This is a genomic window from Cardiobacterium hominis, assembly GCF_900637305.1.
In the GTDB taxonomy this organism is placed as follows: Bacteria; Pseudomonadota; Gammaproteobacteria; order Cardiobacteriales; family Cardiobacteriaceae; genus Cardiobacterium; species Cardiobacterium hominis.
Window position 1 is genome coordinate 737,501 of the sequence record NZ_LR134365.1, and the last position, 448,623, is coordinate 1,186,123.

455 protein-coding genes, 17 tRNA genes, 2 rRNA genes, 12 pseudogenes, 1 CRISPR repeat array and 1 riboswitch (1 of these 488 running past the window's edge) are annotated in these 448,623 nt (G+C 57.7%); of the genes and pseudogenes, 252 read left to right on the forward strand and 234 right to left on the reverse strand.

The window, feature by feature from the left end:
- From EL199_RS03400 to EL199_RS03435, 8 genes are all read left to right on the forward strand, one after another.
- Nucleotides 1-35: transfer RNA gene (locus EL199_RS03400), tRNA-Ala, on the forward strand (it extends 41 nt beyond the left edge of the window).
- A 310-nt stretch (nt 36-345) separates the two neighbouring features.
- Nucleotides 346-3,203: ribosomal RNA gene (locus EL199_RS03405) — 23S ribosomal RNA — on the forward strand.
- 99 nt (nt 3,204-3,302) lie between these two features.
- Nucleotides 3,303-3,418: ribosomal RNA gene (gene rrf / locus EL199_RS03410) — 5S ribosomal RNA — on the forward strand.
- Between the two features lie 149 nt (nt 3,419-3,567).
- Nucleotides 3,568-4,044 carry a ComEA family DNA-binding protein gene (locus tag EL199_RS03415; RefSeq protein ID WP_004140246.1) on the forward strand — a complete coding sequence of 159 codons (477 nt, stop codon included), beginning with the start codon at nt 3,568-3,570 and terminating at the stop codon, nt 4,042-4,044.
- A 287-nt stretch (nt 4,045-4,331) separates the two neighbouring features.
- Nucleotides 4,332-4,595, forward strand: a complete 264-nt coding sequence (locus tag EL199_RS03420; RefSeq protein ID WP_004138793.1) for a hypothetical protein — start codon at nt 4,332-4,334, stop codon at nt 4,593-4,595.
- Between the two features lie 398 nt (nt 4,596-4,993).
- The gene (locus tag EL199_RS03425; protein WP_040354306.1) at nt 4,994-5,857 is read left to right on the forward strand and encodes a polyprenyl synthetase family protein; all 864 of its coding nucleotides are present in this window, start codon (nt 4,994-4,996) and stop codon (nt 5,855-5,857) included.
- Between the two features lie 4 nt (nt 5,858-5,861).
- Nucleotides 5,862-6,344 carry a Cys-tRNA(Pro) deacylase gene (gene ybaK / locus EL199_RS03430; RefSeq protein ID WP_004138798.1) on the forward strand — a complete coding sequence of 161 codons (483 nt, stop codon included), beginning with the start codon at nt 5,862-5,864 and terminating at the stop codon, nt 6,342-6,344.
- Between the two features lie 2 nt (nt 6,345-6,346).
- Complete coding sequence (locus EL199_RS03435; protein WP_126315990.1) at nt 6,347-6,838, forward strand: dihydrofolate reductase; 492 nt, start codon at nt 6,347-6,349, stop codon at nt 6,836-6,838.
- 50 nt (nt 6,839-6,888) lie between these two features.
- On the opposite strand, the gene EL199_RS03440 is transcribed toward EL199_RS03435, so the two are convergent.
- The gene (locus EL199_RS03440) at nt 6,889-7,500 is read right to left on the reverse strand and encodes a glutathione S-transferase family protein (protein ID WP_004138802.1); all 612 of its coding nucleotides are present in this window, start codon (nt 7,498-7,500) and stop codon (nt 6,889-6,891) included.
- A 168-nt stretch (nt 7,501-7,668) separates the two neighbouring features.
- Here EL199_RS03440 and EL199_RS13735 point away from each other — a divergent pair, with 168 nt between their 5' ends.
- Both EL199_RS13735 and EL199_RS13225 read left to right on the forward strand, forming a co-directional pair.
- Nucleotides 7,669-7,806 carry an IS1/IS1595 family N-terminal zinc-binding domain-containing protein gene (locus EL199_RS13735; RefSeq protein ID WP_449240228.1) on the forward strand — a complete coding sequence of 46 codons (138 nt, stop codon included), beginning with the start codon at nt 7,669-7,671 and terminating at the stop codon, nt 7,804-7,806.
- A gap of 135 nt (nt 7,807-7,941) precedes the next feature.
- Nucleotides 7,942-8,556, forward strand: coding sequence for an IS256 family transposase, variant Zn-binding type (locus EL199_RS13225; RefSeq protein WP_232008335.1), 615 nt, complete (start codon nt 7,942-7,944; stop codon nt 8,554-8,556).
- A 170-nt stretch (nt 8,557-8,726) separates the two neighbouring features.
- Here EL199_RS13225 and EL199_RS03450 read toward each other — a convergent pair whose 3' ends face one another.
- Nucleotides 8,727-9,623, reverse strand: a complete 897-nt coding sequence (locus EL199_RS03450) for a hypothetical protein (protein ID WP_004138806.1) — start codon at nt 9,621-9,623, stop codon at nt 8,727-8,729.
- Nucleotides 9,624-9,632: 9 nt separating this feature from the next.
- Nucleotides 9,633-9,863 (reverse strand): annotated as a pseudogene (locus EL199_RS13610) (calcium-binding protein); the annotation flags it as partial.
- Between the two features lie 74 nt (nt 9,864-9,937).
- Between EL199_RS13610 and EL199_RS03455 the strand changes: the two are divergent.
- The 3 genes from EL199_RS03455 (at nt 9,938) to treC (ending at nt 13,525) form a co-directional block, all read left to right on the forward strand.
- Nucleotides 9,938-10,369: a hypothetical protein gene (locus EL199_RS03455; RefSeq protein WP_004138807.1), complete on the forward strand. Its 432-nt coding sequence runs from the start codon at nt 9,938-9,940 to the stop codon at nt 10,367-10,369.
- A 489-nt stretch (nt 10,370-10,858) separates the two neighbouring features.
- Nucleotides 10,859-11,755, forward strand: coding sequence for a hypothetical protein (locus tag EL199_RS03460; protein WP_004138808.1), 897 nt, complete (start codon nt 10,859-10,861; stop codon nt 11,753-11,755).
- Nucleotides 11,756-11,872: 117 nt separating this feature from the next.
- On the forward strand, nt 11,873-13,525 hold the full coding sequence (treC, locus tag EL199_RS03465) for an alpha,alpha-phosphotrehalase (protein WP_004138809.1): 1,653 nt from the start codon (nt 11,873-11,875) through the stop codon (nt 13,523-13,525).
- Between the two features lie 123 nt (nt 13,526-13,648).
- Here the strand turns inward: treC and EL199_RS03470 are convergent, their stop codons facing one another.
- The 7 genes from EL199_RS03470 to EL199_RS03500 form a co-directional block, all read right to left on the reverse strand.
- A complete protein-coding gene (locus EL199_RS03470) occupies nt 13,649-13,837 on the reverse strand; it encodes a hypothetical protein (protein WP_004138810.1) in 189 nt (62 codons plus the stop codon).
- Nucleotides 13,800-14,567: a TPM domain-containing protein gene (locus EL199_RS03475; RefSeq protein ID WP_004138811.1), complete on the reverse strand. Its 768-nt coding sequence runs from the start codon at nt 14,565-14,567 to the stop codon at nt 13,800-13,802. Before EL199_RS03475 ends, EL199_RS03470 begins: the two co-directional genes overlap by 38 nt.
- Nucleotides 14,564-15,157 (reverse strand): LemA family protein, encoded by a 594-nt coding sequence (locus EL199_RS03480; RefSeq protein ID WP_004138812.1) that lies wholly within the window; start codon nt 15,155-15,157, stop codon nt 14,564-14,566. The genes EL199_RS03475 and EL199_RS03480 overlap by 4 nt, the downstream gene beginning before the upstream one ends.
- Before the next feature lie 96 nt (nt 15,158-15,253).
- Nucleotides 15,254-15,625, reverse strand: a complete 372-nt coding sequence (locus EL199_RS03485) for a hypothetical protein (protein ID WP_004138813.1) — start codon at nt 15,623-15,625, stop codon at nt 15,254-15,256.
- A 34-nt stretch (nt 15,626-15,659) separates the two neighbouring features.
- On the reverse strand, nt 15,660-16,685 hold the full coding sequence (truD, locus tag EL199_RS03490; protein WP_004138814.1) for a tRNA pseudouridine(13) synthase TruD: 1,026 nt from the start codon (nt 16,683-16,685) through the stop codon (nt 15,660-15,662).
- 64 nt (nt 16,686-16,749) lie between these two features.
- Nucleotides 16,750-18,453 (reverse strand): proline--tRNA ligase, encoded by a 1,704-nt coding sequence (locus EL199_RS03495; protein WP_004138815.1) that lies wholly within the window; start codon nt 18,451-18,453, stop codon nt 16,750-16,752.
- Nucleotides 18,454-18,461: 8 nt separating this feature from the next.
- Nucleotides 18,462-19,205: a hypothetical protein gene (locus tag EL199_RS03500; RefSeq protein WP_004138816.1), complete on the reverse strand. Its 744-nt coding sequence runs from the start codon at nt 19,203-19,205 to the stop codon at nt 18,462-18,464.
- Nucleotides 19,206-19,320: 115 nt separating this feature from the next.
- Here EL199_RS03500 and EL199_RS03505 point away from each other — a divergent pair, with 115 nt between their 5' ends.
- The 5 genes from EL199_RS03505 (at nt 19,321) to EL199_RS03525 (ending at nt 22,649) form a co-directional block, all read left to right on the forward strand.
- Nucleotides 19,321-20,301 carry a malate dehydrogenase gene (locus EL199_RS03505; protein ID WP_004138817.1) on the forward strand — a complete coding sequence of 327 codons (981 nt, stop codon included), beginning with the start codon at nt 19,321-19,323 and terminating at the stop codon, nt 20,299-20,301.
- Between the two features lie 41 nt (nt 20,302-20,342).
- The gene (locus tag EL199_RS03510; RefSeq protein WP_004138819.1) at nt 20,343-20,858 is read left to right on the forward strand and encodes a hypothetical protein; all 516 of its coding nucleotides are present in this window, start codon (nt 20,343-20,345) and stop codon (nt 20,856-20,858) included.
- The gene (locus EL199_RS03515; RefSeq protein ID WP_004138820.1) at nt 20,855-21,385 is read left to right on the forward strand and encodes a hypothetical protein; all 531 of its coding nucleotides are present in this window, start codon (nt 20,855-20,857) and stop codon (nt 21,383-21,385) included. Before EL199_RS03510 ends, EL199_RS03515 begins: the two co-directional genes overlap by 4 nt.
- Nucleotides 21,382-21,990 (forward strand): glutathione S-transferase family protein, encoded by a 609-nt coding sequence (locus tag EL199_RS03520; protein ID WP_004138822.1) that lies wholly within the window; start codon nt 21,382-21,384, stop codon nt 21,988-21,990. The genes EL199_RS03515 and EL199_RS03520 overlap by 4 nt, the downstream gene beginning before the upstream one ends.
- A gap of 62 nt (nt 21,991-22,052) precedes the next feature.
- A complete protein-coding gene (locus tag EL199_RS03525; protein ID WP_004138825.1) occupies nt 22,053-22,649 on the forward strand; it encodes a glutathione S-transferase N-terminal domain-containing protein in 597 nt (198 codons plus the stop codon).
- Nucleotides 22,650-22,706: 57 nt separating this feature from the next.
- Here EL199_RS03525 and polA read toward each other — a convergent pair whose 3' ends face one another.
- The gene (gene polA / locus EL199_RS03530; protein WP_040354311.1) at nt 22,707-25,487 is read right to left on the reverse strand and encodes a DNA polymerase I; all 2,781 of its coding nucleotides are present in this window, start codon (nt 25,485-25,487) and stop codon (nt 22,707-22,709) included.
- A 114-nt stretch (nt 25,488-25,601) separates the two neighbouring features.
- On the opposite strand from polA, the gene EL199_RS03535 reads away from it, so the two are divergent.
- Nucleotides 25,602-26,324, forward strand: a complete 723-nt coding sequence (locus EL199_RS03535; RefSeq protein WP_081447779.1) for an LOG family protein — start codon at nt 25,602-25,604, stop codon at nt 26,322-26,324.
- 57 nt (nt 26,325-26,381) lie between these two features.
- Here EL199_RS03535 and EL199_RS03540 read toward each other — a convergent pair whose 3' ends face one another.
- Nucleotides 26,382-27,812 carry an SLC13 family permease gene (locus tag EL199_RS03540; RefSeq protein ID WP_004138832.1) on the reverse strand — a complete coding sequence of 477 codons (1,431 nt, stop codon included), beginning with the start codon at nt 27,810-27,812 and terminating at the stop codon, nt 26,382-26,384.
- Between the two features lie 213 nt (nt 27,813-28,025).
- Here EL199_RS03540 and rpsO point away from each other — a divergent pair, with 213 nt between their 5' ends.
- The 4 genes from rpsO to EL199_RS03560 all read left to right on the forward strand — a co-directional run bounded on the left by rpsO (nt 28,026) and on the right by EL199_RS03560 (nt 31,280).
- Nucleotides 28,026-28,292 (forward strand): 30S ribosomal protein S15, encoded by a 267-nt coding sequence (gene rpsO, locus EL199_RS03545; RefSeq protein ID WP_004138834.1) that lies wholly within the window; start codon nt 28,026-28,028, stop codon nt 28,290-28,292.
- A 25-nt stretch (nt 28,293-28,317) separates the two neighbouring features.
- Nucleotides 28,318-30,399 (forward strand): polyribonucleotide nucleotidyltransferase, encoded by a 2,082-nt coding sequence (gene pnp / locus EL199_RS03550; RefSeq protein WP_004138836.1) that lies wholly within the window; start codon nt 28,318-28,320, stop codon nt 30,397-30,399.
- A 28-nt stretch (nt 30,400-30,427) separates the two neighbouring features.
- Nucleotides 30,428-30,518 (forward strand) — tRNA-Ser (locus tag EL199_RS03555).
- Nucleotides 30,519-30,563: 45 nt separating this feature from the next.
- Nucleotides 30,564-31,280 carry a helix-turn-helix transcriptional regulator gene (locus EL199_RS03560; RefSeq protein WP_004138838.1) on the forward strand — a complete coding sequence of 239 codons (717 nt, stop codon included), beginning with the start codon at nt 30,564-30,566 and terminating at the stop codon, nt 31,278-31,280.
- Between the two features lie 28 nt (nt 31,281-31,308).
- On the opposite strand, the gene EL199_RS03565 is transcribed toward EL199_RS03560, so the two are convergent.
- The 7 genes from EL199_RS03565 to EL199_RS03595 form a co-directional block, all read right to left on the reverse strand.
- Nucleotides 31,309-32,199: an ROK family protein gene (locus EL199_RS03565; RefSeq protein ID WP_004138840.1), complete on the reverse strand. Its 891-nt coding sequence runs from the start codon at nt 32,197-32,199 to the stop codon at nt 31,309-31,311.
- A complete protein-coding gene (locus tag EL199_RS03570) occupies nt 32,196-33,017 on the reverse strand; it encodes a MurR/RpiR family transcriptional regulator (protein ID WP_004138842.1) in 822 nt (273 codons plus the stop codon). The genes EL199_RS03565 and EL199_RS03570 overlap by 4 nt, the downstream gene beginning before the upstream one ends.
- Nucleotides 33,014-33,475: a YhcH/YjgK/YiaL family protein gene (locus EL199_RS03575; RefSeq protein WP_004138843.1), complete on the reverse strand. Its 462-nt coding sequence runs from the start codon at nt 33,473-33,475 to the stop codon at nt 33,014-33,016. The genes EL199_RS03570 and EL199_RS03575 overlap by 4 nt, the downstream gene beginning before the upstream one ends.
- Nucleotides 33,476-33,479: 4 nt before the next feature.
- Nucleotides 33,480-35,327 (reverse strand): TRAP transporter large permease, encoded by a 1,848-nt coding sequence (locus tag EL199_RS03580; protein WP_004138845.1) that lies wholly within the window; start codon nt 35,325-35,327, stop codon nt 33,480-33,482.
- Between the two features lie 91 nt (nt 35,328-35,418).
- Nucleotides 35,419-36,402, reverse strand: coding sequence for a sialic acid TRAP transporter substrate-binding protein SiaP (locus EL199_RS03585; RefSeq protein WP_004138847.1), 984 nt, complete (start codon nt 36,400-36,402; stop codon nt 35,419-35,421).
- 23 nt (nt 36,403-36,425) lie between these two features.
- Entirely contained in the window at nt 36,426-37,319 is an 894-nt protein-coding gene (locus tag EL199_RS03590; protein ID WP_004138849.1) for an N-acetylneuraminate lyase, read from the reverse strand.
- A 13-nt stretch (nt 37,320-37,332) separates the two neighbouring features.
- Entirely contained in the window at nt 37,333-38,037 is a 705-nt protein-coding gene (locus EL199_RS03595) for an N-acetylmannosamine-6-phosphate 2-epimerase (protein WP_004138851.1), read from the reverse strand.
- A gap of 117 nt (nt 38,038-38,154) precedes the next feature.
- Between EL199_RS03595 and EL199_RS03600 the strand changes: the two genes are divergently transcribed.
- The 5 genes from EL199_RS03600 (at nt 38,155) to EL199_RS03620 (ending at nt 42,643) form a co-directional block, all read left to right on the forward strand.
- Complete coding sequence (locus EL199_RS03600; RefSeq protein ID WP_004138853.1) at nt 38,155-39,282, forward strand: N-acetylneuraminate epimerase; 1,128 nt, start codon at nt 38,155-38,157, stop codon at nt 39,280-39,282.
- A 175-nt stretch (nt 39,283-39,457) separates the two neighbouring features.
- Nucleotides 39,458-40,231, forward strand: coding sequence for an amino acid ABC transporter substrate-binding protein (locus EL199_RS03605; RefSeq protein WP_004138855.1), 774 nt, complete (start codon nt 39,458-39,460; stop codon nt 40,229-40,231).
- 91 nt (nt 40,232-40,322) lie between these two features.
- Nucleotides 40,323-41,108 (forward strand): transporter substrate-binding domain-containing protein, encoded by a 786-nt coding sequence (locus EL199_RS03610; RefSeq protein ID WP_004138856.1) that lies wholly within the window; start codon nt 40,323-40,325, stop codon nt 41,106-41,108.
- Nucleotides 41,109-41,208: 100 nt separating this feature from the next.
- Complete coding sequence (locus tag EL199_RS03615; protein ID WP_040354625.1) at nt 41,209-41,892, forward strand: ABC transporter permease subunit; 684 nt, start codon at nt 41,209-41,211, stop codon at nt 41,890-41,892.
- A 1-nt stretch (nt 41,893) separates the two neighbouring features.
- Complete coding sequence (locus EL199_RS03620; RefSeq protein WP_004138858.1) at nt 41,894-42,643, forward strand: amino acid ABC transporter ATP-binding protein; 750 nt, start codon at nt 41,894-41,896, stop codon at nt 42,641-42,643.
- A gap of 126 nt (nt 42,644-42,769) precedes the next feature.
- Here the strand turns inward: EL199_RS03620 and EL199_RS03625 are convergent, their stop codons facing one another.
- The 4 genes from EL199_RS03625 to infA form a co-directional block, all read right to left on the reverse strand.
- A complete protein-coding gene (locus EL199_RS03625; protein ID WP_004138859.1) occupies nt 42,770-44,140 on the reverse strand; it encodes a PTS ascorbate transporter subunit IIC in 1,371 nt (456 codons plus the stop codon).
- 9 nt (nt 44,141-44,149) lie between these two features.
- Complete coding sequence (locus EL199_RS03630) at nt 44,150-44,422, reverse strand: PTS sugar transporter subunit IIB (RefSeq protein WP_004138860.1); 273 nt, start codon at nt 44,420-44,422, stop codon at nt 44,150-44,152.
- A 27-nt stretch (nt 44,423-44,449) separates the two neighbouring features.
- Nucleotides 44,450-44,893, reverse strand: a complete 444-nt coding sequence (locus EL199_RS03635) for a PTS sugar transporter subunit IIA (protein WP_004138861.1) — start codon at nt 44,891-44,893, stop codon at nt 44,450-44,452.
- 363 nt (nt 44,894-45,256) lie between these two features.
- On the reverse strand, nt 45,257-45,475 hold the full coding sequence (infA, locus tag EL199_RS03640) for a translation initiation factor IF-1 (RefSeq protein ID WP_004138866.1): 219 nt from the start codon (nt 45,473-45,475) through the stop codon (nt 45,257-45,259).
- Between the two features lie 140 nt (nt 45,476-45,615).
- Here infA and gcvT point away from each other — a divergent pair, with 140 nt between their 5' ends.
- The 4 genes from gcvT to EL199_RS03660 all read left to right on the forward strand — a co-directional run bounded on the left by gcvT (nt 45,616) and on the right by EL199_RS03660 (nt 52,585).
- The gene (gene gcvT, locus EL199_RS03645) at nt 45,616-46,719 is read left to right on the forward strand and encodes a glycine cleavage system aminomethyltransferase GcvT (protein WP_004138867.1); all 1,104 of its coding nucleotides are present in this window, start codon (nt 45,616-45,618) and stop codon (nt 46,717-46,719) included.
- Nucleotides 46,720-46,895: 176 nt separating this feature from the next.
- The gene (locus EL199_RS03650) at nt 46,896-47,936 is read left to right on the forward strand and encodes an efflux RND transporter periplasmic adaptor subunit (protein WP_004138869.1); all 1,041 of its coding nucleotides are present in this window, start codon (nt 46,896-46,898) and stop codon (nt 47,934-47,936) included.
- A 228-nt stretch (nt 47,937-48,164) separates the two neighbouring features.
- Nucleotides 48,165-51,200: an efflux RND transporter permease subunit gene (locus EL199_RS03655; RefSeq protein WP_004138870.1), complete on the forward strand. Its 3,036-nt coding sequence runs from the start codon at nt 48,165-48,167 to the stop codon at nt 51,198-51,200.
- 176 nt (nt 51,201-51,376) lie between these two features.
- Nucleotides 51,377-52,585, forward strand: a complete 1,209-nt coding sequence (locus EL199_RS03660) for an integrase core domain-containing protein (protein WP_126315993.1) — start codon at nt 51,377-51,379, stop codon at nt 52,583-52,585.
- 200 nt (nt 52,586-52,785) lie between these two features.
- Here the strand turns inward: EL199_RS03660 and EL199_RS03665 are convergent, their stop codons facing one another.
- Complete coding sequence (locus tag EL199_RS03665; protein WP_126315994.1) at nt 52,786-53,760, reverse strand: IS30 family transposase; 975 nt, start codon at nt 53,758-53,760, stop codon at nt 52,786-52,788.
- Nucleotides 53,761-53,863: 103 nt separating this feature from the next.
- Complete coding sequence (locus EL199_RS03670; protein WP_126315995.1) at nt 53,864-54,838, reverse strand: IS30 family transposase; 975 nt, start codon at nt 54,836-54,838, stop codon at nt 53,864-53,866.
- A gap of 151 nt (nt 54,839-54,989) precedes the next feature.
- Between EL199_RS03670 and EL199_RS03675 the strand changes: the two genes are divergently transcribed.
- Nucleotides 54,990-55,325, forward strand: coding sequence for a hypothetical protein (locus EL199_RS03675; protein ID WP_040354317.1), 336 nt, complete (start codon nt 54,990-54,992; stop codon nt 55,323-55,325).
- The gene (locus EL199_RS03680; RefSeq protein WP_040354319.1) at nt 55,304-55,537 is read left to right on the forward strand and encodes a hypothetical protein; all 234 of its coding nucleotides are present in this window, start codon (nt 55,304-55,306) and stop codon (nt 55,535-55,537) included. Before EL199_RS03675 ends, EL199_RS03680 begins: the two co-directional genes overlap by 22 nt.
- Nucleotides 55,538-55,610: 73 nt before the next feature.
- Here the strand turns inward: EL199_RS03680 and EL199_RS03685 are convergent, their stop codons facing one another.
- The 4 genes from EL199_RS03685 to nagZ form a co-directional block, all read right to left on the reverse strand.
- A complete protein-coding gene (locus EL199_RS03685; protein ID WP_040354321.1) occupies nt 55,611-55,967 on the reverse strand; it encodes a hypothetical protein in 357 nt (118 codons plus the stop codon).
- A 128-nt stretch (nt 55,968-56,095) separates the two neighbouring features.
- Nucleotides 56,096-56,653 carry a hypoxanthine-guanine phosphoribosyltransferase gene (locus EL199_RS03690; protein ID WP_004138874.1) on the reverse strand — a complete coding sequence of 186 codons (558 nt, stop codon included), beginning with the start codon at nt 56,651-56,653 and terminating at the stop codon, nt 56,096-56,098.
- A 2-nt stretch (nt 56,654-56,655) separates the two neighbouring features.
- On the reverse strand, nt 56,656-57,024 hold the full coding sequence (locus EL199_RS03695; RefSeq protein WP_004138875.1) for a hypothetical protein: 369 nt from the start codon (nt 57,022-57,024) through the stop codon (nt 56,656-56,658).
- Nucleotides 57,025-57,046: 22 nt separating this feature from the next.
- Entirely contained in the window at nt 57,047-58,054 is a 1,008-nt protein-coding gene (nagZ, locus tag EL199_RS03700) for a beta-N-acetylhexosaminidase (protein ID WP_004138876.1), read from the reverse strand.
- A 136-nt stretch (nt 58,055-58,190) separates the two neighbouring features.
- On the opposite strand from nagZ, the gene EL199_RS03705 reads away from it, so the two are divergent.
- From EL199_RS03705 to EL199_RS03765, 13 genes are all read left to right on the forward strand, one after another.
- A tRNA-Phe gene (locus tag EL199_RS03705) sits at nt 58,191-58,266 on the forward strand.
- Nucleotides 58,267-58,304: 38 nt separating this feature from the next.
- Nucleotides 58,305-58,541, forward strand: coding sequence for a 50S ribosomal protein L28 (gene rpmB / locus EL199_RS03710; protein ID WP_004138877.1), 237 nt, complete (start codon nt 58,305-58,307; stop codon nt 58,539-58,541).
- 10 nt (nt 58,542-58,551) lie between these two features.
- Nucleotides 58,552-58,722: a 50S ribosomal protein L33 gene (gene rpmG / locus EL199_RS03715; RefSeq protein WP_004138878.1), complete on the forward strand. Its 171-nt coding sequence runs from the start codon at nt 58,552-58,554 to the stop codon at nt 58,720-58,722.
- Nucleotides 58,723-58,778: 56 nt separating this feature from the next.
- Nucleotides 58,779-59,669, forward strand: a complete 891-nt coding sequence (locus tag EL199_RS03720; protein ID WP_004138879.1) for an ABC transporter ATP-binding protein — start codon at nt 58,779-58,781, stop codon at nt 59,667-59,669.
- Nucleotides 59,659-60,399, forward strand: coding sequence for a hypothetical protein (locus tag EL199_RS03725; RefSeq protein ID WP_004138880.1), 741 nt, complete (start codon nt 59,659-59,661; stop codon nt 60,397-60,399). Before EL199_RS03720 ends, EL199_RS03725 begins: the two co-directional genes overlap by 11 nt.
- Nucleotides 60,399-61,397: a protease SohB gene (gene sohB, locus EL199_RS03730; protein ID WP_004138881.1), complete on the forward strand. Its 999-nt coding sequence runs from the start codon at nt 60,399-60,401 to the stop codon at nt 61,395-61,397. The genes EL199_RS03725 and sohB overlap by 1 nt, the downstream gene beginning before the upstream one ends.
- A gap of 37 nt (nt 61,398-61,434) precedes the next feature.
- Nucleotides 61,435-62,883 (forward strand): aminoacyl-histidine dipeptidase, encoded by a 1,449-nt coding sequence (locus EL199_RS03735; RefSeq protein ID WP_004138882.1) that lies wholly within the window; start codon nt 61,435-61,437, stop codon nt 62,881-62,883.
- Nucleotides 62,884-63,352: 469 nt separating this feature from the next.
- Nucleotides 63,353-66,739, forward strand: a complete 3,387-nt coding sequence (locus EL199_RS03740) for a pilus assembly protein (protein WP_004138883.1) — start codon at nt 63,353-63,355, stop codon at nt 66,737-66,739.
- Nucleotides 66,740-66,752: 13 nt separating this feature from the next.
- Entirely contained in the window at nt 66,753-67,331 is a 579-nt protein-coding gene (locus tag EL199_RS03745) for a prepilin-type N-terminal cleavage/methylation domain-containing protein (protein ID WP_081447780.1), read from the forward strand.
- A 28-nt stretch (nt 67,332-67,359) separates the two neighbouring features.
- Nucleotides 67,360-68,517, forward strand: coding sequence for a PilW family protein (locus EL199_RS03750; protein WP_126315996.1), 1,158 nt, complete (start codon nt 67,360-67,362; stop codon nt 68,515-68,517).
- Nucleotides 68,518-68,527: 10 nt separating this feature from the next.
- The gene (locus tag EL199_RS03755) at nt 68,528-69,325 is read left to right on the forward strand and encodes a pilus assembly PilX family protein (protein WP_004138885.1); all 798 of its coding nucleotides are present in this window, start codon (nt 68,528-68,530) and stop codon (nt 69,323-69,325) included.
- Between the two features lie 13 nt (nt 69,326-69,338).
- Nucleotides 69,339-69,851 carry a GspH/FimT family pseudopilin gene (locus EL199_RS03760; protein WP_081447805.1) on the forward strand — a complete coding sequence of 171 codons (513 nt, stop codon included), beginning with the start codon at nt 69,339-69,341 and terminating at the stop codon, nt 69,849-69,851.
- Entirely contained in the window at nt 69,838-70,320 is a 483-nt protein-coding gene (locus EL199_RS03765; protein WP_004138888.1) for a type IV pilin protein, read from the forward strand. The genes EL199_RS03760 and EL199_RS03765 overlap by 14 nt, the downstream gene beginning before the upstream one ends.
- 353 nt (nt 70,321-70,673) lie before the next feature.
- Here the strand turns inward: EL199_RS03765 and EL199_RS13555 are convergent, their stop codons facing one another.
- On the reverse strand, nt 70,674-71,114 hold the full coding sequence (locus EL199_RS13555) for a hypothetical protein (RefSeq protein WP_170166213.1): 441 nt from the start codon (nt 71,112-71,114) through the stop codon (nt 70,674-70,676).
- On the opposite strand from EL199_RS13555, the pseudogene EL199_RS13740 reads away from it, so the two are divergent.
- From EL199_RS13740 to EL199_RS03790, 3 genes and pseudogenes are all read left to right on the forward strand, one after another.
- Nucleotides 71,053-71,987 (forward strand): annotated as a pseudogene (locus EL199_RS13740) (IS256 family transposase, variant Zn-binding type); the annotation flags it as partial. The gene EL199_RS13555 and the pseudogene EL199_RS13740 sit on opposite strands and share 62 nt — an antisense overlap.
- Before the next feature lie 24 nt (nt 71,988-72,011).
- Entirely contained in the window at nt 72,012-72,530 is a 519-nt protein-coding gene (locus EL199_RS03785; protein ID WP_081447806.1) for a helix-turn-helix transcriptional regulator, read from the forward strand.
- A 60-nt stretch (nt 72,531-72,590) separates the two neighbouring features.
- The gene (locus EL199_RS03790) at nt 72,591-72,971 is read left to right on the forward strand and encodes a hypothetical protein (protein ID WP_126315999.1); all 381 of its coding nucleotides are present in this window, start codon (nt 72,591-72,593) and stop codon (nt 72,969-72,971) included.
- A 353-nt stretch (nt 72,972-73,324) separates the two neighbouring features.
- Here EL199_RS03790 and EL199_RS03795 read toward each other — a convergent pair whose 3' ends face one another.
- The 3 genes from EL199_RS03795 to EL199_RS03805 form a co-directional block, all read right to left on the reverse strand.
- Entirely contained in the window at nt 73,325-73,555 is a 231-nt protein-coding gene (locus EL199_RS03795) for a hypothetical protein (protein ID WP_126316000.1), read from the reverse strand.
- A gap of 208 nt (nt 73,556-73,763) precedes the next feature.
- Nucleotides 73,764-74,210 carry a copper resistance protein NlpE gene (locus EL199_RS03800; RefSeq protein ID WP_004138897.1) on the reverse strand — a complete coding sequence of 149 codons (447 nt, stop codon included), beginning with the start codon at nt 74,208-74,210 and terminating at the stop codon, nt 73,764-73,766.
- Nucleotides 74,211-74,304: 94 nt separating this feature from the next.
- Nucleotides 74,305-75,552 carry a 3-deoxy-D-manno-octulosonic acid transferase gene (locus tag EL199_RS03805; RefSeq protein ID WP_126316001.1) on the reverse strand — a complete coding sequence of 416 codons (1,248 nt, stop codon included), beginning with the start codon at nt 75,550-75,552 and terminating at the stop codon, nt 74,305-74,307.
- Nucleotides 75,553-75,595: 43 nt separating this feature from the next.
- On the opposite strand from EL199_RS03805, the gene EL199_RS03810 reads away from it, so the two are divergent.
- The 48 genes from EL199_RS03810 (at nt 75,596) to EL199_RS04045 (ending at nt 110,616) form a co-directional block, all read left to right on the forward strand.
- Entirely contained in the window at nt 75,596-76,390 is a 795-nt protein-coding gene (locus tag EL199_RS03810) for a symmetrical bis(5'-nucleosyl)-tetraphosphatase (RefSeq protein WP_004138900.1), read from the forward strand.
- Between the two features lie 99 nt (nt 76,391-76,489).
- Nucleotides 76,490-76,574: transfer RNA gene (locus tag EL199_RS03815), tRNA-Tyr, on the forward strand.
- Nucleotides 76,575-76,582: 8 nt separating this feature from the next.
- Nucleotides 76,583-76,656, forward strand: a tRNA-Gly gene (locus EL199_RS03820).
- Between the two features lie 11 nt (nt 76,657-76,667).
- Nucleotides 76,668-76,743 (forward strand) — tRNA-Thr (locus tag EL199_RS03825).
- A gap of 50 nt (nt 76,744-76,793) precedes the next feature.
- Nucleotides 76,794-77,984, forward strand: coding sequence for an elongation factor Tu (gene tuf, locus EL199_RS03830; protein ID WP_079541704.1), 1,191 nt, complete (start codon nt 76,794-76,796; stop codon nt 77,982-77,984).
- Nucleotides 77,985-78,045: 61 nt separating this feature from the next.
- Nucleotides 78,046-78,121, forward strand: a tRNA-Trp gene (locus EL199_RS03835).
- A gap of 17 nt (nt 78,122-78,138) precedes the next feature.
- Nucleotides 78,139-78,516 (forward strand): preprotein translocase subunit SecE, encoded by a 378-nt coding sequence (gene secE / locus EL199_RS03840; protein ID WP_004138902.1) that lies wholly within the window; start codon nt 78,139-78,141, stop codon nt 78,514-78,516.
- Nucleotides 78,516-79,052: a transcription termination/antitermination protein NusG gene (nusG, locus tag EL199_RS03845; protein ID WP_004138904.1), complete on the forward strand. Its 537-nt coding sequence runs from the start codon at nt 78,516-78,518 to the stop codon at nt 79,050-79,052. The genes secE and nusG overlap by 1 nt, the downstream gene beginning before the upstream one ends.
- A gap of 45 nt (nt 79,053-79,097) precedes the next feature.
- On the forward strand, nt 79,098-79,526 hold the full coding sequence (rplK, locus tag EL199_RS03850) for a 50S ribosomal protein L11 (protein ID WP_004138906.1): 429 nt from the start codon (nt 79,098-79,100) through the stop codon (nt 79,524-79,526).
- Nucleotides 79,527-79,528: 2 nt separating this feature from the next.
- The gene (rplA, locus tag EL199_RS03855; protein WP_004138907.1) at nt 79,529-80,224 is read left to right on the forward strand and encodes a 50S ribosomal protein L1; all 696 of its coding nucleotides are present in this window, start codon (nt 79,529-79,531) and stop codon (nt 80,222-80,224) included.
- Nucleotides 80,225-80,404: 180 nt separating this feature from the next.
- Nucleotides 80,405-80,938, forward strand: a complete 534-nt coding sequence (gene rplJ / locus EL199_RS03860; protein ID WP_004138909.1) for a 50S ribosomal protein L10 — start codon at nt 80,405-80,407, stop codon at nt 80,936-80,938.
- Nucleotides 80,939-80,989: 51 nt separating this feature from the next.
- Nucleotides 80,990-81,364, forward strand: a complete 375-nt coding sequence (gene rplL, locus EL199_RS03865) for a 50S ribosomal protein L7/L12 (RefSeq protein WP_004138912.1) — start codon at nt 80,990-80,992, stop codon at nt 81,362-81,364.
- Nucleotides 81,365-81,543: 179 nt separating this feature from the next.
- Nucleotides 81,544-85,617 (forward strand): DNA-directed RNA polymerase subunit beta, encoded by a 4,074-nt coding sequence (gene rpoB / locus EL199_RS03870; protein ID WP_004138914.1) that lies wholly within the window; start codon nt 81,544-81,546, stop codon nt 85,615-85,617.
- A 21-nt stretch (nt 85,618-85,638) separates the two neighbouring features.
- Nucleotides 85,639-89,886: a DNA-directed RNA polymerase subunit beta' gene (gene rpoC / locus EL199_RS03875; protein ID WP_004138916.1), complete on the forward strand. Its 4,248-nt coding sequence runs from the start codon at nt 85,639-85,641 to the stop codon at nt 89,884-89,886.
- Between the two features lie 139 nt (nt 89,887-90,025).
- A complete protein-coding gene (rpsL, locus tag EL199_RS03880) occupies nt 90,026-90,400 on the forward strand; it encodes a 30S ribosomal protein S12 (RefSeq protein WP_006984585.1) in 375 nt (124 codons plus the stop codon).
- Between the two features lie 17 nt (nt 90,401-90,417).
- Complete coding sequence (rpsG, locus tag EL199_RS03885; RefSeq protein WP_004138920.1) at nt 90,418-90,888, forward strand: 30S ribosomal protein S7; 471 nt, start codon at nt 90,418-90,420, stop codon at nt 90,886-90,888.
- 30 nt (nt 90,889-90,918) lie between these two features.
- Nucleotides 90,919-93,015 carry an elongation factor G gene (gene fusA, locus EL199_RS03890; RefSeq protein WP_004138922.1) on the forward strand — a complete coding sequence of 699 codons (2,097 nt, stop codon included), beginning with the start codon at nt 90,919-90,921 and terminating at the stop codon, nt 93,013-93,015.
- A gap of 22 nt (nt 93,016-93,037) precedes the next feature.
- A complete protein-coding gene (tuf, locus tag EL199_RS03895; RefSeq protein ID WP_126316002.1) occupies nt 93,038-94,228 on the forward strand; it encodes an elongation factor Tu in 1,191 nt (396 codons plus the stop codon).
- A 5-nt stretch (nt 94,229-94,233) separates the two neighbouring features.
- A complete protein-coding gene (rpsJ, locus tag EL199_RS03900) occupies nt 94,234-94,548 on the forward strand; it encodes a 30S ribosomal protein S10 (protein ID WP_004138926.1) in 315 nt (104 codons plus the stop codon).
- A gap of 85 nt (nt 94,549-94,633) precedes the next feature.
- Nucleotides 94,634-95,272 carry a 50S ribosomal protein L3 gene (gene rplC / locus EL199_RS03905; RefSeq protein ID WP_040354338.1) on the forward strand — a complete coding sequence of 213 codons (639 nt, stop codon included), beginning with the start codon at nt 94,634-94,636 and terminating at the stop codon, nt 95,270-95,272.
- Nucleotides 95,273-95,283: 11 nt separating this feature from the next.
- On the forward strand, nt 95,284-95,892 hold the full coding sequence (gene rplD / locus EL199_RS03910) for a 50S ribosomal protein L4 (RefSeq protein WP_040354340.1): 609 nt from the start codon (nt 95,284-95,286) through the stop codon (nt 95,890-95,892).
- On the forward strand, nt 95,889-96,188 hold the full coding sequence (gene rplW, locus EL199_RS03915) for a 50S ribosomal protein L23 (protein ID WP_004138931.1): 300 nt from the start codon (nt 95,889-95,891) through the stop codon (nt 96,186-96,188). The genes rplD and rplW overlap by 4 nt, the downstream gene beginning before the upstream one ends.
- A gap of 9 nt (nt 96,189-96,197) precedes the next feature.
- Nucleotides 96,198-97,031, forward strand: coding sequence for a 50S ribosomal protein L2 (gene rplB, locus EL199_RS03920; protein ID WP_004138933.1), 834 nt, complete (start codon nt 96,198-96,200; stop codon nt 97,029-97,031).
- Nucleotides 97,032-97,034: 3 nt separating this feature from the next.
- Nucleotides 97,035-97,307, forward strand: coding sequence for a 30S ribosomal protein S19 (gene rpsS, locus EL199_RS03925; RefSeq protein WP_004138935.1), 273 nt, complete (start codon nt 97,035-97,037; stop codon nt 97,305-97,307).
- 12 nt (nt 97,308-97,319) lie between these two features.
- Entirely contained in the window at nt 97,320-97,652 is a 333-nt protein-coding gene (rplV, locus tag EL199_RS03930) for a 50S ribosomal protein L22 (protein ID WP_004138936.1), read from the forward strand.
- A gap of 15 nt (nt 97,653-97,667) precedes the next feature.
- A complete protein-coding gene (gene rpsC / locus EL199_RS03935; protein ID WP_040354343.1) occupies nt 97,668-98,390 on the forward strand; it encodes a 30S ribosomal protein S3 in 723 nt (240 codons plus the stop codon).
- A 12-nt stretch (nt 98,391-98,402) separates the two neighbouring features.
- Nucleotides 98,403-98,816, forward strand: coding sequence for a 50S ribosomal protein L16 (gene rplP / locus EL199_RS03940; protein ID WP_040354345.1), 414 nt, complete (start codon nt 98,403-98,405; stop codon nt 98,814-98,816).
- Entirely contained in the window at nt 98,816-99,010 is a 195-nt protein-coding gene (gene rpmC, locus EL199_RS03945; protein ID WP_004138942.1) for a 50S ribosomal protein L29, read from the forward strand. The genes rplP and rpmC overlap by 1 nt, the downstream gene beginning before the upstream one ends.
- Before the next feature lie 4 nt (nt 99,011-99,014).
- Nucleotides 99,015-99,278: a 30S ribosomal protein S17 gene (gene rpsQ, locus EL199_RS03950; RefSeq protein ID WP_004138944.1), complete on the forward strand. Its 264-nt coding sequence runs from the start codon at nt 99,015-99,017 to the stop codon at nt 99,276-99,278.
- Between the two features lie 11 nt (nt 99,279-99,289).
- Entirely contained in the window at nt 99,290-99,658 is a 369-nt protein-coding gene (rplN, locus tag EL199_RS03955) for a 50S ribosomal protein L14 (protein WP_004138946.1), read from the forward strand.
- A gap of 12 nt (nt 99,659-99,670) precedes the next feature.
- A complete protein-coding gene (rplX, locus tag EL199_RS03960; RefSeq protein WP_004138948.1) occupies nt 99,671-99,985 on the forward strand; it encodes a 50S ribosomal protein L24 in 315 nt (104 codons plus the stop codon).
- A 14-nt stretch (nt 99,986-99,999) separates the two neighbouring features.
- The gene (rplE, locus tag EL199_RS03965) at nt 100,000-100,539 is read left to right on the forward strand and encodes a 50S ribosomal protein L5 (protein WP_004138949.1); all 540 of its coding nucleotides are present in this window, start codon (nt 100,000-100,002) and stop codon (nt 100,537-100,539) included.
- 4 nt (nt 100,540-100,543) lie between these two features.
- Complete coding sequence (rpsN, locus tag EL199_RS03970; RefSeq protein WP_004138951.1) at nt 100,544-100,852, forward strand: 30S ribosomal protein S14; 309 nt, start codon at nt 100,544-100,546, stop codon at nt 100,850-100,852.
- Nucleotides 100,853-100,919: 67 nt separating this feature from the next.
- A complete protein-coding gene (gene rpsH, locus EL199_RS03975; RefSeq protein WP_040354350.1) occupies nt 100,920-101,309 on the forward strand; it encodes a 30S ribosomal protein S8 in 390 nt (129 codons plus the stop codon).
- A 22-nt stretch (nt 101,310-101,331) separates the two neighbouring features.
- Nucleotides 101,332-101,865: a 50S ribosomal protein L6 gene (gene rplF / locus EL199_RS03980; protein ID WP_040354353.1), complete on the forward strand. Its 534-nt coding sequence runs from the start codon at nt 101,332-101,334 to the stop codon at nt 101,863-101,865.
- A gap of 9 nt (nt 101,866-101,874) precedes the next feature.
- Entirely contained in the window at nt 101,875-102,234 is a 360-nt protein-coding gene (rplR, locus tag EL199_RS03985; RefSeq protein ID WP_079541729.1) for a 50S ribosomal protein L18, read from the forward strand.
- 9 nt (nt 102,235-102,243) lie between these two features.
- Nucleotides 102,244-102,759 carry a 30S ribosomal protein S5 gene (rpsE, locus tag EL199_RS03990; protein WP_040354354.1) on the forward strand — a complete coding sequence of 172 codons (516 nt, stop codon included), beginning with the start codon at nt 102,244-102,246 and terminating at the stop codon, nt 102,757-102,759.
- The gene (gene rpmD / locus EL199_RS03995) at nt 102,749-102,937 is read left to right on the forward strand and encodes a 50S ribosomal protein L30 (RefSeq protein ID WP_079541731.1); all 189 of its coding nucleotides are present in this window, start codon (nt 102,749-102,751) and stop codon (nt 102,935-102,937) included. Before rpsE ends, rpmD begins: the two co-directional genes overlap by 11 nt.
- Complete coding sequence (gene rplO / locus EL199_RS04000; RefSeq protein WP_040354357.1) at nt 102,937-103,377, forward strand: 50S ribosomal protein L15; 441 nt, start codon at nt 102,937-102,939, stop codon at nt 103,375-103,377. Before rpmD ends, rplO begins: the two co-directional genes overlap by 1 nt.
- Nucleotides 103,378-103,406: 29 nt before the next feature.
- The gene (secY, locus tag EL199_RS04005; RefSeq protein ID WP_040354358.1) at nt 103,407-104,732 is read left to right on the forward strand and encodes a preprotein translocase subunit SecY; all 1,326 of its coding nucleotides are present in this window, start codon (nt 103,407-103,409) and stop codon (nt 104,730-104,732) included.
- Between the two features lie 24 nt (nt 104,733-104,756).
- Entirely contained in the window at nt 104,757-104,870 is a 114-nt protein-coding gene (gene rpmJ / locus EL199_RS04010) for a 50S ribosomal protein L36 (RefSeq protein WP_079541733.1), read from the forward strand.
- A gap of 85 nt (nt 104,871-104,955) precedes the next feature.
- Nucleotides 104,956-105,312, forward strand: coding sequence for a 30S ribosomal protein S13 (gene rpsM / locus EL199_RS04015; RefSeq protein ID WP_004138963.1), 357 nt, complete (start codon nt 104,956-104,958; stop codon nt 105,310-105,312).
- 15 nt (nt 105,313-105,327) lie between these two features.
- Entirely contained in the window at nt 105,328-105,726 is a 399-nt protein-coding gene (gene rpsK, locus EL199_RS04020) for a 30S ribosomal protein S11 (protein ID WP_004138965.1), read from the forward strand.
- A gap of 18 nt (nt 105,727-105,744) precedes the next feature.
- Entirely contained in the window at nt 105,745-106,365 is a 621-nt protein-coding gene (rpsD, locus tag EL199_RS04025) for a 30S ribosomal protein S4 (RefSeq protein WP_040354361.1), read from the forward strand.
- A gap of 49 nt (nt 106,366-106,414) precedes the next feature.
- Nucleotides 106,415-107,383: a DNA-directed RNA polymerase subunit alpha gene (locus EL199_RS04030; protein ID WP_004138975.1), complete on the forward strand. Its 969-nt coding sequence runs from the start codon at nt 106,415-106,417 to the stop codon at nt 107,381-107,383.
- Nucleotides 107,384-107,418: 35 nt separating this feature from the next.
- Nucleotides 107,419-107,796 (forward strand): 50S ribosomal protein L17, encoded by a 378-nt coding sequence (gene rplQ, locus EL199_RS04035; protein ID WP_040354363.1) that lies wholly within the window; start codon nt 107,419-107,421, stop codon nt 107,794-107,796.
- Nucleotides 107,797-108,320: 524 nt separating this feature from the next.
- The gene (locus tag EL199_RS04040) at nt 108,321-109,583 is read left to right on the forward strand and encodes a suppressor of fused domain protein (RefSeq protein ID WP_126316003.1); all 1,263 of its coding nucleotides are present in this window, start codon (nt 108,321-108,323) and stop codon (nt 109,581-109,583) included.
- Between the two features lie 4 nt (nt 109,584-109,587).
- A complete protein-coding gene (locus tag EL199_RS04045; protein ID WP_126316004.1) occupies nt 109,588-110,616 on the forward strand; it encodes a metallophosphoesterase in 1,029 nt (342 codons plus the stop codon).
- Between the two features lie 255 nt (nt 110,617-110,871).
- Here the strand turns inward: EL199_RS04045 and EL199_RS04050 are convergent, their stop codons facing one another.
- The 3 genes from EL199_RS04050 to EL199_RS04060 form a co-directional block, all read right to left on the reverse strand.
- Nucleotides 110,872-111,399, reverse strand: coding sequence for a factor H binding protein domain-containing protein (locus EL199_RS04050; RefSeq protein WP_197719343.1), 528 nt, complete (start codon nt 111,397-111,399; stop codon nt 110,872-110,874).
- A 112-nt stretch (nt 111,400-111,511) separates the two neighbouring features.
- Nucleotides 111,512-113,014, reverse strand: coding sequence for a sensor histidine kinase (locus EL199_RS04055; RefSeq protein ID WP_004138987.1), 1,503 nt, complete (start codon nt 113,012-113,014; stop codon nt 111,512-111,514).
- Nucleotides 112,992-113,681, reverse strand: a complete 690-nt coding sequence (locus tag EL199_RS04060) for a response regulator transcription factor (RefSeq protein WP_004138989.1) — start codon at nt 113,679-113,681, stop codon at nt 112,992-112,994. Before EL199_RS04060 ends, EL199_RS04055 begins: the two co-directional genes overlap by 23 nt.
- Nucleotides 113,682-113,778: 97 nt before the next feature.
- Here EL199_RS04060 and EL199_RS04065 point away from each other — a divergent pair, with 97 nt between their 5' ends.
- Together EL199_RS04065 and EL199_RS04070 are read left to right on the forward strand one after the other, a co-directional pair.
- Nucleotides 113,779-115,143 carry a DegQ family serine endoprotease gene (locus EL199_RS04065; protein ID WP_232008339.1) on the forward strand — a complete coding sequence of 455 codons (1,365 nt, stop codon included), beginning with the start codon at nt 113,779-113,781 and terminating at the stop codon, nt 115,141-115,143.
- A gap of 104 nt (nt 115,144-115,247) precedes the next feature.
- Nucleotides 115,248-115,829, forward strand: coding sequence for a hypothetical protein (locus tag EL199_RS04070; RefSeq protein WP_004138994.1), 582 nt, complete (start codon nt 115,248-115,250; stop codon nt 115,827-115,829).
- A 26-nt stretch (nt 115,830-115,855) separates the two neighbouring features.
- On the opposite strand, the gene EL199_RS04075 is transcribed toward EL199_RS04070, so the two are convergent.
- From EL199_RS04075 to EL199_RS04105, 7 genes are all read right to left on the reverse strand, one after another.
- Nucleotides 115,856-116,662 carry a phosphatase PAP2 family protein gene (locus tag EL199_RS04075; protein WP_004138996.1) on the reverse strand — a complete coding sequence of 269 codons (807 nt, stop codon included), beginning with the start codon at nt 116,660-116,662 and terminating at the stop codon, nt 115,856-115,858.
- Nucleotides 116,659-117,837 carry a lysophospholipid acyltransferase family protein gene (locus EL199_RS04080; protein ID WP_004138999.1) on the reverse strand — a complete coding sequence of 393 codons (1,179 nt, stop codon included), beginning with the start codon at nt 117,835-117,837 and terminating at the stop codon, nt 116,659-116,661. Before EL199_RS04080 ends, EL199_RS04075 begins: the two co-directional genes overlap by 4 nt.
- Nucleotides 117,834-118,667 carry a CPBP family intramembrane glutamic endopeptidase gene (locus EL199_RS04085; RefSeq protein WP_040354371.1) on the reverse strand — a complete coding sequence of 278 codons (834 nt, stop codon included), beginning with the start codon at nt 118,665-118,667 and terminating at the stop codon, nt 117,834-117,836. Before EL199_RS04085 ends, EL199_RS04080 begins: the two co-directional genes overlap by 4 nt.
- Before the next feature lie 108 nt (nt 118,668-118,775).
- Nucleotides 118,776-119,549, reverse strand: a complete 774-nt coding sequence (locus tag EL199_RS04090; protein WP_169306913.1) for a MipA/OmpV family protein — start codon at nt 119,547-119,549, stop codon at nt 118,776-118,778.
- A gap of 261 nt (nt 119,550-119,810) precedes the next feature.
- Nucleotides 119,811-120,716, reverse strand: coding sequence for a tyrosine recombinase XerC (locus EL199_RS04095; RefSeq protein ID WP_004139005.1), 906 nt, complete (start codon nt 120,714-120,716; stop codon nt 119,811-119,813).
- Between the two features lie 20 nt (nt 120,717-120,736).
- Entirely contained in the window at nt 120,737-121,579 is an 843-nt protein-coding gene (gene dapF / locus EL199_RS04100) for a diaminopimelate epimerase (RefSeq protein WP_004139007.1), read from the reverse strand.
- Entirely contained in the window at nt 121,576-121,839 is a 264-nt protein-coding gene (locus EL199_RS04105) for a GlsB/YeaQ/YmgE family stress response membrane protein (RefSeq protein WP_004139009.1), read from the reverse strand. The genes dapF and EL199_RS04105 overlap by 4 nt, the downstream gene beginning before the upstream one ends.
- A 94-nt stretch (nt 121,840-121,933) precedes the next feature.
- Here EL199_RS04105 and hemE point away from each other — a divergent pair, with 94 nt between their 5' ends.
- Together hemE and EL199_RS04115 are read left to right on the forward strand one after the other, a co-directional pair.
- Nucleotides 121,934-122,983, forward strand: a complete 1,050-nt coding sequence (gene hemE / locus EL199_RS04110) for a uroporphyrinogen decarboxylase (protein WP_004139011.1) — start codon at nt 121,934-121,936, stop codon at nt 122,981-122,983.
- Entirely contained in the window at nt 122,980-123,528 is a 549-nt protein-coding gene (locus EL199_RS04115; protein WP_040354375.1) for a hypothetical protein, read from the forward strand. The genes hemE and EL199_RS04115 overlap by 4 nt, the downstream gene beginning before the upstream one ends.
- 105 nt (nt 123,529-123,633) lie before the next feature.
- Here EL199_RS04115 and EL199_RS04120 read toward each other — a convergent pair whose 3' ends face one another.
- The gene (locus EL199_RS04120; protein ID WP_004139013.1) at nt 123,634-123,891 is read right to left on the reverse strand and encodes a helix-turn-helix domain-containing protein; all 258 of its coding nucleotides are present in this window, start codon (nt 123,889-123,891) and stop codon (nt 123,634-123,636) included.
- A 146-nt stretch (nt 123,892-124,037) separates the two neighbouring features.
- On the opposite strand from EL199_RS04120, the gene EL199_RS04125 reads away from it, so the two are divergent.
- Entirely contained in the window at nt 124,038-124,802 is a 765-nt protein-coding gene (locus EL199_RS04125; RefSeq protein ID WP_126316005.1) for a transferrin-binding protein-like solute binding protein, read from the forward strand.
- Nucleotides 124,803-124,866: 64 nt separating this feature from the next.
- Here the strand turns inward: EL199_RS04125 and rpiA are convergent, their stop codons facing one another.
- Complete coding sequence (rpiA, locus tag EL199_RS04130; protein ID WP_040354377.1) at nt 124,867-125,523, reverse strand: ribose-5-phosphate isomerase RpiA; 657 nt, start codon at nt 125,521-125,523, stop codon at nt 124,867-124,869.
- Nucleotides 125,524-125,554: 31 nt separating this feature from the next.
- On the opposite strand from rpiA, the gene ilvA reads away from it, so the two are divergent.
- The 3 genes from ilvA (at nt 125,555) to EL199_RS04145 (ending at nt 129,011) form a co-directional block, all read left to right on the forward strand.
- Nucleotides 125,555-127,075, forward strand: coding sequence for a threonine ammonia-lyase, biosynthetic (ilvA, locus tag EL199_RS04135; RefSeq protein ID WP_126316006.1), 1,521 nt, complete (start codon nt 125,555-125,557; stop codon nt 127,073-127,075).
- A gap of 171 nt (nt 127,076-127,246) precedes the next feature.
- Nucleotides 127,247-127,780, forward strand: a complete 534-nt coding sequence (locus EL199_RS04140) for a copper chaperone PCu(A)C (RefSeq protein ID WP_004139024.1) — start codon at nt 127,247-127,249, stop codon at nt 127,778-127,780.
- Nucleotides 127,781-127,862: 82 nt separating this feature from the next.
- A complete protein-coding gene (locus tag EL199_RS04145; RefSeq protein WP_126316007.1) occupies nt 127,863-129,011 on the forward strand; it encodes a WD40 repeat domain-containing protein in 1,149 nt (382 codons plus the stop codon).
- Nucleotides 129,012-129,029: 18 nt separating this feature from the next.
- On the opposite strand, the gene EL199_RS04150 is transcribed toward EL199_RS04145, so the two are convergent.
- The 6 genes from EL199_RS04150 to argS form a co-directional block, all read right to left on the reverse strand.
- The gene (locus EL199_RS04150; protein WP_126316008.1) at nt 129,030-129,797 is read right to left on the reverse strand and encodes an IS5 family transposase; all 768 of its coding nucleotides are present in this window, start codon (nt 129,795-129,797) and stop codon (nt 129,030-129,032) included.
- Between the two features lie 376 nt (nt 129,798-130,173).
- Nucleotides 130,174-130,920, reverse strand: coding sequence for a class I SAM-dependent methyltransferase (locus EL199_RS04155; RefSeq protein WP_004139031.1), 747 nt, complete (start codon nt 130,918-130,920; stop codon nt 130,174-130,176).
- Nucleotides 130,921-131,015: 95 nt separating this feature from the next.
- Entirely contained in the window at nt 131,016-131,792 is a 777-nt protein-coding gene (locus EL199_RS04160) for an L-threonylcarbamoyladenylate synthase (protein WP_004139032.1), read from the reverse strand.
- 24 nt (nt 131,793-131,816) lie between these two features.
- Nucleotides 131,817-132,578 carry a sulfite exporter TauE/SafE family protein gene (locus EL199_RS04165; protein ID WP_004139034.1) on the reverse strand — a complete coding sequence of 254 codons (762 nt, stop codon included), beginning with the start codon at nt 132,576-132,578 and terminating at the stop codon, nt 131,817-131,819.
- 551 nt (nt 132,579-133,129) lie between these two features.
- On the reverse strand, nt 133,130-133,753 hold the full coding sequence (locus EL199_RS04170) for an SPOR domain-containing protein (RefSeq protein ID WP_004139036.1): 624 nt from the start codon (nt 133,751-133,753) through the stop codon (nt 133,130-133,132).
- On the reverse strand, nt 133,753-135,531 hold the full coding sequence (argS, locus tag EL199_RS04175; protein WP_004139037.1) for an arginine--tRNA ligase: 1,779 nt from the start codon (nt 135,529-135,531) through the stop codon (nt 133,753-133,755). The genes EL199_RS04170 and argS overlap by 1 nt, the downstream gene beginning before the upstream one ends.
- 265 nt (nt 135,532-135,796) lie before the next feature.
- Here argS and glgB point away from each other — a divergent pair, with 265 nt between their 5' ends.
- The 9 genes and pseudogenes from glgB to EL199_RS04225 all read left to right on the forward strand — a co-directional run bounded on the left by glgB (nt 135,797) and on the right by EL199_RS04225 (nt 148,984).
- Nucleotides 135,797-140,146, forward strand: a complete 4,350-nt coding sequence (glgB, locus tag EL199_RS13615) for a 1,4-alpha-glucan branching protein GlgB (protein WP_004139038.1) — start codon at nt 135,797-135,799, stop codon at nt 140,144-140,146.
- Nucleotides 140,146-142,167, forward strand: a complete 2,022-nt coding sequence (gene glgX / locus EL199_RS04185) for a glycogen debranching protein GlgX (protein ID WP_004139039.1) — start codon at nt 140,146-140,148, stop codon at nt 142,165-142,167. Before glgB ends, glgX begins: the two co-directional genes overlap by 1 nt.
- Nucleotides 142,164-143,465, forward strand: coding sequence for a glucose-1-phosphate adenylyltransferase (gene glgC, locus EL199_RS04190; RefSeq protein ID WP_004139040.1), 1,302 nt, complete (start codon nt 142,164-142,166; stop codon nt 143,463-143,465). The genes glgX and glgC overlap by 4 nt, the downstream gene beginning before the upstream one ends.
- Nucleotides 143,466-143,970: 505 nt before the next feature.
- Nucleotides 143,971-145,401: a glycogen synthase GlgA gene (glgA, locus tag EL199_RS04195; RefSeq protein WP_004139041.1), complete on the forward strand. Its 1,431-nt coding sequence runs from the start codon at nt 143,971-143,973 to the stop codon at nt 145,399-145,401.
- A gap of 272 nt (nt 145,402-145,673) precedes the next feature.
- Nucleotides 145,674-146,060, forward strand: a complete 387-nt coding sequence (locus tag EL199_RS04205; RefSeq protein WP_004139042.1) for a VOC family protein — start codon at nt 145,674-145,676, stop codon at nt 146,058-146,060.
- A gap of 31 nt (nt 146,061-146,091) precedes the next feature.
- Entirely contained in the window at nt 146,092-146,436 is a 345-nt protein-coding gene (locus tag EL199_RS04210) for a PTS sugar transporter subunit IIB (RefSeq protein ID WP_269471352.1), read from the forward strand.
- Between the two features lie 140 nt (nt 146,437-146,576).
- Nucleotides 146,577-146,738 (forward strand): annotated as a pseudogene (locus EL199_RS13620) (IS1/IS1595 family N-terminal zinc-binding domain-containing protein); the annotation flags it as partial.
- 8 nt (nt 146,739-146,746) lie between these two features.
- A complete protein-coding gene (locus tag EL199_RS13250) occupies nt 146,747-147,262 on the forward strand; it encodes an IS256 family transposase, variant Zn-binding type (protein WP_232008340.1) in 516 nt (171 codons plus the stop codon).
- 375 nt (nt 147,263-147,637) lie between these two features.
- Nucleotides 147,638-148,984, forward strand: a complete 1,347-nt coding sequence (locus tag EL199_RS04225) for a cation:proton antiporter (protein WP_004139046.1) — start codon at nt 147,638-147,640, stop codon at nt 148,982-148,984.
- Between the two features lie 85 nt (nt 148,985-149,069).
- Here EL199_RS04225 and EL199_RS04230 read toward each other — a convergent pair whose 3' ends face one another.
- From EL199_RS04230 to EL199_RS04270, 9 genes are all read right to left on the reverse strand, one after another.
- Nucleotides 149,070-150,209, reverse strand: coding sequence for a thioredoxin domain-containing protein (locus EL199_RS04230; protein WP_004139047.1), 1,140 nt, complete (start codon nt 150,207-150,209; stop codon nt 149,070-149,072).
- A 4-nt stretch (nt 150,210-150,213) separates the two neighbouring features.
- Complete coding sequence (locus EL199_RS04235) at nt 150,214-150,849, reverse strand: carbonic anhydrase (RefSeq protein ID WP_004139049.1); 636 nt, start codon at nt 150,847-150,849, stop codon at nt 150,214-150,216.
- On the reverse strand, nt 150,846-152,099 hold the full coding sequence (gene purD / locus EL199_RS04240; protein WP_004139050.1) for a phosphoribosylamine--glycine ligase: 1,254 nt from the start codon (nt 152,097-152,099) through the stop codon (nt 150,846-150,848). Before purD ends, EL199_RS04235 begins: the two co-directional genes overlap by 4 nt.
- Nucleotides 152,100-152,263: 164 nt before the next feature.
- Nucleotides 152,264-152,833 carry a phosphoribosylglycinamide formyltransferase gene (gene purN, locus EL199_RS04245; RefSeq protein ID WP_004139053.1) on the reverse strand — a complete coding sequence of 190 codons (570 nt, stop codon included), beginning with the start codon at nt 152,831-152,833 and terminating at the stop codon, nt 152,264-152,266.
- Nucleotides 152,833-153,474, reverse strand: coding sequence for a YcxB family protein (locus EL199_RS04250; RefSeq protein ID WP_040354381.1), 642 nt, complete (start codon nt 153,472-153,474; stop codon nt 152,833-152,835). Before EL199_RS04250 ends, purN begins: the two co-directional genes overlap by 1 nt.
- Nucleotides 153,464-154,033 carry a YcxB family protein gene (locus tag EL199_RS04255; protein ID WP_081447782.1) on the reverse strand — a complete coding sequence of 190 codons (570 nt, stop codon included), beginning with the start codon at nt 154,031-154,033 and terminating at the stop codon, nt 153,464-153,466. The genes EL199_RS04250 and EL199_RS04255 overlap by 11 nt, the downstream gene beginning before the upstream one ends.
- Nucleotides 154,034-154,106: 73 nt before the next feature.
- Nucleotides 154,107-154,385: an RnfH family protein gene (locus tag EL199_RS04260; RefSeq protein ID WP_004139063.1), complete on the reverse strand. Its 279-nt coding sequence runs from the start codon at nt 154,383-154,385 to the stop codon at nt 154,107-154,109.
- Nucleotides 154,386-154,387: 2 nt separating this feature from the next.
- On the reverse strand, nt 154,388-154,924 hold the full coding sequence (locus EL199_RS04265) for a hypothetical protein (protein WP_004139065.1): 537 nt from the start codon (nt 154,922-154,924) through the stop codon (nt 154,388-154,390).
- A gap of 2 nt (nt 154,925-154,926) precedes the next feature.
- The gene (locus EL199_RS04270; RefSeq protein WP_040354385.1) at nt 154,927-155,358 is read right to left on the reverse strand and encodes a type II toxin-antitoxin system RatA family toxin; all 432 of its coding nucleotides are present in this window, start codon (nt 155,356-155,358) and stop codon (nt 154,927-154,929) included.
- Nucleotides 155,359-155,397: 39 nt separating this feature from the next.
- Here EL199_RS04270 and smpB point away from each other — a divergent pair, with 39 nt between their 5' ends.
- The 6 genes from smpB (at nt 155,398) to EL199_RS04300 (ending at nt 159,781) form a co-directional block, all read left to right on the forward strand.
- A complete protein-coding gene (smpB, locus tag EL199_RS04275) occupies nt 155,398-155,868 on the forward strand; it encodes an SsrA-binding protein SmpB (protein ID WP_004139069.1) in 471 nt (156 codons plus the stop codon).
- A gap of 10 nt (nt 155,869-155,878) precedes the next feature.
- Nucleotides 155,879-156,580 (forward strand): MBL fold metallo-hydrolase, encoded by a 702-nt coding sequence (locus EL199_RS04280; protein WP_004139071.1) that lies wholly within the window; start codon nt 155,879-155,881, stop codon nt 156,578-156,580.
- Nucleotides 156,573-156,998 carry a GNAT family N-acetyltransferase gene (locus EL199_RS04285; RefSeq protein WP_004139073.1) on the forward strand — a complete coding sequence of 142 codons (426 nt, stop codon included), beginning with the start codon at nt 156,573-156,575 and terminating at the stop codon, nt 156,996-156,998. Before EL199_RS04280 ends, EL199_RS04285 begins: the two co-directional genes overlap by 8 nt.
- 158 nt (nt 156,999-157,156) lie before the next feature.
- Entirely contained in the window at nt 157,157-158,182 is a 1,026-nt protein-coding gene (locus tag EL199_RS04290; RefSeq protein WP_004139075.1) for a methionine ABC transporter ATP-binding protein, read from the forward strand.
- 88 nt (nt 158,183-158,270) lie between these two features.
- On the forward strand, nt 158,271-158,900 hold the full coding sequence (locus tag EL199_RS04295; protein WP_050768053.1) for a methionine ABC transporter permease MetI: 630 nt from the start codon (nt 158,271-158,273) through the stop codon (nt 158,898-158,900).
- A gap of 104 nt (nt 158,901-159,004) precedes the next feature.
- Nucleotides 159,005-159,781: a MetQ/NlpA family ABC transporter substrate-binding protein gene (locus EL199_RS04300; RefSeq protein WP_004139080.1), complete on the forward strand. Its 777-nt coding sequence runs from the start codon at nt 159,005-159,007 to the stop codon at nt 159,779-159,781.
- A gap of 83 nt (nt 159,782-159,864) precedes the next feature.
- On the opposite strand, the gene EL199_RS04305 is transcribed toward EL199_RS04300, so the two are convergent.
- From EL199_RS04305 to minC, 4 genes are read right to left on the reverse strand one after another with little or no spacing between them, the layout of a single operon-like run.
- Entirely contained in the window at nt 159,865-160,260 is a 396-nt protein-coding gene (locus tag EL199_RS04305) for an RNA-binding S4 domain-containing protein (protein ID WP_004139081.1), read from the reverse strand.
- A complete protein-coding gene (gene minE, locus EL199_RS04310; protein ID WP_004139082.1) occupies nt 160,257-160,556 on the reverse strand; it encodes a cell division topological specificity factor MinE in 300 nt (99 codons plus the stop codon). The genes EL199_RS04305 and minE overlap by 4 nt, the downstream gene beginning before the upstream one ends.
- Before the next feature lie 3 nt (nt 160,557-160,559).
- A complete protein-coding gene (gene minD / locus EL199_RS04315; RefSeq protein ID WP_040354390.1) occupies nt 160,560-161,372 on the reverse strand; it encodes a septum site-determining protein MinD in 813 nt (270 codons plus the stop codon).
- 32 nt (nt 161,373-161,404) lie between these two features.
- Nucleotides 161,405-162,130 carry a septum site-determining protein MinC gene (minC, locus tag EL199_RS04320; RefSeq protein WP_004139084.1) on the reverse strand — a complete coding sequence of 242 codons (726 nt, stop codon included), beginning with the start codon at nt 162,128-162,130 and terminating at the stop codon, nt 161,405-161,407.
- Between the two features lie 75 nt (nt 162,131-162,205).
- Between minC and argE the strand changes: the two genes are divergently transcribed.
- Together argE and EL199_RS04330 are read left to right on the forward strand one after the other, a co-directional pair.
- Entirely contained in the window at nt 162,206-163,342 is a 1,137-nt protein-coding gene (gene argE, locus EL199_RS04325; RefSeq protein WP_040354392.1) for an acetylornithine deacetylase, read from the forward strand.
- 135 nt (nt 163,343-163,477) lie between these two features.
- Entirely contained in the window at nt 163,478-164,416 is a 939-nt protein-coding gene (locus EL199_RS04330) for a glucokinase (protein WP_004139088.1), read from the forward strand.
- 47 nt (nt 164,417-164,463) lie between these two features.
- Here EL199_RS04330 and EL199_RS04335 read toward each other — a convergent pair whose 3' ends face one another.
- The 4 genes from EL199_RS04335 to dapD form a co-directional block, all read right to left on the reverse strand.
- Nucleotides 164,464-165,144, reverse strand: a complete 681-nt coding sequence (locus EL199_RS04335; protein ID WP_004139090.1) for a 7-cyano-7-deazaguanine/7-aminomethyl-7-deazaguanine transporter — start codon at nt 165,142-165,144, stop codon at nt 164,464-164,466.
- An 11-nt stretch (nt 165,145-165,155) separates the two neighbouring features.
- Complete coding sequence (gene queF / locus EL199_RS04340; protein ID WP_004139092.1) at nt 165,156-165,617, reverse strand: preQ(1) synthase; 462 nt, start codon at nt 165,615-165,617, stop codon at nt 165,156-165,158.
- A 2-nt stretch (nt 165,618-165,619) separates the two neighbouring features.
- A riboswitch (PreQ1 riboswitch) is annotated at nt 165,620-165,664 on the reverse strand.
- Nucleotides 165,665-165,715: 51 nt separating this feature from the next.
- Nucleotides 165,716-166,792, reverse strand: a complete 1,077-nt coding sequence (locus EL199_RS04345) for an AAA family ATPase (RefSeq protein ID WP_004139094.1) — start codon at nt 166,790-166,792, stop codon at nt 165,716-165,718.
- 112 nt (nt 166,793-166,904) lie between these two features.
- On the reverse strand, nt 166,905-167,720 hold the full coding sequence (gene dapD / locus EL199_RS04350) for a 2,3,4,5-tetrahydropyridine-2,6-dicarboxylate N-succinyltransferase (protein WP_004139096.1): 816 nt from the start codon (nt 167,718-167,720) through the stop codon (nt 166,905-166,907).
- Nucleotides 167,721-167,852: 132 nt separating this feature from the next.
- Here dapD and nhaA point away from each other — a divergent pair, with 132 nt between their 5' ends.
- The 16 genes from nhaA (at nt 167,853) to EL199_RS04430 (ending at nt 187,195) form a co-directional block, all read left to right on the forward strand.
- Nucleotides 167,853-169,229, forward strand: coding sequence for a Na+/H+ antiporter NhaA (gene nhaA, locus EL199_RS04355; RefSeq protein ID WP_004139098.1), 1,377 nt, complete (start codon nt 167,853-167,855; stop codon nt 169,227-169,229).
- Complete coding sequence (glmM, locus tag EL199_RS04360; RefSeq protein ID WP_004139100.1) at nt 169,226-170,572, forward strand: phosphoglucosamine mutase; 1,347 nt, start codon at nt 169,226-169,228, stop codon at nt 170,570-170,572. The genes nhaA and glmM overlap by 4 nt, the downstream gene beginning before the upstream one ends.
- A gap of 2 nt (nt 170,573-170,574) precedes the next feature.
- Entirely contained in the window at nt 170,575-171,300 is a 726-nt protein-coding gene (gene tpiA / locus EL199_RS04365; protein ID WP_004139103.1) for a triose-phosphate isomerase, read from the forward strand.
- On the forward strand, nt 171,297-171,677 hold the full coding sequence (gene secG, locus EL199_RS04370) for a preprotein translocase subunit SecG (protein WP_004139104.1): 381 nt from the start codon (nt 171,297-171,299) through the stop codon (nt 171,675-171,677). Before tpiA ends, secG begins: the two co-directional genes overlap by 4 nt.
- Nucleotides 171,678-171,707: 30 nt before the next feature.
- Nucleotides 171,708-171,792, forward strand: a tRNA-Leu gene (locus EL199_RS04375).
- A gap of 40 nt (nt 171,793-171,832) precedes the next feature.
- Entirely contained in the window at nt 171,833-173,176 is a 1,344-nt protein-coding gene (locus EL199_RS04380) for a Na(+)-translocating NADH-quinone reductase subunit A (RefSeq protein ID WP_004139106.1), read from the forward strand.
- Nucleotides 173,177-173,178: 2 nt separating this feature from the next.
- Complete coding sequence (locus EL199_RS04385; RefSeq protein ID WP_004139108.1) at nt 173,179-174,327, forward strand: NADH:ubiquinone reductase (Na(+)-transporting) subunit B; 1,149 nt, start codon at nt 173,179-173,181, stop codon at nt 174,325-174,327.
- Entirely contained in the window at nt 174,320-175,162 is an 843-nt protein-coding gene (locus tag EL199_RS04390; RefSeq protein ID WP_004139110.1) for a Na(+)-translocating NADH-quinone reductase subunit C, read from the forward strand. The genes EL199_RS04385 and EL199_RS04390 overlap by 8 nt, the downstream gene beginning before the upstream one ends.
- Before the next feature lie 6 nt (nt 175,163-175,168).
- On the forward strand, nt 175,169-175,852 hold the full coding sequence (locus EL199_RS04395) for an NADH:ubiquinone reductase (Na(+)-transporting) subunit D (protein WP_004139112.1): 684 nt from the start codon (nt 175,169-175,171) through the stop codon (nt 175,850-175,852).
- Between the two features lie 12 nt (nt 175,853-175,864).
- Nucleotides 175,865-176,476 (forward strand): NADH:ubiquinone reductase (Na(+)-transporting) subunit E, encoded by a 612-nt coding sequence (gene nqrE, locus EL199_RS04400; protein WP_004139114.1) that lies wholly within the window; start codon nt 175,865-175,867, stop codon nt 176,474-176,476.
- 12 nt (nt 176,477-176,488) lie between these two features.
- On the forward strand, nt 176,489-177,706 hold the full coding sequence (gene nqrF / locus EL199_RS04405; protein ID WP_004139116.1) for an NADH:ubiquinone reductase (Na(+)-transporting) subunit F: 1,218 nt from the start codon (nt 176,489-176,491) through the stop codon (nt 177,704-177,706).
- A gap of 1 nt (nt 177,707) precedes the next feature.
- Nucleotides 177,708-178,760, forward strand: a complete 1,053-nt coding sequence (locus EL199_RS04410) for an FAD:protein FMN transferase (protein WP_232008341.1) — start codon at nt 177,708-177,710, stop codon at nt 178,758-178,760.
- The gene (nqrM, locus tag EL199_RS04415) at nt 178,757-178,975 is read left to right on the forward strand and encodes a (Na+)-NQR maturation NqrM (RefSeq protein ID WP_004139121.1); all 219 of its coding nucleotides are present in this window, start codon (nt 178,757-178,759) and stop codon (nt 178,973-178,975) included. The genes EL199_RS04410 and nqrM overlap by 4 nt, the downstream gene beginning before the upstream one ends.
- Before the next feature lie 301 nt (nt 178,976-179,276).
- On the forward strand, nt 179,277-185,810 hold the full coding sequence (locus tag EL199_RS04420; protein ID WP_004139124.1) for a YadA-like family protein: 6,534 nt from the start codon (nt 179,277-179,279) through the stop codon (nt 185,808-185,810).
- 11 nt (nt 185,811-185,821) lie between these two features.
- On the forward strand, nt 185,822-186,592 hold the full coding sequence (locus tag EL199_RS04425) for an OmpA family protein (protein ID WP_004139125.1): 771 nt from the start codon (nt 185,822-185,824) through the stop codon (nt 186,590-186,592).
- A 96-nt stretch (nt 186,593-186,688) separates the two neighbouring features.
- Nucleotides 186,689-187,195 carry a glycine zipper 2TM domain-containing protein gene (locus EL199_RS04430; protein WP_004139128.1) on the forward strand — a complete coding sequence of 169 codons (507 nt, stop codon included), beginning with the start codon at nt 186,689-186,691 and terminating at the stop codon, nt 187,193-187,195.
- A 68-nt stretch (nt 187,196-187,263) separates the two neighbouring features.
- Here EL199_RS04430 and ung read toward each other — a convergent pair whose 3' ends face one another.
- The 5 genes from ung to EL199_RS04450 all read right to left on the reverse strand — a co-directional run bounded on the left by ung (nt 187,264) and on the right by EL199_RS04450 (nt 192,141).
- Nucleotides 187,264-187,962, reverse strand: a complete 699-nt coding sequence (ung, locus tag EL199_RS04435) for a uracil-DNA glycosylase (protein ID WP_004139130.1) — start codon at nt 187,960-187,962, stop codon at nt 187,264-187,266.
- 159 nt (nt 187,963-188,121) lie between these two features.
- On the reverse strand, nt 188,122-189,255 hold the full coding sequence (locus EL199_RS04440; RefSeq protein ID WP_004139132.1) for a glycerate kinase family protein: 1,134 nt from the start codon (nt 189,253-189,255) through the stop codon (nt 188,122-188,124).
- A gap of 72 nt (nt 189,256-189,327) precedes the next feature.
- Entirely contained in the window at nt 189,328-189,780 is a 453-nt protein-coding gene (locus tag EL199_RS04445; RefSeq protein WP_004139134.1) for a GNAT family N-acetyltransferase, read from the reverse strand.
- The gene (locus EL199_RS12825) at nt 189,777-190,568 is read right to left on the reverse strand and encodes a hypothetical protein (protein ID WP_040354397.1); all 792 of its coding nucleotides are present in this window, start codon (nt 190,566-190,568) and stop codon (nt 189,777-189,779) included. Before EL199_RS12825 ends, EL199_RS04445 begins: the two co-directional genes overlap by 4 nt.
- A gap of 223 nt (nt 190,569-190,791) precedes the next feature.
- The gene (locus EL199_RS04450; protein WP_004139138.1) at nt 190,792-192,141 is read right to left on the reverse strand and encodes a GntP family permease; all 1,350 of its coding nucleotides are present in this window, start codon (nt 192,139-192,141) and stop codon (nt 190,792-190,794) included.
- Here EL199_RS04450 and EL199_RS12830 point away from each other — a divergent pair.
- Genes EL199_RS12830 through EL199_RS04460 form a run of 3 tightly spaced genes read left to right on the forward strand, consistent with a single transcriptional unit; the run spans nt 192,113 to nt 194,910 of the window.
- Nucleotides 192,113-192,451 carry a hypothetical protein gene (locus EL199_RS12830; protein WP_170166204.1) on the forward strand — a complete coding sequence of 113 codons (339 nt, stop codon included), beginning with the start codon at nt 192,113-192,115 and terminating at the stop codon, nt 192,449-192,451. The two genes, EL199_RS04450 and EL199_RS12830, sit on opposite strands and share 29 nt — an antisense overlap.
- Nucleotides 192,417-193,793: a surface lipoprotein assembly modifier gene (locus EL199_RS04455; RefSeq protein ID WP_232008343.1), complete on the forward strand. Its 1,377-nt coding sequence runs from the start codon at nt 192,417-192,419 to the stop codon at nt 193,791-193,793. Before EL199_RS12830 ends, EL199_RS04455 begins: the two co-directional genes overlap by 35 nt.
- A complete protein-coding gene (locus EL199_RS04460) occupies nt 193,762-194,910 on the forward strand; it encodes a RelA/SpoT domain-containing protein (RefSeq protein WP_197719344.1) in 1,149 nt (382 codons plus the stop codon). The genes EL199_RS04455 and EL199_RS04460 overlap by 32 nt, the downstream gene beginning before the upstream one ends.
- Before the next feature lie 170 nt (nt 194,911-195,080).
- Here EL199_RS04460 and EL199_RS04465 read toward each other — a convergent pair whose 3' ends face one another.
- The 4 genes and pseudogenes from EL199_RS04465 to EL199_RS04480 all read right to left on the reverse strand — a co-directional run bounded on the left by EL199_RS04465 (nt 195,081) and on the right by EL199_RS04480 (nt 198,536).
- Entirely contained in the window at nt 195,081-195,950 is an 870-nt protein-coding gene (locus EL199_RS04465; RefSeq protein ID WP_004139152.1) for an iron chelate uptake ABC transporter family permease subunit, read from the reverse strand.
- A pseudogene (locus EL199_RS13625) lies at nt 195,940-196,874 on the reverse strand (ABC transporter permease). Before EL199_RS13625 ends, EL199_RS04465 begins: the two are co-directional and overlap by 11 nt.
- A gap of 20 nt (nt 196,875-196,894) precedes the next feature.
- A complete protein-coding gene (locus EL199_RS04475; protein WP_004139158.1) occupies nt 196,895-197,098 on the reverse strand; it encodes a hypothetical protein in 204 nt (67 codons plus the stop codon).
- A gap of 547 nt (nt 197,099-197,645) precedes the next feature.
- Nucleotides 197,646-198,536, reverse strand: coding sequence for a siderophore ABC transporter substrate-binding protein (locus tag EL199_RS04480; RefSeq protein ID WP_004139161.1), 891 nt, complete (start codon nt 198,534-198,536; stop codon nt 197,646-197,648).
- A 149-nt stretch (nt 198,537-198,685) separates the two neighbouring features.
- Between EL199_RS04480 and purF the strand changes: the two genes are divergently transcribed.
- The 3 genes from purF to EL199_RS04495 all read left to right on the forward strand — a co-directional run bounded on the left by purF (nt 198,686) and on the right by EL199_RS04495 (nt 202,930).
- Nucleotides 198,686-200,191, forward strand: a complete 1,506-nt coding sequence (gene purF / locus EL199_RS04485) for an amidophosphoribosyltransferase (RefSeq protein WP_004139162.1) — start codon at nt 198,686-198,688, stop codon at nt 200,189-200,191.
- 163 nt (nt 200,192-200,354) lie between these two features.
- A complete protein-coding gene (gene dld, locus EL199_RS04490; RefSeq protein ID WP_040354405.1) occupies nt 200,355-202,067 on the forward strand; it encodes a D-lactate dehydrogenase in 1,713 nt (570 codons plus the stop codon).
- A 284-nt stretch (nt 202,068-202,351) separates the two neighbouring features.
- Nucleotides 202,352-202,930: a rhomboid family intramembrane serine protease gene (locus EL199_RS04495; RefSeq protein WP_232008344.1), complete on the forward strand. Its 579-nt coding sequence runs from the start codon at nt 202,352-202,354 to the stop codon at nt 202,928-202,930.
- A gap of 42 nt (nt 202,931-202,972) precedes the next feature.
- Here EL199_RS04495 and EL199_RS04500 read toward each other — a convergent pair whose 3' ends face one another.
- Nucleotides 202,973-203,854 (reverse strand): LysR family transcriptional regulator, encoded by an 882-nt coding sequence (locus EL199_RS04500; protein WP_004139165.1) that lies wholly within the window; start codon nt 203,852-203,854, stop codon nt 202,973-202,975.
- A gap of 107 nt (nt 203,855-203,961) precedes the next feature.
- Between EL199_RS04500 and metE the strand changes: the two genes are divergently transcribed.
- The 6 genes from metE (at nt 203,962) to EL199_RS04530 (ending at nt 208,908) form a co-directional block, all read left to right on the forward strand.
- The gene (metE, locus tag EL199_RS04505; protein WP_004139166.1) at nt 203,962-206,241 is read left to right on the forward strand and encodes a 5-methyltetrahydropteroyltriglutamate--homocysteine S-methyltransferase; all 2,280 of its coding nucleotides are present in this window, start codon (nt 203,962-203,964) and stop codon (nt 206,239-206,241) included.
- A gap of 305 nt (nt 206,242-206,546) precedes the next feature.
- Nucleotides 206,547-207,341: an inositol monophosphatase family protein gene (locus tag EL199_RS04510; protein WP_040354407.1), complete on the forward strand. Its 795-nt coding sequence runs from the start codon at nt 206,547-206,549 to the stop codon at nt 207,339-207,341.
- Nucleotides 207,338-208,027, forward strand: coding sequence for a ComF family protein (locus EL199_RS04515; protein ID WP_004139168.1), 690 nt, complete (start codon nt 207,338-207,340; stop codon nt 208,025-208,027). Before EL199_RS04510 ends, EL199_RS04515 begins: the two co-directional genes overlap by 4 nt.
- 15 nt (nt 208,028-208,042) lie before the next feature.
- A complete protein-coding gene (gene ispZ, locus EL199_RS04520; protein ID WP_004139171.1) occupies nt 208,043-208,600 on the forward strand; it encodes a septation protein IspZ in 558 nt (185 codons plus the stop codon).
- 119 nt (nt 208,601-208,719) lie between these two features.
- A tRNA-Gly gene (locus EL199_RS04525) sits at nt 208,720-208,794 on the forward strand.
- Nucleotides 208,795-208,834: 40 nt separating this feature from the next.
- Nucleotides 208,835-208,908: transfer RNA gene (locus EL199_RS04530), tRNA-Cys, on the forward strand.
- A 477-nt stretch (nt 208,909-209,385) separates the two neighbouring features.
- Here EL199_RS04530 and EL199_RS04540 read toward each other — a convergent pair.
- Together EL199_RS04540 and EL199_RS04545 are read right to left on the reverse strand one after the other, a co-directional pair.
- Nucleotides 209,386-210,102 (reverse strand): lipoyl protein ligase domain-containing protein, encoded by a 717-nt coding sequence (locus tag EL199_RS04540; RefSeq protein WP_004139173.1) that lies wholly within the window; start codon nt 210,100-210,102, stop codon nt 209,386-209,388.
- A 3-nt stretch (nt 210,103-210,105) separates the two neighbouring features.
- Nucleotides 210,106-210,489, reverse strand: coding sequence for a pyrimidine dimer DNA glycosylase/endonuclease V (locus EL199_RS04545; protein WP_004139175.1), 384 nt, complete (start codon nt 210,487-210,489; stop codon nt 210,106-210,108).
- A gap of 134 nt (nt 210,490-210,623) precedes the next feature.
- On the opposite strand from EL199_RS04545, the gene EL199_RS04550 reads away from it, so the two are divergent.
- The 3 genes from EL199_RS04550 to trmB all read left to right on the forward strand — a co-directional run bounded on the left by EL199_RS04550 (nt 210,624) and on the right by trmB (nt 213,071).
- A complete protein-coding gene (locus EL199_RS04550; RefSeq protein ID WP_004139177.1) occupies nt 210,624-211,481 on the forward strand; it encodes an SDR family NAD(P)-dependent oxidoreductase in 858 nt (285 codons plus the stop codon).
- Between the two features lie 123 nt (nt 211,482-211,604).
- Entirely contained in the window at nt 211,605-212,396 is a 792-nt protein-coding gene (gene folE2 / locus EL199_RS04555) for a GTP cyclohydrolase FolE2 (protein WP_004139180.1), read from the forward strand.
- A gap of 6 nt (nt 212,397-212,402) precedes the next feature.
- A complete protein-coding gene (trmB, locus tag EL199_RS04560; RefSeq protein ID WP_004139181.1) occupies nt 212,403-213,071 on the forward strand; it encodes a tRNA (guanosine(46)-N7)-methyltransferase TrmB in 669 nt (222 codons plus the stop codon).
- A 487-nt stretch (nt 213,072-213,558) separates the two neighbouring features.
- Here trmB and EL199_RS04565 read toward each other — a convergent pair whose 3' ends face one another.
- The 3 genes from EL199_RS04565 to EL199_RS12835 all read right to left on the reverse strand — a co-directional run bounded on the left by EL199_RS04565 (nt 213,559) and on the right by EL199_RS12835 (nt 215,267).
- Complete coding sequence (locus EL199_RS04565) at nt 213,559-214,044, reverse strand: restriction endonuclease (protein ID WP_004139183.1); 486 nt, start codon at nt 214,042-214,044, stop codon at nt 213,559-213,561.
- Entirely contained in the window at nt 214,041-214,712 is a 672-nt protein-coding gene (locus tag EL199_RS04570) for a DsbA family oxidoreductase (protein ID WP_004139185.1), read from the reverse strand. The genes EL199_RS04565 and EL199_RS04570 overlap by 4 nt, the downstream gene beginning before the upstream one ends.
- 207 nt (nt 214,713-214,919) lie before the next feature.
- Nucleotides 214,920-215,267 carry a DUF4189 domain-containing protein gene (locus EL199_RS12835; protein ID WP_170166214.1) on the reverse strand — a complete coding sequence of 116 codons (348 nt, stop codon included), beginning with the start codon at nt 215,265-215,267 and terminating at the stop codon, nt 214,920-214,922.
- 156 nt (nt 215,268-215,423) lie between these two features.
- On the opposite strand from EL199_RS12835, the gene EL199_RS04580 reads away from it, so the two are divergent.
- Nucleotides 215,424-216,182 (forward strand): nucleotidyltransferase domain-containing protein, encoded by a 759-nt coding sequence (locus EL199_RS04580; RefSeq protein ID WP_004139188.1) that lies wholly within the window; start codon nt 215,424-215,426, stop codon nt 216,180-216,182.
- Nucleotides 216,176-217,231 carry a DNA polymerase beta superfamily protein gene (locus EL199_RS04585; protein ID WP_004139191.1) on the forward strand — a complete coding sequence of 352 codons (1,056 nt, stop codon included), beginning with the start codon at nt 216,176-216,178 and terminating at the stop codon, nt 217,229-217,231. Before EL199_RS04580 ends, EL199_RS04585 begins: the two co-directional genes overlap by 7 nt.
- Before the next feature lie 120 nt (nt 217,232-217,351).
- On the opposite strand, the gene hemH is transcribed toward EL199_RS04585, so the two are convergent.
- The 12 genes from hemH to EL199_RS04645 form a co-directional block, all read right to left on the reverse strand.
- Entirely contained in the window at nt 217,352-218,347 is a 996-nt protein-coding gene (gene hemH / locus EL199_RS04590; RefSeq protein ID WP_004139193.1) for a ferrochelatase, read from the reverse strand.
- A 111-nt stretch (nt 218,348-218,458) separates the two neighbouring features.
- Entirely contained in the window at nt 218,459-219,337 is an 879-nt protein-coding gene (gene galU, locus EL199_RS04595; RefSeq protein ID WP_004139194.1) for a UTP--glucose-1-phosphate uridylyltransferase GalU, read from the reverse strand.
- A gap of 11 nt (nt 219,338-219,348) precedes the next feature.
- A complete protein-coding gene (radA, locus tag EL199_RS04600) occupies nt 219,349-220,725 on the reverse strand; it encodes a DNA repair protein RadA (RefSeq protein WP_004139196.1) in 1,377 nt (458 codons plus the stop codon).
- Entirely contained in the window at nt 220,718-221,785 is a 1,068-nt protein-coding gene (alr, locus tag EL199_RS04605) for an alanine racemase (RefSeq protein WP_040354412.1), read from the reverse strand. The genes radA and alr overlap by 8 nt, the downstream gene beginning before the upstream one ends.
- A 67-nt stretch (nt 221,786-221,852) precedes the next feature.
- Nucleotides 221,853-222,935, reverse strand: a complete 1,083-nt coding sequence (gene csm6, locus EL199_RS04610; RefSeq protein WP_004139202.1) for a CRISPR-associated ring nuclease Csm6 — start codon at nt 222,933-222,935, stop codon at nt 221,853-221,855.
- Nucleotides 222,936-222,949: 14 nt separating this feature from the next.
- Entirely contained in the window at nt 222,950-223,402 is a 453-nt protein-coding gene (locus tag EL199_RS04615) for a hypothetical protein (protein WP_004139204.1), read from the reverse strand.
- Nucleotides 223,403-223,495: 93 nt separating this feature from the next.
- Nucleotides 223,496-223,885, reverse strand: a complete 390-nt coding sequence (locus tag EL199_RS04620; protein WP_004139206.1) for a hypothetical protein — start codon at nt 223,883-223,885, stop codon at nt 223,496-223,498.
- 667 nt (nt 223,886-224,552) lie between these two features.
- Nucleotides 224,553-226,743: a CRISPR direct-repeat array (repeat unit 36 nt; unit sequence GTCGCAATCCCTTTGGGTCAGGGACAGGTTTTTAAT).
- A gap of 228 nt (nt 226,744-226,971) precedes the next feature.
- Nucleotides 226,972-227,232, reverse strand: coding sequence for a CRISPR-associated endonuclease Cas2 (cas2, locus tag EL199_RS04625; protein ID WP_004139213.1), 261 nt, complete (start codon nt 227,230-227,232; stop codon nt 226,972-226,974).
- Nucleotides 227,233-227,429: 197 nt separating this feature from the next.
- Complete coding sequence (gene cas1, locus EL199_RS04630; RefSeq protein WP_004139216.1) at nt 227,430-228,434, reverse strand: CRISPR-associated endonuclease Cas1; 1,005 nt, start codon at nt 228,432-228,434, stop codon at nt 227,430-227,432.
- A gap of 13 nt (nt 228,435-228,447) precedes the next feature.
- On the reverse strand, nt 228,448-228,735 hold the full coding sequence (gene cas2, locus EL199_RS04635) for a CRISPR-associated endonuclease Cas2 (protein WP_004139218.1): 288 nt from the start codon (nt 228,733-228,735) through the stop codon (nt 228,448-228,450).
- A 28-nt stretch (nt 228,736-228,763) separates the two neighbouring features.
- The gene (locus tag EL199_RS04640) at nt 228,764-229,261 is read right to left on the reverse strand and encodes a lecithin retinol acyltransferase family protein (protein ID WP_004139220.1); all 498 of its coding nucleotides are present in this window, start codon (nt 229,259-229,261) and stop codon (nt 228,764-228,766) included.
- 181 nt (nt 229,262-229,442) lie between these two features.
- Nucleotides 229,443-229,946, reverse strand: a complete 504-nt coding sequence (locus EL199_RS04645) for a lecithin retinol acyltransferase family protein (RefSeq protein WP_232008345.1) — start codon at nt 229,944-229,946, stop codon at nt 229,443-229,445.
- 515 nt (nt 229,947-230,461) lie between these two features.
- Here EL199_RS04645 and EL199_RS04655 point away from each other — a divergent pair.
- The 3 genes and pseudogenes from EL199_RS04655 to EL199_RS13630 all read left to right on the forward strand — a co-directional run.
- The gene (locus EL199_RS04655) at nt 230,462-230,707 is read left to right on the forward strand and encodes a helix-turn-helix domain-containing protein (RefSeq protein ID WP_004139223.1); all 246 of its coding nucleotides are present in this window, start codon (nt 230,462-230,464) and stop codon (nt 230,705-230,707) included.
- A 153-nt stretch (nt 230,708-230,860) separates the two neighbouring features.
- Entirely contained in the window at nt 230,861-231,064 is a 204-nt protein-coding gene (locus EL199_RS04660; protein WP_004139225.1) for a hypothetical protein, read from the forward strand.
- Nucleotides 231,065-231,117: 53 nt separating this feature from the next.
- Nucleotides 231,118-231,219 (forward strand): annotated as a pseudogene (locus EL199_RS13630) (transposase); the annotation flags it as partial.
- A gap of 171 nt (nt 231,220-231,390) precedes the next feature.
- On the opposite strand, the gene EL199_RS04670 reads toward EL199_RS13630, so the two are convergent.
- From EL199_RS04670 to bamA, 6 genes are all read right to left on the reverse strand, one after another.
- Nucleotides 231,391-232,308, reverse strand: a complete 918-nt coding sequence (locus EL199_RS04670) for an AraC family transcriptional regulator (RefSeq protein WP_004139227.1) — start codon at nt 232,306-232,308, stop codon at nt 231,391-231,393.
- Nucleotides 232,309-233,088 carry an acyl-ACP--UDP-N-acetylglucosamine O-acyltransferase gene (gene lpxA, locus EL199_RS04675; protein ID WP_004139228.1) on the reverse strand — a complete coding sequence of 260 codons (780 nt, stop codon included), beginning with the start codon at nt 233,086-233,088 and terminating at the stop codon, nt 232,309-232,311.
- A 183-nt stretch (nt 233,089-233,271) separates the two neighbouring features.
- Nucleotides 233,272-233,751 (reverse strand): 3-hydroxyacyl-ACP dehydratase FabZ, encoded by a 480-nt coding sequence (gene fabZ, locus EL199_RS04680; protein WP_004139231.1) that lies wholly within the window; start codon nt 233,749-233,751, stop codon nt 233,272-233,274.
- Nucleotides 233,748-234,725: a UDP-3-O-(3-hydroxymyristoyl)glucosamine N-acyltransferase gene (gene lpxD / locus EL199_RS04685; RefSeq protein WP_126316010.1), complete on the reverse strand. Its 978-nt coding sequence runs from the start codon at nt 234,723-234,725 to the stop codon at nt 233,748-233,750. The genes fabZ and lpxD overlap by 4 nt, the downstream gene beginning before the upstream one ends.
- The gene (locus EL199_RS04690; RefSeq protein ID WP_004139234.1) at nt 234,722-235,381 is read right to left on the reverse strand and encodes an OmpH family outer membrane protein; all 660 of its coding nucleotides are present in this window, start codon (nt 235,379-235,381) and stop codon (nt 234,722-234,724) included. Before EL199_RS04690 ends, lpxD begins: the two co-directional genes overlap by 4 nt.
- A 126-nt stretch (nt 235,382-235,507) precedes the next feature.
- Nucleotides 235,508-237,835, reverse strand: a complete 2,328-nt coding sequence (gene bamA, locus EL199_RS04695; protein WP_004139235.1) for an outer membrane protein assembly factor BamA — start codon at nt 237,833-237,835, stop codon at nt 235,508-235,510.
- Between the two features lie 66 nt (nt 237,836-237,901).
- Between bamA and EL199_RS04700 the strand changes: the two genes are divergently transcribed.
- The 3 genes from EL199_RS04700 to EL199_RS04710 all read left to right on the forward strand — a co-directional run bounded on the left by EL199_RS04700 (nt 237,902) and on the right by EL199_RS04710 (nt 239,552).
- Nucleotides 237,902-238,264: a YbaN family protein gene (locus EL199_RS04700; RefSeq protein ID WP_004139237.1), complete on the forward strand. Its 363-nt coding sequence runs from the start codon at nt 237,902-237,904 to the stop codon at nt 238,262-238,264.
- Nucleotides 238,257-238,907 (forward strand): leucyl/phenylalanyl-tRNA--protein transferase, encoded by a 651-nt coding sequence (gene aat / locus EL199_RS04705; RefSeq protein WP_004139239.1) that lies wholly within the window; start codon nt 238,257-238,259, stop codon nt 238,905-238,907. The genes EL199_RS04700 and aat overlap by 8 nt, the downstream gene beginning before the upstream one ends.
- Nucleotides 238,908-239,012: 105 nt before the next feature.
- Nucleotides 239,013-239,552 carry an NADPH-dependent FMN reductase gene (locus EL199_RS04710; protein WP_004139241.1) on the forward strand — a complete coding sequence of 180 codons (540 nt, stop codon included), beginning with the start codon at nt 239,013-239,015 and terminating at the stop codon, nt 239,550-239,552.
- Nucleotides 239,553-239,691: 139 nt separating this feature from the next.
- On the opposite strand, the gene mutS is transcribed toward EL199_RS04710, so the two are convergent.
- From mutS to EL199_RS04730, 4 genes are read right to left on the reverse strand one after another with little or no spacing between them, the layout of a single operon-like run.
- The gene (gene mutS / locus EL199_RS04715) at nt 239,692-242,280 is read right to left on the reverse strand and encodes a DNA mismatch repair protein MutS (protein WP_004139242.1); all 2,589 of its coding nucleotides are present in this window, start codon (nt 242,278-242,280) and stop codon (nt 239,692-239,694) included.
- Between the two features lie 38 nt (nt 242,281-242,318).
- Nucleotides 242,319-243,716, reverse strand: a complete 1,398-nt coding sequence (gene dnaB, locus EL199_RS04720; RefSeq protein ID WP_004139243.1) for a replicative DNA helicase — start codon at nt 243,714-243,716, stop codon at nt 242,319-242,321.
- On the reverse strand, nt 243,716-244,447 hold the full coding sequence (locus tag EL199_RS04725; RefSeq protein WP_004139244.1) for a lysophospholipid acyltransferase family protein: 732 nt from the start codon (nt 244,445-244,447) through the stop codon (nt 243,716-243,718). Before EL199_RS04725 ends, dnaB begins: the two co-directional genes overlap by 1 nt.
- Complete coding sequence (locus tag EL199_RS04730; RefSeq protein WP_004139245.1) at nt 244,447-244,998, reverse strand: D-glycero-alpha-D-manno-heptose-1,7-bisphosphate 7-phosphatase; 552 nt, start codon at nt 244,996-244,998, stop codon at nt 244,447-244,449. The genes EL199_RS04725 and EL199_RS04730 overlap by 1 nt, the downstream gene beginning before the upstream one ends.
- Before the next feature lie 122 nt (nt 244,999-245,120).
- Here EL199_RS04730 and EL199_RS04735 point away from each other — a divergent pair, with 122 nt between their 5' ends.
- Nucleotides 245,121-245,804: a hypothetical protein gene (locus EL199_RS04735; RefSeq protein ID WP_004139246.1), complete on the forward strand. Its 684-nt coding sequence runs from the start codon at nt 245,121-245,123 to the stop codon at nt 245,802-245,804.
- 9 nt (nt 245,805-245,813) lie between these two features.
- Here the strand turns inward: EL199_RS04735 and EL199_RS04740 are convergent, their stop codons facing one another.
- From EL199_RS04740 to rsmD, 8 genes are all read right to left on the reverse strand, one after another.
- Nucleotides 245,814-246,665, reverse strand: a complete 852-nt coding sequence (locus EL199_RS04740; RefSeq protein WP_004139247.1) for a 3'(2'),5'-bisphosphate nucleotidase CysQ family protein — start codon at nt 246,663-246,665, stop codon at nt 245,814-245,816.
- Complete coding sequence (gene rplS / locus EL199_RS04745; RefSeq protein ID WP_004139248.1) at nt 246,658-247,020, reverse strand: 50S ribosomal protein L19; 363 nt, start codon at nt 247,018-247,020, stop codon at nt 246,658-246,660. The genes EL199_RS04740 and rplS overlap by 8 nt, the downstream gene beginning before the upstream one ends.
- Entirely contained in the window at nt 247,017-247,772 is a 756-nt protein-coding gene (gene trmD, locus EL199_RS04750; protein WP_004139250.1) for a tRNA (guanosine(37)-N1)-methyltransferase TrmD, read from the reverse strand. The genes rplS and trmD overlap by 4 nt, the downstream gene beginning before the upstream one ends.
- Nucleotides 247,773-247,775: 3 nt before the next feature.
- Nucleotides 247,776-248,324 carry a ribosome maturation factor RimM gene (rimM, locus tag EL199_RS04755; RefSeq protein ID WP_004139252.1) on the reverse strand — a complete coding sequence of 183 codons (549 nt, stop codon included), beginning with the start codon at nt 248,322-248,324 and terminating at the stop codon, nt 247,776-247,778.
- A gap of 3 nt (nt 248,325-248,327) precedes the next feature.
- Nucleotides 248,328-248,576: a 30S ribosomal protein S16 gene (gene rpsP, locus EL199_RS04760; protein ID WP_004139255.1), complete on the reverse strand. Its 249-nt coding sequence runs from the start codon at nt 248,574-248,576 to the stop codon at nt 248,328-248,330.
- 146 nt (nt 248,577-248,722) lie between these two features.
- On the reverse strand, nt 248,723-248,953 hold the full coding sequence (locus EL199_RS04765; protein ID WP_004139256.1) for a hypothetical protein: 231 nt from the start codon (nt 248,951-248,953) through the stop codon (nt 248,723-248,725).
- A 55-nt stretch (nt 248,954-249,008) separates the two neighbouring features.
- Nucleotides 249,009-249,506, reverse strand: coding sequence for a pantetheine-phosphate adenylyltransferase (gene coaD, locus EL199_RS04770; protein WP_004139257.1), 498 nt, complete (start codon nt 249,504-249,506; stop codon nt 249,009-249,011).
- Nucleotides 249,503-250,096 carry a 16S rRNA (guanine(966)-N(2))-methyltransferase RsmD gene (rsmD, locus tag EL199_RS04775; protein ID WP_004139260.1) on the reverse strand — a complete coding sequence of 198 codons (594 nt, stop codon included), beginning with the start codon at nt 250,094-250,096 and terminating at the stop codon, nt 249,503-249,505. Before rsmD ends, coaD begins: the two co-directional genes overlap by 4 nt.
- Before the next feature lie 267 nt (nt 250,097-250,363).
- On the opposite strand from rsmD, the gene uvrA reads away from it, so the two are divergent.
- Nucleotides 250,364-253,186: an excinuclease ABC subunit UvrA gene (gene uvrA / locus EL199_RS04780; RefSeq protein WP_040354421.1), complete on the forward strand. Its 2,823-nt coding sequence runs from the start codon at nt 250,364-250,366 to the stop codon at nt 253,184-253,186.
- Between the two features lie 676 nt (nt 253,187-253,862).
- Nucleotides 253,863-255,245: an anaerobic C4-dicarboxylate transporter family protein gene (locus EL199_RS04785; RefSeq protein WP_040354424.1), complete on the forward strand. Its 1,383-nt coding sequence runs from the start codon at nt 253,863-253,865 to the stop codon at nt 255,243-255,245.
- Between the two features lie 110 nt (nt 255,246-255,355).
- On the opposite strand, the gene EL199_RS04790 is transcribed toward EL199_RS04785, so the two are convergent.
- Nucleotides 255,356-255,493 (reverse strand): entericidin A/B family lipoprotein, encoded by a 138-nt coding sequence (locus EL199_RS04790; RefSeq protein WP_004139266.1) that lies wholly within the window; start codon nt 255,491-255,493, stop codon nt 255,356-255,358.
- A 131-nt stretch (nt 255,494-255,624) separates the two neighbouring features.
- On the opposite strand from EL199_RS04790, the gene EL199_RS04795 reads away from it, so the two are divergent.
- The 6 genes from EL199_RS04795 to EL199_RS04820 are packed head-to-tail and all read left to right on the forward strand — an operon-like array spanning nt 255,625 to nt 260,716.
- Nucleotides 255,625-256,566, forward strand: coding sequence for an SPFH domain-containing protein (locus tag EL199_RS04795; protein ID WP_004139268.1), 942 nt, complete (start codon nt 255,625-255,627; stop codon nt 256,564-256,566).
- Complete coding sequence (locus EL199_RS04800) at nt 256,563-257,249, forward strand: tetratricopeptide repeat protein (RefSeq protein WP_004139270.1); 687 nt, start codon at nt 256,563-256,565, stop codon at nt 257,247-257,249. Before EL199_RS04795 ends, EL199_RS04800 begins: the two co-directional genes overlap by 4 nt.
- Nucleotides 257,246-257,866: an NUDIX hydrolase N-terminal domain-containing protein gene (locus tag EL199_RS04805; RefSeq protein WP_004139272.1), complete on the forward strand. Its 621-nt coding sequence runs from the start codon at nt 257,246-257,248 to the stop codon at nt 257,864-257,866. The genes EL199_RS04800 and EL199_RS04805 overlap by 4 nt, the downstream gene beginning before the upstream one ends.
- Nucleotides 257,867-257,877: 11 nt before the next feature.
- Complete coding sequence (locus tag EL199_RS04810) at nt 257,878-258,327, forward strand: NfeD family protein (protein ID WP_004139274.1); 450 nt, start codon at nt 257,878-257,880, stop codon at nt 258,325-258,327.
- The gene (locus tag EL199_RS04815; protein WP_004139275.1) at nt 258,324-259,238 is read left to right on the forward strand and encodes a phosphodiester glycosidase family protein; all 915 of its coding nucleotides are present in this window, start codon (nt 258,324-258,326) and stop codon (nt 259,236-259,238) included. Before EL199_RS04810 ends, EL199_RS04815 begins: the two co-directional genes overlap by 4 nt.
- Nucleotides 259,235-260,716, forward strand: a complete 1,482-nt coding sequence (locus EL199_RS04820) for a Ppx/GppA phosphatase family protein (RefSeq protein WP_004139278.1) — start codon at nt 259,235-259,237, stop codon at nt 260,714-260,716. The genes EL199_RS04815 and EL199_RS04820 overlap by 4 nt, the downstream gene beginning before the upstream one ends.
- Nucleotides 260,717-260,776: 60 nt before the next feature.
- Here EL199_RS04820 and lpdA read toward each other — a convergent pair whose 3' ends face one another.
- Nucleotides 260,777-262,567: a dihydrolipoyl dehydrogenase gene (lpdA, locus tag EL199_RS04825; RefSeq protein WP_126316011.1), complete on the reverse strand. Its 1,791-nt coding sequence runs from the start codon at nt 262,565-262,567 to the stop codon at nt 260,777-260,779.
- 51 nt (nt 262,568-262,618) lie between these two features.
- Entirely contained in the window at nt 262,619-263,569 is a 951-nt protein-coding gene (trxB, locus tag EL199_RS04830; protein WP_040354427.1) for a thioredoxin-disulfide reductase, read from the reverse strand.
- Nucleotides 263,570-263,716: 147 nt separating this feature from the next.
- On the opposite strand from trxB, the gene ruvX reads away from it, so the two are divergent.
- From ruvX to ygiD, 15 genes are all read left to right on the forward strand, one after another.
- Nucleotides 263,717-264,121, forward strand: a complete 405-nt coding sequence (ruvX, locus tag EL199_RS04835) for a Holliday junction resolvase RuvX (protein ID WP_004139286.1) — start codon at nt 263,717-263,719, stop codon at nt 264,119-264,121.
- 73 nt (nt 264,122-264,194) lie between these two features.
- Nucleotides 264,195-264,572, forward strand: a complete 378-nt coding sequence (locus EL199_RS04840) for a response regulator (RefSeq protein WP_004139288.1) — start codon at nt 264,195-264,197, stop codon at nt 264,570-264,572.
- 15 nt (nt 264,573-264,587) lie between these two features.
- Nucleotides 264,588-264,947, forward strand: coding sequence for a response regulator transcription factor (locus EL199_RS04845; RefSeq protein ID WP_004139290.1), 360 nt, complete (start codon nt 264,588-264,590; stop codon nt 264,945-264,947).
- Nucleotides 264,944-265,480: a chemotaxis protein CheW gene (locus tag EL199_RS04850; protein WP_004139292.1), complete on the forward strand. Its 537-nt coding sequence runs from the start codon at nt 264,944-264,946 to the stop codon at nt 265,478-265,480. The genes EL199_RS04845 and EL199_RS04850 overlap by 4 nt, the downstream gene beginning before the upstream one ends.
- Nucleotides 265,481-265,493: 13 nt before the next feature.
- The gene (locus tag EL199_RS04855; protein ID WP_040354430.1) at nt 265,494-266,756 is read left to right on the forward strand and encodes a methyl-accepting chemotaxis protein; all 1,263 of its coding nucleotides are present in this window, start codon (nt 265,494-265,496) and stop codon (nt 266,754-266,756) included.
- Between the two features lie 52 nt (nt 266,757-266,808).
- Complete coding sequence (locus EL199_RS04860; RefSeq protein WP_126316012.1) at nt 266,809-277,278, forward strand: Hpt domain-containing protein; 10,470 nt, start codon at nt 266,809-266,811, stop codon at nt 277,276-277,278.
- Complete coding sequence (locus EL199_RS04865) at nt 277,275-277,730, forward strand: hypothetical protein (RefSeq protein ID WP_004139302.1); 456 nt, start codon at nt 277,275-277,277, stop codon at nt 277,728-277,730. Before EL199_RS04860 ends, EL199_RS04865 begins: the two co-directional genes overlap by 4 nt.
- A gap of 3 nt (nt 277,731-277,733) precedes the next feature.
- Nucleotides 277,734-278,693: an acetyl-CoA carboxylase carboxyltransferase subunit alpha gene (locus EL199_RS04870; protein WP_004139304.1), complete on the forward strand. Its 960-nt coding sequence runs from the start codon at nt 277,734-277,736 to the stop codon at nt 278,691-278,693.
- A 154-nt stretch (nt 278,694-278,847) separates the two neighbouring features.
- A complete protein-coding gene (locus EL199_RS04875) occupies nt 278,848-280,362 on the forward strand; it encodes a glycosyltransferase family 39 protein (RefSeq protein WP_126316013.1) in 1,515 nt (504 codons plus the stop codon).
- Nucleotides 280,363-280,472: 110 nt separating this feature from the next.
- Nucleotides 280,473-280,829 carry an endonuclease domain-containing protein gene (locus EL199_RS04880; RefSeq protein ID WP_040354437.1) on the forward strand — a complete coding sequence of 119 codons (357 nt, stop codon included), beginning with the start codon at nt 280,473-280,475 and terminating at the stop codon, nt 280,827-280,829.
- A gap of 84 nt (nt 280,830-280,913) precedes the next feature.
- A complete protein-coding gene (locus EL199_RS04885; protein WP_004139313.1) occupies nt 280,914-281,882 on the forward strand; it encodes a glycosyltransferase family 2 protein in 969 nt (322 codons plus the stop codon).
- The gene (locus EL199_RS04890) at nt 281,879-282,262 is read left to right on the forward strand and encodes a hypothetical protein (protein WP_004139315.1); all 384 of its coding nucleotides are present in this window, start codon (nt 281,879-281,881) and stop codon (nt 282,260-282,262) included. Before EL199_RS04885 ends, EL199_RS04890 begins: the two co-directional genes overlap by 4 nt.
- Nucleotides 282,259-282,723: a GtrA family protein gene (locus tag EL199_RS04895; protein ID WP_004139316.1), complete on the forward strand. Its 465-nt coding sequence runs from the start codon at nt 282,259-282,261 to the stop codon at nt 282,721-282,723. Before EL199_RS04890 ends, EL199_RS04895 begins: the two co-directional genes overlap by 4 nt.
- The gene (locus EL199_RS04900; protein ID WP_050768024.1) at nt 282,720-283,565 is read left to right on the forward strand and encodes a ChbG/HpnK family deacetylase; all 846 of its coding nucleotides are present in this window, start codon (nt 282,720-282,722) and stop codon (nt 283,563-283,565) included. Before EL199_RS04895 ends, EL199_RS04900 begins: the two co-directional genes overlap by 4 nt.
- 16 nt (nt 283,566-283,581) lie before the next feature.
- Nucleotides 283,582-284,373, forward strand: a complete 792-nt coding sequence (gene ygiD / locus EL199_RS04905) for a 4,5-DOPA-extradiol-dioxygenase (protein WP_004139321.1) — start codon at nt 283,582-283,584, stop codon at nt 284,371-284,373.
- A 43-nt stretch (nt 284,374-284,416) separates the two neighbouring features.
- On the opposite strand, the gene EL199_RS13635 is transcribed toward ygiD, so the two are convergent.
- On the reverse strand, nt 284,417-284,737 hold the full coding sequence (locus tag EL199_RS13635; protein WP_081447786.1) for a helix-turn-helix domain-containing protein: 321 nt from the start codon (nt 284,735-284,737) through the stop codon (nt 284,417-284,419).
- Between EL199_RS13635 and EL199_RS04915 the strand changes: the two genes are divergently transcribed.
- From EL199_RS04915 to EL199_RS04930, 4 genes are all read left to right on the forward strand, one after another.
- Nucleotides 284,662-285,408: an oxidoreductase gene (locus EL199_RS04915; RefSeq protein ID WP_081447787.1), complete on the forward strand. Its 747-nt coding sequence runs from the start codon at nt 284,662-284,664 to the stop codon at nt 285,406-285,408. The genes EL199_RS13635 and EL199_RS04915 overlap by 76 nt on opposite strands.
- A 322-nt stretch (nt 285,409-285,730) precedes the next feature.
- The gene (locus EL199_RS04920) at nt 285,731-286,873 is read left to right on the forward strand and encodes an inner membrane CreD family protein (protein ID WP_004139327.1); all 1,143 of its coding nucleotides are present in this window, start codon (nt 285,731-285,733) and stop codon (nt 286,871-286,873) included.
- Complete coding sequence (locus tag EL199_RS04925; protein WP_004139329.1) at nt 286,870-287,052, forward strand: hypothetical protein; 183 nt, start codon at nt 286,870-286,872, stop codon at nt 287,050-287,052. The genes EL199_RS04920 and EL199_RS04925 overlap by 4 nt, the downstream gene beginning before the upstream one ends.
- A 337-nt stretch (nt 287,053-287,389) precedes the next feature.
- Nucleotides 287,390-287,605 (forward strand): heavy-metal-associated domain-containing protein, encoded by a 216-nt coding sequence (locus EL199_RS04930; RefSeq protein WP_004139330.1) that lies wholly within the window; start codon nt 287,390-287,392, stop codon nt 287,603-287,605.
- 203 nt (nt 287,606-287,808) lie between these two features.
- On the opposite strand, the gene EL199_RS04935 is transcribed toward EL199_RS04930, so the two are convergent.
- Nucleotides 287,809-288,825 carry an O-acetylhomoserine aminocarboxypropyltransferase/cysteine synthase family protein gene (locus EL199_RS04935; protein ID WP_004139331.1) on the reverse strand — a complete coding sequence of 339 codons (1,017 nt, stop codon included), beginning with the start codon at nt 288,823-288,825 and terminating at the stop codon, nt 287,809-287,811.
- A gap of 14 nt (nt 288,826-288,839) precedes the next feature.
- On the opposite strand from EL199_RS04935, the pseudogene EL199_RS04940 reads away from it, so the two are divergent.
- Nucleotides 288,840-289,441: pseudogene (locus tag EL199_RS04940) on the forward strand (transposase); the annotation flags it as partial.
- Nucleotides 289,442-289,495: 54 nt separating this feature from the next.
- Here EL199_RS04940 and EL199_RS04945 read toward each other — a convergent pair.
- Both EL199_RS04945 and EL199_RS04950 read right to left on the reverse strand, forming a co-directional pair.
- Entirely contained in the window at nt 289,496-290,839 is a 1,344-nt protein-coding gene (locus tag EL199_RS04945) for an FAD-dependent oxidoreductase (RefSeq protein WP_003755202.1), read from the reverse strand.
- A gap of 137 nt (nt 290,840-290,976) precedes the next feature.
- Nucleotides 290,977-291,876 (reverse strand): LysR family transcriptional regulator, encoded by a 900-nt coding sequence (locus EL199_RS04950; RefSeq protein WP_004139333.1) that lies wholly within the window; start codon nt 291,874-291,876, stop codon nt 290,977-290,979.
- 179 nt (nt 291,877-292,055) lie between these two features.
- Here EL199_RS04950 and EL199_RS04955 point away from each other — a divergent pair, with 179 nt between their 5' ends.
- Nucleotides 292,056-293,021, forward strand: coding sequence for a TIGR03571 family LLM class oxidoreductase (locus tag EL199_RS04955; protein ID WP_004139334.1), 966 nt, complete (start codon nt 292,056-292,058; stop codon nt 293,019-293,021).
- Nucleotides 293,022-293,277: 256 nt separating this feature from the next.
- Here the strand turns inward: EL199_RS04955 and EL199_RS13265 are convergent.
- Nucleotides 293,278-293,472 (reverse strand): annotated as a pseudogene (locus EL199_RS13265) (transposase); the annotation flags it as partial.
- A gap of 338 nt (nt 293,473-293,810) precedes the next feature.
- Nucleotides 293,811-293,888, reverse strand: a pseudogene (locus EL199_RS13640) (hypothetical protein); the annotation flags it as partial.
- Between the two features lie 376 nt (nt 293,889-294,264).
- Here EL199_RS13640 and EL199_RS04965 point away from each other — a divergent pair.
- From EL199_RS04965 to dcuC, 3 genes are all read left to right on the forward strand, one after another.
- Nucleotides 294,265-294,340, forward strand: a tRNA-Thr gene (locus EL199_RS04965).
- Nucleotides 294,341-294,529: 189 nt separating this feature from the next.
- Nucleotides 294,530-295,771, forward strand: coding sequence for a peptidase T (gene pepT, locus EL199_RS04970; RefSeq protein ID WP_040354719.1), 1,242 nt, complete (start codon nt 294,530-294,532; stop codon nt 295,769-295,771).
- Nucleotides 295,772-296,175: 404 nt separating this feature from the next.
- Nucleotides 296,176-297,546, forward strand: a complete 1,371-nt coding sequence (gene dcuC / locus EL199_RS04975; protein ID WP_004139339.1) for an anaerobic C4-dicarboxylate transporter DcuC — start codon at nt 296,176-296,178, stop codon at nt 297,544-297,546.
- Between the two features lie 69 nt (nt 297,547-297,615).
- Here the strand turns inward: dcuC and EL199_RS04980 are convergent, their stop codons facing one another.
- Both EL199_RS04980 and EL199_RS04985 read right to left on the reverse strand, forming a co-directional pair.
- Complete coding sequence (locus tag EL199_RS04980; protein WP_004139343.1) at nt 297,616-298,377, reverse strand: hypothetical protein; 762 nt, start codon at nt 298,375-298,377, stop codon at nt 297,616-297,618.
- A gap of 12 nt (nt 298,378-298,389) precedes the next feature.
- Nucleotides 298,390-299,313: a lysophospholipid acyltransferase family protein gene (locus EL199_RS04985; RefSeq protein WP_081447789.1), complete on the reverse strand. Its 924-nt coding sequence runs from the start codon at nt 299,311-299,313 to the stop codon at nt 298,390-298,392.
- A 39-nt stretch (nt 299,314-299,352) separates the two neighbouring features.
- Here EL199_RS04985 and EL199_RS04990 point away from each other — a divergent pair, with 39 nt between their 5' ends.
- Nucleotides 299,353-299,949, forward strand: coding sequence for a Maf family protein (locus tag EL199_RS04990; protein ID WP_040354452.1), 597 nt, complete (start codon nt 299,353-299,355; stop codon nt 299,947-299,949).
- Here EL199_RS04990 and sppA read toward each other — a convergent pair.
- Together sppA and EL199_RS05000 are read right to left on the reverse strand one after the other, a co-directional pair.
- The gene (gene sppA, locus EL199_RS04995) at nt 299,887-300,846 is read right to left on the reverse strand and encodes a signal peptide peptidase SppA (protein ID WP_004139350.1); all 960 of its coding nucleotides are present in this window, start codon (nt 300,844-300,846) and stop codon (nt 299,887-299,889) included. The genes EL199_RS04990 and sppA overlap by 63 nt on opposite strands.
- The gene (locus EL199_RS05000) at nt 300,843-301,754 is read right to left on the reverse strand and encodes an RluA family pseudouridine synthase (protein WP_232008350.1); all 912 of its coding nucleotides are present in this window, start codon (nt 301,752-301,754) and stop codon (nt 300,843-300,845) included. Before EL199_RS05000 ends, sppA begins: the two co-directional genes overlap by 4 nt.
- A 153-nt stretch (nt 301,755-301,907) precedes the next feature.
- Here EL199_RS05000 and EL199_RS05005 point away from each other — a divergent pair, with 153 nt between their 5' ends.
- The 3 genes from EL199_RS05005 to EL199_RS05015 all read left to right on the forward strand — a co-directional run bounded on the left by EL199_RS05005 (nt 301,908) and on the right by EL199_RS05015 (nt 304,323).
- Nucleotides 301,908-302,843 carry a c-type cytochrome gene (locus EL199_RS05005; protein WP_050768026.1) on the forward strand — a complete coding sequence of 312 codons (936 nt, stop codon included), beginning with the start codon at nt 301,908-301,910 and terminating at the stop codon, nt 302,841-302,843.
- Between the two features lie 65 nt (nt 302,844-302,908).
- Nucleotides 302,909-302,985: transfer RNA gene (locus EL199_RS05010), tRNA-Ile, on the forward strand.
- Between the two features lie 165 nt (nt 302,986-303,150).
- Nucleotides 303,151-304,323: a tyrosine-type recombinase/integrase gene (locus EL199_RS05015; protein ID WP_040354726.1), complete on the forward strand. Its 1,173-nt coding sequence runs from the start codon at nt 303,151-303,153 to the stop codon at nt 304,321-304,323.
- On the opposite strand, the gene EL199_RS05020 is transcribed toward EL199_RS05015, so the two are convergent.
- The 13 genes and pseudogenes from EL199_RS05020 to EL199_RS05075 all read right to left on the reverse strand — a co-directional run bounded on the left by EL199_RS05020 (nt 304,274) and on the right by EL199_RS05075 (nt 311,035).
- Entirely contained in the window at nt 304,274-304,549 is a 276-nt protein-coding gene (locus tag EL199_RS05020) for a helix-turn-helix transcriptional regulator (RefSeq protein ID WP_004139361.1), read from the reverse strand. The genes EL199_RS05015 and EL199_RS05020 overlap by 50 nt on opposite strands.
- Complete coding sequence (locus EL199_RS05025) at nt 304,546-304,737, reverse strand: hypothetical protein (RefSeq protein WP_004139363.1); 192 nt, start codon at nt 304,735-304,737, stop codon at nt 304,546-304,548. Before EL199_RS05025 ends, EL199_RS05020 begins: the two co-directional genes overlap by 4 nt.
- A gap of 94 nt (nt 304,738-304,831) precedes the next feature.
- Entirely contained in the window at nt 304,832-305,386 is a 555-nt protein-coding gene (locus EL199_RS05030) for a nucleoside triphosphate pyrophosphohydrolase family protein (protein ID WP_004139365.1), read from the reverse strand.
- Nucleotides 305,387-305,432: 46 nt separating this feature from the next.
- Nucleotides 305,433-305,702 (reverse strand): hypothetical protein, encoded by a 270-nt coding sequence (locus tag EL199_RS05035; RefSeq protein WP_126316014.1) that lies wholly within the window; start codon nt 305,700-305,702, stop codon nt 305,433-305,435.
- A 148-nt stretch (nt 305,703-305,850) separates the two neighbouring features.
- The gene (locus tag EL199_RS05040) at nt 305,851-306,093 is read right to left on the reverse strand and encodes a hypothetical protein (RefSeq protein WP_126316015.1); all 243 of its coding nucleotides are present in this window, start codon (nt 306,091-306,093) and stop codon (nt 305,851-305,853) included.
- Between the two features lie 17 nt (nt 306,094-306,110).
- Nucleotides 306,111-306,425, reverse strand: a complete 315-nt coding sequence (locus tag EL199_RS05045; RefSeq protein WP_004139369.1) for a hypothetical protein — start codon at nt 306,423-306,425, stop codon at nt 306,111-306,113.
- A 218-nt stretch (nt 306,426-306,643) separates the two neighbouring features.
- Nucleotides 306,644-309,322 (reverse strand): toprim domain-containing protein, encoded by a 2,679-nt coding sequence (locus EL199_RS05050; protein WP_004139371.1) that lies wholly within the window; start codon nt 309,320-309,322, stop codon nt 306,644-306,646.
- A 12-nt stretch (nt 309,323-309,334) separates the two neighbouring features.
- The gene (locus EL199_RS13275) at nt 309,335-309,685 is read right to left on the reverse strand and encodes a hypothetical protein (RefSeq protein ID WP_040354458.1); all 351 of its coding nucleotides are present in this window, start codon (nt 309,683-309,685) and stop codon (nt 309,335-309,337) included.
- A 78-nt stretch (nt 309,686-309,763) separates the two neighbouring features.
- Nucleotides 309,764-309,919, reverse strand: a pseudogene (locus EL199_RS13280) (ogr/Delta-like zinc finger family protein); the annotation flags it as partial.
- Nucleotides 309,912-310,298 carry a hypothetical protein gene (locus tag EL199_RS05060; RefSeq protein WP_040354461.1) on the reverse strand — a complete coding sequence of 129 codons (387 nt, stop codon included), beginning with the start codon at nt 310,296-310,298 and terminating at the stop codon, nt 309,912-309,914. The gene EL199_RS05060 and the pseudogene EL199_RS13280, both read right to left, overlap by 8 nt.
- A complete protein-coding gene (locus EL199_RS05065) occupies nt 310,291-310,557 on the reverse strand; it encodes a hypothetical protein (protein ID WP_004139375.1) in 267 nt (88 codons plus the stop codon). The genes EL199_RS05060 and EL199_RS05065 overlap by 8 nt, the downstream gene beginning before the upstream one ends.
- Nucleotides 310,554-310,859: a hypothetical protein gene (locus EL199_RS05070; RefSeq protein ID WP_004139376.1), complete on the reverse strand. Its 306-nt coding sequence runs from the start codon at nt 310,857-310,859 to the stop codon at nt 310,554-310,556. The genes EL199_RS05065 and EL199_RS05070 overlap by 4 nt, the downstream gene beginning before the upstream one ends.
- On the reverse strand, nt 310,856-311,035 hold the full coding sequence (locus tag EL199_RS05075; RefSeq protein WP_004139378.1) for a hypothetical protein: 180 nt from the start codon (nt 311,033-311,035) through the stop codon (nt 310,856-310,858). Before EL199_RS05075 ends, EL199_RS05070 begins: the two co-directional genes overlap by 4 nt.
- Before the next feature lie 201 nt (nt 311,036-311,236).
- On the opposite strand from EL199_RS05075, the gene EL199_RS05080 reads away from it, so the two are divergent.
- From EL199_RS05080 to EL199_RS05100, 5 genes are read left to right on the forward strand one after another with little or no spacing between them, the layout of a single operon-like run.
- On the forward strand, nt 311,237-311,872 hold the full coding sequence (locus EL199_RS05080; protein WP_004139379.1) for an XRE family transcriptional regulator: 636 nt from the start codon (nt 311,237-311,239) through the stop codon (nt 311,870-311,872).
- 9 nt (nt 311,873-311,881) lie between these two features.
- Nucleotides 311,882-312,352 (forward strand): hypothetical protein, encoded by a 471-nt coding sequence (locus tag EL199_RS05085; protein ID WP_040354463.1) that lies wholly within the window; start codon nt 311,882-311,884, stop codon nt 312,350-312,352.
- 2 nt (nt 312,353-312,354) lie between these two features.
- Nucleotides 312,355-313,014, forward strand: a complete 660-nt coding sequence (locus tag EL199_RS05090) for a thermonuclease family protein (protein ID WP_004139381.1) — start codon at nt 312,355-312,357, stop codon at nt 313,012-313,014.
- Nucleotides 313,015-313,023: 9 nt separating this feature from the next.
- On the forward strand, nt 313,024-313,407 hold the full coding sequence (locus EL199_RS05095; protein WP_081447790.1) for an excalibur calcium-binding domain-containing protein: 384 nt from the start codon (nt 313,024-313,026) through the stop codon (nt 313,405-313,407).
- A gap of 19 nt (nt 313,408-313,426) precedes the next feature.
- The gene (locus EL199_RS05100; protein ID WP_004139383.1) at nt 313,427-313,891 is read left to right on the forward strand and encodes a hypothetical protein; all 465 of its coding nucleotides are present in this window, start codon (nt 313,427-313,429) and stop codon (nt 313,889-313,891) included.
- 180 nt (nt 313,892-314,071) lie between these two features.
- Here the strand turns inward: EL199_RS05100 and EL199_RS05110 are convergent, their stop codons facing one another.
- The 5 genes from EL199_RS05110 to EL199_RS05130 all read right to left on the reverse strand — a co-directional run bounded on the left by EL199_RS05110 (nt 314,072) and on the right by EL199_RS05130 (nt 319,181).
- On the reverse strand, nt 314,072-314,524 hold the full coding sequence (locus EL199_RS05110) for a hypothetical protein (RefSeq protein ID WP_004139384.1): 453 nt from the start codon (nt 314,522-314,524) through the stop codon (nt 314,072-314,074).
- A gap of 51 nt (nt 314,525-314,575) precedes the next feature.
- The gene (locus tag EL199_RS05115; protein ID WP_004139386.1) at nt 314,576-314,899 is read right to left on the reverse strand and encodes a hypothetical protein; all 324 of its coding nucleotides are present in this window, start codon (nt 314,897-314,899) and stop codon (nt 314,576-314,578) included.
- 152 nt (nt 314,900-315,051) lie between these two features.
- On the reverse strand, nt 315,052-316,020 hold the full coding sequence (locus tag EL199_RS05120) for a contractile injection system protein, VgrG/Pvc8 family (RefSeq protein ID WP_004139388.1): 969 nt from the start codon (nt 316,018-316,020) through the stop codon (nt 315,052-315,054).
- Nucleotides 316,020-316,436, reverse strand: a complete 417-nt coding sequence (locus tag EL199_RS05125; protein WP_232008351.1) for a phage tail protein — start codon at nt 316,434-316,436, stop codon at nt 316,020-316,022. The genes EL199_RS05120 and EL199_RS05125 overlap by 1 nt, the downstream gene beginning before the upstream one ends.
- 27 nt (nt 316,437-316,463) lie before the next feature.
- Nucleotides 316,464-319,181 carry a phage tail tape measure protein gene (locus EL199_RS05130; RefSeq protein ID WP_004139392.1) on the reverse strand — a complete coding sequence of 906 codons (2,718 nt, stop codon included), beginning with the start codon at nt 319,179-319,181 and terminating at the stop codon, nt 316,464-316,466.
- A 63-nt stretch (nt 319,182-319,244) separates the two neighbouring features.
- Between EL199_RS05130 and EL199_RS05135 the strand changes: the two genes are divergently transcribed.
- Nucleotides 319,245-319,436 (forward strand): hypothetical protein, encoded by a 192-nt coding sequence (locus EL199_RS05135; protein WP_004139394.1) that lies wholly within the window; start codon nt 319,245-319,247, stop codon nt 319,434-319,436.
- Between the two features lie 48 nt (nt 319,437-319,484).
- On the opposite strand, the gene EL199_RS13645 is transcribed toward EL199_RS05135, so the two are convergent.
- The 29 genes from EL199_RS13645 to EL199_RS05280 all read right to left on the reverse strand — a co-directional run bounded on the left by EL199_RS13645 (nt 319,485) and on the right by EL199_RS05280 (nt 336,870).
- Nucleotides 319,485-319,640: a GpE family phage tail protein gene (locus EL199_RS13645; RefSeq protein ID WP_081447809.1), complete on the reverse strand. Its 156-nt coding sequence runs from the start codon at nt 319,638-319,640 to the stop codon at nt 319,485-319,487.
- The gene (locus tag EL199_RS05145; protein WP_004139396.1) at nt 319,625-319,948 is read right to left on the reverse strand and encodes a phage tail assembly protein; all 324 of its coding nucleotides are present in this window, start codon (nt 319,946-319,948) and stop codon (nt 319,625-319,627) included. Before EL199_RS05145 ends, EL199_RS13645 begins: the two co-directional genes overlap by 16 nt.
- A gap of 24 nt (nt 319,949-319,972) precedes the next feature.
- Nucleotides 319,973-320,479 carry a phage major tail tube protein gene (locus EL199_RS05150; RefSeq protein WP_004139398.1) on the reverse strand — a complete coding sequence of 169 codons (507 nt, stop codon included), beginning with the start codon at nt 320,477-320,479 and terminating at the stop codon, nt 319,973-319,975.
- A 10-nt stretch (nt 320,480-320,489) separates the two neighbouring features.
- Nucleotides 320,490-321,674, reverse strand: a complete 1,185-nt coding sequence (locus tag EL199_RS05155; protein WP_004139400.1) for a phage tail sheath protein — start codon at nt 321,672-321,674, stop codon at nt 320,490-320,492.
- On the reverse strand, nt 321,671-322,189 hold the full coding sequence (locus EL199_RS05160) for a hypothetical protein (RefSeq protein WP_004139401.1): 519 nt from the start codon (nt 322,187-322,189) through the stop codon (nt 321,671-321,673). Before EL199_RS05160 ends, EL199_RS05155 begins: the two co-directional genes overlap by 4 nt.
- The gene (locus EL199_RS05165) at nt 322,186-322,713 is read right to left on the reverse strand and encodes a hypothetical protein (protein WP_004139402.1); all 528 of its coding nucleotides are present in this window, start codon (nt 322,711-322,713) and stop codon (nt 322,186-322,188) included. The genes EL199_RS05160 and EL199_RS05165 overlap by 4 nt, the downstream gene beginning before the upstream one ends.
- A gap of 3 nt (nt 322,714-322,716) precedes the next feature.
- Nucleotides 322,717-323,961, reverse strand: coding sequence for a hypothetical protein (locus EL199_RS05170; protein WP_004139403.1), 1,245 nt, complete (start codon nt 323,959-323,961; stop codon nt 322,717-322,719).
- A gap of 94 nt (nt 323,962-324,055) precedes the next feature.
- A complete protein-coding gene (locus EL199_RS05175; protein WP_004139404.1) occupies nt 324,056-324,325 on the reverse strand; it encodes a hypothetical protein in 270 nt (89 codons plus the stop codon).
- A 10-nt stretch (nt 324,326-324,335) separates the two neighbouring features.
- Nucleotides 324,336-325,523: an alpha-crystallin domain-containing protein gene (locus tag EL199_RS05180; protein WP_004139405.1), complete on the reverse strand. Its 1,188-nt coding sequence runs from the start codon at nt 325,521-325,523 to the stop codon at nt 324,336-324,338.
- A gap of 2 nt (nt 325,524-325,525) precedes the next feature.
- On the reverse strand, nt 325,526-327,463 hold the full coding sequence (locus tag EL199_RS05185; RefSeq protein WP_004139406.1) for a DUF4815 domain-containing protein: 1,938 nt from the start codon (nt 327,461-327,463) through the stop codon (nt 325,526-325,528).
- A gap of 5 nt (nt 327,464-327,468) precedes the next feature.
- Nucleotides 327,469-327,951 (reverse strand): hypothetical protein, encoded by a 483-nt coding sequence (locus EL199_RS05190; protein ID WP_004139408.1) that lies wholly within the window; start codon nt 327,949-327,951, stop codon nt 327,469-327,471.
- Nucleotides 327,951-328,832 (reverse strand): phage tail protein, encoded by an 882-nt coding sequence (locus EL199_RS05195; protein ID WP_004139410.1) that lies wholly within the window; start codon nt 328,830-328,832, stop codon nt 327,951-327,953. Before EL199_RS05195 ends, EL199_RS05190 begins: the two co-directional genes overlap by 1 nt.
- A complete protein-coding gene (locus EL199_RS05200) occupies nt 328,832-329,677 on the reverse strand; it encodes a baseplate assembly protein (RefSeq protein ID WP_004139411.1) in 846 nt (281 codons plus the stop codon). Before EL199_RS05200 ends, EL199_RS05195 begins: the two co-directional genes overlap by 1 nt.
- Nucleotides 329,678-329,754: 77 nt before the next feature.
- Nucleotides 329,755-330,141, reverse strand: a complete 387-nt coding sequence (locus EL199_RS05205; RefSeq protein WP_004139414.1) for a GPW/gp25 family protein — start codon at nt 330,139-330,141, stop codon at nt 329,755-329,757.
- Nucleotides 330,141-330,365, reverse strand: coding sequence for a hypothetical protein (locus EL199_RS05210; protein WP_126316016.1), 225 nt, complete (start codon nt 330,363-330,365; stop codon nt 330,141-330,143). Before EL199_RS05210 ends, EL199_RS05205 begins: the two co-directional genes overlap by 1 nt.
- Before the next feature lie 8 nt (nt 330,366-330,373).
- Nucleotides 330,374-330,886 (reverse strand): phage baseplate assembly protein V, encoded by a 513-nt coding sequence (locus tag EL199_RS05215; RefSeq protein WP_004139420.1) that lies wholly within the window; start codon nt 330,884-330,886, stop codon nt 330,374-330,376.
- A complete protein-coding gene (locus EL199_RS05220) occupies nt 330,883-331,344 on the reverse strand; it encodes a phage virion morphogenesis protein (protein WP_004139423.1) in 462 nt (153 codons plus the stop codon). The genes EL199_RS05215 and EL199_RS05220 overlap by 4 nt, the downstream gene beginning before the upstream one ends.
- Nucleotides 331,341-331,754: a phage tail protein gene (locus EL199_RS05225; protein WP_004139430.1), complete on the reverse strand. Its 414-nt coding sequence runs from the start codon at nt 331,752-331,754 to the stop codon at nt 331,341-331,343. The genes EL199_RS05220 and EL199_RS05225 overlap by 4 nt, the downstream gene beginning before the upstream one ends.
- Nucleotides 331,738-331,947 (reverse strand): TraR/DksA C4-type zinc finger protein, encoded by a 210-nt coding sequence (locus EL199_RS05230; protein ID WP_004139432.1) that lies wholly within the window; start codon nt 331,945-331,947, stop codon nt 331,738-331,740. Before EL199_RS05230 ends, EL199_RS05225 begins: the two co-directional genes overlap by 17 nt.
- The gene (locus EL199_RS05235; protein WP_126316017.1) at nt 331,908-332,123 is read right to left on the reverse strand and encodes a hypothetical protein; all 216 of its coding nucleotides are present in this window, start codon (nt 332,121-332,123) and stop codon (nt 331,908-331,910) included. Before EL199_RS05235 ends, EL199_RS05230 begins: the two co-directional genes overlap by 40 nt.
- Complete coding sequence (locus EL199_RS05240) at nt 332,059-332,478, reverse strand: hypothetical protein (RefSeq protein WP_004139433.1); 420 nt, start codon at nt 332,476-332,478, stop codon at nt 332,059-332,061. Before EL199_RS05240 ends, EL199_RS05235 begins: the two co-directional genes overlap by 65 nt.
- A complete protein-coding gene (locus EL199_RS05245; RefSeq protein WP_050768030.1) occupies nt 332,468-332,959 on the reverse strand; it encodes a lysozyme in 492 nt (163 codons plus the stop codon). The genes EL199_RS05240 and EL199_RS05245 overlap by 11 nt, the downstream gene beginning before the upstream one ends.
- Nucleotides 332,919-333,347 (reverse strand): hypothetical protein, encoded by a 429-nt coding sequence (locus EL199_RS05250; RefSeq protein ID WP_004139437.1) that lies wholly within the window; start codon nt 333,345-333,347, stop codon nt 332,919-332,921. Before EL199_RS05250 ends, EL199_RS05245 begins: the two co-directional genes overlap by 41 nt.
- Before the next feature lie 2 nt (nt 333,348-333,349).
- Complete coding sequence (locus EL199_RS05255) at nt 333,350-333,550, reverse strand: tail protein X (protein WP_004139439.1); 201 nt, start codon at nt 333,548-333,550, stop codon at nt 333,350-333,352.
- Between the two features lie 12 nt (nt 333,551-333,562).
- Nucleotides 333,563-334,003: a head completion/stabilization protein gene (locus EL199_RS05260; RefSeq protein ID WP_004139441.1), complete on the reverse strand. Its 441-nt coding sequence runs from the start codon at nt 334,001-334,003 to the stop codon at nt 333,563-333,565.
- Nucleotides 334,000-334,203, reverse strand: coding sequence for a helix-turn-helix transcriptional regulator (locus EL199_RS05265; RefSeq protein ID WP_004139442.1), 204 nt, complete (start codon nt 334,201-334,203; stop codon nt 334,000-334,002). The genes EL199_RS05260 and EL199_RS05265 overlap by 4 nt, the downstream gene beginning before the upstream one ends.
- Nucleotides 334,204-334,371: 168 nt before the next feature.
- Nucleotides 334,372-335,061: a phage terminase small subunit gene (gpM, locus tag EL199_RS05270; protein ID WP_004139443.1), complete on the reverse strand. Its 690-nt coding sequence runs from the start codon at nt 335,059-335,061 to the stop codon at nt 334,372-334,374.
- Between the two features lie 3 nt (nt 335,062-335,064).
- Entirely contained in the window at nt 335,065-336,081 is a 1,017-nt protein-coding gene (locus EL199_RS05275; protein WP_004139445.1) for a phage major capsid protein, P2 family, read from the reverse strand.
- 9 nt (nt 336,082-336,090) lie between these two features.
- Entirely contained in the window at nt 336,091-336,870 is a 780-nt protein-coding gene (locus EL199_RS05280; protein ID WP_040354481.1) for a capsid scaffolding protein, read from the reverse strand.
- Between EL199_RS05280 and EL199_RS05285 the strand changes: the two genes are divergently transcribed.
- Together EL199_RS05285 and EL199_RS05290 are read left to right on the forward strand one after the other, a co-directional pair.
- Nucleotides 336,833-338,791 (forward strand): terminase large subunit domain-containing protein, encoded by a 1,959-nt coding sequence (locus EL199_RS05285; protein ID WP_232008352.1) that lies wholly within the window; start codon nt 336,833-336,835, stop codon nt 338,789-338,791. The genes EL199_RS05280 and EL199_RS05285 overlap by 38 nt on opposite strands.
- A 14-nt stretch (nt 338,792-338,805) precedes the next feature.
- Complete coding sequence (locus tag EL199_RS05290) at nt 338,806-339,834, forward strand: phage portal protein (RefSeq protein ID WP_004139448.1); 1,029 nt, start codon at nt 338,806-338,808, stop codon at nt 339,832-339,834.
- Between the two features lie 64 nt (nt 339,835-339,898).
- Here EL199_RS05290 and EL199_RS05295 read toward each other — a convergent pair whose 3' ends face one another.
- From EL199_RS05295 to gatC, 3 genes are all read right to left on the reverse strand, one after another.
- Entirely contained in the window at nt 339,899-340,738 is an 840-nt protein-coding gene (locus EL199_RS05295; RefSeq protein WP_004139449.1) for a DNA adenine methylase, read from the reverse strand.
- A 1,315-nt stretch (nt 340,739-342,053) separates the two neighbouring features.
- On the reverse strand, nt 342,054-343,508 hold the full coding sequence (gatA, locus tag EL199_RS05305; RefSeq protein WP_040354756.1) for an Asp-tRNA(Asn)/Glu-tRNA(Gln) amidotransferase subunit GatA: 1,455 nt from the start codon (nt 343,506-343,508) through the stop codon (nt 342,054-342,056).
- Nucleotides 343,509-343,510: 2 nt separating this feature from the next.
- The gene (gene gatC, locus EL199_RS05310) at nt 343,511-343,801 is read right to left on the reverse strand and encodes an Asp-tRNA(Asn)/Glu-tRNA(Gln) amidotransferase subunit GatC (RefSeq protein ID WP_126316019.1); all 291 of its coding nucleotides are present in this window, start codon (nt 343,799-343,801) and stop codon (nt 343,511-343,513) included.
- Nucleotides 343,802-343,904: 103 nt separating this feature from the next.
- Here gatC and EL199_RS05315 point away from each other — a divergent pair, with 103 nt between their 5' ends.
- The 10 genes from EL199_RS05315 to EL199_RS05360 are packed head-to-tail and all read left to right on the forward strand — an operon-like array spanning nt 343,905 to nt 353,127.
- Entirely contained in the window at nt 343,905-344,954 is a 1,050-nt protein-coding gene (locus EL199_RS05315; protein WP_004139455.1) for a rod shape-determining protein, read from the forward strand.
- A gap of 10 nt (nt 344,955-344,964) precedes the next feature.
- A complete protein-coding gene (gene mreC, locus EL199_RS05320; protein ID WP_004139458.1) occupies nt 344,965-345,921 on the forward strand; it encodes a rod shape-determining protein MreC in 957 nt (318 codons plus the stop codon).
- Nucleotides 345,908-346,393, forward strand: a complete 486-nt coding sequence (locus tag EL199_RS05325; protein ID WP_004139460.1) for a hypothetical protein — start codon at nt 345,908-345,910, stop codon at nt 346,391-346,393. Before mreC ends, EL199_RS05325 begins: the two co-directional genes overlap by 14 nt.
- Nucleotides 346,390-348,279, forward strand: a complete 1,890-nt coding sequence (gene mrdA / locus EL199_RS05330) for a penicillin-binding protein 2 (RefSeq protein WP_004139462.1) — start codon at nt 346,390-346,392, stop codon at nt 348,277-348,279. The genes EL199_RS05325 and mrdA overlap by 4 nt, the downstream gene beginning before the upstream one ends.
- The gene (rodA, locus tag EL199_RS05335; protein ID WP_004139463.1) at nt 348,263-349,402 is read left to right on the forward strand and encodes a rod shape-determining protein RodA; all 1,140 of its coding nucleotides are present in this window, start codon (nt 348,263-348,265) and stop codon (nt 349,400-349,402) included. Before mrdA ends, rodA begins: the two co-directional genes overlap by 17 nt.
- Nucleotides 349,399-350,406 carry a lytic murein transglycosylase B gene (mltB, locus tag EL199_RS05340; RefSeq protein ID WP_004139466.1) on the forward strand — a complete coding sequence of 336 codons (1,008 nt, stop codon included), beginning with the start codon at nt 349,399-349,401 and terminating at the stop codon, nt 350,404-350,406. The genes rodA and mltB overlap by 4 nt, the downstream gene beginning before the upstream one ends.
- Nucleotides 350,403-351,074, forward strand: a complete 672-nt coding sequence (locus EL199_RS05345; RefSeq protein ID WP_004139469.1) for a septal ring lytic transglycosylase RlpA family protein — start codon at nt 350,403-350,405, stop codon at nt 351,072-351,074. Before mltB ends, EL199_RS05345 begins: the two co-directional genes overlap by 4 nt.
- Before the next feature lie 8 nt (nt 351,075-351,082).
- The gene (locus EL199_RS05350; RefSeq protein WP_004139470.1) at nt 351,083-352,207 is read left to right on the forward strand and encodes a D-alanyl-D-alanine carboxypeptidase family protein; all 1,125 of its coding nucleotides are present in this window, start codon (nt 351,083-351,085) and stop codon (nt 352,205-352,207) included.
- Nucleotides 352,207-352,827: a lipoyl(octanoyl) transferase LipB gene (gene lipB, locus EL199_RS05355; RefSeq protein ID WP_004139471.1), complete on the forward strand. Its 621-nt coding sequence runs from the start codon at nt 352,207-352,209 to the stop codon at nt 352,825-352,827. The genes EL199_RS05350 and lipB overlap by 1 nt, the downstream gene beginning before the upstream one ends.
- A 51-nt stretch (nt 352,828-352,878) precedes the next feature.
- A complete protein-coding gene (locus EL199_RS05360) occupies nt 352,879-353,127 on the forward strand; it encodes a type B 50S ribosomal protein L31 (protein WP_004139472.1) in 249 nt (82 codons plus the stop codon).
- 593 nt (nt 353,128-353,720) lie between these two features.
- Here EL199_RS05360 and EL199_RS12980 read toward each other — a convergent pair.
- The 9 genes and pseudogenes from EL199_RS12980 to EL199_RS05405 all read right to left on the reverse strand — a co-directional run.
- Nucleotides 353,721-355,082, reverse strand: a complete 1,362-nt coding sequence (locus EL199_RS12980; protein ID WP_004139473.1) for a L,D-transpeptidase family protein — start codon at nt 355,080-355,082, stop codon at nt 353,721-353,723.
- Nucleotides 355,083-355,547: 465 nt separating this feature from the next.
- Nucleotides 355,548-357,290: a putative Ig domain-containing protein gene (locus EL199_RS05370; protein ID WP_315861901.1), complete on the reverse strand. Its 1,743-nt coding sequence runs from the start codon at nt 357,288-357,290 to the stop codon at nt 355,548-355,550.
- Nucleotides 357,254-359,374 carry a calcium-binding protein gene (locus EL199_RS05375; protein WP_126316020.1) on the reverse strand — a complete coding sequence of 707 codons (2,121 nt, stop codon included), beginning with the start codon at nt 359,372-359,374 and terminating at the stop codon, nt 357,254-357,256. Before EL199_RS05375 ends, EL199_RS05370 begins: the two co-directional genes overlap by 37 nt.
- A 179-nt stretch (nt 359,375-359,553) precedes the next feature.
- On the reverse strand, nt 359,554-360,408 hold the full coding sequence (locus EL199_RS05380; RefSeq protein WP_126316021.1) for a hypothetical protein: 855 nt from the start codon (nt 360,406-360,408) through the stop codon (nt 359,554-359,556).
- A gap of 13 nt (nt 360,409-360,421) precedes the next feature.
- Entirely contained in the window at nt 360,422-361,630 is a 1,209-nt protein-coding gene (locus tag EL199_RS05385) for an alpha/beta hydrolase family protein (protein WP_004139484.1), read from the reverse strand.
- Nucleotides 361,631-361,632: 2 nt separating this feature from the next.
- On the reverse strand, nt 361,633-362,607 hold the full coding sequence (locus EL199_RS05390; RefSeq protein ID WP_004139485.1) for a hypothetical protein: 975 nt from the start codon (nt 362,605-362,607) through the stop codon (nt 361,633-361,635).
- Between the two features lie 402 nt (nt 362,608-363,009).
- Entirely contained in the window at nt 363,010-364,470 is a 1,461-nt protein-coding gene (locus EL199_RS05395) for a TolC family protein (RefSeq protein WP_004139487.1), read from the reverse strand.
- 2 nt (nt 364,471-364,472) lie between these two features.
- On the reverse strand, nt 364,473-365,906 hold the full coding sequence (locus tag EL199_RS05400; RefSeq protein ID WP_004139489.1) for an HlyD family type I secretion periplasmic adaptor subunit: 1,434 nt from the start codon (nt 365,904-365,906) through the stop codon (nt 364,473-364,475).
- Between the two features lie 62 nt (nt 365,907-365,968).
- Nucleotides 365,969-368,047 (reverse strand): annotated as a pseudogene (locus EL199_RS05405) (type I secretion system permease/ATPase); the annotation flags it as partial.
- Between the two features lie 547 nt (nt 368,048-368,594).
- Between EL199_RS05405 and EL199_RS05410 the strand changes: the two are divergent.
- Together EL199_RS05410 and EL199_RS05415 are read left to right on the forward strand one after the other, a co-directional pair.
- Nucleotides 368,595-369,701: a WD40 repeat domain-containing protein gene (locus EL199_RS05410; RefSeq protein WP_040354493.1), complete on the forward strand. Its 1,107-nt coding sequence runs from the start codon at nt 368,595-368,597 to the stop codon at nt 369,699-369,701.
- Between the two features lie 21 nt (nt 369,702-369,722).
- Nucleotides 369,723-374,114, forward strand: coding sequence for a hypothetical protein (locus tag EL199_RS05415; RefSeq protein ID WP_081447793.1), 4,392 nt, complete (start codon nt 369,723-369,725; stop codon nt 374,112-374,114).
- Nucleotides 374,115-374,692: 578 nt separating this feature from the next.
- Here EL199_RS05415 and dacB read toward each other — a convergent pair.
- Nucleotides 374,693-376,105: a D-alanyl-D-alanine carboxypeptidase/D-alanyl-D-alanine endopeptidase gene (gene dacB, locus EL199_RS05420; protein ID WP_004139501.1), complete on the reverse strand. Its 1,413-nt coding sequence runs from the start codon at nt 376,103-376,105 to the stop codon at nt 374,693-374,695.
- 71 nt (nt 376,106-376,176) lie between these two features.
- On the opposite strand from dacB, the gene yjgA reads away from it, so the two are divergent.
- The gene (yjgA, locus tag EL199_RS05425; RefSeq protein ID WP_004139504.1) at nt 376,177-376,737 is read left to right on the forward strand and encodes a ribosome biogenesis factor YjgA; all 561 of its coding nucleotides are present in this window, start codon (nt 376,177-376,179) and stop codon (nt 376,735-376,737) included.
- Between the two features lie 42 nt (nt 376,738-376,779).
- Here yjgA and prmB read toward each other — a convergent pair whose 3' ends face one another.
- On the reverse strand, nt 376,780-377,679 hold the full coding sequence (gene prmB, locus EL199_RS05430; RefSeq protein WP_004139506.1) for a 50S ribosomal protein L3 N(5)-glutamine methyltransferase: 900 nt from the start codon (nt 377,677-377,679) through the stop codon (nt 376,780-376,782).
- Nucleotides 377,680-377,735: 56 nt separating this feature from the next.
- Here prmB and EL199_RS05435 point away from each other — a divergent pair, with 56 nt between their 5' ends.
- The 9 genes from EL199_RS05435 (at nt 377,736) to EL199_RS05475 (ending at nt 384,671) form a co-directional block, all read left to right on the forward strand.
- Nucleotides 377,736-378,863 (forward strand): AI-2E family transporter, encoded by a 1,128-nt coding sequence (locus EL199_RS05435; protein WP_004139509.1) that lies wholly within the window; start codon nt 377,736-377,738, stop codon nt 378,861-378,863.
- Nucleotides 378,860-379,612: an MlaA family lipoprotein gene (locus tag EL199_RS05440; RefSeq protein ID WP_004139511.1), complete on the forward strand. Its 753-nt coding sequence runs from the start codon at nt 378,860-378,862 to the stop codon at nt 379,610-379,612. The genes EL199_RS05435 and EL199_RS05440 overlap by 4 nt, the downstream gene beginning before the upstream one ends.
- Nucleotides 379,599-380,540, forward strand: a complete 942-nt coding sequence (gene rsgA / locus EL199_RS05445; RefSeq protein WP_004139512.1) for a ribosome small subunit-dependent GTPase A — start codon at nt 379,599-379,601, stop codon at nt 380,538-380,540. The genes EL199_RS05440 and rsgA overlap by 14 nt, the downstream gene beginning before the upstream one ends.
- Nucleotides 380,540-380,806 (forward strand): hypothetical protein, encoded by a 267-nt coding sequence (locus EL199_RS05450; RefSeq protein WP_004139513.1) that lies wholly within the window; start codon nt 380,540-380,542, stop codon nt 380,804-380,806. Before rsgA ends, EL199_RS05450 begins: the two co-directional genes overlap by 1 nt.
- Before the next feature lie 195 nt (nt 380,807-381,001).
- Nucleotides 381,002-381,232 (forward strand): exodeoxyribonuclease VII small subunit, encoded by a 231-nt coding sequence (locus EL199_RS05455; protein WP_004139515.1) that lies wholly within the window; start codon nt 381,002-381,004, stop codon nt 381,230-381,232.
- Nucleotides 381,229-382,032, forward strand: a complete 804-nt coding sequence (locus EL199_RS05460) for an ABC transporter permease (protein ID WP_004139518.1) — start codon at nt 381,229-381,231, stop codon at nt 382,030-382,032. The genes EL199_RS05455 and EL199_RS05460 overlap by 4 nt, the downstream gene beginning before the upstream one ends.
- A gap of 8 nt (nt 382,033-382,040) precedes the next feature.
- Nucleotides 382,041-382,742 (forward strand): ABC transporter ATP-binding protein, encoded by a 702-nt coding sequence (locus tag EL199_RS05465; RefSeq protein ID WP_004139520.1) that lies wholly within the window; start codon nt 382,041-382,043, stop codon nt 382,740-382,742.
- Nucleotides 382,742-383,503, forward strand: coding sequence for a DpnI domain-containing protein (locus EL199_RS05470; protein ID WP_004139523.1), 762 nt, complete (start codon nt 382,742-382,744; stop codon nt 383,501-383,503). Before EL199_RS05465 ends, EL199_RS05470 begins: the two co-directional genes overlap by 1 nt.
- Before the next feature lie 31 nt (nt 383,504-383,534).
- Nucleotides 383,535-384,671, forward strand: coding sequence for an NnrS family protein (locus EL199_RS05475; protein WP_004139524.1), 1,137 nt, complete (start codon nt 383,535-383,537; stop codon nt 384,669-384,671).
- Nucleotides 384,672-384,882: 211 nt separating this feature from the next.
- On the opposite strand, the gene EL199_RS05480 is transcribed toward EL199_RS05475, so the two are convergent.
- Nucleotides 384,883-385,992 carry a glycosyltransferase family 2 protein gene (locus tag EL199_RS05480; RefSeq protein WP_004139527.1) on the reverse strand — a complete coding sequence of 370 codons (1,110 nt, stop codon included), beginning with the start codon at nt 385,990-385,992 and terminating at the stop codon, nt 384,883-384,885.
- A 101-nt stretch (nt 385,993-386,093) separates the two neighbouring features.
- Between EL199_RS05480 and EL199_RS05485 the strand changes: the two genes are divergently transcribed.
- The 5 genes from EL199_RS05485 (at nt 386,094) to EL199_RS05505 (ending at nt 390,223) form a co-directional block, all read left to right on the forward strand.
- Nucleotides 386,094-386,741 (forward strand): SanA/YdcF family protein, encoded by a 648-nt coding sequence (locus EL199_RS05485; protein ID WP_040354496.1) that lies wholly within the window; start codon nt 386,094-386,096, stop codon nt 386,739-386,741.
- A gap of 54 nt (nt 386,742-386,795) precedes the next feature.
- Nucleotides 386,796-387,335: an ATP-dependent protease subunit HslV gene (gene hslV, locus EL199_RS05490; protein ID WP_004139531.1), complete on the forward strand. Its 540-nt coding sequence runs from the start codon at nt 386,796-386,798 to the stop codon at nt 387,333-387,335.
- Nucleotides 387,336-387,494: 159 nt separating this feature from the next.
- Complete coding sequence (gene hslU / locus EL199_RS05495; protein ID WP_004139533.1) at nt 387,495-388,865, forward strand: ATP-dependent protease ATPase subunit HslU; 1,371 nt, start codon at nt 387,495-387,497, stop codon at nt 388,863-388,865.
- Between the two features lie 97 nt (nt 388,866-388,962).
- Nucleotides 388,963-389,091: a hypothetical protein gene (locus tag EL199_RS13510; protein ID WP_004139535.1), complete on the forward strand. Its 129-nt coding sequence runs from the start codon at nt 388,963-388,965 to the stop codon at nt 389,089-389,091.
- A gap of 46 nt (nt 389,092-389,137) precedes the next feature.
- Complete coding sequence (locus EL199_RS05505; protein WP_004139536.1) at nt 389,138-390,223, forward strand: SH3 domain-containing protein; 1,086 nt, start codon at nt 389,138-389,140, stop codon at nt 390,221-390,223.
- Nucleotides 390,224-390,312: 89 nt separating this feature from the next.
- Here the strand turns inward: EL199_RS05505 and EL199_RS05510 are convergent, their stop codons facing one another.
- The 11 genes and pseudogenes from EL199_RS05510 to ttcA form a co-directional block, all read right to left on the reverse strand.
- Nucleotides 390,313-391,782: an NAD(P)(+) transhydrogenase (Re/Si-specific) subunit beta gene (locus EL199_RS05510; RefSeq protein WP_004139537.1), complete on the reverse strand. Its 1,470-nt coding sequence runs from the start codon at nt 391,780-391,782 to the stop codon at nt 390,313-390,315.
- 391 nt (nt 391,783-392,173) lie between these two features.
- On the reverse strand, nt 392,174-392,701 hold the full coding sequence (locus EL199_RS05515) for a DUF1697 domain-containing protein (protein ID WP_004139538.1): 528 nt from the start codon (nt 392,699-392,701) through the stop codon (nt 392,174-392,176).
- A gap of 6 nt (nt 392,702-392,707) precedes the next feature.
- Nucleotides 392,708-393,369, reverse strand: a pseudogene (locus tag EL199_RS13650) (SDR family oxidoreductase).
- A 106-nt stretch (nt 393,370-393,475) separates the two neighbouring features.
- On the reverse strand, nt 393,476-394,153 hold the full coding sequence (locus tag EL199_RS05525; protein ID WP_004139541.1) for a toxin-antitoxin system YwqK family antitoxin: 678 nt from the start codon (nt 394,151-394,153) through the stop codon (nt 393,476-393,478).
- A gap of 65 nt (nt 394,154-394,218) precedes the next feature.
- Entirely contained in the window at nt 394,219-394,902 is a 684-nt protein-coding gene (locus EL199_RS05530) for a toxin-antitoxin system YwqK family antitoxin (RefSeq protein ID WP_004139542.1), read from the reverse strand.
- A gap of 60 nt (nt 394,903-394,962) precedes the next feature.
- Nucleotides 394,963-395,715: a toxin-antitoxin system YwqK family antitoxin gene (locus tag EL199_RS05535; RefSeq protein ID WP_004139544.1), complete on the reverse strand. Its 753-nt coding sequence runs from the start codon at nt 395,713-395,715 to the stop codon at nt 394,963-394,965.
- A 291-nt stretch (nt 395,716-396,006) separates the two neighbouring features.
- Nucleotides 396,007-397,539 (reverse strand): Re/Si-specific NAD(P)(+) transhydrogenase subunit alpha, encoded by a 1,533-nt coding sequence (locus tag EL199_RS05540; protein WP_004139546.1) that lies wholly within the window; start codon nt 397,537-397,539, stop codon nt 396,007-396,009.
- A gap of 114 nt (nt 397,540-397,653) precedes the next feature.
- Nucleotides 397,654-398,472: an ATP-grasp domain-containing protein gene (locus tag EL199_RS05545; protein WP_004139548.1), complete on the reverse strand. Its 819-nt coding sequence runs from the start codon at nt 398,470-398,472 to the stop codon at nt 397,654-397,656.
- Nucleotides 398,473-398,516: 44 nt separating this feature from the next.
- Nucleotides 398,517-398,593: transfer RNA gene (locus EL199_RS05550), tRNA-Arg, on the reverse strand.
- A gap of 28 nt (nt 398,594-398,621) precedes the next feature.
- Nucleotides 398,622-398,698, reverse strand: a tRNA-Arg gene (locus EL199_RS05555).
- Between the two features lie 43 nt (nt 398,699-398,741).
- Nucleotides 398,742-399,638 carry a tRNA 2-thiocytidine(32) synthetase TtcA gene (ttcA, locus tag EL199_RS05560; RefSeq protein ID WP_126316022.1) on the reverse strand — a complete coding sequence of 299 codons (897 nt, stop codon included), beginning with the start codon at nt 399,636-399,638 and terminating at the stop codon, nt 398,742-398,744.
- A 112-nt stretch (nt 399,639-399,750) separates the two neighbouring features.
- Between ttcA and EL199_RS05565 the strand changes: the two genes are divergently transcribed.
- Together EL199_RS05565 and EL199_RS05570 are read left to right on the forward strand one after the other, a co-directional pair.
- A tRNA-Thr gene (locus EL199_RS05565) sits at nt 399,751-399,826 on the forward strand.
- A 21-nt stretch (nt 399,827-399,847) separates the two neighbouring features.
- Nucleotides 399,848-399,934 (forward strand) — tRNA-Leu (locus tag EL199_RS05570).
- 109 nt (nt 399,935-400,043) lie between these two features.
- On the opposite strand, the gene agp is transcribed toward EL199_RS05570, so the two are convergent.
- Nucleotides 400,044-401,336, reverse strand: coding sequence for a bifunctional glucose-1-phosphatase/inositol phosphatase (agp, locus tag EL199_RS05575; RefSeq protein ID WP_004139556.1), 1,293 nt, complete (start codon nt 401,334-401,336; stop codon nt 400,044-400,046).
- A gap of 446 nt (nt 401,337-401,782) precedes the next feature.
- On the opposite strand from agp, the gene EL199_RS05580 reads away from it, so the two are divergent.
- Nucleotides 401,783-402,640 carry a hypothetical protein gene (locus EL199_RS05580; RefSeq protein ID WP_004139560.1) on the forward strand — a complete coding sequence of 286 codons (858 nt, stop codon included), beginning with the start codon at nt 401,783-401,785 and terminating at the stop codon, nt 402,638-402,640.
- 101 nt (nt 402,641-402,741) lie between these two features.
- Here EL199_RS05580 and EL199_RS05585 read toward each other — a convergent pair whose 3' ends face one another.
- The 6 genes from EL199_RS05585 to EL199_RS05615 all read right to left on the reverse strand — a co-directional run bounded on the left by EL199_RS05585 (nt 402,742) and on the right by EL199_RS05615 (nt 408,350).
- Entirely contained in the window at nt 402,742-403,644 is a 903-nt protein-coding gene (locus tag EL199_RS05585; RefSeq protein ID WP_004139561.1) for a L,D-transpeptidase family protein, read from the reverse strand.
- Nucleotides 403,645-403,656: 12 nt separating this feature from the next.
- Nucleotides 403,657-405,150, reverse strand: a complete 1,494-nt coding sequence (gene lysS, locus EL199_RS05590) for a lysine--tRNA ligase (protein ID WP_004139562.1) — start codon at nt 405,148-405,150, stop codon at nt 403,657-403,659.
- Nucleotides 405,147-406,248 (reverse strand): peptide chain release factor 2 gene (gene prfB / locus EL199_RS05595; RefSeq protein ID WP_126316023.1). Its coding sequence is split into 2 segments (ribosomal slippage): nt 405,147-406,175 and nt 406,177-406,248, totalling 1,101 coding nucleotides; the frame shifts between segments, so codons are not numbered across the junction. Before prfB ends, lysS begins: the two co-directional genes overlap by 4 nt.
- A 193-nt stretch (nt 406,249-406,441) precedes the next feature.
- Nucleotides 406,442-406,891: a Fur family transcriptional regulator gene (locus tag EL199_RS05600; protein WP_004139567.1), complete on the reverse strand. Its 450-nt coding sequence runs from the start codon at nt 406,889-406,891 to the stop codon at nt 406,442-406,444.
- A 15-nt stretch (nt 406,892-406,906) separates the two neighbouring features.
- Nucleotides 406,907-407,497: a class I SAM-dependent methyltransferase gene (locus tag EL199_RS05605; RefSeq protein WP_004139569.1), complete on the reverse strand. Its 591-nt coding sequence runs from the start codon at nt 407,495-407,497 to the stop codon at nt 406,907-406,909.
- 379 nt (nt 407,498-407,876) lie between these two features.
- Nucleotides 407,877-408,350: an Lrp/AsnC family transcriptional regulator gene (locus EL199_RS05615; protein ID WP_004139570.1), complete on the reverse strand. Its 474-nt coding sequence runs from the start codon at nt 408,348-408,350 to the stop codon at nt 407,877-407,879.
- A gap of 115 nt (nt 408,351-408,465) precedes the next feature.
- Between EL199_RS05615 and leuA the strand changes: the two genes are divergently transcribed.
- Nucleotides 408,466-410,127: a 2-isopropylmalate synthase gene (gene leuA / locus EL199_RS05620; protein WP_004139571.1), complete on the forward strand. Its 1,662-nt coding sequence runs from the start codon at nt 408,466-408,468 to the stop codon at nt 410,125-410,127.
- A gap of 22 nt (nt 410,128-410,149) precedes the next feature.
- Here leuA and hisD read toward each other — a convergent pair whose 3' ends face one another.
- Nucleotides 410,150-411,442: a histidinol dehydrogenase gene (gene hisD, locus EL199_RS05625; protein WP_004139572.1), complete on the reverse strand. Its 1,293-nt coding sequence runs from the start codon at nt 411,440-411,442 to the stop codon at nt 410,150-410,152.
- A 182-nt stretch (nt 411,443-411,624) separates the two neighbouring features.
- On the opposite strand from hisD, the gene EL199_RS05630 reads away from it, so the two are divergent.
- Nucleotides 411,625-413,007, forward strand: coding sequence for a Na+/H+ antiporter family protein (locus tag EL199_RS05630; RefSeq protein WP_004139573.1), 1,383 nt, complete (start codon nt 411,625-411,627; stop codon nt 413,005-413,007).
- A gap of 56 nt (nt 413,008-413,063) precedes the next feature.
- Here EL199_RS05630 and EL199_RS05635 read toward each other — a convergent pair whose 3' ends face one another.
- From EL199_RS05635 to metG, 4 genes are all read right to left on the reverse strand, one after another.
- A complete protein-coding gene (locus tag EL199_RS05635) occupies nt 413,064-413,516 on the reverse strand; it encodes a DUF441 domain-containing protein (protein WP_004139575.1) in 453 nt (150 codons plus the stop codon).
- Between the two features lie 2 nt (nt 413,517-413,518).
- Entirely contained in the window at nt 413,519-413,965 is a 447-nt protein-coding gene (locus EL199_RS05640) for a GNAT family N-acetyltransferase (RefSeq protein WP_004139580.1), read from the reverse strand.
- Nucleotides 413,955-414,755 (reverse strand): alpha/beta hydrolase-fold protein, encoded by an 801-nt coding sequence (locus EL199_RS05645; RefSeq protein WP_004139581.1) that lies wholly within the window; start codon nt 414,753-414,755, stop codon nt 413,955-413,957. Before EL199_RS05645 ends, EL199_RS05640 begins: the two co-directional genes overlap by 11 nt.
- A gap of 85 nt (nt 414,756-414,840) precedes the next feature.
- Nucleotides 414,841-416,868 carry a methionine--tRNA ligase gene (gene metG, locus EL199_RS05650; protein WP_004139582.1) on the reverse strand — a complete coding sequence of 676 codons (2,028 nt, stop codon included), beginning with the start codon at nt 416,866-416,868 and terminating at the stop codon, nt 414,841-414,843.
- Between the two features lie 87 nt (nt 416,869-416,955).
- Between metG and EL199_RS05655 the strand changes: the two genes are divergently transcribed.
- Complete coding sequence (locus EL199_RS05655; protein WP_232008353.1) at nt 416,956-417,306, forward strand: glucarate dehydratase; 351 nt, start codon at nt 416,956-416,958, stop codon at nt 417,304-417,306.
- 115 nt (nt 417,307-417,421) lie between these two features.
- The gene (locus EL199_RS05660; protein ID WP_004139587.1) at nt 417,422-417,967 is read left to right on the forward strand and encodes a C40 family peptidase; all 546 of its coding nucleotides are present in this window, start codon (nt 417,422-417,424) and stop codon (nt 417,965-417,967) included.
- 56 nt (nt 417,968-418,023) lie between these two features.
- Here EL199_RS05660 and EL199_RS05665 read toward each other — a convergent pair whose 3' ends face one another.
- Nucleotides 418,024-419,067, reverse strand: a complete 1,044-nt coding sequence (locus EL199_RS05665) for a metal-dependent hydrolase (RefSeq protein ID WP_004139589.1) — start codon at nt 419,065-419,067, stop codon at nt 418,024-418,026.
- 137 nt (nt 419,068-419,204) lie between these two features.
- Between EL199_RS05665 and EL199_RS05670 the strand changes: the two genes are divergently transcribed.
- Nucleotides 419,205-419,693, forward strand: coding sequence for a hypothetical protein (locus EL199_RS05670; RefSeq protein WP_004139590.1), 489 nt, complete (start codon nt 419,205-419,207; stop codon nt 419,691-419,693).
- Between the two features lie 30 nt (nt 419,694-419,723).
- Entirely contained in the window at nt 419,724-420,248 is a 525-nt protein-coding gene (gene speG / locus EL199_RS05675) for a spermidine N1-acetyltransferase (RefSeq protein ID WP_004139591.1), read from the forward strand.
- A gap of 44 nt (nt 420,249-420,292) precedes the next feature.
- Here the strand turns inward: speG and EL199_RS05680 are convergent, their stop codons facing one another.
- From EL199_RS05680 to ccoG, 3 genes are read right to left on the reverse strand one after another with little or no spacing between them, the layout of a single operon-like run.
- Nucleotides 420,293-422,959, reverse strand: coding sequence for a heavy metal translocating P-type ATPase (locus EL199_RS05680; protein ID WP_126316024.1), 2,667 nt, complete (start codon nt 422,957-422,959; stop codon nt 420,293-420,295).
- A complete protein-coding gene (locus tag EL199_RS05685) occupies nt 422,956-423,444 on the reverse strand; it encodes a FixH family protein (protein ID WP_004139595.1) in 489 nt (162 codons plus the stop codon). The genes EL199_RS05680 and EL199_RS05685 overlap by 4 nt, the downstream gene beginning before the upstream one ends.
- Nucleotides 423,441-424,826, reverse strand: a complete 1,386-nt coding sequence (gene ccoG, locus EL199_RS05690; protein ID WP_004139596.1) for a cytochrome c oxidase accessory protein CcoG — start codon at nt 424,824-424,826, stop codon at nt 423,441-423,443. Before ccoG ends, EL199_RS05685 begins: the two co-directional genes overlap by 4 nt.
- 252 nt (nt 424,827-425,078) lie before the next feature.
- On the opposite strand from ccoG, the gene EL199_RS05695 reads away from it, so the two are divergent.
- Nucleotides 425,079-425,273, forward strand: coding sequence for a hypothetical protein (locus EL199_RS05695; RefSeq protein ID WP_004139597.1), 195 nt, complete (start codon nt 425,079-425,081; stop codon nt 425,271-425,273).
- A gap of 446 nt (nt 425,274-425,719) precedes the next feature.
- On the opposite strand, the gene EL199_RS05700 is transcribed toward EL199_RS05695, so the two are convergent.
- The 3 genes from EL199_RS05700 to gpmA all read right to left on the reverse strand — a co-directional run bounded on the left by EL199_RS05700 (nt 425,720) and on the right by gpmA (nt 428,848).
- Entirely contained in the window at nt 425,720-426,127 is a 408-nt protein-coding gene (locus tag EL199_RS05700) for an OsmC family protein (RefSeq protein WP_004139598.1), read from the reverse strand.
- 25 nt (nt 426,128-426,152) lie between these two features.
- Nucleotides 426,153-428,090, reverse strand: a complete 1,938-nt coding sequence (locus EL199_RS05705) for a pilin (RefSeq protein WP_004139599.1) — start codon at nt 428,088-428,090, stop codon at nt 426,153-426,155.
- Between the two features lie 71 nt (nt 428,091-428,161).
- The gene (gene gpmA, locus EL199_RS05710) at nt 428,162-428,848 is read right to left on the reverse strand and encodes a 2,3-diphosphoglycerate-dependent phosphoglycerate mutase (RefSeq protein WP_004139600.1); all 687 of its coding nucleotides are present in this window, start codon (nt 428,846-428,848) and stop codon (nt 428,162-428,164) included.
- A gap of 90 nt (nt 428,849-428,938) precedes the next feature.
- On the opposite strand from gpmA, the gene EL199_RS05715 reads away from it, so the two are divergent.
- Entirely contained in the window at nt 428,939-429,673 is a 735-nt protein-coding gene (locus EL199_RS05715) for an HAD family hydrolase (RefSeq protein WP_004139601.1), read from the forward strand.
- Between the two features lie 58 nt (nt 429,674-429,731).
- On the opposite strand, the gene EL199_RS05720 is transcribed toward EL199_RS05715, so the two are convergent.
- The gene (locus EL199_RS05720) at nt 429,732-430,913 is read right to left on the reverse strand and encodes a hypothetical protein (RefSeq protein WP_004139604.1); all 1,182 of its coding nucleotides are present in this window, start codon (nt 430,911-430,913) and stop codon (nt 429,732-429,734) included.
- 179 nt (nt 430,914-431,092) lie between these two features.
- Here EL199_RS05720 and EL199_RS05725 point away from each other — a divergent pair, with 179 nt between their 5' ends.
- A complete protein-coding gene (locus EL199_RS05725) occupies nt 431,093-431,608 on the forward strand; it encodes a DUF6630 family protein (protein ID WP_232008354.1) in 516 nt (171 codons plus the stop codon).
- A 39-nt stretch (nt 431,609-431,647) separates the two neighbouring features.
- Here EL199_RS05725 and EL199_RS05730 read toward each other — a convergent pair whose 3' ends face one another.
- The 11 genes and pseudogenes from EL199_RS05730 to recO all read right to left on the reverse strand — a co-directional run bounded on the left by EL199_RS05730 (nt 431,648) and on the right by recO (nt 439,838).
- Entirely contained in the window at nt 431,648-431,878 is a 231-nt protein-coding gene (locus EL199_RS05730) for a DUF2798 domain-containing protein (RefSeq protein WP_004139608.1), read from the reverse strand.
- A gap of 168 nt (nt 431,879-432,046) precedes the next feature.
- On the reverse strand, nt 432,047-433,108 hold the full coding sequence (locus EL199_RS05735) for a mevalonate kinase family protein (protein ID WP_004139610.1): 1,062 nt from the start codon (nt 433,106-433,108) through the stop codon (nt 432,047-432,049).
- Between the two features lie 15 nt (nt 433,109-433,123).
- A complete protein-coding gene (locus EL199_RS05740) occupies nt 433,124-433,969 on the reverse strand; it encodes a DUF1444 family protein (protein WP_004139612.1) in 846 nt (281 codons plus the stop codon).
- Nucleotides 433,970-433,980: 11 nt separating this feature from the next.
- Nucleotides 433,981-434,474 (reverse strand): annotated as a pseudogene (locus tag EL199_RS13655) (YfbM family protein).
- A 56-nt stretch (nt 434,475-434,530) separates the two neighbouring features.
- Nucleotides 434,531-435,682 (reverse strand): hydroxymethylglutaryl-CoA synthase, encoded by a 1,152-nt coding sequence (locus EL199_RS05755; protein WP_004139619.1) that lies wholly within the window; start codon nt 435,680-435,682, stop codon nt 434,531-434,533.
- A 10-nt stretch (nt 435,683-435,692) separates the two neighbouring features.
- Nucleotides 435,693-436,715 (reverse strand): type 2 isopentenyl-diphosphate Delta-isomerase, encoded by a 1,023-nt coding sequence (fni, locus tag EL199_RS05760; protein WP_004139621.1) that lies wholly within the window; start codon nt 436,713-436,715, stop codon nt 435,693-435,695.
- Nucleotides 436,712-437,758, reverse strand: coding sequence for a hydroxymethylglutaryl-CoA reductase (locus EL199_RS05765; RefSeq protein WP_004139623.1), 1,047 nt, complete (start codon nt 437,756-437,758; stop codon nt 436,712-436,714). The genes fni and EL199_RS05765 overlap by 4 nt, the downstream gene beginning before the upstream one ends.
- 136 nt (nt 437,759-437,894) lie before the next feature.
- A tRNA-Ser gene (locus EL199_RS05770) sits at nt 437,895-437,984 on the reverse strand.
- A gap of 127 nt (nt 437,985-438,111) precedes the next feature.
- Entirely contained in the window at nt 438,112-438,501 is a 390-nt protein-coding gene (gene rpsI, locus EL199_RS05775) for a 30S ribosomal protein S9 (RefSeq protein ID WP_004139624.1), read from the reverse strand.
- A 9-nt stretch (nt 438,502-438,510) separates the two neighbouring features.
- Nucleotides 438,511-438,942: a 50S ribosomal protein L13 gene (gene rplM / locus EL199_RS05780; RefSeq protein WP_004139625.1), complete on the reverse strand. Its 432-nt coding sequence runs from the start codon at nt 438,940-438,942 to the stop codon at nt 438,511-438,513.
- 227 nt (nt 438,943-439,169) lie between these two features.
- A complete protein-coding gene (recO, locus tag EL199_RS05785; protein ID WP_004139626.1) occupies nt 439,170-439,838 on the reverse strand; it encodes a DNA repair protein RecO in 669 nt (222 codons plus the stop codon).
- Nucleotides 439,839-439,902: 64 nt separating this feature from the next.
- Here recO and EL199_RS05790 point away from each other — a divergent pair, with 64 nt between their 5' ends.
- The 5 genes from EL199_RS05790 to coaE are packed head-to-tail and all read left to right on the forward strand — an operon-like array spanning nt 439,903 to nt 444,925.
- A complete protein-coding gene (locus EL199_RS05790; RefSeq protein ID WP_004139634.1) occupies nt 439,903-440,493 on the forward strand; it encodes an anthranilate synthase component II in 591 nt (196 codons plus the stop codon).
- Nucleotides 440,490-442,184, forward strand: coding sequence for a type IV-A pilus assembly ATPase PilB (gene pilB / locus EL199_RS05795; protein WP_004139636.1), 1,695 nt, complete (start codon nt 440,490-440,492; stop codon nt 442,182-442,184). The genes EL199_RS05790 and pilB overlap by 4 nt, the downstream gene beginning before the upstream one ends.
- A 17-nt stretch (nt 442,185-442,201) precedes the next feature.
- On the forward strand, nt 442,202-443,419 hold the full coding sequence (locus tag EL199_RS05800) for a type II secretion system F family protein (RefSeq protein ID WP_004139638.1): 1,218 nt from the start codon (nt 442,202-442,204) through the stop codon (nt 443,417-443,419).
- A complete protein-coding gene (locus tag EL199_RS05805) occupies nt 443,419-444,300 on the forward strand; it encodes a prepilin peptidase (protein WP_050768035.1) in 882 nt (293 codons plus the stop codon). The genes EL199_RS05800 and EL199_RS05805 overlap by 1 nt, the downstream gene beginning before the upstream one ends.
- 1 nt (nt 444,301) lies before the next feature.
- Nucleotides 444,302-444,925: a dephospho-CoA kinase gene (gene coaE / locus EL199_RS05810; protein ID WP_004139640.1), complete on the forward strand. Its 624-nt coding sequence runs from the start codon at nt 444,302-444,304 to the stop codon at nt 444,923-444,925.
- A gap of 48 nt (nt 444,926-444,973) precedes the next feature.
- Here coaE and EL199_RS05815 read toward each other — a convergent pair whose 3' ends face one another.
- Nucleotides 444,974-445,438: an S-ribosylhomocysteine lyase gene (locus EL199_RS05815; protein WP_004139641.1), complete on the reverse strand. Its 465-nt coding sequence runs from the start codon at nt 445,436-445,438 to the stop codon at nt 444,974-444,976.
- 156 nt (nt 445,439-445,594) lie between these two features.
- Between EL199_RS05815 and trhP the strand changes: the two genes are divergently transcribed.
- Nucleotides 445,595-446,935 (forward strand): prephenate-dependent tRNA uridine(34) hydroxylase TrhP, encoded by a 1,341-nt coding sequence (gene trhP / locus EL199_RS05820; protein WP_004139642.1) that lies wholly within the window; start codon nt 445,595-445,597, stop codon nt 446,933-446,935.
- A gap of 56 nt (nt 446,936-446,991) precedes the next feature.
- Here trhP and EL199_RS05825 read toward each other — a convergent pair whose 3' ends face one another.
- The 3 genes from EL199_RS05825 to EL199_RS05835 are packed head-to-tail and all read right to left on the reverse strand — an operon-like array spanning nt 446,992 to nt 448,594.
- On the reverse strand, nt 446,992-447,438 hold the full coding sequence (locus EL199_RS05825; protein ID WP_004139653.1) for a hypothetical protein: 447 nt from the start codon (nt 447,436-447,438) through the stop codon (nt 446,992-446,994).
- Entirely contained in the window at nt 447,435-447,785 is a 351-nt protein-coding gene (locus tag EL199_RS05830) for a MerR family transcriptional regulator (RefSeq protein WP_004139654.1), read from the reverse strand. Before EL199_RS05830 ends, EL199_RS05825 begins: the two co-directional genes overlap by 4 nt.
- An 11-nt stretch (nt 447,786-447,796) precedes the next feature.
- Nucleotides 447,797-448,594: a tetratricopeptide repeat protein gene (locus EL199_RS05835; protein WP_004139655.1), complete on the reverse strand. Its 798-nt coding sequence runs from the start codon at nt 448,592-448,594 to the stop codon at nt 447,797-447,799.
- Between the last annotated feature and the right edge of the window lie 29 nt (nt 448,595-448,623).

Below are 448,623 nucleotides of genomic sequence, written 5' to 3' on the forward strand. Positions count from 1 at the left end.
GGAGGTCAGGAGTTCGATCCTCCTTGGCTCCACCATTTGAAACGTAGTTTGCTAAAGAGAGCAGAAAATTGAACATGAAGCTAAAGCTGATGTAAGAACACAGATGGAGCACATGGTGTTCAATTTTTTGTTGTCTTAGGACAATGATCTATAACAACCGGAAACATTCAATTTAAACAACTAAATTGAGTAGCTGAGAAAAACAAGACGTTGTTACTTATGTTTTCCTCTGCGTAGCCAACAGATGATGAGAGAGCAAGGCGAAAGCGAAGCATACTTCAGAATCTGAAAACGTAGAGTAGTAAAGAGAGAACAGCACAACCGAAAGATAACTTGAGGTTGTATGATCAAGTGAATAAGTGCACACGGTGGATGCCTTGGCGACAACAGGCGAAGAAGGACGTGGAAATCTGCGAAAAGCCCCGGGAAGCTGATAACAAGCAATGATCCGGGGATCTCCGAATGGGGCAACCCGACCTTAGGGTCATCCGTAGTTGAATACATAGACTGCGGAAGCGAACCGGGAGAACTGAAACATCTAAGTACCCCGAGGAAAAGAAATCAACCGAGATTCCGCAAGTAGCGGCGAGCGAACGCGGAGAAGCCCAATTAAGTTGCGTATGAGCTAGTAGAACATCCTGGGAAGGGTGGCCATAGAGGGTGATAGCCCCGTATACGAAAGCCATACACAATGAATCGAGTAGGGCGGGACACGTGAAATCCTGTCTGAAGATGGGGGGACCATCCTCCAAGGCTAAATACTCGTTGTCGACCGATAGTGAACCAGTACCGTGAGGGAAAGGCGAAAAGAACCCTGGTGAAGGGAGTGAAATAGAACCTGAAACCGTGTGCATACAAGCAGTCAGAGCATATGAAGATATGTGATGGCGTACCTTTTGTATAATGGGTCAGCGAGTTACATTCAGTGGCGAGGTTAACCGAATAGGGGAGCCGTAGCGAAAGCGAGTCTTAATAGGGCGATAAGTCTCTGGGTGTAGACCCGAAACCGGGCGATCTATCCATGGGCAGGTTGAAGGTTGAGTAACATCAACTGGAGGACCGAACCCACGCATGTTGAAAAATGCGGGGATGACCTGTGGATAGGAGTGAAAGGCTAAACAAGCTCGGAGATAGCTGGTTCTCCCCGAAAACTATTGAGGTAGTGCCTTGTAGATTGACTTACGGGGGTAGAGCACTGTTTCGGCTAGGGGGTCATACCGACTTACCAACCCGATGCAAACTCCGAATACCGTAAAGTTTTACTACAGGAGACACACGGCGGGTGCTAACGTCCGTCGTGAAGAGGGAAACAACCCAGACCGCCAGCTAAGGTCCCGAAATGACAGTTCAGTGGGAAACGAAGTGGGAAGGCTTAGACAGCTAGGAGGTTGGCTTAGAAGCAGCCATCCTTTAAAGAAAGCGTAATAGCTCACTAGTCGAGTCGTCCTGCGCGGAAGATTTACCGGGGCTAAACTGTCTACCGAAGCTGCGGATTTGCATGAAGATGCAAGTGGTAGGGGAGCGTTGTGTAAGCCGAAGAAGGTGTGTTGAGAAGCATGCTGGAGGTATCACAAGTGCGAATGCTGACATGAGTAACGATAATGCGGGTGAAAAACCCGCACACCGAAAACCCAAGGTTTCCTGCGCAACGCTAATCGGCGCAGGGTGAGTCGGCCCCTAAGGCGAGGCGGAAACGCGTAGTCGATGGGAAACAGGTTAATATTCCTGTACTGATCATAATTGCGATGGGGGGACGGAGAAAGCTAGGCCAGCACACTGTTGGATGTGTGTTTAAGCGCGTAGGTTGGGGACTTAGGCAAATCCGGGTTCCTAAGACTGAAACGTGATGACGAGTTTCTACGGAAACGAAGTGGTTGATGCTCTGCTTCCAGGAAAAGCCTCTAAGCTTCAGATTATGACAACCGTACCCCAAACCGACACAGGTGGGTAGGAAGAGAATTCCAAGGTGCTTGAGAGAACTCGGGTAAAGGAACTCGGCAAAATGATACCGTAACTTCGGGATAAGGTATGCCTCTGATAGTGAATAGCTGTTGGAGGCCGCAGAGAATAGGCCGCTGCGACTGTTTATCAAAAACACAGCACTCTGCAAACACGCAAGTGGACGTATAGGGTGTGACGCCTGCCCGGTGCCGGAAGGTTAATTGATGGGGTGCAAGCTCTTGATCGAAGCCCCGGTAAACGGCGGCCGTAACTATAACGGTCCTAAGGTAGCGAAATTCCTTGTCGGGTAAGTTCCGACCTGCACGAATGGCGTAACGATGGCGGCGCTGTCTCTACCCGAGACTCAGTGAAGTTGAAATCGCTGTGAAGATGCAGTGTACCCGCGGCAAGACGGAAAGACCCCGTGAACCTTCACTACAGCTTGACACTGAACATTGAAATAAGTTGCATAGGATAGGTGGGAGGCTTTGAAGCAGAGACTCTGGTTTCTGTGGAGCCGACCTTGAAATACCACCCTGCTTATTTTGATGTTCTAACGTAGACCCGTAATCCGGGTTGCAGACAGTGTCTGGTGGGTAGTTTGACTGGGGCGGTCTCCTCCCAAAGAGTAACGGAGGAGTGCGAAGGTGGGCTCGGTGCGGTCGGAAATCGCACCAAGAGTGCAAAGGCAGAAGCCCGCTTAACTGCGAGACAGACAAGTCGAGCAGATACGAAAGTAGGTCTTAGTGATCCGGTGGTTCTGAATGGAAGGGCCATCGCTCAACGGATAAAAGGTACTCCGGGGATAACAGGCTGATTCCTCCCAAGAGTCCATATCGACGGAGGAGTTTGGCACCTCGATGTCGGCTCATCACATCCTGGGGCTGTAGCAGGTCCCAAGGGTATGGCTGTTCGCCATTTAAAGTGGTACGCGAGCTGGGTTCAGAACGTCGTGAGACAGTTCGGTCCCTATCTGCCGTGGGCGTTGGAGATTTGAGGGAAGCTGTTCTTAGTACGAGAGGACCGGAATGGACGAACCTCTGGTGTACCGGTTGTCACGCCAGTGGCACAGCCGGGTAGCTATGTTCGGAAGGGATAACCGCTGAAAGCATCTAAGCGGGAAGCCCCTCCCAAGATAAGATCTCCCTAGACCTTAAAGGTCTCTAAAGATCCGTTGAAGACTACGACGTTGATAGGCTCCATGTGGAAGTGTAGTAATACATGCAGCTAAGGAGTACTAATTGATCGTGAGGCTTGATCATACAACGCTCAAGTTATTTTGAGCTGCTCAGAAGTTGAGGCGAAAAGAATTACGCGAATCTGATGCAAAGCATCAGAGGGAATTGAATGTAACCGGTTTTCCTGACGGCCATAGAGCTGTGGCACCACCTGAACCCATGCCGAACTCAGAAGTGAAACGCAGCATCGCCGATGGTAGTGTGGGGCTTCCCCATGTGAGAGTAGGACACTGTCAGGTTTTAATACAAAGCCTCCGGGAAACCGGAGGCTTTTTCTTTATACCATCTAGAGGTTTTTGTTGATTCGGCGGGGCAGGATATGCCAGAATGGCTTGGCGTCCAGGAAACGGACGCATTTAATCCATTTTTTACATGCGAGGAATGAACCATGCTGAAAACCATCAAAGTCTTGCTGATGAGCGCAATCTTGGGACTGTCCACAGCTGCTTTGGCTGTAGTGGATATCAACGCGGCAAACCAGGAAGAATTACAAACATTGAAAGGTATTGGTGCCAAGAAGGCCGCAGATATCATTGCCTATCGCGAAGCGCACGGTGGTTTTAAAAACGTGGAAGAACTGCTCAATGTCAAGGGAGTAGGTAAGGCAACGTTGGAAAAACTGCGTAGTGAAATCGTAGTTGAAGGTGACAAGGGCGTGGCGGTAGAGCAAGCCAAATCCGCAGGAGTTGAAGATAAAGGCGGAGAAGCAGATAAAGCGGCAGCGACAGAGAAGGCAGGGAAGGGCAAGGCTGTGAAGGCAGTCGAAGACAAGGCCGCGACTGACGCGAAAAATACGGAAGGCAAGGGGAAAGAAAAAGTCTCCAAAGCGAAGAAGGCTACCGAGGCTGCTGACAAGGGTAATTAAGTCTTAGCCGTCTCGCGGAAATTAAAGGCCAACGAGTCGTTGGCCTTTTCATTGTATAGATCTGCTATATGTATATGCTACTAGGGCGTGTTGACAATTCACTCAAAGCGGCAACCAGACCATGATGCACCCTAAAATACCCTCCCGAAGTACGCGAGCGCGCTATCCGGTTAGTCGAAGAAGCCCGCGCGCAGCATCCTTCCGACTGGGCTGCCATTTTGGCAATTGCACCTAAAATCGGCTGTAATCCCGAGACGTTACGTGCCTGGTACCGCAAACATCAGGACATGCAAAATCCCACCCTGGTGGCAAAACAAGCGCAAGACGCCCGCATTAAGGCGCGGAGAAGCGCGTATTTGAGCCTGAAACGGAATTTGGACTATCTGTTTACCTTCGAGGCGCCCCCTGAGTTGGGCATGTGCAACACCACCAATTTGCTGGATGGATGCTTTGCCGACTTAAAGCGCAAATTGGGGTGTCATCACGGGATGAAAAGAGAGAATAAGCTCAGGTTTATAAAGGATTACTTCGCTATGTCTGACGGTGGGTAGCACCTTTTTGCTCTATACGCCTTAATTCCATATTAGCGTACAGGGCGATATGGAGACTAGGGGCTGTTGACAATTAGATGAACGAGCCCTCTCTCACTACGCGAGCAATGCTTGTCCGCAGGGCGAGAGAGAGGGTGGGCTGAGGGCAGCAATCAATTGAAAAACAGCAATTTTGGTTCGTCAATGATTGCTCACTCCCTCCCCGGGTTCCCTTGAAAAAGGCGTTCGCATTTTGCATGGGTACCTGCCCGCTGTGGGCTTTGCCCTGCGGGGAGAGGGTACCTCAATTGTCAACACGCTAGAATCGCTCCTCCATGTTGTCTTGTACGTCCATCATCCACGGCGCTAATCAACGTGATACTATCGCGCCCGAATTTGTACTTACTGCATTCATCTTCATGACCGAACCCCTCGCGCGTTATCAGACGCGCATTGAAACCGCCCTGAGCCGTGCCTTGCCGCCTGCAGGCGCGCGCCTTGCCGACGCCATGCGTTATGCAACCCTTGGTGGCGGCAAGCGGCTACGCGCGGCGCTGCTGTATGCAACGGCAGACGATTTCGGCGTGCCGCCGGATAGTGTTGATGCCGCCGCCTGCGCGGTTGAGGCCATCCACGCCTACTCGCTCATTCACGACGATCTGCCAGCGATGGATGATGACGACCTGCGTCGTGGCCGTCCCAGTACGCACCGCGCTTTTGATGAAGCCACCGCCATCCTCGCCGGGGATGCGCTGAACACCCTCGCTTTCGCGCTGCTGGCGAACAGTCCGCTTCCGCCCGCGACCCGGCTGGCGCAAATCCAGACCCTTGCCGATGCTGCCGGTTGGGCGGGGATGATTGGCGGGCAGATGGGCGACATGGCCGCGACCGGCAAAACCCTCACGCTGCCGCAGCTGCAAGCCATTCACCGCGGCAAAACCGGCGCACTCATTCGTGCCGCGCTGCACCTCGGCGCCCTGCCCGCCGCCGACTACGCCGCGCACGCCGCCACCCTGGACGAGCTCGGCGAACACCTCGGCATCGCCTATCAAATCGCTGACGACATTTTGGACGCCACCGCCAACAGCGCCACCCTCGGCAAAACCGCCGGCAAGGACGCGGCGCAGGGCAAAAACACGTATCCCGTGCTGCTCGGTCTGGAGGAAAGCCGCGCCATATTTGCCGAACACAGCGCCCGCGCCCAGGCCGCCGCCGCCCGCCTGCCTAACGGCGCACCGCATCTCTGCGCGCTGCTTGCGCGCATCATCCACCGCAGCCATTAACGCCATGAGCAAAGAAAAATACCCCGTCACCCCTGCCATCCGCTTCCTGCGCGAGCATCACATCGCCTACGAGCCGCACGTATTTGCCTATGAAGAACACGGCGGCACCGCGCAAACCGCCGCCGAATTGGGACTCAACGAACACCAGGTCATCAAGACCATCGTGCTGGCGAACGAGGCCAAACACGGCCTCATCGTCCTCATGCACGGCGACCGCGAAATCTCGACGCGCAATCTCGCGCGCCAGCTCGGCATGAAGCACATCGAACCGGCAACGGCGGCGCAGGCAAGCAAATGGACGGGCTACCTCTTCGGCGGCACCTCGCCCTTCGGCACGAAAACCGCGCTGCCGGTGTACGTGGAAGAAAGCATTTACGCGCTGGAGCGCCTTTGCATCAACGGCGGCAAACGCGGCTTTCAGGTCATCATCCGCCCGCAAGACCTCGCCGTACTCAACCCGCAAACGGTAAACGTCTCGGTGGAATGAGCATGCCCGAAATCCTCCTCATCGTCGCGCAAAGCGACAACCGCGCCATCGGCCACCAAGGCGCCATGCCGTGGCATCTGCCGCGCGACCTGAAACACTTCAAGGCGCAGACCCTCGGCCATCCGGTCATCATGGGGCGCAAGACCTACGACAGCATCGGCCGCGCCCTGCCGGGGCGGCAAAATCTGGTCATCAGCCGCAATGCCGCGCTCGCTCTGCCCGATGCAGAAACCTGCCCCGATCTGGCAACGGCCATCGCCCGCGCGCGCGGCGATAAAATCTTCATCATCGGCGGCGCGGAAATTTACCGCCTCGCGCTGCCGCTGGCCGATACCCTGCTGGTCACGCACGTCCACACCACGGTGGCGCAGGCGGATGCGTACTTCCCGCCGATTGAACCCGGCGCATGGCAGGAAACGGCACGCGAAAACCACGCGGTAGACGATGCCAATCCCTACCCCATGAGTTTCTGCCGCTACGAGCGGCGACGGTAAAGTCACAAAAAAAGCGCCCCAACCGGGCGCTTTTTTTATGGCGGAAAACCTCAGCCGTTTTCCTGTTGCAAGACCGCCATCACGCCCGGATTGGCGCCGACGCGGTCGAAGTACGCCGCGAGACGCGGGAAGGCGGACAAATCCAGCTTCAGCCCTTTCGCCCAGCGCAGCGTCGTGTACACATAGACATCGGCGATGCTCAATTCGCCCGCCAGGAACGGCTGCCCGGCGAGCGCTTCTTCAACGATGCCGTACAGACGCAAAACTGCCTCGCGCCCTTTCGCCGCCAGCGCCTGTTGTGCCGCCTCATCATCCACATAGCGCGCCGGGCCGAAGACCAGGCTGAACTGGCGGTGCAAATCGACATTGGCAAAGACCAGCCATTGCCGCGCTTTCGCCCGCTGTTTGGCGTCGCCGTGGGTAAAGATGCCCGCCTGCGGCGCAAGCTCGTTCACATAATCAATGATGGCGACGTTTTGGGTCAGCGTCCAGCCGCCGTCTTCCAAAAGCGGCACCTGTCCCATCGGGTTCAATTTGAGATAGGCCGGCTCCTTGATGCTGGCTTTGGTTTCCGCCTGCACGCGGTAAGGCAGGCCGGACCATTCCAGCGCGACGTGCGGCACGAAGGCGCAACTGCCGGGGAAATAATGCAAGGTAAGCATGGGGACTCCTTTTGATTAAGCACGTGATGTGCGGGAAGCCGTTATAGCAAATTTCGGCGTATAGGACAAAAAAGGAGCCAAGAATCGCTGTAAGCCTTATGCTGCAAGGCTTTAAGCGGGGTCAAAGGCTTTGAACACAAAAAATGCTTTTTCTGCGGCTCAAAGCAGATCAAAAAAGATGGCTGGCAAAATGGCAAGCAACGATATAAATGCAAGGCTTGCGGCAAACGTTTTGACGGCGGCAAGCGCCTTCAAAACGACGAGCTTTGGACAGCTTATAGCGCAGGCAAACAAACGGCCGCGTAGCTTGCCAAGCAGTATGGATGCAGCAGCAAAACCATCTATCGCCGCCTTCGCAGGGCGTAAATCAGGGAGCGCTACCCGCTGCCCGAAAAAGCCAACATCATCATGGATACCACATACTTCGGGCGCAGTTTCGGCATGATGGTGCTGATGGACAGCATTAGCCAACAGGCTCTGTCCGTCGATGAAGTCAAATACGAAACCAACGCCCTGTATGCCGCGGCGCTGAACGAGCTTCGGGAAAAAGGCGTTGTAATACAGAGCATCGTTTGTGACGGGCGGAAAGGATTGTTGCAGCTGTTCCCCGAGATTCCCGCGCAGCTATGCCAGTTTCACCAGGTCAAAACCGTCAGCCGTTATCTGACACGTAACCCGAAAACGGGCGTAGGTAAGGCGCTGTGGCGGCTGACGCTCACCCTGAAGGACAGCGGCAAGACAGCGTTTCAAGGCGCGCTGCAGGCGTGGTTTGGGCAGCGTGAGGGCTTCCTCAACGAACGAACGGCCAACGAGGAAAGCGGCAGTTCGCACTACACGCACAAGACGCTGAGAAGCGCGTATTTGAGCCTGAAACGGAATTTGGACTACCTGTTTACCTTCGAGGCGCACCCTGAGTTGGGCATGTGCAACACCACTAATTTGCTGGATGGGCGCTTTGCCGACTTAAAGCGCAAATTGGGGTGTCATCACGGGATGAAAAGAGAGAATAAGGTCAGGTTTATAAAGGATTATTTCGCCATGCCTGACGATGGATAGCTCCTTTTTTGTCCTATACGCCATGTTTAACTATACCTACGCTTGAGCCCTGACGAACACCTCTCCCGTAGACAACGTCTTTCCGCAGGGAAAGGCGTTTTTTACTAACGAATCCGCCAATAAAAAACCCTTCTCCGTTGCCGGAGAAGGGTTGCGGGGTAGCACACCGATTACGGTAGCAACGGTTTCACCGTGCTGTCCGCTGCGGCAGCTGCAAGCGGCGGCTGTTGCAGCGGCGGAGTGGCGAGGTTGTCCGCCGTCGCGCTGCGAGTATCGAAGGCAGCTATAGCTTCGATCAGATGTTGTGCCTGAGCGGCAGCCTTGGCATCACTTGCGGTGGCAGCACTTTGCGTACCGATCGTAGTTGGTGTTACCGGATAGCTGTCCGTCGTGGCAACACCGCCTTGTTGCCCGGCACTTTCGGCTTGTGCCGCCAAAGCCTTGGACGGAGCGGTAGCAGTGGTATCACGATCAGCTGCAGTGGCTTGTTGTGCGACTGCCGCTTTTTCTGTTGATGACGTCCCAACAGATGTCGTGGGCGCAGTTTCCGCCTTCGCTTCTTTAACTGTTTGTGCAGAGGCTGCCGTATTCGTCACTGTTTGCGCGATGACGTTTTCTGCCGTCTGCGTTGTCCCGGCAGATGATGCAGGAGCGGCTTCCGCTTTCGCTTCTTTAACCGTTTGTGCAGAAGCAGCCGCATCCGTCGCTGTTGGCGAGGCGGAATTTTCCTCCGTTACGGCGACACTCGCGGATGGCAGACCATCTTTGAGAAGATCGCGGCTGTGGATATTTGCAGCATCGTAAGTCACATCGTCGAATCGCAGATTGTAGTGGTTCTGGCCAGGACGGTCGTAGTAGCTTTGTACAGTAACCTGGTCGCTTTCGTTACCATAAGCCCGAATAGTGAGGTCACCACCTACACGTCCGAAGACAGCATCTTTGGCTTTGGCGCCATGGAAAACGAGTGTGTCAGCTTCGGTTGTACCGCGTGACCAATCATAGACGCTGTCTCTGCCGTGACCTTTGGCGAAGAGGTAGGTATCGCTCTCGTAGTCGCCGCCCTGCATGTGGTCGTCACCAGCGCCGCCAACGAGGGTGTCATGGCCTTTGCCGCCATAGAGCTTGTCGTTACCCGCACCACCGTTCAGCGTATCGTCACCGTTATCGCCTTTGAGGGTGTCGTTACCCGCACCGCCGTTCAGCGTATCGTCACCGTTATCGCCGTTGAGGGTATCGTTACCGTCGTTACCGTTCAGAGTATCGTTGCCGTCATCGCCGGAAATGCTGTCGTTACCGGTGCCGCCATGAGGCGGCGATAGACGGCGACGGCCTGCATTTCTACACACCCTTTGGCAACACCATCAGCCTGCGCTGGGCGGAGATGAAAGGCATCGCATACCGGAAAATCGTGCCGTACAAAGGGCCGGGCCACTACCGCCTCGACATCACCGACCGCCTCGGCAATGCGCGCGAAATCGACATCGACTACCTGCAAGACGTCGAAAAAACCGGGCAGGAAATTGCTGCGGCCGCCGATGCCGTCATCCATCAGCGCCCGCTGCCGCCGCTCTCCCGGCAAAGCGATGATGGCACTGCGCCGGGCCGCGTCCTTTTCTGGATAAACGTGCTGTATATCGCGGTGTGGCTGTGGCTGATCCTCGGCTGCCACTATCTGACCAAGGCCGGCTGTTCCCTCAAATTCAGCCTCCTCCTCAACCCCATCCTCAGCCTCGCCGGCCCGGTCTTTTGGCCTTTTTTCTTCATCAATCTGGCGTTTGGCAGTATCCGCCGCTGGTTTGACGAGCATTTCTAATGCCATTCCAGAGAAAAATATTTAACACGCCGAATTTAATTTATTGATAATTAAAGAAAAAATAAAATTCTTTACCTAAAAAATAAGAAGAGTAACATTAATGTCCATCCTGAGAATTAAGCTGAGAAGACGGATCAAAGAAATCTTGTGTAGAGAACACGGAGAGATGCGCTAATACGCTCAGATTATTTCTTAGGATTGGTATGATGTGTTTCTTTTTACAAAGACGGCATGCAATAACGTTATAACTAGTTCTTGAATTTTTGCTTGTAAACACGTAGTAACAAATTCAAGTTTATTTATATCGCTATTGTTTTTCCAGCTTAGTTATAAAGAAGTCCTTTTAATATCTGAGTAAGGTTATTTTCATTTATTGCAATCAGCAGATTTATTGTATTGCATGGAGGTTATTATGGCAAGAGTAGATGTCTTAGTAGAACTAGCGGCAAAGGCCATGACACCCTCGTTGGCGGCGCTGGTGACGACCACATGCAGGGCGGCGACTACGAGAGCGATACCTACCTCTTCGCCAAAGGTCACGGCAAAGACAGCGTCTATGACTGGTCACGCGGTACAACCGAAGCTGACACACTCGTTTTCCATGGTGCCAAAGCCAAAGATGCTGTCTTCGGACGTGTAGGTGGTGACCTCACTATTCGGGCTTATGGTAACGAAAGCGACCAGGTCACTGTACAAAGCTACTACGACCGTCCTGGCCAGAACCACTACAATCTGCGATTCGACGATGTGACTTACGATGCTGCAAGTATCCGCAGCCGCGATCTTCTCAAAGATGGTCTGCCATCCGCGAGTGTCGCCGCAACGGAGGAAAATTCCGCCTCGCAAATAGCGACGGATACGGTTGCTTCTGCACAAACGGTTAAAGAAGCGAAAGCGGAAGCCGCTCCTGCATCATCTGCCGGGACAACACAGACGGCAGAAAACGTCACTGCGCAAACAGCGACGGAGACGGCAGCCTCTGCACAAACAGTTAAAGAAGCGAAGGCGGGAACTGCGCCTGCGACATCTGTTGGGACGTCATCAACAGAAAAAGCGGCAGTCGCACAACAAGCCGCTGCGGCTGATCGTGATACCACTGCTACCGCTCCAGCCAAGGCTTTGGCGGCACAGGCCGAAAATGCCGGGCAACAAGACGGTGCTGCCACGACGGACAGCCATTCAGTAACACCAACTACGAGCGGCACACAAAGTGCTGCCACCGCAAGTGATGCCAAGGCTGCCGCTCAGGCACAACATCTGATCGAAGCTATGGCTGCCTTCGATACTCGCAGCGCGACGGCGGACAACCTTGCTACTCCGCCGCTGCAACAGCCGCCGTTTGCAGCTGCCGCAGCGGACAGCACGGTGAAACCGTTGTTGCCGTAATCGGTGTGCTACCCCGCAACCCTTCTCCGGTAACGGAGAAGGGTTTTTTCATATACTCGTACCATGGAATACAAAACCCTCTTCTACTGCACGCGACAATCATCACTAGGAGATCCCATGAACTTCAAAGACAAAGTCGTTTACCAAATCTATCCCAAATCCTACTGCGACACGAACGGCGACGGCATCGGCGACCTCCCGGGCATCATCAGCAAGCTCGATTACCTGCAAGCGCTCGGCGTGGATTATCTCTGGCTCAATCCGATTTATCCCTCGCCGCAGCGCGATAACGGCTACGACATCGCCGATTACCGCGCCATTGACCCGGTTTACGGCACGATGGCGGATTTTGAGCGCCTCTGCCGCGAGGCGAAAGCGCGCGGCATCGACATCATGCTCGACATGGTTTTCAACCACACCTCGACCGCGCACGAGTGGTTCCAAAAAGCGCTCGCCGGCGACGCCAAATACCGCGCCTATTATTTGTTCCGCCCCGGCAAGCCTGACGGCAGCGCGCCGACCAACTGGCAGTCCAAATTCGGCGGCAGCGCCTGGCAATACGCGGCGGAAGTCGGGCAGTATTATCTGTACCTTTTCGACGTTACCCAGGCGGATTTGGACTGGACCAACCCGGCGGTGCGCGCGGAAGTCGCCGACATCGTCCGCTTCTGGCAGGGAAAAGGCGTGCATGGCTTCCGCTTTGACGTCATCAACCTCATCAGCAAGCGCGAATTTGCCGACGACCCCAATCACGCCGACGGTCGCCAGTTCTACACCGACGGCCCGCACGTGCATGAATACCTGCGCGAGCTGAACCGTGCCAGCTTCGGTCGCGATGCGGAGAGCTTCACCGTCGGCGAGATGAGCTCGACCCGACTCGACGAATGCGTGCAGTACGCAGGCGCAGCAAGCGGCGAGCTTTCCAGCGTCTTCACCTTCCACCACCTCAAGGTGGATTACAAAGACCAACAAAAATGGGCGCTGCAACCCTTTGATTTCGCGGCGCTGAAGCGCCTCATCAGCGACTGGCAGACAGGCATGGCGGCGGGTAACGCCTGGAACGCGCTCTTTTGGAACAACCACGACCAGCCGCGCGCCTTGAGCCGCTTCGGCGATGACCGCCGCTACCGCGTTGAGTCCGCGACCATGCTGGCAAGCGCGCTGCACATGCTGCGCGGCACGCCTTACGTCTATCAGGGCGAAGAAATCGGCATGACCAACGCCTACTTCGACGACATCGACGACTACCGCGACATCGAAAGCACCAACCTCTACGCCATCGAAACAGCGGCGGGGCGGGACGCGGCGGCCATTCACGAACTGCTGCGGGCGCGCAGCCGCGACAACGCGCGCACGCCGATGCAGTGGACGGCGGGCGCGCAGGCGGGATTCACGAGCGGCACGCCGTGGTTGCGCGTGAATCCGAACCACACGGAAATCAACGCCGAGGCGGCAACGCGCGACCCGCGGAGCATCTACGCCCACTACCGCGCGCTGATTCAACTGCGCAAAACGCAGCGCGTCGTCCAGGACGGCGACTACAGCCCGCTCCTCGCCGACCATCCGCAAATATTCGCCTACCGCCGCGAGAATGACGCGGCGACGCTGCTTGTCTTGGCGAATTTCTACGGCGAGGGGGCGAAAGCGCCGCTCGCGGATACGGCGGGCTATCAGCTGCTGCTGGGCAACTATGCCGACTCGCCCGCGGTCTTGGCGGAAGAAGTGCTGCTGCGGCCATATGAGGCGCTGATTTATCTGCGAAAGAAGTGAGTCCGGCTCCCGCCCGCCTAAACAAACGACCCGCCGTCATGGCGGGTTTTCTATGTTCATCCTCAGGCGCGTGCAATCCATACCCGCCCCATTAGGGGCGCTTTTCAACCGTCTTGCTGCGGGCTACCACGTCCCGCCCGCGCCACCGCCGGCGGAGCTACCACCGCCGCCGCCGTAATCGCTAGACGAGGAGGACGACGATGATGAGGAGGAGGAGAAAGGAGAGGCGAAACTGCTGCGGCTGCTGTAGCCGCCGCTGCCGTCATCGTCATCATCATCGTCGGAGCCGCCCCCGTCGCTTTTCCCGCGCATGAGTCCTCGGAAGATGCCGCGTAATGAGCCCGCGACGATGTAGGCGGCAAGGACGATGGTAAGAACCTGCGGCAGGGCGTGGCCGGTGAGGTAGAAGCCGCCCCCGGCCAGCGCCAGCAGCACAATGCGCGTCCGGGTGCGCAGGCAGGCGGCCGACGAAGGTGAGGAGGAAGGTCAGCATGCCGGTGGTTTCTGAAAACGCATCCGCCGTGTGCCCGGCATCATCCGTGTGTCCGGCCAAAGCGAGGCGTTCTGCCGGGTCGGTCTGCAAGCGCGCGGCGATTTCGTCCACGCCCTTGTTCAGCCCGGCGGCGAAGCGGCCTTGTTTGAACGACGGCACCATGCCGTTAATCACTTTTTTGGCGAAGGCGTCGGGGATGTCGCCCTCAATGCCGCGCCCGGTGATGATGCGGATGGCGTGCTCTTTTTCGCTGAGGAGGATGAGCAGGCCGTCGTTGCGCGTGCGGTCGCCCAGCTGCCAGCGCTGGAAAACCGCCATGCCGTAGTCAAAATCGCTCATGCCGTTCAGGTTATCGATCAGCACGATGGCACCCTGCATCACTTGCGCCTCGTGCAGCGTGCGCAGCTTTTGGTTCAGCGCCGCTGTTTCGGCGGGTGCGAGCATCGCCGCCTGATCGACGACGGGTTCTTTGCCGAGGGTGAGTTTGTCCGGCGCAATGGCGTGCGCTACGCCTGCAAGCAAGGCGAGCAGGAGGAGCCAGCGTTTCATGGGAAGCTCACTTGCGGCGGCGTGCTGATGGCGGCTTCGTTTTCCACCTGGAAGTTGGCTTTGGCGGTCATGCCGATGCTGCTGGCGATGAGCGAGGCAGGGAAGGTGCGCAGGCGGCTGTTGTAGTCGCGGACTTGTTCGATGTAGCGGTTGCGCGCGGTGGTGATGCGGTTTTCCGTGCCTTCAAGCTGGGTCATCAGGTTCTCGAAATTGCGGCTCGCCTTGAGGTCGGGGTAGTTTTCCGAGACGGCAAGCAGGCGCGCGAGGCTATTGCCCAGCTCGCTCTGCGCGGCGCGGTAGCGCTCCAGGGCGGCGGCGTCGCTGAGCATCTCTGGAGTCGGCGCAATGCTGCTTACCCGCGCGCGCGCCGCGGTGATTTCGGTCAGCAGGGTCTGTTCGTGTTTGGCGTAGCCTTTGACGGTTTCGACCAGGTTGGGGACGAGGTCGGCGCGGCGTTGGTACTGGTTGACGACTTCCGACCAGGCGGCATTCACGCTCTCATCGGCACGTTGCAGGCTGTTGTAGAGGGCGACGCCGTAAGCGCCGAGGATGATGGCAAGACCGAGAAGGATGAAGGGCAGGCGTTTCATAGGAGACTCCGGTGGTGGGTTGGCGCAAAGTGTAACGTCTTATGCGGCAAAGAAAAAGCGGCTTCCGGGGCGGAAGCCGCTGTATGAGGCGGGCAATCAGGCGAGTTCGACCGGGCCGTGGTTGTCGCAGTGGTCGCCGTGCGGGTGGTGCAGGTGGCCATCAACGAGGTAGTCGGTGTGGTCGCCATGCGGTACGGCTTCGTGTCCGCAGCCGGGGCCGTGTACATGTCCCGCTTCGTGGCCGTTGCAGTGATGATCTGGGGTGCAGACGTCCGGGTTGGTGGCGCTGACGGCGATGCGGTGTTCATCGACGTGGTTGCCGTGCGGGTGGTGCAGGTGGCCGTCGTGCAGGTAATCAACGTGGCCTTCGTGTTTGATGGTGGTGTGACCGCAATTCGGGCCGTGCTGGTGTTCGTGGTTGGCGTGGTGCGGTTCGTGGCAGCCGCAGCCGCAGTTGTGTTCGCTCATGTGTGAGTCTCCGTTTGTGAATGGGGCGCACATTTTACGGATTTTGCGGGCGGGATGGAATATCGCTTGGGCCGTTTGCGCTGCTCGCGTCGTGGAGGTCGAAAAGGCTGGCGAGCAGGGCGGTGGCGTAGCTGCCGCGCGGCAGGGTGAAGGCAAGGTGCAGGGTGTGCGCGTCCGGCCAGTGGTATTGCAGGTCGCGCGGGCGCACGGTGAGCGCGCGCCAGCCGCCGTCGGCGTATTTTTCAAGGTAGCGGACGGCCGCTTGTTGCGTGGCGTCGGCGGCTTCCAGCCAGGCGGTAACCGCAGGCGGCAGTGGTGCTTTTTCTTTGCCGGGCAACCAGCCGCCGAGGGCGATGTCACCGCTCGCCAGTCGCGCCAGCAGGGCATCGTCCACCGCTTCGATGGTGAAATGGCTGTTGCTACCGGCGAGCATGGCGCGGTCGCCGGGTTGTGGCGCATGTAGGGTTGCTGCGGCAAGGCGGGCGTCCAGTTGGGCGTTGTAGGCGTCGGCGCGCAGGGTGGAAAGTACTTGCGCGCGTTCGTCGTGTTTTTTCGGCAGTTGGCCGCGTTCGACCCAGCGTTGTGCCTTGTCGCGGTTCGTATGGCCAAAGCGCTGGTCGCCGAAATGGTTGGGGAAGCCGTCGCGGGTGAGCGCCGTCAATGCGGCCTCAATGTGGGCGCGGTCGGCATCAATGTCGCGCAGGGTGATGGCAAATTGGTTGTAGCGGTGCGCGCCAACGCGCAGTTTGCGCTCGTTTTGCTGGCGCTCGAGAATCTGCCAGCCGTCGCCATTGTCGGGTAGTTGCGCGCTGTATTTGGCGGGAAGCGAGAGCCATTGGCGGGTAATGGCGTGGCGGTCTTTGAGGCCGCTGTGCGCGATATCTTTGGGCGGGCAGTCGGTGAGGCGCGCCCATTCGCGCTTGAGCCAGGCGGTGTTAAGGCTGGTTTTTTCGACGTAGCACCAGAGGTGTTCGCCGTGGCCGGTCAAGGGGAAGTCGATTTGTTCGGCGACGCGGAAGTCGGCGGGGCTTTGTTTCAGGGTGGCGCGGGGTTTGGGCATGGGGGTTCTCGCTCATAAAAAAGCCGTGAGGCTTGCGGCTCACGGCGGGGATGGTTTTGACGCTTTAGCGCGACGCGGTCAGGCGGTCGTAGATGGCGTCCAGCGCAACCATTTCGGCGCTGTCGCTGCGGCGTTCTTTGTATTCGACTTCGCCATTCGCCAGGGTTTTGTCAGAGATGACGACGCGCGCCGGGATGCCGATGAGGTCCATGTCGGCGAACATGAAGCCGGGGCGTTTGCCGCGGTCATCGAGGACGACGTCCACACCGGCAGCCAGCAGTTTTTGGTAGAGCGCTTCGGCGGCGGCCATGACTTCCGGTGATTTGGCGGCGTTCAGCGGCAGGATGGCGACGGTGAACGGTGCAATGGCCTGCGGCCAGATGATGCCGCGTTCGTCGTGGTTTTGTTCGATGGCGGCGGCAACGACGCGGGTAACGCCGATGCCGTAGCAGCCCATGAGCGGAATGGCAGAGCCGCCGTCTTCCAGCTGGATTTTCAGTCCCATCGCTTCAGAGTATTTTTTGCCAAGCTGGAAGATGTGGCCGACTTCGATGCCGCGGCGGATGGCGAGCGTGCCGCTGCCGTCCGGGGCGGGGTCGCCTTCGACGATGTTGCGCAGGTCGGCGACTTTGCCAAGCGGTACGTCGCGCTCCCAGTTGATGTTGAAGTAGTGGTAGTCGTCTTCGTTGGCGCCCGCGGCAAAGTCGGCGATGTGAGCGGCGGCGTAATCAACGATGACCGGTACGTTTGCGCCAACCGGACCCAGCGAGCCTGCGCTCGCGCCCATCGCGGCGCGGATTTCGGCTTCTTCTGCCATGCGCAAGGGCGCGGCAACTTCCGGCAGGTGTTCGGCCTTGATGGCGTTCAGTTCGTGGTCGCCGCGGATGACGAGGGCAACGATACCGCCTTCGGCACCGGCAACCATCAGGGTTTTGATGGTGCGCTCAATCGGTACGCCGTGTTTTTCAACGAGCGCGGCGATGGTTTTGCAGTCCGGCGTCGGTCGTTTTTCCATCGCAGCCGCCGGCGCGGGGCGCGGCGCAGTTGGGCGCAGTGCTTCGGCTTTTTCGAGGTTGGCCGCGTAGCTGCCGCTGCTGGAGAAGACGATGGCGTCTTCGCCGGTCGCCGCCAGCACGTGGAATTCGTGCGAGCCGGTGCCACCGATGGAGCCGTTATCGGCCAGCACCGGGCGGTAATCGAGGCCGAGGCGGTCGAAGATGCGGCAGTAGGCGTCGTACATGTCCTGATAGGTCGCCTGCAGGCTCGCTTCGTCAAGGTGGAAGGAGTAGGCGTCTTTCATCAGGAATTCGCGCCCGCGCATCACGCCGAAGCGCGGCCGGATTTCGTCGCGGAATTTGGTCTGGATTTGATAGACGTTCAGCGGCAATTGTTTGTAGCTGGACAGATCGCGGCGCATCAGGTCGGTGATGACTTCTTCATGCGTCGGCCCCAGGCAATATTCGCGCTCGTGCCGGTCAAGGAAGCGCAGCAGTTCGGGGCCATAGTCCTGCCAGCGCCCGGATTCTTGCCAGAGTTCGCCCGGTTGCACCCCCGGCATGAGCAGCTCGAGTGAACCGGCGCGGTTCATTTCTTCGCGGATAATCTGCTCAACCTTGCGCAATACGCGCAGCCCCAGCGGTAGCCAGGAATACACGCCAAGCGCGTTCTGCCGGATCATGCCGGCGCGCAGCATCAGCTGGTGGCTGATGACTTCTGCATCCGCCGGGGTTTCTTTTTGGGTGGTCAGCCAGAATCGGGAAAGGCGCATGGGGCAGGTTATCCTTTGGGTGCTTCTTTAGCGAGTTCTGCCTCGGATGGCATTGGTACCGGATCAATACCAGGTTGAGAGGTGTTGCTGGGTACCGCAGGTGCAACGGGCGCTGTAGGCGCTACTGCAGGCGGAATGGATGAAGGCGCAACCGCAGGCGCTATTGCTGTCTTACCGTTGCTACTCGGCGGTACAGGTAGTCCGCCTGTTGAAGTGGCAGGTTGGCAGAATCGTAAATTGTTTTCTGCCAGTCGTTTACGCTCATTAATTTGATCTTGTGACAGCGGCACCAAGTTGCCGTTACCGTCATCTACCACGATATTGCTTTTTTCTTGGATGGTCTTTAAGTCTTTCTGCGCAGTAGCACAGCGCTCTTCCCGTGTAATCGTTCCCGGTGGAAGTGGCTGGTTGGTTGCAGCTGCGGCAGATGCAGATGCGGCTGCGGGCGCATTTTCTGCCGGACGTAACGGACGCAATACTGTAATACTGTCGCTCGTCGGCAGGTCGCTCACAAGCATGCCTTGACTGTTGACTTTGGTGTAGTTACTCACCCCACGCGGCACATACTTGGCGTAGTGCGTTTTGCCACGAGCATGCCATTTATAAAAGATCTGCTGCGGCTGTGCGTTGGGGTTAGTGTAGATTTCCGGCGGACGTTCCTCCGCCGCAGCCGCAGGCTTACTATCCTGCGCCCACACGGCAGCACAAGATACTGAAATGGCGAAAGCTAATACAGAAGTTCTCAGTTTCATGGTGAATTCCTTATCTAAAAAGACGGACACATTCTAACATTAATTTTCAGAAAAGAAGCTACTCCTGCTATAATTATTTTCCCCAAAATTCCTCAAAACATACAGGAGATTCCTCATGAAAAACCCCGTTCGTGTCACTATTACCGGTGCTGCCGGCAACATCGGCTATGCGCTTGCCTTCCGCGTTGCGGCTGGCGACATGCTTGGTCCGGATCAGCCGGTCATCCTGCAATTGCTAGAAATCACCCCGGCGCTGGATGCACTCAAGGGCGTTGCCATGGAACTCAACGACTGCGCTTTCCCGCTGCTGCGCGGCCTGGTCACGACTGACGATGCCAACGTCGCTTTCAAGGACTGCGATTATGCCCTGCTGGTCGGCGCCCGCCCGCGCGGTCCCGGCATGGAGCGCAAGGATTTGCTCGCCGCGAATGGCGCCATTTTCGGCCCGCAAGGCAAGGCGTTGAATGACCACGCCTCGCGCCACGTCAAAGTGCTGGTTGTCGGTAACCCTGCCAATACCAATGCCCTCATCGCGCAAGCCGCCGCGCCCGATCTTAACCCGCGCAACTTCACGGCGATGACCCGCCTTGACCACAACCGCGCGCTGTCGCAACTTGCCGAAAAAACCGGCACGCACAGCACCGATATCGCCAAGATGACCATCTGGGGCAACCACTCCTCCACCCAATATCCGGACATCAGCCACGCCACCGTGCAGGGCAAAGCGGCGAAAGGCCTGGTGGAAGACAGCTGGTACAAAGACACCTTCATCCCCGTCGTCCAACAGCGCGGCGCCGCCATCATCAAGGCGCGCGGCGCATCCTCCGCCGCCTCCGCCGCTTCTGCCGCGATTGACCACATGCGCACCTGGGCGCTGGGCACCGATGGTGACGATTGGGTCAGCATGGGCGTACCGTCCGACGGCTCCTACGGCATCGCCCCCGGCATCATTTATTCCTACCCCTGCCGCTGCAAAAATGGCGATTACGAAATCGTGCAAGGGCTGGAAATTGACGCCTTCAGCCGCGAAAAAATGGACGCGACCGAGCGCGAACTGCGTGAAGAACGTGCCGCCGTCGAAAACCTGCTTAAATAAAGCGTGCATTTAACCGCCCCGCCCCGTGCGGGGCTTTTCGTATGACCGCCGTCCAGCATAAAACCCTCGCTTTCATCTGGATTATCGCCAACATCCTCCTCATCCCACACATCCGTCCGCTGGAAGGTACCGCATCGCTTTACACCGATGTCGCACTTGGTCTCAGCGGCCTGCTGTTCTGCTGGTGGGTCTGGCATGATCGCCGCGAAACCCTCGCCTACCATTTTGCCTGGGAAACGCCGCTCCTTACCCTCATTCTGCTGATATTTCTGACGATACCTGCGCTGCGCGACCTTGTCGGTGGCACACAAAGCATCAAACCGCATTGGTACAGCACCGACCGCAGCGCCCGCCTGCCCGGCCACTACTACCTCGACCTTTCCCTGCAACCACTCGCCACCGAGACCGTCAAATTGCGCATCAGCCGCGCCACCTACGACCACCTGAACCAAGCACGTGACGAGCGTAACGAGCGGCCGCCGCCCATCCGCGTTGAATACTGGCCGCACAGCCGCACCCTCAAACAGCTGCAAATTCCCAACGAAAACAGCCCATGAAAGAAATCATCTACGACTGCCTGAAAAAATCGCCCATCCTTCTTGGCCTCGCTATCACCTTTGCCGCCCTGCAATTCCTCACACCGGCAACCGGTAACAGAGCGCTCAACGCCAACATCCTGAGCGGCCTTCTCCTCATCCCGGCGGCGCTGGAACGCTGGTTTACCCGCCACAATCGCGACGAATGGCTTTCCGACATCGTCATCTACATCCTGCTTGGCGTCGCCTGCTACCTCTACATCATCCCCGGCATCCACGACCTCGCCCACGGCAGCAAAACCCTCATCACCGACGACTACCACGTGCGCAGAAAATACCGCTCGCACCACCGCCACAGCTACAGCAGCTACGACTTCAGTAGCCGCTACCGCCTGGAAATCCGGGGAATCCGCGGCCAATTCCCCATTGACAGCGCGGACTACGAAGCGCTCAACCACCCCCCACTACCGCGCATCCGCGTAGAATACTGGCCGAAAAGCGGCATCATCCGCCGCCTGACCATCAACCCGACCGAGGAAAACCCATGAAACTCTACACCAGCACCACCTCCCCCACCGCCCGTGCCATCATCCTCACCGCGCTGGCGCAGGGCAAAGACGCGCTGCAACTTGCCTACGCCGACCCGTGGACGACCCCGCCCGCACTCACCGCCGTCAACCCCTTCTCACAAGTGCCCGTTCTCATCACCGCCGACGGCACCGCCATCTACAACACCCTCACCATCGCCGACTACCTCTTTGACCACCCCTTCCGCGGCGCGCGGCAAAGCGCCATCGCCGGATACGCCACCGCCCTGCTCGAACAAATCATCAAAGCCTACTCGCTAGCGCGCTTCCAGCCGGAACATGGCGCCGAACACCCGCATATCGAACGCGCCCGTGCCGCTGTCGTCCGCGGCCTCGCACAAGCGCCCCAACTCGACCCGGCCAGCAACCACATCGCCCAACACCTGCTGGCAATGGCATTTTCCTACGCCGAACTGCGCCACCCCGCGCTCTACCCGCAGCTTGACGCCGACAACCGCCGCGCCTTCGCCGCATACCAGATGCGCCCGGACGTGCGTGCCGTCCGCCCCGAAGCGCTGGAAAAACGACCAGCAAGCATCGCCGCCCTGCGCCAAACCATCCAATAAAAAGAAGCGTCGCCGGTTGAATGACGCCAAGCCGTCAGCCAGCCTACAAACCCGGAGCCCCCATGAAACTCTACCTCAGCACCACCTCTCCCTACTCCCGCCTCGCGCTCATCGCTGCGCTGCACAGCGGCAAGCGCGACCTGCAACTGCACTACGTCCTGCCGTGGGAAAACCCGGCCGAGCTCATCGCCATCAACCCCTACAGCCAAATCCCGGCGCTCCTCTGCGACGACGGCAACATCCTCAGCGAAACCCTCATCATCATGAACTACCTGGATGACCGCGTCCTGCGCGGCGGCTGTACCTGCGCCCGTGCCGCCTACGGCATCGCCACCATCAACCAGGCGGTGCGCGCCTTTGCGCTCAACATGCACCAACCGGCGCACAGCATCCCGCATCCGCACATTGCGCGCAGCCGCGAAGCGCTCGCCCGCGCCCTGCCGCACGCGCCACAACTCGAACCGCAATCGGACGACTGGGGACACATCATCCTCGGCAACGGACTGAACTACGTGCGCATGCGCCTGCCTGATATCTATGTCGCGCGCGTCAGCCGCGACAACCAGACCGCCGTCAGCGCTTTCCTGGCACGCGACTTCATGCAAAAAACCGAAACGCCGCAACTGGAAAAACGCCCCGCCCGCGTCGCCGATCTGTAACGCGGACTACTTTATCGTTGAGGCGGTTACGTGCTTACGCCGTAACCGCCTCTTGCATTAATGCGCTTCGTCCCAGTTGGCGCCGAGGCCGGTTTCGACGATGAGCGGTACGCTCAGGGTCATGGCGTTTTCCATCAGCGCGACGATGCGCGGGGTGAGTTCGGCGGCGGCTTGCGGGCGGATTTCAAAGACGAGTTCGTCGTGCACTTGCATGATGAGGCGCAGGTCGTCGCGGTTTTTTGCTGCGGTCGCTTCGCGGGGGAGGGGGTTGGTATTGTGGGTGCCGCCCGCGCCGGGGAGGGGGGATAGTTCGAGTTCGCGGTCAATGGCGAGCATGGCGCGTTTGATGATGTCGGCGGCGCTGCCCTGCATCGGTGCGTTGATGGCAAGGCGTTCGCTGGCCTGGCGCCGCTGCGGGTTTTTGCTGTTGATATCCGGGAGATACAAGCGGCGGCCGAGCAGGGTTTCGACGTAGCCTTGTTTGTGTGCCGCTTCGCGTGTCGCGTCCATGTAGTCGCGGACTTTCGGGTAGCGCGCGAAGTAGGTGTCGATGTAGTCGGCGGCCTGGCCGCGCGGGATGTTCAGTTGGCGCGCAAGGCCGAAGGCGCTCATGCCGTAGATGAGGCCGAAGTTGATGGCTTTGGCGTCGCGGCGCTGTTCGCGACTGACGGCTTCGGGCGCGACGCCGAAGATTTCGGCGGCGGTCGCCCGGTGGATGTCGTCGCCACGCGCAAAGGCGGCGAGCAAGCCGGGGTCGGCGGAGAGGTGCGCCATGATGCGCAGTTCGATTTGGGAGTAGTCGGCGGCGAGTATTTGCCAGCCGTCTTCCGCGATGAAGGCGCGGCGGATGCGGCGGCCGGCTTCGCTGCGCACCGGGATGTTTTGCAGGTTGGGGTCGGAGGAGGAGAGGCGGCCGGTGCTGGTAACGGCCTGGTGGTAGCTGGTGTGGATGCGCCCGGTGTGCGGGTTGATGAGTTCGGGCAGGCGGTCGGTGTAGGTGGTTTTGAGTTTGGCGAGTCCGCGGTGTTCGAGGATGAGGCGCGGCAGTTCGGCGCCGTGGCTTTCGGCGAGTTCTGCCAGCACTTCTTCGTTGGTGCTGGGCTGGCCTTTCGGGGTTTTGCGCAGCACGGGCAGGCCGAGTTGGTCGTAGAGGATTTCTTGGAGTTGTTTGGGCGAGCCGAGGTTGAAGGGGCTGCCGGCGAGGGTGTGCGCCGCGTGTTCGAGGGCGGCGAGTTGGCCGCTGATTTCGGCGCTTTGTGCGGCGAGCGCTGCCGGGTCGATGCGCACGCCGGTGGCTTCGATTTTGTAGAGCAGTTCTGCCAGCGGCATTTCGAGTTCGCGGTAGAGTGCGTCGAGTTGTGGCACGGCGGCGAGTTTGGGTGCGAGGTGGTTTTTCAGACGCAGGGTGATGTCGGCGTCTTCGCAGGCGTAGGCGGTCGCGGTTTCGAGCGGGATTTGGTCGAAGGTGAGTTGTTTCGCGCCTTTGCCGGCGATGTCTTCGAAGGTGGTGGTCTGGTGGTTGAGGTAGTAGTCGGCGAGGTCGTCGAGGTTGTGGCGGGTGGCGGTGCTGTCGATGGTGTAGCTCATCAGCATGGTGTCGTCTTTGATGCCGCGCAGTTCGATGCCGGCGCGGGCGAATATGTGGCGGTCGTATTTGTGGTGCTGGCCGCTTTTCGGCGGAGCGCTCGCTTCGAGTAGTGGTTTGAGGCGGGTGAGGGTTTCGGCGTAGGGCAGGTTGGCGCTTAACTGGTGCGCGAGCGGCAGGTAGTAGGCTTCGCCAGGCGCGGGCGCGACGCTGATGCCGACGAGGTTGGCGCGCATGTAGTCGAGGCTGTCGGTTTCGGTGTCGATGGCGTAGCCGTCGCTGTTTTGCAGGCGGTTGATGAGCGCGTCGAGTTCGTCCAGGGTGGTGATGGCGCGGTAGTGGGTGGCGACGGGGGCGGCGGGCGGCGGTGGCGCGCTGTTTTTCAGGTATTGGGCTTTGATGTTGGCGAGTTCGTAGGTGTCGCAGAGGGCGGCGAGTTTGTCCGGCTGGCGCGGTTGCAGGGCGAGGTCGGCGATGCGGGTGTTGAGGTCGAGGGTGGTGTTGATGGTGGCGAGGGTTTGCGAGAGGCGCAGGGTGTCGATGCCCGCGCGCAGGTTATCGCCGATTTTGCCGGGGATTTTGCTGGCGTGGTCGATGAGGTTGTCGATGGTTTGGTATTCGGCCAGCCATTTGGCGGCGGTTTTCGGCCCGACTTTGGCCACGCCGGGGATGTTGTCCGCGCTGTCGCCGACGAGGGCGAGGAAGTCGATGACTTGGTCGGCGCGCAGGGCGTCCACTTTGAAGCGCTCGGCGATGTTGGCGGTGGTGGTTACCGCGTTTTTCATGGTGTCGAGCAGGGTGATGTCGGCATGGGTGAGCAGTTGCGCCATGTCTTTGTCGCCGCTGGAGATGACGACCTGGTAGTGCTCGGAGAGCGCCTGCATGGCAAGTGTGCCGATGACGTCGTCCGCTTCCACGCCGGGCTCGATGATGAGCGGGAAGCCGAGCGCTTCGATGAGGCGGTGCAGCGGCTCGATTTGCACGCGCAGGTCGTCCGGCATCGGCGGGCGGTGCGCTTTGTAAGCGGGGTAGAGGTCGTGGCGGAAGGTTTTGCCTTTGGCATCAAAGACGACGCCGAAGTAGGCGGGCTGGTGGTCGTCGTAGAGTTTGGCGAGCATTTTGATGACGCCGTGCAGCGCGCCGGTCGGGTGGCCGTCGCGGGTGGTGAGCGGCGGCAGGCCGTGGTAGGCGCGGAAAAGGTAGGACGAGCCGTCCACAAGGACGACGAGGTGATTCGGGTCGGGCTGGTGCATGGGGGTTCCGTTGTGATGGGCGGGGCTTTGCGGCACAATGCGCGGCTTCTTGTCCGCGGGACGCCGTATTGTTTGGGCGCTGCGGGTGGTTGTCAATTGTTAAGGGAGTGTTTTATGGGCAAGCGTCGTCCGCCGAAGGAGTTGCATCCCGATAATGTGCCGGGCTTGCAGGGCGAAGCGTGGCGGGTGTTCCGCATTATGTCGGAATTCGTCGAGGGATTTGAAAAGCTGGCGGTGATTCCGCCATCGGTGAGCATTTTCGGCTCGGCGCGCCTGCCCGCCGAGCATCCGGTCTGCCAGCAGACGCGGGAAATCGCCAAACGCCTCTCGGATGCGGGTTTTTCCGTGGTTTCCGGCGGCGGCCCCGGCGTGATGGAAGCGGCGAACCAAGGCGCGTACGCGGGCGAAAAGGGGCTGTCGGTCGGGCTGAACATCCAGCTGCCGCATGAGCAGTCCTCCAACCAGTTTCAGGATATTTCGTTGGAATTCCGCCACTTTTTCTCGCGCAAGGTGATGTTCGTCAAATACGCCAACGCTTACGTCGTCATGCCCGGCGGCTTCGGCACGCTGGACGAGTTGGCGGAAATTCTCGTGCTGATTCAGACGGGCAAGAGCCGCAAGATTCCGGTGATTCTCGTCGGCAGCGACTTCTGGCGTGGCCTGCTCGCCTGGATGGAAGCGACAATGGTCGCGCAGGGGCTGATCAAGGCCGAAGACATGCAGCTGATGACGCTGGTGGATGACGCCGATGCGGTCGTCGCCGCCATTCTCGATTTCTACGAGGGACGCGAGTTCGCGCCCAGCGCCGAAGAAGAGCGGTTGCTGCGACAATTGTGAGCCGTTTGCCGCATGAAAAAAGCCCGCACATGGCGGGCTTTTCCTTTGGGTAAACGTTTACAGAATGACGTAATAAGCAAAGAGCGTGACCACCGCGATGCTGACAATATTCAGCACCAGACCGGCGCGGAACATGTCGCGCTGCTTGACCTCGCCCGTGCCGAAAACCAGCGCGTTCGGCGGAGTGGCGACCGGCAGCATGAAGGCGCAGGAAGCCCCGATGCCGATGACCATAACCAGCACGTCTTCGCGCATGCCGGTTTGCGCCGCGACCGAAGCAAACACCGGCACGAGCAGCGCCGCCGAGGCGGTGTTACTGGTGAACTCGGTGAGGAAAATGATGAACGTGGCGACCACCAAAATAATGACAAAAGGCGAGCTGCTGCCGAAGGCGCTGGCAATCATCTGCCCGATTTCCTTGGACGCCCCGGACGCGCCGAGAACGCTGCTCAGGGTAATGCCGCCGCCAAAGAGCAGCAGTACACCCCAGTCGGTGTTGTCGGTCACATCTTTCCAGCTGGCAAGCCCCAGCACGACCACCGCAATAATCGCGCAGAGGGCAACGAAAGTATCAGGCGCGTTGATGCCCATCGCTTTCAGCTGATCGCCACAAATCCACGCCAATGCAGTCAGCGCGAAGACAACCAGCGTCAGCACGCGGATGCCGGTCCAGGGAATGTCTTCCTCATTATCCTGGCGGATTTTCTGTTTGAAATTCGGCTTGCAGACGATCCACAGCGTGACAAACATTGCCGGCATCAGAATGAAAGTAATCGGCAGACCGAGCCTCATCCACTCAGTGAAGCCCATGCCGAGCTCCTTGGCGGCAATACCGTTCGGCGGCGAGCCTTGCAGCATCCCCATCCCGCCGATACTGGACGAATAAGCAACTGCGAGCAGCACGAAAACGCGCGTGCCGCGGTCATTCTTATCCACGGACGAAAGCAGGCCGAGCGCCAACGGCAGAATCATCGCCGCGGTGGCGGTGTTGGAAATCCACATCGAAAGGAAAGCCGTGACGACGCACAGACCCACCGCTGACCACAACATGCTCGAACCGGCCATATGAATAATGGCGCTGGCAATCTTCTTGTCAATCTTCTGCACCTGCAAGGCGGTGGCAAGCGCAAAACCGCCGAGGAACAAATAAATAATCGGGTCGGCAAAACCGGCCAGCGCCGACTTCATCGTCATCGCGGTAACCGTACCATCCTTGCCGACGCTGGCGGGCAGATGCAGCAGCAACGCGCCGATCGGAATCATGATGGCGGTCAAACTGATGTGCACCGCCTCGGTGAACCATAAAATTGCAATAAAAATCAACAGGGCAAGACCCTTGTTGGCATCCGGTGAATACGGCAGTACGCCGTAGGCGAGTTTGGCGACTACCAGCGCGACGAGAATAATCCCGAGACCAGTAACAATGCCGGGCGGAAAAAAGCCCTTGATTTCGTTGGAAGTAACAGGCGAATTCACAGACATAAACATAACCTCACAATAAATTTACCCGCGCTTAATATAAAGCACCACAAAAGAAATGGGGAAGAAAAAAATACTAAAATTTCAGGCCAATCACCGCCGCGCCCTAAAACCGTCGCCGCGCGAAAAGCGCCTTGCTTTTGCCGGAAAACCTCCGTAAAATCCGCGCTCTTTTCACAGGCCCAACGCCATCGGCAACGTGAAACTTAATTGGAGACAAACATGCTTACCGCTGAAAACAAAAGCGAAATCATCAAAAAATACCAGCGCAAAGAAGGGGACAGCGGCTCGCCCGAAGTACAAATCGCCCTGCTCACCGCGCGCATCCTTGACCTGCAAGAACACTTCAACACCCACAAAAAAGACTTCCACTCCCGTCGCGGTCTTTTGAAAATGGTCAGCCAACGCCGTCGCCTGCTGGACTACTACAAGCGCGTCAATTACGACGGCTACCGCCAGCTCATCGCCGACCTCGGCCTGCGCCGCTAATTAAAGACCGAGCGAGGCAGTCAGCGTGAAAGAAAACATCACCTTTAGCTACGGCAAACACCAAGTTACCCTGGAAAGCGGCGAAATCGCCCGCCAGGCAGATGGCGCCGTCATGGTCAATATGGAAGGCACCGTCGTACTCGTGACAGCGGTTGCCAAAAAAACCGTCGCCGAAGGACAGGACTTCTTTCCGCTGACCGTCGATTACCAAGAAAAATCCTACGCCGCCGGACGAATCCCCGGCGGTTACTTCCGTCGCGAAGGCCGTCCCAGCGAAAACGAAACACTGGTCTCGCGCCTGATTGACCGTCCGCTGCGCCCGCTCTTCCCCGAAGGCTTCTTCAACGAAGTACAAGTCATTGCCAGCGTCATGTCGGTCAATCCCGACATTAGTCCGGACATCCCGGCGATGATCGGCGCCTCTGCCGCCATTGCCCTCTCCGGCGTGCCGTTCAACGGCCCGATTGGCGCGGCGCGCGTCGGTTACAAAAACGGCGCTTACCTGCTCAACCCTTCCGACAAAGAGCTGCAAACCTCCGACCTTGACCTCGTTGTCGCCGGCACCGAAGGTGCGGTGCTGATGGTTGAGTCGCAGGCGAACGAACTGCCGGAAGACGTCATGCTCGGCGCCGTCATGTACGGCCACGAACAAATGCAGGTGGTCATCAACGCCATCCGCGAACTGGCCGCCAAAGCGGGCAAACCCGCCTGGGACTGGCAACCTGCGCCTGCTGACGAAGCGCTCATCGCCAAAGTACGCGAACTGGCGCACGACAAACTCGTCGCGGCCTACCAAATCGCCGACAAACAAGAACGCCAGGCTGCCGTTGCCGCCGTTCACGAAGCCGCGCAAGCTGCCTTGGTGAGCGAAGACGGCTGGAATGCCGCCGCCGTCGGCAATACCGTACACGACCTCGAATACCGCGTCGTACGTGACCGTATCCTTGCCAAAGAACCGCGCATTGACGGCCGCGATACCGTCACCGTGCGCCCGATTACCATCCGCACCGGTGTCCTGCCGCGCGTGCATGGTTCCGCCCTCTTTACCCGTGGCGAAACCCAGGCACTGGTCGTTGCCACCCTCGGCACCGGCCGCGATGCACAAATCATCGACGCCCTTACCGGCGAATACCGCGACATCTTCATGTTGCATTACAACTTCCCGCCGTTCAGCGTCGGCGAAACCGGCCGCGTGGGCTCGCCGAAGCGCCGCGAAATCGGGCATGGCCGTCTCGCCCGCCGTGGCGTGACCGCCATTCTGCCGCCAGAAAGCACCTTCCCCTATACCATCCGCGTCGTCTCCGAAATCACCGAATCCAACGGCTCCAGCTCGATGGCCTCCGTTTGCGGCACCAGTCTTGCGCTGATGGATGCCGGCGTACCGGTCAAAACCCCGGTGGCAGGCATTGCTATGGGCTTGGTCAAAGAAGGAGAGCGCTTCACCGTCCTCTCCGACATCCTGGGCGACGAAGACCACCTGGGCGACATGGACTTCAAAGTCGCCGGTTCCGCCAATGGCGTTACCGCCCTGCAGATGGACATCAAAATTGACGGCATCACCCGTGAAATCATGGAACAGGCGCTAACCCAGGCTAAAGCCGGACGCCTGCATATCCTTGAGATCATGAACCAGGCCATTGCCCAACCGCGTGCCGAAATCTCCGAATACGCGCCGCGTTTCACTACCCTGCGCATTGACGTTGAAAAAATCAAAGACGTTATCGGCAAAGGTGGCGCGACCATTCGCAGTATCACTGAAACCACCGGTACCACCATCGAAATCGAAGACGACGGCACCATCAAAATCGCCGCGGTGGACAAAACCGCTGCCGACGACGCGCGCCGCATCATCGAAGAAATTACCGCCGAACCGGAAATCGGCCGCATCTACGACGCCAAAGTCGTCAAAATCACCGACTTCGGCGCCTTTGTTGCCTTCCTTCCCGGCAAGGAAGGACTGGTACACGTCTCGCAAATCGCCGAGCACCGCGTCAATAACGTGGAAGATGAGCTCAGCGTTGGCCAGGAAGTCAAAGTCAAACTGCTGGAAATCGACCGCCAAGGCCGCGTCAGGCTTTCTATCAAAGAGGCAAAAAATCCGCTATAATTCGCGCCCGTTTTAACCCGACCAAACCGGAGAGATGGCAGAGTGGTCGAATGCGCACGCCTGGAAAGTGTGTATACGTTAATAGCGTATCGGGGGTTCGAATCCCCCTCTCTCCGCCACTATTACCAACCGCCCGCACTGGGCGGTTTTTTTCAGCGCTGATTATGCTTCGCACCAACCGCCTCCTTTCCCTGCTGCAGCACCTGCGACAAAGCCGCCAAGCCATCACCGCACAAGAACTGGCGGGTGTCTTTGGTGTCAGTCTGCGTACCATCTATCGCGACATCGAAACGCTGCGCCAGCAGGGCGCGGACATCCGCGGCGCAGCGGGCATCGGCTTCATCCTGCACAAAACTGATTTTCTTTTGCCGCCGCTGATGTTCAATGAAGATGAAATTGAAGCGCTGGTTTTCGGCGTCCGCTCCGTCATTGTTCAGGGCGACGGCGCGTTGGTCAGCGCCGCACGCAGCCTGCTTGGCAAAATTCATGATGCCCTGCCGCCGAAATGGTCGGCACGTCTTGCGACACAAGCGCTTTATCCGTTGAGCGGCAAGGAAAACAGCGGCTATAGCGCGAGCGAACTTCAAGTTCTCGCGCAAATCCGTCACGCCCTGCGCGAGCAACATAAACTCCATTTCCGTTACACCGACGCCAGCGGACATAGCAGTGAGCGCACGGTCTGGCCGCTTGCCATCGGCTATTTTGAGGATTCGCGCCTGCTCGCCGCCTGGTGCGAACTGCGTCAGGATTTTCGTCATTTTCGTTGCGACCGCATACAGGACGCGAAAACGGGCGAAGCCTACCCACGACCGCAGGCGCTGCTCCTCAAGCAATGGCAGGCACAGGAAAAGGTGGATTTGCTACGGATTTACGGATTTTGAGCGAGGCGGCAGCGGGCGGGCAATGTGTTTATTGCGGGCGCGTTGGCCTGCTGTCGAGGTACCAGCGCAGGGCGCCGATCATGCCGGCGCGGTTGCCCAGGCTGGCGCAGCGGATGTTTTTCGGCATGAAGTGCAGGGCGGGCAGTTTTTCTGCCAGTTGGGCGCGGAGGCGCGGTTCGATCAGGTCGTGTTGCGCGGCGATGCCGCCACCGATGAGGAGGGTTTCCGGCGCAAGCAGGTGGATGGCGGGCAGCAGGCCGTCGGTCAGGGCGCCCAGCATGTGGTCGAGGGCGTAGGCGGCGTCGGCGTCGCCCGCGCGCAGGCGCTGAAAGAGGGTTTTGCCGTCGATGTGTTCGCCGCGGCGTTCGGCGTAGGTGGCGAGCAGGGCGGTGGTGGAGGCGGCTTGTTCGAGGCGGCGTCCGTCACCCAGGGGGCAGACGCCGATTTCTCCGGCGGCGTAGTTGGCGCCGCGCCACAGTTTGCCTTCGAGGAGGATGGCGCCGCCGAGGCCGGTGCCGAGGGTGAGGCAGAGGGCGGAGCTGCTGTTTTGTGCCGCGCCTAGCCAGGCTTCGCCGAGCGCCATGGCATTGACGTCGTTTTCGACGCTGCACGGCAGGCCGCATTGGCTTTCGATGGTTTGTTTGAGTGCGGTGCCGCTGTAACCCGGGATGCTAGGGCCTGCGTGCAGCACGGTGCCGCGGTAGGGGTCGATGACGCCGGCGCTGGAGATGGCGACGCCTTGTAGTGCGGTGTGTGTTTGTTCTTCGCGGCAGATGCGGACGATTTGTTCGCCGATGTGGTTGTCTTGCGCGCTGACGGCGGTTTTTTGGTTGGGGAGTGTTTGGGTGCAGCTGCCGTCTGTCTGGTAGAGGGCGGCCTTGATTTCGCTGCCGCCGATGTCGAGGGTGAGGATGGTCATGTTTGTTCCTTGTTGCGTTGCAGGGCGCGGTAGGTGCGCTGCCAGATGCGGTCGCGTTCGGCGGCGTCGTGGTTCATGTAGTCGGCGTAGAGGATGTCGAGGACGACGAGGACGGGGAATTGCGGCGAGATGAGCCGCCCGTGTTCCATCTGGTTTTTGACGGCAAAGAGTTGGACTTCGTCGAAGGTGTCGCGGTATTCGCGGTCAGCGTTGGCGGTGAGGAGGACGGTGGCGGCGCCTTGGCTTTTAGCGGTTTGCAGGGCTTCGATGATGATTTTGCTGCGCCCGCTGATGCTGATGCCGATGGCCAGGCATTCGGGGTCGGTGAGGACGGCGGTCATGCGGATCATATCGTCGTCGGTGATGGCTTCGCAGATGAGCCCGATACGCATGAAGCGGAATTTCATTTCTTGCGCGACCATGCCGGAGCTGCCTTTGCCGTAGATGTAAACCCGCTTTTTGTGCAGGAGCAGCGCGGTGATGCGGCGGATTTGCCGCATGTCGATGATGGCGTAGGTTTTGTTGAGCAGTTCTTGGTAGCTGGCGAGGACGGGTTGGACGAAGTCGCTGCCGCCGTGGTTTTCTGTCTGGTTGTGCGCGTAGAAGAGTTCGCGCAGGCCGCGGAAGCCGCATTTTTGTGAGAAGCGGGTCAATGCGGCTTCGGACACGCCCAGGCGCTTCGCCAGCGCTTTGCCGGTTTCTTCCGGCGGGGTTTCGCCGCCGCCGAGGAAGTAATCGGCAATTTTGCGCTCAACCGGGCTGAATTCTTGCAGGTGCGCTTCGATGTAGGGGCGGGCGTTTTTGCTGAAGACGATCACCGCAGTGTTTCCAGGCGGATTTTGAAGACGGCCTTGTGCAGGGTCTCGCTTTGCGCTTCAACGATGAGGCCGGTCTGGTGCGCGTCTTCGGGGTAGAATACTGCCAGATAGCCCGGTTCGAGCAGGAGACTGCTGCGCGCGTGGGCGCTGTCAATCGCCTGGTAGTCGCGGTCGGCGTGGTATTCGCCCGCCGCGCAGTCGGCAAGGAAGGCCTGGCGCACCCATTCGCGCCCGTCAAGGACGAGGTGGACGTCAATGTAGTCGCGGTGCGCTTCCCAGATGCGCGCGTCGGCCTCGGCGGTTGGGTAGTGGAAGATGTTGACGTAAAAGTCGTCGCCGTCTATCGGATATTGTTTGTCCGCCCAGGTTGTCAGGTCTTTGCCGGCAAGCCAGCGGCAGACTTTTTCCGCGGCGGGTGAGCGGTAGCTCGTGGCGTGGTCAAGCGAGAGGAGTTCCATGTTTTTATCCCATGATGAGGTTGGGCAGGAAGGTGACGATGCCCGGGAAAAGAGTGATGAGCAGCAAGCAGAGCGCGATGGGGATGATGAAGGGGATGACGCCGCGGGTAACGGTGCTGACGCTCATGTTGCCCACGCGGGCGACGACGAAGAGCGCCATGCCCATCGGCGGGGTGAGGATGCCGATCATCATGTTAAGTGTAGTCATCACGCCGAAGAAGACAAGGTCGATGTTGAACTGCTGGGCGATGGGGATGAGCATCGGCAGCACGAGGAATTGCAGCGCCAGCGCGTCGATAAACATGCCGAGGAACAGGAGCAGCAGGTTAATCATCAGCAGCACCATCAAGGTATTGTCGGCAAAGGTCATGAAGCCGCTTGCGACCTGCATCGCCACCCGTTCGCGGGCAATCATGTCGCCGAAGAAGGTGACGGTCATCACCATCAGAACCGTTACCCCGGTAATCGCCATCGCTTCCACGCAGCAGGTGAACAGTCCGGCGGGGGTGAGTTCGCGATAGACGAACATGCCGAGGATGATGGAATACAGGGCGGCGATGACGGCGGCTTCCGTCGGGGTGAAGGCGCCGGAGAAGATGCCGCCGATGATGAGTATCGGCGTCAGCAGCGGCCAAAACGCCTGTTTGAACGCCCGTCTGCGTTCGGCGGCGGACGTTTTCGGCGCTTTGCCATAGCCGCGTTTTTTACAAACAATGGTGTTCATCACCATCAGCAAAATGGTGAGCAGCACGCCGGGGACGAAACCGGCGAGGAAGAGCTTGGCGATGGAAACATCGGCAATGACACCGTAAATAATCATCGCGATACTCGGCGGCACCAGCGGGCCGATGATGCAGGAGGCTGCGGTAATGCCGCCGCAGAGGTCGTCTTCATAACCGGCGTCGCGCATCGCCTTGATTTCCAGCTGCCCCAGACCGCCCGCATCGGCCAATGCCGAGCCGGACATCCCGGAGAAAATCAGACTGGCGGCGATATTCACATGCCCCATGCCGCCGGTGTAATGCCCCAACATGGCAAGGGCGAAATTGAAAATGCGGGTAGTGATACCGGCGCTATTCATCAAAATGCCGGTAAGGATGAAAAACGGCACGCTCAACAGGCCGAAACTATTAACGCTATCGACCAATTTGGTCGCGGCAAAATTACCGGTACCCCAGCGGGTCATAGAAAAGAACAATACGGCGGCGATAAAAAGCGACCAGCCCACCGGCACCCCGGCAAACATAATAACCAGCCAGATAATCAGCGCGACATAAACCGAGCTTTTGCCGAATTTGACATACTCACTAATGCGCAGCGCGTTGAACCAGGAAGGCTCGATGAAAGCCACCAAAAGCACCGCCGCGGCCAAAACCATATAAACCCAAACGGGAATGCGGCTGTCGCCCTTGCGGTAATTCTCCTGCTGTGCCTGCAAGAAACGGAAGAACATCAAGACGGCACAAACCGGCAGGGAAAGATAAAGCCATTTATTGGAAATGCCGAGAGAAACCAGCTGGTCAGAAGCCTTGGTGAAAACGGTGACGCCATAATAAAACAGGAGCAAGATGGCGCTGAAAATAATCAATTGCGCCAGACTGAAAACCCAGACCCGTAATGTGGCGGGCAAATGACTGGTAATGAAATCAATCAGCACATGCTGCTGACTGCGGATGCCGATAGAAACACCGAGCATCCCGACATAAACGAAAAGCAGGCGAGCTGCTTCTTCCGACCAAATGAGCGGGTGATGCAATACTTGGCGAAAGAAAATTTGCGCGACCAGAATGACGAATATCAGCAGGAATAAGCTGCCGCCAACCCATTCTTCCAATTTATTCAAAACTTTCATGCTTCCCTCCGCGTTGCCGTTTGCCGTCTGCCGCAGCAGACGGCCGATGAAAAGGGCGGCGGCGGAATGCGGCCGCCCGCTGTCATTTCATTTAAGGATTAAGCGCTTCAATTTCGGCAATGGCAGCCTTGCTGGCCTCGCCGTTTTTCTGGATAAATTCTGCGTAATAAGGCTGCATAGCTTCCTTAAACGCGGCAAGGTCGGGGCGGGTAACGGTGACGCCCTGCTTTTCAAAAAAGCCGATAAGCTCCGCTTCGCCGTCCTGGAATAGTTTGCTGTGATATTTCGCCGCATCTTCTGCCGCATCGCGAACTACTTTTTGCAAATCTTCCGGCAGCGACGCCAGGGTTTCATTGCTGACCAGATAGAGTTGGTCATTGAGAATATGGTTGGTCAGGGCAAGATATTTCTGCACTTCGTAGAATTTCTGTGCCTGAATGGTGGGCAGCGGGTTTTCCTGGCCATCCACGGAATTGGTTTGTAGTGCCAGATATACTTCCGAAAAAGCCATCGGGGTAGGGGCGGCACCGACATATTTGGCATAGGCGAGGTTGGTCGCCGCGTTCGGCACGCGCAGTTTCAGCCCTTTCATGTCGCCGATATTGTTAATCGCGCGGTTGGATGTGGTTTGGCGGGTGCCGTTATAGGCTTGGGCGAGAATGGTGATGCCTTTTTCGTCGTGGATTTTCTTGATTAAATCCTTGCCGAAAGTGGTATCAAACAGCGCTTTTTGTGCGGTGGGGAAATCCTTGATCATATAAGGCAGCGCATAGACTTCCGCCAGCGGGTAATAAATCTGGAAGCGTGCGCTTTCGGCAAAAGTGAAATCAAGTGCGCCGCCGCCGACTTGATCCATCATCGAGCGGTCATCGCCCAATTGTCCGTTCGGATACAGGGCAATTTCGATTTTGCCGCCGGATTTTTCTTTTACCGTATTGGCGAAATGTTCCGCCGCCTTGTATTCGTTGGACGTGGTCCCGGCATTCATGCCAAACGTCAATTCATATTCGGCAGCTACCGCATGAGTGGCAAGGGCAGCGATTGCGGCAGCAAGCAGGGTTTTGCGGATAGTCATGGCAGTATCTCCATTAGCTAGGGTTAGAAATAACGGGCATAAATTTCACGGGCGCGGGCGATTTGTGCCGGCGTCGCAGAAGCCATCGGTTTGCGCGAGAGGAAGGGGCCGGAATCGCAACCGCAAAGCACCAACAGTTGTTTCAGCGTCGGATACAGTCCGTTCGCCAGAATATCGGCGATGAGGTTATTGCTTTCCTGCTGCATTTTTAAGGCTTCCGCGTAATTTCCGGCGGCTGCGAGGTCGATGATTTGCCGGGCGCGGATGCCATTGACGTTGTAAGTCGAGCCGATAGCGCCATCCACGCGATTAACCAATGCCGGCAGCAGCATTTCATCGAAGCCGGAATAAATCAGGTGATCGGGATAGGCGCTGCGCAGGCGCTCTAGCAGATAGAAATCGGCCGCGGTGAATTTGACGCCGACGATTTTCGGATTGGCAAAGAGCTCGCCGAATTGCGACAGGCCGATGTCCATGCCGGTCAGGAAAGGAATGGAGTAAACAATCATGCGGTTATCAACCGCGGCGACGATGTCGAAATAATATTGTTTGACTTCCTCGAAAGAGAATTTGTAATAAAACGGGGTGACGGCAGAAATGGCCTGATAGCCCAAACCGGTGGCGTATTGTCCCAATTCAATGGCTTCGTAAAGGTTGGGGCTGCCGATTTGCGCGATGAGTGCGCCTTTATCCCCCGCTTCGTCTTTGACGATAGCGAAGATTTCTTTTTTGCTGGCGGTATCGAGCATGAAATTCTCGCCGGTCGAGCCGCCGACGTACAAGCCGTCCACCTGCATTTTGTCCAGATTGTGGCGCACGATTTGGCGCAGCCCTTTTTCGTTGATTTTGCCTTCTGCGGTAAAAGGTACCAGCAGCGCGGAAATCAAACCTTTGATATCGTGATGTGTAGAAGACATGGGTTTTCTCCGGTTATGGTTTGGTCGCTTGCACGAATTGCTCGGTAATCCACTTCGGGCGGGTAATCGCCGAGCCGACTACGACGCTGTAAACCCCCAGTGCCAGCACACGCCGCACTTTTTCCGGGGTATTGATGTTGCCCTCGGCGATAATCGGCCGCTTGACGGACGCGAGCGCGGCGCGAATCAGGGCGAAATCGTCGTGTTCGATGCGCGCGCCGCGGGTCGCGGGGGTGTAGCCGACCAGCGTCGTGCCGATGAAATCAAAGCCGAGGGCGTCGGCGTGTTGCATTTCGGCGAGGCTGGCGCAGTCGGCCATCAGCAAGACTTCAGGATAGGCGGCACGGATGGCGGCGACGAATGCCGCGAGCGTTTGCCCGCCCGGACGCGGCGCATCGCGGGCGTCTATGGCGATGATTTCCGGGGCGACGGTCATCAGTTCGTCCACCTCGCGCATGGTGGCGGTGATGAACACTTCGCTGTCGGGGTAATCGCGTTTGATGATGCCAATAATCGGCAGGTTGACGTTTTCACGGATGGCGCGGATATCTTCCGCCGAATTGGCGCGGATGCCTGCCGCACCGCCCTGGGCAGCGGCGAGCGCCATCCGCCCCATGATGAAAGATGAATGCAGCGGTTCGTCGGCGAGTGCCTGGCAGGAAACGATCAATCCGCCTTGCAGGTTCGCCGGTAACGCGCGGGTTGCAGTTTGAGTCATGAATCATTCCTTGGTAGCGGGATGTTGGATGAAGTATAGGTCGTCTTGAAATAAATTTCAAACGGCATTATGCTTCTGGGCAACAAATTTCATAACCAACCCGCGGGAGTTTGAAAAATGACGCTAAAACAATCGTTAACCGCTTCTCTCTTGGCCGTGCTGGCACTCTCTGCGACGGGCAAAACGTATCCCGATTTGCCGGTCGCGCTTGCCGACGGCGGTGGTGCGCTGATTGGCGACACCGCTTATGTCGGTCTCGGCAGCGCTGAAGACGGCTTTTTTGCCCTTGATCTGAAGACACCGCAGGCGACGTGGCAAGCCCTGCCGCCCTTCCCCGGCGGGGCGCGCAGTCAGCCGGTGGTCGCCGCGCTGGACGGCAAGCTCTATGTCTTCGGCGGTTTGCAGAAGGACGCGGCGGGGGTGCTGCAACTGGTCAACGACGCCCATGTTTATGACCCGGCGCAGAAAACCTGGCAGAAACTGCCGACGCGCGCGCCTTTGGGGCTGGTTGGTGCCGCCGCTTTCACCCACGGCGGGCGGATTTATGTCGTTGGCGGTAGCAACCTGTCGATTTTTAACGGCTATTTTCAGGATTACAGCGCCGCCGGTGATGATGAGGCGGGCAAGCAGGCGGTGATGCGCGCCTATTTTGACCAGCCCGCGCCGGATTATTTTTTCAACACCACCCTTTTTAGCTATGAGCCGCAGGGCAACCGCTGGCACAACGAAGGGCTGCTGCCGTTTTCCGGCCGCGCCGGTGCGGCGGTGAGCGTGCATGGCGATACGGTGATGGTTGCCAACGGCGAGATTAAACCCGGTCTGCGCACCGATGCGGTCGCGCAAGGCACATTTGATGCCCAGGGGCGTTTGCAATGGCAGACGCTGCCGCCGCTGATTGCGGCAGAATCCGGCGCGCGTCAGGAAGGACTGGCGGGGGCGTACAGCGGCTTTAGCGGCAACTATTACCTGCTCGCCGGTGGCGCCAATTTCCCCGGCGCGGCACAGCGCTACGACGAAGGCCATCTCTATGCGCATGAGGGCTTGAGCAAGGTAACGCATGCGACGGTTTACGCGCTGCACGACGGTGTCTGGCAGGTCGCCAGCGCCCTGCCGCAGCCCGCCGCTTACGGGGTAACGCTGCCGTATCAGGGCAAACTGCTGCTCCTTGGCGGCAAGGACAATCAGGGCGCCAGCCCGCGGGTCGATGTCCTCTCTTACGACGGCAAAACGCTGCACCTGGATTGAGCGGCTCAGCGTGGTATGACGCGGCGGAAGCGGAGGCTTCCGCCGTTTTTTTCTGTCTGGCGTTGCCGCAGCCACCATAGAACGAAAAGTTATAGGCGCAGAAAAAAGCGTTCTTTGTCGGGCGGCAGGGCGCTGCCTACAATGCGCGCCTTTCATTCCCTGCTGGAGACCCCCCATGAAAAAATGGCTACTCGCTACCCTCGCCCTGGCTTTCACCCACGCCTACGCGGCGGACTCGCTGCTGGAGCGCATCAACGCGCACGGCACCGTCACCATCGGCACGGAAGGCACTTACGCGCCGTTCACCTATCACGACGAGAGCGGCAAGCTCACCGGTTATGATGTGGAAGTCGCGCGCGCCGTTGCCGACAAGCTCGGTTTCAAGGTCGATTTCAAGGAAACAGCGTGGGATGCGATGCTCGCCGGGCTCAAGGCGGAACGCTTTGATTTGGTAGCCAATCAGGTGGCGCTGACCACGCCGGAGCGGCGCGCCACGTTCGACAAGTCCGCCGAGTACAGCTATTCCGGGCCGATGGCGGTCAGCCGCGCCGATGACACGCGCATTCAGGCGCTCGCCGACGTCAAAGGGCTGAAATCGGCGCAGACGCTGTCCAGCAACTACGGCGAGATGGCAAAAGCGGCGGGCGCGGAAATCGTGCCGGTCGATGGACTGGCGCAGGCGCTGATTTTGGTGCAGCAAAAACGCGCCGATTTCACGTTCAATGATTCGCTCGCCCTGCTCGATTATCTGAAGAAGACGCCGGATTCCGGGCTGCGCGTCGCCTGGCGCGCGGACGCGGCGGAAAAAGTCGGCGCCGGATTTGTCGCCAACAAGGGCAACGACGAAGCGCTCGCCAAAATCAGCGCGGCGGTGGAAGAACTGCGCGCCGACGGCACACTGAAGAAACTCGGCGAACAGTTCTTTGGCGAGGATGTGAGCGCGAAATAAGCGCGCCAGTGACGCCCGAACATTTACATACACCATGAGCGCTCAGGTGTATGTAAATGCCCCATTACCTTTCATCCCAAGGAACCCACCCATGCTCAAATCCCTCCTCCTCGCCGCGCTTGCGGCCGTTTCTTTCACCGCCCACGCCGCCGAATCGCTTTTGGCGCGCATCAACAACCACGGCACCATCGTCGTCGCCACCGACGGCGCCTATCCGCCGTTTAACTACCACGACGCGAGCGGCAAGCTCACCGGTTACGACATCGAAGTCACCCGCGCCATCGCCGAAAAGCTCGGCATAACCGTTGATTTTCAGGAAACGCTGTGGGACGGCATGCTCGCCGGATTGAAATCCGGGCGCTTTGATGCGGTCGCCAACCAGGTGACGCTCGGCACGCCGGAGCGTCGCGCCGCCTTTGCCGGAGCGATTCCTTACAGCTGGACGGGTGCGATGGTGCTGACCCGCAAAGATGACGACCGCGTGCATGACATCGCCGACCTCAAGGGGCTGAAAGCGGGGCAAACGCTGAACAGCAACCATGCGCAGCGCGCCGAAGCGGCGGGCGCGGTACTGGTGCCGGTGGAAAGTCTGCCGCAGGCGCTGACGCTGGTGCAGCAGGGGCGCGCCGATTTGACCCTGCACGACTCCCTCTCCATGCTCGATTACCTGAAACGCACGCCGGATTCCGGGCTGAAAGTCGCCTGGGAAGCGCCGCGCGCGGAATGGGAGCCGAGCGGACTGGTCGTTGCCAAAGAAAACGAAGCGGCGCTGGCGCCGATTGACGCCGCGCTAAAAGAGTTACAGGCGGACGGCACCCTGAAGCGCCTGAGCGAACAATTTTTCGGAGCCGACGTCAGTGTCCGCGACGTCCGCTAACCGCTACCGCTCCTGGATACTTGCCGCGCTCGCCGTCGCCGTACTGGCAGCGGGCGTCTTTATCATCGGCTGGCGCGAACTCATCGGCAGCCTGCCGTTTATGAGCGAGGCGCGGGTCACGCTGGTCGGCAACGCCTTCCGCCCGATGCTGATTGCCGCCGTGCTCTATTCCATCCCGCTCGCCGTCGTCGCCTTCATCATCGGCCTCATCATCGCGCTACTGGTCGCGCTGGTGCGGGTCGTGCCGGCGACGGGCATCGCCCACCGCCTGCTGCTGGCCGTGGTGCATGCCTACGTCTCCGCCATCCGCGGCACGCCGATGCTGGTACAACTGATGATCGTCTTCTACGGTCTGCCCGCGGTGGGCATCACCCTCGACCCGCTGCCGACCGCCATCATCGGCTTCTCGCTCAACGTCGGCGCCTACGCCTCCGAAACCGTGCGCGCCGCCATCCTCTCCGTGCCGCGCGGCCAATGGGAAGCGGGCTTCACCATCGGCATGACCTACCTGCAAACCTTCCGCCGCATCATCCTGCCGCAGGCGCTGCGCGTCTCCGTGCCGCCCTTGTCCAACAGCTTCATCGGTCTCTTCAAAGAAACCTCGCTCGCCTCGACCGTCACCATCACCGAACTGTTCCGCGCCGCACAACAAATCGCCAACGCCAGCTACGACTTCCTGCCGGTCTATATCGAAGCGGCGCTGGTTTACTGGATCTTCTGCTTCGGCCTCTCGCTGGCGCAAAGCCGCCTGGAGCGCCGCCTCGACCGCTACATCGCCAAATAACATGCTCACCATCCGCAACATCCACAAAACCTTCGGCGACCACACCATCCTGCACGGCATCGACCTGGACATCGCCAAAGGCAGCGTCGTCGTCATCCTCGGCCCCTCCGGCAGTGGCAAAACCACCTTCCTCCGCTGCCTGAACGCGCTGGAAATGCCGGAAGCGGGGACGATAACCTTCGACGGCGCAGCCCCCCTTGCCATTGACTTCGCGCGCAAACCGGGCAAAAAAGATATCCTCGCCCTGCGCCGCAAATCCGGCATGGTCTTCCAGCACTACAACCTCTTTCCGCACAAAACCGCGCGGGAAAACATCATGGAAGGGCCGGTCATCGTCCAGGGCAGAAGCGTGAACGAAGCGCGCGACGACGCCCAATACCTGCTGGAAAAAGTCGGCCTCGCCGACAGAGGCGAACATTACCCCTGGCAACTCTCCGGCGGCCAACAACAGCGCGTCGGCATCGCCCGCGCGCTCGCCATCCGCCCCGAGTTGATGCTCTTTGACGAACCCACCTCGGCGCTCGACCCCGAGCTGGTGCAAGAAGTGCTGAACACCATCAAGGAGCTGGCGGCGGAAGGCTGGACGATGATCGTCGTCACCCACGAAGTCAAATTCGCGCTGGAAGTGGCGGACGTGGTGGTGATGATGGACGGCGGCGTCATCGTCGAGCAGGGCAAACCGGACGACCTCTTCCACCGCCCGCAGCACGAACGCACGCGGCGCTTCCTGCAACAAATCCGGGCGGAGTAGGGCGATAAACGTTGTGCGCTAAGACGCACCTAGGGGCGGTTGAAATCCGCCGCAAAAAAAGCCCGCATGATGCGGGCTTTGCTTTGGATGCGTAGGGTGGGGCTTGCCCCACCGGGATGCGTGGCGTCAGCCTTTCGCCTTGTCCGCGACTTTCGCTTTCACTGGCACGGCGTAGTTATAAGCGACCAGCGCGGCGACGATGCCAATTACCAGCGCGGTGATGGCAAAGCGTCCGGCATGGCTGCCGAGCCAGCCAAGCGCAATGCCGACCACGCCGAAGTCGGCGTCGGAGAAGGTGGTGTTGGCAAAGCCGAGGTCGCCCAGCACCGGCAGCAGCCACACCGGCAGGAAGGTGATGAGGATGCCGTGCAGGAAGGCGCCCACCACCGCGCCGAGGCGGCCGCCGACGGCGTTGCCGAACACGCCTGCGGTCGCGCCGCAGAAGAAGTGCGGCACCACGCCGGGCAGAATCAGCACCCAGTTCAGTTTGCCGAGGATAAAGAGGCCGACGAGGCCACCGGCGAAGCTGGCGAGGAAGCCGACCAGCACCGCATTCGGCGCATAGGGGAAGACGATGGGGCAATCGAGCGCCGGGCGCGCGTTCGGCACCAGTTTTTGCGAGAAGCCGGTGAAGGCGGGGACGATTTCGGCGAGGATGAGGCGCACGCCTTGCAGGATGATGAACACGCCCGCGGCGAAGGTAATCGCCTGGATGACCGCCCAGACAAGGTAGTTCTGCCCTTTGCTGTATTGGCCTTGCACGAAGTCCTGCCCGGCGGCGATGACCAGCACGAGGTAGATGACCATCATGGTGAGCGCAATGGAAACGGAGCTGTCGCGCAGGAAGCCGAGGTTTTTCGGCAGGTTCATTTCTTCGGTGGAGCGCGATTTGCCGCGCAGGCCGCGCCCGACCAGCCCCGCCAGCACGTAGCCGACCGTGCCGAAATGGCCGAAGCCGACTTCGTCGCTGCCGGTGATGTCGCGCATGAAGGGCTGGGCGATGAACGGGAAAAATGCCATGACCAAGCCGAGACTGAGCGAGCCGACCAGCACCAGATGCGCACCTTCAAAACCGGCGACGACGAGGATGACCGCAATCATGCACGCCATATAGAACGTGTGGTGGCCGGTGAGGAAAATGAATTTGAGGCGGGTGAAGCGGGCGATGGCGATGTTTGCCACCATGCCAAACGCCATGATGAGCGCGGTCGCCGTGCCGTATTTCTCCAGCGCGGTGGAGACGATGGCTTCGTTGTTCGGCACCACGCCCTGCACGTTGAACGCCTGCTGGAAAATGTCGCCGAGCGGGTTGAGCGAGCCGAGCAGCACGCCCGCGCCGCCGCCCAAAACGATGAAGCCGAGGATGGTCTTGATGGTGCCCTTGATGATATCGGCGACGGGCTTTTTCTGCGCAATCAGACCGATGAGGGCGATGATGCCGACCAGCACGGACGGCACCTTGAGAATATCGACGATGAAGTCGAGCAGCGCTTTCATGAGTCGCTCCTAGTCGCGGTGGAAGTAAACCGCCAGCTTGCGCTCAAATTCGTCGGCGCTGACGAGATTGTTGATGACGATGACCTTGCTGCGCTCAATGCTGGAGCTATCGACAATGTCCGCGCCCATCACGAACAGGTCGGCATCGCCGGAGGCGGTGACGGAGAGGTCGGAGTGGGCGACTTCCGCTTCAATTCCTAATTTGGCCAGCGCCTTCTTGATGTTCATCTCCATCAAAAAGCTGCTGCCGAGACCGTGAGCGCATACTGCCATGATTTTCATAGTGTTCTCCCGTTTGCGTTTAAGAAATCAGAAGGGCGCGGCCAGCGCGGCGATGGCTGGCGCGTCTTTGGCGGCGCGGATGGCGGCGAGCGTGGCGGCGTTGTCCAACAACTCGGCTAGCGCGGCGAGCATCGACAAGTGCGCCTTGTGGTCGGTCGCGCAGAACATCCACACCAAATCCACCGGATCATTTTCCGTACTGTGAAAAGCGACCGGCTGCTCCAGCACCAGCAGCGCCAGACCTTGACGCAGCGCGCCGTCTTCCGGGCGGGCGTGGGCGAGGGCAATCTGCGGCGCCAGCACATAATACGGGCCGATTTTCTCATGCGTGGCGATGATGGCGTCCACATACGCGGGCGTGATAAAACCGCCAGCGCGCAGCGGCGCCGCGCAAAGGCGCAACGCGGCTTGCCAATCGGCGACCTGTGCCACGCGCTGAATATGCGCCGCGGGCAGGTAATTTGCGAGCATTTTGTGTTCCTGATGTGTGGATTTATGAATATCATAGCGGAAAAAACCCCGTACCTGCGGGGTTTTTTGAGCATTGGCGGGGCGAAAGGCGGTTTACATATACGGAAGCGGGATAAAGATGATTCAACATTCTGCCTCTCACGATGACCGCCATAGGTCGCACTTTGGCGCACCGCGCATCCATCGCGGGCGTATTTAGGCGGGAGCCATCCGCGGATGCGGGGGAAATGGTGGGGCAAGCCCCACCCTACGTTTAGAAGAAAGGTCGGCACAATGGCCTAACCGCCCGTATTTTTCTCCGTGGGTTGTGAAAGTGGTATAAGAAAAAGCCCGACGGGTGTCGGGCTGGAAGCGGGTGGCGGTTTATTTTTCGCGGAAAATGATGCGGCCTTTGGAGAGGTCGTACGGCGTCATTTCGACTTTCACTTTGTCGCCGGTGAGGATGCGGATGTAGTGTTTGCGCATCCGCCCGGAGATGTGGGCGTTAATCATGTGGCCGTTTTCCAGCTCGACGCGGAAGGTGGTGTTCGGGAGTGTTTCCACCACGGTGCCGATCATTTCGATGTTTTCTTCTTTGGACATAGTTACCTGTATGGAGGGGAAAAAACGCGCGGATTGTAGCAAGTTGGCGGGGCAATTACAAAGCGCGCCGCGCGGTTATCGCGCCCGCCGCTGCCGGAAACGTGTTAATCTTTAGCGATTCTTTCACACAGGAGCAACACATGAGCACAGAAAAACACACTGCTTTGTATGGCTGGCATGTCGCCCGTGGCGCGAAAATCGTTCCTTTCGCCGGTTATGCCATGCCGGTGCAGTACGAGGACGGCATCGTCAAGGAGCATCTTTGGACGCGCGAGCACGCCGGTTTGTTTGATGTTTCGCACATGGGGCAGGTGCTGGTGCACGGCGCGGATGTCGCCGCGAGTCTGGAGCGTCTTTTGCCCGTGGATTTGCAGGGGCTTGCGGTCGGCCAGCAGCGCTATGCGCTTTTGATGAACGCCCAGGGCGGGATTGATGATGATTTGATGCTGACGCGGCGCGCGGAGGATTTTTATGTGGTCGTCAATGCCGCCTGCAAGGACGCCGATTTTGCCAAGCTGCGCGCGGGGCTGCCGGATTGTGAGGTTTCTTGGTGGCAGGCGCGCTCGCTGCTTGCACTGCAAGGGCCGGAGGCGGTGGAGGTGCTGGCGGCGATTGAGCCAGCGGTGCGCGATTTGACTTTTATGCACGGTGGCGAGTTCACCCTGCTCGGTATTCCGTGCTGGGTCAGCCGCAGCGGCTATACCGGCGAGGATGGCTATGAGATTTCCGTGCCGGATGACCGCGCCGCGGTGCTGGCTGATTTGCTTTGCAAAGACCCGCGCGTCAAGCCGGTCGGCCTCGGCGCGCGCGACAGTCTGCGTCTGGAAGCGGGGCTGTGCCTCTATGGCAACGATATTGATGCGACCACCACGCCGATTGAAGCCAGTCTCATCTGGGCGATTCAGAAGGTGCGCCGTCCGGGTGGCGAGCGTGCGGGCGGCTATCCGGGCGCGGATGTTGTCGGCGAGCAGATTGAAAATGGCGCGCCGCGCAAGCGCGTCGGCCTTGCCATTGACGGCCGCGCACCGGTGCGCGCCCACACCGAGTTGTATTTGGGCGCGGAGAAAGTCGGCGAGGTGACGAGCGGCGGTTTCGGCGCGACGCTGAATGCGCCGATTGCGATGGGTTATGTGCAGGCCGCGCACGCCGCCGTCGGCACGAAATTGGTCGCCAAAGTACGCGGCAAGGATGTGGCGGTGGAGGTTGTCGCCATGCCGTTTGTGAAGAAGGATTACAAGAAGTAACGGGCAGGGGCGGGGTAACCCGCCCTTTGTTTTTTCACGGTGGGGCAAGCCCCACCTTACGGATTGGCCCCGCTTCGGCGGGGTTCTTTGTTGTCTGCCGCCGTAGCTTGCGCAATTTTTGTCCATCCGTTTTTGTTAGACTGCGGTTATCGCTTGATAGGTAAAGGAAGTGCGTCATGGTTCGCGGTTTGGTTTTTGGGATGGGTTTGTTGTTGGCGGCGCTCGTGCAGGCGCAGGAGCAGGCGGCGCTCGCGGTTGAGGTCGCGCAGGCCGCGCGCGTCGCGCATGAGCGTTCGCTTGCCGCCGATGGTGTGGTGGTCGCGCGCGAGTTGGCGGCGGTCAATGCGCAGGTCGCCGGGGTGTCGCTCGCCCGGCTTGAGGCGGATATTGGCGATAGGGTGCAGGCGGGGCAGGTGTTGGCGCGTTTTGATGCGGCGTTGTTGCAGCAGGAGTTGGCGCAGGCGCAGGCGCAGGAGGCACGGGCGCAGGCAGCGCTTGCCCAGGCAAAGCGCAATGCGGCGCGGGCGGGCAAGTTGGTGCAGGAGCGCGCGGTGAGTGTCAGTGATTCGGAGCAGTTGGCGTCGGCGGTGCGCGAGGGGCAGGCGGCGCTCAATGGCGCGGTGGCTGCGCGCAAGTTGGCGCAGTTGCGGCTGGGTTATGCGGAGGTGCGTGCGCCGGTGGCCGGGGTGGTCGCGGCGCGTCCGGCAGAGGTCGGGATGACGGCGGGGGTGGGTTCGCCGCTGTTTGTGTTGCAGGTCGATGGCGCGCTGGAGTGGCAGGCGCAGGTGTCGCCGGAGGATGCGCAGCGGCTCAAGGTCGGCACGCCCGCGCGGGTGTTGGTGGGTGAGGTAGCGGTGCCGGGGCGGGTGCGGTTGTTCGCGCCGGTCGCGGATGCGCAGTCGCGGCGGGTGGTGGTGTTTGTCGCGCTGGAGCGGCATGCGGATTTGCGCGCCAATTTGTTGTTGCGCGGTCAGTTTTTGCTCGGCAAGGAGGAGGTGTGGGCGGTGCCGGTGTCGGCGCTGGTGCGCGAGGACGGGCAGGATTTTGTGGTGCTGGTCGAGGCGGGGAATCGTGTGCGGCGGCAGGCGCTGGTGCTGGGTGAGCGCCTCGGCGACCGTGTGGTGGTGCGCGACGGGCTGCCGGAGGGCGCGCGGTTTGTGTTGCGCAGCGGCAGTTTTTTGCAGGATGGTGATGTGGTGCGGGTGGTCGGGGAGTGATTGGTATGCATCTGGGCGCGCGATGTGTATGTAATGGTGCTCCGTCAGAAATGCTGCGCGTGACGCCAGTAACCCCACCCCGGGCTCCCCACGGGGGAGGGAGCGCATTGGTGAGCGGTTTGCGGTATTGCGTGTTCGTTAGAAGCGGTGGGGCAAGCCCCACCCTACGGGGTTTGTGCTGTTTAAGGGCGCGCCGTTTTTTTGTTGTGTGAGTGGGAAGGTTTTTCGATGAATGTTTCTGCCTGGTCTATTCGCAATCCGCTGGTAGCGGTGTTGTTGTTCATTTTGTTGTCGCTCGGTGGTTGGCATGGTTTTCATGCGATGCGGGTGCAGCAGTTTCCGGATATGGATTTTCCGGTGGTGGTGGTGTCGGTGGCGCTCACCGGCGCGTCGCCGCAGCAGTTGGAGTCGGATGTGGCGAAGAAGGTGGAGAGTCGTCTTGCGTCGCTCGACGGGGTGAAGAATGTTCGCAGTACGTTGCAGACCGGCTTGTCCACGACGGTGATTGAGTTCCGTCTGGAGAAGGATTTGCAGGAGGCGGTGGATGAGGTGCGCTCGGCGGTCGGCGAGATTCGCAGTGATTTGCCCGCCGATGCGCTGGATCCGGTGATTTCCAAGGTGGGGACGAGCGGGATGCCGCTGTTGACGTTTTCGGTGGCGGCGCAGGGGATGGATGCGTTGTCGTTGTCGTGGTTTGTGGATGATCGTTTGTCGCGCCGTCTGCTGGGGATTCCGGGGGTGGGCAGTGTCAGCCGTGTCGGCGGTTTGTCGCGTACGGTGGAGGTGCTGCCCGATCCGGTGCGTCTGAAGGCGCTTGGTTTGCCGATTAGCGCGGTGGCGGCGCAGGTGGCGGCATTGCAGCGCGATGTGTCTGGCGGTGAGGCGCAGATTGGCGGCGGCAAGCAGTCGGTGCGGGCGCTCGGTGCGCAGTCGCAGGCGGCGGATATTGCCGATTTGCGGGTGCAGTCGGCGGGTGGGGCGCAGCGGCTGGGGGATTTTGCCACGGTGCGCGATGGTGCGGCGGAGGCGGATTCGCATGCGCTGTTTGATGGCGAGACGGTGGTGGCGTTTGAGGTGGTGCGCAGCCGGGGCGCGAGCGAGGTCGGGGTGATGCACGCGATTGAGGCGGAGCTTGCGCGTGTTCAGGCGGATTTTCCGCAGTTCAGGATTACCAAGGTCTATGACCGCGCCACACCGGTCGAGGAGGATTATGAGAATTCGCTCGATATGTTGGTTGAGGGCGGGCTGCTGGCGGTGGTGGTGGTTTTTGTGTTTTTGCGGAATTGGCGGGCGACGCTGGTCGCCGCCGTGGCGCTGCCGCTGTCGGTGATTCCGGCGTTTTTGGTGATGTGGCTGCTGGGTTTTAGTTTGAACATTATTTCGCTGCTCGCGCTGTCTTTGGTGATTGGCGTGCTGGTCGATGATGCGATTGTGGAGATTGAGAATATCATCCGCCATTTGCGCGGCGGCAAGTCGCCGTATGAGGCGGCGATGGAGGCGGCGGACGAGATTGGTCTCGCGGTCATCGCCACGACGTTTACGCTGATTGCAGTTTTTTTGCCGACGGCGTTCATGAGTGGCGTCATCGGTCAGTTTTTCCGCCAGTTCGGCTGGACGGCGGCGATTGCGGTGTTTTTCTCGCTGGCCGTCGCCCGTCTGGTAACGCCAATGATGGCGGCTTATGTGCTGAAGGCGGAGTCGCGCGAGGTGGTGCGGCGCGACGGCGCCCTGATGCGCGCGTATCTTGCTTTTGTCGGCTTTACCCTGCGCTGGCGCTGGACGACGCTCGCTGTCACCATCGCGCTGTTTGTTTTTTCCCTGTCGCTCGCGCGGCATTTGCCCAGCACGTTCATGCCGGATGATGATATGAACCAGAGCCGCGTCAGCATCGAGCTGACGCCGGATGCGACGCTGGAAGACACGCTGGCGGTAAGCGAGGCGGCGCGGCGGGCGATTGCCGACGTGCCGGGCGTTGCCCACATCTTCAGCTCCGTCGGGCGGCTGGCGGGCGACATCGGCAGCAACGGCGGCAAAAGCCGGCACCGCGCCGACCTGGAACTCGTCCTCGCGCCGCGCGGCACCCGGCCGAGCAAAAGCGCGATTGAGCGCGAAATCGAGGCGCGGCTGAAAAACGTCGCCGGGGCGCGTTTTACCGTGGGGCTCAGTAACGGCGGCGCGCCGGGCTATATCGTCTCGCTCACCAGCGATAATCCGCAAATCCTCGATGAGACCGCGCAGGCGCTGATGCGCGATATCCGCGCCCTGCCCAACGCGGGCAGCGTGACCAGCACCAAGAGCCTCGCGCGCGAAGAGCTGCGCCTCTACCCCGACCCGCTGAAGATGGCCGACCGTGGCGTTACCACCCTGCAACTGGCGGACACCCTGCGCATCGCCACCCAAGGCGACTACGAACAGCGCCTCGCCAAACTCAATCTCGACAGCCGCCAACTGCCGGTCGTCGTCCGCCTGCCGGAAGCGGCGCGCGCCGATTTGGCGACGCTGGAAGATTTGACCATCGACGGCAAGACGCGCGTCGGCGACGTTGCCCGTCTCGCCTTCGCCGGTGGCCCTGCAACCATCACCCGCTACGAACGCGCGCGCGAAATCATGATCACCGTGCAAGTCGGGCGCGGCGCGCTGGGCGAACTCGCCGACGCCGTGCGCAATACCCCGACCATGCAAAATCTGCCGCCCGCGGTACGCGCCAACGACATCGGCCAGGCAGAAATGATGAAAGAACTGTTCAGCGGCTTCATCCTGGCGATGGGCGTCGGCATCTTCTGCATCTACGCCATCCTCGTGCTGCTCTTCCACCGCGTGCTGCAACCCTTCACCATCCTCATGGCGCTCCCGCTCTCCATTGGCGGCGCGTTTGCGGGGCTGCTCATCCTCGGCAGCAGCATCAGCATGTCGTCGATGATCGGCTTCATCATGCTAATGGGGATTGCCACCAAAAACTCCATCCTGCTGGTGGACTACGCCATCATCGCCGAACGCCGCGACGGCATGAACCGCTTTGACGCGCTGATTGACGCCTGCCACAAACGCGCCCGCCCCATCATCATGACCAGTATCGCCATGGGCGCGGGGATGACGCCGCTCCTGCTCGGCTGGGGCAGCGGCGACCCGACCTTCCCGCAGCCGATGGCGGCAGCGGTGGTGAGCGGACTCGTCACCTCGACACTGTTAAGCCTCGTCGTCATCCCGGTGGTTTACACCCTGATGGACGACCTGGGGCGCTTGCTGCGGCGGCGGAAAGCGTAGAGTGGGGCAAGACCCACCCTGCAAACGATGGCGTTCTGTCATTTTCATAACAAATACGCCCCCTCCCCCGTGGGGGAGGGTCGGGGTGGGGGTACAACCCAAAGACCTCCTTTACAAAACAACCTAAAGACCTCGTTTACATCCAACATTACGGTATCGCCCCCTCGGAGATACCCATGCCCTGGAGACAAACGAACGTCATGCAACAACGAGAAATGTTCATCAACGCCTGGCTCAGCCAGAAATACAGCAAAATCGCGCTCTGCCGCCAGTTTGGCATCAGCCGCGTGACTGGCGACAAATGGATTGTGCGCTTCAAACAGGGCGGTATGGCCGCCCTTGCCGACCATTCCAGCCGCCCGGCAGGCTGCCCACGCGCCACCGATGCCCGCCTGTGCGAGCTGCTCTGCGCCGCCAAGCGCGAGCATCCCAGCTGGGGCGCGAAAAAGCTGCTTGCCCTGCTGCGCCGCCGTGCGCCGCATGAGGCCTGGCCTGCCGACAGCACCGGTGACCTCATCCTCAAGCGCGCTGGCCTGGTCAAAGCGCGCAAGCCCCGGCGCGGCATCAGCGCCGATGCCAGCCCGTTTACCGCCGCCGATGCGCCCAACCAAAGCTGGAGCGTGGACTTCAAGGGGGATTTCGCCATGCGCGGCGGACGCTGCTTCCCGCTCACCGTCAGCGACAACTACAGCCGCAAACTGCTGTGTTGTCATGGACTTGCCAGTACTGCTTACGCAGGCGTCTGGCCGCAGTTCGAGCGGCTGTTTGCCGAAAACGGCATGCCCTGGAGCATCCTGAGCGACAACGGTACACCCTTTGCCACGCGCAGCCTGGGTGGATTGAGCCGCTTGTCCAAACAATTCATAGATTTGGGCATCCGGGTGGAGCGCACCAACCCGGGGCATCCCGAACAAAATGGCCGACACGAACGCATGCACCGCAGCCTGAAAGCATGGCTGGCAGGGGTGGACAGCGTGCGGGAGGAGCTTTCGACATTGCGGATGCGCCTCGACGCATTTATGAAAGAATACAACGAAAAACGCATGCATGAAGGGTTGGGTGGTGCGGTGCCATCGGCCCTGTACCGACCGTCGCCGCGCGCATACACCGGGCGCATCGTGCCATACGAATACGATAGCCAGGCGATCATCCGCAGCGTACGGCAAAGCGGGGAAATCAAATGGCGCGGACGGATGGTACATGCAAGCGCGCTGCTTGCGGGCGAGCGGATAGCGCTTCTGCCGTACGGCGACGGTGTGTGGGAAGTGCGCTACCGCTTTCATCCGCTTGGCTTTCTCAACGACCGGACGGGCAGGATTGAACCGCTGACACAGTGGCGCGAGATTGTCCGCCCGGAAACCCCTCGGTGTAAACAACGTGTTTAGGTTAAAGTGTAAACAAGGTCTGTGTTCTACCGGGGGCAGCAGATAATCCGCGCAGCGGCGCCATCCGCTAAATCCATTAGCCATTTATAGCAATCCCCCGAAAGCCTCATACGGCGTTGCATCTCCTCGCCGTACATGCGTACTGCCTTAGTCGATGCGCCTTGTCTGAGGCTTTCGGTGTATCGCTATACGGCGAATTGTCAAACCAAGTGCAACACCTCATCAAAATACACTTCATAAGGCGTCCTCCACTGCAAACATTTGCGCGGGCGGTTATTCAATGCCAGCACCGCCTTTTCAATGTAATCATCAGGATATTGCGCAATATCCTGATGCTTCGGAAAATATTCACGCAACAAGCCGTTGGTGTTCTCGTTCGTGCCGCGTTGCCACGGCTGGTACGGCGGCGGAATGTATATTTTTATCCCCAACGCCTCCGCCACCACCGCATGCCGCGCAAATTCCTTGCCCCGGTCTGGCGTGATGCTGTGTACCGTCTGCTCGCGCAAGGCTTCAATCATCGCCGCATTCACGCCGTCCGCCGTCTTCTTCTCCAGCCGAACGCACCGCAGATAGCGGCTTTTGCGGTCGACCAACGTCAGCAACACCGCACCACCCACCACGCCTGCAACGGTATCGGCTTCCCAATCGCCAAGTCGCTCCCGCGCCTGCGCCTCTGGCGGACGCTCCGACAGCGCATGCTTAACCGGGAAGTTATCACGTGTCGGCTCGCCCTTGCGCCGCCGCTTCTTGCCACGGTGGCGCAGCCTTTGCTTGCCGCTTATCACCCAGTCGGGGTCATTGAAACGCCCGGCGTAGATACCGCGGTAGATAGTGGCGTAGCTGATGGCGTGCGGGCGGCCTTCGTGGCGCAAGCGGTACTGAATCTGCTCCGGCGACCATTGCAGTTTCAGAAACCTCTCCTTGACCAGGGCAAAAAGTTCCGGGTCATCAAGTTTACGCTTGCGGCGGCAGAGCTTACGCCTGCTGTCGTATTTCTCCTGCGCCTTGCTGGCGTCGTAGTTTTCGCCAGCGCTATTGCGCTTCAGTTCGCGCAAGATGGTGCATCTGTGACCCTTCAACATGGTGGCAATAGCGGCGGGGCTATGACCTTGGTTGAACAAGGTCATTATGCAACCCCGCTCAATGGGCGTAATATGACTGTAGGCATCCATTTTCGGTCTCCTGCAATGTTTTGATGTTTTTTTGCAGTATCGCTTATGGATGTCTTTATTTGTAGCTGTTGCACTTGAATTGTAAATTCGCCACGGCGAATTGTCAAACCAAGTGCAACACCTCATCAAAATACACTTCATAAGGCGTCCTCCACTGCAAACATTTGCGCGGTCGGTTATTCAATGCCAGCACCGCCTTTTCAATGTAATCATCTGGATATTGCGCAATATCCTGATGCTTCGGAAAATATTCACGCAACAGGCCGTTGGTGTTCTCGTTTGTCCCGCGCTGCCACGGCTGGTACGGCGGCGGAATGTATATTTTTATCCCCAACGCCTCCGCCACCACCGCATGCCGCGCAAATTCCTTGCCCCGGTCCGGCGTGATGCTGTGTACCGTCTGCCCGCGCAAGGCTTCAATCATCGCCGCATTCACGCCGTCCGCCGTCTTCTTCTCCAGCCGGACGCACCGCAGATAGCGGCTTTTGCGGTCAACCAACGTCAGCAACACCGCACCACCCACCACGCCTGCAACGGTATCAGCTTCCCAGTCGCCCATGCGCTCCCGCGCCTGCGCCTCTGGCGGACGCGCCGACAGCGCATGCTCAACCGGGAAGTTATCACGTGTCGGCTCGCCCTTGCGCCGCCGCTTCTTGCCACGGTGGCGCAGCCTTTGCTTGCCACTTATCACCCAGTCGGGGTCATTGAAACGCCCGGCGTAGATACCGCGGTAGATAGTGGCGTAGCTGATGGCGTGCGGACGGCCTTCGTGGCGCAAGCGGTACTGAATCTGCTCCGGCGACCAGTGCAGTTTCAGAAACCTCTCCTTGACCAGGGCAAAAAGTTCCGGGTCATCAAGTTTACGCTTGCGGCGGCAGAGCTTACGCCTGCTGTCGTATTTCTCCTGCGCCTTGCTGGCGTCATAGTTTTCGCCATCGCTATTGCGCTTCAGTTCGCGCAAGATGGTGCATCTGTGGCGCTTCAACATGGTGGCAATAGCGGCAGGGCTATGACCTTGGTTGAACAAGGTCATTATGCAACCCCGCTCAATGGGCGTAATATGACGGTAGGCATCCATTTTCGGTCTCCTGCAATGTTTTGATGTTTTTTGCAGTATCGCTTATGGATGTCTTTTTTGTAGCTGTTGCACTTGAATTGTAAATTCGCCACATACACATCGAGCGCTCAGGTGTATGTATAAATAAGCGCCTGCCCCCACGAGCTATCCCATGAAAAAAACACGCCGAACCACCGCAGACACCCCGCGCGCCAGCCGCGAACCATCCATGAAATGGATTGCGGGCGCCATCTACACCATCGTGTTTACCGTCGCGGCGCTACTGGGCATCGCCCAGCGGCTGGCATGGACGCACGGCGGCGGTATCGAAGCGGAAGTGCGCGGCAACGGCATCGCCCGCCAGGTCGCATGCACACGCGACGGCGCCTCATTAGGAACCGGCTGGACGTGCCGCGCCGAAGACATCACCTGGGAAAACCGCGGCAAACTGCCCGACCGCGTCCTCCCGCAAAAGCACCATACACCGTGCTGGCGACTGGCGACCTGAGCGGACGCGAATTCCCCGTCACCAGCCACCTGCCGATGGGCTGGCAGACCGCTGGCAGCCTGCGTTCCCCGCAGCCCAAAGAAATCCTTCTCGCCCCCGAGCACCCGGTCGGCGCGTACGGCTGGTGGACGGCGCAAGTATTCCTCCAGCCGCTTGTCATCGCGCTGCTGATTACCCTCATCGCGGTCATCTTGATCCGCCGCGATAAGTAGCGCACCGGATGCTTATCGACCCGACAGAATGTGTGCAAAAAAGCCCGCTGATGCGGGCTTTGAATTGAGTCTTTCAGAAATACGGCGAGCTGTGGCAGGGTTGCAGAATGGTGACCGGTCGGCCGTGTTGATAGACCTGCCGTTCGACGTAACAGGGTTCGTCGCCATAGCCGCGGCGGTAACCGCCGGGGCGGTAGTAGTTCGAGGGCGGGTTGCTGTTGATGTGGATATTGACGCTGTCGTTCCAGATGGCGACGTCGCCTTGCGGCGCGCTCACGCCGCGTTCGTGCCAGTAGCCGCTGGTGTCGCTTCTGATGCTGTTGCCCGCCATGCCGTAGGTGACGGTGCTGCTTTCGTGGTAGTCGCCGAAGTAGTCGCTCTGGGCACAGCCGCCAAGGGCAAGCAGGGCGGCGAGAAAGAGGGGTTTCATGGCGGGGGACCTCGGTGGTTGGGCGTGAAATATAAAGGATGCCCGGGGGAGAGCGGAACGATGCGGCACACGAAAGGGGTGTTTTGCGGGTAACGTTCGCCCCGATCCTTCTCCCGAAAGGCGCTGCTTCAGGACTGTTTCAGCGCATAAATGCCCGGCAGGTGGCGCAGGTAGCCGTGGTAGTCCATGCCGCAGCCGTAGATGTAGCGGTCTTCCACTTCGCTGCCGACGAAGTCCGGCGCGTAACCCGCGACTTTGCGGTCGTGTTTTTTGTTGAGCAGTACCGCGCTGCGCAGGCTCTGCGGGTTCTGCGCCTTGAGCTCGTCAATGATAGCCTTGATGGTGATGCCTTCGTCGAAGATGTCGTCAATGAGCAGGATGTGTTCGCCCGCAATCGGCGCGGTCGGCCGCATTTTCCAGACGAGGTCGTTGCTCGCCGCGTTGTCGCGGTAGCGCGTGGCGTGCAGGTAGTCCATGCGGTGGAAGAAGGAAAGGCGCGTCAGCAGTTGTCCGGCGGGGATGAGACCGCCGTTCATGACGACGAGGATGAGCGGGTTCAATCCGGCGTAGTGCAGGTTCAGCTGGGCGGCGAGGTGGTCGTAGGCGGCGTTGATGCGGCCGCTGTCGATCAGGCATTCGCTGTTGCGCAGGACGGTTTCGAGTTCTTGGTTGGTGAGGGTTTTCATGGTTAGTAGCTCAGGGTTTTGACGTTGGTGTTCATGATTTCGCCGACGATGTAGCCACCGCTGACGACTTCACTGACTTCGGCAATGAGGTTGTCGCCCCATTTTTGTACGACGAATTTGCTCGCTTTGATAACGACGCCGCTCTGGTAGGCTTCTTTGAGCAGGTCGTAGAGGGTTTCGCCCGCCTTGCGCCCCGACTCGATTTTGTCCGCAACGCCGCGGATGGCGAGTTCGCCCGCACGCCCGGCGAGGATGATTTCGGCGCTGTAGTCCATTGAGGCGGCGATGGTCGCGTGGTACACGGGTTCGAGGACTTCCGCGTTGTTCTGCGGGTTGCTGTTCAATATGATGATGACGAGTTTTTCGGCCATGGTTGCTCCGGGTTGGCGCGCATTATAGAAGTTGCGCCGCGTGCGCTTGCAGTTTTTCCTGCGCCGCGCGGTAGGCGGGTTCGAGCGCCGCCGCATCGAAGGGGCGTCCGCGCAGGTTGGCGAGACGGCGCGCACTGGCGGCGGGGTCGCGGTGGAAGTAGTTGCGGGTCAGCGCCTGACGGATGGCGGAGAAATCGTTGCACATCAGGGTGACGTCTGCGCCCGCGTCCAGCGCTGCCTGGATGCGTTCTGCCGGATCGGCGATGCCAAGCGCACCAGCCATGTCGAGGTCGTCGCTGATAATCGCGCCGTCAAAGCCGCGCGCGCGCAGTTCCTTGATATGAACGGGCGAGAAACTGGCGGGGCGGTGGTCGCGCTGCGGGAAGACGATATGCGCCGGCATCAGCGCTTCAATGCCGCTTTCTATCTGGCGAATGAAGGGGTACAGGTCGGGCTCGCGCTCGTCGGTACTGCGCGGGTCTTGCGGCAGGACGTGGTGCGAGTCGCCGACCACGCGGCCGTGTCCGGGATAGTGTTTGCCGACGGCGATCATGCCGACGTTACCCAGGCCACGGCGCAGGGCATCGGCGAGTGTTACCACGACGGCCGGGTTGGCATGCAAGGCGCGGTCGCCGATGACTTCCGAGACGGGGTCATGCAAATCCAGCACCGGCGTGAAGCTGAAATCAATACTGAACTGGCGCAATTCATAAGCGATGATGACGCCCACCGCTTCCGCCAGCTCGCAGGCAAGCAGCGGACGGCGGTCAAAACAGCGGCCAAGCGCGCCCATCGCGGGCAGGGCGGTGAAGCCTTCGCGGAAACGCTGCACCCGCCCGCCTTCCTGATCAACACAGATGATGGCATCCGGGTGCTGCGCGCGGATGGTGGCACAGAGGCGCTTGAGCTGCGCCGGGCTGCTGTAATTGCGGCTAAAAAGGATGACGCCCGCACAAAACGGGCGACGAAGTTGCGCGGCTTCCTGCGCGAGCAGCATCGTTCCCTCAATGCCGATAATGACTGCACTCATGCAAGCTCCCGAAAAAACGCAATTTTAACACGGGCGCGGCGGCGCATCGGCGCGCATTTTGCCGTCACGCGCAAAAAATCCCGTGGCAAGGCTTGACTCGAAACCCGTTTGCCTGTTTAATGCGCGTCCTTTCCACGGCCAAGTAGCTCAGTTGGTAGAGCAGCGGATTGAAAATCCGCGTGTCGGTGGTTCGATTCCGCCCTTGGCCACCATTCTATTTTCCTTTTTAAGTATTAATTGAGGTCCGGCTATGTCCCGCATCTGCCAGGTGACCGGTAAAAAGCCGATGGTCGGTAATACCGTTTCCCACGCAAACAACAAAAACAAGCGTCGTTTTCTTCCCAATATTCAAGAGCACCGCTTCTGGGTCGAAAGCGAAAACCGTTTCGTCAAACTGAAAGTTTCTACGCACGGTATGCGCATTATTGATAAAAGAGGCATTGATGCCGTTCTGGCAGAAATTCGCGCCCGTGGCGAGAAAATCTAAGGAGTGAATCATGGCCAAGAAAACCGCGCGTGACAAAATCCGTTTGGTATCTTCCGAAGGTACCGGTCACTTCTATACCACGACCAAAAACAAGCGCAATATGCCGGAAAAAATGGAAATCAAAAAATTCGATCCGGTTGCCCGCAAACACGTTATCTACAAAGAAGCCAAAATCAAATAATTCTGGCGCTTTGCAGCAAAACCCGCCTTCGCGGGTTTTTTTATATCTTTCGCATCATGGACACGATACTCTCCGCCCAACATCTCGCCTTTCGCCGCGGCAGGCAAACCATTCTGCGCGATGCCTCGCTGACATTGCGCGCGCAAGAAGTGGTCGCACTCATTGGCGGCAATGGTGCAGGCAAGACGACTTTGCTGGAAATCCTTACCGGCGCGCTTGCGCCCGATAGTGGCAGCGTGCGCTATCACGGGCAATTACCGCGTTTCTGGTTGGGCTATCTGCCGGACAAGGCGCCGCTTTATCCGCAATGGCGCGTGCGCGAATTTTTACAGACTTGCGCGGAATTGCGCGGCGTGCACGACAGCAAAGCGGCGGTGGATGAGGTTATCGCGCGCTGTTATTTACAGGCGGTGGCGCACAAACGCTGCGGCGAGTTGTCGCATGGTTACCGGCAGCGCGTCGGATTGGCGCAGGCGCTGGTTCACCGCCCGCCGCTGTTGGTGCTGGACGAGCCGACCAACGGGCTTGATAGCGAGCAGCGAGCGGCGTTGCGCCCGCTGTTGGCGGGACTGGGCGAGCGTGGCTGCGTGTTGATGACCAGCCATAACTGGGACGAAGTGTTGGCGGTCGCGCATCGTGTGTACCGCTTGCAGGATGGCGTTTTGCAGGAAATCACGATTCCTCGCGTGGCGTCGCCGCATCTGTGGCTAGCGTGCGAAACGCTGGCGCAGGCGCAAGCGCTGGCGCAGGACGCCGTTTTGCAAGACGGTCGTTTCCTCGCTTTCGCGTATGACGGAACTGACGCGGCGCGTCAGTTGCTCTGGCAGCGGTTAGCGGCATTGCCGGGAATTGCCGCTTTTTACGAGCGCTATCCCGATGATGCCTTTCAGGAAAAATTATCTGCCGCAATGCGTCAGTCGGCGGAGGAGCATCCGCATGTGGCGTAGCCTGTTTCGCAAAGAATGCCGATTGCTGGCAACCCCGGCTTTTTTTGTCGCCCTGACCGCTTCGTGGTTCACGCTTGGCTGGTTTCTCATCAGCGGTTTGCTGGAATACCAGGCGATTGCCCCCAAACTGGCCGGTCTGGAAAACCGCCGTGGCGCGACGGAAACCCTGCTCGGCAGCGCGACGCAACTCCTGCAATGGTTGATGATTCTCTGGTCCATTTATTTCGGCGCGCGCAGTCTCGCCGGTGAGCGCCTCTGGCATACCGATGTGCTGCTGCGCGGCGTGCGTGGTGGCGCGTGGCGACTGTTACTGACAAAAACCGTCGTTCTGCTTGCCGCCCTCGCCCTGCTCGCCCTGCCGTTTTGGCTGTTCGCCGCCTGGCTGGCGCGCAGTAGCGCTTGGGATGGCGCTTTGCTGTTAGCGCTCATGCTCGCGCAAATTTTCGTCGCGGGCTATGCGGCGCTGCTGGCGCTTACGGTCTCGGCTTCGCAAAAGCAGCCGCTACCCGCCTCGCTCCTGCTGGCTTTGCTGTGGTTGTTGCTGTGGCTGTTGCCGGTGCTGACCACCACGCCGCCGTGGGCGGTGGAAATGCTGCGCTGGTTTTCGCCCTTTGAGCACGTCGCGCTGCTTTATCGCGGCATCGCCAGCATGCAGACGCTCGTTTTTGCGGCGATGCACCTGTTGCTGTTCGCCACCCTTATCCCCCTGTTCTGGAACCGGAATACCTGATGATGAATTTTCTCTTTGATTACGGCATGTTCCTCGCCAAATCGCTGACTGTGGCGGTTTGCCTCCTGTTGGTCATTGCCGGTGCGGCGGCGAGCCGGCGCCACCGCGATGATGATGACGACGAGAAGATGCGTATCCGCTTGCTGAACGAACATTTCGAGCAGCAGCGCGAGCGCCTCAACGCCGAACTGCTCGACAAGAAAACGCTGAAGGCGCAGCGCAAAGCGGAGAAAAAAGCGGCGAAACACGATAGCGCGCAGCACAAACCGCGGATTTTCGTGCTGGATTTTGATGGCGATATCGAAGCCTCGGCGGTCGCGCAATTACGCGAACAAATCAGCGCGGTGATTCAGGTGGCGGGAACGGAAGACCGCGTCCTGCTGCGGCTGGAGAGCGGCGGCGGCCTGGTGCACGCCTACGGCCTCGCAGCCTCGCAACTGGCGCGGCTGCGCGAGCGGCAAATTCCGCTGGTGATTGCGGTTGATAAAGTCGCGGCCAGCGGCGGTTACATGATGGCGTGTCTTGCCAACGAGCTGATAGCGGCGCCGTTTGCCATTCTGGGTTCGGTTGGCGTCATTGGCGCGCTGCCCAATTTCAACGAATTGCTGAAGCAACACCGCATCCGCTACGAAGAACACACCGCGGGCGAGCATAAGCGCAGCCTGACCCTTTTTGGTGAAAATACCGACGCAGACCGGCAACAATTCCGCCACGAGCTGGCCGTCACCCACGACCTGTTCAAGAACCACATCCACCGCTACCGCCCGCAACTGGACATCGACGCCATCGCCACCGGCGAAACATGGTATGGTGCGCAGGCCGTGGAAAATCACCTGATTGACGCCATCGGCACCAGCGATGACTACATTCTCGCTCACTTGCACAGCCACCAACTGGTACAGCTCGAAGAACACGTACCGGAGCGCTGGTTGGACAAAATCAAACACCGCTTTCTCGGCAAAATCCAGGCGCGACCGCTGAAAGCCCGCATCCGATAAACGCGCTATCGTCTTCACAAACAAGAGGAACCCGCTGATGAGCATCCAAGAATTGGCCCCCCGTGGCGTCTGGCAATACTTTTACCAAATCACGCAAATCCCGCGCCCCTCGCATCAGGAAGAAAAAATCCAGCAATACATCCTTGACGAAGCCGCCCGCCTCGGCTTGCCCGCCGAACGCGATGCACGCGGCAATATCCGCGTATGCAAGGCAGGCAGTGCCGGGCGCGAAAACGAACCCGGCGTCATTCTGCAAGCGCACCTTGACATGGTCGCGCAAAAAAACAGCGACACCGTGCATGACTTCAGCAAAGACCCGATCCGCACCGTCGTCAAAGGCGACTGGGTACATGCCGACGGCACCACGCTCGGCGCGGATAACGGCATCGGCGTCGCCATGATTCTCGCCGTCCTCGCCGATCCGAACCTCAGCCATCCGCCACTCGAAGGCCTCTTTACCGCCAGCGAAGAAGTCGGTCTGGAAGGCGCGCTGGCCGTGCAGCCGGGCTGGCTGCAAGGCGACATCCTGCTCAACCTCGACTACGAAGAAGAAGGCGAACTGTGCATCGGCTGCGCCGGTGCGGTCAATGGCGATTACACCTTGCCGCTGCAATACGAAGCACTTGACGGCCAAGGCTACCAGCTGCGCGTGCGCGGCCTCAAAGGCGGCCATTCCGGGGTGGAAATCCACCTGCAACGAGGTAACGCCATCAAAATCCTCGCCCGCGCCCTGCAAACCCTGCACGAAGACAAAGACTATGCGCTCAAACTTGCCGGCATCACCGCCGGCGACCTGCGCAACGCCATTCCGCGCGAGGCCGATGCCGTGGTCGCCCTGAGTGGCAGCCAACTTGCCGCCGCCCAACAAACCCTGCACGAACTCACCGCGCAAATCCGCGCCGAACTGCCCGCGGAAGACCAGGGACTGCAAATCAGCCTGGAGCCGGGCGAAGCCATCAGCCGCGTATTGGACGGACAAAGTGCCGCCCGGGTCATCGCCGTGCTGCGCAACCTGCACAACGGCGTGGATCGCATGAGTGTGGACATTCCCGGGCTGGTCGAAACCTCGAACAACGTCGCCGTCGTCAGAACCGATGACACCCTGCGCGTGCGCTGCATGCTGCGCTCCTCGGTCGATAGCGCCCGCGACGACCTTGCCGCACGCATGGAAGCCCTGCTAAACCTCGCTGGCGGTAGCGCCGCATACACCGGCGCCTACTCCGGTTGGAAGCCGCAACCGCACGCCGAACTCGTGGAAAAACTGGCGGCACTGGGCGAGAAAATCTACGGCAAGATGCCGCCGGTCAAAGCCATCCACGCCGGGCTGGAGTGCGGCATCCTCTACACCCACTACCCGCACTGGCAAATGGCCTCCTTCGGCCCGACCATCGTCTCGCCGCACTCACCGGACGAAAAAGTGAACATCGCCAGCGTGGCGCGCAGCTACCAGTGGCTGACGGATTACCTGCAAGGCAAAATACTCTGAGGGCACGATTAATTGATAGAGGCTTCAAGATTAAAATCGTTTGCTTAATTACGATAAATACATGGTTTTGTCGCGTGGATAGCGGTGAATACAGCTAGAGAGGCGCTTTCTCTGGATAACGAAAAAACTATCGAATGACAATTCATTAAAGTAAAGAATAAACACCGTAGCGCAGAAACCGCTATCTCGTACAAACCTTAAAATATCGATAAAAGGTCAAAAAAGTGACTCATCTTGTGAATCACATTGGTGCATTAGTAAACCTATGAGGTGTAAGTTGTTGATTTTAATATTGATCTATGCCTGGCAAGTCTTGGTCGTCAGTAGACGGCTCGTGTTTATCCTACAGTGGTCTAATAAATAAAGAAAAATGGTGCTTGGCTTGATTCGTGCCTTTTGCAAGATGACGCCTTGACTTCAAATATTTTAAGGATTTCGGTCAGCAACATACTGAAAACAGGAGAAAATTATGACTCATCACTCAGTAGTAAAATACCATTTTCGCCCGTTGATGATTGCTTCAGCGGTAGGATTTATATGCCAAAACACATTGGCACAATCAACTCCTTCTATTAACGATACCCCATTTGCCAATCGGCCTTTGCATCTGCAATCGGAATCTAAAACCACCTCAGCGGGAGGAGTGAAACCGAATGTAATGTTATTCTTGGATGATTCGGGAAGCATGCTTGAAAATGCTAATACAGGAAGCTATAGGATTCCGGATCTATGGAATACCTATTTGGGAAACTGTACTTATAATCAGAATAATTTGCTGATTAGCAGGAATCTATTGCCGGGCAATGGTCAGCAAACAAATCCTTCAATGGGTCGGTGTTTGTATTATTATAATGCTGACATAATATATTATCGAAACAAAGGGTTGCCACCAGGACCTAAAAGCTTTTTAAGACCGGCTGCTCAAGTTAGGATGGATGCTAACATTAATGCGATTAATGAAGTCTTAACTAAGACGGGTGATTCTGTAAATTGGCATTTGCTAACATTGTGGGGTTCTGAGTTTAGACACCTTAATGGTGGATTTTATAAATTTGACAATATTGGAACGGCCTCGGTTGGCTTAAGCGCTGAAAAAGCTCGTAAGTTAGTAAATAATATGTCTCCAATAGCTGGGACGCCCGCTACAGAAAGATATTTAAAAGCCGCTAATGTTCTAGACCATCAAATAAAATATCGCTGCCAGAAAAACTATATAGTTTTTATGTCAGATGGTGAGGCAAATGGGGGAGGATTCCCATGGCCAGGTGGGGTATATGGAACGCAGCCGCAGTGGTGGAGTCAGCATGATTCTAGCGGTCCCAATAGCGGAGACCCCGGGAAGGGAGTGTCAGTGTTTTCTAGCAAATTATATAACATGGATATGCGTGTTGGCGGAACGGATGTAGAAGGAGGGAGTTGGGACGATCCTAAATATCCTAAGCAAAATATTGAGACTATCACTATAGGATATGGCAATGGTCTAACTCCACAGGGACGAAACTATTTAAAAAATGCAGCGCAACCTTCAGAAGGCGCTTATTTTGCTAATAATGCGAGTGAGTTGGCAGATGCATTCCTTAAAGCGCTAGCTAAAGTTCAAACTCAAACACCAGCAGAAGCTAAAGAAACCAGTTCTATATCAACACCTTCAGTAACGGGGTCTAGTGTGGCCGATCTGGCGGCATTTTTGACTTTGGATACGGGAAAATGGAGTAGCGAGCTTAAATTTTATAAATTTTCGACCAGCGGGCCTACTGCTGGCGAATTATTGAGAGATGGGCAAAATAACTTAGCTCCCCCTGTTCCTGCTATTTATGCAGACAGACGAGTTTTGGTTAATAATGGAACGCAAAAATATTGGCTAAATGGGAGTGATGCAAAAAAAGAAGATTTTGCCATCTTGAGCGATAAAGAGTTTAAGGATGGGTTTGTTCCATGGTTAATGCGCTCTAATAAAACGGATGAGCAAATTGAATTGGATGTTGCAGGAGTAACGCCTCGTACAGTTAAGAAATATCGTAAGCGCAGCGCTCAGGCAGACGATCCGTCACGTCAAATGGGAGACGTTCTTGATGCGCCGACTATTGCATTAGGAAAAGACCAAGATAATCGGCAGGAATTCGTGATTACCGCTGCTAATGATGGAATGTTATACGTATTCCAATCCACTAGAGATCCTGCTAGACCGTATGGCTTGAAGCTTAATTATCTTCCGGCTGGAATGCAGCGGGAAAGTGCCGATGATTCGATTACGGTCGGCAAGGCAATCCATGCGATAGCAGAAGAAGGATATGGCAAGGATAATGTCAATTATCCACATTTGTATCTGCATAATGGAGGCCTTACTTGGGGATTAACAGCAAAAACAAATGGCTTAAACCAACAATATGTAGTTTTGGCTACTATGGGTCAAGGGGGACGAGGTGCGTATGGGTTAACGATAGGAGGAAAAAAGCGCTTAGATCGTAATGGAAATACGCCAGCGGGAATGAATGCGCCAGAGTCAGATTGGTTAGATGAAGTTCCATTGTGGGAAACAAAAAAGGGAGACAAAAACACTTTAGGTTATACCGTAAGTAAAGGGACGTTAGCTCAAGTTGCGACACGCTGGAATAACGGAGAGGCAGTAAGAAATGCTGGGGTTCATTATTACGCATTTGTAGCAAATGGCTATAAGGCAAAAAATGCAGCAGTATCTTATGAATCGCCGACACTATATATATATGACATGTTGGGTCAGGAATTTGGCACGGATACGACCAAAACTTCTGGAGATATTAGCAATGGCAACCAGCCAGGACAGTTTATTAAGAAGATTTCAGTAGGAGGAGCGGAGGGTGCATTATCCAGCCCCACAGTAGTAGATGTCGATTTCGATGGCGTTATAGATATTGCGTACGCCGGTGACCAATTTGGGAATTTATATCGCTTTGACTTCCGAAGTGCTCCTTCTGGTTGGAAAGTAAACAAAATGTATACGGGAATTCCTACGCAACCAATTACTTCAGCGCCAGCTGTATATAGAAAAGATGGCAACAAATATGTTGTTATTTTTGGAACGGGATCTGATATTTTTGAGGATGATCGAAAAGACATGAATCAGCAAATGATTATGGGGATTCATGATGATTTGACGCAGGATCCTGTTAATTTGCTGCCAAATGATAGCCGTATTGCCCAACAGGCTTTTACGAGTGATAATAAAATTCGCAAAATTGAAGTAAACAATTTTGATCCTAAAACACATTCGGCGTGGCGTATCAACTTAGAACCAGGAGCCATTTCGACTAGCGACGGAAGGACTGTTGCTTCAGAAAAAGTGGTATCTAAGCCACAAATGTTGTTAAGTACAGCATATATCACGAGTCGCATATATGAATACAAAGAAACCGCGACCGCTTTACCTTCAGGCGCTACTAAGGGTAACACTTGTTTTGAAGAAAATTCCAAAGTTGAAACAGGGGGAACTAGCTGGCTGATGTCAATTGATGTGAGAACAGGCACGGCACCTACATACAGTAGTGGGACAGTATTTAAAGGGGAAGCGGAGAATACGGCAGGAAAAAATTTAAATAGCATATCTTCTCAAGGTGCAATAATTGATGCTAATAAAGTAGCTCCCGATATTGAGGCACGCCTACCGAATGGTGATCATGAGGATGGAGTGGCTTCTCCTCTGACCCCTCCAGGAGAAAAAGGTACACCTCCACGAAATGACTGTTTGGCTAAGGATGCTAAACCTAATATTGTCGTTGCAAATGATAGTAAAACCGCACTGCAGGATAATCCGTTAGATGGAAAACGTTGTGGCGATCCTTCCCTTTTCCGTGCAAGTGAACGTGAAATACAACTGTAAATAAGGAGGATCTATGAAGTGGAGAAAAGGAGTATTGATGGGCGCAATGCGCGCCCATCAAAGAGGAATGACATTATTGGAAGTTGTCATTTCCATGTTGGTAGTTGCGTTGGGATTAGTGATGAGCATATCAATGATCCAAACTGCAAACCGTTTTGGTGATACAGCTGAATATACGGCTTTTGCATTACAAAAAAGCCAGTTGATTATTGATACGATGCGAGCGAATGTGGTTGCAAAAGATACCTACATCATTAGTGGAATAAATACCCCAAATTCGGGGGACATAGACTATAACGCATTATATAACGAGTTAGATCCTATATATAACGCGACAGATAAAGGCATAGTTTTATCAAGATTGATGGGTAAATTACAGTGTAAATCTGCATGCACGCCAGCAGAAGTCAATGCAAAAGAAGATGTTAATGCTTGGGTGGATGAGATAATAAATACATTGCCTGGAGGTAGGGCATTAATTGCAAAAGACAAGGAACACTATGAGGTGATTCTGATGTGGAGACACGTATCTGCTACAGGAAATACTAACGATGCTCCCGTACAAGGAACACGCGTCTGGTTTACATTGTGATTTTGTAATAAAAAAGAAGGCAGACAAAATGAATTATTTAAATAAACAAAGAGGGCTATCGTTAATAGAATTAATGATCGCTATGGGGTTGGGTGTACTCCTTTTATTAGGCTTGGTAACTGTTTTTATGACAGCTAATCAATCATCCAAACGACGATCTATATCAGAGAATCTAGATGAAACTGCACGGCAAGTGATAAGCCGCTTGGAGTATGATCTGCATAATGCCGGATATCTCGATCCTTTTTCTAGTGCAGCTGCAGCTAAGGCGGCCTTTGATACGGCGGATCCGCAAATTTTAGCTATTTATGCAAGACAAACAGCGAATTTAAATGCGAAATTAGAGGAGGCAACCCCGTTAGGTAAGTTTACTGAAGGAAAGATGGCTCCATTACTTGGATGCAATGGAAACTTCAATGATACCTTGCCTAGCGTAGGTAATTTGGCTAAATGCCAAAATAATGCCTTCAGTTTGCGCCAGGGAATTCAAATGGGATATCAATCTGTTGCCCCTGATAATATACAAGCTAAAGAGAATTCTGATCCCATAAAGGCGCCATCTCGCTCTTTGGCATTCAAAGTACAAGAGCAAGATCAGAGCTTTAGTGGTGCTGGAAGAGATTGTCTTGGTAGAAAGATTATTGATACGAATGGCTTGATAATTAATCGCTATGATGTACGTGACGGCAAGACTAAGATTGGAAACAATGTAGTAGGAAGTTTTGGTTGTAGCAGTAGCGTAGGTGAATGGCAGGGTATTGTGGAAGGAGTAGAAGAAATGGTGTTTCGCTATCTTGTGACCCCAGATAATAAAACTGCTGCTGGTGAAAAAATAGTATTTAAGGATGCCACGAGCGGCTTAGAAACTCTCAGTTATTTGCCTGCGAATAAGGTAGAGGATGTTAGTAATAGCTTAAAATGGGCTAGTGTCGTAGGCGTTGAAGTTTGCATAATTGTTGCTGTAGAACCTGTAGATGGAACTAGAGATGCTTCTTTCTCTGCTATTCAGACAAAAGTTCCTACCTGTGAGCGTCAGAATATAAATGCTACAGAACCTAAAGCGCCATTCAAGGCAGATATCGAGAGGAGAACAGGTGATTCTCGTTATTTTAAGCGATATGTGCAAATAATTACTATGCCTAATAGTTTATATGTGCCAGAATTGTTGAAAGATAATAAAATTTAGGAGAATAGTCATGAAAAAAATAGTCTTATGCAGAAAGCGAGAGCTGGGAGTCGTTTTGCTTAGTTGTCTTGTTTTTTTGCTGATTCTACTGGGTATAGTTCGTTTTGTAATGACGAGTGCTCGTTTAGAGGAGCGTAAAGCGGGTGTAGACTATGAAATGATGACGGCTCGTCATTCTGCGCAGATGGCTATTCGTCAAGCAGTGAAATATATTATGGATCAGGGGTTGCAGCTCTGCATTAAATCAAATAATACTTCGCCTAATGCGCCTACTTCCCCAGGTAACGGTGTAAACCAGAAATGCGAAGATAAGAATCAAGCAGAATTGGCAAATATATTATGGAAGAATTCGGATGGCGATCTAGGTACTGCGCTTGATAAGATTGGGCAAAAGCAGGTTCTAAATAAAGGTGTATATACATATGCTTTTATTGCAAATAACTATTCGAATTGTAGGCCATTCTGGACATGCATTGATTGGACTGTTAATGCAAAATCCGTTGCGGTTACGGGCAAGCAGCTTAATGATAAGGCAGGAGCTAGCTTGAATAAGCTGGAGTCTATTGAGTGTACTGAATGTGAAACTACGTCTGGGGTTAAGCCACGGTTTGTCATAGAAAGATTTCTGGCTAGTGATTTGAAAAACATGGATTTCCCAGATCAATCATTAACGCTGAAGAGTAGTGATGTTGTAGTGTTTCGAATTACTGCGGTCGGATTTGGGAATGGTCAGGGGAATGGTCAGGGAGGTAGTAACGTCAATACGACTAATGCAGTAATGCAAGCAATCTATGTTCTTAATGGATAAGGGGTGATATTACATGTTAAAGGATAATAGATATCGCCAAGGTTTCACTTTGCTGGAGCTTATGGTTACTATAGCGGTTTTAGGTGTCTTAATAGGGTTGGCTGCGCCTAGCTATTATAGATTTTTGGAACGCCAGAAGGTTCGCTCAGCACTTAATGAGTGGAAAAGTTCGTTTTATTATGCTCAGAGCGAGGCTTTACGACTTAAAGATAATGTGATTTTCTGTTCTGCTGATGCTGGAGGGAAAAAGTGTAGTGAAAGTAATGATTTTGCTAACGGATGGCTTGTGCTTCATGAAAATGGTAATGGTATAGATGTTCTTCAAGATGTAGTTATTAGTGATAAAAACCTTAGTATAGACTTGAATCTTACTGGAGCCCAAGGTAAACTGATGTTTTTGGGAAATGGTCGTCTGAGGAATACAAATGCTGGTGCTTCTTTAGTCATAAAGAATAAAGTGCATACTTCAATATTAAGTATTTCGTCGGGTGGGCGCTTAAGGGAGAGTAGTAATGAAAAAATATAACGGTTTTACTTTGTTGGAATTGTTGATTGTCATTGCGGTAATAGGAATTATCGTTGCTATTGCCATACCAAGTTATACGCGATATGTCGTTCGAGCCCAACGCGTGGAAGCTCGCGACACACTACAGGCAGTAGCAAATCTGATTGAACAAAATTATCGAGTCACCCGTAACTATAAATTAATGGCGGATAATAAAACTAAGTTGTCTGATGATATTATCAAGAACTGGCATATGGATAAGATCCCAGCAAACGGAGATGCTCGATATGAAATAAGTTTTGTAAATGGCTCTATTACTGAAAATGGTTACATTCTTCAGGCGGCTGCAGTTGGCTTTCAAGCTAAAAGAGATACTGATTGTCCATATTTTTTCTATGATCAGAGTGGTGTCAAAATGGCGTCAAAAGATAATAAACTACCAGAAAAAGGTAGTCGTGATCCCGTTTCAATAGCATGTTGGTCTAAATAATTCCATTGTGAATTGATGTTAAGCGGCGTTTACGCGCCGCTTTTCTTATGGAAGCTAGGGTAGTAGACAATGCACTCCAAACGCAACCCGACCGCGACGCACTCCTAGAGAACCGTACTGAGAAAGTTACGTTTGAGTTTGTTGTAGCATACGCTTCAATCGGGAAAATGTATTCTCAACCAAAAGTCTGATTTTATAAAGATACTAGTCCATATTTTTGTTTTTTCCTCCCGATCCCGTTTGTAGGGATGTTAGCCTTGCTGTTGCTTTCGGCAATCTGCGCGCGCAGTTTGTCTGAATGGTGCCCTTGTCTGCATTCACAGCCCCGATTTCCCCTGAATCTACCGCTGCTATCAACTCGGGGCGGCACAGACGTTATTCATATTGCCCGCTGTAATAATAATTTCCAGTGTTTTGCCGCAAGAATCAACCATCTGGTGAATCTTGCTAGCCGCTCCTTCCCGACTGACGTCAATGGCATGGCCATCTTCGCCGCTACATGCTGCAGCACCTGCTGCATGCTGATGTGTCTGTATGTGTGCGCCTGGATGCAGCTGCCGTCCCATTACCGATTCCTTGTTTGGCATCAGCGGATAATCTTCTGAGGCGTATAGGACAAAAAAGAGCCAAGAATCGCTGTAATCCTTATGCTGCGAGGCTTTAAGTGGGGTTAAAGGCTTTGAACACAAAAAATGCTTTTTCTGCGGCTCAAAGCAAGTCAAAAAAGATGGCAGGCGAAATGGCAAGCAACGATATAAATGCAAGGCTTGCGGCAAACGTTTTGACGGCGGCAAGCGCCTTCAAAACGACGAGCTTTGGACAGCTTATAGCGCAGGCAAACAAACGGCCGCGCAGCTTGCCAAGCAGTATGGATGCAGCAGCAAAACCATCTATCGCCGCCTTCGCAGGGTGCAAATCAGGGAGCGCTACCCGCTGCCCGAAAAAGCCAACATCATCATGGATACCACCTATTTTGGCCGCGATTTTGGCGTGCTGGTGCTGATGGACAGCATCAGCCAGCAGGCTCTGTCCGTCAATGAAGTCAAATACGAAACCAACGCACTCTATGCCGCGGCGCTGAACGAGCTTCGGGAAAAAAGCGTTGTAATACAGAACATTGTTTGCGACGGGCGAAAGGGATTACTACAGATGTTTTCCGGGATTCCCGCGCAACTGTGCCAGTTTCATCAGGCAAAACTGTCAGCCGTTACCTGACGCACAACCCGAAAACGGCAGCAGGCAAGGCGCTGTGGCAACTGACGCTCACCCTGAAAGACAGCGGCAAGACAGCGTTTCAAGGCGCGCTGCAGGCGTGGTTTAGGCAGCATGAAGAGTTCCTTAACGAACGAACAATCAACGAGGAAACCGGCAGCAGTTCGCACTACACGCACAAGACGCTGAGAAGCGCGTATTTGAGCCTGAAACGGAACCTGGACTACCTGTTTACCTTCGAGGAGCACCTTGAGTTGGGCATGTGCAACACCACCAATTTGCTGGATGGGCGCTTTGCCGACTTAAAGCGCAAATTGGGGTGTCATCACGGGATGAAAAGAGAGAATAAAGTCAAGTTTATAAAGGGTTATTTCGCCATTTCTGACGATGATGGCTCCTTTTTTGTCCTATACGCCGCTGGTGGAGTACTGTACATGATGAATATTATTTATTAAATAATGCTTGAGGTGCGTATTGTTATGAAATCAAAGCTTAAAAAATACAGACTCCTTGCTAGGCTGACGCAAACTGAAGTTGCTGAAGCGGTCGGTGTTAGCCAGCCAACCTATCAACGCTGGGAAAGCGGGACAAACAGCGTTCCCAAAACCAAAGCGGCCAAACTAGCCAAAATATTGGGTATCACTCAGCGACAAGTAGAGGGGCAGCCGGAGCCGTTTGACTTGCTCAATGTTGATGCCAGCGTTTCCGATGAACGCAAATATTTTGGTGAAGTTTCCATCCATTTTGCCAGCGGCTCCCCTCCGCTGCTATTAACGATAACGCAAGCTGAGCGCTTAAATCTTTATGCCGCGCTACAAGGAGAAGCATCGTTTATTCGGATTGAATCACTGGATAACCGTATTGTCTCTGTACGCCGTAAAGCCATTGCAGATGTATTTTTTTCTGAGGAAGCCTATGATGATTATGGCCCCGAAGAAGATTATGGCTCACAACATCTCGGCATTTTTCCTGATGAAAAATTCTGGCAAATCATCTAGCAGTTGGAGGAACCGGAATTCCTCGATGGTGAGTTTGATAAAAACGAAATCAATGAAGCTATGAAAAAACTGTTATTTGACGACAGCGAACTTGATGAACTAATTGCAAACGGTAGTATCAAACCGGAAGAACGTAGTGCGGTGAAAAAAGCAGCGGAAGAAACCGCAGAATTGTATCTCGCAAGGGCACGAGATATTACGTGGCAAATTCCCGGCTTGCGTAGTCGTTGTATTTCGGTTTATGAAAGCAGAGATTTATATGAAGCCTTTTATGATTTGCAATGGAGTGGCGAACAAGAGATGGTGCGCTTGGCGTCTGAAGAATATTATTATGAAATTTTTTTGAATACATCGGCGATAGATTATATTGCCGCTCCGGCACACAAATTCCACGAAGGAGAATTGCAAAGTGCCGCCGAAGAAATGGGTGAAGAAGAATAACGAGCTGCAAAACCAAAAAATATGCGGTGAATTGTTAAATTAAGTGTAAGGCTTCTTCAAAATGCACCTCATAAAGCGTTTTTCACTGTAAGCACTAAAGCGGACGGTTGTTCAATGTCTACACAGCTTTCTCGATGTATTCATCATTCGGGCAATATTTCCGCAGCAGGCCGTCGGTGTTTTCGTTCGCTCCGCGCGCCACGGTTGGTGCGGTGGCGGAAAGTAAATTTTTACTACCCAAGACTTCTGCCACCACCGCGTGCTGCGCGAGCTTTTTGTCCGGTCCGGCGTAATGGCGTGCCGCACCTGATTTTCCAGCAGTTTACCCATCGCCGTATTCATTCCGTCCGCCGTCATTCCACCCACTCGCGGGCAAAGGCAGGTAACAGTTTTTCCCGCTCGGTCAGCGTCATCACTACCGCTCCGCCGGTAGTCTCGACGACGTTGTCAGCCTCCCAGTCGCTCAGCAGTTCCCTCGCTTCTGCGACTGCCGGGCGCTCTGATCGTGTTCTCTCGCAAAGTCGCCGCGTGCAGGAGCGCCCTTGTACAGGCACTTTTTGCCGGGGTGGCGTAGTTGATGGCATACGGACTACCTTTGTGGCGAAGGCGGTATTGAAGCCTGCTCCGGCGCCAATGTCGCGGTAAAAAGGCGTATGGGACAAAAAAGAGCTAAGAATCGCTGTAAGCCTTGCAGCACAAGGCTTACAGCGTTTTTATGCCTTCATTTTGTCCTATGCGCCGGTATTGCAACAAAAAAGCCGGATTTGCATCCGGCTTTTTGTTGTCTGTCGTTTATTGGCGCTTGAGGCGGTAGTTGTCGTCTGGCAGTTTGCGCTCACCTTTGCTGCCATCCGGCAGGCGGACTTCCAGGAAACTGTCGCCAACCATGAAAGTGAGGTTGCTGGCGTTGTTGTCCAGTTGCAGGTGTTTCTTGTCGGTAGTGTAGCGGTAGAGGCCGCTGGCGGTGTGGTCTTCCGGTTTTTTGCCGAGTTTGGTGGACTGGATGGTGTAGTTGCCGGCGCCGTCCAGGGTCAGGCTGGTTTGCAGGCCATCGCAGTCGGCGCAGGGCAGTACGCCGTTGTAGGTGCCTTTGAACGGGTCAGTTGCGGCAGCGGCAGGCGGCGGGCTGGTTTGGCTGTTGGCAGGTGCGGTGGTTGCCGTGGGGGTACTGCCGCCACCCAAGCAGCCTGTGAGCAGGAAGGCAACGAGCAGTCCGGCGGGTTTGAGGGTTTTCGTCATTGAAAGGGCTCCTTTTGTATGGATAGGGGTTTGCCGGCGCGTAATGTACCCCGCTGGTCTGCTTTGGGCAATGTTTGCCGTTGTTGCGTTTCGTTCATTTTATATGGTCTTCGAGATGGCGCAGGTGGGCGGCAACAATGTTTTCGTAGCCGCTCATGCAGGCGCGGATGGCAGCGCTGTGCGGGGCGGCATGCAGGGCGAGCAGGGCGGCGGCAAGGGTTTCGGGGCGGTTGTCGGCGAGTTCGCGCGCGAAGGGTTCGCGCACGAGGCGGTCGCGGATGTGCTGGAAGTTGTACATGCTGGCACCAAAGGTGACAGGAATGCCCGCGTGCAGCGCTTCGAGCGGGTTGTGGCCGCCGCGCGCGATGAGGCTGCCGCCGATGAAGGCAAGGTCGCTGATGCGGTAGTAGTGGGCGAGTTCGCCGAGGGTGTCGAGGATGAGGATGTCGCGGTCGCCGCTGGCGGTTTCGCCCCGACTGCGCAGACGCGGGGTGTAACCGGCGTCGCGCACCAGCTTGGCAACGCTGTCGCGGCGTTCGGGGTGGCGTGGCGCGAGGATGAGGCGTGCGTGCGGCAGGGTTTGTTGGAGAATGCGGTGTGCGGCGATGGCGCTTTCGTCTTCGCCGGGGTGGGTGCTGGCGGCAATCCAGGTGTCAGGTTGGCGTGCGGCAGCAATGTCTGGCGGCAGCGGGGTTTCCGGCGGGGTTTGGTATTTGAGGTTGGGGGTGATGCTGATGTTTGCGGCGGGTACGCCCAGTTTGCGGAAACGGCGGGCGTCGTTACGGGTTTGCGCGTTTATTTGTAGATGGGCGAGCGGTTCGCGCAGCAGGTGGCGGGCGTAGCGATGGTAGCCGCGCAGGGATTTGGCCGAGAGGCGGGCGTTGGTGAGGATGACCGGCACGCCAGCGCGGGCAGCAAGGCGGATGAGGTTCGGCCAGATTTCGGTTTCCATGAGGATGAGTGCGCGCGGCCGGATGTGTGCGAGGATGCGGCGGCAATTGGCAATGGTGTCGTAGGGCAGGTAGCTGTAGGTGATGCGCTGCGGGTGGCGCGCCTGGTATTGGGCAATTTGTGCGCGACCGGTCGGGGTGGTACAGGTGAGCCAGAGGTTAAGGTCGGGGTGTTGGGCGAGGAGGCTGTCAAGCAGCGGGCGGATGGCGAGAAATTCGCCGACGCTGACGGCGTGTACCCAGAGGCCGTTTGGCAGGGCAGGGGGGAGGCAACGGGCAAAACGTTCACTGATATGGCGGCAGTAATCACGATTTTTGCGTGATTTGCAGAGGAGGCGGAGCAGGGCGAAGGGAGCGAGGAGGTGCAGCAGCAGGTTGTAGAGGATGTTCATGTAAAATACCGGTTTTTACGCGGCATTATAGCGAAGGACGGTTATGGCGATTCTGGCGATTGGTGATGTGCACGGGCACTACGAGGCGCTGTTGCGCTTGTTAGACAAGGCGGGTTATGGCGATGGCGATGAGCTGTGGTTTGTCGGCGATTTGGTCAATCGCGGCCCGGATTCGGCGGGAGTACTGCGCTTTGTGCATGGCCTCGCGCGCAAGCGGGTGGTACTCGGTAATCATGATTTTTCGATTCTGGTGCAGGCGCAGCGCTTTCCGGGGAACAAGTTGCAAGCGTCCACGCTGGAAGTGTTGCAAGCGGATGACGGCGAGGAATTGATTGACGGACTGCGAAAATTTCCGCTGCTATATGCCGATACACGCTTGCAGACGGTGATGTCGCATGCAGGGCTGTTCCCGCAGTGGTCGCTGGAACAAGGGCAGGCAGCAAGCGCTGCGGTATCGGCGCAGTTGCGCGGCAGCGGCTACCGCGATTTCCTGCGCGAGATTTTTGGCAATCTGCCAAACCAGTGGTCGTCAGAGTTGCGCGGCATGGATTATTGGCGCTTCGCCGTCAATGCGTTTTGCCGGATGCGCTACCTTAATGAAGACGGCAGCCTGAATCTGGAGGCGAAGGACAAACCAAAGAAAACAAAAGGATTGCAGCCGTGGTTCAGTGTTGCACAAACCTGCGGTTGGCGGCAACTGTTCGGACATTGGGCGAGCTTGGGGCTGCGTACGGAAGGGAATATCGTCTGCCTGGATGGCGGTTATGCCTGGGGCGGACAGCTGGCTGCGTATGATGTGGAAAATCGCCGTCTTGCTGCGACGCTTTCTGCGAAATAAACCGTTTGCAATCTAAAGAGTTAAAAAACTTCAGGGCGGAAAAATCAAGTAGCGCTTGACGTCGCAAGCGCGCTGTATATAATGCGCGCCTACTTTCCCGGAGGGGTTCCCGAGCGGTCAAAGGGAGCAGACTGTAAATCTGCCGGCTCAGCCTTCGTAGGTTCGAATCCTACCCCCTCCACCATTCAACTTGCGGGTGTAGTTCAATGGTAGAACCTCAGCCTTCCAAGCTGATGGTGTGGGTTCGATTCCCATCACCCGCTCCAGCACCTAAAAAGTCCATATAGCTCAGCAGGTAGAGCACTTCCTTGGTAAGGAAGAGGTCACCGGTTCAAATCCGGTTATGGGCTCCATCTTTTTTGTTTCCTATTCTTCTTCATAATTTTATTTTGGGCGGATTGAGATGTCTAAAGAGAAATTTTCCCGAACCAAACCGCACGTAAACGTTGGTACTATCGGCCACGTTGACCACGGTAAGACTACCCTGACAGCTGCGCTGACCAAAGTAGGTGCAGAACGTTTTGGCGGAACCTTCAAGGCTTACGACCAAATTGACGGTGCGCCGGAAGAGCGTGCGCGTGGTATCACCATCTCAACCGCACACGTTGAATACGAATCCCCGAACCGTCACTACGCACACGTAGACTGCCCGGGACACGCCGATTACGTCAAGAACATGATCACCGGTGCGGCACAAATGGATGGCGCAATCCTTGTTTGCTCTGCAGCGGATGGTCCGATGCCGCAAACCCGTGAACACATCCTGCTCTCCCGTCAAGTAGGCGTGCCGTATATCGTTGTTTACCTGAACAAGGCAGACATGGTTGACGACGCCGAACTGCTTGAGCTGGTTGAAATGGAAGTTCGTGATCTGCTGAGCGAATATGACTTCCCGGGTGACGATACCCCGATCATTATCGGTTCTGCCCTGAAGGCACTTGAAGGCGACCAGTCAGACATCGGTGTGCCGTCTATTGTCAAACTCGTTGATGCGTTGGACAGCTACATTCCGGAGCCGCAACGTGATATTGACAAACCGTTCCTGATGCCGATTGAAGACGTCTTCTCTATCTCTGGTCGTGGTACCGTAGTAACCGGTCGTATCGAGCGCGGTGTTATCAAAGTCGGCGAAGAAATCGAAATCGTCGGAATCCGTCCGACGGCGAAAACCACCTGTACCGGTGTAGAAATGTTCCGCAAACTGCTGGACCAAGGTGAGGCAGGTGATAACGTTGGCGTACTGTTGCGCGGTACCAAGCGTGAAGAAGTTGAGCGTGGCCAAGTATTGGCCAAGCCGGGTACTATCACGCCGCACACCAAATTTGAAGCGGAAGTGTACATTCTGTCCAAAGACGAAGGTGGACGACACACCCCGTTTTTCAAAGGCTATCGTCCGCAATTCTACTTCCGTACCACCGACGTAACCGGCGAATGCATTCTGCCGGAAGGCGTAGAAATGGTCATGCCGGGTGACAACGTGAAGATGAACGTTCACCTGATTTCGCCGATTGCTATGGACGAAGGGCTGCGCTTTGCGATTCGCGAAGGTGGTCGTACAGTAGGTGCTGGCGTCGTCGCTAAAATTATCGAGTAATAAAACTTGAAAATGCAGAGGGCGGTGATATAATCCCCGCCCTCTTTTCAACAGAAAGTACAGGCGAGTAGCTCAATTGGCAGAGTTGCGGTTTCCAAAACCGTCGGTTGGGGGTTCGAGTCCCTCCTCGCCTGCCAGATTCCAGAGGGACGTGATGCAACAAAGCACGGCAGAACAGCAGAAGAAATCGACAGATCCCTTGTTTACGGCGTTGGCCGTAATTTTGTTTTTGGGCGGTTTTTATCTGGCAGGTTCAACAACATTTTTAACCGGGGCTTCCGGTTTTGTCCGCTTTGGCGTTGTTGTGGCTTCTCTAGTTGCGTCTACAGCCGCGCTATGGCCGACCAGCCATCGCACATATATCCTTTCTTTGATGCGTGGCGCAAGAATTGAAATGCGCAAAATGCGCTGGCCGACCAAAGATGATGCAGTCAAGACGACAATGGTGGTTTTGCTTTTGGTGGCGATCTTTTCTATTGTGCTAAGTATTTTTGACTGGATACTCACAAGTATTGTCAAGGCGCTACTCTGATGTCAAAGCAATGGTATGTATTGCAGACCTATTCCCAATTTGAGGGGCAGGTTAAGCGTGCTTTGATGGAACGCATTGAGCGCGAAGGATTGCAGGATAGTTTTGGGCAAATTTTGATTCCTTCGGAAGAAGTTGTCGAAATCAAGGATGGCAAGAAGCGCAATTCGCAGCGCAAATTCTTTCCCAATTATGTGTTGGTTGAAATGGAAATGAATGACACGACCTGGCATGTCGTGCGTAGCATTCCGCGTGTTTCGGGTTTTGTCGGTGGTACTGCTGAGAGTCCTGCGCCCATTCCTGCACATGAAGTGGAAGCGATTTTGCGTCGCATCGAAGAGGGGATTGAAAAACCACGTCCGAAAACCTTGTTTGAAGTAGGTGAGGAAGTGCGGATTATTGATGGTCCGTTCGCTGAATTTATGGGTACGGTAGAAGAAGTTATGTATGAAAAAAGCAGGCTGAAAGTTTCCGTACTCATCTTTGGTCGACCAACCCCGGTGGAGCTTGAGTTCCACCAGGTTGAGAAAGATCTGTAAAAACAGGGGAGCCGCAAGGCGTTATTACCCATCAGGAGTAAAATCATGGCTAAGAAAATTACTGGCTACATCAAGCTGCAAATTGCGGCAGGCAAAGCGAATCCGAGTCCTCCGGTTGGTCCGGCCCTTGGTCAGCATGGCGTAAATATTATGGAATTCTGTAAGGCATTCAATGCTGAGACGCAAAGTCTGGAAGCAGGTATGCCCATTCCAGTCGTGATCACAGTTTATAGTGATCGCAGTTTCACTTTCGTTACCAAGACGCCGCCTGCATCTTATCTGCTGAAAAAAGCAGCGGGAGTTAAATCTGGAAGTAGTCGACCCAATACGGAGAAAGTAGGAAAAGTTACCCGCGCCCAGTTGGAGGAAATCGTTAAGGTCAAGCAGCCCGATTTAACTGCGGCAGATTTGCAGGCAGGTATTAATACCATCGCAGGTAGTGCGCGTTCCATGGGCTTGAAGGTTGAGGATTGATTATGGCCAAATTGTCTAAACGCGCTAAAGCTTATCGCGCACAAGTAGAAGCTGGCAAAGTGTACTCGTTAATGGATGCACTGACACTTCTGAAATCTATCCCTGCGGCGAAATTCGTTGAATCTGTTGATGTGGCTATCAACTTAGGTATTGATCCACGCAAGTCCGATCAAGTCGTGCGTGGTGCTGCAGTGCTGCCGAATGGTACAGGTAAATCTGTTCGTGTCGCCGTCTTTGCACAAGGTGCGGCTGCCGACGCAGCAAAAGCGGCTGGTGCTGATCTGGTTGGTATGGATGAGCTTGCCGATGAAATCAAGGGTGGGCGTAGTGATTTTGACGTGGTTATCGCAGAACCTGCGGCCATGCGAGTTGTCGGGCAGTTAGGGCAAGTGTTGGGGCCGCGCGGCTTAATGCCGAACCCGAAAGTGGGTACGGTTACACCGGATGTTAAAACTGCTGTAGAAAATGCCAAGGCTGGTCAAGTACGTTTCCGTGCTGACAAAGGTGGCGTAGTTCATGCGATGATCGGTAAAGTCAGTTTCACCGAGCAACAGCTGGCAGAAAACTTGGGTGCTTTGGTTGCTGAGGTTAACAAATTACGTCCGGCTGCAGCTAAAGGCATTTATCTGAAAAAAGCATTTTTGTCTACCACCATGGGGCCGGGTATCGCGGTGGATGTCGCTTCATTGGGCGTGTAAGAGAACTTGGAATTTGGGATAGCTGCATGGCAGCTATCGTCAAAGACTGCAGGTGTTCGCCAGAACTTAATTTCCTGCATAGATGGTAGGTCAACTTCAGCTATCTGAAAAAGGCTATACCAAGGTCCACTAGGTAACTGGTGGTGTTAGGGTAACCCGATCCGACTTAAGGAGTATGGAATGGGCTTAAATTTAACCAGCAAAAAAGCGGTTGTTGCGGAAATCAGCGAAGTCGCTGGTAAGGCATACGCGTTGGTTGCGACGGAATACCACGGTCTGACTGTGGCGCATATGACGCAACTGCATGCACGTGCCCGCGAAACCGGGGTTTATCTGCGGGTGGTTAAAAATACCCTGGCCAGAAGGGCGTTTGACGGGACGGAATTTGCGTGTACGCAAGATCGTCTGGTTGGTCCGCTGGTTTTGGCTTTCTCAATGGAAGACCCGGGCGCAGCTGCACGTTTGTGGCGCGACTTCTTCAAGGAAAACGACAAGCTTGACAAAAAAATGGTCAAGTTTCTGAGTGTTTCCGGTGAAGTATTGCCGGGCAGTGAACTGGAACGGTTGGCCAAGCTGCCGACTAAAGAAGAGGCATTGGCATTGCTTATGGCTTGTATGCGTGCGCCGCTTGACAAATTTGCGCGCACCCTCAACGAAATTCCGGGCAAACTGGTTCGTACTATTGATGCTATTCGCCAAAGCAAGGCTGCGTAATTGCGCCTTGGGTATTGTTTAACATTTTTGATTTAATTTTTGGAGTATAAAATGGCTATCGCTAAAGAAGATATCCTCAATGCCATTGCTGAAATGACAGTTATGGACATCGTTGATCTGATTTCTGCAATGGAAGAAAAATTCGGCGTTACTGCGGCTGCTGCAGTTGCTGCTGCGCCGGCTGCTGCTGGCCCGGTTGCTGCTGCTGAAGAACAGACTGAATTTGACGTCGTTCTGACTGATGCTGGCGCCAACAAGGTTGCTGTCATCAAGGTCGTGCGCGCTGTGACCGGTCTGGGTCTGAAAGAAGCCAAAGAAGCAGTTGACGGTGCTCCGTCTACCCTGAAAGAAGGCGTTGCTAAAGAAGAAGCTGAAAAAATCAAGGCTGAACTCGAAGGCGCCGGTGCCAAAGCGGAACTCAAGTAAGTTCCTTTGGTTCTTTTCTGAAAGTACTGGCGCTTGCGCGCCGGTACTTTTTGTCGTCTGTGAAAGATGATGCGACTGGAAATGGCAGCTTGATGCAGCCGTTTGTTATCGCATGATCTTTTATGAATCCCGATTTTCCGTGCCCTGCGCATGTTCTGACGTCCGAGGTTAATGCCGTTATGACTTATACGTTTACCGAGAAAAAACGCATCCGCAAAAATTTCAGCAAACATCCCACCGTGCTGGATACACCTTATTTGCTATCGATGCAGCTGGATTCTTATCGTGACTTTTTGCAGAAGGGTATTCCATCGGACAAACGCGCCGATATTGGCCTGCATGAGGCGTTTTCCTCCATTTTCCCGATTGAAAGCCATAATGGATTGGTCGAATTGCAATATGTCGGCTATGAATTGGGGCGACCTGAATTCGATGTACGCGAATGTCAGTTACGTGGTGTGACCTATGCCTCGCCATTGCGGGTCCGGATGCGTCTTGCCATTTATGACAAGGGGAATCACGACAAGCGCAAGCTGAAACAAATTATTGAATCTGAACCGGTCTTTATGGGCGAGATGCCGTTGATGACCGATAACGGAACATTCGTGATTAACGGTACCGAGCGTGTCATTGTCTCCCAGCTGCACCGCTCTCCGGGGGTGTTTTTTGACCACGATAAAGGCGTTGGTCACAGTTCCGGCAAATTGTTGTTTTCTGCCCGCGTTATTCCCTATCGTGGCTCTTGGCTGGATTTTGAATTCGATGCCAAAGACTTGCTCTATTGCCGTATTGACCGCCGTCGTAAATTGCCGGTGACCGTGCTTTTGCACGCGCTTGGTTATACGGATGCGGAAATTCTCGGCGAGTTCTTTGAAACGCAAACTTTCAAAATCAGCAAAAACAAGCTGGAAATGAAATTCCAGCCAGCGCAATTCAAGGGTGAAGCGGTTGCTTTTGATATTATGGCCGATGGCGAAGTGTTGGTCGAAGCTGGCAAACGCATCACTTCCCGCCATGTGCGCCAATTGGAAGAAAAGAACGTTACCAGCCAAGTCGTGCCAATGGACTTTGTCGTTGGCAAGATTCTTGCCAAGGATTTAATTGACAAGGAAAGCGGCGAGTTGGTTTTACAGGCCAATACGGTTCTTACCGAAGAGCATATCGTGAAGTTTATTGAATTGGGCGTAAAAACGTTTGAAACGCTTTATGTCAATGAGCTGGACCGTGGCGCTTATATTGCTGATACTTTGCGTGCTGATGAAAGCACTGATCAGGATAATGCGCGGGCGGAAATTTACCGCATGATGCGTCCGGGTGAACCGCCAACGAAAGATGCGGCAGATGGTCTTTTTGAAAATCTTTTTTTCAATGAAGAACGCTATGATCTTTCCCGCGTCGGGCGGATGAAATTCAATCGCCGCTTGGGGATTGAGGAAAAAGAAGGTAGCGGCGTGCTTTCCAGGGAAGATATTGTCCGCGTCCTGAAAACACTGATTGCCATTAAAGATGGTGACGGTACGGTTGATGATATTGACCACCTCGGTAATCGCCGCATCCGTTGCGTCGGTGAAATGGCAGCCAATGCTTTCCGCATTGGTTTGGTGCGCCTCGAGCGCTCGATTAAAGAGCGCCTAAGCCAGGTTGAATCCGAACAATTGACGCCGAAAGATTTGATTAACCAAAAACCGGTTTCCGCCGCGATCAAAGAATTCTTCGGCTCTTCGCAGTTGTCGCAATTTATGGATCAGAACAACCCGCTGTCGGAAGTCACTCACAAGCGCCGTATTTCCGCGCTCGGCCCGGGTGGCCTGACGCGCGAACGCGCGGGTTTTGAAGTGCGCGACGTACACCCGACGCATTATGGTCGTCTCTGCCCCATTGAAACGCCGGAAGGTCCGAACATCGGCTTGATCAACTCGCTTGCCGTTTATGCCAAAACCAATGAATACGGTTTCCTTGAAACGCCGTATCGGAAAGTCGTGGATGGCAAGGTGACGATGGAAACGGAATATCTTTCTGCAATTGAGGAATCCAAATACGTTATCGCCCAGGCGAATGCCGCGCTTAATGAAGACGGCACTTTCCGCGACGATCTTGTCTCTGCCCGCTACGAAAATGAATTCATGCTGGCGCGTGCTGACCGTATTGATTATATGGACGTTTCGCCGAAGCAGATCGTCTCCGTCGCCGCTTCGCTTATTCCATTCTTGGAGCATGATGACGCTAACCGTGCGTTGATGGGCTCGAACATGCAGCGTCAGGCGGTGCCGACGTTGCGCGCCGATAAGCCCTTGGTCGGCACCGGTATGGAGCGGGTCGTTGCTAGCGATTCCGGCGTATTGGTGCGCGCCGAGCGTGGCGGGGTGATTGATCTCGTTGATTCCTCGCGTATTGTCGTCAAAGTCAATGATGATGAAGTGCAGCCGGGCGGTCTGGGGGTGGATATTTACAACCTCACCAAATACACCCGCTCCAACCAGAACACTTGTATCAACCAGAAGCCGCTGGTCAAGCCGGGCGATGTGGTCGCGCGTGGTGATGTACTCGCCGACGGCCCGTCCACCGATTTGGGCGAACTGGCGCTGGGGCAGAATATGCTCATCGCCTTCATGCCTTGGAACGGCTATAACTTCGAGGACTCCATCCTCATTTCCGAGCGTGTTGTCCAGGAAGACCGCTTTACCACCATTCACATCGAGGAGCTGACCTGCGTCGCGCGCGACACCAAACTCGGCTCGGAAGAAATCAGTAGCGATATTCCGAACGTCAAGGAAAGTGCGTTGGCGAAACTGGATGGCACCGGTATCGTTCATATCGGTGCGGAGGTGAAAGCGGGCGATATTCTCGTCGGTAAAGTTACACCGAAGGGCGAGCGCTCGCAGTCACCGGAAGAGAAACTCTTGCGTGCGATTTTTGGCGAGAAAGCCTCTGACGTCAAAGACAGCTCGCTGCGCGTGCCGACCGGTATGGACGGTACCGTGGTGGACGTGCGCGTTTACACCCGTGATGGTGTGGAAAAAGACGCGCGCGCGAAAGAAATCGAGGCGATGGAAATCGAGAGCATCGCCAAAAACATTAAAGACCAATTGCGCGTCTTTGAAAGCGATATTCACGAACGGGTGGCGCGATTGCTGCTCGGTCAGGCGGTCAAAAAGGCGCCGAAGCGTAAGTCTGGCGACTTGGTCGATCAGGCGCTGTTGAACGAACTCAAGCCGGAGCAGTGGTTTGATCTGCGCCTGCAAGAAGCTGACATCAACGAACAGCTCGATGGTATGCACCAGTTGCTGCTCGACAAGCGGCGCGAGTTGCAGGACTACTACGAGGAAAAAAAGGCCAAGTTTGCCCAAGGCGACGACCTTGCCCCGGGGGTGCTGAAAATGGTCAAAGTCTATCTTGCCGTCAAACGTCGCCTGCAACCGGGTGACAAAATGGCGGGTCGCCACGGGAACAAGGGTGTGGTGTCACGCATCGTTCCGGTGGAAGACATGCCATATATGGAAGATGGCACCCCGGTTGATATCTGCCTCAACCCGCTCGGTGTACCTTCGCGGATGAACATCGGCCAGGTGCTGGAAACGCACCTCGGTTGGGCGGCGCGTGGTATCGGGCTGCGCATCGGCGAAATGCTTGACCAGAATGAAAAACCGCGCAAATTGCGGGATTATCTGAACGAAGTCTATAACCATGACAGCCAGCGCGAAGCGCTCGACAGTCTTGATGACGGTGATTTCGTCGCCCTTTGCCAAAATCTGCGTGCCGGGGTACCGATGGCGACGCCAGTCTTTGACGGGGCGAAAGAAGCCGAAGTGCAGCGCATGCTGGAGTTGGCCGGGCTGCCGAAGAGTGGTCAGACCCGCCTTTACGACGGCCGCACCGGCGAACCGTTCGACCGCGACGTCACCGTCGGCTACATGTACATGCTCAAGCTGAACCACTTGGTTGATGACAAAATGCACGCGCGCTCTACCGGGCCGTACTCGCTCGTCACCCAACAGCCGCTTGGTGGCCGTGCCCAGTTCGGCGGGCAGCGTTTCGGGGAGATGGAGGTGTGGGCGCTGGAAGCCTATGGCGCCGCTTACACCCTGCAGGAAATGCTGACGGTGAAATCGGACGACGTCGAAGGCCGCACCAAAATGTACAAAAACATTGTCGATGGCAACTTGCAGATCGATCCCGGCATGCCGGAGTCGTTCAACGTACTCACCAAGGAAATCAAGGCCCTCGCCATCAACATCGATCTGGAACAGGAATAATCAACGCAGGCAGGTTTTCACATGAAAGAACTCATCAATATGTTCAAACCGCAGGACGGCGTGGATGACTTTGATCGCATCCGCATCGGCCTCGCTTCTCCCGACATGATCCGCTCTTGGTCGTTCGGTGAAGTCAAAAAACCTGAAACGATCAACTACCGCACCTTCAAGCCGGAACGCGACGGCCTGTTCTGCGCCAAAATCTTCGGGCCTATCAAAGATTACGAATGCCTCTGCGGCAAATATAAGCGCCTCAAGCACCGCGGTGTTGTCTGCGAAAAATGTGGCGTGGAAGTCACCAAATCCAGCGTTCGTCGTGAGCGCATGGGGCATATCGAACTGGCTACTCCAGTCGCGCACATCTGGTTTTTGAAATCGCTGCCGTCGCGCATCGGCCTGCTGCTTGACCTCACCCTGCGTGAAATCGAGCGGGTATTGTATTTTGAATCCTTCATCGTCCTCGATCCGGGCATGACGCCGCTGGAAAAGAACCAGCTGCTCAACGAAGAAGCCTATTTGAATGCGGTGGAAGAATACGGTCACGAATTCAAGGCGATGATGGGCGCGGAAGCGATTCAGGAAATCCTGCGCAGCACCGATTGGCGCGATGTCCTGCAAACGCTGAAAGAAGAGTTGGAGCAAACCTCTTCCGAAACCAAGAAAAAACGTCTGGTGAAGCGCATCAACCTGATTGACGCCTTCGTCCCTGACCCGGATGACCCGAAAAAAGTCGTCGGCAAACCGGAATGGCTGATTCTCAACGTGCTGCCGGTACTGCCGCCTGACCTGCGTCCGCTGGTGCCGCTCGACTCCGGCCGCTTTGCGACTTCCGATTTGAACGATCTCTATCGCCGCGTCATTAACCGTAACAACCGCCTGAAGCGCCTGCTGGAGCTGTTCGCGCCGGACATCATCGTCCGCAACGAGAAGCGGATGCTGCAAGAAGCGGTTGACTCGCTGCTCGATAACGGCCGTCGTGGCCGCACCGTCACCGGTTCCAACAAGCGTCCGCTGAAGTCGCTTGCCGACATGATCAAGGGCAAGCAGGGGCGTTTCCGGCAAAACCTGCTGGGCAAGCGCGTCGACTACTCCGGCCGCTCCGTTATCGTGGTTGGTCCGACCCTGCGCTTGCACCAATGCGGCCTGCCGAAACGCATGGCGCTGGAACTGTTCAAACCGTTCATCTTCCAGCAGCTGATTGAAAAAGAACAGGCACCGACTATCAAAGCGGCGAAGCTGATGGTGGAGCGCGACGAGCCGGAAGTCTGGGATGCGCTGGAATACGTGATCCGCGAACACCCGGTCATGCTCAACCGTGCGCCAACCCTGCACCGCCTCGGCATTCAGGCGTTTGAACCGATCCTGATTGAAGGTAAGGCAATTCAGCTGCACCCGCTGGTTTGTGCCGCATTCAACGCTGACTTTGACGGCGACCAGATGGCCGTGCACGTACCGCTCTCGCTGGAAGCGCAGTTGGAAGCGCGCGCGCTGATGATGAGCTCGAACAACATCCTCTCGCCTTCCAACGGCGAGCCGATTATCGTGCCGTCGCAGGACGTGGTACTCGGCCTCTATTACATGACGCGCGAACGCGTCAATGCGAAAGGCGAGGGCATGCGCTTTGCCGATATCAAAGAAGTAGAGCGCGCCTACCAAGCGGGCGAAGTGCACCTGCAAGCGAAGATTGAAGTGCGTCTGGACCTCTTTGAAGACGGCAGCAAAAATTTCCGCCGCATCCAGACTACCGTTGGCCGTGCGCTGCTGTCGCAAATCCTGCCGGAAGGGCTATCGTTTGACCTCATCAACCGTGCGATGAACAAAAAGGCGATTTCCAACCTGATCAACCAGTGCTACCGCCAGATTGGCCAGAAAGAAACCGTCATCCTCGCCGACCAGCTGATGTACACCGGTTACCGCTACGCGACCTACTCTGGCGCGTCCATCGGTATCGTCGATATGGTCGTGCCGGCGGCGAAAGCGGAAATCCTGCAAACGTCTGAAAACGAAGTGAAGGAAATCGAAGACCAGTACGCCAGCGGTCTCCTTACCCAAGGCGAAAAATACAACAAAGTCATCGATATCTGGTCACGCGCCAACGAAAAACTGGCGAAGGCGATGATGGACAACCTGCGCCAGGAAGATGTGGTCAACCGCGACGGCGAAACCGTCAAGCAGGAATCCTTCAATTCCGTGTACATGATGGCGGACTCCGGCGCGCGGGGCTCTGCGGCGCAGATTCGTCAGCTCGCCGGCATGCGTGGTCTGATGGCCAAGCCGGACGGCTCCATCATCGAAACACCGATTACCGCGAACTTCCGTGAGGGGTTGAACGTCCTGCAATACTTCATCTCTACCCACGGCGCGCGCAAAGGTCTGGCCGATACCGCGCTGAAAACCGCAAACTCCGGCTACCTTACCCGCCGTTTGGTGGACGTTTCGCAAGACGTAGTCGTCAACGAAGAAGACTGCGGCACGACGCGCGGCTTTGAAATTCAGGCGGTGGTTGAAGGCGGCGATGTGGTCGAGCGCCTGAGTGACCGCGTGTTGGGACGCGTACTGGCCGAACCGGTCGTCAATCAAGACGGTACCGTCGTACTGGATGCGGGCACCCTGCTCGAAGAAAAAGAAATCGCCGTGCTGGAAAGCGCGGGCGTGGATCGCGTTGTGGTGCGCTCGGTCATTACCTGTGAATCGCGCTACGGCGTCTGTGCGCAGTGCTATGGCCGTGATTTGGCGCGCGGACACCGCGTTAACGTCGGCGAAGCCGTCGGCGTCATCGCCGCGCAATCCATCGGTGAGCCGGGTACCCAGCTGACGATGCGTACCTTCCACATCGGCGGGGCAGCATCGAGCGCGGCCGCGGTTGGTTCCGTTGAAGCGAAGACCAACGGTACCGTGCGCCTGACCAATATCAAAACGGTCACTAACAAAGACGGCAAACTGGTCGCGGTTTCCCGCTCTGGCGAATTGTCGGTCATTGACCAGAACGGCCACGAACGTGAGCGCTATAAAATGCCCTACGGTGCAACGCTTGGCATCGAGCACGGTGACGAAGTCAAACAGGGACAGTTGCTCGCCAGCTGGGATCCGCACACCCACCCGATTATCGCCGAGGTGAGCGGTCGCATCGTCTTCCAGGATTTCGAAGATGGCGTTACCGTCCAGGAATCCTCCGATGCCGACACCGGTTTGACGGTACGGACCATCATGGATAACGCGCTGCGCTCCACTTCCGCCAAGGACAAGCGTCCGCTGATTCAACTGCTGGACGACAACGGCCAGCCGGTAAAACAGGCTGGTTCCGATATCCCGGTCAACTACTTCCTGCCGGGCGGCGCGATTGTTCACCTGGACGATGGTGCCAAGGTAGAAGTGGGTGACGTTCTGGCGCGTATGCCGCAGGCGTCTGGGAAAACCGCGGACATCACCGGTGGCCTGCCGCGCGTTGCCGACCTCTTTGAAGCGCGCAAACCGAAAGAGCCGGCGATTCTCGCTGAAAAAACCGGTACCGTCTCCTTTGGCAAAGAAACCAAAGGCAAACAACGCCTCATCATCAGCGCAGAGGATAACGAAGTCATCGAAATCCTTATCCCGAAATGGCGTCGTCTCAACGTCTTTGAAGGCGAACAGGTCAAACAGGGCGACGTGCTGGCCGATGGCGAACTGACCCCGCATGACATCCTGCGCCTGCGTGGCGTGGCGGAACTGGCAGCACATATCGTGCGCGAAATCCAGAACGTTTACCGCCTGCAAGGGGTAAAAATCAACGACAAACACATCGAAGTTATCGTGCGCCAGATGCTGCGCAAGGTAATCGTGCTCGATGCCGGCGAATCCCGTCTGATCGTCGGCGAGCAGGTCGATTTGCAGCGCGTTCTCAGCGAGAACGACCGCCTGCAAGCCCAGGGCAAACTGCCGGTGCGTTACGAACCGGTGTTGATGGGTATCACCAAAGCATCCCTGGCAACCGAGTCCTTCGTATCGGCGGCCTCATTCCAGGAAACCACCCGCGTCCTGACCGAGGCCGCGGTGCTGGGCAGTTTCGACGAATTGCGCGGTCTGAAAGAAAACGTTATCGTCGGTCGCCTGATTCCGGCAGGTACAGGCTTGGCCTATCACCAACAGCGTCGCGCCAACCGCGAAGAAGAGCAGGCGCTGTTCGAGATGGTCAAAGAAGAAGATGCCGAAGCGGAAACGCTGGCAGAAACCGGAAAAATGGTGATGGCTGAAGCAGAAATGCCAGTCGACGGTGCTGACGACACCGAGTAAGTCATCATGCCAGTCAAGTTCCCGCGGCAGCGTGAGCGTTGCGCGGGCTTGACATCCCAGAAGCAGGGGCATACTATGCGCCACCTTTGGCGTAGCGCCGCTGAAATTAAATTTATGAAAAGTTTGGAGAACTTTATTCATGGCAACTGTTAACCAGCTCGTGCGCAGCCCGCGTACGCGCCAGAAAGAAAAAAACAACGTTCCTGCACTGCAGGGCTGTCCGCAAAAACGTGGCGTGTGCACCCGTGTGTACACCACCACGCCGAAAAAACCGAACTCTGCGATGCGCAAGGTTGCACGTACCCGTTTGACCAACAAGTACGAAGTAACCGCCTATATTGGCGGTGAAGGGCACAACCTGCAAGAGCACTCCCTGGTGCTTATTCGCGGCGGACGGGTCAAAGACTTGCCGGGCGTGCGTTACCACATCGTGCGTGGTGCGCTGGATACCGCTGGCGTGAAAGACCGCAAACAAGGTCGTTCCAAATACGGCGCCAAACGTCCCAAGTCATAACTTAAGGAAACCGTCTTATGTCAAGAAGAGTACGTGCACCGATCCGTCAGATTCTGCCGGATCCGAAATTTGGTAACGTCGTCGTTGCCAAATTCATCAACATCCTGATGGTGAGTGGCAAAAAATCCGTCGCAGAAAAAGTGGTTTATGAAGCGTTGGAAAAAGCTGCCGAGAAAAAACAGCTGCAACCGGTAGAAGTACTGGAAGAAGCACTGGAAAAAGTCCGTCCGGCGGTAGAAGTCAAATCCCGCCGTGTGGGTGGCGCGACCTATCAGGTTCCGGTCGAAGTGCGTCCGGTCCGTCAAAACGCTTTGGCGATGCGCTGGCTGATTGATGCGGCACGCAAACGTAACGAGAAATCCATGGCGCAGCGTCTGGCTGCCGAGTTTCTCGAAGCGCTGGAAGATCGTGGCGCAGCTGTCAAAAAACGCGACGATACGCACCGTATGGCGGAAGCGAACCGCGCGTTCGCCCACTTCCGCTGGTAACGCGTTCACCATAAGGAGTCAAACAAACACATGGCACGCAAAACCCAAATTAACCGATACCGTAACCTCGGTATCATGGCGCATATCGACGCCGGCAAAACGACGACGACCGAGCGCATCCTTTACTACACCGGTATGTCGCACAGAATCGGCGAAGTGCACGAAGGTGCAGCGACGATGGACTGGATGGAACAGGAGCAAGAGCGCGGGATTACGATTACTTCCGCTGCGACGACCTGCTTCTGGAAAGGCATGGGTGGTCAATTCGATGAACACCGCATCAACATCATCGATACTCCCGGGCACGTAGACTTCACCATTGAAGTAGAGCGCTCACTGCGGGTGCTTGATGGCGCTTGCCTGGTACTCTGCGCAGTCGGCGGCGTACAGCCGCAAACTGAAACCGTTTGGCGTCAAGCTAACAAGTACCGCGTTCCGCGCATCGCTTACGTCAACAAAATGGACCGCACCGGGGCGGACTTCCTGCGCGTTGTCAAACAAATGGAAGACCGTCTGAATGCGCAACCGATTCCGCTGCAACTGCCGGTTGGTGCTGAAGAAAACTTCAAAGGCGTCATTGACCTCATTAAGATGAAAGAAATTATCTGGAATGAGGATGACAAAGGCATGACCTTCAAATATGCCGATATTCCTGCTGATCTGCTTGCAGCCTGCGAAGCACAACGTGAAAAACTGGTTGAAGCCGCTGCTGAAGCTAACGAAACCCTGATGGAAAAATATCTGGGTGGTGAGGCGCTGAGCGAAGAAGAAATTATCACCGGTCTGCGTGAGCGCACGATTAATAACGAAATTGTTCCGGTCGTTTGCGGTTCATCCTTCAAGAACAAGGGTGTACAGGCGATGCTGGATAAGGTTATTGAATTGCTGCCAAGCCCGGTTGATATCGATGCGATTCAAGGGGTCAACCCGAATACCGAAGAAGCGGATAGCCGCGAAGCGGATGACAATGCACCGTTCTCCGCTCTGGCATTCAAGATTGCTACTGACCCGTTCGTGGGTACGTTGACCTTCGTGCGTTGCTATTCTGGCGTCCTGGAAGCAGGCACTACTGTGCTCAACTCCGTCAAAGACAAACGCGAACGTATCGGCCGTATCGTCCAGATGCATGCCAATACCCGTGAAGAAATCAAAGAAGTCTATGCGGGTGATATTGCAGCGTGCGTCGGCTTGAAAGATGTCATTACTGGTGAAACCCTGTGTGATGTCAATAAGCCGATTATTCTGGAGCGGATGGAATTCCCCGAGCCGGTTATAGCTGTCGCGGTTGAACCGAAGACCAAGTCTGACCAAGAAAAAATGGGCATGGCCTTGGCCAAGCTGGCGCAAGAAGATCCGTCATTCCGTGTGCATACTGATGAAGAAACCGGGCAGACCATTATCTCCGGTATGGGTGAGCTGCACCTGGAAATTATCGTCGACCGTATGAAGCGTGAGTTTAAAGTAGAAGCTAACGTCGGCGCACCGCAAGTCGCCTATCGTGAAGCACTACGTGAAAGTGTCGAGCAAGAAGGTAAATTTGTGCGTCAATCGGGTGGCCGTGGTCAATACGGTCACGTCTGGCTGCGTATCGAACCGCAGGAGCCTGGTTTTGGCTACGAGTTCGTCAACGCGATTGTCGGTGGTGTCGTTCCCAAAGAATACATCCCTGCTGTTGACAAGGGCGTGCAAGAACAAATGCAAAATGGTGTACTGGCAGGCTATCCGGTGGTGGATGTCAAAGTTACCCTGTTTGACGGTTCATTCCACGAAGTGGATTCCTCAGAAATGGCATTTAAATTGGCCGGTTCTGAAGGCTTCAAACTGGGGGCACGCAAGGCCAAGCCGGTATTGCTGGAGCCGATGATGAAAGTGGAAGTTTCTACACCCGAAGATTACATGGGCGACGTCATCGGTGACCTGAACAGCCGTCGCGGCCTCATCCAAGGTATGGATGATGAAGCAAGCGGCAAGATTGTCCGCGCTCAAGTCCCGCTGGCAAAAATGTTCGGCTATGCCACCTCATTACGCTCATTGAGCCAAGGTCGCGCCAGCTATTCCATGGAATTTGACTGCTACAATGAAGCGCCGAGCAACGTTGTTGACGAAGTCATCAAGAGCAAATCCTGATTTTTATTTTTGGAGTTAAATCATGTCTAAAGAGAAATTTTCCCGAACCAAACCGCACGTAAACGTCGGTACTATCGGCCACGTTGACCACGGTAAGACTACCCTGACAGCTGCGCTGACCAAAGTAGGTGCAGAACGTTTTGGTGGAACCTTCAAGGCTTACGACCAAATTGACGGTGCGCCGGAAGAGCGCGCGCGTGGTATCACCATCTCAACCGCACACGTTGAATACGAATCCCCGAACCGTCACTACGCACACGTAGACTGCCCGGGACACGCCGACTACGTCAAGAACATGATCACCGGTGCGGCACAAATGGATGGCGCAATCCTTGTTTGCTCTGCAGCGGATGGTCCGATGCCGCAAACCCGTGAGCACATCCTGCTCTCCCGTCAAGTAGGCGTGCCGTATATCGTTGTCTACCTGAACAAGGCAGACATGGTTGACGACGCCGAACTGCTTGAGCTGGTTGAAATGGAAGTTCGTGATCTGCTGAGCGAATATGACTTCCCGGGTGACGATACCCCGATCATTATCGGTTCTGCCCTGAAGGCACTTGAAGGCGATCAGTCAGACATTGGCGTACCGTCCATCATCAAACTCGTAGACGCGCTGGACAGCTACATTCCGGAGCCGCAGCGTGACATTGACAAACCGTTCCTGATGCCGATTGAAGACGTCTTCTCTATCTCTGGTCGTGGTACCGTAGTAACCGGACGTATCGAACGTGGTGTTATCAAAGTCGGCGAAGAAATCGAAATAGTCGGTATCCGTCCGACGGCGAAAACCACCTGTACCGGTGTAGAAATGTTCCGCAAACTGCTGGACCAAGGTGAGGCAGGTGATAACGTTGGCGTACTGTTGCGCGGTACCAAGCGTGAAGAAGTTGAGCGTGGCCAAGTATTGGCCAAGCCGGGTACTATCACGCCGCACACCAAATTTGAAGCGGAAGTGTACATTCTGTCCAAAGACGAAGGTGGACGACACACCCCGTTTTTCAAAGGCTATCGTCCGCAATTCTACTTCCGTACCACCGACGTAACCGGCGAATGCATTCTGCCGGAAGGCGTAGAAATGGTCATGCCGGGCGACAACGTGAAGATGAACGTTCACCTGATTTCGCCGATTGCTATGGACGAAGGGCTGCGCTTTGCGATTCGTGAAGGTGGTCGTACAGTAGGTGCTGGCGTCGTCGCTAAAATTATCGAGTAAACGCCATGGCAAATGCACAAAAAATCCGGATTCGTCTGAAGTCATATGATCATCGTCTGATCGATGCTTCCGCGAAGCAGATTGTTGAGACCGCTAAGCGTGCCGGTGCCCAAGTTAAGGGGCCGGTACCGCTTCCTGTGAAAAAAGAGATTTATACCGTATTGATTTCTCCGCATGTCAACAAGGATGCGCGTGATCAATATGAAATGCGCACGCATAAACGTATCATGGATATTGTTGATCCTACGGACAAAACCGTTGATGCGTTGATGAAGTTAGATCTCGCGGCAGGTGTTGACGTAAAGATTGAGTTGCAGTAAAATCGCGCACCTTTCTTGAAAGTCCTGAAAGGCGAAGAGGGTTACCCGCCCTCCTCTCGCCTTTTTCATTTACATGAGGAAAAATATGACAATGGGTTTAGTGGGTCAAAAAATAGGTATGACCCGTATATTTAATGAGGATGGTAGTGCTTGCGCCGTAACGGTTATTGAAGTTAAGCCTAACATCATCTCACAGATCAAAACGCTCGCTACTGACGGTTATAATGCTGTTCAGGTCTCTGTGGGCGAACGAAAAACAAATCGCACCAGCAAGGGGCTTGCGGGGCATTTTGCCAAAGCTAACGTGGCTGCCGGTGTTGTTATTAAGGAATTCCGTATTGCCGCAGAAGATGTTGCTCAATTTAGTTTGGGTAGCGCGGTTGATGTTTCTCTGTTTTCAGAGGGGCAGCGTGTTGATGTCCGTGGGCGCAGCGTTGGTAAAGGGTTTGCCGGCACCATCAAGCGCCACCATTTTAGCGGGCAGCGTAAAACACACGGTAACTCGCTTTCGCATCGTGTGCCGGGTTCTATCGGTCAGAACCAAACCCCAGGTCGTGTTTTCAAGGGAAAGAAAATGTCTGGCCATTTGGGAAACAAAATGCGTAGCACCCAAAACTTGGAAATTGCACGCGTGGATGGCGAGCGTAATCTGCTTCTGATTAAAGGGGCGGTTCCAGGTGCGAAGGGCGGTTTTGTTGTGATTCGTCCGTCAGTAAAAGCATAAAGGAGGCATTCGTGGAAATTAAGTTTAAAAATGCTTCCGGTTCCATCGCGGTTGCAGATGATATATTTAATGTGGCTTTTAATGAACCTTTAGTTCACCAAGTGGTGACCGCATATTTCGCAGGCTCACGTTCTGGAACTAAAGCGCAAAAAACACGTTCGGAAGTTTCTGGCGGTGGCGCTAAACCTTGGAAACAAAAAGGTTCAGGTCGTGCTCGCGCAGGTACCATTCGTTCACCTATTTGGCGTGGTGGTGGCGTGTCGTTTGCTGCAAAACCGCGTGACTATAGTAAAAAAGTCAATCGCAAAATGTATCGTGCTGCGTTGCGTAGTATTTTTTCTGAACTGCAACGTCAAGACCGTCTTTGTCTTGTGGAAGAATTGAATTTTTCTTCAAACAAGACGAAAGACTTCGTGTCATATGCCGCTGAGATGGGATTTGGACAAGACTTTCTTCTGATTACAGAGTCCCTTAATGAGAACCTGTTTTTGGCTTCTCGAAATATTCCTTCTGTTGTGGTTGTGGACGTTGAGGCTATCGATCCTGTGTTGTTGCTTCGTCATGAAAAAGTGGCGATTGACAAACTTGCGATTGAGCGAATTAATGAGTGGCTGTCATGAAACAAGAATATATTTTACAAATCATTCAGGGGCCTTTGGTTACCGAAAAGTCTTCTTCAGCAACGGCAAAAAAACAGCTCGTTTTCAAAGTGGCACGTAAAGCAACTAAAGAAGAGATTAAAGAAGCGGTAGAACAGTTATTAGAAGTTACTGTGGTCGCCGTTAATACGATAAATGTCAAAGGTAAAAGTAAGCGTTTTGGTCAACGCGCAGGCTACCGTAAGGATTTTAAAAAGGCTTACGTTAGCTTGGATAAAGGCGTAGATATGGAAGCTTTATTGTCAGAGCAGGCATAAGGAAAAGATATGGCTATTATCAGAAAAAAACCTACATCTCCCGGACGTCGCTTTGTTGTAGATGTATCACGACCTGCCTTGCATAAGGGGCAGCCATTTGCTGCATTAGTTGAAAAAAAATCGAGTACTGGTGGGCGCAACAACGTTGGGCGAATTACTACGCGCCATCGTGGAGGTGGCCATGCGCAAAAGTATCGTATTATTGACTTTAAGCGTCAAAAAGATGGGATTGAAGCGGTTGTTGAGCGACTTGAGTACGATCCTAACCGCTCTGCCTATATTGCTTTAGTTTGTTATTCGGATGGTGAGCGCCGCTATATCATCGCTGCTCGCGGTATGAAAGCGGGTGACCTTATTAGAAATGGTGACGATGCTCCAATTAAAACAGGAAATTGTTTGCCCATCCGTAATATTCCTGTTGGTTCAACAGTATATTGTGTAGAGTTGAAGCCTGGGCGAGGTGCACAATTGGCTCGTAGTGCAGGCACATCTGTACAGATTGTTGCTCGAGATGGCAAATATGCGACCATTCGTTTGAAATCAGGTGAACGCCGTCGAGTTTTGAGCGATTGCCGAGCAGTTTTGGGTGAAGTAGGTAATCATGAACATAGTTTGCGCTCCTTGGGTAAAGCGGGGGCAAAGCGGTGGCGTGGTATTCGTCCTACTGTCCGTGGTGTTGTTATGAACCCAGTTGATCACCCTCATGGAGGTGGTGAAGGTCGTACTTCTGGAGGTCGTCACCCTGTTTCTCCTTGGGGGACACCTACTAAGGGTTATAAAACTCGTAAGAATAAGCGTACTGAAAAAATGATCGTTCAGCATCGCAATAATAAGAGAGGTTAAAATATGCCACGTTCTCTGAAAAAAGGCTTCTTTATTGATTTGCATCTGGTGAAAAAAATCGAGAATGCTGTAGAAACCAACAATAAAAAGCCAATCAAAACTTGGTCACGTCGTTCTATGATTATTCCGGAAATGATCGGACTAACAATTGCTATACATAATGGTAAACAGCATGTTCCCGTTTTAGTAAGTGAGGACATGATTGGGCATAAATTGGGTGAATTTGCACCTACTCGCAATTATCGCGGACATGCGGCGGATAAGAAAGGCAGATAAGGGGTAAAAGTAATGCAAGCTATTGCAAAATTACGAGCGGCTCGGATTTCTGCGCAAAAAGCTCGATTGGTTGCCGATCAGATTCGCGGTAAGCATGTGAATGAAGCAATCGAAATTCTAACGTTTAGCCAGAAAAAGGCATCTACTATTATTTTGAAACTGTTAAATTCCGCTATTGCTAATGCGGAGAATAATGAGGGTGCGGATATAGACGTTTTGCGTGTTGCTGAGATTCAGGTGGGCGAAGGGATGACTATGAAGCGCTTTGCTGCGCGAGCCAAAGGGCGCGGGAATCGCATTCTGAAGCGGACGAGCAATATCTTTATTCGCGTACAAGAAGTTTGATTGGAGATTGAATTTATGGGTCAGAAAGTACATCCTATCGGTTTTCGTTTAGGAGTATCCAAAGATTGGGTCTCTAAATGGTATGCGGAAGGCAAAGATTACGCTAATTTCTTAGAGAAAGATTTTGAAGTACGTGAGTTTATTCGCAAGAAATTAGCACACGCTTCAGTTAGTCAGATTCAAATTGAGCGACCACGAAACGGTGCGCAAATTACTATTTTTACCGCCCGCCCAGGAATTGTTATTGGGCGCAAGGGTGAAGATATTGAAGTTTTGAAGCAGGAAATAAGCTCTATTATGGGCGTTCCTACATCAGTCAACATAGAAGAAATCCGTCGTCCTGAGCTTGATGCTTATTTAGTTGCGGACGGTATAGCGAAACAGTTAGAGCGACGTGTTATGTTTCGCCGTGCAATGAAACGCTCGGTTGCATCTACTATGCGTTTAGGAGCTGCTGGAATAAAAGTAAGTATCGCGGGTCGCTTGAATGGTGCCGAAATCGCCAGGACAGAATGGTATCGCGAAGGCCGCGTTCCTTTGCACACGTTGCGCGCAGATATTGATTATGGCTTTGCAGAAGCGCATACCACCTATGGCGTTATTGGTGTTAAAGTATGGATCTTCAAAGGTGAGAATCTAGAGGGCCTCGATGCTAATGGCAATGTCGTTGGTGAGGTGCCAGAAGAAAAGCGCGCTAGACGCAACAATAAGCCTCGTACGTCGCGACGCAAAGATTAAAGGTGAAGTAAAATGTTACAACCTAAACGAACAAAATTTAGAAAACAACACAAGGGGCGTAATCGTGGCTTGGCTCAGTCAGGAAACGAAGTTAGCTTCGGTGAATACGGTTTAAAAGCTACAACGCGCGGCAGAATTACAGCTAGACAGATTGAAGCAGCGCGTCGTGCAATAAATCGCCATGTGAAGCGCGGCGGTAAAATGTGGATTCGTATTTTTCCTGATGTTCCAGTAACTAATAAACCTTTAGAAACACGCCAAGGTAAAGGTAAAGGTAATGTGGAATATTGGGTCGCTAAAGTCCAGCCCGGAACAGTAATGTATGAACTAGAAGGTGTGAGTGAAGAGCTGGCGCGGGAAGCATTCCGTTTGGCAGCAGCAAAGCTCCCTGTTCGTACCGTATTTGAAACGCGCAAGGTGATGTAATGTCTTTTAAAGAATTGCGAGAAAAAAGTATAGACGAGCTGCGTGAGGAGCTTTTATCCTTGCGTCAGACACAGCTGAAGCTAACTATGCAAAAAACTAGTGGGCAGTTGGAGCAGACGCATCAGATTCGTCAGGCTCGGCGTGATGTTGCTCGTATAAAAACCTTGTTGTCTCAACATAAGGTTAAGGTTTAATTTTATGACTGAAAAACAAAGCATTCAGCGGGTATTGCAAGGACAAGTCGTTAGTAATAAGGGCAATAAATCTATTACAGTGACAGTTGTCCGCTATGAACGCCACCCCGTATATGGTAAATATATTAAACGTACTCTGAAGTGTCACGCTCATGATGAAAATAATGAGTGTAATATTGGTGATACTGTACGTATTGCACAAAGTCGTCCGATTTCAAAGACCAAAACTTGGCGTTTAATTGAAATCGTTGAGCGAGCTAAGGGCTGAGGAGTGACATCATGATTCAAATGCAATCACGTTTAACTGTTGCGGATAATAGTGGCGCTCGAGAACTACAATGTATCAAAGTTCTTGGTGGATCTCATCGTAGATATGCAGGTATTGGCGATGTAATTAAGGTTTCTATAAAAGAGGCATTGCCTCGGGGGCGCGTCAAAAAAGGTGATGTATATAACGCCTTAATCGTTCGGACCAAAAAGGGTGTTAGGCGCAGAGATGGTTCTGTTTTGAGATTTGATAGCAATGCAGCCGTGCTGTTGAATAATAAATTGGAGCCTATTGGCACTCGTGTATTTGGACCTATAGCACGTGAGTTACGTAGTGAAAGATTTATGAAGATCATCTCACTTGCCCCTGAAGTGCTGTAAGAGAGGTAAAACATGAAACGTATTCGTAAGGGCGATGAGGTTATTGTCATCGCAGGCAAGGCGGAAAATAAAGGACAGCGCGGCACTGTTTTAAAGGTAGCCAATGATTATGTCGTTGTTGATGGTATTAATCATGTTTTTAAGCATGTTAAGCCAAATCGTCAAATGCAGACAGAAGGCTCAATCGTGAAAAAAGAAGCACCCATTCATATTTCCAATGTGATGTTATTTAACCCGAGTACCGGTAAGGGTGATCGAGTGGGCTTCAAGATAGAGTCAGGTAAAAAAGTTCGCGTCTATAAATCTACAGGCGCACAAGTAGATTGAGGATTTAAATATTTATGGCTAGATTACAAGAGCAATATCGCCAGGAATTTGCACCGGCGCTGCAGAAGCGACTTGGATTGGCTAATGTCATGGAAGTTCCTAAATTAATCAAAATTACGATTAATATGGGTGTAGGTGAAGCTGTTAATGACAAAAAACTAATGGACAATGCTGTCCGTGATTTGGCATTAATTGCAGGGCAAAAACCTTTAGTAACAAAATCTAAAAAATCAATTGCGGGTTTTAAAATTCGTGACGGATGGCCTATCGGGTGTAAAGTTACATTGCGCCGGGAGCAAATGTATGAATTTTTAGACCGTTTAATTAATATTTCTTTACCACGCACTCGAGACTTTCGTGGTTTAAGTTCAAAGTCATTTGATGGTAGAGGAAATTATAGTTTTGGTGTGCGAGAGCATATTATCTTCCCAGAGATTGATTTTGAGAAAACAGACGCGATGCGTGGTATGGACATTACTTTTACCACGAGTGCTAAAGACGATGCTGGCGCAAAAGCGCTCCTAGAATCGTTTGGTTTCCCCTTTAGGAGTTAAGATTATGGCTAAAAAAAGCATGGTAAACCGTGAGGCCAAACGCATTAAATTGGTGAAGAAGTTCGCTGCTAAACGATTTGAACTAAAAGAAATCATTCGTAAAGTAGAATTTTATTCGGAAGAAGAGCGTATGGCTGCGCAAGAAAAATTACAAAAGTTACCCAGGGATGCGTCGCCTGCGCGTATTCAGCGTCGTTGCCGCATTACTGGGAGGCCACATGCTGTTTACCGCAAGTTTGGTCTGTCGCGTAATAAGTTGCGTGAATTGGCCATGCGGGGAGAAGTCCCCGGTATCAAGAAGGCTAGCTGGTAATATTCGAGTTGGCTATTTAAGTTCCAGGCTCGTTATTTGAGCTGATACTGAATTATAAGAGGTAGTTATGTTAACTGATCCGGTCGCTGATATGCTGACTCGTATCCGTAACGCCCAACGTATAGGGCGTTCTTTAGTAGTAATGCCGGCATCAAAGCAAAAAGTTGCTATTGCTAGAGTGCTGCAAGATGAAGGCTATATTCACTCGTTTGAGGTCAAGGAAGACGTGAAAGCCGAACTCACCATAAACTTAAAATATTATCAGGGGAAACCCGTTATTGAATTGATTGCGCGTGCTAGCCGCCCAGGATTACGGCTTTTTAAAGGTAAGAATGCGTTGCCTCGGGTTCAAGGTGGGCTAGGTATTGCGATTATCTCAACTTCCCAAGGTGTCATGAGTGATCATATGGCACGTCAGAAAGGGATCGGCGGCGAAGTAATTTGTTACGTAGCTTAAACTATTGTAGGAGTGAATAATAATGTCACGTGTTGGTAAACAGCCGATTTCTATTCCTAAAGGTGTGGATATTACAATTGCGGGTAAGCAAGTTACGGTTAAGGGGAGTAAAGGCAGTCTGACGCTTAATCTTCATGCTTACATTAATGCTAGCCAAGAAGATAATGTCGTTTGTTTGATACCAGAGCAGCAAGATTCAGCACATTGGGCAATGTGTGGGACTATGCGTGCTTTGTTGAATAATATAGTTATTGGTGTCAGTCAAGGATTTGAAAAAAAATTACAGCTGATTGGCGTTGGTTATCGCGCTCAGGCTCAAGGGCAAAAACTCAATCTTTCCTTGGGGTTTTCGCACCCAATAGAATTTAATGTTCCGGCAGGAATTGTTGTGGAAACGCCCAGTCAGACAGAGATTCTTGTTAAAGGGAGTGATAAGCAGCAGGTTGGAGAAGTTGCAGCAAAAATAAGAGCTTATCGCCCCCCAGAGCCTTACAAAGGCAAGGGCGTGCGCTACGTAGATGAGCATGTTGTTATGAAAGAAGCCAAAAAGAAATAACAAGGTGAGATGATGAATCAGAAAAAAATTAATCGTATTCGCCGTGGAAAGCGTATTCGTTTGAATATTCGTGAAGCTGGAAAAGTTAGCTTAATCGTAAATAAGACTTCGCAACATACTTACGCGCAAATCATTAGTGCAGATGGTTGCAGTGTATTGGCGAGTGCATCTACCTTGCAGGCTGAAGTGCGCGAAGGATTGAAGCATGCTGCCAATATTGAGGCAGCGGCAAAGGTTGGTAAAATTATTGCTGAAAAAGCGAAACAGTTAGGGCTGAATAGCATCGCTTTTGATCGTAGCGGTTTTCGCTATCATGGTCGGGTTAAGGCATTGGCTGATGCTGCTCGCGAAGCAGGTTTGGAATTTTAAGAGGTACTTATGGCGCAACAAAAAGAACGCCCTCAAGATAGTGAGTTCTTGGAAAAATTGGTTGCAGTAAATCGTGTAACTAAAGTCGTAAAAGGTGGCCGTCAATTTGCTTTTACAGCGTTAACTGTTGTTGGTGATGGCAATGGCCGTGTAGGTTATGGTTATGGTAAGGCTAAAGAAGTCCCCGTTGCTATTCAAAAAGCTATGGATCAAGCCAAGAAAAGCCTAGTAAAAGTCAGCTTGAATAACGAAACATTGCAGCACCCCGTGGTGGGCACTCATGGCGCGGCAAAAATTTATATGCAACCTGCTTCTGCAGGTACGGGGATTATTGCGGGAGGTGCCATGCGTGCGGTTTTTGAGGTTTTGGGCGTCAAAGATGTGTTGGCAAAATGCATGGGAACTCGCAATCCAGGTAATGTTGTTCGTGCGACTATAGCTGGATTACAAAAAATGACCACAGCATACGAAGTCGCTGCGAAACGCGGAAAACCAATTGAAGAGGTATTGGCAAATGTCGAATAAAAAAATTAGTGTTACGCTTATAAAAAGCAAGTATGGACGTTTGGAAAATCATCAAAAATGCCTTGTTGGTCTGGGCTTACGTAAGATGCATCAAACCCGCGTTATTAGTGATACGCCTGAAAATCGTGGGATGATTAATAAAATCTCTTATCTCCTTAAAGTGGAAGAGGTGCGTTAATGTTATTAAATGATTTAAGTCCAGCTCTTGGATCTCGTAAAGAACGTAAACGCCTTGGTCGCGGCATCGGTTCTGGATTGGGTAAAACCAGTGGTAAAGGGCATAAAGGGCAGAAAGCCCGTGCAGGAGGCTACCATAAAGTTGGCTTTGAAGGTGGTCAAATGCCATTGCAACGTCGTTTGCCAAAGCGTGGCTTCCGTAGTCGCGGCAAAGGGGCAATTGCTCAACTTCGTACCTCTGAACTGAATCTGCTCGCGTCTGTTTCTGCCACAATAGATCTCGCGGTTCTTAAAGAGCATAATTTGGTTCCTGTGAGTGCCTCATCTGCTAAAGTATTTTTAAGTGGTGATGTTACAGCGGCCTTTGCGCTCAAGGGTATTGGCGTTACAGCAGGTGCTAAAGCGGCTATAGAAGCGGCCGGTGGCTCAATATCTGAGTAACCCATATTTTTTAACGAAAAGGTGTATTCATGGCAAAACCCGCCAGCAATTCACATAAAGAGTTGATTTCGCGGTTGTGGTACTTGGTTTTTGCACTAATTATTTATCGTATTGGTGTTCATATTCCTGTCCCAGGTGTAGATCATGAAAAGGTTCGTCAGTTGTTTGACAGTGGTGACGGATCTATTTTCCAACTTTTTAATATGTTCTCAGGGGGGGCATTGAGTAATGCCTCTCTACTCGCCTTAGGTGTAGCGCCATATATTTCAGCATCTATCGTGTTGCAACTTTTTACGCATATGTATCCGCCTCTGAAAGAATTGCGGCAGCAGGGTAGTAGTGGGCAGAAAAAGATTAGTCAATATACCCGTTATCTTGCGCTAGTTTTTGCGCTAGTTCAAGGATTTGCTATTTCGCGTATGGTTATAGCTCAGGGGTTGACGCTTTTTTCAGGCCAGGCGTTTCTGATTACGGGGACGATTTGTTTGGCTACGGGTGCGCTATTCATGATGTGGCTAGGTGAACAAATTACCGAACGTGGCATAGGTAATGGTGTATCTATGTTGATTTTTGCAGGTATTGCAGTTCATATTCCCGCAGGCATTGCTAATTTGGTATCGCAGACGAAAGATGGTAATATCAGCTTCTTGGGCTTTTTCTTGATGTTGTTTATAATAGTCGCCTTGTTTGGCCTGATCGTTTTCGTAGAGCGGGCACAGCGGCAAATTGCCATACATTATGCCAAGCGCCAAGGCATGGGAATGCAGACTATGGGACAACGCTCACACCTGCCGTTGAAAATTAATATGGCAGGGGTTATCCCTGCAATTTTTGCGTCTGCCATTATCACGCTATTGGTGTCACTGTTTGCACTGTTGGGCAATATTTCGGGCGCAGTTGGACGTTATTTTGCAGATTTGGCTCACGGGTTTTCTCAAGGTAACTGGTTATATATAGCAACATTTTCGTTACTTATCATCTTGTTTTCGTTTTTCTACACTGCAATGATGTTTGAAAACAGAGAGCTTGCCGATAATCTGAAAAAATCTAACGCTTTTATTCAAGGTTTCCGTCCAGGTAGGCAGACTGCAGAATATCTGGATATGGTGCAAGAGCGTTTGACGCTGGTTGGCGCTATCTATGTTGCATTTGTATGTATTATGCCAACATTGATGAATTTGGGCTCTGCTTCAGGGCAGGCATTGTTTCTTTTTGGTGGAACTTCATTATTGATCGCTGTTGTTGTTGCGATGGATTTTGTGTCACAGGTTCAGTCTCATATAATGTCCAAACAGTATGAGTCTTTAATGAAGAAAGCGAATTTGTCCGGCTTGGGCGGGCAGAGTCTTCGCTGAATCAAGTATTTTAGGGAGTTTTATATGAAAGTTAGTGCATCTGTCAAAGTTATGTGCCGTAACTGTCGTGTTATCCGTCGCCACGGTAGTGTGCGTATCATTTGTTCGGATAAACGTCATAAACAGCGCCAAGGTTAATTTTTTGCGGCAGAAACATAACTACTACTCGGTAGTAATTGAATGTCTGATTTTATGATTTTATAGTTTTTAGGAGTTGAGAAGAATGGCTCGTATTGCCGGAATCAATGTACCAACGCAAAAACATACTGTTATTGCGTTAACTTCAATTTATGGTATTGGGCCTACTCGGGCACGTGATATTTGCGTCGCAGCTAAAGTAGAGCCAAGTAAAAAAATTCGCGATTTGTCTGATGCGGAAGTTGATGCTTTGCGTGCGGCGGTTGCTGAATATCAGGTGGAAGGCGATTTACGTCGTCAGGTTTCCATGAATATTAAACGTTTAATGGATTTGGGCTGTTATCGTGGGCTACGCCATCGTCGTAGTTTGCCTGTACGTGGTCAACGCACCAAGACTAATGCGCGCACGCGTAAAGGTCCCCGTCGTCCTATTAAACGTTAATTTAGAGAGAATGTTATGGCTAAGGCTGCTAGTAAACAAAAAAATGTAAGAAAAAAAGCAAAGCGTGTTGTGGTGGATGCTGTTGCGCACGTCCACGCTTCTTTTAATAACACGATCGTGACCATTACTGATGGTCAAGGTAACACGCTTTCTTGGGCAACTGCTGGTGGTTCTGGTTTTCGCGGTTCAAGAAAAAGCACTCCGTTTGCGGCCCAGGTTGCAGCAGAGCGTGCGGGGAATGCAGCCAAAGAATTTGGTGTGCAAAATCTTGATGTGAATATCAAAGGACCCGGCCCTGGACGTGAATCAGCAGTACGTGCATTGAATGCTGTAGGTTTTAATATCCACAGCATTACCGATGTGACTCCGATTCCGCATAATGGTTGCCGTCCTCCCAAAAAGCGTCGCGTTTGAATTTATACGGAGTAATTAATGGCTAGATATATTGGACCCAAGTGCCGTTTGGCGCGCCGTGAGGGTGTCGATCTTGAACTGAAATCTGGTATTCGTCCTACCGAATCTAAGTGCAACATGAATTCTGCTCCTGGGCAGCATGGTGCGCGTCGTGGACGTTTGTCTGACTATGGTAACCAGTTGCGCGAGAAACAAAAGTTGAAGCGTATCTATGGTGTATTGGAGCGTCAGTTCCGCAACTATTATAAGAAGGCCTCTCAAAAGAAGGGCTCTACGGGTGAAAACTTGTTGCAGTTTTTGGAACAACGCCTTGATAACGTTGTCTATCGTATGGGTTATGGTGCTACGCGTGCGGAAGCGCGTCAACTTGTATCGCATGGCGCGATTGAGGTAAACGGTAAACGCGTTACGATAGCTTCTTACCAGGTGAGAGCAGAAGATGTGGTTGCCGTGCGCGAGAAGAGTCGCAAGCAAGTTCGCATTCAGAGCTCATTGGAAGTCGCTGCGCAACGAGGCTTTGTAGATTGGGTTGAAGTTGATACGGCAAAAATGTCTGGATTGTTCAAACGTGTACCAGAGCGTATTGATTTGTCCGCAGATATCAACGAATCACTGGTAGTAGAGCTATATTCGAAGTAATTTTTGCGATTTCTTGCTTTTTGTGGTTTTTATTTTATAGGCGTTTGATATGGCTTTATCAGAATTATTAACTCCGCGCATTGTCAAAATCCAGGAAATGGGTTTGAATACGTCGCGGGTGACGCTGGAGCCGCTGGAGCGCGGTTTTGGTTATACTTTGGGTACAGCTTTGCGTCGCGTTCTGCTTTCGTCCATTGAAGGCGCTGCTGTTACCGAATGTGAAATCGATGGGGTTTTGCACGAGTATTCCGGTATTGAAGGGGTGAGTGAGGATGTCATAGATGTTCTTCTCAACCTTAAAGGTTTGGCTTTAATTCTGCACGAGGGCGAACGCGCCGAGATGCGTTTGTCCGTTAACAAGGCGGGAGAAGTCAAAGCCAGTGATTTTAGTGCGCCTTCTAATGTTGAAATTTGTAATCCTGATCATGTCATTGCACATCTGACCCAAGATGTTTCTTTCAGTATGACCGTAGTGGTCGAGAAGGGGCGCGGGTATCGCGTGGCAACGCAGGAAATTGATACGGCTACTCATGCTCCGAATGTATTGCGCGTAGATGCGTCTTTTAGTCCCATCAAACGTATTGCATATCGTGTTGAGGCTGCACGGGTCGAGCAACATACTGATTTGGATAAATTGGTTATCGATATTGAATCCAATGGTACGATCGATCCGGAGCAAGCTATTCGCGAGGCGGCGACTATTCTGCATAAGCAAATCGCGGTTTTCGTTAATCTGGAATCTACCGAAGTTGAAGCCGAATATGAGGAAGAGGTACAGGTTGATCCGGTACTGTTGCGCCCGGTTGATGATCTGGAATTGACCGTACGCAGTGCCAACTGTCTCAAGGCGGAAAACATTAATAATATTGGTGATCTGGTACGCCGCACAGAAGTTGAGCTCTTGAAGACCCCGAATTTGGGCAAGAAATCACTGAACGAGATTAAAGAGGTTCTGGCCGCGCATGGCTTGGAACTGGGTATGGATCTGGAGAACTGGTCCGGTAGGGACAGTCACTGAGTCGTGATCCATCGAGATAATTAGGAGTTTTATTTATGAGACATAAATTAGCGGGACGTAAATTTAACCGCACCAGCGCGCATCGCAAGGCGATGTTCAAGAATATGTCAGTTTCGTTGATTGAACATGAGCTGATTAAAACCACGTTGCCAAAAGCCAAGGATTTGCGCGGTATTATTGAGCCGATGATTACTCATGCAAAAAATCATGACGACGTAGCGGGACGCCGTTTGGCCTTCTCTCGTTTGCGTGATCGCAAAGCGGTGCAGAAGTTGTTTGCCGAGTTGGCTCCGCGCTATAAGGAGCGTCCGGGTGGTTATGTTCGCATTTTGAAGTGCGGTTATCGCCCTGGCGATCAGGCTCCCATGGCTTATGTTGAGCTGGTGGATCGTCCTGTTGCTGATGCAGAGTAATGATTTCCGGCACTTTGTTTGCAAACCGGCTTTTTGAGCCGGTTTTTTATTTGCTGAGGCTTGTATGACCATCTTCCTAAAGCCTCATACTGTGTTGCGCCGCCTCGCGGTAGATGCTTACGGGGATTGCTAGACAAGCGCGACTGAAGTCGTACGTTTTTAGAGCGATACACCGAAAGCCTCCGATAAGGCGCATCGCTGAAGACAGTACGCGGTTGTACGGCGCGGGTTTCCCATAAAAATAGCTTCACCATTTTTATGGGTGTCCGTTCAGACGGCGCAACACGGTATGAGGCTTTCGGGGGATGGCTATAGATGATGGATGATGAAGGTTTCCTTTCTCCTCTTGGAGGATAAGAGTAGCTTTGTCATTCCTGTAAGGAAGCCCGGTCGGATGCTGCAATGCCGTTCAGGGATTTGTGTGGATTGGTATAATGCCAGAACGCTTGATAATGGTATCCGCTACTATAGAGTTAGCGGTCATGGTAGTGTATTGATAATGGAAGTTTTGGTAGGAATTGAATTTGGCAGAAATTGAAATGGTAGGAGGAATAATGAATTTGGTGACGCGTTATTTGCAATGGCTCAAGGAGCATGGGTTGGATACTTATGCTTATCCGCCATTAAGTGATGATGAAATTACTGCTTTTGAAACGGCGCAAGGTATAGCTTTGCCCGCTGCGCTGCGTGAACTGTATTTGCATCTGGGCGGTCAGGAGAGCGAAATTTTGAATCAGATCCCCTATCGTTTGATTCCACTGGCTGAAATGGTTACGGTACAGGCGCATTTGCTGGCACAGGTGCAGCAGGCATTTGGCGAAAACTGGGCAGATTTTCGTTTGGATGGTTTTGAAGATGGCGATATGGTGCGAAATCTGCTTTTTCATGATAAGCGCTTGCCGATTTTCCAGAACGACAACGACGATTATTATTGTCTGGATTTTGCACCGGCGGAAGCGGGCAGGGCAGGGCAGGTAATCGCCGTGCGTGGCGAGCCGGATGGTGAGAGCACGGATTTGCTCTTGATGTTTGATACTTTTGACGCCTGTCTGGAAGATATTATTGAGGATTTGGATAATGAAGCGATGCAGGATATGGAATCTTTTTTCGCGCATACTGGCGAAACTTTGCAGGCACTGGGCGAACATTTGGATGAATTGGATACAGCCGACTTCTATGATGCGGAAATCGGGGCGCATATTGAGAGGACTTTGGGTGCGATAGACGGGGTCTTGCATGATATGACGCCAGGGGCACTGCGGGTGCATGTCTATCATGTCGCGGCCGATGCGGGGCGTCCGTTTCAATTGTTAATTACCAGCGGCATGAGCAGTCTGCCGATGGCGTTTCCAGATGATGGATATGAAGCGCTGCGTCGTGCGGAATTGCTCGTGATGTTGCCACCGGACTGGAATGTGCGGGCACAGGAAGACGTTAGCACTTGGCCGATGCAATGGCTGAAGATTCTGGCGCGGTTACCGCACGAGCAGCACACTTGGCTCGGTTACGGGCATACGATTACTTTTAGCGAGGACGCAACAGCGACGCTGCTGGGTACGCCGTTTAACAGCCTGCTGGTATTGCCGCCGCGCACATTGCCGGAAGACTTTGTGCGCCTGCAAACGGCAGATGGCGAGGTTATCAACTTTTATGCGCTGGTACCGCTTTATCCAGCGGAATTTGCACTCAAGGAACGTGATGGGCTGGAGGCGTTGCTGACGCGCTTCAATGCGAGCCATATCACGGAATGCGTGGATCTTTCACGTGTGGATTGCGCGGCATCGTAGCATTATGCCCTGCATCCAAACCCTGCCTGAAGGCTGTCTTGACATCATCGGCGACATTCACGGTCAGTATGCGGCGCTGCAAGCCCTGCTACGTCACCTCGGCTACGACGAGGACGGCACGCACCCGCAGGGGCGGCATCTCATCCTCCTCGGCGACCTGGTGGATCGCGGCGCGGATGTCCCCGCCGTGCTGGATTGGTACCAGCGCCTGCACGCGCGGGGCAGGGTGCAGACCGTACTCGGCAACCACGAAATTAACCTGCTGCTTAACGACGCCAAAGACGGCAGCGGCTGGTTTTTTGACCGTCGCGCCGCGCGCGATGCCCGCATCTATGCGCCGTGGCAGCGCTATCCCGCCGCACGGAAAGCCGCGCTTGTCGCCTTCCTCAACACACAGCCGCTGGTATTGCAGCGCGCCGACCTGCGCATCGTGCATGCGGCCTGGGATGCCGACGCTGTCGCCCATCTGCAAACGGCAGCGGCGGATGACATCATTAGCCTGCATTGCCATTGGGAGACGGCGCTGGATGATGGCGCGCCCGCGCAACCGTGGTATCAGGACTGGCGCGCGGAAGAAGGCTTGGCGGGAGATTTGGGCGACCCGCAGCAGGCGCCCGCCTTCCGCCCCGCCACTGCCGCGCGCGACGTTTATTACAGCCGTGGCAATCCGGTGCGTGTTCTGACCTGCGGTGTGGAGGCTCCTTCCGCCGTGCCGTTCTATGCGGGCGGTCGCTGGCGTTTCGTCGAGCGCCAGGCGTGGTGGGATGACTATCGTGATGACACCGCCGTCGTCATCGGCCACTACTGGCGGCGTTGGCGCGGCGACACGAACCCGCTCTTTCCCTTCCCGCCCCATCACTGGCACGGCGCGCGTCGCAACGTCTTCTGCTGCGACTTCGCCGTCGGCGCACGCTGGCGCGACCGCGCCACAGGCACCGCGCCGGAGCAGTCGCCGTACCGCCTCGCCGCCCTGCGCTGGCCGGAGCGGACGCTGTTGTTTGACAACGGCGAAGCGGTAGCGACGGTGGCGTAATGGGTCATTCGCGCAAGATTTTGCGCGGTGTCCCGCGGATTTCCGGACTGTGTGGTTCTTTGTCAGGAACTATGCGGGTAATTGCTGTAGCGGGCTTATAGCGATCCTCCAAAAATCTCATACGGCGTTTCATTGCTGGGGGATGTAGGGGACGCCTTGTCTGAAATTTTATGTCGATGGCTATAGGCTCGGGTAATTAAACTAAAACCCCGTCAGCGCTACGCTAACGGAGTTTTATTGCAAGAAATTTGTATGTTATTCGCTAATCGCGCCGCGGCTTCCTTGGAATACGGCCAAGCCCTCGCTATTGGGGTATTTTACTTTTCCAGATATTTCTGCTGCACTGGGTCCCCATAAACGTGCGTCATATTGTGCTGTGCCAAATTTTCCGTTGGCAATGCCGTTAACTTCTGCAAAGACATAATCAGCTTCATTATATTGGTCAAATTTTGCGGGCTGCAATGTAATCGTACCATATTGGCTTAATCCTTCTATTTTGCCCTGACCTTCTTTTTTACCGAAATCTACATCGTAAGCCAGTGTCCCTTTCTCTTCATTATTAAATGCAACACCGGTATAAGTAGCTTTTCCGCGAGTAGGCATATTATCTGCAGTTAGTGGTTCTACGCCATAAGCCATATTCAGGGAAACGCCTTTGGTGGTTTTTTGGATATAAGCACCGCTATAGAATCCGTTATAGCTGCGAATTTTTACAGTATCGCGCATATTGGAGCCATCTGTGAATACGCTTTGACCCGTTGCATCGTACCAGCCTTGCGGCAAACTACGAAAATCTGTCCTGAGTTCCTGGTTAGATAGTGAAAGAAGTTTGTGTCCATTCGCTATGGTATCCACGGACAAGGAAAAACCCGCATTGCTGCGGGTTTTCTTTTTTTCAGAACTCGCTTTCGTTCTGCCGCCGCAGGTAGGCGGTTTCGCTCGGCAGGGTGATTTCGATGCGCAGCCCGGGCTTGTTGTCGTGCAGTTGCAGGCTGCCGTTGTGCAGGGCGACGATGGCGCTCACCAGCGACAGTCCCAGGCCGTTGCCGGGGGTGCTGCGCGCGCTGTCCAGGCGGACGAAGCGTTTTAGGACGTCGTCGCGTTTGTCTGGCGGGATGCCGTGGCCGTTGTCGCCGACGCTGACGTGGATGTTTTCGCCGCGCTGTTCGGCGGTGAGGGTGATGTGGCCGCCGCTGGGGGTGTATTTGACGGCGTTGTCCAGCAGATTGGTGATGGCCTGGGCGATAAGTTGGCGGTTGCCCATGATGTCCAGCCCGCGTTCGATGTGCGCTTCAAAGCTGTGTTCGCCTTCTTCGGTCATGACGTCGTAGAGTTCGGCGAGATCGTCGCAGATGGCGCTCAGGCTTTCGTGTTTGAAGTCGTCTTTGGCGCGGCTTTCGACTTGCGCGATGTTTAGCAGGGCGTTGAAGGTTTTCAGCAGGTTTTCGGCGTCTTCGACGGAGTCGGCGATGACTTCGCGCAGGGCGGCCGCTTCGCTGTTGCGGTCGAGCAGTGCGACTTCCATGCGGTTGCGCATGCGGTTGAGCGGGCTGCGCAGGTCGTGCGCTATGTTGTTGGTGACTTGCCGCTGGCTGGTGATGAGCGCTTCGATGCGATCGAGCATGTGGTTCAGGTCGTCGGCGAGCTGGCTCATTTCGTCGGCGTCATTGGCGTGGGTGGGGACGCGCTCGGAGAAGTCGCCATCCACGATGCGCCGCGCGGTACGGCTGATGCGCGAGATGCTGTGGATGATGGTGTAGCCGATGAGAAAGCTGCCGATGAAGGAGGCGATGAGGAGCAGGCCGGTGACGTAGATGCTGTTGTCGAGCATCCGCTTGAGCATTTTGCGCTCATTGGTGGTGTCGTAGGCGGTGATGAGGGTGTAGCGGTTGTCGGCGGTATTGACGATGACGACGCGCATGACGAGGTTGATGCGCATGTCGCTGCCGGGGTCGGTCGCGGGGTTGATGCGGCAGAGGTCGGCGACGCTGCTGTCCAGGATGATGAGGTCGGCGGCGCTGGTGTCGATGGTTGCGGGTGCGTTGTTGTTGCGATTGGTAAAGGGCAGGCCGTTGCTGCCGCTGGGCGGGCTTTTGGCGGTGACGCAGAAGGTGATGTTCGGGTCGCCGGGAACGCGCTCGATGATGCCAAGTACCGGGGTGTAAAGGCCGATGCTGGTGCGCTCTTCAAAGCGGCGACGCAGGCTGGTGGTTTCGGCAAGCAGGCGCGAGTCGATTTGTTCGCGGATTTCTTTTTCGGCGCTGCGGTAGAGGGTGTACATCGAGATGCCGGTGACGAAGCTCGATGCTAGGGTAAAGAGCAGGGAAAATTTGAAGGCGGTAGTTCTTACCGCCTTCCCCCAGTCGCGCAGCCGCTTAGTTATAGCCGTTTGGGTCATAGAGGCTGTATCCTGCGCCGCGTTCGGTATGAATCAGGGGTGGGTCGAAGTCTTTGTCGATTTTGCTGCGCAGGCGCGAGATGTGGACGTCAATGACGTTGGTCTGCGGGTCAAAGTGGTATTCCCACACTTTTTCGAGGAGCATGGTGCGGGTGACGACTTGGCCGGCGTTGCTCATCAGGTATTCGAGCAGGCGGAATTCGCGCGGTTGCAGGTTGATTTTGCGGCCGCTGCGCGTGACTTTGCGCTTGAGGCGATCGAGTTGCAGGTCGGCGACTTCCAGCATCATTTGATCCTGGATTTCGCCGCCGCGACGCCGGGTCAGCGCCTGCACGCGGGCGAGCAGTTCGGAGAAGGCGTAGGGTTTGACGAGGTAGTCGTCGCCGCCGGCGGCGAGGCCTTCGACGCGGTCATCCACTTCGCCGAGGGCAGAGAGGATGAGGACGGGCGTGCTCATGCCGTCCTTGCGCAGTTTTTCGATGACGGAGAGGCCGTCCAGTTCGGGTAACATGCGGTCAACGATGAGGATGTCGTACTGGCCGCTTTGTGCCATGGACAGTCCCTCGGTGCCGGTGTGCGCGGCATCGACGACATAGCCGCTTTCGCTCAGACCTTTGGTGATATAGGCTGCGACGTCTTTGTCGTCTTCGATGATCAGAACGTGCATGAAGTTCTCCTAAGTTTTCTTTAATCGACCGGTTCTGGCGCGTTAAGGTTGCATTCGCCAGAATATGCGCCCTATCTTAAAGCAATCAGAGGTGTTCATGAATAAAACATTGGTTATCTTAGCTTTGGCACTTGCTGCCCCGATGAGCTTCGCTGACCCCGCGCCGGACTTCACCGCGCTCGTCGCCAAAACCAAAGACGCGGTGGTGAGCATCGAAGTGGAAAGCCGCGTCAGCGCGCCATCCACCATCAACGGCTTCCCGCCGGAAATCTTTGAAGACTTCTTCGGCTTCCCCGAACCCTTCGGCCAACAATTCGAAGCGCCGCGCGAACAGCGCATCCTGCAAGGCCAGGGCTCCGGCTTTATCATCGACAGCGACGGCTACATTCTCACCAACGCGCACGTCGTGGAAGGCGCGGAAAAAGTGCGCGTCCAGCTCAACAACAACAAAGAATACAACGCCGACGTCATCGGCCTCGACAAACGCACCGACGTCGCGCTCGTCAAAATCCAGGGCGACCACCTGCCCGTCGCCAAAATCGGCGACTCCGACCAGGTCCAGGTAGGCGACTGGGTACTGGCCATCGGCTCACCCTTCGGCTTTAGCCACACCGCGACCCAGGGCATCGTCAGCGCCGTCGCGCGCAACCTGCCGAGCGGCGACTACGTCCCCTTCATCCAGACCGACGCCGCCATCAACCCCGGCAACTCCGGCGGCCCGCTCTTTAACAGCAAAGGCGAAGTCATCGCCATCAACTCGCAAATTTACAGCCGCAGCGGCGCCTTTAACGGCCTCGCCTTCTCCATCCCGATCAACATGGCGAAAAACATCGCCGACCAACTGAAAGACAAAGGCGAAGTCGTGCGCGGCTGGCTCGGCGTGCGCATCCAGGGACTCGACCAAACGCTCGCCGAATCCTTCGGCATGGAAAAACCGCAAGGCGCGCTCGTCGCCTCCGTCGAAGAAAACTCGCCCGCCGCCAAAGCCGGCATCGAAAACGGCGACGTCATCCTCCAGTATAACGGCAAAGCGGTGAGCAAATCTGCCGACCTGCCCGCCTACGTCGCCTCCACCCCGATAGGCGAAAAAGTCGAAATCAAACTGCTGCGCGACGGCAAAGAAGAAACCGTCAAAGCCGAAATCGGCAACCTCAACGACGTCAGTGGCGACGGCAAAGCCAGCGCGAGCATCCGCGGCCTCAGCCTGGGCACCCTCGAAAACGAAGACCGTGAAGCGCTCGATTACCGTGGCAAAGGCGTGCGCATCAGCGGCGTCAAACCTGGCTCTGCGGCAGAAAAATCCGGACTGCGTGCGGGCGACATCATCATCGCCGTCGGCGGCAAGCGCGTCGAAGACCCCAAAACCGCGCAGCGCCTGCTGGAAAAAGCCAACAGCAAACGCCCGGTACCGCTGCTCATCTACCGCAACGGGCAGAACCTCTACCTCGCGTTACAGCCGTAAAACCCGCGTCATTATCGCAAGTTGCGTTAGCGCGAAGCGCGTAACCCAAACCAACCAAAACAGGGAGCCTCGGCTCCCTTTCTCACATCCAGACCGTCCCAACCATGCACATCGAAACCCACCCCTTCCCGCCGGTACTGCCGGAACACGCCACCGTGATGATGAGCGGCAGCTTCCCACCCACCGCCGACAAGCGCAGCATGGCATTCCACTACCCCAACTACCAGAACGACATGTGGCGCGTTTACGGCGCCATCTTCTACGATGACCCCAAGCACTTTGAAGTCGCGGGCGAAAAACGCTTCGACGCCGCACGCATCCGCGCCTTCCTTGTCGCACGCGGCATCGCCATCTGCCCCAGCGTGCGCCGCGCCATCCGCGAAAAAGGCAACGCCGCCGACGCGCACCTGCGCATCATCGAAACCCTCGACCTGCCCGCCGTAGTGCGGCAAATGCCGCAACTGCGCCACATCATCACCACCGGCGGCAAAGCGACCGACGTCCTGCTTGGCTTCACCGGCGATGCCAAAGCCTCACTAAAAACTGGCGAAAACCTCACCTTCCGCCTCGACGACCGCGAACTCAGCCTTACCCGCCTGCCTTCCACCTCGCGCGCCTACCCGCTCAAACTCGCACAAAAAATCGCCGCCTACCGCGCCTTCTTCCAGCGCTGCGGGCTGGTCTGAAAACCACGACAACGGATACGGCGGTTTCAGCCAGTTTTCTCGCGGCTGCCATACAGCGCGGCCAGCGCGAGGGCGAGTCCGGCGAGGTCGTCCACGCCGTAGTGGTAGCGCAGCCAGATGGTGGCGGCAATCGTCCCCGCGGTGACGGGCGCGAGGAGCAGTGCGGTTTTACGCTTGCCGTCGCGCCAGAGGAAGGCGGTGATGTAGAGGGTGAGCGCGGTGTGCAGGCTGGGGAAGACGTCCATGCCGGTGACGCCGTCCTTGACGATGGCGATGACCGCCGGTGCGAGGATGCCGCCCGCGCCTTGGTCGGGCAGGGTGGTGAAGGCAGGGCCGGCGGCGGGCAGGAGCAGGTAGCCTGCAAGCCCCGCGAGATAGATGCCGATGAGGCCGTTGTAGAAACGGGCGGCAGACGGTTCGCGGCGCCGCCAGGCGTAGTAAGCGACGCCGCCGAGGACGATGGGGAAGAAGGCGAAGTAGCAGGCGGCAAGCAGGTCGGTGAGTGCAGGGTGCGCTTCGTAATGAAACCAGGCGGGCAGCGGTTTTCCGCCCCAGAGGCGGCTGTCGGCGGTGGCAAGGAGGGCGTCGGCATGGGAGTGCAGCCAGTGCTGGTTGAGGGGTTTGAGCAGCGGGAAGGCGAGCCAGATGAGGGCGAAAAGCAGCGCGCCGTTCCAGGCGCTGGCGCGCAGGCGGTAGACCACGCCCCAGAGGATGAGGCAGGCGGCAAGCAGCGCGAGGCTTTGTGGCTGCGGCGCGGCGATGAGGGCGAGCGCGGCAAGGGCAAGAATGAGCGCAAGCAGGGCGAGGGTGGTGTGGACGAGGGTGCGGTTCATGGGGTTTCCGGCAAGGGCAGGGGAGCGGGTTCGGGGTAGGCGCGCCAGGTGAGGACGGCGGCGGCGAGCCACAGGCCGCCCGCGAGTGGTGCGAGGTATAGGGCAGCGAGCCAGAGCGGGATTTGCAGCAGCGCGCCGGCCATGCCGCCGAGGATGCGGAAGAAACTGGTGTTGTTGCGGCCATCGGCGGCACGCGCGGCGAGGCAGGCGCCGGCGACGATGAGCGGGCAGGTGAGGCACAGGGCGAGGGTGGCAAAGCGGTTTACATACACTTGAGCGCTCATGGTGTATGTAAATGTAGCGGTTTGAGGCGTCGCTGGCGCGGGTGGTTTGCTGCCCCCACCCTGACCCTCCCCCACGGGGGGAGGGGATAGATCGGCGGGAGGCTTGGCAATGGTGGGCGATTCGGCAACTGGTGCGCTCCTTCCCTCTACGGGGCAGGGCAGGGTGCGGCACCCTATGTTTGCGGGGTGGTTTGCGCGCTGCGCCCGCAGAAACGCCACGCCGTAATCTTCGCCTTGTTGTGCCGCCTGCCATGCCGCGTGCTGGACTTGATTGAAATGCGCAGCGTCGGCGCAGTTCACGGAGACGGCATCCAGCGCGGCGGCGAGTTCGTCTTGCAGTTCGGCGACGCTTTCGCCCTGCGGGGTGAACGGCGCGCCCATGTTGAGGCTGACGCGGCTGCGGAAGCCGTCCGGTTTGCTGTAATAGGCGGCGGCGGGCTGGACGACGAAATCAGCGCCCGCCGCTAGCAGTTTGGCGACGATGACCGCCATGCCGCTGTGGTACGGTAGCGGGCGGTATCCCCAGTCGCTGGTGCCTTCGGGGTAGAGGGCGAGGCTGCCACCGGCGCGCAGTTGGGCGATGGCAGCGGCGACGGGCGCGGCGACGGCGTCTGCCGGGATACCGTAGCGCGCGCGGTCTTTGCCGCGCACGACCGGGATGCCGTCAAACAGCAGGCGCAGCGGCCCGCGCAGCAGTTGCACGGAGATGAGCGAGGGGGTATCGCCGAGGGCTTTTTGGTACACGAAGCCGTCGATGGCGCCGTTGCGGTGGCTGAGTAGGTAGAGCGTCGGGCGGTCGCGGCAGGGCGTGCCGAGGATGTCCACGCGGCGGTAGTAGAGGGTGCGCAGCAGGCCGCCGAGCAGGCAGATGCGGCGCGGTAGTCGCTTCATGCGATGCTGCCGCGCTGGAAGAACAGTTTGCGATCGCGCGTGAGGAGGTACGCCGCCAGTATGAGAAATAGGCCGCTCTGGATGATTTTGCTGGCCGGGTGCGCGGCGAAGATTTCGTTGGAGATGTTGGCGACGGCGTGGAAGAGTACGGCAATCCACACGTTGCGCCCGGCTTTCGCGTAAACCCAGTTCATGATGAAGACGAACATGAAGACGCTGACGAGGAAGTTCACGCCGTACTGCCAGCCTTCGGCGACGAGGTTCGCCTGGTAGTAGCCCTTGATGGTGGCGAGTGGCAGATGCCACGCGCCCCAGAACAGCGCAAAGATGATGGAGGTGGTAAAGAGGTTGAAGCGGCGCAGCAGGGTGTCGGTGCCGTAGGTGTGCCAGGCGAGTTCTTCGACCAGCGCGGCAAAGAGGAGGATGAACCACGGCGAAAACAGCGCGCTGCTGAAGCTGGGCGAGCCGCTAATCACGAACTGGTCGGCGCTGTAGCCGAAGGCGAGCGAGATGGCCATCGCCACGATGATGGAAAGCGGCGGGAAGATGAGGGTGAAGGCGACAATGGGCGCGTTGAGCCCGCGCCGGGTGAAAAGCCGCGCTTTCAGGTCGGCGAGCAGCAGCGAGTCGGCGGCGAATAGCCAGGCGGCGACGGCAATCGGCGCCAGCAGGCCGGCCATGCCGAGTGTGCCTTGCAGCCAGGCGTAGTCGGCAGCCTGCGGCAGTTGGCTGAGGTAGCCAGCGAGAAACCAGCAAAACCACGGGATGGTGATTGACCAAAAGTAGAAGAAGACGGGGCGGTTGTAGCGGGCGAGGATGGACGGGTTCATCAGGATCTCCATATGTGAAAACGGCGGCATGTTAGCGCCGCCACAGGCAGGGCGCAAAAGAAAAACCGCCGCAGGCGGGGTGTATGCAGCGGTTTTATGGGGTGGCTATCAGAAGTTGTAGCGCACGGTCGCCATACCGGTGGCGGCGGTTTTTTTCTTGACGATCGGGCTGTCGCCTGCCTTGCCGGTGAGGCGGGTCACGCCGACGCTGGCGCCGGTCGTCCAGTTTTCATCGAGCTGGTGCTCCCAGCCTGCGCCCGCCGAGTAGCCGTAAATGCCCGCCTTGGCTTTGTGTTCGCGGTAGCCGCTGCGTGCGGATTGTTCGGGCGAGACGCCGAAGTAGGTGCGGTTGTAATTGCCGCTGCCGCCAAGCGCGTTGGCATTGAGCATGAGCTGGTCGCTGTCGCCCATCGGCAGGGTTGAGCTGACGCCGAGGCTGTAATCCACGCCGCGGTGTTTTTGTCCGGCCAAGGGGACGTTCACGTCGCCGCCGACCGCCAGCCACGGGGTGATTTCCTGGCTGACGCTGACGTTGGCGAGCGCGCTGCCTTTAACTCTGCCCATGCCTTTGAGTTCTTTCGAGCCGGGGCGGTAAATGCTGTTTTTTTCGGTGCGGCCGGGGTCGTAATTGAGGGAGCCCGATGCGGCAAATCCGGCGTCGTTCTGGTATTGCGCGCCCAGTCCGCGCGCGGAATCGGCGAAGAAAGTGCCGTCGGTGAAGCTAAATTCCGGGCTGATGGTGGCGTGGTAGTCGTCCGAGCCGAGGTAACGCGGTGCGAGGCCAGCCGACATGCCGACCGAGCTGTGCCATCCTGTATCGCTGTCGTCTTGTGCCTGTGCGCCGACTGCCAGTGCGAGGAGCAGCAGCGGGAGTGTTTTCATGGGTTTCATATCGTTCTTCCTTTTGAAATGACGGCGGTGCCGCCCGTTGCAACCGGATGCGGGAGATACCGCGGATCGCCCCGTAGGTGAAGTGGTTGTTTTGCAACAAATCCGCTTTCATCCTGTCGTATCAGAAGCCAAATGTCTTTATGAACAAGGGAATTTTGACTACGCGGCGATTATAAATCATCTGTAAGGAAGTTGTATTAAAACTACACGCCGTGTTTCATGTATGCGACAAAAAAGCGACGTGCCGCCGCTTCAGCTTGTTTCGCCGTCGCGTTTTTTTTTCGCGCGCGGGTGTTTTTCGTCGTAGGTGCGGGCGAGGTGCTGGTAGTCGAGGTGGGTGTAGATTTGGGTGGTGGCGAGGTTTTTGTGGCCGAGCAGTTCTTGCACGCTGCGCAGGTCGCCGGAGGATTGCAGGATGTGGCTGGCGAAGGTGTGGCGCAGCATGTGCGGGTGCACGTTCACCCCCGGCAGGCGCTCGGCGGCGTAGGCTTTGAGGCGCAGGGCGATGCCGCGCTCGGTCAGGCGGCCGCCGTTTTTGTTGAGGAATAGCGCCGGTTCGTCGGCTTTTTTGAGGAGCTGGCCGCGCACCGTCTGCCAGCGGGCGAGGGCTTCGCGCGCTTTGCTGCCGATGAAGATGAGGCGTTCAACGCCGCCTTTGCCGCGGATGATGTGGTGTTCGCTGTCGGGGCCGAGGTCGCGGTTGTCGAGCGACGCGAGTTCGGCGAGGCGCAGGCCGGCGGAGTAGAAAAGTTCGAGGATGGTGTGGTCGCGGATGAGGTTGGGGTTGTCGGTCGCGGGCGCTTCCAGCAGGGTGGTGATTTGTTCGGGGGTGAGGGCGTCGGGTAGCGGCTGGCGCGCTTGGCGCGGCAGTTTGAGCGCGGCGGCAGGGTCGGTCGGCAGGCCGCGCAGGCGGTGCAGCCAGCGGTAGTAGCTGCGCAGGGCGGCGCGGTGCTGGTTGAGGGTGGCGGGGCTGTATTTGCCGCCGCCGAGGGTTTTGGTCAGGTAGTTTTGCAGGTCGCGCGGCTCCAGCGCGTGCAGGTCGCGGTCGCGGTGGGCTTCGGCGAACTGGTAGAGCAGGCGGCGGTAGGTGGCAAGGGTTTGCGCCGCTTTGCCGCGTTCGTAGCGCAGGTAGGCGAGGTGGTCGTCGATGTCGTTCATGGTCGGGGGCGGGCGGCTGTTTATCCCGCCAGTTCGCCGTGATAGACGGTCGCGGCAGGGCCGGTCATGTAGAGGGGCTGTCCCGTGCCTTGCCACTGGATGGTGAGGTTGCCGCGCGGCAGTTCGACTTGTACTTCGCGATCGAGCAGGCCGCGCATGATGCCGACGGCAACTGCCGCGCAGGCGCCGGTGCCGCAGGCCTGGGTTTCGCCCGCGCCGCGTTCGTAGACGCGCAGGCGGATGTGGCGGCGGTCGCGGATTTGCATGAATCCGGCATTGACGGCGGCGGGAAAGAGCGGGTGTTGTTGCAGCGCGGCGCCGACTGCCGCGACGGGAGCGGTCGCTACGTCGTCCACGACGCAGACAGCGTGCGGGTTGCCCATGCTGACAATGCCCATTTCCAGCGTCTCGCCCGCGGCGCTGACCGGCTGGTAGAGGCGCTCGGTTTGGGCGGGGGTGAAGGGGGTGAAGTCCGGCTCGCCCATATCGACGCGGTATTGTTCGCTGCCGTCGCTGTCCGTGCCGACGTAGGCGATGGTGATGCTGCCGCGTTTGATGGCGACGCGCAGCGGGCGGTCGAGCGGGTGCAGGCTGTGGTCGCGCAGATATTTACCGAAGCAGCGCGCGCCGTTGCCGCAGTGTTCGACTTCGCTGCCGTCGGCGTTGTAGATGCGGTAGGCGTAATCGTGCGCGGCATCCGGCGCGGGTTCGATGATGAGCAGTTGGTCAAAGCCGATGCCGCTGTGGCGGTCGGCCAGCGCGCAGATGCGCGCGCGCGGCCAGTCGAAGGGTTGTTGCAGGGCGTTCAGCACGATGAAATCGTTGCCGAGGCCGTGCATTTTGCTGAAACTGCGGATGCTCATCGGCGCGCAACCGCGTTTACCAGCAGCAAGATGAGGATGGCGCCGAGTACCGAGCCGATAAACCCGGCGGGTTGGCCGATGCGATACCAATGCAGCGCCTGGCCGATATAGCCCGCAACCACTGCACCGCCAATGCCAAGCAGGGTGGTGAAGATGAAGCCCATCGGATCGCGCCCCGGATAGAAAAAGCGGGCGACAAGGCCAACAAGGAAACCAATAACGATGGTGTAGATAAGACCTGAACCAATGTGGATAGTCATAAAGCGCTCCTGTGTTAGTGAAAGCGCCCCGCACTATAACGGCGTGAAGCGGGGGTGGTGTTACAATACCGCCACGCTATCACAAGGATAATTCATGAAAAACGACCTGCTGCTGCGCGTGCTGCGCGGCGAACCCGTCCCGCGAACCCCCGTCTGGATGATGCGCCAGGCCGGGCGTTACCTGCCTGAATACCGCGCCACGCGCGAGGCGGCGGGACAATTTATGACCCTCTGCCAGACGCCCGAACTTGCCTGCGAAGTCACCCTGCAACCGCTGGCGCGCTTCCGCCTGGACGCCGCCATCCTCTTTTCCGACATCCTGACCATCCCCGACGCGATGGGGCTGGGGCTCTCCTTCGTCCCCGGCGAAGGCCCGGCGTTTGACCGCCCGGTGCGCAGCCACGCCGACGTACAGGCCCTGCCCATCCCCGACATGCACGACGACCTCGGCTACGTCATGCAGGCGGTGCGCCTCATCCGGCGCGAACTGGACGGCAGCGTGCCGCTCATCGGCTTCGCCGGCAGCCCGTGGACGCTTGCCACCTACATGATCGAAGGGCAGGCGAGCCGCGACTTCGCCGCCGCCAAAACCCTGCTCTACCAGGAGCCGCGCACCCTGCACCTGCTGCTCGACAAACTCGCGCGCGCCGTCACCGCCTACCTGCTGGCACAAATCGAAGCGGGCGCGCAGGCGGTGATGCTCTTTGACAGCTGGGGCGGCAGCCTCGCCTGGCAGGCCTACCGCGAATACTCTCTCGCCTACATGCAGCGCATCATCACCGGCATCGGCGACAAAGCGCCGGTCATCCTCTTTACCAAAGGCGGCGGCAACTGGCTGGACATGATGAAAGACAGCGGCGCGGCGGCCGTCGGCCTGGACTGGACGACCCCGCTCGCCAGCGCGCGGAGCATCCTCGGCGAAAACATCGCGCTCCAGGGCAACCTTGACCCCGCCATCCTGCGCGCCAGCCCGGACATCATCGAAAACGAAGTACGCCGCGTACTTGCCGACTACGGCCACGGCCACCGCCACATCTTCAACCTCGGCCACGGCATCACTCCGGACATCCCGCCCGAACACGCGGCAGCGATGATCGAAGCCGTACACAAACACAGCCCGCAATACCACAAGGAGCACCCATGACCTACAACCTCATGAACCAACACGGCGCCACCCTCCACGACAAGGCGCTGAACGGCCTCTACTACTTCCAGCTCAACCTCGATGCGCTCTGTGAAAAACTGGGCGTCCCCTACCTCAGCGAATACGTTGATGACTACGCCTTCCGCCAGGAAATGCTCGCCAGCGGCGACTACGACGACCTGATCGAAGAAATTGGCGGCGACCCGAACGACCTGCTCGACCCCGAAGCCTGGCATGACCCCGCCGCGCTGCTCGCCCTTCTGGAAGCGCTGGAACAACACCTGCGCGCCCGGCCGGATGACATCTACAACGTCTCCATTGATGACGACGATGATGATGACGCATTTGATGACGACGATGACGGCTGCAACTGCGACGACAGCTGCGGCTGCTGCGCGGGCGATGAAGACTACGACGCCGAAGATGGCGACGACATCATCGAACTCACCCCGGAACTCATCCTGGAAGACATCGCCGCGCTCAAACCCGTACTGCAACAAGCCATCACCGACGGCGACAAAGTGCATCTGCGGATGTTGAGCTGAAAATGAGGGCAGACGGTCGGCCAAAACATTCGCGCCATAGATCGTCATCCATAAAAAAACGCCGCAGTTGCGGCGTTTTTTACGATGCGATGTTTTGAATCACGACTATGCCAAATGCTGCAGCGGGTTTTTATCCAGCAGCACAACCAGATCAACATCTAGCCCTACGGCCAGTTTCCCCATGACATCAATAGTGACAGCGCGGTTACCCCGCTCGACATCACTCAAGTAAACCCGGCTGATCCCTGCCGAAAAGGCGAGTTCCTCTTGTGAGATGTTTTTTAGTCGTCGCAAGGTTCGCAGGTTCTGCGCAAAACGCAGCCGGATTTCAGGAATGCTTTCAGTAGATTGTGCTTCTTTCATGCCGGGAAGTTTCCCGTCAGCCCGGCATATCAACAACGTACCATAAGAGCCAAAAAGAATCTCATAGTTTACATTTTGAGTACGATTGAGTAATCTTGCGGCATCACTTTATATACTTTCTTCTCATCAAAAAACCGGAGCGTTCAATGAACAGAAAAAATCGTAATATTTTGTTTGCAGTCCTGCCTTTAGGTCTTGCTGCTTGTGGTGGTGGTAGCGGTGGCGATAACCCTACTGTTGATAATAAACCACAACAGCTTGGTAAAACGGCGAATTATATCGGAGCCATTTTTATGGCTCCTGCCAACCAATCCAGCGCTCACGAGACGGTTGGTACTAATGATTCCAGCAATCTTACGCTAACTACGAGTAATGGCGACCGCTTCATTTTGCCACGAACATCAGAAGGCGCGAACCAACGAGGCAATATGCTCATCTATGGCTCCGCTACTGGCAAAGACGGCCATTTCACCGCGCCAGATAACCGTTCGTATCAGTCTTTTCAGGTTAGCGACAACAGCTACGCTTACAGCCAATTTGGCTTTGCCTATGCTTCAGACAATACGCTCGGCGGTTTTTATCGCGGGCAACCTGTTGGAAGCATGCCCACCAGTGGCACCGCGACTTATCGCGGTGATGCTATCGTCGCAACATTTAACGGCGAAAATTTCAATAAAACGGAACTTGGGACGGTGCGTGCCGATGCAGATTTCGCAGCGAGGAAATTGCAATTTAGTCTGAATAGTGCTTCGCATCAGGGTAGTATTGATGCTGCCATAGATAACAACTTATTTATTGGCGCCAATAGTAATAATAGTGTTGGTGGAGTTTTCTATGGACCGAATGCTGAAGAAATTGCCGGTTCTTATTCCGCCGCGGGCGTTTTTGCGGTTTATGGAGCCAAGCGTTAATATCCCGCTATTTATTTGCGCATAAAAAACGCCGCAGTTGCGGCGTTTTTTATGCGTAAATGCCTCAACGGGTGCCAATCCGCCCGCTTTGATAGGCGGTAATCACCACATCCGCCGCCTGGCGGGCGAAAATGCCGTTGGTTACCACGCCGGGGATGTTGTTAATCGCTTCTTCCAGCTTGTAGGGTTCGGCGATTTCGAGGTGATAGACGTCCAGAATCCAGTTGCCGTTGTCGGTAACGACGTTTTCGCGCCAGCGCGGTTCGCCGCCCAGTTTCACCAGCTCGCGCGCGACGAAGCTGCGCGCCATCGGGATGACTTCCACCGGCAGCGGGAAGCGCCCCAGCACCGGCACCTGCTTGCTTTCATCGACGATGCAGACGAATTTGGCCGAACAGGCGGCGACGATTTTCTCGCGGGTCAGCGCCGCGCCGCCGCCTTTGATCATCGCCTTGTGCGGGTTGATTTCGTCGCAGCCATCGACGTACACGTCAATGCGGCCGACGCTGTTCAAATCGCTCACGCGGTAGCCGAGCGCCTCAAGGCGGCGCGTGCTTTCGTCCGAGGCGGTGACGATGTCGGCGAACTGCATTTTTGCCGCGCCGAGCGCTTCGATGAAGCAATTGACCGTCGAGCCGCTGCCGACCCCCAATGTGATACCGTCTTCGATATAATGCAGCGCCGCTTTGGCCGCCAGCATTTTCAGGGCATTTTGATCCACTTTTTCACCTCATTTTTAAGGAAATTCACGCATGCAGCATTATATCGAGAAAATTTTTACCGCTCCGGTTTATGACGTGGCGACGAAGACGCCGCTGGACGCGATGCCGCGCCTCTCCGACCGGATCGGACATAACGTTCTCTGCAAGCGCGAAGACCTGCAACCGGTGTTTTCCTTCAAACTGCGCGGCGCCTATACCAAGATGTACCGCCTGAGCACCGAAGAACGCGCGCGCGGCGTGATTTGTGCCTCGGCGGGCAACCACGCCCAAGGCGTCGCTCTTTCTGCCAACCGCCTCGGCATGCGCGCGGTCATCGTCATGCCCGTCACCACGCCGCAAATCAAGATTGACGCGGTACGGCGTCTGGGCGGGGCGCAGGTGGAAATCGTCCTGCATGGCGACTTCTACGACGCCGCCTCGCAGCACGCGCGCGAACTGCAAAAAGCGCACGGCTACACCTACATTCACCCGTTTGACGACCCGGACGTCATCGCCGGACAAGGCACCATCGCGCTGGAAATCCTGACGCAGCACCCGCACCACATCGACGCCATCTTCGTCCCCTGCGGCGGCGGCGGCCTGCTCGCAGGCATCGCCGTGCTGGTAAAAGCCTTGCGGCCAGACATCAAAATCATCGGCGTTGAGCCGGAAGACGCGGCGTCCATGACCACCGCGGTGCGCGGCGGCAAGCGGCAAACGCTCGACCAGGTCGGCATCTTCGCCGATGGCGTCGCCGTCAAAATGCCGGGCGAGCTGACCTTCGAACTCATCAAACAGCACGTTGATGACTTCGTCACCGTCAGCACCGACGAAATCTGCGCGGCGATGAAAGACCTCTTTGACGACACCCGCGCCATCGCCGAACCCTCCGGCGCCGTCGCCGCCGCCGGCATCAAAAAATGGGCGGCACAACAAGACGCGAAAAACCTGACGCTGATTAACATCGTCTCCGGCGCCAACATGAACTTCGACCGCCTGCGCTACGTCGCCGAGCGCACCGAAATCGGTGAACAGCGCGAAGGCCTGCTTGCCGTCACCATCCCGGAAATCCCCGGCACCTTCCTCAACTTCTGCACCCTGCTTGGCACGCACAACGTCACCGAATTCAGCTACCGCTACCAGAACGCGGCGCGGGCGCAAATCTTCGTCGGCGTTGAACTGAGCGGCGGTCGCACCCAACTCGAAGCCGTCATCGAAAAACTGCGCGCGCACGGCTACGACACCGAAAACCTGACCGACAACGAACTCGCCAAATCGCACCTGCGCTACATGATAGGCGGCGCCAGCACGGCGGTGGCGGACGAGCGCATCTTCCGCTTCGGCTTCCCCGAACGCCCCGGCGCGCTGATGCACTTCCTGCAAACCCTCGGCACAAAAAACAACATCAGCCTCTTTCACTACCGCAATCACGGCAGCGACTACGGCCGCGTCCTCGCTGGCATCCAGAGCAGCGACCCGGCGCAGCTGGAAGCGCACCTTGCCGCCATCGGCTACGACTACAGCGAAGAAACCGACAACAGCGCCTATCGACGCTTCCTGCAAATCGACTAAAACCCAGCCCGCACCGCTGGCACAGGGCGCTCATGACCCTCCCCAAAACTTGACCACAATCAAACCAATCGTGAGCATAACTTGTGATATAGTTGCGCGCGTCGTGTGGAAACCCGTGAAAAACCATTCATAGTTCACAGACAAACCCCTTCCCAAACCCAGGAGCAACCCATGAAAAAAATCCTCATCCTCGGCGCACTCATCAGCAGCGCAGCAATGGCAGCAGGAGACGTTAGCGTCAGCAACTGCCTCATCCAGGAAGTCATCCCCGGCAAACAAATGACCGGAGCCTTCTTCGACATCGAAAACAAAGGCAAAGAAGACGTCAAACTCACCGGCGCGGCTGCCGACAAAATCACCAGCCACGTCGAGCTGCACGAAATGATCCACAAAGACGGCAAAATGGAAATGAGCCAAATCCAGGAATACAACGTCCCCCCTGGCAGCGTGCATCACTTCAAAAAAGGCGGCTACCACGTCATGCTGATGGACATCGAAGACAAAAACTTCCCGAAAGTCGGCGAAACCTACCCGCTCGAACTCAAACTGAGCAACGGCGAAACCCTCAAATGCGACGCCAAAACCATCACCGTCAAAGAAGCCATTGAGCACTTCAAAGTAGAAGACGGCAAGGCAGGCGGACATGACATGAAAGACGGGCATGACAAAAAAGACGAAGCCAAGCACGAACACAAACACGGCTAAACCCGCCGCCTGACGGCAAACCCAACGCCCCTTTCCCGCCCGGCGGGAAAGGGGCAAAAACATGCACGCTCCCCGGAAAACCATGAAAAAAACCCTGCTCCTCCTCGCCACCCTCGCCTGCGCCGCCGCCCTCTACCTCGGCTACCAATACAGCAAAACTCTCACCCCCGAAACCGTGCTGCAAGAACTGTTCGACATGAACGCCCCGGCGCGCTACGCCTTCATCAGCGACGCCGACGCGCCCAAACTCGCCGTCATCGACCTTGACGCGCACCGCCAGACCAGCCTGCTCGACCTCAAACAACCCGCGCGCAACCTCACCATCCACAAAACCCTCGGCCTGCTCGCCTACAACGACGGCGGCACGACCGTCACCATCCGCCAACTTGGCGACCACAGCGAAAAAAACCATACCCTCGCCCACCCCGTCACCCGCCTCCAGTTCGATGCCGACAGCCCCTGGCTCATCGCGGGCGGCGCCGACCGCCTCACCCTGCTCAACAGCCAAAGCGGCGAAACCCGCACCCTGGACGGCTACCAACACATCAGCGCCTGGCTCTACAGCCCGCTCGCGCGCCAACTCTGGATACTCGACGACAGCCCGGCGCTCTACCGCTACCACCTCACCGACCAAAGCCAGACCCGCCACCCGCTGCCGGACGGCTGGCATGACCTTACCGCCGCCGCCATCAGCCCGGACGACCAAAACCTCCTCTTTGGCGCGATAACCGCCAGCGGCGAACCCCTCGGCATCAACTGGAACACCGACACCGCGACCATCGCCCAACAAATCCCGCTCACCGCACCGCTGGTACAACCCTACATCGACAACAACGGCCAGCTCTACATCTACATCGACCGCAACGGCAACGGCCACCTCGTACCGCGCAACCAGCCCGACGCCATCCAGACCATCCGCGCGCCCAACCCGACCGACCGCTACGCCACCGGCTGGCTGGACACCCGCCTCATCGCCGTCGGCAACCGCCTGAAAACCTGGGACATCAGCGACCCGGGCAAAGCCGAAGAACAAGACGAACAGGCGCTACCTGCGGCGACCCGCGCCCTCTTTATCACCGCCGACAGCAAAACCGCGCTGATCGCGAGCGACGGCCAAGCGGCGATTACCGCCTACGACCTGCGCGACGGCGGCCTGCAAACCATCGCCTTAAGCGGCATCACCCGCCCGCAAAACCTCATCATGGGCGCGGGCAACACCCTCTGCCACTAGGGGCTGTTTGCATTTCACTCATAGCGGCAGCCAGACCATGATGCACCCCAAAAGAACCGTACTGAGATAGTTGTGCTTGAGCTTGTCATAACGCGTGGCGATAGCGCGGTAGTGTTTCAAACGGGCAAAAGCATTCTCAACCAAATGCCTGATTTTATAAAGATACCAGTCCATATCCTTGTTCTTTTTCTCTCGGTCGCATTTATAGGGAATATTGGCTTTGCTGCCTTCTTCCTCAATTTGCGCACGCAATTTGTCTGAATCATAGCCCTTGTCTGCGCTAACTACCTCCGTTTCTGCCAGAACTACTGCCGCTATCAGTTCGGGGGCAATGCTGACATCATTGACATTACCAGCCGTAATGATGACTTCCAGCGGATTGCCGCAAGCATCGACTATCAGGTGAATTTTGCTGGTCGTGCCGCCCCGGCTGATGCCGATGGCATGGTCGTCTTCGCCGCTGTGTGCCGCAGCGCCTGCCGAATGTTGGTGCGCCCTGATATGGCTGCCATCCATCATCAGCCATTCCTTATCGGTATCAGTGGATAATTTTTTGAAGATTTCCTGAATAATTCCTTTCTTTGACCAACGGTTAAAGCAGTTATAGACGGCTTGGAATTTACCGAAAGATGCGGGCGGCAGGTCGCGCCAGGGGCAGCCGGTGCGCATCCTGTAGAGGATGCCTTCAATGGTGCGGCGCAGATTGGATTTGTCATACAAGCCAAGCTCTAGCAAAATAATGAGCAGCTTCGACCAAAGTTCATCAGTGAGCAATGTTCGGGGCACGGCGGGGTAACGGGTTGTTGAGGAACTTCCTTTATCCTGCCGTTTTTCGTTTTTTCAAGTGCTTAGACGAATTGTAAACAGTCTCTAGGGCGTGTTGACAATTGAGACATCCCCCTCCCCCGCAGGGCGAAGCCCGCAGCGGGGGAGGGTCGGGGCTCCCCTTGAAAAAGGCGAATGCCTTTTTCAAGGGAACCCGGGGAGGGGGTGGACGATGTTGTTGATGAATCGAAATTCCGGTTTTCAATTGATTGCTGCTCTCACCCCATCCCCTCTCTCGCTATGCGAGCAATGCTTGTCCCAGAGGGAGAGGGGCGCGTTCGTTGAATTGTCAACAGCCCCTAAGGCGGAATCCGTAACCGCTCGTTTTTCGTGAAGGCTATGCCTTTCTGAAGGTCATCGCATAAAAGCGGTTATCCCAGAGGAAATGGGTTTGTCGCTCGCGTGTGCTATCGGGAATGGCGTTTTCGATTTCCGCCAAATCAAATTGCGCGTCGGCATAGGCTTTTTTCGTCAGCGCGTTTTTCTGGTATTGGCTTTCGATGAAATCCTGGGTTTCATCGGCAATCATCAGTCGCGTTCCCGGTTTGGCGACGCGCAGCATTTCGGCAATGGCGCGTGCTTTGTCGGAGAAGAAATTGATGCCGCCGACGTGAAAGACGATGTCAAAGTAATTGTCGGCAAAGGGCAGGTCTTCGGCGGCGCAATGCACCAGCGACAATTCCAGTTTGCGGCTCCAGACTTTTTGCGCGCGGCGCAGCATGCCGAGTGAGATGTCCGCGCCAACGAGTTGCAGGCTTTTCGCGTCCACATTCGCCGGGATGTAGTTGAAATCTTTGCCGGTACCGATGGAGACGTACAGCACGTTGGCGCCGTTTTGCCATTCCAGTAATTGCATCATTTCGCGCCGCATTTTGGCGACGCTGTTGCCGTATTTGAGGAGGCCGATCCAGCGTTCGCCGAAATCATACAGCGGCGCCAGGCGGTCATAGAGTTTGCGATATTTGTCGTTGTCGCCGGAAAGGTATTCGGGATTGAGGTATTCGAGGATGCCGTGTTTTTCGGCGAGAAAGGCGGGGTTAAGATTGTCGCGCAGGCAGGGCGCGAGGTTTTGCGGGATTTGCATGGTGGTGTTTCCCTTTATCGTGTATTGGTAGGGTGGGGCTTGCCCCACCACGGCGCATAAATGAAAAGGCGGGGCAAGCCCCGCCTGTTTTTTTGTCAGTAGTATTCGCCGTGGCGGTAATCCCAGGTGTTAAAGCCGTCCGCGAGGTACATCATGATGCGATCAATGTCCAGGCCTTTGCGGATGACGACCGGGCATGGTTGCACGGAGCGTTCGCCTTTTTGCTCTGGCACCAGCGCGCCGTTTTTATCAACCATCGACACCATCACGCCTTGTTCGTAGCGGGTTTCCACGGTTTTGTCCGGCTGGATGGAGGCGACGTAGTCGTCCGCTTCGATGACGAGATCCACTTTGCTGGCGATGCGCTCGCCGATGCCTTCGACTTTGCCGCGGTTGCCTTTGCCGGAGGGGTTGGCGGAGGAGGCGTAGATCATTTTGCCTTCGGTGCGCCAGAGGTGTTCCGCCAGTTGTTCGCCCGGCACGCCGAATTTGATGACAAAGCAGCTGGTGCCGCGGCCGTCCATCATCAGTTCGTCGCGGCCGTCTTGCGGCAGTGCGGCTTTGGCGTCTGCGCGCCACGGCAGGATGCAGCCGAGGAGGATGTCGGCGTCCCAGTGTTTTTGGTAGAAAGCCTCAATTTCGGGGTTCATTTGGGCGAGCGCGCGCAGCTGCTCCATGCTGCCGCAGAGGACGACGCCGGGTTTGTTACGCTTGCGTTCTTTGGCGTCGAATTTACGCTCCAGACCCGCCTTGTCGGTCGCCATGATGATATAGCCGACTTTGGTCGGGCAGACGATGACGCCGCCCGGCTGTTGTAGCGCGGCGAGGCCTTCGGCGGAGAGGGTTTGGTTCCAGTGGGTACGTTGGGTCATGGGGACTCCTTAAGGGTTGCAGGGTTATTTGAGGAAAGCGGCGATGACCGCGACCAGTGTCATGAAGAACATTACCCATTTCAGGGTCTTAGGTTTGACTTTGATCGCGAGGCGCACGCCGTAGTGCGCGCCGATCATGTTGCCGACGGCAAGCACGAGGCCGGTCGTCCAGTCCACCTGGCCGCGCCAGACGAAGATGGCGAGCGCGACCAGGGTGAAGAAGAGGGTGCAGACGAGTTTGAGGGCGCTGGAGCGGACGATGTCGTAACGCAGGCAGCCGGCGATGGCGGTAATCAGCACGAAGCCGACGCCCGCTTGCACGAAGCCGCCGTAAACGCCGCCGAGCCAGAGCCAGAACCAGGCACGCCAACCCGCCTGTTTGACGGTAAACGGTACGGTGCCGGGCGGCGGCATGACGACTGACGGCACGAACAGCATGATGGCTGCCATCGCCAGCATGGTGCCGAGCAGGAGCGGTTTGATAATTTGGTGCGGCGCGTAGGCGGCGACGACCGCGCCGCAGATGCCGCCGATGATGGTTGGCACGATGATGCCAGGGAGGTCATGCGTCGGCAGTTTGCCTGCCTTCAGGAAGCCGCGCACGCCGACGATGCTTTGCAGGGCGATGCCGACGCGGTTGGTGGCGTTGGCGACTTGCGCCGGGTAGCCCATCATCATCAAGACGGGCAGGATGATGTTGGAGCCGCCGCCCGCCATGACGTTGATGACGCCGCAGATGACGCCGAGGACGCTGATGAGGAGGTAGTGGTGTAGTTGTAAATCCATGGGGTGTCGGGGTTATGGGGTGGCGGGACAGTTTACATACGCTTGAGCGCTCGGGGTGTATGTAAATGAGGATGTTCGATGGGGTTGGGTCGCTGTATGTTTTTTTGCTGCCCCCACCCCAACCCTCTCCCACGGGGGAGAGTGCAGAACGGCGGGCGATTTTGCATTGGCGGTATGCAGGCGAACCCCACCCCGCCCCTCCCCCGCATCGCAGGGGAGGGAAATTCGAATTGCAGACACGCCCTAGGGCGCACCCTATGGTTTTTTTTACATACGCCTGAGCGCTCGGGGTGTATGTAAATGAGGACGTTTGATGGGGTTTGGTCGCTGTGCGTTTTTTTGCTGCCCCCACTCCAATCCTCCCCCACGGGGGAGGGAGCAGAACGGCGGGCGATTTTGCATTGGCGGTATGCAGGCGAACCCCACCCCGCCCCTCCTCCACAGGGAGAGGGGGTAAATCAGCGGGGGGACGAGCAGCGGTTGTCGTATTTGACGGGAGACGGTGCGTCAAGGCGCACCCTGTGGTTTGGGGCATGGGTAATGCGGCGGTGTTACGGCGCATTGTTGAAGGTTTTGAGCAGGGTTTGCATGCTCTGTCCTTCGAGTTTTTTCTGGATGCCGATGGCCTGGTCTTTGCTGGCGTAGGGGCCGATGAGGACGAGGTAGTGTTTGTTTTCGCCGTAGATGATTTCGACCGGTAGGCCGTTCAGCGTTTCTTTTTTCCGCATTTGTTCGGCCTGCGCCTTGTCTTTGAAGGCGCCGACCTGGATGCGGTAGTTCGCGCCCTTGACGGTCGGGCTGCGCGGTTTTTTCTCCGCCTTGTTGTCGGTTTTTTCGGTTTTGGCGGCAGGCGCCGGTTTGGCGCTGTTTTCGCTGCGTACTTCTTCGCTGCGGCGCTGGAGTTCGTCGTAGAAGGAGTATTTGGGCTGGCCGGGTTTGCGCGTCTCTCCGGCAACCGGCGGGCGCGGCGGTTTTGGTGCGGCGACGGCGGTGGGTTGGGCTTTGGCGATTTGCGGGTTGTTTGCGCTTGTCCGGGAGGGCACGTTGTCTTTTTGGCCGAACATGTTGCCGAGGACGAAGCCGAAGACGATGAGGACGACTGCCATCATGGAGCCGCCGAGGAAGCGGGCGGCAAGGTAGTTGTCGGCTTTTTGGTTTTTGCGTTTTTTGCTCATTACATGCGCTCCCTGGCGGCGACGCCGATGATGTCGAGGCCGTTGCGCAGCACTTGGCGCACGGCGTGGGTGAGCAGCAGGCGCGCGTCGCGCAGTGCGGCGTCGTCATGCAGCACTTTGTGACCGGCGTCGTAGTATTGGTGCCAGGCGCCGGCGAGGTCTTTCAGGTAGTTGACGATGAGGTGTCCCGCCATTTGTGCGCCCGCCGCGGCGATGGTGTCGGGGTAGCGGGCGAGTTCGCGCAGGAGTGTTTTTTCTTCGGGCTCGGTGAGGTGTTCACGCTGGGCGAGTGCTGTCTGCGTGTCGAAGGGGACGCCTTCTTCTTGGGCGCGTTCTAGTACGCGGCTGGTGCGGGCGTGCGCGTATTGGACGTAGTAGTAGGGGTTGTCTTTGCTGTGCGATGTGGCGAGGTCGAGGTCAAAGTCGAGGTGCTGCTCGGGTTTGCGCATGACGTAAAAGAAGCGCGCGGCGTCCGAGCCGACTTGCGCGCGCAGATCGCGCAGGGTGACGAATTGGCCGGAGCGGGTGGACATTTGCATTTTGGCGCCGTCTTTGTAGAGCACGGCGAATTGTACCAGGGTGATGTCGAGTTTTTCGGGCGCAAGGCCGAGGGCGGCGAGCGAGGCGCGGACGCGCGCCATGTAGCCGTGGTGGTCGGCGCCGAAGATGTCGATCATGCGGTCGTAGCCGCGCTGGTATTTGTCGTAGTGGTAGGCGATGTCGGAGGCGAAGTAGGTGGTGATACCGTTTTCGCGGGTGACGACGCGGTCTTTTTCGTCGCCAAAGTCGCTGGCGCGGAACCACTGCGCGCCGTCTTTTTCGTAGAGGTAGCCGCGTGCGCGCAGGACGCCGAGCATTTCAGCGATACGGCCGTCGGTGAAAAGGGCGCGTTCGGAGTACCAGCGGTCGAAGGTGACGCCGAATTCTTGCAGGTCGTCGCGGATGTCGGCGACTTCGGCATCAAGGCCGGCGTCAAAGACGGCGCGGTAGTCGGCTTCGCCCAGGGTGTTTTTCAGGGCGGCGATGGCGGCGTCTATCCAGGCGTCGCGTTCGCCGTTGTCGATGGCGGCTTCGCTCCATTCGGCGGGGTGCGCCGGTACCCAGGTTTCGGGCGCGCGGTAGTGTTTGTCGCCGTAGCGGGCGTAGTGTTCGCGTGCGATGTCTACTACGTAGTCGCCTTGGTAGATGCCTTGTGGCAGGGTGCGGTCGCTGCCGCAGATTTGCATGTAGCGCCAATAGACGGAGAGGGCGAGGATGTCCATCTGCCGTCCGGCGTCATTGACGTAGTATTCGTTGTCCACGTGGTGGCCGTTGGCGCGCAGGATGTTGGCCAGGGTCGCGCCGTAGGCGGCGCCGCGGCCGTGGCCGACGTGCAAGGGCCCGGTGGGGTTGGCGGAGACGAATTCGAGCAGGATTTTTTGCGGGTGTTCTGCCTGGTGGCGGCCGTAGGCGGCGCCTTCGCGCACGATGGTTTCGAGTACGGCGCTGTCGCTGCCGCTCGCCAGGCGGATGTTGATGAAACCGGGGCCGGCGATTTCGACGGCGGCGATGCCGGGATGCGCGGGTAGGGCGGCGATGAGCGCTTCTGCGAATTGGCGCGGGTTCATCTGGAAGGTTTTGGCGTATTGCATCGCCACGTTGCTGGAGTAGTCGCCGTGCGCGGGGTTTTTGCAGCGACCCAGTTCCAGCGGCAGGGTGAGTTGTCCTTCTTCGATTTTTTGTGCGCGGGCGACCGCGTGTAATGCGGTGGTCAGGCCCGACAGGATTTCGGTTTTCACGATGGTTCTCGCGGTAGATATTGTGTGAGGGATGAAGCGGTTTATTCTAGCTTCTTGCCAAAAGGTTGCCAAATAGTTTTGTTGTGCTGTTTGCGTGGTTTTAACACGTTTTTTTGTGCAGTTTTTTTGCGGCTTGTGTGGATTTTTATTGGAAATAAAAACAGGTAGATGTGCTTTGGTGTGTTTTTTTATATTCTAATGTGTTAAGTTGCGCTCATGTTAATTTAACAGTTCCTCCCCAGGGGCTGTTGCAGGAGTTTGTGTCATGAACAGCGAGCAGTTCAGGCTGTTAGGGATTGAGACGGATTATTTCGCCGCCGATGGTAGTTTTGTCCGTGTTCCAGAGGAGGTGCTCGCGTCGCTCGCGGCGATTTTGACCGCGCCCGGCCAGCCGTTCTTCGCCGATTATGATGAGGTTTTTACGATCGCGCCGGAGATGGTGTCGCTACTTTCGGTCGGCGGGGTGTTGTCGCGCTGCGCTGCCGCTTATTTGCTCGATGAGAAGGGCAATAGTCTGCCGTATTCGTTTGTGATGATGGAAGGCGAGCGGCTGGAGTTGCCGCCTTTGCCCGCCGGGTATTACACGCTGGAGTTGCACGGCGTGCACCAGATGCGGCGCTGTTTGGTTATTGTCGCGCCGCAGCGGGTGTATCAGCCGGAGGTGTTGCGCCGCGGCGAACGTCTGAGCGGCATCAATGTGCAGCTTTACAGTCTGCGTTCGGCGCACAATTGGGGCATCGGCGATCTTGGCGATCTGCGCCGCCTGGTCGCGGATTTTGCCGCCGACGGGATTGATTTTATCGGCATTAATCCGCTGCACGCGCTTTTCACTACCCGCCCGAACTGGGCAAGTCCTTATAGTCCGTCTTCGCGGCGCTGGCTGAATCCGATTTATATTGATGTGGGCGGGATGCCGCTCTTTCAGACTTCTCCTTCGGCTCAGGCTTGGTTTTCCGATGCGGAAACGCAGGCGATTTTGCAGCGTTTGCGCGAGGCCGATTGGGTCGATTATGCGCAGGTGATGGCGCTGAAGATGCGCGCGCTGCGCCTGATTTTCCATGATTTTGATGCGCAGGAGATGTTCGCTGATTCGCGCGAGGCGTTTGCCGAGTTTTTGCAGCGCGGCGGGCGTGATTTGCGTCTGTTCGCCACTTTTGAAGCGCTGGATCATTATTTTTATGCGCAGACCGGCTCGATTCCTTTTAGTGAGGACAGTGTCGGCTGGCTGGGCTGGCCGGAGGCGTACCGCTATCCCGATAGCGCGGCGGTGCAGGCGTTTGCAGTGTCGCATGAGGCCGATATCCGCTTTTATATGTGGCTGCAATGGCTGATGGCCGAGCAGCTCGATATTCTCCGTCTGGCCTGTCATGAAGCAGGGATGAGTCTGCGCCTGTATGGCGATTTGGCGGTCGGCGTGTCGCGCGGCGGGGCGGATACGTGGATGCACCGCGAGATGTATTGTTTGCAGGTATCCATCGGCGCGCCGCCGGACGAGCTGGGGCCCGCCGGGCAGAACTGGAATTTGCCGCCGCTGCATCCGCAGCGTTTGAAACGCAGCGGCTACCGCGTTTTCATCGAGATGCTGCGCGCCAATATGCGCGTCTATGGCATTTTGCGCATTGACCACGTCATGGCGCTCTGCCGCCTGTGGTGGATTGCTTATGGCAACAACGCCAATTTCGGCGCTTATGTGCGCTATCCGCTCGCCGACCTGATGGCGATTCTCTCGCTGGAAAGCCATCGCGAGCGCTGTGTCGTCGTCGGTGAAGACCTCGGCATTGTCCCGGAAGAGATGCGCAAGGCGCTGCGCGATTACGGCGTCTATTCTTATAGCGTGATGTATTTCAACCACAACAACGGCTATTACTGGATGCCGGAGGATTATCACGATCAGTCGCTGGCGGTGCTGAGTACGCACGACTTGCCGCCGCTTTTGGGCTTCTGGACCAGCAACGATCTGGAAACCATGCACGAGTTGGGCATCTTTGAAACGCAAGAGCAGTACCAGCGCATCCTTGAACAGCGGCGGGTGCGCAAACAGCAAATGCTCGCCGCACTCAGACAGGCGGACGTGATTGATACCAGTCACGATGGCGAAATTCTGGATGAGGCAATCGTGCTGGCGCTGCACCGCTTCGTGGCGATGAGCTGCAGCAAACTGTTCGCCATCCAGCCGGAAAACCTGCTGCCGATTACCGCGTCGTTCAATATCCCCGGTATCGCCAATGCCTACCCGAACTGGCGCTACCGTCTGCCGGAAGACATTGCGGCGATGGGCAAAGACCCGCAATTACACGCGCTGTTGCGGCAAATCGTCGCCACCCGCGCGTACATTCGTGAACGTCGGCCATCCGCAGTCGTCGTTCCCGCACCTGTTGCCAAACTGATAGGAGGAGTAGAAGTGACATCCGTAGATAAATACCTGATAGACCAGCTCTTTGCCGGTACCTTCGCCGACCCGTTCTCGTACCTCGGCCCGCACGAAAGCGGTAACGGGCTCGTCATCCGCGTACTCTTGCCGGGGGCGGACGCGGTGCGCGTGCTCGCCCGGAACGGCAAAGGCGGCAAAGGCAGCAAAAAAGTACTGGCAGAGATGAGCGTGCTTGATGAGCGCGGCTTCTTCATCGCCACGCTGGACGCCGACCCGCGCCTGCATTACCTGCTCGAAGTGCAGTACGGCGAGCAGAAAATGATCATCGAAGACACCTACCGCTTCACCTCGACCCTGCAAGATTTCGACAACTGGCTGCTGGCCGAAGGCACGCACCTGCGTCCGTATGAAAAATTCGGCGCGCATCTGGTCGAGCACGACGACGGCGTCGCCGGGGTCAATTTCAGCGTCTGGGCGCCGAACGCGCGGCGCGTATCCGTCGTTGGCGACTTCAACCTCTGGGACGGCCGCCGCCACGTCATGCGTTTCCACCCGCAAAGCGGCATCTGGGACATCTTCATCCCCGACCTTGGCGAAGGCGCGCTCTACAAATACGAAATCCTGGACGCCAACGGCAACATCCGCCTCAAATCCGACCCGTATGCCTTCGCCGCGCAAATGCGCCCGGAAACCGCCTCAGTCGTCGCCAAACTGCCGGAAAAACAGCCGTACAACCCCGAACGCATCGCGGTGAACGGCATAGACGCGCCGATCAGCATCTATGAAGTCCACCTCGGCTCGTGGCGGCGCAACCCGGAAAACAACTACTGGCTCACCTACGAACAACTCGGCGACGAACTCATCAACTACGTCAAAGAAATGGGCTTCACCCACATCGAACTGCTGCCGCTCTCCGAATTCCCGTTCGACGGCTCCTGGGGCTACCAGCCGCTCGGCCTCTACGCGCCGACCAGCCGTTTCGGCAGCCCGCAAGCGTTGTGCGACTTCATCCGCAAAGCGCACGAAGCGGGCATCTACGTCCTGCTTGACTGGGTCGTCGGCCACTTCCCGACCGACGAATACGGCCTCGTCCGCTTCGACGGCACGCCGCTCTACGAACACGCCGACCCGCGCGAAGGCTACCATCAAGACTGGAACACCCTCATCTACAACTTCGGTCGCCACGAAGTGCGCAACTTCCTCACCGGCAACGCCCTCTACTGGGTCGAACACTACGGCGTGGACGGCCTGCGCGTCGATGCCGTCGCCTCCATGATCTACCGCGACTACTCGCGCAAAGAAGGCGAATGGGTGCCGAACCAATACGGCGGGCGAGAAAACCTTGAAGCCATCAACTTCCTGCAACGCACCAACGCCATCCTGCAAAACGAACAGCGCGGCGCCGTCTCCATCGCCGAAGAAAGCACCGCCTTCACCGGCGTCAGCCACCCCACCGAAATCGGCGGCCTCGGCTTCCAATTCAAATGGAACATGGGCTGGATGAACGACACCCTGCGCTACATGCGCGAAGAACCCATCCACCGCAAATACCACCACAACCTGCTCACCTTCGGCATGATTTACCAGTACAGCGAACACTTCGTGCTGCCGCTGTCGCATGACGAAGTCGTGCACGGCAAAGGCTCGCTGCTCTCCAAAATGCCGGGCGACTGCTGGCAACAATTCGCCAACCTGCGCGCCTACTACGGCTACATGTGGGGCTACCCCGGCAAAAAACTGCTGTTCATGGGCGGCGAATTCGCCCAAGGCCGCGAATGGAACTACCAAGAAAGCCTCGACTGGCACCTGCTCGCCCCTGAGCACGGCGGCTGGCACGAAGGCGTGCAGCGCTGGGTACGCGACCTGAACCACGCCTACCGCGCCCACCCTGCCCTGTGGAAACAAGACTGCCAGCCGGAAGGCTTCGAATGGTTGGTGGTGGATGACGCCGAACAATCCGTGGTCGCCTTCGCCCGCCACGACGGCAAAGGCAACCCGGTCATCATCATCAGCAACTTCACCCCCGTCCCGCGCGAAAACTACCGCATCGGCGTCAGCCAGGCAGGCACCTACCACGAAATCCTGAATTCGGATGATGCCCAATACAACGGCAGCGGCATGAGCGGCGGCAAAACTGTCCACACCGACGACATCGGCAGCCACGGCAAACCGCACTCGCTCAACCTCACCCTGCCGCCGCTGGCGACCATCTTCCTCGCCCTTGACACCGGAGCGGAGGGCTGATGAAGCACCAAGCGCCGCTGCTTTGCCACGAAGGACGCGCCTACCCGCTCGGCAGCAGCCTCACCCGCATGGGCAACCACGACGGCGTGAACTTCGCGCTGATGAGCCGCCATGCCACCGCCGTCACCCTCTGCCTCTTTGACGCAGAAGGCGGCGAGCGGCGCGTGAGCGCCCACAAAGACGGCGACATCTGGCACATCTTCGTCGCCGGGCTGACCGCCGGACAGCGCTACGGCTGGCGGGTAGATGGCGAAAACCACAGCGGCGGCTGCTACAACCCACAAAAACTCCTGCTCGACCCCTACGCCAAAGCCATCGACGGCCTGCCGCAATACCGCGACGCCGACGAACTGGCGCTGCATCACCACAGCGACCCGCGTGACAACGCCGCCTTCGCCGCCAAAAGCGTCGTTGTCGGCGCGAGCAACTTCGACTGGGAAAACGACGCCCCGCTGCGCACCCCGTGGAAAAACACCATCATCCTTGAAACACACGTCAAAGGCTTCAGCCGCCAGAACCCCGCCATCCCGCGCGACATCGCCGGAACCTTTGCGGGCATGGCGCACCCGGCAAGCATCGAATACCTGAAAAACCTCGGCATCACCGCCGTCGAACTCCTGCCCATCAGCCAGCACCTGGACGAAGTCCACCTGCAACGGCGCAGCCTGCGCAACTACTGGGGTTACAACGTCTTCGCCCACAACGTGCCGGACGCGCGCTACGGCAGCCCCGACGACCTCAAACACCTCGTCAAAACCCTGCACCGCGCCGGCATCGAAATCATCCTCGACGTCGTGTACAACCACAGCGCCGAACAAGACATCCACGGCCCCTTCCTCTGCCAGCGCGGCATCGACAACCGCCACTACTACTGGCTTGACGAAAACGGCGACTATATCAACCACACCGGCTGCGGCAACACCCTTAACCTCGCCCACCCCGAAATCATGCAATGGGTGCTGGACAGCCTGCGCTACTGGGTAAGCGAATACCACATCGACGGCTTCCGCTTCGACCTGGCGAGCAGCCTCGGCCGCACCCCCGACTTCAACGCCCGGGCGGGCTTCTTCACCGCCATCCAACAAGACCCGCTACTTGCCGGCGTAAAAATGATTGCCGAACCGTGGGACATCGGCCCCGGCGGCTACAACCTCGGCCAGTACCCGGCGCGGTTCTCCGAATGGAACGGCCGCTTCCGCGACGACATGCGCGGCTTCTGGCTGTGGGAAAACGGCTGGCTCGGCGCACTCGCCCAGCGCTTCTCCGGCAGCGACGACATCTACCGCCACGACTGGCGCGGCGCGGCAAGCTCCATCAACTTCATCACCGCCCACGACGGCTTCACCCTGCGCGATCTCGTCAGCTACAGCTACAAACACAACGAAGCCAACGGCGAAGACAACCGGGACGGCGAAAACCACAACTACTCCTACAACCACGGCACAGAAGGCGAGACCGACAACCCCGCCATCAACACCGAAAGACAGCGCAGCAGCAAAGCACTACTTGCCTGCCTGCTGCTCGCGCAAGGGGTGCCGATGCTGCTCAGTGGCGACGAACGCGGCCACAGCCAGCACGGCAACAACAACAGCTACTGCCAGGACAACCCGACCACTTGGCTTGACTGGCAAAAAGCTGACCCCGAACTGGGAAGCCACATCCGCGCGCTCATTGCCCTGCGCAAACAACTGGCGGCGGACGGCGTCTATGACGACTGGTGGCACCACGAAAGCGCCCGTTGGTACAACGCAAATGGCGAAGCCATGCGCGACGCCGACTGGCACGACGAGGCAAGCAAAGCACTGGCACTAGAATTACAGGACAAATACCTGATTCTGTTCAACGCCAACCGGGACGAAAAAACCTTCGTCCTGCCCGCCGGCGACTGGCAACCGCTGCATGGCGACGGACTGAAACAAGAAAACCCCCGTGAGGCTGCCCTTGCGCACATGAGCGTGTGCGTTTTGAAAAAAGACGAGACAACGCAAAACCAAAATCCAACTACAGGAGCAATCCAATGACACCGAAAGAAAACCCGCTGCCGTCCACCGAAGAAATGGCCAACGAAACCCTCGTCCTCATCCTGGCGGGCGGACGCGGCTCCCGCCTCTACGAACTCACCGACCAGCGCGCCAAACCGGCCGTGTACTTCGGCGGCGGCCACCGCATCATCGACTTCGCGCTGTCGAACTGCATCAACTCCGGCCTCCTCAAAATCGGCGTCATCACCCAATACGAAGCCCACTCGCTCCTGCGCCACCTCCAGCACGGCTGGTCATTCCTGCCGCGCGAACGCGGCCAATTCGTGGACATGCTGCCTGCGCGCCAACAACTCAACGACCAAACCTGGTACAGAGGCACCGCAGACGCCGTGTGGCAAAACGTGCACATCATGAAAGACCACTACAAACCCAAATACGTTCTCATCCTCGCCGGTGACCACATCTACAAAATGGACTACATGCAAATGATCCGTGACCACGTGACTAGCGGCGCGAAAGTCACCGTCGGCTGCATCGAAGTCCCGCGCGAACAGGCGACCGCGTTTGGCGTCATGGCCGTGAACGAAAAACTCAAAGTCAAAGCCTTCGTCGAAAAACCGAGCGACCCGCCGCCCATGCCCGACCGCCCCGGCTCCTCACTCGCCTCCATGGGCATCTACGTCTTTGACGCCGACTACCTCTACGAAGTACTGGAGCGCGAAGCCACCAGCGTTGACACCTCACACGACTTCGGCAACGACGTCATCCCGGCAGGCGTGAGCGAAGGCGTCGTCTATGCGCACCCCTTCGAAAAATCCAGCAAAGGCCGCAACACCCAGGGCACCATCTACTGGCGCGACGTGGGCACCATCGACAGCTACTGGAGCGCCAACATCGACCTCGTCAGCGAATACCCGCAACTGGACATGTTCGACGAAAGCTGGCCGATCCGCACCGTGCCCAAACAAACCGCGCCGACCAAATTCTTCTACAAACACAGCCATGCGCGCACCATCGACAACTCGCTCATCGGCGGCAGCGGCGTCATCACCGACGCCGAAATCAGCAACTCCGTCATCTTCGACCGCGTCCAGGTGTCAGAAGGCTCGCACATCGAATACGCCGTCGTCCTGCCGCAAGTGCGCATCGGCAAAAACTGCGTTCTGCGCCGCTGCATCATTGACCGCAACTGCACCATCCCGGACGGCATGCAAATCGGCGTCGATGCCGAACTGGACAAACAACGCTTCCGCGTCAGCCAGGGCGGCGTCGTCCTCGTCACCAAAACCATGCTCAAAGCACTCTCGGACAAACGCGAAAAAGCAGCGGAGGACTAAAAACCAACAACCAAACGACCCCCTCCCCCTGTGGGCGGGCGCCCATGAAAAATGCGAACGCATTTTTCATGGGAACCGGCGGAGGGATGGGGTGGGGTTAGGCGGTAAACCTCGTTGTTGAATAAACAACCGAACCCCCTCCCTCGCAGGACGCACGAGCGTCCGCAGCGGGGGAGGGCAGGGGAGGGGGTAGCGATCCTTGAATCAAAAACTGCACGCTACTCTCCTTCCTCCAAACAGCCAACCCACCACCCATTTACATACACCTGAGCGCTTGATGTGTATGTAAACGGATGTAGGGTGGGTCTTGACCCACCATGACATCAAGGATTAACGGTGGGGCGAGCCCCACCCTACAGATTTACATATACCCTGAGCGCTCAAGCGTATGTAAAAAACCACCAAACCATCCCGCCATCCCTGGCATCACAACAGACGGACTTCTCTATCCCCAACAGAGAACGGGACGAGAACAGACAAACACCCAACCAAAGAGAACACCACCATGAAAATCCTGCACATCTGCTCCGAACTCTACCCGCTCGTCAAAACCGGCGGCCTCGCCGACGTCCTCGGCGCCTTGCCGTTTGCCCAACAACAAAGCGGCATGGACGTGCGCGTCGTCCTGCCCATGTACCCCAGCGTTGCCGAACGCGTCGGCGAAACCGGCCACGTCGCCTGGTTCCATACCTTCGCCGGCGACATCGAAATCCGCTACGCCGACTACCACGGCATCGGCCTCTACCTCATCGAAGCGCCGCACCTCTACCGCCGCGACGGCAACCCCTACCACGACCAGCACTACGCCGACTACGGCGACAACTACCTGCGCTTCGGCCTGCTCGGCTGGGTCGGCGCCTCGCTGGCCGCGGGCGCGGACAGCTGGTGGAAACCCGACCTCGTCCACGGCCACGACTGGCAAAGCGGGCTGGCATTCGCCTACCTGCACGCCTGGGACATCCCGGCCAAAACCGTCTTCACCATCCACAACATCGCCTATGCAGGCATCTTCAGCGGCCACCACCTCGCCGAACTCGGCCTGCCCGCCTACATGTACGGCACCTACGGCCTCGAATTCTACGGCCAAATGTCCTACCTCAAAGCCGGCCTCTACTACGCCGACCACATCACCACCGTCAGCCCGACCTACGCGCGCGAAATCACCCTGCCCGAACACGCCTACGGCTTCCACGGCCTCCTGGGCGAACGCGCGGCACAAGGACGGTTGAGCGGCATCCTAAACGGCGTTGATGACAACACCTGGAACCCGGCGACCGACCCCAACATCGCCAAACCCTACCAGGCAAACCACATGCAGGGCAAACGAGTAAACAAACACACCCTGCAACAAACCTACAACCTGCCGACCGACGACAGCGTGCCGCTGCTCGTTATGATTACCCGCCTCACCGAACAAAAAGGTGCCGACCTCCTCTTGGGCGCGGCGGAAACCCTGCTGTCGCGCCCGCTACAACTGGCCGTCCTCGGCACCGGCTCGCCCGACCTCGAAGCCGCCTTCCGCGACCTGGCGGCGCGCCACCCGGACAAAGTCGGGGTGCGCATCACCTACAACGAAGCGCTCTCGCACCAAATGATAGCCGGCGGCGACGTCATCCTCGTGCCGAGCCGCTTCGAACCCTGCGGTCTGACCCAACTCTACGGCCTCAAATACGGCACCCTGCCGCTGGTACGCGCCACCGGCGGTCTTGCCGACACCGTCACCGACACCAACCCTGAAACCGTAGAAAACGGCAGTGCCACCGGCTTCGTCTTCCATCAGGCGACCTCTGACGCACTCATCCAGAGCATCGGCCGTATGCTGGAAAACTGGCACAACGCCAAACAATGGGCAGGCATTCGGCATAACGCCATGCAGGCCGATTTCGGTTGGCACCGCGCCGCAGAAGCCTACAACGCGCTCTACCAAAATCTCTGACCCCTAACACAGGGCTTGCCGCCAAGCGAGATAAATACGGGGCTCGTGCCAGGCGAGATAAACACAGGGCTCGTGCCAGGCGAGATAAACGCTGGGTCCGCCAAGCGGGATAAACGCTGGGTCCGCCAAGCGGGATAAATACTGGACTCGCGCCAAGCGGCGTAAATACTGGGCTCGCCAAGCGACGTAAACACTGGGCTCGCCAAGCGGGCTGCTGGAAGAGTATTTTTGCCGTACTACGAAGAACACCCACGACAACATAGGAGAATCCCATGAAAATCGACCATATCGCCCTCTACACCGATGACCTGGAACGTGCCCGCGCTTTCTATGAGCGCTATTTCGCGGCCACGGCCAATGACCGCTATCACAACATGAAAACCGGCCTGCAAACCTATTTCCTGCACTTCCCCGATAGCGATACGCGTCTCGAACTGATGACCCGCCCCCAGCTCACCGACAGCAGCGAGCGTGTCCTGCGTACGGGCTTTATCCATCTCGCCTTCAGTGTCGGCAGCCGGGAAGCTGTGGATTGCCTGACGGAGACCCTGGTGGCCGCCGGCTATCCCTGCCTGAGCGGGCCACGCACCACCGGCGACGGCTACTATGAAAGCGTCGTCACCGATCCGGACGGCAATCTGCTGGAAATCACCGTGTGAAAAACCGCGCAACCCTGTGGAATCTTTCGTTATGATATTCAGCAAACCACGCGTAACCCTCACGCGTGGCGCTTTTTCATTCACAGAAAACAGGAGACACCACTATAAAAATTCTTGCGTATGCGCCCACGGTCTTGGCAGCAGCTTCCTGATGGAGATGAACATCAAGAAGGCGCTTGTCAAACTCGGTATCGAAGCAGAAGTCGGCCATTCCGACCTCTCCATCACCGCCAGCGGTGACGCCGACCTCTTCGTGATGGGGGCGGACATCGTTGACAGCTCAAGCATTGACCGCAGCAAGATTATCGTCATCAACAACCTGGTCAGCGCCGATGAATTCGAGCAAAAACTGGCCGTGTATTTTCATCATGATTAGGGGCGCGCCATGAAAGCCATCCTTGATTTCATCGTCGATATCGGCGTATAGGACAAAAAAGGAGCCAAGAATCGCTGTAAGCCTTATGCTGCAAGGCTTTAAGCGGGGTCAAAGGCTTTGAACACAAAAAATGCTTTTTCTGCGGCTCAAAGCAGATCAAAAAAGATGGCTGGCAAAATGGCAAGCAACGATATAAATGCAAGGCTTGCGGCAAACGTTTTGACGGCGGCAAGCGCCTTCAAAACGACGAACTTTGGGCAGCCTATAGCGCGGGCAAACAAACGGCTGCGCAGCTCGCCACCCAGTACGGATGCAGCAGCAAGACCATCTACCGCTATCTGCACAAGGCGCACACTACCCGCTGCCCGAAAAAGCCAACATCATCATGGATACCACATACTTCGGGCGCAGTTTCGGCGTGCTGGTGCTGATGGACAGCATCAGCCAGCAGGCGCTGTCCGTCGATGAAGTCAAATACGAAACCAACGCCCTGTATGCCGCGGCGCTGAACGAGCTTCGGGAAAAAGACGTTGAGATACAAAGTATTGTCTGCGACGGGCGAAAGGGATTACTACAGATGTTTCCCGAGATTCCCGCGCAACTGTGCCAGTTTCACCAGGTCAAAACCGTCAGCCGTTATCTGACACGTAACCCGAAAACGGCGGCAGGCAAGGCGCTGTGGCGACTGACGCTCACCCTGAAGGACAGCGGCAAGACAGCGTTTCAAGGCGCGCTGCAGGCATGGTTTTGCAGCATGAGGGCTTCCTCAACGAACGAACGGCCAACGAGGAAAGCGGCAGTTCGCACTACACGCACAAGACGCTGAGAAGCGCGTATTTGAGCCTGAAACGGAACTTGGACTACCTGTTTACCTTTGAAGCGTATCCCGTTTTGGGCATGTGCAACACCACCAATTTGCTGGATGGGCGCTTTGCCGACTTACAGCGCAAATTGGGGTGTCATCACGGGATGAAAAGAGAGAATAAAGTCAAGTTTATAAAGGATTATTTCGCCATGTCTGACGATGGATAGCTCCTTTTTTGTCCTATACGCCGAAGATTGCTATACACGCGGAGTGCCATATGGCGCGCGTCATCATCGCGATAGCCTCTTGTTCTCCCTTGACCTGAATAAAACCCGTACCAATGCCGTCGTGATTATAATGCCCGCCTATTTTCGCCCGCCTCAAGGAGGAACCCGCATGAATCCCTTTAGCATGGTCGCCATCGTGCTGACCATTACCGCCATTTTCGCCGTCATCAACGACCGCATCATCAAGCTGCACCGCACCATCGGCGTGATGCTGATTGCGCTCGTCATGTCGCTGTGCATCATCGCCGCCAAGCAGCTGGGCTTTATCCAGGATGATGTGATGACCGAGCTTATCGGCCGCTTCAATTTCGGCGAAACGCTGATTCAGGGCATGCTCGGCGCGCTGCTTTTTGGCGATGCCATCAACCTGCGCTATGAGGACATGCGGCCGCGCCTCGTGGTCATCAGCGTGCTGGCGGTGGTTGGCGTCATCATCTCCACCTTCATCGTCGGCTATCTCGTCTATTTCGCCGCAAGCGCGCTGCACATTCACCTGCCGCTGGTGTGGTGTCTCACGTTTGGCGCGGTCGTCTCGCCCACCGACCCGATTGCGGTGATTGCCATCCTGCGCTCCATCGGTGTTTCCAAAGGTCTGGACATGGACGTCTGCGGCGAGTCGCTGTTTAACGACGGCATCGGCCTCGTCGCCTTCACCTTCTTTTTCTCGCTGGCGATGAGCGGGGAGACGATGGGCGCGCTGGAAGTCTCGACCTTCTTCGCCCGCACCGTCTTCGGCGGCATCCTCCTCGGCGCCGCCTACGGCTATCTGGTCTGCAAACTCATCGGCCTCGTTGATGATGAGCACATCGAAATCATGCTGTCGCTGGCGCTCGTCTTTGGCTGCTTCCAGCTCGCCGAACATTTCGGCGTCTCGCCCGCCATTGCCATCGTCGTCGTCGGCCTCGTCTTTGCCAACATGAGCGAAAAGGTGATGACCCCCGCCGGCCGCGTTTCCATGTACACCTTCTGGGGGGTGATTGGCGAGGTGCTGAACACCATGCTGTTCGTCCTCGTCGGCATCCTCATCCTGATTCTGCCGGTGAGCGGCTCGCAAACCGCGCTCGCCATCGCCGCCATCATCATCGGCCTCTTTGGCCGATGGGTGAGCGTGTTGCTGCCGGTCAGCGTGCTGAAAAAGTGGTACTACTTCTCGCCGCGTTCGGTGCGCATCCTCACCTGGGGCGGGCTGCGCGGTGGCCTGTCCATCGCCATGGCACTGTCGCTGCCGGAAAGCGTGCCTTACCGCGGCATCATCCTGCTGATGACTTATGCCATCGTCGTCTTCTCCATCCTCGTGCAGGGCATGACTATCGGCAAAGTCGCCGGCCACCGCACCACCCGCGGCAATGAATACAACGACCCGCGTCTGGATGAGTCGCGCGAGGAAAAAACGCTGCCGAGCGTCATTGAGCGCTTCTTGAGCCGCGCCAGCCGCGATACGGCGAACAAGAAATGAGCCGACGGAAAGCGCAAAAAATCCCCGCATCAGTGGGGATTTTTATTTGGCGTGTGGACTGGCGATAGCGCGATGCGCCTCGCCCTTACTGCGGGCGCAGCACTTGCACCGCAGGCGGTTTGTTGTCGCCGCCGGGTGCGGCTGGGGTTTCTGTCGCGGGTGCGGCAGGCGCTTCGCTTGCAGGCGGTTGCGGGGGCTGACTGGCATCCAGCGGCGCGGTTTTTTCGCTGTCGCTGACATCCACCGCGCTGTCGGTCGGCGCGGGGTCGCTGTCGTTTGTGTCGCTGGCGGGCGTGGCGTTGTCCGGTGCGGCGGCAGGGGTGTCGTCGCTTTTGCTTTCTGTTTTGTCGCCGTCGGTTTTGGCGGCTTGATGCATGGTGATCCAGCGGTCCAGTTCGTCGCTGTCGGCGGCCAGGACGCGGGTTTCTTCGCCGTCCGGGAAGAACAGCACCGGCAGTTCGGCACGGTCGGCGCTGCTGCCGGTTTCTTCGCGGATGCGGCGCAGTTTGTCGGCGGCTGCCGTGGCGCAGGCCTCGTCCGGTTTGTCTTCGCTGGCAAGGCCGTAGAGGAGGTAGTCGCGCAGGGCTTCGTTCGGGTTATGGTGGCAGGTGATGGCGATGGCGCGCTGGGTGCTGCTGTCGTCGTGGGTGTAGAGGTAGCGGTAGAGGGTGACGTCGCTGATGCTGCCGATTTGTTCTTCGAGGGTTTTGCACATGCTGCAATCGGGCGCGGTCATGAGCCACAGGCGGCGGTTGCCGTCGCCTTTGATTTCTTTCAGGGCGAGTTCGGTGGCAGGTGCGGCAAATTGGCCGTCGCCTGCTTTTTTACCGGGTTTGGCAGGCGGGTCGTCGGCGCTTTTTGCGGTGGGTGCGGGGTCGGCGGTGTTGGCGAGGCCTTTGGCGGCGGCAAGCGCGTCGCGGCGTTCGCGGCTGATGTTGAGCGCATCCGGCACGGCGATGATGTCCGCCTGGAAGATGTAGCCGCCGTCTTTGCTGACGTAGAGGATTTCGTTGTTGCCTCCTTTGAAGCTGATTTCGTAGATGTCGCTGGAGAAGGGGACGGTGGCGATGGCGTCGATGTATTCGACCATCGCGGCGGTGTTGCGCCCGTTTTTCAGCGCGGCGAGCAGCGCTTCTTGTACGTCTTCCGGTGGCGGCGCGGGCTGGAAGTCGGCGGCGGTGGCGAAATGGCTGGCGAGGAGGATGAGTAGGGTGAGTTTTTTCATGGGTTTAGTGCTTGAAGCGGTAGATTTCTTCCAGGGATTCGTTGCTGTCCACCGAGCAGTTGAGGTCGCGCAGGCGGCCGTCATGCACGCTGTAGATGAGGCCATGCACAAAGAGCTGCTGTCCGCGCGCCCAGGCGCGTTGCACTTCGTTGGACTTGCAGACGTTTTTCACTTGTTCGATGACGTTTAATTCGCACAGGCGGTCAATCTTGCCCTGTTCGTCAGCAAGGGCGAAGTTGGCGCGGTTGCCGTTGTAGATGTCCTTGATGCTGCTCAGCCAGTTGTTGAGCATGCCGTAGTCTTTCATCGAGAGCGCCGCCTTGACCGCGCCGCAGTCGTAATGGCCGCCGACGATGATGTCGCTGACTTGCAGCTCGTCCACCGCGTACTGGATGACGCTGTGGCAGTTGATGTCCATTGCGTGCACGATGTTGCCGACGTTCCTGTGCACGAAGACTTCGCCCGGCAGCAGCCCCATCACCTGGTTTGCCGGAATGCGGCTGTCCGAGCAGCCAATCCAGAGGTAGGCGGGGTTTTGCTGCGCCGCCAGTTCGTCGAAGATGCCGGGGTTGTCACGCCCGAATTTTTCCGCCCAGCGCGCGTTGGCGGCGAGCAGTGATGCGATGTGCTGTTTTTTCATAGGCCGATGTCGCGGCGGTAGGTGATGCCGTCAAACTGCACCTGCGCGATGGCATCGTAGGCTTTCTGCCGCGCCGCTTCCGCGGTGGGCGCGACGCCGACGCAGTTCAGCACGCGGCCGCCGCTGGTCAGCATTTCGCCGCAGTCCTGCCTGGCGCCAGCGATGAAGATCTGCGCGTAGAAGCGCGCGCGTTCGAGGTTGGCAATCGGCAGACCCGTGCGAAATTCGCCCGGATAACCGGCAGAGGCGGCGACGACGCAGCAGGCGTGCGCGTCTTGCCAGCGGAAGACGCTATCATCCAGGCGGCGCTCAAGCGCGGCCTGCACCGCATCGAGCAGTTCGTTCTCAAGCAGCGGCAGCACCGCCTGCGTTTCCGGGTCGCCGAAGCGCATGTTGTATTCCAAGAGATAGACGCCGCGCGCGTTCACCATCAGCCCGAAGAAAATCACGCCGGCAAAATCCATGCCTTCGGCGATGATGCCCTTGAGCGTCGGCTCCAGAATGTCGCGGCGGAAGGCGGCCATTTCGGCATCGCCAAAGCGCGGATGCGGCGCGATGACGCCCATGCCGCCGGTATTCTCGCCGGTGTTGCCCTCGCCGATGGTCTTGTGGTCGCGCGCGCTGACGAGCGGCACGATGTGGCGGCTGTCGCAGAAAGACAGCAGCGAGCATTCATAGCCTTCGAGAAATTCCTCAATGACGACTTCATTGCCCGCATCGCCAAAGCGGCGCGTCTCCATCATCGCGCGCACCGCCGCTTCCGCCTCGGCGCGGTTCTGACAAATCACCACGCCCTTGCCCGCGGCAAGTCCGCTCGCCTTGACCACCGTCGGATAAGCGCAGTCCTGCACATAGGCGAGCGCGGCATCGAGTTCGCGAAAACTGGCGTAGGCGGCGGTTTTCACGCCATATTTCTGCATAAAATCCTTGGCGAAACGCTTGCTGCCTTCCAGCTGCGCCGCCTGACGGTTTGGGCCGAAAATGGCGAGCCCTGCCGCCTGGAAAACATCAACAATCCCCTCGACCAACAGCGCCTCTGCGCCGACAAAAGTCAGGCCGACGTTCTCTTTCTGCGCAAACGCCAGCAAATCGGCAACGCGCGTCAGCGGAATATTGCGCACCCGCTGCATCGCCGCCGTACCCGCATTGCCGGGGGCGACAAAAATCTGCCCGACGCGGGCATCTTGGGCGAATTTCCAGGCGAGTGCGTGCTCACGCCCGCCTGCGCCAATAATCAAAATATTCAGCATGTTATCCTCTTTTTGTATTGTTAAACGTGCATTGCGTACATTTCGCTTGTCGGGAACGGCAAGCCCGAACAATCGCAGCTCTGCCCCCTCCCCCTGTGGGGGAGGGGTGGGGTGTTAGAAGGATTGTCGTGCGGCCCGTTCCTTAAAGGATACGAAGCGCCGCATTATAACGAATCGCCATCCAGCAAACGCGCCACCGTCGTCACCAGCAAACGATGCTCCTCCGGCGCAATCCGCGCCTGCAAGGTCTGCGGCGTGTCATCCGCCAGCACCGGCACCTGCGCCTGGGCAATCACCGCGCCGCTGTCAATCCCCGTATCGACCCAATGCACCGAGCAGCCGCTCTCGCGCTCGCCCGCAGCCAGCACCGCCTGATGCACGCGCAGGCCGTACATCCCCGCGCCGCCAAACTTCGGCAACAGCGACGGATGCAAATTCACCATTCTGTGCGGAAAACGCGCCACCAGCGCTGGCGGAATAATGCTCAAAAAACCGGCAAGCACCACCAAATCACAATCCGGTACCGCCGCATCAAGCGCCGCGGCAAAGTCCGCCGTCTTGCGATTGAGCAACACAAACGGCACGCCCGCCGCCTCGGCATGCTGCCTGCCCGCGCAGTCGCGGTCGGCAATCACCGCTTTTACCTGCGCGCGAATCTCGCCGCGCGCGACCGCATCGAGCAGCGCTTTCAAATTGCTGCCGCTGCCGGAAATCAACACCACCAAAGATTTCATCAAGACTGCTCCTTGAATTGCAAAGCCTGCTGGAAAAAAGCCGCCGCCGCCGCATGATCCGCAAAGCGGTCAAGCGGAATAAAATAAGCGGCATTGCGGTTTACATAAAACAACAAAAACTCCTTGTCCAAAATCACGCGCGACACCGCCGGCCAAAAATAAAACAAGCGTGTGCGCCCCGCTTCCTCCATAAGCAAACCCTCGGCAGAAACAGACAATACAAATTGTCGCCCATCCAGCGGATCGAATAGCGCCCGCAGCGTCAGAGAATAATTCCAGCGCAAATAAAAAATCACCAGCAACAAAAGTCCTGTCAGCCAATAATTCAAATGCTGTAGCCTGCCAGCCATCGCATCCGTATTGCCAAGCCAGATATCTCGCCCCCATTCCGGCAGCGTTTCGTCCGTTTGCCCGCTTTCCTGAAACAGCTCATAGCCGTCCCACAAAAAGTCGGTCACGCGGCGCACGTTTTCACTGAAGCCATAAAACAGTGCGGCAAAAATCACGACAAATAATAAAGTCGCCAACCAATAACGCCGCTTCAAATCCGGCGCACGATAGCGCCACATCCGCCGCCCTGCACGGCGCTGTTCGCGCGACGACAGCGAAAAAGAAACCTGCAAAGTATCACTATTGTGCATACGCGCTCCGATAAACCATTAACTGCTGCCAAAATTCCGCTGCATGCCCATCATTGGCAAATGCCCGCAAAGGAATGGGAAACGCTGCCGCCTGATCAATAAAAACCAGAATGAAACTTTCCGTACGTTCGGCCCGCTCCACCGCTGGCCAAAAATAGAGATTGCGCGCGCGCCCCGCTTCTTCGCTGACAAACCCTTCCTCATGGAGGGAATAAACAAATTGCCGCTGCGCCAAAGGCCGTATCGCCGCCTGCTTGCGCAGGGCAATTTCATAAACAAAGACAGCGGTAAAAACTAAGGCGCTGGCCATTACCGCGCCGATAGCCCAGTAAATATCGCCCATGCCTTCGCCATAGTATTCCAGTTGTGCGCTCAGCTGGCGCAGCCGTGAAAATAAAATCCAGAAACAGCACACATGAAACGCCCAACCCGCCACATTCAAAATACGCAAACGCCGCCGGATAAACGGCGGCAGATAACGCAGCATTAAACGCGATACCGCCCGCTGCTCGGCGGGCGTTAACGTTACCGGAACGGAAAGGGGTTCGTGGGAAGTCATGCGGTTTATCAAGAGGTGTTGTATTCAAGTCGTCGGGGCGGTTTTCGCTACCCGCCGCGACGGCCACTATGTCCTACCGCTGCCGTGCGCGCTGGCGGCGCATTTCTTTCGGGTCGGCGATGAGTGGGCGGTAGATTTCAACGCGGTCGCCGTCGCGCAGCACGTAATCGAGCGGGCGCGGCAGGCTGAAGACGCCGAAAGTCGCCTTCTGCAAATCAAGATGCGGGAAGAAACGCACCATGCCGGAGCGCTCTACCGCTTGTTTGAGCGTCGCGCCTTCGTTCATGGTGAGGGTGATGATTTTTTGCCGTTCCGGTTCGGCGTAGGCGATTTCAACGCGGATGGTTGCCATCGTCAGCCCCGCCGCGCCTTGTAATAGCGCCACAGCCAGCGCAGGCTGAGCAGCAGAATGCCGGCGAGGGTCAGGAAGCCGGTTAGCGTTTTCAGTGTGGCGAAAATGCTGCCCGCGCCCGCCATTGCCGGGGAAATGTCCGGGTATTGGCGCAGCATGGTGAAGGTCGCCGCGTTTTCCAGCCAGTCGCAGACGGCGCTGCAAACGGGCAAGGCGTACAGCAGGGCGAACCAGCGCTGCGGGCGGAAGTTCTTGCGCAGGAGGACGGCGAGCAGGTTGGCGTAGGTCAGGGCAAAAAGCAGCGGGTAGAAGCTGTCGAGAATGAGTTGGGGAGCGCGGTAGTAATCGCGCCCCGCCTCACCCAAGGCGGCAAAGAGGCGCGCCGGGTAGTCCGGCGCATAGCCGAAGGGCAGCGCGTCCAACGGCGGTAGTCCGCCAGCAAATGCCATCAGCGCCGGGAGCGTGCGGCTTGCCATCCAGAAATAGAGGGCGTTAGTCAAAATAAAAAGCGCCGCAAGCGGCAGCGGTTTCTTCAGCATGCTCACGCCCCGTAAACCTGTTCCGCGCGGCGGGCAAAGGCATCGACCATCGTATTGCTCATGTGGCTCATCAGCCCGCCGAGGATGGGCGCGAGCAAGAGCGGCACTTCAAAATCCATGCTGTAGCGCACTTCGCAGCCGCCGTCGTCGGTTGCCACAAATTCCCAGCGGCCGCGCAGGTGGCGGAACGGCCCTTCGACCAGGGCAATGTCCATCCAGTGCGGATAATCGAAGCGGTTGCGGGTGGTGAAGGATTTGTGAAAAGCGCCTTTTTGTGCGGTGATGGTGCCGACCAGTTCGTGTTCGTTTCTGCTGACCAGTTTGCCGTTAGCACACCACGGCAAAAATTGCGGATATTGCTCGACGTCGGCGACCAAATCAAACATCTGCGACGGCGTCCAGGGCAATTTTTTCGACTTGCGGATTTGTGGCACAATAGGCGTCCTTTCAGGAATTTGGCGGCATTTTACTCCATGAGCAAGAAAAGCAAAGAACAGGACAACAACATCATTACCAACCGCAAAGCCTTCCATGATTACTTCCTGGAAGAACATTTCGAGGCAGGCATCGCGCTCGAAGGTTGGGAGGTGAAGGCGCTACGTGCCGGCCGCATCCAAATCAAGGAAAGCCACATCCTCGTCAAAAGCGGCGAGGTTTTTCTTTTTGGCGCTTACATCACGCCGCTGCCGTCCGCCTCGACGCACGTCATCGCCGACCCCTCGCGCACGCGCAAACTGCTGCTGCACCGCAATGAAATCAGCAAGTTAATCGGTGCCGCCGAGCGCGACGGCTACACCCTGGTGCCGGTGAACCTCTACTGGAAAAACGGCTACGTCAAAGTAAACCTCGCCATCGCCAAGGGCAAAAAAGCCTTCGACAAGCGCGCCAGCGAAAAAGACCGCGACTGGGCGCGGCAAAAAGAACGCCTGATGAAAATCCACTAGGAACAAGACGATGGCCCATGAAGTCCTCACCCTCATCGCCGAAGACCACGACAACTTCATCCACATCCTCGCCGACCGCCACACGGGCGAGGCGATGGTCGTCGATCCCGCCTGGGACGCCGAAGGCATCCGCGAAGTGCTTGCCGAAGAAGGGCTGATGCTCACCGGCATCCTCATCACCCACAGCCACCACGACCATGTGAACGCGGTGCGCGAACTCTACGGCGAGCGCATCACGCTCTTTATCAGCGAAGCCGAGCAGCCGCACTGGCCGGATTGCCCCGAAGACGCAGTACTCGTTAATGATGGCGACGAAATCAGCTTCGGCGGCAGCAGCATCGGCGTCATCATGACCCCCGGCCACACCCCCGGCAGTTGCTGCTACCGTCTGGGCGGCGACCTCATCTGCGGCGACACCCTCTTTATTTACGGCTGCGGCCGCGCCGACCTCAAAGGCAGCGACCCGCATGCCCTCTACCGCAGCCTGCAAAAGCTGAAGACCCTGCCTGCCGCCACCCGCCTGCACGTCGGCCACCACTACGGCATCGCCGAAACCTCCACCCTCGGCGAACAGCTTGCGGGCAACCCCTTCCTGCTGATAGACAACGAAGCCGACTTCGTCCGCTACCGCATGGAACTCGCGGCGAAAACGCGCCACGCGCCCTACGGCCCCATCAGCCGCGACGAACTGGAGCGCGTGCTGCATGGCTGACATTACCTATCGCACCATGCAGGCGGCGGACATCCCCGCCGCCTTGGCATTGTGGCGCACCATTCCCGGCCTTGCCCTGGACGCCGCCGACGAACCCGCCGCGCTTGCCGCCTTCCTTGCACGCAATCCCGGCTTGAGCGACATCGCCCTTGCCGACGGCGCCATCATCGCCACCCTGCTCTGCGGAGAAGACGGCCGCCGCGCCACCTTCTATCACCTTGCCGTCGCCGCCGACTGGCGCGGGCAGGGCATCGCCCGGCAACTGCTCGCCCGCGCGGAAGACCGTCTGCGCGCCCGTGGCATCCTGAAAATGCGCCTGCTCGTCCTCGGCGACAATGCCCTCGGCAATGCTTACTGGCCGAAACAGGGCTGGCGCCAGCAGAGCGAACTCAATTACTACAGCAAAAGCCTGATTTAACACGCGCCGTACCACCGCTTTGCCCCCCGCTGCGGGCTTCGTCTTGCGAGGGAGGGGCATTACTTGACCCATGACAAACCTTCAGTGCGTCATGAAAACCTTTCATACCGCGGCGCGCAGCGGGCGACTATAATCGCCCGTCCACACGGAAAACCCACATGATTACCCTCGAAAACCTGCAAAAAACCTACCGTCACAAAGGCCGCGAAATCTACGCGCTGCACGGCGTCTCGCTGCACGTCGCCCCCGGCGAAATCTACGGCGTCGTCGGCCAAAGCGGCGCGGGCAAATCCACCCTCATCCGCTGCGTCAACCTGCTGGAGCGCCCGGACAGCGGCCGCGTCATCGTCGCCGGACAAGAACTCACCGCGCTCGCCCCCGCCAAACTCCTCAAGGCGCGCCACAAAATCGGCATGATCTTCCAGCACTTCAACCTGCTCGCCAGCCGCACGGTGTACGACAACATCGCCCTGCCGCTGGAACTCGTCGGCGCGGACAAAAAAACCATCGCAGCCAAAGTCCGCCCGCTGCTGGCGCTGACCGGCCTCGAAGACAAGACGAGCCATTACCCAGCGCAACTCTCCGGCGGACAGAAACAGCGCGTCGCCATTGCCCGCGCCTTGGCCGCCGAACCGCAAGTGCTGCTCTCGGACGAAGCCACCTCGGCGCTTGACCCGAAAACCACCGAAGACATCCTCGCCCTCCTGCGCGACATCAACGAAAAACTCGGCCTCACCATCCTGATGATTACCCACGAAATGGAAGTGGTAAAACAGATTTGCCACAAAGTTGCGCTCATCGAAGACGGACAACTGGTCGAGACCGCCGATGTCGATACCTTCTTCACCGCGCCAAAGTCCGCGCTCGGCCAGCGTTTCGTCGCACAAACACAGCGCTTTGACCTGCCGGACAGCTACCAGCAGCGCCTGCGCGCCGACGGCATCCACCCCGTCATCAAAATCCGCTTCCTCGGCAACAAAGTCGATGAACCGCTGCTCTCCAGCATTGCCCGCCGCTTCGACGTGAACGTCAGCATCATCCAGGCGAAAATCGAGCACATCGGCCACACCACCATCGGCCTCATCATCGCCGAAATCCTCGGCGACGCCACGCGCACCGCCGACGCCGTCGCCTGGCTGCAAACCCAACCCGTCAGCACGGAAATCCTCGGCTATGTTGAATAACCTCCTCAAACTCTGGCATGCCATCAGCGGATGGTGGGACGCCTTCACCACCTGGCTGCACGCCCTCATCGGCGACACCGCTTGGCTCATGCTCGTCAGCACCTGCGAAACCCTCTACATGACGCTGACCGCAACCGCCTTTGCCACCCTGCTCGGCGTACCGCTCGGCGTCATCCTCTACGCCACCCGCCGCGGCCGCTTCCTCGCCAACCCGCTGGTGTACTACCCGCTCGGCATCGTGGTGAACATCGGCCGCTCCATCCCCTACCTCATCCTCGCGCTGTGGATCATCCCCTTCACCCGCGCCATCGTCGGCGTCTCCATCGGCAACACCGCCGCCATCGTGCCGCTGACCCTCTCCGCCGCGCCCTTTATCGCGCGCATGGTGGAAAACATGCTGAACGAAGTCCCCGCCGGACTCGTCGAAGCGGCGCAGGCGATGGGCGCCTCGCCCGTACAAATCGTGCGCAAAGTGCTCTTGCCCGAAGCGCTGCCGGGGCTCACCAACGCGCTCACCATCACCCTGATTGCGCTTATCGGCTACTCGGCGATTGCCGGCTCGCTCGGCGCGGGCGGCCTCGGTAAAGTCGCCTACGCTTACGGTTACCAGCGCTACCGCCCGGACATCATGCTCTACACCGTCTGCACCATCGTCGTCCTCGTCCAGCTCATCCAGTGGCTCGGCGACATGCTGGCAAAACGCTTTGACCATCGCTAAAAATCCCCCTCCCCCCGCCGCGGGCTTCGCCCTGCAGGGGAGGGGGATTTCCAGGCAAACCCAAACCAAGTTTTAACCCCATATACCCATAACCGGAGAGACCCATGAAAAAACTGACCCTTGCCGCCATCATTGCCGGCTTCGCCCTCGCCGCCCAGGCCGCGCCCTTCAAAGTCGGCTCGATGAGCGGACAAGAAGCCGACCTCGTCAAGGCTGCGGCTAAAGTTGCCAAAGAAAAACACAATCTCGACGTGGAAGTCGTCGAATTTGACGACTACGTCGCGCCGAACGTCGCCCTTGCCGACGGCTCCATTGACGCCAACGCCTTCCAGCACAAACCCTATCTGGACGTCATGGTCAAAGACCGCGGCCTGAAACTCGTGCCGGTCGGCAACACCTTTGTGTACCCCATCGGCGCCTACAGTAAAAAAATCAAAGATATCAAAGAACTGAAAGACGGTGCCACCATCGGACTGCCGGGCGACCCGTCCAACGAAGGCAGAAGCCTGATACTGCTCGAAAAACAGGGGCTGATTAAACTGAAAGACAGCAAAAACCTCGAATCCACTGTGATGGACATCGCCGAAAACCCGCACAACTACAAATTTAGCGAAGTCGATGCCTCGCTCGTGCCGAACACCCTGCCGGATGTGGACCTCGCCTTCATCAACTCCAACTACGCCATCAACGCCGACCTCTTGCCGAAACGCGACGCGCTCATCCTCGAAGACCCGGATTCACCGTACGTGAACATCATCGTCGTGCGCGAAGCGGACAAAGATAAAGACGAAGTGAAAAAATTCGTCGATGCCTACCACAGCAAACCGGTAGAAGAAGCTGCGGAAAACGTCTTCAAAGGCGCTGCGGTCAAAGGCTGGTAAACCCGCCCCTTGGCTTTCCGCAAAAAAAAAACCGCCCTTCGGGGCGGTTTTTTTATGTATAGCGAGAGACGAGGGCAGGGCGATTATTCGCCGCCGTGGCGGAAGGCGCGGATTTGTCTGCGGTCACGTTTGTCCGGGCGGCGTTCGGGGTATTGCACGAGTTCGCGGGCGGCGCGCTGTTGCGCTTGCAATTCGCTGCGGCGGGCGATGCTGTCAGCGGTTTCTTGGTAATAGGTTTGCGCAACGGGCGCGGCGACGCGCTTGGCTTCGCTTTTTTCAACGATGAGGTCGTAGATTTGCGCACCGTGTTTGTCGATGTGTAGGCGGTCGCCGGGTTTGAGGGTGCGCGCCGGTTTGGCGCGCTGGTCGTTGACGAGGACTTGGCCGTTTTCAATCGCGGCTTTGGCCAGCGCGCGGGTTTTGTAGAAGCGTGCCGCCCAGAGCCATTGGTCGAGGCGGACGCTGTCGTGGTCGCTCATGCGGTGTTTTCGTCACCGCTGCTGGCGGGCGCGGCCTGCGGGATTTCTTTGTTGTGCAGGTTGATGTTGAGTTCGAGCATTTCGGTCTCGCCTTCGTGCGAGATGTCCGCCTTGATATCGTCGAGGTCGATGGCGAAGTATTTTTTCACGACTTCGAGGATTTCCTGCTTCATGGTTTCGAGGAATTGCGGCTGGCTGCTTTGGTTGCGCTGGTGGGCGACGATGATTTGCAGGCGCTCTTTGGCGGTGGCGGCCGAGTTGTGGCGGCTTTTTTTGAAGAAGTCAAACAGGCTCATGGTTTAACCTCCAAAGAGTTTGGAGAATAGGCCTTTGCGCTTGGCATCGAGGAAGCGGTGCGGCAGGTCTTTGCCGAGGAAGCGCTCCACGAGGTCGGAGTAGGCTTGTCCCGCCTGGCTGTCCGGGAAGAGGATGACCGGCTCGCCCTGGTTGGAGGCGGTCAGCACGCTTTCAGATTCGGGGATGACGCCGAGCAGTTTGATGGAGAGTATTTCGATGACGTCTTCCACCGAGAGCATTTCTTGTTGCTGCACGCGCTCGGGGTTGTAGCGGGTGATGACGAGGTGCTCTTTCACTGGGTCTTCGCCCAGTTCGGCACGGTGCGATTTGCTGGCAAGGATGCCGAGGATGCGGTCGGAGTCGCGCACGGAGGAGACTTCGGGGTTGGTGGTGATGATGGCTTCGTCGGCGTAGTAGAGCGCCATCAGCGCGCCTTGTTCGATGCCGGCGGGGCTGTCGCAGATGATGTATTCGAAGTCCATCGCCTTGAGGTCGTCGATGACTTTGCCGACGCCTTCTTTGGTCAGCGCGTCTTTGTCGCGGGTTTGCGAGGCGGGCAGGATGTAGAGGTTTTCGACGCGCTTGTCTTTGATGAGCGCCTGTTTCAGGCTGGCTTCACCGTTGATAACGTTCACAAAATCGTAAACGACACGGCGCTCGACACCCATGATGAGGTCGAGGTTGCGCAGGCCGACGTCAAAGTCTATCACGCAGGTTTTGAGCCCTTTCAGGGCGAGGCCGCAGGCGATGCTGGCGCTGGTCGTGGTTTTCCCTACTCCGCCTTTGCCTGAGGTTACAACGATAACTTTACTCATGTTTTTTCTCTTGGGTTGTGTGACGGCGCGCATTATACCGTTACTATTTGCATGCTTTCATCGGGATTCAGGCTGATGAAGGCGTTTTTGCGCACCGGGCTGGTTTGCAATTGCTCTTTGTCCTGATAGAAACCGGCGATGGAGACGAGTTCGGCATCGAGTTCGTAGCAGTAGATGTGGGCGGCGATGTTGTCCTGTCCGCCAGCGAAGGCGCGGCCGCGCAGGGCGCCGTAAACGGTGATGTTGCCGTCGGCGTAAATTTCCGCGCCGGGGCTGACGGTGCCGATGACGACCAGGTCGCCGCCTTTGGCCATGATGCGCTGGCCGGAGCGGATGTTGTGGCGGATGAGTTTGGTCGGCGCTGCCTTGACGGCAGGCGCGGCGGGCGGCGGTGGCGGCGGGACGGCTTCGCTTTTTTCGGCGGCGACGGTTTTCGTTTTGTTGTCGGCGCTGATGGTGACTTCTGCCAGTCCGGCCGCGATGAGCGCGCTGCGCTCTACGGGCGCACCGCAAACGCCGACCAGCGGTAACTGGTGCCGTTCAAAAATGCGTTTCAGCGTTTTCAGCCATTTGGAATCGGGCTTGAAATCTTGCAGCGCGGAAAGATCGGCGACCAGCGGTTGCGTCGTGAAAAAATCGGGGGGGACTTGCGCGATTTTGGCGCTCAGGCTTTCATCAATCTGCGCGGTGTCGGTATCTTGCAGCAGGACGGCGGTTACGCTGACGCTGCGTCCTTTAAAAGGAAGGGGATCGCTCATGTTTCGCTGACAATTCGTTGAAAAAGCGGCATGATAAAGTTTTCATTCAGGGCGCTCAAGGCGCAGGAGACAGAGATGACGGAAATCCGCGAGAGACTGGCGCGGCTGGTAGCGTTTCCCAGCGTATCAGGCAGCGACATGGGCGCGATGCTGGATTGGCTGACGGCAGAAGTCGCGCCATATGCCAGCCTGTGCCAGCGTCTGCCCGCAACCGCTCACTGCGCTGAAGCCTTGCTGGTGCGCATCGGCGAGGGCGAGGGCGGCCTGGTACTCGCCGGACATCTGGACGTTGTTCCCGTCGCCGGACAGCCGTGGACGGGCGAGCCGTTTACCCTGCGCGAAGCGGACGGGCGCTACTACGGTCGCGGTGTTTGCGACATGAAAGGCTTTTTCGCCTGCGCCCTCGCGCTCCTGCCGCAACTGTCGCCGTTACGCGCGCCGCTGTGGTTGGCGATTAGCTGCGACGAAGAGATCGGCTGTCTTTCCGCTCCGCGTCTCGCCCGCGCCTTGCGCGAGCACGGTGCGGACGGCGCTTATGTCTGGGTTGGCGAACCGACGCTGCTACAACCGGTCGTCGCGCAAAAAGGTATCACCAACCTGCGTACTGTCGTGCATGGCCGCGCCGCGCACAGCAGCCAGGTGGGGCAGGGCGCTTCTGCCATTCATGCGGCGGCGCGCCTTGTCGCGGCCATTGAAGACGTGATGCGCGAGCTGCAAGACGAAGGGCAGCTTGACCCGCATTTTGACGTGCAGCACGCCTCGCTGCACGTCGGCAAAATCACCGGCGGCAGCGCGATAAATATCGTCGCCGACCGCTGCCAGTTCGACTGGGAAATCCGCCATCTGCCGCACGAAACCTTCGACGCCCTCCGCGCCCGCGTGGCCGCCCGTGAACGCGCGCTGGAAGCGCAATACCCCGGCCTGCGCATCGAAACCACACCGACCACCGCCACCGTCGCTGCCCTGCAAGACGCGGATAACGCCGACTGGCTGGCGCTGCTCGGCGCGCACCTGCCGGATGCGGCGCGACAATACGTCGCCTACGCCACCGAAGCGGGCGCCTACCAGCAGGCGGGAATGCAGACGCTTATCTGCGGCCCCGGCAGCATCCGTCAGGCGCATCAGGCCGATGAATGGATTGAGACGGCGCAGTTGTCGCAATGCGCGCGCGTCATGCAGGCGGTCATCGCCGCGCGTTGTGGCGGTGCATAGGCGAAAAAAAACCGCTTCGTGAGAAGCGGCAAACATTTCAGGTACATATAATAGATTAGAATCGCCGCATTATACACAAAGATAAAGCGGAAATGACGGAATTTTTACACAAAATTCAACAACCCGGAGGTATCCATGCCAAGCCTGAACCTGCTCGCCGATATTGGCGGCACCAACGCCCGCTTCGCCCTGAGCGACGGCACGCGGCTGTTCGCCATCCAGACCCTGCCCACCGCCGACTACCCCACGCTGCAAGACGCCATCCGCGCTTACCTGCAAGCGCAGGGTGAGACGGTCGCGCAGGCGGCGATTGCCATCGCCAACCCCGTCACCGGCGACCACATCCAGATGACCAACCACCATTGGCGTTTCTCCATCGCCGCCATGCAGCACGAACTGCGGCTGGAAAAACTGCGCGTCATCAACGATTTCACCGCGCAGGCGCTTGCCATCCCGCGCCTGACCGCTACCGAAAAACGCGCTGTGCGCGCGGGAGAAGCGGTTGCGGGCACGCCCATCGCCGTGCTTGGCCCCGGCACGGGTCTCGGCGTATCCGGCCTCATTCCGAACGGCGACCGCTGGATAGCGCTTGCCAGCGAAGGCGGGCATGTCAGCTTCGCGCCGCGCGACGACGCCGAACTTGCCATTTGGCAATACGCGCGCATCCAGTACGGCCACGTCTCCGCCGAGCGCCTCATCAACGGCGCCGGCCTCTCGCTTATCGACAGCGCGCTCGCCAACGCGGAAAACGACGTCAGCAACCGCTCGCCCGCCGAAATCACTGCCGCCGCGCTGGCGGGCGAAGCGCGGGCGCGGGCGGTGCTGGATCACTTCAGCGCCTTCCTCGCCACTGTCGCCGCCGACCTCGTCCTGACCCTGGGCGCGCGCGGCGGCGTGTACCTTTGCGGCGGCATCCTGCCGCGTGTCGCCGACTACTTCATCAACCAAAGCCCGTTCAACGCGCGCTTTACCGACAAAGGCCGCTTTGCCGCCTACCTCGATGCCGTGCCGGTGTGGCTGGTGACCGCGGAAAACCCCGGTTTGCTTGGCGCGGCAGAAGCGTTACAGGGTTGAGCAGCAAGCCATCAATAAAAAAAGCCACCTGTGCGGTGGCTTTTTCTTTATGCGGCATTGACTGGCGCAGGCTGTTCGCCGTCGGGCAAAGTGGTCAGCCGTTTCGTCAAATAGCGCAGCAGGACGCCATAAGCGGGCAGGAAGAAAAGACCGCTGGCGGTAATCTTCCAGGCGTAATCGGTCATCGCTAATTGCTGCCAATGCTCCGCCATAAAGGGATCGGGGCTTTGATAAAAGGCGATAGAGAAAAAGAGAATGGTGTCGATGATATTGCCGAGCACGGTGGAAGCACTCGGCGCGACCCACCATTTCGCATTCTGGCGCAGATAATTGAATACCGTAATATCGAGTAATTGCCCGACCAAATAGGCGATGAAACTGGCGAGCGCAATGCGCGCGACAAAAATATCGAGCGGCCATACCCCGCCAAAGCCGACAAAATGCCCGTCCTGGAACATCACGGAAATCAAATAAGACAGCAACAGCGCCGGAATCATCACGCAGAAAATAATCTTGCGTGCGAGAGACGCGCCAAAAATGCGCACGGTGAGGTCAGTCGTCAAGAAAATAAAAGGGAAAGAAAACGCGCCCCAAGTGGTATGCAATTCGCCAATCTGGAAAGGGATTTGTACGAGAATATTACTGGCGGCAATGACGAAAGTGTGCCAGAAAACGAGCCAAACGAGCGCCTTGCGCCGTTCGGCGGCGGTGAAATGAAAAGTTTGCATGAGCGGATTCCTTAGCGGTGGTGGAGGCGGTCGGCAGCGCGGGTTTCATAAACCGTACCAGGGCGGCCATAAACGGCGAGCGGATGAATGGCAATGCCGCCGCGCGGGGTAAATTCGCCGAAGACTTCAATATATTTCGGCTGCATCAGGCGAATTAAATCTTTCATGATGATATTGACGCAATCTTCATGAAAGTCGCCGTGATTGCGAAAGCTGAACAGATAGAGCTTGAGCGATTTACTCTCCACCAGTTTGCCATCGGGAATATAGGCGATGCGGATGGTGGCAAAATCCGGCTGGCCGGTAATCGGGCAGATGCTGGTAAATTCCGGGCAAACGAGGGAAACGAGATAGTCGTTGTCGGGATGCTTGTTGGGGAACGCCTCGAGTATTTCGGGCGCGTAAGTGTGCGGCACGGCCGCATTGTGATTGCCGAGCAGGGAAATACCTGCGGGCGCTTCGGGTTTTGTCATGGGATTTCCTAGTTTTTTATTGTGGGAGGTTTGCGAACCACAGGGGCGCGGATTCTACCGGCGCACCGAATTTTGTCAATGATTGAGCGGGGATAGCGTCAGAAGTTCTCTTTAATCCAGCCTTTGAGGTCAGGGTGGTTGAATGCCCATTGGCTGGCGGCATCGCGCGTAATCAGGTCGGCGCGCTCCAGGCGGCGCATGGCCGCTTGCATCTGGCTGGTGCTGAGTGCGTCAATCCCCATTTCGCGGGCAAGCTGCTCGCGGGTTTCTTGTTTGTAGGGGCTGAATTCGCCGTGGGCAAGGTGTTTAAGGATTTGCTGGTCGAGCGCTTTCAGTTCGCGCCAGGTGTCGCTGTAATCGGTGTCGTCATATAAATGGGCGAGGCGCAGGGCGGCGGCTTCTTCCAGCGACAGGGCGGGATTGATGATCATGTCCTGCACGATGGTGCGGGCGTGCATCGGGATGTATTCCAGTCGCTCAAACCAGCGGTAGAACGCGGGTTTGTCGATATCCTGCCCGGTGCGGTCGCGGTAGATGTCGGCGAGGAAATCGGTGAATTCCTGCCCCATTTTCGGAAAATCAATCGGATGCGAGAACTGAAAGAACGGTGCCTTGTTGTCGTTGAACATTTGCCGCAAGCCGTTGGTGCTGGAGCCGGTGAAGATGGTCTTGACGCGCGTTTTGTTCATGTCCAAGCCGGTGCGCAGCGAGCGGATGAGCGGCGCCGTGCCGTCAATGCGCGCCAGTTCCTGGATTTCGTCCAAGAGCAGCAACACGGGCTGTTTGCCCTGCGCCAACACGCTGATGATTTCGCTGACGCTGATGTGTTCGGTCGCTTGCTGGCGGTTGATGCTGGTGCCGAGGATGTCGATACTTTCAATGCTTGCCAGCCATTTTTTCAGCTTGCTGCTGGCGCTGCGGTTATCGGCGAATTCGAGCAGGCTTTGCTGGAAGCGCAGCTCCGGATGGCTGTTGGTATCCATGAAACTGAAGTAGAACACGTCAATGTGTTGCGCTTCGGCGGCGGGGCGGATGTCATTCAGCAAGAATTGGGTCTTGCCCATGCGGCGCGGGGCGAACAGGGTCAAGGTGTTGACGATGCCATCTGCCAGCAGGTTAATCAGGTGTTCTGCATGGCGGGCGCGCGGGAAGTAAAGCGGATCGTTCGGGGTCATGTCGTCTCCAGAAGGGGGCGGCATTATATGGAATTAGCCACGGTCTGTCTAATTAGACAAACTGTGACTAATTTTAGCTAATCCTTGTTTTTCAGCGTGTTATCAAAAGGGATTAGCTGCGCAGCAGTTCGTTGATTCCCGTTTTGCTGCGTGTTTTTTCATCGACCTGTTTGATGATGACGGCGCAGTAGAGGCTGTGGCTGCCATCCGCCGCGGGCAGGTTGCCGGGGACGACGACTGAACCGGCGGGAACGCGGCCGTACGTGATTTCGCCGGTCATGCGGTTGTAGATTTTGGTGGACTGGCCGATGAAGACACCCATCGAGATGACCGAGCCTTTTTCGACGATGACGCCTTCGACGATTTCGGAGCGCGCGCCGATGAAGCAGTTGTCTTCGATGATAGTCGGGCTGGCTTGCAGTGGTTCCAGCACGCCGCCGATGCCGACGCCGCCGGAGAGGTGGACGTTTTTGCCGATTTGCGCGCAGGAGCCTACAGTAACCCAGGTATCGACCATCGTGCCTTCATCAACGTAGGCGCCGATATTGACGTAGGACGGCATCAGCACCGCGCCGCGGCCGATGTAGCTGCCGCGCCGCGCAACCGCTGGCGGGACGACGCGCACGCCTTCTGCCTGGAAGCGGGCGAGGTCGTGGTTGGCAAAGCGGCTTTCGACCTTGTCAAAGTAGCGGGTGTAGCCGTGTTCTACGGGGACGTTGTCATGCACGCGGAAGGAGAGCAGTACGGCTTTTTTCAGCCATTCGTTCACTTGCCAGCCGTTCGCAGTCGGTTCGGCGACGCGCATCGTGCCGCGTTCCAGCGCATCCAGCGCTTCGTTGATGGCGGTGAGCAGGGCAGGGGAGGCGTTGGCAGGGGTGATGTCGGCGCGACGCTCAAAGGCGTCTTCGATGGTTTGTTGCAGGTTCATGGTCGTTCCTTTCGTGATGTGTGGGCGGCGCATTATATAGGTATCTCTGCGGCAATGCGGCGCGCGGGCGTTTGTCGCCATCGTGGCTGAAATAGTATTATTGCCCGCCACTTTGTTTGGGGCAGTCCATAAATGTACAAGTCTTTTCAACGCAAGGCGTATCAGCGCGAGAACGCCAATTCCTGGGAGCGCCTGTTCGGCAAGTTGTTGACGCCGATTGAGGCTTTCACCCGCAACAGCTCTGCCAGCGGGATTCTTTTGATTGTGTGCACGCTGGCGGCACTCATCATCGCCAATTCGCCGTGGAGCGACGGTTATCATCATTTGTTGCACCAGCCGTTGGCGGTGAGTCTCGGTGACTACAAGATTGAAATGTCGCTGCATCATTGGGTCAATGACGGCCTGATGGCGCTGTTTTTTTATCTGGTCGGGCTGGAAATCAAGCACGAGGTGATGGTCGGCGAGTTGTCGTCGCTTAGTCAGGCAGCGTTGCCGATTATCGCCGCCATCGGCGGCATGATCGTCCCGGCGCTGGTTTATGGTGCGATTAACGCCGGTGGCGCGGGCAGCGCCGGCTGGGGTATTCCGATGGCGACCGATATCGCCTTTGCCATTGCCGTGCTGATTCTGCTCGGCGACCGCATTCCGGCGGGACTGGTGACGATTCTGGTGGCGCTCGCCATTGTCGATGACCTCGGCGCGGTGGTGGTGATTGCGCTTTTTTATACGGAGACGATTCAGGTGGGGCCGCTTCTCGCCGCGCTCGGCTGTTTCGCGCTGCAACTGGCGTTGAACCGCTTTGGCGTGCGCAAGCCCTGGCCGTATTTGACCATCGCGCTGGTGATGTGGACGCTGATGTTGTTTTCCGGCGTGCATGCGACCATCGCCGGAGTGCTGGGCGCGTTGGCCACACCGGTGCGCACCCTGTATAACCCGGAGGAATTCAGCCGCGAAGCACGCAAACTCTTGGACAAGTTCGATATTTACCGCCGCCGCGAACATAATTTTCTGGAATCGGAACGACTGGTCGGCGTGCTGCACACGCTGAACTACGGCATCAATCAGGCGCAGGCGCCGCTGCAACGGCTGGAGCACAGCCTGCACGACCCGGTGTATTTCCTCATCATCCCGCTGTTTGCCTTCTTCAATGCGGGTGTGATGATTAACGCCGCGTCCATCGGCAGCCTGGTGTCGCATCCGGTGTCGATTGGCGTTGCCCTGGGGCTGCTGATTGGCAAGTTCGTCGGCGTCTTCGGCGCCGTCTGGCTGAGCGTGCGCCTCGGCATCGGCAAACTGCCCACAGGCGTGAATTTCCGCCACGTTTGCGGCATGGGAATACTCGCCGGCATCGGCTTCACCATGTCCATTTTTATTTCCGAGCTCGCGTTCAAAGGCGAGGATTTATTGCTGAATAATGCTAAAATTGCCATTCTTGCAGCATCAATCATTGCCAGCCTGGCGGGCTATGCTTGGCTGCGCGCGGGCAGTAACGGAGACGAACATTCATGAGCGAGACAGGGCGAAAATATTTCGGCACGGACGGCGTGCGGGGCAAAGTTGGCGTAGCGCCAATGACGCCCGATTTCGTCATGCATCTCGGTTGGGCCATCGGCAAAATGCTGAGCGACAGCGGCTTTGCCGGCGATAAAGTCATCATCGGCAAAGACACGCGCATCTCCGGTTACATGCTGGAAAACGCCATCGCCGCCGGACTTTCCGCCGCGGGTATGGATGCCCATCTGCTCGGCGTCATGCCGACCCCCGGCATCGCCTACTTCACCCGCACCTTCCATGCGGCCGCGGGAATCGTTGTCAGCGCCTCGCATAACGTCTATAGCGACAACGGCATCAAAGTATTCGCGCGCGGCGGCATCAAACTGCCCGACGCCGCCGAACAGGAAATCGAGCGCTACCTCGAACTGCCGATGAAAGTCGTCGAATCGGCGCAACTGGGCAAACTGTACCGCATCCCCGAAGCGCGCGGCCGTTACATCGAATTCTGCAAAAACGCGGTCATGCTCGGGCTGCCGTTCGAGCGCCTGAAAATCGTGGTGGACTGCGCCAACGGCGCGACTTACCCGATAGCGCCGGAAGTTTTTCGCGAACTGGGCGCGCAAGTCATCGTCATGAACGCTGAGCCGAACGGCTGCAACATCAACGCGGGCGCAGGTTCAACCGCGCCGGAATCCTTGCAGCGTCGCGTGCGCGACGAGCAGGCTGATGCCGGTATCGCTTTCGACGGCGATGGCGACCGCGTGGTGATGGTTGACCGCAACGGGCGACTGCGCGACGGCGATGCCATCCTCTACATCATCGCCAAATACCGCGCCTTCAAAGGCGAACAACTGAACAACATCGTCGGCACCAAAATGACCAACCTCGGACTGGAACGGGCGCTCAATAACATGGGCATCGTCCTGCACCGTACCGACGTTGGCGACCGCTACGTGCTCGAATGCATGCAAGAAATTAACGCACGCGTCGGGGGGGAAAACTCCGGACACATTATCTGTCTGGACCGCAACTCCACCGGCGACGGCATTATCGCCGCGCTGCAAGTGCTGGCGGCCATGCTGGAAATGGAACAACCCCTGCACCAGTTGGTCGCTGACCTGCAAATGGCGGTGCAAGTGATGAAAAACGTCGAAGTCGCCGACAAAACAGTGGTAAACAAAACCGCCGTGCAGCAAGCGCTGCAAGAAGCGACACAAAAACTGGGAGATGCCGGACGCATTCTGCTTCGTCCGTCCGGTACCGAACCGAAAATCCGCGTAATGGCGGAAGGTCATGACGAAGCGCGACTGCATGCCATCGTTGACGAACTGGCAGCAGTCATATCCCGGGAGGAATAACAATGCGTAAACCGATTGCTGCGGCAAACTGGAAAATGAACGGCGACTTCGCTCTGGTCGAAGCCTTCGCCAAACACGCTTGGCCGCAAGGCAACGTTGAAAAAATCTTTGGCCTGCCTGCGATTTACATCAGCAAGGCGCACGAACTGGGGCTGGAAATACTGGCGGGCGAAGACGTCAGTGCGCACGCCTCTGGCGCGCATACCGGTGAAATCTCCGCCGCGATGCTGAAAGAAGCAGGCGCACGCTATGCCATCATCGGCCACTCCGAACGCCGCACCGATCACGGCGAAAACGAAGCGCTCTTGATTGAAAAATGGAAACAACTCAAAGCGCAAGGGCTGAAAGTCATCTACTGCATCGGCGAATCCCTGCAAGAATATGATGCCGGACAATGCGACGCCGCCGTACTGCGCCAAATGAATCCCGTACTGGAAGCGGGGCTGGTTGATGCGGATACCGTCATCGCCTACGAACCCGTCTGGGCGATTGGCACCGGCAAGGCCGCAACCGCTGCTTACGCACAAGAAGTTCACGGCAAAATCCGCGCCTTGCTGCGTGACAAAGCCGCAGGCGTTGCTGATAAAGTTCGTATCCTTTACGGAGGCTCCGTCAAACCGGACAACGCTGCCGAACTCTTCGCCGGTGAAGACATTGACGGCTTCCTTGTTGGTGGCGCTTCGCTGCAAGCTGACACATTCGACAAAATCGTTGGAGCAATGGCATGACCATTACCCTTGTTCAAGTCATTTTTATCATCGCCGCACTCGCACTCTGCGCCCTGATCCTGTTGCAACAGCCGAAAAGCGGCGGTGGCATGGGCGCATTGAGTGGCGGTGCGTCCAGTACTGTTTTCGGGGCGCGTGGCGCAGGATCCTTCCTGTATAAAACCACGCGCTTTCTGGCAGGCATCTTTTTCGTAGGTGCCTTGCTGTTGGGTTATCTGCAAAACAAAGATGCGGCCAATCATGGCAATAGCAGCATTTTGAGCAATACCCAATTGGAAACACAAAAGCAGGAATCCGCGCTTGACATCCCTCCCGTCAGTGTAGATAATGCGCGCCCTGCTGAAAATACCGATGTTCCTGCACCTGCTCAAAAATAATTTGGGCGGTTGCTGAAACAAAATAGAACAGCCGACGTGGTGGAATTGGTAGACACGCTATCTTGAGGGGGTAGTGGCGTAAGCTGTGCGAGTTCGAGTCTCGCCGTCGGCACCAATAAAAATAAAGACGCAGTCTGAGGTAAGGTATTGTTAGCATGATATCCATAAAGAAAGGTTTAGACCTTCCCATCTCCGGCGCCATTACCGACGCCATTATTCATGACATTGCCCCCCAACATCCTGTCGCAATCCTCGGTGAGGATTATCAGGGCCTGAAGCCTACCATGCTGGTGGCAGAAGGCGATAAAGTTACTCTGGGGCAGCCGTTATTTGAAGATAAAAAAAATCCCGGCGTTTTGATTTGCGCGCCTGTCTCTGGCGTCGTTGAAAAAATTGTGCGTGGTGAAAAGCGGCGTTTACTGTCTGTCATTATCCGTCCTGAATCTAAAGAGTCCGTCGTTTTTGAATCTTTTGGCGATGATGCCGCGGAAAAACTGTCGCGCGAAGAAATCGTCAAGCGATTGGTAAGTTGCGGCTTGTGGGCAAGTTTCCGTACCCGTCCTTTTAGTAAAATTCCGCCCATTGACGCTGTGCCTTATGCCATCTTCGTCAATGCCATGGATAGCAATCCGCTGGCACTTGATCCGGCCATTGCCATGCAAGGACGCGACGAAGATTTGCTGACCGGTCTTGCCATTATGCAGGCGCTTTCTGGCGGACAAGTTCATCTTTGCTGCCGTCAGGAAACATCCATCCCGACGCACCATCTGAACCGCGTAGAAATTCACCGTTTTGGCGGCGTACATCCTGCCGGTCTGGTCGGTACCCATATCCATTTCATTGAGCCCGTTGGGGCGAACAAAATCGTCTGGCATTTGAACGTGCAGGATTTGCTTGCTATCGGCAAATTCTTCCGTAGCGGTATTCTTGATAACCAGCGTTTGATTGCCGTTGCCGGTCCCGGCGTGAAAAATCCGCGCATCGTGCGTGCTACCCGGGGTACGGCTATGGCGGACCTTCTCGCTGACAATCTGCAAGACGGCGAGCAGCGGGTGATTTCCGGCTCGGCGCTTTCCGGGCGACAGGCGCATGAAGACACCGCCTATCTCGGTGCCTACGACCAGCAGGTCACGGTACTACCGGAAGGACGCGAAGCTTATTTCCTCGGATTTATGCGTCCCGGTGTTGGCTGGTTCTCGAAAACTAATGCCTATATCGGCAAATTCCTCAAAGGTCCGTTCCAGTTCAATACTTCCCTGCGTGGTTCTCCGCGTCCCATCGTGCCGATCGGTGTGTACGAACAAGTAATGCCGCTTGATATCCTGCCGACGCCGCTGGTCAAGGCGCTCATCGTCAAGGATACCGATACGGCTGTCCAGCTCGGTGCGCTGGAGCTGGATGAAGAAGATTTGGCGTTGATGTCTTTCGTTTGCCCCGGCAAGCATGATTTCGGCGCCATTCTGCGTGAGAACCTCACCCTGATTGAGCAGGAAGGCTGATTATGGCGAAACAACACTTTTTTGAAAAAATCGCGCCGCTGTTCGAGAAGGGCGGGAAACTGGAAAAACTGTTCCCCCTCTACGAAGCGACCGCTACCTTTGTTTATTCTCCCCGTTTTGTGACGGCACGCCCGTCGCATGTCCGCGACGTCATCGACCTGAAGCGGGTGATGATTCTGGTCTGGATGGCAGTATTCCCGGCGATGTTTGCCGGCTGGTATTTCGTCGGTGCGCAAGCCGCGCAGGCGCAAGGCATGGCCGATCCGGGGCTGATTGCCAATCTCTGGTTTGGCGCCAAACTGCACCTGCCGATTTATATCGTTACCTTTGCCGTCGGCATTGCCTGGGAAGTCTTGTTCTGCATCGTGCGCAAGCACGAAGTGAGTGAAGGCTTCTTCGTGACCTCGATTCTGTTCTCGTTGACGCTGCCGCCGACCATTCCGTTGTGGCAAGTCGCCATTGGCATCAGCTTTGGCGTGGTGCTGGGCAAAGAAGTCTTTGGCGGCACCGGACGCAACTTCGTCAACCCGGCACTCGCTGCACGCGCTTTCCTGTATTTCGCCTATCCGGCGCAGATTTCCGGCGATAAAGTCTGGGTCGTTGGTCCTGACGGTTACTCTGGCGCGACAGCATTAAGCCAAGCTGCTGCAGGCGGCATGGATGCAGTGCGCGCGCATTGGAGCTGGTGGGACGCTTTCATTGGCAACCTGCCCGGCTCCATTGGTGAAGTCTCCACGTTGGCGATTCTCATCGGTGGCGCGATTATCCTCTGGGCAGGCGTTGCGTCCTGGCGGATTGTCGTTGGTGTATTTGCCGGTGCGACTGCTACCTCGCTGATGTTCAACCTCATCGGTAGCGAAACCAATCATATGTTTGCGATGCCGTTCTGGTGGCATTTCGTCCTCGGCGGTTTCGCCTTCGGTACCTTCTTTATGGCAACCGATCCGGTTACGGCTTCGGTGACCAATACCGGGCGCTACATTTTCGGTGCGCTGGTTGGTGCGATGACCATCCTCATCCGCGTCGTCAACCCGGCCTTCCCGGAAGGCATCATGCTGGCCATCCTCTTTGCCAACATCTTTGCCCATATCATTGATTATTTTGTGATGAGCGCGAATGCCAAACGTCGCAAGGTGAGAACCCATGTCTGAGAAGAAACAATCTGCTTTGAGCGTACTGAAGTTCGCCACCATCGTTTGCCTGCTCTGCTCGCTGCTGGTTTCCACCGCTGCCGTTTCGCTGCGTGGCTTCCAGAAAGAGAATGCAGATAACGAGAAGAAACTCAACATTCTGCGTGCTGCCGGACTGGCGGGGGCAGAAGAGCATCTCTCGACCCAGCAAATCAACGACAAGTTCACGCAAATCATTCCGCTGGTGGTTGATCTCGCGACCGGCAAACCGGTCAGTGACAAAAACCCGCTGACCTACGACATGTACAACGCCGCGCGTAACGAAAACGAAGGGCATGCCCTGAGCGACGATCCGGCAGGCATCAAGCGCATCGCCAAAGAAGGTGTTGCCTACGTTGTTGCTGATGGCGATCACATCTCGCGCCTGATTCTGCCGATTCAGGGTTACGGGCTGTGGTCCACCATGTACGGATTCACCGCCTTGTCATTCCAGGAAAAACATCCGGAAATCACCGGAATTACTTTCTACAAGCATGCAGAAACCCCCGGACTGGGCGCGCGCATCACCGAACCCACATGGCAGGCATTATGGGCGGGCGTCATTCCTTATGATGACAATGGCGCGCCGCAAGTTGATCTGGTGAAAGTGCGCAATCCTTCTGCGAAAAACCAGGTAGATGCCATTGCCGGTGCCACCCTGACCAGTAACGGCGTTGAGCACTTGATGAACTTCTGGCTGGGCGAACAAGGATACAAACCGTTGGTCGAGCATATCCGTAAGGGCGAGATCAGCCTGGCCGACCTGCGTGAAGCCTCGCAGGCCGCAATCGGACAAAACGGGCAAAAAACGGAGTAATAAATCATGAGCGACAAAGCATACGACTATAAAGAAATTATTCTTGGGCCGATATTTGCCAACAACCCGATTGGCTTGCAGGTACTCGGCATTTGTTCCGCGCTGGCAGTTACCGGCAGCATGAAAACGGCGTTTCTGATGAGCATTGGCCTTACCTTTGTAACCGCCTTTTCCAACCTGTTCATCAGTATGATCCGCAACAACATCCCGGGCAGCATCCGCATCATCGTGCAAATGGCGGTTGCAGCATCGGCGGTTATCGTCGTCGATCAATTGCTGAAGGCCTTTGCCTTTGAGCTCTCCAAACAGCTTTCCGTCTACGTCAGCCTCATCCTCACTAACTGTATCGTTATGGGGCGTCTGGAAGCCTATGCTATGTCCAATCCGCCGGTACCCAGCTTCCTTGACGGCCTGGGTAACGGCCTCGGTTACAGCGCCATGCTGCTCACCGTTGGCACCATCCGCGAAATCTTTGGCAAAGGAACCTGGTTTGACATCACCATCCTGCCGAGCGCTGAGCATGGCGGTTGGTATGTGCCGAACGGGCTGATGGTATTGCCGCCGAGTGCGTTCTTCGTCATCGGTCTCCTCATCTGGGCGCTGCGCACTTGGAAACCGGAGCAAAACGAAGCGCGCGACTACAGCGAAGCTGCGGCAGCCAAGCCGATTATCGTCGGTGCGAACCACTAAGGGGGCAGGAACATGGAACACTACATCAGCCTGTTCGTAAAATCGATCTTCATCGAAAACATGGCACTGTCCTTCTTCCTGGGCATGTGCACCTTCCTTGCGGTTTCGAAAAAAATCACCACCGCCGCCGGTTTGGGTACTGCGGTCATCGTTGTGCAAACCCTGACCGTACCGCTCAACAACCTGCTCTACACCTACCTGCTCAAAGAAAACGCCGTTATCTGGCAATCACTCGGCTTGGAAGTGGATATCAGCTTCCTTGGTCTCATTGCCTACATCGGCGTTATCGCGGCAGCGGTGCAAATCCTTGAGATGTTCCTCGACAAATACGTCCCCGCGCTCTATGCGGCGTTGGGTATCTTCCTGCCGCTCATCACGGTGAACTGCGCCATCCTCGCCGGCTCGCTGTTCATGGTTGAGCGGAGCTACGACTTCGGCGAATCCGTCGTTTATGGCGTGGGTAGCGGTGCCGGTTGGGCGCTGGCAATCATCGCCATGGCGGGCGTGCGCGAAAAACTGCGCTACGCCGACGTACCGAAAGGGCTGGAAGGCTTGGGCATAACCTTCATCATCGCCGGACTGATGGCGATCGGGTTCATGTCCTTTTCCGGCGTGCAGTTGTAAAGGGAGAAAAACATGGAAATATTCTATGGCGTACTGATATTCACCGGACTGGTTCTGCTGCTTTCCGCCATCATCCTGCTGGCGCGCAAATGGTTGGTACCGCTGGGTAACGTCAAAATACTGGTCAATAACGAGCGCGAGCTTGACGTGCCGATGGGCGGCAAATTGCTGAACGTCCTTGCCGAAAACGGCATCTACGTCTCCTCTGCCTGTGGTGGTGGCGGCAGCTGCGGCCAATGCACCGTCAAAGTACACGAAGGCGGCGGCGAAATCCTGCCGGTTGAGCTTAACCACATCAGCAAGCGCGAAGCGCGCGAGGGCGAGCGTCTCTCCTGCCAGGTGGCCGTCAAAAGCAACATGAAAGTTGAAGTCGATGAAGCCGTCTTCGGCGTGAAAAAATGGGAATGTACCGTCATTTCCAACGATAACAAGGCGACCTTCATCAAAGAGCTGAAACTGAAAATCCCGGACGGCGAAACCGTGCCGTTCCGCGCTGGTGGTTACATCCAAATCGAATGCCCGGCGTATAACATCAAATACAGCGACTTTGACGTCGCCCCGGAATACCGCGAAGACTGGGAAAAATACGGCCTGTTCAAACTGGAAGCACACAACGACAAACCGACGATGCGCGCCTACTCCATGGCGAACTATCCGGAAGAAAAAGGCATCATCATGCTTAACGTCCGGATTGCCACGCCGCCGCCGAAAATCCCCGAAGCCAAGCCGGGCATCATGTCCAGCTACATCTTCAACCTCAAACCGGGCGACAAAGTCACCATCTCCGGCCCCTTCGGCGAATTCTTTGCCAAAGACACCGACGCCGAAATGGTCTTCATCGGTGGCGGGGCAGGCATGGCGCCGATGCGCTCGCACATCTTCGACCAGCTCAAGCGCCTGCACAGCAAGCGGAAAATCACCTTCTGGTACGGCGCGCGCTCCAAGCGGGAAATCTTCTACCAGGAAGATTTCGACAAACTGGCGGAAGAATTCCCCAACTTCAGCTGGCACGTGGCGCTCTCCGACGCGCTGCCGGAAGACAACTGGACGGGCTACACCGGCTTCATCCACAACGTCGTTTACGAAAACCACCTGAAGAACCACCCTGCGCCGGAAGACTGCGAATATTACATGTGCGGCCCGCCGATGATGACCAAATCCGTCATCGACATGCTGCACAACCTCGGCGTGGAAGACGAAAACATCCTCCTGGATAACTTCGGAGGCTAAGGTGCGACGAATCACCGCATCACTCCGGGCGCTGTTGCTGATGGCAACAGCGCTTTTGCTTGCAGCCTGCGGCGAAAAAACAGGCGGCGAAACCAGCAAACTCACTGGCGAAACCATGGGTACCACCTGGCACGTCAGCATCGCGCAAAAACTGGACGCGCCCGCACAGGCGGCGCTCCAGCAGCGCATTGACAGCGCGCTCGAAGCGGTGAACGACAGCATGTCCACCTACCGCGAGCAGTCCGAACTGATGCGCTACAACCACAACCCGGCGACCACGCCGCAGCCTGTCAGCGATGGCCTGCGCCGCGTCATCGGTAAAGCGCTGGAAATCAGCGTACAAAGCGACGGCGTGTACGACATCACCGTCGGCCCGCTGGTAAACCTCTGGGGCTTTGGCCCGGTGAAGCGGCAGGACAAACCCAGCGATGCCGAAATCGCCGAAGCGCTGCAACACGTCGGCTACCACAAACTGCAACTGGGCGAAGCGGGACTTGCCAAAAGCGACCCGCAAATCTTCATTGACCTCTCCTCGATAGCCAAAGGCTACGGCGTGGACGTTGTCGCTGAAACCCTGCTCGATGGTGGATACACGAACTTCATCGTCGAAATCGGCGGCGAAGTGCGCGCCAGCGGCAGCAAATACGGCGCGCCGTGGCGGGTCGGCATTGAGCGCCCCGAACAGGGGCTGGCGACAGGTGAAGGCGTGGAAAACATCATCGCCATGAACGAAAAACTGCCGGCGATGGCGACCTCCGGCAACTACCGCCAGTACGCCGAACGCGGCGGCGAAATGGCCTACCACATCGTCGATCCGCGCGACGGGCGTTCGCACAGCTCGCGCCTGCTCTCTGCCACCGTCCTCGCCGCAGACTGCATGACCGCCGACGCCTACGCCACCGCGCTGATGGTTCTCGGCGACCAGAAGGCGCTGGCCTTTGCCGACAAATACAACCTCGCCGCCGAACTCATCCTTGCAGGCGACGACAAACAACCCTTCATCATCGAGCGCAGCCGCGCCTTCCGCGCGGCAGTACAGGAGGAAAAACCATGACAACCTTCATCATCGTCTTCATCATGCTGATGCTGGCCGGGGCGGCAATGGCCATCGGCGTCATCTTTGGCCGCAAGCCAATCAAGGGCAGTTGCGGTGGTCTCGGCGCCGTCGGTGTCGAACGCGCCTGCGGCTGCAAAGACGCCTGCGAAAACCAGACAAAAAACGACACTAGCGACGGCGAAAAAACACAGGCGGTGCGTTACAAACCCTGAAGTACCGCAATACGCTGACCGCGACGGCTTGGCATAAAAATTGCATTAACGACAAACACAAAGACTTCCACGCATAGCATTGCGGAAGCAAAAAAAGCAGAACTTTATGGCCGGGATTTTATCCCGGTCTTTACGTGCCGGAAGCCGGAAAAACAACATGAAGCGGGTTGCGACCACGTGCAAAAGCGCACGGCAACCTGATGCTGTTAGCTGCCCTGCCGGACTGACCAACCCGCGGGCGGTAAACAGCAAGACACCGCTGCCATGCAGCCCTGAATCACTCGAGTGGAGTAAAACCCTTATGAACCATACGTACAAAACCCTTTACAACACTGCCCTCGGCGCTTGGGTCGCCGTGCCGGAAATCGCCCGCAACCGCGGCAAAGCCCCGCGCAGCTACCGCTATGCCAGTGGCGCGCACGCCTTTACCTTCGCCCGCACCGCACTGGCTTCCGCCTTGCTGCTCGTCGGCGGACAGGCATGGGCCGCCATTCCTGAGGGTACGGCAGCCAAGGCAACGGATATTGCCATTGGCACCGGCGCTTCTGCCGACTCGAAAATTTCCGGGGGCTATGGCAGCACGGCAGTCGGTACCAATGCCAAAGCCACTTCGCGGGATGACGTGGCCATTGGCTACGGTGCGGGTGCCAAAAGTGGCAGCGGGGCCAGTAGCGGCCGAAGCGGAGAGCGGGTGATGATTGGTGCCAATGCCAATGTCGGCTCAGACCGGGAAGTAAAAGACATCTATGTGGGTGGCACGATTAACAAAATTAGCCTGCAAGCAAAAGAAGTGGGGCAGGCGGTAGCCATTGGTGGCGGTACTGGCGTCCAAAAAGAACACCACACCTATGCCTATGGTGAGCAGTCGCTTGCCATCGGTAGCGATACCCTTGCCTATGGGGACAGTTCAGTCGCCATCGGTGGCGATGACCTGGATCAGGCAGGGAGTCAGCAGACTACCTATATCGACCCCAATAGCGGCGCGCAGACAACCGGCACGGTACGGCAGGCTTATCAAGCCCTGACCGGCGACACCATGCAATCCGGCGTATATGCCAAAACCGTCTCCAAACAGGCGGCGGTGGCGGTGGGCGTGCAGGCGCAGGCGGCGGATTTGGGCGTTGCGCTCGGTGCCAAATCGGGGGCGGCTAACACCAACAGTGTCGCCATCGGTACCGGCGCGCAGGCGACACTCGACAACGCTGTTGCCATCGGTGGCGGCTCCAAAACCCTGGAAGCGGGAACGAAGCAGGAATCCACAACCATCAATGGCGTCACCTATAACTGGGCGGGCGGCGGCAAGACGCTGCCGGGCGACATCGTTTCCTTTGGCGCAACAGGCTACGAGCGGCAGCTGAAACACGTCGCGGCGGGCGAAGTGAGCGCCACCAGCACCGATGCCATCAACGGCAGCCAGCTTTATGCCGTCGCCGAAAAAACGCAGACGCACTACTACAGCGTCAATGACGGCGGTACCCGTGGCGGCAACTACAACAACGACGGCGCAACGGGCAGCAATTCCCTGGCCGCGGGCGTGGGCGCGGTTGCCAGCGCAAAAAACACCGTTGCCGCCGGTTACAACGCGCAGGCAACCAATGACGGCGCGGTTGCCGTGGGCGCAAACACCAGTGCCACCAACGCTTCCACCGCATTGGGCGATGGCTCCAAAGCCACAGGCGAAAACGCTACCGCGCTGGGCTGGAACGCCAACGCTGCTGGCCGCGCCGATGTGTTTATCGGCAAGCAAGCAGGAAAAGGCGCCGACAACACCAGCAATTTCAGTAATATCGGTATCGGCGAAGGCGCAGTACGCAATGCGGGCGGCGCAGCAAAAGATGTCAACAACATCATCGGTATCGGCACTGGCGCGGCAGAGGGCATTCAAGCCAACCATAATATCGCCATGGGCGCGCATGCCAACGGCACTGGCGCGGGCGCGGCTGCCGTTACCACAACTAACAACGTTGCCATTGGCGAACGCACCCGCGCCAGCGGCGGCAACGCCATTGCCATCGGCAACCGCACCAAAGCGGAAGGACTGGCAGCCATCGCCCTCGGCGTCGGCGCAGATGCCAAAGGACAAAACGGCTTTGCCGCCGGGCAAAACACCGTGGCAAGCGCGTCTGGCACGGTTGCCATTGGCGGCTCCGCCAATCCGGGCAATGGCGCCACCGCCAGCAGCGTGCAGGCGGTCGCCATCGGCCAATTAAGCAAGGCAAGCGGCAACAAGACCACCGCCGTCGGTGCAGAAGCCAATGCCAGCGGACTCAATTCAACTGCACTCGGTACCGGCGCCAGCACCGCCGGGGGATTGGGCGGCCTGAATGCCGTTGCCGTCGGCGCGAAAGCCACCGCCAACGCGGGCAGTACCACTGCCGTCGGTGCGGCGGCGCAGGCAAGCGGCATCAATGCTGCCGCCTTTGGCGCGGGCGCGCAGGCGGGGACGAAAGGCACGGCGGTGGGCTACAACGCGGTCGTAACCCACAACGGCGCGGTTGCCCTCGGTGCGGATTCCGTCAGCAGCGCCACCTTTGGCCCGGTTCCCAACGCCACCATCAACGGCATCACCTATGGCAACTTTGCCGCCGCCAACGTCAATGCCACCGTCAGCGTCGGCAGCGCGGGCAACGAACGCGCCATCACCAACGTCGGCGCCGGGCGCATCAATGCCAACAGTACCGATGCGATTAACGGCAGCCAGCTCTATGCCATCACCAACCAGTTGCAGGCGGGGCAGACCCACTACTACAGCGTTAATGACGGCGGCAACCAGGGCGGCAACTACAACAACGACGGCGCCACCGCCGCCAACACACTGGCCGCCGGGGTCAATGCCAAGGCGGGCAGCAGCAATTCCGTAGCGATGGGCGACGGTGCGGATACCTCAAACTTTGCCAACGGGCAGAACAAAGGGCTGAACACCGCTATCGGTAGCAACGCCAAAATCGGTGCCAAAGGGAAAACCAGTTGGGAAGCAACCGCCGTCGGTGCCGATACCGTCGCAGAAGGAGTGCGCACCACCGCTATCGGCTATGGCGCCAGCGCAACCGAATACTATGCCACCGCCATTGGTTACAAAAGCACGGCGCCGGAATGGCACGCGCTGGCCATTGGCAGCCAGGCGACCGTCGCGCCTGCGGCGACCACTGATGTTGCCGCGGCGCAGGCGATTACCACCAATCTGACCAACGTCAGAGACGCTTCCAAATCGGCGGCAGCAATCGCTATCGGGCGCCAGGCAACCGCCGCCGGTTACGGCGCCATCGCGCAAGGCCTGAATACCCAAGCGACTACCGCTTACGCCACCGCCATTGGCGCCAATGCCAAGGCGAGCAAAGTCGGCAGCACCGCCTTTGGTGCTTACGCCGTCGCCGAAGCGGATTCCAGCGTTGCTTTGGGACGCTACAGCCATGCCGACCGCGAAAAGCTGGAAGGCTCGCCAACGCTGGGCGCTGACCCCTTGGGTGTCGGCGCGCAAGCCGGCTCGCTGACCTGGCAATCTAACGCGGGCGCAGTATCGGTGGGCAGCTCAAACAACCGCAACTACGCTGGTGTTGACGTACCGAAAACGACGCGGCAAATCATCAACCTCGCCGCTGGTTCGGCAGATACCGATGCGGTAAACGTCGCGCAATTAAAAGCGGCGGGATTCAATCTGGCGGTATCGCAAAGCGGCGGTACTTCCGCTGACAAAACCGTGAATGCCGCCGACAAAAAAATCAACAATGGTAAAACGCTGACCTTTGACGCGGGCAACGGTATCGACCTGCAACAGGATGGCGGCAAAATCACCATTGCCACCAATGCGCAGGCGATTACCGACAATGCGCAATTGCCGGTGGTTTATACCAAGGCGGATGGCAGCAAGGTTTACAAGCGCGACAACAAATTCTATGACGCGCCCGTCGGCGGCAATGAGGTTGCCGCAGCGGATGTGATTGCCTCAATGCAAAATGCCGCAGGTTCGACCAGCAAGCCGACCACGCTTGCCAACGTCGCCAGTAACTTTGCCGATACGGCCAATGTAACAAGCAATCCGGCAAACAATGCGCGCGCGGATTTCGCCAATAAAGGCAATAACGCTGCGACCGTCAATGATGTGCTCAATGCCGGGTTCAATGTGCAGGGCAATGGTGTGGCAAAAGACTTCGTTACCCACGGCGACACCATCAATTTCGCCAACGGGCGCGGCACGGTTGCCAATGTTTCCACTGACCAGACCACAGGCACAACCACGGTGAAATTCGATACGCCGCTGGAATATCAGGACACAAGTGGCAATGCTTCCACAACGCCGACCAACACCGTCAAACTGGTCGGCGGAGATGCCAACAAGCCCGTTACCTTGCAGAATGTTGCCGCAGGTACAAACGACACCGATGCGGTAAACGTATCGCAACTCAATGAGGTAAAAACGACTGCCAACAAAGGCTGGAATGTGCAAACCAATGGCAGCGGCACGACCAATGTCGCGCCGGGCGATACCGTGAATTTCAAAAACGGCACGAACATTGCCATTACCCATACCGGCAAGGAAATTACCATTGCCACCAATCCGAATCTCACCGCGGACAGTCTGACCATCAATAACGGTGGCCCGGTTATCAATAACGGCGGTATCAATATGGGGAATAAAAGTATCAATAACATGGCGGATGGAAATATCGCCAATGGCAGCAAAGAAGCCGTTAATGGCGGGCAATTGTTCCAGACCAACCAGAAAGTGGATGCCAATACCGCCAATATTGCCAAAGGTATCAATTTTGGCGGCACCAGCGGCGCCAACAAATACCAGCTTGGCGATACCATCAACGTAAAAGGTGACAACAATATCACCAGCACGACGGTTAATGGTGGTGTCCAATTAGGGCTTAAAGACACTATTACCGTGGGCCCGGCAAATGGCGGTAATCCGGTTACTATTAATGGTAACGCGGGAACAGTGGGCGGCCTTTCCAATAAAACCTGGAATCCGAACAGCATCGTCAGCGGCCAGGCCGCTACCGAAGACCAGTTAAAGGCGGTGGCGACGGAAGCGGCGAAAAAAGGCAGCTTTACCCTGACCGCACAAGGCGCCAATGGTTCTACCGTGGGCGATGGCGCAACCGTTGATTTGAAAAATACTGATGGCAATATCGTGGTGAGTAAAAACGCGACAAGTAATGACGTCACTTTTAATCTTGCCAAAGATATTAAGGTCGATAGCGTCAAGGCGGGTGATTCCACCATCAATAACGACGGGCTAAAAATTACTGGTGGGCCGAGCGTTACTAAAACCGGCATTGATGCGGCAGACAAAAAAATTACCAATGTTGCCGACGGAAATATTGCTGCGGGCAGCAAGGACGCCGTCAATGGCGGGCAATTGCACAATGAAATCAGCAAGCTCAATACCAATATTGCAGCGGCAAAAACCGAAGTGCAATCTACGGACAAATCGGTAACGGTTGATGGCAGCAAAAAGAATCCGACAACAGGCGCGACGATTTATGACTTGTCCGTGAATACTGATGGTACGACCATTACCAAAGACGCAAATGGCAAAATAAAGGCCAATACCACCACGCTCACCACCACTGCGGGCAAAGTGAACACACCTGCGGCAGCAGACGCGGGCAAATTGATGACCGCCGGTGAGATTGCCAATGCCATCAACAATTCCGGTTTTACCCTGACCACCAGCGCATCCAGCGGTACGGTAAGCGGCACGAGCAACCAGTTGATTAACCCCGGCAATACCATGACCCTTGATGCGGGCAAAAATATCAACATCATTCAGGATGGCAGAAAAGTGACGGTTGCAACCAAAGACCAGGTTGAATTTACCCAGGTTACTACCACCGATGCCGCAGGCAATAAAACGGTCACCAACGGCAATGGCGTCACCATCACGCCGGCGGCAGGCGGCGGCAATCCGGTCAGCCTGACCAACAATGGCCTGGATAATGGTGGCAACAAAATCACCAACGTCGCCGATGGTGTTGCCGATAGCGATGCCGCCAATGTGAAGCAGGTGAAAGCGGCGCGCACCGAAGTGAAAGCAGGCACCAATATCGCCAGCGTTGATAAAACACAAGCGAATGATGGCCACGATATTTATACCGTCAATGCCAAAGGGACGACCGTCTCCGGCGCGGGCGATGTCATCGTCACCGCGACCAATACCGGCGGCAATGTCACCAATTACGAAGTCAGCCTTTCCAATGGCACCAAACAGGATATTGGCAAGGGCGTGCAGGCGCTCAACATCGTGCAAACGCAGGGACTGACGTTTCATGGCGACAGCGGCTCGACCGGCGTGAAAAAGCTGGGCGACAGCGTTGCCATCATGGGCGATGGCAATATCAGGACCGCAGCGGATGCGGGCGGTGTCCAGGTGAAACTGAACCCGGATGTGAACGTCAATAGCGTCACCACCGGCGACACCCGGATGAGCGATGCGGGCGTGGCGATTAACAACGGCCCAAGCATGACCAAGCAGGGCATTGACGCGGGCAATCTGCCCATTCGTAACGTTGCGCCGGGACGGATTGCGCGCGACAGCCGCGATGCGGTCAATGGCGCGCAGCTATACGCGCTCGGCCGTCATGTCGATAACGTGGACAAGCGCGCGAAAGCCGGTACCGCGTCGGCGATTGCCACCGCCGGTTTGCCGCAGGCGTACCGCCCGGGCGCGAGTATGGTCGCCGCCGCCGGTGGCTATTACGACGGGCAGAGCGCGGTCGCGATTGGTGTTTCCACCATCAGCGACAACGGCAAGTGGATTATCAAGGGCGCGGCGAACGTGAACAGCAAAGAAGCGGGCGCCGTCGTCGGCATTGGCTACCAGTGGTAAGGAGTCTTCTCATGAAAAAATCGTTATTCGTCCTGCTTGCCGCCGTTGCGCTGGCGGGCTGTACTTCCACCGTCAGCAAGAATGTGCGCGCCGATGGCAGCGTTGGCGAGCTGGTCTGGCCGTCGCAGAAAGACAGCTGGCGCGATGAGGCGCTGCGCCTGCCGTCGCCGACGATTGCTGCGGTCAAAGTGGGGCTTGAGCGCAAGAATGTCTTTGCCCTGCTCGACGTGCCACATTTCCGCGAAATCAACGGCGCGCGCGAATGGAACTATATTCTGCAACGCCCGGAATATACGCGGGAAAATCAGGCGGTCTGCCATTTGAAGCTGATTTATAGCGACGATGACCGCATCGCCGCGATGTACTGGTTGCCAGAGGATTGCGCTACGGTGTATGGCGAACCCGCCGCGCCGTACCGCCTTGCCGCCGATGCGCTTTTTGCCTTCGATACCGCGACGCTGCGTCCGGAAGCAGACCGGGCGCTTGCCGACCTGCTGGCGAAAGTGCGCGCGCATGGCGATACGGGTGAGGTGCGCGTGGATGGCTTTACCGACCGCTTGGGGAGCGCCACCTATAACCGCGAGCTGTCGCAGGCGCGGGCAGATGCGGTGAAAAATTATTTGGTGCGTGGCGGCATTGCCGCCAGCCGCATCCGCGCTGCCGGGCTGGGTAGCAGTCAGCCGCTTGCGCATTGTGCGGACAGTCTGCCGCGCGGCGAGCTCATCGCCTGTCTGCAACCCGACCGCCGCGTGGAAGTCACAGTCAGTAGCGCAGCGCGTTAAAAATTTCTGGAAAAAGTATGGTTTTCCAATGACTTGAACGGCTATAATTCGCCGCCTTAAAACCCCTCAATCCCTTCAAACAATGGAGCTTTTCTTATGAAGAAATACAAAAACGGCGCGCTGGCGCTGGCGCTGGTGCTTGCCGTCTCGCTCAGCGCTTGCGGCATCAACCACGGCGACCGCATGGATTACAACCTGATTAATTCCATCCAGCGTGGCGTGACGACTGAAGCGCAAATCCGCTCGATGTTCGGCGAGCCGGTTTCCGTGCAAACCAACCAGAAGCTCGGCATCAAGAAGCTGGTCTATGCCTACCGCAACGATGACAGCATGAAGAAATCCGCAGCCGGTCTCGGCGGCGCGCTGCTCGGTGGCCTGCTCGGCAGCCAGATTGGCGGCGGCACTGGCGAAGCGATTGCGACCGGCGTCGGCGGCGCGGCGGGCGGCCTGATTGGCGACAATATGGTTACCGCACGCGAGGAATCGCAAATGCTGGAAGTCGATATTTCACTTGCTACCGGCAAGGTCAGCGACTACAACTTCACCGAAGAGAAAAACCGCACGCAAAGCTGGGGCGTCAACAAAGGCGTTTCTCCGCTCTAATCCGCTTGCGGATAGAAAAAAAACCGGACTGCACAGTCCGGTTTTTTTTGTGGGCGAGGGCAGGGCGCTTAAATCTGCCAGTTAATCGGTGCTTCGCCGCGCGCTTCCAGAATCTGGTTGGCGCTCAGGAAGTGTGAGCAGCCGATGAAACCGTTGCCTGCCAGCGGCGAGGGGTGGACGGAGGTGAGGATGTAGTGTTTGTCGGCGTCAATGAGGCGGATTTTTTCTTTGGCGAAGTTGCCCCAGAGCATGAAGATGAGGTCGCTACGTTCGCGTGAGAGCTGCTCGATGACGGCGTTGGTAAAGAGTTGCCAGCCGATGCGGCTGTGGCTGCCTGCTTTGCCGCGTTCGACGGTCAGGCTGGCGTTGAGCAGCAGTACGCCCTGATCGGCCCAGGCGCTGAGGTCGCCGTGGTTGGGGATGGTGAAGCCGGGGATGCTGCGCGCCAGTTCTTTGTAGATGTTTTGTAGTGAGGGCGGGATGCGCACGCCTTGCGGCACGGAGAAGGACAGTCCCATCGCCTGCCCCGGCTGGTGGTAGGGGTCTTGTCCCAGGATGACGACGCGCACGCGGTCGTAAGGGGTGCGGTTGAAGGCGTTGAAGATGAGTTTGCCTGGCGGATAGATGGGGATGTGTGCGTCTTTGGCGTCTATCAGGATTTGTTTGATGCGGGCAAAGTAGGGTTTGGTAAATTCGTCGTAGAGGGCGGTTTTCCAACCGGTTTCGATTTGGACGTCGTCAGGGTTTATTGTGATTTCAGAGCTCATGTTTTTCTTGTGGAATGGTAAGAAATGCAGGGCGCGATTGTGCCACACGCCCCGCACGCTGGCAAAGGGTTTGCGGCGGTTTGGACGCGGTGGTGGCGGGGTTTCGGCAACCCATGCAACGCCGTACAGCGTTTATCAATGAAGCGGTACCGGAGGCGCTTAAATCTGCCCGCCCAACGCCAGTACGGCTGCGATTTGTCGCGCGGTGCGTTCGAGGTTTTCGCCGCCTTGGGCGAGGGTTTTGTCCAGCGGGGCGAGGGCTGCGATGGAGGGGAAGATGGCGGTGAAGCCTTCGTCGGTGAGGGTTTCGGCGCCCGCGCCGAGGACGCCAGCGATGGCTATCACGGGTACGCCGTGTTGTTGGGCGAGGCGCAGGACGCCAAGCGGGACTTTGCCGAGGCGGGTTTGGCCGTCCAAGCGGCCTTCGCCGGTGATGACGAGGTCGGCGTCCTGGAGCGCTGCGGCCAAGCCTGCAGCCTGCATGACGAGGCCGATGCCGGAGGTGAGGCGGGCGCCGAGGAGTGCCAATGCGTAACCCAGTCCGCCGGCCGCGCCTGCGCCGGGTTGTTCGCGCTGGTCGGGCAGACCGCTGGCGGTGAGGACGGCGGCGTAGTGGGCAAGCGCCGCGTCCAGTTTGGCGACGGCGGCGGCATCCGCGCCTTTTTGCGGGCCGAAGATGGCGCTGGCGCCGTTTGTGCCGCAGAGCGGGTTGTTGACGTCGCAGGCGACGTCGAGGGTGACGGTTTGTAGTGCCGGATGCAGGCCGCTGAAATCGGCATGGTGGAGGCGGGCCAGTGCGGCGCCGCCGCGCGGCAGTTCGTGGCCGTTTGCATCGTACAGGTGCGCGCCGAGTGCTTGTAGCATACCGGCGCCGCCGTCGTTGGTGGCGCTGCCGCCGATGCCGAGGATGATGTGGCGGCTGCCGTGGTCAAGTGCGTGGCAGAGCATTTCGCCGACGCCGTAGGTGCTGGTGTGGCGCGGGTTGCGTTCGGAGGGGGTGAGGCGGTGTAGTCCCGCCGCTTCTGCCATTTCCATGACGGCGCTGCCGTCCGGCAGGCGGCCGTAGCAGGCGGTGATGGCGCGGCCGAGCGGGTCTTGTACGGTGATGTTTTGCCAGTCGCCGCCACGGGCGGCGACCAGCGCGGCGGTGGTGCCTTCGCCGCCGTCCGCCATCGGCAGGATGCGGCAGTCGGCGTGCGGATAGATGGCGCGGAAGCCGCGGGCGACGGCGGCGCAGGCGTCGGCAGCGCTGAGGCTTTCTTTGTAGGAGTCGAGGGCGATGACGAGGTTCATGGGAGGCTCCGGTTGGTTGGGCGTGGAAGGGGGTTGTAATTGGAGCGGTTCCGGGCGGCGGTTTTCCCGCCGTTATGGCAGTTTTTTGTGGTAGAGGTAATCGCGGTCGTGGATGCCTTCGTCTGTGGTTTCTTGCAGGGTGTAGCCGTATTTTTCGTAGAGGCCGTGGTGTTGTGTGGCGAGGTACACCGTGTTGTCACCGCGTTCGCGCAAGCGTTGTTCCAGGTGCTCGATGATTTTTCCGGACAGCCGCTGTCCCCGTGCCTTGGGGTCGATGTAGAGGAATGATATCCACGGTTTGAGTTGCGGGCGCGGCAGGTAGTCTTGCTCGGTAATCGCGCCGAAGCCGATGATTTTTCCGTCGGCTTCGGCAATGTGTAATTCGGCGCTTTCGCCGTAGGTGGCGGTAAAGGCGCCGCGCCTGAGGAGTTCCGCCAGGTGTTTTCCCGCGCCCCATTCGATGTGTTCTAGGTAGGCGATGAGGTGTTCCGGGTGTTTTTGTTGTCGGTATTCGCTGATTTTCATCGTGGCTCTTTTTCGCGCAGGATTTGCAGGATGCGTTCGCGTTGGGCGGGGGTGAGGTTTTCCAGCTGGCGCAGGATGTCTGTCTCGGTGTTTGTGTCGGGGCGGACGGCGATGCGCGGCGGGGTCGCCTGCCATTTTTGGTAGTCGTCGCGGTACGGCGCGCCGAGTTTTTCGAGCAGGCCGGCGATTTCGGCGTGACGCGCGGGGTCAAGCGCACCGCGTGCGAGGGTTTCGTTGATGAGGCGGTGGGCGGCGGCTTCGCGCGCGGCATCAGGGCTGCCCAGTTGGCGGTCGGCATAGACGAGTTTGAGGGTATCGAGCAGGAGAGCGCCGTTGTTACTCGCGCTGCGGCTGCCGTCGCGGCCGGCAAAGAGGTTCAGGATGCTGTCGAGGGTGAAGCCGTCCGGCTGTTTTTCCAGTTCGCGCAGGGTGTTCAGCGCGCGCACGAAGTCGATGGTGCGGCTTTCGCCGCGCCGGTCTTGCAGGTCGTTGAGCAGGGTGGCGATGCGGTCGCTGTCGAGGCTGCCGTCTGCTTTGGTGATGTCCCGCAGTCCCTGCTGGAGTTGCTGGACGTTGGCTTCGAGGCGGACGAGGTCTTCGTGGCTCAGGCGTTCTCCGCCAAAGGGGTGACCGCTGCGGTCGGCCGCATCAGCCGCGCCTTCGTAAGCGCCGATGAGGATGTGGACGAGGTCGGCGGGCTGGATGTCGTCGCGCGTGTTGTCGGCGGCGATGGCGGGCAGGCAGGCGAGGGCAAGGGCGCAACAGGCGGTGTGCAGGGGACGGGTCATGCGGTTCTCCGGTATGAGGGTTGCGCGGCATTATAGGCGATCGCCTGTGCTGTCGGGGTTAAGAGCCTGTTCGAATTCTCCCGCCCTCGCAGGGCGAAGCCCGCAGCGGGGGAGGGGCGGGGAGGGGGTGAGTGTATTGTTTATGATCTGAAATTCCGGTTTGTTTAAGGCGTGGTTTACATACACCTGAGCGCTCAAGGTGTATGTAAACCGGTTGGCTGCGCTACAGCATCACCCACGCCAACAGCCAAATCCAGAAGATGCCGCTGATGCCTTGGATAGCGGTGGCGGCAGTTTGCGTGCGGTAGCCCTGGCCGACGCTCATCCGGCTGAACTGGGTAACGACCCAGAAGAAGCTGTCGTTGGCATGCGAAACGGTCATCGCGCCCGCGCCAATCGCCATCAGGCAGAGGACGCGCCCCATTTCGCTGTCCAGCCCCATTTGACCGAGCAGCGGCGCGACGATGCTGGAGGCGGTGACGAGGGCGACGGTCGTCGAACCTTGCGCCGATTTAAGCGCGGCGGCGACGATGAACGGCATGAAAATGCCGACCCCGCTGCTGCTCAGGGCGCTGCCAAGATAACTGCTGACCGGCGTTTCCTTGAGAATCGCGCCGAAAGCGCCGCCCGCGCCGGTAATCAGCAAAATGGGCGCGGAAACCGTCAGGCCGTTGCCGATGATGGCGCTGATGCGCGCGGTCTTATCCTCGCCACGGATGAGGGTGAAAGAAAGAAAAGTGCCGATGAGCAGGGCGTTGAGCGGCGTGCCGAAGAAGTTGAACACCTGTGCGGCCGCGCCGTCGCCGAACGGATGCGTCGGGAAAGCGGCGACCGAGCCGAGACAAATGAGCACAATCGGCACGACAATCGGCATGAACGCCAGCGCGGGCGGCAGCGGCTCGCCATAACCGTCACGGATGGCTTGCGCGCGGGCATCATCGGCAGGATTGCTGACCAGACCATCCGGCTGCTCATGCAAAAAGCGGTTCGCCCACAGCCAGCCCGCGACAATCGGCACGACGGCAACGAGCAGCCCCACACCAATCACCAGACCAAGCTGATCACTCAAATCCAAATTGCCCGCGGCAGAAATCGGCCCTGGCGTCGGCGGCACGAACGTATGCGTCGCGTACAGCCCCGTCGCCAGCGCGACACTCATCGCCACCGACGACACCTTCATCCGCGCCGCCAGCGACTCCTTCAAAGAATGCAAAATAACGAAGCCGGAATCACAAAAAACCGGAATAGAAACCATCGCGCCGACAATACTCATCGCCAGCGTCGGAAACCTCGGCCCGATAAACCGCACCACCGTTTCCGCCATCACCAGCGCCGCCCCCGTTTTCTCCAGCACCAGACCAATAATCGTGCCGAGGACAATCACCAGCCCAATCGAGCCGAGAATACCGCCGAACCCCGTGCCAATCGTTTTGGCAATCCCCGCAGCAGGCAGACCATAACAAAAAGCCGTAAGAAAACAGGCGAGAATCAAGACAAGAAAAGGATGCCATTTCAACCTGGCAGTGGCCAAGACAATAAAGACTATGACCAACAATAACCACAGAACGATCATAAAAGCCTCCCATGTGAAAAACTGGACACATTATCCTCGCGCACACACAGAAGAACAACAGAAAAACACAAAACCACAAAACCAAAAAAAAACATCAGGATATACCCACATCCGAACACCCAACCCGCATACCAAAACCACCCGCCGTGAAAAAAAAGGAAACAGCATAAAATACAAGCGGGAAGTGTATACTTGCGCCTCATTTTTGCCCGAACAGAGAACAACCAATGCGACTGATCCCCCTGATAACCCTAACCTTATTCAGCAGCATAGCCGTGGCGCAGAACGTCCCGCCCGCGCCAGTACGTGACACCGCCACGCCGGACGAAAAACTGCCCGACACCGCCGAACGCGCCGCCGCCGACAAAAACCAGGCGCGCCAACAAAACGCCCAAGTCCTGCAAGTCACCGAAGCCGAACTGCTCGCCGACCCGCCGCTGCTCGCCAACGCCCTCGACAGCGCCATCATCAACGGCGACGCCGACGCCGTCGCCATGCTATTGCCCATCTACCGCAAACTGCCCGCCGACAAACAAGACAAAATGCTGCTGCGCTTTGGCGAAGCCATGAAAGCGCGCGCCGACGGCGACCTCAGCCGCGCCATCGCCCGCCTGCGCGAAATGATTGCCGAAGACCCCAGCCTGCAACCCGTGCGCCTGCACCTTGCCATGGCACTACTCGCCGACCATCAGGACGAAGCCGCGCGCACCCAGCTCGAAAAACTGCGCTCGGACGAACTGCCGGAAGACATCCGCAACATCGTCAGCCAAGCGCTGGATACCCTGCGCGAACGCCAAAGCTGGACCTTCAACGCCAGCGGCTACTACCGCCACGACAAAAACATCAACGACGCGCCGCGCCAACGCGAACGCCAAGTCGGCAACGGCAAATGGACCTTCCCCGAACGCAAAAGCGCGCACGGCGTACACTTCGACGTCTCCGCCGAACGCCGCATCCCCATCCACAACGGCTTCTACGGCCAAGTAGAAGCGGGCATCAATGGCGACTGGTTCTGGGACGCGCACAACTTCGACGACTTCCGCCTGCGCACCGGCGCTGGCGTAGGCTGGCAAAACTCGCGCTGGGACATCAGCCTCACCCCCTTCATCCAGCGCCGCATCTACTCCAACAAAGGCTACTCCACCAACTTCGGCACCGACGCCAACATCTCCTACTGGCTCACCCCGCGCTGGCGCCTGAGCAGCTCGATGCAGGCCATGCACAAAAACCACGACACCCGCCGCTGGCTGAACGGCAACCAATACTACGGCAGCCTGAACGTCCTCTTTGCGCCGAACGCGCGCCAATACTGGTTCGCCGGAGCGAACGCCATGCGCAGCCAGGCAAGAGACAGCTCGGACGCCTTCAAACGCTACGGCATCAGCGCCGGCTGGGGACAAGAATGGGGCTGGGGCATGTCCAGCCGCCTGAGCGGCAACTTTGCCTACCGTCCGTATGACAGCAAAGACTTCTTCGGCATCGTGCGCAAAGACCACGAATACGGCGCCACCCTCAGCCTCTGGAACCGCAACCTCTACTTCTGGGGCATCACCCCGCGCCTGACCTTCTCCTGGGACAAAACCAAGAGCAACCACTTCTATTACGACAACCACAATATGGATGTCTATCTGGAGTTTAGTAAGTCATTTTGAGGATAGAGAAACAGCGCCGGATGGCGCTGTTTTTAAACATTGTGAAAAAGTTGGTATTCATATGAATTTACATGGAAGAAAATATTCTAAAGAACAGATTAATAGAAGTGGCTCTTATCTAGCTCAAAAAGATATTAATTTGGTTGATGAAATTGAGCTGGATAATCACTGGGAGGTGTTTAATTATTGGAGATCATTACATGCGTATGTAATGAATGTTATATATGTAAATTTAAAGTGGCGGGTATCTAAAATGGATATAACAAGTGTTATAATTGCCCAACGTCTTAAAAGAGCCCCATCTATACTAAGTAAGCTAAATCGTTTTCCTAAAATGCAATTGTCTAGAATGCAAGATATTGCTGGGGTTAGAATTATTGTTAAAGATATTCCAGACATTTATAAGGTTAGAGATAATATTTACAAACAGTTTCCCCATGATATTTATCATGAAAAAAATTACATTAATGAGCCTAAGTCTGACGGTTATAGAAGTTTACACATAACTTTTAAAGTAGACAATCTGACAAAAACAGAATTTAATGGATTGAATGTTGAGTTGCAAATAAGGACAAAATTGCAACATCAATGGGCTACAGCTGTTGAAATCATAGGATTATATAAGAAAGAATCATATAAATCAGGCTTGGGAGATGATAAGACTAGAGAATTTTTATGTCTATGTAGCAATCTGTTTGCAATAAGCGAAAATACACCAATTGATGAAAAATATCATAATAAAAATAAAAATGATTTGTGCAAGGATCTAAAAAAGTTAAATGAAGAGTTAAAGGTGCTTGACTATTTAAGTGGGTTAACAGTTTTTGCGGATAAACAAAAGCAAATAATAAAAAATAAAAAAATCAAATTTTGTTTAATCTTACTAAAGTTAGATGAAAGAAGACTAAATGTAAGCCCTTTTGACAATATAGAGGAAGCAAAGAAATCATATGCTATCTTAGAAAAGGAAATTGCCAAAAGTAAAAAGAATTGGGACGTCGTATTAATTTCTATAGACGATATAAAAGCTCTAAAAAAAGCCTATCCAAATTACTATTTAGATTCCAAAGAATTTGTTCAATCAGTTGCGGGGTTTATTAAGAGAGTAGCATCTTAGATGCAATAATATAATTTATGATTTTTGTAGATACGATATAACCCAAGTAAGGGTTTCTATGATGTTGGCCATAAATGAACAACCTACATTTGCTGTTATCCACGACTGTAGTTCCCGCCATTCAGCCCATGAAAAACCGCCTTTCGGCGGTTTTTTTACAAGCAACATTTTCAGAAATAGAGACACACCCTTCTCCCGTCGTGGCTTAGCATTTCCACGTCCATGTCGTAGAGCGCGCTGATGTTTGCGCCGCTCAGCACTTCGTTGGTGGTGCCGCTGTGGCGGATGCGGCCGTGCTGCATGGCGACGACGTGGTCGGCGTAGTGCGCGGCGTAGTTGATGTCGTGCAGGACGACGAGGATGGTTTTGCCGTAGTCGTCCACCGCTTGTCGCAGGTTCGCCATCAGGTTGCGCGCGTAGTGCATGTCGAGGTTGTTCAGCGGCTCATCGAGCAGGATGTAATCGGTGTCTTGGGCGAAGGTCATCGCGACCAGCGCGCGTTGTCGTTGTCCGCCGGAGAGGGCGTCGATGTAGGTATGGCGCAGGTCGGTGAGGTCAAAGTAGGCGAGGGTGCTGTGGATGATGTCGCGGTCGTGCGCGCGCGGACGGCCGCGATGGTAGGGGAAGCGGGCGAAGGTCAGCAACTCTTCGATGGTGAGGCGGCTCATGAAGCGGGTTTGTTGTTGCAAGATGGCGAGTTTGCGCGCAATGGCGCGGCTGTCGCTTGTGGCGATGTCGGGGGTATCGACGCGGATGCTGCCGCTTTGCAACGGGTTCAGGCGGGCGATGAGCGAGAGCAGGGTGCTTTTGCCCGCGCTGTTGGGGCCGATGATGGACGGGGTGAGGATGCGGTTGGCGGTGAGCGTTTGGAAAACCATGGTCGCGCTGGCAATGGCGCTGCCGACGAGCAGCATCGCCAGCAGTTTCTGGCCGCGATAGGGCAGGACGAAGCCCCAGTTGCCCTCGGCGCGATAGCAAAGGTAGAAGATGATGCCGCCGCAGACGATGGCGGCGAGCGCGAGCAGGCGTTTATGCGGCATGGCGCACCGGTTTGAGCAGCAGATAGAAGAAAAGCACCGCGCCGATGATGCCGAAGACGGTACTCACCGGCACTTCGTAGGGATAGCGGACGAGGCGAGCGATGATGTCGGCGATGAGCAGGAGTAGCGCGCCAAGCCAGGCGACCCAGGGCAGGCTGCGGCGCAGGTTGTCGCCGCTGAAACGGCGGACGATGTTCGGCATCACCAGCCCCAAAAAGGCGATGCTGCCGACAGTAATCACCACCAGCGCCGTCATCAGCGACACCGCCGCCATTGCCAGCACCACCAGTTGGCGGTAGGGCAGGCCGAGCGATTTGCTCATCTGCTCGCCCATGCCGATGATGGTGAGGCGGTCGGCGAACCAGTAGAGCAACGCGGCAATCGCGCCGCCGAGCCAGAGCAACTCATAGCGGCCGCGCAGCACCGCGGAAAAATCGCCGGAAAGCCAGGTAGTGAGCAGTTGCAGCGCCTCATACTGATAGGCGAAGAAAAAGGGGCGATAGAGGCGATGATGCTGCCGTAAATCAGGCCGACCAGCGGCAACAGCAGCGGTTCCTGCGGCGGCACGCGGCGGGCGATGGCGAGAAAACCGAGCATGGCGGCAAAGGCACAGCTTGCTGCGACCGCCATATTGGCAAGCAGCGGCCAATGCGGCGTGAGCAGGGTAGTGGCGACGATGCCGAGCATCGCCCCTTGTGCGGTGCCGGCGGTATTTGGCTCAACGAAGCGGTTATGCACGGCAAGCTGCATGATGAGTCCGGCGACGGAAAGGCTGGCGCCGACCAGCACGATGGCAAGGGTGCGCGGCAGGCGGCTAATCCAAAACAGCGACCAGTCGAGGTTTTTGACGCCGATGGCGATGCTGACGGCCATTGCGATCAGCAGGGCGAGAACGGCGAGCAGGGGGCGGGTGTAGCGGGGCATATGTAAATATGGCGTGTCATTCATTCTTGCCGCTTCTTTTCACGTCTTTTCTGCTCATAAAGATAAAGGGCTACGAGCGGCAGGAAAAATACAGCCATGACGATGTATCGATTCCATTCGACACCCAAATGGGGGTAAATGTAATCCCAGAAAATCCGGAAAATACAATACGAGAAGAATCCGAATAGCACGCCTCTCCAGAAAGAGCCTTTTTGATTTTCCATGTTTATCTCCTGTATGGGGTTATGTATGAAAAAACGCGGTATGCGTTTTTATATGCACGATAGTTGTCAGCGCGTATGTAAACGGGATTTTGCGTATTTACATACAAGGTAGCGCTCAAGGTGTATGTAAATGACTAGGGGCTGTTGACAATTCGGCGAACGAGCCCCTCTCCTTTTGGGAGAGGGGTTGGGGTGAGGGTTGCGAATGTGAAAAATGCAGACATCTGTTCATAAACAACACCGCCCACCCCTTCCCCGACCCTCCCCCGCTGCGGGCTTCGCCCTGCGGGGGAGGGGGATGTCTCAATTGTCAACACGCCCTAGGGGCTGTTTACAATTCAAATCTCCCTCCCCTGCAGGGCGAAGCCCGCAGCGGGGGAGGGATGGGGAGGGGGTGGACAATGCCGCTTACGAGATGAAATTTCGATTTTTCAATCGTTTGCTGCCCTCACCCCAACCCCTCTCCCACAGGGAGAGGGGCTAGTTCGCTGAATTGTAAACAGCCCCTAGAGCGGGCGGTAGTTGCCGCCCCAATCTGCGGCCGCCGTTATTTCGCAAAGGCGGTTTTCAGTTCTTCCAGCGAATGGCGCAGGCTGGCCGGGCCGCCGATGTCGATGTAGATGTGTTTGGTTTGCGGGTAGATGAATTGTCCTTTTTTCCAGGCGGTGGTGCCGTGTACCAACTCGTTGTCCAGCGTTTGCCGAGCGCTGGCGCCGTCTTCGCCTATGGCGGCGAGGCGGTCAAGCGCGTATATCCAGTCCGGGTTTTCTTGCGCGATGTATTCAAAGGAAACGGGGTCGCCGTGGCGGCCGCTCATTTTTTCGTTATGCACCAGTTGCAGCCCCAGCTCGCTTTGCAGCCAGCCCGCGCGGGAATCCGGGCCGTAAAGCGCGATTTTCGGGCCATTGACGAGGAGCGCCAGCACTTTGCCTTTGCCGGCCGCGCGGGTTTTGACTTCGTCGCGCAGCGCGTTCAGTTCGTCGCTGATTTTTTTCGCTTCGGCTTCTTTGGCAAAGAGCGCGCCCAGGTCGTTGAGGCGGGCAAGGCCTTCCTGGTAGGCGTTTTCTCCGGGGATGCTCAAATCCACCGCCTGCGCGACTTTTTGTACTTCGTCGAGTTTGCTCGCCGAGCGCGAGGCGACGATGATGAGGTCGGGTTTTACGGCATTCAGTGCTTCCAAATCCGGCTCAAACAGTGTGCCAACTTCTTTGGCGTTTGGCGTGGCGAAGTCGGCGGCGAATTTTTCGCCGGGGATGCCGACGATTTTCTCGCCCAGTCCCAGCGCAATCAGGGTGTCGAGCGCGCCGATGTCGTAGACGGCGATGCGCTCCGGCGTCTTGGCGATTTCGACTTCGCCCTGTGCGGTTTTCAGCGTCGCCGCGTGGCTGTTTGCCAGAAGCAAGGATGCCGCGACGGCGGCCAGCAGTTTTTTCATCATGGGCTCTCCGGTGGGTTGGTAAGGGGGATGCGAATCTAAACTCAAGCGGTGCGGATTACAAGCGCGTGCGTCTGCAGAGCGCGCAACAGCGCACAGGGAGTGGCGCAGATTGTTATAATCCGCGCATCATTTCACCGGGAACAAAAGTTATGTGCGGCATAGTGGGTATCGTTGGAAAATCTTATGTAAACCAGGCACTTTATGATGCGCTGACGGTTTTGCAGCATCGCGGGCAGGATGCCGCCGGGATCGCAACCTGCGACGGGGACGGTCGTTTTTTTCTGCACAAGGACAACGGCCTCGTGCGCGATGTTTTCAGCGAGCGCGAGATGCAGCGGCTCGTCGGCGATTATGGCATCGGCCATGTGCGCTACCCGACCGCGGGCACGTCCAGCGCGGCCGAGGCGCAGCCGCTTTATGTGAACTCGCCCTACGGCATCGCGCTCGCGCACAACGGCAATCTCACCAATACCGATGAGCTTATCCGCGCCATTTATGCCAGCGATTTGCGCCATATCAACACGCATTCGGATTCGGAGGCGTTGCTCAATGTTTTCGCGCATGAGATTCAGCGGCAGCAGCAGTTGCGGCCGACGCCGGAAGTTATCTTCAACGCCGTCGCCGCTACCCACCGCCGGGTGCGCGGCGCGTATGCGGTGGTGGCGATGATTAGCGGCTATGGTCTCGTTGCCTTCCGCGATCCGTTTGCCATCCGTCCCATTATTTATGGCGAGCGCGAGGCGGAGGACGGCGGCACGGAGTACATGATTGCCAGTGAATCGGTGGCGCTGGAGTCGCAGGGTTTTCGCGTCGTGCGCGATTTGGAGCCGGGCGAGGCGCTCATTATTACCGCAGACGGCGCGGTGCATCATCAGCAGTGCGCCGCGCAGCCGCAGCGGGTGCCGTGCATTTTCGAGTATGTGTATTTTGCCCGCCCGGATTCGACCATCGACGGCATCAATGTTTACAAAGCCCGCCTGCGCATGGGCGAGAAGCTCGCCGAGCGCATTTTGCGCGACTGGCCGACGCATGATATTGACGTCGTCATCCCCATCCCGGACACCAGCCGCAGTTCGGCGATTGAGCTGGCGGCGCGGCTTGGCGTGAAATACCGCGAGGGTTTCGTGAAGAACCGCTATATCGGCCGCACCTTCATCATGCCGGGGCAGAAGCTGCGCAAGAAGTCGGTGCGGCAGAAGTTGAACGCGATGACGCTGGAATTTCGCAACAAAAACGTGCTGCTGGTGGATGACTCCATCGTGCGCGGCACCACCAGCGAGCAGATTATCCAGATGGCGCGCGATGCAGGCGCGAAGAAAGTCTATTTCGCCAGCGCCGCGCCGCCGGTGCGCTTCCCGAACGTTTACGGCATCGACATGCCGACGCACGACGAGCTCATCGCCTACCGCCGCGAAGAAGCAGACGTCGCCGCCGCGATTGGCGCCGACCGCGTGATTTATCAAACTCTGCCCGACCTCATCGACGCCTGCGCCGGCAGCAAACACAGCCTGCCCGAAGCCTTTGACTGCTCGGTATTTAACGGCTGCTACATCACCGGCGACATTGACGACGCCTACCTCGCCCGCCTGAAACACCAGCACCGCGACGCCAAAGTCTCGCGCAAAACGCCGATGGACGAGGCGCAGGGGGGATGACCCCGGGCGCGCGTTTACCATCTAACGATTTCTCCTGCCGCTTGCATTTACATACAGCCGAGCGCTCGAGGTGTATGTAAACAGCTTCATGGCAGGCGCCGCTGCGAAAGCCGCTTGAATGGCGCGGCGGCAGAACCCCATCCAAAATCACAAAGGAAAACCCATGACAACAAACCACCCCGCTATCGCCGAACTCGCCGCCATCGTCGGCCGCCGCCACCTGCTCACCAAACCGGCGAAAACCGCGCCGTACCGCAAAGGCTTCCGCTACGGCGAAGGCGACGTCCTCGCCGTCGTCCAGCCTGGCAGTCTCTACGAACTGTGGCAGACCGCGCAAACCTGCGTCGCGCACGACCTCATCATCATCATGCAGGCGAGCAACACCGGCCTCACTGGCGGCTCCGTTCCCTACGGCGACTACGACCGCCCCGTCGTCCTCATCAGCGCCCGCCGCTTAAAAGGCATCCGCCTCATCGAAGACGGCGCGCAAGCCATCGCCCTGCCCGGCGCCACCCTCTACGAACTCGAAGACGAACTGACCGCCATCGGCCGCGAACCGCACAGCGTCATCGGCTCCAGCTGCATTGGCGCCTCCATCATCGGCGGCATCTGCAACAACTCCGGCGGCGCGCTCATCCACCGCGGCCCCGCCTACACCGAAATGGCGCTCTACGCCCGCGTCAACGAACAAGGCGAACTCGAACTCATCAACCACCTCGGCATCAACCTCGGCCAGCATCCGGAAAGCCTGCTGAACCGCCTGGAGCGCGGCGACTACACAGACGCCGACATCGCCCCCGCCAGCGGCCAAACCTCCGACCACGAATACCAGGACCGCGTGCGCGACATCGACGCCGACACCCCCTCGCGTTACAACAACGACGCGCGCCGCCTTTTTGAGGCCTCCGGCTCGGCGGGACGCCTCATCGTCTTCGCAGTGCGCATCGACACCTTCGCCAAACCCGAACGCCAGCAAATCTATTACATCGGCGCGCACGACCCCGACACCCTGACCGAACTGCGCCGCCACATCCTGAAAAACTTCAAAAACCTGCCCGTCTCCGGCGAATATATGCACCGCGACTGCTACGACATCGCCGAGCGCTACGGCCGCGACACCTACCTCGTCATCGACCGCCTCGGCAGCAAACACATCCCCGCCTTCTTCCGCTGGAAAAACCGCATCGACCGCCTGGGCGAAAAACTGCGCCTGAAAAACCTCTCCGACCGCTTGAGCCAATGCGCAACCGACATGCTGCCGACGCACCTGCCGCCATTCATGCAACACATGCGGGAACAATACGAACACCACCTCATCCTGAAAATGGCGGACGGCGGCGTGGACGAAGCCGCCAGCTACCTCAAACAATACTTCGATGCCCACCCGCACGACGGTGCCTACTACGCCTGCAGCGGCAAAGAAGGCGCGCAGGCGACCCTGCACCGCTTCGCCGCCGCCGGCGCCGCCAACCGCTACCACGCCGTCAAAGGCCGCGAAGTCGGCGACCTCCTGGCGCTGGACATCGCGCTGCGCCGCAATGAACACGACTGGTTCGAGCGCCTGCCCGCCGAAATCGACCAGCACATCGCCGCCAAACTCTACTACGGCCACTTCTTCTGCCACGTCATGCACCAGGACTACATCCTGAAACCCGGCAGCGACGCGGCGGCGGTCAAACACGCGCTACTCGCCTATCTAGACGGCAAAGGCGCCGAATACCCGGCAGAGCACAACGTCGGCCACCTCTACCCCGCCAAAGAAGCGCTCGCCAACTTCTACCGCGCACAAGACCCGACCAACAGCTTAAACCCCGGCATCGGCAAAACGACGAAAAAGAAACACTGGGCAAAAAGCTGCGGTTGCGGCGGACATTGAGCGGCGTGCGGCGGCGCGCATTTTTCATGCGCGGGTGTTGTCCCTATTGCGCTTGCTGCATTCCTACAACAATACCTGCGTGCCATTTGCCATTTTTTCCAATCATTACCGTACTTGAATCCCGCCATCGCGCCGCCATGTATCATTTAAGAGACTTAAGGGCGCTGAATCTGTTAGCATAGCGCCTGTTGTTATTGATAAAAATAGATGCTCAAACCTGGATGAAGAACGTGGACAGATACCGCTCTTATGACCCCTCGCCGCGATGGATGCAGGCGGGATGGGTGACCTGGCTGATTCTGGTGACGTGCGTGGCGACCGCGCTCGCCACCTGGTTTGGCAGCAACAGCCTGACCAACTGGTTGCGCTGGTCGTCAGAAGATATTGTCGCCGGACAATGGTGGCGCGCGATTACCCCAGTCTTTTTGCACTTCAACGTATTCAACGCCATTTTTATTCATGTGCTTTTTAATTGCCTCGGCTGGCTGATGCTTGGCGGGGTTATTGAATCGCACGAAGGCTCGCGCCATTTACTCTTACTCTTTTTGCTTTCGGCATTGGTGAGCAATACCGTCGGCGGCTATTTTTATGGCAGTTATTTCGGCGGCATTTCCGGCGTGTGTTTTGCGCTGATTGGCTATGTCTGGCTGCGCGGTTTTGATGAGCCGGAATATCACCGCGTCATTCCGCCCTCATTGTTTTATGCCAGCCTGATTTATATGTTCGCCGGATTTTTCCAAATTATTCACGGCATGGCGGACTGGGTACACGCTTCGGGACTGGCGACCGGATTGCTGGCGGCGTCGCTGCTTATGCTGACGAGGCGCCGCTGGCGCTGGTTGCCGCAGCGCAGTAGCGAATAAATGAAAAGACCGCCGCGGCGGTCTTTATTTTGTGGGCAAGCGCTACCGCATCCCTTCGGCGATGCGGATGAAGCCGTCGATGTAGTCCACTTGCCGTTCGCCGTCGCGCAGGCCGAGGTGGATGTGTTTGTAGATGCCGTTGCCGAGGCGCAGGCAGGCAAGCGGCAAATGCGCCGCCTGTTCGCGGATGAGCCAGTGCGGCAAGGCGGTTATGCCACGGTTCGCCGCCACCATTTGCAGGAGGATTTCCGTGGTCTCCAGGGTGCGGTGCGCGGCGACGCTGCGCTCGGCGGGCAGGAGGAATTGTTGGTAGATGTCGAGGCGCTCGACCGGCACCGGATAGGTAAGCAGGGTTTCGTGGGCAAGGTCTTCCGGCTGCACGGTGTCTTTCGCCGCCAGCGGGTGGTCGCGCGCGACGACCAGCACTTGTTCGTAGGGGAAGACGGGCAGGTAGTGCAGGCCGGCGGTTTGTACCGGGTCGGGGGTGATGAGGATATCGACTTCGTAAGCGAGTAGCGCACCCGCGCCTTTGAACTGGAATTGTTGTTTGACGTCCACATCAACCCGCGGCCACGCCTCCAGGTAGGGCGCGACGATTTTCAGAAGCCATTGGTAGCAGGGGTGGCATTCCATGCCGATGCGTAACAGGCCGCTTTGTCCGCGCGCGTAGTAGCCGAGTTGTTCTTCGAGGTGGTCAAACTGCGGCAGGATGTTCTGCGCGAAGCGGTGCAGGCGCTCGCCCGCCTGGGTCAGGCGCAGGTTGCGGCCGTCTTTGTTCCAAAGTGGCGCGCCCAGTTGTTCTTCCAGTTTTTTGATGGTGTGGCTGAGCGCCGATTGCGAGAGGTAGAGGGTTTCGGCGGCTTTGGTGAGGGTGCCGTGTTCGACCACGGCGCGGATGATGTTCAGGTGATGGCGTTCGAGCATGGCGCTTCCTATGAGCGATTTTCATGATTCGATGCAATTTTAGCATTTTTCATCATGGGACAAGCCCGCTATAGTGCGCCCTTTCTTTAACCTGTTCAGGAGTAACCATGACTGTCATCCATAACCTCGGCTTTCCGCGTATCGGCGCGAAACGTGAACTGAAATTCGCGCAGGAAGCCTACTGGAAGGGCGAGACCACCGCCGCCGAATTGCAGGACGTCGCCAAAGCGCTGCGCGACCGCCACTGGCAGAACCAGGCCGGTTTTGACTTTGTGCCGGTGGGCGATTTCACCCTGTACGACCACGTGCTGGATATGAGCGTTACCCTCGGCAACCTGCCGAAACGCGCCTATGAAGGCGGCGGCGACGAGCTGGATGCCTTCTTCCGTACCGCGCGCGGCCGCAGCCCGCTGGACAAGGGCGCTGGCGTTGCCGCCGGCGAGATGACCAAATGGTTCAACAGCAACTATCACTACATCGTCCCCGAATTTGACGCGAACACCAGCTTCAAACTCAACCCGCAACGCCTCTTGGAGCAAATCAAGGAAGCGCAAGCGCTCGGCGTGAAAAGCGTCAAGCCGGTCATCATCGGCCCGGTCACTTACCTCTGGCTCGGCAAGAGCAAGGACGACAGCGACCGCCTCGCCCTGCTGGAACGCCTGCTGCCGGTTTACAAACAACTGCTGAATGAACTGGCGCAAGCCGGTGCCGAATGGGTACAGATTGACGAACCCTGCCTGGTTACCACCCTGGACAAAGACTGGCGCCAGGCGGTAAAAACCGCCTACCACGAGCTGAACCGCACCACGCCGAAAATCCTGCTCACCACCTACTTCAGCGACTTCGGCGACAATCTGAACCTGCTGCACGACCTGCCGGTCGATGGCATCCACCTCGACACCATCAACGCCGCCGGCGAAATCCACAAACTGATTGACCTGCTGCCGGCGACCAAAGTCATCTCCCTCGGCGTCGTCGATGGCCGCAACATCTGGAAAACCGACCTCAACCGCCTGCTCGATACCCTCGAACCCATCCGCGCCCGCCTCGGCGACCGCCTCTGGCTCGCGCCTTCCAGCTCGCTCTTGCACGTGCCGGTGGACCTCGACCAGGAAGACAGTCTTGACCCTGAAATCAAAAACTGGCTCGCCTACGCCCTGCAAAAACTGGAAGAGTTGCGCGTCTTGAAAAAAGCGCTCGATAGCGGCCGCGACAGCGTCAAAGCCGAACTCGACGCCAACGCCGCTGCCCTCAAAGCGCGCCGCGAATCCACGCGCGTGCACAACCCGGCGGTGAAAGCGCGCACCGCCGCCGTCACCAAGGAAATGGGCGACCGCAAATCCCCCTACGCCGCGCGCGCGCCGAAACAGCACGCCGCCATCAAGCAGCCGCTGTTCCCGACCACTACCATCGGTTCCTTCCCGCAAACGGCGGAAATCCGCAAATCACGTAGCGACTACAAAAAAGGCGCGATTAGCGAAGCCCAATACATCGCCGACATGCAGGCGGACATCCGCGAATGTGTGAAAATCCAGGAGGAGCTGGACATTGACGTCCTCGTGCACGGCGAAGCTGAGCGCAACGACATGGTCGAATACTTCGGCGAACAGCTCGACGGCTACGTCTTCACCCGCTTCGCCTGGGTACAATCCTACGGCTCGCGCTGTGTCAAGCCGCCGGTCATCTTCGGCGACATCTCCCGCCCGAAAGCCATGACCGTCAAGTGGAGCGAATACGCACAAAGCCTGACCCAGCGCCCGATGAAAGCGATGCTCACCGGCCCGGTAACCATCCTGAACTGGTCCTTCGTGCGCGACGACCAGCCGCGTGCCGACACCTGCCTGCAAATCGCCCTTGCCATCCGCGACGAAGTGCTGGATCTGGAAAAAGCCGGCCTCGGCGTCATCCAGATTGACGAACCGGCGCTGCGCGAAGGCCTGCCGCTGAAAAAAGAACAATGGCAAGCCTACCTCGACTGGACGGTACACGCCTTCCGCGTCTGCGCCAACGGCGTTGAAGACCAAACGCAAATCCACACCCACATGTGCTACAGCGAATTCAACGACATCATGCAGGCGATTGCCGACCTGGACGCCGACGTCATCACCATCGAAACCTCGCGCTCCGACATGGAACTGCTCAAAGCGTTCGACGACTTCAACTACCCGAACGAAATCGGCCCCGGCGTCTATGACATCCACTCGCCGAACGTGCCGAGCGTCGAAAGCATGGTTGATTTGATGGAAAAAGCGCTGAAGCAAATCCCGAAAGAGCGCTTGTGGGTGAACCCGGACTGCGGCCTGAAAACCCGCGCCTGGCCGGAAACCAAAGCGGCACTTGCCAACATGGTGGAAGCAGCAAAAATCCTGCGCAAAAAATACGCCTGATTTGGCGCCCGCCTGAAAAAAAACCGCCGGAAACGGCGGTTTTTTAATGCCAGAGAACGGCAAATGGTATTTTTAACCCTTTTATTAACAACGAATTGCGCAAAGAATTTAATCAAGCACCATTAAAGTCTTGATTGCGGAAATAGGAAACCTTATTATTTGCCCCGACGGAACAGCTAATTGCTAACTGTCACATTGCCTCATGATGATTATTGCCCCGCAGACGATGCGGGGTTTTTTTCTGCCCGCGAAAACCCTTGATACTGCTAAAATGCCGCCATTTTTCAGACCATGAGGAACAAATAATGGCGACAAATCCAATGCTTACCATCGCGCGTCGTGCCGCGGAAGAAGCGGGAAAAATCCTGCAGATGGGGCTGCGTCAGCTCGACCAAATCCAGATAGAAGAAAAGGGGCGCGGCGATCTGGTGAGCGTCGTGGATCGCCGCGCAGAAGAAGTCATCAAGAACATCCTGCTGGAGAAATTCCCGCAGCACGATTTCCTCGGCGAAGAGTTCGGCGAAACCCGCGCCCAGGCGGAAGAAAGCGAATTCTGCTGGGTGATTGACCCGCTGGATGGCACCACCAATTTCCTGCACGGCCTGCCGCAATTCGCCGTTTCCATCGGCCTGCTCAAGCGTGGCAAGCCGGAGCTGGGCGTGGTGTACAACCCGGCGACGGAAGAATGGTTCACCGCAGCCCGCGGCGAAGGCGCACAACTGAACGGGCGCAAACTGCGCGTCAGCGGCTTGCGCGACGGCGGGCGGGCGATAGTCGCCACCGGTTTCCCCTTCCGCTATCCCGACCTGATGCCGCGCCAATACGCGCTGTTGCAATCCGTATTGCAGGAAATCGCCGATGTGCGCCGTCTCGGTTCAGCCTCGCTCGATCTGTGTTTCGTCGCCGCCAACCGCGTCGATGCCTTCTTTGAAATGGGGCTGAAACCGTGGGACATCTGCGCCGGCATCCTCATCGCGCAAGAAGCGGGCGCCATCGTCACCGACCTCGCCGGACAGCACACCATGCTCGATTCCGGCAATATCGTCGCCGCCAATACCTATCTGCACAGCATCCTGCTGCAACAAATCGCGGCGGCATGATTTCCCGCTGGCTGACCCGCTTCATCCGTCCGTGTTGCCTCACCTGCGGCACGCCGGAAGTGGTCGGCCTCTGCGATGTCTGCGCCGACCGCCTGCCTGCCATCGGCAAACATTGTCCGACCTGCGCCAATAGCGTTGCCGACGACCACTACCCCTGCGGCGCCTGCTTGCGACGCCCGCCTGCGTTTTCGCGCTTGTTAGTGCGCTGGCAGTTCACCACCGAAGTGCGCCACATCATCCTGCGCGGCAAATACCACGCCGACCGCTGTGCATTGCGCGTCCTCGAAGACGAAGCCTGCCGCCTGCTGCGTGCGCAACCCGTCGCCGTGGATGCCGTCGTCGCCATGCCCGTCTCGGCGCAACGCCTGCGACAGCGTGGCTTCAACCAGACGCTCTACCCGGCGCACGCCGCTGCGCAGGCGCTTGGCGTACCGCTCATCGCCGAAGGCGTCTTCGCCAAAGCGGGGCGACCGCCACAATCGCGTTTGCGTACCCACGCCGCACGACGGCGCAATATCCGCGGCGCCTTTGCTGTGCGTGGCGAACTGCCGCAGCGGCTGTTGCTCGTCGATGACGTCGTCACCAGCGGCGCGACCCTGCACGAAGCCGCGCGCATACTTGCTGCCGCAGGCGTCCAGGAAATCATCGCGCTGGCGGTTGCCGCCGCGCACCGTCCCCACCCCTGACACACCGGAATATCCATGCAAGAAATCCTCCCCGTCATCGCCTTTATCGCCGCCTACCTCGCCGCCAAATGGAGCGGACACAGCGAACAGGCCATCTACTGGGCGACCGCCGTGCTGATGATTAGCACCGTGCTGCAAATCCTCGTGCTGCGCCTGCGACAAAAGCCCATCAGCAAACAGCACTGGCTAACCGCGAGCGCTATCCTCGTCCTCGGCGGCGTCACGCTCGCCCTGAAAAACCCGATGTTCATCAAATGGAAACCGAGCATCGTTTACCTCGTCTTCGCCGCAGTACTGCTCATCACCCAATGGATGGGCAAGGCCGACCTCATCCAGAAAATGCTTGGCAGCGCACTGACCATGCCGGACGCGCTCTGGCGCCGCCTGAACACCGCCTGGGCAGTCTTTTTCATCTTCATGGCAATACTCAACCTCATCATCGCCTATCACTTCTCTGACGACTTCTGGGTCGGCTTCAAACTGTGGGGCAGTGCGGGCGGCACACTGCTCTTCATGTTTGCGCAAATCTACCTGCTGCGCGGCTACCTGAACCACGACGACAAACCAAAATAGCCATGACAAAAATATCGAAGAAACAGCGCAATGAAAAAAAAGCGGCAAGAAAACGAAAAAAAGCCGGAAACGTCGCTTGACCGCGCAAAAAAGCCCGCTATAATGCGCGCCTCATCAACGCGGGAATAGCTCAGTGGTAGAGCACAACCTTGCCAAGGTTGGGGTCGCGAGTTCGAATCTCGTTTCCCGCTCCAAATTCCTTAGAGCCTCATTTGAGGCTCTTATAATTTCTAAGGCTGGGTAGCAAAGTGGTTATGCAGCGGATTGCAAATCCGTGGACGCCGGTTCGATTCCGACCCCAGCCTCCATCTTCTGAAATGCCCTCAAGCCCACAACGTCAGTTGTGGGCTTTTTGCTGTGTGCATTTCGTAGCAACTGACAGGGTAGGGCGCTTTCTAAGCCACTTTCAGTGCATCAATCAGCGCCCGCAGCGCCGCGGAAATCTGCCGTCTGCCGGGATAGTAGAGGTAAAAGCCGGGAAACGGCGGGCATCAATCCGCCAGTACCCGCTGTAGTTGGCCGTTGGCGAGATGGGGCGCGGCATAGCTGTCAGCGGTGTAGCTGAGGCCGATGCCATCGGTGGCGGCGCTGTTCATCCCTGAACGTGGCAAAGACGGCTTAAAACCCTTCCGCGTGCGCCGCTTGAGCTGCCTGCCCGTATCGCCGGCCTACAGCGCGTGCCATGACCAGCAACATGCTGCATTTCTCGTGGCTGAATGCGACGCAAGCGATTGCGGGATAGAAAATGGGCGGTGAGACGTTTGCGTCGTCACCGCCCGTTTCGTTCAAGTTTCCGGCCACGTTGCCGCGCCGTTTTGCAGCAGGTCGCGCAGGGTAGCGGCAACGGCTTCGGCGTTTGCCGCAGCGTAATCGGCGATGGCGGTGGTGCTGTCGGGGCGGTAGCGTTGCGGGCTGTGCAGCGCGGCTTCAAGGCGGTTGGCGCGGGCGGTCAGCGCTCCAGCGTCGGCGGCGATGATGACGGCAGAGGCGAGTACGGTGTGCTGCGGCGGGGCGGCGCGGCGTTGCCAGTATTGGGCGGTACCGGCGATTTTGCGTCCGCCGACGGTGAGGTTGAAGCGGCCATCGCAGAAGGAGCCCGGCACGCTGTGGTAATCGGTCGGGATGGCGAAGGCGGCGAACAGTTTTTGCAGCAACGCGCAGAGGTGGCGGTAATGCTGCTCGGCGGCGACGGCCGGATGCGTGGCGCGGGCGGGGTAGGCAAGCTGGAGATTGACGGTTGCGGGCGATTGCGGCACCACGCCGCCTCCGCTGAGGCGGATATGGACGGGCAGGCCGTCGGCCGCGAGGGCGGCGCGTGCGGCGGCAAAGCTCGGTTTGTGGCGGTAGCTGCGTGGTACGACGATGCCGTCGCACCCGCAATGGACGAGGGCGACGCCGCCTTGTTGTTGCACGCTGGCGTCTATCAGGCGCTGTTCGTTGCTCGCCCAGTCGTGGCGGTCAAGGTCGAAAGAATCGGCGGGCAGGAGGGTAAAACGGGGCATGGCTTAGTCTTGGCGGCGGGTGAAGCGCGGGGTTTTCGGCATGCGCTCTTGGATACGGGCGCGGTTCAAGGCGAGCGCGGCGGCGGTCGGCTGGTAGTCGCGCCATAGCGCGGGGTCAGCGGGCAGGTTATCCGGCCAGATGTTTTGCACGTTGAAGCTGCGGGCGCGGCATTCGGCGTGCAGCGCTTGGTAGCGCTGTTGCAGGTAGGCGAGTTTGTCGAAGAAGAAGCGGACGTGGCCTTCGCCCAGTTTGTAGTCGGCGGGCTGGCCGCGCAGGTGATAACGGCCGCGGGCGACGGCGTTGGGGATGCGCGTCAGTTCGCGGTGTTCGGCGAGCAGGTGTTGGTCGCAGAGTTCTTGCGGCGGGACGAGGTTGATACGGGTCATAGGGTTCGGGGCGTATGGGTTTCAGTATGCAGGCGAAAGACGAGAAATCCTTTGCGCGGGATGCATTGCCGCATGAGCAATGTAAAATCGCACATTACCCGGCAACACACTAATACGCAAAAAATGAGACAACCATGAAAAAAAGCATCCTCATCACCGGCTGTTCCAGCGGCATCGGCTACAGCGCCGCCCACATCCTGCAACAACGCGGCTGGCAGGTATTCGCCAGCGCGCGCGATGCCGCCGACGTTGAGCGCCTGAAAAGCGAAGGGCTTGACGCCGTCCAGCTTGACCTCACCGAGCCGGACAGCATCCGCATGGCGCTCGACTGGGTGCTCAAACAAACCGGCGGCACCCTCGACGCACTCTTTAACAACGGCGCCTTTACCATCCCCGCCGCGCTGGAAGACCTCTCGCGCAACGCGCTGGCCTACCAGCTTGATACCGGCCTGCTCGGCTGGCACGACCTCACCATGCGCGTCCTGCCCGTCATGCGCGCGCAGGGACACGGCCGCATCGTCAATAACAGCTCCGTCCTCGGCCTCGCCGCGATGCGCTTTCGCGGCGCCTATACCACCACCAAATTCGCGCTCGAAGGCTGGAGCGACGTGCTGCGCCTGGAGCTTGCCGGCAGCGGCATTTACGTCAGCCTGATAGAGCCCGGCCCCATCAAAAGCCATTTTCGCGGCAACGCCTACCAGCAGTTCCAGCACTGGATTGACCTCGACAACAGCCGCTACAAAGACCGCTATCTGGCGATGATCAACCGCCTGCAAAGCGACAAACCACTGCCGTTCACCCTGCCGCCGGAAGCGGTGGTACAAAAACTCATCCACGCCATCGAATCGCCGCGGCCGAAAGCGCGCTACTACGTCACCGCCGTCACCTGGCTGATGGGCTCGGCGAAGCGCCTGCTGCCGACCTTTCTCCTCGACAAACTCATCCTCTGGCTCGCCGGGCGCGAAAACCAGCGTTACCAGAAGCGCGACTAGCCATTTACATTCCCGCCACCGCCCCCATATCCAACGCAACCTGTCCGAAGCACCCAGTGCAATTGCAGCCCGCCAGCGTTCGGACGATAATAGTCGCCCTTTAACCGAGTGAAATCCAAAACAATGAACCAAACGACCATCCCTGACGTCCAGGGAAAACCCGACACCCGCAACATCGCCATTACCCGCGTCGGCATCCGCGACATCCGCATGCCGCTGCACATCGCCACGCCGCACGGCCCGCAGCCGACCGTCGCCACCGCCGAAATGACCGTTGCCCTGCCGCACCACCAAAAAGGCACGCACATGTCGCGCTTCATCCACCTCCTGAACGAAGCGGGCGCCATCAGCCTGGACGGCTTCGCCGCGCTGCATGGCGAAATGCTCAAACGCCTGAACGCCGCCGAAGGCAGCATCCTCCTCACCTTCCCCTACTTCGTGAAAAAACAGGCGCCGGTCAGCAAAACCGAAAGCCTGATGGACTACGAAGTCACCCTCATCGCCGACGGCGGTCATGAAGACTGCATCGTCAGCGTCGAAGTCACCATCGCGGTCACCAGCCTCTGCCCCTGCTCCAAAGAAATCTCCCAATACGGCGCGCACAACCAGCGCTCGCACATCATCATCAACGCCGAATACGACGAAAAAACCCCGTTCGCCCTCGAAGACCTCATCCGCATCGGCGAAGAAGAAGGCTCCTGCGAAATCTGGGCGACGCTGAAGCGGCCGGACGAAAAATACGTCACCGAGCGCGCCTACGAAAACCCCAAATTCGTCGAAGACATCGTGCGCGACGTCGCCGCCCGCTTAAATGCCGACCCGCGCATCAAGGCCTACCGCGTCTCCTCCGAAAACTTCGAATCCATCCACAACCACTCCGCCTACGCCATCATCGAACACGACAAACGGGACTGAACGCCGATGACCATCCGCAGCTTCGTCCTGCGCCAAGGACGCATCACCGCCGGACAAGAACGCGCCTTCGCCGAACACTGGCCGCGCTACGGCCTGGACGCAAGCGACGCGCTGCGCCTTGACGCGCGTGCGCTATTTGCCGACGACCGCGACCTCAACCTCGAGATCGGCTTTGGCAACGGCGAAAGCCTAGTACAAATGGCACAAGCCACGCCGGACGCGGGCTATATCGGCATCGAAGTCCACCGCCCCGGCGTCGGCCATGCGCTGCTCGCCGCCGCGGCCGCAGGCCTCGACAACCTGCGCCTCATCCACCACGACGCCGTCGCCATCCTGCGCGACCACGTCGCCGACGGGACGCTTGCGCGCGTACAAATCTACTTCCCCGACCCCTGGCCGAAAGCGCGGCACCACAAACGCCGCATCGTACAAAAACCATTCACCGACCTCATCTGGCGCAAACTGCGCGCGGGCGGCGAAATCCACTGCGCGACCGACTGGGCGGAATACGCCGAATGGATGCGGGACGTCTTCGCTAGCGACGACAAATGGCAAAACCTCGGCGGTGCGGACGGCTACGCGCCGCGCCCCGACTGGCGGCCGCAGACCAAATTCGAACGGCGCGGCGAACGCCTCGGCCACGGCGTCTGGGACTTGCGCTACCGCAAAAACTAAAAAACCAAACGCGCCTGATGGCGCGTTTTTTAATAGAAGGACCTGTTCAAAATCCTCATCCTCCGCTTCGCAGGGGAGGATGAACAAGCCCCTCTCCCTCTGGGACTGGAACAGCTCACGCAGTGAGAGAGGGGTTGGGGTGAGGGCAGGGATAAACAAACTTCGCATGCAAGATACGCGTGAGGACTACCTCGTTTTGAATAACGCCGTCGCTACGCGACTTGTCACACCCCCCTCCCCGGGTTCCCTTGAAAAAGTCGTTCGTCTTTTTCAAGGGAATCCCGACCCTCCCCCGCTTCGCAGGGGAGGATGAACAAGCTCCTCTCCCGGTGTGACAAGCATTGCTCGCGTAGCGACAAGTATTGTTTGCGAAGCAAGAGAGAGAGGTTAGAGTGGGGGCAGCAAATGTGAAAAATGGGAACCTTACTTCAAGAACCATATTGCCCGCCCCTTACCCCGCATCTGCCCGCAGGCTCTAAACAGATTCTCACGGGCGTAGCTGCCGCTCAATCTCCGCCTGCGCCGTGGGGCTGACCGCGAACACCGTCAGAATGGCGTTCAGCCCCTTCTGCGCCGTCGCGCTTAAATCATCGCGGCAGACCTCGACGTCGCCCCACACGACCGGGCGGACAAGACTCATCGCCGCCTCATCGCCCGCTGGGTTATGCCACGCCGCGCCGCTGATAGTGCCGTAGCGGTAGCGGCGGCTGGCGGGGTCATAAGTCAGCACGCCATCGCCGTTTCCCATCTCGTTCACAAAGCGCCAGACCTGTGCGACGCCCGCGCGAATACTGCCCGCCTTCGCCTCGGGCTGCGCGTCGCGGTAATGCGCCGCGAGGATTTCGCGCGAAACACCGGGGCGGGCGACGGCAGCGATATGCCGCCAACCGATAGCGACAATACCGCGCTGATAAAAAGCGTGATAGTGACAACCCTGCGCGCTGCGTACCATCCAGAGTTTGCCCGCGCTCATGACAATGCGCAGCCGCTGCTGTCGCAAGTCGCGCCGCGGGCGTCCGCGTTTTGTCGCGCTTGCAGGACGCGGACAAATTCGGTGACGTCCTGCGCCCCGGCAATCGCCATCTGGCCGTCGATGAGGAAATACGGCACGCCGCGGATGCCCAGCTCCGCCGCGCGGCGTTCGTCGGCGCGTACCGCGTCGGCATACAGGTCGCTCGCCAGCACTTCGTCGATAGCTGCCGCTTCCAGCCCGGCTTCTTGCGCCAGCACGCGTAACACCGCCGGGTTGCCGATTTCCTGCCCTTCGCTGAAGTAGGCGCGCAGGAAGCGGTCTTTGACCACACCGCCAAGCCCGACGCTTTTGCCGAGGTGCAGCAGGCGGTGCGCGTCGAAGGTATTGCCCGGTTTAGCGTCGCGCCAGCGAAATTCCAGGCCGACCGCCCGTGCCGCCGCTTCTTCGTGCGCCAGCACGCCAAGCGCGTAGTCTTCGTCCATGCCGTAGAGGGTGTGCAAGACGCCGGGCAGCGGCATGCCGTAGCTGGGCGGCGCGTGCGGATTGAGCTCAAAGCTGTGCCATTCGATGTCGGCGTTGATGCCGGTTTGCGCGAGCGCCAGTTCCAGCTTGCGTTTGCCAATGGTGCAGAACGGGCAGATCACGTCCGACCAGATGTCGATTTTCATGGGTTCTCCTTTTGTTTGGCGACGAGATGGGGGCGATGCGCGCAATCAAAAGCCGCCCCGGTGGGCGGCGGTATGGTGGTGATTATTGTCCGTACAACGTCGTCCGCCGGACGCTAGCGCGTATTTTCCCGTTCAGATTGAAGCCGGGGACGGCGGGCGTGGCGTCGGCGGACTGCGGAAGCCGGGATAGGTGGGGTATTGCCGGTGCTATTCAGGCAGGGAGCATTCCTCCTGCACGACAAACTCGCAGTCTTTGCCTTGGGCGGCGGTGCATTGCTGCATGGCATCCAGCGGTGCCTGCCCCGGTTGCGGCGAAAGGGCGGAGAATATTTTCAGGACTTCGGAAATCTCACCCGTCGTTACGCTGAGGCATTGGTTGGCATAGTCATAGACCTGGCAGGTGTGGCCGCTCTTCTGATTGCACGCTTGCAGCGCCATCTTTCTGGCGCTTTCTTTTGAAGAAAGACTGATGACGGAAGCGAACATTGTGCGGCTATCCCATAAGCCGTTGGGATTGGCATAAATGGCAAATGCGCCATAGCGGCTTTCGCGCACCGGCGGCGGGGACGTGTCGCTTGAGGAAGACGACCTGTTTAGATAATACTCGGACGATTCGTAGTAGCCGATAGGAGGCGTGTAGCTGGGGACATACCCGCCCGCAATCGCCCCCGCCGGTGTTATCCTGCCGCATCTTTTGCTGGAGAGAACACCATGCAACCCATCCCCGCCAAACTCGCCACGCTGGCACAACAAGAAAACCTGCATTTTCTCCTCGCCGTGGAAAGCGGCAGCCGCGCCTGGGGCTTCGCCTCGCCCGACAGCGATTACGACGTGCGCGCGCTTTACATCCGCCCGTCCGCGCATTATCTGGCGATTGACGAAGGCAAGGACACTTTTGAATTTATTGAAGATGAATGGTTTGACGTCGGCGCCTGGGACATCCGCAAGGCGCTGCGTCTTTTGCGCAAAAGCAACGCAGTGCTGCTCGAATGGCTGCGCTCGCCGGTGGTTTATGCCGCAGACAGCGCCTTTGTCCGCGACCTGAACACCCTCGCGCCGCAGTACGCGCAGGCCGCGCCGCTGTTGCACCACTACCGCGGCATCGCGCGCAATGCCCTCGGCGCGATGGATTTGCACGGCGAGATTCGCCTGAAAAAATGGTTTTACGTCCTGCGCCCGCTGCTCGCCGCGCGTTGGGCGGTGCAGCGCGGCGGCATCCCGCCGATGACGCTTGCCGAACTGATGGCAGACCTGCCGCCCGCCGCCGTCGCCGAAATCCGCGACCTCATCGCCCTCAAAAGCGGGCAAGCGGAAAACTACCGCCACCGCCTGAGCGCCTCGCTCATCGCGCTTACCAAAACGCTCGCCGCCGAAGTCGCCGCGCTCACCGCACCCGCGCCGCCCGCACCTGCCACCGCGCCGCTCGACGCGCTCTTTCGCACCACCTTGCAGCGGGTGTATCCATGCTGACGCTTGCCGACCTGCACGCGGAAAACCTCATCCTCTTTGAGGCCATCTCCGGCAGCCACGCCTACGGCCTCGCCACGCCGCAGTCCGATACCGACATCAAGGGCGTTTTCTACCTGCCGCGCCGCCTTTACTACGGCCTCGACTACCTCCCGCAAATCAGCGACGCGAGCAACGACACCACCTACTACGAACTGGGGCGGTTCGTCGAACTGCTCCTCGCCAGCAACCCGACCGCACTCGAACTGCTCGCCGCGCCGCCGGACACCATCCGCCAACGCGCGCCGCTGATGGATGCGCTGCGCCCGGCGTGGTTTCTCAGCAAGGCGTGCCAGCAAACCTTCGCCGGCTACGCGCTCGGCCAAATCAAAAAAGCGCGCGGCCTCAACAAAAAAATCAACGCGCCCGTCGCCGCGAAAACCCCGCTCGACTTCTGCCACATTCTCGATGGTGCGCGCGCCCTGCCACTTGCCGCCTGGCTCGCCCGCAGCGGGTGCGAGCAGCGCCGCATCGGCCTCGTCCGCCTGGCGCACGCGCGCGACCTCTACGCCATTTACTACGACGCAGACGGCAGCCGTGGCTACCGCGGCATCCAGCGTCACCCTGCCGCGACCGGCCTCTGCACGGAAAGCGTCGCCCCGGACAGCGCACCGCTCGCCTACCTGAGCTACAACGCCGACGGCTACAGCGCGCACTGCCGCCATTTCGCCGAATACCAACAATGGGCGCGCGAACGCAACCCGGCGCGCTACGCCAGCACCCAGGCGCACGGCCAGGGCTACGACGCGAAAAACCTGATGCACACCATCCGCCTGCTCGAAACCGCGCGCGACCTCGCCCGCGATGGCACACTGCGCGTGCGCCGCGACAACCGCGACGAACTGCTCGCCATCAAACACGGCGCGTTCACCTACGACGCACTACTCACTCGCGCCGAAGCGCTAATGACAGAAAGCGCGGCGCTGTTTGCCGCATCATCCTTGCCGGACGCGGTGGACAAAGAGGCGGCGATCGCGGCATTGGTGGCGATGCGCGAGGCGTTGTATGGCTAGAACCGGTTTTGTCGGGTTACGCGCTGCGCGCGGTTTACACATTCCTTCCCCCGCGAAGCGGGAGCGCCTTGGCGCACCGTCGCGTTCAAATAATTGCAAGGAAAATCGGCGGTTTTTCTGCTACCACCCCTGCGTGTGTGCGGCGACGAGGTCGGCGAGCAGTTCGATGTGCGCTGGGTCGTCGTTAAGCGCCGGGATGTAGTCGTAGTGCGTGCCGCCGTGTTGCAGGAAGAGGCTGCGGTTGGTCATCGCCATTTCTTCGAGGGTTTCGAGGCAGTCGGCGGTAAAGCCGGGGCAGATGATGCGGATGTTTTTGTAGCCTTCTGCGGCGAGCGCCTGGATGGTTTCGTCGGCGTAGGGCTGCAGCCAGGGTTCGTTGCCAAAGCGTGATTGGTAGACGAGGCGGTAGCGTTCGGCGGGCAGTTGCAGTTCGGCGGCGACGGCGGCGACGGTCGCTTCGCATTGGCGCGGGTAGGGGTCGCCTTCGGTGGCGTAGCGTGCGGGCAGGCCGTGGAAGGAGAACAGCAGTTGTTCGGTCGCGCCGTGGGCGAGGGTGTGGCGACGGATGCTGTCGGCAAGCGCGGCGATGTAGCGCGGGTGGGTGTGCCAGTCGCGCACCAGGCGCAGTTCGGGGATGGCGCGCTGGTTGGCAAGCGCCTGGGCGACGCCGTCAAAGACGCTGGCGGTGGTGGCGTCGCTGTACTGCGGGTACATCGGCACGATGAGCAGTTTTTCGACGCCACGGGCGGCGAGGTCGCGCAGGGCGTTTTTGATGGACGGCTGGCCGTAGCGCATGGCGCTTGCGACGTGGTAGTGGCCGAGGCCGCGTGCGGCGAGGGTGCTGCGCAGGGCGAGGGTTTGCCGCGCGGTGATGGCAATGAGCGGCGCGCCGTCTTCTTGCCAGATTTGCCGGTAGGCGTGCGCGGAGCGTTTGGGGCGGGTATTCAGCACGATGCCGTGCAGGATGGGCAGCCATTTCCAGCGCGGCAGGTCGATGACGCGGCGGTCAGAGAGGAATTCGTTGAGGTAGGGGCGCAGCGCTTTTTTGGTCGGTGCGGCGGGCGAGCCGAGGTTGATGAGCAGGACGGCGATGGGTGAGGTAGGGGGCATGGGCATGGGGATTTTTGCGGGGTGAAATGTGGCGAAGCGACGATGGGAGGGTCGTCGCTTCGTGGTTTTACACGCCTTCCCCGCTGCGCAGGGGGGGGGAGTGTTCAGGGTATGTTTTTAGAGTTCGAGGTTTTTCAGATACTCGCGGAAGCCTTCGCCCAGTTCGGGGTGGCGCAGGCCGAGTTCGACGTTGGCTTCGAGGTAGCCCAGTTTGTCGCCGCAGTCGTAGCGTTTGCCGTCAAAGCGGTAGGCGAGCACGGTGCGTTCTTTGATGAGCGCGCTGATGGCATCGGTCAGCTGGATTTCGCCGCCCGCGCCTTTCGGCGTGTTTTTCAAAAGCTGCATGATGTAGCCGGGCAGGATGTAGCGCCCGATAACGGCTTGGGTGGAAGGTGCGGTCGCCGGGTCGGGTTTTTCGACGATGGCATCGACGGTCACGATTTGTTCGGAGAGCGCCGCGCCTTCGGTGATGATGCCGTAGCGTTTGGTGTCTTCGCGCGGCACGTCCATTACGCCCAGCACGCCCTGCTGGTGTTTTTCAAAGACTTCCACCATTTGCCGCATCACGGATTTGCCTTCGTTGATGACAAGGTCGTCGGCCAGCAGGATGGCAAAGGGGCGGTCGCGCACGATGGGCTCGGCGCAGAGAACGGCATGCCCCAGCCCCATCGCCATTTCCTGACGGATGTAGGTAACGCTCATGTCGCGCGGCTTGATGCTGCGCACCAGTTGCAGGAATTCTTTTTTGCCGCGCTGCTCCAGCTCGGTTTCCAGTTCGTAGGCGACGTCGTAGTGTTCGGTAATCGCCCATTTGTTGCGGCCTGTCACGAAGACCATGTTGCGGATGCCCGCTTCGTAGGCTTCTTCGACCGCGTATTGAATCAGCGGTTTATCGACGACCGGCAGCATTTCTTTCGGCGTTGCCTTGGTCGCGGGCAGAAAGCGCGTGCCAAATCCGGCGACCGGGAACACGGCAAGTTTTACGGCTTCACTCATGGGATTTTCTCCTATAGGGATGAGAGTACGTCAAGGGCGGCGGCGAGCGTCGCAACCGCGTGAATTTGCAGGCCGCGCATTGTAGCAGAGCCGCGCGGCTTGTTCCCTTCGGGCAAGATGACCTGTTTGAAACCGTGCTGCGCGGCCGCCTTGATGCGCGCCTCGCCGTTCGCCACCGGGCGCAGTTCACCCGCCAGGCCGACCTCGCCCATGATGACCACATCGCGCGGAATGGCAACGCCGCGCAGGCTGGAATGCGCCGCCGCCAGCACCGCCAAATCTGCTGCCGGTTCGCTGATTTTCAGGCCGCCGACGACGTTCACATAGACGTCCATGTCGTGCAGCGAGACGCCGCCGTGGCGGTGCAACACCGCGAGCAGCATCGCCAGCCGCCCGCTGTCAAAACCCAGCGCGGTGCGGCGCGCATAACCACCGCCGCCGCCATCAACCAGCGCCTGCACCTCGACCAAGAGCGCGCGCGAGCCTTCCCACACCGGAAAAACGGCGCTGCCCGGCTGCTGCCCGTCCGGGCGCGAGAGGAAAATCGCCGACGGGTTGCTCACCGGCTTCAAGCCATTCTCCAGCATGGCGAACATCCCCAGCTCATTGACCGGGCCGAAGCGGTTTTTCACCGCGCGCAGCATGCGGAAGCGGCTACCCGCCTCGCTTTCAAAATACAGCACCGTATCGACCATATGCTCCAGCACGCGGGGGCCGGCAATCGCGCCCTCCTTGGTAACGTGGCCGATGAGAAAGACCGTCGTGCCGCTCGACTTGGCAAAGCGCACCAACTGCGCTGCGCACTCGCGCAACTGGCTGACCGCACCCGGCGCGGCAGAAAGCGCCTCACTGTAAAGCGTCTGAATCGAATCGACCACCAGCACCGCCGGCTGCTCCGCCGCGGCCGTTGCCAAAATACGCTCAATCTGCGTTTCACTGAAAAGCACGATGCGCTCGCGGGCGAGCCCCAGCCGCTCGGCGCGCAGCCCAATCTGGCGCGGCGACTCCTCGCCGCTGACATACAAACACGGCATCGACTGCGCCAAATGATGCACCGTCTGCAACAACAGCGTCGATTTGCCGATGCCCGGGTCACCGCCAATCAGCACCACGCTGCCGCGCACCAGCCCGCCGCCGAGAACGCGGTCAAACTCGCTGATGCCGCTTGGTACCAGCGTCTCCGCCTGCAATTCCACCGCATCGAGCCGCTGCACCTGTCCGGCAGCAACCCCGGCATAACCACCGCCCTTGCCCGCGCGCGGCGGCGCGACCGGCGCAGCTTCCTCCTCCAGCGTGTTCCAGGCGCCGCACTCGTGGCACTGCCCCTGCCATTTCGGATACGCCGCACCACAATCGCGGCAGACAAAACGCGACTTCGCCTTAGCCATCGACCACCTCCGCGCGCACCCGCGCCGTCAGCATCGTCGTCAGCGTATAAGGAATCGTCGCCGCCTGCGCCGCGACCCGCTCCGCCGGATTGCCCTCACCAAACACCAGCACCGCATCACCGACCGCCGCCGTATCCTCGCCCAGCCAGAGCAGCGCCATATCCATCGCCACCCGCCCGACCAGCGGATAACGTTTGCCGTTGAGCAGCAATTGCACCGCGCCGCTTACAATCGCGCGCGGAAAACCATCGCCGTAGCCCAGCGCGATGGTTGCGAGATTACCCGCCACCTGCGCCTGAAACCCGTGACTATAACCGGCAAAATCGCCCGCTTGCAGCCGCCTGACTGCCAGCACCTGGGTTTGCAACGACAACACCGGACGCAAGCCGAGCCGCGCCGCGTCACCATCGGCAAACGGCGACATTCCGTAGAGGGCGAGTCCGGCACGTACCACCTCGCCGCGCGCTTCAGGTAGGGCAAAGAGCGCCGCTGAATTGGCGAGACAGCGTTGCCAACCGGCGGGCAGGGCGAGCGCATCCAGCCGCGCCAACTGCGCCTGCGCGTCGCTTAAATCCTCCGCATCGGCACAAGCAAAATGCGAAGCGACGCCGAGCCAGCGCACCTGCTGGAGCGAGAGCACCTGCGGCAACCAGCTTGCCGCATCAGCGGCGGCAAAACCGAGGCGGTGCATGCCCGAATCCACCTTGACCCACGCCGAAATGCCGTCCACCCCGCGTAGCCAGGCGAGCTGCTCCGGCGAATGCACACACGGCACAAAATCGTGCTGCGCGCAGAGCGCCGCCTCATCTGCGGCAAAAATCCCCTCCAGCAACAGCACCGGCTGGCCAACGCCCAACTGGCGCAGCTGCAAGGCCTCATCCATGGACGCGACGGCAAAACCGTCCACATCCGTGAGCGCAGGCAAAACATTCGCCACGCCATGCCCGTAGGCATCGGCTTTTACCACCGCAACCAACTTCGCCGCCCCTGCCTGCTGGCGCAACACCCGCACATTGTGGCGCAGCGCCGCCACATCAATCACCTTCACCAAAGGACGCATCTCGCACTCCAGAAAAAAGAAAGGCCGCATTATAGCGGCCTGAGCGGGTGGCGATTGCGGCGCGCCATCAGCGGCGCCACACAATCTGCACCTTGCCCATCGCCAGCGCATACACCTTGGCATTATTGCGGCCACTGCTGGCAATGCGGAACTTCTCGGCGGGCGCGCCCAAATGCTTGTCCAGCGCCTTGAAAATGCGGGCAGAACCCTCGCGCAAAATGCGGTGCATCTCCTCATAACCCCGGCTGGCAAGAAAATCGCCATAGCGTTCGCCATTCTCGGCATATTCCTTCGGATAAAAGCGACAAAAATAATGCGCGAGCAAAGCCATCTCCTCCTTGCCAATCGCCTTGCCTTCCTCATACAGCGCCACCATTGCCGCATAAAGGGCAAACAATTGCGGCGACAACTTCAGCGGCGGCATATTGCCAAAGCGCAGCGATTGCGCCCCAACATCAATCTCCACCCGCCAGTCCTCCCATTGCAACTGCGTCTGCGCGACCGCCTGCCCGTAAGTCCAATTCGCATCCAGCGCCAAATTGGGCATCCCGTCACGCATGCGCACAAAAGGAATATCGGCGAGCATCACCTCGGCCCTATCCGTAGAAACCTCACCCTGCGGCGTGGCAATCAACTGTGGCAGACGTGGCGGAAAGAAAAATGCCGGATTATTCTCAAACGGTTCATTGATTAACACATGCGAGAGCCTGTCCTGCACACGACCAAACAGCGACAAAGCATAACCAATATAAAAACCCATCGACTTGCGGCCGCCCGCAATAGACACATGCAGCGCCGTATCCTCCTCGCGGCAGCAGTCATGAATAAAGCGGACAATCATATCCGCCGCCAGATTATTCTCCTCCGGCGTGCGAATATCATCGAGAACATTGCCTGCCGCATCACGAATCAAATGAATATTATCCGGCGTAAACGCGATACCTTCCGGCGCATAATCCGCACAAAAGCGGGCAAAATGCCCCTCCGCAAAAAGCGCGGCACCAATCTTCCCTGCCCCGCGTCCAGTCGTCAAAACATGAACCTCGTCCGGCAGCCAGCCTTGCTGTGTGACCAAAGCAAAAAGCGTTTCCGTAACAATCTGCGGCGACATACCCGTCACCGCGACCAAAATCTTGCGTTTCTCGCGCATAAAAACGCCCTCAATTAACGGCAGCGATAACTGCCGTCGGCACTGACCCAAGTGCCATCACCAATATAAACATCGCCACTGCCATCACCGCCGTTTATCTCGTAAATATCGCACATGACAGAAGCGAGGCCATCGTCAAAATCAAAATCCTCGTCATTATAGTCGTCTTCCGCTGCAAAGGCATGACAATACTTCTCATATTCCGGAGAATCCTTACCAAAGACAGCAACCACCATCTCCTCGATGGACATATGGTTATAAAGCAAATAATCCTCAATGGCATAACCGGCGGCAGCAAATTCCTGTGGTGTTGAGATACCGAGCGCCCGTGATAATGCGGGCAGATTAAAAATCCAGCGCTTGTTATCCTTGAGATAATAAACGCCGCCATAGGCACGCGCATCTATTACCTTCTGATAACCCAATACCAATGCCTTAAATTCGCTGGTTGCAAAATCACTGTGCATGATTTTCTCTACATGGTGGTTTTATTTCTGATAAGCAGGATATTAAGGTGGGGCAAGCCCCACCCTGCGATGATGACTATTTACGGATAAAGCTTAAAAAGGCGGACGCTCCACATTCTTGAGTATATTTAGCACCATGGTTTGCTGTACATGAATTTGCTCCAGCGTTTGCCGTATTTGCGCCAAAGAATCATAAAGAAAGGAAAACCAAGTATCAGCACCAATAGCCGGTGCAGGCATATTTTCTGCAGCGGAATGTAAAATCTCCTCGTGTTTTTCCTGCTGATGCAGTTCCCAGGCATCTTGCTCCAACCAGTAACGGTGCCACTTCTTGCCGTTTAGCTCATAAATTTCAAGCGCGACCGGTTCGGGGTGGTATTTCTCCAGATTGTCGAGCTCTGCTGCGTGTTCCTCAGCATTCGGATTGTCCGTTTCAAACCAAATGGCGTGCGAGAGATCTTTTGCTTTCATGACCAAGAACATTTTTTACTCCGGTTGTTGTGATGGGTTCATACTATAGCGAGATGGAATATTTGTCCTTTTTGACAAAATTATGGCGTATCGGAATTTATGATGACGCGGTGCTTTTCGATGGGCAGCGATAATAGAATGAAAGATACAAACAGTCAGCGATGACAAATTTGTCTTCTAAAAAAGACGCAATAATGGGATTTTTATCGCCAGCCTGATTAAGACAGAACCGGCACCTCAAGAATATATAGCAATCCCCCAAAAGCCTCATACGGCGTTGCGTCGCTTCGCCGTACAACCGCGTACTGTCTTCAGCGACGCGCCTTGTCTGAGGCTTTCGGTGTATCGCTATAAGTGCAGCCAGTATCAGTAAAACAAACAAGCACCCATTGCTGTTTGGTGGAATTCTGGACAGCGGGCGCAAAAAAGATACTCGGTACGTCTGGGCGGTTCTTTACACTGGAAGCAGGCATCGCTCTTATCATTGCATCATCTTGTTGCGATGCAGGCACATTACGCCAGAAAGAAAAATCTATCTGTTTTGACAATTTTGTGACGCACCGCTTAAAGATGTCTAAACAGTGTTTTAACAAACATACAAGAATAACGCACCTGCTATAGCTAGTCTGCAACGACAAATTTGTCATATAAAAAAGCCCGCAAAAGCGGGCAGATTAAGGAAAAAATCCCTTTGGGTCAGGGACAGGTTTTTAATGGCCAGGCAAAAACCGACCGCCTCAACTTCCGTCAGTCGCAATCCCTTTGGGTCAGGGACAGGTTTTTAATCTATCCGGGAGGGAAGACGTGATTATTTCGAGAAGTCGCAATCCCTTTGGGTCAGGGACAGGTTTTTAATCCTTCGGGGCGCGAATTGAAACAAAACTACCGTTGTCGCAATCCCTTTGGGTCAGGGACAGGTTTTTAATTCATGACCCGCAACCGATCGTGCATCTCTACCTGGTCGCAATCCTTTTGGGTCAGGGACAGGTTTTTAATTACTACCGCAGCGAAGCGCGGCAACAACGGGCGTCGCAATCCCTTTGGGTCAGGGACAGGTTTTTAATCTGACTTCCAAGAAGAAGATATCTATTTTGTCGGTCGCAATCCCTTTGGGTCAGGGACAGGTTTTTAATTTGACGAGATTTTCAGGTTTATCGAGCGGCTTTTGTCGCAATCCCTTTGGGTCAGGGACAGGTTTTTAATGGTTGAGTATATTGCTGGCAAGCCCTCGATTGTAGTCGCAATCCCTTTGGGTCAGGGACAGGTTTTTAATTTGAAGAACAAGCGAGTGAAGAAGGCTTCCTTCTGTCGCAATCCCTTTGGGTCAGGGACAGGTTTTTAATTTTAATGCCCGCTGATAAAGAATGAAAGGAACGTCGCAATCCCTTTGGGTCAGGGACAGGTTTTTAATTTCCTCCTCTGGATATCTTATTCAGTACTCATCTGTCGCAATCCCTTTGGGTCAGGGACAGGTTTTTAATAAGATATGACGCTTATGAATTTAGTTTTTCGGCGTCGCAATCCCTTTGGGTCAGGGACAGGTTTTTAATCTGGCGTAACGGTGCGAAACCACAACCCTAACCGTCGCAATCCCTTTGGGTCAGGGACAGGTTTTTAATTTTCCCCATGATTGAATTTGCAATTGTTCTTTTGTCGCAATCCCTTTGGGTCAGGGACAGGTTTTTAATGCGTATACTTAAGCCAGTTGATAGAGCTATCAAGTCGCAATCCCTTTGGGTCAGGGACAGGTTTTTAATGCCAGTAGGAATCAAATTCCTAAGTGATGGAAAGTCGCAATCCCTTTGGGTCAGGGACAGGTTTTTAATCTGTTAGCGCAAATGGAGAGTGCCGCATGAGTACGTCGCAATCCCTTTGGGTCAGGGACAGGTTTTTAATGGCATTATGCACCACAGCATTACGAGTCGGCGGGTCGCAATCCCTTTGGGTCAGGGACAGGTTTTTAATAGAACAGTATTTCGATGATATTTTCAATAACTATGTCGCAATCCCTTTGGGTCAGGGACAGGTTTTTAATCACTTTAAATAGATAGTCCGTAGGAGGCTTAAAAGTCGCAATCCCTTTGGGTCAGGGACAGGTTTTTAATCACTTAAAGAAAAAGCCCTCGACGAAGGCTACCTGTCGCAATCCCTTTGGGTCAGGGACAGGTTTTTAATGTCTATCATGTTAAAACAAATTATCCTTGGTGCGTCGCAATCCCTTTGGGTCAGGGACAGGTTTTTAATGTCTATAAAAACTGGGGATAACGTAACAAGAGCGGTCGCAATCCCTTTGGGTCAGGGACAGGTTTTTAATAACTTTCAAACTGAAATCTTCCGCACAACGCCAAGTCGCAATCCCTTTGGGTCAGGGACAGGTTTTTAATGGTATCGAATATGTGAATGGCTTGCCGTTACAGCAGTCGCAATCCCTTTGGGTCAGGGACAGGTTTTTAATTTTCAACCAAATTCAAATAAAAGGACTTGCCGTGTCGCAATCCCTTTGGGTCAGGGACAGGTTTTTAATGTACAGCCAAGCAGTTTAGCTAAAGTTTTGTTTGTCGCAATCCCTTTGGGTCAGGGACAGGTTTTTAATCATTGACGAAGATGAATACGACGAAGACGGTGAGTCGCAATCCCTTTGGGTCAGGGACAGGTTTTTAATGATGACGAAGGCGTTTACATTGACTTTAACACGGTCGCAATCCCTTTGGGTCAGGGACAGGTTTTTAATGCGTCGTCACCCGCGCTTACATCGTCGCCTGTCGGTCGCAATCCCTTTGGGTCAGGGACAGGTTTTTAATCCCGCAGACGTCTGCGCCAAGTACGACCGCGCCGTCGCAATCCCTTTGGGTCAGGGACAGGTTTTTAATAGTCAGGGGTGTTTTTTCTCCTTGTTTTCAATGTGTTGCAGGGGGTGTTTCCAACTTTTGTTTTTGTGAAAAAGTTGGCGCTTCGGCCGTTGTTTTTATTAGGGTTTTTCATGGGGTGTTTGGGGTGACTTTGCTTCGCTGATAGCGCGCGTATTTTATTGTATTTGGTTGGTTTTTTCTATGCTGGCACGGTTTTTTTGTTTTTTTGCGGGTGGTTTTGGAAAGGGGCTACAGGCAGTAGATGCCTTCCGGGGTTTTGGGGTGGTATTCGTAGCAGAGGCTTGCAGCGGGGAGGCGGTAGGCTCGTAGGTCGTCTTCGTTTTTGCTCATCAGGGCGAGTTCTTGCCAGAGGTGTTCGAATTGGCCGGGGCTGGCGCGGTAGAGGAAGGTGCTGTTTTGTAGCGGGATGGCTTCTTCGCAGAGGCGTTTGTGGATTTTTTGTAGGCGCTTGGGCGCTGCTATGTCGTAGGCGATAAGGTAGTCGGGCATGGTTTTTTCTTTTTTCGGGGGTTGGTGTGCCAGGGCGTGTTGTCAGTTTGTTGTGAGCTTCGTCGCTACGCGATTTTTTTCTCTCCTCCCTGGGGTCTCTTGGTAAGGGTGTTCGCCTTTTTCAAGGGGAGGGAGGGCGGTGTTTTACATACACTTCGAGCGCTCAGGTGTATGTATGTTGTTTTTTGTGCGGCTTGTTATAGGGTCAGTAGTTCTTCTTGTTCGAGGAAGGCTTCGGCACAGGCGCGGGTTTGTGGGTGGTTAAAGCAGGCTTTGCCGAGGGCGCGCAGGAGTGCCACACAGCGTGCGCGCATTTCGCCTTGCCAGTTTTTGAGGGCGTTTTCGAAGGCGGGGTAGTAGCGGGCACGGGCGGCTTTGCCCATTTGGCAGGCTTCATTTTGCATGGTGAAGTCTTCGGGGCGCAGGATGCGGTCGTGGAAGGCTTCGATGGTCCAAGCGGTGACGAGTGGGCGCATGGCTTCGATGAGGTCGCAGGCGAGGGATTCGCGGCCGTGTTCGATGCTGTGGTAGTAGCCGATGCAGGGATCCAGTCCGGTGAGGTGGATTTGTCGCACCATGGCGTAGTGCAGCAGGGTGTAGCCCAGGGAGAGGCCGACGTTGTACGGGTCGCGTGGCGGGTTGCGGTTGCGTTTTGTGAAGTGGAGGCTTTCTGGCAGGACGCAGGCGATGGCGGCAAAGGTGCTGCTCGCCGCGCTGCCTTCGATGCCGCGCAGGGTGGCGAGGTCGTTGATGGGGTTTTGTAGGCGAAGGCGGCTTTTTTCGAGTTGTTCGAGGTTTTCGTGCAGTTGGTGTCCGCCACGGTGCGGGCGGGTTTGTAATTCGCGCAAGAGGTCTTGTTCGCGCTGGATTTTTTCGGTAATCCAGCTTTGTGCCTGACGGGTGCAGAAGGTGTTGTCCTGGCTGAAGTGCGCCTGCGCGAGGCGGCGCAGGGCGTCTTTGCGGGCGCAGGGGAGGTAGATGGTCGGCTGTTGTTCGCGGCCGCTGAGGATGAGGACGCCGATGTTGTGCTCGCCGAGTTTGCCAAGGTCTGCGGCGCTTAGGGCGAGGTCGCCTTTGATGCAGATGCGGTCGATGATGTGTAGCGGCAGGGTGCTGGCGCGTTCGCCGTTTTCGTAGAAGATGAGGGTGTTGCCGGAGACGGTCATGCGGGTGTTTTGGCGGTCGATGTAGAGGGTGCTCATGGTTTTTCTCCTTTTAGATGATGAGCAGCGGCGCGTCGGCGGCGAGCGCGGTTTTGGCTTTGCCAAGCAGGCGTGTTTCGGTTTGTTCGTTGATGCGGAAGATGTGCAGGCGGTCGGTGGCGGGGTCGAGTTGTGGCGGCAGGGTGTAGAGGAGGCGGCGGTATTCGGCGGCGGTCAGCCAGCAGTGGTAGAAGGATTGTTGGCCGCCGGTGGCGTAGCCCTGGAGGGTGCGGCGTACGCGCGCCTGGGTGCGGGTGTTGGTGATGTCGTAGGCAATGAGGTAGGGGATGCGGTGCGGCATGGTTTTTTTCCACGGCTGGTTTTGGGCGCTATCTGTCCCAGAGGTGCCAGGTATCGGCACCCAAGGTGTCTTTCGCCTGCATTTTGAGGAAGGTGAGGAGGTTACTGGAATTTTCAAAATTTCCAGTCAGACAACCAGTGGTGAATTGGTGGCAGTTATTCATCACGAGGTTATAGTTACGCTTTTTGCCAACCATAGACAGGGCACGCGTTGCCACGCGCTCGCTACCAACGGCGCTATTTCCCATGCAGGAAACGTAGATGTCCTGCAATGCAAATGGGGACAGGAATTCTGCAGGAGATACGGCTTCTATTTCTCCTTTTCCATTGAGGTGCACGATACGGTTGTCACCGACATAGATGCCGGAGTGTTCCAAGAAACTTCCTGTCAGGTCGCAATAAAGTACGCTACCTTTTTTAGGCATGACTTTGGTATCGAAGTTTTTATATGCGGATTTTGTTACACCGCAAGCGATTACTGTTGCAGTAGCGGCAGCGGCATAACGCAGGATGATAGATGGTAACATGATGTTTCTCCTTTTTTATTTGATTCGTTAGGGTTTTAATTTCGGGGTAGACAGAAAAAACTGGTTATTGGTTGTGGTGGCCTGGTTGTTTTTTCTTTGTTGGTAAGATGTAGGTGTTTTTTATTTTCATCTCTGGTGATAAAATTTTGTTATTATTTATGCTTTTTCTTTGGCATAGATGCTATCTATCCCATAAATTCCAGGTATCTGCATTTAAGGTTTTTTCTGCCTGCATTTTGAGCATCCACAGGAAGTTTTTGGAATTTTCAAAATTTCCTGTCAGGCAACCCGTGGTGAATTGGTGGCAGTTATCCAGCATGAGGTTGTAACTGCGTTTTTCGCCAACTATAGACAGGGCACGATTTGCCACGTGCTCGCTACCAACGGCGCTATTTTCCATGCAGGAAACGTAGATATCCTGCAATGCAAATAAGGACAGGAATTCTGCAGGAGATACGGCTTCTATTTCTCCTTTTCCATTAAGGTGCACGATACGGTTGTCGCCGACATAGATGCCGGAGTGTTCTGCGATACCAAAGGATAAATCGCAATAAAGTACGCTACCTTTTTTAGGCATGACTTTGGTATCGAAGTTTTTATATGCAGATTTAACTGCGCCACAAGCTGAGTTGGTAGCAACAGATGCGGCAGCTACAACCATTGCGCGTGTAATTAATTTCCACATGATGTTTCTCCTTGTTATGTTTTGTTTGTATGATAGTACCTGTATTCTGAATTGCCAGTTTGGCAATTTTGTGATTGCGTCTTTGTGAGTTTATTTGATTATGTGAGAGCTGTTGGCGCGCATGATAGTGATGCTGGCTGATGCTGACCAGTATGACAATTTTGTTTATAGCTATAAAAAAGCCCGCTAAGCGGGCTGAATGATTTTTTGGGTAATGATGGTTATTTTTCTATCTGACAGAAAAGGTTCTGGTTGTAGGGGGCGCGTAACGACGCTTCCCAAACGAAACATCCGGAAAATATACATACAGGGTAGCGACTATGGTGTATGTGGCGAATTGTCAAACCAAGTGCAACGCCCTGTCAAAATGTACTTCATAAGGTGTCCTCCACTGTAAACTCTTGCGTGGGCGGTTGTTCAATTTGCGCACGCATTTCTCAAGGTATAGCAATCCTCTCTAAACCCTATGCAATCACTAATTTTTCCGGAGCCTAGCTATGCCATACCCACAAGCCATGAGAGAAAGAGCCATAGCCGCTCATCTGGAACAGGGGATGAAGAAGATCGAAGTTTGCAGAATATTCGGCATACAGCGGCGTACCTTCGACGAATGGCTGCGCGCCTATGAGAAAGAAGGCAGAACTTACGCCAAAGCCAAGTATCAGCAGGGTCATAGCCATCATGTTGAAGATATTGAAGCTTTTCGCCTGTTTCTTGAGGAGCCCCCATTTAACACGATTTACGACCTGCACCCCCTTTGAGCAGCGCTTCGGGCGTAAAATCAAATACGAAGCCCTACGCCGTTGGGTGCATCGTGCTGGATTTATGCATAAAGAAAGAGTCTGACGTATACAGAAGGCGAGCAAAAAGCACAGGTTCGCTTTACCCAGCAAATAAAAAGGCTGGGAAAGCGTATGGGCAAAGAATACTTTCTTTACATGGATGAAGCAGACATGCTGGCGGGCAAAAGGCAAAGGCGGGTTAATTTCATTGCGGCGGTGAACGGTCTAGGACACTTCATAGAGCCGCTGGTATTTGAAGGTGCGTGTACCCGGGAAATTGTAGAAAGCTGGCTGGAGGCATTGGTAGAGCAGTTGCCGCGAGATGGGAATGGATAAAGGCAACCCCATGTTTTAGTGATGGATAATGCGGCTTTTCACAAGGGGGAAGGGTGAAGGAGATTTTGCGGAGGGCGCGCTGTTTGCTGGTCTATCTGCCGCCCTATTCGCCGCAGCTTAATCCGATAGAACGATGCTGGGTGGCAGTCAAATGCAAGGTGAGACAATGGCTGGACAGGGGGATGGATTTACTACAGGCGGTAAGGCAGGCTTTTGTTGAGTATATTATTTTAGGGTGTATCGCTATAAATACAAGCATAGGAAAGCCGGGCATCGCCCGACCGTTCCTAATAAAAAAGCGCCCGCTGGGCGCTTTTCTGCAATGCTTAAAGGACTACGGCAACGCAGAAACTCACGTCCGCCTTGCCCGTCGCCGCATCGTAGTGGTGATACTGCTCAAAGCAGGGGCGGTCGTCGATTTCCAGTTGCGCGGCGATAACCGCAGACATGATTTCCTCCCAGTACACGCGGTACTGCGCCGGGTCGGTAACGCTGCGGCGGATGAGGGCGTAACTGCCGCCGGGCAGGTGCCGTTTTTCGATACCGTTGCCGGTTGCCGTGTCGTCCGGCACGGTGAGGCAGATGTCGGTGCGGCATTTGTCGGCAGGGGTGATTTCCGGGCTGTCGAGGTAGATAAAGAGGCATTCGCCGTCGGCGAGGCCGTGTGCGCCCGCCCATTGGTAGAGGCGGTTGGTCGCAGGCTCGTAGTTTTTGCCATATTCGCCGGTTACCCGGATATAGGCGACGGTGCACGGCGCGAGCGTTGTGGTTTGCATGTCAGTTGTCATGGCTTGCTCCTGTGGGTTGATGACAGGTGCAGTATCGCCATTTGCGGCGTGGGCGGCGTGTCCGTTCTTGTGCAAAAGGTATCCGATTTTGCTGTTTTGCATGGCCTGCATCCAACTTTCAAAATCGCGACAGGCGCGGATGTCTCTCGCGGTCATGCCGAAATGGGCGCGGAAGGCTTTGGCAAGCGCCTGTGAGCTGGCGTAGCCGTGCTCCAGGGCAAGTGTGGTGATGTCGGCGTTTGCGGCGAAAAAAAGCTGACGCGCGATGTTTTCCAGACGCAGTCGGCGCACGGTTGCAGCGGGCGTCTCACCGGTAACTGCCTTGTAAACCCGGTGAAAATGGTAGGGCGAGAGTGCCGCCCGTTCTGCCAGTACGGCGAGGTCGAGCGGTTCGCGGTAGTGTTGTTCGAGGTAGCGGATGACCGGGCGGAGGCGCTCGCGGTAATCAACGAACATTTAGCGAATCAGCCCGCGTTTGCCGGTGTTTTCGAGGAATTCCGCGATGCGGCGCGCCGGTTCGGATTCGCTGGCGAGAGCGTTGATTTTGTCGCGTGCCTCGTCCAAGAGCAGGTTTTCGCGGTAGAGGTGGTGATGGCAGCGCTTGATGGCGGCGATGTCGTCGGCGCTGAAGTGGTGGCGTTTCAGTCCTTCGAGGTTGATACCGGCGATGCGCGCCGGGGACTCAACCACCAGCGAATAAGGCGGCACGTTTTGTTTGACGCCGGCGCAGTAGCCGACCATGGTGTAGGCGCCAATGCGCACGAACTGGTACACCATCGCCGCGCCACCCATGACGACGTGGTCTTCGATGTGGACGTGCCCGGCGAGGATGACGTTGTTGGCGAAGGTGGTGTTGTTGCCGATGACGCAGTCGTGCGCAAGGTGGACGTAGGCCATGATCCAGTTGCCGTCGCCGAGGACGGTTTTGCCGATGTCCTGCACGGTGCCGCGGTTGAAGGTGACGAATTCGCGGATGGTGTTGTTGTCGCCGATTTCGAGGGTGGTGTCTTCGCCACCGTATTTTTTGTCCTGTGGGATGGCGCCGAGTGAGGCGAAGGGGAAGATGTGGTTGTTTTGGCCGATGCGCGTCGGCCCTTCGATGACGACGTGCGGCGCGATGGTGGTGCCGTGCCCGATTTGTACGCCTGCGCCGATGACGCTGTAAGCGCCGACGCTGACGTCGCTATCGAGTTCGGCTTTGGGGTCAATCAGGGCGGTGGGGTGGATCTGGCTCATGGCGGTCTCCTGTGTGAGTGTGTTTTTTGATGTTCTGGTGAGGGTGGTCGTGCGGTTTCGCTGTCTTGCCCGCCGTGGGGCGGCTACGGATATGGTTGAGGGCGCAGGACTCTGCGAAGGCAGGCGGCGCGCGACGATAATTTCACGCGAACGCGCCTCTACAGCGGGAGGCGCCGCCGTTTTTTAGTTGCCGCCGCGGCCGGCGGTGGTGCACATGATTTCGGCTTCGCAGACGAGGGTGCCGTCCACCCGCGCTTCGGCGGTGAATGACCAGATGCCGCGGCGCGAGCGGATGATTTTGATCTCAAGGTGCAGTTGGTCGCCGGGGACGACGGTGCGGCGGAAGCGCGCCTTGTCGATGCCGACGAAGAAGTAGATGCCGTCTTCTTCGGGTTCGTCCGAAAGGCCCAGTTCGCGCCGTCCGCTTTTTACGCCGAGGATGCCCGCTGCCTGCGCCATGGCTTCAATGACTAGCACGCCGGGCATCACCGCTTTGCCGGGGAAGTGTCCCTGGAAGAAGGGTTCGTTGGCGGTGACGTTTTTGATGGCTTTGATGTGGCTACCGATTTCGACTTCGGTGATGCGGTCGATAAGCAGGAAGGGGTAGCGGTGCGGCAGGTAACGGCGGATTTCTTCGATATCCATGGCGGTGCTGGGGTTCATGGTTTTTCCTTGGCGAGCAGTTTGAGGGTGGCAAAGAATTTTTTCCATTGGCGCGCGGGCATGGCGGGGATGCCAGAGGAGTACGCGCCGGGTTCGGTGACGGATTTGCTGATGGAGCTGTGTCCGGTGAATTGGGCGCCGTCGCAGATGGTGATGTGGCCGGTAAAGACGCAGGCACCGCCGACGACGCAGTATTTGCCGAAGGTGACGGAGCCGGCGATGACGGCCGAGCCAGCGATGACGGTATGGTCGCCGATCACGACGTTGTGGCCGATTTGGATTTGGTTGTCGAGTTTGACGCCGTTGCCGATGATGGTGTCGCGCACGGCGCCGCGGTCGATGGTGGTGCAGGCGCCGATTTCGACGTCATCGCCAATGCGCACGCCGCCCAGTTGGGCGACCGGCAGCCAGCGGCCGTTTTCGAAGTTGTTGCCGAAGCCGCGTTCGCCGATGACGGCGTTGGCGAGTATTTGCACGCGCGCGCCGGTGGTGGTGCCTGCGAGCAGGCGCGCGCCTGCGCCGATGTGGCTGTCTGCGCCGATGCGCACGCCGGGGGCGATGTAGGCGAGCGGTTCGATGCGGCAACCGTCGCCGATGTCGGCGCCCGCACCGATGACGGCACCCGCGCCGATGGCGACGTTTGTGCCAATGGTTGCGGTGGGGTCAATGTGCGCCTGTGGCGAGATGGCGGGCGGTGGCAGCTGCGGGGCGAAGCTGGCGGCGAGTTCGCGCCAGGCGCGTTTGACGTCGGCGACGATGATTTGGGTGGCGCGGCTTTCGGGGCAGGGCTCTGCGAGGAGAACGGCGGTGAGTGCGGTGTCGGCGAGGTATTTGCGGTAGTGGGGCTCGCTCAGGAAGCCGATTTCGCCGGGTTGGCCGTCTTGCAGGGTGCCGGCGCCGTGGATTGGCGCGCTGGGGTCGCCGTGGAGGGTGCCGCCGAGGCGGGCGGCGATGTCGCCTGTGGTCTGGTTCATGGTTTTTCGGCCTTGCGCTGGAGGCGGGTGATGACTTGCGGGCTGAGGTCGGCGCGTTCGCTGACGTAGAAGACGCCGATGTCGTTCAGGATGATGTCGTAGCGGGCTTCTTTGGCGAGGTTGATGATTTCGTCGCCGATCATTTTTTGCAGTTTCGCCATTTCTTCGTTGCGGCGGACGTTGATGTTGTCGCGGTAGTCGCTGTCGCGGCGGGCGACGTCGCGCCGTTTGTTGATGACTTGGCGTTCGTAGTCGTTGTAGTTGTCGCCGTGTTGCAGGGTTTCGAGTTGGCGCTCCATGCTGCGCAGTTCGCTTTGTGCTTGTAGCAGGGCGTCGCGCTCTACGCCGAATTCGCGCTCCAGGCGTTCGTTGATTTCTTCGCGCTGCGGCGCAGCGGCCATGATGCGACGGAAGTTGACGAAGCCGATGCGCAGGTCGGCGGGATCTACGGCGGCAGTCTGCGGGTCAGCGCTTTTGTCGTTGTTTTTTTCGGCGGGCGATGCGGCGGGCAGCGGGTCGCTGGTGATGGTGGTGTCGTCAAGCAGGGGCGCGGCCGGCGGCGGCTCGGGGATGGTGAGCGCGGGGTCGGCGGCGTTGTCCTGCGCGTGCAGGGCGAGGGGAAGCAGGAGTGTCAGGGCGAGGGGTTTGTGATTCATGGGGCGGGCTTCCGCGTGAGATTTGGCTGGGCTTGTTATTGGTGGGCGCTTTGCCATCGGTGGTTTGCGGGCTAACCCCACCCCAGCCCTCCCCCGCAGGGGGAGGGGGCAGTTCCGCAGGATATATTAGAAGCCCATGCCGAAGCTGAACTGGAAGGCTTCGGTGCTGTCGCCTTTCTTTTTGTTGAGCGGGACGGCGTAGCTGAGGTTGAGCGGGCCGATGGGCGACATCCATTGCAGGAAGAGGCCGGTGGAGTAGCGGAATTCGCCGGCGTCAAAGTCGCCCACTTTGTTGTACACGTTGCCGAAGTCGAGGAAGGTACCGACGCGGACGTTGTTGGATTTTTCGTCGCTTTTCCACGGCATCATGAGTTCAAGGCCGCCAGTGGTGCGGAAGTCGCCACCGCTGTTGTCGCCGTTTTGGTATCTGGGGCCAAGCGAGCCGTATTCGAAGCCGCGCAGGGTGTTGAGGCCGCCTGCGTAGTAGTGGCGGTAGAACGGCAGGTCTTCGGTTTTGCCGTAGCCGCCGCCGTAGCTGATGTCGCCGCGCAGGCCAAGCAGCAGGGTTTTGTCGCTGTTGAGCGGGAAGTAGGTGCGGTTGCGGTAGCCGAGTTTGTAGTAGGTGTCGCTGCTGCCCGGTAGGGTGACTTCGCCGCTGATGCGGTTCAGGCTGCCGGAGGTCGGCAGGTAGGTGTTGTCCTGGGTGTCTTTGCTCCAAGAGAGGGTGACGACGCCTTCGTTGTAACGGCGGCCGTTTTGGTTGAGGTAGTCGGTGATTTCGCTGGCGACGTCTTTGCCGGTGTTGATTTTGAGGTTGCGGTAGCCGCCGCCGAAGTACACGTTTTGGTATTCGGTGAGCGGGTAGCCGAAGGTGACGGTGGCGTCCATGGTGTCGGCCGCCCAGTCGGAGAGGCGCTCGCGGCGGTAGTTGGTTTTGGTGTAGTCAAAGGCGTAGTTGATGCTGACGCCATCGGCGGTGAAGTACGGGTCGGTGAAGTCAAAGCCGTAGCTTTCTTCGGAGGAGCTTTTGCCGAAGTTGATGCCCAAGCTGTTGCCGGTGCCGAGGAAGTTGTTGTCGTTGTATTTGATGTTAAAGAGGGCGCCGCTGCTCTGGCCGTAACCGATGCCGCCTTCGATGCTGCTGGTGCTGCGCTCTTTGATTTTGTATTCGAGGTCAATCTGGTCGGGCGAGCCGGGCACGGGGCGGATTTCCTGCTCCAGCGATTCGACTTGCGGCAGGCGACGCAGGCGTTCTTCGGAGCGAGCGACGTCCGAGCCGGAGAAGAGGCTGGCTTCTTGTTGGCGCAGCTCGCGGCGCAGGACGCGGTCGTAGGTTTTGTTGTTGCCGGTGAAGCCGATTTGGCGCACGTAGGTTTTGATGCCGGGGGTGACGAGGATGTCGAGGTTTACTTCGCCGCTCAGTTTGTCCACGTCCGGGACGATATTGACTTGCGCCTGGGCGTAACCTTCGTCGCCGAGGCGGACGCGCAGCGCGTCGGTGGTTTTGCGGATTTCGCTGCGGTTGTAGCGGTCGCCGGATTTGAAGGTGACGAGCGATTCGAGTTCGGATTGCGGCACGATGAGGTCACCTTTGAACTGGTGGCCTTTGACGCGGTAAACCTTGCCTTCATCGACGTTGATGGTCAGGTATATCCACTGGCGGTCGGGCGAGAGCGAGACCTGGGTGGAGGTGACTTTGAAGTCCATGAAGCCGCGATCCTGATAGAAGGATTCGAGGCGGTCGATATCGGCCTGCAATTTGTCGCGGTCATACTGGTCGGATTTGGTCAGCCAGGAATTCCAGCGCGGCGTGCTGGTGTCGAACAGACCGAGGAGCTGGCTGTCCGGGTAGATTTTGTTGCCGACGAAGTCAATGCTTTTGATACGGCTGGAGCGGCCTTCGCTGATGTTGAGGTCGATGGCGACGCGGCCGCGCGGCAGTTGTCGCACTTTCGGGTCAATCTTCACTGCATACTTGCTGCGCGCCTGATATTGTTCGGTCAGCTCCTGCACCAATTGCTGCAACATCTGCGGGTTGTATGCCTGTCCTTCGGAAATTCCGGCGGCGGCAAGCGCCTTTTGCAAATCTTCCGATTTCAGGTCGCGGTTGCCCTGGAGTTTGACTTCGGCAATGACCGGAAATTCTTCAACCTGCACCACCAGCACATTCCCCTCGCGGGCGAGGCGCACCTGCGAGAACAGGTTGGCTTTATACAGCGCATCAATCGCTTGCGCGCTGTTGTTCATATCGAAGCGGTCGCCCGGCGCTACCGGCAAATACGTGAAAACCGTACCAGCGGAAATGCGCTGCAAACCTTCAATACGGACGTCAGAAACCTGAAAAGACTCGGCCAAAGCCGAAGCTGAAAAAAACAAAGCGGCGGCATAAGGGAAAACCCGCATCATCAGCATGTTGCGCATAGAAAAAACCACGTAGGAAAGAAAAGGCGGCATAATAGCAAAGGGACGGGAAGACTGGCAACGCCGCGACCGTCCCGCCTCCCTCCATCTGAGTCCCCCATGACCCGACACCTATGGAACCTCGCCGGATTCCTCGCCTTCCTCTTGGGCCTGATTGGCCTGCTGCTGCCCATCATGCCGACTGTGCCGTTTCTTATCGTCGCCGCTTGGTGCTGGGCGAAAGGCAGTCCGCGTTTCCACCGCTGGCTCACCGAACACCAGCATTTCGGCCCCGCCATTGCCGCCTGGAACGAACGCCGCGCTGTGCCACGCAGCGGCAAAATCGCTGCCAGCCTGATGCTTGCCGTCTCCGTCAGCATCACCCTCTACTTCCTTGGCGACCGCTATTTCGCCTTTATCCTGCCACTTGTCCTCCTCATTCTTGCGGTGATGATCTGGGTCTGGAGACTGCCCGATGCTTGAAACCCGCTACCGCTTCCCGCCTGCCGACCGTGCCGACGAAGACGGCCTTGTCGCGCAAAGCGACCACATTGACGCCGAAATGGCCTTCACCGCGCACAGTCAGGGCATCTTCCCGTGGTACAACCCCGGCGACCCCATCCTCTGGTGGAGTCCCGACCCGCGCGCCATCATCCCCACCGCCGCCATCCACACCAGCCGCAGCCTGCGCAAACACATGCGCCGGATGACCTACCGCCTGACGCTGGACACCGCCTTTACCGCCACCATTGACCACTGCGCCAGCAGCCACGGCGCCACCTGGATAACCCCCGTCATGCGCGCAACCTACCTCACCCTGCACGAACAAGGGCGCGCGCACAGCTGCGAACTGTGGCAAGACGACGAACTCGTTGGCGGTCTCTATGGCGTCGCGCTGGAGCGCATCTTCTGCGGCGAATCCATGTACAGCCTGCGGCCGTCGGCCTCAAAAATCGTCCTCGTCCAGCTCTGCGCCTGGCTTGCCGCGCACGGCATTGACACCCTGGACACCCAATTTCTCACCCCGCACCTTATCAGCATGGGCGCCATTGCCATTCCGCGCCGCGACTACCTCGCCCGCCTCACGGACAACCCGGACAAGCACCGCGGCCGCTGGCAGATATAATGCCCATGCTTCCTCACCCCGGGGTGGGAGCAAGCGTTTCATCGGCGATGCCCCTTACCCCATCGCAAACCAACCATCACAAACCCAACCAACCGGAGAACCCGCATGGCCAAAATCCTCTGCTTCTGCGCCAGCAACAGCCAAAAATCCATCAACCACGATCTGCTCGTCGCAGCCTGCGAGCTGGTCGAAGGCCACGAAAAAACCTACAGCGCTCTGCGCGACATCGACCTGCCGCTCTACTCGCTGGATATCGAAGCCGAAGAAGGCTACCCCGAAGAAATTCAGGCCTTTTACGAACTGATTGAGGCGCACGATGCCGTCATCATCGCCTGCCCCGAGCACAACGGCGCGACGCCCGCTGCCTGCAAGAACCTCATCGACTGGGGCAGCCGCTATGCCAACAGCCAAAGCCACAAACTCTTTGCCGACAAGCCCGTACTGCTGCTTTCCACCTCGCCGGGTGAAAAAGGCGGCGCAAGCAACCTCGCCCTGCTGAACAAACTGCTTGGCTACCAGGGCGCGAACATCGTCGGCCAATACAGCCGCGGCAGCTACGGCCAGCACTTCACCGACGGCAAGGCTGACGCGGAAACGCAAACCGCATTACACGAAGCATTAAAGCCACTGTTGGCGCAACTCTAAAGCGGCAGAAAACCGCCTGCGCGCGCGAGATTGGAATTCCTGCGCGAAACTGTCTGAAAGAAACCCCGCGCCAGCGGGGTTTCGTTATTTCGCGCTTTGTAGTCTGCGTGGGTTGGGTTAGGCGAAGTCGTAACCCAACCTACGGTTTCGGGTTTTGTAGTTGTTGTTTCCAGCGGTAGATGAGTTCGTGGGCGGCGCGCGGGGTGAGTTCGTCCGGGTTGGTCAGCGCCAGTTCTTCCGCGAGCGCTTGTAGTTTGGGGTCAGGGGCGGCGGGGGCGGGTGCGGTGAGTGGCAGCAGTTCGTTTTGTTTGAGGCGCGGGCTGCCGTGGTCGCGGCGGGTTTCCAGTTGGCGGAGTTTGGCGGTGGCGGCGTGGATGGTATCCACCGGCACGCCCGCGAGCCGCGCCACTTGCAGGCCGTAGCTTTTGCTCGCCGCCCCTTCTTCGACGTGGTGCATGAAGATGATGTTGTCGTGGTGTTCGACGGCGGCGAGGTGGATGTTTTTGATGTTTTTGTGGGTTTCCGCCAGTTCGGTCAGCTCGAAGTAGTGGGTGGCGAACAGGGTCAGCGCGTGGTTCTGGCTGGCAAGGCGTTCGGCGGCGGCCCAGGCGAGCGAGAGGCCGTCGTAGGTGCCGGTGCCGCGTCCGACTTCGTCCATGATGACCAGGCTGTGCGCGTCGGCGTTGTTGAGGATGTTGGCGGTTTCGGTCATCTCGACCATGAAGGTGGAGCGGCCGCCGGCGAGGTCGTCGCTCGCGCCGATGCGGGTGTAGATGCGGCGCAGGTCGCCGATGCGCGCGCTTTTCGCCGGGACGTAGCTGCCCGCGCAGGCGAGGATGAGGATGAGCGCCGCCTGGCGCATGTAGGTGCTTTTGCCGCCCATGTTGGGGCCGGTGATGATGTGCAGTTGGCGGCGTTTGTTGAGGTCGAGGTCGTTGGCGATGAAGGGTTCGCTCAGGTGTTGTTCGACCACGGGGTGGCGGCCTTGTTCGATGTGTAATAGCGGCTCTGCGTGCAGGCTGGGGCGCTGGTAGTGGTTTTTTTCGGCGAGGTGGGCGTAAGCAGCGAGGGTGTCGGTTTCGGCGAGGGCGCGCGCGCAGCGGTAGAGGGCGTCGCGGTGTTGGTCGAGCGCGGCAAGGAGGGCTTCGTAGTGTTGTTTTTCCAGCGCGAGTGCCTGGTCGCGTGCGCCCAGTACTTGGTCTTCGAGGGTTTTGAGTTCTTCTGTGATGTAGCGTTCGCTGTTTTTCAGGGTTTGGCGGCGTATCCAGTGCAGCGGGGCGAGGTCGCTTTGGCTGCGCGGGATTTCGATGTAGTAGCCGTGGATGTTGTTGTAGCCCATTTTCAGGTTGTTGAGGCCGCTTTTTTGTTTTTCGGCGGCTTCTAGCTGGGCGAGGATGCTGTGGCTGTCGTGTGCGAGTTGGTTCAGGCGGTCGAGTTCGGCGTCGTAGCCGGGGGCGATGATGCCGCCGTCTTTGGTAATAAGCGGCGGGCTTTCGACCAGCGCGCGCGTCAGGTGTTCGGCGACGGGGGCAAGCGCCAAGAGCGCCGGGTGGTGCGCGGCGAGCAGGGCGGAGGTTTGCGCGGCGGGGGCGAGGTGGGCGGCGATGTCCGGGCAGCGGTTTAGGGTGTCGCGCAGTTGTGCCAGTTCGCGCGGGCGGGCGCTGCCGAGGGCGATGCGGGTGGTGATGCGTTCGATGTCGGCGCTGTGGCGCAGGCTGTCGCGCAGGGCGTCGCGCTCATTGCTTGCCAGCAGGGCGGCGACGGCATCGTGGCGGGCGGCAATGGCTGTGTGGTCGCGTAAGGGGCGGTTGATCCAGCGTTTGAGGTTACGGCTGCCCGCCGGGGTTTGGCAGTGGTTGATGCTGCCGATGAGGCTGCGTTTGGCGTCGCCGCCGAGGGTGTATTCGAGTTCGAGGTTGCGGCGGCTGGCGGCGTCGATGGTGAGGCTGTCGTCGCGGTTTTCGCGCTGCGGCGGGGCGAGCGGCGGCAGGGTTTGTTTGTGGGTGTCGTAGAGGTATTGCAGCAGGCAGCCGGCGGGGCGGATGGCGGGGTCGTCGTCTGCGATGCCGTAGCCGTTCAGGGTTTTGGTCTGGTAGTGCTGGAGGAGGAGGTTCAGGGCGCTGTCGGCGTCAAAGTACCAGTCCGGCTGGCGGCGCGGGCGTTTGTTGGCGCCGAGGTCGGGCAGGCGGGCGCTGTCCGGGATGAGGATTTCTGCCGGGCGCAGGCGCTCGATTTCGCTTTTGAGTGCGTCCAGTGTCAGGGTTTCGCTGAGGTGGTAGCGCGCGCTGCTGATGTCCGCCCAGGCGAGGTGGTAGTGTTCGCCGGTCGGGGTGAGGCAGAGGAGAATGTTGTCACTGGCTTCGTCCAACAAGGCTTCGTCGGTGAGGGTGCCGGGGGTGATGATGCGGGTGACGGCGCGCTCGACCGGCCCTTTGGCAAGCGCCGGGTCGCCGATTTGTTCGCAGATGACGGCGGTCTGGCCTTGTTTGACGAGTTTGGCGATGTAGTTGTCGATGGCATGCACCGGCACGCCCGCCATCGGGATGGGTTTGCCCGCGCTTTGGCCGCGGGTGGTGACGCTGATGCCGAGGAGTTCGCCGCCGCGCCGCGCGTCGTCAAAAAAGAGTTCGTAGAAGTCGCCCATGCGGTAGAAGACGAGGGTGTCCGGGTAGTCTTTTTTGATGCCGAGGTATTGTTGCATCATCGGCGTGTGCGCGGCGTGTTCCATGGTGTGTGAGGGTTGTGATGAGAGGGGAGGGCAGGGGGTCAGTTATCAAATCCTTCTTGTATCGCGCCGCCGTAGCCGTGCGCGAGGTCGTTGAAGCGCAGGTACTGTCCCTGAAAGCTCAGTTTGACTGTGCCAATCGGGCCGTTACGCTGTTTGCCGATGACGATTTCGGCGATGCCTTTTTCCGGCGAGTCGGGGTTATAGACTTCGTCGCGATAGACGAACATGATGACGTCCGCGTCCTGCTCAATCGCGCCGGATTCGCGGATGTCGGACATGATCGGCCGCTTGTTCGGGCGGTTTTCCACTTGGCGCGAGAGCTGCGACAGGGCTATCACCGGTACTTCCATTTCTTTGGCGAGCAGTTTGAGCGCGCGCGAGATTTCGCCGACCAGCGCGGCGCGGTTGTCGTTTTTGCTGTCCGGCAGTTGCATCAGTTGCAGGTAATCCACCAGCACCAGCCCCAGCTCGCCCACGTCGCTTTTCAGCCGGCGCACGCGGGCGCGCAGGTCAGTGGCGGTGAGGTTGGAGCCGTCGTCGATGTAAATCGGCGCGGTTTGCAGTTGGCTGACGGCGATGGTGAGTTTGCGCCGTTCGTTTTCGCCCTTGATTTCGCCCTTGCGCAGTTCGGACTGGTCGATGCTGCCGAGCGAGGACATCATCCGCAGTACCAGCGCGCGCGCGGGCATTTCCAGCGAGAAGATGGCGACCGGCAGTTTGGCGCCGATGGCGACGGCTTCGGCGATGTTCATCGCGAAGGTGGTTTTGCCCATCGAGGGGCGGCCGGCGATGATGATGAGGTCGCCCGCCTGCAAGCCGGCGGTCATTTTGTCCAGGTCTTTGAATCCGGTGGGGATGCCGATGACGTCGCTGCCGCGCCGCCCGATTTCCTGGATGTAGGCGACGGTGTCGGCCAGCACGGTTTTCATCTGGTGGAAGCCGTCGCGCGTGTTTTTCTGGTACTGGTTTTTGATGTCAAAGACGCGCTGTTCGGCGCTGTCCAGCAGTTGCGCCGCGCTGCGTCCTTCCGGGAAATAGACGCTCTGCGCGATGTCGCCGCTGCTTTTCAGGAGCGCACGCAACACCGATGCCTCGCGCACGATGTCGGCGTAGGCGACGACGTTCTGCGCCGTGCCGAAGGCATCGGCGAGACTGGCGAGGTAGGCGGTGCCGCCGGTGTTTTCCAGCTCGCCGCGCTCGCGCAGCGCATCGGCGACGGTCACGATGTCCAGCGGCTGGCTGCGTGCCGATACCGCCTCCATCGCCTGAAAAATCAGTTGGTGCGCGCGGCTGTAAAAATCCACCGCTTCCACCCGTCCGGCGACGCGGTCCCACATCTCGCCATCAAGCAGCACGCCCGCCAGCACCGCCTGTTCGGCGTCCTGCGACTGCGGTGGTTGGCGCAGGCGTTCTTCTTGTTGTTCGAAATCGGCCATCAGGCTTCTCCGCGTCGGGTTTTTTCGGCAGCGACGAGGCGGGCGCGGGTGTCGTTAATCCAGGTTTCGGCGATGGCGTTGAGTTCCGCCGGGGTTTTGCCGTGGGGGTCGATGGGCTCGCCGACGACGACGTGCACGGTGCCAGGGTGCATCAGGCCGCGTTTCGGCCAGAATTGTCCAGCATTGTGCGCGACCGGCACGGCGGGTACGCCCAGCGCCGCGGCGAGCCGCGCCGCCCCCGCCTTAAACGGCAAGGGCGCGTCAAACGGCGCACGCGTTCCCTCTGGGAACAAAATCACCGAATAGCCCGCGCCAATGCGTTGCCGCCCTTCCTCAATCACCTTCTGCATCGCCTGCCGCTTGTTCTTGCGGTTGATGGGAATCGGGTGCAGCACCGCCAGCGCCCAGCCGAAAAACGGCAGCCACATCAGCTCGCGCTTCAGCACCCACACCTGGCGCATTTTGAGCTTCGGCAAAAACGCCGTCTCCCAGGTGGACTGGTGATTGACCATTAACACGCAGGCGCCGGGCGGCATCTTCTCCAACCCGTGAATCTGCCACTTGATGCCGCAAATAAGCCGCGCCAGCCAAATCGTGCTATAGCCCCAGCCGAAAGCGAGGCGCAGCCGCAGCGGAAACGGCAGAACAATCAGGCAGACAATAAAAACCGTCCACAGAACCGTCACCGGCACAAACAAAATCTTGAAAATCCAGGTACGCAAAACCAGCATCACGCCGCCTCCTTCAACCAACAATCCACCGCCGACTCCACATTGGCATACACCGCGACATCATCCAGCTTGCCGCGCCACTTATGCGCCACCGCGCGCCCGTTGCCCGTTTTCACCAACACCGGCACCGCCCCGGCGGCGCGCGCCGCCTCAATATCGGCGAGACTGTCGCCGACAAACGGCACGCCAGTGAGCGCCACGCCAAAATGCGCCGCCTGATCGAGCAACATCCCCGGATTGGGCTTGCGCCACGGATGCGCCGCATCGGCGCTGGCGCAGAAAACAATGCGGGCAATATCGCCGCCGAACTCGCGCACGACCAAAAGCAGCCGCGCATGAACCTGCGCCAGCATCGCCTCGTCCAGCGCGCCACGGGCAATCGCGCCCTGATTGGTGCAAACGCCGACGCGGAATCCGGCACGGGTCAGCCGCGCAATACCGCGCAGGGCATTGGAAAGCAGGCGCAACTCCTCCGGGCGGCGCACCAGCGCGTTTTCATTCAACACGCCATCGCGGTCAAACAGCACCAACTTCTTGGAAAAATCAAACATTTACAACGAAATTCCGTCAGTAAAAACAGGCGCGAAGTGTAGCACAAGCGGCTCGCCGTACCGCGAAAGTCTTGGCAAAGCGTGATAGGCTGGCGACTCTCTCGCATAAAAAGGAAAACCGTATGAACGCCCTGCTTGGTCTCACCGCACCGCGCCGCCTCAGCGCCGTCCGTCCGCAAGGCACCGCACCCGAACTGAAATTCGCCGCCGCCTGCTTTGTCAGCTTGCTGCTGTTATTGTTGATTTGGCTGGGGCGTAGCGGTGCGGTTGGCAAAATCCTGATGAGTATCGCATTACTCGCCATCGTCGCCTTTTTGTACCGGCTTTTTGCCAAGCCCAAACTTGACCCCGTTTACGGCAAAATTTTGCGCGCCCGCATTTCGGAAGCGGTGTGGAAAGACCGGATGCTGCGCGACTTTACCTTGAGCGACAAGCAGAAAGCCGCGCTCGATGAAGCGCTGCGCGATTGGCTCATCATCCGCCGCCAATGCGATGCACCAGTCGCGCAACCTTCGCCGTATGTCGAGCAACTATGGCTGGCGCTGCACAATCAACCCGGCTGGTTGCAAGCGGTTGGCGAGCGTCCGGCGCCGTCCACCAGTCTCTGTACCAGCCGCAACGGCATGCTCATCTGGGCATATGCCTGCACGCTGCAGGGCGTAGAGCCGGGCAAGCCTGCTTTTTTGCCGCGCTTGTGGTGCGTGGATCTCTTGCTGGATAAAGGGGAATTTGCCGAAGCCGCCGCGCAGGCGAAATTGCAACATTGGGCGGCGGCGTACCAAGAAGCGCAGACGCGGCGTTATTGAAGCGCGGTTTTAGGCGCTGGCGGCGAGCGTTTCTTGCATGGACGCAAAGTGGCGTTGCAGCGCTGTCTCATTAAAGCCCGCACCATAGGCGAGGAAGGGCGGATTGATGCTGTCGCCCTTGCCATATTGGGCCAGGTGGTTGCCCAGCAGACGCAGGCCGCCGCCCGCTTCATGCAGCAGGATGTCGCCGGCGGCGATGTCCCATTGGCTGGTGGTGGGCGAGAGTTTGGGATAGAGGTCGGCGTCGCCTTCGGCAATGGCGCAGAATTTGAGCGCGCTGCCACGGCAGACGTGCTGATAGTCGCCAAAATTGCGGGTGAGGTAATCGCGCATGCGTTTGCCGAGATGGGCGCGTGCGGTGATGATGGTGAGCGGCGATGGCGCGGTGCGGCAATGCAGGCGGCGGGTATTGCCAGCCGCGTCGGTTTTGTACGCGCCCTGACCGCGCAAGGCGAACCAGTAGTCGCCGCTGATGGGCGCGTAAATAAAGCCAAGCGTCGGGCGGTGTTGCTGGATGCGGGCGATGACGATGCAGAATTGCCCGGTGTTTTCGATGAATTCGCGCGTGCCGTCGATGGGGTCAATCAGCCAGTAGTCGTCCGGCGGATTTTGGTGGACGGCAGCATCGGATTCTTCGCTCAGGCAGGGGAGGTCAATGACGCGCGGCAATTCGCGGATAAGGATGTCGTGCGCGGCGAGGTCGGCCGCGGTGAGCGGGGTGTGGTTGCTTTTTTGCTGAATGCGGTAGCTGTCAGGCCGCTGGTAGAACGACAAAATCGCTGCCCCGGTTTTTTGTCCGAGAGCAGCGATTTGTTTGACAAGGTGCTGCGCGTCAGCGCCCAAAAGGTGCCGGTCAGGCACTTTTTTTGGTATCGAGTTTTTCGGTAATACGCGCTGCTTTGCCTTCGAGGCCGCGCAGGTAGTAGAGTTTGGCGCGACGTACGTCACCACGGCGTTTGACGGTGATGGAATCCACGAGCGGGCTGTGGGTTTGGAAAACGCGCTCAACGCCTTCGCCGTGAGAGATTTTGCGCACGGTGAAGGAGGAACCAATGCCGCGGTTGCGCTTGGCAATGCACACGCCTTCAAACGCCTGCAGACGTTCGCGGTTGCCTTCGCGGACTTTGACTTGTACGACCAAGGTGTCGCCAGGATTGAAGTTCGGCAGGTTCTGTTTGAATTGTTCCTGTTCCAGGGTGTCAATGATGTTGCTCATGACGGCTCTCCAAGATGCTGTTCGGTTAGAAATTCGTTAAGTAGTTTTTGCTGCGCGTCGCTGAGCTCAAGTTGGTTGAGGATGTCGGGACGATGCAAAAAAGTTCTGCCCAACGCTTGTTTCAGGCGCCATCTGGCGATGAGCGCGTGATTGCCGCTGAGCAGAATTTCAGGGGCGCGAATTTTAGCAGTATTTTCCGGGCGTGTATAGTGCGGATGGTCCAGCAATTTGTGGTGAAAGGAGTCTTCCGCAGCGGAGGCGGCATCGCCCAAAACGCCGGGAATGAGGCGCAACACAGCATCAATAATGATTGCAGCGGCGATTTCACCGCCGGAGAGGACGAAGTCGCCGATGGAGATTTCGGCGTCAATGTGTTCGTCGATGAAGCGCTGGTCAAGGCCTTCGTAGCGCCCGCACCACAGGGCGATGCGCGGTTTGCGCGCAAGCTCGGCGGCGAGTTCGTGGTTGAAGGTCGTGCCTTGCGGGCTGAGGTAGATGTGCAGCGGTTTGTCGCCGTCAGCATTGATGGCGGCAGCGGTACGCGCCAATGGTTCGTATTGCATCACCATGCCGGGGCCACCGCCAAAGGGACGGTCATCGACACGCTGGTGGCGGTCGTCGCTGTAGCTGCGGGGATTCCAGTAATGCAGGCTGGCGGGCGCATCGTTTTTGGCAAGCGCACGTCCAACGACGCCTTGGTCGAACCAGTGGCGCACAAGCTCGGGGAAGATGGTGATGATGTCGATGCGCACGTTTTATTCGCGGTCGTCGGCGCCGACCTGCGACCATTCGGTTTCCCAATCCACGCGCATCAGACCGTTTGCGAGGTCAATTGCCTCAACGTAGCGCGGGCGGACGAAGGGAATGAGGATTTCGGCTTTGCTGTTGTCGGCCTTGACGACAAGGATGTCATTCGCGCCAGTTTCAAAGAGTTCGCTGACTCGGCCAAGGGTGATGCCTTGCCGGTTCTCGACACGCAGCCCGATGAGGTCAGCCCAGTAGTATTCGCCGTCTTGTGGCGCGGGCAGTTGGTCACGGCTGATGTAGAGGGTGTAGCCGCCAAGCGCCAGCGCCTGGTCGCGGTCGTTGATGCCAGTGAAAGCAGCGACCAGTCCTTTGCCGGAGGTTTGCCCGCGCAGGAGTTGCAGGGCAATGTCCGGGCGACCGTTTTGCCGGGCAATAAATTGACGGTACTGAAAAAGCGATTCGCGGGGGCGACAGTCCGAATGGACTTTCACCTGCCCGCGAATACCGTGTACGCCAACGATGCGGCCGACGATGATGTCAGCGCTGTCGTGCGACACGTATCAAGCCTGTTGCTGGTATTGTTTGACCAGACTTTTGACGCGATCGCTGGCTTGTCCACCAACGCCGACCCAGTAGTTGTAACGGTCAAGCTCGATGCGCAGGGTTTCTTCCTGGCCTTTGGCGATGGGGTTGAAAAAGCCGAGGCGTTCGATGAAGCGTCCGTCACGGGCGTTGCGGCTGTTGGTGGCAACGATATGATAAAAAGGACGTTTTTTTGAACCGCCACGGGCGAGTCGAATGGCTAACATGTATGTTCCTCTCAAATAGGGGTGTGAAAAGACGGCATATTGTACGGATTTGACGCTAAAAGGGAAGCGGAAATGTCGCACCGGCAAATTGCGGGCAAGAAAAAAGCACCTTGCGGTGCTTTTTTCGGAATACGTTCGGCTGTTGCTTACTTGTATTGTTTGCCGCGGAAAGAGCGATTGATTTTTTCGCTGTTTTCTTGAGCTTGTTGACGAGCCAACATAGCGTTTTCGTTAGCTTGCATCGCGATAGATTTGACTTCAGCGATGTCAGCGCGCAGAGCGGCGATTTCAGAGTTTTCGTCCACTTTCGGCTGGCTGGCGCAACCGGCAGCGATCAGAGCGATAGCAGCCATGGAAGCAATTTTCAAAGATTTCATATGAACTCCTAAAGTTGTTAGCGTCAAAAATGACAGGCGCTAATATACACAAACTTTAACTTTGCGTACAAACCTTAGTAGTTAAATTTTTCTTAACGCTCGCATGCACCAGCTCGCCGACGTCGCCACCCAGCCGGGCGGTTTCGCGGATAAGGCTCGAAGATACAAATGAATAGTGGTCAGCGGTAATCAGGAAAACGGTTTCTGCCTGCGGCAGCAGATGACGGTTCATGCCGGAAAGCTGGTGTTCGTATTCGTAATCGGCGACGCTGCGGATGCCACGCACGATAATCGTCGCGGCGTACTGGCGGCAGGCCTCGACCAATAGTCCCTCAAACGCGACCGGGCGAATGTCGCAACCGTTGTGGATGTCCGCGCAGACGGTGCACACCATCGCCAGCCGCTCTTCAATATTAAAGAGTGTTTGTTTGTGATGGGCGCGGGCGACGGCGACGTAAAGGCGGTCGCAGAGCGCCCCGGCGCGGCGGATGATGTCTTCATGACCGCGCGTGATGGGGTCAAACGTACCGGGATAGATGGCGATGCGCGTCATGCGGCGGCCTCGTCGGCATAGTTGCGGTGCAGCAGGCCAAAAAAGACGCGCCCCGCCCGTCCCTGCCGATGCCAGACCCAGCCCGGCGGTAGCGCCAGTTCTTCCAGCGGGAATGGCATTTCCACGTACACCTTGCCGTGCGTTTTCAGCCATTTGTCATTGACGAAATGGCTGACCGCTTGCGCGTGCAAATCGGCGGCGAAAGGTGGGTCGAGAAAAATCAGGTCATAACGCGCGGCAGACGGCTGCAAGCGGAACACATCGCCTGCCTGCACCCGCGCATGCGGCTCTTTCCACGCGGCGAGCAAATCGCGCAGGCGGGCGACGCTATCGGCATCGTTGTCGGAAAAAAGCACGCTTGCTGCGCCGCGCGATAGTGCTTCCAGGCCGAGCGCGCCGCTGCCTGCGAACGCATCCAGCACGTGCGCCCCGGCAATTTCCCATTGCAACCAGTTAAATAGCGTCTCGCGCACGCGGTCGGGACTGGGTCGCAGTCCCTCGCGGTCTGGAATCATGATGCGTCGCCCGCGGTGTTTGCCGCCGATAATGCGGATTTTGTGCGCAGCGGTGGGGAGGGCGGCTTTTACCATGGCTTTTTCTCCTGAAGTAATACGAAGCGGGCGGCAGGCGGTTTTTCTCTTGTGGTTTTGGCGGTTACGCCCGTAGAAAAGGTTTTTTGCATAACATTCACCATGAGGAAAAACTGCGGCGTAGCTTATCACGGGGCAGCAGGGCAGACGCCAAGCGTATAAAAACCGGCGCACCGGGATGCGCCACTTTTTACGCGGTCAAGGCCTGTCTGTATGGCATATAAATGGGATGGCGATATCATAAGCGCTTTTTCACCCGGAATTCCCATGGAAACCATCGCCATTCGCGGCGCGCGCACCCACAACCTGAAAAACATCGACCTCGACCTGCCGCGCGACCGCATGATCGTCATCACCGGCCTCTCCGGCAGCGGCAAATCCTCGCTCGCCTTCGATACCATCTACGCCGAGGGACAGCGGCGCTACGTCGAATCGCTCTCCGCCTACGCGCGCCAGTTCCTTTCCATCATGGACAAGCCGGACGTGGACCACATCGAAGGCCTTTCGCCGGCGATTTCTATCGAGCAGAAATCCACCTCGCACAACCCGCGCTCCACCGTCGGCACCATTACCGAAATCCACGACTATCTGCGCCTCCTGTTCGCGCGCGTTGGCATTCCGCGCTGCCCCGACCACGGCATCGAGCTGAACGCGCAGACCGTCAGCCAGATGGTGGATAACATCCTGGCGTTTGCGGAAGGCAGCAAATGGATGCTGGTCGCGCCGCTGGTGCAGGGGCGCAAGGGCGAGCACACGAAACTCTTGCAAGACATGCAACAGCAGGGCTTCGTCCGCGCGCGCATCGACGGCGACATTTACGAGCTGGACGCCCTGCCCGCCATTGACGGCCGCCGCAAACACGACATCGGCATCGTCGTCGATCGCTTCGCCATCCGCGAGGGCATCGCGCAGCGCCTCGCCGAATCGCTGGAAACCGCGCTGGCACTTGCCGACGGCATCGTGCAACTGGTGGCGATGGATGGTGATGCCACCCACACCTTCTCCGCCAAATACGCCTGCCCGGTCTGCGGCTACGCCCTGAGCGAGCTGGAGCCGCGCCTCTTTTCCTTTAACAACCCGCACGGCGCCTGCCCCGAATGCGACGGCCTCGGCGTCAATACCTTCATCGACCCGCGCCGCGTCGTCATGCACCCCTACCTCTCCATCGCCGCCGGCGCAGTGCGCGGCTGGGACAGGCGCACGCCCTACTTCTACCCGCAAATGCAGGCACTCGCCGCGCACTACGACTTCGACCTCGAAACCACCCCCTTTGAAGACCTGCCCGAACACATCCAGCAGGTCATCCTCTACGGCAGCGGCACGCAGAAAATCCCGCTGCCAACCATCGGCGCAGGCGGCGCGGTGCGCTATCGGGACGCGACCTACGAAGGCATAATCAACACCATGAACCGCCGCTACCTGGAGACCGACAAGGCGCGGGTACGCGACGAAATCAGCCAATTTCTGAACAGCCGCGAATGCCCCTCCTGCCACGGCACACGCCTGAACCGCGCCGCGCGCCACGTCTACATCGAAGACACCACCCTGCCGGACATCAACCGCTGGTCAGTCGCCGACGCCGCCGCCTGGGCGAACCGCCTCGACCTGCCCGGCGCGCGCGGCGAAATCGCGGCGAAAATCCTCAAAGAAATCCGCGAGCGCCTCGGCTTTCTGGTGAACGTCGGGCTTAATTACCTGACCCTCGCGCGCAGCGCCGAAACCCTCTCCGGCGGCGAAGCGCAGCGCATCCGCTTGGCCTCACAAATCGGCGCGGGACTGGTCGGCGTGATGTACGTCCTCGACGAACCCTCCATCGGCCTGCACCAGCGCGACAACGCTCGCCTCCTGGACAGCCTCTTGCGCCTGCGCGACCTCGGCAACACCATCATCGTCGTTGAGCACGACGAAGACGCCATCCGCGCCGCCGACTACGTCGTTGATATCGGCCCCGGCGCGGGCATCCACGGCGGGCGCATCATCGCGCAAGGCACGCCCGCCGAAATCGAAGCGCACCCCGAATCCCTCACCGGCAAATACCTCTCCGGCCGCGAAACCATCGCCGTCCCCGCAAAACGCACGCCGCGCGACCTCAAGCGACAAATCAACCTCATCGGCGCCAGCAGCCACAACCTGAAAAACCTCACCCTGAACATCCCCGTCGGCCTCTTCACCTGCATCACAGGCGTCTCCGGCAGCGGCAAATCCACGCTGATTAACGAAACCCTGGCCAAAGCCGCCGCCAAACACATCAACCGCGCCGGCGACGACCCCGCCGCCTACGAACGCATCGAAGGACTGGATCACTTCGACAAAGTCATCAACATCGACCAATCGCCCATCGGCCGCACACCGCGCTCCAACCCCGCCACCTACACCGGCATCTTCACCGCCATCCGTGAACTCTTCGCCGGCACCCAAGAAGCACGCGCGCGCGGCTACACGCCGGGGCGGTTCTCCTTTAACGTCAAAGGCGGACGGTGCGAAGCCTGCCAGGGCGACGGCGTCATCAAAGTCGAAATGCACTTCCTGCCGGACATCTTCGTCGCCTGCGACATCTGCCACGGCAAACGCTACAACCGCGAAACCCTCGGCATCACCTACAAAGGCAAAACCATCCACGAAGTCCTCGAAATGGACATCGAAGAAGCGCACCAATTCTTCGACGCCATCCCGGCACTACAACGCAAACTGCAAACCCTGCTCGACGTCGGCCTCTCCTACATCCGCCTCGGACAAAACGCCGTAACCCTCTCCGGTGGCGAAGCGCAGCGGGTGAAACTCGCGCGCGAACTCTCCAAACGCGACACCGGCCGCACCCTCTACATATTGGACGAGCCGACCACCGGCCTGCACTTCCACGACGTGCGCCAATTGCTGGACGTCCTGCACCGCCTGCGCGACGGCGGCAACACCATCGTCGTCATCGAACACAACCTGGACGTCATCAAAACCGCCGACTGGATCGTCGATTTGGGGCCGGAAGGTGGCAGCGGCGGCGGCGAAATCATCGCCAGCGGCACACCGGAACAAGTCGCCGAAAACCCGGCGAGCTACACCGGGCAGTTTCTAAAACCGCTGCTGAAGGCATAACGCGCGTTCAGCTTAGAGCCTGTTCGAAATCGCGGAGAAGCTACTTTTTTAGTGTCCTGTGTAGTGGCCAAAGCGAGGTAAACCGCCGATATGCTCCCTCTCCCTGTGGGAGAGGGCTGGGGTGAGGGCAGCAAATATGAAAAACCAGAATTTCAGTTCATAAACAATATCACTCACCCTCTCCCCAACCCTCCCCCGCTTCGCAGAGGAGGGAAATTTAAATAACAAGCAGCCCGCGTGTTCATTTGGGGAAATGGCCCATTATTCCTGTGGTTTTCTGTGGAGATGTATCCGAATTTTGACGCGAGAGCCGTGCAAAACGCTCCAATGAACACAGAAAACCACAATCGTTGCGCGCAGAAATCGCAAAATATTTCGCGCCACATCTCATAACACGATGAAAATACAGCGCTAAAACCATCATCACGTGCAGCGGTAAAAAATGTGGATTTTCTGGTGTTACCGCTGTGCAATCTGTACTACAATGCGCGTGGATGATTATTAACGAATTAGCCGCTTTGTCGCTTTTCCTTGGCAAATCAAGCGGAAATCCCTTAGTGATTGTCACAGACTGACGCGGAAACCCCGCCTGCCGTGCGGCGGCTGTCCGGATAAGGCAATGCACCCGCCCGCGTCTTCTGAATTAATTGATTATCCTAAAAATTTGGAGTTCTTCATGTCTGCGCAATTTCTCATACAGTTCGCCATCGTGCTGCTGTGTATTTTGTTGGGCGCCCGCGTCGGTGGCATCGGTCTCGGTGTTTTCGGCGGTTTGGGTCTCGCCATTCTGACCTTTGGTTTTGGCTTGCAGCCGACCAGCCCGCCGATCGACGTCATGCTGATGATCATGGCGGTCGTTTCTGCGGCGGCAGCGATGGAGGCCTCCGGCGGTCTCGACCTGATGATCCGCGTCGCCACCCGCATCCTGCGCAAGAACCCGAAGTACATCACCTTCATGGCGCCTGCCGTGACGTATATCTTCACCATCTTCGCTGGTACCGGTCACGTTGCCTATTCCGTGCTGCCCGTCATCGCAGAAGTCTCCCGCCGCAGCGGCATACGCCCGGAACGCCCGCTTTCCATGGCAGTCATCGCCTCGCAGTTCTCCATCGTTGCCAGCCCGATTGCGGCAGCGGTCACGTCTGCGGCGAGCTATCTCACGCCGTACCACATCAGCATCCCGCAAATCCTGATGGTGACGATTCCTTCCACTACGCTCGGCATCGCCATCGCCTGTGTCTTCGTCAACAAGATGGGTAAAGAACTCAAAGACGATCCGGAATATCAGCGCCGCTTGAAAGACCCTGTTTATCAGGAAATCTATGCCGCGCAGGAATCCTCTTCCGGCACAGAAACTGTCATCAACGAAAAAAGCGCCAGAACATCGCTCAAGATTTTCATCAGTGCCGCCATTTTGGTCGTTATCCTCGGCTCACTCGATAAACTGGCGAAATATCTGCCAGCAGAACTGATGGCGCACCTGCGTCCGTCTTTCCCTGATGCCAAAGGCGATATGAAGCTGCTTAATATGCCGCACGTCATCGAAATCGTCATGCTCACCGCCGCTGCGTTCATCATTATGTTCTGCAAGCCGGATGGCACTGCCATTACCCGTGGTTCCGTCTTCCATGCCGGAATGCGCGCAGTTATCGCCATTTTTGGTATTGCCTGGCTCGGCGACACGCTGTTTAACGCCCACCTGGACGAACTGAAAACGCTGGTCTCCGGTCTGGTGGAAACCGCGCCGTGGACGTTTGCCTTTGCGTTGTTTGCCTTCTCCGTACTGGTAAACAGCCAAGGCGCAACCGTCGCCACCCTGTTCCCGCTCGGGGTTTCCCTCGGCATCCCGCCGGAAATCATGGTAGGTACGTTCGTCGCGGTAAACGGCTACTTCTTCATCCCGAACTATGGCCCGATTATCGCCTCTATCGACTTCGACACCACCGGCACGACCCGCATCGGCCGCTATATCCTCAACCACAGCTTCATGATTCCGGGGCTGCTGAGCATGGCGTTCAGCCTGGTGCTCGGCTTGGCTTTTGCGAAGATGTTGCTGTAATGGGGCATCTTTGTAAAAACACCGCCTGCGGGCGGTGTTTTTTTGTGCGCTAAAAAAGCTTCAGCCGCCGTGGCTTCCCTACGGCGGCTGAAGCACAATCGCGGCAGCGCTTACTTGGCGCGTTCGGCAGCGTTAGACACTTTCTGCCCGGCTTTTTCAACATCCTGCCCAAAGCCTTGCACGGTATTGCAGGCGCAGAGCAGGCCGGCGAAGGTGATGAGCGCGGCGATTCTGGTCATTTTTTTCATGGGGTTCTCCGTGTTTGTCGCTTCCAACGTGAAAGCCCGCGCATTTTAGCGTTTTTTGCCGTCTGTACGTGACATTCGCGCAAGCCGCGTAATACAATCAAGGGCAGTTTCAACCACCACGGAGCATACCCATGACCCCATCTCTCGCCTTTCTCCTCAGCGGCGGCACCATTTTCGTCATCGTTCTGATTGTTCTGGCTTTCTGGTTCGGCATGCGCGCCATCCAGATCGTCGATCAGGGAACGGAGCGCACCGTGCTGCGCCTGGGGCGTTACAACCGCACGCTGGAACCCGGTTTTCACCTCGTCGTGCCGCTGTGGGAGCGTGCCGACCGCAAGGTGAACATGAAGGAAACGGTGCTGGACGTACCGCGCCAGGAAGTCATCACCAAGGACAACGCGCAGGTAACGGTCGATGGCGTCGTCTTCTACCAAATCACTAACGCCGCCAAGGCGAGCTATTCCGTTGATGACCTCGAACTCGCCATCCTGAACCTCGCCACCACCAACCTGCGTACCGTCGCCGGCTCGATGACGCTGGACGACCTGCAATCGCAGCGTGACGCCATCAACGTCCGCCTGCTCGGCATCATTGACGACGCCACCGACCCCTGGGGCGTGAAAGTCACCCGTGTGGAAATCAAGGACATCACCCCGCCTGCCGACCTGGTGGACGCGATGGCGCGCCAGAAAAAAGCCGAACAAATCAAGCGCGCACAAATCCTCGAAGCCGAAGGGCAGCGGCAGGCGGAAATCCTGCGCGCCGAAGGCCTGAAACAGTCGCAAGTGCTGGAAGCCGAAGGACGCAAAGAAGCGGCCTTCCTCGAAGCGGAAGCGCGCGAACGGCAGGCACAAGCCGAAGCGCGCGCCACCGAAATGGTCTCCAAAGCCATCAGCGAGGGCGGCACGAATGCCATCAACTACTTCGTCGCGCAAGAATACGTGCGCGCGCTGGGCAAATTCGCCGAAAGCGAGCAACAAAAAACCGTCTTCATGCCGATGGAAGCAAGCGGCATCATCGGTGCGCTGGGCGGCATCGCGGAAATGTTCAACAAAGGCGAGAAAAAAGGATGAAGCGTCTCCTCACACTAACCCTTGCCCTCGCTGCCTGCGCCAGCTTCGCCGCCACGCCGCTGGAGGAGGCAAAAGCCGCCGCCGAGCGGGGCGATTTCAAAGAAGCCGAGCGCATCTGGACGGAGCTGGCAAAAGCCGGCGATGCCAAAGCGCAGTACAACCTCGCCCTCGTGAAATACTACGGGGAAGACAGCGGCCTGCCCACGGACGACGCCGAAGTCCGCGCCCTGCTGGAAAAAGTCGCCGCGCAAAACATCCCGGAAGCGCAGTACCACCTGGCGCTGCTGCTCCTGGACGCCAAACATGGCCTTAACATCACGGCACTCAACAAAACCCCCGTCACGAGCGAGCGCAAACGCGGCGTTGAACTCCTCACCCGTGCGGCGGAAGCAGGTGTGCCGGAAGCGCAAGCCATGCTCGCCGCGCTGTACCATCACGGCGTCAAAGACGTGCTGGAAAAAGACAACGGCAAACACATCGCCTGGCAAGAAAAAGCGGCAGAAAAAATCGCGTACACCGCCTACCTCACCGGCGAAGGCTACGAAACCGGGCTGGAAGGCTTTCCCGCCGATTGCGAAAAAGCCAAATACTGGTACCAAAAAGCGCACGACCTGGACGCCAACTATCCCCAGTCGCCCTCTCGTGACCTCTGCGCCCCGAAAACCGCATCGGCAAAAAAATGAGCGACAACATCCGCTGGCTGGACTGGGCAGTCGAACTGCAAAGCCTCGCGCAGGCGGGGCTGACCTACGGCAAAGACGATTTTGACCGCGAACGCTACCAGCGCATCCGCGCCATTGCCGCCGACATCATCAGCCAGCACAGCAGCCTTCCCGCCGCGCGCGTTGCCGACCTCTTCTGCAACGAAAGCGGCTACCAGACGCCCAAACTCGATACCCGCGCCGCGATTATCGAAGACGACAAAATCCTCCTCGTACAAGAACGCGACTGCCGTTGGGCACTACCGGGCGGCTGGGTCGATGTGAACTGCTCCGTGCGGGAAAACATCACCAAAGAAGTCAAAGAAGAAGCCGGACTGGACGTCGTCGCCGAACGCATCCTTGCCCTGCACGACTGGCACCAACACAACGGCAGCACCTCCGCCTGGCACATCTGCAAAATCTTCATCCAATGCCGCGTGCTGGGCGGCGCCTTCCAGCCGAACAACGAAACCCTCGCCAGCGGCTGGTTCCGCGCCGACGCCCTGCCGCCGCTTGCCAGCGAAAAAAACAACGCCGCGCAAATCGCGCTCTGCTTCACCGCCGCGCGCGACCCGCAATGGCAACCCCCGTTTGACTAAAGGAGAACCCCATGCCCTTTGACCCGCCCTTCTGGAACTGGCTCATCCTGACCGGCATCTTCCTGCTCGCGGAAGTGCTGACCGTCTCCTTCTTCTTCCTCTTCTGGGGACTGGCAGCGGCCGCATTAGTCGTCATCACCCTCGCCGCACCAACGCTGGACTGGCGCTGGCAAAGCGCCATCTTCGCCGTACTATCGCTGGTCGCCATCCTCCTCTGGCGCCAAGTGGCGCGGCGCTGGCAGGCGAACAAAAACGACACCGCGGCGCTACTCAACAACCGCGGCGCACAATACATCGGGCGCCAGTTCACCCTCGACACCCCCATCGAAAACGGCTACGGCAAACTGAAAATCGGCGACAGCCTGTGGACCATCACCGGCGACAACCTGCCCGCCGGCACGGACATCATCATCACCGCCGCCGAAGACAACCGCCTGCATTACCGCAAGGCAGCGGAATGAAAACCGCCGTACTGCCCCCTCCCCCGTGGGGGAGGGCTGGGGTGGGGGCAGCAGAAAAACCGCGCAGCGACAGCACCCACGTAATAACCCCATATACATACACCTCGAGCGCTCAAGCGTATGTAAACAAAATCCGCAAAACCCTCCTCGCCTTCGCCGCGCTCCTCCTCGCCGCTCCCGCCAGCACCGCCACGCCGGAATTCAAACCGTTGGCAAGCGGCGGCAGCTACGCCAGCACCACCTACAAAAACGTCCGCTACGGCATCTACCAGGCCGACCCGGCGCAAGTGTCGCTGCACTGGAAAACCGCCGACGGCAGCGCTTACGCCAACCTCGCCACCCTCAAGCGCAGCCTCGAACAAAGCGGCGCGCGCGTCGCCTTCCTCATGAACGCCGGCATCTACAGCGAAAACGACACCCCGGCAGGCCTGTGGATCGAGCGCGGACAAACCCTCGTCCCGCTCAACCGCAAAAACGGCAAAGGCAACTTCCACATCCAGCCGAACGGCGTCTTCTACATCGAGCGCGGCAAAGCGCGCATCCAGACCAGCGCCGCCTACCACATCGGCAACCACCACCCCGACTGGGCAGTACAATCCGGGCCGCTGCTCCTGCTGGACGGCAAGCCCAACCCCCGCTTCGTCAAAAACCTCTCCAGCCCGCACAAACGCAACGCCGTCTGCACCACCGCCGACAACCGCCTCTATTTCATCCTCACCGAAGACTACGACCTCGGCAGCGAATGGCCGAGCTTCCACCGCTTCGCCGAAGCCTTGCAACACCTCGGCTGCCATGACGCGCTCTACCTCGACGGCACCCTCTCCGGCTGGTACATCCCCGGCATCGCCGGCACCTTCCACTGGACACACTACGTCGGCATCATCGCCGTCACCACCCTGGAAACCCCATGAAAGACCGCTACGCAGCACTCGATCTCGGCTCCAACAGCTTCCACCTCGTCATCGCGCAAATGCTTGATGGCAGCATCCAAACCGTCGATAAAAACAAACACATGGTGCGCCTCGGCGAAGGCCTGGACGACAACAACCGGCTCAGCGGCGAAGCCATCGCGCGCGGCATCGAAGCGCTGACCCAAATGGGACAACTCGTCGCCGACATCCCCGAAGACCACTTCCGCGCGGTCGCCACCAACACCCTGCGCGTCGCCGAAAACCGCGACGCCTTTCTCGCCGCCGGCGAAGCCGCGCTGGGCAAACCGATAGAAATCATCAGCGGCAGCGAAGAAGCGGCGCTCATCTACCTCGGCATCAGCAAACACAACCACTTCACCGACCGCAGCATCGTCATCGACATCGGCGGCGGCTCCACCGAAATCATCCTCGGCGAAGGCAGCGAACCGCAAATCCTGCGCTCGCTCACCATCGGCTGCGCCAACATCGCCGCGCGCTGCTTCCCCAAAGGTAAAATCAACAAAGCCGCCATCAAAAAAGCGTGCGACTACGCCGGCACCATCATCGAACCGCACATCACGACCTACCGCAGCCAACCCGCGTGGGCGCGCGTCGTCCTGAGCTCCGGCACCGCCAAAGCCATCGCCCGCGTCCTCAAAAAAGACACCATCGACCGCGCCGACCTCGACGCCCTGCTCGACAAACTCGCCGACATCGGCCACGCCGACAAACTGCCGAAAAAACTGGGCGTGGACGAAGCGCGCGCCTACGGCTTCACGGGCGGCGTCAGCATCCTCGCCGCGCTCTACCAACACCTCGACCTCGACCGCGCTATCGTCAGCCAAGAAGCACTGCGCGAAGGTGTACTGCTCGAACTGATGGGGCGTGATGACAACGACAGCGACGAACGCGAACGCACCGCGCGCGCCATGCAGAACCGCTTTGCCGTGGACGTGGCGCAGGCCGACCGCGTCGCCGCACTTGCCGACCACCTGAACCGCCAACTGCCCGAAACCGCGCCGTCGCGCTTCACTCCCATCCTGCGTTACGCCGCCTGGCTGCACGAAACTGGCTGGGCAGTCGCGCGTAACGACATGCAAAAACACGGCGCCTACATCCTCGAACACGCCGACATGCCCGGCTACTCGCGCCTGATGCAAGACATCCTCGCCGTCCTCGTCAAAGCACAAAAACGCAAACTGCCGGACAAAGATATCAACGCCCTGCCGGAGGCGCACCGCGCCTGGGTCTGGCAAAACGCACTTGCGCTGCGCCTCGCCGTACTCATCTGCCGCGCACGCACGCCCATTGCCGCCATTGACTACCCGGACATCCGCCGCTTCGGCGACACCTACCGCCTGCGCTTCCCGGACGGCTACCTCGCCGCTCATCCGCTCACCCACGCCGACCTGCAACAAGAACAGGCGCTATGGCAAGAAAACAGCCCGTGGACGCTGGAATACAACGAACCGGTGTGAATACGGCTTTATCGCCCGCATAAAAAAGCCCCCTTGCGGGGGCTTTTTGCTGGACTGCGGTTAGAACAATTTTTTCTGCGGCGGCAGGTCGGTGCAACTGCCTTCTGCGACTTCCGCCGCCATGCCGATGGATTCGCCCAGGGTCGGGTGCGGGTGGATGGTGAGCGCGATGTCCTGGACGGTCGCGTCCATTTCGATGGCGAGCGCGATTTCGGAGATCATGTCACCCGCGTTCGGCCCGACCAGCGCGCCGCCAACGACGCGGTGGGTGTTTTTGTCGATAATCAGCTTGGTGAAGCCGTAGTCGCAGCCGTTTGCCAGCGCGCGGCCGGAAGCGGCCCACGGGAAGACGGCTTTTTCGATACTGAGGTTTTGCGCGGCGGCTTGTAGCTCAGTGACGCCTGCCCAGGCAACTTCCGGCGAGGTGTAGGCGACGCTCGGGATGACGCGCGCGTCGAAGAAGCTGTTGGCATCGCCTGCGGCAACTTGCGCGGCGACGTGCGCTTCGTGTACGCCTTTGTGTGCCAGCATCGGCTGGCCGACGATGTCGCCGACGGCGTAGATGTTGGGCTGGGTGGTGCGCATTTGTTTGTCCACTTTGATGAAGCCGCGTTCGTTTACATAGACGTTGGCCGCTTCGAGGTTCAGCTGGTGGCCGTTCGGTGCGCGGCCGACGGCGACGAGGACGCGGTCATAGCGCTGCGGTTCGGTCGGTGCCTGGCTGCCTTCAAAGGTGATGTAGATGCCGTCTTTTTCGGCGCTCGCTGCCACGGTTTTGGTGCCGGTCATGATGTTGTTGAAGCGGTGGTTGTTGCGTTTTTCCCAGACTTTGACGAGGTCTTTGTCCGCGCCAGCCATCAGGGTGTCCGCCATTTCAACGATATCGACTTTGGCGCCGAGGGTGGCGTACACGGTCGCCATTTCGAGGCCGATGATGCCACCGCCGATGATGAGCAGGCGTTCGGGGACGTCTTTCAGGGCGAGCGCGCCGGTGGAGTCCATGATGCGCTCGTCTTCCGGCATGAACGGCAGTTTGATGCTGCGTGAGCCGGCGGCGATGATGCATTGTTTGAAGGGGATGGTTTGGGTTGCGCCGCTGTCGTCGGTGACGGTGACGCTGTGGGTGCTGGCGAATTTGGCAACGCCGCGGACGACGTTCACTTTGCGCCCTTTGGCCATGCCGGCAAGGCCGCCGGTGAGTTTTTTGACGACGCTTTCTTTGTGCTGGCGCAGGTTGTCCACGCTGATTTTCGGCGCGTCAAACTGGATGCCGGAGTTGGCGATGCTGTGCGCTTCTTCGATGACTTCGCAGACGTGCAGCAGGGCTTTGGACGGGATGCAGCCGACGTTCAGGCAGACACCGCCGAGGGTTTGGTAGCGCTCGATCAGGGTGACTTTCAGGCCGAGGTCGGCGGCGCGGAAGGCGGCGGAGTAACCGGCCGGGCCTGCGCCGATGACGAGCATGTCCACCGCGCCTTCCGGGGCAGGGCCGCCGGGGATGGGGGCGGCGGCAGCGGCAGGTTGTGCGGCCGGTGCCGGTTGGGCAGCTGCCGCCGGAGCGGGTTTTGCGGCTGCGGGGGCGGCGGTTGCCGTCGCTGCGGCGCTGGCACCACCGGCGCTGTCGAGGGTGCCGATGGTGTCTCCGGCGGAGACTTTGTCGCCGACTTTGACGGTCAGGGTGGCGATAACGCCGTCTGCCGGTGCGGGGACGTCCATCGAGGCTTTGTCGGTTTCGAGGGTGATGAGCGAGTCTTCTTTTTTGACGCTGTCGCCCGCCTTGACCAGGACTTCGATGACGTCAACGTTGGCGAAGTCGCCCAAATCGGGAACGATGATAGGTTGGGTTGCCATGTTTTACCTCACAAATTTGGCTTCGATACAAGTTATCTATGGCTTATTGTATCACTGACCAAGCGCTTTTTGCGCCAGGTAGCGCTCGGCGTCCAGTGCTGCCATGCAGCCGCTCGCGGCGGAGGTGATGGCTTGGCGGTAGATTTGGTCGGTGACGTCGCCTGCGGCAAAGACGCCCGGCACGGAGGTCTGGGTTGCGTTGCCGTCGCGCCCGCCGCGGGTTTTGATGTAGCCGTTGTCCAGTTCGAGCTGGCCTGCAAAGAGGGCGGTGTTTGGGCTGTGGCCGATGGCGATGAAGACGCCGTCCACGGTGAGTGCTTCGTGGTGTCCGTCTTTGTAGCGGATGGTCGCGCCAGTAACGCCCATTTTGTCGCCGGTGACTTCTTCTAATTCGGCGTTCAGTTTGAGGATGATTTTGCCTGCGGCGACTTGTTCGTGCAGTTGGTCAATGAGGATTTTTTCGGCGCGGAAGCTGTCGCGGCGGTGGACGAGGGTGACGGTCCGGGCGAGATTGGCGAGGTAGAGCGCTTCTTCCACGGCCGTATTGCCGCCACCAATTACGGCGACCGGTTTGTTGCGGTAAAAGAAGCCGTCGCAGGTGGCGCAGGCCGAGACGCCGCGCCCTTTGTAGGCTTCCTCTGAAGGCAGGCCGAGGTATTTGGCGCTTGCCCCGGTCGCGATGATGACTGCTTCGGCGGCGAAGGTTTCTTCGCGGGTTGCAACTGTGAACGGCCAGGTGCTGAAATCCACTTGGGTGACCATGTCGCGCACGATGCGGGTCTGGAAGCGCTCGGCGTGGGCGAGCATGTTTTGCATCAGCGTCGGGCCCTGGATGCCTTCCGCCGCGCCGGGCCAGTTATCGACTTCGGTGGTGGTCATCAATTGGCCGCCTTGCTCAAGACCGGCGACGAGGACGGGCGACAGACCCGCGCGGGCCGCGTAAACGGCGGCGGTGTAACCGGCGGGGCCAGAGCCGATAATCAGGACTTTTGTATCAGTCAAAATGTTCTCCTTATTGAATCTCAAGGTAAATATTCAAGACCGCAAGGCGGCAATTCTACGGCGATTTGCGGCGCGGGCAAACATTAACCTTGCCTTTACCAAATTTAATGTGCATTATGATGCGCGACGCGTTACGGAGTATTTTGGGTGGCAACGATATGGATTCTGGCACTGGATGTCGGGCAGCGGAAAACCGGCGTTGCCGTCGGCCAGTCGCTGACACAAACGGCCAAACCGCTTGCAGTTTTGCGCCATCCGGCGCAGCAACTGGAAGCTGCACATTTCGCCGCCTGGGTGCGGGAATGGTCGGTGTCGCATATCGTCATCGGTCTGCCCAAACTGCGTGACGGCAAGGAACATCCGTTGGCCGCGCCCATCCGCCGGATTGGCGCGAAATGCCAGGAAGCGTTCGGATTACCGGTTCATTACATCGACGAATATCTGAGCTCGCACGAAGCGCGGGCGCGCCTGCCGGGCGAAAAAGAAGTTGATGCCATGGCCGCCGCGATCATTGCGGAAGACTGGCTGGCCGGTAACGGTGGGGCAGGGTAGCGGTTGGCGTCGCATTTTTGGCGGCAATCCGCTATTCTATGTCCTGTGTATTAGCGAAAATTAAGGAGTTCGCGTGTCTGATAAAAAATCCGTGAAAGTGCTCGTAGTGGACGATAGCGGCACGATCCGGAAAACCGCCGAGGCCATCCTCACAAAAGAAGGCTACACCGTGGCCACCGCTGAAGACGGCTTCAGCGCTTTGTCCAAAGTCATGTCGTTCAAACCCGACCTCATCTTCCTCGACATCATGATGCCGCGGCTTGATGGCTATCAGGTCTGCTCCGTCATCAAGAGCAACGCCGCCTTTGCCAAAACGCCGGTGCTGATGCTTTCCAGTAAAGACAGCATCTTCGACAAGGCGCGCGGTCGTATTGCCGGGTCTGAATACTTCATGACCAAACCCTTTTCGCGTGACGAATTGCTCAATGCCATCCGCACGCACGTACAGTAAAAGGAACCCTTGATAATGGCTACAATTTTGATAGTGGATGACTCCCCGACCGAAGCGGAAGTCGTGCGCGTCATGCTGGAAAGCGAAGGATACAGCGTATTGTGGGCGGATACCGCCGACAAGGGCATCAAGACTGCCGAAGAAAAGCGTCCTGACCTGATACTGATGGATGTAGTCATGCCAGGTATGAGCGGTTTTCAGGCGACGCGCAAATTGATGCGTAACCCCGATACCCGCGATATCCCCATACTCATGCTGACGACCAAGGATCAGGAAAGCGACCGGGCATGGGGACTGCGCAATGGTGCGCGCGAATATTTCGTCAAACCGCCGGAAAAAGAGGCGTTATTGGCACAAATCAAAGCCCTGATATGAATAGCGAGAATACCAAAACCACGGAACTTACGCCCTTTGCCGTGCTTTGCGACTATATCGAAAAAGCAGAAGCGCGCAAAAAGGTGGTGGATACCTATCAAGGTATCGGCGAAAGCTATCTGGCTTTTACAGCGGGCAACAAATACTACCTGCTCGACATGAAAGCGGTACAGGAAGTCTCCACCAATATTCAGGACATCACCCCGTTGCCCTTCACCCCCGGTTGGTTATTGGGGCTGGCGGGCATTCGCGGAGAAGTGTTTTCCGTAGTGGATTTCAAACGCTTTGTCGATCCCACACTGGCACCGCAAAGCATAAAAAGCCGTAGCGGTTTTATCGTCCTTCATAACGAAGGGCAGGGTTATATCCTGAAAGTGGATTCCATTCAGGGACTCCGCTCCTGTGAAGTATCTTCCTACCAGTCGTCTCGCGGCTGGCTTGACGGTCAGGCAGCCATGGATGGTCTTCAATGGTTGCGCATTGATTTGAAAAGTCTGGTGACAGATACCTCATTCATTCAAAACGTACAATAAAAACGGGTGATTTATGTTAAGTTCAAAAAATCGGACCAATGTTGCCAAAAGCAGCGGCAGCAAATTCTACCTTCCGGCGATGGCGGCAACCGTGGTCGCCGGATTGTTGGCGCTCTTTTGCCTGTTCCAATTATTTACGGGCGGCGGGTTATTGACGCTGTTATTGCCGCTGGCGGTCATTATTGCCGGTGGCGCCGGATTCCTCTGGTATAAATTCGTCGGCGAGCAATACTCCAAAATCCAGCACGTCTCTACCGAAGCCGAATTCCGTGCCAAGCGCGATCAGGACGCCATTCTCCGCTTAATGGATGAACTGGCCGAATTTTCCAATGGCGATTTGACCGTAGAAGCGCAAGTGACGGAAGACTTTACCGGAGCGATTGCCGATTCCGTAAACTACGCGATTGAATCCATGCGCGAACTGGTCGGTACCATTAACCGCACCTCGACGCAGGTATCAAATGCGTCTAACAGCACCCGCCTGATTGCCGAACAAATGCAAAACTCCTCTACCGAGCAGGCGCAAAAAATCCACTCTATTGCCAAAATTATCGGCGATATGGTGCGCTCGCTGGACCGCGTGGCAATGAGTACCAACGATTCCGCCGAAATTGCCCGCAATTCCGTCAGCATTGCGCGTGAAGGCGCGCAACAAGTGCGCAATACCATCAACGGTATGAACAACATTCGCGGCAACATTCAGGAAACGCGCACCCTGATTAAGCGCCTGGGCGAAAGCTCGCAAGAAATCGGCAATATCGTCGAAATCATCAAAAGTATCGCAGATCAGACCAACATCCTTGCGCTAAATGCCGCCATTCAGGCGAACTCTGCCGGTGAAGCGGGGCGCGGATTTGCAGTCGTCGCCGACGAAGTCCAACGTCTCGCCGAGCGCTCCTCCAATGCGACCAAACGGATTGAAGGGTTGGTGAAAACCATTCAGAACGATACCAATGCGGCGGTCGCCTCGATGGAACGCTCCACCAAAGAAGTCGTCGATGGCGCGAATATTGCGGAAGAAGCAGGCACGGCACTCAGCAAAATCGAAGACGTTTCCACCTCGCTGGCCTCGCTCATCGAAAGAGTATCGGATTCCACCCGTAAAGTTTCCACCATGGCGGAAAACATCGCCAGCGATATGGCGCAAATCAACCAAATGGCGGTAACGACGACAGAAAACGTCATCAAGACATCCGACTCCATCGAAAACTTGAGCGCGCTTTCTCAAGAACTGAAAAACTCCGTATCCGGCTTCAAACTGCCGGTAGGATATTAATCGAAAATAAACAGGGTTTGGCCTTTACGCCGAACCGGGTACAGGAGTTTTCATGGCAAGTGAACTAGGCAATCAATTATTGGCGCGTGTTCAGGATGAAATGGCACGCAACATCGCCACCATCAAACGGCAACTCATCGAATGGCTGGAGCGCCCCGAATCCGGCGGTGTGGAAGCCTTGCGCGAACATATGGCAGAAATCAGCGGCGGCCTTTCCCTGATGGGGCAGACCGAAGCCGTTGCCTTGGCAGAAGCGATCGTCGCGGGCGTTGAGGCTCTGAACCAAAGTGTCAGCGAACAAGGGGTGAATGCCGCATTTGCCGAAAAAGGCGCGGAAATTGCCTCTGGCTTGCTGGTCTTGGCCGACTATATCGAGCGGTTGGATCATATCAGCGATAACCACAAACAGTCCGTTGCGCAAGCGACCGCTGCGGTCAAAGGGCTTGCCGATGGTGGTGAAAAAATCCAGGTAACGACACAACCCTTCATTAGCCGCGAAACCTATCAGGCACTGGCAAACGAAGTTAATACAGTCATAGAAACCAGCCGTAACCTGATTGAGCAGCATATCCGTAATCTGGATGCGCCATTTAATGCGGAAAACATCATTGCCCAGAATGAAGGCCTGATTCAGATTTTTGCCATTCTTACCCTGAAAACACCGCAACTCCTGCTACAACAAGCCAATCAAATGCTGGCCAAGGATCTCTCTTATGCAGAGTGGATCGAAGTTGCCGAAGCATTGATTCTTGTGCAAGAAACATTAAAGCAATTGCCGGAAACACAAACGGCTCCGACGGCAAACAATTATGCCGATGCGGTACAAGTACAAGTCGCGCATTCCCGCCAGCTGGAAATTGAAAAGCTGATTCGTGATACCGGCAAGCAGGGCAAAGGCTTTTTTGAATCCCTGCGCAAGGAAGTATTGCAGGTTGAAACCGTCAAACAAGAACAACCCTGGGCGGATGCGGCAAAACAATTGGTGCATTACAGCTCCGTTACCGCGTTGGTTGAATTAAAAGAATTGGCGACACCCCTGCAACAGATGGGATTGCTGTTTGCCGAATTTACGGCGCAGAATGACGCCACCCTCGCGCAAACCTATGTGCCGGTGATTGATGCACTGGTTGCCGTGGAATATCTGTTCAGTGATTTGGCAGAAGCCGGAAAAATTTCTGTGCAGGATATCGCCTTCCTGACGGAAGCAGTCGGCAAGATTGAAAAAATTTGCCCGGTTAGCGGCAAGGCCAAAGCGCTGTTCGTCGAACTCGCCAACAGCATGCCGACAGAATCAGAAGACGATGTAGAAAATACGGGCGACATTCAGGAATTCAAAGACGCTTTGGGCGCCGGGCTGGAAGTCTTGGCAGGCGATTTCTCTGTTCGTGAGCAAGAGGAAGAAACGCCGGAAGAGGAAGATCTGCCAGAGCCGACGCCAGTCGTGCTTGCCAGCCACGACACCGTTTCTGCCGCGCCGAAACTCGCGATGGGCTTGGCGCAAAGCAGCGCTGCGGGCGATAACGCCATTTCCGTCCGCGCAGGCGATGATGCGGCCGCGCCAGCAGTAGCGCCGGGCGCGCCGGCCTCCACGCAAGCTGCAACGCCATCTCCAGTACCCACGGTACAACCGCCTGTGGTCAGCGCGGAGACGGCAGCACCGCAAAGCGACGCAACGACCGCTACCGAAGCGCCCACCACTCCGGAAGCGATCGCGCCGCAAGATGCCACCGTACCCGCAGACGACGCAGCGCTTGCGGCAGAAGAGCCCGCTGCAGCGGAAGTCGCCCCGGAAGAACCCGCAGCGCCCGAAACACACGAGCCCGAAGCCGCCGCAGAAGACACAAGCGCTTTGGAAGTCGCAGACGAAGCGTCTGCGGAAAGCGCCGTTGAACCTGCGGCCATCGCGCTGGATGAACCGCCATCTGCACCGGCAAGCGCACCCGCTGCCGCCCGTACGCAAGGCGCGCCGGTCGGTATTGCCTACTTCGCTAACAAGTCGCTGTCCGATCTGGAGCGCTTTGACGTTCCCGCCGAAAAAATGACCTTTATGGGCAGCCATGCCGATGCGGTCATGGACGAGGAAATCCGCGAGTTCTTCAATGAAGAGCTGGGCGAAATCGTCGCGACAATGAATGAAGTCTATCCGCAGTGGCGTGAAAATCCCGATGATGCACAGCACACTATTGATATCCGCCGCGCTTTCCATACCCTGAAAGGCTCCGGGCGCACGGTTGGTTACGAAGCGCTGGGCGAGTTTGCCTGGCAGCATGAACAGCTGCTCAACCGCGTTATCGAAAAAGATTTTGCCGCCAACTCGCTGGTGCGCGACACCGTTGGCGACGCCATTTCCCTGCTCAATGTCTTACAGGCACAGGACGAATTTGTCGAGCATAAAGGCGCGCTGCTGCAACAGGCACTGGTCGCCGAGCGGGTGCGCCTGTCGCTTCTGGATGCGCCGCAAAGCGAACAACAGGCGCTCGATGCCCTGTCGCGCCAACTGCGACTCTCCGACGGTGCCGCATCTGCTACGAGCGCTACCGTTTCTGTCGCGGAAACCGCGACCTCTGCCGTGGACGACGAATGGGCCGCCTTTGATAACATCGCCTTGGCGGATGAATCTACTAGCGCCGCATCTGAAGCTCCCGCAATTACCCTCACCAGCGAGACAGCAGAACCCGCACCAGAAGAAACCGCCGCCGATATGAGCGCTGCGCTGCACGACGGCGCGCCGCAGCACGAAGCGCCCGCCATTACGCTGGCGGCAGACGACTTCACCTTCAGCGATAGCGCGGCAGAGTCCGCAGCGCAAGAGACCGTAGCGCCCGCCAGCGCGGATGCCGTTGCGCACGAGCGCCAGGAAGAACCGGCGAGTATCGCCGCACCGGCTGCCGCTGCCAGCGATTTTGCCGGACAAGAAGGCTACGACAAGGCGCTGCGCACCCTGCAACGCGGTCTGCGCATGGGCGAGCCGGATGCTGACATGCAGGCGGCGCTCGCCGAAACCATCCGCCGCCAATGGCAACAAAGCGTCGCTGACGATCCGGCGTTGCGCGAAGCCATCGCGCAAAGCCTGCTCGCCAGCTTCCAGAACGAAGGCGGCACGCAGGCGCAATGGGTTGCCGACATCCTCGCCCAGGCGAATGCCGCTGGCGATACTGCCGTGCCGGTACAACCCGGCCTCACCGCGCCCGCTGCTCCCGGACTGCCGCCGCACGAAACCCCGCACGGTATCAGCGAACAGGCTTATAACCGCATGCTAAGCACCCTGCGCCGTGGCCTCGCTACCGGCGCGGACGAAGACATGCAGGCGGTACTCTCCGACAGCATCAGCCGTCAATGGCTACAGCAGGGCATCGCCACCGAAGGCGAAACCCGCGACGACATCATTGCCCACCTGAAAGCGGCGCTTGCCAGCGAAGGCGCGGTAGATGAAAACGTGCTGGACGCCATGTTGGCGCATGTGCCGCAGCGCGTGCCGAATGTCCTGCCCGAAGGCGTGCGTCAGGATTCCTACGGCGTAATGATGGAAACCCTGCGCGCCAGCCTGGACAACGCCAACAGTGCCGAAGTACAAGAAATGCTCGCCACCGCCATTGGCAACCAGTGGCAGAACCAGAACAGCCTGCAAGACAGCGCCATCCGCGCCGCCGTCGCCGAACAAATGGCTGCCGTCCTCGGTGGCAACGGACACGACAACGCCGCGCTGGTGGAAGCCGTATTGAACCGCGCTGCCGAAAAAGCGCGACAAGCCCCGGCAGGCCTCGACAAAGCCGACTACGACCAGCTCCTCGAAACCCTGCGCGACCGCATTGGCGAAGCGCAAGACGCCGCCGCGCAAGAAGCGCTCGCCGCCCGCATCAGCAGCCAGCTGCACGCCGACAACCACCTGCAAGACGAAGCGACACGCGATGCCATCGCGCAACGGGTCATCGCTGCCTTGGGTGGCGCGGGCGAAACCGATGCCGCGGCCGTAGAAGCCATCTTGAGCCGTGTCGCCGAAAAAGTCGCAGAACAAACACCCGTACCGGCGGCATTGCCAGTCGGTGTGCGTCCCGAATCCTACGGCGCGATGCTGCAAACCCTGAGCGGTGGCCTCGCCGCTGCCCAAGGCGACGAACACGCCGCCGAAGCGCTCGCCGCGACCATCGGCGCACAGTGGCAAGAACAACATTCACTGCAAGACGTCGACACCCGTGCCGCCGTCGCACAACAAATCAGCGCCACCCTCGGTGGCGAAACCGATGCAGCGACCGTCGAAGGCATTTTGAACCGCGCTGCGGTACAAGCCGCTGCGCTGCCCGCAGGCGTCAAACACGAAGCCTACGGCGCAATGCTGCAAACCCTGCGCGCGGGCATTAGTGCTGCCAGCGGTGATGAAGCTGCGGCAGAAGCGCTCGCAGCCACCATTGGCGCCCAATGGCAAGAACAACACAGCCTGCAAGATGCCAATACCCGTGCCGCCGTCGCACAACAAATCAGCGCCACCCTCGGTGGTGAAACCGATGTGGCGACGGTTGAAGGCATCTTGAACCGCGCCGCGGTACAAGCCGCTGCGCTGCCCGCAGGCGTCAAGCACGAAGCCTACGGCGAAATGCTGCAAACCCTGCGCGCGGGCATTGGTGCTGCCAGCGGTGATGAAGCGGCGGCAGAAGCGCTCGCCGCGACTATCGGCGCCCAATGGCAAGAACAACACAGCCTGCAAGACGCCGACACCCGTGCCGCTGTCGCACAACAAATCAGCGCTGCCCTCGGTGGCGAAACCGATGTGGCGACCGTCGAAGGCATCTTGAACCGCGCCGCGGTACAAGCCGCTGCGCTGCCCGCAGGCGTCAAACACGAAGCCTACGGCGAAATGCTGCAAACCCTGCGCGCGGGCATTGGTGCTGCCAGCGGTGACGAAGCGGCGGCAGAAGCGCTTGCCGCGACCATCGGCGCCCAATGGCAAGAACAACACAGCCTGCAAGACGCCGACACCCGTGCCGCTGTCGCACAACAAATCAGCGCTGCCCTTGGCGGCGAAACCGATGTGGCGACGGTCGAAGGCATCTTGAACCGCGCCGCGGTACAAGCCGCTGCGCTGCCCGCAGGCGTCAAACACGAAGCCTACGGCGCAATGCTGCAAACGCTGCGCGCGGGCATTGGCGCTGCCAGCGGTGACGAAGCGGCGGCAGAAGCGCTTGCCGCGACCATCGGCGCCCAATGGCAAGAACAACACAGCCTGCAAGACGCCGACACCCGTGCCGCTGTCGCACAACAAATCAGCGCTGCCCTTGGCGGCGAAACCGATGCGGCGACCGTCGAAGGCATCTTGAACCGCGCCGCGGTACAAGCCGCTGCGCTGCCCGCAGGCGTCAAACACGAAGCCTACGGCGAAATGCTGCAAACGCTGCACGCGGGACTCTCTGCCGCACAGGGCGACGAGACCGCGACCGAGGAGCTGGCCGCGACCATCGGCGCCCAATGGGTGGAACCGCATTCGTTGCAAGACCCCGCCGCGCGCGCAACCGTCGCGCAACGCATCAGTGCAGCGTTAGGCGGTGCAGCAGATAGCGCAACGATTGAAGGGATTTTGCTGCGCGCTGCCGTTCAGGCTGCCAATCTGCCGCAAGGCGTCAAGCACGAAGCCTACGGCGAGATGTTGCAAACGCTGCATGCCGAGCTGGCAGGCGTTCAGGGCGATGAAGCAGCCGCGGAATCGCTGGCGACGCTCATCGCCGCGCAATGGGAGGAGCCGCACAGCTTGCAGGATTCTGCCGCACGCGCCGCGGTGGCGCAGCAAATCAGCGCCGCGCTTGGCGGGAAGGCAGATGTTGCCGCCGTCGAAGATATTTTGCACCGCGCCGCGATGCAGGCCGCCGCGCTGCCGCAGGGCGTGCAGCATGAGGCCTACGGCGAGATGCTGCAAACGCTGCGTGCCGGCTTGGCGCAGGGCGACAGCGCCGTCGCACAGGAAATGCTCGCCACCAGTATTGGCGCGCAATGGGCGGAATCGCATTCGCTCTATGACCGCGACACCCGTGCCACCGTTGCCAAGCGCATCAGCGATGCCTTGGGGGACGAGGCCGATGCGGCGACGATTGAATCCATTTTGAACCGCGCCGCAGAGAAAGCGGCGGAACCGGCACGCCTGCCGGAAGAACTGTCGCCGGAGGTTTACAACCGCCTGCTCGGCATGTTGCGCCGCGGCTTGCAGGAGGGCGACGCCGATACGCAGGCGGCGCTGGCGGCTACGTTGCAGCGCAACTGGCAACAGCATGGCCTGCCGCAAGATCCGGCAGCGGTCGCTACGGTTCAGCAGCATTTGGGCGAGTCGCTCGCCGCGCAGGGTTTTGCGCCGCAGCAGGTGGCGCAAGTCTTCGCGGATGCGGGCTTGCAGACGGAAGCACCGGCGATGGTGGTCAAGGCGGTGTTGTCGCAAGACGGCGACGCGCCTGCCGATGCGGCCACGCTGAAGGCGCAAGCCCCCGCAGGCGGCGCAGAATTTGTCGATGTGACCGCCGATGGCGACAGCTTCGTCGATACCGCTGCGGAGCATGAGGTGGTGGATGCGAGCTTCGTTGATATCCCGCCGCAAGATGCGGGCGCACAGGGCGAAGACGCGGGCGGTTTCATTGATACCGCGACCGTGCCGGGCGACCACCCCGAACTGGATGACGCGCAAATCGTCGATATGCCCGTTTCCTTCAACCATACTCCCGCCAGCAGCAAGCCGTCGGCGAGTGTTAGTGGCGCCATCTCGCTTGGCGATTTGAACAGCATTCTGGCGGGCATGCCGCGCCGCGCCAATCCGGCGGAACGTCTCAGCCAGGAGCTTGCCTCATTGGCGCAGCATCCGGGGCTGGATAATGCCATCCATGCGGAAAAATCCGTTGAGAGCAATCGCGCCGGCTTCCTGCGCGCGGTGGATCAGTTCGATACCCTGTCGCAGCTTGCCGACAAAACCGAATCGCCGGAGCTGATTGATGACTTGATTGATGCCGTGTACGACATCGAAGACAGCATCGACAGCGATGCGGCGCCGCCGTGGGTCTGGCGTTTGCTGGACTCCATCGAGCAGCTGCTGCTCACCCACAAACAAGAAGGCACGCCGGTCAGCCTTAGCTGCGCCGCCGTGCTGCGCCAAAGCGCCAACCTGATTGAAAACTACGAAGAAGAAGCGAACGAAGACGACGCTATCGAAGCCATCAACGCGCTGATGAACAGCCGCCGCGAACTGGGCGGCGGCAAACCCGGCAGCACGCCGGGGGCGATGCCCTACAGCGGCGATCCGCTGGGCAGCGAGCTGGTGGAAGACCCGAATGCCAACACCATGCTGGCGGAAACCTTTATCGACGAGGCGATGTCGCTCTTTGCCCACAGTCAGGAAGAAGCCGAGCGCTGGGACGAAAACCGCAGCCAGTTGAGCCGTCTCGATTCCATCCGCCGCGACATGCACACGCTGAAAGGCAGCGCGCGCATGGCGGGTTACAACGCCATCGGCGATTTGACGCACGGTGTGGAATCGCTGATTGACGGCATCGTCAATGGCCAGGCCGAGCCGAGCAGCAAGGCGACCAGCCTGCTCGTCGGCGCGATGTGGCAGGGCATGCTCATGCTCGATTCGGTGCGCGACGGCTACCTGCCGCAGACCGACCCCTACATCCTCAACAACATCCACAGCTACCTCGACCAGCCCTTGCCGTATCCGGAAGTCGCCGAAGCGGCCGAAGCGGCGCGTCTGGCGCAGTTGCAGGAAGCGCGCGAAGCCGAACAACACGCAGCCGAGCCGCCGGTGGTAGATCTGTCGGTAGAAGAAGTGCCGATCGTCACCGATTTCGACGACAACATCGATCCGGTATTGGTGGACATCTTCACCGACGAAGCACAGGAGCTGCTGCAAACCACCAGCCAGCTGCTTGAAGACGACTTCAGCAAAAAAGAAGTGGTGGAAGAACTGCAACGCACCATGCACACCCTGAAGGGCGGCGCGCGCTTGGTCGGCTTCACCGCCATCGGCGACACCGCGCACCTGATGGAGTCGGTCATTGACAAAGTGCCGGAGCTGGCGGAGGGCAAAGTGCGACAAGCCAAGACCCTGCTCCACTTCGGTCTGGACGCGCATTACGACATGCTCGACAGCGTCCTGCGCCACGAAATGCCGCAACCGGCGCTGGAAGTAAACGAATCGCTGAAAACCTTTGCCGATAGCGGCGTGTACCGTCCGCCGTCACAAAAAGCCGGCGACAACGCAGAACCTGCACCAGACAGCAGCGAACAACCGCAAGAGCAGCCGCAAGAACAGCCGCAAGAGGCACAAAGCGAAGCACCGCAAACCGCTCCCGCCGAAGCACCTGCCGCCAGCGATACCGACAGCAGTGCTGCCAGCACAGCGCCCGCCGCACCCGCAACAGCACCGTCTGCCAGCACCGCACCCGCTGCAAGCGCTGCCGCGCCGGCGACGGATAGCGCTGCCCACAGCACGCACGCGCAACACGCGGAAAGCGCCGCTTCTGCCGCGCCTGCGGATAGCCCTGCGCCTGCGGCAAAAACCGGCGAACCCCCGGTCGCGCCGCCGCCTGTACCGCCAGAAAAAGACAAAGGCTTTGACGGCAAACCGGAAGGCGTCGAATCCGTCATCGAATACGGCAACGACCAGCCGGATAAAAAAGACGAGAAAAAACCGGAAGCGAAGAAAGACGACAAGGACGGCAACGCCGACAACCTGCCGCGTTACGTCCGCGTTGATGCGCAGCTGCTTGACGAAATGATCGCGATGACTGGCGAGACCGCCATCATGCGTTCGCGCATGGAAAACGTCATCAGCGAAGCGGAATTCAACCTGAACGAACTGACCCGCGTCGCCACCCGCATCGCCGAACAAATGCGCCGTCTGGACAGCGAAACCGAAGCGCAGATGCTCTACCGTCGCGAACAGCAGGGCGAAGACGACACCCACTTCGACCCGCTGGAAATGGACCGCTTCTCCGAAATCCAGCAACTCTCGCGCCAGCTCTCCGAGGCCATTGACGACCTCAAGAACCTGCAAGACACGCTGAGCCAGGACAACATCATCCTGCGCAACCTCTCGACGCAGCAGGGCATCATCCAGCGCAGCATCCAGGACCACCTGCTGACCACGCAGCTGATGCGCTTTGACGTCCACGAAGCGCGCCTGCGCCGCCTGGTCAAACAAACGGCGAAAAGCGTCGGCAAAGACGTCAACTTCATCCTTGAAGGCGGCGAAGTTGAAGTCGAACGCCGCCTGCTGGAAGACATCCTGCCCGCGCTGGAGCACATGATTCGCAACTCGCTCGCCCACGGCATCGAAAAACCGGAAGTGCGTCTGGCCACCGGCAAGCCGGAAACTGGCACCATCAAGCTGGTCGTCTCCGTCCATGCCGCCGAACTCTCCGTTGACCTCATCGACGACGGCCAGGGCCTGAACTACGACCGCATCCGCGAAAAAGCCGCTGCCAAAGGCCTGCTTGACCCCGAACGCGCCAACGACGAAGCCTACCTGAGCACCCTCATCCTGCGCTCCGGCTTCTCCACCGCCGAATCCCTGTCACAACTGGCGGGACGCGGCGTCGGCATGGACGTGGTCAATGAAATGGTCAAACAGCGCCGCGGTCAGATTGGCGTGTACTCGCTGCGCGGCAAAGGCACCCAGTTCACCCTGAGCATGCCGTTCTCGATGAGTATCGCCGAAGTGCTGCTCGTCGAAATCGCCGGACAAACCTTCGCGGCGCCGATGTCCTCCATCGCCGCCATCAGCCAGGTGGATCGCGACAGCCTGCAACGCAGCTTCGACGGCGAAACCGTGTACCAGCACTACAACGACCAGGACTACCGCCAGTACATCCTGGGCGCCTACTTCAAGCCGGAGCAATACAGCTTCGCCGTGGAAGAACAGAGCGCGCCGGTGCTGTTCATCAACGCGGGCGGCGAACCGGTCGCCTTCCACGTCGATCGCATCTTGAACCGCCTGGAAATCATCGTCAAAAACGTCAACCGCCAAGTACTGAACATCCCCGGCATCTCCGGCGCGACCATCCTTGGCGACGGCCGCGTCGTCCCGGTACTCGAACTGCTCGACCTCTCGCGGCGCATTGCGAACCTCACGCCCATCCACGACGAAGTCGCGGCCGCCGAAGAAGCGCGCATCCCGAACGTCCTCGTGGTGGACGACTCCGTCACCATGCGCAAAGTCAGCACGCGCCTCCTGGAGCGCCACCACTACAACGTCGCCACCGCCAAAGACGGACTGGACGCCATCGAAGTGCTGGCGGGCTTCACCCCGGACATCATCCTGCTCGACATCGAAATGCCGCGCATGGACGGCTTTGAATTCGCCAGCCACGTGCGCAACAGCAGCAACGTGCGCGACGTGCCGATCGTGATGATCACCTCGCGTACCGGCGACAAACACCGCGAACGCGCGGATGCCATCGGCGTACAGGGCTACCTCGGCAAACCTTACAGCGAAGAAGTCCTCATCCAGACCCTCGAACACCTGCTGAAAAGACGGGGAGAACTGTCATGAACCAAATCAACGTCATGCTCGTGCCGACCGCGCAGGACTACCTCATTCTGCCGGCCGAACTCATCGCGCACGTCTTCCCCTACGCGCCGCCGCTCCTGATTGACAGCGGCAGCGAATACGTCATCGGCGGCCTGCTCATCCAGAACGACAAAATCCCGCTCCTGGACTTCTTCACCAACAAACCGCTCGCCGAGCGCAAAGACGAAGACCGCAGCCACTACCGCGTCATCCTGGTCAACGCCGTCAACCCGCAGGGCAGATACCGCCAATATGCTATCCTTGCGCACGGCGAACCGCTGATCATGAACGCAGGCGAAGAAGACATCCCCGCGCTCGGCAAAGGCAGCCACCGCTACATCACGCGCTACGTCAACCTCGCCGGGCACGAAGACGGCAAACGTATCGTCCTCCCCAACCTGATGGCACTGGAAGCCGAACTGACCATGAGCTGACGCATGAACCCCGACTACCTCGAATTCGAACAACCCATCGCCGAACTGGAATACAAACTCGCCGAACTGCGCCAGTTCAGCAGCCAGACCGAAGTCGATCTCGGCGACGAAATCACCCGCCTGCAAAACAAGACCAAAACCCTGACCGAAAGCATCTTCGCCGGCCTCAACGACTGGCAGATTGCCCAACTGGCGCGGCACCCGCAGCGCCCCTACACCCTGGACTACATCAAAGAAGCCTTCACCGACTACCGCGAACTACACGGCGACCGCCACTACGGCGACGACCATGCCATCGTCGGCGGACTGGCGCGGCTGAACGGCCGCGCGGTGATGATTATCGGCCACGAAAAAGGCCGCGACACCAAAGAAAAAGTGCGGCGCAACTTCGGCATGCCGCGCCCCGAAGGCTATCGCAAGGCGCTGCGCCTGATGAAACTGGCGGAGCGCTTTAAACTACCGCTCATCACCTTCATCGACACCCCCGGCGCCTATCCCGGCATTGGCGCCGAAGAACGCGGCCAGTCCGAAGCCATCGCGCGCAATCTCTACGAAATGGCAAAACTCAACATCCCGACCATCGCCGTCGTCATCGGCGAAGGCGGCAGTGGCGGCGCGCTCGCCATCGGCGTGGCCGACCGCGTGCTGATGCTGCAATACGGCATGTATTCCGTCATCTCGCCGGAAGGCTGCGCCTCCATCCTCTGGCACAGCGCGGAAAAAGCGGCGGAAGCGGCAGAAATCATGCAAGTCACCTCCGGCAAACTGGAAAAACTCGGCCTGATTGACGGCATCATCGCCGAACCCTTGGGCGGTGCGCATCGCAACAAAAGCGCCATGGCAGAAACCCTGCGCGCGACCCTCACCACAGAGCTCGCCGCGCTGGAAAAACTCGACAGCGCCACGCGCATGCAAAAGCGGATGGACAAAATCCGCGCCTACGGACAATTCGCAACCGCTTGAATCGTCCTCCATCACAAACACCCGCTCCGGCGGGTGTTTTCATAACGGCATGCAAAACGAAACGCCGCCCGCCTGACCCCACGGGGTGACGCATTCATTTCCGCATCCCGCCGCGCGACGGTAAAATCCGCGCTTTTCATGCAGGGAGAACACGATGCACAAAAACGGAAAAACGCCGTGGGCGCTGCTGCTTGCCGCCTACATCACCGTGTGGCTGTTGGCGTCGTGGCTGCGCTCGCCCTCGCTCGACAGCTACGGCGACATGGTCGAGAACTACGCCTGGGGGCAGACCTGGGAATGGGGCTCTTTCAAGCATCCACCGCTCTTTGCCTGGTTGGTGCGGCTGTGGTTCAGCGTCTTCCCGACGGAAGTGTGGGCGTATTTTCTGCTTTCTTATGTAAATGCCGCCGTCGGTGCGCTTGGCATCGTCGCCCTCGCTACGCTGTGGCTGCCGCCTTCCCATGATGTGCGCCGCGATAACGCCCGCCTGCTCGCGCTGCTGTTCGCGCTCGCTTCCCTGCCTTATGCCAACCTCGCCGCCAAGTTCAACGCCGATACCGTGCTGCTGTCGCTGTGGCCGTGGACGGCGTTTTGTTTTTTCCGCGCGGCGCGGCCGGGCGCGGCGCTCGGCTGGAGCGTGGCGCTCGGCGTGTTGGCGGCGGCGGCAATGCTCGGCAAGTATTTTTCCGGCGTGCTGCTGTTGAGCCTGTTCCTGATTTCCCTGCTGCGACCGTGGCGCAGTTGGTACGCCAGCCCGCACCCGTATGTGGCGCTGGCAGTTTTTGCCGCGCTGCTCGCGCCGCATGTGTATTGGGAATGGACGCTGGATTTTCCCTTCCGCCAGTATCTGTCCGGCAAGTTCGCCGGTGGCGACGGCGCGGCGCGCATGGCGACCTTCGCCCTTTCCGCTTTTTATTATTGGGCGCTGCCGTGGCTGCTTTTCGCCTGGCTGTGGCGGCGGTGGCAGCGGCATGCAACCGTGCTCGCGCCGGTTTTCCCGCACACGTCGCTCGTCGCGCTCACGCTGTTACCCGCGGCGATTACCCTCGCGCTGCATGTGCTGCTCGGCATTCATTTGACGACGCATTGGGCGATTCCGCTGTGGTTCGCGCTGCCCGCGCTGTTCACGCTGTGGCTGCTGCCGAAGCTGCCGGAAGCGCCGCTGTGGCCGCAGGCGCGCCGTGCGGTTTATGGGGTGGCGCTGCTGATTCTTGTCGGCAGCGCGGGTTATGTGACCAGCACCGCGCTGCGCGGCAAGTCCAGCTATTATTATTCGCGGCAAGCGCTGGTGGCGGCGGTGGAGGCGGCGTTTGCCGAACGTTATCCCGGCGCGACGCTGCGCTGGGTCGGCGGTACCTGGGCGGAAAGTGCGTCGTTTGCCTTCTTTGCGCCGTCGCATCCGCGCGCCCTGCCCGGCGTGCCGGACGCCATGCCCGCGCTGGTCAATCCGCATCCGACGTGGGCGCGCGAACACGGCGCGATTTTCTGCACCGGCACGTATGGCACGGGAGATGATGCGGCTTGCGAAATGCAGGCGGAAGCGTGGCTAGCGGCACGCGGCGCGGCGGTGTTGCGGCAGGAAATAGTTTACCGCGCGCAGGGTTGGCGTTATCCGCGCCCGCAGGAGAAGCGGGCGGTGGTGTATTGGGTGGCGCCATTGAGGCAATAAATGTTGGAAAATTGAAGCCTTCCCCCCTCCCTCGCAGGGCGAAGCCCACAGCGGGGGAGGGTTGGGGAGGGGGTGACAATGCTGATTTTCCTCGTAGCGGTATCAAAACTATGAGAACAACACGCGATCTAAAACTGCAAAACTTCGCGCGTGAACTGCGTAAAAGTATGACGGACGCTGAGCGCCGTTTGTGGCGCTATTTGCGTAGTGAACAGTTAAATGGCATCAGATTTCGTCGCCAGTACGTTATCGGCAACTACATTACTGATTTTGCCGCCCCTGAAATCAGGTTAATTGTCGAACTGGATGGCGGGCAACATGCCATCCAGCAAGCCTATGACCAGCAAAGAAGCGCATTCTTACAAAGTCAGGGTTATCGAGTGTTACGCTTCTGGAATCATGATGTGTTGCAACAAACGGAAAGCGTGTTGGCGGAAATCCGGCAATATTGTCAGCATTTCTCCTGAAAGCACGGTACGCTACCCCCTCCCCAACCCTCCCCCGCTGCGGGCTTCGCCCTGCGAGGGAGGGAGAATATTCAAGAACCAACCATGAACACCCTCCCCCTCAGCCTCATTCTTCCTGTTTATAACGACGCCGCCGCGCTTGCCGCCTTCCTCCCCGAACTGACCGCTTGGCTCGCCAGCCAAGCGCGTGCGGAAATCATCGTCGTGGATGACGGCAGCCGCGACGACGTGCGTGCCGTCTGCACCGCCGCCGCACTGCCGGAGAACGTCGTGCTGCGCCTTTTGACGCTGTCGCGCAATTTCGGCAAGGAGGCGGCGTTAAGCGCCGGACTGCAAGCGGCGCGCGGCGAGGCGGTCGCCATGATGGATGCCGACGGCCAGCATCCGGTGGCGGTACTCGCCGAAATGCTTGCCCTGCACCGTCAGGGCGCGGACATGGTGGCGGCGGTGCAGGCGAAACGCGGCCACGAAAACCGCCTGCTCGGTTTCCTGAAGCGCGGTTTCTACCGCTTCATGCAGGACGGCAGCCGCTACGCGCTCACTCCGGATGCGGGCGATTTCCGCGTCATGGGGCGTAAAGTCGTCGCCGCACTCCTGGCGCTTCCGGAACGGCAGCGCTTCATGAAAGGGCTGTACGCCTGGGTCGGTTTCAAAACGGTTTACCTGCCGTTTCAGGCGGCACCGCGCCAGACCGGCGAAAGCAAGTTCAACTATCCGCGCCTGTTTGAGCTGGCCATTGTTGGCATCACCTCGTTTTCGCTGAAGCCGCTGCGCTGGATTTCCCGCACCGGCATCCTCGTCTCGCTCGCCTCGCTTTTTTACGGCATCTGGGTCGTGCTGGAAACGCTGTTTTTCGGCCGCGACGTGCCGGGCTGGACGACCGTCACCGCCGGCATCATGTTCTCTGCCGGGGTGCAACTCATCTGCCTTGGCATCATCGGCGAATACATCGGCCGCATCTTTGAAGAAGTGAAGCAGCGCCCGCTCTATCTCGTCGCGGATGAATGGCGCAGCGACACGGACGTAAACCACACCACACCACACGCGCCATGAAAAAAACACTCCTGACCCTATTGCCCATTGCCATCCTCGCCACCGCCGCCATTGCCGCGAAAAACAGCCTGTTCCCCAAAGAAATCACCCCAGAAGAATGGCTGGACTTTAACATCGCCGTGCAAAACGAAAATAACGCCACCCAAATCCAGCTGACCGGACTGCTCGCCAACAGCGCGATGGGCGTTGCCGCCTCGGACATCCACATCGCGCCCGACGGCGAAACCATAAACATCACCCTCTACCAGCGGCTGGCGAACCCCAAATACAGCGGCGCTTTGGATCGGGAAATCCGCGTGCAAGGCAGACCGAAACACATCACCTACGGCAGCGCGCAAAAACCCATCTGGCAAGCGCCGCCAGAACCCGCACAACCATGAGCGCCGCCCACAGCGCCAAACAAGGCGGCTACTTCCTCCTCGTCGGTGCGACCGCCGCCGCCGTACATTTCGCCGTGCTGGCGCTCGCCGTTGAAGGCGCGCACGTGCCGCCGCTGAGCGCCAACCTCATCGCCTTTGCCGTCGCCTTCTGCGTCAGCTTCGCCGGACACTACCGCCTCACCTTCCGGCACAGCGGCGCGCATTGGCGCGACAGCGTCCTGCGCTGGCTGGCCGTATCACTCACCGGCTTTGCCGCCAACCAGGCGCTGTTCGCCCTCGGCCTCGCCTGGCTGGGCGCGGCGTACTACCTGCCGCTGTGGTTCGCCGTCACCCTTGCCGTCACCGCTTTCAGCTTCATCGCCGGCAAATACTGGGCATTTCACGCAAAACCCCCGCCCCTGCGCAGCGGGGGCGGGTTGGGGAGGGGGTGTGAAAACCCGCGCAGCGACGACACACCTTGAATGGCAAACACGTCCTTGCCACCAATATCACATCACCCACCGACCCCGCCGCTTACATGAAAAAACTCACCCTCAACATCGACGACCTCGGCCTCTCGCCCGCCGTCAACGAAGCCGTCTGCCGCCTCGCCGAAGCGCGCCGCATCCAGTCCACCAGCCTGATGAGCCTCGGCGAACTGCCGCACGAAACCCTCGCCCGCCTCCACGCCAGCGACTGCGACATCGGCCTGCACCTCGACCTCACCGGCTTTGCTGCGCGCCAATACCCCGCCGTGGGCGGCACGCTGAAACAAACCCTCGCCCGCGCCTGGCTGCGCCGCTTTGAGCCGACCGCATTGCGCGACCTCATCCGCCGCCAGTTTGACCGCTTTGAAGACCTCACCGGCCACGCGCCCGCCTTCATCGACGGCCACCAGCACGTCCACCAATTCCCGCAAATCCGCGAAACCCTGCTACAAGAGGCCGCGGCGCGTTACCCCGCACGTCCCGCCCTGCGCAGCACCCGCCCCTTCGCGCGCGACCACAAATCCCGCCTCATTCACACCCTCGGCGGCCAGCACCTTGACCGCCACAGCGACGGCTGGCGCAAAAACCCCTGCTTCGGAGGCGTTTACGACTTCAAACCCGACGCGGCAACACTCGCCGGCCACTGGCAACGCTGGCTCGCCGCCGCACCCGACGGCAGCGTCATCATGTGCCACCCCGCCGTGCCGGGCGACGACTGGCAGGACGACATCAAACCCGCGCGCGAAAACGAATGGCGCTACCTGACGAGCGACGCCTTCGCCGCCCTCTGGCAAAACCACGCCTGCGAGACGCAACGCTGGGCAGAAATCCCCTAAAAAAACCGGAGCCACCATGACCCTCCCCGCCATCTTCCTCGGCCACGGCAGCCCGATGAACGCCATCGACCCCGCCAGCCGCTACAACCGCGCCTTCCTGCAAACCGCCGCCGCCATCGCCAAACCGCAAGCCATCCTGATGGTTTCGGCGCACTGGATTGGCCGCGACCTGCGCATCATGAGCGGCGTGCATAACCCCATCCTCTACGACTTCCACGGCTTCCCCGCCGCACTCTATGAAGCCCAATACCCCGCGCCGGGGGCGCCGGAACTCGCTGCGCGCGTCGGCGAACTGCTGGCAGGATACGCGCTGCACGCCGACCCCGACCGCGGCCTGGACCACGGCGCTTGGGCGGTGTTGCGCCACTTCTATCCCGAAGCCGACGTACCGGTCGTCCAACTTGGCCTGAACGTCTTGCAGCCTGCCGCCTGGCATTGGGCGCTCGCCGAAAAACTGCGCCCCTTGCGCGACGAAGGCGTGCTGATCATGGGCAGCGGCAACATCGTGCATAACCTGCGCGAGCTGGACTTCGCCCGCGTCGATGAACCCTTTGCCTACGACTGGGCGGAGGCTTTCCGCGACCGCATCAACCGCGCCATCCTCGCAGACGACCGCGACGCCCTTATCCACTACCTCGCGCTTGACGATGTCCGCCGCGCCGTACCCGCGCCGTTCGAACACTACCTGCCGCTGCTCTACGTCCTCGCCCAACGCGATTCCGGCGAGCCGGTGCGCCTTTTTAACGACGAAATCATCGGCGGCTCGCTCTCCATGACCGCAGTACAAGTCGGCGCGCGTTCTACATAACGTGCACCGTTTCTAATCCCGCAACGCCTTGCAATGCTTTGGCTTACGCCCGCTTCTCTGCCCGCCATTCGTTCGGCGTTTTGCCTGTTTGCCCGATAAAGAAACGGTGGAAAGAATTGGCTTCGTTAAAGTCGAGATAAAAGGCGATTTCGCCGTTTTCCATTGCGGTGTCGGCGAGCATTTGGCGGGCGACGGCAAGGCGGACGGCATCGAGCAGGGTTTGGTAGCTGGCGTCGTGTTCGCTGAGCCGCCGTTGCAGGGGCGGGGGCTGAATTTGAGGCGGCGGTTTTGGCAGGATTGCGCCCGTGGACGATAATCCGATGCCCCAGCTGTGCCTTTCAGGTTGCCCGCCCAGACAGCGGATACCTGACCCCGCGTGAACTCACGCGCGCCGAAATCCGGCAAATCATTGCCGATTACGCCCAAGCGGCAAAAAATGCCATCAAAGCCGGATTCGATGGCGTCGAATTCCACGCCGCCAATGGCTACTTGCCGCAACAATTCCTCGCCGATTCCAGCAACCAGCGCAACGACGAATACGGCGGCAGCATCGAAAACAAGGCGCGCTTTACCCTGGAAGCGATGCAGGCCATTATTGCCGCCATTGGTGGCGACAAAGTCGGCATTAAAATCAGCCCGCTGCATCCCTATGCCGGCATTGCCTTTAATGATCCGGTCGCCACATACCATTACCTGATTGGCGCATTAAACAAACTGGATTTCTCTTTTGTGGAAATCATGAAACGCTCACCAATGTTTCCGCTCCTGCCGCATTACCCGCAAGCAGATGAACTCGAATTATTCGGCACAATGGTGGAAAAAACCCTCATCGCCGGTACGGGCTATACCGCCGAAAGCGGCGAAAAAGAACTGGAAAAAGGCATTGCCGATTTAATCGCCTTTGGTGCGCCATTCCTTGCCAATCCCGATTTGCCGCGACGATTCGCGCTCGGTGCCGAATTAAATGCACCCGATCACGCGAGCATGTTCGGCGGCGGCGCGCAGGGATATATTGATTATCCGTTTTTGCCGTGATTTGAATATAAAGAAAGGCTGCCGATGGCAGCCTTTTTGCTCATGTCTAGTGATACACATAAAGTCTCATACAAGGCGTGCTGCTGAAAACAACGCCATAGGGTGCGCCTCGGCGCACCGTCGCAGAATTCGTATCAATGGTGCGCCAAGGCGCACCCTATACCCCCAGCAACGAAACACCGTATGCGGTTTTCGGAGGATGGTCGTACAACACTTCCTCTTGATGGATAGCGGCACAAAATCCCCGCACATTTCACCCTGCCTTCACACAGTGCCTGCCGCCGCGCGCGATACTGCGGCCTCCTGTTTTTCTGGAGGTTTTATGGCTTACCGCTATCGCACGACTACCGCGCTGTTTCCGCTTGTCCCACCGCCGCCCCGCCCCGTCTATCCGCGCGGGGCGGTCATCCGCCGTTTTGCCATCGGCGCCATTTTGGTCGCTGTCTTCGTCTTTGTGCTGTTTTTCCTGTTAGGAGCGTTCCTTGGCGCGTCCGCAGGGAAAACCGTAGGGTACGCGCTTATTGCCGCCCTTGTCTGCGCCGCCCCGGTGTCCGTCTGCGGTGTTGTCCTCGCCCGGCTGCAATGCTGCCGCAATCTGCGCGGGCTGCTGCTGGCAGCGCCGGCGGGTGCATTGTCCTGGTGCGGCATTGTGATTTGCTTCAATCACGCCCATTTTGACCTTTTCGATCTTTATGCCGCGCTGTTTTTTGCCGCCGTGTCTGCCGTGATTGCGCTCATCGCCCTGCCCAATTCACCGACAATTCACCGCCGCTTCAAGCAGCCGCCTGCCATCCGCACGATACTGGTCGCTCCTAAACTTCGGAGCTTCCTCATGGAAAAAACCACGCAAAAACTCGTCATCATCGCCGTTATCTGCGCTATCCTGCTGATTGCCATGCAGTTGTTCAACGGTCTTGTGCACGACCGCGAGCATTACGCGGAAATCGCGCAGCAAAACGTCGCCACCCAGGCCGATGCCTATCAGGCGCGCGCGACCCTCAGCAACCGCCTTGACCTCTACCGCCTAACCGAACGCAGCAGCAAGTATGCGGTGTTATTCCTGCTCATCACCTTCGGCGGCTGTTTTCTCTTTGAAACGCTGCGCGATTTGCGCGTCCACCCGGTGCAATACACCCTGGTCGGCGCGGCCATCTGCATTTTCTACCTGCTCTTGCTCTCGCTGGGCGAACATATCGGCTTCACCGCCGCCTATCTGGTCGCCGCGCTCGCCTGCAACGGCCTGATAACCGGCTACTTGAGCGCGGTGCTAGGCGGCACACGCCGCGCCGCTGCCCTCGGCGCGCTGCTGCTTGCCGCCTACGCCGTGCTTTATCTCCTGTTGCAGTCGCAGGAATACACCCTGCTCATCGGCAGCCTGCTGCTCTTCGCCACGCTCGCTGGGGTGATGTACGGCACACGCCATTTCGACTGGTACGACCTGAAAAAACGCGAGGATTTGTCATGAGACTGCTCACCATCCGCGCCGCCCGCGCTTATGCCACCGCGCTGCTCACCCGCTATCATTTGCCGACCGCCCCGCTGCATATTGAGGAAGCCAACGGCTGCTACGGCATCCAAAGTCCCGCCTGCCGCCTGATTGTCGGCGGCGACGGCCGGGTGCTTTATATGCGGGGCAGGTCATAGGTGCTGTTGACAATTCGACGAACGAGCCCCTCTCCCACTGGGACAAGCATTGCTCGTCCGTAGGACGAGAGAGGGGGTGGGGTGAGGGCAGCAATCAATTGAAAAACCGGAATTTCGATTCATCAACAACATCGCCCACCCCCTCCCCGACCCTCCCCCGGGCCCCATGCAAAATGCGGACGCATTTTGCATGGGTACCCGCCCGCTGCGGGCTTCGCCCTGCAAGGGAGGGGCGATGCCGGGTCGACGGCGCTTTGCCTGCACGCGGCGGAAGCCGTATAGTGCGCCCCGTGCGGCGATGTGCTTGCCGCGTGTTTATTGGTTTTCTGGAGGTGTTATGCAAACGGTTGTTTTGAATATTGGCGGGATGAACTGTGGCGGCTGCGTCAAGAACGTTACCGGCATTTTGCAGGGCGTAGATGGTGTTGCGCGTGCGGATGTCAGTTTGGAAGCCAAGAATGCGACGGTGTCGTTCGATCCGGCAAAAACGAATCCGGCCGCGTTGATTGAGGCGGTGGAAGACGGCGGGTTTGAGGCATCGTTATCGGCATAGACCGCCTGAAACCTTGCGGCAAAGCCGCCGGGTATCGCGAAAACATGATGAAAACAGCCTGTTGATACAGGCTGTTTTTTTGCGCGGCGATTTAGGGGCTGTTTGCAATTTGAATTTCCCTCCCCTGCGAAGCGGGGGAGGGGCAGGGAGGGGGTGTGAAAACCGCGTAGCGACCGCATTCAAAACGAAATGCAAACACCCCCCTAGCCCTGCGCGGCGGCGAGCGCCTGTTCCAAATCGGCGAGGAGGTCGTCCAGATGCTCGATGCCGATGCTCAGACGCACCATGTCGGCGCTGACGCCCGCCGCCTTGAGTTCTACTTCGTTCAGCTGGCGGTGGGTAGTGCTGGCCGGATGGGTGGCGAGCGTTTTCGTGTCGCCGATATTGACCAGGCGGGTGATGAGTTGCAGCGCGTCGATGAAGCGCGCGCCCGCGTCCATGCCGCCCTTGATGCCAAAACTGAGCAGGCCGGAGGCAAGCCCGCCGAAATCGCGCTGGATGAGCGCGTGGTAGGGGCTGTCCGCCAGACCGGGATAATTCACCCAGGCGACTTGCGGATGCGCTTGCAGATAACGGGCGACGCCAAGGGCGTTTTCGCTGTGGCGCGCCATGCGCAGTTCAAGCGTTTCCAGACCTTGCAGAATGAGGAAAGTGTTGAGCGGGCTGATGGCCGCGCCGGTGTTGCGCAGCGGCACGACGCGGGCGCGGGCGATGAAGGCGGCAGCGCCGAAATGTTCGCTGTAATTCACGCCGTGGTAGGACGGGTCGGGGCTGGCGAGGACGGTGAAGCGTTCGCTTTCTGCCCAAGGGAAGCGGCCGCCGTCAATGATGGCGCCGCCAATGCTGTTGCCGTGGCCGCCGATATATTTGGTCAGAGATTCAACGACGATATCCGCCCCCAGCTCCAGCGGGCGGCAAAGTGCGGGCGAGGCGACGGTGTTGTCAATGATGAGCGGCAGACCGGCGGCGTGCGCGGCGGCGGCAAAAGCGGGAATATCGAGGACGTTAATCGCCGGATTGCCGATGCTTTCGCCATAAACGAGACGGGTGCGGGCGTCGCAAAGGCGGGCGATGTCTTCCGGATGCGCCGGGTCAATAAAGCGCACTTCAATACCCTGCCGCGGCAGAGTGTGGGCAAAAAGATTGTAAGTGCCACCATAAAGCGTGCGGGTGGCGATGAGAGATCTTTGCAAAATCCCCCTAAACTCCCACCAAGACATTTAGAGGATTTTCCATGAGCACCTTCTTCCGGCAAACCGCCCAAGCCGTGATTGCCAAACACATCGACCGCTTCCCTCTATTGAAGTTGGATCAGGTGATTGATTGGCAACCGATCGAACAGTACCTGAACCGTCAAAGAACCCGTTATCTCCGAGACCACCGCGACCGTCCCGCCTATCCCCTGTTGTCCATGTTCAAAGCCGTCCTGCTCGGACAATGGCACAGACTCTCCGATCCCGAACTCGAACACAGCCTCATCACCCGCATCGACTTCAACCTGTTTTGCCGTTTTGACGAGTTGAGCATCCCCGATTACAGCACCTTATGCCGTTACCGCAACCGACGGCGCAAGACGACACCCTGTCCGAATTGCCGGAACTGATTAACTGCCAACTGACCGAAAAAGGCCTAAAAATAGAGAAAGCATCCGCCGCCGTCATTGACGCCACCATTATTCAGACCGCCGGCAGCAAACAGCGTCAGGCCATAGAAGTTGATGAGGAGGGACAAGTCAGCGGCCAAACCACATCGAGTAAAGATAAAGATGCCCGCTGGACAAAGAAAAACGGCCTCTACAAACTTGGTTACAAACAACATACCCGCACCGATTCTGAAATCGCTTTCAGACGGCATTTCCGTATCAAGTGCGGTCGTTTTACAACCAGTTTTTTAGCAGCCCGCGAACAAATCGTTCAGCCCTTCGGCGATGGTCGGGTGGGTGAAGATTTGGTTTTTGATGTAGGTGGCGGGGATGCGGTGATCGATCGCCATTTTGAACAGGTTGATAATCTCGTGCGCTTCGGCGCAGAACAGGGTTACACCGAGAATTTCGCCGCTGTGCGCGTCCACCACGGCTTTGAGCAGGCCGTCGGTTTGGTTGAGGATTTTGGCTTTCGGAATCGCGTCGGCTTTCAGTTTCAACACTTTCACCTCGCGCCCCGATTGCTGCGCGGCGGTTTCGGTTAAGCCGATATGGGCGAGCGGTGGCTCGGTAAAGGTGGCGGTCGGGAACGGGGTGCGGTCGGCGCGGTTGCGTTTGCCGTCGCCGAAAAGCTGTTCGCGCACGATGCGGTAGTCGTCGAGCGAGATGTAGGTGAACATCGGGCTGCCCGCCACGTCGCCCATCGCCCAGATGTGGTTTTTGCCTTGCACGCGCAGATGGTCGTCAACGAGGATGAAGCCGCGCTGGTCGGTTTTGATGCCCGCGTTTGTCAGGCCCAATCCTTGCGTGTTCGGCACGCGCCCCACGCCCACCAACACCGCGTCGGCGGTAAATTCGCCTTGCGACGTGATGACGCTGGTGTCCGCCGTATTGTCGCGGAACGCTTCAATCTTCACGCCTTGCAACACCTTGATGCCTTTGCTGTTTAATACGCGCAGCATTTCTTCGGCGATGTCGCGATCTTCACGCGGCAGGAAGCGGTCGCCGCCGTCGAGAATGGTGATTTCGCTGCCGAAAGCGTGGAACATAAAGGCAAATTCCAAGCCGATGTAGCCGCCGCCGATGATGACGAGGCGGCGCGGGCGTTCGTTCAGCGCGAGCACACCGGTGCTGTCCAGTACGCGCGGGCTGTCTTCGCCCGCCACACCCAGGCGGCGCGGGGTGGCACCGGTGTTGATGAAAATGCGTTCGGCGGTAAGGGTTTGCTCGCCGCCGTCTGGGTCAGTCAGTTTGACCGTGCGATCGTCGAGAAACTCGGCGCGCGCGTTGAGCACGGTTACGCCGTCCAGATTGTCCAGTTTGGCGAAATTGGCGGCGCGCAATTTCGGAATCAGGGTGTTTTTCGCGTTCATCGCCGCCGCAAACACTGCCGCTTTGTCGGCGTTATGCCCGCGCTGCTCGCTCTCGACAATCAGTTTTTTGCTGGGAATACAGCCGATGTTGATGCAAGTGCCGCCGTACATCTGCGCCGACTGTTCCACCAGCACGACCTGCTGCCCGTGTTTCGCCAAATCTGCCGCCAGCGTTTTGCCCGCTTTGCCAAAGCCGATAATAAGATTTTGTGTGTGCATAATTTGTCTCTGTGAAATGATGGATTGCGCGCCAATTATAGACCTTATCGATTTATTTTTATATGAGACCCGGAATTAGGTTTTCAGACGGCCTTTTTTGTTTTTCAGGCAGCTTTTTTGGAATGGCCGGCGGCATCTCAGACGGCCTTCCCCCACGCTTCCCCCATCATATCCACCAACGCCCGCACTTTGGGCGAGAGCTGTTTGCGGCTGGGGTACACCGCCATCACGGGCACGGGTTTGGGTTGGAAATCGGATAAAACGCTTTTCAGGCTGCCTGCATCGAGGGCGGCTTGCACCAGATAATGCGGCAGCTGGACGATGCCGAATGCGGACAGCGCGAGTTCCAGCAGGGCTTCGCCGTTGTCGGTGCTGAAACGTCCGCTGCCTTGAAAGGTGGTTTCTTTGCCTTTTTGTTGGAAATGCCAGCGGCTGACGCGGCCGCCGTGGAGAAAATGCAGGCATTGGTGGTGCGCCAAATCGTCGGGGCTTTGCGGCGTACCGTGTTGAACGAGGTAGCCGGGGGCGGCGCAGGTGAGCATTTTTTGTTGCGCCACGGTGCGGGCGATCAGGCTGTCGCATTGGGGCGGATTGCCGTTACGCAGGGCGAGGTCGTAGCCGTCTGAAATCAGGTCGGCGTAGTCGTCGGTGAGCGAGAGTTCGACGCTGGTTTGCGGATAGCGGTGGAGAAAATCCGCCAACAGCGGCGGCAAGATGGTTTTGCCCAACACCAGCGGCGCGCTGATTTTCAGACGGCCTTGCGGCTTGATGCTGCGTTGGGCGAGGCATTGCTCGGCGTTGTCCAATTCTTCCAGCACGGCGGTGCAGCGTTCGTAAAACAGCCGCCCTTCGTCGGTAGGTGCAAGGTTGCGCGTATTGCGCTGCAAAAGGCGCACGTTCAACCGCGCTTCAAGGCGGGCGATGCGTTTGCCGATGGTGGAGCGGGTCAGCCCGAGCTGTTTGGCGGCGGCGGTAAACGAGCCGCTTTTGACGCTGGCAACAAAGGCCGTTATATCGTTGAGATTGTTGAGTTCCATAAATTTTTCTTGCGTAGGTCGGGCATTTATGCCCGACAAATACAGGTAAATTTAAAAACGTCGGGCATCAATGCCCGACCTACATTTGGTGTTTTCTTGCCCGAGATTGGGGAAGCACATTCCCGAATAAAACAAATATACTTCATCTCGTTCAAAAACTCATCACAAGGAGCAAAAAAATGACTGCGCTGAAATTACCCGAACGCCTGCAAAACCATCGCGGTTTCGCCCGCACTTTCCAACCGGGCAAACTCACATTGGGCCTGATTGCGCCCTTCAAAGGCTATCCCGACAGCCCCGTGCCCGAAATGGACGACTTCGCCACCGTGATAAAAGCCGCCGACCAAAGCGGCATTGCCACGCTGTGGGTGCGCGATGTGCCGTTTTACGACCCGAGTTTTGGCGATGTCGCGCAGATTTACGACCCGTCGGTAACGCTGGGTTATCTCGCCGCGCTCACCCAAAACGTTGCGCTCGGCTCGGCGGGCTATGTGTCGCCGCTGCGCGAACCGGTGCTCACCGCCAAAGAAGCCGCGTCGGTGGAACAAATCAGCGGCGGCCGCTTCCTGCTCGGCTTGGCCAGCGGCGACCGTCCCACCGAATACCCCGCCTTTGCCTCCGATTTCAACAACCGCGCCGAACGCTACCGCGAAGCGTGGCAAATCATCCGCCGCCTGACGCAGGAAAAATTCCCCGCATTCAATAGCGAACACTACGGCAGATTCAGCGGCAATTTGGACTTGGTGCCCAAACCCGCACACGGTTTGCCGATGCTCGCCATTGGCCGCGCCCGCCAAGAGCTGGAATGGATTGCCCGCGAAAGCGACGCATGGATTTGGTACGGCATCGCCCCCGAAAAACTGGGCGACATCGTCAACACGCTCAAAGAATTGGGCGACGGCGAAACCTGGAAACCCTTTGGCGTGGCGAATTTCGTCGAACTCTTGGAAGACCCGAACGCGCCCGCCGAGTTCTACAATAACATCTACCTGCGCGGCGGCGCCAAAGGCATCGTCGAATTCTGGCAAAAACAGCAAGCCGACGGCGTGGCGCACATCACCGTCAACCTGAAACCCACACGGCGCGGCGCGCTGGAAACCATCCAAGACTTCGCCGAAAACATCGCACCGCACTTCGCGGCGTGAGCTTTTGGGGTTTCAGGCTGCCTGAAAAACTTCCCCACAAAATGCGGTCAAGCATTTTGAACGTCGGCTCTGCCGACGGGATCAAAGAGCCGAGAAATCCAGTAAAGGATTTCGAGTAAAACCGACCGCACTTTATCCCTCCCGCAACCGCTCCACCACACAACGCAAGGCGGGCGAGATGTTGCGGTGGGGGTAGTAGAGATGGAAGCCGGTGAAGGTGTGGCTTGCGTCTTGCAAGATGCGCACCGGCGAATTGTCAAACCAAGTGCAACACCTCATCAAAATACACTTCATAAGGTGTCCTCCACTGCAAACATTTGCGCGGGCGGTTATTCAATGCCAGCACCGCCTTTTCAATGTAATCATCTGGATATTGCGCAATATCCTGATGCTTCGGAAAATATTCACGCAACAAGCCGTTGGTGTTCTCGTTCGTGCCGCGTTGCCACGGTGGCGCAGCCTTTGCTTGCCGCTTATCACCCAGTCGAGGTCATTGAAACGCTTGGCGTAGATACCGCGGTAGATAGTCGCGTAGCTGATGGCGTGCGGGCGGCCTTCGTGGCGCAAGCGGTACTGAATCTGCTCCGGCGACCAGTGCAGTTTCAGAAACCTCTCCTTGACCAGGGCAAAAAGTTCCGGGTCATCAAGTTTACGCTTGCGGCGGCAGAGCTTACGCCTGCTGTCGTATTTCTCCTGCGCCTTGCTGGCGTCGTAGTTTTCGCCATCGCTATTGCGCTTCAGTTCGCGCAAGATGGTGCATCTGTGGCGCTTCAACATGGTAGCAATAGCGGCGGGGCAATGACCCTGGTTGAACAAAGTCATTATGCAACCCCGCTCAATGGGCGTAATATGACTGTAGGCATCCATTTTTGGTCTCCTGCAATGTTTTGATGTTTTTTTGCAGTATCGCTTATGGATGTCTTTTTTGTGGCTGTTGCACTTGAATTGTAAATTCGCCGTAGTCTTAATCGGTGGGGCGGTTTACCTGCTATGCGCCGCTGATGGTGAAGATGCTCCGGCTAATGACGATCTCTTGTGCGCGCCCGCAGCGGCAAGGCAGGAGAGTCAAGTGCGGGAGTGGTTCATGTGTTTTTTCCGGTGTTGCCCCGCGGCTCGATGGTGCGCTCACGTCTTGCAGTATGCCTGCGGTGACGGCTTCATCAATGGCGCGCGGGATGTGTTGCAGGTAGGTGGAGGTCGGCTTGATTGGGTGCGCGCGGCTGTGTATGATTGCGCCCGCTTCGCCGGTGTAGCTCAGTTGGTAGAGCAGCGCATTCGTAACGCGCAGGTCATGGGTTCAAGTCCCTTCACCGGCTCCAGGCATTTCTCCTTCATTCTTTTTCGCCCCGCCTTTTGGCGGGGTTTTTTTATCGTCATGGTGTCGTTTTTGTGTTTTTTTGTGACGCTCTAAGAAAAATATCGCACCAAAACACGCCAAATTCACGTCAGGTGCTATGATTGCCGCCGTAATTTTTCTTCATGACGAGGTTTTTATTATGGCTATTTCCCTGAAAGAACCGCTTCTTGCGCGTCTCTTGCGCTATGTGAAAATCCACACTACTTCGGATGCGAAAAGCGACACTGTGCCGAGTACGCCGCAGCAGTGGGATTTGCTCCATCTTCTGCGCGATGAGCTCACCGCAATGGGGCTTGCCGATGTTACGCTGGACGACAAGGGTTATCTCTTTGCTACGCTGCCTGCGACCACCGACCGCGCCGTACCGGTGCTGGGGCTACTGGCGCACGTCGATACCGCGCCGGATTTCAGCGGCGAAAACGTCCGACCGCAGGTGATTGAAAACTACGACGGCGGCGTCATCGACCTTGCCGGCAGTGAATTGACGCTGTCGCCGCGGGCGTTTCCGCATTTGCGTGAATTACGCGGGCATACGTTGGTTACGACCGACGGCACGACGCTACTCGGCGCGGATGACAAATCCGGCATTGCCATTATCTTGTCGGCGGTTGAATACTTGCAGGCGCACCCGGAAATCGCGCACGGCAAAATCCGCATCGCTTTTACGCCAGATGAAGAAATCGGCCGCGGCCCGCATCATTTTGACGTTGCCGCCTTTGGCGCGGACGTCGCCTACACCCTGGACGGCAGCGTGCTGGGCGAATTGCAGTACGAAAACTTCAACGCCGACGAGGCGACCGTCACCCTTTACGGACGCAGCGTCCACCCCGGCACGGCGAAAGACGTCATGATTAACGGCTGGGCGCGTGCCTGCGAATTCCAAAGCCGCCTGCCCGCGCACAAAACCCCAGAGACGAGCAGCGGCCGCGAAGGCTTCATCTTCCTGCGCAAAATCGAAGGCTCGCTGGAAGCATGCCGCCTGCTTTACGCGCTGCGCAGTTTCACCCGCGAGGAGCTCGCCGCCTGGGGCAAGATGCTGACCGATACCATGAGCGCGATGCAGCGCGATTATGGCGAGGGTTGCGGCAAGGTGGAAATTCATGAGCATTACCGCAATATGCGCGAGAGGGTTGAGCCGCACCGCTATTTGATTGATATTGCGGAATCTGTGATGCGCGCGCAGGGTATTACGCCGGTGATTGAGCCCATCCGTGGCGGTACTGATGGCGCGCGTCTTTCTTTCATGGGGCTGCCGACGCCGAATCTTTTTACCGGCGGCGAGAATTTCCACGGCCCGCTGGAGTTTATTTCGCTGGATGTGATGGAACAGGCGGCGAACGTCGTCATCGGCATCGCGCAGGCGTTCGTGGAAAGGGCGGAGGTAAGCGCGTAATCAATATAAGCGCCACCAGGTAAGGTTATGGCTACGCCTAGGGGCGTGTTGACAATTTGAGACATTCCCCTCTCCTGCAGGGCGAAGCCCGCAGCGGGCGGGCCCCATGCAAAATGCGTCCGCATTTTGCATGGGGCCCGGGGGAGGGTTGGGGAGGGGATGTGCGATGTCGTTGATGAATCGAAATTCCGGTTTTTCAATTGATTGCTGCCCTCACCCCACCCCCTCTCTCGTCCTACGGACGAGCAATGCTTGTCCCAGAGGGACAAGCATTGCTCGCGTAGCGAGAGAGGAGCTTGTTTATTGAATTGCAAACATGCCCTAACCCGCCCCACGCTTACTGACCGGCAGCGCTCGCCCGCTCCAATCCGACAAAAAACACTCTCAACATCAAGGCACACATCATGAACAGCACCTACCTCAGCATTCTCCTTGGCGTCGCAGCGCTCATCGCCGCTGGTGGCTTCATCATCAAAGGCTACAACGCCAAAGGCGTGCTTTTCAGCATCGGCATCGTCCTCATGGCCATCGCTTACGCCATGGGCAACGCCATCACCAAAACCCCCGGAGGTGATCCGGTCGCCGATATCAGCAACCACATCTACGGCCTCTTTGAAAACCGTGGCGGCGCGCTCGGCATGATCATCATGATCCTCATCGGTTTTTCCGCCTATATGTCGCACGTCGGCGCGAACGACGTCGTCATCCGCGTCCTCTACAAACCGCTGCGCCATGTGCGCTCGCCCTATGTGCTGCTCGTCGGCGGCTTCATCCTCTCGGCGCTGATGTCGTTCGCCATTCACTCGGCGACCGCGCTCGGCGTTTTCCTGATGGCGACGCTTTTCCCCATCATGGTGCGCCTCGGCATCAGCGTGCCGTCTGCCGCTGCCATCTGCTCCTCGACCACGCTGGTGAACCTCGCGCCGACCGCCGCCGATGTCATCCTCGCTGCGGAAAAAGCCAACGCCGACCTCATCACTTTCAGCTTCAAGACCATCATGCCGATGTCCATCGTCGCGCTGTTCTTCGTCGCCATCGCCCATTTCTTCTGGCAACGCTACTGCGACCGCCGCGAAGGGCTGACACAAGGCGCGGCTCAAGCGCTGGAAACCGCCGAAGCCGCTGCGCTGAAAAGCGATGCGCCGCTGTACTACTTCATCCTGCCCTTCCTGCCGATTATCGGGCTTTTCATTTATAACGGCGAGCGCATGCCGGAAATCAAACTGGGCGGGCTGGTCGTGCTCACCATCCTCATCACCGCGCTGATTGAATTCCTGCGCAGTCTGGACGCGCGCAAAACTTACGACGGCCTCGAAGTCTGCTACCGCGGCATGGCGGAAGGTTTCTCCGGCGTGGTCGTGCTGCTGGTTGCCGCCGGTATCTTCGCGCACGGCCTCGAAACCATCGGCTTCGTCAAGGCGCTGATTGACTCCGTACAAGGCGCGGGCGCGGCCAACGTCGTCATGCTGGCGCTGGTCGTCATCACCCTCGTCGTCGCCGTCGCCGCCGGTTCGGGCAACGCCGCCTTCTTCGCTTTCGTCGAACTGGCGCCGCGTCTTGCCGAACAAATGAACCTCAACCCCGGCTACCTCATCGCGCCGATGATGCAGGTTTCGAACACCGGCCGCGTCATCTCGCCCGTCTCTGGCGTGATGGTCGCCGTCTCCGGCGCGGCGAAAATTTCACCGCTCTTGCTGGTCAAGCGCAACGCCGTTCCGGCGCTGGTCGCGGTAGTCGTCATCGTCGTTTATACGATGCTGTTTATTCCGCAGTAAACGGCGGAAGCCGTCTGTAGCGGTCGTTCCGTACCCACAAAAAAACCGGCGACACGCGCCGGTTTTTCTTTATCGCCGCCGCAAGCGGCGCGGGTGTTTTTTCTGACAATGGCTGAAGGCGTCGGTGTCGAGGATGAAGGCGTAACCGTCATCACTTTTCTGTAGCGGCAAGGTGGCGTCGCGTGTGCCATCAGCGCGCTGCATATGGATGCGGATGGCGCGGCTGTGGCCGTCTTCGCGCAGCGCTTCGCTGTCGCCGATTTCGTCCAGGTGCGGGCGCAGGCATTGTTGCAGGGCGTGGCGGTAGCGCGTGTGGTTGGTGATTTTCGCGGGGACGTAAAGCAGCGCCGCCATGCGCGCGCTGTCGCGCTGGGCAAGCGCCTGTAGCATCGCCTGGGTGACGGCTTCGGCGTCTTGCCGCCCTTGGGCGGGCGAGAGCGTTATCCAGGCGAGGAGGTGGTTGCCGCGGTTATCGACGGCTTCGTTGCTCATGATGAGCGCGGCGGCGTGCTGGCGGGCGTCATCCGTCCACCATTCGATGCGGTCGCTGTCGGCGCTGCGGCTCGTGATGAGTTTGCGCTTGCCCTGCCAGGCGTGGGCGGCGTTGTCGCCTTGTTGGACGTGCGCCAGCCAGGCGTCGCCGGGCGCGAGGTAGTAGTGGCGCGCGGTCACGGCGTATTCGGGCAGGAGCATCATGTTTTGGTATTCGATGCGGTTGGCAACGGCGGCGAAGCGCTCGCCGCTGACGGATTCCAGCGCGGCAAAGGGGGCGTCGTTGGCGCCGTGGGCGCAGGCGATGGTCAGGGCGAGGAGGAGCAGGGTTTTTTTCATGAGGGCTCAGGATTAGGGCTTTTTCCGCCGTTTTTCCGGGTAGGGGTAGCGGCTGCCGTCCGGGCGGTTTTTGTAACGGCGGTGCAGCCAGTAGTATTGTTCGGGGTGTTGACGGATTTCCCGCTCGTAGTCGGTATTGACGCGGCGCATGACGTCGGTGTCGCTCTCGCCCGCGACGGGCTTTATTTCCGGGGCGACGCGCACCACGTAATGGCCGTCGGCTTCGCGCCACATGTACACCGGTATCCAGTGCGCGCCGGTGCGCTGGCGCAGTTTGGGCAGGATGTTGACGCTTGCCGCGGCCACGCCGAAAAAGGGCGCGAAGACGCTGACGCGCGGGCCCATGTCCTGGTCGAGCGCGTACCAGAGGTTGCCGCCGCCCTGGAGGAAGCGCAGGGTGTGGCGCATGTCTTTGTAGTGGATGAGTTCGGTCGCGGCGCGGGCGCGGTGGTGCTTGATCCAGTGGTGGTAGAAGGGGTCGTTGAGTGGGCGGTACATGCCGCCGGCGTCCACGTAGAGGCCGAGCAGGCGCACGCCCAGTTCCATCAGGGTGCTGTGCGAGCCGATGAGGACGACTGGCGTGGCCGGGTCGCGCAAGAGGGCGAGCGAGGCGGGGTCAGCCTCAAAGCGGGAGAGTGCGCGCAGTTTTTCTTCGCTGAGGTACCACGCCATGCCGGTTTCGATGATGCCGCGGCCGACGCTTTTGGCGTTTTCGCGCAGGAGGCGGGCGCGGGCGGCGTCATCCAGTTCGGGGTAGGCGAGGCGCAGGTTGGTTTCGCTGATTTTGCGGCGGTACGGCATGAGGCGGTAGAGCAAGCGGCCGAGGGTGCCGCCGACGGTCATGCGTAGCGGTTGCGGCAGTTGGACGAGCAGCCAGAGCAGGGCGGCGATGAGCCAGTGGCCGAGGTAGCGGGGGGAGAGGAGCTGTCTGGGCAAGGTGTTTCCCTTTATGATGTGTGTTTTTGGGAGTTTTTTATGAAGTTGGTTTTGGCGAGTTCGTCGCCGTTTCGCGCGGCTATTTTACGCAATTTGGCTTTGCCGTTTGCGGCGGTGAGTCCCGAGGTGGATGAGGCACGGCTGCCGGGTGAGGCGCCGCAGGCGCTGGTGGAACGGCTGGCGGTGGCAAAGGCGCGCGCGGTGGCGGCGGACGCGGAGTCGTTCGTGATTGGTTCGGATCAGGTGGCGACGCTGGATGGTGATGTTTTGGGCAAGCCGCATACGGTGGAAAATGCGGTGGCGCAGTTGTCGCGTTTCAGCGGGCGCGAGGTGCAGTTTTTGACCGGGCTGTGCCTGCGTCGCGGTGATGTGGTGTTTTCTTGTGTCGAGCCGTTTGTAGTGCGCTTCCGCCCGCTCACGGAAGCGGAGATTCGCGCGTATGTGGCGCTGGAATCGCCGCTGCAGTGTGCGGGCAGTTTCAAGTCCGAGGGTTTGGGCATTCTGTTGTTTGACGCGCTCGTAGGGCGCGATCCGAATGCCCTGGTCGGTTTGCCGCTGATTGCGCTGCGCGAGTTATTTGAGCAGCACGGTGTGGCCTTGTTCGCTGAAATTGAGCGCGCTGCGCAGGCCGACTGAGGCTTCGGTACCCATGTCGCGCAGCAGTTTTTCCAGCGGGGTGCGGTCGGGTTTGTATTCCACGAAGTCGAGGTCTTTGTATTTGGCGTTGCGCAGGGTGTTTTTGTCGCCCAGCGCGTCGATGAGGCCGAGCGGCTGTGCCTGTTCGCCCGTCCAGAAGAGGCCGCTGAACATCTCCGGCGTTTCTTTCAGGCGCTCGCCGCGGCCGTCGCGCACGGCTTTGATGAATTGGGCGTGCATGTTGTCCAAGAGTGCCTGCATGTGCGCGACTTCGTTCGGGTCGAGCGGTTTGTCGCCGGCGAGGAAGTTTTTGTGTTCGCCCGCGGTAAAGACGCGCGCGTCCAGGCCGAGTTTGCCGAGCAGGTCGCGGTAGCCAAGGCCGTAGCTGATGACGCCGATGGAGCCGACGATGCTTGCCGGGTCGGCGTAGATTTCGTCGGCGGAGGCGGCGATGTAGTACGCACCCGATGCGCCGACGTCGGCGATGACGGCGTACACCGGCAGGTCGCTGCGCTCGCTTTTCAGGCGCTTGACGGCGCGGTAAACGGCGCCGGATTGTACAGGCGAGCCGCCGCCGGAGTTGATGTCGAGGATGACGGCTTCGGCCATCGGGTTTTTGAAGGCTTTTTCGAGGCCGGAGATGATGTCGTCGGCGTTGGCTTCCATGTCGGATGCGATCATGCCCTGCACGCTGACGACGGCAAGGTGTTTGCCGCGGTAGCTCGCCCCTTCGCTTTTGGGGTCGCTGCCTTTCAGGCCGAAAAGGAAGCTGAGGAGGAGCAGCCAGTAGAGCGCCCAGAAGATGCGGAAAAAGATTTTCCAGCGGCGTTTGCGCCGCATTTCGACAATGGCTTCGTGGGCGACGGTTGCAAGGGCGCGTTCTTCGTCAAAGTTCATACAATCTCCTGTCGTAAAAGGGTTAAGAGGTGCGCGGCAGGCGCGGGCAGGGGCGCTTCCACGGCAATCGCCCGCGCATCATAGGCGAAGGCGATGTGCGCGGCGTGGAGGAACATGCCCTTGTAGCCGCGCTTGCGCATGGCGCGGTTGAAATCGCGTTTGCCGTATTTGTCATCACCGGCGATGCCGTGCCCGCGGTGTTGTACCGAAACGCGAATTTGATGGGTGCGGCCGGTGTCCAGCGTCGCTTCCAGCAGACTGGCGTCGGCGAAAGTTTGCAGCAGACGGAAGCGGGTGCGCGCTTCCTGACCGTCCGCCGCGCCGACGACCATGCGCTCGCCGCCTTGCAACTGCGCCTTGGCCAGGTGCAGCCGCACCTCGCGCGTCGCTGGATTCCAGTGGCCATCCACCAGGCAGAGATAGCGCTTCTCCACGCCGCCCGCCTGCATCAGCGCCTGAAATCCGGCGAGGGCGGCGCGGTTCTTGCCGAGTACCAGCACGCCGGACGTGTCGCGGTCGAGGCGGTGCGCCAGTTCGGCATAACCCGCGCCCCATACCTGCCGCACCGCGTCAATCACGCCATACGGCTGCTCGCTGCCGCCATGCACGGCGATGCCCGCAGGCTTGTTGAGCATAAGGAAATCGTCGTCTTCATAAAGAACGGCGCCCGCGATACGCTCGCACCAAAAGGCGGGGACGTCTTGCGGCGGGCGGGTGGCGTCGGCAAGCGGCGGCAGACGCAACTCGTCGCCGGCCGCGACGCGCAACTCCGGCTTGGCGCGCTTCTTGTTCACCCGCACCTCGCCGCGGCGCAGCATCTGATAAATGCGGCTTTTCGGCAGTGCCGGATAACGTTTGCGCAGAAAATTGTCGAGCCGTTGCCCGGCGTCATCCGCCGTGACCGTCAAAAAATGAACCCTGGAAACATCCATTAAAAATATCCCCTTGCGAAAGCGGCGAAGTGTACCTGATAAACCGCGCAAATGCTTGCGCCGTCTGGGCGCATTTGTGATAATTTGCACCGCAAATTCCTAAAAAACTTCCGAAAATGGAGCATCATCATGGCGCAAACCGACATCCCGCAAAAAACCAAAATCATCATGACAATAGCGGCACTCTTTATGCCGGTATTCCTCATCCTGCCCTTCTTCTTCTGGGGCGGCGAAGATGATAGCATCACCATCGACAAAGAATTACAGGCGTCGCGCCTCGCGCCGGTCGGCCAACTGACCGTCGGCGCACCGGCACCCGCTGGCGGTGCTGCCGTTGCCGATGCGGGTAGTAGCGCTCCCGCCTTTGACGCCAAAGGCGAATACGACAAAATCTGCGCCGCCTGCCACGGCAGCGGGCTGATGGGCGCGCCCAAATTCGGCGACACCGCCGCCTGGCAAGCCCGCCTCGACAAACACGGCAGCCTTGACGCGTTGGTCAAACAGGGCATCCAGGGACTGGGCAGCATGCCGCCCAAAGGCGGCGCAGGCATCAGCGACGAACAATTCCACGACGTCGTCGTTTACCTGCTGGAAAACGCCAATATCCCGCAAGGCGGAAGCGGTGCGGCCGCACCGGCTGCGGGTGACAGCAGTGCCGCTGCACCTGCCGCAGAAGCCAAAACCGAAGCTCCTGCCACAGAAGCCAAAATCGAAGCTCCTGCCGTTGCCGACAGCAGCGCCGCAGCGCCCGCCGCAGAAGCCAAAACCGAAGTCGCTGCTGCAGGTGGCGCTTCCGCACCGCGCGACCCCAACTTCAATCCGCAAGGCGAATACGACAAACTCTGCGCCACCTGTCACGCCATTGGCCTGATGAACGCGCCGAAACTCGGCGACAGCGCTGCCTGGAAAGAGCGGCTGGACAAGGCGGGCGGTCTAGACGGCCTCGTACAACAAGGCATCAAAGGTATTAACGCCATGCCTCCGAAAGGCGGCTCAACCGTCAATGATGACCAGTTCCATGACCTCGTCGTCTTCTTCCTCGACAAATCAGACGTCGCGCATTAAATCTCGCGGCGCGCATCGCGGTTCACAAGACAGCGCAATTCGCGTATGATGCGCGCCTCATTTCCGGGCCTGTAGCTCAGTCGGTCAGAGCAGGCGACTCATAATCGCTTGGTCGGGGGTTCAAGTCCCTCCGGGCCTACCAAATTCTTTAGCGACGCGCTGCAATATGCTGCAAAATACTAGATAAAGCAGTAGGTTGTATCATTATTTGCAGCGCCTCGCATCCCTTTGCAACGCATTGCAACGCGCAAAAAGTAGGGGTTAAAATGGGGGGTACTTAATGAAGCGCCCAATTTTGAACCCCCACATGCTCTCCGACGCGAAAATCAAAGCGGCCAAACCGCAGTCTAGTAAATATAAGCTCTTCGACCGCGACGGTCTGTTTCTTCTTGTCCAACCGAACGGCTCGAAGCTGTGGCGCATGCGTTATCAGTTTTTGGGCAAGCGACGCGAGTTGGCTTTGGGCAAGTATCCCGGCATGAGCCTCAAGGACGCGCGCGATAAGGTCTTTGAATATCGCGGGATGCTGGATAATGATGCCGACCCTCATTCGGCGCACGCGCGTCGCCGGAGACTGGAAGGGGGTTATACGGTTTTGGAAGCGATTGATGATTTGCTTGCCGATAAAGCTCGTCGCTGTGTGCCGGAGCATGTGGAGAAGTGCCGCAGCCGTTTGTATAAGTATGTTGTGCCACGCTTCGGGCATTTGCCGCTGCCGAGGCTGTCGTCGGATGATTTGCAGGATTTGGTTGTCGCCATTGATGAGGCTGGGAAGAACCACATGGCGCGGCGGGTGTTGGGATTGGTGCGCGAAACTTATGATTTGGCCATCCGCAAGCGCAAGGCAGATTACAATCCTGCGCAGCCGCTAAAGGGTGTGATTAAGCCGGTAAAGGTGAAAAACCATGCACGTATTACCCGCCCCGCGCGTTTGGCCGAGTTAGTGCGCGCGATTGATGTTTATCATGGCACTTGGCAGGTGACGCTGGCGATGAAGTTTTTGTCGCTGACGTTTGTCCGGCAGAAGGAGTTGCGGTCAATGACTTGGGATGATGTCGATATTGACCGCAAGATATGGGTTATCCCCGCAGAGAAAATCAAGATGTCCCGCGATCACATCGTGCCGTTGTCGCGGCAAGCGGTTGAGGTTTTGATGGATGTGCAGCGTTTGGGTGGAGATAAGGGGCGGGTTTTTCCCGGACTACGTCCGGGACGCCCGATAAGTGAAGGTACGATTGTTACTGCGCTGCGCTCGATGGGATTTACGCAGGATGAGATGTGCGGCCACGGTTTCCGTGGCACGGCTTCAACGTTGTTAAATGAGATGGGTTACGACCATAAACATATCGATATGCAGCTTGCGCATTGGGATAGTAGTAGCGTCTCTTCTGCTTATAACCATGCGCTCTATCTCAAGCAGCGGACAGAAATCATGCAGGCATGGGCTGATTATCTCGAGGGGCTTCGCGCAGGTTCTTGAGCGCATCATCAAGTTCTGCTTGTAACGCTTCCGGTAGTTCCGGCGCGGGGTAGGGATGCCCTGCAGCGCGGATAATCCAAGCGTCAACTACCGGCTCAAGCCAAAAGCGGCGGCTGCCGATTTTTCTTCCCGTCGGCACTTGTCCGTTGGCTATCATTTGGTCAAAGGTGCGCAAGCTCAATCCTGCCCGCGCGGCAAACTCTTTGCGTGAGATGTTTCTTATCATGTTCTCTCCTTTGTAAATCTCTCGGATTCAGGGGATTTGATTTCTTGCCCATGTAGCGGGCAGCCCGCCGTTATCCAAAATCCCAGTTCTTCTCCTCCCATGATGCCCTTGCCGTGTGCGTTATCCAGCACGGGGCAGGTGCAGCCTTGTTCGATTGCGGCATCGCTGCCGGGGTTGGGTGTGTTCATGGTGTGCCTCTCATTTCATCGCAACCCGCATTTGCGGTTGCGCGGTTGCGTTGTTCGTTGTTGTGCATGGTTTTTTTTCTTTTCATAGCTACTGTTATTTACCCTGAAATTTAATGAATTGGGCAAGATTTGGCGGCGAGTAATCCTTTCCCTTCATTATTTTCCCGTTTCCGTCTCGTAATGCTTTGCCGTTTTCGAACTTACTCCAGTTGCTGCGATTCACTTCAGCAAGTGCACCCTGTAAATCGTAGCCAAGCACGTAAGCCATACCGATACAGGTGATAATCACGTCGCACAAATCATCTAATGTTGCAGCCGCATCGGTTATTTGTATTCGGGTTGCCCCACTTCTCAACTGGTTCTTTAGGCTATATAGGGGTGTTTTGTTGTCATATCCAAGATGTACAACAAACTCCATTATTTCTTCTATAACGCAGCTTGCCTGCACATTCTGATCGAAGATTCCAGGTGAAGGAACTGCTGTACGGAACCAGTTTTCAATATTTTTAATGATGTCTGTTTGTTTCATTATTTGCTCCTGTAATTCGGTAGACGCTATCGCTCGGCCTCTTGATACTCCATCAATATTGGTAATATTACTTTCTCCGAAAATATCATCGGGACCCCCTTTAAAAATGTATCGTTTCATCGTTTCTCTCCTGCCATCGCTACCGCATTCCCTAAGCTACTGAGGTTCATATTACACTCAATGTTATTATTGGATATTGGGCTAAAGTATCTTCTGCGCTATATTCTTGCAGACTAAATTGCGCAATGTATTGCACGCTGTGCACGGTTTCCTCATCATCATGTACCCATTCTCCGTCTTTGCAGTATGGTCGGTTGTAAAAGCTGAATACCTCTCCGATTGCATCAGTTGCAACATAGCAATGATGCTTAGGTATATCCAGTTCTTCTCCGAAGTATTCTACTGTTCTATATTGGGCATATTTTATGAGTTCCATATTTATCTCCGGTTTGTTTGTTCAAAGGTTGCCGCTTACGGCGGCAAGTCGGCGTTTTCACCGGGCGAGGTATAAACTCGGCAAACGCTGCGGCAGTTATTACGGACACTTGCCGCTCGTCCTCCCTCTCGCGGGTATGGGGTGTGAGTTATTCCCCGTCGGTTTCCCCTGCCACCGCCCGCGCCAGCCACGCATCCCAGCGGTCGAGGTTGCGTCCGGTAATGGTGTCCCGGTAGCCGGTCTCAGGGTCGTGGTGGCGCGGGTCTATGGGTAGCAGTCCGCATTGTTTCTGCCATGCCTCAAAGGCTTCGCGCTCGGCGATGATGTCCACTTTCTGCGCGTTGGCCTTGATGCGGTCGCAGGCTTTTTCGTACTCTGTTTTTTCTGTCATTTTCTTTGCGGCGGATTTCACCGTTGCGCTCCGATTCTTACTAATTGATAGTCATGCATTTCATCTGATTCTAAACTTCCCCAATACACGCCGTTTTCGTCATAGCCATCATCATCCAACGTCCCTTTTTTTGTCACCACATTACATTTTTCGACCTGGTGGGTGATTGTTCCTACGACGATTTGTTCAGTGCTTTCATCCCAGCCGTCGTCATATGCAACTTCTCGGTATGCATCAAGCACTTCTTCGGCGTAGTCCAGCGCCTCTTTTTCCGTGGCGAAAAACTCGCAGCCGTTTTCGGGGTCGTAAACAAAATAGCGATAATGCGTCATGGTTTTTCTCCTTTATTTTTTCTCTTTCCGCGCCACCCAGCGCCGATGCCCGACGTTTTTGGATGTGGGCTGGCGCTTTCGCAAACGACGTCGGTGTAGTCTTTCATGGGTTGTCTCCGGTTGTGGATTGAGGTTTTTGGGGCAACTGTCACGATTTCCGTGACGGTTGGGTTTGGGGTTTCGCGGTGTGTGGTTTATTACTTTTATTGTCAGTTCTCCTATTTCTGTTGGTTAATGATTTCCGCGCGGGAGCGTTTGAATATCCAGCAGCGCGTCGCGCGATAAGTGATAGCGGATGAAACAACCCGGCTCGATTCGATGAATTTGCGATGTTTCGAGGTTTTCAGGTGACGCTTCAAATCTGTCAGCGGCGGTATTTGTTGTCTAGCATTGGCCGCTTTTTCAACAAACTCATTCAGGTTTACGGCGATTTCGGTAGGTTCGCGACTGTGATTCAATGCAGGCGTGCGGTTGCCGAATTCGTCGTATTTGTCATCAAGGAAATCGAATGCCTCCCAGAATTCCGCGACCATCGGATGATCGGCTGCGATGGTGCTTTGCCGTGCAATACAGGCCTCTTTAATGGCCGCGCAGGTTTGCTTTTTCTGGTCGTCGCTCAAGCCGACCAATTCGGCGAATTTCTCGGCAAGGGCGATGAGTTGCGCATGGTTTTTCGCCAGACGCGCGTGGTCAATGCCATCCACTTTCAAAAGCATTTCCTGATACTTGCCGGTTTTTTCGAGGACGTAATCGACGACCTGTTTTTCATGGATGGCGGCGAGCAACGTGAAATAGCTCAATTGCTCGGCGCTCATGCGTTGCATTTCATCGGTCGCCGCTTTAGAGTCGTCGTTGTGTCCGGCTTTGGTAAAGCGCAGTTGCACGATACGCTCCAGCACCGCGTCGCTGGCATTGACCGGTTCGTTTTGTGCGATGACCAGCGTGCCACGGAAGGGCGGCTCATGTGTTTCGACGCCTGCATTACGCTGGCCGCGCACACGGGTGCCGCGCCCGTTGTAATATCCCTTGGTCTCGTCCCAATCAAAGCGCTTGGCGTGCGAGCCTTCGGCGCGGTCAGCCTCGATAAATACCACCGGCAAATTGCCGTATTGCATCATGCTGCGCTGGTTGCCGACCAAACTGTTTTTGTTTGGGTCGATGCCCTCATAGTCTTCGCGGCCAAAGAGTTTCCAGATAAATTCAATCAGCGAGGTTTTACCGCTGCCCGGTTCGCCGATAATTTCCAGAAAGGGAAACGATGACTGCACATGGCGAATTTGCTCGGCAAACATTGATCCAAACCAATACACGGCGGCAATCATGCCGTTGGTGCCAAATGCGCGCCATACCAGTTGCGCCCATTCTTTGTAATAATGTTCGCTGGTGGTTTCCAGCGTCATGTTTGCCCCGCGAAATAGCGATTTAATCGTCTTTTTCGGCAGGTCGAAATAATCCTCGTCGTTAATTTCATGGATGCGACCATTGCAAACCGCCACTTTTGGGTAGATATAGCAACCATGCTCGCGGCTGTAGCCGAGGTGGTCGATTGCTTCCACGGTTTTCAGATTGCGCAGCCAGCGGCTGCCAATCCAGTCCAAATGCTTTGCATCGCCTTGCCACCATGCCCCTTGCGCCGAGGCAAGTTGTTTTTTGAATTCGCTCGATGTGGTTATTTGCCCATTTGAGAAAATGACATTGATCGGTGTGCGCCCATCCGGGAAATGCACGCGGCCAAAAAACTTGCTTTCTTGCAAGGTCTCATTGAATTGGAAATAGAGAAATTCAATGCGGGTGTTGCAAATCATGCGTACCTTTCCTGCTTTCTCGGCAACCATGCGGTTGGCATCCTCTTCAGATTTTGCCCCTATGTACTCGCCCTCATCGACCATGCGCTCAAATTCTTTGGGGTCAATCTCCCACCAGTAGGTTTGATTGTTGTGGTCGATGACAAAACTATGCGTTTTGGTATGCGCGAAAATCCGCCCCGCCTTTTCCTCGACCGTGGCCGCAATCAGCAGCGCGCCGTGGTAGCGGTATTCGGTGAGGTCTTCCGCTTTGAGCTTTTCGAGGCGGTGCAGGTCATTCCAGTCGCATTTGCTTTTTGCCGGGGCGATGGCCGCGCTGCACTCGTAGCCGTCTTTGCGCATCCGGGCGACGTGTTTGCGGATGGCGTTTTTGCCCGCTCTGTCATTGTCCAGCGCCCACACCCAATGGATGTTTTTGCCGTCGGGTGTTTGCGTCAGCGCGTGCGTCGGGTAATTGCCGCAGGAGAGGATGGCGACGGCCTTGACGCCGTTTTGCCACAGAGAGATTGCATCGATGATCCCCTCGGTGATCCATACCTCGTCGCCCGCTTGCAGGGCGATATCCGGCGGACACCACCACAGGCCGGCGTGCGGGCCACCGAAATTCTGCTTGCGCACTTCGCGGCTGCCGTCTGATTTGACCACCTCTACCGGGTCGACAAAGCGCTCCATGTAAGATGTGCTGTTTGGCAAGTAAAACCGCACGGTCGCCGTGCCGCCATTCGCTTGACTACTCCACCATTTCTCTTGGGTGTAGTAGCCTTTCATGCGCATGACGCTCAAACCACGCGCTTCGCGCATGTAGGCGTCAGCGGTGGCAGTCGGGTTTTGCGGCGTCGCCTCAAAGCGTTTTGTGAAATCGCGGAATTCTTCCGGGTAGAGGTCGCGGACGCTGAATTCTTGGCCGCATTTGTTGGCGCGGCCACAGCGCAATACCCACGGATTTTCCGCTGAGGTGAACAGCTCCCTTTTGCCGCAGGCGGGGCATTTGCCTTGGTTGAGCCATTTCTTGTCGGCGCTTGGCTTAAAGCCGTAGTCGGCAAGGATGCGCGGTAGCACCCGCCCGCGCAGTTCGGGCGACATTTCAGACATGGGTGTCTCCCGTTACAGCAGGCGGGTTTGTAGGGTATCGCGCCCGTCTTCCAGCGCAGCGCGGCGTGCCTCGGCGAATCCGGCCAACTCTTTGAGCGAGATGGCGTAGCGTTGCACGCCGTTTTTGAGGATGACGCAGACGGATGTACTCTCATCCAGCGCAAGCGACCAGTTGGCGGCGACGTCAGCAGATTCCTGTTCGGCGATGGCGTGAGCGGCGAGCAGCTCGGCGCGGCGGTCATCAATATCGACCACACCTTGCAGGTATTCGCGGCAGGCGTTGATTTTGTCATCGCGCGACAAAATGCCCTGCCACGGGCGGGATACATACTCGCGTACCATACCGGCGAGCAGCGCGCTCACGTCATTGCATACGGGGATTGCCTTGACGTTGTCAGCGAATAACGCTGACGGTGGAGACAGCAAATTCGCTACCTCGGTACGCAGAACATAACTGGCACCGCAGTACGGATTCGTGCAGTTTCCGTACTGCTCGCGTAGTCCATCCAGCACCTGATGGCTGGTGCGGATACGCACTGGCGCGCGGCAGGCAGGGCATGGGAAATGCCCTAAAAAATAGTGCTTTTTTTTACTCATGCCGCGCCGCCTTTACTTTCTGTTGTACCGTATCAATGCAGGCAGTAAACACCTCAATTATCGATTTAACTTCCTCCTCTTTGTACCATTTTGGAGGATATTCGACATAAATTCTTCCGTCGATTATGCGAATATCTATAGGATAAAATGCGCTGTTTGCTGCAGGCCTGTTCTCATCGACTAATGTAAAATTGACATACATATACCCTGTGAAGTAATCAAAATCTATTCCGTAGAAAGAACAGGCCCAATTGTATGCACGTGACTTGAATGAAGCTTGTAACGAGTCCACCATCTCACTAAATTCAGAAAGGGACGGCGGCAATATAAATTCCAGTGGCCGATGGAAGCATTTATTTTCAGGATTCCCTTTAATCATGACGTCCTCCCTTGCGCAGCCATGTGTAGCAATCAATCTGGTCTTGCCCGCTCAAATTAGGGCAGAGGTCGGCGATGCGCTGATAGTGCGCGTCGTTGTCGGTGCGGTAGAACGGGTCATCTTCAACCAGTCCTTTGACAAACATCACAGCGAAAAAGGCCATAAAAGCGAGGCAGGCGAGGATTTCGCAGACGTTGCGGATAGCATCAAGGCGTGTCGCGTGCGGGTCGCGGTAGTAGCGGATGGTCGGCTGTCTCATGCGGCACCGTCCTCGCGCATCATATTGATGCTGTCGCCTGCAAGATTGACCAGCGCCTTGAACAGTTCGGGGCCGATGATGATGGCTTTGGCCGGGGCGAGAGCCAGCCCTTGCGGATGGGTAGCGCTTGGCAGAGCGATGATGGCGCAGAACTCATCGAACGTGAGCTTGCGTTCGCCGGTTTTGATACGGCTGACGCCGCTGTCGTCGAGGGAGAGCGCATCACGGATTGCAGGGACGGGGATGGCGCACAAATGGGATTGCAACAGGGAAGGCGAGTTGCGAAAAGGTTTGATGGTCATGACTGACCGCCTTTGCCAAACTCGGCGTCAAGGTATTGCTTGACGCACTGGTAGGCGATGGTTGCCATTGGCAGATTCAACTTGCGTGCGGCACGTTGCAGCCGCTGGCGGTCTTGTTGGGATAGCCGGACAAGAACCGGCTTGTCTTTGCGGGTTTCGGGCGGTTTGATGTTCATGTATCATTACAGACGGCTAAGTCTAAGCGTAAGCGTGACGAAGCCATAAGCCTCCTGACTTGTTGGGGGGATAGGAGAGCAACCGGATAGTTTGGCGACTTGGGGTTGCTCTCCGCCTTGTGTAACTAAGCGGCTCGCTTAGTGTTGTGCTAACTATACGCCTCAAACGAGGCGGAAGTAAATCATGAATCGCCACAAATTATGCAACGTCATGAAAGATTGAGAAAAATAGTAGAGGGGTCTGGTATAACACAGGGCGATTTTGCGGCCCAAATGGGTGTTGCCGTTTCCGCACAACGTAACTATGAGAAAGGGTTAAGAAAACCTGATATTGACTATCTCCAGCGTTTGCATGATGCCGGATATGACGTACTGTATCTATTAACGGGAACCACAAAAATCCCAGAAGGTTATGTTCGCATCCCCAAAATGAGCGCGCGCGGTAGTATGGGGAGCGGTATTGATGGGGCGCTTGCACATGATGATGTGCTTGAGTACATCACCGTCTCAAAAGACTGGATTGATCGCACGATGGGGACGTATTCAAAAGCGGATAATCTGCGCATTATTCATGGTCGTGGGGACAGTATGGCTCCGACCTTTTCTGACAACACACCGCTTTTGGTAGATATTGGCGTTACAAATTTTCAGCAGGATGCTATTTATTTGTTTCAATTATTTGGTGAAGTGTATATCAAACGTTTACAACGGAAGCCGAGGGGGGGATATAAAGCCATATCTGATAATAAATATTATGAATCATTTGATATTTTAGAACCTGACGATTTTCGTATTATTGCGCTGGTTGTTGGGGCATGGAATTTTTCTAAGTTTTGAGGAGAAGAAATGAGTAAAGGATTAGATTCAAAATATATATTTGAAGAAACAATGAAAACTTATGATGATAGATTTGTTAAAAAATTATTCCTAATGATGATTGGTTTTTATTTAGGAATCATAGCGATGCTGTCAGTAGTATTAGGAATAAGTTTGTATGGAATAACCTCTTTTAATATATATTTAATGGTGGTTGCATTAGTATTTGCTTTGGCAGAGCTTGGGCTTATTTTCAAAGTTTGCGCATACGTGTGTGGAATTTTCATGTCTGAAAAACGTGCGCGTCAATGGGTGGCCGCTGCTAGTACCATTGAAGAAAGAGAAGACAGAAAAAAAATGTTTCATTGTTTTCGTCGTTGCCAGCAGGCAGAGCTTCAGTATGAACGCAAATCCAACCATAAGAATAAAGGGAAATTAGAAGCCGCACGTACTAAATGGGAACATGAATCTACACGCTTCAAAGAAAAATATTTTGTCTAATCATGAAAAGGCAAATCTTTACATTTTTGTTCATATTGTTTGTCGGTAATGCACTCGCCTACGAAATCACCGGCAAGGTTGTTGGTGTAGCCGATGGCGATACGCTGACCATCCTTGATGCGACAAATGCCCAACACAAAATTCGGCTCGCCGATATTGACGCCCCGGAATCTGGGCAACCGTATGGCAACCGTGCGAAGCAACGCCTGCGGTCGCTGGTCGCCGGAAAAACAGTAATCGCAGATTGCCGCGAAAAAGACAAATACGGGCGTGACGTCTGCACCGTTATCGTGGATGGGGCTGACGTCAATGCCGATTTAGTTGCGACCGGTCATGCGTGGGTCTATGAGCAGTACAACGCACGCGCTGACCTGCCGCCGTTACAAGAGGCGGCGAAAAGCAAAGGAGCAGGGCTGTGGTCATTGCCAGAGGCGCAAATTGTGAAGCCGAGCGATTGGCGGCACGGGCAAAAGGACGTACAGGAGCAGGTTAAAGCGGTCAAGGCACAGCAGGCCACTCAAGCGGATGTTGCCTGCGGCAGCAAGCGCTACTGCAAGCAAATGGCGTCATGCGCCGAGGCCAAGTTTTACTTGCAACAATGTGGCCTAAGTCGTCTCGATCGGGATGGCGACGGCATTCCTTGTGAATCCATTTGTAAATAAAAGAAAAATATGTTTTGGAAAATACCCAAATGGTGCGTCTGCCTGATCGTCCTCGCAGGTTGCGAGAATCTGAATGGACTGTACTCGGATGCACCCAGCCGACCGCAAACCGTGGCGTTGCAGGCGCAGCGCCCCGCTCCGGGAGAAATCACGCTGTTGCCGCAATCCTTGCCTGTGTATGGCGCGACCGATGCGGCAGATACGGGATATAACCATCGTGCTACGAAACCGCAGAAATCCGGTGCGAAGAAATACAGCTGCGGCAGCGGCAAGAGGTGCAGTAATATCAGTTCGTGCGAAGAGGCGCGCTATTTGCTCAAACATTGCGGATTGAGGCGGCTTGACCGTGACGGCGATGGCGTGCCGTGCGAAACGATTTGCCCCGGTGGATAATTCAGATACGCATCAGGAAATGAAAGACTATCGACCACCCGCCTGCCGTATTGGGAGCTGGCTTGATGATGAAATTTACGGGCGTGTGCAGGTTGGTGGATTCACCGATGCCAAAATCTCATGGCCGTATCGCAAAAGCCGCAGCTCGCATTCGCTGATTTTATGCGGCGATTTGGTTGAGGCCGTAAAAATCGAGGCAGCGAAAGACGTTTGTGACTGGTTTGATGTTGGGGCGACGACGGTCGCTAAATGGCGACGCTTACTCGGTGTGAATCGACAAAATAACGACGGAACGCAACGTCTTTACAGGGAACTTTTTGCCCAGAAAATTACCCCAGAAATAGCGGAAAATGCTCGTGAACATGCCAGAAGCCAGTTCTCCCGCGCAAAGATGTCTGCAACCAAGCGAGGGAAGCCCGTCAATATCCATCCTAATTCTATCGCAGCATTGAAAAACTGGCGGAAGAAAAAAAAGATTAAATAAAGAAAGCCGCCTTATTGGCGGTTTTCTTTTTATTGTTTTTGCCCGCGCTGGTAATAATCCAGTAGGTGCAATAACGCAGCCTTTTTACTTCCTTTTTCATTAGATAAGGCTTCAAATTGTTGTGCATAGGGTGCTTCGAGGATAGCGCTCAAACGGATACCACCGTTTTTCAGGATTTTGTCATGCGCCGCTTTCGCGGTTTGTGCGCGCTGCGCTTTGGCTCGTGGGGTTTTGCAGTAACTCATGGGGTTTTTGCCGCTCAAAAAATGCGTGCGCAAGGTCGCGCTCGAAATTATCCAGCGCCAGCGTGTCGCCAGACTCGGCCAATATACGGCAAGCTGCAAAGGGCGCGGTCGGCGCTTTGCCACCGTCGGCGATAATGCCCCATGCTGTTGCTTTATATCGACTATGTGTGCAAACAACGATGCGGCGGACATCCTTCCCCTGTCGTTTCACGATAACGTCCAGCAGTTTGCGCTGTCGCTGTTGTAAGGTACAGATATATTCATCGTTCAATGGTAGCGGTGTACGGGGTTCTTGCAGCCAATCTTTCAGGCGAGCAACGACTATGCCGTCTGCCTCGCGGGTGCGATAGCTTTCACCAGTAGTGATATTGATATGATAGAGATACACACTGCCGCCTGTTACGGCCCCGCCGCCGAAAGGCGGCAGGGGGAAGGTTGATTATTCAAACTGTTCGGGTTTCCAACCGTAGCCAGTAAGAGCTCCTGACCAAACCATATTAGCGTCAAAGATGCTTCCGTCTGCTTTTACGGTCAGATACGGGGTACCTGCTTCGGCCATTTTGCGAACCAGTGCCATTGTATTCGGGTCGGTGATGGTTTCTTTTTTGCTACCGAGCGTCCATGAATTTCCACCGCTGTGAGGTTCTGTCTTGGCGCATGGGTATTCAATTACAATACGGTCGCCGTGGTCATTGACAACGTATTCAGTTTCCCAAATGTCGAATTTGGTCGGGATGCTGGTTACTTTTACATTTGCGTTCATGGTATTTTCCTTGAGTTTTCGTGCCGCTGGTTAATCAAATATCGAGAGGCTGCGGCGTGTCTTTCGATGGGTTGAATTTTACTGTGTTACAGTAATCGGCGCGAGTATTTTTTGCATCACACCCCTATTATTTTTATAACCACATAATTTTATTAAAACATTTCTGCGCAGCTGATTTGCACGGTGTAACCGTTGTCGCCGAGGGTGTGCGTAATCTCCTTGATGAACCACCGTACCGCATCAATCTGCGGCTTGAATCCCTCGACTTTGAGCGGTTGTTCGGCGAACAGCTCGGCGCGGCCAAAGGCTAGGTTCAGCGAGAGGGTGCGGGCGCGGGTTTTGATGCGCTTCATTTCCGCCTCGGCTGCCTTCTTTGCCTCCGCCTCGCTGTTGTAAGTGTGTTTGAGGTGTCGGCGGTAGCCGTCTTTGCCGATTTCGGCTTTTTTGCGTTTGGCGCCCTTTTTGTCGTGCCAGTAGGCTATGACGCCGGTTACACGGTCGTCGCGGTCGGCGTCGTTGTAGCTGTGGCTGTCGCCGTCACGGCGCTCGATGATGGCCGTTGGCAGCTCGTTGCCGCCGCTGTTTTTGCCGGAAGCGCGCACCGTGAATATGAGCCGGCCGTCCTTGACCGTGCCGACGGCGTCATGCTCCTGCGCCAGCCGGGTTACAAGGTGGGCGTCGCTCTCATTGGTCTGGTCAATATGCGGGATGGCAATACCGGCGAGGTCGGGCGCAACTGCCGGAATCAGCCCGTGGCGTTTGGCGATGGTACCGATGATGTCACCGAGGGTGGTGGCGTGGTAGCTGGTTTCGCGTTCCTCCAGCAGCGTCTGGCGAAAATCCGCCGAGCGGGCGCGAATGGTGATGACGTCTGGCGGCCCCTGATGGCTGATTTCGTCAACGATGTACTCGCCCCGGTTTTGCTCCATGCCCTTGTAACCGAAAATGGCGGTGATTTTTTTCCCCTTGCTCGGCAGTTCGACTTGGCCGTCGCTGTCGTCGATGTCTATCGTCAGCTCGTCCACCTCCATGCCGCTTTTGTCGGCGACGGTGAGCGACAGCAGGCGACCGTGGAGTTCGAGCGGTTTGCCTTCGAGGATGAGGGTATAGACGGGCGTCATCAGAACAGCCTCGTGATGAGTTGCAGCAGCGGCGACAGGCGGCCGAACGGGGCGTGGCGGCCGTCGTAGCGCTTGAGCGACAGGGTAAATTCGATTTTGAGCGCCTGTCCGTCGGGCATGAGGACGCTGGATGTCTCATTGAGGCTGTCGATGAGCCAGTAACCCATGACTGCGCCGGTGCCGTGCATCAGCAGGTAAGGCTCGCCGCGTCCGGCCATTTCGCGCAGCATGGTGATGTTGGCCGGGCCGCCGGTGTACTCCGGGGCAAGGACGCCGGACAGGGTTATTTGGTCTTCGCCGCGGCCGACGTACTGGTAGGCCGGCTCGCCGCCGGTGCGGTTATTGGCAGGCCAGCGCCATTGCGTGGCGCGCTGGATGCTGTCGATGGGTGCCGACTGGACGGCAAAAACGAACATACCCAAACACATTAACATGGTGGCCTCCTATGCGAGCGCGGCGTCGGTGTCGTAGAAAGCGCTGCGGTTGCTGCCGCCCTGCCGCCGCCGTTCGTTGGCGAGTGCGCCGCGCACCTCTTTGCCGATGGCTGCCGCCAACTCTTTGTTGCTGCCGCCACCGCTGACGTTGATGTTGACGGTGGTGTTGCTGTTTGAGGACAGGTTGTTGCGGGCGGCAAGGGGTTTGGCAGGGCGGGGAACGCCGTCATAGGGTTTGAGGGGGAATCCCGCTTTTTCCATCATGTCTGCTTTCTGCTTCATTTTGTTGTCATATTCACGAAGCTGTTGGGCGTCTTTCAGGGATTTCGGGGCAAGGTCTTTACGTTCCAGTATGCTCCCTTCTTCCCCCATGCCGAGCAACTCTTTCATGGCATTGATGGCACCTTTTATTTTGTCAGACAGCCATTTGATTTTATTGGCGACCCATTCAATGCCTTCGCTGAAAGCACTGACCAGCGCGTTGTAAACGTCCCAATTGCCGATTGCGTTGATAATGGACGTCCCGGCTGCAATCATCATGTCCCAAAGTTTGCCGGGCAAATTGGCAAAGAACTCGATTGCCTGGGAAAAGCCGTCAATGATGGCAGAGGAAACGGGGTTATTCAGCCACCAATTTTTTAGTCCCTCCCAACATTCCTTGAGAAAGCCGGTTACGTTTTCCCAATTGTTGTAAAGCCACCAGCCAGCGGCGGCAATGGCAGCAATCGCCAGCACAATCGGGTTGGCAATAATGAAGCGCCCTAACAGCAGGAATGCCCGCCCAAGCCATAAAACCACGTTGCCGAGTGTGGTGAGTGCCATTTTTGCAAAACCTCCGGCGAAGACGGCAAACAGGCGCAATGCGCCAAACAATTTGCCACCGATTATCCATGCCCACCCCCCGGCGCCAATGGCAAGGCGCGACAACAGGCTGCCGAGTCTACTGATGATGCCAATCGAGCCGAACAGGATTTTGCTGCCCGCAACCAACGCCGCATTAAATCCGGCGAAGGCCAGCAGGGCAACGCCGCTCACGCCAGCCAGAACCGCAAAAGCGGTCGCGCCAATCATGACCCATTTCACCAGCGTTTTATGTTCCTTGAGCCACGGTTGCAGAGTGTCTCCCAAAAAATCTTGCGCGGCTTGCGCAAACCACAGCAGGGATTCGCGCAAGGTTTCGCCAATCATGCCGGACAGCATCCCGGCGACGCCGCCTAATTGCTCAAAGGCGGCCGAGAGCGTTGAGGTCTTTTCGGCAATACGCGCATTGGCGTCGGCTTGTTTGTCCATGTCGGCCAAAGCAGCGCGGTAACCTTCCAGCCCTTGTTGCGCCAACATCATTGCCGGACGTCCGGCTTCTTCGCCAAACAGCTCTTTGGCGACCAGTAGCGCCTTTTGTTCGCCAAATTTTTTCTGGATGGTATTCAATTTTTCCAGTTCGGCAATCATGGCCTCGGTGCCTTTGAATTTGCCTTTTTGGTCGTAAAAATCGAAATCCACGCCTGCGCCGCGCATGATGTGTTTGGCTTCGGCCTTCATGCCGCTTTTAGCCTTGCGGATCATTTCCGGGCCTTTGGCCAACCGGCCCAGCATCGCGGAAAAGTTCGTGCCAAACATCGAGCCTTCGAGGCCTTGCCGTGCCGCCATGCCCTGAATGGCGAGCAGTTTCTTGTAGTTTTCTTCGCCGGTGATGCCGAGCGAATTGACCGTTGGTGCGTAATATTTCATGGCCTCGGCCATGTCGTCCTTCTTGAGGCCGAAGGCGAAGTAAGCGCGCTGGGTCATGTCGGCCGCCTTGTTGATGTCGTCCGGGTTGAGGCCATGTGCCTCAATCATCCGCGCGGCGAAGGTGCCGCCTTCCTCTTGTCCCATGTTCATCAGCACGGCCATTTCTGCCGCCGCGCGCAGGCCGCCGCCGGTCATGACCGCGTCTTTTACGCCCTGTTCTTTCAGGGAGCGGGCGAGGTTGATAAAGTCTTGGGTGGTGCCGGGCAGGACGTTGCCGAGCTGTATCGCCTGTTTGTTGATTTCCTCAAACGCACCATAGCTGCCGTCGGCGCGCATCATCGTTACCTTTAGGTCTGTCGAGGCCTGCTCCTGTTGCATATATTCCTTGACCGGTGAGGCGATGATTTGCCCGGCGCGCTGCGCGGTGTTGATGCCAACGTAACCGGCCATTGAGGCATTCGCCGCCGTCTGCAAGCGACGCTCGTTGCGCTGGTGTCGTTCAGCGATGCGTTGCAGCCGCTGCGCCTGCCGTTCGAGTTCGGCGTTGGTGCGGTTGGCGCTGTTGCGCAAGCGGTCTTCCTCGCGCGCCAGTTCGCGTGTATTGATACCCGCTGCGCGCAGGCGTTGCGTCAGTTCGACCAGCCGTTGCTGTTCGCGGTTCTGGATGCTTTCCAGTCGCGCCAGATCGCGGCTGGCGCGATCAAACTGGCTCGCAAGCTCTCGCCAGCGTTGCGACCCGTGCCGTAGCCCGCCCATTTGTTGCTGTAGCCGCTGCATCCGGTTGCGCATCCGCTCGATGTTGTCGGCAGTCTGCCGCATGGACTCTTGTTGGCGGCGGTACGCCTCAACATTGCGCAGCTGGTCGTTCAGGCGGCGCAGGGCATTGCGGTTTTGGTCGAATGTCCGCATCAGGCGGCTGTTGGCCGCGCCGATGTTGCGGAATGTGCGGCTCATTTCGTCAAGCGCACGCAGACGCACCTGCAAATTCAAATCAGCCATAAATATTTACCTTTTCAGCGGGTTATTGTATGATGGGGACAGGTAAAACACGGGAGGTCAATCATGGATCAGGTTATTTTGTCGTGCGTTGTATGGACGGTGGTCATTTTGGTTTCTGCCGCATTTCTTAAAGGGCTGGGCAATTTCCTCTTTGAGGAAATCATCGAGCCGTACCAGTTGTGGCGCGCCGAGGTCAAGGCACGTCGCGAACGCATCAAGGCCGAGCGTGAGTGGCAGGCGTCCCGTACCAGATAATTTTTCATGTGTTCTTCCTTGCTTGTGCCGCCCTTCTGGGCGGCTTTTTCATACCGGTTGCTGCGCCTGCCGGTTACGCTCGATGGCGACAGCGTGCCAGCGCAGCAGCTCGGCGAGACTCATGCGGTCGAGTTCGCTCGGCGGCCAGCCGCCGCCGAAGACGATATTGATATCGGCCCATGCGTCTTCTACGCTGCGGGGGATGGCTTTCCCGCCGCCTCGCCGTCCTCGTCATCAAGGGCGAACATTTCGGCGACCAGAATCAGCGCGCGGGCAAAGTCGCGCAGGGCGAGCTTGTTTGCTTCCGCCGGGGTCAGCGTCGGGGAGCTGATACGCGGCAGCAGTTTGATTACCGCCTCGGCGTCGCCCTGGGTCAGATCGAACAGGCGGATGCCGCGCAGCTCGCCCGCGCTCGGTTCGCGCAGGCTGATTTCATGCACGGGTTTGTCGTCGCGGATGATGGGGGTTTTCAGTTTGAGGACGCGCGGTTTGACGGCTTCGTTTTCTTTCATGGTTTGCTCCTATGTGTCAGGGGATTACTGTTTGAGGTTGGCGCGGCGCTTTTCCAGCAGGTCGCGGCCATTGACGATGTAGATGTTGTTCGGGAAATCAATGTCGTACAGGGTGCGGCCATCGATGGCGTACTTGAAGGTGGCGAGTGATACGGTGTATTTCGTTTTTTGCAGTTCGCCGGGCTTCGAGGAGCCAAAATCAATTTCTTTCAGGCGGCCGGTCATAATCGCTTCGATGCCGTGGCCGTCGCAGTTCATCTCTGATTCGGCGCTGGCGTTGATGCGGAATGTGACACCGGCCAACCCGCAGACGCCGTAGGCGGCAATCATTTCGCTGGTCTGTTCGCTGGCCTCAAAGGTCAGCTCCATCGCTTCTTGGCCGAGGTCGAGCATGACCGGGCCGAGCATTCCGCCCGCGCGGTATTCTTCGGTTTTGCGGGCAACTTTCGGCCATTCGACGTTATCGACGATGCCCGCATAGCCCCGCCCATCAACGGACAGGATCGCGTCTTTGATAATCTTGGGTAGCATGGGTCACTCCTTAATTGGCGGCTTCGACGCGGCGCGCGAAGTCGATGAGGTAGATATCGGTGATGGATTGCCGCAGGTTGAGGTTTTCCAGCGGCGGCACCGGCGTGAAGTTGTAGCTTACGGCCAGTTTCCCGGCTTTGAGGGTGTCCTTGTTGTTGATCTTGTCGTCGTACCACGCCTCGCCGCCGAGCAGGTAGCCGTCGCTGGTCAGGGTACGCAGCGAGGCATTGATGCCGGTGATGATGTCGCCAGCGAGGCCGGGCGATAGTGGTTTGTCGATGGCCCAGAGGTGGCCGCGCGCGACGGTCTCGGCGATGACTTGCGCGGTGCGGGTATAGGATTCAAAGGCAAACAGTGGGTCATCCGAACAGGTGCGCGAACCCCAAATGCGGAAGCCCTGCTCGCGGACCAGCGTGCTGACCTCTTTGCTGTTGAGGTAGTTGGCGTCGGTCGCCGTACTGGTGATGTCAAAGCCAATGTCCACGGTGAGGCCGGTCACGCCGTCCACGGCGACGTTGGAGATGGTTTTGTGCCAGCCGACCTCGTGGTCGAGTTTGGCGCGCAGGCCGAGGGCAACGGCGGTGGCGTGGATGGTGTTGGTTTTTTTCGCCGTCTCGTCGAAACCGGTGAAATCCGGCCAAATCAGCATCAGCTCGCGTGCGCTGAAGTTGGCGCGGTAGGCAACCGCCTCCTCTTTGGTGGTGCCGATGGCGCGCGCATAGACAAAGCCGCGTATTTTCTTGGCGATGTCCACCAGCTCGGTCGTAACCGCTTGGCTGTCCAGCCCCGGCGCGCCGATGATGCGCGGCACGACGCCCAGTTCGGCATTGGCAGCGAGCAGCGCCTTCGCGCCGCTGTAGCGGCCGTTCTCAAACGCGCCGATGGTCTTGGCGTCTTGGTCGGCGCCGTTGTCGTTATTTTCTTTCGAGGTCGGCACGCGGACGACGACGGTCAGGGCGTTGGTCTGCTTGTAGATGGCAGACAGCGCCGGGGCGAGCGTGCCTTTGGTTCCCGCCTTGCCGATGGCTTCGGGCAGGTTGCTGATGAGGACGGGGCGGTTTTCCGGAAATGTGGCCGCGTCGGCGTCTTCGCCAGTGGCGACCAGCCCGATCACCGCAGTCGAGGCGGTGCGCAGTGGGCGGCTGCCGTTGTTGATTTCGATGACGCGAACGCCATGCAAATATTCGGTACTCATTTTGTGCTTACTCCATAGAGGTACTGATAGATGGATTGGGGGGATTGTTGTGCGGGGTTGTCCATGCCGAGGACAGTGGCGACAAATTCGCTGCAAAACCAGCGCATACCGGACTGGCGCAGGAAGGGAAAGACAAAGCGGAAGACGCCGAGCCAGTCGTAGCGCTGCCCCTGATAGCGGCGCAGCCAGTCGCTGACTGTTTCGGCGGGCAGGGTGCGCAGGGCGCGGTCGTAGTGGGAGGGATCGCGCAGGTATTCAGGGTCGATGGCGGGCAGTAAGTCCCAGCGGTCGCCGGGGAGCGCCATGAATTTGCCGCGCACGCCGCCGTCGCGCACCGACGCCGACACGCAGAAATAGACGCCGGGGCGGGCGGTATCCGGGATGGCCAGTTCGCAATGCGAGTAGGGCGAGCGGGTGAGCAGGCGGATAGTGCCGTCGAACAGGTATTTGACGCGCTCACGCAGCGATGCACCGGGGCGTGGGCGACCTTTGTAAAAGGCGACGTAAACGCTCATGCGTCACCTCCAGCAGGTGCTGCCGGCATCATTGGCATCATCGGTGGCTTGTAGTGGATGGCGATGGCATCGAGTGCGGCGAGGTCTTCGGCGGCGCGGACTTGGTCTTCAAGCGCCTGCCGCTGTCCGGCAACGCTGGCGGTCAGCGCCGTAAAGGCGTTGCTCTTGGCAAGCGCCTTGGCGCGCAGCTCGTCCAGAGGCACACCACGCGCCTGCGCGATGCCTGCCAGTATTGGCGTGGATGCCTGCTTGTCCGCCGCCCACGCTTGCGCCTCCAACGCCTGCGCCGCCCATGAGTCGCGCTCGAATTGCGGCACACCATTGAGGCCAGCGACTGCCTCGATAAAGGCTTGTGCGGCGCTGGCGGCTGCGTGCAGTTTGGCGGTTTTTGCGGCGGCGAGCGCCGCTTGCGGGTCGTGGTGGTAGTCGTTTTCATCGACCAGCCGCTGCCCTTCGGCAGGTTCAAACGGGGTTTCTGTCCAGCCGCAGATTTCGCCGTCGGCGTTCAAAATGTGGTAGCCCATGATTTACTCCTTCGTCCAAAGTTCGACGTATGAATAGCCGAAGTTGCTTGCGACATAAATGCTGGCGCCGCCAAAACTGATGCCATCCACGGCGACCATGCTGGTTGGATGTACGCGCCCGGGCGGATTTTGTGCGGCGATGCTCCCGTCTGGGTGTTTGAGTTGATGGACGCCCCTTGTATGTCCGTTGTAGTGTCCCAAGCAAGCAAAAACCAATGCGTTCTCCGGTGATTTGATGGGGTTGGTAATTGTTGCCTCCACACCGGGGCTGCTACTGCTGCCGCCATTAACATTCACTTTGCGTTTCCAGCTGGCTTTGACCGTGTCATAGATTTGTTGGCGCACCGCTTGCAGGTTGTCGTTGTGGGCAATCAGCGCCGCGCGACCAGTAGCGGTTTGGATGATTTCGGCAAGCGCTACGCTTGAAACAGCAACGGCCGCCATCGCTACCTGACTACCGGCAACGGCTGCCATCGCTACCTGACTACCGGCAACGGCTGCCATCGCTACCTGACTACTGGCAACGGCACGCATCGCCACCTCGCTTGCGGCAACGGTACGCATCGCCACCTCGGAATCCACCCAAACACGGCGGGCGGTAGGTGATGCAATCAAGGCTTGCATGGCGTTGGCAGATGCGACGACCGCAGCCAGTGCAGCCGGGGTGTCGGTGATGTATTGCGTCAGCTCGGCACTTTTGGCGATGACCGTCATGCCGGGCGCGTGTTGCGGCCACACTTGCCACAGATCGGGCGCGTCTTTCCACAGGGCGCAGGCGGTTTCGTTGGCGAGGATGGCGGTGGCCGTGGTTTGGCTTTGCGCGAGGTAACCGAGAGCGATGCGGTTGCGCAGGCATTTGTTGAGGATGTCCTCTTGCGCCTTGGCGGCCAGCCACGTGGCTACTTCGTCGTTGTCAATTGCGCTGCGGAATAGTGCTTCGTGGTCGGTGAACCAGATGTCGCGGTTCACGGTGCCGGCCATTTCCAACAGCGCCGCATGAAAGCGCGAAATGGGGCTTTGGAATTGGTTGGCGAAGTTTTGCAGCACGCTGTAATAGGTGCTGTCTTTGCCGAGTTCCTCGCTGGTGTAGCGGCGGGTGATTTCGGCGGCAAGGGCTGCCGGGAAGGTGTCGAGTGCGGTCGGTTGTGCGCGGTGCAGCAGGCAGAGTTTGACCAGCTGCAACGCTGGCAACTTGCTCAAATCTGCGCCGAGTTTGGCGGCGATTGCCGCTTTTTGTTCAGGGGTCATGTGCTTGGGTTCCGGGTTTCGGTTGGTTCATTAGACAGCGAGGTATGCGGGCAAACCCCACCCCGGCCCTCCCCCACGGGGGGAGGAGGATGTTTTACAAACCAGCAAGTGCTAAAACGAGGGTGTCTTCAATGGCGGCATCGGTTGCCGCTTTTTCTTTACCCCGTGCCGTTGTTTCGGCGGTGATTGCCGCTTCCCGCGCGGTGGCCTCTGCGGCGAGCGCGCTGTTTGCCTCTTGTGCTGCCTCATAGATGGCACGGTCGGCGGCGGTCAGGCTTTCGCGTATGCGGTCAACGTCTTCGGACAACAGGTGTTCCGGGTGCGGCAGCGGGAATTTGTAGTGGGCCGTTTGGTCGTTTGGCATTTGTGCCTCCTTATGTCGTAACCATGCGCAGGGCGCGGGCGCGCGGGCGGGCGCTGATGTTGCCGGAGAGGGTGATGCGGCAGCGCACGGTGTCGCCGCCGCTGATCGCCTGTTTGTATTCGTTGCGCACCCAGCCGTCGCCGAGCGGTTCGCCGTTTTCCGGAGTGCAGGATTTCCATGTGCCGTCGATTTCGATTTCTACGGTCAGCGCGCTGCCGCTGGGGGTGTTGCTCTCCAGCGTGACGATGGCCTGCCCGCTGCCGGCGACCACGGCGCGGCTGATGTAGGTCGCGGTCTCTTGCAGGTCGCCCAGCGCCAGCAATGCGCCGGGATACACCACCGGCGAGCGGGTTTTGCTGCCGCGCAGGGTGACTTTGGCGGTCAGGTCGCCGTCGGTGCGCACGTCCAGCCGTCCGGTCTGCTTGTCTTGCAGCGGGTAGCGGCGCTCGTCCGCCACGAAAGTGAAGTTGACGTCCGTTTCGACGCCTGGGCGCTCAACGTCCGCCATCAGGTAGAGGTCGGAGGTGTGGTGCGCGGTTTGCGTTTTCAGGTCGATGGTGTGTTCGGTCGCGGTGAATTCGGCGGCATACAGCCGAAACGCGAGGTCGGCGTTGTTGTGCGGCGTCCACGTTGAGGCGTTGGATGAGGACAGCAGCACGCCGACGCTGTAACCCTGTTCGGTGACGTAGCGGCCGGCGCGGCGGTCGTATTGGCCGACTTCGGCGATGGCGAGGCTGTGTTTGTTGTCGTCGGTGAGGATGACGACCGCAATTTCTTGTAGCGCCTCGATGTAGAGCGGGGTCGCAAAATCGACGACGGTTTCTTCACCGTTGCCCTTGATTTGTGCAGCGGTGATGCGCGCCTCGGCGAGTACCGCGCCGGTTGGCAGGCCGGTGGCCGTCTCGCGGATTTGTACGGTTACGGGCTTGTCGCCGATGTCCTCAAACCACAGGCCAACGGCCGCAATGTGCCGCCCCTCGGTGAGCAGGGTGATGGTCTGCGCCAGCGGGTCGTAACGGGTAACGGTGATGACGCGGCGGCGTTCTTCGAGGGTAATCTCGCCGCGCCCGGTGAACTGGGCGAGGCCACGGCTGCCGCGCTCGCCGATGATTTCGACGCTTTTGACCCCTGCCGGGATGCCGGTCGGGATGGCAAATTTACCGCGGGCGATGCCGCTGTGGTCTGCATGGATACTCATGGTTATGCCGCCTCCACGGCGATTTCGATGCCGTCAAAGATGACCCGGCGGATTTCTTCGTCCGGGCGGAATCCCTCGGCGCGGAAGGTGATGGTGATGGGGCGTAGTGTCTCGGCCTTGCGCGTGCCGACGGTTCGCCGCTCGATGCTCTCGCTGGTGCGCGTTGCGCCACCGCTGCCAAAGATGCGGGTCACGTCCGCACCATTGACGGTCTCGGTTTGCGTCCAGTAATCGACCGGCGGCGTCAGGGTGACGGTCGCCGGAATCGGGTCAAAGGCAGAGTAGGGGTTAATCCGCATATGGCCGGTGCGTGCCGTCTGCTCGACCAGTACCACCTTTTTGAATGGCAGGGTGAGCGGTGCGGTCGCGTCCGATAACGGCGCGACGTCGGCACGGATGGGGAGCATCAGCTCGCCATTGACAATCGCTGCCGTCTGGCTTTGGCCGAGGTCGCGCATGGCATCGTTGGTAAATGGATCGACAAAGACGCCGCGCGTCGCCGCCGGGGCAGTGGAGGACGCGTCGGTCTTGAGATTGAGGATGGCGACGAGGTCGTAGAGGTCAAAGATGTCGCGACGCATATCCTGCAACGTCCCCATGCTGACAGCGACGATGGCAGTAATACGCACGGCGGTTGGCGCATCCTTGAACCAAGTGTGATGCAACTGCGCCAGCTCCAGCTGGCCGGTGGTTGCAGGCGGTGCTTTCGGGTTCACACGGCGCGGCATCCCCTTGATGCGGGTCAGGTTGCCCTTGCGGTCCAGGGTGAGGGTGTCGGTGCGCGGCAGGCGCGTCTGGTAATCGACTTGCACCAATGAGCCGGCGACGGCGTTTTCCACGGTGAAGCCGCGCTCGTCGAGGTCAATCGGCTCGACTTGCACGATGTGGCGGTAGGTCACGCTGTAACTGCTACCGGGGGCAGGCTCGGCACCTGCGGGTGACCAGTCAATTTGCCCGGCGTTGAGGGTGTAATCTTTGGTCTGCTTGTAGGTGGTGCCGCCCTGTTGCACCTTGACGATTTCAATGACGGCCGGGTCGGGCAGGGCATCGGCGACGCCCGCATAGCTGCCGTGCAGTACGGTCTCGGTTTTCTCGCGGTGGATGGTCAACTTGCGCACGTCGTGGATCGGGGCGCGATCTACATTGACCCGCATCTTGCCGGTGGCGCCGCCGTTGTATTGGTGCGGCTCGGACTGGATGAGTTGCAGGTCGGGGTCAAACGGGTAGCGCAGGCGCAAGGCCGTGGCCAGCTCGATTTCGTGGCCATAGACGTGCGCCTTACCTTCTTGCAGCGAGTAGGTTTCTTCGGTGTCGGTCGCTGATACCCACACCAGCCGCAGGCCGTCGATGACGTAATGGCCGCCGTTGTTGTCGCGGTCGTAACGGGCGAGGGCGGCGGCAAAGCCGGAAAGGTCGGGCGGTGCGGTCTTGATTTTGAGGTGGCCGTCCTCGACGTCGTACACGCGGTAAAAATTGCCGGTGCCGCCGTCGGTGGACAATCCCCAAACGGCGCTGACGCGCAGGCGTGCCGCCCCCGGCTCGTCGTAGTTGCGTGTGCCTTCGCAGGGGTCGCGTAGGGTGGGGTCTTCGAGTTCGGTGACGACGGTTTCGGTCAGCCAGACGCCGATTTCCACCGTGCCGCTGGTCGGGATGGTGAGTTTGCGTTCGGCAACATCACGCACGCGGCCGCGCAGGTAGATTTCGGCGGTGGCGCAGGTAGTCGCGCCGGTATCGGCGTCAATGACGACCGCGCCGCCGGAAATGATGGCGCCGTCGCTCATGATGCGGTCGGCAATGCGGCGGATGACTGCGGCATGGATGGCCTGCATTTCGTTCAGTTCGGGGGACTGTAGGCCGAGGCCGGCGCGGAAAAGGATTTGCTCCTCGTGTGCCGTGTCGCGGCGGTAGTAGTTGGCAAGATTGATGTCTGTATTGGGCATGGCGGTCAGAAGGTGATGACAAAATCAAAGGTCTGGCGCGCGCCGACGCCGCGCTTGATGGCGGTGATGTAGTCGATGGCGAGCAGCGTGCCGGGGCTTTGCAGGTCGCCGGGCAGAAAGTAGGTTTGCCCGGCGGGGCGGTTGGGCAGGATTTCGGTGCCGAGGAATACGCCGAGTTCGCGGACGGTCTCGCCGAGGCCGTCGTTAAACTCAAACTCGGTGCGCAGGTAGAGGTTGGCGGTCGGCGTGTCACTACGGGCAAAGCGCGCGCCCAGCATGACGATGTCGCCGTCGTCCTGCGGTTTGCAGTAGTGGACGGCGTTTACTTTGCGCCGGGCGATTTCGTCGGTCAGCGCCAATGCGCTGCGCGGCTCGCGCGGGGTGTCGCTGTCCCATGCGGGCAGGCCGCGCCCCCAGGCAAGATGCAGGGTGCTGGCCTTGATGGCGGTGGCGAGCGCGACGCGCCCGCTGGTGGTAAGGATGGCCATTAGTCGGGTTCCTTGCAGTTGGTGATGATGGCGTTGGTGTTGGTCCAGTTGCTGCGCGGCCACGGCTGGTCTGCCCAGATTTGCCCGTAGTACACGGCGACGCCGCGCGGGTTGCCTGCGGCGGAGAGCGCGGTGTAAATCTCAAAGGGAAGCGGCAGGTCGTCGAGATAGAGGACGTGACTTTCGCGGCTGATTGCATGGCTGGCCACGGTGATGATGACCACCGCCCACGCTTCGCTTTCTTCGCGGACGGCGTGGCTAGCGTGGCGGTTGCGAAAGGAGATTTTTGGGTCGCTACCCGGTGGCAGGCAGGGCAATTCAGTGCGGCCGATGCGGATGCCGGAATCATCGTCGAGCAGGTCGCAATCCAGCGGGCTGTGGTCAAGGCGGAAGACGCCCCGGTCGTAGCCGTACACCAGCCGCCACAGACGGGATCGCACCGGCTGCGACAGCAGGGCAAGGCGTACCAACAGGCAGATTTGTTCGGGGGTGAGGACGCCGTGCGGATGCAGGTCGTACTCGGCAAAGTGGCGGTGCGGCTGGTAAGTTGCACCGGGGTCATTGCGCTCGGCAGATGGGCCGGACTCAATAATGTCGGCGGATAGGCCGACCCACGCGAAAGCGAGGTGCAGCGACTGCGGCGTACCACGGCAGCGGCTCCAGCGGATGCCCTCGCGGATGAGCTGGCGCTTGTCGTGGATGTAGGGGGTTATCTCGCCGAGGGCGTACTCGTAAATCAGCGCATCGAGCCAGTTGTCCGGCGGGTTGAATTTGCGGCCACGGATGGCGTCGTCGTCGCCCAGCTCAAGGATGCCCGCGCCAATCTGTGCCAACGCCTGTTCCAGCGCGGTGCTGTTGGGGGGTAGCAAATCCTGCCGCATCAGTAATCCCGCCCGCCGAGGGTGAGTTTGACCGCGCCGATGGCTGCCGCCTCGTCAGCTGCGATGACCACGTCTTGCGCCGGGGTAGTGAGGACAACCCGTTGCACGCCGTCTGCGTGCAGGGTGCGGATGAGCCAGCTGCGGGTGAGGTCGCGACCCAAACCGAGCTGGGTACCGACGGCGGTGCGCAAGGTATCGGGCAGGGTGTGGATGAGGTCGGCGTTGCCGTCGGGCAGCAGCCAAATGGTGGCGGCGACGTCGATGGTTTTGACGGTGGCGGCGCGGATGTCCAGCGTATCGGTGAGGACGCGGATGTCGTTGCGGTTGAGGTAATCACGGGTACGGGCGAGCAGGTCGGTATCCACCGTGCCGCTGTGGCTGGTGATGCTGATACGGACCAAGCCGGGGCGCGGGCTGTCCACATGGGCGTCGCGGATGGCGGGGTCGGCAGAGAGGGCGTGCCAGCGGTAATGCGCGGCGGGGCCAGCGGTGGATGCGCCACGGATACGCTCGCGGATGCGCGTGCGGAATGCCTCGTCGCTCTCGTCCGCGCGGCGCTCCAAACCGTAAAAATCGGCGAGGCGGTCGAGGTCGCGGTCGCGAGCGAAGGCGAGCAGGTTGCTCGCGGCGGCGTCATTGATGCGTGCGCGCAACAGTAGTTCGAGGTAGGCGTTTTCTTCGAGGAGTTTGGTGACGGGTGAGGATTCGAGGGCGAGGGTATCGCGCCACGCCTGTTGCTGGTCTTGCGGCCAGCGCGCAACGAATGCCGCCTTGCGGCGGGTGAGGATGGTTTCGTAATCGAGGGCTTCGATAACGTTGGGAATTTCGGGGGTTGCTGCGCTCATGCCCGCATTGTCGCAACGGCATTGCATGCGGGCGAGCGGCGGATTTCCACAAACGCGGATTGTGGAAATTAAGTCGGTTATTGGAGGATGGCTTGCGCCTGCAATTCTGCGTCATCGAGCAGGCGGGCGCGATAGTTGAGGACGGTTTTGCCGTCCATGCCGACCTCGATAATCGCGCTCTCCAACGTGACGCGCGGCTCCCAGCGGGTAGCCGCATCGACCAGCGCAGCGGCAAGGCGCAGGCGGTTAGCCGGGTTCATCGGCGCGTCGATGAGGGCAAAGAGGTAGCTGCCGTATTCGCGCCGCTGGATGCGCGAGCCGATGGGCGTCGTGAAGATGTCATGTAACGATTGACGGATGGCGGCCAGTTTGTCGGCGACCGGTCGGCCGCTGTCGCGGCTCATGTCGGTTTCGGCAAAGGCGCCGTTGCCGGGGCGGGTATCGGCTTGTTGTTCGATGGGCATTATTTTTGCTCCCATAACGCTCTTGCGTGTTCCATTGCCGCCGTTGGGGTGAGATGAACCAAACCATGTTCCAGATTGCGCCAGTCCAGCGGCAAGCTAAACCAGCGGCGGCTTTCGGCTTTCGGATAGCCGTAGCCGAAATGCGGCATGAAATATTTTTGCCCGAATTTCGGTGCTGTCCGTTCGGGCGCGGGGAATGCAATCACGCGGCGGATGGTTTGCACGCTGGCGGTCATTGCGGTGTGCCGGTGCTGGCACCGCCGGGCATGACACCGGGGTGGGTGTGAGTATCGCCGACGTTGGTGCCGTTGTGAGTGAGGGTTTTGGATTCGATTTTGACCGCCTGCGCGCGCAGGGTGATTTCGCCGGGGGTGTCAATCAGCAGCTTTTGCCGCTTGCTGTCGTACTCGACGCGGGTGCCGTCCTCAAATTCGAGGCGGTCAATCCACGGGCGGTCATCAACCGGGATATCTGGCGCGGGGACGTCATCCGACCACAGCATTCCGACGACGGTGGCGGTGTTGTAGTCGCCGCCGTCCACGGTGAGGACGATTTGCGTACCCTCGCGCAGCGGCAGCCAATGGCGGTAGTTATGGCTAATCCACGCCGGGAAGGGCAGCCAGTTGGTAGTTATTTCGCCGGTCTGTGCGCGGAATTGGCGCGTCTCCCAGTCGATTGCGGCGACGGTGGCGATGCGCAGCACGTTGTTGGTTTGCCGAGGGATGTCGGCGCGGAGAAAACTCATGGGTTGGTAATCATGTGGAGGTGGCGGAGCAGGCTCTCGCGGATCATCGCCTGATCTGCCTCATTGATGCCGAGCAGTTCACGGCGCGGGTATTGGGCGATGCCGTAGCGTAGTTGCTGGGACTTGCCGTAATGGTGGACGTTGGCCAGATAGCCGTCACGGCCGAAAAATCCGACGCGCACGCCGTCGCCGATGAATTTTTGCCGCAGGTGGCCGCGCTGGCGTAGCTTGAGCATCATCTTGCCATTGCGCGCACGGCGGCGCTCTTGTGGTTTGCGCTCCAGCCATGTTGAGCCGTCCGGCGCAGTCTGTGCGCCGATACGGCGGGCATTGACGCGGCGCAAGTCCTCGCCGACACGGCGGAATAGTTGCCGCTGTTCGGCGGGCGAGAGGCGGGCGACCGTGACGGCAATCCAGCGCTCCAGCGCCCCAAAGTTGCTCTCCATCGTAATTATCACGGGTACACCTTGCGGTCGATATGGGTCGGCGTGCAAACATCCATGTGGATGCCGTCGGCGGCGTTGCGGACGTGGTAGATGTCGGTGAGACCGCTGACGGTAATCAGCAGGTCGGCACGCTCGTCGTCCAATATATCCGCCTCAAATTTGAGAGCGTCCGGTTTATGGCCGGGTTGGGCATTGTGCAACCACCGGGCGACCATCCAGCAGGCGGCAGCCGGCGAACCGTGGTACTCCACAATCAGCACTTCGGCGCTGTATTCGAGGCGCAGGTTCTGGTTGGTCGCCTGGTCGGGGTGTTCGTAATGGCTGCGCACCGTGCCGGTTTTGACGCGCACGGTGAGGTCTTCCGGCTGGATGTTCAGGCCGCTTTCGAGCAGGGATTGTCGCAGGTCAGCGATTTTTTGCATGGCGTTCGTGGCGGGCTTGGCATTCGGTGCAGCGTGTGGCCGAGGGATAGGCGCGGCGCCGCGCTTCCGGGATGGGGTCGCCGCAATCTTCGCATTCGGCGCAGCCGGGGGCGGCGGGGATGCGGCGGCGGGCGGCGAGCGCTTGCGCGCGGTTCATTTCTTCGATTTCGGCGGCTTTGTCGGCGATGTCCATTGGGTGCGGGTGGTGTTAATCCAGTCGGTGGCATAGGCGTGGCGGGTTTGGCAGTCGCGGTATTGGCTGGTGGCACGGCTGATCCAATCGATGAGGTCGCCGAGGCTGCCGTCATTGAGTAGCGGCAGGTCGGCGCAGGGGCGCAGGGCGCTCGCTTCGACCGGCGGCGGGGGCAATACCGGCGGGCTGGGTGGAGGGACGTATGTGCTGGTTGAGCAGGCTGACAGCGCCAGACTCAAGGCAAGGCTTTTGCCGGTCAATCGTTGCAAGGTAGGCATTGAGGGTGTCCCCGGTTTGTTTCAGTTGGTTTTGGGTGCGTTCGTGGTTGGCGGCAAATTCGGCGGCCAGCACGTCATAACGCAGGAGTTGCACGTTGTGGCGGTCAATGGCCGTTTGCAGCTCGCCGACAAAGGTCTCCAGTTGTTGACGTTGCACGCTCGCCTGTCCGGCACGGTAGGCATAGCCGACCGAGGCGATGTTGTAGGCAATCAGCACCGCCGCACTCATGATGGCCAGCGGTTTAGACAGCATAGGGCGTCTCCCATTGGCGTGCCTCTTCTTCGCGGCGCAGGCGGAGGACGGGTTTGCCCGCTGCGTATATCCAGCGATGCAACTGTTCAGGGACGGCGGCGTAATCACCAGCGTTCAATTTGCGCAGCAGGGTGGACTTGCGAAAGGCGTTGATACCGACGTTGAAGACGAAGCTGACCAACACATCGAACTGGTGGTCAGCCAGCGCAACCTTGACCAAATCGCTGACGGCGGCTTCGGCAAGGTCGTTGTCGCGGTCAAAGAGGCGGGTAATCTGGTCGTTGCTCAAGCCGTCGCGCCAGTGGATGGCCTCGCCGTCAATCCAGATTTTGCCGCTGGTCATCTCCGAGCGTGTGAGCAGGTGGCCGACGCCGATGGTCGGCAGGCCTGCCGCGTCGTAATACATTTTGCTGCGGCTGCCCTCGCGGGCGAGCAGGGATTTAATGCCGGTTTGGGTCATTTGGCGGGTTGCTTTGGTCATGGTCATGGCTCCGTAGTTTTGCGAGGATGGCGAGGATGTCGGTTTGCTGGTAGCGTTCCAACGTGTAAAAAATGGCGCGCACCGCCGTCCAGCCGGGCAGACCGCACAAAAAATAGATGGCTCCCGCCTGCATCCCGGCCAGCTCATCGGCAAGCGGTTGCAGGTTGAGGTAATGGCTGATGACGTAACTGCCTAGGCCAATCGAACACATGACGGTGCTGATGATGGCGCTAAACCATTCGCGGGGGCTTTTCGGCTGCGCCATCGTCATGACGACGATGCTGGCGGCGACCGGGCCGACGATGTAAATGAGGATTTTGGTCAGTACCGCTCCGAGGGCGGGTTGCGCCGCGCCGCCGAGGGTGCTGTTGGTAATCGGGTCGGGCATGGTTATTCCCAAAGTTTGACGGTGGGCGTGGGCTTGGCTGCCGGGATGCGTGGAATATGGACGGGCGTCCCCTCTGCCAGCCGTGGCGAGTGCAAGGCGTGCGGGTTGGCCGCCATAACTTGCGCTATCGGCGCGGTGTTGCCGGTAATACGGTAGAGGACGTCGTCGAGGGTTTCGTGCTGGTGTGCGTAAGCGGTTTGCATTCATGGCGCTCCTCATATCAGGACGATGGTCGCGCGGCCGCGTCCCATCAGGCGGCGTAATGCCTCGCGGGAGCGTTGCAGCGCGGTATCAATGCGGCTCTCGATACCCTCGGCGCGACGGCTGCCGCTGTCGGTGGTGTCGATGTCGCGGTATTGCTCCAGCTCATACGCTTTGGCGCGTTGCCACACCGCTTGCAGGTAGCGCGCGGTGTCGCGGCCTGCGGCGAGCGTGGCGGTGGTCTGTTGCGCGCGCCACGGTTGCAGCTCGTCTGTGATGTCGAGCATGGCGCGGTTAAGGGTTTCGATACTGCGCGCGGGACTGACGTTATCATCCACACGCATTCGCAGCTTCCATTCGGCAACGGATAACGGCGGATAAAAATCATCCGGTGGCGTAATCAGGTCTTCATTCGGTTTCGGATTGCCGGGGCCATGCGGGATAACGACGCTCATGATTCCTCCGACGCATTGCGCGCTTTGAAATATTCGGCAATCTTCTTGGCCAGCGGTAGCGATACGGCTTTACGGCCTTCTTCGATGGCAGCTAATTGATGTACGGATATATCTAATTCCGCCGCCATTGCCTTTAACGATTGCTTTGCAGTTTTCCGTGCCGCCTTAATCGTTTCGCCGAATGTATTTAATTCGCTCATGGCAAAATCCTTATAAGAAAAAGTGCGTGGTTGATGACGGTAACAGGAGAAAAACCCGTCATCCCTGCCACGCGCAGGCTTCCCACAGGTGCGCGGTTGCAGCGGACAAAGGTGAAACTAACGGAAAGCCTTTGCGCCGCCGCGCCCCGCGCGGGCTGGTTGAGAGGGTTATTGCGACGGGGGTTGGTTTGCCGCCGCCTGTTCCGCGATTTCTTTTTCGATTTTGGCGATCAGCGGTTTCGCACCGACTTTGGCATTCAGCTCGACGGCGCGGCGCAGATGGTCAAGGGCGCGTTCGTTGTCGCCTTCGGAATACAGTGCCTCGCCGAGGGCGCGGTGCAGTTTGGCGACAATCTCGTCCACCATGTCATGACCGCTGACCGCATCCAGCACGTCGCCCAGTTGCAAGGCGCTGACGGGCGGGATTTTGCCGTCCGGGGTTTGCAGCCATGCCTCGGCGGCCAGCTCGGCATAGAGTGCCGGAGCGCTGCGCGCGAAACTTTCCGGGGCGGGCAGGTCGTGACGGACAAGGTAATCACCAACGCGCAAGGCGCGCTCGATGTCGCCGACGTCGAAACACCACGGCAGCATTTGGCTGATGACCGGGTCATGTGCGCCGCTGTCGGCGGCGAGTGCGCCGTCGATATAGGCGTTCCAGTTTTCTGCCATCAGCTCGGCCTTGCGTTCTTGGCGTCGTTCGGTGGACTGGATTTCTTTCAGCTGGCGCTTGTCTTGCGCCAGTTGCGCCAGCGCCAGTTCATGCGCGCTGCCGCGCACCGGGGTTTCTTCGGTGGCGGCACGTTCGGCGGCGCGGCGGGCTTCCTCGCGCTGTTTGTGCAATCGTGCAGGGCTTGCCATGTTTTACTCCCAGCCAGAGCCGTCGGCTTTCGGTACTTTGATACCTTCGACCAGACAGCAGGCGTCATAATCTTCAATGACGTAGCATTCATTCATGCTGCGGTATTCTTCGATGCGGTCTTTTTTCGGGTTATCGAGGTAATACAGGCGAGTCGAACCGGCTTGCGTATAGATAGAGAGATTTGACAGCGGCGTAATCATGAAGGCATCTTCGGGGAAGAATGGCACCGCAATGGTTTTCAAACCGCCGAATAATTGGCTGACCATTAGGCTTTCCAGCGCGCGGCGCTCGGTCGGTTTATCGTTGTCGCCAATCAAATGCAGGTATTTGTCGGTCAGCAATTTGCGTCCGGCGATAACGATTAACTCGTCATCGTGATACCACGGCTCAATCAATTCGTGCGCAGCGTCATATACGGCGGCATCAATATTCGGGTAGTCCTTGTCATTGAGGTTGCCGATTTTTTTGCCATTCATGACTGCGCTGGATTTATGTGCGCGTAGTTGTTGCAGCCAGCCAATATTGACGTCTTGCAGTTTGGAATTGGTGGTGCGGTTGGTATCAGCGGCAACCGATGTACCATTAAAGCCGATCATCAGGCGGTCGCGCGCAATTTGTTTGCTGGTTGCCAAACGCAGCAATGATTGAAATTCGGGGCGGTGCCGCCAACTATCGAGGGTGTTGTAGCGGATATGCGTGTCAAAGTTGGTTTGTTCGCAACGGTATTTGTCATTGGACAAGGTTTTGACGTCGCGCGTTTGCCGCTCGGCATTGCCACTGGTATCGGTTCGCCCGGCAATGGTGCTATTCACACCAATAAAGACTTTTTCGCCTTCTTGCTGGTCAACGGTGATATGGTTAATCAGCGTCAGGAAAGGACTGGTTTCCTGAATTTTCTCCAGCAGCTTTTGTTCAACGGATGGTTCGACGTTGAATTTCTGCGTGGCGTCGGCAACATGGTTTAATTCTGCGATGCGGTGCAGGAATTTGTTGAAATGGTCGCGGGTTTGCTTGTGCATTTGTAGTCCTTAGCAATCGGTTTGGATGTCGGTCGTGCCATTGGCAATGGGACGCGGGGCAGCAAATAATTGTGCCGGTTCTGGCGGATTGGCCGGGGTGGTATCCATCGCCTGTTTCAATTCGGTAAATTGTTTTTGCAGCCCGGAAAGCTGGTTTTTCAGCGTGTCAATTTCCCCCTGCAATGCCTGTTTGCCCGCGCTGTATTCATTGGCGACGGTGGTAATGGCTTCTTCAATTCCGGCGAACCGTTTGCCGTTGTCTTTTTCCGCATTTTCCTGTTTGGAAAATATCGCCCTGATTTTGTCCATGATGCCGGGCGACGGCTTTTCTTCGTCGCTCAAATCAGCCTGAACATAATCGGAAAACAAATGTTCCGGTTCTTTCTGGATGGCACTAAAGGAAAGGCGGCTGGTGCCGGTGCTGGCCGGGCTGTCAGTAACAGCCAATCCAACAAGGTATGCTTCGCCGGTATCGGCAAATCTCGGATTGATTTCTATCGAGGTGTAAACCTTTTGCCCCGCCTGATTGATTTTCACCAGTTCCGGGGTCGGGTTAATGGCGGCGAGCAGGACGGTTTTGCCGTCCTTGTTCTTTTCGGTTTTGAGCGCGGTAACGTCGCCCAATGCCGGGAAAGCGCTGTCGGCATACAGGCCACGGATATGCTCCAGCCAAATGCGCGCACCGTATTTAGCGGGGTCGTAATTCTTCGCCATTTGTTCGAGCTGTTCGCCGCTGATGTGGCGGCCGTCAATGGTTGCGCCTTCGGTGGCGACAATGTGGTATTTCAAGGGATGCTCCGGGGCTGGTGATTCGGTGGCACGATTGTTGTCGCCTTTGCTCCTGCACTCAATCGGCGCGTTTCCACAATGCGGGATTGTGGAAATAATGCTCTTTTGCCCGCGTGCGCGCCTGTCCATCATGCGCGGCATGACTACTTTGCTTCATCCTGATTTATCCCCTGAAAAAAATGCCCGCCTTTTATTCTGGCGGGGTTTTACTTGTGCGGAAATCGCCCGTCTAATGGGTATCCCCGATACCACCGTGCGCTCGTGGAAAACGCGCGAAGGCTGGGACAGGGCGCCCATCGCTCGCCGTATTGAGGAGCAAATCGACGTGCGCCTCGCCGTCCTCGTCGCCAAAGACGACAAGTCCGAGAAGGACTACAACGAAATGGACAAACTTGCCAAAATCCTCGAACGGACGGCACGGATTGGTCGTTATCAGGACGGCGGCAATGAGGCGGATTTGAATCCCAATGTGCGCAGACGCAATGAGGGCAAGCGCAAAAAGGCAAAGGAGCGCGGCGATTCCGGAAAATTCGACGCCGACATGATTGCCGAATTAAAGCGCGCATTTCGGGAGCGGATGTATCCGCACCAAATGGCATGGTATGAACACTCGAAAAAATACGAAATGCGCCAATACGTCAAAAGCCGCCAAATTGGCGCGACGTATTATTTTGCGCAGGAAGCATTATTGACGGCATTGGAAACGGGGAAAAATCAAATCTTCATTTCTGCCTCGAAAAGTCAGGCGCACATTTTCCGCAGCAATATTATCGCCTTCGTCGATGAGGTGTTGGGCGTGCAGCTCAAGGGCGAACATATAAAATTGTCGCCCGGTACCACCCTTTATTTTCTCGGCACCAATTCCAATACGGCGCAATCCTATTCCGGCGATTTGTACATTGACGAATATTTCTGGATTCCGCAATTCAAGAAAATCCAGCACGTTGCCGCCGGGATGACGGTTCACGATGACCGCCGCATTACCTATTTCTCCACGCCTTCAACCGTTACCCATGAGGCCTATCCGTTATGGACGGGGGCGGAATTCAACAAAGGCCGCCCAAAATCCGAGCATATTGATTTGGACGTGTCGCATAAGGCGCTCAAGGATGGGCGGCTGTGCGAGGACGGCTATTTCCGTCAGGTGATTACCATCGAGGACGCCATTAACAGCGGTTTTGACCGGGTAACAATGGAAAAACTGCGGATTAAATTCCCGCCGGGGCAATTTGAAAACCTGCTCATGTGCCAATTCGTCAATGACACGGACAGCATTTTCAAGATGGCGGAATTGCAGCGCTGCATGGTCGATGCGTGGACGCTGTGGAAAGATTACACCCCGCTCGCCCCGCGCCCTCTCGATGATGCGCCGGTGTGGATTGGTTATGATCCCAGCCGCTCGCAGGATGATGCCTCGCTTGTCGTCATTGCGCCGCCACGGGTGGAAGGCGGGGTTTTCCGCATTGTTGACAAGCAAAGTTTCAACGGGCTGGATTTTGATGGTCAGGCGCAAAAAATTCGGGAGTTTTGCGCCATCTATAACGTCGCCAATATTGCCATTGATGCCACCGGCATCGGTCAGGCGGTTTATGACCTAGTGCGCCAGTTTTATCCGCGCGCCAGGAAAATTATTTACACGGTCGAAGCCAAGAATGAAATGGTACTGAAGGCGAAGCAACTCATTCACCACGGGCGCCTGCAATGGGACGCCGGATGGACGGACATCGCCCACGCCTTTTTGACCATCCATCAGGCGCAGACGGGCAGCGGGCGGCAGGTTACTTACAAGGCAAACCGTACTGCGGCCACCGGCCATGCTGATTTGGCATGGGCGACAATGCACGCGCTCATCAACGATCCACTCGGTACTATTGATGAGGCCGGCTTCTCCGGCAAACGCGGTTTTGCCCGTATTTTTTAATTTTGGGAGTTTTAATGTTCAAAGGCAAAAAAGAAAAAACCGCTGAAGCGCAGCGGGTGTTTTCGTTTCAATGGGCGGGCGAGGAAATCGAAGTAACCGGCGCAATGCTGTTGCAATACCTCGAATGCGCTTTCAACGGCGAGTATTACGAATTGCCGTTTTCGATTGATGCGCACGCCAAATATTACTACTCTTTGCTGTATATCCGCAGCGCTTTGCAGGCCAAAGCCAATATCCTGACCAGTTGCTACCAGCCGCACCCGTTATTGTCGCGGCAGGAATTTTCAAAGCTGATTATGGATTATTTGTGGTTTGGCAATGCCTATCTTGAGCGGTCATATGCTCGCAGCGGCAAATTGCTGGCGTTGCGCCATTCCCCGGCAAAATTCACCCGCCGCAGCCGCGATAACCGTTACCGATTCATCGTGCGCGACCGCGATTTTTTCAGCGGCTACGCCATTCACGATTTCCCCAAAGGCTCAATTTTTCATTTATTCGAGCCGGATGTGAATCAGGAAATTTACGGTGTGCCGGAATGGTTGCCCGCCATCCAGTCGGCATTACTCAATGAGGCAGCAACCAAATTCCGGCTGCGCTATTACCGCAATGGCTCGCACGCAGGCTATATCATGTATCTGACAGATGCAAATATCAATGAGGCGGATATTGACACCTTGCAGGAGCAATTGAAATTGTCGAAAGGACCGGGGAATTTCCGCAATTTGCTGTTGTACGCGCCCAATGGCAAACCGGACGGCATCAAGTTGCTGCCGATTTCCGAGGTTGCCGCCAAAGACGAATTTTTCAACATCAAGGCGGTGTCGCGCGACGACCAGCTCGCCGCCTGCCGCGTGCCGCCGAACCTGATTGGCATTGTGCCGACCAATTCCAGCGGCTTCGGCAGCATATCGGACGCGGCGACGGTGTTCGCCCGCAATGAGGTGCGGCCGTTGCAGGACCGGTTTTTGCAGATTAACGATTGGCTCGGCGAGCCGGTCATCGCCTTCGAGGGCTATGAGATCGCGGCGCTCGATCCAAGTTGATTTGCGTCGCCTCAAATGAGGGCGAAAAACAGGAAACGCCGGGAATGCCCGGCGTTGTTTTTGTTCAGCATTTGTAAATCAAGTTGTCTTCGTAGCGCGCCGTCGAGTTGAGTACCGTGTTGATGCTGATGGTCTGATAATCAATGAATCGCTCCCAGCCAGCGAGGCGGTCGCCGATGACCAGTTGCAGGTAAGCGGGCAACTCGCTCCGGGTGGACGAGAAGAAGATAAACGGCGGGCGGACGTGTAGCATCAGGCGCAAAAACTCGACCATGCCGAAATAGCCTTGCTGTTTGTATGCGCCCTGCATGGTGCAGATATAAGGTGGGTCGAGGATGAGCAGGCAGCGCGGGTTGGCGGTGTGTTGTGGCAGCAGGGTGGTGTAGCTTTCACGGGTGATTTCTAGGCCGTCGAGGTAGCCGTCGGCGGCCGGGAAATCGCTACGGCGCACGGCGTGATACATATGCTTGCCGCAAAGCTCCTCAATGCTGGATGCCTGATTGCCCGAAAACAGCAGCCAGCTGATCAGGCAGTTGAGATCGGTATAGCCGTCAAAGGCGCGAATGGCCGCCACGACCTCGGCACGTTTGGCCGTTTTCAGGTGGACGCCGCGCGGGTGATGGCGCAGGACGTCTTCGAGGATGCGGCGCAGGCGGTTGATGTCGGGGATGTGGCGCAGGCGCTCGGCGTAGCCGTCGTAATCGTTATAGATGACGCGCGCTGCCGGTTTGTGGTGTTTGGCCGCGTGCGAGAGCAGGCCAGAGCCGCCAAAGGCGTCGAGGATTGTCCAGCCGTCGCCATCATCGGGGATTATCTGGTGCAGGACGGTCGCAAACTGGTTGAGGAATGCCCGCTTTTGTCCGATGAAGGGGAGCGGGGCTTTGCTGTGCATCTTTTTTGCCATTCAGTTCTGGTGATGGCATTCGCGATGCTCGCGAGGGGGCGGTGCAGCCGCCGGGGCAGGTGTCTATGGTATTGGTGGCCTTGCAGCGCGGGCATTTGATTTCAAGGCGGCCCACGCCGCAGGCGAGCAGTTTGTTGCAGCGGATGCAACGGATTTTCATGCAGCGTCCTTTATTCCTGTAGAATCCACCGCGCTCGATCGAGCGGCGGCATTAGGCTTGCAGGTTACGCTGCGGGCTGGCGTCGCGGTGTTCCAAGCATCGCGGCGTCGCCGTCTTCTTTTTGGCTGCCGTCCCCGCGTGTGCCTTGCCGCATTTAGCGGCAGCAAAACAACCGGCGCACCGGGGCGACAGAACCGCAACTTTACGCCGCATCCCGCGTGTTGTCAGCCATGCTGTTTCCACATTTCGCATTTGTGGAAATCTTCTGTACCCCCATTTTTTGCCGGTCGCCGGTGCATTTCTGTGCGCACAAAATCAGCCACCCATCAAAATTTGATTATCATTTAGTTTAGATTTCTCATCTAAATAGCCGCATCATACCTGCCAGCGGCCACCATCACCAGCAGCACCTACACCCGCCGCTGCGCGCTCAACTCCGCCCCTCGCCCGCCGCCTCTTCGTGGGGGGTATCACATTTTTGCGATTTCCCAGTCAGCCGCCGCCCGTAGCGGGGGCGTGCGACGAATAAACACACCGAAAAGCGACGCGCATCGCAGTAGCAACGATGCAACGAAAATGAGCCGATATGGCTCTTTTTTTTGGATTTTTCTCCAAAGGAGCAGGGGGGTTGCGGGAAAAGTGTAATATCCGTAAAGCCCCATTTTTTGAGGGGCTATCGTTTTGTTATAAATGGATATTTGAGATTACAAAAAAGTGTAATATTTTGTAACCAAAAGTGTAATCTGGCGTAAGCGATTGTTTTTAATAGACGCTCAAATTACAAAAAAAAGTGTAATCTGCTTACACTTTAATTACACTTTTCTTACACTTTGCCGTTCTGGAATTTCCCTTTGTTTTTATGTGGTTGGAGGCGATTTTTCGGATTTTTACAGTTATTACACTTTTCCCGCGACCCCCCAAGACTTTTGGGAGCATTTCGCGCCCCGCGCGTACGCGCGTACGCGCGTGTGCGTCGTGTCGTATTACATCGTGACGTAAATAGCATTCTTGGGGATATTGTGGGGGGCAGAGAAAAGGATGCAGTTTTCAGATATATGATTTCATTAGGTTATACTCGAACTTTACGGTCCCTCCGGGCCTACCACAAATCATAAAAAAAACCGCCGTAACGGCGGTTTTTTTTGTGTCTGCGGTTTATTGATACGCCGCGGGTACTTGCAGGTGGTAGTCGCTTGCCTGCTGGAACTGGTGCGCGAGGTTGAGCAGGCGCGGTTCGCTGAAGTGTGGGCCGATAAGCTGGCAACCGACAGGCAGGTCGTCAATGAATCCTGCCGGGAGGCTGAGGCCAGGGAGCCCTGCGAGGTTTACCGAGACGGTGTAGAGGTCGCCAAGGAACATCGCCACCGGGTCGTCGATTTTGCTGCCGATTTTGAAGGCGGGCGTCGGCGTGGTCGGGCAGAGGATAACGTCCACCTCGGCAAAGGCGGCTTTGTAGCCGTTCAGGATGGCATGCCGCGCGCGGCGGGCTTGTTCGTAGTAGGCGTCGTAGTAGCCGGCGGAGAGGGCGTAGGTGCCGATGAGGATGCGGCGTTTGACTTCGTCGCCGAAGGCTTCGCTGCGGCTTTTGCGGTACATGTCTTGCAGGGTTTTCGCCTGCGCGCTGCGGTGTCCGTAGCGGGCGCCGTCGTAGCGCGAGAGGTTGGAGGAGGCTTCGGCCGAGGCGATGATGTAGTAAGTGGCGATTGCCGCGTCGCTGTAGGCGAGGTCAATGTCCACCAGCGTCGCGCCAAGTTTTTCGTAAAGGGCTGCGGCGGCGTGGATGGTGTCGGCCATCGCCGGGTTGAGGTCGCGGAAGTAGTTGCGCGGCAGGCCGATGCGGATGCCGGCGAGCGGCTGGTTCAGTTCGTCATCGAAGCGGGTGCGGGTTTGGGCGCTGCTGGTGGAGTCGCGCGGGTCGTGTCCGGCCATGCCGTTAAGGATGAGTGCGAGGTCTTCGGCGCTGACGGCAAAGGCTCCCGCCTGGTCGAGGCTGGAGGCGTAGGCAATCATGCCCCAGCGCGAGAGGGTGCCGTAGGTCGGCTTGATGCCGGTGATGCCGCACCAGGCGGCAGGTTGGCGGATGGAGCCGCCGGTGTCGGAGCCGGTGGCGTAGGGTACGAGGCGGGCGGCAACGACCGCAGCGGATGCGCCGGAGGAGCCACCGGGGACGTGTTCGTGTTGCCACGGGTTTTTCACCGCGCCGAAGGCGCTGCGTTCGTTGGAGGAGCCCATGGCGAATTCGTCCATCGAGACTTTGCCGGTCATGACAGCGCCAGCGGCGGCGAGGTTTTCGACGATGCCCGCGTCGTAGGACGGGATGAAGTGTTCCAGCATTTTTGAGCCGGCAGTGGTGCGCACGCCCTGGGTGCAGAAGATGTCTTTGTGCGCCATCGGGATGCCGTCCAGCGGCGAGCGCGCTTCGCCTTTGCTGCGGCGGGCGTCGCTGGCGTCGGCGGCGGCGCGGGCGTGATCGGAGGTTTCGGTGATGTAGGCGTTAAGCGCCGGGTTGTGTTGTGCGATGCGCGCGAGGGTGTGTTCGCAGAGTTCGCGCGCCGAGATTTCCCGCGCGGCGAGGCGGGCGGCAAGGGTTTTGAGGCTGTCGTGGTGCATGGTCATTCGATGACTTTGGGGACGGTGATGAAGCGGTCTTCGGCGCGCGGCGCGTTTTTTTCGATGCTCGGCATCATGTCGCGCGCGATGGCGATGTCCGGGCGCAGGCGCTGGGTGTCGCCGAGCGGGTGCGACAGCGGCGGGGTGGCGCTGATTTCTGCGGTGTTGATGGCGCTAAACAGCGCGAAGATTTGTTCGAGTTCGGCGGCAAGTCGCGTGAGTTCCGCGCCTTCGATTTCGAGCTGGGCGAGGTGCGCGGTTTTGGCGATGGTAGCGGGGTCCAGTTGGCTCATGGCGGTTAAAAAATCCTTCAAAAAAACGCGTAGGAAGGTATCATATCGCGCTTTGGATTGCACCGTTTCCGGTGGAAATGTATTTGCAAGCAGAGGCTTTTTTATGGGTTTTAATGTGTTTCGCGGGATGTTTTCCAGCGATTTGTCGATTGACTTGGGCACTGCCAACACGCTGATTTATGTGCGTGGTGAAGGACTGGTTCTGGATGAGCCTTCGGTGGTGGCGATCGCGGAAGATCCGCAGGACGGGCGGAAGAAGATTGTCGCTTACGGTTCGCAGGCGAAACAGATGCTTGGCCGCACGCCGGGCAATTTGACGACGGTTCGGCCGATGCAGGATGGCGTTATCGCTGATTTCAAGATTACGTCAATGATGCTCAAGCATTTTATTCACCGCGCGCATCGCCGCAAGGGCGCTTTCCGCCCGGCGCCGCGTATTTTGGTATGTGTGCCGTCCGGCGCGACCCAAGTGGAGAAGCGCGCCATCCGTGATGCCGCCGAGGGCGCGGGCGGACGCGAGGTCTTTTTGATTCAGGAACCGATGGCGGCGGCGATTGGCGCCGGTATTCCGGTCGATGAGGCTTACGGCTCCATGGTAGTTGATATCGGCGGCGGTACGTCTGAAGTGGCGGTGATTTCGTTGAATGGCATCGTCTATTCAACTTCCGTCCGCATCGGTGGTGACCGCTTTGATGGTGCCATTATTGATTATGTGCGCCGCAATTTCGGCATCGTCATCGGTGTGCCGACCGCCGAGCGCATCAAGAAGGAAATTGGCTGCGCCTATCCGTCTTCGGAAATCCGCGAGCTGGAAGTGCGCGGCACCAATCAGCAGGAAGGCGCGCCGCGCAGTTTCAGCATCAACTCCAACGAGGTGCTGGAAGCGTTGCAGGAGCCGCTCGGTGGGATTGTCCGTGCCATCAAGCAGGCGCTGGAGCTGACCCCGCCGGAACTGGCGGCGGATGTCGCCGACCGCGGTATTGTTTTAACCGGCGGTGGCGCGCTGTTGCGCGATCTCGACCGCCTGCTCATGGAAGAAACCCGGCTGAAAGTCATTATTGCCGAAGACCCGCTGACCTGTGTCGCCCGTGGGGGCGGCAAGGTGCTGGAACTGCTTGATCAACGCGGTGTGGCATCGTTTTTGATGTCCTGACCAGTCGCGCATGAGTTTTTATTCCATGCCGGAATCGCAGACGCCGCCGCAGTTGCGTCTGCGGCCCGTGCTGCTGGTGCTGGTCTGTGCCGTGGTGTTGTTGACGCTGACGCAGCGCACTGGCTGGCTTTCCCGTCCTTATGCCTGGGTACACGACGGCGTGTATGCGCCGGTGCGCACCGCGCTGCATGCGCCGCTGCAATGGACGCAGCACGGCTGGCAGGTGTTTGCCGAGAAGCAGGATGAACACGCGCTGCTCCTGCAACAGCAGCAGGAGAATCAGGAATTGCGCGCGCAGGTGCAGTTGCTCGGGCATTTTCAGGCGGAGAACCGCCGCCTGCGCATGTTGATGGATTCTTTGCTGAACGTTACCGACCCGGTGCTGATTGCGGAGCTAAGCGATACTTCGATTGATGGCTATCGCGAGTCGGTAACGATTAACAAGGGCGAGCGCGACGGGGTGTACGTCAATCAGGCGGTCATTGATCCTTATGGTCTGGTCGGGCAGGTGGTGGAGGTTTTCTCGCGTGAGTCGCGCGTCATGCTCATTACCGATACCCGCAGCCGTGTGCCGGTTTATGTCGCGCGCACGCAGCAGCGCACGCTGGTTTCCGGCAGTAATGGTTACGGCTCGCTGGAGATGCCAATGTTGCGCGCCGACAGCGATATTCAGGTGGGCGACCGCCTGGTGAGTTCGGGTCTTGGCGGCATTTTCCCGCGCGGTTATCCGGTGGCCGAGGTCACGGCGATTGAACGCGATGCGCGTGCCGCCTCGATGACGGTACGCCTGCGCCCGCTCGCCCATTTGCAGTCAATGCTGGAGGTATTGCTGCTGGATCAACGCCATATTGCGTACCCGCCGCAGGCGGTAGTGCCGGTCGGCCCGCCGGTGCCGGAAGCGCTCAGCAAGAACGCCGAGGAAAAAGACGCGGCAGCGACGGCGGAGAAACCCCATGCGGATGCGTAGTACGACGCCCCTCGGCGGGCTGTTTCTCGCGCTGTGGGCGCTGATGGTCGGCGCCGATTATTACGCGCCGTGGTTCGTCCTGCCCGATGTGGTAATGGTGACCGCGCTTTATGTTTTTCTCTTTATTCCGCAACTGCCGCTGTGGCGCTGGCTGTTGCCAACCAGTCTGTTGATGGATGTCGCCTCCGGCAGCCCTTTCGGTTTTCATGCGCTTTTTTATGCGCTTGCCGCGCTGATGGCGCTGCCGTTTCCCAATATTTGGCGCATGGCCGCGCCGATTGTCAGCGTGCTGGTCTTGGGCGTGCTCGCTTTCGCCCTGCAAGTGGTGCGCTGTCTGCTCTTTTTCTTGTGGCAGGGGGTACCCGCGCCGCCCGGCTGGCTGTGGGGCGGGCTGCTCTCGCTGCTGCTGTTGCCTATCCTGCGCTGGTTCGCTGACCGCAGCGCGCAGCGCATTCTCGGAGTGGCGCGATGAAACGCTGGCGCGCCGACCCGTTGAGCGAAGGCGAACAGGGCGATATCGAGGCCAAGCTGCAGCAATCTTTTTCCCGCCGCATTTTTCTCTCTGCCGCGCTGGTCTTTGCCGGTTTCTTGGGGCTGTTTGTGCGCATGGGTTATTTGCAGGTGCTGCGTTATGACTACTACCGCACCCGCTCGCAGAGTAACCGCATGCGCCTCAAGGCTATCGTGCCGGAGCGCGGCACGATTTTTGACCGCAAAGGCAGGGCGCTGACCGAGAACATCCTGCGCTACCGTGTCATCATCAGCCCGTCGCAGACGGTGAACGTGCGCGAGACGGTCGATGCGGTCGATGAAATCCTGCCGCTCTTGCCAGAGGAGCGCGAGCGCTTCTTCCGTCTTTATAAGCAGACGCGCCGCTATGAGTCGGCGGTGCTGAAGGCGTCCATCAGCGAGCAGGATTATTACCGCCTTGCGGTGCAGTTGTACCGCTTGCCGGGGGTATCGGTCGAGGAATATTACGAGCGCTACTATCCTTACGGCGAGCTGGCGGCGCACGTCATCGGCTACACCAACCGCATCAGCGAAGAAGATTTGGAAACGCTCAACCCGGACGACTACCGCGGCCTGCAATATATCGGCCGATCCGGCATCGAGCAGCAGTATGAAGAGCGCCTGCGCGGTAAGCCCGGCTACCAGCAGGTCGAGACTGACGCCAACGGCAACATCGTCCGCCTCATGCGCGAGCAACCGGCGGTGCGCGGCCAGGACATCTATTTAAGTCTGGACATTGAATTGCAGGCGTTCATTTACCACGCGCTCGGCGATTACCGCGGTTCATCGGTGATGATTGACCCGCAGACGGGCGAGGTGCTGGCGATGGTGAGCAAGCCCGGCTTTGATTCTAACCTCTTTGCGCGCGGCATCAGCCAGCGCCAGTACAAGCGCTTGCAGGAAGACCCGCACGGCCCGATGTACGACCGCGCGCTGAAAGGGCGCTACCCGCCCGGCTCGGTCATCAAGCCGTTTATGAGCCTTGCCGGTTACCACTACGGCGTTTTCACCCCTTACACCCGCGTCAATTGCCCCGGCTACTTCCGCGTTCCCGGCGCGGCGCGGCGTTTTCATTGCTGGAATCGGCACGGGCACGGCTCAGTCAATGCCGACCGCGCCATGGCACAATCTTGCGACGTTTACTACTACCACCTCGGCTACCAGCTCGGCATCGAGCGCATCGCCGAGTTTGCCAGCCACTTCCGCCTCGGCATCCCGACCGGCATCGACATGCCGGACGAAGGCAGCGGCGTGGTGCCGACGCGCGAGTGGAAACAAAAGCGCTTCAAAACGCAGTGGTACATCGGCGATACCATCAACTGCAGCATCGGCCAGGGCTTTTTCACCACTACGCCGCTGCAACTCGCCTACATGACCGCGCTTATCGCCCGCGACGGTAGCGAATTCACGCCGCGCCTGTTGCGCAAAGTCTATGACCCGGAAAGCGCGACGGCAGTCGAACTGAAAGCGCCGCTCGCCACCGGCAAAGTCGCCGTCTATGAGCCGGGCATCTGGAATACCGTGCGGCAAGACATGATGAACGTCATCCACAGCACCTACGGCACGGCGCGCAACATCTCGCGCGGCCTCACCTACCGTATGGCGGGCAAATCCGGCACCGTGCAAGTCGTCTCCTTCAAAACCGAGCGCCGCGTGCACGTGCACGAACTGGGCGCAGAAGAACAGGACAACGCGATGTTCATCGCCTTCGCCCCCGCTGACAAACCGCGCCTTGCCATCAGTATGGTGGTGGAGCGCGGCGGCGGCGGCAGCTCGACCGCAGCACCCTTAGTGCGACAAATCTCAGACTATTACCTGCAGGGAATGAACCATGTTGCTGATGCATGACGTGCGCAAAAAAACCATATGGCAGATGGTGGGCGAATGGCTGCGCCGCATCGACATCCCGATGCTGCTCGGCCTCTTGACGCTGATGGGCGGCAGCCTGCTCATCCTGCGCAGCGCCGGCAGCAGCGACGAAGGCATCCTGATGCGACAAACCCTGCGCTTCGCCGCCTCTTTCGGCGTACTGCTCGCCATCGTCGCCATCCCGCCGCGCTACATCCGCCGCCTGACTGCTCCCGCCTACTGGCTGACCCTCATCCTCCTCGTCCTCGTCCTCCTGCTCGGCAGCAAGGCGGGCGGCGCCCAACGCTGGCTCAACATTGGCATCGCCCGCATCCAGCCCTCCGAACTGGCAAAACTCACCATCCCGCTGATGGTCGCCTGGCTTGTCACCGTGCGCGTCGCCGTGCCGGGCATCGGCAGCGTCATCCTCGCCCTGCTCATCATCGCCGTCCCCGGCCTGCTCATCCTGATGGAGCCTGACCTCGGCACCGCGCTCCTGGTGAGCGCTTCCGGCTTCATCACCCTCTTCCTCGCCGGCATGCCGCGCTGGATTATGCTCGTCGGCGGTGCGCTCGCCGCCATTGCCCTGCCGCTCTTCTGGATGTTCGGCATCAAGGACTACCAGCGCGACCGCGTGCTGACCCTGTTTAACCCCGAAGCCGACCCCTTCGGCAACGGCTACCACATCATCCAGTCGAAAATCGCCATCGGCTCTGGCGGCCTCTTTGGCAAAGGCTACATGCAGGGCACGCAGTCGCAACTCGAATTCCTGCCCGAATCCAGCACCGACTTCATCTTCGCGGTCATCGCCGAAGAAACCGGCCTCATCGGCGTTGGCGTCCTCCTCATCTGCTACGGCCTTATCATTGCACGCGGCCTCTACCTCGCGCTGCACCTCTCCGACCGTTTCGCCCGCATCATGGTGGCGAGCATCCTGCTCACCCTCTTTATCAACGTCTTCGTCAATATCGGCATGGTGAGCGGCATCCTGCCGGTCGTCGGCCTGCCGCTGGCGATGATTAGCTACGGCGGCAGCTCCATCCTGTCGCTGATGGCGGGCTTTGCGCTCGCGATGAACCTCGCTGGCGGCTTCCGCGAAAACCAAGATGAGGAACACCTATGAAAAAACGCTGGCTCGCCTGCCTTGCCCTTGCGTGCAGCCTGACAGCCGTCGCCGAAACCTACGGCGACAACCCCGCCGCCGTCAAAATGATGCAAGAATTGGCCGTCCGCGACGGCTACGACAGCGACTACCTGCAATCACTCTTGCTCGCCGTCTCGCGCGACGACAGCGTGCTCGAAAAAATCAGCCGTCCGGCGGAAAAAACCAAACCCTGGTACGAATACCGCAAAATCTTTGAAGACCAAGCGCGTACCGACGACGGCGTCGCCTTCTGGCGCGACAACGAAGCAGCACTGGTAAAGGCAGAAGCGCAGTACGGCGTTGACCCAGCAGTCATCGTTGCCATCCTCGGCGTCGAGACCCGTTACGGCAAAGTGAGCGGATCGACACCCGTGTGGCAGTCGCTTCTTACCTTATGTATAGACTATCCGCCACGCGCGCCATTTTTCTGCGAACAAACCGACTACTTCCTCCGCCTCGCCAAACGCGAAAACAAAAATCCGCTCGCCATCAAAGGCTCCTATGCGGGCGCGATGGGCATGGCACAATTCATGCCCAGCAGCTACTACAACGACGCCGTTGATTACGACGGCGACGGCCGCGTGGACCTCTGGCACAGCCCGGCGGACGCCATCGGCAGCATCGCCCATTACCTGCAAGTACGCGGCTGGCAACCAGGCGGTCGCTACAAATACCAATTACCGCTAGAACCGAACATTTCCGACTTCGGCAAAGACCACAAACCCGGCTACAAAATCGGCGCCATACTACAAGACGAACGCCTGAAAAATGACGTAGATTTAATAAAAGAAATCGGCGATAATGCGGACGAAATGGTCGGAAGCCTAGTAGTTGACGCATCGGAGCAGGAAAAATCATGGTGGATAACCTATAACAACTTCTACGTGGTCACCCGCTATAATGCGTCCCCGCTTTATGCCATGGCGGTTGGCGAACTTGCCGACCGAATCAGACACAAACGAGAGAGCAAATTGAGACAATGAACGTAAAACAACTTCTGGTGCTGAGTATCGCAGCAACCGGCCTTGCCGCCCATGCGGAAATCGCGGCGGACAAAACCGGCGCTGCGCCGACCACAGAACAGCAGGTGAATATCGTTAAAGTGATCGATTTTACCCATCCCCAAAAAACCGAAGCTTCCCAAGAAGCCAAAACCCGTGCGCTGCTCGCCGGCGACGACAAAAAAGAGCTGCGCGACATCGAATTCGACCGACCCAACCTGCGCAAACTGGTGGACTACAATGCCAAGGGTGATGCCCTGGCCAAAGCAGGCGACGTTTACACCAAAAGCAGCGGCCGCAAAAGCTACAGCTACACCGTACTCGGCAAACGCTACCAAACCCTGGCCGACAGCAAAGGCTTTGAACAACAAGGCCCTGCTTCCTGGTACGGCAACCCCTTCCACGGACGCAAGACCGCTAACGGCGAAACCTACGACATGAACGAACTGACCGCAGCGCACAAAGAACTGCCGCTCGGCACCAAAGTAGAAGTAACCAACCTCTCCAACGGTCGCAAAGTCGTCGTCCGCATCAACGACCGCGGCCCCTTCCACGGCAACCGCGTACTTGACCTGTCGCGCGCCGCCGCGCAAGAACTCGGAACCCTGAACGCTGGCGTCGCCCAAGTCCAAATCCGCGCCCTACAATAGGAACCGAGATGCACGCCATCCTCCGACTGTTCACCCTCATCATCGCCGCTGTTTACAGCGGCGTTGTCTTTGCCCAGGCCGCACCGGAACTGCCGGTCAAAAGCTACATCCTGATGGATGCGGCGAGCGGACAAACCCTGGTCGGCAAAAACGCCGACGAAAAACTGCCGCCGGCTAGCATCACCAAACTGATGACCGCCTACCTCGTCGTCGAAGCGCTCGATAGCGGCAAACTGACGATGGAAACGCCGATTACCGTCAGCCAGAACGCCTACAAACAAGAAGGCTCGCGCATGTTCATCGAAGTGAACAAACAAGTGCGGGTCGAAGACCTGCTGCAAGGGCTGATCGTCCAGTCGGGCAACGACGCGGCCATGGCGCTGGCCGAATACCTCGGTGGTTCGACCGAAGGCTTCACCGGTATGATGAACCGCAAAGCGGCCGAGCTTGGCATGAAAGACACCCACTACACCAACCCGACCGGCCTGCCTGATCCCCAGCACTACACCACCGCGCGCGACATCGCTATCCTCTCGCGCCACATCATCAACGACCACCCGCAGTACTACCACTACTACGGACAAAAAAGCTACACCTACAACAAAATCAAACAGGACAACCGCAACCGCCTGCTGTGGCGCAACGCCAGCATTGACGGCCTGAAAACCGGACACACCAAAGAAGCGGGCTACTGCCTCGCCAGCTCCGAAAAACGCGGCGACATCCGCTTCATCGCCGTCGTCCTCGGCGCCGACAAAGAAAGCGACCGTTACGACGCCTCGCAGGCACTCTTCAACTACGGCTTTGCCCAATTTGAAGAAGCCGTCGTCCTGCAAGCCGGACAAAAGCTCGCTACCGCGCCCGTTTACAAAGGCAAAACCAACGAAGTGAACGTGCGCCCGCAGCACGAAGTCAAACTGCTGCTGCCCGTTGGCGAGCGCAGCAAAGCTGTCGCCGCGCTTGACCTGCAAACCCCGCTCGTCGCCCCCATCCGCGAAGGACAAGAACTCGGCACCATCCGCATCCGCATCGGCGACAAAATCTATGCCACCCTGCCGGCGGTCGCTGCCGAACCCGTTGAAGAAGCGGGCTTCTTCAAGCGCATGTGGCACAGCATCAAACTGCTGTTCTGATGCAAATCCATAACCTCGGCCTGCGTCCGTATCAGGAAATCTGGGATGCCATGCGCGCCTACACCGCCGCGCGCGACGCGACGAGCGAAGACCAAATCTGGCTGGTACAACACCCGCCCGTTTATACCCAGGGACAGGCGGGCAAACCCGAACACCTGCTGGCGCCGGGCGACATCCCCGTCATCCAGATAGACCGTGGCGGACAAATCACCTACCACGGCCCCGGGCAGACCGTAATGTACCTGTTGCTCGACATTCGCCGCGCCGGCATCGGTATCCGCGCGCTGGTCAGCCTCATTGAAGAAAGCGTCATCGGCTTCCTGCAAGAACAGGGCATTCGCGCCCAATCGCGTGCCGACGCCCCCGGCGTTTACGTGGACGGCAAAAAAATCGCCTCGCTCGGCCTACGGGTGCGTGGCGGCTGCACCTACCACGGCGTCGCGCTGAATGTGGACATGAATCTCGAACCCTTTAGCCGCATCAACCCCTGCGGCCTTGTTGGCATGCAAATGACCCAACTGCGCGACCTTGGCGTCGCGCTCGATGCAGACGCGGCAGGAGCAGCACTCGCCGCCCGTTTCCAGCGAATATGGCTTGCAAAAACAGCGCCTAGCCTGTAACATCGCGCGGTTCTTCCAGCCTTAAACCCCCGAATTTTTAGGAGACATCCCATGAAAAAAGACATCCACCCGAACTACCGCCCGGTGGTCTTCCAGGACAACAGCGCCGATTTCGCCTTCCTGACCAAATCTACCGTTGAAACCAAAGAAACCATCACCTGGACGGACGGCAAAGAATACCCGCTGGTGCGCGTTGATATCAGCAGCCAGTCCCACCCGTTTTATACCGGCAAACAGAACATTGTGGATACCGCTGGCCGCGTTGACCGCTTCAAACGCAAATATGGCAAGAAAAGCTAAGCGCCACCCCAAAGAAAAAGCCCGCATAATGCGGGCTTTTTCTTTGGGGTGTTTTGTCTAGCCATCTCCTAGGGGCTGTTTACAATTCAGCGAACTAGCCCCTCTCTCGCTACGCGAGCAATGCTTGTCCCTGTGGGAGAGGGGTTGGGGTGAGGGCAGCAAACGATTGAAAAATCGAAATTTCATCTCGTAAGCGGCATTGTCCACCCCCTCCCCGACCCTCCCCCGGGCTCCATGCAAAATGCGGACGCATTTTGCATGGGTACCCGCCCGCTGCGGGCTTCGCCCTGCGGGGGAGGGGGATGTCTCAATTGTCAGCACGCCCTAACGCTTCATACGGTGTTGCGCCACCTGAACGGGCGCCCGCGCTGTCTTCGACAATGCGTCTTGTCTGAGGCTTGCGGTGTATCGCTTAAAAGAAAACCCGCCGTAGCGGGGTTTCTTTTTAAAGTCTGCTCAAGATTCCGGAGTGGGTTGGGTAGGGAGCAAGGCGCAAAACGCAAGCAATGTGGGCGAGCTTGCCCGGTTTTACAACGCCGCAGACCGCCGAAACCCGCGCGCATCGCGGCTGTCACAGGATTTTGAATGGGCTCTCAGTTCACGGGGGCAGATGGTGTGCCGTAACTGGTGAGGTCAAGCGGTTGGGCGGGGGAGGGCAGGACGCCACGCAGGACGGGCATCGGTTCGGCGCTGCTGTTGGCGGGCGGTAGCGGGGCAGGGGAGGGGGCTACGCCGGGGTATGGGGTATTCGCTGCTGGTGACAGGTTGTGTTGTGGGTAGGTCGTCGTGGTGGGTTCGTCGCTGCTGGTCAGGGTTAAGGGGTTTGTCGCGACATTGGCCGGGATCGCGGGCAGTCCAAGGCGGGCGCTGCTCACGTTTGTCATCAGGCCGGGTTGGGCGTTGTAGGCAGTGGTAGTTGCGGACGGCGCAGCGGCGGTTTGCCAGGCGTTATCAGGCGATGTGCCGCTGGTGAACATGGTGCTATTCGCTGTTGAGCTGTGGTTAAGTGGCGTGGCAGGAGACAAGGCGCTGTTGCTGGCGGCAGCCTGGAAGGCGTTGTTTAGCGTAGCAGCGGGCGCGGCAGGGTTGGGGCTCAGCAGCGGGCGGGGCGCGGCGGAAGGCTGCGCGGCGCTGGCAATGGCGGTGCCGGTGAAGGGGTTGCTGTTCAGGTTTTCGCTAGGGATGGTGGGGGTGCTGCGACCGGGCGGCAGTTCGCCGGGGCGCACGGCCGGGTGCGGGTTGCGCCCGCTCAAGGCGTATTGGCCGCCGATGACGTCGATTTCCGGCGGTTGGTGGTAGCGCTCGAAGTAGTCGTAGCCGGGTTTGAGCATGCGCCAGAAGTCATACCAGCGGTGCTCGCTGTAGGCGGCGAGGTTGGCGTCTGTCATGCGGAAGGGGAAGGCGTGCACGCGCACGTAGGGCTGGCCGCGCTGGAGCGCCGAGCCGACGAGGGTGTAGATTTCTTCGATTTGCCGGTCGCCCATGGCATAGCAGCCGATGGAGACGCATTTGCCGTGTACCATCAGCATGCTGCCGCTGTAGCCGTGCGCGCGGTCGTAGGCGTTGGGGTAGCCGAGGTTGAAGGAGAGGTGGTATTGGCTGTTGGGGTTCATCGCTTCGCGGCCGACAGCGTAGAAGCCTTCGGGCGATTGTTTGTCGCCTTCGCGGGTTTTCGGGCCGAGTTCGCCGGAGTAGATGCAGATGGGGTAGTCAAGGAAAAGGGCGTATTCGCCGCTGTCTTTTTGCAGCCAGACTTCGAGCACTTCTTCTTTTTTGAAGATGCGGATGAAGGCGGGTGCGCCGAAGCGGAAACCGCGCGCTTCGAGGCGGTCTTGCAGGGTGGGGTTCGGCGGACGGCGGATGAGGCGGCTGTCGCGCTGGGTTTCGGGGGTACGGCTGCTACAGGCGGCGAGGATGAGGGCGAAGGCGGCGAGGAGGAAGGTTTGTTTTTTCATGGGGTTTCGGGCTGGTTGGTTTACATTACAGCTGAGCGCTCGGGGTGTATGTAAATGAACTAGTTTGTAAATGCTACTTGGCTTGGTGGTACTTTCATCTTTCTTATCAATTAGTTGCGAGAGGAGCTTCTTCGCGGTAATCCCTTCTTGAATATCGCGCTGTCTTTGCGGCGGTCGCGCATTTTAGCAAATTCGCAGACTTTTTGACTGGATGATTTTGTCGCTAGGAAAATCATCAGCATTCATCAGTGTCGTAGTATTTCCGTTAGAGTGTCCAGCTATATATCAACGATGCATGATTACTTGGTGTCAATAGCACTTGCGGTGGTAAGCTAGAAATCACGAGTATATCTATTGTAATTAAAGTTATAGGTATACATATTTACGGATCGCCATACATTAAATAAAAAGTCCCTGCCAATGAGCAGGGGCTTTTTATTACGGGAGGGCTCTTAGAAGCGTCATTTAATACGGATTTACTGCGGCTAACAATGGCTGCTTCTCATCCGGGATGGCTAGCGCATGCAGCGGCTGCGCCTGATTGTTCAGGGAAGCAATCATTTGATTCATCTGTAAAGCTTGGGCAGCAGGATGCATATAGTTTCCTCGCGGCGCATTTTGTGTGCTAACCGCGCTATTGATAGCGCCATGGTCAAGCGTCGTGCCATCGGCAAAGCGGATACTGTCTATTTGCCAGCCATTAAAGAAATGGTTGGTAACAGTAATTTGGTTTTTACCATCTTTACTATGTAGAACAAGATTGTTGCCTTCGCGGCGGATGTCAAAATCGCTGCGGTTCATGTCGCTGAAATCAATACTGTCATGTCGTCCCAATCCGCCGTCATAATTATTGATGACATCATGACCGAATCCGCGTGCAAAACGGTAAATATCATTTCCGGCACTACCGCTGAGAACATCATTGCCACTGTCGCCAATAAGTAAATCGTTGCCTGTTCCTCCATATAGCTTGTCATCTCCTTCATTTCCATGAAGCTGGTCATCGTCTTCTCCGTCAATCAATTCGTCATTTCCAGCTCCACCCGAAAGATGATCTCGCCCATCCCCACCATTCAAGGAATCTTCTCCCGCTCCACCAGACAACTTGTCATTCCCGACACTACCAATGAGGTTATCATTACCATCTTCTCCATAGAGTTCATCATCACCTTCTTCACCGCTTATAACATCATTACCGCCTTTTCCGTTGATAATGTCATTGTCTTTGCTACCATAGATATGGTCATCACCCTCAGTAGTTTTTTGCAATTCTCTTTCAATCTCATCGGCGGTCAGAATACTACCATCAGCAAATCTGATCTCGCCTATACGCCATTTGCTATTAGCGGGGAACTGCCCCATAATCCGCAGTTCATCCGTTCCTGAAAGGCTACGCAAGTAAAGGCTGGTGTAATCCCTCATTATTAAGAAATCCTTGCGGTTCATGTTGGTAAATGTCACGACGTCATCTTGATTCGAATTTTCATCGTGATTGTTAATTAAGTCATGACCAAATCCTCGTGAAAACTGATAGACATCTTTACCGCCTTTACCTGCCAATAGTTCGTTATCAGCCGAACTGATTAATACATCATTTCTATCCGTTCCATTCACCGGTTTTAGTGGTGTACCTTGCGCAAGGTTAAGCACAAGCGTCTGATGCGCCTTTAGACCACCACTATCGGTAACGGTAACAGTAACACGATAATTTCCTTGTGGCGTATTTGCTGAGGGTGAGCCTGTAAAAGTACCATTATATGCATCGAACTTTAACCAACTCGGTAATGATTGGCCATTTTCACTTGTAGCACTAAATGTCAGCTTGTCATTTTTATCAATATCCTTAAAGGTATCTTCAGGTAACTGGTAATAAAAAAGCTTGTTATGTTCTATTTGTAGCGTGGGTAATTTTTGTCCTGCCTGCGGCGCATCGTTGACGTTAATCACATTCAGTGTAAAGCGCTGGTTAGCACTTCCCCCTTTACCCTTAGCGCTTATCTCAACATTCAGCATACCAACATCGTCATTACCAGGCGTGCCACTGAATGTGCGGGTTTGTGGATTGAAACTCAGCCAGCCCGGCAACGGTTTGCCATCTGCCAAGCGAGCGCTGTAGGTCAGTTTGTCGTCCTTGTTGGCGGTGTGGAATGTATCCTCCGCAAGGGTATAAGTCAGCTTTTCCTTTTCATGAATGCTTTGCGCCGCCAGCGGTTTGCCAGCGGTTGGCGCCTGCGGCTGTTCCGGTTGGGTTTGGGATCAGGCTGTGTTTTTGGATCAGGATTGGGTTTGTTGTCATCATCCAAAGACGGCAATTTCAGTCCAAGGGATTCCCCGGTATTGAAGAAGCCGTTAAAAATAATCCTGCCCTTAAAATCCTCAAGAGTATTAGTGATAATGAGGCTGCTACCCATGCGGGTCAGTTTGGCTGTGCCATCATTGGTGCGCCACTCGTTATCTCCGGTAGCTTGAACCTGATCAGCAGTCAGTGCTTTTCCCCGGTAAGTAATACTGCCTTTGCCGTCAGCATCACTAATGGTCGTAAAACCCGATATCATCGAACCGTCAAAGGCAATGTGATAAGTATCATAGCCACTACCCTGATCATTAACACCGTCGAGACCTGAACTCAGCCAATAAACATCATCACCGCTTTCATCGGTCATGGTGTCATTGCCCTTGCCGCTATGGTAGATGTCATTGCCGCTACCGCCATTCATGGTAGCGTTACCGCCTCCAGCAAAGAGGCGGTCATTACCGGCACCGCCATAAAGCGTATCCTTGCCACCGGGCATATTGTCGGGTAACGGGTTGAAATCATCACCATGGAGTACATCGTCGCCATCGCCACCGTGTATCGTGTCATCACCTAACTGACCGAAAATAATATCATCACCCTCACCGCCATAAATCGTATCGTTCCAGTTTCCGTTTTCCAGTTGCTGGAAACGATCGTTACGCAAAAGTGCGGTATGACTGGGGCCGGGAGAAATAGTGAAATCCCAGCTTTCATTGCCGGAATCCTTTTCCTTCACCTCCGTTTTCCATTGCCAGCTGAAAACATTTCCATTGGGAAGAGACATCACGCCCTCTTTCTTGGGGCGGGGAACAGTGCCATCGGCTAACCAGTGATAACCGGTAATATTCCCCAGAATGGCCGGACTTGTTGCAAAAGGAATATAGTCAGCGTCGCCAAGAATCAGGTCTTTTCCGGCGCCGCCACGAATGGTGTCAAAACCTTCACCACCAATCAAAATATCCTCTTTGGCGCTGCCATATATGGTGTCATTGCCATATTGACCATGAACCCAGTCTCCCCTTTTCTCACGCTCAAAATTTTTAAGTAATTCCGGATCTGTTACACCTTCATATTTTTTGTAATCAATAACGGCAGTATCATAATCCTCATGCTCGTTTCCTGCCCATATTTCATCACGGCCGGCACCGCCAAGAACAATATCACTGTTGTCACCAGCATAAACCGTGTCGTTATCATCCTCCGCCTTGGGATTTTTGATTCCGGCATTGATATATTCACGGCCTGCGCCGCCCTTGACCGTATCGCCGCCATTTCCGGTAACTACCCGGTGCAACACGCCGTCTCCAGTATGGATGACATCCGCGCGCCCGCTACCCGTAAATTGTGAGGAGGCAAAATTGCTGCCATGCACCTTGATGCCATTGGGAGCATATGTGCCATCATAGACGATGTAATTGCGGTTATTGCGATGGTCAAGATCAAAATCAACCAGTGCCGGGGCCGCGTCGGGATCATCTGCATGTTTGAGTGAAATACCCAGTTGGCCATCCTGCCAGTGGCGGATATTTGCCAATGTTTTATAGTGTCCGGGAGTATCCTGCACGGAAAACTCCCAATTCACGCCGTTGTAGGTCATGCCGTATTTTTTGTCCTCAGAATAATAGGCATCACCAGCTTTGGGAGCGTCGGGATGGGCAGTACCGGAGAAAGTCTGCTCACCGAGATTTATGCCGTCAATCTCAAGACTACCCTTACCGTCGGAATCAAAGATGGTATCTACACCGTCATCGCTGACGAAAAATTTGTAGATATCGTGCTTCGCGCCACCTTCCATATAGTCATTACCCTTGCCACCTATCAAGACATCATTCTCACCTGTACCATAGAGATGATCATCTTTATCACTGCCTATAAGCGGTTTTGTATCTTTTTCACTACCAAAAACAATCTTTCCAAGGGATTCTTTATCCTCAAGCATCTTATATAAAGCAATATGTATATTGTCATCTACAGAGGTAAGCTCGAAATTACCCAAATAGGGAAAGCGTTTTTTTAATGCTTCATGGGCATAATGAACTTTCTCCGCCTTTGAAAGTTTATCGAATTCTTCAATTCCTTTAGAATCATCAATTGCAGCCAGATAAACATCGCGGACAAAGTTTTCAGAATCTGAATCATAATCAATATTATAGAAATTTAAAAATGATTTGGTGGTTAAAAGCTGAATTCTGTCATTAATCCACTCATCAGAAAAATGTGTTGCAGCCTCCCTTTATCGTATGCAGCTTTGTCATCTTTCCACTGCTGATAGAGTTCATTCCAGTTATCTGTCCAAACCTTGTCTAACGCAGTGCTATTGCCTTTTGAAACAAGAGAGAAAGGCGAGAGTGTATACAATGAGACCAGATAACCAAAATTTTCTCGCACCATTGCAGTATTCAAAGTACTGGTAAACGCAGTATCCATTGGCTTAAGTTCAACATCATTACCCAGATTGTAGGATTCTATCTTTTTGGAAATTTCTCGCAGCTTGCTATGCAGGTCGGTACGTCCGCTAAAAGTATGCGTTTCACCGTTTTCGTCTTTTCCTTCATGCGACTCCGTCAGATACCAAGTGTTGCCATTGGGATCGCCCTTCAGGTCAGAATCCACGCCAAAAGTTTTTGCCAAGGCATTGACCAGGCTTTCTATGGCATCGCCATCAGCGTAACCTTGATTTTTAGGACTATCTTTAACCCAGTCCATATCCCACTCGCGCATTTTTTTATGAGCTTCTCTTTTTACGATACGTTTTATAGAATTAGGAGTATAAATGGACGCAATAGCTTTTTCCATATCCACCCACCAAGGCGTATCTGACAGTTTTTCATCCATCAATGTCTTCTTGTTAGAAGATAACTTTATCAAAGAATCCCATATATTTATATCATCTTGCTGATTCAGCTTGTTTAATACATCCATGGATTCCAGGGAATCATTTAGCAATGCAATGCTATGAGTATCACCAAAATCATTATAATTATAATTATAATTATTCACTAATAATTTTTCAAACAGGCTATTAACCACATCATAAGTATACCTATCTCCGTTGATTCTCTACTGATATAGGAATTTCTGTGCCATAATGAAGTTGGGAAGAAGCAACCATACTGGGTGGGTTCTTTGCATAAATTTCATATAGATTTTCAATGCGATTATTAGAATACAAACGTTCATTCAGAATTGTTGTCTCTAGTCCGGTTAGTTTTGGGTACGCGTAAGCCCTTTGCGTAGCTTCTTTTAGGGCAATTTGGTAATTTAGACCAAGAGCCGCAATATCACTGTAATTAACTATTTTTGCTTTTTGTTCAGTCCCGCTGGAAAGAGAACGAACCCGGCGATTTTCATCAATTATTTTAGTGATGTTATTCAATATTTCTTTTACATCATCATCTGCAGGTATTGCATGCGTGGTCATGGCATAAATATATGCTCTTAAAGAAGATTCTATTTCATCAATTTTACTATCGTCTGCATGAGATATTTGTTCAAGAATATCTGTCAATTTATTATAATGAACCAAGAAATTATTATTATATCTTGTGGAATTTATGCCATTATATCTTGTTTCATGAAATTGATGGATTATGTTTTTAAGTGTTTCTTTATCCATCTCTTCTTCTTTGGTCTTTCTGCCCACACCCACACCATTAAAGGTGTAAGTATTTTTTATCAAACCTTCATCACGGTGCAGGATATTGAAGGCAGTAGCAAGGTGCCCGCCCAAGCTGTAACCGGTGATACGGATCTGTTCGCCATCACCAATCAATTTCTCATTTCGGAGTCCTTGGAACCACTGCTCCAAGTCATCAATCTGGCCAAATGCCCAGCCTCTATCAGCAATTTCCATTTTATTGGTGGCTTGATTGTCACGTACTGCGTCGTCGATAAATTCCGTGCTGCGCAGTGACATGACTTTTTCGCCTGCCTTGATGGTCGTTCCCGGTATATCGCGTTTTGCTTTAAACAAAGTGCCAGAGAATCCGGTAGTGGTGTTCGGTAGGTAGGCCACTACTTCCCAGTTTTCCATAAATTCTTTTATTTGTGGTGCTGTTAATATACTGGTATGGTTATTGCCCTCTTCCAGTATTTTGGAGTCAAGAGCAACATTTTTAAATGTATATCCTTCAGGATGAAGAAATTCTAGTTTTTTATCCTCGTCTTTTAGAAACGCTTCTGCAACGATTTGGGTGCGGCTCATTTCCAGCAGTTCTGCAACGGAAGGTTGTTTACTTTGGTTCTGTGACATGGTTAGTCTCCTTGTTTAGGTTGAATGACACGGTTCAGAAAATAGCGGATATATGTAATATCCGCCTCGCCAGCAGGACAATTTTCTAATCTGGACCACTCCCACGTTTGATAGGCATGTCCCTGTGACGGGTTTAAGGCGTACCACGTTTTGGTCGCCATTAGCGTATTGGTTTGCAGGTCATAGATATTGACAGTCAAACCCGCAATCCAGTGCTTGCGGTCTGCCGGATCGACAATAGGCTTGTATTCCAGCGCGTAGCGCGAAGGCCGTTCTATCGCTTGGACAAGCAGTGTTTCTTTGTCTTTACGGTCTTTATCATCCGGGAAGCGGTAGCGCAAAAAATGCTTGTCTTTTTGCTGGGCATCGGCGTAGCGATAGCCGCGATAAGCCTTCTCATGTTCTGACATATTGGTCGGATGTCCCCACAGCCTGATTTGGGTTTCGCGGGCGCTAGGCCTAGGGTCAACGGTTTGTAAATCAATCATTGAATTATTATCGTATCTAATTTCCCAAAACAGAAATTTCTTGATGTATTCTTCCTCGGTACCTGACCAAGGTAGCGCAGCATTTTCCCACATAGGATCGTTGTAGGATGATTGTGGACTATCTTCAGGAACATTCAGCAAGGTAATTCCTTCCACATTCTCCACCGTTTGATAGATTTTCTCGCCTGCACTTTTGCAGCGCTCTTCAAAGATGGCCTTGCTTTCCAAATATTCTTTTTGCCGCGCATCGGCTTTTGCCTGCATTTCCCGCTGGCGGGCGCGGTCGTCGCTGCTCGCAATATATGCCCAGGCAAACGCTACCAGCAGGGCAAGGGGCGTGGCAATGAGGTTGTTGCGCAGGCGCTTGCCGGGTTGGCTGACGTGATACACCACCGTCCAAACGGTGATGAGCAGGGCGAACAGTCCTGCCAGCACGGTGGCAATGGCGGCGTAGGCGAGGAACTGAAAGATGTCTTGCGGGGTGAGCATGGGATTATCCGTAGTGAGGCACGAAAACAAAACACCCCCACGGACGCGCTTGCCCGTGGGGGTGTTTGGCTGGGGGTTCTGCTTGTCGGTTGCGCCGGATGGCGTGGTAGTCGTTCCTTGGGGTTGTCATCTCCGTCGTCCCTGATTGGATTACCTAGGACGAAAGTAACAGCTTATTCAGGTGAGAGCAAGGTTTGTTTAATGCGGAGGGCTCGCGAGTAGGGGGTGTAGTATAGTGAGAAGGTTTTGTTTTTAATTTATTGTTCTATATGTAATTTTCTTGAGTGTTTCGGTTTGTTTGGTGCGTTTGTGGTTACGGCATATTCATTTGTTGGTAGGATTTTTTCTGTTGTTGAGCGTGGGCAGTGTTCTGAAATGTAGTCGTCCCATGTGAAGTCTGTTTTACCTAAATCTTCCCCGCTGGCTTCGCTTTGCGGGGGAGGGAGGTATTTCTGATGGTAACTGCTCTGCGGAGTAGCGCGCTTCCCGCCTATCATCTTTTTTCTGTTTCACCGCAGGTGGCTTCGGCTTTGGTTTTTCTACTGGTTTCGCGGCGGTCGGCGTAAACAGTTGTGCTGCCCATGCGCGACCGCTGTCCTGCGTGAGTTCGCCGCTGAGGTGTAGCAGTTGCAGGCAGGCGGCGATGTAGCGGTATTTGGCTTCTGCCAGTTGTTCTTTTGCTTGGGCTTTTTCTTGTTCGGCCTTGATTTCGTCAATGGTGTTGCGCACACCGACTTCTCTGCCGAGGCGGGTGGATTCGAGTTTGGCGGTGTTGGTGTGCAGCAGTTGTTGTTGTGCAGCGATTTGCGCCTGCTCGCCGTGGATGGTGGCGAGGGTCTGCCGCACTTGCAGGCGGATTTGCTCGGTCTCGGCTTCGAGTTCTGCTTCGCGTTGCGCGAGGATTTCTTGGCTTTGTTTTTCTTTGCTGCGGATTTCGCCGCCGCTGTAGATGGGGATGGTGAATTGTACGCCGACGTAAGCGCCGCGGTTGCGGTTGCTGTTCGGGTTGCCGCCGTGTTGCGCGATTTTGTTGCGGTTGTCCTGGTAGCCGACGTTAAGGCTCAGTTGTGGCCAGTGTTCGCTTTGCGCGGTGGCACGGTCGGCTTCGCTTTTTTCGACTTGCAGGCGGCGGGTCTGGACGGCGGCACTGTTGGCAATCGCCTGGTCTATCCATTGGTTTTCGCTTTGTCGGTTGGCGAGGTCGGGCAGGGTTTTGTCCGCAAGCGCTTCGGCGTGGTCAGGGGCAAGGCCGGTGAGGTTGGCAAGGCGGTTTTGTGCGGTAACGAGTTCAGTGCGCAGGCGGATTTCTTTGGCGTTGGCACTATCAAGACCCGCTTGGGCTTCGTAGGTGTCGATGATAGTCGCCTCACCGGATTCAAAAAGCCCTTTGGCTTGGGCAATTTGCGCGGTGTAAGCGCTTTTTTCGGCGGTGACGGCGGCGAGTTTGTCTTGCGCGGTGAGGATGTCGAGGTAGGCTTTGCCGGTTTCGAGCATCAGCTCGCTCGCGGTATTGTCCAGTTGGCTGTCGCCCAGGCGGGCGGTGATTTGTTCGGCCTGGTACTGGCGCCAGCGCGGGCCATCAATGAGCGGTTGGCTGATTTGGGCGTTCCAGCCGTGGCTGCGGTATTTGTCGTAGCTGTCTTGGGCGCGGTTGGTGTAATTGGCGTTGGCGCTTATTTGCGGCAGCAGGCGCGCTTTTGCCTGCTCTTGCGGCTCTTGTGCGGCTGCGCGGGCATGGCGCGCAGCGTCGTATTCGGCGGAGTGATAGCGTGCAGCCGTCCAGGCTTCGTTGAGATCAAAGGCGCTGGCAGGGAGGATACTTATATATGTAAGTATGGCGAGGAGGCGAGGGGTGGTCATCATGGTTAGCGTTGGCGCAGGCTTTCGTCGATTTTAGTTTGTAGCGGGCTCAGGAGGTAGTCAAGCACGCGGCGCTTGCCGGTTTTGATTTCGGCGGTGATGTTCATCCCGGCGGAGAGGCGCACCGGCTGGCCTTCGATGTTCAGGGTATCGTGGTCAAGCGCGATGGTCGCGGCATAGACGAGGCCGAGTTGTTCGTTTTCGATAGCGTCGTAACTGATGGTTTGTACTTTGCCGGTGAGGTAGCCATAGCGGGTGTAGGGGAAGGCTTCGATTTTGATAACGGCTTCTTGTCCCTGGCGGACGAAGCCGATGTCTTTGTTGAGGATGAGCGCTTTGACGTTCAGCTGGTAGTCGTCGGGGACGATGACCAAGAGCGGTTGCGCCGCAGTTACCACGCCGCCGATGGTATGCGTCGCCAGTTGTTGTACGGTTCCGCTGACCGGTGCGGCGAGGCGCATCAAGCGCTGGCGTTGTTGTGCCTTGTCTAGTTGGGCGCGCAGTTGTGCGCTTTGTTCGTCTGCCTGGCGCAGGGCATCGAGGGTGTCGCGGCGGATGGTCTGGGTGTTGACGGCGCGGCTGTCTTTCGCTTCGTCTATCGCTGCCTTGATTTGTTCGCGCTGGTTGCGCTTGCTTTTGAGGTCGTTCTGGTTTTCGATCAGTTTGCTTTTTTGTTCGAGGTAGGCGTGGTTGGAGATGAAGTTTTGTTTGACCAGTTTGTTCAAGTCGCTAGTGCGCTTGCTTTCGATGCTGCCGAGATTAGTCAGTTTGTCAATTTCAGCATTGACTACACGCGACTCGGCTTCGTGCTGACGGATACGTGCGCCGATTTGCTGATCTTGTGCCGCCCAAGCCTGATACTGGTTGCTCACCAATAGCTGCGCCTGCAAGAAATCGGCTTCCTCAATGCCCGCCTGTAAGGCGGCGGCTTTGTTCATCTGCGGCGGGCGGTTGTGATCCAGCGCAGCAAGTAGCGCTTCATTACGCCATTTGGCGAGCTGCGCCGCGTGCAGCGCTTTTTCTGATTGGGTTACATCGGCATCGCTACCCACTGCGCGCAGTTCCAGCAAGGTTTCGCCAGCTTCCACATGCTGACCGTCGCGCACATGGATGACCTTCACTTCCGCCGTCTCCAGCGGCTGAATCACCTTGCTCTGTCCGCCTGGCTCGGTTTTGCCTTGGGCGACGGCGACAATATCCAGTTGACCGAACCATGCCCAGACCAGCGCCAGCACGGCAAAGAGCATAATTAGCCGCGCCGTCCATTTGGGCAGCGGCGATACCGGCGTTTCGGTAAGTTCAAGATGCGCAGGGAGAAAATCACGCTCGTGGCGGTCGCGCTTGGGTGGTTCCAGTTCCTTGCGTACCGCCCAGACGTTACGCCACACGGTGAGGTAACGCTTGAGCAGGTCGCTCCATGCTTCTTTGCGGATGCCCATTTATACCGCTCCTGTTTCGTTCATCGTTGTGCTTCTTCACGCGGGATACATATATATGTATATCACCCATTCTGCAACTGGTACAAATAGCGGTAATACCCCTGCTCGCGTTTGAGCAGCTCCTCATGCGTGCCTTCCTCGACAATCCGCCCCTTGTCCATCGCAATAATGCGGTGCGCCCGGCGCACAGTAGAAAGGCGGTGCGCGATAATCAGCACGGTGCGGTCGCGGCAGATGGCATCCATGTTCGCCATGATGGCGCGTTCCGACTCATAATCCAGCGCGCTCGTCGCCTCATCCAAAATCAAAATACGTGGATTCGTTACCAATGCGCGGGCGATGGCGATGCGCTGCCGCTGCCCGCCGGAAAGCCCCGCGCCCTGTTCACCGACCATGGTGTCATAACCCTCGCGCAGCTCCATGATGAAATCATGTGCCCCGGCCAATTGCGCCGCCTGAATCACCCGCTCCAGCGGCATCCCCGGATCAGAAAGGGCGATATTGTCGCGCACGCTGGCATTCATCAGCACATTCTCCTGCAACACCACCCCCACCTGGCGACGTAACCAAGCCGGATCAGCCAGCGCCAAATCATTGCCGTCAATCAACACCCGTCCCTGCTCTGGCACATACAGCCGCTGCACCAGCTTGGTCAGCGTACTCTTGCCCGAACCGGAACGGCCAACAATACCAATCACCTCACCGGCGCGGAACTGCACACTCAAATCCGGCAATACCAACTGCCCATCCGGGCGATAGCGGAACTGCACATGGTCAAAAGCAATATCGCCACGAATCTCCGGCAAATTAAGGCGGGAAGAAGGATTTTCCGTCGGCGTATTCAAAATATCACCAAGCCGTGCCACCGAAATCCCGACCTGCTGAAAATCCTGCCACAGTTGCGCAAGCCGTATCACCGGAGCCGCTACCTGCCCGGCCAACATATTAAAAGCAATCAACTGCCCCACCGTCAGCTTGCCTTCAATCACCAGCTTCGCGCCAAAATAAAGAGTAGCGATAGTTACCGACTTCTGAATGAGCTGAATCCCTTGCTGGCCGATAGTCGCGAGCTTGGTCACGCGGAAACCCGTCTGCACATAACTCGCCATCTGCTTGTCCCAGCGCCGCGTCATCTGCGGCTCGACTGCCATTGACTTTATCGTCCCCAGTGCCGACACCGATTCCACCAAAAAAGACTGATTATCCGCATAGCGGGCGAATTTCTCGTTCAGCCGTGCGCGCAACACCGGCGTAATCAGCGCCGACCAGGCGGCATATACCGGCAGCGACACCACCACGATCAACGTCAGCCAGCCGCTGTAAAACCACATCACCGCGATAAAGATGAAAGAAAACAGCAAATCCAGCACCGAGGTCAGCGCCTGCCCAGTCAAAAAATTGCGAATCTGCTCCAGCTCGCGCACCCGTGCCACCGTATCGCCAACGCGGCGCTGCTCAAAATAACTAATCGGCAACTGCAACAAATGGCGATAAAGCCGCGCGCCCAGCTCCACATCAATGCGGCTGGTCGTATGCGCAAAAATATAAGAGCGCAGCCCGCCCAGCACCACCTCAAACAGTGTCACCACCACAAAAGCGACGGCAATCACATCGAGCGTACTGAAACCACGATGCACCAGCACCTTGTCCATCACTACCTGAAAAAAGAGCGGGGTAATCAGCGCGAACAACTGCAACACAATCGATACCGCCAACACCTCCAAAAAAATCCGGCGGTACTTAATCACCGCCGGAATAAACCAGGTGAAATCAAACTTGGCGAGAGAACCCAAGATGGAGGCACGCGAGGCGACCAAAATCAACTGCCCGGAAAAGCGCGCGGCAAAATCTGCCAAAGACAACAAAAGCGGCTTGCCCGCCGCCAAATCCTGAATCAAAAACTGTCCGTCATCCACCCGCGCCAAAATAAAATGCTGTCCGTCCGGCTGCCACACCACCGCAGGCAAAGCCAGCAAATGCAACCTGGATACCGAACGGGAAACGGCGCGCACCTTCAAACCCAAATAACGCGCCGCCAATAACCACTCCTCCTGATTCAAATCCTTGCCATTGGCAGAAAAGCGGTGCAACAAATCCTCGCCACTCGCTGCCACCCCATGCACGTGCGCCATAAAATGGTGGAGGCAACAGCAGCACTAACGGGGGACGTGTCCATATGCAGGCAAGATGAAGGAAAAGAAACAAATAGTTAAGATGTGGCGGATTCTTGCAGTGGTTGGTGGTGAAGTCAAATGACGGATATGACCGTAGGCAGGATTGCTGGGTGTTGTGAGTAAATATTTTACTGTAAACAAAGGCATTTTTAGTGGTGGATGAGCCGATTACAGTATAGATAGATTTCAGGATACCGCCCATATTCAATGGTGGTAGGGTGAGGCTTACCCCATCATTTTGAAAAACCGTGCTTGCAGATAGCGGTAGGGCGCCTTTTCAGACATGAATATGAACGATATTGTGAAAAAATACAAAGGTTACTACATGGTCATTATGTGTGATGAACCGCATAGTTACTGGGTTTTTGGCAGGCTGGTGCGTGAAGGAAGGTGGCTTGAGTGGCGTGGGAGGGTAGAGAGGAGTTGCTCGTGTTAGCAAAGTTGTAGTATGGTTTTTGTAACTCTCAACAGGCGGACAAATAAAATCTGCTACTTGATTCAGGAGAATTTACGGATGCAACCTATGCAGAAAAAGCAAACTTTTTGGCAAATAGTGCTAAAAAGTGCGACTATAGACTTAGGGAGTTACTCGCGTTATCTGTTTCTTGTCTGTATGGTCTGGGTATCTTCTTGGGCACACGCGGCAGAGCCTATTATCAATGCGGCTGTCAATGCGGATGAAACACTACTGGTAACAGTGCAGGGAAAGAAAGCAACCGTATGGGAAATCGCTACAGGGAAAAAACTTTACGATGTACAGATGCCAGAGGACGACTGGTCTTATAAAGAATCAGAGAATACTGGGCGAATTATGGTTGCGACCTTTGATCCCAAAAATCGCTGGCTTGCTGTTGGTGGAGTTGCCAATGGAATTTATCTTTTTGATATAAGATCTGGCGCATTAAAAAAGACCGTAGTGCCTAATGTCAGATTTATTGAAGATATATGCATATCCCCAAATGGGAATTTTTTGGTAGATACATTTATAGGAGGATTAAGTATATGGGACACTACAAAATGGACGCACCAGCATATTAAAAGAGACAATAAAGAGTCCGTTCCTGTTGGGGAATGCTTGTTTATATCGGACAAAAGATTTATAACAGCATCTGATAATGGGGATTTAGAAATTTTTGAAACAGATGGGAAAAATACCGTAACTAAAAAAATTGCTCTAGATGTCAATGACATCCATTCACTGGCGGTTAATGCAAACAAAGATAAACTTGCTGTTTCATTTGATAATGGGAAAAGAGAGTTTCTTTTTATTGGAAATGTGAAGCATTTGTCAATCTCGGAGATAAATACAGATGATATAAATAACACTAATTTTGCAAGAACCTTATCTTGGGGAAAAGCTAATGTGTTATTTTCAGCAGGAGCGTTTGGTGATAGAAAGGAAAAATTTAATATGGTAGCATGGATATTTGATGATTTAAATAATTTAAAATATCGATATATATTAGGGGTATCGCAAGAAATTATTCAAAAAATCATATCTCTAAAAAATGGTAATTTTATCATCGCTACCGTTGAGCCGTCTTGGATAGAGTTGGATGAAAAAGGAAGGATGTTACGTTACGTGAGAACAGATTTTCCTTCTGAACAATTTTCTTTTTAAAATCAATTTTGGGAGTTTACTATGGCTGGTAAAATTAATGAAGTTATTGAAGGTGCTAAACGAGCTAAAGAAGCTAACGATACAATAGAAGATCTTAAGCAAGATAAAGAAGATATTGAGAGAGGCGTAACCGTTTTAAGAAATTTCTTTAATGGAAAAACAGCGGATGAGAAAACTTTAGGGAATTTAGTAGAAGGTGGCAGGATAGTAGTGCGGAGAACAGCTCCCAGTATACTCGCTGATTCAGCAGATCAAGCTCTATCTAACCTTCAGGGCAGTTTAAATAATGTTTCATCTATCATGGCATCAGTGTATATAGACAAAAGAGATGCTATTATAGACGGAAGCAATGCAAGTACTGTTAATGAAGAAGCTAGAAAAAAAGATGGCGCTAATGTAAAAAACAATAAGCAAGATACAAATAAGGGAAGGTACAATGGTTCCTTTATGCCTACAGAGGGAACATATACAGTTTACCTTGATAACAAACCCTCATTTACTTTAAAATATGAAAATATACCACTCCCCATTAATGAAGATTACAATAATCTTGGATTCGTAACTCTTTTACACCTTTATCCTTATGGTTGGGAAAATTATAATTCATTTACAATTGATCCAAAAATTAAAGCGGGCTGGGACGATCTCTACCGTTACGCAGCTATCCGCCAATACGATCCCCTCACCCTAGACCTTGACGGCGATGGCATTGAAACCCTCGCCAGCAACGGTCATAAAGGTGCGCTCTTTGACCATAGTAATGACGGCATTCGTACCGCGACTGGTTGGATAAACAAGGATGACGGCCTGCTCGTTTATGACCGCAATGGCGATGGTGTCGTCAATAACGGTGGTGAGCTTTTCGGCGACAACACCCTCCTTAAAAATGGCGAACGCGCTGCCAATGGTTATCAGGCATTGGCCGATCTCGATGACAACGGTGACGGCAAGGTAGATGCCGCCGACAGCGCTTTTGCCAAGCTGCGCGTCTGGCGCGACCTGAATCAGGACGGCATCAGCCAGGAAGGCGAGCTGCTCACCCTCAATGAGGCCAAGGTCAAGGCACTCAATCTCGCCAATAAAAACAGCGATCGCGACTTGGGCAACGGCAACAGCCTCGCCGAAGAAGGTACCTATACCGACAGCGACGGTAACGAAAAACAAATGGGCGATCTCAACCTCGCCGCCGATCATTTCCACAGCCGATATGCCGACAGCCTGCCGCTTACCGACGAACAGCAGCAAGCGCCGAACCTGCGTGGCAGCGGTCGCGTGCGCGACCTGCGTGAAGCGGCAGCACAATCACCTGACGTCGCCGCCGCCCTGCAAGCCTATGCCAACGCGCAAACCAAGGAAGAACAACTGGCGCTGCGTGATCAACTTTTGCGCGCCTGGGCTGGCACCGATAAGCGCTTTACCACCGAAGGCGTCCTGGCAGCAGCGACACAAAAGTTTGCCCAAGCCAGTGGTAATAAAGGTAATGCCATTCCGCTCACTCCGGAACAACTCAAAGAATTGGGTACGATTCAGGGCCCCAGCATCTGGTCGCTGCTTGGCATTGAAGATCCAGATAAGAAAAAGAAAGCTGCTCTGCATGAAAAAATCGGCATTCTTGACGCCTTCACCGGCACCGATTCCACCCACCTCTATTACGGCACCAAGGCACAGGCACAACATACCCTCGACACCATTGAAAAAACCTACACCAACCTTGCCGATAACCTCTACGACGGCCTGCTCTTCCAGACCCGCCTCAAGCCCTATCTCAATGCTATCCGCTTCGGCATGAGCGAGGACGGCAAACTGCAACTGGACTACAGCGGTGTCGCTGCCCTCTTCGACGAAGTTCACGCGAAAAATCCCGGCAAAGCCTTCACCGATCTCGGCGAACTGCTCGCTAAAGGCAACGCCGACGGCAAAAACACCGACCTGGCACCGCTTGCCGAGAAATTCGTGCAGTACGCGCAAGAGGCGAGCCGTAACGGCACCTTTGAGGCGTACAGCAAGACGCTGGGTGAAACGACCTTTGCAACGATGGTATACAGTCTTATCCCTCATAGTGGTTTACTGAGCGAAAATATGCTTGCTACCATGGGTTACAGAATCGGTAAAGATGGTGATGACACCTTGCGGGGTAATAACAATGCCAACTACCTTTATGGAGATAAAGGCAACGATGCTTTGAATGGCGGTGATGGCAATGATGTGCTACACGGAGGGGAAGGCGACGATTCATTAGGCGGTGATAGCGGCGATGACGTTTTGCACGGCAACGAAGGCAACGACCACCTCTACGGCGGAGCCGGACATGACACGCTTGATGGTGGCGCTGGTGATGACCATCTGGAAGGTGGTGATGTTGAAAGCGATACCTACCAGTTCCGTGCCGGTCATGGCAAAGATACCGTCACAGACTACGCTCACAACGACGAACAAGCGGACACGTTGCGCTTTAAGGGTGCGCAGGCAGAGAAAGCAGCCTTTGCACGTGAAGGCTATGACCTTGTAGTTAAGGCTTATGGCGGCGATGACCGGGTCGCGTTGAAAGATTACTTCTACGGCGATAACTACAGCCGCTATAACTTCCACTTTGACGACAGCAAGCTGAGCAGGGAAGACCTCATCAAAAAAGGCTTTGACTTCACCAGTACAGAAAACAACGACTATCTGCAGGGTTGGTACTCGGATGATACCATCCATGGCGGAGCCGGTGACGACACCCTCTATGGCTACGGTGGCAATGACACCCTCCATGGAGACAGCGGCAACGATGGTCTAAGTGGCGGTTACGGCAATGACGTGCTGCACGGTGGAGAAGGCAACGACCACCTCTACGGCGAAGCCGGACATGACACGCTTGATGGTGGCGCTGGTGATGATCAGCTGGAAGGAGGCATCTACGAAAGCGATACCTACCTGTTCCGCACCGGTCATGGCAAAGATACCGTCACAGACTACGCTCGCAACGACGAACAGGCGGACACGTTGCGCTTTGAGGGTGCGCAGGCAGAGAAAGCAGTCTTTGCACATGAAGGCTATGACCTTGTAGTTAAGGCTTATGGCGGCGATGACCGGGTAACGCTGAAGGACTACTTCATTAGCAGTAGCAACGAACGCTACCACTTCCAGTTTGACGACAACAAACTAGGCCGTGAAGACCTCATCAAAAAAGCCTTTGACTTCACTGGTACAGAAAACAACGACCGTCTGGTGGGTTGGTACTCGGATGATGCCATTCATGGCGGAGCCGGTGACGACACCCTCTATGGCTACGATGGCAATGACACCCTCCATGGAGACAGCGGCAACGATGGTCTAAGTGGCGGTGACGGCAATGACGTGCTGCACGGTGGAGAAGGCGACGATTCATTAGGCGGTGATAGCGGCGATGACGTTTTGCACGGCAACGAAGGCAACGACCACCTCTACGGCCGAGCCGGACATGACACGCTTGATGGTGGCGCTGGTGATGACCATCTGGAAGGTGGTGCTGTTGAAAGCGATACCTACCAGTTCCGTGCCGGTCATGGCAAAGATACCGTCAAAGACTACGGTTACAACGACGAACAGGCGGACACGTTGCGCTTTGAGGGTGCGCAGGCAGAGAAAGCAGCCTTTGCACGTGAAGGCTATGACCTTGTAGTTAAGGCTTATGGCGGCGATGACCGGGTAACGCTGAAGGACTACTTCTTTAGCAGTACCAACGACCGCTACCACTTCCAGTTTGACGATGCCACTTTCAAAGCGGCGGAACTGCGCGGTAAAGACTTGCCAACGGAAGGCCTAAAAGCGCCAGTAGCGGCAACTGCACAAGCAGACGCTGCTACGCCAGATAGCGCTACAGCCGCTGTTACCCCACAAGAAAAGGCGGCAACGGCCACCACCGATGATAGCAAGGCGCAGGTTGCGAATACGCCCGAGAAAATTGTTGCCGTTGATACGTTCCATCCGCCGTTGCAGCTACACAAAGATGGCGCGGCATCAACAGATGCTGTACAGAAAGCGGATAGCGCTACTGTTTCGGGTAATGATGCCGGGAAAAATGTGCTTGCTGCGCAAACGCCCGCCGATACGAAAGTTCAGTCTGCTGCGACGGATACTGCAACTCAAGCGGCCGTTCCTGCATCAGGTAAAGCGACGCAAATTGCTGCCGCGACTTCTGTGGATTCGCAAGTATCAAGTAAGGGCGACACGCAAAGCGTTACCGCGCAGCAGAATGCCACAGCGGTAGATGCTGCCTTGAAAACGGGTGGTGCGACAGCAACACCGGCAAGCACGCTGGATGCTAAGGCGGCACAGCAATCGCAACAGATGCTCTCCGCCATGGCCACGCAAAGTCAGACGGCAACGCCAACGGCGCTCGCCGCTCCCGATTTGCAGCCTAAACCGCAGTTGGTTGCCAGTCAGGTGTGATGACTGAAAGAAGAGCCGCCTCCGGGCGGCTTTTTTATTGTGGGAACAAGGACAAGCGTTAAGGTTCTTTTGATTAGGGGCTGTTTGCATTTCGGCGGATAAGCCCCTCTCTCGCTACGCGAGCAATGCTTGTCCCTCTGGGAGAAGGGCAGGGATAAACAAACTTCACATGACGATATACGTTTAAGGACTCCTCGTTTTGAATAATGCCGTCGCTACGCGACTTTTCACACCCCCTCCCCGGGTTCCCTTGAAAAAGGCGTTCGCCTTTTTCAAGGGAACCCCGGCTCTCCCCCGCTCCGCGGGGAAGGGGGACTCAAATTGCAAACAGCCCCTGGTGGTATAGTAATCCCCCTAAAATCTCATACGGTGTTGGCACCCATAAAAATGGGGAAGGTCATTTTATATGGGAAACCCGTGCCTATAACCGCGTACTGTCTTTGGCATCGCGCCTTGTGCAGAACTTTGCGTGTACCGTTATAAATCCAGCATTCAAGTCACCGCTGCCGCAGAGTTTGCCGGATGCTGCCGATTTGCGGCGTGATGGGCTGGTGGCGGTCCTGTGAGAGTGTTAGCCGTTATTGTTGGTACAGCCAGCGGAAGAGGTCGTCCTGCATGGCGCGGCTGCGCACGGCGCTTTTGCCGTTGCCGATGATGACGACGACGTAGTTGCGTCCGCTTTCGGCGCGGACGTAGCCGGCGAAGCTGCGCACGTTGTCAATGGTGCCGGTTTTGCCGATGACGCGCCCGGCGAGTGCTTCGCCGCGGTAGCGTTTGCGCAGGGTGCCGCTTTCGCCGGCGACCGCCAGCGATTGCAGGAAGGTTTGTCCTTGGTCAGAGAGGTAGATGTAGCGCAGCAGTTGGGCGAGTTGTTCGGCGCTGGTCAGTTCGAGGCGGGAGAGGCCGGCGCCGTTGTCGATGATCATGCCGTCGGTGTTGATGCCGAAGGCTTCCAGCGTCATGCGCACGGCGTTGCGGCCTTTTTCGAGGCTGCCGGGTGGGTCGAAGGTTTTGGCGCCGAGGGTGAGCATGAGTTGGCGCGTCATGACGTTGTTGCTTTCTTGGTTCATGCGCTGGATTTGTACGGCAAGCGGTTCGGAGAGGCCGGTGTAGATGTGTTTTGCGGTGGACGGGGTTTTGGCGACTTTGCCCGCGCCGTCGAAGCTGCCGCCGAGGCGGTACCAGAGGTCGCGGAAGAGGTAGTAGAACTGTTCGCTCGCCTCGCCGAGGACGAGCATGACGTCTTGCGCGCCACAGCCGGTGGCGTAGGTGCCGGCGACGTGCATCACCGCGTAGCCTTTGTCGTCGCGCTCCAGCACGGCCGACGGGGTGAAGCCGTCGCCGCTGCAATTGCCTTTGCGCACTTGCAGCTGGTTGTCGATTTTCCAGTTGACGATTTCCGGGACGAGCGCCAGTTTGGGTTTGCCTGCCTGCGGGGTGACTTGCATTTTGACGGTGCGGAAGTTGACCATCAGCGGATGCGGCACGGCGTTGTAAGCCGCCCAGGGTTTGCCGTCGAAGGCGGCGGCGTCGCGCTCTTGCGGCGAGAGGTGGTAGAGCGAGTCATCAAGGACGATGTCGCCGGTGATGTGGCGCACGCCCGCCTGTTGCAGGCCTTGCAGCATCGCCAGCAGTTGTTCTTCGACGAGGAAGGGATCGCCACCGCCGACGACGTAGAGGTTGCCATCGACGACGCCGTTGGCATCGGGCAGGCTGTCAACGTAAAACTTCGTTTCCCAACGGAAATCCGCGCCGAGGCGAATCAGGCCGGAGGCGGTGGTCAGCACTTTTTCCACCGAGGCGGGGTGGCGCAGTTGTTTGCCGTTCAGATCGACCAGCGGCACTTCCGCTTCTATCCCTTGCACCCAGATGCTGACGTCTTCCGGCGCCACCTTGTTCTTGTTCAGCATTTCCGTAACCGCTGCGGGCAGCTGCTGTGCTTGGGCGAGCAGGCAGAACCACGAACAAAGCAAGAAAAAACCAATGCGCATTCAGCCCTCCCAAGCCAACGCTGCCAAAAAAGCGGCTATTATAGGCATCCCGCTGAAAAACGAAACCGCACATGAGCGAAAAACACTATGACGAAGAAGGCCGCGTCATCCGCGAAAACCGCAGCCAGGCCAAGCGCGAACGCGAGCATATTAAAATCTTTGCGCGTGAACTTTTGAAACTGCCGGCGCACCAGTACCCGCTTTTGCCGATTGACGAGACGCTGCAAGCGGCGCTGGTCGAGGGCAAGCGCTTGACCGGCAACGCGCTTTCGCGCCATCTGAATTATCTCACCCGCCTTTTGGACGAGCAGGGCTATGAGGAAATTCTCGCCGCGCACGAACACGTCAATCATCCGTATCTGCACAGCCCCGGCAAGCAGCAGCGCATTCAGGGCGAAATTGCGCGCCTGCTGGCAGGAGACGCCGATATTTATGGCGAGCTGCTTGGCCGCTATGCCGATCTTGATTTGCAGCATTTGCGCCAACTGGTGCGCGAGGCGCAGAAGCTGTTGGCCGCGGCGACGGCTGAAGTTGATGACGATGCCCCCGCCGCGCCGAGCAACGCGCCAAACAAGTATCAGCGCCGCTTGCAGAAGTATTTGCAGGGCTTGGCGCTTTTTTATGAGGAATGATAAAAGCCCGCAGATGCGGGCTTTTTTGTGGGTGGCAGCCGTTCAGACCACGCCCGCTTCGCGCCAGGCGAGCAGTTCGTCGGCGCTGATGATACAGACGCCTTCGCCGCCGCGTTCGAATTCGACCCAGTCAAAGCCTGCGTCGGGGTAGGCGTCTTCCAGTTGCGGCCAGCTCATGCCGACTTCCAGCACCAGCAGGCCGCGTTCTGTGAGGTAGTCGGGCGCTTCATGCAGCAGGCGACGGGTGAAGTCGAGGCCGTCTTCGCCGGAGACCAGCGCCTGCCGCGGTTCGTGGCGGTATTCGGTGGCGATGTCGTCCATTTCTGCCGCTTCCACGTAGGGCGGGTTGCAGATGATCCAGTCGAATTGTCCGCGCACGGCGGCGAGGCCGTCGCCTTGACAGATTTCGACGACGTCGCTCATGTTGTAACGGGCGAGGTTGAGGCGGGCGACGTCAAGTGCATCCGTATCAAGGTCGGCGAGGACGACTTCCGCCTGCGGCTGCTGCAATTGCGCGAGGATGCCGAGGCAGCCGCTGCCGCAGCAGAGGTCAAGGATGCGTTCCGGCGCTTCGCCTTGTGGCCACCACGGCGCGAGGTCGCGCGCGATGAGTTCGGCGATGGGCGAGCGCGGGATGAGGGCGCGTTCGTCAATGTAGAATTCGTAGCCGCCGTAGAGGGTGCGGCGGGTGAGGTAAGGCACGGGGATGCGTTCGCGGATACGCCGCTCCAGCGCGTCGCGGAGGGTGGCGATTTCGTCGTCGGTGAGGCGGGCGGCGAAGTAGGCGGGGCTCAGGTCGTAGGGCAGTTTGAGCAGACCGAGGACGAGGGCTGCGGCTTCGTCGAGGGCGTTGTCGGTGCCGTGGCCGTAATAGACGTCGGCGGCGGCGAGGCGGCTCGCGCTGTAGCGTATCCAGTCGAGCAGGGTGGCGAGTGCGTGCATGGGTTTTCCGGGGCTGTTAGAATGAGCGCCGTTTTCACGGCTTTTCGGCTTTTTTAATGAGAAATTCCAACGCGTTATTTGGGCTGGCGCTTCTGCTGTTTGCCGGTTTTTTATTTTACTTGCTAGCTCCTGTCCTCACACCTTTTTTCTTGGCGACGCTGCTCGCTTATTTGGGCGATCCGCTGGTTGATCGCCTGCAACGCTGGCGCCTGTCGCGTACGACGGCGGTGGTCACGGTGTTCTGCGGCATTTTTCTGTTTTTCGCGCTGATTGTGCTGGTGGTGATTCCGGCGATTGGCGGGCAGATTGACCGCGTCGTCGGCAAGTTGCCCAATTATGGCCAATGGTTGCAGCAGAGCGCGCTGCCGCGGCTTGCCGCGCTGTTTGACATCACCCCCGGCGAGTTCCGGATTGACGACATCATTGCCGCCATCAAGGACAATCTCGGCTCGTCGGCGACGCTTTTGAAGAATGTGCTGGCGAAGGTGACGGGGTCTGCGAACTGGATTATCAGCTTCGTCAGCTATCTGGTGCTGGTGCCGGTGATTACCTTTTATATGCTGCGCGACTGGGACGCGATGGTGGCAAAGACCGCCGAACTGGTGCCGCGCAAGGCGATTGGCACGGTAACGCTCCTGGTGCGCCGCTCCGATGAAGTCCTCGGCGGCTTTTTGCGCGGGCAACTGCTGGTGATGAGCGGCCTCGGCCTCATCTACGCCATCGGCCTGACCGCACTCGGCCTCGACATGGCGATTGCCATCGGCATCTTCGCCGGCCTGGTGAGCTTCGTGCCGTATCTCGGCCTCATCGTCGGCATGGCGCTTGCGGGCGGCATGGCGCTGTTGCAGTTTCAGGACGTGTCGCACCTCGTCGGCGTCGTCGCCGTCTTCTGCATCGCGCAGGCGATCGAAGGCATGGTGCTGACGCCGAAATTCGTCGGCGATCGCATCGGCCTGCATCCGGTCGCCGTCCTCTTTGCCGTGCTCGCCGGCGGCCAGCTCTTTGGCTTCATGGGCGTGCTGCTCGCCCTGCCCGCCGCCGCCGTGATTAACGTCTTCCTCGGCTACTGCAAACAGCACTACCTGCAAAGCGACGTCTATGCCGACGACGACCCCGCCCCGCCGGAAGACCCTGAAAACGAAGCCGCCCCCGAACTCCCACCCCCGGAAAACCCCGAACCATGAAAAAACACCTCCTCGCCCTCATCGCCGCTGCCGGATTGCTGACCGCGTGCAGCAGCGCCATCGACGCCAACGGCTACACCTACGACCCGTGGGAGCCGTTCAACCGCAAAGTCTTCGTCTTTAACGACACTCTTGACACCTACCTGCTCAAACCCCTCGCCACCGGCTACGACACCATCACCCCCGCGCCGGTGAAAAAAGGCATCAGCAACTTCTTCGGCAACCTCGGCGACGTCGGCTCATTTGCCAACAGCCTGCTCCAGCTCAAATTCCGCCAATCGCTGCAAATACTGGCGCGCGTTATCGACAACACCGTCTATGGCCTCGGCGGCCTCATCGACGTCGCCACCCCGATGGGCAACCCGAAAATCCACGAAGACTTCGGCACGACCCTTGCCCACTACGGCGTGAACAGCGGCCCCTTCCTCATGCTGCCGCTCTTTGGCCCCTCGACCGTGCGCGACGGCTTTGGCCGCGTCGTCGATACCGCGACCGCGCCACAGCGCCTCGCCATTGACGACAAAACCGCCTACTGGACGCTGACCGCGGTGAACGGCATCCAGACGCGCGCCCAACTCCTGCCGCTGGAAAAAGTCGCCACCGACCAGCCGACCGACAAATACACCCTGGTGCGCGACACCTGGCTGCAATACCGCTTCGGCCAGGTCACCGGCGAACAACGCAGCGCGGGCGAACAAAAAGCACTGGATGACATCTTCGAACAAGAACAACACGTTGAAACTCAATAAACAACAGCGGCGACGCATCGCCGCACAACAAGCCGACAAACTGGCAGAAGGCGACGCGAGCCAAAGCGCCACCGTCGTCTGCCACCTCGGCTACCAACTCATCCTCGAACAATACGGCGCACTCCTCACCGCCGACTGGCGCAAACACAGCGGCGACATCGCCTGCAACGACCGCGTCCTCATCCACCGCACCGACGACAGCCACGCCGTCGTCGAAGCCATCCTGCCGCGCCACAACGCGCTCGCCAAATGGCAGGGACGCAAGGCCAAAACCATCGCCGCCAACCTCGACCAACTACTCATCACCATCGCCGCAGAACCCGACTGGCAAGAAAACCTCATCGACCGCCACCTCATCGCCGCCCACTACGCAGGCATCCCCGCCGCCATCCTGCACAACAAAACCGACCTGCTGGACGATGCCGCTACCGCCGCCCTGGAAGCGCGCCTTGCCCCCTACCAGGCGCTCGACATCCCCGTGTACCGCGCCAGCCTGCAAGAAAACGGCGTCCCCGCCGCCCTGCGCGACTGGCTGCGCGACAAACAAACCATCCTCTGCGGCCAATCCGGCGTCGGCAAATCCAGCCTCATCCGCAGCCTCAAACCCGACGCCGACATCTGGATACAAGCCATATCAGAGGCGACCGGCCACGGCCGCCACACCACCACCAACCTGCGCCGTTACCCGCTTGACGACGCGACCGCCCTCATCGACACCCCCGGCGTGCGCGGATTTGCCCTCGAACACCTCGACCGCGCGCAAATACTCGCCGCCTGTCCGGACATCCGCGAACACGCCAGCCACTGCCGCTTCCATGACTGCGACCACCAAACCGCACCCGACTGCGCCGTCCTCGCCGCGCTGGAACGTGGCGACATCGCCCCCGCCCGCTACCACAACCTGCTACAACTGCTGGCGAACCCCTGATGCGCGCAAAACCCGGTTTCTACGCCCGCAACCACATCGACAAAGCGCTGTTCCTCCGCTACAGCGCGCTCTTTACCGCCTTGCTGGCAGCGCTGCTTCTTTACTCACCGCTCTTTCACCTAATCTTTCTGTCCCTGGTCTTAATAAGCGGCGGGCTGATACCCACCCGGCGCGAACCCAGCCACCTGCGCAGCCTGATGTACGGCCTTTACTACGGCTGCCTGCTTACCGCCATCCCGCTCGCCGCCTTGCTTTGGGCTGATTAAACACTAGCCAGCACACCGATGATTCCCTGAAAATATATAGCGATACTCACAAAGCTCTGTACAAGGCGCGCCGCCGAAGACAGTACGCGGTTGTACGGCGAGGCGGCGCAACACAGTACAGGGCTTTGTGAGGATTGCTATACATACACCATAGTCGCTACCCTGTATGTAAAAACCAACCCAATAAATTCAGCCATGACCTACGAACAACAACTGCAACAACTCGAAACCCTTATCAAACAACTGGAAAACGGCGACCTCAGCCTCGACCAGACACTTGCCGCCTACGAACAGGGCGTTGCCCTCATCCGCGCCTGCCAGCAACAGCTAGAGCAGGCCGAACAGCGCATCCAGCTCCTCGCCCACGACGCCAACGGCGAAGAAACCCTCGTGCCCTTTGCCGACCCAGGCGACGGCCAGCCATGATTCTCGAAGACGGCAAACCGCTGCGCCGTCCGCTGCCGTGGCGCATCAGCGACTACCTCTGGGGCATCTTCCCTGCGCTCGCCTCGCTCTTTGCCGCCGTTGCCTTGTGGCAGTACGGCCACGCGCACCTCGGCGCGATGCTCATCCCCGCCCCCGACGTGGTCTTTGCCCGTGCTGTGAATATCCTGGCTAATGCCAGCGAGCGACAAAACGTAATCCTCACCTTGTACCGCGCCAGCATCGGCATCAGCCTCGCGCTGACGATAGGCATTAGCGCCGGACTCATCGCCGGCAGCAGTCGCACCCTCTCGCTACTTACCCGCCCCATCATTACCGTCCTCCTCGGCACGCCGCCGATCATCTGGGTGGTACTCGCCATCTTCTGGTACAACATGGGCAGCACCAGCGTCATCTTCACCGTCACCATCACCACCCTGCCGCTGGTCTTTGCCGCCGCACAAATGAGCGTCATGACCCTGCCGACGCCACTTTCCGAAATGCTCTCCAGCTACCGTGTACCGCTCGCCCGCCGCCTCAAAGCCTTCTACCTGCCGCACATCCTGCGCCAACTCCTGCCCGCGCTCATCGTTGCCGTCGGCACGGGGTTGAAAATCACCGTCATGGCCGAACTGCTCGGTAGCAACGACGGCATCGGCAGCGCCATCGGCAGCGCGCGCGCCATGCTCGACACCGTGGACGTGATGGCCTACGTCGTCCTCATCGTCACCATCATCATGAGCATCGAATACGGCCTGCTCGAACCGCTGCGCCGCCTGTTTGACGTCACCCGCAGACAATGACACGACCCATGCTCCATATCGAAAACCTGCGCATCGACCTCGGCGGCCAAACCATCCTCGAAAACATCAACCTCGACCTCGCCGCCGGACACAGCCTCGCCCTCTCCGGTGCCTCCGGCAGCGGCAAAACCACGCTCCTGCGCGCCATCGCCGGACTCGCCGAACCGCAGGAAGGGCGCATCGTCTGCCAGGCCAAACGCCTCGCCTACCTCTACCAAGAACCGCGCCTCCTGCCGTGGCTGCGCGCCGACGAAAACATCCGCCTGGTCGCGCCCGATGCCAGCGACGAACGCATCCGCCAACTGCTCGCCGACCTCTGGCTGGACAGCAAAGACGCGCGCAAATACCCGCACGAACTCTCCGGCGGCATGCAACAACGCATCGCCCTCGCCCGCGCGCTCATCACCGAACCCGACCTGCTCCTGATGGACGAACCCTTCTCCGCGCTGGACGCCCGCCTGCGCGACGAACTGCAACAGCGCATCATCCGCACCATTGAAAGCGGCACCAGCGTCGTCCTCGTCACCCACGACGCGCAAGAAGCGGTACGCCTCGCGCAACACATCTACTGCCTCGGCGGCAAACCGGCAGGCATCTTCGCCGAAATCCCCCTGCCGGAAGCCTTCAGCGCCCGTGACCACGCCTGGTGTGCGGCAAAAAGCGCGCATCCCGCGCTGCGCGGCATCGAAGAAGCGGCGCTTTCGGACTGATGAACCTGTATTTCGACCCCGCCCAGGCTGCCGGTTACAAAAGCCGCGCGCAAATCGTGCGTGTTCTCTCCGAGCACTGGCTGAAAGCGAACGTCCCCTGCATCAATTGCGGCAGTACGTTACAAAAAACGGAAAATAACAGCCGCGTCAAAGACTTTATCTGCCCGGATTGCCAGGAAAACTACGAATTAAAAAGTAAAGAAAGCTTGTCCATTGGCAAAGGAATGCCCGATGGTGCCTATAACACCATGCTGGCGCGCGTTCAGGCAGAAGATAACCCCAATTTCTTCTTACTCGCCTATCAGCGCAGCGATTACCGCGTGCAACAACTGGTCCTCGTCCCCAAGCATTTCGTTACCGTGAGCATGATTGCTCCGCGTCGCAATGCACTGAAAGGACGAGATAATTACTTAATGTGCGATCTGGATATCCGCGAGTTGCCAGAAAGCGGCAAAATTCCCCTCGTCACCGCGGGCAAAGCGATTGATCCCGCCCACATACAAAAACAATGGCAGACGCATCTCTTTCTGCGGCAACAAAAAGCGGAAAAGAAAGGCTGGCTGCTCGCAATCCTGCATTGCCTGGATCAATTGCCTGCGCAATTTACCTTGGCGCAGCTCTATGCCTTTAGCGACAAACTGCAAAAACAATTCCCCGACAATCACCATATTCAGGCGAAAATCCGCCAGCAATTACAAATCCTGCGCGACCAAAACCTCATCGAATTTAGCGCGCGCGGGCAATACCGAAAAATGGCCTGAATACCCATTCGCTAAAAACTGAAACACAACCATGACCCCCGCCGACATCCTCACCCCCCGTAACACCGAACATCCCTTCCGCCTCTTTTTCCCGCTCGCCTGTCTCGGTGCGTGGGTGGCGCTCCTGCCGTGGCTGGCGCTTCTGCTCGCGCCGCAGTACGCCGGGCATTTCCCGCTGCACTGGCACGCCTTTGCCTTTCTCAACCTCTGTGCAGGCGCGGGTTTTGTCGGCTTTCTCATGACCGCGCTGCCCGCGTGGACGGATGATCCCGCGCCGCGCAGCATCCACAGTTATCTGCTGCTTGCGCTGTGGGCGACGATGCTCTTTGCCATGCCCTGGCCGCGTCTGGCGCTCTTTGCCTGTGACGCCTTCTGGCTCTACCTCAGCGCCTACACCGCCTGGCGCGTCATCCACAACCGCCGCCGCAATCTGGTGAGCTTCGTCATCACCATGAGTATCCTGAGCGCGCTCAGCCTGTGCTACAGCCAGAACGCCAGCGGCGCGACGCTGCACCAGATGGTCGATACCATGCTGATTGCCGTCGCGCTGGTGAATTTCCGCGTCGGCCGCGTGCTGGGCAACGAAGCGCTGAAAGACGGCGGCCATGATGCGCTGCGCTTCATCCCCAACCCCTACGCGAAAAATATCAGCGCGCTCATTCTCGGCCTGTATATCGCGGTCGGCGCGCTGGGGGCTGCGGACAATATTCAGGGCTGGCTGGCGCTCGCGGTCGCCGCCGCTTTCGCCGCCCGCCTGCAAGACTGGCACAGCCTGCTGCTCCTGCGTGCGCATTATGTGCGCGCCAACTACAGCGTCAGCCTAGTGCTGGCGCTGGGCTACGCCGCGACCGGCATCGGCCAGCTCTTTGCTCCGGCGCTCTACAGTCCGGCGCGGCATTTGCTCGCCATTGCGGCGATGCTGGCGATGGTGCTGACCATCATGAGTATCGCCGGTATCCGCCACAGCGGCCTGAAACTGCATTTTTACCGCGATACCCGCCTGGCGCTCGCGCTCCTGCTCTGCGCTGGTCTTTCGCGCAGCCTCGGCGCGCTGTATGCGCCCAGCCTCACCACTATTTATGCCATCCCTGCTGCCTGCATTGCGGGCGCTTTCACCCTCTACGCCCTGCGTTATATCGGCATTTTCCGCCGCACCGAGCCGCATTGAGCGGTGTTAGGGGCTGTTGACAATTAGAAGAACGGCCCCTCTCTCGCTACGCGAGCAATGCTTGTCCCTCTGGGAGAGGGGGGGAGGGCAGCAATAGATTGAAAAACCGGGATTTTGATTCATCAACAACATCGCCCACCCCCTCCCCGACCCTCCCCCGCTGCGGGCTTCGCCCTGCGGGGGAGGGGGATGTCTCGATTGTCAACAGCCCCTAGCGTTTCCAGAAGCGCAGGCGCTTGATGCGGCGGATGAAGGAAAGCAGTTCGGCGCGCTCTTGTTGTGCCTGATGGTTTGCCTGTTCCATCTGCGCGGTCCATGCGAGTAACCGTTCTTGCGCGTCTCTGGCCGCTGCGCGCGCCTGGGCTGTGGCTTCGCGTTCCTGGCTGAGTTCGTGGGTGAGGTGACGCAGTTGTTCTTGCAGGGCGTCTTGTTTGCGCAGGTTTTCGTGTAGCAGATGGCGCATTTCGCCCCGCGTGTCTTCAAGATGGGTGTGCAGTCTGGCGACGTGTTCGTGGATGTTGCGCATGTGCAGCCCGCTCTGTAACGCCAATCCCAACAGCTGCGGCGCCTGTTGCAGGCTCTCGCGCATGGCGGTATCGCGCAGGCGGCGGTCGTAGAGCCAGTGGTCGTTGGCCAGATCGTGCATGGAGTTGCCCCAGTCTCCGCCGACGCCGCGGCGGTGGTGCCAGTAGGCGAGGGCCTCACCTTCGATGAGGCCGAAGGGTTTTTGCAGGGTCAGGCGCAGGTGCAAGTCCCAGTCTTCAACGACGGGCAGTTGGGCGTTGTACCCGCCGACGGCACGGATGTCCGCGCGGCGGTAAAGGCAGCCGATGGGTACGGCTTTGTTGACGACCAGCAATTCAAGCAGCGACAGGTCGTGGATTTCCGGCGAGATGGGCTCACGACCGCATTCGCGCCAGCCGCCGTGTCCGTCGGCTTCTTCATGCAAGATTTCGGTGCGCACCGCGACGGCAGCCGCTTCGGGATGCGCCTCCAGCCAGGCGGTGGTGCGTGCGAGGAAGGCGGGATGCCAGGTGTCATCGTCGTCGTGCAGGGCGAAGTATTCGCCATCGCTCGCGTCCAGACCTTTTTGCGCGCTGCCGCTACGGCCGAGGTTTTGCGACAGGTGCAGTACGGCGATTTTCTCTTGCAAGGCGGGTGGTTGAGCGGCAAGGAGGGCGTCCACTCCGGCGGCGTCGCCGCCATCGTTGATCACGAGCGCCTGCCAGTCGGTGAAGGTTTGCGCGGCAATGTCGGCGAGCGCGCGGGCGAGAAACGGCAGACGGTCTTTACTGCGGATGATGATGGCGACTTTTGCCATGTAACTTCTTTATTGGTCGTTGAAAAACGCCATCATAGCGGAATTTGCGGCGGAAACGCGGCGCTTCTTTGCTACCATAGCCGCCCTGTCTGGAGGAGCCTGTGTTACGTCGATTGTTTTACTGGGGATTGTTGCTGTTGTCGCTGGCGCTGCTTGTGCCGGCGGGTTGCTATTTCTGGATTTCCTGGAGCAGCCGCGCGTATTTGTATGACAGCGTGCAAGAGATTCCGGCGCGGCAGGTCGCGCTGGTACTTGGCACGGCGAAATACACCACCGACGGCCGCGTCAATCTCTACTATCGCGCCCGCATTGACGCGGCTGCGGCACTCTATCGCGGCGGCAAGGCGCAGTTTTTCATCGTCAGCGGCGACAACCGCAGCCTTTCCTATAACGAACCGGCGCAAATGCGCGCCGATTTGATTGCCGCCGGGATTCCCGCCGACCACATTCAGCCGGACTACGCCGGACTGCGCACGCTGGATAGCGTCCTGCGCGCCGACAAAGTATTCCGTTTGCAGGATTACATCATTGTCAGCCAGGCTTTTCATAATGCGCGCGCGGTATTCCTCGCCCGCCACCACGGGCAGGCGGTGGTGGCGCTCAATGCCGCTGATCCCATGTTGTTCAAATACCGCCTGAAAACGCAGGTGCGCGAGGTTGGCGCACGGCTGCGCGCGGTGTGGGACGTGTTGTCGGGCAAAGAAGCGCGGCATTACGGTGAGCCGATACCGTTTCCGCCGGAATCTTGAATCCCCCCGCTGCGCCCCCAATTCGTCAAACATCTCCACACTACAGGAACCATCATGTTTGACGCTCACTCTACCACCATCCTCTCCGTGCGCCGCGGGCGGCACGTCGCCATCGCCGGTGACGGCCAAGTCTCGCTCGGCAACACCATCATGAAAGGCAACGCGCGCAAAATCCGCCGCTTGTACAAGAACCGCATCCTCGCCGGCTTTGCCGGCGGCACCGCTGACGCCTTCACCCTGTTCGAGCGCTTCGAAGGCAAGCTGGAAGAGCAGGACGGACAACTGCTGCGCGCGGCCGTCGAACTCGCCAAAGACTGGCGCACCGACCGCATGCTGCGCCGCCTGGAAGCGATGCTGATTGTCGCCGACGAGACCAGTACGCTGATACTCTCCGGCAACGGCGACGTCGTCGAGCCGGAAGACAGCATCGCCGCCATCGGCTCCGGCGGCATGTATGCACTATCTGCTGCGCGCGCCCTCTATCACAACACCGAAATGGACGCGCTTACCATCGCCCGCAAAAGCCTGGAAATCGCCAGCGACATCTGCGTCTATACCAACCACAACATCATTACCGACGAACTGAAGGGCTAAATCCCCCGCCCAAATCTGGCGAGACCGGCGGCAGCCCCTCTCTCTGTGGGAGAGGGGTTGGGGTGAGGGCAGCAAACGTGAAAATCAAAAATTCGTAAACCATATTGCCCTCCTTCTTCCCAACACTTCCCTCGCTACCCACTACAAAAGGACACTCACATGGAAAACAAAACCGAATACCGCGACCTCAACATGACCCCACGCGAAATCGTGGAAGAACTCGACCGTCACATCATCGGCCAGAAAGCGGCGAAACGTGCCGTTGCCAACGCCCTGCGCAGCCGCTGGCGTCGTCGGCAAATCGCTGAGCCGATGCGCAGCGAAATCACGCCGAAAAACATCCTGATGATTGGCCCGACCGGCGTCGGCAAAACCGAAATCGCCCGCCGCCTGGCAAAACTCGCCGAAGCGCCATTCGTCAAAGTCGAGGCGACCAAATTCACCGAAGTCGGCTACGTTGGCCGCGACGTGGACAGCATCATCCGCGACCTGGTCGAAACCAGCCTCAAACTCGAACGCGAACGCGCGCGCAAACAAGTACAAACCAAAGCGCGCGAAGCGGCGCTGGAGCGCGTATTGGACGCCCTCGTGCCACTCGCCAAAGGTGCAACAAGCTGGCATGACGGAGCGAACGTTCCGGAAGACAACCCAGCGCGCAAAACCTACCGCGAACGCATCCTGCGCGAAGAACTGAACGACAAAATCATCGAAATCGAAGTGCGCGACACCCCGACCTCGGCACACGTGGAAATCATGGCGCCGCCGGGCATGGAAGACATGAGCAGCCAGCTCTCCGAACTCTTCCAGAACCTCGGCAAACAGCGCACCAGCAAGCAGAAAATCAAAATCGCCGACGCGCTGGTGCAGCTTGCCGAAGAAGAAGCGGACAAACTCGTCTCCGAAGCCGACATCAAACAGCAGGCGATAGCGAATGCCGAACAGAACGGCATCGTCTTCATTGACGAAATCGACAAAGTGGCGAAACGCAGCGACGTCGGCGGCGCGGACGTCTCGCGCGAAGGCGTGCAGCGCGACCTCTTGCCGCTGGTAGAAGGCTCCACCGTCTCCACCAAATACGGCATGATCAAAACCGACCACATTCTGTTCATTGCCTCCGGCGCGTTTCATCTCGCCAAACCGTCCGACCTCATCCCCGAGCTGCAAGGGCGGATGCCGGTGCGCGTTGAGCTGGACGCGCTCAACGTGGACGACTTCCGCCGCATCCTCACCGAGCCCGACCACAGCCTGATCAAACAATACACCGCGCTGCTCGCCACCGAATCGCTGCACCTCGAATTCACCGACGACGGCATCGAAAAAATCGCGGAAATCGCCTACCACGTCAACAAAACTACAGAAAACATCGGCGCGCGCCGCCTGCACACCCTGATGGAGCGCCTCACCGAAAGCCTGTCGTTTGAAGCGGCTGACCGCCCGGATGGCGACCACATCCGCATTGACGCCGCCTACGTAGAAAACGCCCTCGGCGAACTGTCGCAAAACGAAGACTTGAGCCGCTTCGTGCTTTGACATTCACCCACAAAAATCCCGCCACACGGCGGGATTTTTATAGCGATACACCGAAAGCCTCCGATAATTGGGTTACACGCTTCGCACTCACCCAACTATGATCTGTATCGGCTCGGACACGGTGCAGCACTACAAACCGCATTCCGAAGGTATCCGGCTCACCCTTGCAGCGCCGGATTTTGTCGTGGAAGACGTCGCCGCCTTGCAGCGTTTGCTGTTGGCTTGACCCCCATTAAAATACCCGCCCCTTCTTATCCACATCAGGAAAAATCATGACCCGTAACTCCCTCGCCCTGCTCCTCGCGCTCGCTATGGGCAGCGCTTATGCCGCAGCCGACTATTTCACCGACAGCGTCCCTGCCAAGGCAGATGGCGTACCGCTGGCTTATGTCGGCAAGGACTCTACCGCCGCGACCGCCTTGACGCTTACCGCCAAGCCCGACGGCGGCGACGCCATCGGCTATCTCCCCAAAGACAGCCGCGTTCATGTTCTCCTGGCCGACGACCACGGCAACCACCTCGTGCGCACCGACTACGGCATCACCGGCTGGGCGCAAAAAGGCGAGAATCTTGAGGCGGGCAACGAAGTCTTCCCGCCGCTGGAAACCGTCAAAGAGCGCTTTAACGACTTCGACCTCGCCACCATTCACTACAACCCGCAGCTCGGCAAGAAGCAGGACAGCAACTACTATTTCGACGAGAACAACAAACCCGTCGCGGGCAAAGCCCCGGCGGATGCGGGCGACGACGTTTTCGACCGCCACCTGCTGCTGGAAACCGCGCTCAAGCCGGGCGGCGCACCCTACAACCTTGCCTATGTTGACGTCGCCGTGAACGATCTCAGTTACATCGCCCTCAGCGCGAAAGGCGACGGCCTGCCGGCCTATGAGGACGAGCAAGCCCTGCCCGCCGACATCACCATTCCCGGCAACGGCTACATCTACAGCGAAAGCGGCAATGCCAGCGCCTACTACTTCCCGGTGCGCGAGAAATGGATTATCAAGGGCAAAGAGATGCAGGCCGCCGCCCAGCCTTTCTACTACCTGGGGCTTGCCAGCACTTACCACGGTCAGTGGCATGAAGAGGACGACAAGCCCGCCGAAAACCGGGCTGTTCCCGCGCAACTGCTGGACCGCATGGGGGACAGCAAAGTCGTGGCAGAAATCGCGCCGGGGAGCAAAATCACCTTGCTGCTCGCCAAACAAGACCTCTGCGGCTACGACAATGCCCCTGCCGACTGCAACGATGCCGCCTGGCTGCTCATCCAAACTGCCGATGGCAAAACTGGCTGGCTTAAGGTGGATTACCGCCAGAATGACGTCCCGAACCTTGATAAGATCCACGGCTTCGCGGGCTGATTCTTCAACAGGAGCGGTTCTGCTGAAGCGAGTGAGACCCACAAAAAAAGCCGGGCAATGCCCGGCTTTTTTATGCGCAAGATGCAGATTTATCCGCGCAGCGCGGCGAGGATGGCATCGACAGTTGCTTTGGCGTCGCCGAAGCACATCACGCTGTTTTCGTTGAAGAACAGCGGGTTTTGTACGCCCGCGTAGCCGGTGTTCATTGAGCGTTTGAAGACGACGACGTTCGCCGCTTTCCACACTTCCAGTACCGGCATGCCCGCAATCGGCGAGTTCGGGTCGGTTTGTGCGGCGGGGTTTACGGTGTCGTTCGCGCCGATGACCAGCACGACGTCGGTGTCCGGGAAGTCTTCGTTGATTTCGTCCATTTCCAGCACGATGTCGTAGGGCACTTTCGCCTCGGCGAGCAGGACGTTCATGTGGCCGGGCAGGCGACCGGCGACGGGGTGGATGCCAAAGCGCACGTTCACGCCCTGTTTGCGCAGGAGTTCGGTGATTTCTGCCACCGGGTATTGGGCTTGCGCGACGGCCATGCCGTAGCCGGGGGTGATGATGACGCTGTGCGCGTTTTTCAGCATGTCGGCGACGTCGGCGGGCTGTACTTCGCGGTATTCGCCCACTTCTTCGCTGCCGGATGCCGCGCTGCCGTCGGTGCCGAAGCCGCCGGCGATGACGGAGATGAAGGAGCGGTTCATCGCCTTGCACATGATGTAGGAGAGGATGGCACCGCTGGAGCCGACCAGTGCGCCGGTGACGATGAGCAGGTCGTTGGAGAGCATGAAGCCCGCCGCTGCGGCTGCCCAGCCGGAGTAGGAGTTGAGCATGGAGACGACTACCGGCATGTCCGCGCCGCCGATGGAGGCGACGAGGTGCCAGCCGAAGGCGAGCGCAATCAGCGTCATGATGGTGAGCGCGGTGATGGCTATGCCGCTGTTTGCGCCGTGGCTGATGACGGCGGCGGCTTCGGGTTTGCCGTTTACCATGCGGTAGAGGGTTTCGGTGACTTCTTGCGCGTGGCTGTTTTGCAGGAAGACGATGAGCAGGACGAGCGAGGCGGCGAGCGCGGCGAGGTTCAGCGTGTGTTTGTGCGGCAGTTGCAGCGGTTTACTGCTGATTTTGCCGTTCAACTTGCCGAAGGCGACGAGCGAGCCGGTGAAGGTCACGGCGCCGATGAAGATGCCGATGAAGACTTCAACGAGGTGGATGGTGTGCATTTCGGGGGCGACGTCGCCGGGGGCGGCGTAGCTGCTGATACCGACCAGGACGGCGGCGAGGCCGACGAAGCTGTGCAGGAGCGCGATCAGCTCCGGCATTTGTGTCATTTCGACTTTGCGCGCTTTGTGGACGCCGATGGCGGCACCAATCACCATCGCCAGCAGGATGTAACCGAGTCCTGCGCTGTCGCCGTAGAGGGTGGCGACGAGTGCGATTGCCATGCCGATGATGCCGTATAGGTTGCCGTTTTTCGCGCTTTCCTGTCGCGAGAGGCCGGCGAGCGAGAAGATGAAGAAGATGGCGGCGACGATGTAGGCCGCTGTGACGATTCCGTGGTTCATGGGGGTGCTCTCAATTGAATTACAAAGGGAAACGGGTTTGCGTGATGCCGGGGCATGTGCGCTGTGGTTGCACATTGTACCGGAGTGCGGGGTCAATCCAGTAAGGATGTGCTTGTTGTCCGGTTTCATCGGGGCCGGGATGGCCGTGGCGGATGTGTCGGGCGAGGGCGTGTTGACAATTCAGCGAACTAGCCCCTCTCCCTGTGGGACAAGCATTGCTCGTCCGTAGGACGAGAGAGGGGGTGGGGTGAGGGCAGCAAACGATTGAAAAATCGAAATTTCATCTCGTAAGCGGCATTGTCCACCCCCTCCCCATCCCTCCCCCGTTGCGGGCTTCGCCCTGCGGGGGAGGGGGATATCTCAATTGTCAACACGCCCTAGCAGCCCCGCATCAGAAGGTAATCATTTTCCGCAAGGTGTTTTCGTTGCGCGTGGTCAGGCGGATGCCGAGCTGTTTTTCCAGAAAGGCGTTGCCCAGTTTGCTGCGTGAGGCGTCCTGCGGGATGTACATGTACGCCGCCTGCGGGCAGATGCGCAGTTTTTCGTCGCCAAAGTCCTGCGCGGCCAGTCCGGCGGTGTCCGCAAGCGGCTGGTTGGCGAGCGCGAAGAACACGCGCTTGCCGTCGTAAGCCTCGCCGGTAAACGGGTTTTCCGCGAGGATTTGCTGCAATTCTGCGGGCGTTTTGACGATGACCGCCAGATCCACGTTGAGCTGCGTTTGCAGCCGCTCGTGGATGTGTGCGGCGCTATCGGCAGCGCTGGATGCGGTTTCAAAGGCGATGTTGCCGCTTTGTATCCACGTCCGCACGTTTTGCAGGCCGCTGTCGCTCAGGACGCGGCGGATGTCCGCCATTTTGACGGCGTTCTTGCCGCTCGGCATGACGCCGCGCAGGAAGGCGATGAAGGTTTGTGTATTCATGCGCTTTTACCAGGGTTGTGTAGTCGGGCCGATAGTGAATTCGCTGATGTTGGTGTCGTCCGGTTGGGCGAGGGCGAAGGCGACGACTTCGGCGACGCGCGCGGCGGGGATTTCGTAGGCGTCGTAAAGCTGGCGGTAGCCTGCCGAGGCGTTTTCGTCGGTGATGTGATTGACCAGCTCGGACTGCACGGCAGCCGGGTAGATGGTGGCGGTGCGGATGTTGCTGCCCGCTTGTGCCGATTCCATGCGCAGCGCTTCCATGATGGCTTTGACCGCCCATTTGGTGCCGCAGTACACCGCCGCACCGGGGTAGGCTTTCAGTCGGCGACGGACGAGGTGGTGATGATGTGGCCGGATTTTTGCGCGGTGAAATCGGGCAGGACGGCGGCGACGCCGTGCAAGACGCCTTTGATGTTCACGTCTATCATCGCGTTCCAGTTGGCGGTCTCCAGCGCGGCGCTGTCTTCGGGGCGGGTGACGTCGGTCACGCGGTACACGGCTTCGCCGCCGCCTGCTTTGATGTGCGCGGCGATGGCTTTGAGTTTGTCTTCACGGCGTGCGCCGAGGACGAGTTTTGCGCCTTCAGCGGCGAGTTTGAGGGCGGTCGCCTCGCCGATGCTGGAGGAAGCGCCGGTGATGATGACGACTTTGTTGGCGATGTTTTGCATGGTTATCTCCTGTGGGTTTTGGATTCAGAGGGCAGATTTACATATACATCGAGCGCTCAGGTGTATGTCAATGCCTGCGGTGCAGCCGCTTTATTCCCTGCGGTCTTCAGGACTTTTTGCGGGGTTTGCGGCCGGGGGTGATTTCCTGCACGCTCTCGGCGTCGCCGTTGGCGTCAAACCGGATGATTCTCACGAGGTTGCCCTGTTCGTCGTAATCACGCTCCTCGCCGCAGGCTTCGCCGTTGCAGTAAGTCATGTCGTGTTTCAGCGTGCCGTTTGGGTGGTAATGCCTGACGGAGCCGTGTATCTCGCCGTTTTGGTGGTGCATGACGCTTTCGATGGTGCCGTCCGGGTAGTATTGGGTGCTTTCTCCCACCACCTCGCCGTTGTGGAAATTGGTGATTATGCGGGGGGTGCCATCGGGGTGGCTTGTGACCATGGGACCGTCAAAGTCTCCGGCGGCGTTGGTGCTGTATGAGCTGCCGATGCTCCCGGGGCGGGTGTCGGCGCAGATTTCGCCGCCTTCCGCGCGCGGGGTACAGTGGTGGGTCGGCGGTGGCGGTGTACAGCGGAAATCAGGACAGAGGTATTCGCTGCCCGATTCGTAATAGACCTGTGGCGATGGTTGCTGGTACGAAGCATAGGCTTCTGCTGGCGAGCTATAAATGACGCCGCCTGCGCCCAAAAAGCCGCATTGTCCCGACCCTTCTGCGGGATTGCAGGCAATGGCGACGGGGCTGGCAAGGGCAAGCAGCAGTGTCAGGATTGTGGTTTGTTTGGTCATGGGGTTTCCTTTTTCAAAATTGTCGGTGATTGTCGGGCATTTATGCCCGACCTACGTCACTATTTTCAGGATTTTTTGCGGGACTTTTTTGCCGTGCCGTGCGCTTGGCTGCCGGGGGTAATTTCTTGCACGCTCTCGGCGTCGCCGTTGGCGTCAAAGCGGATAATTCTCACGAGGTTGCCCTGTTCGTCGTAATCACGCTCTTCGCCGCAGGCTTCGCCGTTGCAGTAGGTCATGTCTCTTCTCAGCTTGCCGTTTGGGTGGTAGTCCTGAACGGCGCCGTTCAGTTCGTCGTTTTGGTAATACATGACGGTTTCGATGGTGCCGTCCGGGTAGAAAAAGCTGCTTTTGCCTTCCTTTTTGCCGTCGCGGTAGGTGGCGATAGTTTTGGGGGTGCCGTCGGGGTAGCTGCTGACCATGGGACCGTCAAAGTCTCCGGCGGCGTTGGTGCTGTATGAATTGCCTGCGAGCCCGGGGCGGGTGTCGGCGCAGAGTTCGCCGCCTTCCTCGCGGGCGGTGCAATGGTGGGTCGGCGGTGGCGGTGGCGGGATGTACATTGGTTCGGGTTCAACGTAAGTGTTGTAGGGCTGTTGGTACGAAGCATAGGCTTCTGCTGTCGAGTTATAGATGACGCCGCCCGCACCCAAAAAGCCACATTGCCCCGTTCCTTGTGCGGGGTCGCAGACTTGTGCGCTGGATGTGGTGGACAGGATGAGTAGCAGTGTCAGGATTGTGGTTTGTTTGGTCATGGGGTTTCCTTTTTCAAAATTGTCGGTGATTGTCGGGCATTTATGCCCGACCTACGCTACTCAGGATTTGCGCCGGGACTTTTTTGCCGTGCCGTGCGCTTGGCTGCCGGGGGTAATTTCTTGCACGCTCTCGACATCGCCGTTGGCATCAAAGCGGGTGATTTTGACGATGTTCCCCTGTTTGTCGTAATCACGCTGCTCCTCGGCGTCGCCGTTGGCGCCCCAGCGGATAATTTTGACGATGTTCCCCTGTTCGTCGTAGTTGTGCTGTTCGCCGCAGGTTTCGCCGTTGCACCAGGTGATGTCGTATTCCAGTGTGCCGTTCTCGCGGTAGTGCTTGACGGTACCGTGTATTTCGCCGTTTTGGTGGGGCATGACGCTTTTGATGGTGCCGTTCGGGTAGTAGTCGGTGCTTTCCCCCATCTCGCCGTTGTGGTAGTTGGTAATGCTTTTGAGGGTGCCGTCGGGATAGGTTTCAGCCATGGGACCGTCAAAGTCTCCGGCGGCGTTGGTGCTGAATGAACTGCCGATGTGTCCGGGGCGGGTGTCGGCGCAGAGTTTGCCGCCTTCCTCGCGGGCGGTGCAGAAGTGGGTCGGCGGTGGCGGTGGCGGCCTGTACACCGGCGCGGGCTCAATGTAGGTGTTGTTGTAGTAAAGCCGCTGGTATGACTCGTCTGCATCTATGCGCGAGTTATAGATGCCGTCTGCGCCGAGATAGCCGCATTGTCCCGACCCTTCTGCGGGATTGCAGGCAATGGCGACGGGGCTGGCGAGGGCAAGCACGAGTGTCAGGATTGTGGTTTGTTTGGTCATGGGGTTTCCTTGTGTTTTTGAGGTTAGGGATTGGTTTACGGGATAGCCATAAAACAGGATGGTGCGCCGGGGCGCAGCCCGTGTTGTAGGGTGGGGCTTGCCCCACCGTTGAGAACCAAACCGTTTTGTGGTGGTGGGTCAAGACCCACCCTACGAAAGCAGGAGTGTCAGGATTGTGGTTTGTTTGGTCATGGGGTTTCCTTGTGTTGGGGTGGATTTACATACACCTGAGCGCTCCATGTGTATGTAAATGGAAAAGGCGGGGCAAGCCCCGCCTGGTGAATGGCTGTTTTAGCCTTTTCTGAACATATTGAGCATCCGCCGCGTGACGTAGAAGCCGCCAAAGATGTTGATGCTGGCAATCAGCACGGCGACGAAGGCAAGCGCGGAGACGAAGCCGTTGCCGTGGCCGATTTGCAGCAGCGCGCCGACGACGATGATGCCGGAGATGGCGTTGGTGACTGACATCAGCGGGGTGTGCAGCGAGTGGCTGACGTTCCAGACGACGTAGTAGCCAATCACGCACGCCAGCACGAAGACGATGAAGTGGTTGAGGAAGGCGGCAGGGGCAACCGCGCCAACCCAGAGGATGAGCACCGCGCCGATGACGGCAGGCGCGAGGCGTTTCCACAGCGGCGCGGGTTTGGCTTCTTCTTTGACCACTTCGGCGGGTTTTGCCTGCTGCGGCGCGGCGGAAACCTGTATCGGCGGCGGCGGGAAGGTGATGTCGCCGTCGCGGGTGACGGTCATGTTGCGGATGATGACGTCGTCGAAGTCCAGCGTGATTTCGCCGTCCTTGTTCGGTGAAAGCAGTTTGGCAAGGTTGACGAGGTTGGTCGCGTAAAGCTGCGAGGACTGCCCGGCGAGGCGGTTGGCCATGTCGGTGTAGCCGATGACTTTGACGCCGTTGTCAGTGACAAACAGCTCGCCCGGCTTGGTAACTTCGCAGTTGCCGCCGGTTGCCGCCGCCAAATCGACGATGACCGAACCCGGCTTCATGCTGGCGACCATTTCGGCGGTAATCAGCTTCGGCGCCGGTTTGCCCGGAATGGCGGCAGTGGTGATGATGATGTCCACTTCACGCGCCTGCTCGGCAAAGAGTTTCATCTCGGCGGCGATGAATTCTTCGCTCATCACTTTGGCGTAGCCGTCGCCGCTGCCGCCCGCTTCCTGCGGGAAATCGAGTTTGAGGAATTTGCCGCCCATCGATTCGATTTGTTCGGCGACTTCGAGGCGGGTGTCAAACGCCTTGACGACGGCACCGAGCGCGTTGGCGGTGCCAATTGCGGCCAGTCCGGCGACACCGGCGCCAATGATGAGGACTTGCGCCGGCGGGACTTTGCCAGCGGCGGTAATTTGCCCGGTGAAGAAGCGGCCAAAGGCGTTCGCCGCTTCAATGACGGCGCGGTAGCCGCTGATGTTCGCCATCGAAGACAAGGCGTCCAGCGCCTGCGCGCGCGAGATACGCGGCACCATGTCCATCGCCAGCACGTTTACTTTTTTCGCGGCAAGTTCTTTGACCAGCTCCGGATTTTGCGCTGGCCAGAGGAAGCTGACCAAGGTTTGTCCGGCGGTGAGGCGGGCGATTTCGGCAGCGTTCGGCGCGTTTACCTTGTAAATCAGCGGGCATTGCCAGACGGTGGCGCTGTCGGCGAGTGTTGCGCCTGCGGCCTCATAAGCCGCATCGGCAAGGCTCGCGCCCTGCCCGGCGCCGCGCTCAACCACCACGGCAAAGCCGAGTTTTTGCAGTTGGGCAACGGTGGTGGGGGTGCAGGCAACGCGGGTTTCGCCAGCGAGGGATTCTTTGGGGATGCCTATGTTCATCGTCTTGTCCTTCTGTATGGGTAACGGGGAAGCCCCGGCGGGCGGGGCGGGAAGGCAGTTATGATACAGGAAAGGCGCTGGCGGCGGGCGGTGACGACGCGGATGGCGGGCGCGCTAGTCAAGCGACGATACGGCGGCAATCAGCGCACGCAAGCGCTCCTGCGCGGGCGGGTGCAGGGAGAGATACAGCGCCGGTTCAATCAGCTCGACTTCGTTAATCAGAAACGCGCCGCGCGCGTCAATCAGACCATCAATGCGGGCATAAAGCGGCGCGACAGGCAGTCGCGGCAACACCGCTTCGGCGCGCTTTAGCCACGCGGCTTCGGGCTTAATCGGCAAAATCTGCACGCCGTAGGCGGAATTGGCGCGCCATTCCTGCGGCGCGGGGCGGCGGTGCGCGGCGTGCGAGAACGTGCCGTTGAGGTAGATGAGGCAAACTTCGCCAATCTCGCTCGCAATGAAGGGTTGTAGCAGCACACCCTGCGGGTAATCGGCAAGCGTCGGCGGTTCACCATGCAAACGGCGCACGCCGCGCCCGCTTTGGCCGATGAGAGGTTTGATGACGGGATTGTCCCAGCCGCTCGCCGCGATTTGCGCTGTCCAGTCGTCGCCGGGAAGGAGCGCGATGCTTGGCGTCACGGCAAGGCCTTGCGCTGCCAATTCGCACAGGTAGCGTTTGTCGATATTCCAGCGTTGCAACGCGGGCGGATTGATGACGCGCACTTGCGCCGCTTCCAGCGCGGCGAGCCAGGCAAGGTAGTCGTCGGGTTGTGTGCTGTAATCCCAGGCGGCAAGCGGGATGACGGCGCGCGCCTTGGCGGGGTTAATGTCCTGCCAAGGGGCGAGCGTGGCATCCAGCGCAGCGGCGAGCGCTTGCAGGTCGGCATTGCCCTGCGGCCAGTCGCGGCAGGTGGCGATGTAGGTGGTTTTCATGGTTTTCGGGCAAGAAAAAAGCGGCTTGAAGCCGCTATAAATGATGGCGCGCCCGGAAGGATTCGAACCTCCGACCGCCTGGTTCGTAGCCAGGTACTCTATCCAACTGAGCTACGGGCGCTCTAAACAAAAGGAAAACAAATGAAATGTGGCGCGCCCGGAAGGATTCGAACCTCCGACCGCCTGGTTCGTAGCCAGGTACTCTATCCAACTGAGCTACGGGCGCGTCGTTTTGAAGGCGCGCATTATCCACACCGCCCCCTGGAGCGTCAAGCGATATTTTCGCTTTCTGCCGGACGCGTTGGCAGCGGGCGAAACAGCCGCGGTTTGGCGCTTTTCGGCGCGTCTTCGTCGTCCTCTTTTTCCGGCATCAGCCATTGTAGCGGCGCGCCGCTGGCGCCAAGCGCGGCGAAGTCGAACAGTTCGCGGTCCAGCAGATGCGAGGGGCGGACCCGCGTCAGCGCGGCGAAGATGCTGTCCAGCCGTTTCGGCGCAAGTTTGTCCCATTGCAACAGCATTTCTTTGATGGCTTTGCGTTGCAGGTTTTCCTGCGAACCGCAGAGGTTGCAGGGGATGATGGGGAATTGCCGCCATTCTGCGTATTTGGCGATATCGCGTTCGTCGCAGTAAGCCAGCGGGCGGATGACGATATGTGCGCCGTCGTCGCTTTGCAGCTTCGGCGGCATCGCTTTCAGTTGGCCGCCATGAAAGAGGTTGAGGAAGAAGGTTTCCATGATGTCGAATTTGTGGTGGCCGAGGGCGATTTTCGTCATGCCGAACTGCTTGGCATAGGTGTAGAGATGGCCACGGCGCAGGCGCGAACAGAGTGAACACATGGTGTTGCCCGGCGCGATTTTGTCGGTGACGATGCTGTAGGTGTCGCTTTCGATAATGTGGTAATCCACGCCAATGGAGGCGAGGTATTCCGGCAGGACGTGTTCGGGAAAGCCGGGCTGCTTTTGGTCGAGATTGACAGCGGTCAGCTTGAATTCCACGGGGGCGCTACGTTGCAACGAGAGAAGCAAATCCAGCATCGCGTAAGAATCTTTGCCGCCGGAAAGGCAGACCATGACGTGGTCGCCCGCTTCTATCATCTGGTAGTCTTCAATCGCCTTGCCGACGTTTTTTCGCAGCCGTTTCTGGAGTTTGCGCAGGGTTACGCTCATTGCCTCATCCTTATATTTTTGAAAAAGGCGCACATGATAACGGCGGCAGGCAACAAAATCGAATTCGCGCTTGACCGTCTGCAAAAAATCGCTACAATGCGCACCTCGCCACGCCGGAGTAGCTCAGTTGGTAGAGCGCCTCACTTGTAATGAGGATGTCGCGGGTTCAACTCCTGTCTCCGGCTCCATCTTAAAGATGGTCAACCCATGCCCAGATGGCGGAACTGGTAGACGCGCTAGGTTCAGGTCCTAGTGGGAGCAATCCCTTGGAGGTTCGAGTCCTCTTCTGGGCACCAGATTTAGAAACCCCCTTCGCAAGAAGGGGTTTTGTTTTATGCGGCGCTGCTTTTCAAATGCAATCGCTCCCCGTCAGGGAGCGATTTTTTTATGCGCGCGTGTGTCCGCTTAGGGTTTGAGTGCGGCATCAGCAACGCGGTTGAAGTCGTCCATCGGGCAGAAGCCGTTGGCGTCGGTCGGGCAGCCTTCCAGCTTGAGCGTTACGTGTTGCGGCGGGTTTTTCAGGCTGAGTTCGCTGTCTTCCCGCAGTTGTGGCGTGGTCTGGTAGATGTACTCGATTTTCAAGAGTGCCTTGCCGTCTTTGTCGCGCCATTGTTCAAACAGCACCTTGCCGCTGATCGGCGTTTTTTCGTACTGCTCGGGCAGTTGGTACGGCGCGGTTTGCAGCAGTGCCAAGAGCGAGGCGACGTTGGAGTCGTGGCCGACGAGCAGGGTGACTTTGGCTTTTTGCGCGTCTTTGATTAGCGGGTGCTGGTAGCCGTGGTCGGCAAAGCTGTTCTGGATGAAGGCGAGCAGCGGTGAGGCGGCTTCTTTGGCCAGCACCGGCGCGGTGAAGAGGACGTCGGTGTAGATGTTTTTCAGATCCACGATGGCCTGCCATTGTTCCGGCGTCTCAATTTTGCCCCAGGCGACTTCGTTTGCCGGGTAGCCTTCATAGTATTGCAGGATGAAGCTGTCGGCCGCGCCGGTGCCGTTACGCAGCGGGCCTTTGGTACCGGGTTCTTTGTTTTGCGCGAAGGTGAGGCTGTTCGGCATTTTTTCGAGGTCGCACTGTTTTTCTTTTTCGCAGGTGGCGGAGTGGTCGTAATCCAGCACGGTTTCGAGGATTTGGTAGTTTTTGGCGAGGCGTTCGTTCAGTTTGGCAAAGCCGCCTTCGCCGAGCATGTCGTCAATGGATTTTTCGGCTTTGGCGACAAAGGTGTCATCCACCGGGCTGCGCACGATGGGGTTGAAGGTGTTGTCCATTTTGCCCACTTCTTCGAGGTTGTGGACGGTAATGTCGCAGTCGGGGAACGCGCCTTTGACGAAGTTTTTGCCGGTGTCGATGGTGCGCGGCAGGCTGTTGGCATAGACGAGCAGTTGGTCTGTGGTCGGGCAGCTGTCTTTTTTGATGAGGCCGACGGCGTCAAACCATTCGTCCATGTAGTGCGCCAGGCGGGTTTCGAGTTCGCCGCCGCGCGGGGTGAGGTGGCCGCCTTCGGTTTTCCACGGCGTCCAGGTGTGCGGGGTGGCTTCAGCGAGCGCGCTGCCGTAACCGACGAGCGGCGCGCGGATGCCGTGGCGGCTCAGGATGGTGACTTTTTCCAGGGTGTAGCCTTCTGGCGCGAGTGCGGGGCTTTCGGCTTGGGCGGCAGCGCAGGTGGCAGCGGCAAGGGCGGTGAGGAGGAGGGTCTTTTTCATGATGACTCCGGGTGTGTTGCAGGTATAGCAATCCTCCTAAAGCCTCATACGGTGTTGCGTCGCCTCGCCGTACAACCGCGTACTGCCTTCGGCGGCGCGCCTTGTATGAGACTTTATGAGTATCGCTATAGGTATTGCCGTGGCGGCAACGCGCGTCATTGTACGCCCCGCTGTGGAGTTTCGTGATTTTTTGTTGCTCCAGGCACAAAACCCCGCTTAAAAACGGGGTTTTGTGTGGTTTTGTAGTTTGTATCTATTCGGGTATTCCAGGCAACCCGCAAAAGCGGCCTCTTTCTTCTGCGGTAAAACAGGGCCAGTATGCTGGAAGACCCCGGATGGTTATACCGCGAATCTACAAGCCAAATGCAACGACCACGAAAGCGCTCAGGTGTATGTATAATCCCGCTCACCACCTGTAAAGAAGCAAAGGAGCCCACGGAGTTACCATGAAAAAAATCCTCATCGCCCTGGCGTTCGCCCTGGGTAGCCTCAGCGCGCAAAGCGAAACCGCCGCGTCCGCCAGCGTCACCGTTGGTGACATCACCCTGCCGCAGCGCCTTGCTGCCCTGCCGGACGACATCTTTTTCGCCGACAAAGCCGTCGCCCGCGCCCACATCGACTACACCCCCGGCGACGAAAAAACCTACTACTACGACGCCAAAGGCAATCAGAGCGCCGAGCCGGTCAGCGGCGGCTACTACCGCAAAATACTGGGCAAAACCGCCGACGGACGCACCGTCGTGCAGGACTACTACCAAGACAACGGTCAGGCGCAAATGGCGCCGTTCATCCTGCGCCAAGACGCAGCAGAAGACGATTTCCGCAACGCCAACGCAGACAGCACCCTGATTACCTACACGCGCGAAGGCGTCGTGCTGATCATCACCCCCATACACGCCGGCAAACCGGGGCGCAACCACTACTACGATGCAGGCCGCCTCGTCATACAAAGCGCCCTGCCGGAAGGCGCGAGCGAAGCAGATGACCCCTACCCGGAACTGCGCGCGCTGGAGCAAACCCATGGCCGCATGTACTACCCGAACGGCAGGATGCTGAGCATCACACCGCGAAGCGCGAGCGGCGAAGGCCTCACCGCCATCTACCGCGCCGATGGAACCCTGCTGATGACCCTGGAAAAAAACGGCACGCACAAACAGACGACCTTCTGGAGTGCAAACGGCGGCTCCCTGATAAAAACCACCCCGGCCTATAACCAGGCCGCACGGGAAGTCAAAAGCCTGGCGCCGCTCATGAGCGGCATAGAAGAACTGCTACAACAACTGAAAAAAAACTACGCACCATAATGCGCTACCTCGGAGCCATCCCGTTTATAGCAATCCACAACGCATCGCCCACCAAAAACCCCCGCTTGCGCGGGGTTTTTTCGTAGGAGGTGAGGGAAAGGTCAGCGGTAGGCGACTTCCACCGGCAGGCCGGTTTCTTCGCGCACCACCGCGTCGATGAGGTCGTTCGAGACTTGCAGGCCGCGGCTGGCGATGCTTTTATGCACGGTTTCGCGTGCTTCGGCGATGTTCTGCTCAAGGGTGCGCGCGTCTTCGCCGAGCGGCGCATGGAATTCGAGGTACATGCTGTCGCCGAACCAGCCGACTTTCATCGGTTGGTTGATGATGTTCACTTTGGTGCCGGGGGCGACCATGCCGAAGAGTTCTTCGATGCCTTCGGGGTAGAGGCGGATGCAGCCGTGCGAGACGCGCATGCCCACGCCTTCGGGTTTGTTGGTGCCGTGCAGCAGGTAGGACGGGTTCGACAGGCGCATGGCGAAGAGTCCCAGCGGGTTGTCCGGTCCGGCGGGGACGACGGGCGGCAGCGGGTCGCCGTTTGCCGCGTGTTCGGCGCGGATGGAGGCGGGCGGTGTCCAGGTCGGGTTGGCGCGTTTGTCGGCGATGCTGAGGATGCCTTTCGGTGTCGCCCAGCCTTCGCGGCCGATGCCGATGGCGAAGACGTGGACGACGTTCTGCCCCGGCGGGTAGTAGTAGAGGCGCATTTCCGGCAGGTTGATGACGATGCCTTCGCGTGGCGCGTCCGGCAGGATGAAGCGCGTCGGCAAGAGGATTTGGTCGCCGTCTTGCAGGTAGAGGCCGTCAAGACCCTGGTTGGCGTGTTCCATCGCGTCGTAGCCGATGCCGTATTCGCGGCCGATTTCGGCGAAGGTTTCGCCTTTGCGCGCGCTGATTTGCTGGATTTGGCCGATGACGGTCACATCCGGCGGCGGCAGTTCGTATTTTTCGGCTTGTGCGGTCGCGGCGATGAGGGCGGCGGCGAGGGCGGCGATTTTGTGCAGTTTCATGGTCGGTCTCGGTTATTCGGGGCGCATGTGCGGGAAGAGAAGGACGTCGCGGATGGAGGGCGCGTCGGTGAGGAGCATGACGAGGCGGTCAATGCCGATGCCTTCGCCTGCGGTCGGCGGCATGCCGTATTCGAGGGCGCGGATGTAGTCGGCGTCGTAGTGCATGGCTTCGTCGTCGCCCGCGTCGAAGGCGGCAGCCTGGGCGCGGAAGCGTTCGGCCTGGTCTTCGGCGTCGTTGAGCTCAGAGAAGCCGTTGGCGACTTCGCGCCCGCCGATGAAGAGTTCGAAGCGGTCGCAGATGTCCGGGGTGTCGTCGTTGCGGCGCGCCAGCGGCGAGACTACCGACGGGTAGGCGGTGATGAAGGTCGGCTGTACCAGTTGGTGTTCGACGGCTTCTTCAAAGAGCAGGGTGTGCAGGCTGCCGATGGGCATCGCCGCGTCTGCTTTTTGTTTGTATGTGTCGCGCAGGACGGCGGCGAGCGCAGCCGGGTCGTCGAGGATGGCGGCGTGCTGCGGCGCGTGTTGGCGGATGGCATCGAGCATGGTCAGGCGGGCGAACGGCTGGCCGAGGTCAATGGCGACGCCTTGGTAGGTGATTTGCGGGCTGCCGAGGACTTCGCGCGCAAGTCCCTGGAAGAGTTCTTCGGTTTGGTCCATGAGGTCGTGGTAGTCGGCGTAGGCCTGGTAGTACTCCAGCATGGTGAATTCAGGGTTGTGCCGGGTGGAGACGCCTTCGTTTCTAAAGCTGCGGTTGATTTCAAAGACGCGCTCAAAGCCGCCGACGACGAGGCGCTTCAGGTACAGCTCCGGCGCGATGCGCAGGTAGAGCGGCATGTCGAGCGCGTTGTGGTGGGTGATGAAGGGTTTGGCGGTCGCGCCACCGGGGATGGGGTGCATCATCGGGGTTTCGACTTCGAGGAAATCGCGCGCTTCGAAGAAGCGGCGGATGTAGCTGACGATTTTGCTGCGGATGATGAAGGTGTTGCGGCTGTCTTCGTTGGTGATGAGGTCAACGTAGCGCTGGCGGTAGCGTGTTTCTTGGTCGGAGAGGCCGTGGTATTTTTCCGGCAAGGGGCGCAGGGATTTGGTCAGCAGTTCAACGTCGTCGGCGTGGATGGTGAGTTCGCCGGTCTGGGTGCGGAACAGTTTGCCGCGCGCGCTGATGATGTCGCCCACGTCCCAGGTTTTGAAGTCGGCGTAGCGGCCTTCCGGCAGTTCGTCGCGGCTGAGGTAGATTTGCATGCGCGCGCCGCTGCCGTCCTGGATGGCGGTGAAGCTCGCCTTGCCCATGACGCGCTTGCTCATCATGCGTCCGGCGACGCGGATTTCGCCCGCCGCCAGCAGTTGGTCGGCGTCTTCGATGCCGTGGTATGCGGCGTGCAGGGCGGCGGCTTTGTGCGTCGGACGGGCGTGGTTGGGGAAGGCGACGCCGCGCGCGCGGATGGCGGCGAGTTTTTGTCGCCGTTCGGCGATGAGTTTGTTTTCGTCGGGGGCTTGGGTAGTCATACTTCTACTCCTTGTTTCAGGCTGGCCTGGAGGAAGGGGTCGAGTCCGCCATCAAGGACGGCCTGGGTGTTGCTGGTTTCGTAGCCGGTGCGCAGGTCTTTGATGCGCGATTGGTCGAGGACGTAGGAGCGGATTTGGTTGCCCCAGCCGATGTCGGATTTGCTGTCTTCTATCGCTTGCGCGCTGGCGCTGCGTTTGCTGAGTTCCAGTTCGTAGAGTTTGGCGCGCAGTTGTTTCATACAGGTACTGCGGTTTTCGTGCTGGCTGCGGCTGTTTTGTGATTGGACGACGATGTTGGTCGGCAGATGGGTGATGCGCACCGCCGATTCGGTACGGTTGACGTGCTGGCCGCCCGCGCCGGATGCGCGGTAAACGTCTACGCGGAGATCGGCGGGGTTGATTTCTATCTCGATGTTGTCGTCGATTTCCGGCGAGACGAAGACGGCGGCGAATGAGGTGTGGCGGCGGTTGCCGCTGTCAAACGGCGATTTGCGCACGAGGCGGTGCACGCCGATTTCGGTGCGGAGCCAGCCGTAGGCGTATTCGCCGGTGAATTCGATGGTGGCGGATTTGATGCCGGCGACGTCGCCCGGCGATTCTTCGATGAGTTCGGTTTTGAAGCCGCGCGCCTCGCCCCAGCGCAGGTACATGCGTAGCAGCATGGATGCCCAGTCCTGCGCCTCGGTGCCGCCGGAGCCCGCCTGGATGTCGAGGAAGGCGTTGTTCGGGTCCAGTTCGCCGGAGAACATGCGGCGGAATTCGAGGTCTTCGATGCGGTGTTCGATGCGGCCGACGTCTTCCAATGCGGCATTGACGGTGGCTTCGTCGTCTTCGGCTTCGGCCAGTTCAATGAGGTCAAAGGCGTCTTGCAGGCCTTGGCGGATGTCATCCAGTCCTTGCACGACGCTGGCGAGCGCGGCGCGTTCTTGCCCCAGTTTGGTCGCTTCTTCGGGGTTGTCCCAGATGGAGGGGCGCTCCAGTTCGCGCTCGACTTCTTCGAGGCGCTCGGCCTTCAGCGGGTAGTCAAAGATACCCCCTAAGCGCCGCCTCGCGCGCTTGCAGGTCTTTGATGCGTTCGTAGGTAAGGTTGAGTTCCATAGGTTTTTGAGTCTGTTATTGGGTTATATCAGGAAGGGCGCGGCATTATATAGCGCCGGCGGGGGGATGGAAACGGGCAGGACGGCGGCAGGCGGGCAAGGGCGGTTTTTTGCAGCGCGGTGTTATAGGCTGAAGAAAACGGGCGGTGTCCCAACCGCCCGGCGACTTTATTTTAAGGAATGCGGGAGCCGCTTCAGACGATCTGCTGGCAGTCGCGGCATTCGCCGCTCAGGACGAGCGGACCTTCCTGCGGCTCAAAGCCGCGTTCGCGGCAGAAGGCGAGGAGGATATCCACCGGCTCTTGCACCGCCAGTTCTTCGGTTTTGCCGCAGCGGGTGCAGTTCAGGATGACGCTGGTGTGCTGTTCGTCAAAGTGGTTGCAGAAGACGAAGCCGTTGAGCGATTCGGCGCGGTGCAGCACGCCGATATCCACGAAGAAGTCGAGGGCGCGGTAAACAGTCGGCGGGGCGGCGTTGCCGCGCAGTTTTTTCAGGTCTTCCAGGACTTCGTAGGCTTTGACGATGTTGGGGTAGGCCAAGACCAGTTCGAGGATTTGGCGGCGGATGAGGGTCAGGCGCACGCCGCGTTTGATGCAGTATTGTTCGACGTGGGCGATGGTGGTGGCGATTTGTCTTTTGTTCATGATGTAGTGGTTTTTTTATTTTTGACAGCGGTAAATCCAGATGTGCGCCGGCGGGAAGTTGAGCCAGGCGTAGGTGACGCGCTCGCCGCGGATGTCGGTATCTGGCGGCAGGGTGAGCGGCGATTTTTGTCCGTAGGTGAATTGAATCAGTACGTTAGCCGGGTTTTCGCGCAATGCGGCGAAGAATACGCGCTCGATTTCGGCGCCCACTTCCGGCGGCAGCGAGCGGAAGGGGAGCGAGGAGATGATGGTTTTCGGCGCAGAATGCGTCCAGACGTCCAGTTCTTCGACGCGGCCACGGCGGATGGTGTTGCCCGGGAAACGGTCACGCAGGCGGCGGGCGAGGCGCGGATTGACTTCGTTAATCAGCAGGCGGTTGGCGGGGAAATGCGCGACCAGTTCGCGGGTAATCGCGCCGGTGCCTGCGCCTGCCTCGATGATGAGGCTGTTTGGAGCGCCGTAGTCCTGCGCGGTGCGGCGCATCGCTTTCGCCAACATGCGCGAGGAGGGGATAACGCTGCCGACGCCTTTGGGATGGCGGATGAATTCGTAGGAAAATCCGGCGGTTTCCTTGACCAGTCGGCTGAGTTTGTTTCTGGGCGGCATGCGAACCTCGTATGGGAAAGGCGTTTAATCTGGGGATGCGGAAAAATGATACGCGCAAAGCCCCGGGCTGACTAGACTGTCTAGGGGCTGTTGACAACTCGATGAACGAGCGCCTCTCTCGCTACGCGAGCTGTTCCAGTCGCTCTAGGACAAGCATTGCTCGCGTAGCGACAAGTATTGCTTGCGCAGCAAGAGAGAGGGGTTGGAGTGAGGGCAGCAATCCATTGAAAAACCGGAATTTCGATTCATCAACAACATCGCCCACCCCCTCCCCGGGTTCCCTTGAAAAAGGCGGACGCCTTTTTCAAGGGGAGCCCTGACCCTCCCCCGCTGCGGGCTTCGCCCTGCAGGGGAGGGGGATTCAAATTGCAAACAGCCCCTAGGGCTGCGGCTGGCGGTCCAGCACGCAGCGCATCTCGAAGCTGGAATGGACGTTTATCACGCCGGGGATGCGGTTGAGCTTGCCCAGCAGGAATTCTTCAAATTCCTGCATGCTGCCGACCAGCACTTGCAACAGGTAGTCTTCGGCGCGGCCGGTGACGATGCTCATGCGGATGACTTCTGGAAATTGGCTGACCTGCTCCTCGAAAACGCGGAATCGCTCCGGCGTGTGGTGATCGAGTGTGACCGCGATGAAGGCGCTCAGCGCGTAGCCGAGGGCGTGGCGATTGACGATGGCGCGGTAGCCTTCGATAATTCCCGCTTCTTCCAGCCGCTTCACCCGCCGCGCGCACGGCGTGGGCGAGAGGTTGATGGCTTCCGCCAGCGCCAGATTGTTGATGCGGCCGTCGTTGGCGAGGATGCTTAAAATCCGCTTGTCGGTCTCGTCCAGCATAAAGTGAATATCGCCCATAATTTCTCATTCCGTAGTTGAACTCTCTCATTATAGCGCAATTGCGTGCGGATTTTGCTGAGTATTCCGCATTTTTTGTAGCTATAATGCGCGGGTTCAAAAATCAGGAGACCGCATGAGCCGCTTCAATCACCACAAATACCGTCCCTTCGCCTTCGCCCCGCAGTTGCCCGACCGCACCTGGCCGGATAAAACCATTGACAAAGCCCCCATCTGGGTTAGCGTTGACCTGCGCGACGGCAACCAGGCGCTTATCGACCCGATGACCATCGAACAAAAACTGCGTTACTTCCAGCTCCTCGTGGCTTGCGGCTTCAAAGAAATCGAAATCGGCTTCCCCGCCGCCTCACAGATCGAATATGACTTCACACGCCTGCTTATTGAAGGCGGTCATATCCCTGACGACGTAACCATCCAGGTACTGGTACAAGCACGCGAACACCTCATTGACCGCACCTTCGAGTCCCTACGTGGTGTCAAGCGCGCTATCGTCCACCTGTACAACCCCACCTCGCGCGTACAGCGGGAAAAAGTCTATGAAAAAAGCAAAGAAGACATTACGGCTATCGCCGTTGCGGGCGCGACTCTGCTGCAAGAACGGGCTGCGCGTTACCCAGATAGCGAATGGATTTTTGAATACTCGCCGGAAAGCTTCTCGCAAACTGAACCTGACTTTGCTGTTGCCGTTTGCGAAGCCGTCTGCCAAATCTGGCAGCCGTGGGCAGGGCGCAAAGTCATCCTCAACCTGCCGAATACCGTCGAAGCCTGCACACCGAACTGCTACGCTGACCAAATCGAATACTTCTGCCGCAAACTCTCCTGCCGCAAAGACGTCGTGATCAGCGTCCACACCCACAACGACCGCGGCTGCGCCGTCGCCGCCTCCGAACTGGCGGTCATGGCAGGCGCTGACCGCGTTGAAGGCACGCTGCTCGGCAACGGCGAACGCACCGGCAACATGGACATCATGATTATGGCGATGAACCTCTACAGCCAGGGCATCGACCCCGGTCTCGATTTCTCGCGCATGAACGACATCGTCCACATCGTCAGCGAATGCAACAACCTGCCGGTACACCCGCGCCATCCCTACATCGGCGAACTCGTCTTCACCGCCTTCTCCGGCTCGCACCAAGACGCCATCAAAAAATCGCTGGAAAAAGACGGCGGCGGCATCTGGGACATCGCCTACCTGCCGATAGACCCGCTCGACATCGGCCGCAGCTATCAGGACGTGGTGCGCATCAACAGCCAGTCCGGTAAAGGCGGCGTCGCCTACATCCTCGCCCGCGACCACGGCCTGAACGTGCCGCGCTGGCTGCAAATCGACTTCGCGCAAAAAGTGCAGCACGAAAGCGAGCGCACGCAAAAAGAACTTACCAGCCAGGACATCATCGCCCTCTTTGAAGCGCGCTACCTGCACGACAGCCCGCTGCATCTGGACGACTACACCCTGCGCCGCCAAGGCCAACACGACCATCTGGAAGCGACCCTGCACGACCACGGCCGCGCGGTAAACATCAGCGGCAACGGCAACGGCGCGATGAGCGCCTTCATCGACGCCCTGCAAAGCCACACCGGCCTCACCATCAGCGTCGCCAACTACGCCGAACACGCGATGAGCAAATCCACCGACGCGCAGGCAGTTGCCTACGTGCAACTGATGATTGGCGACCACCTGCACACCGGCATCGCCTACAGCCAGGACACCGTCAGCGCCATGCTGCGCGCGACCCTGGTGGCCATCGGCCAGGCGGGCGAAGAAAAAGCGGCGTAAACCGGCGATATATATACAGCCATCACTCCTGTAAGCGCAGTTCCGCGGCGCGGGCGTGCGCGGTCAGGCCTTCGCCGTGGGCGAGCAGGCTTGCGGTTTTGCCCAGCGTTTGCGCGCCTGTCGCGGAGACTTGTATCAGGCTGCTGCGTTTCTGGAAGTCGTAGGTGCCAAGCGGTGAGGAGAAGCGGGCGCTGCGGCTGGTCGGCAGGACGTGGTTCGGTCCGGCGCAGTAGTCGCCGAGGCTTTCGCTGGTGTAAGCACCGAGGAAGATGGCGCCCGCGTGGCGGATTTTTTTCGCCCACGCTTCGGGCTGGGCGACGGATAGTTCGAGGTGTTCGGGGGCTATTTGGTTGGCGATGGCGCAGGCGTCATCGAGGTCTTGCGCGAGGATCATTGCGCCGCGGTTGTTGAGCGAGGCTTCAATGATGGCGCGGCGCGGCATGGTTTTTATCAGGCGGTTCATCGCGGCTTCGACGGCATCGAGGTAGGTTTGCGAGGTGGCGATGAGGATGGCCTGGGCGATTTCGTCGTGTTCGGCCTGGCTGAACAGGTCCATCGCCACCCATTCGGCGGGCGTGCTGCCGTCGGCGATGATCAGGATTTCCGAGGGGCCGGCGACCATGTCGATGCCGACCACGCCAAATACGCGCCGTTTGGCGGCGGCGACGTAGGCGTTGCCCGGGCCGGTGATTTTATCGACCTGCGGGATGCTTTCGGTGCCGTAGGCCAGCGCGGCAACGGCCTGCGCGCCTCCGATGGTGAAGACTTGGGTCACGCCTGCCACATATGCCGCCGCCAGCACGATGTCGTTGCGCTCGCCCTGCGGCGTCGGCACGACCATGATGATTTCCGGCACGCCGGCGACGTGCGCGGGCATGGCGTTCATGATGACGGTGCTCGGATATGCCGCCTTGCCGCCGGGAACGTAGATGCCGACGCGGTCCAGCGGGGTGATTTGCTGGCCGAGCAGGGTGCCGTCTGCGTCGGTGTAGTGCCAGGATTCCAGTTTTTGCCGGCGGTGATAGTTTTCGATGCGCGCGGCGGCGGTCTGCAAGGCGTCGCGGGTTGCGGCGGGCAGGCGGGCAAAGGCTGTCTGCAAGTCGTGCGGCGCCAGCGTCAGGTCGGCGATGCTGCGTGCTGCCGTGCCGTCGAAGCGGTTGGTGTATTCGATCAGGGCGGCATCGCCACGGCGCTGCACGTCGGCACAGATTTCGGCGACAACGCGCTCGGTTTCGGGGTTTTGTGCGGTTTCAAAGGCAAGCAGCGCTTTGAGTTCGGCGGGGAAGGTCGGGGCGCGGGAGGACAGTTTTTTCATGGCGGGTCTCGTGACGGGTGGGCGCCGCATTATAACGGCTGCTGACGGGAATCGTTGAATTTCGCAAAATTTTTAGTGTTGTACACTAAAACCGTAGCGAGTCGCACAAAAAAACCTATCAATCTTCGAAAATCCCGCTACACTTCGCCCTCCCACGATTCGAAAAACAGGAGATTTCATCCATGAACCCCGTCGTCCTTGCCGTCAGCCTGATGCTCATTCTCTCGCTGGCGCGCGTCCACGTTGTTTTCAGCCTGATTATCAGCGCCTTCATCGGCGGCATGGTGGCCGACATTCCGGCAGACACCATCCTCGCCGCCTTCCCGGATGCGGGCGTGAGCGCCCCCGATGCCATTCTGAAACTCAAGTATTTGGTCAAGGTGTTTGAAGCGGGTATCGCCGATGGCACCACCACCGCGCTTTCTTATGCGGTGCTGGGCGCGTTCGCGGTTGCCATTTCTTATTCCGGCCTGTCGCAGGCGATGGCGAACCTCATCATCGCCCGCGCCCAGAGCGGCAAGGGGACTGGCATCAAATGGCTGATTATTCTGGCGCTGCTCGCGATGAGCATCATGAGCCAGAACCTCGTACCGATACACATCGCCTTCATTCCGCTGATTGTGCCGCCGCTGTTGCTGGTGATGAACCGCCTCAAGCTGGACCGGCGCATGCTGACCTGCGTCATCACTTTCGGCCTGGTCTGCACTTATATGTTCGTTCCCTACGGTTTCGGCGATATTTATCTCAACAAAATCCTGATGGCCAATATCGACAAGTTCGGCAAGCCGGTCGGCATGGATATCAGCGGCGTCAGCATCTATCAGGCGATGGCCATTCCGGCTCTCGGCATGGTCGCAGGCCTTGCCATCGCCGTTTTTTACAGCTACCGCAAACCGCGCCACTACGAGGATCTGCCGGTTGAAGGCGCGGCAGAAAAAATTGTGGTCAAGCCGCTGAATATCGTCATCGGGCTTACCGCCGTCATCGCGGCTTTCCTCACGCAAAAGTACAGCGGCTCGCTCATTCTTGCCGGGCTTATCGGCTTTGCCATTTTTATGGTGACGCGCGTCATCCGCTGGCAGCAGGCCGATACTATTTTTAACAACGGCATCCGCCTGATGAGCATGATCGCCTTCATCATCATCACCTCCAACGGCTTCGCCGCCATCATGAACGCCAGCGGCGGCATTGAGCCGCTGGTACAAGAGAGCGTCGCCTTCTTCGGCGACAACCGCTCGCTGGTCGTGCTGACCATGCTGGTCATCGGTCTCCTGGTGACGATGGGCATCGGCAGCTCCTTCTCAACGCTCCCCATCATCGCCGCCATTTATGTTCCCATCTGCGCGCACATGGGCTTTTCGCCGCTCGCCACCGTTGCCGTCATCGGTACGGCGGGGGTTCTGGGCGACGCGGGCGCTCCCGCCTCGGATACCATCCTCGGCTCAACCATGGGCTTTAATGCCGACGGTCAGCACAATCACATCAAGGATTCGGTCATCCCGACCTTCATCCACTACAACATCCCGCTGTTGATTGCGGGCTGGATTGCGGCGCTGGTGCTGTAATTTTTGTCGTGATGGAAATGAAAACGCCGCATCCAGCGGCGTTTTTTTATGCAGCTTCAGCCACCACGGCCGACAAAGAGCGAGAGGATGCCCGCGGCAATCAGCGGGCCGACCGGGATGCCTTTGAGGAAGGCGACGCCGATGACGGTGCCGATGATGAGGCCGGGAACGACGGCGGGCTGGTTCATCATCAGCGGCACGCCGCGTCCGGCAAGCCAGGCGACGAAGATGCCGACGGCTATAGCGGTGAGGTTTTTCCAGTCGGCGAAGTCGCCCGCGCCCAGGCTGATTTTGCCGCTGGCGAGCGGCGCGAGGACGCCGATGGTGAGCAGGATGATGCCGACGGTCAGGCCGTTTTTTTCTACCCACGGCAGGTAGCGGGCGAGGAAGGTTTGTTGCATGAGGAGTAGCACCGCCGAGGCGATGGTGACGGGGGTGTTGTGGCTGATGACGCCAAGGGCGGTGAAGACGAGGAGGATGAGGGCGGCGGGGTCGATGTTGTGCAGCATGGTTATTCCGTGGGCGCGGCTTGCCAGCGCAGGACGAGGGCGTCTTCGCGGCTGCCGTCGGGGTTGGGATAGTAGGCGCGGCGGCGGCCGCTTACGCGGTAGCCGAGGTCGGCATAGAGTACTTGTGCGGCGTAGTTGCTGGCGCGCACTTCGAGGAAGGCGACCGCCGGACGTAATGCGGCGAGCGCCGCGTGATGCAGGGCGCGGGCGATGCCTTGGCGGCGGGCGGCGGGGTGGACGGCAAGCGAGAGCAGGCTCATTTCGTCCAGCACTTGTGTGCAGGCGATGAAGCCAAGCGGTGTGCCGTGGGCGTTTTCTGCCAGCCAGAGCGGGTCATGCGCGCCGGGGCGGCAGACGTCGCAGGCGGCGGCGAGCGCTTGCAGCGCGGGCAGGTCGGCGGGGTTTGCGGGGCGGATGGTGTACGAGGCGCGTCCGGGCTCACAGGTCATGGTGTTCGCTGTGGAAGACGAAGTGCTCGCGGATGTGCGAGTGGACGAAGTAGAAGCTGTGGTCGTAGCGTTTGTGCCAGTTAATCCAGATTTCGCCGCTGGCGATGCGGTCGGCGACGGTCGTTTCAAAGGCGGCGAGGTGGATTTTGTTGCCGAGGTGGTCGTCGTCCGTGCCTTGGTCTATCCATAGCGGCAGCGGCGGCGCGTCCGGGTGCGCGGCGTACCAGGCGTTCGGGTCGAAATGTTCGGGCAGTTGGACGTGCGCGAGGTGTTCGGCGTGCCACGGCGTGCCGATAAATCCCAGCCACGGCGCGAGCGCCGAGGCGCTGTGGTAGCTCGTGGGATGGCTGCGCGCGTGGTAGATGGCGAGTGTGCCGCCAAAGCCGTAACCCATGATGCCGCGGCCGGGCGCGAGGGCGAAGTGCGCGGCGAGGGTGGCGGGCAGTTCGTCTTGCAGGTAGGCGGCGATGGCCTGGTGTTCGCGCGTGTATTGGTCGGTGCGGGCGATGTCGTCGCCCTGATAGACGTTGAACAGGTCGGGGATGACGAGGATAGTGTCGTATCGGTTGGCGTAGCGCTGGTAGTCGCTTTGGCTGGCGACGAGGCGGGCGTTGGTTTGTAGCCCCGGCAGGTAGTAGAGCGCGGCGCAGGGGCGTTCTTTGAGGAGCGAGGCGACCGGCAGGTAGATGGCGACTTCCAGCGGGCGGTGCAGGCTGTCGGCGTAGTGGCGGTAGAGGCGTTGTTCGCCTTTGAAGCTGGTGTGCGATGCGAGCAGTTCGAGCGGGTTCATGGTTTGCGGTTCTGGGTAGGGGGGAGGCGGTAAAGGAAAGGGCGGTTATGCTTGGCTAACCGCCCCTGCGGGAGATAGGCGGCAATCAGCCGATTTTCATCCCCGGTTTGACGCCGTCGCCGGGTTGCAGCAGGTGCAGTTGGCCATCGCCGCTGGCGGAGAGGATCATGCCGGTGGAGGTGCCAAAGCGCATTTTGCGCGGCGCGAGGTTCGCCACGTACACGACCATTTTGCCGACGAGGTCTTCCGGCTGGTAGTAGGCCTTGATGCCGGAGAAGACGTCGCGCGCGCCCAGTTCGCCGACGTCGAGCTTGAAGCGCAGCAATTTGTCCGAGCCGTCGATGTGGCTGCATTCGAGGACGCGGGCGATGCGCAGGTCGGGTTTGGCGAAGTCGTCGATGGTGATCCAGTCGCAGGTTTCAGCGGCGGCTTTGTTTTTGCCAACCGCCGCTTCTTCTTTGAGGTCTTCTTTGCTGTCGGCGATGATGGCGTCGGTTTGTGCGGCTTCCACCCGCTGCATCATCGCGCTGAACGGCTGGATGGTGGTGCCGAGCAGCGGTGTTTGTGCGTCCGCCCAGGTGAGCGGGGTGATGTTGAGCAGCGCTTCGGCGTCTTCGGCCACTTGCGGCAGCACGGGTTTCAGGTAGGTGATGAGTTGGCGGAAGGCGTTGATGCCGACGGTGGCGATGCCTTGTACGGCGGCGCGGCTGGCGTCGTCCTTGATTTTCACCCAGGGTTTTTCGGCGTCGATGTATTCGTTGGCAGCGTCTGCCAGTTTCATGATGTCGCGGATGGCGCTGCTGTATTCGCGCTGTTCGTAGGCGCTGGCGAGGTCGTCGGCTTTGGCGGCGAATTGGTTAAAGAGCGCGTCGTCGGGCAGGGCGGCGGCCAGCGCGCCGTCAAAGTGTTTGCTGATAAAGGGCGCGCAGCGGCTGGCAAGGTTCACCAGTTTGCCGACCAGATCGCTGTTTACTTTTTGCCGGAAGTCGTCGAGGTTGAGGTCAAGGTCTTCAACGCGCGCGCTGAGTTTGCTCGCGAAGTAGTAGCGCAGGTATTCGGGGCGCAGGTGTTTGAGGTAGGTCTCGGCTTTGATGAAGGTGCCGCGCGATTTGCTCATTTTTTCGCCGTTCACCGTGAGGAAGCCGTGGCAGTTCACCCCGCTCGGCTGGCGGTAGCCCGCGCCTTTGAGCATCGCCGGCCAGAAGAGCATGTGGAAGTAGGCGATGTCTTTGCCGATGAAATGGTAAAGCTCGGTGTCGTGGCCTTCGCGCCAGAAGGCGTCGAAGTCGAGGTTTTCGCGGTCGCAGAGGGCGCGGAAGGCGCCCATGTAGCCGATGGGCGCATCCAGCCAGACGTAGAAGTATTTGCCGGGCGCGTCCGGGATTTCAAAGCCCCAGTAGGGCGCGTCGCGCGAGATGTCCCACGGTTGCAGGCCTTCAACGAACCATTCGCCCAGTTTGTTGCGCATGGATTCTTGCAACTGCGCGCTTTGCAGCCAGTCACGCAGGAAGGCGTCAAACGCGGGCAGGTCGAAGAAGTAATGCTCGCTGTCGCGCTCCACCGGCGTCGCGCCGGATAGTGCCGAATAGGGGTTGATGAGGTCGGTCGGCGCGTAGGTGGTGCCGCAGACTTCGCAGTTGTCGCCGTACTGGTCCTTGCTGTGGCATTTCGGGCATTCGCCCTTGACGAAGCGGTCCGGCAGGAACAGCTGCTTTTCCGGGTCGAAAAGCTGCGAAATGGTGCGGCGCAGGATGTGACCGCCGTTGTCCAGCGCGCGGTAGATGGCGGCGGTCAGTGCGCGGTTTTCGGCGCTGTGCGTGCTGTGGTACTGGTGATGGTCAATGAGAAAGCCGCGGAAATCGCGCAAATGCTCGCTGTGGCTCTTGTCGATGAGCTGCTGCGGCGTGATGCCTTCCTTTTCCGAGCGCAACATGATGGGCGTGCCGTGCGCGTCATCGGCGCAGACATAGTGGCACTCATGCCCGCGCAGGCGCTGGAAGCGTACCCAGATATCGGTCTGGATATATTCCACCATGTGGCCGAGGTGAATCGCGCCATTGGCATAAGGCAGGGCGCTGGTGACAAGAATGCGGCGTTTTTTCGCGTGCGGCATGGCAAAGCTCTCATGTGAATAAAGAAAGCGCGCATTCTAACAAATGCGCCCGCTATAATCGCCGCTCCCTTGAAGATGGAGAACCCCATGAACGGCTCACTTTTCTGGCTGCTCCTGCGCTACGCCGAACTCGTCAATCCGAACGCCATCGTCAAAAGCGCGCCGCCGGTGTCGTCCTCTTATTACTACGAATGCCTGCGCAAAAGCGGCGACGCCAGCGGTGCCGAAGAAAGTTGCGCCTTTCTCGCCCTCGGCCAGCTTGACGGCGACATCGAACAAATCCACTACCGCCACGGCAGCGATGCCGCCTGGCAGGAGAGTTTGCAGGCCTTTAAAAACTACCGCGCCGCGCGTTGCCGTCTCGAAGAAAAAGAAGAATTGCGCTGCCGCATCCGCCTCTCGCAGGAGTACCTAAACGAATTGCAATACTTGCCGTAAGGTTGGCATAGACAAAACAACGCATTAGCAAAAACGGGTTTGACGCTGTGAAAAATGCTTGGGTATAGTGCGCGCCTCATTTAACCAAGAAACCACAACACGGACCCGTAACCCCATGAAAAAAGAAACCTTCTTCGGGCTGGCGATGCTCAGTCTGGCTGGATGCAGCACCACCTCGCAGCAAACCGCCGCGCTGGACGTACAGCCGCTCGAACTGGAAAGCCTCAAGCCTGAAAAAATCCAGCCCGCCAAGCGCGTCTTCGCCGGCAACCCGACGCGCAACCGCCTCATCGCCGACGGCAAAAAACTCATCGGCACGCGCTACCGCTACGGCGGCACCAGCGAAAAAAGCGGCTTTGACTGCTCCGGCCTCGTCCAGCACGTCTTCGCCCAGCAAGGCTACCGCCTGCCGCGCAGCAGCAAAGAACAATTCAGCAAACTGCTGCCGGTGAAAGAACCGCGGCCGGGCGACCTCATCTTCTTCCGCCAGGGCAAAGGCAACGTCAGCCACGTCGGCATCTACCTTGGCAACCAGAAAATGCTGCACTCGCCGTCGCCGGGCAAAAAAGTGGAAATCACCCGCATCGACCAGGATTACTGGAAAAAACGCTACGCGGGCGCACGCGCCGTGGTGCAAGAGCGCGTCACCGTATCGCGCTAAGCGCTGTATAAAGAAAAAACCGCCGGAAGGCGGTTTTTTTGTGACGGATGAAAGCGCTACTCCGTCTTCCCTGCCGCCCAATCGGCGAGCGGCAGCGGCGGCTCATTGTTCCAGAGACGCGGCCAGAGGCGGACGAGCAGCGGGCGAAAATCCGGCACGCCATCATCGTAATGATACGGCGCCACGCGCTGCCACCTGCCGCCCGCGTCGCGTTCGGCCATGACGAAGCGGAAAGTGAGCGCGCCATCCATGCCCATGCGCAAATCGCTGATGACCAGCTTGCCGTCGGTCTCATCGGCGCGCAGCCAGCCGTCGGTGAACCATTGCAGACGCTGATAAAGCGGGTCGCCGGCAAGCGGTGCCGTCAGCGCCTTGCCTTGTGGCAGGCGGATATGTTCCGGCGGCATTCGGTCAAAATAGCCGCTCACCGCCTCGATGTAGTCACCGCGGTCGGTCTCGGCGAGGACGCGATAGACGAGATTGTTCAGCGGCAGCGGCGTTGCCATGACGCGCGTTACCGGCACGCCTTCCGCCACAAGCGTCGCCCGCACCCGTTCGGCGTGATAATGACTGCCGAAAACGCCAAAAGCGAGATAAAAACAGCCCCAGAGAAAAGTCGCGCTGAGGCCACGCCAAGCATTGCGGCTGATGCCGTGCCAGGCAGCATGCGCGAGCGCGAGCAACATCGGCACGGTATAAAGCGGGTCGATGATGAACACGCCCGACCACTGCTGCGGCGTCGGCGTGAACGGCCACAACAGCTGCGTGCCATAAACCGTAAACGCATCCAGCAACGGGTGGGTGATGAGGCTGGCAGCGCTGGTAAAAAACAGCCGCCGCGCGCTGTATGGCGCGTCCGGGTAGCGCTTCTTCACCGCCCAGGCGATGAAGGCGGCGAGTGCGGTCAGCACGAATACGCTGTGGCTGAAACCGCGGTGATAGGTCATGGAAGAAACCGGGTCGGCGTAACGGATGAAAACGTCCAGATCGGGCAGTGTACCGAGCAGCGCGCCATAAACCAGCGCCTTGCGCCCCTGCTGCCGCCCCATGCCGATGCCCTGCACCGTCGCGCCCAGCACCGCTTGTGTGAGAGAGTCCATAGAAATCCTGGTGAAAAAAAGGGCGGCTATGATAACCGCGCGCCACAGTGCACGATATGACGGAAAATTCGCCCGCCGCGACCCGGGGATGCCGCTATAATCGCCGCTTTCATACCTTGAAACACAAAGGAAAAATCATGAAGCGACAAACCCTGCTGGCTGCATTCACCGGCGTGCTGTTACTGGCACAAAACGCCTTGGCGATAGAAACACCCAAAGGCTGGAAAGCGGAAAAACACGAAGCCGGCGTCACTTACAGCCCCGAGAACGCCGCAGGGCGTGAAATATCCGTATCCATCAGCCTGCCATTGCCCGATGAAGGCAAAACCGCGGCGCAGTTGCTGGAAGATGTCGTCAAAGGTATGACCGCAGAAGGCGATCTGAAAATCGTCAAAGGCGGCAAAATCGAGAAAAAAGACAAACGGGCGGAAGTCGTGATGGATGTTGAAGTCATGGGCGAACCACCGGTGCGCGTCAAACAAGTCATCTATCCCATCCCAAAAAAGAGCGTGCGAGTCATCGTCATGTCCATGAACGGCGATGCCGATACCTTGCAGCGCTACCAAAAAACCCTCGATGACATCATCGAAGCGCAATACGCCGAAGACATGGCGCGCAAGAAATAAAATGCCATTTGCCGAAAGCACCGCCCCATCATGAACCCGTCAACCACCATCCGCCTGCGCCCGCTGGAGCGCGAAGACCTGACTTTCGTGCATCAGCTGGATAACAACGCCAACGTCATGCGCTACTGGTTCGAAGAACCCTACGAAACCTTCGCCGAGCTGACCCACCTCTACGATGAACACATCCACGACCAGCGCGAGCGCCGCTTCGTCATCGAATGCGACGACGGCAAGGCCGGGCTGGTGGAACTGGTGGAAATCGACCACGTCCACCGCCGCGCCGAATTTCAGATTATCGTCGCCCCCGACCATCAGGGGCGCGGCATCGCCACCCGCGCCACCGAACTGGCGATGGAATACGGCTTCAGCGTACTGAATCTGTACAAAATTTACCTTATCGTCGATGTGGAAAACGCGAGCGCCCGCCATGTGTACGAAAAACTCGGCTTCCAGCCGGAAGGCGTGCTGCGGCATGAATTTTTCATCAACGGACAGTACCGCGACGTCACCCGCATGTGCCTGTTCCAGCACGACTACCTGCAACGCGGGCGCTGAAGTTGATAGAGAAAACGCCGCTTGATGCGGCGTTTTTTGTTGTTTTATTCAGCGGCGGGTGGCGGCGGGGTGCGGTGGATGCGCAGGGCGTTGGCGATGACCAGCAGCGAGCTCGTGCTCATGCCGAGGGCGGCAATCCACGGGGTGAGGTGGCCGCTGATGGCGAGCGGCAGAATGGTGAGGTTGTACACGGTCGCCCAGGCGAGGTTTTGTCGGGTAATGCGGCGGCTGCGCGCGGCGAGTTCCAGCAGGTAGGGCAGCGCTTCCGGGCCGTTTTTGAGGAGGACGATGTCGGCGTGGGTTTGCGAGAGCGGGTTGGCGCGGCCCACGGCGACGGAGACGCTGGCGCGGGCAAGGACGGGGGCGTCGTTGATGCCGTCGCCAATCATCAGGGTGTGTTCGGGATCGTTCGCTTCGAGCAGCGCCAGTTTGGCGGCAGGGTCGAGGCCGCCGTGCCGGTCGGTGATGCCGTAGCGCGCGGCAAGGCGGGCGACGTTTTCCGCGCGGTCACCGCTGGCGATGGCGAGGTGGTAGTGCGCTTGCAGACGGGCGAGGGTGGCGGCGAGGTTGTCGCGTTCGGGATCGCCCAGTTGGTAATGGGCGCGCAGTTCGCGGTTTTCGGCGAGGTAAACGTGGGTGGTGTTGGCGTCGGTTAGTGCGCTCCCTCCCCCTGTGGGGGAGGGGCGGGGAGGGGTTAGTTTCGGGTCGCACGGTACGGCTTTATTATCCGTGGTCGCCATGCGGGATTTTTCTACACCCCCTCCCCAGCCCTCCCCCGCTTCGCAGGGGAGGGGGTTATTCTCTTCGTAGGTCGGGTATTTATGCCCGACGTTGTTTTTGTCGGCCATGAGTGACCAATCTGCATCAGTAGTGGTGTCAGCATCGGCGGTATGCGGATAAACCCCTCCCCGACCCTCCCCCACAGGGGGAGGGGGCTGTTCGGTGGGCGGGATTTCCACGCCGTTTTCTTGCATGTACGCCGCGCTGCCGATGTGCCAGCGGCTGCCGTCGTAGTTGCCGCTGATGCCTTTGCCGCTGTGTTGTTCGATGTTGTCCATCGCCACGGTCGCCACGGGTTGTTGGCTGTAGTACCAGGCGATGGGGTGGGTGCTGTGGGTTTCCAGGGTTTTGGCGATGGCGAGCAGGCGCTGCGGCTCGCCGTAGTAGTCGCTGCGGCGCAGTTGGTATTTGCCCTGGGTGAGGGTGCCGGTTTTGTCAAAGAGGATGCGGCGGATGTGGGTGAGGCGGTCGAGGGTGTTGCTGTTTTTGATGAGGATGTGGTGTTTGTGCGCGTGGTTGAGCGCGGCGGTGAGTACGGTCGGGGTGGCGAGCGACAGCGCGCAGGGGCAGGTGGCGACGAGGATGGCAAGGGCGATGTCGAAGGCGCGCGCGGGCTCTATCCATTGCCAGAGGAGGTAGCCGGCGGCAGCGAGGATAAGTACGGCGAGGACGGTTTGTTGGGCGAGGGCCTGGTTGCGGTCGATTTGTGGCGAGCGGTGTTGTTCGGCGCGCGCGCTGATGCGGCGGATGGCGGCGAGGGTGGTTTGTTGGCCGGTCTGGGTGACGCGGATGTCGAGCGGGCTTTGCAGGTTGGTGCTGCCTGCGTGTACGCGGTCGCCGCTGGTTTTGTATTGTGGGGTGCTTTCGCCGGTGAGCATATTTTCGTCGATGCGGCTGGCGCCGCCGGTGATTTCGCCATCGACGGGGATGGTGTGGGTCGGCAGGACGCGGATGTGGTCGTCCGGCTGGATGGTGGGCAGCGGTACGAGCTGCGCTTCGCCACGGTCGTTGTATTTGTAGACGGCGTCGGGCAGGAGGCGGGCGAAGTGTTGTTGGTTGTGGCGGGCGCGGCGGCGGGTGTGCGCTTCAAGGTAGCGGCTGATGCTGATGAAGAAGATGAACATGGTGACGCCGTCGTAGTAGATTTCGCCGCGGCCAATGAGGGTGTGGTAGAGGCTGGCGAGCCAGGCGCCGGCGCAGGCGAGTGCGATGGGCAGGTCCATGTTTGGCTGGCGGTGGCGCAGGCCGAGCCAGGCGTTTTTGAGGTAGGGGTAACCGGCGTAGAGCATGACCGGCGCGGAGCAGAGGAGGCTGATCCAGCGCAGCAGTTGTTCGTATTCGTGGTCGATGCCGTGCCAGGCGCCGGTGTAGAGGCCTGTCGCGAACATCATCACTTGCATCATGCCGAGGCCGGCGACGATGAGGCGCAGGAGATCGTGGTTGCGTTCGCGCCGCTGTTTGTTGTCTTCTTCGTCCGGGGTGTGCAGGTTCGGGGTGTAGCCGAGGCTGGCGATGGTGGCGAGGATGGCGGAGAGCGGGGTGTCGCGCCAGCGGATTTCGGCGCGGCCGGTGCCGAGGTTGATGCGGGTGTGGTTGATGCCGTGCGCGTCTTGCAGGGCGTGGCTGATGAGCCAGGTGCAGGCGGCGCAGTGCAGGCCGTCAATGTAGAGGTGGATTTCCTGGTCGTCGCCGTCTTTATAGGTGTATTGCGCGGCGATTTCGGGGAGGTCGTAGGCTTGCCAGTGCGCGGGGTCGTAGGGGTGTTCGGGGCGCGGCGCCGGGCGGTCGCGCACTTGGTAGTATTGTTCAAGGTGATGGGCGCTGATGATGTGCGCGACGGCCTCGCAGGCGTGGCAGCAGTAGGCGTGGCCGTGGTCGTCGGTGATGTGGATGCCTGCCGGAACGGGTTGTTGGCAGTGGTAGCAGTTCATGGGTTGGCGAGGGGGATGACGGCAGGCGGTGGCGGTTCGCCGGGTTTGGGGTGCGGGTATTTTCCTTTGATTTTCCAGCTGTTGTCAGCCGGGGCGAGGCTCAGGTACCAGGTCGCCTCGGTGAGGGTTTGTTGTACGGCGGCGGGCAGCGGGTAGTGGTTCGGGGCGTCTGCTTGCAGGGTGTGGCGCTGGTCCAGCGCCGCTTTGCTGGCGTGTTGCAGGGTGAGGGTGAGCGCTTCGATGCTGGGCGGTTCGCGTTGCAGGGTGATGGCGCCGTCTGTCAGCGTCGCTGTGATGTCGGTGCGGCCTTCTTGTCGCATCTGCGGCGAGAGGCCGGTTTTGCTGTAGTCATCCAGTATCGGCGCTTCTTTGCTGCTGATGGCAAGGTAGATGGTGTACATGCTGCCGCAGACGGTGGCAAGCGGGATGAGGATGATGAGGAGCAGGATGTGGTTTTTGTACCAGGGAATGGGGCGTTCGTTCATTTGTTGGGGGCGAGGAATTTGCTGTTTTGGTGATGGGCATCCGCGGGGTTGTCCTGCGGGGTGACGATGAAGTCGATGTTGATGCTGCTGTCGCTGCCCAGCGATTTGCGCGGGATATTGACGCGCAGCACGGTCTCGTACACCGCGCCGGGCTCGACGCTGAAGTGTTTTTTGCCGTCAATTTCCGCGCCATCGGCTCCGGCGACGCCGAGGGTGAACTGGCGCGGGTTTTCGGTTTTGTTCAGCACTTTGATGGTGTAGATGTTTTGGATGCGGCTGCCGCTGATTTTGCGCGCCAGCACGTTGCGATCGCGCAGGATATTGACGTCCAGATCGCCCTTGCCGGCGATGGAAATGACGAACAGGCCAAACGCCGCCAGCAGCACCGCGCCGTAAGCGAAGGTTTTCGGGCGCAGCAGTTTGGTATTCTTGCCGGCGAGGCGGTTGGTCGAAGTGTAGCGGATGAGGCCGCGCGGCGCCTTGATTTGGTCCATCATGTTGTCGCAGGCATCAATACAGGCGGCGCAGGCGATGCATTCCAGTTGCAGGCCGTCGCGGATATCAATGCCGGTCGGGCAGACCTGCACGCACATGGTGCAATCAACGCAGAAACCGAGCGCATCCGGGTTTTCGCGATCCTGCTTCTTTAAGCGGCGGCGCGGTTCGCCGCGTTGCGGGTCATAGGCGATGATGAGCGTGTCTTGGTCAAACATCGCCCCCTGAAAGCGGGCGTAGGGGCAGACATATTTGCAGAACTGCTCACGCACGATGCCCGCTTGCAGATAACAAAAACTGCCGTAAAACGCGACCCAGAAATACGTTTCCACGTCCGCATGCAGGGTGAAAAATTCAGGAATCAACTGGCGTATCGGCACGAAATAGCCGACAAAACCAATCCCGGCGCTCATCGCCACCAGCACCCACAGCGTATATTTCAGCACGCGCTTGCGCCCTTTCTCGCCGCGCCACGGTTTGCGCGCCAGTTTCAACTGCTCGGAGCGGTTGCCCTCGATTTTCTGCTCAATCCAGAGAAAAACCTCGGTATAAACCGTGTGCGGACAGGCATAACCACACCAGACACGGCCAAGCAGGGCGGTGGCAAAAAAGAGCAACAGCGCGAGCCCCAGCAGGATAAACGTCAGCAGAATAAAATCCTGCGGCCAGATATTCAGGCCAAAAATATAGAAACGGCGGTGCGGCAAGTCGAAAAAAATCGCCTGGCGACCGTTCCACTGAAAGAACGGCAGTACATGGAAAATACCGAGCAGCACCAAGAGCGCTGTCTTGCGCAGACTGGCGAAGCGCCCCTTCACCGGGCGCGGCCGGATTTTGACGTGCTTCTCGTAGAGCGTTTCAGGTTGCGATGGAGAGATGGATGCCATGATGATTCCTTGCGGTCGGGCGCGGGGCGCTGCCGGATTTTTTTGTTTGTAATGAAAGGAGCGGTCACAGAGGCGACCGAACGGCGCGCATTATAGCCGCTTTTCCCGCCTGAAAAAGCGTAGCCGCCTTGAAAGCAAAACGATTTTTTCCAAAAAAACCGATTGGAATAATTGCAGGCAACGGGGCAGGGACAAAGAAGGGCAGGTTGGAATTTGATTAACGTCAGTTAATGACTTTTTAGGACACCTGTCATGAAAGGGCACAAAGTGCGACAACAGCGCGATTTTCGTATTTTTACAACAAAAACAGGATGCAAAAGACAAAAACACAACCAAACGCGAAAAAGTGACGAAAGCGGCGCTACAAGCGGCTTGGCGGCATCTTGTCGCAGCTACCGGAACGCTACCTTTTATTTTTATAAACAATTTTTACGTTGGCATCTGTAAAGCTACAGAGGTGACGTGAAGGTAAGCTTAGGATTAGCGCTCATTCTTTGGTCGAGAATGTTACCGTCACGACCTTGTGCAGGAGGCATTGCGAGGAAGGGGCATGATGCCTGAATGTGTGAGTTATTCCCCCCTGTTTCGGCAGGGGGATTTTTTTTGCCTGGAATCACGCGACATGGATTGGTATCTGGCGCATTTTCATAAACTCGCTAGGGGCTGTTTGCATTTCACTTGGAATGCTGTCGCTACGCGGTTTTACATTCCTCTCCTCCCCGGATTCCCTTGAAAAAGTATTCGCCTTTTTCAAGGGAATCCCGTTCCTCCCCGCTTCGCAGGGACGGAAAATTCAAATTGCAAATATGCTCTAGTCAACAGTATTTCCTTGTTTCGTCAATCGGGGGAAATACGGTTGTCTGGGTGTGGCGTGCACGGGTGAGGTGCTATTTCTAGAGCGGGTAGTGGAAATGCAGGGTTTGTTTGAGGTCGGGGTGCAAGCTTTGTGCGACCGGGCAGGCGTGTGCGGTGGCCTCAATTATGCGGCGGGTTTTGTCGTCGTAGGTGTCCTGAAAGTGGATGTTCAGGACGATTTCGCCGATGCGGCGCGGTTCGGTTTTCATGTGTTTTTCGGCGGTGATGCGCGGTTCACGGTAGGCGATGCCGAGGTTTTCTGCTTTTTTCGCCATCATGGTGAGGATGCAGGCGGCGAGTGCGGTCGCGACGAGATCGGTCGGCGAGAAACTTTCGCCTTTGCCGCCGTTATCCAGCGGGGCGTCGGTGTTCAGGGTAGCGCCGCTTGCCGGGTGTTCGGCGTGGCAGTGTAGTTCGCCTTGGTAGGTAATGGTCATTTGGGTCATGGTTGTCTCCGGTTGGGGAAGGGGGTTAGCGGCAGTTTTGCGGCAGGAGGCGCGGCGGGATGATTGTCTGGCATTGCCATTGTTTGTTGGTGCGGTCGTAGTGCAGGGTCAGGGTGGCGCCGTTGTAACGCTCGGTGTTTTGCAGGGTGATGCGGATGTCGCCGCTGTTTTCGACGCGGATGTTTTTGTCCGGGCTGGGGTAGTTTTTTGTGTTGATTTTTTTGCCTTTGTCGAGGGCGTCGGCAAGGTCTTGTTGTAACGGGCGCGCGGGGGCGAGGTTCTGCGCGATGCGGGCACGGATGGTGTAGTCCTGGTAGGCCGGCAGGGCAATGGCGGAGAGGATGCCGATGCTCGCGATGGTCGCGGTGCCGTTGGCAAGGTTCAAGAGGTCGTCAATGCCGTTTTGTAGGTCCAGGGTCAGGGTCGGGTTTTTGCCGTCGCCGCGCAGGCGCAGGGCAACGGCGCCGCTCGCCGGCAGTTGGCTGGCGTCAGGCAGTGCCATGATGTCGAGCGGGCTTTGCGCGAGGTCGGCGTAGGCTTGCAGGCGCTTCAGACCGTTGTAGTAGCTGTCGCGGCCGAGGTGGCGCTGGTTTTGGATGTAGGCGTAGGCGCTGTCGGCAAGGTCGATGTGTTCGGCGGCAAGCCAGCGGGCGACGGTCGGCGCATCGGCGGCGAGGTTTTTGCGCGCGAGCAGCGGCTGCGGCAGGTCGCTGATGAGGAGGTAGTCGCCTTCGGCGCGCAGGTAGTAGTGGTTTTGTAGTTGGCGCATCAGGCTGGTGAGGGCGGCGTTCTGCGGGTTTTGTTGTGCGGCCTGGGCGGCGCTTTGTGCGGTGAGGCTGGTGAAGGCGAGGTGTTCGATGCCTTCTTTGAGGGTTTCGCGTTGGCTCAGGATGCCGCGGCCTTGCAGTTTGTTCAGCAGGGCTTCCAGCGCGGGTTTGGCGCTTTGCGGCAGGACGAGGTAGCCGCCGTTGTCGTCGGCGAGGTAGTAAAGGGTGCCGAGGGCGGCGAGGTCGTCGGCGCTGATGCCGAGGGTTTGTTGCAGGACTTGTTTGAGTTTGCCGCCGCTTTGTGCGATGCCTTCGATTTGTGCGTCGTTGGGCAGGGTGAGGGCGGCGAGCGCGCTGATGTCGCCGTGGTAGGGCAGCTCGAGGGTGGCGCCGCGGGCGGTCGGCAGGTTGAGCGGGGCGTCGTCCGCTTGGACGAGGCTGATTTGTAGGTGCGGGCGCTCGTCGCTCACGCTCCAGGCGAGGGCGAGTTGGCGGCTGTGGTCAAGGCCGAGGCGCGTCAGGACGGGCTGCCAGTCGCGGGTTTTTAGCTGGATGAGCGGGTTTTGCGGGTCGAGCCAGAGGTAGAGACCGTCGGCTTTGGGATCGAGGCGGCTTTGTAGTGCGGTGAAGGGCGCGTCGCCGCCGTCTTCGCTGAGGTATTTGAGGCTGTCCGCCGGGTTTTTGACGAGGCCGGTGCTGAGGAGCAGGCGCTGGTTGGCGGCGTCGTAGCGGTAGGCGATGGGGGGCTCGCCGCGCTGTTCGATGCGGTCGGCGCCGACTTGCCACGGCGCGGGGAAGGTTTGCGCCAGGGTTTGTTGGAGTGCCTGGTCATCGGCGAATTGGGCGGTGGCGGCGATGAGCAGGTTGAGTTCGTTTTTGTCTTGCAGCAGGGCGATTTCCAGTGGGGCATCGAGGTGCTGTTGCAGGTTTTGTAGGGGCGCACGCGCTTCTTCGGGCAGCAGGGTGAGCAGGCGCTGGATGAGGGCGCGGCGCACGGCGGCGGTTTGTTCGCGGTAGGCGTCGCTCTGGTAGATGGCGCTTGCGGCGAGTTTGTGGTTTTCGAGGAACCAGGCGTTGGGTAGGCGCAGGTAGGCGGCAGTTTGTGGCGGCAGGTTTTGGTGCAGCCAGCTTTGCGGGGCGGCGTGGGCAGTGCCGAGGGCGAGGGTCAGGGCGGCGGCGAGGTGGCGCAGTTTCATGGGGTGTCCTTTTTTGTTGTGGGAAAAAACGGGCGACCGTTTTGGGGTCGCCCGCTTGGGGTTGGGTGGTTTTAGAACAGTTCCGGCGCGGAGACGATGTTGAGTTTGTCGTCCAGGTCGAAGATGAGCGGCGTGCCGGTCGGCAGGTTCAGCTCCAGGATTTGTTCGTCGGAGATGTTGAGCAGGTATTTGATGAGCGCGCGCAGGCTGTTGCCGTGGGCGGAGATGAGGACGTTTTTGCCTTGGCGCAGCTCCGGCGCGATGTTGCTGTCCCAGTAGGGCAGGACGCGCGCGATGGTGTCTTTCAGGCTTTCGCCGACCGGCATTTCGTCCGCCGGGACTTCGCGGTAGCGGCGGTCGTTCGCCGGGTAGTGTTCGCTGGTTTTGTCGATGGCGGGCGGCGGCACGTCAAAGCTGCGGCGCCAGATGTGGACTTGGTCGTCGCCGTATTTGGCGGCGGTTTCGGCTTTGTTCAGTCCTTGCAGGCCGCCGTAGTGGCGTTCGTTCAGGCGCCAGCTTTTGTATTCGGGTATCCACAGTTGGTCGCAGTGTTCGAGCAAGAGATGCAGGGTTTTGATGGCGCGTTTTTGGTAGGAGGTAAAGGCGACGTCAAAGAGGATGCCTTTTTCTTTCAGCAGTTTGCCGCCGGCGATAGCTTCTTCCACGCCTTGCGCGGTCAGATCGACATCGACCCAGCCGGTGAAGCGGTTGGAGAGGTTCCATTCGCTTTGGCCGTGGCGGGACAGGACGAGTTTCATGGTGTGCTCCTTTGTGGTGAGGGGAAGGTAACGATTCGTTAGTATTGTATTCCATACGCGCGGGCAGCGCTATAAGATGGCGCTTTTCCTGTGGAGGTTCTGGCGATGAAAGGTGATTTTTTGTTTTTGGATATTGATGGCTGTCTGTCGCGCGGCAAGTATGCGCCGTTTGATGTGGCGGCGTTGCAGGCGCTCGCGGCGCTGGCGCAAAACGCGGAAACGGAGGTGGTGCTGTGTACGGGGCGCTCGCTTTCGTATGTGGAGGCGATTGCGCAGTTCGTCCGTTTTGGTCGCTATGCGGTGACTGATCAGGGCGCGCTGCTCTACGATTATTTGGAGGATGAGGTGGTGTTCGCCCCGCAACTCACGCCGCCGGTGCGCGAGCGCATCGCAGCGCTGGCGCAATATTTGGCGGCGCATGGCGATCAGTTCGCGGTGCGCTGGAAGATGAGCCACGGCAAGGAGGCTTGTGTGTCGCTGGTGGCCGAGAAGGGCAAGCGTGCGGAAGATGTGCGCGCGGTAGTGGAGGCGCATTTGCAGACGGACGGCTTTGATCTGCATTGTTCTGGCCGCGCGCTGGACATCATCCCGCACGGTGTCAGCAAGTGGACGGGCGCGCAGTTTTTTCTCGAACACTACGGTAAACAGGCGACGCGCCTTGCCGCCATCGGTGACTCACCCGGCGATTTGCCGATTTTGACGCAGGTGGATTTTGCCGCCTGTCCGGCCAATGCGGCGGATTCTGTAAAAGCGGTGTGTGATTTTGTCAGCGATGCGGATGAGGTCTATGGCGTGACGGATATTTTTCAGCGGTTTTTCGCTTGAGTGACGCATAAAAAAAGGATGCCATCGGGCATCCTTTTTTTTATGCGGTCGTCGTGCTTCACGGTTTGCAGGCGAAGGCGACCGGTTTGCCGTTGTGGTCAAAGGAGAGCACTTCGGCTTTGGCGAGGTTGTTGCCGTCGGTTTTGACGAGGTGCAACATGCCCGCATCCGAGCTGAAGATCATGTTTTTGCCTTCGCTCGCGCCTTCATCCAGCGGCATGCGTACGGATTTTTTGCCTTGGCGCACGACGGCGGTCGGGCTCGGCGTGTCAATGTCGAGGTATTCCACGCGCAGTTTTTTGCCGTTCTGGCATTGGTAGTTGCGCGTTTTGCCTTTGCCGCTTTTGGCAACGGGAGCCGGGGCGGCGTCAGCCTCTGCCATGCTTTCCGCCGGAGCGGGGTTCGCTTTTACCGGCAGGCGGCGCGGTGCGGGCGCGTTATCCGCCGCCATTTCTTCTGCCGGTGCAGGATTAGCTTTCACCGGCAGACGGCGCGGCGCAGGTGCGGTTTCCGGCGCGGCTTTAACGGGTACGGCTGCCGCTACCGGAAGGGTGGCTGCCGTGGCTGCGGACTTTTTTACCGGCATCGGCTCGCCTCCTGCGGGCGTCATCGGGGCAGGTGCCGGAGCGGGCATGGGGCGCGCTTGTACCGGCACGGGGGCGGGGCGCGGGGAAACCGGTACCGGCGCGGCGACAGGGTAAGCGGGCGCTGGAACAGGCATCGGTTGTGAAGCGCCACCGGCGCCGCCATCCAGGTAGATGGTCACGTTGTAGGGGCGGGCTTTTTTGCTGTGCGCGGCGTTTTTGTGGTTCTGCACGATGCGCACTTCGTAGTCGCCGCTGTAGGGCAGGGTGTGTACCGCGCCGAACCGCATGCCCATTTCCGGGTTGAACAGCGCGAATTCCATCGCGAAGTTTTTGCTGTTCGGCACCATGCGGATGGATTGTCCGGCGACGCCGCTGAAGTGGTAAGCGGCAATGCCGAGACCGCGAATCGCGCCGGAGATGTGCGCCTGGCCGTTATTGAAATTGAGCGGGCGAACATTGATGCGGCTGCGCGCAGCGGCGGCATTCGGCGGCATGACCGGTGTTCCGGGCGGTACGACAGTGAGTTGTCCCTGATTGCGAATCGCGGGAACGGTTTGGTTGCCACCCACGCGATAGGTTTCGGTGTAGGTGGTGCGTTGGGCAATGGCCTGCGTTGCCGCGATGGCCAGCAGTAAGGCTAGGGTTTTCTTCATTTGCTAAACACTCCTGTGCGAATTACAAGATTGCGGTAATGTAACATACTTGTTCATCTTTTGTCGGCTAAAAATGACTTTTTTGCCATGTTTTGCGTAATGCTTTTATTTAACAGCGCATTATTTAGCAAATGTGCACGAGCGGTTATGATGCGCGCTTTGCAAAGATTGGGGATTTTATGATGAATGCAGTGGAAAGCGGTGCGGCGGCGGTATCACGTCTGTTGCAGTTGATTGCGCCGGAGCCGGAGCGGCTGGACGAAGATGCCGTGCTGGAGGCGGTGCAGGAAGCCTACGATCACGATTTGCCGCTGATGTGGGCGGTCTATCACCTCGGCAAACACGAAGCGGTGTTTGCGGCGGAGTGGGCGGATGTGTTCACACTGGTTGAGCAGTTGCGCGCGGTGGCGGCGAACTGGCAGGCGGATTTGCTTTTTGGCGTGCAGGAGGCAGAAGACGAGGCGCTGATTTTTGACTGCGAGCCGCAGACGTTACTACGCGCGGCAGCACAAGAGCTGCGCGGTTATGGTCTCGCGTTATGGCGTTGGCAGGGCGACAATCCGGAGCTGTGTCTGGGCTTTATCTGTCGCGAGGAGGACACGGATTTGTTGCAGGCATGTGCGGCGGCGCTGGCTGCGCGGCTGCGGGATGTGGCCGAGGAAGATTGGCCGGATGATGGTTTTGTGGATTCGTAGGGAAGCCGCGGATGGCAAAAAGAAACCGCCGCAACGGGCTTAAAATTCCAGTGTCCAGTCCACCAGTTTGACGACCAGCGGGCGCACGCAAAGCAGGCTGAAAAAGGCGATCGGCCAAGCAATCACATAGGCGCGCAGGGTGCGTGCGAACCAGCCGCTATCAATACCGGTATTGAGCGCAACCAGCACCGCGCTCATGATGAAAGCCATCATCATCGTCGCGTAGAACGTGAAAACCAGGCTGGCGTATTTTTTCGGGATTTTTCGCATGGTGGGCTCGTGGATAACAGAGAGGGCGCGCAGTGTAGCGCCCGCAGCACGTCGGGAAAAGCGCTGAAATCGGCGGGCGCGGTGCGTTTTTGCACGGTCGCGGGGGCGTTGCATGGAAGACCAACGGGCCCCGTTACACCGTATGAGGTTTTCGGGGGATGGCTATATTCAGGCGGGCGCGTCGTTGTCTTCCAATAGGTGCGCGCCGCGTTCGGCGGGGTGCAGTGCGTCCCAAAGCAGGGCAGGGCAGGGCGCAAGCAGGGCGGGGATGGCCTGCGGGTCGGGGTGGTAAGCGAGGATGATGCCGCCGCCGTCGCCACGGTGCGCGCCGGCGCCGCTGATTTTGGCCGCGCCGCCTGCGGTTTCGATGTCGCGGATGAGCGCCGCCGCGGGTGCGGGGACGACGCCGATGTGTGTGAGCAGGCGGTGGTTTTCGCGCAGTGCCGGACGCGGGTCGGCGCCGGTGGTGAGCGCGGTTTGCAGCGCGGTGGTGGTCGCGGCGAATTGTTGCCAGAGGCTGTGGTCGTGGCCGTGCTGTTTGCGGACGTGGGCGACGCTTTCGCCGGTGCTGACTGCGGGGATGCCGGAGAGTATCCAGTACCAGCCGTCGCCGAGGGTGGCGGCAAGCGGCGCCGGATTGCCGTCTTGCAGGGTTTGCAGGCCGCCGTAAACGGTGGCGGCGGCGTCAATGGCGCTGCCTTTGCCGTGTTGCAGGCGTTCGCAGAAGCGCACGCGCTCGAAGCGCTGCTGGTCGCTCATCGGTCGGCCGATGAGGTTTTCGTAGAGGACGAGGGTGGCGGCGATGGCGGCAGCGGAGGAGCCCATGCCTGCGCCCAGCGGCAGCTCGCTCTGGCTGCTGAGACGCCCCGGCACAGGCAAGTGACGGTTTTCGCTGAATCCGGGCAGTGGCAGGTGCTGGAAGAGGGTGGCGAGGCTGTAGATGACGAGGTCGTCCGGGCGGTGCAGGATGTTCTGCACGGCGCGCTCGCCACGGCTGTATTGCTCGAAGCGCTGGTCGAGTTTTTCTTTGAGGCGCTGGAGCGCGGCGGTGCGGTAGTGTTTGCCCGCAGAGATGCCGGTGAGCGCGGTGCGGATGGTGCGGCTGCGGTGTAGCGGCGCAAAGCCGACGGTGGTGTAGCGGCGGATGGCGCAGACGATGGCGGGAGCGCCATAGACGACGGCGTGTTCGCCGCTCAGGATGATTTTGCCGGGGGCGCGGGCGCGTTTCATGGAGTAGTGTGGCGGTCAGTCTGGCGTGTATTCGCTGAGTTCGCCATCTTTCAGCCGATAGAGATGCGCGGAGACGGCGTAGGGTGCGGCAGCAAACAGGTCTTGCGCGATTTCTTGCAGGATGCGGATGGCATCCGGATCGTTGGCATCGCAGTAGATGAGGGCATCGCGCGCCGGAACGGCAGTGATGATGCCGTGCGGGAAGTCTGAGGTGTCGATGATTTGCGGCAGGATGAGGAGGAGCGCGGCGTCAAGAAAGCCATCGAGTACGAGGCGGTGGATGCCGCCGTCGTAGGCTTCTGCTTCGATGCGGCTCATCGCGTATTGGCGCAGGTTAGCGATGGCCTTGTCGTGCAGTGCCGCCTCGTCGGCGATGCCGAGTTCGCCCAGCTCGCTGCGGTGCATGTCGCGGAAGGCGTTGCCGGTGTCCAGCATATAGACGAGATGGATGTCGCCGGCGAGTGGCTGGTTCAGGATTTCGTCGGGGTCGGCACCGCCCTCGCGTCGCATCGCTTTCGCCGCTTCCAGCCAGGCATCGTTCTTGATGTTGGGGAATATTTGGCTGGCATTTGGCGCGGCGGCGCTCTCTGCCATCTGGTCGAGGACGTCCAGGCGGGCGTCTATGAGGGCGTCCAGCGCGTCTGGAGCGTTTTGGTATTCCTGCCAGACAGAATCGAGGTAGGCGGTGTATGCGTTATCATCTGCGTGACCGAAGGCAATAGCACTGTGGGCAAGGTCCTCGCCCCAGTGGATTTCCACGCGGTAGCCGCGTTCGCGCGCGCGGTTGGCGAAGTGTTCGGTGAAGGTGCGCCAGTCGAGCAGGGCGGGCTTTTTGCGGAAGAGTTTGCTAAGGAAATTCATGGGTGGTTTCGTTAGTAGATAGTGATCAGAATGCCATTGTTGTTTTTCGCTGCCTCGTTATAGAACGTTCTTAAATCCTCAAAATACAGAGAGATAGATTTGATGGTATCTTCTTTCAAACTTTCATCATCCCAAATTTTTGGATATATGTTTTTCTTTTCAAATTTTTCCATACTAAAATCTTTCAAGTAACTATCAATGATGATGGCGTTTATTTTTTCCACAATTTTTTTACCGTATTAGCTGTAGTACAGGCAGCGTAAAATTCTGAACCAATAATAGTTTCTCCAACAATAAACTCACCGAAATAATGCCCTTCTTTTGGAACGGTAGCCGGTTCTCCGGTAAGCAGGAAATGAAGTGCGTCCCAATAAAAACTTATACTGACATAGCTATTTTTTTTATCATTTACGAGTACTTGTATGATCTCAGATGTTTCTTCGCTTTCCAGCAGGTTTTTGATTTGTGATTCTGTTATGGCGGTATAGCCGGCGTACATACCCATATTTTTCCTCTCATGAAGGTTTTGCGGGAAAGAAATTTATATCTTGCCTGTGTTTCTTACGCGCAAGGCGTGTCGTAGCGGCGGCGGTGGTTTTCCAGCGCGGCAAGGCGGTACGGCGCCGGGTTGTGTTGCGGCAGGATGAGGTCTGTCGTGCCGTCCGGGGCGTGCCACCACTCGCGGTAGGTGGTGTAATCCACGGCTTGGCGCGCGGCGAGCAGGGCGCGGTGCGCGTCGCGGCGGCGGTGTTCGCGGTAGTCGGGGTGGATGGTGGCGGCGAGGTATTCGCCGGTGCAGCCGGAGCCGTAGCTGAAGAGGCCGAGGGTTTTGCCGCCGAGGTCGTCGCGGTTATCGAGCATCGCGGCGAGGCTGGCGTAAAGGCTCGCGGTGTAGCTGTTGCCGGTTTCGCGGCTGTAGGTGAGGCCGGCGGCGAGGGTGTCGTCTTGGGCGGTCGCGCCGTTGATGCGGGCGAGGTGGGCGTGCGCTTTGATGCCCATTTTGTTGAACGGCAGGTGGTAGCAGTAGGCGGCGTGTTCTTCGTAGGCGCGGCCGCCGTTCGCGCGGTAGTCCTGCCAGGCGTGTTCGAGTGCCTTGAGGTAGGCAAGTGTCGAGTATTTGCCGTCCACCAGCGGGGTTTTGCGGTGGTTGGGGCGCCAGAAGTCGTAGATGTCTTCGCTGTAGAGGCCGCTTTCCGGCGCGATGGTGGCGAGGCGCGGGTTGGCGCTGATGAGCATGGCGACGGCAGCCGCGCCCTGGGTGGGTTCGGCGGCGCTGTCGAGGTCGTATTTGGCGATGTCGGCGGCGAGGATGAGGACTTTGCGCGCGGGATGGCGGGCGATGTGCGCGCAGGCGAGTTGTAGCGCGGCGGTGGCGCTGTAGCAGGCTTGTTTGAGTTCGATGGTGCGGCTGTTGGCGGGGAGTTGCAGCAGGCGGTGCACGCTGACGGCGGCGGATTTGGCCTGGTCGATGCTGGTTTCGGTGGCAAAGAGGACGGTGTCGATGCCGCCCGTGCCGCCGTCTTGCAGGATGGGGGCGGCGGCGTTGGCGGCCATGCTGATGATGTCTTCGTCCGGCGGGGCGACGGCCATGCGCTCCTGGCCGATGCCGAGGCGGTATTTGCCGGGGTCAATTTGGTGGTGGGCGGCGAGTTCTGCGAGTTCGAGGTAGTAGTGCGGGGTGTAGAAGCTGAGTTGGTCGATGCCGATGTTCATTGGGTGGCTCTTAGGGTAGGAGTAGGGCGTGGTTGTCGCGCAGGGCGGTGTTGTCGCGGCAGCCGAGGAGGTAGAGGGCGGTGCGGTATTCACGCTCAAGGCGCTTGATGGCGGCGATGACGGCGGCGGCGCTGTCTTGCGCGGCGGCGAGGAAGGGCGCGGCGATGCCGCAGAGTTCGGCGCCGAGCAGTACGGCTTTGGCCATGTCGATGCCGTTTCTGATGCCGCCGCTGGCGATGAGGGTAATGTCCGGGTGCGCGGCGCGGTTGAGACGCAATGCTTCGGCGGTGGTCAGTCCCCAGTCTTGGTAGGTGAGGCCGAGGGTGTCGGCGGGGTCGCGGCGGCGGTGGTGTTCGATGCGGCTCCACGAGGTGCCGCCACGGCCGGCGAGGTCAAAGTAGCGCACGCCCGCGCCTTTGCCGAGAGTAATGTCAGCCGGCGAGAGGCCGCTGCCGACTTCTTTTAAGAGCACGGGCACGGGCAATGCGCGCACGACGGCGGCGATTTTGGTGGCGAGTCCGGCGAAGTTGGTGTCGCCTTCGGGCTGCACCGCTTCTTGCAGCGGGTTCAGATGCAGGTAGAGGCCGTCGGCAGCGAGGGTTTCCACGGCGCGCTGGCAGTGTTCGGCGGTAAAGCCGTAGTTGAGCTGGACGGCACCGAGGTTGGCAAGGAGAACGGTGTTTGGCGCGGCATCGCGCAGGCGGAAACTCGCCGCAGCGGCGGGTGTGGTGAACTGCACCCGTTGCGAGCCGACGGCGAGGGCGACGCCGCAGTGTTCGGCGGCTTGCGCGAGGTTGTGGTTGATGCGGCGGATTTCCGGGTCATCACCGCCGGTCATCGAGGAGATGAGCAGCGGCAGGCGTAGGGTTTTGCCGAGAAATTCGCAGCGGGTATCGACTTCGTCCAGGGCGAGCTCCGGCAGGGCGCGGTGCGTCAAGCGGATGGCGGCAAAGCCGCTGTCGCCGCGCTCTATCGCCGGGTCTTGCGCGATGGCGTCCAAGTGTTCGCGTTTGCGGCGCGCGGTGTCGCTCATGCGCGGCGTTCCAGCGCGAGGTGGGCGCGCATCAGTTCGCCCGGGTTGGTTTGCGCGGCAAGCAGCGAGAGTTCGCCGCAGAGGACGGTGGCGGCGCAGATGGCGGCGAGGCGGCGCGCGTTTTCTCCGGCGGGACGTGCTTCGCGGCAGCCGAGCGCTTGCAGGTGTGCTTCAACGGTGGCGAGCGTCGCGCCTTTGCCGTTGCCGACGGTGCCGACGATGAGGTTAGGCAGGGTGCAGGAGAAGTAGAGGTCGCCGTCGCGCGTCTCGGCGTGGACGATGCCCTGTGAGCCTTCGATGATGTTGGCGGCGTCCTGGCCGGTGGCGAGGTAGAAGGCGAGGAGGATGTTGGCGAAGTGGGCGTTGGCGCTGCGCACACTGCCGGCGAGGATGCCGCCGAGGTGGTTTTTGCGCGAGTTCAGCGCGACGATTTGTTCGGGTGTGGTGCGCAAAAAGCGCTCGCAGATACGGCGCGGGATGGTGATTTCGGCGATGACGTTTTTGCCGCGCCCCAAGATACCATTGACCGCGCTCGCTTTTTTGTCGGTGCAGTAGTTGGCGGAGATGGAGCCGTAGGCCAGTTGCGGGTATTCGGCGAGCAACCAGGTCAGCGCGGCGTCGGCGGCTTTGGTTACCATGTTGTGGCCGGAGGCGTCGCCGGTACTGCATTCGAGGCGCAGATACAGCAGGTTGCCGACGATTTCGGCGTGCAGGGCAAGCAGGCGGGCAAAACGGCTGGTTTGTGCGATAACGGCGGCGAGTTCTGCCTCGCGCGTGCGGATGGCTTGCAGTGCCGCAAAAGCCGTTGCGGCGTCGCTGGCGACTAACAGGACGGAACGCGCCATGCGCTCGTCGATGATGGTGCAACGCACGCCGCCGCTGTGTTCGGCGACTTTCGCGCCGCGTGCGGTTGAGGGCCACAGCGGTGATTCGTAAGTGGCAAGCGGTACGCGGACGGTGTCGTTGATGGCGTTGCCGTGGATGGTGAGCGGCCCAATCCATTGGGTCGGGATGGGGGTGGTGTGGGTTTCTGTGCGAGCCATTGCCGTGATGCGCGTTTTTTAGGGTGAAAGGGCGTTGAAAGCGCGCGGATTATAGCATGCAGGCGGCTTCACATTGTGAAACGGCGGTGGCTACGCAGGCATAAAAAAATCGCCGCAAATGCGGCGATTAGTATGGTGGCGGAGAGACAGGGATTCGAACCCTGGGAGGGCGTTAACCCCCGTCGGTTTTCAAGACCGGTGCATTAAACCACTCTGCCATCTCTCCGAATAGGGCGCGCATCATAATGACTCATCCGGATTTTGTCCAGCGTTTTGACGCGGGAAACACATTTCCCGAAAAATAGGCGCAAAAAAGCCGGTCGAAACCGGCTTGGTGCGAAAGCGGGGTGCAATCAGCGTTTAGAGAACTGCGTTGCACGACGGGCTTTGTGCAGACCGACTTTTTTCCGCTCGACTTCACGTGCATCACGGGTCAGGAAGCCTGCCTTGCGCAGCGGTGCGCGCAGTTCTTCGTTGTAAGCACGCAGGGCGCGGGCGATACCGTGGCGGATGGCACCGGCTTGTCCGGTAGTGCCGCCACCGCTGACGGTAATGTAGAAGTCAAAATTTTCTTTCATATCGACAACTTCAAGCGGTTGACGAACAACCATACGAGCGGTCTCACGGCCAAAGTATTCGTCCAACGGCTTTTGGTTGACGATGATATTGCCGCTGCCGCGACGCAGGAAGACGCGCGCTGATGAGGTCTTGCGGCGGCCAGTAGCGTAGTATTGTTCTGACATGGCTAGTCCTTAGATTTCCAGGGCAACCGGCTGTTGCGCGCTGTGTTGGTGCTCGCTGCCGGCGTAGATTTTCAGTTTTTTCAGCATGGCGCGTCCCAACGGACCACGCGGTAACATGCCTTTTACGGCGATTTCAAGCACTTTGCCAGGATTTCTGGCTTGCATTTCATCGAATGTAGCGCTTTTCAGGTTGCCGATATAACCGGTATGGCGGTAGTAAACCTTGTCGTTACGTTTTTTGCCGGTAACGCTAAGTTTTGCTGCGTTGACAACAATAATGTAGTCTCCGGTGTCAATGTTAGGGGTATATTCAGGTTTATGCTTGCCGCGCAGACGCAGGGCGATCTCACTGGCCAGACGTCCCAGAGTTTTATCTGTAGCGTCAACCAGATACCAATGACGCTCCAGCGTGTCAGGCTTGGCAGTAAATGTCTTGGACATGGAAATGTTCTCCGAACACGAAAATTGAAGGGCGCGAATGATACCTAAACATTTGCATCGGCGCAACTTTGTTGATGCGCCGTCTTTGTTGATGCGCCGAGTAATATTTGAGTACTTATAAATTGTTTTTATTCAAAATGTTGACAGTAAGGTGGTGTTACGCCGTTTTGTAGGATGAAAGACATGCATAAATCTGGATGTGGATGGCAACGACGGTAACGAGCGGGTTACGTCCGATCTTTATGTAACAGCTGCCGTAAAGCGACAGCTGTTCTTTTAGTGTCAGCGCGACGCTGGCTGTAGAAATGGATAAGAGACTGCAAGAGTTGCCTTGTTTCGGGATTTTGCCAATCGGGATCGTGATGAAGGAGTCGCTCAAGGTTTTGGCCGTTATAGCCGCGGGAATCAGGCCGTAAAATAGCAATATCATCATTAAAATCAAGTCGATAAAATTCTGCGTAATGTGCTACTTCGGGCAGTAATCCTAAGTGTGTGAGCAGGGTGTATTCAAATTGGCGCAATGCTAGCGCGTCCACTCTTTGCAAGGCAAGCAGATATTGGTGAAACACGGTGGGTGCCGGGTCATCAGGGGGCAATAGCCCTAACAAGATCTCGTTCAGGTAGTGTGCGTGTAGTAGTCGCGCGGGGCGGGGAGTAAAGTCGTATTGAACTTCGGCCTGCCATAGACTGGCGAGTTCGCCCTTGCGTTGTCCTGAAATTTGGAGTAAGAGAAAAGGAGCGTAGTTGCTTGTTTTTCGGTGCGTTTTTTTTTGCTGGATACGTGCGCTAGCACGAAAAAGTCCAAAGTTAAGGCTAAATATATCAATAAGATAGTTGTTCTCTTTGTATGGCTTGCGGTGCAGTGCGAAGGCAGGTTCCTGTTCGAGCGGTATCATTTGAGCGAAAGATGGTCTATAATTGCAATTTGTTTAGAAAAGGCAAGGATTACCTGTGCTATTGATGATTGATAATTACGATTCGTTTACTTATAACTTGGTGCAGTACTTCGCTGAACTGGGTCAGGATGTGGCTGTCTATCGTAATGATGAAATCAGTGTTGAGCAAGTGCGCGTCCTCTCGCCAGAGTACATCGTCATCGGTCCAGGCCCTTGTTCGCCAGTGGAAGCAGAAGGGGCGAACGCCATTATTCGCACATTTGCCGGGAAAATCCCAATGTTGGGCGTTTGCTTGGGGCATCAATGTATGGGGCACGTCTTCGGTGGAAAAGTATTACGTGCGCCTACTGTCATGCATGGCAAGACGGCTTCTGTTTTTCATACAGATGAAGGGATGTTTCATGGATTATCAAATCCACTTCAGGTGGTACGTTATCATTCGTTGACCGTTTCGCCCCAGCATTTGCCACAGGGATTTGTTATGACCGCATGGACACAAGATGATTCGCAGCCAGTTGTGATGGGGATGCGGAATTCTTCTTTGATGATGGAAGGCGTGCAGTTCCATCCAGAATCGTTTTTAACAGAGTGCGGCCATCAGATGTTAGGTAATTTTATCAAAGCGTTCGCAAGTGACAGGAAGGTTATTGCATGAGTGATTATGATCCTTTAATCAGCTATATGGTACAGCACAAAATATGCACACCCGAGCAAATTAGGGAAGTGCAAATTAGTGCGCAGAAAAAACGGGGCAGTTTTTTACAACAATTACTGAGTGATGGTTTGATAGACGGTTCACGACTATCGCAAATTAATCGAGAAGTTTACAACTTGCCACAAGTTATGTTGCGCGAATTGGATGTTAGACGTGAATTAACTGCGCAATTCCCGGAAACCGTTGTGCGAAAACACATGGCGCTTCCTATCTATGCTAATGGTGGACGACTATTTATTGCGACGTTTGATCCTTCAAACCGTATTATGCTGGAGGAGTTTAAATATCAAGGTAAATTTACTTCTGTTGAACCAATTATAGCGGATATAGGTGTAATAGAAGCACTTATAGAGGATCACTACGCTGGTGTAGGCGGGATGGAGAGTGTTTTTGAGGATGAAAATCAAGAACAAGATCTGGATGCCATCAGTGAGGCGCTAGGTAATATTGGTGCAAATGAAGAAGAAGCGCCTGTTGTTCGTTTTGTTTCGGGCATGCTAATGGATGCTATTCGTACTGGGGCTTCGGATTTGCACTTTGAGCCTTATGAAAATACTTATCGGGTGCGATTCCGCCGAGACGGTGTCTTGCAAGAAGTTGCAGCACCTCCTCCCAGTATTGCAAACCGTATTACTGCACGCTTAAAAGTTATGGCAAATTTGGATATTGCAGAGAAGCGTGTTCCTCAGGATGGGCGTATTAAACTTCAGGTTTCTGAAACAAAAGCTATCGATTTCCGGGTTAGCTCATTGCCAACGTTATGGGGAGAAAAAATCGTACTACGTATTCTCGATAGTTCAGCAGCTAAACTAAATATCGATGTTCTTGGCTTTGAACCAGATCAGAAGCAGCATTATCTCGATGCTATTAGTAAACCCCAAGGTCTAGTATTGGTTACCGGCCCTACTGGCTCAGGTAAAACCGTTTCTCTGTATACCGGGCTATCTATTCTGAATAAACCAACTGTTAATATTTCTACTGCTGAAGATCCTGTGGAAATAAACTTACCCGGTATTAACCAGGTTAACGTAAATACCAAGACAGGATTGGATTTTGCAGCCGCGCTAAAAGCCTTTTTGCGTCAGGATCCTGATATCATCATGGTTGGGGAGATTCGTGATATCACGACAGGTGAAATTGCCGTAAAAGCGGCGCAAACGGGGCACTTGGTTTTATCTACATTGCACACTAACGATGTACCACAAACGATTGCACGTTTGGTGAATATCGGGATTCCCTCCTATAACATTGCTGCTAGTGTAAATTTAATCATGGCACAGCGATTGACGCGCCGCTTGTGTAGCCACTGCAAAACGCGTGACCGAAAACATAGTCATGATGAGTTGATCGCCTTAGGCTTTGCCGAAGATGAGATTGATGATCTACGGATTTATGCTCCTAAAGGGTGTGAACGTTGCAGTTATCAAGGATATCGTGGTCGCGCGGGTATTTACCAAGTTGTGCCGATCTCTGAATCGTTGTCAGAAATGATTTTGCATAATGCAGCGGCAGCAGATATTGCTGAACAATGCCAAAAAGAAGGCTATTGGGATTTACGTCAATCTGCATTGAATAAAGTACGTCAAGGTCTGACCAGTATTGAAGAGATCTTGCGTGTAACAACTGATTAACTTCAAGGAGTAATCTTATGGAAACCAAAAAAGAGCTAAAAACCTATCAGTGGAAAGGTAAAAACAAACTGGGGAAAGAAATTTCAGGTGAAAATGATGCTAAAAATGATGCGGTGTTAAAAGCATTCTTAGCAAAGCAGGGCTTAGTTAATGTTACGGTTAAAGAGAAACCAAAGCCACTGTTTGAGTCTAAAGGTAGGATTAAAAGTAAAGATATTTTATTCTTTACTCGGCAGATGGCAACAATGTTACGCGCAGGGATGCCAGTGCTAAGAGCATTAGATCTGGTTGGCGAAAGTATTGAAAAACCATTGGCAATGCGTGAGATGGTTTTTGATCTCTATGAACGTATTCAAAATGGTGCGACATTAGCAGAAGCAATGCGGGCCCACCCATTGCAATTTGATGATCTTTATACTAGTTTGATCGCAGCAGGTGAAGATGCGGGTATGCTGGAATCTACGATGGATAATATTGCTTTGAACTTGGAAAAAGGTGAAGCAACAAAGAAAAAGGTAAAGAAAGCTTTAACCTATCCTGCTATTGTTATGGTTTTTGCTATTATTGTAACTGCTATTTTATTAATTAATGTTGTTCCTGTTTTTGCACAATTCTTTCTTTCGAATGGTGGTGAACTTCCATGGTTGACACAGTTTGTGGTAGATATTTCAAATTTTATGGTGCAAAAAGGGATGTATTTTTTTATTGCATTTGTTTTCTTAGGATACGTATTCTTTTATGTCAAGAGACGCAATAAAAATGTCCAAGAGAAAACTAATATTGTGATGTTTAAAACGCCTATTATAGGTGGAATATTAAAATGCGGTGCCAATGCACGTTTTGCACGCACGATGTCAACTTTATTTAACGCAGGTGTTCCTTTAATGCGAGGATTACAGGCGACGGCCCCTGCCACAGGTAGCGTTCTTTATGAACGTGCGGTGTATGAGATTCGCGACGATGTGCAAAATGGTCAACAAATGAGCTTTGCCATGAAAAATACGGGACTATTCCCTACTATTGCCGTGCAAATGACGGCGATAGGTGAAGAATCCGGTAACTTGGGAGAAATGCTGGGTCGTGTAGCCACTTATTACGAAGAAGAATTGGATTGGAGGATTGATAATCTGACTGCTATGATTGAACCTGCTATCATGGCATTCTTAGCCGTAGTAGTGGGCGGTTTAATCATTGCAATGTATCTGCCAATCTTCGACTTGGGGAAATTGTTCTAATGTCTTTTTTATTGAATACAGAAATTTTCCAAACGCCAATCGGTATTTTACTGGTTGGCGTTATTGGTTTAATGGTAGGCAGTTTTCTTAACGTCGTCATTTATCGCTTGCCGATTATGATGGGACGTGCTGAAAAAATTTATGCTTGGGAAGTTTTACATACGGATAAGGAAGGAGCAGGAGAAAATCCTTTTGAACCGACGGAGCACTTTAATTTAATGGTACCTGGTTCTCGTTGTCCACATTGCGGCACAGAAATTCGTTTTTGGCAGAATATTCCCGTAGTGAGTTATTTATTGCAACGTGGGCGCTGTGTAGGATGCGGTACTAAGATTACGATTCGCTACCTTCTGGTAGAAGTATTGTGCGCGGTATTAAGCATCTTGGTAGTGCTGAAATACCCAGACCCGTGGCAATTGGCTTTTGCGTTGCTGCTGACCTGGGGGTTGTTGGCCTTGATTTTTATTGATGCCGAACAACAGATATTGCCCGATGTAATTACTTTGCCACTGATGTGGTTAGGGATCGTTGCGGCCTGCGTTCAGGGCGGGCTTTTCATCGGTTTGCGCGAGAGTGTCATCGGTGCAATGGTCGGTTATTTGTCCTTGTGGTCTGTCTATTGGCTGTTCCGTTTGGTGACAGGGAAAGAAGGCATGGGTTATGGTGATTTCAAGCTCTTGGCATTGCTTTGTGCGTGGCAAGGGATTGTGATGTTGCCGTTTATTTTGTTCTTTTCTGCATTGACCGGAATTGTTTTTGCGCTGATCAACCGTATTGGTTATGGCGTTCCTATGGCTTTCGGCCCTTATTTGGCGATAGCAGGATGGCTGACGTTTATGTATGGTGGAGAGATCGCCGCAATAACTGGCCTTTCTTTGTAAGATGATTATTGGTTTGACGGGCGGCATAGCCAGTGGCAAGTCTTTGTGCAGCGACTGGTTTGCCGCCCGTGCTATTGCGGTGGTTGATGCGGATGTAGTCGCACGTACGGTGGTGCATACGGGCTCGCCAGTATTGGGGGAAATTGCTACTGCTTTTGGCGAAGATGTTTTGCAGGCAGATGGCAGTTTGAATCGTGCGCTGTTGCGTGCGCGTGCTTTTGTCGATGAGGAGTCCAGAGCGCGTTTGAACGCGATTATGCAGCCGCGTATTCGTGAGCGGTTATTGCAGGAATTGGATGGTGCGGTGCAGCAGCCTTATTGTATTTTGAGTGTACCGCTACTTTTGGAAAACGGTTTGGATAGGCTGTGTGATGCGGTTTTAGCGGTGGATGTTTCTGTGCAAACGCAATTGTCGCGTGGGAGCCGACGCGATCGGCAGCAGCGGGATGCGATCGCCGCCATTATTGCGGCACAGATTCCACGCGCAGAACGTTTGCGGCGTTCTCATTTTATTGTCGATAATGAAGGTAGTTCGGCGCAAACTTATTTGCAGTTGGCGCTTTTGCATCAGCGTTTTTTAGCTTGGAATGGCATCGTGGCTCCGATGAGGGCGCATTCCATATAGAAACGGAGCGCCGCAGCGCCCCGCTTCCATAAATACGAGACACGGGTATCAAGCAAAAATAGTTTCCCATTCACTGCGCTTATCGAGCAGCCTTTGCGCCAGCGCTTTGGCCCCTTCCAGACTGTGGCTTGCCGCCCAGCCACATTGCACCTCATTGCAGGCGGGGACTTCCGTCGCATTCAGCACATCTTTCAGCGTGTCTTCAATCAAATTCAGCGCCGTTTGATAATCCGGCTCATTGAGCAGTGATACATAAAAACCGGTCTGGCAGCCCATCGGCGAGATATCGACCACATGCGCATTATGATTGCGTGACAATTCCGCCATTAAATGCTCCAATGAGTGCAGGGCGGGCATTTCCATATGCTCTTTATTCGGCTGGCAAATGCGTAAATCATATTTGAAAATCACATCGCCGTTTTCTCCCTGTTTCTTGTCAGCAAGGCGTAGATAAGGGGCTTTGACTTTGGTGTGATCAAGATTGAAACTCTCAACATTCATGCGTTTTTCCATAAGAACTCCGTAAAGAAAAAAATATTGCCGCTTTGGCACGAACCAAAACAGGCGCTATTGTGCCACAGAAGCGCCCATTCTGCGCCCGCCCCTGATGGCATGCAGGTAACCCACGCTATATAATGCGCGCCCATTTTTCATATTGAACCGATACTTATGCGACACGTCGAACTCCTTGCCCCCGCCGGCTCCATGAAAACCATGCGCTATGCCTTCGCTTACGGCGCGGATGCCGTTTACGCGGGCTCGGCGCGCTATTCCCTGCGCATGCGCGGCAACGAATTCACCGACGACAACCTGAAAGACGGCATCAGCGAGGCGCACGCGCTGGGCAAACAGTTCTACCTCACTGTCAATACCCAGCCGCACAACTACAAGCTCGATACCGCCCTGCGCGACCTCGCGCCCGCCATTGCCGCCGGCCCGGACGCGCTCATCATGTCCGACCCTGGCTTGATTATGGTCGTCAAAGAGGCCTATCCCGAGCTGCCGATTCACCTTTCCGTGCAGGCGAACACCGTCAACTGGGCGACGGTCAAATTCTGGCAACGCAACGGCATCAGTCGCGTCATCCTCTCGCGTGAGCTCTCGCTCAAAGAAATCGAAGAAATCCGCCAACGCTGCCCCGACATGGAGTTGGAAGTCTTCGTCCATGGCGCGCTGTGCATGGCCTACTCCGGCCGCTGCCTGCTCTCCGGCTATTTCAACAACCGCGACCCCAACCAAGGCACCTGCACCAACGCCTGCCGCTGGAAATACAAAACCCACGGCAGCACCGAAGAGGAAGAAGGCGAATTCATCCCCACCCCCGACCTCATCTTCAGCCCGGACGCGCTCACCGGCATCACCGACGTGCGCGAACGCCACCCGCTTGCCGATGGCGTCTACTACCTCGAAGAAGAAAACCGCCCCGGCGAATACATGGAAATCACCGAAGACGAACACGGTACCTACATCATGAACAGCCGCGACCTGCGCGCCATCGAACACGTCGGCGAGCTGGTGCGCATCGGTGTGGACTGCCTGAAAATCGAGGGGCGCACCAAATCCTTCTACTACGCGGCGCGCACCGCGCAGCTCTACCGCCAGGCGATTGACGACGCCTATGCCGGGCGCGACTTTAACCCGCAGCTCAACAGCAAACTGGAAGGCCTTGCCAACCGTGGCTACACCGACGGCTTCTTCGTCCGCCGGCAAATTAAGGCACAGCAAAACTACAATACCGGCAGCTCCAACGCCGCCACCCAACAATTCGTCGGCGAAGTCATCGCCTACGACGCCGCGACCGGGCTTGCCACCATTGAAGCAAAAAACCACTTCAAAAGCGGCGACAGCATCGAAATCATCCAGCCGGGCGGCAACCGCGAAATCATCCTCGGCGCGCTCTACGACGTGAAAACGGGCGAAACCGTGCCTGCGGCCAAAGGCAGCGGCTGGCAGGTAAAAACAGCGCTTGGCATTGCCGATGGCTACACCGTGCTGGCGAAAAATCTCTGACCCATCCATCGTCCGCAAAAAAAGCCGCTGCATCATCAGCGGCTTTTCCGTTACGGCTACAAGCCCCGTGGCAGCCCCGGCGTGAACGGATTTTTGATGCCCACCCCGCGCGACAATAATTTATAACCGCGCCAAAAGCGGGCAAGCCACAGCGCATAAAGCGCCATGCCATAGAAAACGACAAACAGCGTACTCCAGCGCGGCGGCAAAAATACACGGTTGAGCGGGCAGATGACCGGGTCGGCAAACGCGCGCAAGGCGAAAAAGGCGGCGATGCCGAGCGCGACCGCCATCAGCATCCACAGCGTGCTGAACGCCTGAAAACGAAAATGGCTGGCGAGTGTCGCGTCTTGCGTGCGGCGCCATGCGGCAAGCGCCAACACGCTGCCCGCCGGAATGGTCAGCCAGCCGATGAGCGCGCCGACCAAAAACAGGCTGTAAATGTCATGCGCGCGTTTGAGCAGCGGCTGGCGGAAATAATCCGCCGTTTCATAAGTATTCATCTGTCCTCCAATAAAGATGCGAGTAGCGCCTGCGATTGCCTCAGCAAGACCATCTGCCGCGCAATCTCCGCCTGTTGGGCGTGCAATGCGCGGCGCAGTTCGGCGCAGAAATCCTGCGGTTCATCGCGCAAACAGTCGCGCATCAGCGCCAGCGTTTTCAGCGGCAAACCGGCCTGGTTGAGCAGGCGTACTTTGCGCACCAACGCGACATCCGCCGCGTCGTAGAGGCGGTAACCGGCGGCATTGCGCACGGGCGCAAGCAGTCCCAGTTGCTCGTAAAAACGCAGCATGCGCACGCTGGCACCGCTCTCGCGCGCCAAATCGCCGATTTTCAGCGGGGAAGTCATGGCCGACAGCTTCAGTTTTCCAGCTTGCGCAGCAGTTGCTTGAGGCTGTAGTAGCGGTCGGTGTCCCACGCCTGATAACGGTTCAGCCATTGCGCGGCCTGCACCGGGTCGGCATGCGTGCCGCTGCCCGCCTGATACATTTGCGAAAGGCGAAGCGCCGCCACGGCGTGGCCGCCTTCTGCCGCTTGTTTCATGTAGCGGAAGCCTTGTTGCAGATCTTTTGGCAGACCGTAGCGGCCGTTAAGATAGGCCTCGGCGAGGCGGTAGGCAGCTTCGGCATTGCCCGCATTGCTCGCTTTCTGCCACCATGCCAGCGCCTTGGCCTGGTCTTGCGGCACGCCGGAATCGCCGTCGAGGTAAAGCAGGGCGAGCCACTGCATCGCGTCGCTGTCGCCACGCGCGGCGGCGTTTTCCCAGTGGCGTTTGGCCTCTGCGATGTTCTCCTTAATCATCGCCTCATAAGTGCCAAGGATGGATTCGGCGGCGGCTTCATGTTGCGCGGCCGCTTGTTCGAGCCACCGTTGCCCTTGTGCCAGTTCTTCGCTGGCGCTGTGGCGCGACTGGTTGAGATACAGGATGCCGAGCGCGGTCTGCGCCTTGGCGTGGCCTTGTTGCGCGGCTTTTTCGTACCAGCGCATCGCCGCGGGGATGTCGGGGCTGTCGCCGAGGGCGAGATTTTGTGCCTGGCGGAATTGCGCGGCGGCATCGCTGCTTTCTGCCCGGGTGGGGGTATTGCTGTCGGCGGCAAGCGCGGGCGGCAATGCGGTGGCAAGGATCAGGGCGAGGAGGAGGGCGAGGTATTGGCGCATGGTGTTGCTCTGGTTGTGCGGGGTGCGGA

Excerpts from the sequence above, each read along its gene's own strand:
- EL199_RS04640 (WP_004139220.1), bottom strand. The coding sequence starts at position 229,261 with ATGTTACCATCTATCATCCTGCGTTATGCCGCTGCCGCTACTGCAACA.
- EL199_RS03655 (WP_004138870.1), top strand. The coding sequence starts at position 48,165 with ATGAATGTTTCTGCCTGGTCTATTCGCAATCCGCTGGTAGCGGTGTTG.
- dapD (WP_004139096.1), bottom strand. The coding sequence starts at position 167,720 with ATGAACCTGCAACAAACCATCGAAGACGCCTTTGAGCGTCGCGCCGAC.
- rplP (WP_040354345.1), top strand. The coding sequence starts at position 98,403 with ATGTTACAACCTAAACGAACAAAATTTAGAAAACAACACAAGGGGCGT.
- EL199_RS05605 (WP_004139569.1), bottom strand. The coding sequence starts at position 407,497 with ATGCCGCCCAGAAACAAACTCAGCCGACTGGTCAAGGAAACCGCCGGA.
- EL199_RS04730 (WP_004139245.1), bottom strand. The coding sequence starts at position 244,998 with ATGTTTGATTTTTCCAAGAAGTTGGTGCTGTTTGACCGCGATGGCGTG.
- EL199_RS05580 (WP_004139560.1), top strand. The coding sequence starts at position 401,783 with ATGAAAAAAATCCTCATCGCCCTGGCGTTCGCCCTGGGTAGCCTCAGC.
- EL199_RS03460 (WP_004138808.1), top strand. The coding sequence starts at position 10,859 with ATGCAGGGCGGCGACTACGAGAGCGATACCTACCTCTTCGCCAAAGGT.
- EL199_RS04280 (WP_004139071.1), top strand. The coding sequence starts at position 155,879 with ATGGCCCATGAAGTCCTCACCCTCATCGCCGAAGACCACGACAACTTC.
- EL199_RS04155 (WP_004139031.1), bottom strand. The coding sequence starts at position 130,920 with ATGCAAATCCCGCAAAACCTCGCGCCCTGCCTGCGCGACAATCTTAAC.
- EL199_RS05585 (WP_004139561.1), bottom strand. The coding sequence starts at position 403,644 with ATGAAACTGCACAAAATCGCCGCCCTCGCCGCCGCCCTCATCGCCGCG.
- argE (WP_040354392.1), top strand. The coding sequence starts at position 162,206 with ATGACGGAAATCCGCGAGAGACTGGCGCGGCTGGTAGCGTTTCCCAGC.
- EL199_RS03685 (WP_040354321.1), bottom strand. The coding sequence starts at position 55,967 with ATGAAACCCCTCTTTCTCGCCGCCCTGCTTGCCCTTGGCGGCTGTGCC.
- EL199_RS04075 (WP_004138996.1), bottom strand. The coding sequence starts at position 116,662 with ATGAACCGCACCCTCGTCCACACCACCCTCGCCCTGCTTGCGCTCATT.
- EL199_RS04920 (WP_004139327.1), top strand. The coding sequence starts at position 285,731 with ATGGCTTACCGCTATCGCACGACTACCGCGCTGTTTCCGCTTGTCCCA.
- EL199_RS04955 (WP_004139334.1), top strand. The coding sequence starts at position 292,056 with ATGACTGCGCTGAAATTACCCGAACGCCTGCAAAACCATCGCGGTTTC.
- nqrE (WP_004139114.1), top strand. The coding sequence starts at position 175,865 with ATGGAACACTACATCAGCCTGTTCGTAAAATCGATCTTCATCGAAAAC.
- EL199_RS05075 (WP_004139378.1), bottom strand. The coding sequence starts at position 311,035 with ATGAACATCAAACCGCCCGAAACCCGCAAAGACAAGCCGGTTCTTGTC.
- glgX (WP_004139039.1), top strand. The coding sequence starts at position 140,146 with ATGAAGCACCAAGCGCCGCTGCTTTGCCACGAAGGACGCGCCTACCCG.
- EL199_RS04250 (WP_040354381.1), bottom strand. The coding sequence starts at position 153,474 with ATGCACAATAGTGATACTTTGCAGGTTTCTTTTTCGCTGTCGTCGCGC.
- EL199_RS03585 (WP_004138847.1), bottom strand. The coding sequence starts at position 36,402 with ATGACTATCCGCAAAACCCTGCTTGCTGCCGCAATCGCTGCCCTTGCC.
- EL199_RS05530 (WP_004139542.1), bottom strand. The coding sequence starts at position 394,902 with ATGACCAAACAAACCACAATCCTGACACTGCTACTCATCCTGTCCACC.
- truD (WP_004138814.1), bottom strand. The coding sequence starts at position 16,685 with ATGCCCAAACCCCGCGCCACCCTGAAACAAAGCCCCGCCGACTTCCGC.
- secE (WP_004138902.1), top strand. The coding sequence starts at position 78,139 with ATGCAACAAAGCACGGCAGAACAGCAGAAGAAATCGACAGATCCCTTG.
- EL199_RS03610 (WP_004138856.1), top strand. The coding sequence starts at position 40,323 with ATGCTCAAATCCCTCCTCCTCGCCGCGCTTGCGGCCGTTTCTTTCACC.
- EL199_RS03670 (WP_126315995.1), bottom strand. The coding sequence starts at position 54,838 with ATGGATGCCTACCGTCATATTACGCCCATTGAGCGGGGTTGCATAATG.
- EL199_RS13510 (WP_004139535.1), top strand. The coding sequence starts at position 388,963 with ATGATCTGTATCGGCTCGGACACGGTGCAGCACTACAAACCGCATTCC.
- EL199_RS04540 (WP_004139173.1), bottom strand. The coding sequence starts at position 210,102 with ATGCCCCGTTTTACCCTCCTGCCCGCCGATTCTTTCGACCTTGACCGC.
- EL199_RS04570 (WP_004139185.1), bottom strand. The coding sequence starts at position 214,712 with ATGAAAATCGACATCTGGTCGGACGTGATCTGCCCGTTCTGCACCATT.
- EL199_RS05230 (WP_004139432.1), bottom strand. The coding sequence starts at position 331,947 with ATGGACATCGCCGACAAAGCCGCCGAAATCGAAGAAATGAACCGCGCG.
- EL199_RS05185 (WP_004139406.1), bottom strand. The coding sequence starts at position 327,463 with ATGCCCAATACAGACATCAATCTTGCCAACTACTACCGCCGCGACACG.
- EL199_RS04545 (WP_004139175.1), bottom strand. The coding sequence starts at position 210,489 with ATGACCCGTATCAACCTCGTCCCGCCGCAAGAACTCTGCGACCAACAC.
- dnaB (WP_004139243.1), bottom strand. The coding sequence starts at position 243,716 with ATGGCCGATTTCGAACAACAAGAAGAACGCCTGCGCCAACCACCGCAG.
- coaD (WP_004139257.1), bottom strand. The coding sequence starts at position 249,506 with ATGACGCGCATCGCCATCTATCCCGGTACGTTTGACCCCATCACGCGC.
- rpsL (WP_006984585.1), top strand. The coding sequence starts at position 90,026 with ATGGCAACTGTTAACCAGCTCGTGCGCAGCCCGCGTACGCGCCAGAAA.
- EL199_RS04030 (WP_004138975.1), top strand. The coding sequence starts at position 106,415 with ATGGCTTTATCAGAATTATTAACTCCGCGCATTGTCAAAATCCAGGAA.
- EL199_RS04860 (WP_126316012.1), top strand. The coding sequence starts at position 266,809 with ATGGCAAGTGAACTAGGCAATCAATTATTGGCGCGTGTTCAGGATGAA.
- EL199_RS05160 (WP_004139401.1), bottom strand. The coding sequence starts at position 322,189 with ATGAGCGTTTACGTCGCCTTTTACAAAGGTCGCCCACGCCCCGGTGCA.
- EL199_RS03510 (WP_004138819.1), top strand. The coding sequence starts at position 20,343 with ATGACCGCCGTCCAGCATAAAACCCTCGCTTTCATCTGGATTATCGCC.
- EL199_RS05525 (WP_004139541.1), bottom strand. The coding sequence starts at position 394,153 with ATGACCAAACAAACCACAATCCTGACACTGCTGCTTGCCCTTGCCAGC.
- EL199_RS05665 (WP_004139589.1), bottom strand. The coding sequence starts at position 419,067 with ATGGACTCTCTCACACAAGCGGTGCTGGGCGCGACGGTGCAGGGCATC.
- EL199_RS05440 (WP_004139511.1), top strand. The coding sequence starts at position 378,860 with ATGAAAAAACACCTCCTCGCCCTCATCGCCGCTGCCGGATTGCTGACC.
- ygiD (WP_004139321.1), top strand. The coding sequence starts at position 283,582 with ATGACCCTCCCCGCCATCTTCCTCGGCCACGGCAGCCCGATGAACGCC.
- EL199_RS03470 (WP_004138810.1), bottom strand. The coding sequence starts at position 13,837 with ATGCGCGGGAAAAGCGACGGGGGCGGCTCCGACGATGATGATGACGAT.
- EL199_RS05325 (WP_004139460.1), top strand. The coding sequence starts at position 345,908 with ATGCGGATGCGTAGTACGACGCCCCTCGGCGGGCTGTTTCTCGCGCTG.
- EL199_RS03540 (WP_004138832.1), bottom strand. The coding sequence starts at position 27,812 with ATGTTTATGTCTGTGAATTCGCCTGTTACTTCCAACGAAATCAAGGGC.
- EL199_RS05275 (WP_004139445.1), bottom strand. The coding sequence starts at position 336,081 with ATGCACAAGCAAACCCGCGACCATTTCAACAAATTCCTGCACCGCATC.
- EL199_RS03455 (WP_004138807.1), top strand. The coding sequence starts at position 9,938 with ATGAAAGGCATCGCATACCGGAAAATCGTGCCGTACAAAGGGCCGGGC.
- fabZ (WP_004139231.1), bottom strand. The coding sequence starts at position 233,751 with ATGAACCCCAGCACCGCCATGGATATCGAAGAAATCCGCCGTTACCTG.
- EL199_RS04475 (WP_004139158.1), bottom strand. The coding sequence starts at position 197,098 with ATGGAAAATCAAAAAGGCTCTTTCTGGAGAGGCGTGCTATTCGGATTC.
- EL199_RS05835 (WP_004139655.1), bottom strand. The coding sequence starts at position 448,594 with ATGCGCCAATACCTCGCCCTCCTCCTCGCCCTGATCCTTGCCACCGCA.
- EL199_RS04170 (WP_004139036.1), bottom strand. The coding sequence starts at position 133,753 with ATGAGCAAAAAACGCAAAAACCAAAAAGCCGACAACTACCTTGCCGCC.
- EL199_RS03415 (WP_004140246.1), top strand. The coding sequence starts at position 3,568 with ATGCTGAAAACCATCAAAGTCTTGCTGATGAGCGCAATCTTGGGACTG.
- EL199_RS03560 (WP_004138838.1), top strand. The coding sequence starts at position 30,564 with ATGCTTCGCACCAACCGCCTCCTTTCCCTGCTGCAGCACCTGCGACAA.
- purF (WP_004139162.1), top strand. The coding sequence starts at position 198,686 with ATGTGCGGCATAGTGGGTATCGTTGGAAAATCTTATGTAAACCAGGCA.
- EL199_RS04690 (WP_004139234.1), bottom strand. The coding sequence starts at position 235,381 with ATGAATCACAAACCCCTCGCCCTGACACTCCTGCTTCCCCTCGCCCTG.
- EL199_RS05400 (WP_004139489.1), bottom strand. The coding sequence starts at position 365,906 with ATGGGCATCCGCAAAGAAGCATGGAGCGACCTGCTCAAGCGTTACCTC.
- radA (WP_004139196.1), bottom strand. The coding sequence starts at position 220,725 with ATGGCTAAGGCGAAGTCGCGTTTTGTCTGCCGCGATTGTGGTGCGGCG.
- EL199_RS05205 (WP_004139414.1), bottom strand. The coding sequence starts at position 330,141 with ATGCCCATCGAACAACAAGCCGATACCCGCCCCGGCAACGGCGCCTTT.
- EL199_RS05170 (WP_004139403.1), bottom strand. The coding sequence starts at position 323,961 with ATGACCCCTGAACAAAAAGCGGCAATCGCCGCCAAACTCGGCGCAGAT.
- EL199_RS05535 (WP_004139544.1), bottom strand. The coding sequence starts at position 395,715 with ATGACCAAACAAACCACAATCCTGACACTCGTGCTTGCCCTCGCCAGC.
- EL199_RS05015 (WP_040354726.1), top strand. The coding sequence starts at position 303,151 with ATGCTCTCCGACGCGAAAATCAAAGCGGCCAAACCGCAGTCTAGTAAA.
- EL199_RS03695 (WP_004138875.1), bottom strand. The coding sequence starts at position 57,024 with ATGGCCGAAAAACTCGTCATCATCATATTGAACAGCAACCCGCAGAAC.
- rpmC (WP_004138942.1), top strand. The coding sequence starts at position 98,816 with ATGTCTTTTAAAGAATTGCGAGAAAAAAGTATAGACGAGCTGCGTGAG.
- EL199_RS03690 (WP_004138874.1), bottom strand. The coding sequence starts at position 56,653 with ATGAAAACCCTCACCAACCAAGAACTCGAAACCGTCCTGCGCAACAGC.
- glgA (WP_004139041.1), top strand. The coding sequence starts at position 143,971 with ATGAAAATCCTGCACATCTGCTCCGAACTCTACCCGCTCGTCAAAACC.
- EL199_RS05390 (WP_004139485.1), bottom strand. The coding sequence starts at position 362,607 with ATGCTCACCCCGCAAGACATCTTTCAGTTCCTCGCCTACGCCGCCATT.
- rplQ (WP_040354363.1), top strand. The coding sequence starts at position 107,419 with ATGAGACATAAATTAGCGGGACGTAAATTTAACCGCACCAGCGCGCAT.
- glgB (WP_004139038.1), top strand. The coding sequence starts at position 135,797 with ATGAACAGCGAGCAGTTCAGGCTGTTAGGGATTGAGACGGATTATTTC.
- EL199_RS05755 (WP_004139619.1), bottom strand. The coding sequence starts at position 435,682 with ATGAACATCGGCATCGACCAACTCAGCTTCTACACCCCGCACTACTAC.
- EL199_RS03805 (WP_126316001.1), bottom strand. The coding sequence starts at position 75,552 with ATGAACATCCTCTACAACCTGCTGCTGCACCTCCTCGCTCCCTTCGCC.
- speG (WP_004139591.1), top strand. The coding sequence starts at position 419,724 with ATGAACCCGTCAACCACCATCCGCCTGCGCCCGCTGGAGCGCGAAGAC.
- rpsK (WP_004138965.1), top strand. The coding sequence starts at position 105,328 with ATGGCTAAGGCTGCTAGTAAACAAAAAAATGTAAGAAAAAAAGCAAAG.
- EL199_RS04885 (WP_004139313.1), top strand. The coding sequence starts at position 280,914 with ATGAACACCCTCCCCCTCAGCCTCATTCTTCCTGTTTATAACGACGCC.
- polA (WP_040354311.1), bottom strand. The coding sequence starts at position 25,487 with ATGCACCAGCCCGACCCGAATCACCTCGTCGTCCTTGTGGACGGCTCG.
- EL199_RS04425 (WP_004139125.1), top strand. The coding sequence starts at position 185,822 with ATGAAAAAATCGTTATTCGTCCTGCTTGCCGCCGTTGCGCTGGCGGGC.
- EL199_RS05200 (WP_004139411.1), bottom strand. The coding sequence starts at position 329,677 with ATGAGCGCAGCAACCCCCGAAATTCCCAACGTTATCGAAGCCCTCGAT.
- EL199_RS05600 (WP_004139567.1), bottom strand. The coding sequence starts at position 406,891 with ATGAACAAAAGACAAATCGCCACCACCATCGCCCACGTCGAACAATAC.
- sppA (WP_004139350.1), bottom strand. The coding sequence starts at position 300,846 with ATGAACTTTGACGAAGAACGCGCCCTTGCAACCGTCGCCCACGAAGCC.
- EL199_RS04420 (WP_004139124.1), top strand. The coding sequence starts at position 179,277 with ATGAACCATACGTACAAAACCCTTTACAACACTGCCCTCGGCGCTTGG.
- EL199_RS05295 (WP_004139449.1), bottom strand. The coding sequence starts at position 340,738 with ATGGCAAAAAAGATGCACAGCAAAGCCCCGCTCCCCTTCATCGGACAA.
- EL199_RS05130 (WP_004139392.1), bottom strand. The coding sequence starts at position 319,181 with ATGGCTGATTTGAATTTGCAGGTGCGTCTGCGTGCGCTTGACGAAATG.
- EL199_RS04300 (WP_004139080.1), top strand. The coding sequence starts at position 159,005 with ATGAAAAAACTGACCCTTGCCGCCATCATTGCCGGCTTCGCCCTCGCC.
- EL199_RS05540 (WP_004139546.1), bottom strand. The coding sequence starts at position 397,539 with ATGAACATAGGCATCCCCAAAGAATCCCTCGCTGGCGAAACCCGCGTT.
- EL199_RS04510 (WP_040354407.1), top strand. The coding sequence starts at position 206,547 with ATGGCGACAAATCCAATGCTTACCATCGCGCGTCGTGCCGCGGAAGAA.
- EL199_RS05740 (WP_004139612.1), bottom strand. The coding sequence starts at position 433,969 with ATGAATTTCCTTAGCAAACTCTTCCGCAAAAAGCCCGCCCTGCTCGAC.
- EL199_RS04115 (WP_040354375.1), top strand. The coding sequence starts at position 122,980 with ATGACCTACAACCTCATGAACCAACACGGCGCCACCCTCCACGACAAG.
- EL199_RS03630 (WP_004138860.1), bottom strand. The coding sequence starts at position 44,422 with ATGAAAATCATGGCAGTATGCGCTCACGGTCTCGGCAGCAGCTTTTTG.
- EL199_RS04120 (WP_004139013.1), bottom strand. The coding sequence starts at position 123,891 with ATGAAAGAAGCACAATCTACTGAAAGCATTCCTGAAATCCGGCTGCGT.
- EL199_RS03755 (WP_004138885.1), top strand. The coding sequence starts at position 68,528 with ATGAAAAAAATAGTCTTATGCAGAAAGCGAGAGCTGGGAGTCGTTTTG.
- nagZ (WP_004138876.1), bottom strand. The coding sequence starts at position 58,054 with ATGAGTGCAGTCATTATCGGCATTGAGGGAACGATGCTGCTCGCGCAG.
- EL199_RS05085 (WP_040354463.1), top strand. The coding sequence starts at position 311,882 with ATGAGTAAAGGATTAGATTCAAAATATATATTTGAAGAAACAATGAAA.
- rplK (WP_004138906.1), top strand. The coding sequence starts at position 79,098 with ATGGCTAAGAAAATTACTGGCTACATCAAGCTGCAAATTGCGGCAGGC.
- EL199_RS04070 (WP_004138994.1), top strand. The coding sequence starts at position 115,248 with ATGCACATCGAAACCCACCCCTTCCCGCCGGTACTGCCGGAACACGCC.
- EL199_RS05635 (WP_004139575.1), bottom strand. The coding sequence starts at position 413,516 with ATGCTGCACAACATCGACCCCGCCGCCCTCATCCTCCTCGTCTTCACC.
- EL199_RS04105 (WP_004139009.1), bottom strand. The coding sequence starts at position 121,839 with ATGACTATCCACATTGGTTCAGGTCTTATCTACACCATCGTTATTGGT.
- gpmA (WP_004139600.1), bottom strand. The coding sequence starts at position 428,848 with ATGAAACTCGTCCTGTCCCGCCACGGCCAAAGCGAATGGAACCTCTCC.
- rpsG (WP_004138920.1), top strand. The coding sequence starts at position 90,418 with ATGTCAAGAAGAGTACGTGCACCGATCCGTCAGATTCTGCCGGATCCG.
- lipB (WP_004139471.1), top strand. The coding sequence starts at position 352,207 with ATGCAAATCCATAACCTCGGCCTGCGTCCGTATCAGGAAATCTGGGAT.
- rplC (WP_040354338.1), top strand. The coding sequence starts at position 94,634 with ATGACAATGGGTTTAGTGGGTCAAAAAATAGGTATGACCCGTATATTT.
- cas2 (WP_004139218.1), bottom strand. The coding sequence starts at position 228,735 with ATGCCGCACCGCATCCCCTACCTCATTGCCTACGACATCACCAACACC.
- EL199_RS03675 (WP_040354317.1), top strand. The coding sequence starts at position 54,990 with ATGAAAAAAACACGCCGAACCACCGCAGACACCCCGCGCGCCAGCCGC.
- EL199_RS04785 (WP_040354424.1), top strand. The coding sequence starts at position 253,863 with ATGTCTGCGCAATTTCTCATACAGTTCGCCATCGTGCTGCTGTGTATT.
- EL199_RS05505 (WP_004139536.1), top strand. The coding sequence starts at position 389,138 with ATGACCCGTAACTCCCTCGCCCTGCTCCTCGCGCTCGCTATGGGCAGC.
- EL199_RS03485 (WP_004138813.1), bottom strand. The coding sequence starts at position 15,625 with ATGAGCGAACACAACTGCGGCTGCGGCTGCCACGAACCGCACCACGCC.
- EL199_RS05290 (WP_004139448.1), top strand. The coding sequence starts at position 338,806 with ATGTTCAAAGGCAAAAAAGAAAAAACCGCTGAAGCGCAGCGGGTGTTT.
- hemH (WP_004139193.1), bottom strand. The coding sequence starts at position 218,347 with ATGCCCATGCCCCCTACCTCACCCATCGCCGTCCTGCTCATCAACCTC.
- EL199_RS05725 (WP_232008354.1), top strand. The coding sequence starts at position 431,093 with ATGATGAATGCAGTGGAAAGCGGTGCGGCGGCGGTATCACGTCTGTTG.
- EL199_RS05145 (WP_004139396.1), bottom strand. The coding sequence starts at position 319,948 with ATGAAAGAAAACGAAGCCGTCAAACCGCGCGTCCTCAAACTGAAAACC.
- cas2 (WP_004139213.1), bottom strand. The coding sequence starts at position 227,232 with ATGCCCGACTACCTTATCGCCTACGACATAGCAGCGCCCAAGCGCCTA.
- EL199_RS03515 (WP_004138820.1), top strand. The coding sequence starts at position 20,855 with ATGAAAGAAATCATCTACGACTGCCTGAAAAAATCGCCCATCCTTCTT.
- EL199_RS04295 (WP_050768053.1), top strand. The coding sequence starts at position 158,271 with ATGCTCGTCAGCACCTGCGAAACCCTCTACATGACGCTGACCGCAACC.
- EL199_RS05255 (WP_004139439.1), bottom strand. The coding sequence starts at position 333,550 with ATGCAAACCGCTTACGCACACCAGCACGAAACCCTCGACGACGTCCTC.
- EL199_RS05360 (WP_004139472.1), top strand. The coding sequence starts at position 352,879 with ATGAAAAAAGACATCCACCCGAACTACCGCCCGGTGGTCTTCCAGGAC.
- EL199_RS04935 (WP_004139331.1), bottom strand. The coding sequence starts at position 288,825 with ATGTCTTGGTGGGAGTTTAGGGGGATTTTGCAAAGATCTCTCATCGCC.
- EL199_RS04460 (WP_197719344.1), top strand. The coding sequence starts at position 193,762 with ATGTCTATCTGGAGTTTAGTAAGTCATTTTGAGGATAGAGAAACAGCG.
- EL199_RS03790 (WP_126315999.1), top strand. The coding sequence starts at position 72,591 with ATGAAAAAACTGTTATTTGACGACAGCGAACTTGATGAACTAATTGCA.
- EL199_RS04585 (WP_004139191.1), top strand. The coding sequence starts at position 216,176 with ATGCTGACGCTTGCCGACCTGCACGCGGAAAACCTCATCCTCTTTGAG.
- EL199_RS04265 (WP_004139065.1), bottom strand. The coding sequence starts at position 154,924 with ATGCTGAAGAAACCGCTGCCGCTTGCGGCGCTTTTTATTTTGACTAAC.
- EL199_RS12830 (WP_170166204.1), top strand. The coding sequence starts at position 192,113 with ATGACCAACAATAACCACAGAACGATCATAAAAGCCTCCCATGTGAAA.
- rpsJ (WP_004138926.1), top strand. The coding sequence starts at position 94,234 with ATGGCAAATGCACAAAAAATCCGGATTCGTCTGAAGTCATATGATCAT.
- mltB (WP_004139466.1), top strand. The coding sequence starts at position 349,399 with ATGAAAAAACGCTGGCTCGCCTGCCTTGCCCTTGCGTGCAGCCTGACA.
- EL199_RS05630 (WP_004139573.1), top strand. The coding sequence starts at position 411,625 with ATGAACCCCGTCGTCCTTGCCGTCAGCCTGATGCTCATTCTCTCGCTG.
- EL199_RS04045 (WP_126316004.1), top strand. The coding sequence starts at position 109,588 with ATGCCCTGCATCCAAACCCTGCCTGAAGGCTGTCTTGACATCATCGGC.
- EL199_RS04700 (WP_004139237.1), top strand. The coding sequence starts at position 237,902 with ATGACCCGACACCTATGGAACCTCGCCGGATTCCTCGCCTTCCTCTTG.
- EL199_RS04565 (WP_004139183.1), bottom strand. The coding sequence starts at position 214,044 with ATGAGCGCGGGCAAACTCTGGATGGTACGCAGCGCGCAGGGTTGTCAC.
- gatC (WP_126316019.1), bottom strand. The coding sequence starts at position 343,801 with ATGAGCCAACTGGACCCCGCTACCATCGCCAAAACCGCGCACCTCGCC.
- EL199_RS04210 (WP_269471352.1), top strand. The coding sequence starts at position 146,092 with ATGATATTCAGCAAACCACGCGTAACCCTCACGCGTGGCGCTTTTTCA.
- rpsQ (WP_004138944.1), top strand. The coding sequence starts at position 99,015 with ATGACTGAAAAACAAAGCATTCAGCGGGTATTGCAAGGACAAGTCGTT.
- sohB (WP_004138881.1), top strand. The coding sequence starts at position 60,399 with ATGATGAATTTTCTCTTTGATTACGGCATGTTCCTCGCCAAATCGCTG.
- EL199_RS05095 (WP_081447790.1), top strand. The coding sequence starts at position 313,024 with ATGTTTTGGAAAATACCCAAATGGTGCGTCTGCCTGATCGTCCTCGCA.
- treC (WP_004138809.1), top strand. The coding sequence starts at position 11,873 with ATGAACTTCAAAGACAAAGTCGTTTACCAAATCTATCCCAAATCCTAC.
- EL199_RS04795 (WP_004139268.1), top strand. The coding sequence starts at position 255,625 with ATGACCCCATCTCTCGCCTTTCTCCTCAGCGGCGGCACCATTTTCGTC.
- EL199_RS05680 (WP_126316024.1), bottom strand. The coding sequence starts at position 422,959 with ATGAACTGCTACCACTGCCAACAACCCGTTCCGGCAGGCATCCACATC.
- rpmD (WP_079541731.1), top strand. The coding sequence starts at position 102,749 with ATGTCGAATAAAAAAATTAGTGTTACGCTTATAAAAAGCAAGTATGGA.
- rpmB (WP_004138877.1), top strand. The coding sequence starts at position 58,305 with ATGTCCCGCATCTGCCAGGTGACCGGTAAAAAGCCGATGGTCGGTAAT.
- EL199_RS05020 (WP_004139361.1), bottom strand. The coding sequence starts at position 304,549 with ATGATAAGAAACATCTCACGCAAAGAGTTTGCCGCGCGGGCAGGATTG.
- hisD (WP_004139572.1), bottom strand. The coding sequence starts at position 411,442 with ATGAAAAAACTGTCCTCCCGCGCCCCGACCTTCCCCGCCGAACTCAAA.
- nqrM (WP_004139121.1), top strand. The coding sequence starts at position 178,757 with ATGACAACCTTCATCATCGTCTTCATCATGCTGATGCTGGCCGGGGCG.
- mutS (WP_004139242.1), bottom strand. The coding sequence starts at position 242,280 with ATGGAACACGCCGCGCACACGCCGATGATGCAACAATACCTCGGCATC.
- EL199_RS04125 (WP_126316005.1), top strand. The coding sequence starts at position 124,038 with ATGAACAGAAAAAATCGTAATATTTTGTTTGCAGTCCTGCCTTTAGGT.
- EL199_RS05385 (WP_004139484.1), bottom strand. The coding sequence starts at position 361,630 with ATGTCACAGAACCAAAGTAAACAACCTTCCGTTGCAGAACTGCTGGAA.
- EL199_RS04710 (WP_004139241.1), top strand. The coding sequence starts at position 239,013 with ATGGCCAAAATCCTCTGCTTCTGCGCCAGCAACAGCCAAAAATCCATC.
- EL199_RS03525 (WP_004138825.1), top strand. The coding sequence starts at position 22,053 with ATGAAACTCTACCTCAGCACCACCTCTCCCTACTCCCGCCTCGCGCTC.
- EL199_RS04385 (WP_004139108.1), top strand. The coding sequence starts at position 173,179 with ATGGCGAAACAACACTTTTTTGAAAAAATCGCGCCGCTGTTCGAGAAG.
- hemE (WP_004139011.1), top strand. The coding sequence starts at position 121,934 with ATGAAAAACGACCTGCTGCTGCGCGTGCTGCGCGGCGAACCCGTCCCG.
- EL199_RS05080 (WP_004139379.1), top strand. The coding sequence starts at position 311,237 with ATGCAACGTCATGAAAGATTGAGAAAAATAGTAGAGGGGTCTGGTATA.
- ccoG (WP_004139596.1), bottom strand. The coding sequence starts at position 424,826 with ATGGCATCCATCTCTCCATCGCAACCTGAAACGCTCTACGAGAAGCAC.
- EL199_RS05100 (WP_004139383.1), top strand. The coding sequence starts at position 313,427 with ATGAAAGACTATCGACCACCCGCCTGCCGTATTGGGAGCTGGCTTGAT.
- rpsI (WP_004139624.1), bottom strand. The coding sequence starts at position 438,501 with ATGTCAGAACAATACTACGCTACTGGCCGCCGCAAGACCTCATCAGCG.
- rplN (WP_004138946.1), top strand. The coding sequence starts at position 99,290 with ATGATTCAAATGCAATCACGTTTAACTGTTGCGGATAATAGTGGCGCT.
- EL199_RS04145 (WP_126316007.1), top strand. The coding sequence starts at position 127,863 with ATGAAAAAAACCCTGCTCCTCCTCGCCACCCTCGCCTGCGCCGCCGCC.
- EL199_RS05705 (WP_004139599.1), bottom strand. The coding sequence starts at position 428,090 with ATGAAACTGCGCCACCTCGCCGCCGCCCTGACCCTCGCCCTCGGCACT.
- fni (WP_004139621.1), bottom strand. The coding sequence starts at position 436,715 with ATGAGCGACACCGCGCGCCGCAAACGCGAACACTTGGACGCCATCGCG.
- EL199_RS05435 (WP_004139509.1), top strand. The coding sequence starts at position 377,736 with ATGAGAAATTCCAACGCGTTATTTGGGCTGGCGCTTCTGCTGTTTGCC.
- EL199_RS04335 (WP_004139090.1), bottom strand. The coding sequence starts at position 165,144 with ATGCAAACTTTTCATTTCACCGCCGCCGAACGGCGCAAGGCGCTCGTT.
- rpsS (WP_004138935.1), top strand. The coding sequence starts at position 97,035 with ATGCCACGTTCTCTGAAAAAAGGCTTCTTTATTGATTTGCATCTGGTG.
- EL199_RS04925 (WP_004139329.1), top strand. The coding sequence starts at position 286,870 with ATGAGACTGCTCACCATCCGCGCCGCCCGCGCTTATGCCACCGCGCTG.
- EL199_RS04060 (WP_004138989.1), bottom strand. The coding sequence starts at position 113,681 with ATGCACGTTCTGATCATCGAAGACGACAAAGACGTCGCAGCCTATATC.
- EL199_RS05825 (WP_004139653.1), bottom strand. The coding sequence starts at position 447,438 with ATGAATACTTATGAAACGGCGGATTATTTCCGCCAGCCGCTGCTCAAA.
- EL199_RS03575 (WP_004138843.1), bottom strand. The coding sequence starts at position 33,475 with ATGGAACTCCTCTCGCTTGACCACGCCACGAGCTACCGCTCACCCGCC.
- rpmJ (WP_079541733.1), top strand. The coding sequence starts at position 104,757 with ATGAAAGTTAGTGCATCTGTCAAAGTTATGTGCCGTAACTGTCGTGTT.
- dld (WP_040354405.1), top strand. The coding sequence starts at position 200,355 with ATGACAACAAACCACCCCGCTATCGCCGAACTCGCCGCCATCGTCGGC.
- EL199_RS03595 (WP_004138851.1), bottom strand. The coding sequence starts at position 38,037 with ATGACTCAAACTGCAACCCGCGCGTTACCGGCGAACCTGCAAGGCGGA.
- EL199_RS04765 (WP_004139256.1), bottom strand. The coding sequence starts at position 248,953 with ATGAAATCTTTGAAAATTGCTTCCATGGCTGCTATCGCTCTGATCGCT.
- EL199_RS04850 (WP_004139292.1), top strand. The coding sequence starts at position 264,944 with ATGAATAGCGAGAATACCAAAACCACGGAACTTACGCCCTTTGCCGTG.
- mrdA (WP_004139462.1), top strand. The coding sequence starts at position 346,390 with ATGAAACGCTGGCGCGCCGACCCGTTGAGCGAAGGCGAACAGGGCGAT.
- EL199_RS05025 (WP_004139363.1), bottom strand. The coding sequence starts at position 304,737 with ATGAACACACCCAACCCCGGCAGCGATGCCGCAATCGAACAAGGCTGC.
- EL199_RS03425 (WP_040354306.1), top strand. The coding sequence starts at position 4,994 with ATGACCGAACCCCTCGCGCGTTATCAGACGCGCATTGAAACCGCCCTG.
- EL199_RS03725 (WP_004138880.1), top strand. The coding sequence starts at position 59,659 with ATGTGGCGTAGCCTGTTTCGCAAAGAATGCCGATTGCTGGCAACCCCG.
- EL199_RS04895 (WP_004139316.1), top strand. The coding sequence starts at position 282,259 with ATGAGCGCCGCCCACAGCGCCAAACAAGGCGGCTACTTCCTCCTCGTC.
- EL199_RS04820 (WP_004139278.1), top strand. The coding sequence starts at position 259,235 with ATGAAAGACCGCTACGCAGCACTCGATCTCGGCTCCAACAGCTTCCAC.
- EL199_RS04430 (WP_004139128.1), top strand. The coding sequence starts at position 186,689 with ATGAAGAAATACAAAAACGGCGCGCTGGCGCTGGCGCTGGTGCTTGCC.
- agp (WP_004139556.1), bottom strand. The coding sequence starts at position 401,336 with ATGAAAAAGACCCTCCTCCTCACCGCCCTTGCCGCTGCCACCTGCGCT.
- EL199_RS05735 (WP_004139610.1), bottom strand. The coding sequence starts at position 433,108 with ATGAAACGCGCCCGCGCCCCCGGCAAAATCATCCTGAGCGGCGAACAC.
- prmB (WP_004139506.1), bottom strand. The coding sequence starts at position 377,679 with ATGCACGCACTCGCCACCCTGCTCGACTGGATACGCTACAGCGCGAGC.
- EL199_RS05215 (WP_004139420.1), bottom strand. The coding sequence starts at position 330,886 with ATGAGTTTTCTCCGCGCCGACATCCCTCGGCAAACCAACAACGTGCTG.
- EL199_RS04330 (WP_004139088.1), top strand. The coding sequence starts at position 163,478 with ATGCCAAGCCTGAACCTGCTCGCCGATATTGGCGGCACCAACGCCCGC.
- rpsM (WP_004138963.1), top strand. The coding sequence starts at position 104,956 with ATGGCTCGTATTGCCGGAATCAATGTACCAACGCAAAAACATACTGTT.
- EL199_RS05190 (WP_004139408.1), bottom strand. The coding sequence starts at position 327,951 with ATGGCCATCCTTACCACCAGCGGGCGCGTCGCGCTCGCCACCGCCATC.
- EL199_RS04080 (WP_004138999.1), bottom strand. The coding sequence starts at position 117,837 with ATGAAGCGACTACCGCGCCGCATCTGCCTGCTCGGCGGCCTGCTGCGC.
- EL199_RS05045 (WP_004139369.1), bottom strand. The coding sequence starts at position 306,425 with ATGACGCATTATCGCTATTTTGTTTACGACCCCGAAAACGGCTGCGAG.
- EL199_RS04990 (WP_040354452.1), top strand. The coding sequence starts at position 299,353 with ATGAAGTTGGTTTTGGCGAGTTCGTCGCCGTTTCGCGCGGCTATTTTA.
- EL199_RS04235 (WP_004139049.1), bottom strand. The coding sequence starts at position 150,849 with ATGAAAAAACAGCACATCGCATCACTGCTCGCCGCCAACGCGCGCTGG.
- EL199_RS04260 (WP_004139063.1), bottom strand. The coding sequence starts at position 154,385 with ATGGCAACCATCCGCGTTGAAATCGCCTACGCCGAACCGGAACGGCAA.
- EL199_RS05470 (WP_004139523.1), top strand. The coding sequence starts at position 382,742 with ATGAACCTGTATTTCGACCCCGCCCAGGCTGCCGGTTACAAAAGCCGC.
- EL199_RS05765 (WP_004139623.1), bottom strand. The coding sequence starts at position 437,758 with ATGGCTCGCACAGAAACCCACACCACCCCCATCCCGACCCAATGGATT.
- EL199_RS04390 (WP_004139110.1), top strand. The coding sequence starts at position 174,320 with ATGTCTGAGAAGAAACAATCTGCTTTGAGCGTACTGAAGTTCGCCACC.
- gcvT (WP_004138867.1), top strand. The coding sequence starts at position 45,616 with ATGAGCACAGAAAAACACACTGCTTTGTATGGCTGGCATGTCGCCCGT.
- lpxA (WP_004139228.1), bottom strand. The coding sequence starts at position 233,088 with ATGAGCCAGATCCACCCCACCGCCCTGATTGACCCCAAAGCCGAACTC.
- EL199_RS03505 (WP_004138817.1), top strand. The coding sequence starts at position 19,321 with ATGAAAAACCCCGTTCGTGTCACTATTACCGGTGCTGCCGGCAACATC.
- EL199_RS04165 (WP_004139034.1), bottom strand. The coding sequence starts at position 132,578 with ATGGATTTACAACTACACCACTACCTCCTCATCAGCGTCCTCGGCGTC.
- EL199_RS04255 (WP_081447782.1), bottom strand. The coding sequence starts at position 154,033 with ATGACTTCCCACGAACCCCTTTCCGTTCCGGTAACGTTAACGCCCGCC.
- EL199_RS04480 (WP_004139161.1), bottom strand. The coding sequence starts at position 198,536 with ATGATGAAAAAACTGCTGGCCGCCGTCGCGGCATCCTTGCTTCTGGCA.
- rpsC (WP_040354343.1), top strand. The coding sequence starts at position 97,668 with ATGGGTCAGAAAGTACATCCTATCGGTTTTCGTTTAGGAGTATCCAAA.
- EL199_RS04380 (WP_004139106.1), top strand. The coding sequence starts at position 171,833 with ATGATATCCATAAAGAAAGGTTTAGACCTTCCCATCTCCGGCGCCATT.
- EL199_RS05005 (WP_050768026.1), top strand. The coding sequence starts at position 301,908 with ATGGCGCAAACCGACATCCCGCAAAAAACCAAAATCATCATGACAATA.
- yjgA (WP_004139504.1), top strand. The coding sequence starts at position 376,177 with ATGAGCGAAAAACACTATGACGAAGAAGGCCGCGTCATCCGCGAAAAC.
- rpsP (WP_004139255.1), bottom strand. The coding sequence starts at position 248,576 with ATGTTAGCCATTCGACTCGCCCGTGGCGGTTCAAAAAAACGTCCTTTT.
- EL199_RS12980 (WP_004139473.1), bottom strand. The coding sequence starts at position 355,082 with ATGAAAAAACAAACCTTCCTCCTCGCCGCCTTCGCCCTCATCCTCGCC.
- EL199_RS04160 (WP_004139032.1), bottom strand. The coding sequence starts at position 131,792 with ATGACCCAACGTACCCACTGGAACCAAACCCTCTCCGCCGAAGGCCTC.
- EL199_RS05315 (WP_004139455.1), top strand. The coding sequence starts at position 343,905 with ATGGGTTTTAATGTGTTTCGCGGGATGTTTTCCAGCGATTTGTCGATT.
- smpB (WP_004139069.1), top strand. The coding sequence starts at position 155,398 with ATGAGCAAGAAAAGCAAAGAACAGGACAACAACATCATTACCAACCGC.
- EL199_RS03565 (WP_004138840.1), bottom strand. The coding sequence starts at position 32,199 with ATGACCATCCTCACCCTCGACATCGGCGGCAGCGAAATCAAGGCCGCC.
- EL199_RS04800 (WP_004139270.1), top strand. The coding sequence starts at position 256,563 with ATGAAGCGTCTCCTCACACTAACCCTTGCCCTCGCTGCCTGCGCCAGC.
- EL199_RS04450 (WP_004139138.1), bottom strand. The coding sequence starts at position 192,141 with ATGATCGTTCTGTGGTTATTGTTGGTCATAGTCTTTATTGTCTTGGCC.
- EL199_RS04815 (WP_004139275.1), top strand. The coding sequence starts at position 258,324 with ATGAAAACCGCCGTACTGCCCCCTCCCCCGTGGGGGAGGGCTGGGGTG.
- hslV (WP_004139531.1), top strand. The coding sequence starts at position 386,796 with ATGTTTGACGCTCACTCTACCACCATCCTCTCCGTGCGCCGCGGGCGG.
- metG (WP_004139582.1), bottom strand. The coding sequence starts at position 416,868 with ATGCCGCACGCGAAAAAACGCCGCATTCTTGTCACCAGCGCCCTGCCT.
- EL199_RS05195 (WP_004139410.1), bottom strand. The coding sequence starts at position 328,832 with ATGCGGCAGGATTTGCTACCCCCCAACAGCACCGCGCTGGAACAGGCG.
- EL199_RS05790 (WP_004139634.1), top strand. The coding sequence starts at position 439,903 with ATGATTGATAATTACGATTCGTTTACTTATAACTTGGTGCAGTACTTC.
- EL199_RS03535 (WP_081447779.1), top strand. The coding sequence starts at position 25,602 with ATGGGCAAGCGTCGTCCGCCGAAGGAGTTGCATCCCGATAATGTGCCG.
- EL199_RS03660 (WP_126315993.1), top strand. The coding sequence starts at position 51,377 with ATGCCCTGGAGACAAACGAACGTCATGCAACAACGAGAAATGTTCATC.
- rplB (WP_004138933.1), top strand. The coding sequence starts at position 96,198 with ATGGCTATTATCAGAAAAAAACCTACATCTCCCGGACGTCGCTTTGTT.
- secY (WP_040354358.1), top strand. The coding sequence starts at position 103,407 with ATGGCAAAACCCGCCAGCAATTCACATAAAGAGTTGATTTCGCGGTTG.
- alr (WP_040354412.1), bottom strand. The coding sequence starts at position 221,785 with ATGCGTCCTTTGGTGAAGGTGATTGATGTGGCGGCGCTGCGCCACAAT.
- EL199_RS03600 (WP_004138853.1), top strand. The coding sequence starts at position 38,155 with ATGACGCTAAAACAATCGTTAACCGCTTCTCTCTTGGCCGTGCTGGCA.
- trhP (WP_004139642.1), top strand. The coding sequence starts at position 445,595 with ATGCGACACGTCGAACTCCTTGCCCCCGCCGGCTCCATGAAAACCATG.
- EL199_RS05515 (WP_004139538.1), bottom strand. The coding sequence starts at position 392,701 with ATGAATACACAAACCTTCATCGCCTTCCTGCGCGGCGTCATGCCGAGC.
- EL199_RS05615 (WP_004139570.1), bottom strand. The coding sequence starts at position 408,350 with ATGGGCGATATTCACTTTATGCTGGACGAGACCGACAAGCGGATTTTA.
- EL199_RS03440 (WP_004138802.1), bottom strand. The coding sequence starts at position 7,500 with ATGCTTACCTTGCATTATTTCCCCGGCAGTTGCGCCTTCGTGCCGCAC.
- secG (WP_004139104.1), top strand. The coding sequence starts at position 171,297 with ATGACCATTACCCTTGTTCAAGTCATTTTTATCATCGCCGCACTCGCA.
- rpsD (WP_040354361.1), top strand. The coding sequence starts at position 105,745 with ATGGCTAGATATATTGGACCCAAGTGCCGTTTGGCGCGCCGTGAGGGT.
- EL199_RS05260 (WP_004139441.1), bottom strand. The coding sequence starts at position 334,003 with ATGAGCGTCGTTATCCCGCATGGCCCCGGCAATCCGAAACCGAATGAA.
- rpoB (WP_004138914.1), top strand. The coding sequence starts at position 81,544 with ATGACTTATACGTTTACCGAGAAAAAACGCATCCGCAAAAATTTCAGC.
- minE (WP_004139082.1), bottom strand. The coding sequence starts at position 160,556 with ATGAGCCTGTTTGACTTCTTCAAAAAAAGCCGCCACAACTCGGCCGCC.
- ilvA (WP_126316006.1), top strand. The coding sequence starts at position 125,555 with ATGCAGCATTATATCGAGAAAATTTTTACCGCTCCGGTTTATGACGTG.
- EL199_RS05245 (WP_050768030.1), bottom strand. The coding sequence starts at position 332,959 with ATGACCAAAGCAACCCGCCAAATGACCCAAACCGGCATTAAATCCCTG.
- EL199_RS03810 (WP_004138900.1), top strand. The coding sequence starts at position 75,596 with ATGGCGATTCTGGCGATTGGTGATGTGCACGGGCACTACGAGGCGCTG.
- rsmD (WP_004139260.1), bottom strand. The coding sequence starts at position 250,096 with ATGGTAAAAGCCGCCCTCCCCACCGCTGCGCACAAAATCCGCATTATC.
- EL199_RS03750 (WP_126315996.1), top strand. The coding sequence starts at position 67,360 with ATGAATTATTTAAATAAACAAAGAGGGCTATCGTTAATAGAATTAATG.
- nusG (WP_004138904.1), top strand. The coding sequence starts at position 78,516 with ATGTCAAAGCAATGGTATGTATTGCAGACCTATTCCCAATTTGAGGGG.
- EL199_RS04440 (WP_004139132.1), bottom strand. The coding sequence starts at position 189,255 with ATGAACCTCGTCATCGCCCTCGACTCCTACAAAGAAAGCCTCAGCGCT.
- EL199_RS04055 (WP_004138987.1), bottom strand. The coding sequence starts at position 113,014 with ATGACCCAAACGGCTATAACTAAGCGGCTGCGCGACTGGGGGAAGGCG.
- EL199_RS04620 (WP_004139206.1), bottom strand. The coding sequence starts at position 223,885 with ATGTTCTTGGTCATGAAAGCAAAAGATCTCTCGCACGCCATTTGGTTT.
- EL199_RS05345 (WP_004139469.1), top strand. The coding sequence starts at position 350,403 with ATGAACGTAAAACAACTTCTGGTGCTGAGTATCGCAGCAACCGGCCTT.
- EL199_RS04345 (WP_004139094.1), bottom strand. The coding sequence starts at position 166,792 with ATGACCCCGAACGATCCGCTTTACTTCCCGCGCGCCCGCCATGCAGAA.
- EL199_RS05415 (WP_081447793.1), top strand. The coding sequence starts at position 369,723 with ATGGCTGGTAAAATTAATGAAGTTATTGAAGGTGCTAAACGAGCTAAA.
- EL199_RS03580 (WP_004138845.1), bottom strand. The coding sequence starts at position 35,327 with ATGAAAGTTTTGAATAAATTGGAAGAATGGGTTGGCGGCAGCTTATTC.
- ispZ (WP_004139171.1), top strand. The coding sequence starts at position 208,043 with ATGCAAGAAATCCTCCCCGTCATCGCCTTTATCGCCGCCTACCTCGCC.
- queF (WP_004139092.1), bottom strand. The coding sequence starts at position 165,617 with ATGACAAAACCCGAAGCGCCCGCAGGTATTTCCCTGCTCGGCAATCAC.
- EL199_RS04580 (WP_004139188.1), top strand. The coding sequence starts at position 215,424 with ATGCAACCCATCCCCGCCAAACTCGCCACGCTGGCACAACAAGAAAAC.
- EL199_RS05510 (WP_004139537.1), bottom strand. The coding sequence starts at position 391,782 with ATGAACCACGGAATCGTCACAGCGGCCTACATCGTCGCCGCCATCTTC.
- EL199_RS03605 (WP_004138855.1), top strand. The coding sequence starts at position 39,458 with ATGAAAAAATGGCTACTCGCTACCCTCGCCCTGGCTTTCACCCACGCC.
- EL199_RS04225 (WP_004139046.1), top strand. The coding sequence starts at position 147,638 with ATGAATCCCTTTAGCATGGTCGCCATCGTGCTGACCATTACCGCCATT.
- EL199_RS04890 (WP_004139315.1), top strand. The coding sequence starts at position 281,879 with ATGAAAAAAACACTCCTGACCCTATTGCCCATTGCCATCCTCGCCACC.
- rplF (WP_040354353.1), top strand. The coding sequence starts at position 101,332 with ATGTCACGTGTTGGTAAACAGCCGATTTCTATTCCTAAAGGTGTGGAT.
- lysS (WP_004139562.1), bottom strand. The coding sequence starts at position 405,150 with ATGACTACCCAAGCCCCCGACGAAAACAAACTCATCGCCGAACGGCGA.
- EL199_RS04205 (WP_004139042.1), top strand. The coding sequence starts at position 145,674 with ATGAAAATCGACCATATCGCCCTCTACACCGATGACCTGGAACGTGCC.
- EL199_RS04870 (WP_004139304.1), top strand. The coding sequence starts at position 277,734 with ATGAACCCCGACTACCTCGAATTCGAACAACCCATCGCCGAACTGGAA.
- rpoC (WP_004138916.1), top strand. The coding sequence starts at position 85,639 with ATGAAAGAACTCATCAATATGTTCAAACCGCAGGACGGCGTGGATGAC.
- gatA (WP_040354756.1), bottom strand. The coding sequence starts at position 343,508 with ATGCACCACGACAGCCTCAAAACCCTTGCCGCCCGCCTCGCCGCGCGG.
- EL199_RS03740 (WP_004138883.1), top strand. The coding sequence starts at position 63,353 with ATGACTCATCACTCAGTAGTAAAATACCATTTTCGCCCGTTGATGATT.
- infA (WP_004138866.1), bottom strand. The coding sequence starts at position 45,475 with ATGTCCAAAGAAGAAAACATCGAAATGATCGGCACCGTGGTGGAAACA.
- EL199_RS03480 (WP_004138812.1), bottom strand. The coding sequence starts at position 15,157 with ATGAAACGCCTGCCCTTCATCCTTCTCGGTCTTGCCATCATCCTCGGC.
- EL199_RS05165 (WP_004139402.1), bottom strand. The coding sequence starts at position 322,713 with ATGGGCTACCACATTTTGAACGCCGACGGCGAAATCTGCGGCTGGACA.
- tuf (WP_126316002.1), top strand. The coding sequence starts at position 93,038 with ATGTCTAAAGAGAAATTTTCCCGAACCAAACCGCACGTAAACGTCGGT.
- trmB (WP_004139181.1), top strand. The coding sequence starts at position 212,403 with ATGACCATCCGCAGCTTCGTCCTGCGCCAAGGACGCATCACCGCCGGA.
- mreC (WP_004139458.1), top strand. The coding sequence starts at position 344,965 with ATGAGTTTTTATTCCATGCCGGAATCGCAGACGCCGCCGCAGTTGCGT.
- EL199_RS04980 (WP_004139343.1), bottom strand. The coding sequence starts at position 298,377 with ATGAAAAAAACCCTGCTCCTCCTCGCCCTGACCATCGCCTGCGCCCAC.
- minC (WP_004139084.1), bottom strand. The coding sequence starts at position 162,130 with ATGAGCGATCCCCTTCCTTTTAAAGGACGCAGCGTCAGCGTAACCGCC.
- recO (WP_004139626.1), bottom strand. The coding sequence starts at position 439,838 with ATGATACCGCTCGAACAGGAACCTGCCTTCGCACTGCACCGCAAGCCA.
- EL199_RS04090 (WP_169306913.1), bottom strand. The coding sequence starts at position 119,549 with ATGAAAACACTCCCGCTGCTGCTCCTCGCACTGGCAGTCGGCGCACAG.
- dcuC (WP_004139339.1), top strand. The coding sequence starts at position 296,176 with ATGAACAGCACCTACCTCAGCATTCTCCTTGGCGTCGCAGCGCTCATC.
- EL199_RS05060 (WP_040354461.1), bottom strand. The coding sequence starts at position 310,298 with ATGATTAAAGGGAATCCTGAAAATAAATGCTTCCATCGGCCACTGGAA.
- EL199_RS05250 (WP_004139437.1), bottom strand. The coding sequence starts at position 333,347 with ATGCCCGACCCGATTACCAACAGCACCCTCGGCGGCGCGGCGCAACCC.
- EL199_RS05035 (WP_126316014.1), bottom strand. The coding sequence starts at position 305,702 with ATGGAACTCATAAAATATGCCCAATATAGAACAGTAGAATACTTCGGA.
- rpsH (WP_040354350.1), top strand. The coding sequence starts at position 100,920 with ATGTTAACTGATCCGGTCGCTGATATGCTGACTCGTATCCGTAACGCC.
- EL199_RS04855 (WP_040354430.1), top strand. The coding sequence starts at position 265,494 with ATGTTAAGTTCAAAAAATCGGACCAATGTTGCCAAAAGCAGCGGCAGC.
- EL199_RS05660 (WP_004139587.1), top strand. The coding sequence starts at position 417,422 with ATGAAAAAAGAAACCTTCTTCGGGCTGGCGATGCTCAGTCTGGCTGGA.
- EL199_RS04725 (WP_004139244.1), bottom strand. The coding sequence starts at position 244,447 with ATGCTGGTTTTGCGTACCTGGATTTTCAAGATTTTGTTTGTGCCGGTG.
- EL199_RS03760 (WP_081447805.1), top strand. The coding sequence starts at position 69,339 with ATGTTAAAGGATAATAGATATCGCCAAGGTTTCACTTTGCTGGAGCTT.
- EL199_RS05150 (WP_004139398.1), bottom strand. The coding sequence starts at position 320,479 with ATGCTACCCAAGATTATCAAAGACGCGATCCTGTCCGTTGATGGGCGG.
- EL199_RS04445 (WP_004139134.1), bottom strand. The coding sequence starts at position 189,780 with ATGAAAATCAGCGAATACCGACAACAAAAACACCCGGAACACCTCATC.
- EL199_RS04285 (WP_004139073.1), top strand. The coding sequence starts at position 156,573 with ATGGCTGACATTACCTATCGCACCATGCAGGCGGCGGACATCCCCGCC.
- EL199_RS03495 (WP_004138815.1), bottom strand. The coding sequence starts at position 18,453 with ATGCGCCTTTCCCGATTCTGGCTGACCACCCAAAAAGAAACCCCGGCG.
- EL199_RS03745 (WP_081447780.1), top strand. The coding sequence starts at position 66,753 with ATGAAGTGGAGAAAAGGAGTATTGATGGGCGCAATGCGCGCCCATCAA.
- nhaA (WP_004139098.1), top strand. The coding sequence starts at position 167,853 with ATGTACAAGTCTTTTCAACGCAAGGCGTATCAGCGCGAGAACGCCAAT.
- EL199_RS05070 (WP_004139376.1), bottom strand. The coding sequence starts at position 310,859 with ATGACCATCAAACCTTTTCGCAACTCGCCTTCCCTGTTGCAATCCCAT.
- EL199_RS04395 (WP_004139112.1), top strand. The coding sequence starts at position 175,169 with ATGAGCGACAAAGCATACGACTATAAAGAAATTATTCTTGGGCCGATA.
- EL199_RS03800 (WP_004138897.1), bottom strand. The coding sequence starts at position 74,210 with ATGACGAAAACCCTCAAACCCGCCGGACTGCTCGTTGCCTTCCTGCTC.
- EL199_RS03625 (WP_004138859.1), bottom strand. The coding sequence starts at position 44,140 with ATGAAAGCGCTGCTCGACTTCATCGTCGATATTCTCAAGGTGCCGTCC.
- EL199_RS05175 (WP_004139404.1), bottom strand. The coding sequence starts at position 324,325 with ATGCCAAACGACCAAACGGCCCACTACAAATTCCCGCTGCCGCACCCG.
- lpxD (WP_126316010.1), bottom strand. The coding sequence starts at position 234,725 with ATGAACCAGACCACAGGCGACATCGCCGCCCGCCTCGGCGGCACCCTC.
- EL199_RS05065 (WP_004139375.1), bottom strand. The coding sequence starts at position 310,557 with ATGAGACAGCCGACCATCCGCTACTACCGCGACCCGCACGCGACACGC.
- EL199_RS05040 (WP_126316015.1), bottom strand. The coding sequence starts at position 306,093 with ATGACAGAAAAAACAGAGTACGAAAAAGCCTGCGACCGCATCAAGGCC.
- ttcA (WP_126316022.1), bottom strand. The coding sequence starts at position 399,638 with ATGAGCGTAACCCTGCGCAAACTCCAGAAACGGCTGCGAAAAAACGTC.
- EL199_RS05800 (WP_004139638.1), top strand. The coding sequence starts at position 442,202 with ATGGAAACCAAAAAAGAGCTAAAAACCTATCAGTGGAAAGGTAAAAAC.
- EL199_RS05805 (WP_050768035.1), top strand. The coding sequence starts at position 443,419 with ATGTCTTTTTTATTGAATACAGAAATTTTCCAAACGCCAATCGGTATT.
- rplJ (WP_004138909.1), top strand. The coding sequence starts at position 80,405 with ATGGGCTTAAATTTAACCAGCAAAAAAGCGGTTGTTGCGGAAATCAGC.
- purN (WP_004139053.1), bottom strand. The coding sequence starts at position 152,833 with ATGAAATCTTTGGTGGTGTTGATTTCCGGCAGCGGCAGCAATTTGAAA.
- ybaK (WP_004138798.1), top strand. The coding sequence starts at position 5,862 with ATGAGCAAAGAAAAATACCCCGTCACCCCTGCCATCCGCTTCCTGCGC.
- csm6 (WP_004139202.1), bottom strand. The coding sequence starts at position 222,935 with ATGCGCGAGAAACGCAAGATTTTGGTCGCGGTGACGGGTATGTCGCCG.
- EL199_RS12825 (WP_040354397.1), bottom strand. The coding sequence starts at position 190,568 with ATGACCCGTCCCCTGCACACCGCCTGTTGCGCCCTTGCCCTCGCCTGC.
- EL199_RS05670 (WP_004139590.1), top strand. The coding sequence starts at position 419,205 with ATGAAGCGACAAACCCTGCTGGCTGCATTCACCGGCGTGCTGTTACTG.
- EL199_RS03520 (WP_004138822.1), top strand. The coding sequence starts at position 21,382 with ATGAAACTCTACACCAGCACCACCTCCCCCACCGCCCGTGCCATCATC.
- galU (WP_004139194.1), bottom strand. The coding sequence starts at position 219,337 with ATGAGTGAAGCCGTAAAACTTGCCGTGTTCCCGGTCGCCGGATTTGGC.
- EL199_RS04670 (WP_004139227.1), bottom strand. The coding sequence starts at position 232,308 with ATGTTCGTTGATTACCGCGAGCGCCTCCGCCCGGTCATCCGCTACCTC.
- tuf (WP_079541704.1), top strand. The coding sequence starts at position 76,794 with ATGTCTAAAGAGAAATTTTCCCGAACCAAACCGCACGTAAACGTTGGT.
- EL199_RS05225 (WP_004139430.1), bottom strand. The coding sequence starts at position 331,754 with ATGCAAAAAATCGCTGACCTGCGACAATCCCTGCTCGAAAGCGGCCTG.
- EL199_RS05465 (WP_004139520.1), top strand. The coding sequence starts at position 382,041 with ATGCTCCATATCGAAAACCTGCGCATCGACCTCGGCGGCCAAACCATC.
- glmM (WP_004139100.1), top strand. The coding sequence starts at position 169,226 with ATGAGCGAGACAGGGCGAAAATATTTCGGCACGGACGGCGTGCGGGGC.
- EL199_RS04805 (WP_004139272.1), top strand. The coding sequence starts at position 257,246 with ATGAGCGACAACATCCGCTGGCTGGACTGGGCAGTCGAACTGCAAAGC.
- rpsN (WP_004138951.1), top strand. The coding sequence starts at position 100,544 with ATGGCTAAAAAAAGCATGGTAAACCGTGAGGCCAAACGCATTAAATTG.
- EL199_RS05720 (WP_004139604.1), bottom strand. The coding sequence starts at position 430,913 with ATGAAGAAAACCCTAGCCTTACTGCTGGCCATCGCGGCAACGCAGGCC.
- EL199_RS13225 (WP_232008335.1), top strand. The coding sequence starts at position 7,942 with ATGATGGTGCTGATGGACAGCATTAGCCAACAGGCTCTGTCCGTCGAT.
- EL199_RS04615 (WP_004139204.1), bottom strand. The coding sequence starts at position 223,402 with ATGCACAGTGATTTTGCAACCAGCGAATTTAAGGCATTGGTATTGGGT.
- rplW (WP_004138931.1), top strand. The coding sequence starts at position 95,889 with ATGAAACAAGAATATATTTTACAAATCATTCAGGGGCCTTTGGTTACC.
- EL199_RS04305 (WP_004139081.1), bottom strand. The coding sequence starts at position 160,260 with ATGAGCGACCACGACAGCGTCCGCCTCGACCAATGGCTCTGGGCGGCA.
- dacB (WP_004139501.1), bottom strand. The coding sequence starts at position 376,105 with ATGCGCATTGGTTTTTTCTTGCTTTGTTCGTGGTTCTGCCTGCTCGCC.
- EL199_RS05265 (WP_004139442.1), bottom strand. The coding sequence starts at position 334,203 with ATGAGCGAATTAAATACATTCGGCGAAACGATTAAGGCGGCACGGAAA.
- EL199_RS05700 (WP_004139598.1), bottom strand. The coding sequence starts at position 426,127 with ATGACCCAAATGACCATTACCTACCAAGGCGAACTACACTGCCACGCC.
- EL199_RS05240 (WP_004139433.1), bottom strand. The coding sequence starts at position 332,478 with ATGCTGTCTAAACCGCTGGCCATCATGAGTGCGGCGGTGCTGATTGCC.
- rplE (WP_004138949.1), top strand. The coding sequence starts at position 100,000 with ATGGCTAGATTACAAGAGCAATATCGCCAGGAATTTGCACCGGCGCTG.
- EL199_RS05450 (WP_004139513.1), top strand. The coding sequence starts at position 380,540 with ATGCGCGCAAAACCCGGTTTCTACGCCCGCAACCACATCGACAAAGCG.
- tpiA (WP_004139103.1), top strand. The coding sequence starts at position 170,575 with ATGCGTAAACCGATTGCTGCGGCAAACTGGAAAATGAACGGCGACTTC.
- EL199_RS04550 (WP_004139177.1), top strand. The coding sequence starts at position 210,624 with ATGAAAAAAAGCATCCTCATCACCGGCTGTTCCAGCGGCATCGGCTAC.
- pilB (WP_004139636.1), top strand. The coding sequence starts at position 440,490 with ATGAGTGATTATGATCCTTTAATCAGCTATATGGTACAGCACAAAATA.
- cas1 (WP_004139216.1), bottom strand. The coding sequence starts at position 228,434 with ATGAGCACCCTCTACATCGACCGCCAAAACACCCGCATGACCGTCTCC.
- EL199_RS03650 (WP_004138869.1), top strand. The coding sequence starts at position 46,896 with ATGGTTCGCGGTTTGGTTTTTGGGATGGGTTTGTTGTTGGCGGCGCTC.
- EL199_RS05030 (WP_004139365.1), bottom strand. The coding sequence starts at position 305,386 with ATGAAACGATACATTTTTAAAGGGGGTCCCGATGATATTTTCGGAGAA.
- EL199_RS03590 (WP_004138849.1), bottom strand. The coding sequence starts at position 37,319 with ATGTCTTCTACACATCACGATATCAAAGGTTTGATTTCCGCGCTGCTG.
- rpsO (WP_004138834.1), top strand. The coding sequence starts at position 28,026 with ATGCTTACCGCTGAAAACAAAAGCGAAATCATCAAAAAATACCAGCGC.
- EL199_RS05155 (WP_004139400.1), bottom strand. The coding sequence starts at position 321,674 with ATGAGTACCGAATATTTGCATGGCGTTCGCGTCATCGAAATCAACAAC.
- EL199_RS04645 (WP_232008345.1), bottom strand. The coding sequence starts at position 229,946 with ATGTGGAAATTAATTACACGCGCAATGGTTGTAGCTGCCGCATCTGTT.
- EL199_RS04790 (WP_004139266.1), bottom strand. The coding sequence starts at position 255,493 with ATGAAAAAAATGACCAGAATCGCCGCGCTCATCACCTTCGCCGGCCTG.
- EL199_RS05050 (WP_004139371.1), bottom strand. The coding sequence starts at position 309,322 with ATGTCTGAAATGTCGCCCGAACTGCGCGGGCGGGTGCTACCGCGCATC.
- EL199_RS04655 (WP_004139223.1), top strand. The coding sequence starts at position 230,462 with ATGAGAGAAAGAGCCATAGCCGCTCATCTGGAACAGGGGATGAAGAAG.
- leuA (WP_004139571.1), top strand. The coding sequence starts at position 408,466 with ATGAGCCGCTTCAATCACCACAAATACCGTCCCTTCGCCTTCGCCCCG.
- EL199_RS05285 (WP_232008352.1), top strand. The coding sequence starts at position 336,833 with ATGGTTGCGCCTTCGGTGGCGACAATGTGGTATTTCAAGGGATGCTCC.
- EL199_RS04230 (WP_004139047.1), bottom strand. The coding sequence starts at position 150,209 with ATGAAAAAACTCACCCTACTCATCCTCCTCGCCAGCCATTTCGCCACC.
- EL199_RS03420 (WP_004138793.1), top strand. The coding sequence starts at position 4,332 with ATGCAAAATCCCACCCTGGTGGCAAAACAAGCGCAAGACGCCCGCATT.
- EL199_RS05655 (WP_232008353.1), top strand. The coding sequence starts at position 416,956 with ATGAACGGCTCACTTTTCTGGCTGCTCCTGCGCTACGCCGAACTCGTC.
- EL199_RS03785 (WP_081447806.1), top strand. The coding sequence starts at position 72,012 with ATGAAATCAAAGCTTAAAAAATACAGACTCCTTGCTAGGCTGACGCAA.
- rplR (WP_079541729.1), top strand. The coding sequence starts at position 101,875 with ATGATGAATCAGAAAAAAATTAATCGTATTCGCCGTGGAAAGCGTATT.
- EL199_RS05395 (WP_004139487.1), bottom strand. The coding sequence starts at position 364,470 with ATGATGACCACCCCTCGCCTCCTCGCCATACTTACATATATAAGTATC.
- ung (WP_004139130.1), bottom strand. The coding sequence starts at position 187,962 with ATGAGCTCTGAAATCACAATAAACCCTGACGACGTCCAAATCGAAACC.
- glgC (WP_004139040.1), top strand. The coding sequence starts at position 142,164 with ATGACACCGAAAGAAAACCCGCTGCCGTCCACCGAAGAAATGGCCAAC.
- dapF (WP_004139007.1), bottom strand. The coding sequence starts at position 121,579 with ATGAGCATCCGCAGTTTCAGCAAAATGCACGGCCTCGGCAACGATTTC.
- EL199_RS03720 (WP_004138879.1), top strand. The coding sequence starts at position 58,779 with ATGGACACGATACTCTCCGCCCAACATCTCGCCTTTCGCCGCGGCAGG.
- EL199_RS04660 (WP_004139225.1), top strand. The coding sequence starts at position 230,861 with ATGGGCAAAGAATACTTTCTTTACATGGATGAAGCAGACATGCTGGCG.
- EL199_RS05730 (WP_004139608.1), bottom strand. The coding sequence starts at position 431,878 with ATGCGAAAAATCCCGAAAAAATACGCCAGCCTGGTTTTCACGTTCTAC.
- EL199_RS03665 (WP_126315994.1), bottom strand. The coding sequence starts at position 53,760 with ATGGATGCCTACAGTCATATTACGCCCATTGAGCGGGGTTGCATAATG.
- EL199_RS04735 (WP_004139246.1), top strand. The coding sequence starts at position 245,121 with ATGAACGCCCTGCTTGGTCTCACCGCACCGCGCCGCCTCAGCGCCGTC.
- EL199_RS03450 (WP_004138806.1), bottom strand. The coding sequence starts at position 9,623 with ATGCAGGGCGGCGACTACGAGAGCGATACCTACCTCTTCGCCAAAGGT.
- rplO (WP_040354357.1), top strand. The coding sequence starts at position 102,937 with ATGTTATTAAATGATTTAAGTCCAGCTCTTGGATCTCGTAAAGAACGT.
- EL199_RS03735 (WP_004138882.1), top strand. The coding sequence starts at position 61,435 with ATGAGCATCCAAGAATTGGCCCCCCGTGGCGTCTGGCAATACTTTTAC.
- EL199_RS04945 (WP_003755202.1), bottom strand. The coding sequence starts at position 290,839 with ATGCACACACAAAATCTTATTATCGGCTTTGGCAAAGCGGGCAAAACG.
- EL199_RS03615 (WP_040354625.1), top strand. The coding sequence starts at position 41,209 with ATGAGCGAGGCGCGGGTCACGCTGGTCGGCAACGCCTTCCGCCCGATG.
- purD (WP_004139050.1), bottom strand. The coding sequence starts at position 152,099 with ATGCTGAATATTTTGATTATTGGCGCAGGCGGGCGTGAGCACGCACTC.
- EL199_RS05120 (WP_004139388.1), bottom strand. The coding sequence starts at position 316,020 with ATGACGCCCGTCTATACCCTCATCCTCGAAGGCAAACCGCTCGAACTC.
- EL199_RS03620 (WP_004138858.1), top strand. The coding sequence starts at position 41,894 with ATGCTCACCATCCGCAACATCCACAAAACCTTCGGCGACCACACCATC.
- EL199_RS05460 (WP_004139518.1), top strand. The coding sequence starts at position 381,229 with ATGATTCTCGAAGACGGCAAACCGCTGCGCCGTCCGCTGCCGTGGCGC.
- EL199_RS04095 (WP_004139005.1), bottom strand. The coding sequence starts at position 120,716 with ATGAACGACATCGACGACCACCTCGCCTACCTGCGCTACGAACGCGGC.
- EL199_RS05545 (WP_004139548.1), bottom strand. The coding sequence starts at position 398,472 with ATGAAAACCACCTACATCGCCACCTGCCGCGACTGGCCGCAGGGCAAT.
- rodA (WP_004139463.1), top strand. The coding sequence starts at position 348,263 with ATGTTGCTGATGCATGACGTGCGCAAAAAAACCATATGGCAGATGGTG.
- rpsE (WP_040354354.1), top strand. The coding sequence starts at position 102,244 with ATGGCGCAACAAAAAGAACGCCCTCAAGATAGTGAGTTCTTGGAAAAA.
- metE (WP_004139166.1), top strand. The coding sequence starts at position 203,962 with ATGACTGTCATCCATAACCTCGGCTTTCCGCGTATCGGCGCGAAACGT.
- coaE (WP_004139640.1), top strand. The coding sequence starts at position 444,302 with ATGATTATTGGTTTGACGGGCGGCATAGCCAGTGGCAAGTCTTTGTGC.
- EL199_RS04875 (WP_126316013.1), top strand. The coding sequence starts at position 278,848 with ATGCACAAAAACGGAAAAACGCCGTGGGCGCTGCTGCTTGCCGCCTAC.
- EL199_RS04500 (WP_004139165.1), bottom strand. The coding sequence starts at position 203,854 with ATGCTCGAACGCCATCACCTGAACATCATCCGCGCCGTGGTCGAACAC.
- hslU (WP_004139533.1), top strand. The coding sequence starts at position 387,495 with ATGGAAAACAAAACCGAATACCGCGACCTCAACATGACCCCACGCGAA.
- aat (WP_004139239.1), top strand. The coding sequence starts at position 238,257 with ATGCTTGAAACCCGCTACCGCTTCCCGCCTGCCGACCGTGCCGACGAA.
- EL199_RS04465 (WP_004139152.1), bottom strand. The coding sequence starts at position 195,950 with ATGCCGCATAAACGCCTGCTCGCGCTCGCCGCCATCGTCTGCGGCGGC.
- EL199_RS04515 (WP_004139168.1), top strand. The coding sequence starts at position 207,338 with ATGATTTCCCGCTGGCTGACCCGCTTCATCCGTCCGTGTTGCCTCACC.
- EL199_RS04930 (WP_004139330.1), top strand. The coding sequence starts at position 287,390 with ATGCAAACGGTTGTTTTGAATATTGGCGGGATGAACTGTGGCGGCTGC.
- rplV (WP_004138936.1), top strand. The coding sequence starts at position 97,320 with ATGCAAGCTATTGCAAAATTACGAGCGGCTCGGATTTCTGCGCAAAAA.
- EL199_RS04085 (WP_040354371.1), bottom strand. The coding sequence starts at position 118,667 with ATGAACCCGTCCATCCTCGCCCGCTACAACCGCCCCGTCTTCTTCTAC.
- fusA (WP_004138922.1), top strand. The coding sequence starts at position 90,919 with ATGGCACGCAAAACCCAAATTAACCGATACCGTAACCTCGGTATCATG.
- EL199_RS03435 (WP_126315990.1), top strand. The coding sequence starts at position 6,347 with ATGCCCGAAATCCTCCTCATCGTCGCGCAAAGCGACAACCGCGCCATC.
- EL199_RS04880 (WP_040354437.1), top strand. The coding sequence starts at position 280,473 with ATGAGAACAACACGCGATCTAAAACTGCAAAACTTCGCGCGTGAACTG.
- EL199_RS05350 (WP_004139470.1), top strand. The coding sequence starts at position 351,083 with ATGCACGCCATCCTCCGACTGTTCACCCTCATCATCGCCGCTGTTTAC.
- EL199_RS13250 (WP_232008340.1), top strand. The coding sequence starts at position 146,747 with ATGCAGCAGCAAGACCATCTACCGCTATCTGCACAAGGCGCACACTAC.
- EL199_RS03795 (WP_126316000.1), bottom strand. The coding sequence starts at position 73,555 with ATGCCATCAACTACGCCACCCCGGCAAAAAGTGCCTGTACAAGGGCGC.
- gpM (WP_004139443.1), bottom strand. The coding sequence starts at position 335,061 with ATGGCAAGCCCTGCACGATTGCACAAACAGCGCGAGGAAGCCCGCCGC.
- EL199_RS05115 (WP_004139386.1), bottom strand. The coding sequence starts at position 314,899 with ATGAACGCAAATGTAAAAGTAACCAGCATCCCGACCAAATTCGACATT.
- EL199_RS04865 (WP_004139302.1), top strand. The coding sequence starts at position 277,275 with ATGAACCAAATCAACGTCATGCTCGTGCCGACCGCGCAGGACTACCTC.
- EL199_RS05180 (WP_004139405.1), bottom strand. The coding sequence starts at position 325,523 with ATGAGTATCCATGCAGACCACAGCGGCATCGCCCGCGGTAAATTTGCC.
- EL199_RS04950 (WP_004139333.1), bottom strand. The coding sequence starts at position 291,876 with ATGGAACTCAACAATCTCAACGATATAACGGCCTTTGTTGCCAGCGTC.
- EL199_RS03500 (WP_004138816.1), bottom strand. The coding sequence starts at position 19,205 with ATGAAACTGAGAACTTCTGTATTAGCTTTCGCCATTTCAGTATCTTGT.
- EL199_RS05090 (WP_004139381.1), top strand. The coding sequence starts at position 312,355 with ATGAAAAGGCAAATCTTTACATTTTTGTTCATATTGTTTGTCGGTAAT.
- EL199_RS05135 (WP_004139394.1), top strand. The coding sequence starts at position 319,245 with ATGGATCAGGTTATTTTGTCGTGCGTTGTATGGACGGTGGTCATTTTG.
- EL199_RS04140 (WP_004139024.1), top strand. The coding sequence starts at position 127,247 with ATGAAAAAAATCCTCATCCTCGGCGCACTCATCAGCAGCGCAGCAATG.
- bamA (WP_004139235.1), bottom strand. The coding sequence starts at position 237,835 with ATGCCGCCTTTTCTTTCCTACGTGGTTTTTTCTATGCGCAACATGCTG.
- rpmG (WP_004138878.1), top strand. The coding sequence starts at position 58,552 with ATGGCCAAGAAAACCGCGCGTGACAAAATCCGTTTGGTATCTTCCGAA.
- EL199_RS04065 (WP_232008339.1), top strand. The coding sequence starts at position 113,779 with ATGAATAAAACATTGGTTATCTTAGCTTTGGCACTTGCTGCCCCGATG.
- lpdA (WP_126316011.1), bottom strand. The coding sequence starts at position 262,567 with ATGGCAACCCAACCTATCATCGTTCCCGATTTGGGCGACTTCGCCAAC.
- EL199_RS05475 (WP_004139524.1), top strand. The coding sequence starts at position 383,535 with ATGACCCCCGCCGACATCCTCACCCCCCGTAACACCGAACATCCCTTC.
- EL199_RS04290 (WP_004139075.1), top strand. The coding sequence starts at position 157,157 with ATGATTACCCTCGAAAACCTGCAAAAAACCTACCGTCACAAAGGCCGC.
- EL199_RS05640 (WP_004139580.1), bottom strand. The coding sequence starts at position 413,965 with ATGACCTGTGAGCCCGGACGCGCCTCGTACACCATCCGCCCCGCAAAC.
- rplS (WP_004139248.1), bottom strand. The coding sequence starts at position 247,020 with ATGAGCAACATCATTGACACCCTGGAACAGGAACAATTCAAACAGAAC.
- folE2 (WP_004139180.1), top strand. The coding sequence starts at position 211,605 with ATGAACCAAACGACCATCCCTGACGTCCAGGGAAAACCCGACACCCGC.
- EL199_RS05410 (WP_040354493.1), top strand. The coding sequence starts at position 368,595 with ATGCAACCTATGCAGAAAAAGCAAACTTTTTGGCAAATAGTGCTAAAA.
- EL199_RS04810 (WP_004139274.1), top strand. The coding sequence starts at position 257,878 with ATGCCCTTTGACCCGCCCTTCTGGAACTGGCTCATCCTGACCGGCATC.
- EL199_RS05480 (WP_004139527.1), bottom strand. The coding sequence starts at position 385,992 with ATGGCAAAAGTCGCCATCATCATCCGCAGTAAAGACCGTCTGCCGTTT.
- EL199_RS05125 (WP_232008351.1), bottom strand. The coding sequence starts at position 316,436 with ATGTTCGTTTTTGCCGTCCAGTCGGCACCCATCGACAGCATCCAGCGC.
- EL199_RS05815 (WP_004139641.1), bottom strand. The coding sequence starts at position 445,438 with ATGGAAAAACGCATGAATGTTGAGAGTTTCAATCTTGATCACACCAAA.
- rplX (WP_004138948.1), top strand. The coding sequence starts at position 99,671 with ATGAAACGTATTCGTAAGGGCGATGAGGTTATTGTCATCGCAGGCAAG.
- EL199_RS05695 (WP_004139597.1), top strand. The coding sequence starts at position 425,079 with ATGAAAGGGCACAAAGTGCGACAACAGCGCGATTTTCGTATTTTTACA.
- uvrA (WP_040354421.1), top strand. The coding sequence starts at position 250,364 with ATGGAAACCATCGCCATTCGCGGCGCGCGCACCCACAACCTGAAAAAC.
- EL199_RS05645 (WP_004139581.1), bottom strand. The coding sequence starts at position 414,755 with ATGAACCCGCTCGAACTGCTCGCATCGCACACCAGCTTCAAAGGCGAA.
- EL199_RS05455 (WP_004139515.1), top strand. The coding sequence starts at position 381,002 with ATGACCTACGAACAACAACTGCAACAACTCGAAACCCTTATCAAACAA.
- EL199_RS03765 (WP_004138888.1), top strand. The coding sequence starts at position 69,838 with ATGAAAAAATATAACGGTTTTACTTTGTTGGAATTGTTGATTGTCATT.
- nqrF (WP_004139116.1), top strand. The coding sequence starts at position 176,489 with ATGGAAATATTCTATGGCGTACTGATATTCACCGGACTGGTTCTGCTG.
- EL199_RS04845 (WP_004139290.1), top strand. The coding sequence starts at position 264,588 with ATGGCTACAATTTTGATAGTGGATGACTCCCCGACCGAAGCGGAAGTC.
- rplA (WP_004138907.1), top strand. The coding sequence starts at position 79,529 with ATGGCCAAATTGTCTAAACGCGCTAAAGCTTATCGCGCACAAGTAGAA.
- minD (WP_040354390.1), bottom strand. The coding sequence starts at position 161,372 with ATGAGTAAAGTTATCGTTGTAACCTCAGGCAAAGGCGGAGTAGGGAAA.
- EL199_RS03475 (WP_004138811.1), bottom strand. The coding sequence starts at position 14,567 with ATGAAACGCTGGCTCCTCCTGCTCGCCTTGCTTGCAGGCGTAGCGCAC.
- EL199_RS05830 (WP_004139654.1), bottom strand. The coding sequence starts at position 447,785 with ATGACTTCCCCGCTGAAAATCGGCGATTTGGCGCGCGAGAGCGGTGCC.
- rplL (WP_004138912.1), top strand. The coding sequence starts at position 80,990 with ATGGCTATCGCTAAAGAAGATATCCTCAATGCCATTGCTGAAATGACA.
- rplM (WP_004139625.1), bottom strand. The coding sequence starts at position 438,942 with ATGTCCAAGACATTTACTGCCAAGCCTGACACGCTGGAGCGTCATTGG.
- EL199_RS05685 (WP_004139595.1), bottom strand. The coding sequence starts at position 423,444 with ATGAACGAACGCCCCATTCCCTGGTACAAAAACCACATCCTGCTCCTC.
- EL199_RS03635 (WP_004138861.1), bottom strand. The coding sequence starts at position 44,893 with ATGCTCGCAAATTACCTGCCCGCGGCGCATATTCAGCGCGTGGCACAG.